General features: G+C 31.8%; 368 protein-coding genes and 5 tRNA genes (1 of these 373 only partly in view). 192 read left to right on the top strand and 181 right to left on the bottom strand.

The window, feature by feature from the left end:
* The 3 genes from VBY68_RS14705 to VBY68_RS14695 all read right to left on the bottom strand — a co-directional run.
* On the bottom strand, window positions 1–1,883 hold a 1,883-nt coding region (locus VBY68_RS14705), incomplete at its 3' end, for a hypothetical protein (protein WP_415270148.1).
* Between the two features lie 488 nt (window positions 1,884–2,371).
* Window positions 2,372–3,379, bottom strand: coding sequence for a glycosyltransferase family 4 protein (locus tag VBY68_RS14700; protein WP_415270147.1), 1,008 nt, complete (start codon window positions 3,377–3,379; stop codon window positions 2,372–2,374).
* A complete protein-coding gene (locus tag VBY68_RS14695) occupies window positions 3,380–4,312 on the bottom strand; it encodes a hypothetical protein (RefSeq protein WP_415270146.1) in 933 nt (310 codons plus the stop codon).
* Between the two features lie 101 nt (window positions 4,313–4,413).
* Here VBY68_RS14695 and VBY68_RS14690 point away from each other — a divergent pair, with 101 nt between their 5' ends.
* Genes VBY68_RS14690 through mscL form a run of 3 tightly spaced genes read left to right on the top strand, consistent with a single transcriptional unit; the run spans window position 4,414 to window position 6,578 of the window.
* Complete coding sequence (locus VBY68_RS14690; RefSeq protein ID WP_099214731.1) at window positions 4,414–5,031, top strand: thymidine kinase; 618 nt, start codon at window positions 4,414–4,416, stop codon at window positions 5,029–5,031.
* Window positions 5,021–6,124 carry an alanine racemase gene (alr, locus tag VBY68_RS14685; RefSeq protein WP_099214732.1) on the top strand — a complete coding sequence of 368 codons (1,104 nt, stop codon included), beginning with the start codon at window positions 5,021–5,023 and terminating at the stop codon, window positions 6,122–6,124. Before VBY68_RS14690 ends, alr begins: the two co-directional genes overlap by 11 nt.
* Window positions 6,125–6,176: 52 nt before the next feature.
* Window positions 6,177–6,578, top strand: a complete 402-nt coding sequence (gene mscL / locus VBY68_RS14680) for a large-conductance mechanosensitive channel protein MscL (RefSeq protein ID WP_197017701.1) — start codon at window positions 6,177–6,179, stop codon at window positions 6,576–6,578.
* A 62-nt stretch (window positions 6,579–6,640) separates the two neighbouring features.
* On the opposite strand, the gene VBY68_RS14675 is transcribed toward mscL, so the two are convergent.
* A complete protein-coding gene (locus tag VBY68_RS14675) occupies window positions 6,641–7,231 on the bottom strand; it encodes a carboxymuconolactone decarboxylase family protein (protein WP_028891788.1) in 591 nt (196 codons plus the stop codon).
* A gap of 120 nt (window positions 7,232–7,351) precedes the next feature.
* Between VBY68_RS14675 and VBY68_RS14670 the strand changes: the two genes are divergently transcribed.
* The 3 genes from VBY68_RS14670 (at window position 7,352) to VBY68_RS14660 (ending at window position 9,900) form a co-directional block, all read left to right on the top strand.
* Window positions 7,352–7,777, top strand: coding sequence for an OsmC family protein (locus VBY68_RS14670; protein ID WP_028891787.1), 426 nt, complete (start codon window positions 7,352–7,354; stop codon window positions 7,775–7,777).
* Window positions 7,778–7,795: 18 nt separating this feature from the next.
* Complete coding sequence (gene recJ / locus VBY68_RS14665) at window positions 7,796–9,481, top strand: single-stranded-DNA-specific exonuclease RecJ (protein ID WP_415270145.1); 1,686 nt, start codon at window positions 7,796–7,798, stop codon at window positions 9,479–9,481.
* A gap of 74 nt (window positions 9,482–9,555) precedes the next feature.
* Window positions 9,556–9,900 carry a hypothetical protein gene (locus VBY68_RS14660; RefSeq protein ID WP_099214735.1) on the top strand — a complete coding sequence of 115 codons (345 nt, stop codon included), beginning with the start codon at window positions 9,556–9,558 and terminating at the stop codon, window positions 9,898–9,900.
* Between the two features lie 31 nt (window positions 9,901–9,931).
* Here VBY68_RS14660 and VBY68_RS14655 read toward each other — a convergent pair whose 3' ends face one another.
* Window positions 9,932–10,984, bottom strand: a complete 1,053-nt coding sequence (locus tag VBY68_RS14655; RefSeq protein ID WP_124587617.1) for an endonuclease/exonuclease/phosphatase family protein — start codon at window positions 10,982–10,984, stop codon at window positions 9,932–9,934.
* Between the two features lie 186 nt (window positions 10,985–11,170).
* Here VBY68_RS14655 and VBY68_RS14650 point away from each other — a divergent pair, with 186 nt between their 5' ends.
* The gene (locus VBY68_RS14650) at window positions 11,171–13,927 is read left to right on the top strand and encodes a carboxypeptidase-like regulatory domain-containing protein (RefSeq protein WP_415270144.1); all 2,757 of its coding nucleotides are present in this window, start codon (window positions 11,171–11,173) and stop codon (window positions 13,925–13,927) included.
* 12 nt (window positions 13,928–13,939) lie between these two features.
* Window positions 13,940–15,904 carry a DUF5689 domain-containing protein gene (locus VBY68_RS14645; protein WP_415270143.1) on the top strand — a complete coding sequence of 655 codons (1,965 nt, stop codon included), beginning with the start codon at window positions 13,940–13,942 and terminating at the stop codon, window positions 15,902–15,904.
* 71 nt (window positions 15,905–15,975) lie between these two features.
* On the opposite strand, the gene VBY68_RS14640 is transcribed toward VBY68_RS14645, so the two are convergent.
* A complete protein-coding gene (locus VBY68_RS14640) occupies window positions 15,976–18,057 on the bottom strand; it encodes a M20/M25/M40 family metallo-hydrolase (RefSeq protein WP_273695055.1) in 2,082 nt (693 codons plus the stop codon).
* A 195-nt stretch (window positions 18,058–18,252) separates the two neighbouring features.
* Between VBY68_RS14640 and VBY68_RS14635 the strand changes: the two genes are divergently transcribed.
* The 3 genes from VBY68_RS14635 (at window position 18,253) to VBY68_RS14625 (ending at window position 22,939) form a co-directional block, all read left to right on the top strand.
* On the top strand, window positions 18,253–19,137 hold the full coding sequence (locus tag VBY68_RS14635; protein ID WP_099214740.1) for a metallophosphoesterase: 885 nt from the start codon (window positions 18,253–18,255) through the stop codon (window positions 19,135–19,137).
* Between the two features lie 265 nt (window positions 19,138–19,402).
* Window positions 19,403–20,605, top strand: a complete 1,203-nt coding sequence (locus VBY68_RS14630; RefSeq protein WP_121146315.1) for a porin — start codon at window positions 19,403–19,405, stop codon at window positions 20,603–20,605.
* A 72-nt stretch (window positions 20,606–20,677) separates the two neighbouring features.
* Window positions 20,678–22,939 carry an inorganic phosphate transporter gene (locus VBY68_RS14625; protein WP_415270142.1) on the top strand — a complete coding sequence of 754 codons (2,262 nt, stop codon included), beginning with the start codon at window positions 20,678–20,680 and terminating at the stop codon, window positions 22,937–22,939.
* Window positions 22,940–22,999: 60 nt separating this feature from the next.
* Here the strand turns inward: VBY68_RS14625 and VBY68_RS14620 are convergent, their stop codons facing one another.
* The 6 genes from VBY68_RS14620 to VBY68_RS14595 form a co-directional block, all read right to left on the bottom strand.
* Window positions 23,000–23,869: an acyl-CoA thioesterase gene (locus tag VBY68_RS14620; RefSeq protein WP_415270141.1), complete on the bottom strand. Its 870-nt coding sequence runs from the start codon at window positions 23,867–23,869 to the stop codon at window positions 23,000–23,002.
* Window positions 23,870–23,899: 30 nt separating this feature from the next.
* On the bottom strand, window positions 23,900–24,985 hold the full coding sequence (locus VBY68_RS14615) for a GNAT family N-acetyltransferase (RefSeq protein WP_415270140.1): 1,086 nt from the start codon (window positions 24,983–24,985) through the stop codon (window positions 23,900–23,902).
* 167 nt (window positions 24,986–25,152) lie between these two features.
* Window positions 25,153–26,109 carry a hypothetical protein gene (locus tag VBY68_RS14610; protein WP_415270139.1) on the bottom strand — a complete coding sequence of 319 codons (957 nt, stop codon included), beginning with the start codon at window positions 26,107–26,109 and terminating at the stop codon, window positions 25,153–25,155.
* A gap of 106 nt (window positions 26,110–26,215) precedes the next feature.
* The gene (locus VBY68_RS14605; protein WP_415270138.1) at window positions 26,216–26,668 is read right to left on the bottom strand and encodes a hypothetical protein; all 453 of its coding nucleotides are present in this window, start codon (window positions 26,666–26,668) and stop codon (window positions 26,216–26,218) included.
* Between the two features lie 105 nt (window positions 26,669–26,773).
* Window positions 26,774–29,593 (bottom strand): leucine--tRNA ligase, encoded by a 2,820-nt coding sequence (leuS, locus tag VBY68_RS14600; protein WP_415270137.1) that lies wholly within the window; start codon window positions 29,591–29,593, stop codon window positions 26,774–26,776.
* A 166-nt stretch (window positions 29,594–29,759) separates the two neighbouring features.
* The gene (locus tag VBY68_RS14595; protein ID WP_141554032.1) at window positions 29,760–30,410 is read right to left on the bottom strand and encodes a hypothetical protein; all 651 of its coding nucleotides are present in this window, start codon (window positions 30,408–30,410) and stop codon (window positions 29,760–29,762) included.
* A 226-nt stretch (window positions 30,411–30,636) separates the two neighbouring features.
* On the opposite strand from VBY68_RS14595, the gene VBY68_RS14590 reads away from it, so the two are divergent.
* Entirely contained in the window at window positions 30,637–31,635 is a 999-nt protein-coding gene (locus tag VBY68_RS14590) for an SAM-dependent methyltransferase (RefSeq protein WP_415270136.1), read from the top strand.
* A gap of 66 nt (window positions 31,636–31,701) precedes the next feature.
* Here the strand turns inward: VBY68_RS14590 and VBY68_RS14585 are convergent, their stop codons facing one another.
* The 6 genes from VBY68_RS14585 to tyrS all read right to left on the bottom strand — a co-directional run bounded on the left by VBY68_RS14585 (window position 31,702) and on the right by tyrS (window position 37,505).
* Complete coding sequence (locus VBY68_RS14585) at window positions 31,702–32,244, bottom strand: DUF2911 domain-containing protein (RefSeq protein WP_099215219.1); 543 nt, start codon at window positions 32,242–32,244, stop codon at window positions 31,702–31,704.
* 122 nt (window positions 32,245–32,366) lie between these two features.
* On the bottom strand, window positions 32,367–33,356 hold the full coding sequence (locus VBY68_RS14580) for a transporter (RefSeq protein ID WP_415270135.1): 990 nt from the start codon (window positions 33,354–33,356) through the stop codon (window positions 32,367–32,369).
* Window positions 33,319–34,350: a cytochrome-c peroxidase gene (locus VBY68_RS14575; protein ID WP_121146324.1), complete on the bottom strand. Its 1,032-nt coding sequence runs from the start codon at window positions 34,348–34,350 to the stop codon at window positions 33,319–33,321. The genes VBY68_RS14580 and VBY68_RS14575 overlap by 38 nt, the downstream gene beginning before the upstream one ends.
* A 101-nt stretch (window positions 34,351–34,451) precedes the next feature.
* Complete coding sequence (locus VBY68_RS14570; protein ID WP_121146325.1) at window positions 34,452–35,240, bottom strand: MbnP family protein; 789 nt, start codon at window positions 35,238–35,240, stop codon at window positions 34,452–34,454.
* A 164-nt stretch (window positions 35,241–35,404) separates the two neighbouring features.
* Entirely contained in the window at window positions 35,405–35,770 is a 366-nt protein-coding gene (locus VBY68_RS14565) for a hypothetical protein (protein ID WP_147431701.1), read from the bottom strand.
* A 430-nt stretch (window positions 35,771–36,200) separates the two neighbouring features.
* Window positions 36,201–37,505: a tyrosine--tRNA ligase gene (gene tyrS / locus VBY68_RS14560; RefSeq protein WP_121146326.1), complete on the bottom strand. Its 1,305-nt coding sequence runs from the start codon at window positions 37,503–37,505 to the stop codon at window positions 36,201–36,203.
* Window positions 37,506–37,567: 62 nt separating this feature from the next.
* Here tyrS and VBY68_RS14555 point away from each other — a divergent pair, with 62 nt between their 5' ends.
* Window positions 37,568–38,569 carry an SDR family oxidoreductase gene (locus tag VBY68_RS14555; RefSeq protein ID WP_415270134.1) on the top strand — a complete coding sequence of 334 codons (1,002 nt, stop codon included), beginning with the start codon at window positions 37,568–37,570 and terminating at the stop codon, window positions 38,567–38,569.
* A 1-nt stretch (window position 38,570) separates the two neighbouring features.
* On the opposite strand, the gene VBY68_RS14550 is transcribed toward VBY68_RS14555, so the two are convergent.
* Genes VBY68_RS14550 through VBY68_RS14540 form a run of 3 tightly spaced genes read right to left on the bottom strand, consistent with a single transcriptional unit; the run spans window position 38,571 to window position 41,127 of the window.
* Window positions 38,571–39,062, bottom strand: a complete 492-nt coding sequence (locus VBY68_RS14550; RefSeq protein WP_415270133.1) for a DUF4296 domain-containing protein — start codon at window positions 39,060–39,062, stop codon at window positions 38,571–38,573.
* Window positions 39,063–40,400 carry a dihydroorotase gene (locus tag VBY68_RS14545; protein ID WP_415270132.1) on the bottom strand — a complete coding sequence of 446 codons (1,338 nt, stop codon included), beginning with the start codon at window positions 40,398–40,400 and terminating at the stop codon, window positions 39,063–39,065.
* A 4-nt stretch (window positions 40,401–40,404) separates the two neighbouring features.
* Window positions 40,405–41,127, bottom strand: coding sequence for a polyprenol monophosphomannose synthase (locus tag VBY68_RS14540; RefSeq protein WP_273694942.1), 723 nt, complete (start codon window positions 41,125–41,127; stop codon window positions 40,405–40,407).
* A gap of 78 nt (window positions 41,128–41,205) precedes the next feature.
* On the opposite strand from VBY68_RS14540, the gene VBY68_RS14535 reads away from it, so the two are divergent.
* The 5 genes from VBY68_RS14535 (at window position 41,206) to VBY68_RS14515 (ending at window position 46,822) form a co-directional block, all read left to right on the top strand.
* Window positions 41,206–41,844, top strand: coding sequence for a DUF4271 domain-containing protein (locus VBY68_RS14535; RefSeq protein ID WP_124587659.1), 639 nt, complete (start codon window positions 41,206–41,208; stop codon window positions 41,842–41,844).
* A gap of 14 nt (window positions 41,845–41,858) precedes the next feature.
* Window positions 41,859–42,605 (top strand): uroporphyrinogen-III synthase, encoded by a 747-nt coding sequence (locus VBY68_RS14530; RefSeq protein ID WP_099214760.1) that lies wholly within the window; start codon window positions 41,859–41,861, stop codon window positions 42,603–42,605.
* A gap of 117 nt (window positions 42,606–42,722) precedes the next feature.
* The gene (locus VBY68_RS14525) at window positions 42,723–43,715 is read left to right on the top strand and encodes an inorganic phosphate transporter (RefSeq protein ID WP_415270131.1); all 993 of its coding nucleotides are present in this window, start codon (window positions 42,723–42,725) and stop codon (window positions 43,713–43,715) included.
* 38 nt (window positions 43,716–43,753) lie between these two features.
* Window positions 43,754–44,638, top strand: coding sequence for a sterol desaturase family protein (locus tag VBY68_RS14520; RefSeq protein ID WP_121146331.1), 885 nt, complete (start codon window positions 43,754–43,756; stop codon window positions 44,636–44,638).
* 90 nt (window positions 44,639–44,728) lie between these two features.
* The gene (locus VBY68_RS14515) at window positions 44,729–46,822 is read left to right on the top strand and encodes a S46 family peptidase (protein ID WP_415270130.1); all 2,094 of its coding nucleotides are present in this window, start codon (window positions 44,729–44,731) and stop codon (window positions 46,820–46,822) included.
* 111 nt (window positions 46,823–46,933) lie between these two features.
* Here VBY68_RS14515 and VBY68_RS14510 read toward each other — a convergent pair whose 3' ends face one another.
* The 3 genes from VBY68_RS14510 to VBY68_RS14500 are packed head-to-tail and all read right to left on the bottom strand — an operon-like array spanning window position 46,934 to window position 50,114.
* Window positions 46,934–48,232, bottom strand: a complete 1,299-nt coding sequence (locus VBY68_RS14510; RefSeq protein ID WP_415270129.1) for a POTRA domain-containing protein — start codon at window positions 48,230–48,232, stop codon at window positions 46,934–46,936.
* On the bottom strand, window positions 48,216–49,223 hold the full coding sequence (locus VBY68_RS14505; protein ID WP_415270128.1) for a glycoside hydrolase family 113: 1,008 nt from the start codon (window positions 49,221–49,223) through the stop codon (window positions 48,216–48,218). Before VBY68_RS14505 ends, VBY68_RS14510 begins: the two co-directional genes overlap by 17 nt.
* A gap of 21 nt (window positions 49,224–49,244) precedes the next feature.
* A complete protein-coding gene (locus VBY68_RS14500; RefSeq protein WP_415270127.1) occupies window positions 49,245–50,114 on the bottom strand; it encodes a transporter in 870 nt (289 codons plus the stop codon).
* A gap of 138 nt (window positions 50,115–50,252) precedes the next feature.
* On the opposite strand from VBY68_RS14500, the gene VBY68_RS14495 reads away from it, so the two are divergent.
* The 6 genes from VBY68_RS14495 to mptB are packed head-to-tail and all read left to right on the top strand — an operon-like array spanning window position 50,253 to window position 57,240.
* On the top strand, window positions 50,253–51,596 hold the full coding sequence (locus VBY68_RS14495) for an NAD(P)/FAD-dependent oxidoreductase (RefSeq protein ID WP_415270126.1): 1,344 nt from the start codon (window positions 50,253–50,255) through the stop codon (window positions 51,594–51,596).
* A 1-nt stretch (window position 51,597) separates the two neighbouring features.
* A complete protein-coding gene (locus VBY68_RS14490) occupies window positions 51,598–53,220 on the top strand; it encodes a 4Fe-4S binding protein (RefSeq protein ID WP_415270125.1) in 1,623 nt (540 codons plus the stop codon).
* The gene (locus VBY68_RS14485) at window positions 53,210–53,686 is read left to right on the top strand and encodes a toxin-antitoxin system YwqK family antitoxin (RefSeq protein ID WP_121146338.1); all 477 of its coding nucleotides are present in this window, start codon (window positions 53,210–53,212) and stop codon (window positions 53,684–53,686) included. Before VBY68_RS14490 ends, VBY68_RS14485 begins: the two co-directional genes overlap by 11 nt.
* 3 nt (window positions 53,687–53,689) lie before the next feature.
* Window positions 53,690–54,397 carry a glycosyltransferase family 2 protein gene (locus VBY68_RS14480; protein WP_121146339.1) on the top strand — a complete coding sequence of 236 codons (708 nt, stop codon included), beginning with the start codon at window positions 53,690–53,692 and terminating at the stop codon, window positions 54,395–54,397.
* Window positions 54,397–55,887 (top strand): cellulose synthase family protein, encoded by a 1,491-nt coding sequence (locus tag VBY68_RS14475; RefSeq protein ID WP_415270124.1) that lies wholly within the window; start codon window positions 54,397–54,399, stop codon window positions 55,885–55,887. The genes VBY68_RS14480 and VBY68_RS14475 overlap by 1 nt, the downstream gene beginning before the upstream one ends.
* Entirely contained in the window at window positions 55,888–57,240 is a 1,353-nt protein-coding gene (gene mptB / locus VBY68_RS14470; protein ID WP_415270123.1) for a polyprenol phosphomannose-dependent alpha 1,6 mannosyltransferase MptB, read from the top strand.
* A 113-nt stretch (window positions 57,241–57,353) separates the two neighbouring features.
* Here the strand turns inward: mptB and VBY68_RS14465 are convergent, their stop codons facing one another.
* The 8 genes from VBY68_RS14465 to VBY68_RS14430 form a co-directional block, all read right to left on the bottom strand.
* Window positions 57,354–57,935 carry an acyltransferase gene (locus VBY68_RS14465; RefSeq protein ID WP_099214773.1) on the bottom strand — a complete coding sequence of 194 codons (582 nt, stop codon included), beginning with the start codon at window positions 57,933–57,935 and terminating at the stop codon, window positions 57,354–57,356.
* A 48-nt stretch (window positions 57,936–57,983) separates the two neighbouring features.
* A complete protein-coding gene (locus VBY68_RS14460) occupies window positions 57,984–58,727 on the bottom strand; it encodes an energy transducer TonB (protein ID WP_124587681.1) in 744 nt (247 codons plus the stop codon).
* A gap of 102 nt (window positions 58,728–58,829) precedes the next feature.
* Complete coding sequence (locus VBY68_RS14455; protein WP_415270122.1) at window positions 58,830–59,552, bottom strand: energy transducer TonB; 723 nt, start codon at window positions 59,550–59,552, stop codon at window positions 58,830–58,832.
* 63 nt (window positions 59,553–59,615) lie between these two features.
* Window positions 59,616–59,996 carry a VanZ family protein gene (locus VBY68_RS14450; RefSeq protein WP_237270772.1) on the bottom strand — a complete coding sequence of 127 codons (381 nt, stop codon included), beginning with the start codon at window positions 59,994–59,996 and terminating at the stop codon, window positions 59,616–59,618.
* Window positions 59,962–60,342, bottom strand: coding sequence for a glycine cleavage system protein GcvH (gcvH, locus tag VBY68_RS14445; RefSeq protein WP_047787900.1), 381 nt, complete (start codon window positions 60,340–60,342; stop codon window positions 59,962–59,964). Before gcvH ends, VBY68_RS14450 begins: the two co-directional genes overlap by 35 nt.
* Before the next feature lie 26 nt (window positions 60,343–60,368).
* Window positions 60,369–67,469, bottom strand: a complete 7,101-nt coding sequence (gene sov, locus VBY68_RS14440) for a T9SS outer membrane translocon Sov/SprA (protein ID WP_415270121.1) — start codon at window positions 67,467–67,469, stop codon at window positions 60,369–60,371.
* A 21-nt stretch (window positions 67,470–67,490) separates the two neighbouring features.
* Entirely contained in the window at window positions 67,491–68,072 is a 582-nt protein-coding gene (gene ruvA / locus VBY68_RS14435; protein ID WP_099214777.1) for a Holliday junction branch migration protein RuvA, read from the bottom strand.
* Window positions 68,073–68,135: 63 nt separating this feature from the next.
* Entirely contained in the window at window positions 68,136–70,430 is a 2,295-nt protein-coding gene (locus VBY68_RS14430; protein ID WP_124587691.1) for an NADP-dependent malic enzyme, read from the bottom strand.
* A gap of 135 nt (window positions 70,431–70,565) precedes the next feature.
* On the opposite strand from VBY68_RS14430, the gene VBY68_RS14425 reads away from it, so the two are divergent.
* The gene (locus VBY68_RS14425) at window positions 70,566–71,183 is read left to right on the top strand and encodes a PAS domain-containing protein (protein WP_099214779.1); all 618 of its coding nucleotides are present in this window, start codon (window positions 70,566–70,568) and stop codon (window positions 71,181–71,183) included.
* Window positions 71,184–71,504: 321 nt separating this feature from the next.
* Window positions 71,505–72,143 (top strand): PAS domain-containing protein, encoded by a 639-nt coding sequence (locus tag VBY68_RS14420; RefSeq protein ID WP_415270120.1) that lies wholly within the window; start codon window positions 71,505–71,507, stop codon window positions 72,141–72,143.
* Window positions 72,144–72,183: 40 nt separating this feature from the next.
* Here the strand turns inward: VBY68_RS14420 and queG are convergent, their stop codons facing one another.
* Window positions 72,184–73,110: a tRNA epoxyqueuosine(34) reductase QueG gene (queG, locus tag VBY68_RS14415; protein WP_415270119.1), complete on the bottom strand. Its 927-nt coding sequence runs from the start codon at window positions 73,108–73,110 to the stop codon at window positions 72,184–72,186.
* 119 nt (window positions 73,111–73,229) lie between these two features.
* On the opposite strand from queG, the gene VBY68_RS14410 reads away from it, so the two are divergent.
* The 3 genes from VBY68_RS14410 (at window position 73,230) to moaD (ending at window position 78,677) form a co-directional block, all read left to right on the top strand.
* On the top strand, window positions 73,230–75,830 hold the full coding sequence (locus VBY68_RS14410; RefSeq protein ID WP_415270118.1) for an AsmA family protein: 2,601 nt from the start codon (window positions 73,230–73,232) through the stop codon (window positions 75,828–75,830).
* A 129-nt stretch (window positions 75,831–75,959) separates the two neighbouring features.
* A complete protein-coding gene (locus VBY68_RS14405; RefSeq protein WP_415270117.1) occupies window positions 75,960–78,425 on the top strand; it encodes a DUF5686 family protein in 2,466 nt (821 codons plus the stop codon).
* Window positions 78,426–78,434: 9 nt separating this feature from the next.
* Entirely contained in the window at window positions 78,435–78,677 is a 243-nt protein-coding gene (moaD, locus tag VBY68_RS14400; RefSeq protein WP_415270116.1) for a molybdopterin converting factor subunit 1, read from the top strand.
* A gap of 20 nt (window positions 78,678–78,697) precedes the next feature.
* Here moaD and VBY68_RS14395 read toward each other — a convergent pair whose 3' ends face one another.
* Genes VBY68_RS14395 through recO form a run of 3 tightly spaced genes read right to left on the bottom strand, consistent with a single transcriptional unit; the run spans window position 78,698 to window position 82,180 of the window.
* A complete protein-coding gene (locus VBY68_RS14395) occupies window positions 78,698–78,979 on the bottom strand; it encodes a DUF3817 domain-containing protein (protein ID WP_121146352.1) in 282 nt (93 codons plus the stop codon).
* 11 nt (window positions 78,980–78,990) lie between these two features.
* The gene (locus tag VBY68_RS14390; RefSeq protein WP_415270115.1) at window positions 78,991–81,456 is read right to left on the bottom strand and encodes a TonB-dependent receptor; all 2,466 of its coding nucleotides are present in this window, start codon (window positions 81,454–81,456) and stop codon (window positions 78,991–78,993) included.
* A 1-nt stretch (window position 81,457) separates the two neighbouring features.
* Window positions 81,458–82,180 (bottom strand): DNA repair protein RecO, encoded by a 723-nt coding sequence (recO, locus tag VBY68_RS14385; RefSeq protein WP_415270114.1) that lies wholly within the window; start codon window positions 82,178–82,180, stop codon window positions 81,458–81,460.
* Window positions 82,181–82,272: 92 nt separating this feature from the next.
* Between recO and VBY68_RS14380 the strand changes: the two genes are divergently transcribed.
* Window positions 82,273–82,743 (top strand): CYTH domain-containing protein, encoded by a 471-nt coding sequence (locus VBY68_RS14380; protein ID WP_415270113.1) that lies wholly within the window; start codon window positions 82,273–82,275, stop codon window positions 82,741–82,743.
* Window positions 82,744–82,799: 56 nt separating this feature from the next.
* Here VBY68_RS14380 and VBY68_RS14375 read toward each other — a convergent pair whose 3' ends face one another.
* The 3 genes from VBY68_RS14375 to VBY68_RS14365 form a co-directional block, all read right to left on the bottom strand.
* The gene (locus VBY68_RS14375) at window positions 82,800–85,934 is read right to left on the bottom strand and encodes a M43 family zinc metalloprotease (RefSeq protein WP_415270112.1); all 3,135 of its coding nucleotides are present in this window, start codon (window positions 85,932–85,934) and stop codon (window positions 82,800–82,802) included.
* 156 nt (window positions 85,935–86,090) lie between these two features.
* Window positions 86,091–86,732 (bottom strand): PAQR family membrane homeostasis protein TrhA, encoded by a 642-nt coding sequence (gene trhA, locus VBY68_RS14370; RefSeq protein WP_415270111.1) that lies wholly within the window; start codon window positions 86,730–86,732, stop codon window positions 86,091–86,093.
* Window positions 86,704–87,417, bottom strand: coding sequence for a lysophospholipid acyltransferase family protein (locus tag VBY68_RS14365; protein WP_415270156.1), 714 nt, complete (start codon window positions 87,415–87,417; stop codon window positions 86,704–86,706). Before VBY68_RS14365 ends, trhA begins: the two co-directional genes overlap by 29 nt.
* Before the next feature lie 249 nt (window positions 87,418–87,666).
* On the opposite strand from VBY68_RS14365, the gene trpS reads away from it, so the two are divergent.
* From trpS to VBY68_RS14345, 4 genes are all read left to right on the top strand, one after another.
* Window positions 87,667–88,635: a tryptophan--tRNA ligase gene (trpS, locus tag VBY68_RS14360; protein ID WP_099214792.1), complete on the top strand. Its 969-nt coding sequence runs from the start codon at window positions 87,667–87,669 to the stop codon at window positions 88,633–88,635.
* Between the two features lie 142 nt (window positions 88,636–88,777).
* A complete protein-coding gene (locus VBY68_RS14355; RefSeq protein WP_115899774.1) occupies window positions 88,778–89,032 on the top strand; it encodes a hypothetical protein in 255 nt (84 codons plus the stop codon).
* 80 nt (window positions 89,033–89,112) lie between these two features.
* Window positions 89,113–89,418 carry a DUF6370 family protein gene (locus tag VBY68_RS14350; protein ID WP_415270110.1) on the top strand — a complete coding sequence of 102 codons (306 nt, stop codon included), beginning with the start codon at window positions 89,113–89,115 and terminating at the stop codon, window positions 89,416–89,418.
* Between the two features lie 91 nt (window positions 89,419–89,509).
* Entirely contained in the window at window positions 89,510–90,709 is a 1,200-nt protein-coding gene (locus VBY68_RS14345) for a tRNA modification GTPase (protein WP_415270109.1), read from the top strand.
* A gap of 55 nt (window positions 90,710–90,764) precedes the next feature.
* On the opposite strand, the gene VBY68_RS14340 is transcribed toward VBY68_RS14345, so the two are convergent.
* From VBY68_RS14340 to VBY68_RS14325, 4 genes are all read right to left on the bottom strand, one after another.
* Entirely contained in the window at window positions 90,765–91,805 is a 1,041-nt protein-coding gene (locus VBY68_RS14340) for an NADP(H)-dependent aldo-keto reductase (protein WP_121146359.1), read from the bottom strand.
* Window positions 91,806–91,924: 119 nt separating this feature from the next.
* Window positions 91,925–92,515 (bottom strand): hypothetical protein, encoded by a 591-nt coding sequence (locus VBY68_RS14335; RefSeq protein WP_121146360.1) that lies wholly within the window; start codon window positions 92,513–92,515, stop codon window positions 91,925–91,927.
* A gap of 29 nt (window positions 92,516–92,544) precedes the next feature.
* Window positions 92,545–93,732, bottom strand: a complete 1,188-nt coding sequence (locus VBY68_RS14330; protein WP_415270108.1) for a phosphoglycerate kinase — start codon at window positions 93,730–93,732, stop codon at window positions 92,545–92,547.
* A 9-nt stretch (window positions 93,733–93,741) separates the two neighbouring features.
* Window positions 93,742–95,286 carry a hypothetical protein gene (locus VBY68_RS14325; protein ID WP_415270107.1) on the bottom strand — a complete coding sequence of 515 codons (1,545 nt, stop codon included), beginning with the start codon at window positions 95,284–95,286 and terminating at the stop codon, window positions 93,742–93,744.
* Window positions 95,287–95,362: 76 nt separating this feature from the next.
* Between VBY68_RS14325 and VBY68_RS14320 the strand changes: the two genes are divergently transcribed.
* The 3 genes from VBY68_RS14320 (at window position 95,363) to VBY68_RS14310 (ending at window position 96,471) form a co-directional block, all read left to right on the top strand.
* The gene (locus VBY68_RS14320; RefSeq protein ID WP_121146363.1) at window positions 95,363–95,785 is read left to right on the top strand and encodes a molybdenum cofactor biosynthesis protein MoaE; all 423 of its coding nucleotides are present in this window, start codon (window positions 95,363–95,365) and stop codon (window positions 95,783–95,785) included.
* A 64-nt stretch (window positions 95,786–95,849) separates the two neighbouring features.
* Window positions 95,850–95,923 (top strand) — tRNA-Ala (locus VBY68_RS14315).
* Between the two features lie 14 nt (window positions 95,924–95,937).
* Entirely contained in the window at window positions 95,938–96,471 is a 534-nt protein-coding gene (locus VBY68_RS14310; RefSeq protein WP_415270106.1) for a GNAT family N-acetyltransferase, read from the top strand.
* Here VBY68_RS14310 and VBY68_RS14305 read toward each other — a convergent pair.
* A complete protein-coding gene (locus VBY68_RS14305; RefSeq protein WP_415270105.1) occupies window positions 96,468–99,224 on the bottom strand; it encodes a PD-(D/E)XK nuclease family protein in 2,757 nt (918 codons plus the stop codon). The genes VBY68_RS14310 and VBY68_RS14305 overlap by 4 nt on opposite strands.
* A 77-nt stretch (window positions 99,225–99,301) precedes the next feature.
* Here VBY68_RS14305 and VBY68_RS14300 point away from each other — a divergent pair, with 77 nt between their 5' ends.
* Complete coding sequence (locus VBY68_RS14300) at window positions 99,302–100,087, top strand: amidohydrolase (protein ID WP_415270104.1); 786 nt, start codon at window positions 99,302–99,304, stop codon at window positions 100,085–100,087.
* 30 nt (window positions 100,088–100,117) lie between these two features.
* Here the strand turns inward: VBY68_RS14300 and VBY68_RS14295 are convergent, their stop codons facing one another.
* From VBY68_RS14295 to VBY68_RS14250, 10 genes are all read right to left on the bottom strand, one after another.
* Window positions 100,118–101,098, bottom strand: coding sequence for an acyl-ACP desaturase (locus tag VBY68_RS14295; RefSeq protein ID WP_099214803.1), 981 nt, complete (start codon window positions 101,096–101,098; stop codon window positions 100,118–100,120).
* Window positions 101,099–101,136: 38 nt separating this feature from the next.
* Window positions 101,137–101,865 (bottom strand): lysophospholipid acyltransferase family protein, encoded by a 729-nt coding sequence (locus tag VBY68_RS14290; RefSeq protein WP_415270103.1) that lies wholly within the window; start codon window positions 101,863–101,865, stop codon window positions 101,137–101,139.
* A 127-nt stretch (window positions 101,866–101,992) separates the two neighbouring features.
* On the bottom strand, window positions 101,993–102,415 hold the full coding sequence (locus VBY68_RS14285; protein ID WP_273693727.1) for a hypothetical protein: 423 nt from the start codon (window positions 102,413–102,415) through the stop codon (window positions 101,993–101,995).
* Between the two features lie 101 nt (window positions 102,416–102,516).
* Window positions 102,517–105,114, bottom strand: a complete 2,598-nt coding sequence (locus tag VBY68_RS14280; protein WP_415270102.1) for a TonB-dependent receptor — start codon at window positions 105,112–105,114, stop codon at window positions 102,517–102,519.
* A gap of 217 nt (window positions 105,115–105,331) precedes the next feature.
* On the bottom strand, window positions 105,332–106,903 hold the full coding sequence (gene pgi, locus VBY68_RS14275) for a glucose-6-phosphate isomerase (RefSeq protein ID WP_415270101.1): 1,572 nt from the start codon (window positions 106,901–106,903) through the stop codon (window positions 105,332–105,334).
* A 2-nt stretch (window positions 106,904–106,905) separates the two neighbouring features.
* Window positions 106,906–108,186: a peptidoglycan DD-metalloendopeptidase family protein gene (locus VBY68_RS14270; protein ID WP_415270100.1), complete on the bottom strand. Its 1,281-nt coding sequence runs from the start codon at window positions 108,184–108,186 to the stop codon at window positions 106,906–106,908.
* A gap of 98 nt (window positions 108,187–108,284) precedes the next feature.
* Window positions 108,285–109,061 (bottom strand): DUF3108 domain-containing protein, encoded by a 777-nt coding sequence (locus tag VBY68_RS14265; protein WP_099214809.1) that lies wholly within the window; start codon window positions 109,059–109,061, stop codon window positions 108,285–108,287.
* A gap of 103 nt (window positions 109,062–109,164) precedes the next feature.
* Entirely contained in the window at window positions 109,165–110,082 is a 918-nt protein-coding gene (locus VBY68_RS14260) for a tryptophan 2,3-dioxygenase family protein (RefSeq protein WP_099214810.1), read from the bottom strand.
* 188 nt (window positions 110,083–110,270) lie between these two features.
* Window positions 110,271–111,431, bottom strand: a complete 1,161-nt coding sequence (hppD, locus tag VBY68_RS14255) for a 4-hydroxyphenylpyruvate dioxygenase (protein WP_121146374.1) — start codon at window positions 111,429–111,431, stop codon at window positions 110,271–110,273.
* Between the two features lie 86 nt (window positions 111,432–111,517).
* The gene (locus VBY68_RS14250; RefSeq protein ID WP_099214812.1) at window positions 111,518–112,675 is read right to left on the bottom strand and encodes a homogentisate 1,2-dioxygenase; all 1,158 of its coding nucleotides are present in this window, start codon (window positions 112,673–112,675) and stop codon (window positions 111,518–111,520) included.
* A 366-nt stretch (window positions 112,676–113,041) separates the two neighbouring features.
* On the opposite strand from VBY68_RS14250, the gene VBY68_RS14245 reads away from it, so the two are divergent.
* The 5 genes from VBY68_RS14245 (at window position 113,042) to VBY68_RS14225 (ending at window position 119,256) form a co-directional block, all read left to right on the top strand.
* A complete protein-coding gene (locus VBY68_RS14245; RefSeq protein WP_415270099.1) occupies window positions 113,042–115,444 on the top strand; it encodes a TonB-dependent siderophore receptor in 2,403 nt (800 codons plus the stop codon).
* An 88-nt stretch (window positions 115,445–115,532) separates the two neighbouring features.
* A complete protein-coding gene (locus VBY68_RS14240; protein ID WP_415270098.1) occupies window positions 115,533–115,862 on the top strand; it encodes a hypothetical protein in 330 nt (109 codons plus the stop codon).
* Between the two features lies 1 nt (window position 115,863).
* Window positions 115,864–116,166 (top strand): hypothetical protein, encoded by a 303-nt coding sequence (locus VBY68_RS14235; RefSeq protein ID WP_121146379.1) that lies wholly within the window; start codon window positions 115,864–115,866, stop codon window positions 116,164–116,166.
* Window positions 116,166–118,238, top strand: a complete 2,073-nt coding sequence (locus VBY68_RS14230) for a PepSY-associated TM helix domain-containing protein (protein WP_415270097.1) — start codon at window positions 116,166–116,168, stop codon at window positions 118,236–118,238. Before VBY68_RS14235 ends, VBY68_RS14230 begins: the two co-directional genes overlap by 1 nt.
* A gap of 43 nt (window positions 118,239–118,281) precedes the next feature.
* The gene (locus VBY68_RS14225) at window positions 118,282–119,256 is read left to right on the top strand and encodes a helix-turn-helix domain-containing protein (protein ID WP_415270096.1); all 975 of its coding nucleotides are present in this window, start codon (window positions 118,282–118,284) and stop codon (window positions 119,254–119,256) included.
* Window positions 119,257–119,275: 19 nt separating this feature from the next.
* On the opposite strand, the gene VBY68_RS14220 is transcribed toward VBY68_RS14225, so the two are convergent.
* The 19 genes from VBY68_RS14220 to VBY68_RS14130 form a co-directional block, all read right to left on the bottom strand.
* The gene (locus tag VBY68_RS14220) at window positions 119,276–120,187 is read right to left on the bottom strand and encodes a sterol desaturase family protein (RefSeq protein WP_415270095.1); all 912 of its coding nucleotides are present in this window, start codon (window positions 120,185–120,187) and stop codon (window positions 119,276–119,278) included.
* Window positions 120,188–120,190: 3 nt separating this feature from the next.
* Window positions 120,191–121,219, bottom strand: a complete 1,029-nt coding sequence (locus VBY68_RS14215; RefSeq protein ID WP_415270094.1) for an alpha/beta hydrolase — start codon at window positions 121,217–121,219, stop codon at window positions 120,191–120,193.
* A gap of 2 nt (window positions 121,220–121,221) precedes the next feature.
* Window positions 121,222–122,322, bottom strand: coding sequence for a heparan-alpha-glucosaminide N-acetyltransferase domain-containing protein (locus tag VBY68_RS14210; protein ID WP_415270093.1), 1,101 nt, complete (start codon window positions 122,320–122,322; stop codon window positions 121,222–121,224).
* A gap of 17 nt (window positions 122,323–122,339) precedes the next feature.
* On the bottom strand, window positions 122,340–124,160 hold the full coding sequence (locus VBY68_RS14205; protein ID WP_415270092.1) for an IucA/IucC family protein: 1,821 nt from the start codon (window positions 124,158–124,160) through the stop codon (window positions 122,340–122,342).
* On the bottom strand, window positions 124,150–124,740 hold the full coding sequence (locus VBY68_RS14200; RefSeq protein WP_415270091.1) for a GNAT family N-acetyltransferase: 591 nt from the start codon (window positions 124,738–124,740) through the stop codon (window positions 124,150–124,152). Before VBY68_RS14200 ends, VBY68_RS14205 begins: the two co-directional genes overlap by 11 nt.
* 2 nt (window positions 124,741–124,742) lie before the next feature.
* Window positions 124,743–127,160, bottom strand: a complete 2,418-nt coding sequence (locus VBY68_RS14195; protein WP_415270090.1) for a GNAT family N-acetyltransferase — start codon at window positions 127,158–127,160, stop codon at window positions 124,743–124,745.
* A gap of 3 nt (window positions 127,161–127,163) precedes the next feature.
* Window positions 127,164–128,339, bottom strand: a complete 1,176-nt coding sequence (locus VBY68_RS14190; RefSeq protein ID WP_244174708.1) for an MFS transporter — start codon at window positions 128,337–128,339, stop codon at window positions 127,164–127,166.
* 4 nt (window positions 128,340–128,343) lie between these two features.
* On the bottom strand, window positions 128,344–129,666 hold the full coding sequence (locus VBY68_RS14185; RefSeq protein ID WP_099214823.1) for a lysine N(6)-hydroxylase/L-ornithine N(5)-oxygenase family protein: 1,323 nt from the start codon (window positions 129,664–129,666) through the stop codon (window positions 128,344–128,346).
* Between the two features lie 5 nt (window positions 129,667–129,671).
* A complete protein-coding gene (locus tag VBY68_RS14180; protein ID WP_415270089.1) occupies window positions 129,672–131,180 on the bottom strand; it encodes a pyridoxal phosphate-dependent decarboxylase family protein in 1,509 nt (502 codons plus the stop codon).
* A gap of 172 nt (window positions 131,181–131,352) precedes the next feature.
* The gene (locus VBY68_RS14175; RefSeq protein ID WP_120185967.1) at window positions 131,353–131,685 is read right to left on the bottom strand and encodes a 2Fe-2S iron-sulfur cluster-binding family protein; all 333 of its coding nucleotides are present in this window, start codon (window positions 131,683–131,685) and stop codon (window positions 131,353–131,355) included.
* Between the two features lies 1 nt (window position 131,686).
* On the bottom strand, window positions 131,687–132,583 hold the full coding sequence (locus VBY68_RS14170; RefSeq protein ID WP_415270088.1) for a sterol desaturase family protein: 897 nt from the start codon (window positions 132,581–132,583) through the stop codon (window positions 131,687–131,689).
* Between the two features lie 5 nt (window positions 132,584–132,588).
* Window positions 132,589–133,164 carry a GrpB family protein gene (locus tag VBY68_RS14165; RefSeq protein ID WP_415270087.1) on the bottom strand — a complete coding sequence of 192 codons (576 nt, stop codon included), beginning with the start codon at window positions 133,162–133,164 and terminating at the stop codon, window positions 132,589–132,591.
* Between the two features lie 7 nt (window positions 133,165–133,171).
* Window positions 133,172–134,227 (bottom strand): NAD(P)/FAD-dependent oxidoreductase, encoded by a 1,056-nt coding sequence (locus VBY68_RS14160; protein ID WP_415270086.1) that lies wholly within the window; start codon window positions 134,225–134,227, stop codon window positions 133,172–133,174.
* 190 nt (window positions 134,228–134,417) lie between these two features.
* Window positions 134,418–134,654 (bottom strand): NifU family protein, encoded by a 237-nt coding sequence (locus tag VBY68_RS14155; protein WP_099214828.1) that lies wholly within the window; start codon window positions 134,652–134,654, stop codon window positions 134,418–134,420.
* 6 nt (window positions 134,655–134,660) lie between these two features.
* Window positions 134,661–135,791, bottom strand: coding sequence for an Mrp/NBP35 family ATP-binding protein (locus tag VBY68_RS14150; protein WP_099214829.1), 1,131 nt, complete (start codon window positions 135,789–135,791; stop codon window positions 134,661–134,663).
* 210 nt (window positions 135,792–136,001) lie between these two features.
* Window positions 136,002–136,547, bottom strand: coding sequence for a DUF4269 domain-containing protein (locus VBY68_RS14145; RefSeq protein ID WP_415270085.1), 546 nt, complete (start codon window positions 136,545–136,547; stop codon window positions 136,002–136,004).
* A complete protein-coding gene (locus VBY68_RS14140; protein WP_415270084.1) occupies window positions 136,544–136,867 on the bottom strand; it encodes an MGMT family protein in 324 nt (107 codons plus the stop codon). Before VBY68_RS14140 ends, VBY68_RS14145 begins: the two co-directional genes overlap by 4 nt.
* A gap of 82 nt (window positions 136,868–136,949) precedes the next feature.
* Window positions 136,950–137,621: a tRNA (guanosine(46)-N7)-methyltransferase TrmB gene (gene trmB / locus VBY68_RS14135; RefSeq protein WP_099214832.1), complete on the bottom strand. Its 672-nt coding sequence runs from the start codon at window positions 137,619–137,621 to the stop codon at window positions 136,950–136,952.
* A 12-nt stretch (window positions 137,622–137,633) separates the two neighbouring features.
* Window positions 137,634–137,855, bottom strand: a complete 222-nt coding sequence (locus tag VBY68_RS14130; protein WP_099214833.1) for a DUF6341 family protein — start codon at window positions 137,853–137,855, stop codon at window positions 137,634–137,636.
* Window positions 137,856–137,897: 42 nt separating this feature from the next.
* On the opposite strand from VBY68_RS14130, the gene VBY68_RS14125 reads away from it, so the two are divergent.
* Entirely contained in the window at window positions 137,898–138,803 is a 906-nt protein-coding gene (locus VBY68_RS14125) for a DUF6427 family protein (RefSeq protein WP_124587750.1), read from the top strand.
* 1 nt (window position 138,804) lies between these two features.
* Here VBY68_RS14125 and upp read toward each other — a convergent pair whose 3' ends face one another.
* Together upp and VBY68_RS14115 are read right to left on the bottom strand one after the other, a co-directional pair.
* Complete coding sequence (upp, locus tag VBY68_RS14120; protein ID WP_121146396.1) at window positions 138,805–139,458, bottom strand: uracil phosphoribosyltransferase; 654 nt, start codon at window positions 139,456–139,458, stop codon at window positions 138,805–138,807.
* Window positions 139,459–139,501: 43 nt separating this feature from the next.
* A complete protein-coding gene (locus VBY68_RS14115) occupies window positions 139,502–140,281 on the bottom strand; it encodes an alpha/beta fold hydrolase (RefSeq protein WP_415270083.1) in 780 nt (259 codons plus the stop codon).
* A gap of 43 nt (window positions 140,282–140,324) precedes the next feature.
* On the opposite strand from VBY68_RS14115, the gene VBY68_RS14110 reads away from it, so the two are divergent.
* Both VBY68_RS14110 and brnQ read left to right on the top strand, forming a co-directional pair.
* A complete protein-coding gene (locus tag VBY68_RS14110; protein WP_415270082.1) occupies window positions 140,325–140,885 on the top strand; it encodes a hypothetical protein in 561 nt (186 codons plus the stop codon).
* Window positions 140,882–142,168 (top strand): branched-chain amino acid transport system II carrier protein, encoded by a 1,287-nt coding sequence (gene brnQ, locus VBY68_RS14105; protein WP_415270081.1) that lies wholly within the window; start codon window positions 140,882–140,884, stop codon window positions 142,166–142,168. Before VBY68_RS14110 ends, brnQ begins: the two co-directional genes overlap by 4 nt.
* Before the next feature lie 83 nt (window positions 142,169–142,251).
* Here the strand turns inward: brnQ and VBY68_RS14100 are convergent, their stop codons facing one another.
* From VBY68_RS14100 to VBY68_RS14090, 3 genes are all read right to left on the bottom strand, one after another.
* On the bottom strand, window positions 142,252–142,752 hold the full coding sequence (locus VBY68_RS14100) for a DUF3575 domain-containing protein (RefSeq protein WP_099214839.1): 501 nt from the start codon (window positions 142,750–142,752) through the stop codon (window positions 142,252–142,254).
* A gap of 217 nt (window positions 142,753–142,969) precedes the next feature.
* On the bottom strand, window positions 142,970–145,075 hold the full coding sequence (feoB, locus tag VBY68_RS14095) for a ferrous iron transport protein B (RefSeq protein ID WP_415270080.1): 2,106 nt from the start codon (window positions 145,073–145,075) through the stop codon (window positions 142,970–142,972).
* Window positions 145,076–145,078: 3 nt separating this feature from the next.
* On the bottom strand, window positions 145,079–145,303 hold the full coding sequence (locus VBY68_RS14090) for a FeoA family protein (protein WP_099214842.1): 225 nt from the start codon (window positions 145,301–145,303) through the stop codon (window positions 145,079–145,081).
* Between the two features lie 120 nt (window positions 145,304–145,423).
* Here VBY68_RS14090 and VBY68_RS14085 point away from each other — a divergent pair, with 120 nt between their 5' ends.
* From VBY68_RS14085 to VBY68_RS14070, 4 genes are read left to right on the top strand one after another with little or no spacing between them, the layout of a single operon-like run.
* Window positions 145,424–146,575 (top strand): DNA polymerase III subunit, encoded by a 1,152-nt coding sequence (locus tag VBY68_RS14085; RefSeq protein ID WP_124587760.1) that lies wholly within the window; start codon window positions 145,424–145,426, stop codon window positions 146,573–146,575.
* A gap of 2 nt (window positions 146,576–146,577) precedes the next feature.
* A complete protein-coding gene (locus tag VBY68_RS14080; protein ID WP_415270079.1) occupies window positions 146,578–147,048 on the top strand; it encodes a hypothetical protein in 471 nt (156 codons plus the stop codon).
* Between the two features lie 50 nt (window positions 147,049–147,098).
* The gene (locus VBY68_RS14075; protein ID WP_099214845.1) at window positions 147,099–148,511 is read left to right on the top strand and encodes a sensor histidine kinase; all 1,413 of its coding nucleotides are present in this window, start codon (window positions 147,099–147,101) and stop codon (window positions 148,509–148,511) included.
* A gap of 7 nt (window positions 148,512–148,518) precedes the next feature.
* A complete protein-coding gene (locus VBY68_RS14070; protein ID WP_415270078.1) occupies window positions 148,519–149,301 on the top strand; it encodes an enoyl-CoA hydratase/isomerase family protein in 783 nt (260 codons plus the stop codon).
* A gap of 200 nt (window positions 149,302–149,501) precedes the next feature.
* Here VBY68_RS14070 and VBY68_RS14065 read toward each other — a convergent pair whose 3' ends face one another.
* Together VBY68_RS14065 and VBY68_RS14060 are read right to left on the bottom strand one after the other, a co-directional pair.
* Complete coding sequence (locus VBY68_RS14065) at window positions 149,502–150,155, bottom strand: HD domain-containing protein (protein WP_099214847.1); 654 nt, start codon at window positions 150,153–150,155, stop codon at window positions 149,502–149,504.
* A 64-nt stretch (window positions 150,156–150,219) separates the two neighbouring features.
* Window positions 150,220–151,227 (bottom strand): aspartate-semialdehyde dehydrogenase, encoded by a 1,008-nt coding sequence (locus VBY68_RS14060; protein WP_415270077.1) that lies wholly within the window; start codon window positions 151,225–151,227, stop codon window positions 150,220–150,222.
* A 225-nt stretch (window positions 151,228–151,452) separates the two neighbouring features.
* Here VBY68_RS14060 and trhO point away from each other — a divergent pair, with 225 nt between their 5' ends.
* From trhO to dinB, 4 genes are all read left to right on the top strand, one after another.
* Entirely contained in the window at window positions 151,453–152,484 is a 1,032-nt protein-coding gene (trhO, locus tag VBY68_RS14055) for an oxygen-dependent tRNA uridine(34) hydroxylase TrhO (protein WP_099214849.1), read from the top strand.
* A complete protein-coding gene (locus VBY68_RS14050) occupies window positions 152,484–153,725 on the top strand; it encodes a peptidase U32 family protein (protein ID WP_415270076.1) in 1,242 nt (413 codons plus the stop codon). Before trhO ends, VBY68_RS14050 begins: the two co-directional genes overlap by 1 nt.
* Window positions 153,726–153,730: 5 nt before the next feature.
* Complete coding sequence (locus VBY68_RS14045; RefSeq protein WP_028891693.1) at window positions 153,731–153,961, top strand: ferredoxin; 231 nt, start codon at window positions 153,731–153,733, stop codon at window positions 153,959–153,961.
* Window positions 153,962–154,050: 89 nt separating this feature from the next.
* Window positions 154,051–155,133: a DNA polymerase IV gene (gene dinB / locus VBY68_RS14040; RefSeq protein ID WP_415270075.1), complete on the top strand. Its 1,083-nt coding sequence runs from the start codon at window positions 154,051–154,053 to the stop codon at window positions 155,131–155,133.
* Here the strand turns inward: dinB and VBY68_RS14035 are convergent.
* The 4 genes from VBY68_RS14035 to rplU form a co-directional block, all read right to left on the bottom strand.
* On the bottom strand, window positions 155,130–157,052 hold the full coding sequence (locus VBY68_RS14035) for a tetratricopeptide repeat protein (protein ID WP_099214852.1): 1,923 nt from the start codon (window positions 157,050–157,052) through the stop codon (window positions 155,130–155,132). The genes dinB and VBY68_RS14035 overlap by 4 nt on opposite strands.
* The gene (locus tag VBY68_RS14030; protein ID WP_099214853.1) at window positions 157,053–157,790 is read right to left on the bottom strand and encodes a LytR/AlgR family response regulator transcription factor; all 738 of its coding nucleotides are present in this window, start codon (window positions 157,788–157,790) and stop codon (window positions 157,053–157,055) included. It lies immediately after the preceding gene.
* Between the two features lie 370 nt (window positions 157,791–158,160).
* The gene (gene rpmA, locus VBY68_RS14025; protein WP_028891690.1) at window positions 158,161–158,421 is read right to left on the bottom strand and encodes a 50S ribosomal protein L27; all 261 of its coding nucleotides are present in this window, start codon (window positions 158,419–158,421) and stop codon (window positions 158,161–158,163) included.
* Window positions 158,422–158,443: 22 nt separating this feature from the next.
* On the bottom strand, window positions 158,444–158,929 hold the full coding sequence (gene rplU, locus VBY68_RS14020) for a 50S ribosomal protein L21 (RefSeq protein WP_099214854.1): 486 nt from the start codon (window positions 158,927–158,929) through the stop codon (window positions 158,444–158,446).
* Window positions 158,930–159,137: 208 nt separating this feature from the next.
* On the opposite strand from rplU, the gene VBY68_RS14015 reads away from it, so the two are divergent.
* Entirely contained in the window at window positions 159,138–160,454 is a 1,317-nt protein-coding gene (locus VBY68_RS14015) for a M16 family metallopeptidase (protein ID WP_415270074.1), read from the top strand.
* 19 nt (window positions 160,455–160,473) lie between these two features.
* Window positions 160,474–162,522, top strand: a complete 2,049-nt coding sequence (locus VBY68_RS14010; RefSeq protein ID WP_415270073.1) for an insulinase family protein — start codon at window positions 160,474–160,476, stop codon at window positions 162,520–162,522.
* Window positions 162,523–162,601: 79 nt separating this feature from the next.
* On the opposite strand, the gene VBY68_RS14005 is transcribed toward VBY68_RS14010, so the two are convergent.
* Entirely contained in the window at window positions 162,602–163,474 is an 873-nt protein-coding gene (locus tag VBY68_RS14005) for a DMT family transporter (protein ID WP_121146409.1), read from the bottom strand.
* An 89-nt stretch (window positions 163,475–163,563) separates the two neighbouring features.
* On the opposite strand from VBY68_RS14005, the gene VBY68_RS14000 reads away from it, so the two are divergent.
* Together VBY68_RS14000 and VBY68_RS13995 are read left to right on the top strand one after the other, a co-directional pair.
* Window positions 163,564–164,043, top strand: coding sequence for a cation transporter (locus tag VBY68_RS14000; RefSeq protein WP_273693676.1), 480 nt, complete (start codon window positions 163,564–163,566; stop codon window positions 164,041–164,043).
* Between the two features lie 85 nt (window positions 164,044–164,128).
* Window positions 164,129–165,160, top strand: a complete 1,032-nt coding sequence (locus VBY68_RS13995; protein WP_415270072.1) for a COX15/CtaA family protein — start codon at window positions 164,129–164,131, stop codon at window positions 165,158–165,160.
* Here VBY68_RS13995 and gldD read toward each other — a convergent pair.
* Genes gldD through mutY form a run of 4 tightly spaced genes read right to left on the bottom strand, consistent with a single transcriptional unit; the run spans window position 165,157 to window position 168,573 of the window.
* Window positions 165,157–165,711 carry a gliding motility lipoprotein GldD gene (gldD, locus tag VBY68_RS13990; RefSeq protein ID WP_099214859.1) on the bottom strand — a complete coding sequence of 185 codons (555 nt, stop codon included), beginning with the start codon at window positions 165,709–165,711 and terminating at the stop codon, window positions 165,157–165,159. The two genes, VBY68_RS13995 and gldD, sit on opposite strands and share 4 nt — an antisense overlap.
* Entirely contained in the window at window positions 165,704–167,032 is a 1,329-nt protein-coding gene (gene gldE, locus VBY68_RS13985) for a gliding motility-associated protein GldE (RefSeq protein WP_164723398.1), read from the bottom strand. The genes gldD and gldE overlap by 8 nt, the downstream gene beginning before the upstream one ends.
* A gap of 19 nt (window positions 167,033–167,051) precedes the next feature.
* Window positions 167,052–167,489, bottom strand: coding sequence for a single-stranded DNA-binding protein (locus tag VBY68_RS13980; RefSeq protein ID WP_273695009.1), 438 nt, complete (start codon window positions 167,487–167,489; stop codon window positions 167,052–167,054).
* A gap of 37 nt (window positions 167,490–167,526) precedes the next feature.
* Window positions 167,527–168,573, bottom strand: a complete 1,047-nt coding sequence (mutY, locus tag VBY68_RS13975; RefSeq protein ID WP_415270071.1) for an A/G-specific adenine glycosylase — start codon at window positions 168,571–168,573, stop codon at window positions 167,527–167,529.
* A 133-nt stretch (window positions 168,574–168,706) separates the two neighbouring features.
* On the opposite strand from mutY, the gene VBY68_RS13970 reads away from it, so the two are divergent.
* Both VBY68_RS13970 and VBY68_RS13965 read left to right on the top strand, forming a co-directional pair.
* The gene (locus VBY68_RS13970; protein ID WP_047787990.1) at window positions 168,707–168,997 is read left to right on the top strand and encodes an HU family DNA-binding protein; all 291 of its coding nucleotides are present in this window, start codon (window positions 168,707–168,709) and stop codon (window positions 168,995–168,997) included.
* Window positions 168,998–169,290: 293 nt separating this feature from the next.
* Complete coding sequence (locus tag VBY68_RS13965) at window positions 169,291–170,835, top strand: Rne/Rng family ribonuclease (RefSeq protein WP_099214862.1); 1,545 nt, start codon at window positions 169,291–169,293, stop codon at window positions 170,833–170,835.
* Window positions 170,836–170,892: 57 nt separating this feature from the next.
* Here VBY68_RS13965 and VBY68_RS13960 read toward each other — a convergent pair whose 3' ends face one another.
* Both VBY68_RS13960 and uvrC read right to left on the bottom strand, forming a co-directional pair.
* Window positions 170,893–173,082 carry a patatin-like phospholipase family protein gene (locus tag VBY68_RS13960; protein WP_415270070.1) on the bottom strand — a complete coding sequence of 730 codons (2,190 nt, stop codon included), beginning with the start codon at window positions 173,080–173,082 and terminating at the stop codon, window positions 170,893–170,895.
* A complete protein-coding gene (gene uvrC, locus VBY68_RS13955; RefSeq protein WP_415270069.1) occupies window positions 173,079–174,875 on the bottom strand; it encodes an excinuclease ABC subunit UvrC in 1,797 nt (598 codons plus the stop codon). Before uvrC ends, VBY68_RS13960 begins: the two co-directional genes overlap by 4 nt.
* Before the next feature lie 69 nt (window positions 174,876–174,944).
* On the opposite strand from uvrC, the gene VBY68_RS13950 reads away from it, so the two are divergent.
* The 5 genes from VBY68_RS13950 to VBY68_RS13930 all read left to right on the top strand — a co-directional run bounded on the left by VBY68_RS13950 (window position 174,945) and on the right by VBY68_RS13930 (window position 180,786).
* A complete protein-coding gene (locus VBY68_RS13950) occupies window positions 174,945–176,717 on the top strand; it encodes a MutS-related protein (RefSeq protein ID WP_415270068.1) in 1,773 nt (590 codons plus the stop codon).
* Between the two features lie 90 nt (window positions 176,718–176,807).
* Window positions 176,808–177,797 (top strand): GTP 3',8-cyclase MoaA, encoded by a 990-nt coding sequence (gene moaA, locus VBY68_RS13945; protein ID WP_415270067.1) that lies wholly within the window; start codon window positions 176,808–176,810, stop codon window positions 177,795–177,797.
* Between the two features lie 172 nt (window positions 177,798–177,969).
* The gene (locus tag VBY68_RS13940) at window positions 177,970–179,163 is read left to right on the top strand and encodes a molybdopterin molybdotransferase MoeA (protein ID WP_415270066.1); all 1,194 of its coding nucleotides are present in this window, start codon (window positions 177,970–177,972) and stop codon (window positions 179,161–179,163) included.
* A gap of 38 nt (window positions 179,164–179,201) precedes the next feature.
* Complete coding sequence (moaC, locus tag VBY68_RS13935) at window positions 179,202–179,678, top strand: cyclic pyranopterin monophosphate synthase MoaC (RefSeq protein WP_073182316.1); 477 nt, start codon at window positions 179,202–179,204, stop codon at window positions 179,676–179,678.
* Complete coding sequence (locus VBY68_RS13930) at window positions 179,671–180,786, top strand: NTP transferase domain-containing protein (RefSeq protein WP_415270065.1); 1,116 nt, start codon at window positions 179,671–179,673, stop codon at window positions 180,784–180,786. The genes moaC and VBY68_RS13930 overlap by 8 nt, the downstream gene beginning before the upstream one ends.
* A 66-nt stretch (window positions 180,787–180,852) precedes the next feature.
* On the opposite strand, the gene katG is transcribed toward VBY68_RS13930, so the two are convergent.
* Together katG and VBY68_RS13920 are read right to left on the bottom strand one after the other, a co-directional pair.
* The gene (katG, locus tag VBY68_RS13925) at window positions 180,853–183,135 is read right to left on the bottom strand and encodes a catalase/peroxidase HPI (protein WP_415270064.1); all 2,283 of its coding nucleotides are present in this window, start codon (window positions 183,133–183,135) and stop codon (window positions 180,853–180,855) included.
* A 229-nt stretch (window positions 183,136–183,364) separates the two neighbouring features.
* Window positions 183,365–183,448 (bottom strand) — tRNA-Leu (locus VBY68_RS13920).
* A gap of 111 nt (window positions 183,449–183,559) precedes the next feature.
* Between VBY68_RS13920 and VBY68_RS13915 the strand changes: the two genes are divergently transcribed.
* The 4 genes from VBY68_RS13915 (at window position 183,560) to VBY68_RS13900 (ending at window position 186,959) form a co-directional block, all read left to right on the top strand.
* Window positions 183,560–184,501, top strand: coding sequence for a ribose-phosphate pyrophosphokinase (locus VBY68_RS13915; RefSeq protein WP_415270063.1), 942 nt, complete (start codon window positions 183,560–183,562; stop codon window positions 184,499–184,501).
* Between the two features lie 21 nt (window positions 184,502–184,522).
* The gene (locus VBY68_RS13910; RefSeq protein WP_121146426.1) at window positions 184,523–185,098 is read left to right on the top strand and encodes a 50S ribosomal protein L25/general stress protein Ctc; all 576 of its coding nucleotides are present in this window, start codon (window positions 184,523–184,525) and stop codon (window positions 185,096–185,098) included.
* Between the two features lie 137 nt (window positions 185,099–185,235).
* Complete coding sequence (gene pth / locus VBY68_RS13905) at window positions 185,236–185,802, top strand: aminoacyl-tRNA hydrolase (RefSeq protein ID WP_121146673.1); 567 nt, start codon at window positions 185,236–185,238, stop codon at window positions 185,800–185,802.
* Between the two features lie 89 nt (window positions 185,803–185,891).
* Window positions 185,892–186,959 carry a hypothetical protein gene (locus tag VBY68_RS13900; RefSeq protein ID WP_099214872.1) on the top strand — a complete coding sequence of 356 codons (1,068 nt, stop codon included), beginning with the start codon at window positions 185,892–185,894 and terminating at the stop codon, window positions 186,957–186,959.
* A gap of 58 nt (window positions 186,960–187,017) precedes the next feature.
* Here VBY68_RS13900 and VBY68_RS13895 read toward each other — a convergent pair whose 3' ends face one another.
* A complete protein-coding gene (locus tag VBY68_RS13895) occupies window positions 187,018–187,467 on the bottom strand; it encodes a 6-pyruvoyl trahydropterin synthase family protein (RefSeq protein ID WP_099214873.1) in 450 nt (149 codons plus the stop codon).
* 336 nt (window positions 187,468–187,803) lie between these two features.
* On the opposite strand from VBY68_RS13895, the gene VBY68_RS13890 reads away from it, so the two are divergent.
* From VBY68_RS13890 to VBY68_RS13880, 3 genes are all read left to right on the top strand, one after another.
* The gene (locus VBY68_RS13890; RefSeq protein ID WP_415270062.1) at window positions 187,804–188,673 is read left to right on the top strand and encodes an AraC family transcriptional regulator; all 870 of its coding nucleotides are present in this window, start codon (window positions 187,804–187,806) and stop codon (window positions 188,671–188,673) included.
* Window positions 188,674–188,806: 133 nt separating this feature from the next.
* Entirely contained in the window at window positions 188,807–188,992 is a 186-nt protein-coding gene (locus tag VBY68_RS13885) for a hypothetical protein (RefSeq protein ID WP_121146429.1), read from the top strand.
* A gap of 2 nt (window positions 188,993–188,994) precedes the next feature.
* Window positions 188,995–189,870 carry a sterol desaturase family protein gene (locus VBY68_RS13880; protein ID WP_415270061.1) on the top strand — a complete coding sequence of 292 codons (876 nt, stop codon included), beginning with the start codon at window positions 188,995–188,997 and terminating at the stop codon, window positions 189,868–189,870.
* Window positions 189,871–189,874: 4 nt separating this feature from the next.
* Here VBY68_RS13880 and VBY68_RS13875 read toward each other — a convergent pair whose 3' ends face one another.
* Complete coding sequence (locus VBY68_RS13875; RefSeq protein WP_124588297.1) at window positions 189,875–190,642, bottom strand: enoyl-CoA hydratase/isomerase family protein; 768 nt, start codon at window positions 190,640–190,642, stop codon at window positions 189,875–189,877.
* A 22-nt stretch (window positions 190,643–190,664) separates the two neighbouring features.
* Complete coding sequence (locus VBY68_RS13870) at window positions 190,665–191,999, bottom strand: MATE family efflux transporter (RefSeq protein WP_415270155.1); 1,335 nt, start codon at window positions 191,997–191,999, stop codon at window positions 190,665–190,667.
* Window positions 192,000–192,199: 200 nt separating this feature from the next.
* Here VBY68_RS13870 and VBY68_RS13865 point away from each other — a divergent pair, with 200 nt between their 5' ends.
* Window positions 192,200–194,101, top strand: coding sequence for a tetratricopeptide repeat-containing sensor histidine kinase (locus VBY68_RS13865; protein ID WP_415270060.1), 1,902 nt, complete (start codon window positions 192,200–192,202; stop codon window positions 194,099–194,101).
* Between the two features lie 3 nt (window positions 194,102–194,104).
* On the opposite strand, the gene mutS is transcribed toward VBY68_RS13865, so the two are convergent.
* The gene (mutS, locus tag VBY68_RS13860) at window positions 194,105–196,714 is read right to left on the bottom strand and encodes a DNA mismatch repair protein MutS (RefSeq protein WP_415270059.1); all 2,610 of its coding nucleotides are present in this window, start codon (window positions 196,712–196,714) and stop codon (window positions 194,105–194,107) included.
* 104 nt (window positions 196,715–196,818) lie between these two features.
* On the opposite strand from mutS, the gene VBY68_RS13855 reads away from it, so the two are divergent.
* The 9 genes from VBY68_RS13855 to VBY68_RS13815 all read left to right on the top strand — a co-directional run bounded on the left by VBY68_RS13855 (window position 196,819) and on the right by VBY68_RS13815 (window position 205,136).
* Window positions 196,819–197,349, top strand: a complete 531-nt coding sequence (locus tag VBY68_RS13855) for an RNA methyltransferase (RefSeq protein ID WP_415270058.1) — start codon at window positions 196,819–196,821, stop codon at window positions 197,347–197,349.
* A 212-nt stretch (window positions 197,350–197,561) separates the two neighbouring features.
* The gene (locus VBY68_RS13850; protein ID WP_415270057.1) at window positions 197,562–197,738 is read left to right on the top strand and encodes a hypothetical protein; all 177 of its coding nucleotides are present in this window, start codon (window positions 197,562–197,564) and stop codon (window positions 197,736–197,738) included.
* A gap of 92 nt (window positions 197,739–197,830) precedes the next feature.
* A complete protein-coding gene (locus tag VBY68_RS13845; protein ID WP_415270056.1) occupies window positions 197,831–199,690 on the top strand; it encodes a tetratricopeptide repeat-containing sensor histidine kinase in 1,860 nt (619 codons plus the stop codon).
* Entirely contained in the window at window positions 199,659–200,336 is a 678-nt protein-coding gene (locus VBY68_RS13840) for a response regulator (RefSeq protein ID WP_099214882.1), read from the top strand. The genes VBY68_RS13845 and VBY68_RS13840 overlap by 32 nt, the downstream gene beginning before the upstream one ends.
* A 672-nt stretch (window positions 200,337–201,008) precedes the next feature.
* Window positions 201,009–202,493: a glycerol kinase GlpK gene (gene glpK / locus VBY68_RS13835; protein WP_273694988.1), complete on the top strand. Its 1,485-nt coding sequence runs from the start codon at window positions 201,009–201,011 to the stop codon at window positions 202,491–202,493.
* A gap of 67 nt (window positions 202,494–202,560) precedes the next feature.
* Window positions 202,561–203,250 carry a hypothetical protein gene (locus tag VBY68_RS13830; protein WP_415270055.1) on the top strand — a complete coding sequence of 230 codons (690 nt, stop codon included), beginning with the start codon at window positions 202,561–202,563 and terminating at the stop codon, window positions 203,248–203,250.
* 92 nt (window positions 203,251–203,342) lie between these two features.
* Window positions 203,343–203,885: a pyridoxamine 5'-phosphate oxidase family protein gene (locus VBY68_RS13825; protein ID WP_099214884.1), complete on the top strand. Its 543-nt coding sequence runs from the start codon at window positions 203,343–203,345 to the stop codon at window positions 203,883–203,885.
* 104 nt (window positions 203,886–203,989) lie between these two features.
* Entirely contained in the window at window positions 203,990–204,790 is an 801-nt protein-coding gene (locus VBY68_RS13820; RefSeq protein ID WP_124587824.1) for a heparin lyase I family protein, read from the top strand.
* A gap of 211 nt (window positions 204,791–205,001) precedes the next feature.
* Window positions 205,002–205,136 (top strand): hypothetical protein, encoded by a 135-nt coding sequence (locus tag VBY68_RS13815; RefSeq protein ID WP_255406688.1) that lies wholly within the window; start codon window positions 205,002–205,004, stop codon window positions 205,134–205,136.
* Between the two features lie 85 nt (window positions 205,137–205,221).
* Here the strand turns inward: VBY68_RS13815 and VBY68_RS13810 are convergent, their stop codons facing one another.
* Window positions 205,222–206,400, bottom strand: coding sequence for an acyl-CoA dehydrogenase family protein (locus VBY68_RS13810; RefSeq protein WP_099214886.1), 1,179 nt, complete (start codon window positions 206,398–206,400; stop codon window positions 205,222–205,224).
* A gap of 110 nt (window positions 206,401–206,510) precedes the next feature.
* On the opposite strand from VBY68_RS13810, the gene rnpA reads away from it, so the two are divergent.
* The 4 genes from rnpA to purD all read left to right on the top strand — a co-directional run bounded on the left by rnpA (window position 206,511) and on the right by purD (window position 211,688).
* The gene (gene rnpA / locus VBY68_RS13805; RefSeq protein ID WP_237270775.1) at window positions 206,511–206,930 is read left to right on the top strand and encodes a ribonuclease P protein component; all 420 of its coding nucleotides are present in this window, start codon (window positions 206,511–206,513) and stop codon (window positions 206,928–206,930) included.
* Entirely contained in the window at window positions 206,920–208,545 is a 1,626-nt protein-coding gene (locus tag VBY68_RS13800) for a S41 family peptidase (protein ID WP_415270054.1), read from the top strand. Before rnpA ends, VBY68_RS13800 begins: the two co-directional genes overlap by 11 nt.
* Window positions 208,546–208,585: 40 nt before the next feature.
* Entirely contained in the window at window positions 208,586–210,265 is a 1,680-nt protein-coding gene (locus VBY68_RS13795; protein WP_124587829.1) for a DUF6909 family protein, read from the top strand.
* A 148-nt stretch (window positions 210,266–210,413) separates the two neighbouring features.
* A complete protein-coding gene (purD, locus tag VBY68_RS13790) occupies window positions 210,414–211,688 on the top strand; it encodes a phosphoribosylamine--glycine ligase (RefSeq protein WP_415270053.1) in 1,275 nt (424 codons plus the stop codon).
* Between the two features lie 35 nt (window positions 211,689–211,723).
* On the opposite strand, the gene VBY68_RS13785 is transcribed toward purD, so the two are convergent.
* A complete protein-coding gene (locus VBY68_RS13785; RefSeq protein WP_415270052.1) occupies window positions 211,724–212,770 on the bottom strand; it encodes a sensor histidine kinase in 1,047 nt (348 codons plus the stop codon).
* A gap of 145 nt (window positions 212,771–212,915) precedes the next feature.
* Window positions 212,916–213,614, bottom strand: a complete 699-nt coding sequence (locus tag VBY68_RS13780; protein WP_099214891.1) for a response regulator transcription factor — start codon at window positions 213,612–213,614, stop codon at window positions 212,916–212,918.
* A 173-nt stretch (window positions 213,615–213,787) separates the two neighbouring features.
* Here VBY68_RS13780 and VBY68_RS13775 point away from each other — a divergent pair, with 173 nt between their 5' ends.
* From VBY68_RS13775 to VBY68_RS13755, 5 genes are all read left to right on the top strand, one after another.
* Window positions 213,788–215,548 (top strand): DUF4153 domain-containing protein, encoded by a 1,761-nt coding sequence (locus VBY68_RS13775; protein ID WP_415270051.1) that lies wholly within the window; start codon window positions 213,788–213,790, stop codon window positions 215,546–215,548.
* The gene (locus VBY68_RS13770; protein WP_415270050.1) at window positions 215,538–216,254 is read left to right on the top strand and encodes a 3'-5' exonuclease; all 717 of its coding nucleotides are present in this window, start codon (window positions 215,538–215,540) and stop codon (window positions 216,252–216,254) included. The genes VBY68_RS13775 and VBY68_RS13770 overlap by 11 nt, the downstream gene beginning before the upstream one ends.
* A gap of 105 nt (window positions 216,255–216,359) precedes the next feature.
* Window positions 216,360–216,590 (top strand): DUF2798 domain-containing protein, encoded by a 231-nt coding sequence (locus VBY68_RS13765; RefSeq protein ID WP_415270049.1) that lies wholly within the window; start codon window positions 216,360–216,362, stop codon window positions 216,588–216,590.
* Window positions 216,583–217,023: an EVE domain-containing protein gene (locus tag VBY68_RS13760; RefSeq protein ID WP_273694980.1), complete on the top strand. Its 441-nt coding sequence runs from the start codon at window positions 216,583–216,585 to the stop codon at window positions 217,021–217,023. Before VBY68_RS13765 ends, VBY68_RS13760 begins: the two co-directional genes overlap by 8 nt.
* Window positions 217,007–217,450 (top strand): MarR family winged helix-turn-helix transcriptional regulator, encoded by a 444-nt coding sequence (locus VBY68_RS13755; RefSeq protein WP_099214896.1) that lies wholly within the window; start codon window positions 217,007–217,009, stop codon window positions 217,448–217,450. Before VBY68_RS13760 ends, VBY68_RS13755 begins: the two co-directional genes overlap by 17 nt.
* Window positions 217,451–217,480: 30 nt before the next feature.
* Here the strand turns inward: VBY68_RS13755 and VBY68_RS13750 are convergent, their stop codons facing one another.
* The 4 genes from VBY68_RS13750 to VBY68_RS13735 all read right to left on the bottom strand — a co-directional run bounded on the left by VBY68_RS13750 (window position 217,481) and on the right by VBY68_RS13735 (window position 230,160).
* Window positions 217,481–219,340 carry an ABC-F family ATP-binding cassette domain-containing protein gene (locus tag VBY68_RS13750; RefSeq protein WP_121146445.1) on the bottom strand — a complete coding sequence of 620 codons (1,860 nt, stop codon included), beginning with the start codon at window positions 219,338–219,340 and terminating at the stop codon, window positions 217,481–217,483.
* Window positions 219,341–219,415: 75 nt separating this feature from the next.
* Window positions 219,416–223,663, bottom strand: coding sequence for a GEVED domain-containing protein (locus tag VBY68_RS13745; protein ID WP_415270048.1), 4,248 nt, complete (start codon window positions 223,661–223,663; stop codon window positions 219,416–219,418).
* Between the two features lie 246 nt (window positions 223,664–223,909).
* Window positions 223,910–227,395: a M4 family metallopeptidase gene (locus VBY68_RS13740; RefSeq protein WP_415270047.1), complete on the bottom strand. Its 3,486-nt coding sequence runs from the start codon at window positions 227,393–227,395 to the stop codon at window positions 223,910–223,912.
* A gap of 68 nt (window positions 227,396–227,463) precedes the next feature.
* Entirely contained in the window at window positions 227,464–230,160 is a 2,697-nt protein-coding gene (locus VBY68_RS13735) for a GEVED domain-containing protein (protein WP_415270046.1), read from the bottom strand.
* A 326-nt stretch (window positions 230,161–230,486) separates the two neighbouring features.
* Between VBY68_RS13735 and VBY68_RS13730 the strand changes: the two genes are divergently transcribed.
* Genes VBY68_RS13730 through VBY68_RS13705 form a run of 6 tightly spaced genes read left to right on the top strand, consistent with a single transcriptional unit; the run spans window position 230,487 to window position 237,297 of the window.
* On the top strand, window positions 230,487–232,148 hold the full coding sequence (locus tag VBY68_RS13730; RefSeq protein ID WP_415270045.1) for an ABC transporter ATP-binding protein: 1,662 nt from the start codon (window positions 230,487–230,489) through the stop codon (window positions 232,146–232,148).
* 57 nt (window positions 232,149–232,205) lie between these two features.
* Window positions 232,206–233,222 carry a sugar nucleotidyltransferase gene (locus VBY68_RS13725; protein WP_121146450.1) on the top strand — a complete coding sequence of 339 codons (1,017 nt, stop codon included), beginning with the start codon at window positions 232,206–232,208 and terminating at the stop codon, window positions 233,220–233,222.
* Window positions 233,223–233,274: 52 nt separating this feature from the next.
* Window positions 233,275–234,198: a tetratricopeptide repeat protein gene (locus VBY68_RS13720; protein WP_415270044.1), complete on the top strand. Its 924-nt coding sequence runs from the start codon at window positions 233,275–233,277 to the stop codon at window positions 234,196–234,198.
* A 20-nt stretch (window positions 234,199–234,218) separates the two neighbouring features.
* The gene (locus tag VBY68_RS13715) at window positions 234,219–234,986 is read left to right on the top strand and encodes a lipoprotein insertase outer membrane protein LolB1 (protein ID WP_099214903.1); all 768 of its coding nucleotides are present in this window, start codon (window positions 234,219–234,221) and stop codon (window positions 234,984–234,986) included.
* Window positions 234,987–234,988: 2 nt separating this feature from the next.
* Window positions 234,989–236,206: a murein hydrolase activator EnvC family protein gene (locus VBY68_RS13710; protein ID WP_176550551.1), complete on the top strand. Its 1,218-nt coding sequence runs from the start codon at window positions 234,989–234,991 to the stop codon at window positions 236,204–236,206.
* Between the two features lie 56 nt (window positions 236,207–236,262).
* Window positions 236,263–237,297, top strand: coding sequence for an AI-2E family transporter (locus VBY68_RS13705; RefSeq protein ID WP_164723401.1), 1,035 nt, complete (start codon window positions 236,263–236,265; stop codon window positions 237,295–237,297).
* A 6-nt stretch (window positions 237,298–237,303) separates the two neighbouring features.
* On the opposite strand, the gene VBY68_RS13700 is transcribed toward VBY68_RS13705, so the two are convergent.
* Window positions 237,304–237,816: an acyl-CoA thioesterase gene (locus tag VBY68_RS13700; RefSeq protein WP_099214905.1), complete on the bottom strand. Its 513-nt coding sequence runs from the start codon at window positions 237,814–237,816 to the stop codon at window positions 237,304–237,306.
* 59 nt (window positions 237,817–237,875) lie between these two features.
* On the bottom strand, window positions 237,876–238,775 hold the full coding sequence (locus tag VBY68_RS13695; RefSeq protein WP_415270043.1) for an HU domain-containing protein: 900 nt from the start codon (window positions 238,773–238,775) through the stop codon (window positions 237,876–237,878).
* Window positions 238,776–238,869: 94 nt separating this feature from the next.
* Between VBY68_RS13695 and dprA the strand changes: the two genes are divergently transcribed.
* On the top strand, window positions 238,870–239,967 hold the full coding sequence (gene dprA / locus VBY68_RS13690) for a DNA-processing protein DprA (RefSeq protein WP_415270042.1): 1,098 nt from the start codon (window positions 238,870–238,872) through the stop codon (window positions 239,965–239,967).
* On the opposite strand, the gene VBY68_RS13685 is transcribed toward dprA, so the two are convergent.
* Entirely contained in the window at window positions 239,964–240,881 is a 918-nt protein-coding gene (locus tag VBY68_RS13685) for a hypothetical protein (RefSeq protein WP_415270041.1), read from the bottom strand. The two genes, dprA and VBY68_RS13685, sit on opposite strands and share 4 nt — an antisense overlap.
* Window positions 240,882–240,962: 81 nt before the next feature.
* On the opposite strand from VBY68_RS13685, the gene VBY68_RS13680 reads away from it, so the two are divergent.
* Entirely contained in the window at window positions 240,963–242,048 is a 1,086-nt protein-coding gene (locus VBY68_RS13680; protein WP_099214909.1) for a hypothetical protein, read from the top strand.
* On the opposite strand, the gene VBY68_RS13675 is transcribed toward VBY68_RS13680, so the two are convergent.
* The 8 genes from VBY68_RS13675 to VBY68_RS13640 all read right to left on the bottom strand — a co-directional run bounded on the left by VBY68_RS13675 (window position 242,045) and on the right by VBY68_RS13640 (window position 252,139).
* The gene (locus VBY68_RS13675) at window positions 242,045–242,905 is read right to left on the bottom strand and encodes a DMT family transporter (protein ID WP_415270040.1); all 861 of its coding nucleotides are present in this window, start codon (window positions 242,903–242,905) and stop codon (window positions 242,045–242,047) included. The two genes, VBY68_RS13680 and VBY68_RS13675, sit on opposite strands and share 4 nt — an antisense overlap.
* Window positions 242,906–243,192: 287 nt before the next feature.
* Window positions 243,193–243,486, bottom strand: a complete 294-nt coding sequence (locus VBY68_RS13670) for a GIY-YIG nuclease family protein (RefSeq protein ID WP_415270039.1) — start codon at window positions 243,484–243,486, stop codon at window positions 243,193–243,195.
* 433 nt (window positions 243,487–243,919) lie between these two features.
* Entirely contained in the window at window positions 243,920–247,255 is a 3,336-nt protein-coding gene (gene mfd / locus VBY68_RS13665) for a transcription-repair coupling factor (protein ID WP_415270038.1), read from the bottom strand.
* 106 nt (window positions 247,256–247,361) lie between these two features.
* Entirely contained in the window at window positions 247,362–248,459 is a 1,098-nt protein-coding gene (locus tag VBY68_RS13660) for an ImmA/IrrE family metallo-endopeptidase (RefSeq protein ID WP_415270037.1), read from the bottom strand.
* Window positions 248,460–248,471: 12 nt separating this feature from the next.
* The gene (locus tag VBY68_RS13655) at window positions 248,472–248,804 is read right to left on the bottom strand and encodes a type II toxin-antitoxin system RelE/ParE family toxin (RefSeq protein ID WP_415270036.1); all 333 of its coding nucleotides are present in this window, start codon (window positions 248,802–248,804) and stop codon (window positions 248,472–248,474) included.
* Between the two features lie 677 nt (window positions 248,805–249,481).
* On the bottom strand, window positions 249,482–249,784 hold the full coding sequence (locus VBY68_RS13650; protein ID WP_415270035.1) for a GIY-YIG nuclease family protein: 303 nt from the start codon (window positions 249,782–249,784) through the stop codon (window positions 249,482–249,484).
* A gap of 467 nt (window positions 249,785–250,251) precedes the next feature.
* Window positions 250,252–251,472 carry an RNA methylase gene (locus VBY68_RS13645; RefSeq protein WP_415270034.1) on the bottom strand — a complete coding sequence of 407 codons (1,221 nt, stop codon included), beginning with the start codon at window positions 251,470–251,472 and terminating at the stop codon, window positions 250,252–250,254.
* Window positions 251,473–251,641: 169 nt separating this feature from the next.
* The gene (locus VBY68_RS13640; protein ID WP_415270033.1) at window positions 251,642–252,139 is read right to left on the bottom strand and encodes a nuclear transport factor 2 family protein; all 498 of its coding nucleotides are present in this window, start codon (window positions 252,137–252,139) and stop codon (window positions 251,642–251,644) included.
* A gap of 402 nt (window positions 252,140–252,541) precedes the next feature.
* On the opposite strand from VBY68_RS13640, the gene VBY68_RS13635 reads away from it, so the two are divergent.
* Together VBY68_RS13635 and VBY68_RS13630 are read left to right on the top strand one after the other, a co-directional pair.
* The gene (locus VBY68_RS13635; RefSeq protein WP_121146462.1) at window positions 252,542–252,976 is read left to right on the top strand and encodes a tellurite resistance TerB family protein; all 435 of its coding nucleotides are present in this window, start codon (window positions 252,542–252,544) and stop codon (window positions 252,974–252,976) included.
* A gap of 56 nt (window positions 252,977–253,032) precedes the next feature.
* Window positions 253,033–253,626: a transporter family protein gene (locus VBY68_RS13630; protein WP_099214918.1), complete on the top strand. Its 594-nt coding sequence runs from the start codon at window positions 253,033–253,035 to the stop codon at window positions 253,624–253,626.
* Window positions 253,627–253,677: 51 nt separating this feature from the next.
* Here the strand turns inward: VBY68_RS13630 and gltX are convergent, their stop codons facing one another.
* The 5 genes from gltX to VBY68_RS13605 form a co-directional block, all read right to left on the bottom strand.
* Window positions 253,678–255,195, bottom strand: a complete 1,518-nt coding sequence (gene gltX, locus VBY68_RS13625; protein WP_273694962.1) for a glutamate--tRNA ligase — start codon at window positions 255,193–255,195, stop codon at window positions 253,678–253,680.
* 105 nt (window positions 255,196–255,300) lie between these two features.
* On the bottom strand, window positions 255,301–255,453 hold the full coding sequence (locus tag VBY68_RS13620; RefSeq protein WP_167444722.1) for a hypothetical protein: 153 nt from the start codon (window positions 255,451–255,453) through the stop codon (window positions 255,301–255,303).
* A gap of 124 nt (window positions 255,454–255,577) precedes the next feature.
* Window positions 255,578–255,730, bottom strand: coding sequence for a hypothetical protein (locus VBY68_RS13615; RefSeq protein WP_167444723.1), 153 nt, complete (start codon window positions 255,728–255,730; stop codon window positions 255,578–255,580).
* A gap of 97 nt (window positions 255,731–255,827) precedes the next feature.
* Complete coding sequence (locus tag VBY68_RS13610) at window positions 255,828–256,673, bottom strand: hypothetical protein (RefSeq protein WP_415270032.1); 846 nt, start codon at window positions 256,671–256,673, stop codon at window positions 255,828–255,830.
* A gap of 139 nt (window positions 256,674–256,812) precedes the next feature.
* A complete protein-coding gene (locus VBY68_RS13605) occupies window positions 256,813–257,046 on the bottom strand; it encodes a hypothetical protein (protein ID WP_415270031.1) in 234 nt (77 codons plus the stop codon).
* Window positions 257,047–257,246: 200 nt separating this feature from the next.
* Here VBY68_RS13605 and VBY68_RS13600 point away from each other — a divergent pair, with 200 nt between their 5' ends.
* From VBY68_RS13600 to VBY68_RS13585, 4 genes are all read left to right on the top strand, one after another.
* The gene (locus tag VBY68_RS13600; RefSeq protein ID WP_415270030.1) at window positions 257,247–260,540 is read left to right on the top strand and encodes a DUF4175 family protein; all 3,294 of its coding nucleotides are present in this window, start codon (window positions 257,247–257,249) and stop codon (window positions 260,538–260,540) included.
* An 87-nt stretch (window positions 260,541–260,627) separates the two neighbouring features.
* Window positions 260,628–261,044 (top strand): rRNA maturation RNase YbeY, encoded by a 417-nt coding sequence (gene ybeY / locus VBY68_RS13595; protein ID WP_415270029.1) that lies wholly within the window; start codon window positions 260,628–260,630, stop codon window positions 261,042–261,044.
* 31 nt (window positions 261,045–261,075) lie between these two features.
* Window positions 261,076–262,953 carry a tRNA uridine-5-carboxymethylaminomethyl(34) synthesis enzyme MnmG gene (mnmG, locus tag VBY68_RS13590; protein ID WP_415270028.1) on the top strand — a complete coding sequence of 626 codons (1,878 nt, stop codon included), beginning with the start codon at window positions 261,076–261,078 and terminating at the stop codon, window positions 262,951–262,953.
* 83 nt (window positions 262,954–263,036) lie between these two features.
* Window positions 263,037–263,930, top strand: a complete 894-nt coding sequence (locus tag VBY68_RS13585; protein ID WP_415270027.1) for a class I SAM-dependent methyltransferase — start codon at window positions 263,037–263,039, stop codon at window positions 263,928–263,930.
* A 143-nt stretch (window positions 263,931–264,073) separates the two neighbouring features.
* Here VBY68_RS13585 and VBY68_RS13580 read toward each other — a convergent pair whose 3' ends face one another.
* The gene (locus VBY68_RS13580) at window positions 264,074–264,472 is read right to left on the bottom strand and encodes a DoxX family protein (RefSeq protein WP_099214928.1); all 399 of its coding nucleotides are present in this window, start codon (window positions 264,470–264,472) and stop codon (window positions 264,074–264,076) included.
* Window positions 264,473–264,608: 136 nt separating this feature from the next.
* Between VBY68_RS13580 and VBY68_RS13575 the strand changes: the two genes are divergently transcribed.
* Together VBY68_RS13575 and VBY68_RS13570 are read left to right on the top strand one after the other, a co-directional pair.
* Window positions 264,609–265,535, top strand: a complete 927-nt coding sequence (locus VBY68_RS13575) for an SPFH domain-containing protein (RefSeq protein ID WP_099214929.1) — start codon at window positions 264,609–264,611, stop codon at window positions 265,533–265,535.
* A 2-nt stretch (window positions 265,536–265,537) separates the two neighbouring features.
* Complete coding sequence (locus tag VBY68_RS13570; protein WP_121146470.1) at window positions 265,538–265,855, top strand: heavy metal-binding domain-containing protein; 318 nt, start codon at window positions 265,538–265,540, stop codon at window positions 265,853–265,855.
* Window positions 265,856–265,910: 55 nt separating this feature from the next.
* Here the strand turns inward: VBY68_RS13570 and VBY68_RS13565 are convergent, their stop codons facing one another.
* From VBY68_RS13565 to rnr, 3 genes are all read right to left on the bottom strand, one after another.
* Entirely contained in the window at window positions 265,911–266,108 is a 198-nt protein-coding gene (locus VBY68_RS13565) for a Sec-independent protein translocase subunit TatA/TatB (RefSeq protein ID WP_124587882.1), read from the bottom strand.
* 33 nt (window positions 266,109–266,141) lie between these two features.
* Window positions 266,142–266,819 carry a head GIN domain-containing protein gene (locus tag VBY68_RS13560; RefSeq protein ID WP_099214932.1) on the bottom strand — a complete coding sequence of 226 codons (678 nt, stop codon included), beginning with the start codon at window positions 266,817–266,819 and terminating at the stop codon, window positions 266,142–266,144.
* A 91-nt stretch (window positions 266,820–266,910) separates the two neighbouring features.
* The gene (gene rnr / locus VBY68_RS13555) at window positions 266,911–269,106 is read right to left on the bottom strand and encodes a ribonuclease R (RefSeq protein ID WP_415270026.1); all 2,196 of its coding nucleotides are present in this window, start codon (window positions 269,104–269,106) and stop codon (window positions 266,911–266,913) included.
* A 116-nt stretch (window positions 269,107–269,222) separates the two neighbouring features.
* Here rnr and VBY68_RS13550 point away from each other — a divergent pair, with 116 nt between their 5' ends.
* The 4 genes from VBY68_RS13550 to VBY68_RS13535 all read left to right on the top strand — a co-directional run bounded on the left by VBY68_RS13550 (window position 269,223) and on the right by VBY68_RS13535 (window position 271,943).
* A complete protein-coding gene (locus tag VBY68_RS13550) occupies window positions 269,223–270,134 on the top strand; it encodes a diacylglycerol/lipid kinase family protein (protein ID WP_415270025.1) in 912 nt (303 codons plus the stop codon).
* A gap of 75 nt (window positions 270,135–270,209) precedes the next feature.
* A complete protein-coding gene (locus VBY68_RS13545) occupies window positions 270,210–270,374 on the top strand; it encodes a hypothetical protein (protein WP_164723404.1) in 165 nt (54 codons plus the stop codon).
* A 697-nt stretch (window positions 270,375–271,071) separates the two neighbouring features.
* On the top strand, window positions 271,072–271,503 hold the full coding sequence (gene rpiB / locus VBY68_RS13540) for a ribose 5-phosphate isomerase B (protein ID WP_121146473.1): 432 nt from the start codon (window positions 271,072–271,074) through the stop codon (window positions 271,501–271,503).
* Window positions 271,503–271,943 (top strand): GNAT family N-acetyltransferase, encoded by a 441-nt coding sequence (locus tag VBY68_RS13535; RefSeq protein ID WP_273694952.1) that lies wholly within the window; start codon window positions 271,503–271,505, stop codon window positions 271,941–271,943. The genes rpiB and VBY68_RS13535 overlap by 1 nt, the downstream gene beginning before the upstream one ends.
* Window positions 271,944–272,105: 162 nt before the next feature.
* Here VBY68_RS13535 and VBY68_RS13530 read toward each other — a convergent pair whose 3' ends face one another.
* A complete protein-coding gene (locus VBY68_RS13530) occupies window positions 272,106–272,681 on the bottom strand; it encodes a pseudouridine synthase (RefSeq protein ID WP_415270024.1) in 576 nt (191 codons plus the stop codon).
* 116 nt (window positions 272,682–272,797) lie between these two features.
* Between VBY68_RS13530 and recA the strand changes: the two genes are divergently transcribed.
* Window positions 272,798–273,805: a recombinase RecA gene (gene recA / locus VBY68_RS13525; protein ID WP_099214939.1), complete on the top strand. Its 1,008-nt coding sequence runs from the start codon at window positions 272,798–272,800 to the stop codon at window positions 273,803–273,805.
* An 84-nt stretch (window positions 273,806–273,889) separates the two neighbouring features.
* Window positions 273,890–274,429 carry a GNAT family N-acetyltransferase gene (locus VBY68_RS13520; RefSeq protein WP_099214940.1) on the top strand — a complete coding sequence of 180 codons (540 nt, stop codon included), beginning with the start codon at window positions 273,890–273,892 and terminating at the stop codon, window positions 274,427–274,429.
* Here VBY68_RS13520 and dut read toward each other — a convergent pair.
* On the bottom strand, window positions 274,426–274,857 hold the full coding sequence (dut, locus tag VBY68_RS13515; RefSeq protein ID WP_415270023.1) for a dUTP diphosphatase: 432 nt from the start codon (window positions 274,855–274,857) through the stop codon (window positions 274,426–274,428). The genes VBY68_RS13520 and dut overlap by 4 nt on opposite strands.
* Before the next feature lie 95 nt (window positions 274,858–274,952).
* Between dut and VBY68_RS13510 the strand changes: the two genes are divergently transcribed.
* The 3 genes from VBY68_RS13510 to VBY68_RS13500 all read left to right on the top strand — a co-directional run bounded on the left by VBY68_RS13510 (window position 274,953) and on the right by VBY68_RS13500 (window position 278,109).
* The gene (locus VBY68_RS13510) at window positions 274,953–275,948 is read left to right on the top strand and encodes an NAD(P)H-dependent glycerol-3-phosphate dehydrogenase (protein ID WP_099214942.1); all 996 of its coding nucleotides are present in this window, start codon (window positions 274,953–274,955) and stop codon (window positions 275,946–275,948) included.
* A gap of 229 nt (window positions 275,949–276,177) precedes the next feature.
* A complete protein-coding gene (locus tag VBY68_RS13505) occupies window positions 276,178–276,837 on the top strand; it encodes a hypothetical protein (RefSeq protein WP_099214943.1) in 660 nt (219 codons plus the stop codon).
* Window positions 276,838–276,840: 3 nt separating this feature from the next.
* Complete coding sequence (locus VBY68_RS13500) at window positions 276,841–278,109, top strand: MFS transporter (protein ID WP_124587898.1); 1,269 nt, start codon at window positions 276,841–276,843, stop codon at window positions 278,107–278,109.
* An 80-nt stretch (window positions 278,110–278,189) separates the two neighbouring features.
* Here the strand turns inward: VBY68_RS13500 and VBY68_RS13495 are convergent, their stop codons facing one another.
* The 7 genes from VBY68_RS13495 to VBY68_RS13465 all read right to left on the bottom strand — a co-directional run bounded on the left by VBY68_RS13495 (window position 278,190) and on the right by VBY68_RS13465 (window position 284,981).
* Window positions 278,190–278,681, bottom strand: a complete 492-nt coding sequence (locus VBY68_RS13495; RefSeq protein WP_099214945.1) for a hypothetical protein — start codon at window positions 278,679–278,681, stop codon at window positions 278,190–278,192.
* A 93-nt stretch (window positions 278,682–278,774) separates the two neighbouring features.
* Entirely contained in the window at window positions 278,775–280,421 is a 1,647-nt protein-coding gene (locus VBY68_RS13490) for a glycerol-3-phosphate dehydrogenase/oxidase (protein ID WP_415270022.1), read from the bottom strand.
* Between the two features lie 111 nt (window positions 280,422–280,532).
* On the bottom strand, window positions 280,533–280,967 hold the full coding sequence (locus VBY68_RS13485; RefSeq protein WP_415270021.1) for a YHS domain-containing (seleno)protein: 435 nt from the start codon (window positions 280,965–280,967) through the stop codon (window positions 280,533–280,535).
* 1 nt (window position 280,968) lies between these two features.
* Entirely contained in the window at window positions 280,969–281,424 is a 456-nt protein-coding gene (locus tag VBY68_RS13480; RefSeq protein ID WP_121146480.1) for a YHS domain-containing (seleno)protein, read from the bottom strand.
* Between the two features lie 54 nt (window positions 281,425–281,478).
* Window positions 281,479–282,657 carry an alanine racemase gene (locus tag VBY68_RS13475; RefSeq protein ID WP_415270020.1) on the bottom strand — a complete coding sequence of 393 codons (1,179 nt, stop codon included), beginning with the start codon at window positions 282,655–282,657 and terminating at the stop codon, window positions 281,479–281,481.
* Between the two features lie 4 nt (window positions 282,658–282,661).
* Window positions 282,662–283,948, bottom strand: a complete 1,287-nt coding sequence (locus VBY68_RS13470) for a D-arabinono-1,4-lactone oxidase (protein WP_415270019.1) — start codon at window positions 283,946–283,948, stop codon at window positions 282,662–282,664.
* A gap of 58 nt (window positions 283,949–284,006) precedes the next feature.
* The gene (locus VBY68_RS13465; RefSeq protein WP_415270018.1) at window positions 284,007–284,981 is read right to left on the bottom strand and encodes a LuxE/PaaK family acyltransferase; all 975 of its coding nucleotides are present in this window, start codon (window positions 284,979–284,981) and stop codon (window positions 284,007–284,009) included.
* A 108-nt stretch (window positions 284,982–285,089) separates the two neighbouring features.
* Between VBY68_RS13465 and VBY68_RS13460 the strand changes: the two genes are divergently transcribed.
* From VBY68_RS13460 to VBY68_RS13450, 3 genes are read left to right on the top strand one after another with little or no spacing between them, the layout of a single operon-like run.
* On the top strand, window positions 285,090–285,494 hold the full coding sequence (locus VBY68_RS13460; RefSeq protein WP_241210150.1) for a hypothetical protein: 405 nt from the start codon (window positions 285,090–285,092) through the stop codon (window positions 285,492–285,494).
* Window positions 285,487–286,038 carry an RNA polymerase sigma factor gene (locus tag VBY68_RS13455; protein ID WP_415270154.1) on the top strand — a complete coding sequence of 184 codons (552 nt, stop codon included), beginning with the start codon at window positions 285,487–285,489 and terminating at the stop codon, window positions 286,036–286,038. Before VBY68_RS13460 ends, VBY68_RS13455 begins: the two co-directional genes overlap by 8 nt.
* A 3-nt stretch (window positions 286,039–286,041) precedes the next feature.
* Complete coding sequence (locus tag VBY68_RS13450) at window positions 286,042–287,424, top strand: outer membrane beta-barrel protein (RefSeq protein ID WP_415270017.1); 1,383 nt, start codon at window positions 286,042–286,044, stop codon at window positions 287,422–287,424.
* Here the strand turns inward: VBY68_RS13450 and VBY68_RS13445 are convergent.
* Window positions 287,421–288,473: an isoaspartyl peptidase/L-asparaginase family protein gene (locus VBY68_RS13445; protein WP_099214955.1), complete on the bottom strand. Its 1,053-nt coding sequence runs from the start codon at window positions 288,471–288,473 to the stop codon at window positions 287,421–287,423. The genes VBY68_RS13450 and VBY68_RS13445 overlap by 4 nt on opposite strands.
* Before the next feature lie 113 nt (window positions 288,474–288,586).
* On the opposite strand from VBY68_RS13445, the gene amaB reads away from it, so the two are divergent.
* Window positions 288,587–290,128 carry an L-piperidine-6-carboxylate dehydrogenase gene (amaB, locus tag VBY68_RS13440; RefSeq protein WP_028891598.1) on the top strand — a complete coding sequence of 514 codons (1,542 nt, stop codon included), beginning with the start codon at window positions 288,587–288,589 and terminating at the stop codon, window positions 290,126–290,128.
* 79 nt (window positions 290,129–290,207) lie between these two features.
* Here amaB and VBY68_RS13435 read toward each other — a convergent pair whose 3' ends face one another.
* Window positions 290,208–290,591 (bottom strand): ankyrin repeat domain-containing protein, encoded by a 384-nt coding sequence (locus VBY68_RS13435; protein ID WP_099214956.1) that lies wholly within the window; start codon window positions 290,589–290,591, stop codon window positions 290,208–290,210.
* Window positions 290,592–290,936: 345 nt separating this feature from the next.
* On the opposite strand from VBY68_RS13435, the gene VBY68_RS13430 reads away from it, so the two are divergent.
* From VBY68_RS13430 to VBY68_RS13410, 5 genes are all read left to right on the top strand, one after another.
* Window positions 290,937–291,470 carry a hypothetical protein gene (locus VBY68_RS13430; protein ID WP_415270016.1) on the top strand — a complete coding sequence of 178 codons (534 nt, stop codon included), beginning with the start codon at window positions 290,937–290,939 and terminating at the stop codon, window positions 291,468–291,470.
* 185 nt (window positions 291,471–291,655) lie between these two features.
* Window positions 291,656–293,977: a GH92 family glycosyl hydrolase gene (locus VBY68_RS13425; RefSeq protein ID WP_415270015.1), complete on the top strand. Its 2,322-nt coding sequence runs from the start codon at window positions 291,656–291,658 to the stop codon at window positions 293,975–293,977.
* Between the two features lie 69 nt (window positions 293,978–294,046).
* Window positions 294,047–294,808 carry a cyclase family protein gene (locus VBY68_RS13420; protein WP_415270014.1) on the top strand — a complete coding sequence of 254 codons (762 nt, stop codon included), beginning with the start codon at window positions 294,047–294,049 and terminating at the stop codon, window positions 294,806–294,808.
* A 6-nt stretch (window positions 294,809–294,814) separates the two neighbouring features.
* Window positions 294,815–295,546, top strand: a complete 732-nt coding sequence (locus tag VBY68_RS13415) for a sulfite exporter TauE/SafE family protein (protein WP_099214959.1) — start codon at window positions 294,815–294,817, stop codon at window positions 295,544–295,546.
* Between the two features lie 103 nt (window positions 295,547–295,649).
* Window positions 295,650–296,039 (top strand): hypothetical protein, encoded by a 390-nt coding sequence (locus VBY68_RS13410; RefSeq protein WP_124587922.1) that lies wholly within the window; start codon window positions 295,650–295,652, stop codon window positions 296,037–296,039.
* 4 nt (window positions 296,040–296,043) lie between these two features.
* Here the strand turns inward: VBY68_RS13410 and VBY68_RS13405 are convergent, their stop codons facing one another.
* The 4 genes from VBY68_RS13405 to VBY68_RS13390 all read right to left on the bottom strand — a co-directional run bounded on the left by VBY68_RS13405 (window position 296,044) and on the right by VBY68_RS13390 (window position 299,567).
* Window positions 296,044–297,183, bottom strand: coding sequence for an ATP-binding protein (locus VBY68_RS13405; protein WP_415270013.1), 1,140 nt, complete (start codon window positions 297,181–297,183; stop codon window positions 296,044–296,046).
* Window positions 297,184–297,186: 3 nt separating this feature from the next.
* Window positions 297,187–297,942, bottom strand: coding sequence for an SDR family NAD(P)-dependent oxidoreductase (locus tag VBY68_RS13400; protein WP_121146494.1), 756 nt, complete (start codon window positions 297,940–297,942; stop codon window positions 297,187–297,189).
* A gap of 134 nt (window positions 297,943–298,076) precedes the next feature.
* Window positions 298,077–298,994 carry a hypothetical protein gene (locus tag VBY68_RS13395; RefSeq protein ID WP_415270012.1) on the bottom strand — a complete coding sequence of 306 codons (918 nt, stop codon included), beginning with the start codon at window positions 298,992–298,994 and terminating at the stop codon, window positions 298,077–298,079.
* A 102-nt stretch (window positions 298,995–299,096) separates the two neighbouring features.
* Window positions 299,097–299,567 carry a hypothetical protein gene (locus VBY68_RS13390; protein WP_415270011.1) on the bottom strand — a complete coding sequence of 157 codons (471 nt, stop codon included), beginning with the start codon at window positions 299,565–299,567 and terminating at the stop codon, window positions 299,097–299,099.
* A gap of 77 nt (window positions 299,568–299,644) precedes the next feature.
* Between VBY68_RS13390 and VBY68_RS13385 the strand changes: the two genes are divergently transcribed.
* Together VBY68_RS13385 and VBY68_RS13380 are read left to right on the top strand one after the other, a co-directional pair.
* On the top strand, window positions 299,645–300,754 hold the full coding sequence (locus VBY68_RS13385; RefSeq protein WP_415270153.1) for an NAD(P)/FAD-dependent oxidoreductase: 1,110 nt from the start codon (window positions 299,645–299,647) through the stop codon (window positions 300,752–300,754).
* Between the two features lie 16 nt (window positions 300,755–300,770).
* Window positions 300,771–301,232 carry a 3-oxoacyl-ACP synthase gene (locus VBY68_RS13380; RefSeq protein ID WP_415270010.1) on the top strand — a complete coding sequence of 154 codons (462 nt, stop codon included), beginning with the start codon at window positions 300,771–300,773 and terminating at the stop codon, window positions 301,230–301,232.
* A gap of 187 nt (window positions 301,233–301,419) precedes the next feature.
* Here the strand turns inward: VBY68_RS13380 and VBY68_RS13375 are convergent, their stop codons facing one another.
* A complete protein-coding gene (locus VBY68_RS13375) occupies window positions 301,420–302,355 on the bottom strand; it encodes an ABC transporter ATP-binding protein (RefSeq protein ID WP_415270152.1) in 936 nt (311 codons plus the stop codon).
* 198 nt (window positions 302,356–302,553) lie between these two features.
* On the opposite strand from VBY68_RS13375, the gene VBY68_RS13370 reads away from it, so the two are divergent.
* The 3 genes from VBY68_RS13370 to VBY68_RS13360 are packed head-to-tail and all read left to right on the top strand — an operon-like array spanning window position 302,554 to window position 303,745.
* A complete protein-coding gene (locus VBY68_RS13370) occupies window positions 302,554–303,084 on the top strand; it encodes an RNA polymerase sigma factor (RefSeq protein ID WP_124587930.1) in 531 nt (176 codons plus the stop codon).
* A gap of 9 nt (window positions 303,085–303,093) precedes the next feature.
* Window positions 303,094–303,513 carry a hypothetical protein gene (locus VBY68_RS13365; protein WP_099214967.1) on the top strand — a complete coding sequence of 140 codons (420 nt, stop codon included), beginning with the start codon at window positions 303,094–303,096 and terminating at the stop codon, window positions 303,511–303,513.
* Between the two features lie 13 nt (window positions 303,514–303,526).
* Entirely contained in the window at window positions 303,527–303,745 is a 219-nt protein-coding gene (locus VBY68_RS13360) for a hypothetical protein (RefSeq protein WP_273694137.1), read from the top strand.
* Window positions 303,746–303,781: 36 nt separating this feature from the next.
* Here the strand turns inward: VBY68_RS13360 and rimK are convergent, their stop codons facing one another.
* From rimK to VBY68_RS13340, 4 genes are all read right to left on the bottom strand, one after another.
* A complete protein-coding gene (gene rimK / locus VBY68_RS13355) occupies window positions 303,782–304,654 on the bottom strand; it encodes a 30S ribosomal protein S6--L-glutamate ligase (protein ID WP_099214969.1) in 873 nt (290 codons plus the stop codon).
* Window positions 304,655–304,657: 3 nt separating this feature from the next.
* Window positions 304,658–305,071 (bottom strand): ATP-dependent zinc protease family protein, encoded by a 414-nt coding sequence (locus tag VBY68_RS13350; protein WP_099214970.1) that lies wholly within the window; start codon window positions 305,069–305,071, stop codon window positions 304,658–304,660.
* A 129-nt stretch (window positions 305,072–305,200) separates the two neighbouring features.
* Complete coding sequence (locus tag VBY68_RS13345) at window positions 305,201–307,303, bottom strand: M13 family metallopeptidase (protein ID WP_415270009.1); 2,103 nt, start codon at window positions 307,301–307,303, stop codon at window positions 305,201–305,203.
* A 111-nt stretch (window positions 307,304–307,414) separates the two neighbouring features.
* Window positions 307,415–309,574 (bottom strand): prolyl oligopeptidase family serine peptidase, encoded by a 2,160-nt coding sequence (locus VBY68_RS13340; protein ID WP_415270008.1) that lies wholly within the window; start codon window positions 309,572–309,574, stop codon window positions 307,415–307,417.
* A gap of 141 nt (window positions 309,575–309,715) precedes the next feature.
* On the opposite strand from VBY68_RS13340, the gene trxA reads away from it, so the two are divergent.
* From trxA to VBY68_RS13320, 4 genes are all read left to right on the top strand, one after another.
* Entirely contained in the window at window positions 309,716–310,075 is a 360-nt protein-coding gene (gene trxA, locus VBY68_RS13335; protein WP_099214973.1) for a thioredoxin, read from the top strand.
* 305 nt (window positions 310,076–310,380) lie between these two features.
* Window positions 310,381–311,352, top strand: coding sequence for a ribonucleotide-diphosphate reductase subunit beta (locus VBY68_RS13330; protein WP_099214974.1), 972 nt, complete (start codon window positions 310,381–310,383; stop codon window positions 311,350–311,352).
* Between the two features lie 172 nt (window positions 311,353–311,524).
* Complete coding sequence (locus VBY68_RS13325) at window positions 311,525–313,909, top strand: ribonucleoside-diphosphate reductase subunit alpha (protein WP_124587934.1); 2,385 nt, start codon at window positions 311,525–311,527, stop codon at window positions 313,907–313,909.
* Between the two features lie 85 nt (window positions 313,910–313,994).
* Window positions 313,995–315,332 carry a deoxyguanosinetriphosphate triphosphohydrolase gene (locus VBY68_RS13320; protein WP_415270151.1) on the top strand — a complete coding sequence of 446 codons (1,338 nt, stop codon included), beginning with the start codon at window positions 313,995–313,997 and terminating at the stop codon, window positions 315,330–315,332.
* Between the two features lie 61 nt (window positions 315,333–315,393).
* Here VBY68_RS13320 and VBY68_RS13315 read toward each other — a convergent pair whose 3' ends face one another.
* Complete coding sequence (locus tag VBY68_RS13315) at window positions 315,394–315,966, bottom strand: DUF3109 family protein (RefSeq protein ID WP_099214978.1); 573 nt, start codon at window positions 315,964–315,966, stop codon at window positions 315,394–315,396.
* A gap of 109 nt (window positions 315,967–316,075) precedes the next feature.
* Here VBY68_RS13315 and VBY68_RS13310 point away from each other — a divergent pair, with 109 nt between their 5' ends.
* From VBY68_RS13310 to VBY68_RS13300, 3 genes are read left to right on the top strand one after another with little or no spacing between them, the layout of a single operon-like run.
* Window positions 316,076–316,657 carry a MarC family protein gene (locus tag VBY68_RS13310; protein ID WP_099214979.1) on the top strand — a complete coding sequence of 194 codons (582 nt, stop codon included), beginning with the start codon at window positions 316,076–316,078 and terminating at the stop codon, window positions 316,655–316,657.
* A 1-nt stretch (window position 316,658) separates the two neighbouring features.
* On the top strand, window positions 316,659–317,273 hold the full coding sequence (locus VBY68_RS13305) for an FAD-dependent oxidoreductase (RefSeq protein ID WP_273694134.1): 615 nt from the start codon (window positions 316,659–316,661) through the stop codon (window positions 317,271–317,273).
* Window positions 317,274–317,289: 16 nt separating this feature from the next.
* Window positions 317,290–318,420 (top strand): endonuclease, encoded by a 1,131-nt coding sequence (locus VBY68_RS13300; RefSeq protein WP_415270007.1) that lies wholly within the window; start codon window positions 317,290–317,292, stop codon window positions 318,418–318,420.
* Between the two features lie 221 nt (window positions 318,421–318,641).
* Here VBY68_RS13300 and VBY68_RS13295 read toward each other — a convergent pair whose 3' ends face one another.
* From VBY68_RS13295 to VBY68_RS13270, 6 genes are all read right to left on the bottom strand, one after another.
* Window positions 318,642–319,388, bottom strand: coding sequence for a succinate dehydrogenase/fumarate reductase iron-sulfur subunit (locus VBY68_RS13295; protein ID WP_099214981.1), 747 nt, complete (start codon window positions 319,386–319,388; stop codon window positions 318,642–318,644).
* A gap of 9 nt (window positions 319,389–319,397) precedes the next feature.
* Window positions 319,398–321,413 carry a fumarate reductase/succinate dehydrogenase flavoprotein subunit gene (locus VBY68_RS13290; RefSeq protein ID WP_124587939.1) on the bottom strand — a complete coding sequence of 672 codons (2,016 nt, stop codon included), beginning with the start codon at window positions 321,411–321,413 and terminating at the stop codon, window positions 319,398–319,400.
* A 12-nt stretch (window positions 321,414–321,425) separates the two neighbouring features.
* The gene (locus VBY68_RS13285) at window positions 321,426–322,103 is read right to left on the bottom strand and encodes a succinate dehydrogenase cytochrome b subunit (RefSeq protein ID WP_099214983.1); all 678 of its coding nucleotides are present in this window, start codon (window positions 322,101–322,103) and stop codon (window positions 321,426–321,428) included.
* A gap of 183 nt (window positions 322,104–322,286) precedes the next feature.
* On the bottom strand, window positions 322,287–322,871 hold the full coding sequence (locus tag VBY68_RS13280; protein WP_415270006.1) for an alpha-ketoglutarate-dependent dioxygenase AlkB: 585 nt from the start codon (window positions 322,869–322,871) through the stop codon (window positions 322,287–322,289).
* A gap of 9 nt (window positions 322,872–322,880) precedes the next feature.
* Window positions 322,881–323,567 (bottom strand): alpha/beta fold hydrolase, encoded by a 687-nt coding sequence (locus VBY68_RS13275; protein ID WP_415270005.1) that lies wholly within the window; start codon window positions 323,565–323,567, stop codon window positions 322,881–322,883.
* Complete coding sequence (locus VBY68_RS13270; protein ID WP_415270004.1) at window positions 323,568–324,188, bottom strand: DUF6973 domain-containing protein; 621 nt, start codon at window positions 324,186–324,188, stop codon at window positions 323,568–323,570. It lies immediately after the preceding gene.
* 82 nt (window positions 324,189–324,270) lie between these two features.
* Here VBY68_RS13270 and VBY68_RS13265 point away from each other — a divergent pair, with 82 nt between their 5' ends.
* The 3 genes from VBY68_RS13265 (at window position 324,271) to VBY68_RS13255 (ending at window position 326,529) form a co-directional block, all read left to right on the top strand.
* Window positions 324,271–325,116 (top strand): helix-turn-helix domain-containing protein, encoded by an 846-nt coding sequence (locus tag VBY68_RS13265; protein WP_121146510.1) that lies wholly within the window; start codon window positions 324,271–324,273, stop codon window positions 325,114–325,116.
* Window positions 325,117–325,504: 388 nt separating this feature from the next.
* Complete coding sequence (locus VBY68_RS13260) at window positions 325,505–326,062, top strand: carboxymuconolactone decarboxylase family protein (protein ID WP_415270003.1); 558 nt, start codon at window positions 325,505–325,507, stop codon at window positions 326,060–326,062.
* A gap of 104 nt (window positions 326,063–326,166) precedes the next feature.
* Window positions 326,167–326,529 carry a cupredoxin domain-containing protein gene (locus VBY68_RS13255; RefSeq protein WP_121146511.1) on the top strand — a complete coding sequence of 121 codons (363 nt, stop codon included), beginning with the start codon at window positions 326,167–326,169 and terminating at the stop codon, window positions 326,527–326,529.
* 77 nt (window positions 326,530–326,606) lie between these two features.
* Here the strand turns inward: VBY68_RS13255 and VBY68_RS13250 are convergent, their stop codons facing one another.
* The 9 genes from VBY68_RS13250 to VBY68_RS13210 form a co-directional block, all read right to left on the bottom strand.
* Window positions 326,607–327,029, bottom strand: a complete 423-nt coding sequence (locus VBY68_RS13250; RefSeq protein ID WP_415270002.1) for a hypothetical protein — start codon at window positions 327,027–327,029, stop codon at window positions 326,607–326,609.
* Complete coding sequence (locus VBY68_RS13245) at window positions 327,026–327,256, bottom strand: PLD nuclease N-terminal domain-containing protein (RefSeq protein ID WP_415270001.1); 231 nt, start codon at window positions 327,254–327,256, stop codon at window positions 327,026–327,028. The genes VBY68_RS13250 and VBY68_RS13245 overlap by 4 nt, the downstream gene beginning before the upstream one ends.
* 112 nt (window positions 327,257–327,368) lie before the next feature.
* Entirely contained in the window at window positions 327,369–328,661 is a 1,293-nt protein-coding gene (locus VBY68_RS13240) for an aminopeptidase P family protein (RefSeq protein WP_415270000.1), read from the bottom strand.
* A 73-nt stretch (window positions 328,662–328,734) separates the two neighbouring features.
* Entirely contained in the window at window positions 328,735–329,319 is a 585-nt protein-coding gene (locus VBY68_RS13235; protein ID WP_124587983.1) for a Crp/Fnr family transcriptional regulator, read from the bottom strand.
* 82 nt (window positions 329,320–329,401) lie between these two features.
* Complete coding sequence (locus VBY68_RS13230) at window positions 329,402–330,184, bottom strand: DUF4382 domain-containing protein (protein WP_415269999.1); 783 nt, start codon at window positions 330,182–330,184, stop codon at window positions 329,402–329,404.
* A gap of 110 nt (window positions 330,185–330,294) precedes the next feature.
* Window positions 330,295–331,617, bottom strand: a complete 1,323-nt coding sequence (locus VBY68_RS13225) for a DEAD/DEAH box helicase (protein ID WP_415269998.1) — start codon at window positions 331,615–331,617, stop codon at window positions 330,295–330,297.
* Between the two features lie 132 nt (window positions 331,618–331,749).
* Window positions 331,750–332,004 (bottom strand): hypothetical protein, encoded by a 255-nt coding sequence (locus VBY68_RS13220; protein ID WP_099214995.1) that lies wholly within the window; start codon window positions 332,002–332,004, stop codon window positions 331,750–331,752.
* Between the two features lie 76 nt (window positions 332,005–332,080).
* Entirely contained in the window at window positions 332,081–333,046 is a 966-nt protein-coding gene (locus VBY68_RS13215) for a succinylglutamate desuccinylase/aspartoacylase family protein (protein WP_415269997.1), read from the bottom strand.
* Window positions 333,013–333,915: an ATP-grasp domain-containing protein gene (locus tag VBY68_RS13210; RefSeq protein ID WP_415269996.1), complete on the bottom strand. Its 903-nt coding sequence runs from the start codon at window positions 333,913–333,915 to the stop codon at window positions 333,013–333,015. Before VBY68_RS13210 ends, VBY68_RS13215 begins: the two co-directional genes overlap by 34 nt.
* Before the next feature lie 142 nt (window positions 333,916–334,057).
* Between VBY68_RS13210 and VBY68_RS13205 the strand changes: the two genes are divergently transcribed.
* The 33 genes from VBY68_RS13205 (at window position 334,058) to VBY68_RS13045 (ending at window position 368,114) form a co-directional block, all read left to right on the top strand.
* Window positions 334,058–336,883, top strand: coding sequence for a VPS10 domain-containing protein (locus VBY68_RS13205; protein ID WP_415269995.1), 2,826 nt, complete (start codon window positions 334,058–334,060; stop codon window positions 336,881–336,883).
* Window positions 336,884–336,936: 53 nt separating this feature from the next.
* Window positions 336,937–337,149, top strand: coding sequence for a zinc ribbon domain-containing protein (locus tag VBY68_RS13200; protein WP_121146520.1), 213 nt, complete (start codon window positions 336,937–336,939; stop codon window positions 337,147–337,149).
* Window positions 337,150–337,283: 134 nt separating this feature from the next.
* A complete protein-coding gene (gene folB / locus VBY68_RS13195) occupies window positions 337,284–337,646 on the top strand; it encodes a dihydroneopterin aldolase (RefSeq protein ID WP_415269994.1) in 363 nt (120 codons plus the stop codon).
* Window positions 337,647–337,701: 55 nt separating this feature from the next.
* A tRNA-Cys gene (locus VBY68_RS13190) sits at window positions 337,702–337,772 on the top strand.
* Between the two features lie 247 nt (window positions 337,773–338,019).
* Entirely contained in the window at window positions 338,020–339,702 is a 1,683-nt protein-coding gene (locus VBY68_RS13185) for a helix-turn-helix domain-containing protein (protein ID WP_415269993.1), read from the top strand.
* A gap of 131 nt (window positions 339,703–339,833) precedes the next feature.
* Complete coding sequence (locus VBY68_RS13180; protein WP_099215003.1) at window positions 339,834–340,679, top strand: MBL fold metallo-hydrolase; 846 nt, start codon at window positions 339,834–339,836, stop codon at window positions 340,677–340,679.
* Between the two features lie 10 nt (window positions 340,680–340,689).
* The gene (locus VBY68_RS13175) at window positions 340,690–342,309 is read left to right on the top strand and encodes a S8 family serine peptidase (RefSeq protein WP_415269992.1); all 1,620 of its coding nucleotides are present in this window, start codon (window positions 340,690–340,692) and stop codon (window positions 342,307–342,309) included.
* Window positions 342,310–342,377: 68 nt separating this feature from the next.
* On the top strand, window positions 342,378–342,782 hold the full coding sequence (locus VBY68_RS13170; RefSeq protein WP_273694103.1) for a hypothetical protein: 405 nt from the start codon (window positions 342,378–342,380) through the stop codon (window positions 342,780–342,782).
* A 1-nt stretch (window position 342,783) separates the two neighbouring features.
* A complete protein-coding gene (locus VBY68_RS13165; RefSeq protein WP_415269991.1) occupies window positions 342,784–344,637 on the top strand; it encodes a M1 family metallopeptidase in 1,854 nt (617 codons plus the stop codon).
* A 64-nt stretch (window positions 344,638–344,701) separates the two neighbouring features.
* Entirely contained in the window at window positions 344,702–345,241 is a 540-nt protein-coding gene (locus VBY68_RS13160) for a PepSY-associated TM helix domain-containing protein (protein ID WP_273694102.1), read from the top strand.
* A gap of 58 nt (window positions 345,242–345,299) precedes the next feature.
* Window positions 345,300–346,991 (top strand): glutamine--tRNA ligase/YqeY domain fusion protein, encoded by a 1,692-nt coding sequence (locus tag VBY68_RS13155; RefSeq protein WP_415269990.1) that lies wholly within the window; start codon window positions 345,300–345,302, stop codon window positions 346,989–346,991.
* 229 nt (window positions 346,992–347,220) lie between these two features.
* Window positions 347,221–348,657 (top strand): PSP1 domain-containing protein, encoded by a 1,437-nt coding sequence (locus VBY68_RS13150; RefSeq protein WP_415269989.1) that lies wholly within the window; start codon window positions 347,221–347,223, stop codon window positions 348,655–348,657.
* Window positions 348,647–349,132 carry a gliding motility lipoprotein GldH gene (locus tag VBY68_RS13145; protein ID WP_121146529.1) on the top strand — a complete coding sequence of 162 codons (486 nt, stop codon included), beginning with the start codon at window positions 348,647–348,649 and terminating at the stop codon, window positions 349,130–349,132. The genes VBY68_RS13150 and VBY68_RS13145 overlap by 11 nt, the downstream gene beginning before the upstream one ends.
* On the top strand, window positions 349,132–351,411 hold the full coding sequence (locus tag VBY68_RS13140; protein WP_415269988.1) for a penicillin-binding protein 1A: 2,280 nt from the start codon (window positions 349,132–349,134) through the stop codon (window positions 351,409–351,411). Before VBY68_RS13145 ends, VBY68_RS13140 begins: the two co-directional genes overlap by 1 nt.
* Before the next feature lie 55 nt (window positions 351,412–351,466).
* Window positions 351,467–352,168: a CoA transferase subunit A gene (locus VBY68_RS13135; RefSeq protein WP_415269987.1), complete on the top strand. Its 702-nt coding sequence runs from the start codon at window positions 351,467–351,469 to the stop codon at window positions 352,166–352,168.
* Window positions 352,169–352,170: 2 nt separating this feature from the next.
* Entirely contained in the window at window positions 352,171–352,824 is a 654-nt protein-coding gene (locus tag VBY68_RS13130; protein ID WP_099215013.1) for a 3-oxoacid CoA-transferase subunit B, read from the top strand.
* Between the two features lie 66 nt (window positions 352,825–352,890).
* A complete protein-coding gene (locus tag VBY68_RS13125) occupies window positions 352,891–353,652 on the top strand; it encodes an exodeoxyribonuclease III (protein ID WP_099215014.1) in 762 nt (253 codons plus the stop codon).
* Between the two features lie 7 nt (window positions 353,653–353,659).
* Window positions 353,660–355,168: a lytic transglycosylase domain-containing protein gene (locus VBY68_RS13120; RefSeq protein WP_415269986.1), complete on the top strand. Its 1,509-nt coding sequence runs from the start codon at window positions 353,660–353,662 to the stop codon at window positions 355,166–355,168.
* 26 nt (window positions 355,169–355,194) lie between these two features.
* Window positions 355,195–356,187, top strand: coding sequence for a DUF4837 family protein (locus VBY68_RS13115; RefSeq protein ID WP_415269985.1), 993 nt, complete (start codon window positions 355,195–355,197; stop codon window positions 356,185–356,187).
* A gap of 99 nt (window positions 356,188–356,286) precedes the next feature.
* A complete protein-coding gene (locus tag VBY68_RS13110) occupies window positions 356,287–356,787 on the top strand; it encodes a DUF1761 domain-containing protein (RefSeq protein WP_415269984.1) in 501 nt (166 codons plus the stop codon).
* Between the two features lie 117 nt (window positions 356,788–356,904).
* Window positions 356,905–358,377 carry a DUF5687 family protein gene (locus VBY68_RS13105; protein WP_415269983.1) on the top strand — a complete coding sequence of 491 codons (1,473 nt, stop codon included), beginning with the start codon at window positions 356,905–356,907 and terminating at the stop codon, window positions 358,375–358,377.
* A gap of 21 nt (window positions 358,378–358,398) precedes the next feature.
* Window positions 358,399–359,094, top strand: a complete 696-nt coding sequence (locus VBY68_RS13100; RefSeq protein ID WP_415269982.1) for an ABC transporter ATP-binding protein — start codon at window positions 358,399–358,401, stop codon at window positions 359,092–359,094.
* Between the two features lie 94 nt (window positions 359,095–359,188).
* Window positions 359,189–361,420: a type IX secretion system periplasmic lipoprotein PorW/SprE gene (porW, locus tag VBY68_RS13095; RefSeq protein WP_415269981.1), complete on the top strand. Its 2,232-nt coding sequence runs from the start codon at window positions 359,189–359,191 to the stop codon at window positions 361,418–361,420.
* 21 nt (window positions 361,421–361,441) lie between these two features.
* Complete coding sequence (locus VBY68_RS13090; protein ID WP_099215020.1) at window positions 361,442–361,849, top strand: bactofilin family protein; 408 nt, start codon at window positions 361,442–361,444, stop codon at window positions 361,847–361,849.
* Complete coding sequence (locus tag VBY68_RS13085; RefSeq protein ID WP_099215021.1) at window positions 361,818–362,048, top strand: AtpZ/AtpI family protein; 231 nt, start codon at window positions 361,818–361,820, stop codon at window positions 362,046–362,048. Before VBY68_RS13090 ends, VBY68_RS13085 begins: the two co-directional genes overlap by 32 nt.
* Window positions 362,041–362,421 (top strand): DUF6168 family protein, encoded by a 381-nt coding sequence (locus VBY68_RS13080; RefSeq protein WP_099215022.1) that lies wholly within the window; start codon window positions 362,041–362,043, stop codon window positions 362,419–362,421. The genes VBY68_RS13085 and VBY68_RS13080 overlap by 8 nt, the downstream gene beginning before the upstream one ends.
* A gap of 124 nt (window positions 362,422–362,545) precedes the next feature.
* On the top strand, window positions 362,546–363,664 hold the full coding sequence (gene atpB, locus VBY68_RS13075) for a F0F1 ATP synthase subunit A (RefSeq protein ID WP_415269980.1): 1,119 nt from the start codon (window positions 362,546–362,548) through the stop codon (window positions 363,662–363,664).
* Between the two features lie 42 nt (window positions 363,665–363,706).
* Window positions 363,707–363,895: a hypothetical protein gene (locus VBY68_RS13070; protein WP_099215024.1), complete on the top strand. Its 189-nt coding sequence runs from the start codon at window positions 363,707–363,709 to the stop codon at window positions 363,893–363,895.
* A 107-nt stretch (window positions 363,896–364,002) separates the two neighbouring features.
* Window positions 364,003–364,503: a F0F1 ATP synthase subunit B gene (locus VBY68_RS13065; protein WP_099215025.1), complete on the top strand. Its 501-nt coding sequence runs from the start codon at window positions 364,003–364,005 to the stop codon at window positions 364,501–364,503.
* Window positions 364,504–364,510: 7 nt separating this feature from the next.
* Window positions 364,511–365,068: an ATP synthase F1 subunit delta gene (gene atpH / locus VBY68_RS13060; protein ID WP_099215026.1), complete on the top strand. Its 558-nt coding sequence runs from the start codon at window positions 364,511–364,513 to the stop codon at window positions 365,066–365,068.
* Between the two features lie 21 nt (window positions 365,069–365,089).
* Window positions 365,090–366,670, top strand: coding sequence for a F0F1 ATP synthase subunit alpha (gene atpA / locus VBY68_RS13055; RefSeq protein WP_099215027.1), 1,581 nt, complete (start codon window positions 365,090–365,092; stop codon window positions 366,668–366,670).
* Between the two features lie 65 nt (window positions 366,671–366,735).
* Window positions 366,736–367,596, top strand: a complete 861-nt coding sequence (atpG, locus tag VBY68_RS13050) for an ATP synthase F1 subunit gamma (RefSeq protein WP_121146540.1) — start codon at window positions 366,736–366,738, stop codon at window positions 367,594–367,596.
* 41 nt (window positions 367,597–367,637) lie between these two features.
* Window positions 367,638–368,114 carry a hypothetical protein gene (locus VBY68_RS13045; RefSeq protein ID WP_415269979.1) on the top strand — a complete coding sequence of 159 codons (477 nt, stop codon included), beginning with the start codon at window positions 367,638–367,640 and terminating at the stop codon, window positions 368,112–368,114.
* 74 nt (window positions 368,115–368,188) lie between these two features.
* On the opposite strand, the gene VBY68_RS13040 is transcribed toward VBY68_RS13045, so the two are convergent.
* Together VBY68_RS13040 and VBY68_RS13035 are read right to left on the bottom strand one after the other, a co-directional pair.
* Complete coding sequence (locus VBY68_RS13040) at window positions 368,189–369,250, bottom strand: zinc metalloprotease (RefSeq protein WP_121146541.1); 1,062 nt, start codon at window positions 369,248–369,250, stop codon at window positions 368,189–368,191.
* Window positions 369,251–369,374: 124 nt separating this feature from the next.
* Complete coding sequence (locus VBY68_RS13035) at window positions 369,375–370,253, bottom strand: hypothetical protein (protein WP_273694092.1); 879 nt, start codon at window positions 370,251–370,253, stop codon at window positions 369,375–369,377.
* Between the two features lie 194 nt (window positions 370,254–370,447).
* Here VBY68_RS13035 and VBY68_RS13030 point away from each other — a divergent pair, with 194 nt between their 5' ends.
* Together VBY68_RS13030 and VBY68_RS13025 are read left to right on the top strand one after the other, a co-directional pair.
* Window positions 370,448–373,147 (top strand): Ig-like domain-containing protein, encoded by a 2,700-nt coding sequence (locus VBY68_RS13030; protein ID WP_415269978.1) that lies wholly within the window; start codon window positions 370,448–370,450, stop codon window positions 373,145–373,147.
* 82 nt (window positions 373,148–373,229) lie between these two features.
* A complete protein-coding gene (locus VBY68_RS13025) occupies window positions 373,230–374,033 on the top strand; it encodes a hypothetical protein (protein WP_415269977.1) in 804 nt (267 codons plus the stop codon).
* Between the two features lie 45 nt (window positions 374,034–374,078).
* On the opposite strand, the gene dxs is transcribed toward VBY68_RS13025, so the two are convergent.
* A complete protein-coding gene (gene dxs / locus VBY68_RS13020; RefSeq protein ID WP_415269976.1) occupies window positions 374,079–375,848 on the bottom strand; it encodes a 1-deoxy-D-xylulose-5-phosphate synthase in 1,770 nt (589 codons plus the stop codon).
* A gap of 66 nt (window positions 375,849–375,914) precedes the next feature.
* On the opposite strand from dxs, the gene rsmI reads away from it, so the two are divergent.
* From rsmI to VBY68_RS13005, 3 genes are all read left to right on the top strand, one after another.
* A complete protein-coding gene (gene rsmI / locus VBY68_RS13015) occupies window positions 375,915–376,586 on the top strand; it encodes a 16S rRNA (cytidine(1402)-2'-O)-methyltransferase (RefSeq protein WP_273694089.1) in 672 nt (223 codons plus the stop codon).
* A gap of 78 nt (window positions 376,587–376,664) precedes the next feature.
* Window positions 376,665–377,714: a 2Fe-2S iron-sulfur cluster-binding protein gene (locus VBY68_RS13010; RefSeq protein ID WP_415269975.1), complete on the top strand. Its 1,050-nt coding sequence runs from the start codon at window positions 376,665–376,667 to the stop codon at window positions 377,712–377,714.
* Between the two features lie 21 nt (window positions 377,715–377,735).
* Entirely contained in the window at window positions 377,736–378,413 is a 678-nt protein-coding gene (locus tag VBY68_RS13005) for a LysE family translocator (protein WP_121146547.1), read from the top strand.
* On the opposite strand, the gene mgtE is transcribed toward VBY68_RS13005, so the two are convergent.
* The 4 genes from mgtE to VBY68_RS12985 form a co-directional block, all read right to left on the bottom strand.
* Window positions 378,410–379,759, bottom strand: coding sequence for a magnesium transporter (gene mgtE, locus VBY68_RS13000; RefSeq protein ID WP_124588040.1), 1,350 nt, complete (start codon window positions 379,757–379,759; stop codon window positions 378,410–378,412). The two genes, VBY68_RS13005 and mgtE, sit on opposite strands and share 4 nt — an antisense overlap.
* A gap of 88 nt (window positions 379,760–379,847) precedes the next feature.
* On the bottom strand, window positions 379,848–380,651 hold the full coding sequence (gene rsmA / locus VBY68_RS12995; protein WP_415269974.1) for a 16S rRNA (adenine(1518)-N(6)/adenine(1519)-N(6))-dimethyltransferase RsmA: 804 nt from the start codon (window positions 380,649–380,651) through the stop codon (window positions 379,848–379,850).
* 62 nt (window positions 380,652–380,713) lie between these two features.
* Complete coding sequence (locus VBY68_RS12990; protein WP_099215038.1) at window positions 380,714–381,043, bottom strand: DUF4286 family protein; 330 nt, start codon at window positions 381,041–381,043, stop codon at window positions 380,714–380,716.
* Between the two features lie 45 nt (window positions 381,044–381,088).
* On the bottom strand, window positions 381,089–382,864 hold the full coding sequence (locus VBY68_RS12985; RefSeq protein WP_274638745.1) for a tetratricopeptide repeat protein: 1,776 nt from the start codon (window positions 382,862–382,864) through the stop codon (window positions 381,089–381,091).
* 176 nt (window positions 382,865–383,040) lie between these two features.
* Between VBY68_RS12985 and VBY68_RS12980 the strand changes: the two genes are divergently transcribed.
* The gene (locus tag VBY68_RS12980) at window positions 383,041–383,184 is read left to right on the top strand and encodes a hypothetical protein (RefSeq protein ID WP_176550555.1); all 144 of its coding nucleotides are present in this window, start codon (window positions 383,041–383,043) and stop codon (window positions 383,182–383,184) included.
* A gap of 91 nt (window positions 383,185–383,275) precedes the next feature.
* Here the strand turns inward: VBY68_RS12980 and serS are convergent, their stop codons facing one another.
* The 3 genes from serS to VBY68_RS12965 form a co-directional block, all read right to left on the bottom strand.
* The gene (gene serS, locus VBY68_RS12975) at window positions 383,276–384,550 is read right to left on the bottom strand and encodes a serine--tRNA ligase (RefSeq protein ID WP_124588046.1); all 1,275 of its coding nucleotides are present in this window, start codon (window positions 384,548–384,550) and stop codon (window positions 383,276–383,278) included.
* A gap of 66 nt (window positions 384,551–384,616) precedes the next feature.
* Window positions 384,617–384,901, bottom strand: a complete 285-nt coding sequence (locus VBY68_RS12970) for a helix-turn-helix domain-containing protein (RefSeq protein WP_099215041.1) — start codon at window positions 384,899–384,901, stop codon at window positions 384,617–384,619.
* Window positions 384,902–384,999: 98 nt separating this feature from the next.
* Window positions 385,000–385,938: a bifunctional riboflavin kinase/FAD synthetase gene (locus VBY68_RS12965; RefSeq protein WP_274638743.1), complete on the bottom strand. Its 939-nt coding sequence runs from the start codon at window positions 385,936–385,938 to the stop codon at window positions 385,000–385,002.
* Between the two features lie 193 nt (window positions 385,939–386,131).
* Here VBY68_RS12965 and VBY68_RS12960 point away from each other — a divergent pair, with 193 nt between their 5' ends.
* On the top strand, window positions 386,132–388,840 hold the full coding sequence (locus VBY68_RS12960; RefSeq protein WP_415269973.1) for a TonB-dependent receptor: 2,709 nt from the start codon (window positions 386,132–386,134) through the stop codon (window positions 388,838–388,840).
* A gap of 11 nt (window positions 388,841–388,851) precedes the next feature.
* Window positions 388,852–390,501, top strand: a complete 1,650-nt coding sequence (locus VBY68_RS12955; RefSeq protein WP_121146679.1) for an SGNH/GDSL hydrolase family protein — start codon at window positions 388,852–388,854, stop codon at window positions 390,499–390,501.
* Between the two features lie 32 nt (window positions 390,502–390,533).
* Here the strand turns inward: VBY68_RS12955 and VBY68_RS12950 are convergent, their stop codons facing one another.
* The 5 genes from VBY68_RS12950 to VBY68_RS12930 form a co-directional block, all read right to left on the bottom strand.
* On the bottom strand, window positions 390,534–390,761 hold the full coding sequence (locus VBY68_RS12950; RefSeq protein WP_099215044.1) for a hypothetical protein: 228 nt from the start codon (window positions 390,759–390,761) through the stop codon (window positions 390,534–390,536).
* A 136-nt stretch (window positions 390,762–390,897) separates the two neighbouring features.
* Window positions 390,898–392,445 carry a glycine--tRNA ligase gene (locus VBY68_RS12945; RefSeq protein ID WP_415269972.1) on the bottom strand — a complete coding sequence of 516 codons (1,548 nt, stop codon included), beginning with the start codon at window positions 392,443–392,445 and terminating at the stop codon, window positions 390,898–390,900.
* Between the two features lie 109 nt (window positions 392,446–392,554).
* Window positions 392,555–393,433 carry a hypothetical protein gene (locus VBY68_RS12940; protein ID WP_099215046.1) on the bottom strand — a complete coding sequence of 293 codons (879 nt, stop codon included), beginning with the start codon at window positions 393,431–393,433 and terminating at the stop codon, window positions 392,555–392,557.
* Window positions 393,434–393,480: 47 nt separating this feature from the next.
* Entirely contained in the window at window positions 393,481–394,383 is a 903-nt protein-coding gene (locus VBY68_RS12935; RefSeq protein WP_124588056.1) for a hypothetical protein, read from the bottom strand.
* 44 nt (window positions 394,384–394,427) lie between these two features.
* A complete protein-coding gene (locus VBY68_RS12930; RefSeq protein WP_099215048.1) occupies window positions 394,428–394,988 on the bottom strand; it encodes a class I SAM-dependent methyltransferase in 561 nt (186 codons plus the stop codon).
* 52 nt (window positions 394,989–395,040) lie between these two features.
* On the opposite strand from VBY68_RS12930, the gene VBY68_RS12925 reads away from it, so the two are divergent.
* A complete protein-coding gene (locus tag VBY68_RS12925; protein WP_415269971.1) occupies window positions 395,041–395,733 on the top strand; it encodes a ComF family protein in 693 nt (230 codons plus the stop codon).
* A gap of 54 nt (window positions 395,734–395,787) precedes the next feature.
* Complete coding sequence (locus VBY68_RS12920; RefSeq protein WP_415269970.1) at window positions 395,788–397,383, top strand: Ig-like domain-containing domain; 1,596 nt, start codon at window positions 395,788–395,790, stop codon at window positions 397,381–397,383.
* Between the two features lie 88 nt (window positions 397,384–397,471).
* On the opposite strand, the gene VBY68_RS12915 is transcribed toward VBY68_RS12920, so the two are convergent.
* Together VBY68_RS12915 and VBY68_RS12910 are read right to left on the bottom strand one after the other, a co-directional pair.
* Window positions 397,472–397,690 (bottom strand): hypothetical protein, encoded by a 219-nt coding sequence (locus VBY68_RS12915; protein WP_099215051.1) that lies wholly within the window; start codon window positions 397,688–397,690, stop codon window positions 397,472–397,474.
* Window positions 397,691–397,705: 15 nt separating this feature from the next.
* On the bottom strand, window positions 397,706–398,197 hold the full coding sequence (locus VBY68_RS12910) for a DinB family protein (RefSeq protein WP_415269969.1): 492 nt from the start codon (window positions 398,195–398,197) through the stop codon (window positions 397,706–397,708).
* Window positions 398,198–398,416: 219 nt separating this feature from the next.
* On the opposite strand from VBY68_RS12910, the gene VBY68_RS12905 reads away from it, so the two are divergent.
* Window positions 398,417–399,373, top strand: a complete 957-nt coding sequence (locus VBY68_RS12905; RefSeq protein WP_273694076.1) for a helix-turn-helix transcriptional regulator — start codon at window positions 398,417–398,419, stop codon at window positions 399,371–399,373.
* Here VBY68_RS12905 and polA read toward each other — a convergent pair.
* Entirely contained in the window at window positions 399,370–402,192 is a 2,823-nt protein-coding gene (gene polA, locus VBY68_RS12900) for a DNA polymerase I (protein WP_415269968.1), read from the bottom strand. The genes VBY68_RS12905 and polA overlap by 4 nt on opposite strands.
* Before the next feature lie 172 nt (window positions 402,193–402,364).
* On the opposite strand from polA, the gene VBY68_RS12895 reads away from it, so the two are divergent.
* Entirely contained in the window at window positions 402,365–403,591 is a 1,227-nt protein-coding gene (locus tag VBY68_RS12895) for a metallophosphoesterase (protein ID WP_415269967.1), read from the top strand.
* A gap of 87 nt (window positions 403,592–403,678) precedes the next feature.
* A complete protein-coding gene (locus VBY68_RS12890; protein ID WP_099215056.1) occupies window positions 403,679–403,972 on the top strand; it encodes a thioredoxin family protein in 294 nt (97 codons plus the stop codon).
* On the opposite strand, the gene VBY68_RS12885 is transcribed toward VBY68_RS12890, so the two are convergent.
* Together VBY68_RS12885 and VBY68_RS12880 are read right to left on the bottom strand one after the other, a co-directional pair.
* A complete protein-coding gene (locus VBY68_RS12885) occupies window positions 403,969–404,598 on the bottom strand; it encodes a polysaccharide deacetylase family protein (RefSeq protein ID WP_415269966.1) in 630 nt (209 codons plus the stop codon). The two genes, VBY68_RS12890 and VBY68_RS12885, sit on opposite strands and share 4 nt — an antisense overlap.
* A gap of 3 nt (window positions 404,599–404,601) precedes the next feature.
* Window positions 404,602–407,712 carry a protein O-mannosyl-transferase family gene (locus VBY68_RS12880; RefSeq protein WP_415269965.1) on the bottom strand — a complete coding sequence of 1,037 codons (3,111 nt, stop codon included), beginning with the start codon at window positions 407,710–407,712 and terminating at the stop codon, window positions 404,602–404,604.
* Between the two features lie 216 nt (window positions 407,713–407,928).
* On the opposite strand from VBY68_RS12880, the gene VBY68_RS12875 reads away from it, so the two are divergent.
* From VBY68_RS12875 to VBY68_RS12865, 3 genes are all read left to right on the top strand, one after another.
* Window positions 407,929–407,999 (top strand) — tRNA-Gln (locus VBY68_RS12875).
* 95 nt (window positions 408,000–408,094) lie between these two features.
* Window positions 408,095–408,165: transfer RNA gene (locus tag VBY68_RS12870), tRNA-Gln, on the top strand.
* A gap of 86 nt (window positions 408,166–408,251) precedes the next feature.
* Window positions 408,252–408,734, top strand: a complete 483-nt coding sequence (locus VBY68_RS12865) for a DUF4252 domain-containing protein (RefSeq protein WP_274638727.1) — start codon at window positions 408,252–408,254, stop codon at window positions 408,732–408,734.
* A 104-nt stretch (window positions 408,735–408,838) separates the two neighbouring features.
* Here VBY68_RS12865 and VBY68_RS12860 read toward each other — a convergent pair whose 3' ends face one another.
* On the bottom strand, window positions 408,839–409,186 hold the full coding sequence (locus tag VBY68_RS12860) for an arsenate reductase family protein (RefSeq protein ID WP_099215061.1): 348 nt from the start codon (window positions 409,184–409,186) through the stop codon (window positions 408,839–408,841).
* A 117-nt stretch (window positions 409,187–409,303) separates the two neighbouring features.
* Here VBY68_RS12860 and VBY68_RS12855 point away from each other — a divergent pair, with 117 nt between their 5' ends.
* The 3 genes from VBY68_RS12855 to VBY68_RS12845 form a co-directional block, all read left to right on the top strand.
* A complete protein-coding gene (locus VBY68_RS12855; protein WP_099215062.1) occupies window positions 409,304–409,759 on the top strand; it encodes a DinB family protein in 456 nt (151 codons plus the stop codon).
* Between the two features lie 53 nt (window positions 409,760–409,812).
* On the top strand, window positions 409,813–410,961 hold the full coding sequence (locus tag VBY68_RS12850) for a cystathionine gamma-synthase (RefSeq protein ID WP_415269964.1): 1,149 nt from the start codon (window positions 409,813–409,815) through the stop codon (window positions 410,959–410,961).
* A 124-nt stretch (window positions 410,962–411,085) separates the two neighbouring features.
* Window positions 411,086–411,429, top strand: partial view of a TetR/AcrR family transcriptional regulator gene (locus VBY68_RS12845; RefSeq protein ID WP_415269963.1) — the 5' portion only. Its footprint extends 250 nt past the window's final position; only the first 344 of its 594 coding nucleotides appear in the window; the start codon lies at window positions 411,086–411,088; its stop codon lies off the right edge, out of view.

The following is a 411,429-nucleotide window of genomic DNA, read 5'->3' as shown; positions in this document are numbered from 1 at the left end:
ATTACTTCTCCGGCTACTCCGTTTAGGCTTCCTGATTTCTCACCTCCGATTCCACAGTTATCTGTCCAAGTAGTGCTTACCACTTCTGGCCATGCTTGGTTACATTCTTCTAGCATGATATCGTCTTGGTCTGCAATGACTGGGGCTTCATCATCTGCTGTAACTGTAAATGTTCTTTCACAAGAAACTACTTGCTCACATTCATCAGAGACTTCATATCTTAAAACAATACTTCCTCCACAAGCATCTGGTGCTTCAAGAGTATTTACATCAACTTCATTTTCTCCTATATAATATTTCTCTACTACAGTTCCATTTCCTCCTGAATTTGAAAATCCAGATAACCAAGTAGTAAAAGCACTATTGATATCTTCTTGTGAAGTACATTCTGGTATTGTTTGGTTTTCTGGACAAACTTGATTTAAAGGAATTAAAGGTTCTCCATTCACCTCAAAATCATCTTCTGCCGTACAACCAAAAACTCCTGGAGCAAACTCTAAAGTTGCTGCTACACTATACGTCCCTGCTTCAGTTACTTCTAATGTGTTTCCTGTTTCTCCCTCTAACTCTTCTCCATTTTTATACCACACATACGTAAATGTATTTCCTTCTGGAGTTGCAGTTGCTGTTAATGTAATACTATCTTCTGTACATCCTAAATCTTCACCTTCAATTTCTACTGTTACTTCAGGTGTATCTGCTAAACTAAATGGTCCCGCTAAATCTTTTAACTCTGCGGTAAATGAATCAGAAGACCTTGTTTTTACAATTACACTTCCTAACGGACTTATACAATCTATTCCAGGAGTACTACTTGAATCAAAACCTAATGCTGATGCGTTAATTGCTATTTCTGCAAAAGTAGTTTGAGAGTAATCAGACACTATATTTCCTCCTTTATTAATTGTTCCCCAAGGTCCTGCTGGTACTGGACCAGCGTCATTTACTTGAGAGAACACTGCATCTGGTGCCCCTTGTCTTAATTGTATTTCTGCATATCCATAATTTCCTGCTCCATTACCACCATCATACTGTATATACCCATTATTATCTTGTTTAAATTCAAATGGTCTAAAGGGCAACGTGTTATGTGTATCAAAATAAGAGTCTGGAACCCCTACTAATTCAACCCAAACATATAGTTTAATTATAGCATTAGCTCCTCCATTAGCATAATTAACAGAAAGGATGATATCCCCATGTTGTAGTACTGAACCATCTGGGTTAAATACATATGGGGTTCTTCCTCCTGTAGCTGATAAGTCCACCTCTGATTGAATAGTTCCACCTACTAAGTTTACTTTTTCTCTAAAATATTCGAAGTCTAAATAACTATCTCCACTATCATTTCTTGTTGAAGCCCCTAAAAAAGCCCATTCATCTGTTCCCACAGTAGCCCCTTCTCTTCTTAAGTGTCCAAAAACATCTATAATATCATTTTTTTGAGGTACTGAGGCATCAGTAATTGTCCAAGTATTTGGATTATCATTGTTTTTATCTGACCCTCCTGTAAATACATTTGAATCTGTATTATTACCTTGAGCATTCTGATCTCTGATAAATACAGCATCAATCCATAATCTTCCATCTACAACTGTGTAAATAGGAACACTCATTCTTATTTCAGCAGAAGCATTATCATCTACTAGTAGATTTGCTGTTACTGCCGTTGGCGTTTCGTCTATCACCCCTTTCCCTGAGTCTCCTAAAAACCAATCATCTGTTCCAAATGGGAAGACTGCTCCATTTGGAAAGGATACTATTCCTGAATACACATCTGAATCAACACCAAAGTTTGCTTGAACTGTTGTTTCTGTATTTACTATTTGTGCACTCACTGCATTTGTTACAAAGAAAAAAAGCACGACAAGAAGACCTGTCATACTATATAGGCACCTTTTAAAACCTTTATCAATGCAGTTTTTTAACGTTTTTAACCCTCTCCTTTTACAGGCAGGTTCTGTATCATTAAGCAACATATTGTAATATTTTACATGGTATTATTCTTTAATTTTTTGTTATTAAAGGGGTTACACATCTAGCCAACATAAAAAACGAGTTGGTTGTAAAACATCTATTATAAAGAGGTTGTTAAATAACTAAAGTTTTATTTTTAGTTGTAAGAGAGGTTACAAAACAAAGAGGTTAAAGGGATATCTTGTTGAGAGGTTAGAAAAACTCATGTAAGAAATATGAGTTAGGAGAGCAAAGTTAATCAATTAACATTTACTTAACAAGTTTACTTATTAACACTAAAACTAAAAAGGGGTTTTTCCCCTATATTTTAATTAGATGTTCAAAGCTATTTAATAACTGCCAAGCTACCTTTATCAATTTAAAAAGTTTGAGATTTTTCAGGTAAAATACTTTATTATAAAGTTTTTTTACTCACCTTTTTATATACTTTTAACAGTTCTTTAGCTTCTTTTTTTGCGCTCCAATTTTCTTCAATTTCCTTTCGAGCGCTACCTCCTAAACTAGGAAGCTTATCATTTATTAGGTTTGTAATTATTTCTTGAAGTTCTGCTGTATTTCCTGAATTAAACAAATACCCTGACTTTAAATTTGTTATTAGTTCAGAATGTACTCCAACATTTTTTGTTGCTACTACTGTATTTGCACATGCCATTGCCTCTGCACAAACTAAAGAAAATCCTTCTGTAAAAGACGGTACTACCGAAATTTTAGCTGCTTGATAATAAGAAACAATATCTGGAGTTTCATCAATAAAATAAACCTGATTTTCTACTTTATTTTTTTTTGCTATAGTTTTTAATTCTTCTAAAAATGGTGGTTTATCTACTTTACCTACAATAACCAATGCCCAGTCTTTATTTTTTAGTAATTCGGGTGCTACGGCTTCTAATAATACTATTTGTCCTTTCGCTTTTCTTACTCTTCCTGCACAAAGGATAATATTCTTTTGCGAAATGTTTTTTAAACTTTTTTCTGGATTAGGAACAAAAAGATTTGTATTTACACCATGTGATACTTTTACATTAGAAATCCCTAATTTTTTATGCATTGAGCTTGTTAACGTAATAACCTCATCTGATTTCTTTAATAAAAACTTGGTAAAACTAGACGGATCTGTTTCTGCATGTCTTGTAGCTACTAATTTGAATTTCGCTCCTAAGACTCGATACCATAGCATTTTTAAAATTTCATTGTTACGGTGACAATGAACAACAATGTTTTCTTTAGAAAACAATAACTTTTTTAATTGAGAAACTGTAATTTTTTCTCCTTCTATACCATATCCATACAAATAAGTCGTACACAGCCTCTTTAATTCAGTAAGTATATTTTCAATACTTCTTGTAACACCTGTTCTTCGTTTATGAAAGTGAGTATGTATGACTATAAGATCAGAATTCATTTAAGCAAATCTTCTTTCAATGATTTCCAACAACCTATTTTCATATTCTTCCTTTTCCGACCAGTCATAATCTGGTTTTATCATTTTATTGATAAACTTTTTCGCTTCTTTTTCTGTTTTAATAGTATTTAGTTGAGATACTACTCTGTTAAAATCGTTTTGATCTCCATTAAACAAATGTTTAACAAAAGCAATTCTATCATTCAAATCAATTTGAATTGTAGTTTGAAAATGGTCATTTAATGATTTCTTAGGAGCTGCTTTAGTGAATAAGTCTGTCATAACATCAACCGAAATGGTATCTTGTAACTCATCTTCTAAAGTTGGAGTTTTTCTTTCCCCAACATCTTTTACATCATTTTTTACATCATCAGCATCTCCATGTAATAGTTCTTCTAACTCATCAAAAGGCTGCTCAATAATTTCATTAGTAATTATTTCTTCATTAATTCCTTCTATTACTTTTTCAGCTATTTCATCTGCTTCTTGCTCAAACTTTTCTTTTAAGTCTTCTTCTAAATAATGTACTTTCCTATCTTCTAAAGACTCTTCCTTTTGTTCCTTTTCTTCTACAGACTTTTCTACTTTTATCTCTTCTTGAATTGGTTGTTCCGTCTTTTCTACTTCAGCATCCAAATCACCTATAACATCATTCTCTGCCTCTACACTTACCTCTTCTACTTTAGGTAAAATTTCTTCCACGGCTTCAGCCTGCTTTTTTTCTTCAGCAAGTAAAACATCTTTTAACAGCTCTTCTTTAGTTTTTGTTGGATTTGGAGTGTTATTTATATATTCTTCTACATACGCTAAAACCGAAAGTTTTTCGTAAACCTCATATGCTTTTTGTTTTAACTCAAACACATCTTCTCTATTTTTCATCTGTAAGATACTGTGTGCTAAACTGGTTAAATCCGATGCTAGTTTTTTGTGCATAAGTTGTTGTTTGAATTTAATTTTTGCTGTTAAATTTTAATAAATTTGTTCCTCATTCGAAAGTAATACAAAAATCAATAATTAGAGCTTAAAATTACAAAATGTTTCTTGAAAATACAGTAAATCATACAGAACAATTTGGTTGGATTGAGGTAATTTGTGGCTCAATGTTTTCGGGGAAAACCGAAGAATTAATTCGTAGACTTAAACGTGCGCAGTTTGCTAAACAACGTGTTGAAATTTTTAAACCATCAGTTGACACAAGATACGATGATGAGGAAGTAGTATCTCATAATGAAAATAGAATTCGTTCTACACCAGTTCCTGCATCTTCAAACATTAGACTATTAGCTAATGATGTTGATGTTATTGGAATAGACGAAGCACAGTTTTTTGACGACGAAATCGTAGCTGTTTGTAACGATTTAGCCAATAGAGGAATTCGTGTTATAGTAGCTGGTTTAGATATGGATTTTAAAGGAAAGCCGTTTGGACCTATGCCTGCATTAATGGCTACCGCAGAATATGTTACTAAAGTTCATGCTGTATGTACACGTACAGGGAATTTAGCCCACTATAGTTATAGAAAAGCTCAAAGTGATGACTTAGTACTTTTAGGCGAAACTCAAGAATACGAACCACTTAGTAGAGCTGCTTATTATAAGGCTATGAAGGAACACGAAATACATAATAAAAAAGAAAGTAATAATGAACAGTAATCACGTAACCGTATTAGAAATTGACGCTAAAGCTGTACTACACAACTTAGCCTATTTTAAACAGAAGCTACAGCCTACAACAAAAATATTAGTTGTTGTTAAAGCTTTTGGTTACGGAAGTGAATCTACAGAGGTTGCTAAAATCGCACAAGACCACGTTGATTATTTTGCTGTTGCTTATTCAAGTGAAGGAATAGCTTTGCGCGAAGCTGGAATTACAACTCCTATTTTAGTTCTAAATCCTCAAATTCAAAACTTAAAAGATATTGTAAAATACCGACTTGAACCTAGTTTATATAGTTTCAAAATCTTTGATGCTTTTTTAAAACTTGCTGATGAAGAACCTTTAATGAACTACCCTATACACTTAAAATTTAATACTGGGTTAAATCGATTAGGGTTTTGGCATACTGATGTCCCTACAATTGTAGCAGAGCTAAAAAAATCAAATAACGTAAAAGTTGAGTCTATATTTTCTCATTTAGCTGCTAGTGAAGACCCTCGTGAGCAAGAATTTACTATTGGACAAATTAACAACTTTGCTTATATCGTAAAACAAGTTTATGAGCACTTAGGATATCAACCCATGATACATATCTTGAATACATCAGGAATTATCAATTACCCACAAGCTCAATTCGATATGGTACGCCTAGGAATAGGTTTATATGGTTTTGGAAATGACGAACAAGAAACCGCTCAACTTAAAAATACACATACGCTTAAGTCTATAATTTCTCAAATCAATATAGTTCAACCAGGTGAAACAGTTGGATACAATAGAGCTTTTGTAGCTAGTCAACCTACACGAAGTGCAACAATTCCTATAGGACATGCTGATGGCATTTCAAGAAAGCTAGGAAATAAAAATGGATTTGTTTTCATTAACAATCAACCAGCACCTATCATTGGAAATGTGTGTATGGATATGATTATGGTAGATGTTACTAAAATTGATTGTAAAGAAGGTGACGAAGTTATTATTTTCAATCATCAACAACATGTAGAATATATGGCTCATAAATGTGAAACTATTTCATACGAAATACTTACTGCCTTATCTCAACGTATAAAAAGATTGGTGAAAAGTTAATTTTTTTATACTTTTCAATTCAATTAACTATTTAAAATTCAAAAATATGGGAATGCTCAAAGAGTTTAAAGACTTTGCAATGAAAGGAAATTTAGTAGACATTGCAGTAGGTTTTGTAATGGGTGCCGCTTTTAAACAAGTAGTAACTTCTTTTACTGGTGGAATTGTTTCTCCTTTAATTGGACTTATTTTCAAGGCTGATTTTAAAGACGTAAAATACGTTCTTAAAGAAGGTGTAGCTGATGAGGCTGGTAAAATAACAGGAGAAGTTGCTATAATGTATGGTGAGTTTTTAACCAATGTTATCGACTTTATTATTGTAGCTTTTGTAATGTTTATGGTTGTAAAAGCTGTAAATGCTATGAAGAAAAAAGAAGAACCTGCACCAGAAGCTCCAAAGGGACCTAGCCAAGAAGAGTTATTAGCAGAAATTAGAGATTTATTAAAAAAATAATCTATTAAATACTTAATAAAAAAGCTCGCAATTGCGAGCTTTTTTATTTTTGATAATTTCATTTATACATGCTTTCCTTTATTCCAACCATGTTTTCCTAAATATTGTTCTCCACTTTCCACTGCACCATCTTCTATACTTGTTCCCATAGAATCATTCCAACGGTTTAAATACCCAAAGAGAGAAATTACACCTAACATTTCAACAATTTCACCTTCTTCCCAGTATTTATATAATTCTTCTTTAATTTTTTCATCCACCATATTCGGAACCATAGAAGCTGCTAATGAAAAATCTAATGCTGCACGTTCCGCATCAGAAAAGGCAGGATGTGTTTTATATTCCCAAATATTATCTAGTTGTTCTTGTTCTGCGCCATAACGTTCTGCTGCACGAATTGCATGAGCTTGACAATAACGACAACCCGTAGCATTACTACTTACCCAGGCAATCATTCTTTTTAACGCTGAAGTTACACGACCATGGTTTGCCATAACTGCTTTATTTAAATTGATAAAAGCTTTGGAAATTTCTGGTCTACGTTGCATAGTTAACACTGAATTAGGGCAAAAACCTAATGTTTCATTATAAAAATCGGATAGTTGTTTGGTTTCAACATCGTGGTTTGGATCTAAAGGAGTTACTAAAGGCATAGATTTATTTTTTAAGTTTTTAATACTAACTTTTTACTGTAAGTTTGTGTTACTATTTAAATATATTAAGTCGAAATGTACATTGACTTACTTACGCAATAAACAAAAAATTATCAAGATATGGCAACAAACACAGTTACAACCGTTTGGAAAGAAAACATGCAATTTGAAAGTGATAATCCTAGTGGACATCCAATAGTTATTGATACTTCTGAAGAGCATGGAGGAAATAATACTGGTTTACGACCTAAAGCTATGATGCTTTCTTCTCTAGCTGGTTGTTCAGGTTTAGATATTGTTCCTATGTTAGAAAAGATGCGTGTTAAAATTGATGATTTTAAAATTGTTGTTACTGGTGAATTAACCGAAGAACACCCAAAATATTATCATAAAGTATTAGTAGATTATCATTTTTACGGAAGTGATTTAGATGAGAAAAAAATTAATAAAGCAGTAGATTTATCTATAGAGAAATATTGTGGTGTTATGGAAATGTTTAGAAAATTTGCTGATGTAACTACAGCTATACATTTACACAACAACTAAATTTCCTATAAAATTGCTATGCGCTGGACATTAAAACCACAACCAGACACCATTAAAGTAAAACAATTAGCCAAAGAATTATCTATCGATACAACCTTGGCTAAAATTTTAGTACAACGTGGTATTGAAACATTTGATGAAGCTAAACATTTCTTTCGCCCTTCGTTGAGTGATTTACACAATCCTTTTTTAATGAAGGATATGGAAATCGCAGTACAACGCATTGAAACAGCTATTGCAAATAACGAAAACATTTTAGTTTTTGGCGATTACGATGTTGACGGAACTACAGCTGTTTCTTTAATGTCATCATACTTAAAAACAATTCATCCTAATATTGCTACCTATATTCCTGATCGTTATGAAGAAGGATATGGAGTTTCTTTTCAAGGAATAGATTTTGCTGAAGACAATGGGTTTTCTCTCATCATAGCTTTAGACTGTGGAATTAAAGCTATTGATAAAGTTGCCTACGCTACTGAAAAAAACATCGATTTTATTATTTGTGACCACCATAAACCTGGAAGTGAAATCCCTAAAGCAGTTGCTGTTTTAAATCCTAAGCAAATAGATTGTAACTATCCATATGATGAATTGTGTGGCTGTGGTGTTGGTTTTAAATTGATTCAAGCATTAGCTTCAAAAAGAAATCAAACTATTGAAGATTTAATTCCGTATTTAGATTTAGTAGCTACTGCAATTGCAGCTGATATTGTTCCCATGACTGGTGAAAATAGAGTGTTAGCTTATCACGGATTACAAGTTATCAATTCTCAACCTCGAAATGGTATCAAAGCCATTATTCATCAGTTACAAAAAAAAGAACTCACTATTACCGATGTTGTTTTCATAATCGCTCCGCGGATAAATGCTGCGGGACGTATGAAACATGGAAATTATGCTGTTGAATTGTTAACTGAAATGGATTTTGACTCGGCAATTGAATTTGCTTCAGCAATAGAAAAATTTAATTCAGATAGAAAAGAATTGGATAGAGCTATCACCCAAGAAGCTTTATTACAAATTGAAAACAACAACGAACAAGAGAAATACACTACAGTAGTTTTTGATGAAAACTGGCACAAAGGTGTTATTGGTATTGTAGCCTCTCGTTTAACAGAAACCTACTACAGACCTACTTTGGTCTTTACTAAAAGCGGTGATAAATTAGCTGCTTCTGCCCGTTCAGTAAAAGGATTTGATGTATATAATGCTTTAGAAGCATGTTCTGAGTTTATAGAACAGTTTGGAGGACATAAATATGCTGCAGGTTTAACGCTCTTACCCGAACAATATGAAAATTTTAAAAATAAGTTCGAAGAAGTTGTTTCCGCTACTATCGAAAAAAGCTTATTAACTCCTGAAATTACTATTGATGCTGAGATAGACCTTTCAGAAATTACCCCAAAATTCTTCCGAATAATTCAACAAATGGCTCCATTTGGCCCACTAAATATGAAGCCTGTTTTTACCACTACAGCTGTGAGAGACAATGGTTACGGAAAACAAGTTGGTGCTGATTCTAGTCATTTAAAGTTAAATCTTATCTATGGTTCAGATCAAAAAACATACAATGCTATTGGATTTGGTTTAGGTAATAAAATATCTACCATTCAAAATGATTTTGATATTGCTTACACATTAGATGAAAATACATGGAATGGTTATACTTCAATTCAACTAATGTTAAAAGATTTAAAGTAGTAAAAGCCCCTCTATTTTTTATTTAGAATAATTCCAAATAAACTCATATATTTGTTACCGAAATAAATATAGTTATGGACGGAATTACTAAAATATACGACAACAACATAGGTATTTCTTTTCATTGGAAAGAAAACGATTCAAACTTAGTTCAATTAATATTTAGAGACACAGGCTTTCATTTAACTGAGCAAGAAATAGAGTTATTTTTAGACAAAGTAACTGATTCTAAGCTTCAAAAAAATTGCGCTACTTGTAGTAAAGGCAGAGATTGTAGATCCATTCTACTTCAAACTCCCTCAAATAAAGTAAGTATGGCTGTATCATCAGTTGAACTGTGGCAAATAGACGATCTTTTAAAAGGTACTTTGTTTCAACTTAGAATGAATAATTATTTAAATGATATATGTAAAAATTAAAAAGGCTTGCAAGTTTTGCAAGCCTTTTTAATTATTTATCTTCTTTAATTAAGTACATATATACTGGGTAATGATCGCTATATCCTCCTGTATACCTCCCATAAGAAAAACTTCTAAAAGGATACCCTTTATAACGTCCACTCTTTTGGGTTAAAAAACGCTTATTAAAGATTCCTGACTTAAACATTTTGTATGTGGAAAAATCTTTTTTCCCTTTATCTAGTAACGGAGAGGTGAACATAATTTGATCAAATAGATTGATATTATCTCTGTATCCAAGTGTATTAAATCCACGACGAAACATATCTTCATACGGATTATAAATATCACCTTCTTTTACATTCTTCTTCTTACTTTTAGTTTGTAAAACAGTTTTAAAGCTAGAGTTGATAGGATCATCGTTAAAGTCACCCATAATTAACACTTTCGGGTTCGGATCGTTCAGCTTAATTTTTTCTATAATTTGCTTCACTTTATAAGCTGCTTTTTCACGCAATGGTCTACTTTTTGCTTCTCCACCTCTTCGAGATGGCCAGTGATTTACAATAACATGTATTAATTCATTATCTAAATAACCTGAAACTAATAAAATATCACGTGTATAAACTTTCCTGTTTTCATCATAAATATTAGGGTTGAACGCCTCAAAATGAATTGGCTTGAAATAACGTGGTTGATACAGCAACCCTACATCGATTCCTCTTTTGTCTGGAGAATCAAAATGAATAATACTATAACGCTTCTTTTTTAACCTTTCTGACGCTACTAAATCTTCTAAAACTTTTTTATTCTCAACTTCTGCTACACCTAAAATTGCAGGACTGGTCTTAGCCTTTTCTGCTCCTAATTGTAGGATAACCTCTCCCAGTTTATCAATTTTATCTATATAAACCTCTTCTTTATCTCCTTTCATCTCCATAATTGGACTTGCTTCATCATTCTTTTCAGGATCATTCTTAGTATCAAAAAGGTTTTCTAAATTATAAAAACCAACAGTTCTTATTTTATATTTTTTTGCTCCTTGTTGTGCATATGAAGAAAAAACAACAAGAGTTAAGACTAAAAGTAAAGCTATATTTCTCATTTAATAAATTTTACGCGACAAAAGTAAAAACAATTTTCAAGCCAAAACCTATAATTTACACAAAACTAGCTTTCATAACTTTAACTTAATATTAACATAACCATAATTTTCGTAATTTTGCCTCCCTTTTGCCGTAATTTCGGCTCTGGGAATTAATATATTCAAATATTTTATAAACAATCATTTATGAGAAATTTTACGATAACAATGTTATTGCTTTTTTCAGGTTTATTTGGCTTGAATGCGCAGAATATTGTAAAGGGGATCGTAATAAACGGCGATTCTGAAAATCCTATGCAAGGTGTTTCTGTAAGTGTAAAAAAAGCTAACGTCACTAATACTACAGACGCTAGTGGTGCTTTTACACTAAATGGTTTACCAAACGGAAGACAAATTGTAACGGTATCATTAAACGGGTATGAAACCCAAAACTTTCCAGTTGAACTATCTGGAAAAACATTAGATTTAGGTACAATCTTTATGTATGAAGATTTGTCTCAAGATCAAGATTTAAGCACCATCACTATTACAGATGATGAGTTAAATGATGATACAAGTGCTGCTGATAACATTTCTGGTTTACTACAAGCTTCCAGAGATGTGTATTTACGTACTGCTGCTTTTGAGTGGAGTGGTTCATTCTACAGAGTACGTGGTTTAGATTCTGAAAACGGTAAAGTTTTAATTAATGGAATTGAAATGAACAAACTATACAACGGTAGACCTCAATGGAGTAACTGGGGAGGTTTAAATGATGTATTACGTAATCAAGAATTTAGTAATGGACTAACTCCTTCAAACTATGCTTTTGGTGGTGTTTTAGGTTCTACAAATATTAACACAAGAGCTTCTGAATATAGTGAAGGAGGGCGTATTTCTTACGCTTCTTCTAACAGAAGTTACAACCACCGTCTAATGGCAACATATTCTTCAGGTTTATTAGCTAATGGATGGGCTATAACTGTTTCTGGTAGCAGAAGAGCTGGTAATGAAGGGTATGTTGATGGTACTTTTTACGATGCTAACTCTATCTTTTTGTCACTTGAAAAACAAATTAACGATGCTCACAGCTTAAACTTAACAGTGATTGCTGCAGAAAACGAAAGAGGAAAATCTTCACCAAATACTCAAGAAGTTTTTGATATTAAAGGAATTCGTTATAACTCATATTGGGGAAAACAAGGAGACAAAAACAGAAACTCTAGAGTTAAAAGATTATACGAGCCAATCGTTATGTTAAATCACTATTGGAATCTTTCTGATAACACAAGATTAAACACAAATGTTGGTTTTCAATTTGGAGAAATAGGTAATAGTCGTTTAGACTATAACGGAGCTAACAATCCAGACCCTACTTACTATAGAAAGTTACCAAGCTGGTATTTATCAGACCCAAATGGACCAGATTATGAAAGTGCATACAAATCATTAACTGGTTTCCAAAATGATGGACAAATTGATTGGGATGAATTATATATTGGAAACGAAGGAAGCCCAGAAAATGCTCGTGTAATTTTATATGAAGATAGAAATGATGATCAGCAATTAACAGCTAATATGATTTTATCATCAGAGTTAAATGAAAATATTACACTAACTGCTAGTGGTGAATATAGAAAGTTAAAATCTGAGAACTTTGCTTCTCCAATAGATATGCTTAGAGCTACAGGTTATTTGGATGTGAATACTTTTGGTGATAATTTTGATCAACAACAAAGTAACCTTTTAACTCCTAATAGAACAATTGAATTAGGAGACCGCTTTAAATACAACTATATCTTCAACTCTGAAGTATATGGCGGTTTTGCTCAGTTACAATTCAAATACAACAAAGTTGATTTTTATGTAGCAGGACAAGCGAACAATACTACACACCAAAGAGAAGGTTTATTTCAAAACGGATATTTCCCAACTAATTCTTATGGAAAATCAAAAAAATTAGATTTCTTTAACTACGGAGCCAAAGGAGGATTAACCTATAAAATCTCTGGTCGTCACTTAATTGATATAAACGGAGGTTATATTACAAAAGCACCATCTTTACGTAACTCTTTTGCCAACTCAAGAGCTAACAATATTACAGTTGCTGATGTTGCTGAATTAAATAGTGAGAAAATATTATCTGGAGATGTTAGCTATGTTTTCAGAAGCCCTTTAATCACATCAAGAGTTACAGGTTACTATACAGATATTAAAGATGCTACAGAAATTTCATTCTTCTTTGCTGATGGTATTGGAGGAGACACTTCAGCTTTTATCCAAGAAATATTAACCGGTATTGATAAGAGACACTTTGGTGTTGAGTTTGGAATTGAAGCACAAGTTACTCCTACAATTAAACTAAAGGGAGCCGCTAATGTTGGTCAATATACTTACAACAATAACCCTAATTTAGTTATTACAACTGAGAATGCTTCTACACCTGGTTTTATCAATGGTAAAAGAGATATGGGACCTGCTTCTCTTAAAGATTATAAACTTGCTGCTGGCCCTCATAAGGCTTACTCTTTTGGTTTTGAATATAGAGATCCAGATTATTGGTTTGTTAGTGTTACTGCAAACTATATGGATGAAGCTTATGTAGATGTTTCTCCTATTAGAAGAACTAGTAATTTTATCAATGAAGATGGTGATACTTTTTTAGATTACGATCCAGTATTAGCAAAACAACTATTAGTTCAAGAGCAATTTGATGATTATATGGTTGTAAACGCTATTGGAGGAAAATCATGGAAAGTAGGCGATGGTAAATACATTGGTTTATTTGCTAGTGTTAGTAATTTATTCAACGAAGAATACAAAACAGGAGGTTTTGAACAAGGAAGAAATGCAAATTACCGTGAACTAAACGACGATAATGCAAACGGAACACCAACCTTTGGAAATAAATATTGGTACGGTAGAGGTACTACTTATTTCTTAAACTTAAATTATAGATTCTAAAAAACACTCAAAATGAAAAAAATAAATTTATACAAGATTTTTGCAATACTTTTTATTGCAATTTCTGCTTCATGTGTTGACAATAACGATTTTGAATTACCAACTATTGGACCAGACAAACAGTACGAGAACTTAAAGTCTTTAGACGAAATTATTGCACAATACAATGGTGATCCTATAGAGTTTGCAGAGGATGTTACTGTATATGGTTATGTAGTTTCTGATGACAGAGAAGGAAACTTTTTTAAATCAATCATAATTCAAGATAAACCAGAAAACCCAACTGTTGGTTTAGAAGTAAGAATAGATGATACTAATTTAGGCGCTCGTTATAATGTAGGTAGAAAAATATACATTAAATTAAAAGGACTTGCTTTAAGTAAATACTTCGCATCTTTTCAAATAGGTGTTTTAAACGGAAATAGTACGGATAGAATTGACGCAAACGATTATATCGACTTTATTGATAGATCTTCTGAAATTGCTGAAATAGTACCAACCAACTTAACAATTGGTGAATTAACTGATAACCATATTAATACTTTAGTTAAAATAGAAGGACTACAGTCTGAAGAAAAAGGTTTAACCTATGCTGACCCAGATCCTGATAATACTTTTTCAGTAAACAGGTACTTTACAAGTTGTGAAACTTTTGAATCTATTATCATGAGAACAAGTGGTTTTTCAACTTTTAAATCGTATCCTATTCCTGACAAAAAAGGAAGTGTTACTGCTATTTTAGGAAAGTTTAGTAGCGACTATCAATTATACATTAGAGATACAAATGACGTTAACTTTACTGAAGAGTATGGTTGCAATAACAATCCTACTGATGCTTCTTTAGCTGAAGTAAAGGCATTATATACTGGTAGTGAAACTACTGTTACTCAAAACTTAAAGTTAAAGCTTGTAATTACTTCAGATCTTTCTACAGATAATATTTCAAATCAAAATGCATTTGCTCAAGATGCAACAGCTGGTATTGCTTTACGTTTTAGTGATGCTTACAATTTAAAATTAGGAGACGAAATAGAAATTGCAGTTGGCGGAGCTAAATTAAGTGAGTATAATGGCTTATTACAATTAAATGTTTCTCCATCTAATATTCTTAGTACAACAGCTGGAACATTACCTACTCCTGAAATAATTACCATAGCTCAAGCTTTAACAGGAGACTACCAAGGTAAGTTAGTGAAAATTGAAGGAGTACAGTTCAAAGACAACACTAAGAATTATGATGGTAGTAACCTACTAATTTCTGAATGTGATGGAGATGAATTAACTACTTTTGTTAGAGGTCAAGCTACATTTGCTAACAATCCTGTAAGTGACAAAAAAGGAACTATTACAGGAGTAATGAGCGATTTTAATGGTGCTCAAATCTATTTAAGAAATGAAGCTGATGTAAACTTTACTGAAGATTATACTACTTGTGGAGGTGGTGGTACTCCTTCTGGCGATGACCTATACATATCTGAATATGCCGAAGGAAGTAGTAATAATAAGTATATTGAAATTTATAATGGTACAGGTTCTGATGTAGATTTAACCAACTATACTGTTGGGTTATATGCTAATGGTTCAGCTACGGTAGGTAACACAATTGATTTAAGCACTATTAAAAGTACTTTAGCTGATGGTGAAGTAATTGTAATTTATAATGGAGGAGCATCAGATGCTGCCATCACTGGTTCAGGAGGAACTACATCAACTGTTACCTATTTTAATGGGGACGATGCAATTGCTTTATTAAAAAGCGGCACCGTAATAGATGTAGTAGGTAATATTGGAGAAGATCCAGGTAGTTACTGGGCTGTAGCGGGTGTAGCAGACGGGACTAAAGAACACACCTTAGTTCGTAAAGCGTCAATTACAAAAGGTAATACTGATTGGACTGCTAGCGCAGGAACTGATGCAGCAAGCTCTGAATGGGAAGTAAAAGCTCAAGATGATTTTACTTCTATAGGAGTAAGATAATTTGTAACTTCTTATAAAAAAACAAAAAGCCCAAGGTTTAAACCTTGGGCTTTTTTATTCTATGTTTAAAATTACTTTTTAACTAATTGTTTAGTATACGTTTTTCCTGTATCATCTAAAGACACAAAATAGATTCCTGCTGATAATTTTGAAACATCTACATTATTACTTCTAGAGCTCATTTTTACTTTTTGAAGCAATCTTCCATTCGCATTATAAATAGCAACTTCTTTATTTTTCCACAACTCATTATTCACTTGTAAAACTATAGCACTTCCTTCTATAGGGTTCGGAGAAAAAACAATTACATCTTTATCATTTACTAAAACTTGCCTTACACTTAAATTATCGGTTTTAGCACTACCACAGTTTCCAATATTATTCCATCCACTTGAAGTTCTCTCATACAAAACATTAAAATAAACAACTCTATCACCAACCTGATAGTTTTGAGAAGAATCATATTGAGGTACACCATCACAAATATCTGTGCTAGTACCTCCATCTCCTTCAATAATATTTAGAGTGTAATCTTCAACCTCTCCATAATCAAATGAACCACAAGAAGAAGGAGTATTATTGTATCGCATAGACACTCTCATTCTTGTTACTCCTAATTTTGCAGTATTAGGTACAGTAAAGCTACCACTAACTGAATTATCAGTAGACGCACTTTTAATCCACACTTGCTCTCCGTTATCTTCAAAATCAGAATCCTGATTATAATCTATCCAAACAGCATATCCTTCTTTATAAACCGTTCCTGTCCATTTAGGTGTAACAGTTATTGTATTGGAACTTCCTTGCTCTATATCAGTTGAAATATTAGTAAAATCTTCATATCCATTTGTCGCTCCTGAATTATTATTAATTGACCCAAGTGTTACATTCTGAATATATTCATCATTTACATTATTTCCTTTTGAATCGCAATAAGTTGGTACACTAACACTTCCTTTACTTTTAGCTACCTCAATTAAGTACTCTAAACCAAGTTTAGCAAATTTTGCCGCATGCGTAGCATTAGCAGTTGGAAATCGGTCAGATGTATCATTTACAGTATGAATATAAGGGCTTGAACCGTTAAACGATGCTTCAAAAGGGAAAGCTGCATCATATCCTTGTTGTGCCCAACTATAATGATCAGAACAACCGTAGTTACATCGTGTATAATCATAGGTAAACTGGTGACTTCCTGAAGCATTATAATGATCCATAAGACTTGCTAAAAAAGCATTAAGAGTACTACTGTTATAACTATCATCAGAAATGTAGACATCTTTAGGTGATCCTTTATAATTTGTCATATCAAATTGCACGTACGATAACACATTAACATTTCTATTTTTATAATCTTGTGCAATCTCTTTTGAACCTCTTAAACCAACTTCTTCAGCAGCAAATGCCATAAACTCAATAGTTCGTTTTGGTTGAAAATCCATTTGAAAGAGTACTCTAGCCATTTCTGTAATTGTAGCAATACCAGAAGCATTGTCATCAGCACCAGGTGCATTTGTTTCTCTTTCTGGACTAACAGAATCGATATGACCACCTATTATTACGTATTCATTTGGAAGATCACTTCCTTGAATTGTCATAACTACAGAAGGCATTGTAGTACTACTATGGTTAACTATTCTAACACTAACGTCAGACCTACCGCTAGCCATTGTTTCCCATTTTTGTTTTAAATCTTGAACAGCTTGTGTAGCTTTTTGGGTTGTGTGATATCTAGTTCCATAATTTTCAAGTTCTACTATATGATTAGCAATATTTGTATTATTCACCAAGCCTAAACTTTGGTTTACAAGTTGATCTTCACTAATGGTATACGATGCTCTCTGTTGATACGTTTTTTTACTTTGAAGCTTCTGAATAGTTTGTAAAGCTTCTTTTTCAGAAGATTCATAAATAAACCCTGGACCATGAGTTAAAATCATATGATGCAGTTTTTCAGCTGCATGATGACTTAATTTTACTGCACTAAAGCCATTTGTGGAGGAAAGAATTTTAATATCTGCAGGAGCAACTTTTTGTAGTTTTAAGGCGTCTTTGGTTTCAATAGTACCATAAAACATTTTTTCTTGGCTGTAAACATTAGAAAAACTAAGGCACAGCAATAGTAACGAAAGTAGTAAATACTTTTTTTTCATTTTTGAAGGGTATTAATGTTAATTATAAATTCCCTTGTAAGTTATTAAAAATTAACATTATAGAACTAAAATATTTTTCATCTTCTTATTTAATCATAAACTTAACTTTAAAGTTTATCTTTTTTAACACTCAATAAGTTTTGTTGTATACTTCATTTTTTCGCACCTTTATGTGCGCATAAACTTTTTCTACAAATGTCTTCAAAGCATAGAATAAACAGAGCTTTTAAAAGAGCAAAAGAGCTACCTTTAAATGAGAGCTCTAAATATATTTTATTTTCTGATTGCCATAGAGGTGATAACAGTTTTGCTGATGACTTTGCACGTAATAGAAAAATATATCACTATGCTTTATCTCAATATTTTCAAAAAGAATTCACCTATATAGAATTAGGGGATGGTGATGAGCTTTGGGAGAATAAATTTGTAAATATTTTTAATGCCAATAAATACATTTACCTATTACTTCAAAAATTCCACCAACAAAACAGGTTATATTTTATCTGGGGAAACCATGATATGAATTATCGAAAACCTAAAAATGTTGCTAAAAACTTTAATTCTTATTACGATACTATTGATGGAAAGAAAAAAGAATTAATGCCAAATGCTTCTTTTTCTGAAGCAATTAAACTGGTACAAGAAGATGGTAAATCTATCTTCTTACTCCACGGACATCAGGCAGATTGGTTTAATTATACTTTTTGGAAATTCAGCAGGTTTTTGGTTCGTGTTTTGTGGAGACCATTACAAATACATGGAATTAAAGACCCAACAAGTCCTGCTCAAAACTTTAAAGGATTAATAAAGGTAGAACGCCGTTTAGAAGAATGGATTAAGAGTAATAATAATCAAATGATTATTACAGGACATACACATCGCCCCAGATTTCCATCAAAAAATAAACTTCCACATTTTAATGATGGTAGCTGTGTACACCCTAGATGCATAACTGGTTTAGAAATTGAGAATAATGAAATAACTCTTATTAAGTGGCATGTAGTAACTAAAGAAGATGGTACTATGCAAATTACAAGATCTGTTCTTGAGGGGCCTAAAAAAATAACCGACTACATTTAACTTCGTAACTTTTTATTAACTCAAACCCTCACATCACATAACAGTTTATTAAATTGTACTTAATATTTATATTAAAAAAAGAGAATACTTTTGATTCACCTCTAAAAGAGGAGTAGTCATTATAAATTTATTAGTTTTTGTCGACTATTTATTTGACTCACTATATACTGCCTTGAAAACAAGGCAGTTTTTTAATATTAGATTAACACTAAGTTAACATAAGGGTTGGTTATTTGCCGCGACAAAAACTAATAAACAACATCTAATGAACTATAAAACAGTACTTACGTCTGTAAGTATGTTTGTGTTACTCTACACACATGCACAACAAACAAACGCACCAAAATTTGGAAAGGGTATATTTAATCTAGTTGGAAAAGACAGTACTTGGTCTATGAATATGGGTGCTAGAATGCAATTTTTAGCAACTGCAGAATGGGATTCTAACAAAGATGGTTTATATAACCCAACATCTTCAATGTTAGTAAGAAGAGCTCGTTTAAAATTTAAAGGATTTGCTTTTTCTCCCAAATTAAAATATAAAATGGAACTTGGATTGTCTAATAGAGATATTAGTGGCGCTTCAGAACATACAGGAAACGCCCCAAGATACATTTTAGATGCAGTTCTAAAGTGGAACTTCCATCAAAATTTTGAATTATGGTTTGGACAAACCAAACTACCTGGAAACCGTGAACGTGTTATTTCTTCTGCTAATATGCAATTAGTAGATCGTTCTTTATTAAACAAACGTTTTAATATTGATAGAGATATGGGAATACAGTTAAGACATCATTTTAATTTATCTGATAAGTTTATTGTTAGAGAAGCTTTAGCTTTTTCGCAAGGTGAAGGAAGAAATGTTACCGTAGGAAACCTAGGCGGACATCAATATACTGCTCATCTAGAATTTTTACCTTTTGGAAAGTTTGAAGGCAAAGGAGATTATATAGGTAGTGATTTAAAAAGAGAAAAAACTCCTAAGCTTGCCATTGGTATGAGTTATGACTTTAATAACAATGCCGTAAAAACCAGAAGTAACCAAGGTACTTATATGGTTAATGATGAAGGATACTATCAAACAAACATATCAACCTTTTTTATGGATGCTATGTTTAAATATAAAGGATTCTCTTTTATGGGAGAATATTCATACAGAGACGCCGAAGATCCTTTCGCAAAAAACTCAGACGGAACTCTTACTGGAGAAATTGTACAAGTAGGAAGTGGTTTAAACCTTCAATCAGGGTATTTATTTGCTAAAGACTGGGAAGTATCTGGTCGTTTTACTAACATTTCTTTGGACGAAAACATTACAGGGAAAGGAACTGAAAATCAATACACAATAGGATTATCAAAGTACATTGTTGGTCATAAATTAAAAGTACAAACCGATATTAGTTACTTAGATATAGCAACAGCTACAAATCAATTAATGTATAGATTACAGGTAGACGTACACTTTTAAATGATAACATAAACATAACATGAGAGCGTTCTCGTGTAACTAAATTTGCAAAACTTAATTAAAAACTAAAAAATGGGAGATCCATATATTTTGATGCTAGTCGCTTTAGCTGTTTTAGCTATTGTAGACTTAGTTGTGGGAGTTAGTAACGACGCTGTTAACTTTTTAAATTCAGCAATCGGTTCTAAAGCAATTAAAGTAAGAAATATTATGATAATTGCGAGTGTTGGGGTGTTTTTTGGAGCAATTACCTCAAGTGGTATGATGGAAGTAGCACGTAAGGGGATTTTTAACCCTAGCATGTTTATGTTCCAAGACATCATGTTTATTTTTATGGCAGTTATGATTACTGATATCTTACTATTAGATATCTTTAACTCATTAGGAATGCCTACATCAACAACGGTTTCTATTGTATTTGAATTATTAGGAGCAGCTGTTTGTGTATCATTAATTAAAATTGCAGCCAACGACGCTCAATCAATTTCAGACATTTGGAACTACATTAACCATAAAAAAGCTATTCAGATTATAAATGGTATTCTACTCTCTGTAGTAGTTGCTTTTTCTGTTGGAGCAATTGTACAGTTCTTTTCTCGTTTAATTTATTCATTTAATTTTGAAAAAAGAGCTAGTTACATCAATGCTTTATTTGGTGGTTTTGCAATCACGGCTATTACATATTTTATCTTTGTTAAAGGAATGAAAGGAACTCCTTTTTATAAAGATATAAAACATTTAATTGAAGGAAATACACTTGTTATAATTGCTGGTGGTTTTGTTTTTTGGAGTGCTATATCTCAAGTATTAATCCATTTTTTTAAAGTCAATATCTTAAAATTGATTATTGGTGTAGGTACCTTCTCTTTAGCAATGGCCTTTTCTGGTAACGATTTAGTAAACTTTATTGGTGTACCAATTGCTGCTTGGAACTCATACCAAGCTTGGGAAGTATCTGGTGTTGCACCTGATGCATTCTCTATGGGTATTTTAGCTAAGAAAGTACCTTCTAATGTATGGTTATTATTATTGGCAGGAGCAGTAATGGTTGTCACTTTATGGACTTCTAGCAAAGCTAGAAATGTAATTAAAACTGGTATTGATTTATCTCGCCAAGGAGACGGACATGAAAAATTTCAACCGAACCCATTATCTAGAGTTGTAGTTAGAGCAGCTATGGGAGTAAACCTAGGTATTAGTGCTATTATACCTAAAAAGACTTTAAACTTTATCGATTCAAAGTTTCAAAAACCTGTAATTGAATTACCTAAAGACAAAACTTACGAAATGCCTGCTTTCGATTTAGTAAGAGCGTCTGTAAACTTAATTGTTGCTGGTATTTTAATTTCTATTGCAACTTCAATGAAATTACCATTATCTACCACTTATGTAACATTTATGGTAGCAATGGGTACCTCTTTAGCTGATAGAGCTTGGGGACGTGAAAGTGCTGTTTATAGAGTTGCTGGTGTAATTAACGTTATTGGTGGATGGTTCTTAACAGCGATTACAGCTTTCTTAACTGCAGCTTTAGTAGCTTACTTAATTAGCTGGGATATGGTAATGATTCCTGTATTGTTATTAGTGGTTGCTCTTTTAATTGCAAGAAACACTTTACAACACAGAAAAAAATCTAAAGAAGAAAAGAAGCAAGTACATATGGAACGAGCAGAATTAATCACTATTAACGGTGTGATTGAAGAAAGCTCAGATCATATTGCTGGTGTTGCTCACCGTATTAATAAATTATACTCAAGCGTTGTAAAAGACCTTGCTACGCACGATTTAGTTAAATTACGTAAAACTGATAAACACGTTACAAAACTAAATGATGAAATTGATAACTTAAAAGACGGTGTATTCTACTTTATTAAGTCTTTAGACGATACTTCGGTACAAGCAAGTAGGTTCTATATTTTAATTTTAGGGTATTTACAAGACGTTGCTCAGTCTATTAGCTACATCTCTAGAGCTACTTACAAGCACGTTAATAACAACCATAAAAACCTTAAAAAAGGACAAATTAAAGATCTTAAAAGTATTGACAATACGCTTTCTAAGCTATTAGCTGATATTGGTGATACTTTTGAAAATAGAAGTTTTGATAATTTAGGACATATTATTAACGAAAAGAAAGAGTTATTAAAAGATGTATCTAAATCTATAGAAAAACAAGTAGAACGTATTAGAACAGATGAAACAAGTCCAAAGAATACTACATTATACTTTAGTATTTTAATTGAGACACAAGATTTAGTATCTGGATTAATGAGTTTACTAGAAACATATGAAGAGTTTCATATCAGTACAAAAACAGCTGAAATAGAAGCTTAATCAAACAAGAAAAGCCGAGTTAATTAACTCGGCTTTTTTATTTCTTATCTATATTAACTATTACTTCTTCTTCATAGGACGCATCAAACCTTCTTGCGCAACTGAAGCTATTAATTTACCATCTCTAGTATAAATATTTCCACAAGCAAAACCTCTTGCTCCATTAGTATTAGGACTTTCAACAGAGAATAACATCCAATCATTAAAATCAAAATCGCGGTAAAACCACATGGAGTGATCTAAACTTGCCATTTGTGTATTTCCAAAGTTGGCTACACTTGCATTTGGATTTAAACAAGCTGTTAAAATATTATAGTCCGATATATATGTTAATATTTGCTGTTTGATTCCTAGTGGTAAATCAGATGCTTCTCCTTTTAACTTAAACCAAACATCAACTACTGGTGGTAAATCCTTTCTGTCTAACGGATTTACAATTTGTACAGGTTTAAAATCGATAGGACGCTCAATACTTAAAAAGTCTTTCATTTTCTTTGGTAAAAAAGCCCCAAACTGATCCAACATATCTGTCCAACTTAATAACTCTTCAGGTTGTTTTAAGTCTTTTTTTATTGGCATTTGATGCTCGTAACCATCTTCTTTTTTATGAAATGAACAAGACAAAATAAAAATTGTTTTATCTTTTTGATGCGCTGTTACTCTACGCGTAGAAAAACTACCTCCATCACGGATGGTTTGTACGTTATATGTTATAGGTAACTCTAAATTCCCTGCTTCTAAAAAATACGAATGTAACGAGTGTAAAATACGTTCCTTTGGTGTTGTTCTATAAGCTGCATTTAAAGCTTGTGCTAATACTTGACCACCAAAAACATTTGGGCTTCCTATATCTCTACTTACTCCGTTAAAGTTCCCTTCACCTAAATCGTCAAGGGTAAGTATATTTAATAATTCTTGTGTGTTTTTCATTTGTTAATACAATAAAGAGGATTTAATTCTTTATACTTTTTTTATTTTAAAAGGTTTTATTAACCTAAATTCTGTTGGCTGAATTCTATTCAAAAATAAACTTAAAATACGGTTTGGAATACTTTTTCTATGTCGCAAATAAATTGTTAGGTCTTGAGGCACTGCCCCTACAGAACTTTTTATTTCACTAGCTGTTCTTCCAAAATTGATTGTTTTTATATTATTATCAATTGCTAATGAGATATAATCATATAACATTCTTTGATAAATTGCATAGGTTCTATTAACTGTATAATCAATCCCCACAAAATGTGCATCTAACGAGTTTTGATTTACCATTCCTGACAAAAATCCAACTAACTTATCTCCTAACCAATATACCTTAATAACATAATCATCTTTTAAGTTTTCTTTTAAACACATGTACGTTTCAATATTAAAGTACCCTAAATTAAAACTCGCCTTATTTGATACATTCTTATATAGTAACGCCATTTCAGGCAATAATTGTTTTAAAGATTCAATTGTTATCTCTTCCGTTTGTAAACCTGTACTCATTTTCAAAGCCTTTCTAGCTTTTACTCTATACTTTGTTTTTAATGCCGATAAATAATCATCAAAAGTATTCCAATTACTATCTAATGTTAATACCATATTAGGATCCACATTAAAAGAATTATAACCTACATTATGCAGTGCATCAGTAATAAAAAGAGATTCGTTAACAAAATCTTTCAGCATAAAAGCATCTATTGTTTCTTTTGAAATATCTTTTTCAAAGGCTACAATAGCTTTAGCAAGTTCTTTTACAATTTGTTTTTTATCTTGATTTGATTTTATGAATATTCCGTGTTCTCCACTTACAAATGTATTACCACATGTAAGTATTTTAAATGTTTTTTGAGAAGACAATAAATGTAGTTTTCTCCCCATACATCGCATCCATTCCACAACCGATTGCAAATCGTTTTGAACACTATCTAAGTAAAAATCTACTAACTTGATGGTAGCAAAAGCTATAGCTTCATTTTTTTCATCAAATAATAAAATATAAGAAAACTGTATTTGTTGATTGTTTTTTTCTAAAGCTTCTAAATATGCTGGTTGAAGGTACATATTGTCTGTACATTCAAGCTCTTTCCAAACCTTTTCTGGTATTTTATTTACTGAAGAAAAGTAACATATATTGGATGATTTTTTTTTACAGGATATAATAATAACTGCTTTTACGATTTGTATTTGTGTAAATTAGTAAAAGTTTATCAAATACACTATAAATTATTTTAAGCTACACCGTTATTCCAAACAGGCACTTTTAAAAACCTACTTATTTTTACCATATCACTTAACAAATATTCTTTATCACCGTGGTTAAGTAAATTATAGCGTTCTCCATTTTGAGTAACTAAATTCACCTCGTAACAGTAATAACCTCCTGATTTATTTCCTTGGATAAATTTTGATAATACTTGTAACGCATACACTTGCTGAAAAGGTATTATTTCACCATCAACTAATACTTTTCTCTTTTGTGAGTTTAAAAACGCTTTAGCTCCAAAAGAAAATAGCAAGAAAATACCTATCAATACAAAGGGACCACCTGAAATGAAAAACAACTTACCTCCATGCATAAATGTTAACGGTTCTTTTGAAAACTCAAAAAACTCTATATAAGACCAAACCACATAGTTTAACCCCATTAAAAGGAAACTCCAGGCTACAAATTTCAAATAAGAGCTAGAGGTTATTTTATAGCCAAAAGCTGTTTTTCGCAATCGTTCACTTAAAAAATTACTTCCTGAGCCTTTAACAGCACTCCAAGAAATATTTTGCCCAATAGCATCGGTTGTAAAGTCACCAAAAGAAAACTCTATTTGTTTATTCGTTGGTGAGTTTTTCTTTCTTTTAGCCCAATAACTAGAGCCAAACATACCTATAAACATAAAAGCTAATACCGCTAACATCCCACCAGTTTTATAGTAAGTATATCGCTGTTTACTTATACTTAACTTATGAAGTGGGGCAGTTATTTCAAGGCGTTTTATATCATTTAAATCTTTTCTTGTGGGATTTGTAAGCTGTTGTAATGAGTCTAGTTTTCGTACACTTTGTTGTACTTCAATTTCTCTTTTATGAAACGATTCGTACATATTTTGAAATTGTGGAAATGCTACGAAAATAAAAATCCCTATTGGGATTATTGCAAAGAACCAAGAATTGTTAAGAGATATTTTTTCCATATTTTATTTTTTTGAAGAGCAAATTTGAGAAAAGTTTTTGGTTTTTTGGTATAAAAAAAGCTTTTACATTAATGCAAAAGCTTTTTCTAAAAACAATATTTTATTATTACTCACAAAAAGGAACTGTAAAGAATCCTTCTATTGAATTATCAGCACTTGAATTTGCTTTTATTTTTATAGTAAGCTCATTATTTGTAAATCTTACAACCTCTGCAACTCCTTGAAAAAAGTTTAAAGGATTAGATCCTTTCTTACTAAAAACTACATTCACATTATCATAAGTTCCTAACTCAGCTTTCACATAAGTTGAAATTTCTAACTCATAATCAAAAATATTAGAACTACAGTCTGCTTGTATATTAGTAATATGTACTGAAAGTTCATTATTTCCAGACATAAATGCTTTACCTCCTTCTGCCGTAAAACTTGTTCCAAATACGTTTCCTGATAATTTTGTGTTTGCAATTCCAGCTGGATCATTATCACTATCAGAACAGCTACTCATTACTAAAGTTAGGCACATCAAAACCGCATAACTAATTTTAAAAATCTTTTTCATTCGTTGAAATTTTAATTTGTTTTTACAAGGCGCGAATTTAGTTTAAAAATAAAAACCCACAAACAAATTAATTGCTTGTGGGCTTTTTATATTTATAAGGTTAGCTTACCCTACAATATTTATGATTTTTCCTGGGACAATAATTACTTTTTTAGGCTCTCTTCCTTGTAATTGTTGTTGCGTTTTTACATGTGCCATGACCGTTTTTTCAATTTCGTCTTTGTTCATATCTAACGGTAACTCTAAGGTAAAACGCATTTTTCCATTGAAAGAAACTGGATAATTCTTCGAGCTCTCAACTAAATGCTTCTCTTCAAATTTTGGAAAAGCTACGGTTGAAATAGACTCATTGTGTCCTAACTGACTCCATAATTCTTCTGCAATATGTGGTGCATACGGAGAAATTAATACTAACAATGGTTCTAAAATAGCTCGTTTGTTACATTTTAACGCTGTTAACTCATTTACCGCAATCATGAAAGTAGAAACGGATGTGTTGAACGAGAAGTTCTCAATATCTTCTTCTACTTTTTTAATTGTTTTGTGTAAGGTTTTTAATTCGTCTTTGGTTGGTTCAGCATCAGAAACATTGATTCCGTTTTCATCTGTGAATAATTTCCATAATTTCTTTAGGAAAGAATACACTCCTGAAATCCCTGAAGTTTTCCATGGTTTTGTTTGCTCTAACGGCCCTAAGAACATTTCAAATAAACGTAAACTATCCGCACCATATTCTTCACAAATTAAATCTGGATTCACCACATTGTATTTTGATTTTGACATTTTTTCAACCTCTCGACCAACAATGTATTTGCCTTCTTCTAAAATGAATTCTACATCTTTAAAATCAACATTTAATGGATGCTTTTTAAACGCTTCAACATCTAACTCATCAGAAGAATTTACCAATGAAACATCAGCATGAATAGGTTGTACTTTTTTATCTCCTATTAACCCTTTAGAAACAAATGTATTTGTTCCTTCTACTCTATATACAAAAGCAGAAGTTCCTAAAATCATTCCTTGGTTGATTAGTTTTTTAGCAAACTCGTCTACTGGTAACAATCCTCTATCAAACAAGAATTTTTGCCAAAAACGTGCATACAATAAATGCCCTGTAGCATGTTCAGAACCTCCAATATATAAATCTATTTGCTTCCAATAGTCAACCGCTTCTTTACTTACAAACTCTCCTTCGTTATTCGAGTCCATATAACGGTTAAAATACCAAGAACTTCCTGCCCACCCTGGCATCGTATTCAGTTCTAACGGGAAAACAGTTTCGTTATCAATCTTGCTATTTTCAACAACAGTGTTTGTTGTTGTGTCCCATGCCCAAACCTCAGCATTTCCTAACGGTGGTTTTCCATCTTCAGTTGGTAAGTATTTCTCAACTTCTGGCAATACAATTGGTAAATGTTTTGCATCAATCATTTGTGGCATACCATCTTTGTAGTATACTGGGAAAGGTTCTCCCCAATAACGTTGACGACTAAATACTGCATCACGTAAACGATAGTTTATTTTTCCGTAACCAAATCCACGTTTTTCTAATTCGTAGATTACAGTTTTCATTCCTTTCTTATAATTTAAACCATCTAAGAAATCAGAGTTTGCTAATTTAATTCCATCTTTAGCATCGTTTGCTTTTTCAGAAATATCAACATTAGCAAAAATATTTGGAATCTCTAATCCGAAGTGTTTTGCAAAATCATAATCACGTTGGTCACCACATGGTACCGCCATAACCGCTCCTGTACCATAGCTTGCTAATACATAATCACCAATCCAAATAGGCACTTGTTTTCCTGTAAACGGATGCAACGCATACGCACCAGTAAACACTCCTGAAATGGTTTTTACATCAGCCATACGATCACGCTCAGAACGTTTTGCTGTAGCTTCAACATAAGCTTCTACCGCTTCTTTTTGCTCAGCAGTTGTAATTTTCGCCACTAAATCGTGCTCTGGAGCTAAGGTCATAAAAGACACTCCAAAAATAGTATCAGGACGTGTTGTGAATACGTCTATTTTAGCATCGTGTCCGTCAACATCAAAAGCAACCATGGCTCCTTGCGAGCGACCAATCCAGTTGGTTTGGCTATCTTTTAATGGCTGTGGCCAATCAATATTTTGTAATCCGTCTAATAAACGTTGTGCGTATGCAGAAATTCGCATAGACCATTGGGTCATTTTTTTACGAACTACTGGATGCCCCCCACGTTCTGAGACACCGTTTACAATTTCGTCATTTGCTAATACGGTTCCTAGTGCTGGACACCAGTTTACTTCAGTATCCGATAAAAAAGTTAAACGGTATTGTAATAGTATTTCTTGTTGTTCTTTGTCAGAGAAGCTCTTCCATTCTTCCGCAGAAAAAATAGTTATATCTTCATCAGCAACTGCATTTACATTCGCATTTCCTTCTACTTCAAATTTTGCTACTAAGGTTGAAATATCTTCTGCCTTATCAGTATCTTTATTATACCAAGAGTTGAACAATTGAATGAAAATCCACTGTGTCCATTTATAATATTCTGGATTTGAAGTACGAACTTCTCGAGACCAATCGAATGAAAACCCGATATTATCTAACTGACGACGGTAAGTTTTAATATTCGTTTCTGTCGTAATTGCTGGATGTTGTCCTGTTTGAATCGCATATTGTTCAGCAGGTAACCCAAAAGAATCATACCCTTGTGGATGCAATACATTAAACCCTTTATGGCGCTTGTAACGTGCATAAATATCAGATGCGATATATCCTAACGGATGCCCTACGTGTAATCCTGCTCCAGATGGGTAAGGAAACATATCTAACACATAATATTTTGGTTTATCAGAATCATTTTCAGCTTTAAACGTACCTTGATCCGCCCAGTACTTTTGCCACTTTTTTTCTATCTCTTGGTGATTGTATTGCATTTGTAATCGCTTGTTTTAAAGGATGCAAATTTACAGTTATTGTTGATAAGTAAAAAGTTTAGCTCTTTTAATACTCTATAAAAAACTAAATACTTTCAAAAAAACCTCACAAGTCTTAAAAAAGGTTTGCAAGGTTTAAAAATTGAAATAAGAGAGATTTTTTATATTATCCTAATGTTGGATCTGTTAAAATTACCTTTAAAGTTCCTCCTCTTCCTGATCTTTGAATATTACAAATTCTTTCTGTTTGAGCAGGTCCTGTTGGTAATACCGGACATGGTTTGCTACCTACTAATTGAATGCAATCAGTACAGTTTACAGGAAATACTCCTGGGTTACCTGAATTTTGCTGTAATTCTTTATTAAAAATTCTAGCAATAGGTGTTTTATTAGGGCCATAATTCCAACCACCATCCTTATCTACTTCCATAGCAATAAAACTATTTACGCCATTAACACAACTTATGTCAAATGCTTCAGCACAAGGTGTATTAGGGTTTAATGTAAATTCCGCGATACTAGTCCCTTCTTTTCCGTGGTTAAAGTCTGCTCCTTCAACTGGACATTGTGGTTCTATATAAAAACAAATATTTCCACTAAAACATTCTCCTTTCGGATCAAACTCTTGTGTTTCTCCTGCTCCTAACTCAAACTTTCCCATTAATTTATTTACGCTGGTTAAAAAACCAAAATCTGATACTCCAACAGGTGATGGACAACATTTATTGGCGCTATTGGAAGCGGCAAAAGTTACATAAACTTCTACTGGTTTTGGCGTTTGATTGGTAACAGATAACGTAGTGTAGTTTGTAGACATAATAAAATGTTTTTGGTTTTTTAAGGTTAATTTTTTAAAGCTCTTAATAGCTTTTTTGCAAAGTATCAACCTAATAACTTCCAATACAAAAAAAAGTCATTAGTGACCATTTTTAGGTGATAAGCGAATCATTTTGTATTAGGAAAAAGATTAACCTAACCAAATATTTACCTTTTTTAACTAGTTCTATTTTTCTAATTTAGGAAACTCAACAACTAACCTACTTATGAACGAAAATATAACTGCTTTAAATATTAAAGAAAAAGCATCTGCTTTACTTAAAGATTCTCTTAAACAGCCTGAGGTTGAAAGTATAATTAACGAAATACATTCTTATTTCCGAGAACTAATTCAACTTACTGGATTTGATCAGAATATGGAGCATCTTGCTGCTGTTAATACAGCTAAAGGAAAAGCTTTAGGGTTAAATCATGCTGCTCAATGTTTGTTAGATTATAAACGAACCGTGAAGTTTTTAAAAGCTATGGTAATGGCTATTAAAGAAAAACAACAAAAACACCCTGATAAAACTATTAATATTTTTTACGCGGGTTGTGGGCCATATGCTCCATTTGTTACTTTAATTGCTCCTCTTTTTTCTCCTAAAAAAATTCAATTTTCTTTACTAGAGATTAATGATAAATCTTTAGAATATGCTAAAAGTCTTATTAAAAAACTGGAGCTTACTAATTATGTAACAAATTACTATACTGCTGATGCTGTTACTTTTAAAATACCTGAACCTGAAAAGTATCATATACTGTTTAGTGAAACGTTGGATGCTTTGTTATATAGGGAGTGCTATGTTCCTATTTTATTCAACTTGCTTCCTCAACTACCAAAAGATACTATTGTAATTCCAGAAAATGTATTGATAAAAATGAGTTTAGCTACTGATCTTATTGCTGACACTAAGCATACATCTATTGAAGTTGATACCATTTTAAATGTTAGAGAGGCTATTTTATCAAACAAAAATGATATTATTCCTACTCAACTACCTGATAAAAAAGTAGCTGTAAATTCAATTAATATTGAGCAGTATAATTACTTAATATTGGATACACTGGTAAATCTTTACAACGATATTTGGTTAACAAGAAATGAGTCCTCGTTAACTTTACCTCTTGAAATGCATATAGAGCATCCTATTAACTTTGGTTCTATTGTGTTTACTTACCTCATGGATACCAATATTGAATTAAAATATAAGTTGGATGAATAATCTTTAGAATAAAAAAGCATAACCAATTTGGTTATGCTTTTATTTATTTCTGAAATTTTCTTTTGTTTATCCTTTTATAGGAACAGTAACGATAACGTTATCCCATCCGATATACATGTAGAATTCATCATCTTCTCCATCAAAAGCAATAGAAAAAGCTTGAATTGTTTCATCTGATTTAGAAGTAGGAGCAGTAACTCTAACTACATCTTCACTTTCACTATAAAAGTAAGATCCCCAAACATTCTTGGCTGTATTTAAAATAAGAGTCCATTCTTTTTCTCCAGGAATTGTAAATAGTGTATATGTTCCTGCTTTTACTTTTTTACCACCAAAGGTTACATCTTTATAAAATGTGATTTCAGCTGCTTCATTTGCTCCTGTTCTCCATACTTTTCCAATAGGAGCTAGTTTTGCTAAAGACCTTCCTTTTAATTGTGGGCGGCTATAAATAACTTTTACTTTCTTATCTGAAATTCTATAACTACTTGGGTAAGTAGCTGCATCCATTGGACTTTTATCTAAGCCTTCGAATTTTTGAGCTACTACTTCGTTTGAAAAAACTAACGTTACAGCAAATACGATAATTGATAAAATTGATTTTTTCATGTTCTTATTTTTAATTATTAACTGAGGATTTGTCACCAAATTTAAGAATCCTTACGTAAAATTTGCTCTTTTTTTAAAAACAATACTACTTTTAATCCTTAACAAAGCGGGAGCATATCTTCTTAAAAATTGTAATTCAAGTAAATAGCAGATCTGTATTTTACATCTATAGTTCCTTGTGCTAAATTTTGCTGTATGGGATACATCGCCAAGGCTCCTACTGTTATTTTTTTTGCATTATACTCAGCTCCTAAACTAGAAAACAACGCATATCCTTCTGTATTTTTCACTTTTAATCCGAGCGTTCTATTACTTGCAAAGAATTCTCCTGAAACCCCTACCGAAGGTACAAAGCTATTTTGCTTATTATCTTTAAACATATAAAAAAAGGTACTATTAAAGTTAAATTGATTTCCAAATCGATATTCTTCCTTATTTGTTGTTTTTATATAATAATTAAGATAGTTTGTAATTCCAAAGTTATTTCTCTTATATACATACTGAAGGTTGGTAATTACATCAGTACTCCCTGTTCCTAATTGAAAACTAGGGTTTATTGAATTATTAATTGCTTCATTATAAGTTCCTGTAGGCAACTTTAATCCTCCTCCTATTTTCAATATATGACTAGAAGAAATAACCTTGTCTTTTTCTTCTTTATAATTTCCTGTATTTTTATTTAAAACAGTATAGTTAATTAAAAAAGAAATATCTCCCAAACCTTCAATAGCTGTTGTTTTCTCCACATATTCTCTTGAATGAAAATGGAAAGGAACAAAAACTTGGGCTTCTAAATACTCTTTAATAATTGGAATTCTAGACCACACTTGTACTGTATTAAAATACTCATTTATAATTGGAGAGTTGTTAAAAATTCCGTCTTTAGACTGATATTTTTGATGTAAGTAACGTAATCCAATAAAATTATTATCTATAACTCCTCCCATTCCTAAACTACCTCCACTGTTACTACAACCACAAGCATCACAATCTAAAAACAGTTCGTAACGCTCAGGAAATGGGTTGCTTGCTTGTATTTGTACTGAAATTAATACTATTAATATTGGTATTACTCTACTCAGCAAATCTTTTATCTGTGATAAACTCTTCATCTGTTAATGTTTTTAAAAAGGCTATAATATCTTCCTTCTCTTGTTCGTTTAATGATATTCCTGTTGTTCCATCCTCTTTTTTAAGAATTGGATCTAAGTTTTGAGTTTCTTGAACTCCTGTTGCATAAAAATTTAATACTGATTTTAGTGACCCAAATCGACCATCATGCATATATGGAGCGGTAAGTTCAATATTTCTAAGGCTTGGTACTTTAAACTTGTATTTATCATCTTCTAATAAGGTTACAGTCATTCTACCCAAATCGTTTATTTCTGGATTAACTGGTAAACCATTGTTTCTAAAAGCATCATCTGTAAATAAATCTGAAGTATGGCAAGAAGCACATTTTGCCTTAAAAAGCTCTAAGCCTTTTTTCTCTTGTTCAGAAAACTCTCCTCCTTTTTCAACCCGAACATATTTATCATACTTTGAGTTTGCTGAGACCATCATTAACATAAATTGAGACATCGCCTTAAATGTATTATCAGCGTTAACCTGTCCATCCTCAAAAGCTTGACTAAATAATTTTCGATAAGCTGCGTCTTGTCGTAGTTTTTCCAAAATATTGGTTACGGTTTCATCCATTTCAACAGGATTTGTAATAGGTATTATTGGAAATACATCTAAATGAAAAGCTGCTCCATCCCATGAAAACTGTTTTTGGAATGCCATATTTTGGACTGGTGGTGCATTTCTAGTTCCTTCTCTATCTTCTACTCCATGACTTAATTGATGTCCATGGTGTGTAAACGCAAACTTTTGCTGATGACAAAAAGCACAAGAAACCACTCCGTCTGAAGAAAGTTTTCCTTCATAAAAAAGTTTCTTTCCTAATTCAAAACCTTTTTCAGTTATTGGGTTTGAACTTAAATTATAATGTGGCTCAGGAAAATTGCTTGGTTTTTCAAAAGCTAGTTCTACATTAGTATATACCTCTTCTTTTTTACAACTAAAGAAAGAGCATACTAACAATACAATCATTAATTTTTTCATTACGTAGGGTATTAGTAGCTAATTGAAAACAATTAGCCTATTACACTTAAAAAAAGTCTAAAGAATAGAGCTCTCACTCTATCCTTTAGATTTAATTATTATTAATGATGATTTGTATGGTGTACATGGTGAACCATAAACATCTCAGTATAATTCTCTGCTATTAAAGAAGCTTTATCTCCTCCCATAATAGTTGCTCCTTCTGAAAGTTTAATTTTAGATTTACCATCTAACATTGTATTAGCATCTACTTTAATATGTAATTGTGGTGATTGCTCATTGCTTACAATAGCAACATCCATAGGTAATGTTACCTCTTTGTATAAGTCAACTGTCGTTCCTCTACTTGCAATATGAAGCATAAAAGGATTATCCGTTGCATTTTCTTTATAATTTCCTTCTAAAACTACAAACTTATACCCTGCTTGCCAGCTCCAAGTTAAATTGTAGCTTTCTGCTAAAGTCCAAAAGTCTTGTTGTACTGCTTGTCCTTCTATAAATCGTTCTTGATCTACACCAATTCCGAATTTAATTTTTGTATACTTTCCAGCAGGCACATCTTTAAGTGATATTTGAATTTTCTTAGGTTTATCTCCTCCTCCTTCACTAATTATAAAGTAACTTTCTTCTTTAGGATATACAAATTCCTCACCTTCTTCTGTTACAAGTACAAAGTTACTTACGATATAATCGAAAGAATTTATTGTTAATGTTTCGTCGTTTCCATTGGTGTAAGTTGAAGTACCTAACAAAAGTTTGTCTTCAGCAAAACCATTATCAAACTCTATTACTACTTCATTTTTCCCTTCTAATTTATCATTAATTATTTCATTATCACTACAAGAAGTGAACGCTATAGCCAAAGCTATAAAAGCTAATATTTTTTTCATCTTTTAAATTTTATGTACTACAGTAATTCTTTAACAATGCTGAGCATCATTAAAGCTTTTACTTGTAATTTGTGTTTTTAATCTTGTTTTTATTTTACAATAGTCTACCATTTTGATTACGTTATTTGTAACCAATTAGTAGTAATTATAGCTAATTATGAAGATTAAATAATAGGAGGATGAAATACTTCTTGATTAAATAAGTAGTAATAATTTTTCTTATAAGAAAATGTTCCTTTCTCTTTTATAAACTGCTTTTCTTCTAAGTCTATGTTTAAGATAGAAACAAACCCAATAGGGTATTCTTCCATTGAAATTCGTAGTGATTTAAAATCGTCGTCTTGTTGTTTTTCAAGTTCCATCATTAACTGACACTTACCGTTACAGTTTAATTCTGGTTTATCTTTATTAATACATAAAACCTTTGATATATAATCATAATTTATTGCATACTCAACAAAAGGAGCTATTGGGCGCAACATGGCTATCATGTATAATGCAACAAAAAAATATATGCTTAGTTTCTTCAACAACAAAGAGGGCTTTTACTAGCGCAAAGATACTACTATCCCTACTGATAACCAACAATAAAATTTCACGTTTTTTGTTTTATTTTAATTTATTCTAAATAAAAAACTTATATTTGCACGGATTTTACGAAAAGATAATGATTGTTTTTTATACTGAAACCAAGAACGTTAGCTCTAAAACTTCTGTTAAGACATTACAGAAAACTACTACTTGTAGTTCTTCATGTGCAAGTAATTGTATTAAACCTAAAAGTAAATGCTGTAATAAGTATCAAAAGAAAGGAATTAATTGTAAAAGATGTCCTTTAACGTTTGATTTAAAAGCAGTCTCATAATTATAACGATTTCCCCCGTTTGTTTATATATCACAAACAAAAAGCCCTTAAAAGAAATTTCTTTTAAGGGCTTTTAATTTTATATACTATATTCTTTATGCTACTTTTAACAAAAAGTAATTTTTCTTACCTCTTTGTAATAACACATATTTATCTGCAATTAAATCTTTTGAAGTGATAACAAAGTCTTCACCCACTTTTTCCTTATTTACTGATATTGAGTTCTCTTTTAATGCTCTTCTTGCATCTCCATTTGATTTTAAGAAGCCTGTCTTAGCAGCTAAAGCAGCAATCATGTCTAATCCGTTATCAATGTCTTCTGAAGTAACCTCAGCTTGTGGTACCCCATCAAATACATCTAAAAAGGTTTGTTCATCTAAGTTTTTTAAATCCTCAGCTGTTGACTTTCCAAATAAAATATTTGAGGCAGCTATTGCTTTATCTAACTCTTCTTTAGAGTGTACGAAAATTGTTACTTCCTCAGCTAATTTCTTTTGTAAAACTCTTTGATGCGGAGCTTCTTTATGCTCAGCAATTAAAGCATCTATAGTATCTTTATCTAAAAATGTAAATATTTTAATATACTTTTCTGCGTCTTCATCCGAAGTATTTAACCAAAACTGGTAAAATTTGTAAACTGATGTTTTATCTGCATCTAACCAAACATTTCCTCCTTCTGATTTTCCAAATTTAGAACCATCAGCTTTTGTAATTAATGGGCACGTAGCTGCAAATGCTTTTGCATCTTCACCTGGTGTCATTCTACGAACTAGTTCTGTACCTGTGGTAATATTACCCCATTGGTCAGAACCTCCCATTTGTAATTTACAATTTAAGGTCTTATATAAGTGATAGAAGTCATACCCTTGAATTAATTGATACGTAAACTCTGTAAAGCTCATTCCGTTACCTGCTTCTCCTGTAATACGTTTTTTTACAGAATCTTTTGCCATCATGTAGTTTACAGTGATTCTCTTACCAACATCTCGTACAAATTCGATAAATGAAAAATCTTTCATCCAATCGTAATTGTTAACTAATAAAGGAGAGTTTTTAGCTCCGTTATCAAAATCTAAAAAGCGACCTAACGTTCTTTTTAAACCCGCAACATTTTTTGCTAAAGCTTCTTCATTTAATAAATTACGTTCATCTGATTTTCCTGTTGGATCACCGATCATACCAGTTGCCCCTCCTACTAAAGCGATTGGTTGATGCCCTGCTTTTTCAATATGAACTAGTAAAATAATTGGAACTAAACTACCAATGTGTAACGAATCTGCAGTTGGATCAAAACCAATATAAACCGATGTCATTTCTTTTTGAAGTTGTTCTTCGGTTCCTGGCATAATGTCGTGAATCATTCCACGCCATTGTAATTCTTCTACTAAATTCTTGGTCATTTTATTCTATTTTTAAAGAAGCAAAGATAAGTTTATCAACCAAAATAAACTAAATTCGCTTTATGATTTTAGTTACAGGAGGAACAGGTTTAGTAGGCTCACATTTATTATATCATTTAAGCCAAAAAAACGACAAGATTCGAGCTATTTTTAGAACTGGAAAAAAGCGTGAACATGTTAAAAAAATCTTTTCTTTTTATACCGATAATGTGCAACAGTCTTTTTCAAAAATTGAATGGGTACAAGCTGACATTACCGACACCCCTTCACTAGAGCCTTTATTTGATAACGTTACACAAGTTTACCATTGTGCTGCATTAGTTTCTTTTAATCCAAAGGATTATAGAAAAATGCGCCAAGTGAATATTGAAGGAACTGCTAACCTTATCAATTTTGCCATTGATGCAAATATTGATAAATTTTGTTTTGTAAGCTCTATCGCTTCTGTTGGTAATGCTATTAATGGTAAACCAATTAACGAAGAAAATGAATGGGTTGATAGTGATGAAAATCACGGATATGCAATTACCAAATATGGTGCTGAAATGGAAGTTTGGAGAGGTAGCCAAGAAGATTTAAATGTAGTAATTGTGAATCCTGGAGTAATTCTGGGTGGTGGCTTTTGGAATGAAGGTTCTGGGAAAATGTTTACCCAAATAAATAATGGCTTAACGTTTTACACAGAAGGCATTACTGGTTTTGTTGGAGTATATGATGTCGTAAAAGCAATGATAAACCTAATGGGTTCTGATATAAAAAATGAACGTTTTATTCTTGTTTCGGAAAACAAATCGTTAAAAGATGTTCTATTTAGTATTGCTGATAATCTGAATAAAAAAAGACCTTCAAAGAAAGTTGGAAAGCTGATTACTTCAATATTTTGGAGAGTGGATTGGCTTTTAACAAAACTTACAGGTAAAGAACCTTTGTTAACTAAAAACTCTGCTAAATCTGCACACAACAAATCGTTCTATACTTCTGAAAAAATTACAGAACAACTTGATTTTGAATTTGAGCCTATTAATGATGTAATTGCTAGAGTTTCTAAAGAGTTTAAAAAGTAAATTACTTAATCTTCTTTAAGTCTTTTTTTTCAAACTCTCTATCTTCTCTTTTTATTAACTCTTTAGGAACATCATCCAACAATAGTTCCTTATCTAAAACTGTATCTCTTTTTAGTTTGCCTCCCTTTTTAATTCCTTTTATAGAATCTTGAATTTCCTGCTTTTTTCTATATAAACTATCTAATAAATAAATATTTCTTTTTACTCTTTTTAAGATTTCTGCATACTCATCAACCTTAGAAGTGTAATATGTGTTACTAGCATCAAAACGAGTACTATCAATTCTATACTTTTCGTATACCAAAAACATATAGTTCTTTTCTCGTTTTAAAAATTTGTTTTTTTGATTTTTAGCAGAAGAGGCTATATACATATCAGTTAATAACGAAACCATAGAATCTTTCGGAATTAAGTTTTCAGGCTTTTTGTATATCGTATTACTAGTACACGACACCAAAAGCAAACCAATACATATGTAAAAAAAAGGCTTCATTTATCTGTTAAATAATAATCGTTTTCCTTTAATTTCTTCGTTAAAAACCCCCTCGTTATACATTAAGTTTCCGTTTACAAATGTATGTGTTATTTGATTTGAAAACTCAACTCCTTCAAACGGTGACCATCCACATTTATACAGTAAATTTTCTTTATCTACTGTCCATTTTTTATCAACGTCAACTAAAACTAAATCAGCATAAAAACCTTCTTTTATGAAACCTCTTTTTTCAATTTTGAAGATTTTTGCTGGGTTATGACTCATCTTCTCTACCGCTTTTTCAATTGGCAACACTCCTTCTTTCACCTTTTCTAAAACAGCTGTAACTGCATGTTGTACTAACGGTCCTCCACTAGGTGCTTTTGTATATACGTTATCCTTTTCTTCTAAAGTATGTGGTGCATGGTCAGTTGCAATGACATCAATTCTATCATCTAACAAGGCTTTCCATAAACCATCTTTATCTTTTTGTGTTTTCACAGCAGGATTCCACTTAATGTGTGTTCCTTTTTTATCATAATCAGCATCTGTAAACCATAAGTGATGTACACAAACTTCAGCAGTAATTTGCTTTTCTTCTAATGGAATATCATTTCTAAATAAATGCGTTTCTTTTTCTGTAGATAAGTGGAAAATATGTAAACGTGCACCTGTTTTCTTTGCTAATTCAATTGCTCTTGAAGAAGATAAATAACAAGCTTCTTCACTACGAATTAACGGGTGATATTTTACAGGAATATCATCTCCATATTTTGCTTTATACTCTTCTGTGTTTTTTCTAATAGTTGCTTCGTCTTCACAATGTACAGAGATTAACATTTTAGTTGAAGAAAATATTTTCTCTAGAACCTCTTCATTGTCTACCAACATGTTTCCTGTTGAAGAACCTAAAAACAACTTGATACCCGCAACATCTTTAGGGTTTGTTTTTAACAATTCTTCTAAATTATCATTCGTTCCACCAAACATAAACGAATAGTTTGCGTATGATGTTTTACTTGCAATATCAAACTTATCTGCTAATAATTCTTGAGTTGTGGCTTGAGGTACCGTATTCGGCATTTCTATAAACGACGTAATTCCTCCAGCAATTGCTGCCTTACTTTCTGTAGCAATATTAGCTTTATGTGTTAAACCTGGTTCACGAAAATGTACTTGGTCATCAATCATACCAGGAATTAAGAACTTTCCTTCCGCATCAACCATTAATACATCATCGGTAGGAATTATGTTTTCTCCTATCTCCTTAATAAATTCTCCTTCTATTAAAACATCGCCTTTAAAAACCTTGTTTTCGTTAACGATTTGTGCGTTTTTAATTAAATATGATTGCATGTTGTTATTTTGGTAATCCGTTAATTCTCATTTTTATCACACCGAAGACAGCTTCTTTAATGATTCCTTTGCTTAGCTTTGACTTCCCTAAGACTCTATCAGTAAAGATAACTGAAACCTCTTTAATGTTAAATTTATGCTTCCATGCCTTGTATTTCATTTCTATTTGAAATGCATAGCCTACAAACTTAACTTTATCTAACTTGATTGTTTCTAGCACTTTTCTTTTATAGCATACAAACCCTGCAGTAGTATCATGAATAGGCATTCTGGTAATTAGTCGTACATACTTTGATGCAAAATATGATAAAAGGACTCTGCTCATTGGCCAGTTAACTACATTAACCCCCACCGAATACCTTGACCCAATAGCTACATCTGCTCCTTCATTAGCACATTCATTATACAGTCGAATTAAATCGTTAGGGTTATGTGAAAAATCGGCATCCATTTCTATGATATAATCATATTTATTAAAAATTGCCCATTTAAATCCATGAATGTATGCAGTACCTAAACCGCTTTTTCCTTCTCTTTTTTCAATAAAAAGCTGACTTGGAAACTCTTCTTGTAAGTTTTCTACGATTGTTGCTGTTCCGTCAGGAGAATTATCATCAACGACCAATACATGAAATACCTTTTCTTGACTAAAAGTTGCTCGAATAATAGCTTCGATGTTTTCTTTCTCGTTATAAGTAGGAATTATGACTAAAGCGTCTGACTTCATGTAATTTTCATATAAATCTGGGCAAAGATACACTTATTTATTACTAATTTTGTGTTAATTAAAAAAGTATAAAAGCAATTGCAAGCAGTAGAACGAATTACAAACAATGATAGTTGGATTACTTTAGTTATCGTATTGGCTATTGTACTATTGGCTATGATGAAATCTTTAAAGCCTACCAAATTATACGGATATACTATTGCTTTTATAACTCCAGGTTTTTTTCATAAAAGAACAGAAGAAGGAGCTTCTTTTTTTACCCCTTTTAAATTACTCTTATTTTCTTTTTCATCAATTGTTATTTCTCTGTTTTTATTCTTGACTTTAGTATCGGAGATATACTCTCATAGCTTTTTAGCTTTTATAGGATTACTTCTATTTGTCATTCTGTATTTCTCACTACGTTTCTTAATAGATTACGCATTAGCAAACACTTTAGGTTTATCATCAATTGTAAATTACTTTTTACACACGAAATCAGGATATTTGTATGTTCTTAGTATATGGTTACTCCCTTTTATCATACTATACCAATACACATTTACCAACAAACTTTTTTTAATCTATTCTTTCGGTATCTTGCTTATTTTTAGGGCCTTTTTAATTTTAACAAATAATAAAAAGCTTGTAATTAGCAAGTTGTTTTATTTTATTTTGTACTTTTGCACCCTTGAAATAGCACCGCTATTAATTCTTTATAAAACAACAACTACGTAATAAAGAGAAAGTTTATGAAAGTTAAAACTATTTTAGTCTCTCAACCTAAACCGAAAACAGAAACATCGCCATATTTTGATTTGGCAGAAAAGCAAAAGGTGAAGGTTGACTTTCGATCGTTTATTCATGTCGAGGGAATTCCTGTTAAAGAGGTAAGAGCTCAAAAAGTTGATTTAAACAATTACACAGCAATAATACTTACTAGTAGAAATGCTGTTGATCATTTTTTTAGAATTGCTGAAGAAATGCGCTTTACAGTTCCTGATGATATGAAATACTTCTGTCAGTCTGAAGCTGTAGCATACTATTTACAAAAATACGTTGTATATCGTAAACGTAAAATTTATGTTGGTAGTAGAACATTTCCAGAGTTAACTAAATTAATTAAGAAACATAAAGATGAAAAGTTTTTACTTCCTTCTTCGGATAAGTTAAAACCTTTAATCCCTGCTGAACTAGATAAGTTGGGTGTAGATTGGAAGCGAGCAGATTTATATCGTACTGTTGTAAGTGATTTATCTGATTTAGAAGATGTTTTTTATGATATTTTAGTATTCTTTAGCCCATCAGGAATTGATAGTTTATTTAAAAACTTCCCTGATTTCAAACAAAACAATACTCGAATAGCCGTGTTTGGTAATACTACCATCAAAGCTGTTGAAGATAGAGGTTTACGTGTAGATATTGCTGCACCAACACCTGAAACACCTTCAATGACAATGGCTTTAGAAAAATATATTAAAGAAGCTAACAAGAAGTAGTTCGCTTGTTTTTAATAACTTAAACAGCCATCAAAGATACTTTGATGGCTGTTTAATTTTATACATGTAAGTTTAATTTAATTCTACCGTCAAAGGAGTCATACTTAAATTAAACTTATGACTTTTTTACTACTTTTTTTAGCTGCCTGCTTTCTTGCCTACAGTAATGGAGCTAATGATAATTTTAAAGGTGTTGCCACCCTATTTGGGTCTGGAACAACCAATTATAAAAAAGCTATCAATTGGGCTACCTTAACTACCTTTTCTGGTTCTGTAGCAGCAATTTTTTTGGCAGATGAATTAGTAAAAAACTTCTCAGGAAAGGGTTTAGTTCCTAATGATTTAATTCAAACACCAATATTTGCCATAGCCATCGCTATGGGGGCAGCTATCACAGTATTTTTAGCGACAAAAATAGGAATGCCTATTTCTACTACACATAGTTTAGTTGGAGCTTTATTTGGCACAGGAATTATAGCTGTAGGGAATACTTTTAATTTTAAATTACTGACTAGCACTTTTCTTTTTCCTTTAATTGTTAGTCCTTTAATAGCTACCATTTTAAGCTTAATCGTTTATCTTATTTTTAAGTTTATACGAAAACAAATTCCAAGCTTAAACAAAAATAACCCAACTTTATTTAGCTTTTCTTCTGTAAGAATCTTAAATAGTTTACATTATTTAAGTTCGGGTGTTGTTAGTTTTGCTAGAGGATTAAATGATACTCCGAAGATTGTAGGTTTGTTAATTATTGCCAATAGCATTGACATAAAGTGGAGTATGATATTAATTGCAGTAACTATGGCTTTGGGTGGATTGTTAAACGCAAAAAATGTAGGTGAAACTATGAGTAAAAAAATTACTAAAATGAATTCTGGCCAAGGGTTTACTGCTAATATTGTTACTGGACTACTTGTAACTACTGCCAGCGTACATGGCTTACCTGTTTCCACTACACATGTATCAGTTGGCTCTCTATTTGGTATTGGAACAGTTACCAAAAAAGCTAATTACAAAGTGATTACTAACATTTTACTATCATGGATACTTACTTTACCTATAGCCGCTATTATAAGCGCAGGAATTTTTAAAATCTTAGAAATAATTTAACTAATTTATATTTTGTAATTGCTACTTTTAGATTCTTTATGGATAAGTACATAGACATTATAAAAAACTCATATACTGGTTACTGGAATTACATTAAGCAGTCAGTACTTATGGAGTTAAACTGGGAGAATTACTTTTATGGTTTAATCATAATTTCTCTTGTTGTTTGGGCATTAGAAATTATATTTCCTTGGCGTAAAAACCAACCTTTATTTCGTAAAGATTTTTGGCTGGATACTTTTTACATGTTTTTCAATTTCTTTTTATTAAATCTTATAGTCCTTATTGCTTTATCAAACACAGCAGAGCAGTTATTTAATGATATCCTTGGTCTAGTTGGTTTATCAGTTGCTAGTTTTCAATTGTTTGATATTAATACATTTCCCTATTGGGCAAGAATCACCGTATTTTTTATCATTATTGATTTTGTACAGTGGTTCACACATACTTTACTCCACAGATATGAATTTTTATGGAACTTTCACAAAGTACATCATTCCGTAAAACAAATGGGGTTTGCAGCACACCTTCGTTATCACTGGATGGAACCTGTGGTATACAACTCTATGAAATACATTCCGCTAGCTATTATGGGCGGATTCACAGCACAAGACGTTGCTATTGTTCACTTTTTCAACATTACTATTGGACACTTAAATCATGCCAATATTAATTGGGATTATGGTTGGTTAAAGTATATTTTAAATAATCCTAGAATGCATATTTGGCATCATGCTAAAGAGCTTCCACCAGAAAGAAGAATGGGTGTTAACTTTGGTATTACACTAAGTATATGGGACTACATTTTTAAAACCAACTACATTCCTTACAATGGACGTGATATTGAGTTAGGTTTTGACGGAGATGAAAAATTCCCAAAAGACTTCATCCATCAAGAACTCTATCCTATAGGAAAGAAATAATGTTTTAAGTCTTTTTTAACCTATTACTTCATACTTTCAACAAGCTATTTTACTACCAATTTGTATCTTTAGCTTTTTAAAAACAAACAAATGAAGTACATAAAAATTCTATTCTTATTTATTGTCGTTCAAGTTACTGCACAACAAGGTGGCATGTGGATTCCTTCGCTTTTAGAAGGAATGAACGAACAAGAAATGACTTCTTTAGGAAGTAAACTTACCGCAAAAGACATTTATGATGTAAACAATTCTAGTTTAAAAGATGCTATTGGGCATTTTAATGGAGGTTGTACTAGTGAAGTAATTTCTCCTGAAGGATTAATTTTAACCAATCACCACTGTGGTTTCGGACAAATTCAATCACACTCATCTTTAGAGAACGATTATTTAAAAGATGGTTTTTGGGCTATGAGTAAAAAAGAAGAATTACCTAACAAAGGTTTATATGTTGAGTTTATTGTTCGTATTGATGATGTGACTACCAAAGCTTTAAATGGAGTTAACAACGCAATGACTGAACGTGAAAAACAATCAACCATTGATAAAAACATCAACGAAATTACTAAATCAGCAAAAAAAGAGACTTGGCAAAATATTAAGGTGAAGCCTTTTTATAAAGGAAACCAATATTTCTTATTTGTTACTGAAAAATTTGAAGATGTTCGTTTAGTTGGGGCACCACCAAGCAGTATAGGTAAGTTTGGTAGTGATACCGATAACTGGGTTTTTCCACGTCATACAGGAGATTTTTCATTATTTAGAATTTATGCTGATAAAAACAATCGTCCTGCTAAATACAGTAAAAACAACGTTCCTTACAAGCCAAAACACTTTTTACCTGTTTCTTTAGACGGAATTGAAGAAGGTGATTTTACTATGGTTTTTGGTTTCCCAGGTCGTACTAATGAGTATTTACCAGCCGTTGCTATTAAGCATATTACACAAGAGTTTAACCCAAGTAACATTGCTATTAGAGAAGCTGCATTAAAAGAAATTGATGCACAAATGAAAGTAAGTGACGCTGTTCGTATTAAATATGCTTCAAAACAAGCACGTATTGCAAATGCTTGGAAAAAATGGATTGGTGAAAATTTAGGAATTAAAAAGAGTAATGCTATTGCAGAGCGTCAAGCTTTTGAAGCTACATTCAAAAAAGCACTAAAAGAAAAAAAACTAGAAAATACCTACGGAAATATTCTTCCTGAGTTTGAAAAATTGTATGCCGATTTTGCTGATATCAATATTAAAAGAAGAAATTTTATTGAAGTTTTCTTGGTTACTAACGAGTTAATGCAAATGACTTTTAGAGCGTATCAATTAGAACAAGTAGCCTTAAATAAACCTGAAAAGTTTGAAGATGCAAAAACTTCATTAATCAATAGAATTAAAGGAATTCATAAAAACTTTGATGTAAATGTAGATAAAGGTGTGTTTAAAAATGTGATGCCTTTATACAACCCTACTAATGTAGATGCTTCTATTTACGACAAAACAAGTTTTATTGATTTAGACAAAGCTTTACAATTATTAGAAGGTGATGCTAAAAAGGTGGTTAAAAACTTAAACAAGGATGCTGCTTACCAATATGCAAAACCTATGATTGAAGAGTTTTATACTAAAATCAATTCTGAGTTTCAGCAAAAAAACCAACCAATTACAGCGTTACAAAAAACATACATGAAAGCATTAATGGAAGCGTTACCAAATGCGCGCTATTTTCCAGATGCTAACAGTACATTACGTGTTACTTATGGTCAAGTTCGTGGTTATTCACCAAGAGATGCCGTATACTATAATCCAGTAAGTTATTTAGACGGTGTTATTGAAAAGTATGTTCCTGGTGATTATGAATTCGATGTTCCTCAAAAGTTGCGTGATTTATACTACGCTAAAGACTTTGGACAATACACTGATAAAAACGGGAAAGTGCCTGTTTGCTTCTTAGGAACTAACCATACCACAGGTGGTAACTCAGGAAGTCCTGCAATTGATGCTCATGGAAACTTGATTGGTTTAAACTTTGACCGTGTTTGGGAAGGAACGATGAGTGACATGAATTACGATCCAGAAATTTGTAGAAATATTATGGTAGATGTTCGTTATGTATTATTTATTGTTGATAAATACGCAGGAGCAAAGCATTTAATTGAAGAAATGAAGTTAGTACACCCTAAGAAAAAATAAACTATTTTTCTACATAAGAATAATTTAAAAAGCGAGGTTTGTATTTTACAACCTCGTTTTTATACAAATAAACAAACCTTGGAGATTGGACTCTTGGCTATCGCCATGTGATTAAAAATATTGACCTATCCCAAATACAAATCCTTTTGATGCATTCTTTGTAAGTCCATGTCCATAATCAATTCTAAAAACTGCATTGAATATTTTTTTATTGATAAAACGCAAACCAATACCAGAATACATTCTAACATTATCACTATTTACAAAATCGCTTAACGCTCCTCCAGGCTTTCGCCAAGTTCCAACATCAATAAAGACATTCCCTTGCAAAACAAACCATTTTTTTTCATACAAAGTATAACGATACTCTGTATTTAAAACAATGCTTCCTGTACCTCTATCAACTAAAATACCAACGCCTCTTAAATTCAAATTATTATCTAAAGCGAATGGAGCAAATGGAGTATCATCATTAGATGACAAACCAACTCGTAATCTATTTGCCCAATTTCCTTTATTACCTAGTCTTTTAAAGTAAAATAAGTCATTCCAAAAAATTAAAAAGTCATTTTGATATTTATTCTCCGATGTTACATATTGTCCATGAAACTCATTTTTAACCCCGTTGATGTATTGATAATTATAATCTAAATTATCAAAAGTGTAAATTAGCTTTAATAACTTTTTATCAACATTAAGCTCAGTCGGAACCTCTGATGAAGTGCTTCCGTTTAAATAGTTATACTTTTCTTTAAAAAAGTTAACTCCAAATTGTAACTGATTTTTAAAATCGTGTTGATATAAAGCTAAAGCCTCGTAAGAGATATTCTGATACTTATAATTAGCTGATTCATTCTCAAAATACAATGGCTCTTCACTTGTCCAGTTTTGATGATTTAATGCTAGACCCCATTTTGCTGAAAACAACGTAGGAGCTCTAAAATTAACTCCGTAAGAATCAAATCCGTTATATTGATAAAATCCACCTAAAACAATATTCCTTCCTAAAAAATTATACTCACCAACTCCAATTCTGTAAGCCAGCTTTTGGTTAATTGTCTTGTGAAAGTTGATTTCAGGAATTATTGTAAAGTTCTCTTCTACTGTTACAACAACATTACATTTATTATCAGAACATGATGCTTTAAAATATGCGTTCGAAACTGCTGGTAAGCGCTTTAAGCGAGTCATATTATTCTTCAGTACAATTGAATCAAGTACATTATTTTCTTTTGAACTCAATATCCTCCTTAAAACATGTTTTTTAGTTTTTTTGGCTCCTAAAAAAGTGATTTTTTCTATTCTTCTTTCTTGTGAATAGCTGTTTACAGACAACCAAAACACTCCAAAAATTATTGTTTTTAGAAGAAATAAGTGTTGTTTATCATACTTCTTACCTACTACTTTCATACATCTTTTTTATAGTCAATTCTGCTGGTTTGTTTTGTGGTGTAAACCGATTGTTATCTTGACCTCCTACTTCTTTATGATTATGAAACCATTTCCAAACAAAACCACCCGCAAACCAATCTTCTTTCCAAAACTGATTATACAGAGCTTGTAATGCTTTTTGTTGATTTTCTAAATTTACATCTCCTTCAATTCTTCCCGAGTCCCATGGTTCTTTCCCTGTAAAATTTACACTTCTATACCCGTACTCAGTAAATAAAACAGGTTTATTAAACTTACTTTGAACCTGAATAACTTCATTTTTGTGCGGTTGCCATCCTCTTTCTAAATCATATATACTTGGAGATTTCTGATCACTTAATGGAAAGTAAGCATCAATCCCTACAAAATCTAAATCTTTCCAAAAACTTACTCGCTTAAACTCATCCCAGTTTGCTGCATAAGTCAATTTCCCTGAATATACTTTTCTGATTTTTTTTATGAGTTTTTGCCAATACTGAGGTCGGTTTTTCACAAACTGCTCCAATTCTGTACCAATACAAAAAATTTCTGCATTTATTTCTTCAGCCACTTCTGCAAAAACAAGAATAAAACTCTCATAAGACTCCTCTAACTCCTTCCATTTAGCTTCAGAATTCATTTTTATAGCTCCTGTATAAACACCATTCCAAACCCAAATTTGTGGTTTCAACATAATCTTTATCTTACTTCGTTGAAACTCTCTAGCATATTGTTTTACGCCTTCTTTTGTTTCCCCAAACCATTGATTTTTGGAATTGTAAATTACTTTAGGAGATGATAAATTTTTAACAAAACCAAAAGGCATTAGTGTAACATAATTTGCTGATACCTTTTTTACATCATCAATATGTTGGTTTGTTATTTCTTTTGAAGAAGCAACAAAACTAATTCCGTTTATCTTTTTTGACTGACTCGTACAAGAGCTACAAAAAATGATTAAACTTAATAAAAAGAGTTTTAGAGTTTTCATTACTTCTCTAATTTACTATTTTTAAAATAATGCTCGGATTCCTAAATTAAAACTTTGTCCTAAGCCATTGTTTGTTCCTCTAACAAAATTACTATACAATACTTCTAAGTTTAAAGTCTTAGTGATTTGATATTTTCCTCCTAAACCTAAAGCTGTATAATCTTGTGTAAAATCTCCAAACCTTTGTGAATGCTGTGTAAAAGCCAAAACTGTAGACTTTTCATTTGGAAAATAACTAAAGAAGATTCCTGGAGCTAATAAAAAAGTATTGTTGGCAAAACTATCCTCTTCCCCAAAATTATACTCTGTATTTAACTCTGTAAACAACTGCCATTTTCCATTAGAAAAAGTATAATCATAAAAGAATCGATTTTGAAAAGTCCAAGCTGTTTGATCCAAAAACACACCATTTTCTGTTTCATTGCTAACTAAAGGAATATGTACTGCTGATTGAACTGAAAAATTTCCTACATTTTTTAATGGTTGGAACTTAATAGCTGGTGCAAATGATGTAATTCCTTTTCTCTCTGTATTTGGATTATCTTTTAGACTAAATACTGATAATGCTTGGCGATCGCCAATTGTATTAGAACGAAACTCAATGATTGCTCCTATATTAATACGGTTGTTTTCCGAAATTCCTGTAAAAGCTTCTAATGTTGAAGTAAAGTAGTTTTCTCTTAGCTTTGATTTACTTTTACCATCGGCATCAGCAAATTTTGTTTCTGTATACAAGTTATTAAACCACTTAATATCCCATTGTCCATTGTTTAAAAGTTTAGATGGTGTATACGTTTGAATGTTTGATTTTTCTACTTTATCTTCTTGAGCATTTGAAATTTGTACTACCAAAAAGAATAAAATTGAAAAGCTTATTAATTGTCGTTTCATATGATAAATTTTATATAAATCATAGGTCGCCTTAAAAAAACTCCACTTACAAAACCTCTTTATTTAAAATCATTCTAAATTTAATTCCTTTATTAAGTTCTTAACTTTAGCAACGACCTAAACTGCAAATCAACATTTATGGAGCACGTTGTTATTATTGGTAATGGAATTTCTGGGGTTACAGCCGCAAGGCATATCAGAAAATTATCAGATAAAAAAATCACCATTATTTCTTCTGAAACTGATGAGTTCTTTTCAAGAACCGCTTTAATGTATGTGTACATGGGACACATGAAATTTGAACATACACAACCTTATGAATCTTGGTTTTGGAAAAAAAACAATATCGATCTCAAAAAAGGTTTTATTTCAAAAATACATTCATCAAAAAAAGAAGTAGAGTTTAGTACTGGGGAGAAATTGTCTTACGATAAATTAATTATTGCCACCGGTTCAAAACCTAACAAATTTGGCTGGCCTGGTCAAGATTTAAAAGGTGTTATGGGAATGTATCATAAACAAGATTTAGAGGCTCTTGAAAAATACGCTCCAAATAATGATGTCTGTAAAAGAGCTGTAATTGTTGGTGGAGGTTTAATTGGTATTGAACTTGCCGAAATGCTTCATAGCAGAAATATTCCTGTTACCTTTTTAGTTCGTGAAGATAGTTTCTGGGATAAAGTATTGCCTTTGGAAGAATCTGCCATGATAAATCGTGAAATTATAGAAAATCATATCGATTTACGATTAGGCGTAAACTTGAAGGAGATAAAATCAGATGAAAACGGACAAGTTGAATCTGTAATTATTGAAGAAACCGGTGAAGAAATACCTTGTAATGTTGTTGGTTTAACTGCTGGTGTTTCTCCTAATATTAACTTTTTAAAAGATTCTGAAATTGAACTTGGCAGAGGTGTTAAAGTCAATCGTTTTTTAGAAACCAACATCAAAGATGTGTATGCTATAGGTGATTGTGCAGAACAACACGAAGCAATTGGTTTACGTCGTCCTATTGAAGCTGTTTGGTATACTGGTAGAATGATGGGGGAAACTGTTGCGCAAACTATTTGTGGCAACCGAATTGAATACAAACCAGGTCATTGGTTTAACTCTGCAAAATTTATTGATATTGAATACCAAACCTATGGTTGGGTATGGCCGCAACCTAAAGAAAATGAAGCTCATTTTTACTGGGAACATAAAAGTGGTAAAAAATGTATCCGACTTAACTATGATAAAAACACGCAAAAATTTCTTGGTATAAATACATTAGGTATACGTATGCGTCATGAATTTTTTGACAAGGCTTTGAATGAAAAGCAATCTGTAAACTATGTTTTAGAGCATTTAGCAGATGCCAACTTCGACCCTGAATTTTACAAACTTCATGAGTCTGAAATTGTAGCAAAATTCAACAAAGAAAACAACACCAATATTCAATTAAAAAAGAAAAGCTGGAAAAGAATTTTCAGTAGAGTTTAAAATGAGAATAATAAAACAAACAGGTTTACTACTATTCTTAATAGGGTTAATCATTTTTTCAGGAGTAATTTTTACAGGCTCTTTTAATTTAAGTCAATCAAAATTAGACTCATTCATTACTGAAAAAGGGTATAAAAGTGAATTTATAAAAGATGAACTTAGTAAAGCCATCGTTACCGATGAAAGCTTAAATATTTTTGAGTTTTCTAGACGAGTTAGAAATGCTTACGAAGCATCTAACAATCATTACAATACTTTAATTGCTAAATACGATGCTGAAAAGAATTGGGATAAAAAAGGTGAACAATACCAATATTTAATTTATGGTAAACCTCATACGTTGAGTTATGAATTAGCTAAAAAATCAGGTAATGGTTTTGTTAAAAACAACTCTGGCTTGTTATGGTTACTCACTTTTGGTTTAGGTATTTTCGGGGCGCTATTATTTATACTTCCTAATTTCATTTTACTAGGGCCTAAAGGAATAAAAAACAACGGCATTTATTTAGAAGCAAGCACAAACCGTGGTTGGATAGCTTGGTTAGTTTTAATTTATTTGGTAGTATTTTACTTATTACTTTATTTTTTTTCTGACTATGTTGTTAACTGGACTTTTATATTAGATCCTATTAGCAAGTTTTTAAACGGTGGAGAAGCAAGTCAGTGGTTTGTATATGGTTTTTTATACTGTGTAATTATGCTTACCATGGGTGTAAGAATGTATATAAAATACAGACACAATAAATATCAAGTTATTAGAACAACTTCTGTATTATTCTTTCAAATTGTATTTGCCTTCCTTATTCCAGAAATAATGACAAGTTTAAATATGCCAGGGTATGATTTTAAAAATGCCTTTCCATTAGATTATGACTTCTTTTTTGAATGGAATTTAGATAGCTTAAGAAATAGTGGAGCTATTGGTTTATTTATTTTAGTTTGGGGTATTGTACTTACACTTATCATTGTTCCTGTAATGGTATATTTCTTCGGAAAAAGATGGTATTGTTCTTGGGTTTGCGGTTGTGGTGGTTTAGCAGAAACTTTAGGTGATCCATACCGTCAACATTCTAACAAAAGTATGAATGCATGGAAATTAGAACGTTGGTTAATACATAGTGTCTTAGTATTTTCGTTGGTAATGACCGTTGTAACGTTATACTGTTACTTTACTGGAGCGCAATCTTTCCTTGGAATTAATTCTCAATGGATTAAAGACACGTATAGCTTTTTAATAGGTGCTTGGTTTGCAGGAGTTATTGGTACTGGATTTTATCCAATTTTTGGAAATCGTGTTTGGTGTCGTTTTGGTTGTCCGTTAGCCGCTTATTTAGGAATTGTTCAACGTTTTAAATCTCGTTTCAGAATTACTACTAATGGTGGACAATGTATTTCTTGTGGAAATTGTTCTACGTATTGTGAGCAAGGTATTGATGTGCGTGCATACGCCCAAAAAGGAGAAAATATTGTTCGTGCAAGTTGTGTTGGATGCGGAATTTGTTCAGCAGTATGTCCTCGTGGTGTTTTAAAGCTAGAAAATGGTCCAGAAAAAGGGCGTATTAATCCAACAGAAATTTTATTAGGTAACGATGTAGATTTAATGAAATTAGTGAATGAAAAATAATGTTTTCATAGTATGCTTTTTTATTACTTTCTCTTTAGTAGGACAAAAAATATATCATAAATCATTCTATGAAAACGGAACATTAAAGAAAGAAGGTTGGCTTGAAAACAATCAGAAAACCGATTATTGGATCTTCTATTATAAAAATGGGAACATAAAAAAAGAAGGTAGATTTAAAAGTAATCTTCCTGTAAAATACTGGTTCTTTTATCGTGAAAACTCCTCTAAAGAAAAGGAAGGACACTTTGTTAATGGTATTCAAAGCAAATGGTGGATTTTTTATAGTAAAAAAGGTAACACTTATCAAAAGTGTCAAATCAAAAACAATAAAAAAAACGGATACTGTTTATTATACAAAAAACACAAATTAACAAAAGCTGTAAAGTTTAAAGAAGGAGTAAAGTTAAAAGAATGGAATAATTTGTCTTCTTTTGCAGAAGAAAACAATCTCAACGACTTAAAATAATAAATGAATCCACTTATAAAAGTTATCATCCCCGCGTATAACGAACAAGATTCAATTGTACATGTAATTAATGATATTCCCTCTTTGGTAAACGAGGTAATTGTTATTAGTAACAATTCAACAGATAACACTGAAATTAATGCTAAAAATGCAGGAGCTACTGTACTCACCGAAGATAGAAAAGGCTACGGTTACGCTTGCTTGAAAGGAATGGAATACATAGCTTCATCTTCTATAAAAAACCCAAACAACAAACCTGATATTATTGTTTTTTTAGATGGTGATTATTCTGATTACCCTGAACAACTTACCGAACTTATAGCTCCAATAATAAATGATGATATTGATTTTGTAATTGGTGCTCGTGTACAACGACTACGAGAAAAGGGTTCTATGACTCCTCAACAAGTTTTTGGTAATTGGCTAGCAACCTTTTTAATGAAATTATTTTTTGGTGCAACTTTTACAGATTTAGGTCCTTTTAGAGCTATTAAGTATAATAAATTACTTGCTTTAAACATGGAAGATAAAACGTATGGTTGGACAGTAGAGATGCAGTTAAAGGCTTTAAAACAAAAATTATCTTATGCAGAAATTCCAATGAAATATAGAAATAGAATTGGCGTTTCAAAGGTTTCAGGAACTGTAAAAGGTAGTATATTAGCCGGCATAAAAATTTTAGGTTGGATCTTTAAATATAGCTTTAAATAATGGTCTTAGAATACATAATAATTACAGTATACACTATATCATTAGTACTTATACTGCTATACGCTATAGCACAGTTAAATCTGCTTATCAATTATTTAAAAGCTCAGAAAAAAAGGGAAAACATACCTACATTAGATTTATCTGATATTAACAAAGTTCCGTATGTAACAATACAGTTACCTGTTTATAATGAACTTTATGTAATGGAGCGTTTATTAAGCAATATTGCCAAATTAGATTATCCACACGAAAGGTTAGAAATTCAAGTATTAGATGATTCTACTGATGAATCAGTTGAGAGTACAGCTATACAAATTAAAGAGCTTCAAAAAACAGGTTTAGACATTCAACATATTCGACGTGAAAATCGTCAAGGATTCAAAGCTGGTGCTCTAAAAGAAGGACTTAAAACGGCTAAAGGTGAGTTCATTGCTATTTTTGATGCTGACTTTTTACCTAAAGAAAATTGGTTACTGGAAACCGTTCCATATTTTAAAGATCCTGAAATAGGGGTAGTACAAACTCGTTGGGGACACATTAATAGAAACTATTCAACCTTAACAAAAATTCAAGCCTTTGCTTTAGATGCACATTTTACACTGGAGCAAGTAGGTAGAAATAGTCAAGGACATTTTATCAATTTTAATGGTACTGCGGGTATTTGGCGTAAAGAATGTATTTACGACGCTGGAAATTGGGAAGGTGATACATTAACTGAAGATTTAGATTTAAGCTACCGAGCTCAATTAAAAAACTGGAAGTTTAAATACTTAGAGAATGTAGTTACTCCTGCTGAATTACCTGTAGTTATTAGTGCTGCTCGCTCTCAACAGTTTAGATGGAATAAAGGTGGGGCAGAGAATTTTCAGAAAATGTTAAAAAGGATTATTACAAGTTCTAATATTCCTTTTAAAACAAAACTTCATGGAACGCTGCACTTACTAAATAGCTCTATGTTTACTTGCATATTTTTAGTTGCTGTTTTAAGTATACCTATGCTATATATTAAAAATGAATATGCTCATTTAAAAATTTACTTTTTAGTAATGAGTTTTTTCATTGTAAGTACCTTTATTTTCTTTATCTGTTACTGGTTTATGTATAAAAGAACTTATGGTGGCGGCTTTTGGAATTTTATCAAATATATTGGTGCCTTTTTTGCTTTTTTCTCTATTGCTATGGGCTTCTCTTTACACAATACGATTGCTGTATTGGAAGGTCATTTAGGTAAAAAAAGTGAATTTGTAAGAACACCTAAATTCAATATTAAGTCTTTAAAAGATAGTTGGAAAAACAATAAATACATTCGTAAAAGGCCTTCTTTACATGTGATTATAGAAGGTTTGTTAGCTTTATACTTTGCTTTTGGTATGTATAGTGCTTTTATAGTTGGTGATCAAGGTGGAGATTTTGGTTTATTCCCTTTTCACCTGATGTTATTTGTTGGCTTTGGATACGTCTTTTTTAAATCCATTTTCTCAAAAGCTTAGATGCCTTTTTTAAAAAAATATAGCTCAATTATGCTAACATTTGTTAGTGTAGTGCTGTATTTTTTATTTGCTTATACAATTGAACGTACTGAGTTTAATAAGTTACTTTTTCTATGGGTTATCTTATTTACTTGTTATTTTGGTCTTTTACAAAATAAGCAGTTATCCTTTGTACATTTAGCTAGTATTGCTGTTTTATTTCGATTGGTTTTCTTTTTTGCTATTCCTAATTTATCACAAGATTTCTATCGCTTTATCTGGGATGGTCGTATGATTTTAGAAGGATTAAATCCTTATTTATCCTTGCCTCAAACATTTATTGAGCAAAACAACTATCCTATAAACCAAGCTAACGAGTTATATAAAGGAATGGGGGCTTTGAATGGTAGTCATTATACCAACTATCCTCCAATTAATCAACTTTGTTTTTTAATAGCTGCTCTTTTGGCTAAAAATAGCATTATCGGGAGTGTTGTTGTAATGAGAGTGTTGATTATTTTAGCTGATATAGGTATTTTATACTTCGGGAAAAAACTTTTAGAAAGGCTACAGTTACCTGTTAAAAACATTTTTCTATACATTTTAAATCCTTTTGTGATAATTGAACTTACTGGAAACTTACATTTTGAACCTGTAATGTTATTTTTTTTGGTTTGGAGCATTTATAAGTTACAGCAACAAAAATGGTTTTCAGCAGCTATATTACTAGCTTGTTCAATTTCAGTTAAATTAATTCCTTTACTCTTTTTACCCTTATTTTTTCAATGGTTTGTAAAGAATAATTTTTCATTTCTTAGAGGTTTCAAAAAATTAGTATCCTTCTACGTAACTGTAATTTTTACAGTCATTTTACTTTTTCTTCCATTTTATTCCTCTGAATTAGTTTCAAACTACATGAACTCTGTTGGATTATGGTTCAGAAATTTTGAATTTAATGCTAGTTTTTACTACTTAGCCAGAGAAATTGGTTATTTATTTAGAGGCTATAATGAAATAGCTATTATTGGTAAGATTATACCTATTGTTACTATTTTCTTTTTATTGATTCTTACTTTTTTCAAAAAAAACAGGTCTATAAAACAGTTAATTGTAAGTATGTTATTTGCTTTATCATTCTATTATTTTTTAACAACAACAATGCACCCTTGGTATATAGCAACTCTTTTAATTTTATCGGTGTTTACGCAATATCGCTATACTGTTTTATGGAGTTTAGTAATTATATTGAGTTATCAAGCATATGCTAACTCTCCATGGAAAGAAAATCTTTGGTTAATTACTTTAGAATATGTGGCTTTGTACACTTATTTTATCTGGGAAGTTTTTATAAAAAGAAAACCCACTCAAAATTGAGTGGGAAAAATTGCTATGAAAAAGAAAAAGAAAGTGGTTTTAAAACCACTGTTCAAATATAAATAAGATTTTTCTTTTCACAAATATTTTTTTTACTTTTTTTAAACTTTAACTTAAAGTTTTCTTAACTCATTGTTTTTCAAGGTATATTTCTCTCCACTTTCTGGGCAAATAGCAAAACCATCTTTATCAAAAGTTAAACGATGTCCGTATTCGCTAATCCATCCTATTTGTTTTGATGGATTTCCTACAACCAAAGCGTAAGGTTGCACTTCTTTAGTTACCACTGCTCCTGCCCCTATAAAAGCATACTCTCCAATATTATTACCGCACACAATTGTTGCATTTGCTCCTATACTCGCGCCTTTTTTAACAATTGTTTCTAAATACTGATCTTGTCTTTTTATTGCACTACGTGGATTAATTACATTTGTAAAAACCATAGAGGGTCCTAAAAAAACATCGTCTTCGCATGTTACTCCTGTATATATAGAAACATTATTTTGAACCTTAACATTATTTCCTAAAACAACTTTTGGTGACACCACAACATTTTGTCCAATATTACAGTTGTTCCCAATAGTACAATTAGGCATAATATGGCTAAAGTGCCATATTTTTGTTCCCTTTCCAATTTTACAACCGTCATCTATAACTGCTGTTTCGTGTGCAAAAAACGTTTTGTTTGTATCCATATATAACAAAAGTAAAAAAACTCAACCAGTTGGTTGAGTTTTTACTTTTTATTCTACCCTAAAAGTAATAGGCAAAGTATATTTTACTTTTACTTCTTTATTATTCTGTTTACCTGGAATAAATTTTGGTATTTTATTTACAACCCTATCAGTTTCATTTTTTAATTTGTAATGTGGAGCCCTAATTTTAACATCAACTACATCTCCTTTTTTGTCAATAATAAATTGAGTTATTATTTTATACTTTCCTGAGTTTAATCCTACTTCTTGTGCTAATTCAGAATTGAAATTACGTTGTATATGCTGTTGTATTTTTCTTTCAAAGCACTTTATATTCTCTTCTTCTGATAGTCCTTCACATCCTTTAAAAACAGGTGTATTTTGAACATTATTAATTGAAACTGGATCATCGTCTTTATCAACTACCTCTTCTTCTTTTACCTGAGTTAGTGTTGCAACATCTATAGAACCATCATCTACAGGTAAATCTATTACAGTGGTGTTTTCCGTATTATTATCTACCACTTCTGGTTTAAGTACTTCTTTAATTACACGCTCTTGCTTTGGTTTTTCTATTTCTTTTACTTCTCTTTTTACAATAACGGGAGTGTCAAAAGTGTAAACTTTCTCATAAATTTTTGCATTAGTAGGTTCAACTATTGCAATGTCTTTGGCTGTTTCATGTTCTAAAACAAGAAAAACTACAAACAAAGTTAGTACCAAGCCTAACTGTGTAAAAATAGTTGAGAATTTTTCTAATTGCTTTTTAGCATGCTTCTTAGGTGTTTTCATAGTATTAAATTTTTATGTTAATACTATGTTAAAAACAAGAAACGTGCCAATAAAAAAGGCAATCCATATGGATTGCCTTTTTATATTTTATTAAAGCTATTACTACTCTACATTAAATGTAATTGGTAATGTATAACCTACTCTTACTGCTCTACCTCTTTGTCTACCTGGTTTCATTTTAGGTATCTTTCTAGCAACTCTTTCTGCTTCCTTCTTTAATCTTGGATGCGGAGCTCTAGCCACTACATTTGTAATAGAACCGTCTTTGTCAATTTTAAACTGAACATAGATTCTTTTCTTTCCTGGAGATAAACCTAACTCATTAGCAAGTTCTGCATTAAAGTTACGTTGAATATGCTTCTGTAACTTTTTATTTAAACATGCTTTCTTTTGAGCCTTTGTTCCACTACAACCTGGAAATACAGGAACTTCCTCAATAATAGCGAATGGTACATCTTCTACCACTTCTTCAACCTCTTCAACCTCTTGAATATCTTCAACCTCTACAGCTTCAGATTCATCAGTTTCAGTTGATTCAATAACAGTTTCTTCAATCTCTTCCTCGTCTTCTACTACTTCAATTTTTTCAGGAGCTGGCGGTGGAGGTGTATTTGGTTTTGGCTTTGGTGGCTCAATTTGAAGTTCGATAGTTTCCTCTTCAATATCAGAAGCCATGTTAGCCATACCTAACTCTCCATACTCTTTATCATATGTCTTATTCTCAATAGCAACATACGTTACAAATAAAGCTAAAACCAAACCTATTTGCATAAATAGTTTACTATAGTTTTCTAAGTTTGATTTTGGATTTTTCTTGATTTCCATCCTAAATGTTTTTAATAGTTCGCTAATTTAATTAATTTATTTCAACTTTTACAAGCTTAATCTTTAAATAGCTTTATTTTTCTTAAAAAAAGAGTTGTAAACTATGAAAGCTATTAAAATACCAGTCGTGTTTGCCATTATATCTAAAATCTCTCCTGATCTATATGACGTGGTTGTAGCTTGTAAAACCTCAATAATTATGCCGTAAAAAAAACAACAAAAAACGATAATATATTTATTAATTTTTGTTGTTCTTAAAGCTACCAACCATACTAAACTTAACACGAAGTAGGCAAAAGTATGCTCTAACTTATCTATGTGGTTAATATGTATAGGTGCTTTTCCTAGTTTGATTAAACTAATAATAGCAATACTTATAGTTATTAGTATTGCTATTATAATTATTAGTTTATCCTTTAATAAGCTCTTGATATGCTTCGGCACTTAATAGGTCTGCTACTTGTGAATCGTCTGATAATTTTACCTTTATCATCCATCCATTTCCATAAGGATCTGAATTTACCAATTCTGGTTCATCTTCTAACGCTTCGTTAAACTCTACTACTTCTCCTGATAAAGGCATAAAAAGGTCTGAAACTGTTTTTACTGCTTCTACAGAACCGAAAACTTCTTCAGCATCTAATTCCTCATCTAATGTATCAACATCAACGTATACGATATCTCCTAACTCTCCTTGTGCAAAATCAGTAATACCAATAGTTGCTACACCGTTTTCTACTTTAACCCACTCGTGGTCTTTGGTGTACTTTAATTCTGATGGAATGTTCATTGTAATGATTTTTTATTGTGTTTGTTTTAATTTCCTAAGTTATATACTAAATTAATTCCTGCATTAATAGATTGTCTTGGGAAAGTTGTAGAAACTGCGTATTCAAACGTTTGGTGATTATAATAAAAAGATGCTGTTAAATTGCTACTTAAATTATAGTCGGCAATAAATTTTAATCCAAATAATTTCTCGCCTCCAGTAATCTGACTATTCTCTTCATCTACACTTCTTATCAACGTTAAATTGTCTCTTAACGAAATATCAGCTCTTAAATTTATATCTCCTTTTAAGGTTTCTTTCTTTCCTGTAAATCTGGTGACAAATTTAACATCTCTAATCTTATATCCAAATCCTAAAACATATTCTGTTCCTTTAATATCTGTTAAAGTATTGTTGTTAAAATTTAACGTTAAAGATCTGTCTCTTCTTATCTCTCCTTTGAATGAAACTGAATTTTTCATTCTAAAATCTACTTTTACTAATGGTGAAAACTCATCAATTAAAGTTGCGGACGAAATTAAGAGTTCTGATTGATAATTACCAGAAGTATTTGTATTTGTTGGTGTATTTGAATCGTACTGTAAATTATTGGTATAATTACCTATTGTGTACGAAGATTTATAGCCATGTGATAAGGTGAACGAAGTAAAGTTTTTCTTAAACCACTTATACTTCATAAATCCGTTATAACGTAGTGTCCAGTTAGGAATTGGTATATTTTTAAAGATCCCTGTACTTACTGAGTTTGGGCTATTTCCTGAGTATGCTGCAATAAATGCTGGCAACATTGCTTGTTGTCCATTTTCCTTAAACCCTGGGTTATTGTTATTTCGGTCAAAATCGTTTGTAGCTATTCCTCTTTCAGTTGCTATTCTATCTGAAATTGTGCTTCTATAGTCTAGGAAATTTTGATATAACGTTTCATTATCTGTAAAAATAGTTCCTAACATAAAATGACTAATACTATAATTACCAGTTTCAAAAGGTTTAATATTCGGGTCTTGTTCAAAACCTCCGTTACCATTTGAAATTACGTCTAACTGTTGCGTTAAATTACTAGTTTGAATTCTGTTTCCACGTAAATCAATAGTTAAATCTCTAAATGGTTTTACAGACACGTTATAATCTAGCTTTTTATACCTTGTTTTAGAATAGTTCTTACTGTAATACTCATCTCCTGAATTTCTAGTAATTAACCATCCTTTCTCTATAGCCGTATTTAAAATATCTGTTTGACTACCAAACACAAATCCTAATGTTGGAGCTAACCCTCCATCAAAACCATTTCTTCCTAAGAACCCAACTGAAGGTTTGTACCCTTGTAATAATGTACCGTTGTTTTGAGAATAACTAATTTTTGCTCTTTTTACAGAAGTTAACACATCATATACTCCCTTTCCTAATTTCTGTCCAAAAGTAGCTTTCTTTTTAAGTTTTGCTTTTTGTGCTACTTGATTTCCCCCTAATGTAGCTGTTCCTTTTTGAGTAGGTTGTTTTTTAGTTCCCTTTAATAGTAGTTTATCTACACCAACAATTTTATAAAAACGACCGAAATCTATATTTGTATTTAAGTTATGTGTGTTGGCATTTTGAATCATGTTTCCAACTTGCTCAATATAACTTTGCGATCCTGCTTTCCAATCAAAATCAGCTGTATAACCATAATCTGCATTGATAAAATTCAAGAACGGGAATTTATCTAATGGTAGTTTATAAGTTGCATTTAACTTCTGGTGATAATTATCGGGTCTTCCTATACTGAAAAATTGATCGTAAACTTCTAATTGTTCATCTTCACCAAAACTATCATATATGTAGTTGTTCGCTGCATTGAAGTTTAATTGTAGCGACTTAGTTAAATCAAAACCAATTGTATAATCCCAATTAAATAAAAATCTTCGTTGAATTAACTCTGGCTGTGCAGGTAAAGGATTAACAGGGTCAATAATTAGATTTCTAGATTGTTGACTATTATAGTTTCTGTTAATTCTTGAGTTTAATGCTATTGTTTTTGGTACTGGATTAAAGTTTAGATCTCTTATAAATTGTAAGTATCTATTTTTAAATCCTTCTGATTTTTTAAATGGTTCTATATTAAAAGGAACGAATGTAAAATTATAACTAGCCCCAGCCATTACATTTTTATTCACATAGCTTTCAATATTGTAATCTTTATGAAACTCTTCACTATGTGCATAAGAAGCAGAGAAATTCTCTACATCATAAAATTTAGGTTTCTTCTTACTCTCTGGATTTCTATTCTTTTTTACATTGATAAAACTAATGCTTTTTCTTCGTGTATAATCTTGAGCATTTTTACTATTTGGGTTTTTATCAATTGCATCTTCTAATTCTACGTCTTGGAATTGTGGGTCGTATTTTGGATCTCTAAATTCTTCTCCATAGCTGTAATTCATCGGCACTTGCATGTTCCATTTTTTAGGCATCATTTTACCTAACTGAATATTTGTAGCTACGCTATATTGTTTTATTTCTTCAATGCTTCTTTGTTGTACACGGTCTTCTACATTACCAAAACCTATGGTTGACATTCTTCCTGCTAAAGACACATCCATCACATCGGCCATATTAGCATCTGCATTTACCACAGCTGCCCATCCTCCTTTATTATCAAAACCAACAGCACGTAATTCATTAAACCAAACTTCTACAGTTTTCTCATCGGCAACAGTATTTTTCACCCCTAACATTACAGTTCTTACTTGTGCTAATGTTGGATTACCTCTTACAGAAATTTTTAATCCGTTAGAACTTGTTGATGAATACACATCAGTAAGGTTACTACCTGTAGGTCTTTCAATTTTTAAGTTAGCTAATTCTTCTAACGGAATATCTAAATTATTTTCTTTAGGCCAAACATCTAGAGATGATGCATTCGATGTAGATATTTTTAATGGTTTTTCTACTTGGTAGTAGTTATCGTTTAAATCTGTACCTAAACGTATAATAGCAACCATTTCATCATCATTAGCTCCTGTTGCACTGTTTTGGTTTTCAGCATGTAAAAACATACGTAGTTTTTTATACCTACGCATATCAATACTAATATTTTTATAAATCGTCCTAACTTCGTCTGCTTCTAAGTCAGTTACCTTTAAAGTTACAGATTGCTCATTTTGACGTTGAATTCTATTTGTTCCTTGTAAACGTTCTCTTTGAATTCCTGGTGGTAACTTATAACGATCTTGATTTTGCTCAATACTTACTACACCTACCTCAAACTTGTTTAATTCATCTGCATCTAAATCCTCAGAAGGAATACTTGTGTCTGGTAATGTTTTTGTGTAACGTCTCCAGTCTCCTCTTACCAATTCTAATTCTCCAAAACGTAATACTACTGGCATTTTGAATTGTGTTAAAAACATTCGTATAAAACGGATACTATTAAAATCGGTAATTCCATTAATTTTCTGAGCATCAGTAACATTTCTAACTGGTATTCTAAATTGATACCATTTAGTGCTTCTTGTTGCTCCGTTTAGAAGTGTTACATTTTGTGTTTTAACATCAATAATATGATTTTGTCCTAATACTAAATCTGTTTTATTTAAAGAAACCTCATACTCAAAATAACTATTTACAGGATTCATTGTTTGATCCTTATTAATATCTTCTGTATCTGGGTAAGTGGTAGATGATGTCGGGTAAGATTCTCCTGATTGACTTGCTGTAGGTGAGTTACCTTCAGTTCCGTTAAAGTTTTTATATCTAGATAAAACTGATGGGTTAGTACTTTCAATAGCTCCACCTCTAAAGAACTGGAAGTTATCTCCAGCAGGATCATCTAATCCTGCAAATGCAGGATACTTTACTCTTTCCTCCTCATCGTTTAATCCATCTAAACCAATATCTTGGTTTGTTCTTGCATCATTACTAGAGTCAAAAGCATACAAAATAGAAGGGTTTATAGGTGTATCTCCCCAAATAGATGTTTGAATGTTACCTCCGTCTGCCTTTTGCCCATCAGCAGGAAGTCCATTTTCATACTGCTTTCTACCATCTTTTAAGATATCTTCAGAAACATTACCTAAGTTTATAAATAACTTTCCTACTTGGTTCGTTGGATCATTTGGATTAATTCCAGCTGGCAGACCTTCTTCAGTTGTAATTGAGTAATTTTCATACGGGTCCATTAACCAAAACTGGATATACTCAACATTTGCTTGTTCAAAATTGTTTGTAGTTAACGATCGCATAATACCTCCCCAACGCTCCTCAGCTGTAACGGTATTTGCATTCTCATTATAGTTATACGGACCTCTTTCTGCTGGGTAATAAGCTAAATCTAAAGTTCTAACTAAATTTTGCTGCGTAATATCTAGGTCTGTATTCGGGAATAATTCATTATAGCGAATTTGACGTACCTCGTCTCTAGATAGTTCATTTTCATCAATATTATCTGGCCTATTTCCACTACCATAAAATAGTTGATCAATATTATACCAAGCTAATTTTCCTCTTTTGTAATTGTATTCTAAACCAAATGTTCCTCCATCAAACCCTTGTGATTCTGGTGTACTTGCCAAAAACCATTGTTGTGGTGAGCTTAAATTAATAGGTATTTGTGAAGCTTCAAAATCATCTAAATACGAAGTTGCAGTACCATCTACATTAATTCCACTAGGAGATCCTGGTAATAAATAAGCCATATCCGCTCTAACCGAAACATTAGACGGAGCTTCAGTTTCAACAAAAGGTAGTTTATTTGCTAGCTTTGTTAAATATGGTACTTCCGAAGAGTAATCTAAGTTCAAACCTAACATGATATTATCTATAGGTTCTCCTCCTAAATTAACTTTTGGCGTAATTGGTTTTTCACTAACATTTAAAAAAGTTCCACCTAAAATAAAATCTTCAGAAAAACGGTGTTCAACATCTATTCCTATAAATGTTTTTCGCTGCTGGTTAAAAAATGTATTATTTTCTACAGATGCATTGATTGGAATTCCTGAAGCTTCTAAACCTGGATCTAAAATTTGTACACGACCTAACTGATAATCTACCACATAATCTATTCCTTCAACCAGTTGTCTTCCTCCTGCAGTAACTCTCACCGAACCTCTAGGTACATTAAAAGCTCCAAGAGAAATTCCTCTACTAGTTTCTGACTTAAAATATCCTTTTAAAAAGAATTTATCTAAATTCTGATACTCGTTTTTTGCTTGGATTTTTGTGGTTAAGTATAATTCTTCAAACACATACTTATCTTGATCTGTTGGATTGGTAAGTTCATCCTTTAAATCATTACCAAATGGTTCTGGTTCGGGAAATAGAACATATCCTCTTTCAGAATTTACTGTAATTCCTTCAACGTAATCAAAGAAACCATCTCCATTAGGAACAGCGTATTCACTTTGATCTAATTTATCTAAGTTTAAAATACGTAATAATGGTTTATCTGTTATCCCGGGTGTTTGTGCTTTTTGCAGAGTATTTTGTAACGTTCCCGTTTCATCATCACGATACAATAACTCAAAACGAAATCCATCGCGCTGTAACGGAAAAGCTCCTAAAGCATATACGTTTTTCATCATTAAACGCCATGTTGGAAATGGCTCCCCAAGACTGGTAGATGTAGATGTATTTGGGCGAACAGTGTTTAAAATTTCACTTCGTAATAACTTAACTGCAATGTTTGCTGGTGCTACAACTCCATCGTTTGAAAACTCTCCTACTTTAAATACTGTTTCTCCATTAGAAGCTCCAACCACAGTATACTCAAAAGCTACCGCTAAAACCTCTCCATCGTTTAATCTTCTATTTAATGAAATAAAACCTAATTGTGAGTGTAGTTTAAATTCGTTAGGTTGTAATCTACGAGCATTTTGCAAATATGTATAGTTAAACCCTTGTTGTGCTGGTACTCCAATACCATTAATAGCGGCATCAATTGTTGCAACATCTCTAATTCCTCCTGAGTTTGCTGCTAGTAATGAACTTAGGTTATTCACTCCATTATATGGTATAATTTCTGAGTTAACTGATATTGCTCCTGGTGTTGTTGTTATTTCAGCTGGATTTACCTCATTTGCATCTTCTGACTCTCCTAAATCGGCAAGAGCTACAATACTACGGTAATCACTTACGTTTTGGTTTCTATTAGTTACCCAAACTTCAACTCTTGTAATATTTATAGGGCTATTAATTAATGGATAGTTTTCTAAAGCTTTTTTATAATTTTTTCTAAAATACTGTGATAAGAAGAAGTGTCGGTCATTGTCATAATCTGAAGCTCGTAATTCAAAAGGCTCAATAGTTGCTCCGCCTTCTGCTACCACTGTTTTTGATTGTGAATTTTGTTGCGAAAAAGCAGCAGTTATGTATGTTTTACCAAATTGCAACTCTGTTTTTACCCCAAATAACGATTGTGCTCCATTAATAAGCGAGTTTTTAATTGGCATACTAATATTACCCGCCTCTATATTTCTAATAATATCATCTTCAGTAGGGGTATATTCTAGCTTTATGATATTTTGAAAATCGAAAGTTGATTGGGTATCATAATTTGCTGTTACTGTTAATCGTTTACCTACTTTAGCCTGTAAGCTTGCACTAATTTGTTGATCAAAATCAAATGTAAAACTGCTTTGATTCTCAACAGAAATTTGAGGGTTTTCATTATTTTGATATACTCCTCCAAGTTTAATATTAATCTGCCCTGTTGGGTTTACCTCAACAGTGTTACCTCCAAAAACGGATTCAAAAAACTTAGAATTTACGTAATATTTAGGTAGCAAGTTTTTACGTGCTGCTTCGTTTCCTTTCTTTTTAGGATTAGTAGCATCTACTTTTTCTTTAAAGTAATCTTTTAAATCATTTTTTAAGCGGTATTCATCATATTCTTTGGGAGTCATAAAAATAGGCGTTCCTACATAGTAGTCTCCTATTTTTTCTACGATCATAAACTTATTTAACGCCTTGTCATAAGTAACTACTTTTTGAGTAGGGTTATTTAAGTAAAGTGTTCCGTTTTGATTATATTTAAATTGGTATTTAAGGGGAATTACAGTGTCTTTTTTAACAGCATTAACGCTATCTTTTTGAGTATTTTGCGAAAACGAAACAACACTTACTAAAACAGTAAGTACCGTAAGTAATCTATTCATAACTGCTTTTTCCAACCTTTTTTATAAATTTTTTAACGCCTGTTTTATGAGCTTTTCAACACTTGCATCAGGTGTTTCTTTTAATATATTCCCTATTACCTTGTCAGCTTGCTTCCGTGCAAACCCAAGAACCTCTAAAGCAGATAACGCTTCTTCTTTATTTGTATTGTTCTGTACCACAGAAACTTCGTCAATATCAAAAGTTTTTAATACCTTATCTTTTAAATCAACAATAACTCTTTGTGCAGTTTTAGCTCCAATACCTTTAACTGTTTGAATCAGTTTTACATTTTCAGAAGCTATAGCTTGCGAAACCTCTTCTGAAGTCATAGAAGACAACATCGTTCGTGCAGTACTTGGTCCTACACCTGAAACGGAGGTTAGTAATCTAAAAACTTCTCGTTCAATTTTTGTTGAAAACCCATATAAAGTATGAGCATCTTCTCTAATAGATAAGTGTGTATACAACAACACATATTCATCGTTTGGTAATGATGAATATGTGTTTAAAGAAATATGCATTAAGTATCCTACTCCATTGCAATCTACAACAGCGTATGTAGGATTTTTTTCCACAAGTTTTCCCCTTATTTGTGTTATCATCCAGCTATTTTTTCTATTTGTCTAAAATAGACAAAATTCTCTTTTAAAAAAATTTCTCTTAATCTATTGAGAAACTTTGTTTTTAGCTTTCATCTCCTTGTTTTGAGCATCTACTACAGCAACTGCTGCCATATTTACCATTTCATCAACACTTGCCCCCAATTGCAAGATGTGTACTGGCTTACTCATTCCTAGTAAAATTGGCCCTATAGTTTCTACTTCATCAACAGCTTTCATTAACTTATAAGTTATGTTTGCTGATTCTAAATTAGGGAAAATTAACACATTTGCTCTTTTACCATTTAATTTAGAGAATGGAAATTCTTTTGCTAATAATTCAGGATTTAAAGCAAAATCTGCTTGTAGCTCACCATCTACAACAACATTTGGGTAATGACGATGAATGTAAGAAACTGCTTCTCTAATCTTTGTTGAACTTTCTGATTTTGATGACCCAAAGTTTGAAAATCCTAACATTGCAACATTTGGTTTCATTCCAAACATCTTTGCTAACACTGATGTTAACTGTGTGATTTTTGCTAAATCTTTTGCCGTTGGATTGATGTTAATTGTGGTATCTGCTAAGAACATAGGTCCTTGCTTTGTTAGCATCATATTTGTTGCAGCGACCCTTGTTACACCTTGATCTTTTTCAATCAACTCTAACATTGGTTTTACTACAGACGGATAAGGTCTTGAATATCCTGTAATCAACGCGTCTGCTTCTCCAGAATTAACCATCATTGCTGCAAAATAGTTACGTTCACGCATCCATTTTTGAGCTTCTAAAAAAGTTATTCCTTTACGTTGTCTCGTTTTCCAGAAAGCTTCTGCATAACGATTTCTTCTTTCTTCTTCCTCATCAGTTTTAGGATCAATAATCGGCACATCAGCATCAAACCCTAACTCCTTTTTCAACTCTAAAATAATTTCTCTTCTTCCTAATAAAATTGGCTTTCCAATTTTTTCTTCATACACTCTCTGTGCCGCCTTTAACACATCTAAATGATCTGCTTCAGCAAACACTAATCTCTTAGGGTTCTTTTTAGCTCTATTGTGTAGTAATCGTACTTCTTTGCTTCCTGTTCCTGAACGATCCATTAACTCTTCACGGTACTTATCCCAATCTTCAATAGGTTCTTGAGCTACACCTGAATCCATCGCAGCTTTTGCAATTGCTGGTGGAATTTCATAAATTAATCTTGGATCAAATGGCTTAGGGATAATATATTCTTTTCCAAAAGAAAGGCTTACTTCATCATATACAATATTTACCTGTTCTGGTACTGATTGCTTTGCTAAATCTGCTAATGCATGTACCGCTGCCATTTTCATGTCTTCGTTAATCTTCTTTGCACGAACATCTAACGCTCCACGGAAAATAAAAGGGAAACCTAATACATTGTTCACCTGATTAGGATGATCTGACCTTCCAGTTGCCATGATAATATCGTCTCTTGTAGCAATTGCTAAATCATATTCAATTTCTGGTTCAGGGTTTGCCATTGCAAAAACAATAGGGTTTTTCGCCATTGACAATAACATTTCAGGTGATACCACATTTCCTTTTGACAAACCAATAAACACATCAGCATTTAACATTGCTTCTTCTAATGTGTTTACATCTTTGTCTGTAGCAAATTCCGCTTTTTGTGATGTTAGATTACCTCTATCTTTTCTAATAACACCTTTACTATCACACATAATTACATTTTCGCGACTCGCACCCAAGGCTAAATATAAACGTGTACATGATATTGCTGCGGCTCCCGCTCCGTTAACAACAATTTTTACCTCCTTTATATCCTTTTCATTAATTTCTAATGCATTTTTTAAGGCTGCAGCAGAAATAATTGCTGTACCGTGCTGATCATCGTGCATTACAGGGATATCTAACTCCTCTTTTAATCGTCTTTCTATTTCAAAAGCTTCAGGAGCTTTAATATCTTCTAAGTTAATTCCTCCAAAAGTTGGAGCAATGGCCTTAACAGTTTCAACAAATTTATCTACATCTGTAGTATCTACTTCAATATCAAAAACATCAATATCTGCAAAAATTTTAAATAGCAGCCCTTTTCCTTCCATTACTGGTTTGGATGCTTCAGGACCAATATCTCCTAGTCCTAAAACCGCTGTTCCATTTGAAATAACAGCTACTAAGTTGCCTTTTGATGTGTATTTATAAACGTTATTTTTGTCTTTAGCTATTTCTAAACAAGGCTCTGCTACTCCTGGTGAATATGCTAACGATAAATCGTGTTGAGTTGCATATTTTTTGGTAGGTACTACTGCTATTTTTCCCGGCTTCGGCTTGGCATGATAAAGTAGTGCTTCATGCCTTTTTCTAGAATCTCTCATAGGTTCGTTCTTGTTTGTTTGAACTTACAAATATACATTTTGTTATGAAGTAAAAAGAATTTGTAACCTGATAAAAGTCATATTTCGTCTTTAAAAATTTCCTGAATTTTGCCATAACCTTAAACCAAATAAAAAATGGAAACTACACAAAGACACATTATTGACGAAGAAGTACAATGGGACAAAACAAAAACCATTGTGAGTAAAACCGATATTTACGGAACTATTTTATATGCTAACGATGTTTTTTCTAACACCTGTGAGTATAGTACTATTGAGTTAGTTGGTGAGCCTCATAACATTATTCGTCATCCAGACATGCCTAAGGTAGCTTTTAAAGTACTGTGGGATGCTCTTAAAAAAGGCGAAAACTTTCACGCTATTGTTAAAAACCTAACAAGAACGGGTAGATATTACTGGGTTATTACCGATTTTACTATTGATAAAGATGAAGATGGCAAAACTGTTGGATATACAGCCAGAAGAAAAGCTGTTCCAGATGGAGTTGTAAAAAAGATTGAGCCTATATACAAAACACTTTTAGATATTGAAAAACTAAAAGGTGAGAAAGCAAGTGAAATGTATTTTGATGCTTACTTAAAAGAAGAGGTTGGTAAAACTTACAATGAGTTTGTGGTTGATCTTTTTAACGAAGAACTTTCTAAAGAAGAAGCTGAAAAAGTTAAAAACGAAACAAACCCTTTAAAGAAAGGATTGAATTGGTTCTTTTTCGGAGAAACAAACCCAACATAAAATTTATTATTCCCCTAAACAATCCTCTTAAAAAACTTTTAGGTAGGGCTGAAACAAATGTTTCAGCCCTATTTTATTTTAAAATAAAATTCTTAAAAATCCTCTCATTTAAAAATAACACTATCCTATTATTTTTAAGCAAAAAACTAACACAATACAATCACCTAAAAACCAGTATTTTAGATTAAATAAAAATTACTTCTTTTTAACATTTTTTAACCCAACTAAAAACCAAATCAAAATACGCTCCTGCATCAAAAACCTTATATTTGCTGATTATTTTTAAGTAAACCACCCCGAATAACTATTAAAACAAAAAAAATGCACACAAACAACGCTCTTAGACCTTCCAAAATTATAGATGAGGAAGTAAAATGGGACAAGTCTAAAACAATTATTAGTAAAACTGACCCTGTTGGAACTATTTTATACATGAACGATACTTTTGAAGAAGCTTCGGAGTATAATAAAATAGAGCTTATTGGAGAACCTCACAATGTTATTAGACACCCAGACATGCCTAAGGTAGTCTTTAAAGTATTATGGGACAACCTAAAGCAAGGAAACAACTTTCATGCTATTGTTAAAAACTTAACAAGAACAGGTAGATACTACTGGGTTATCACTGATTTTGATGTAGAAAAAGATGATAATGGAAAAATCACTGGATATACTGGTAGAAGAAAGTCTTTACCTGAAAGTGTTATAAAAAAAATAGAGCCCTTATATAAAACTCTATTAGAAATTGAAAAAGTTAAAGGTGAGAAGGCAAGTGAATTATATTTCAATTCTTTCTTACAAGAAGAGGTTAATGCATCATATGACGATTTTGTTGTAAAGCTTTTTGAAGAAGATGCTGCTAACTTAAAAGAGGCAGATAAAAAGGCTCCGGCAAAAGAAAGTGGAATGATTAAAAAAGGACTTAATTGGTTCTTCTTCGGAGAAACAAACCCTAAATAATTTTCAAAAAACATAAATAAAACCGCTTTTAAAAGCGGTTTTATTGTTTTATAAAATCAATATTTCTTAATAATCCTGAAAACTTAGTACGTTTAACTGCCGATTTTTTAAACACTTTACTAAAGGTTTCTTGTGTTAACTCTTGCCAGTCTCGTTTATTCATTTGTAACAAGTTTTCTTGAGGTACAAATAAACTTTCTTCATGTGGTTGTGAGAAACGATTCCACGGACAAACATCTTGACACACATCACAACCAAACATCCAATCTTGCATTTCTCCTTTAAATTCTGACGGAATTGCATCCTTTAACTCAATTGTTAAGTACGAAATACATTTACTACCATCAACCGTATTGTTAGGTAAAATAGCTTGTGTTGGACACGCGTCAATACAACGAGTACAACTACCACAATGGTCAGTTTTAAAAGGTTCGTCGTATTCGAGTTCTAAATCGATAATTAATTCAGCCAAAAAGAAAAACGAGCCTTGTTGTTTTTGAATTAATAACGAATGCTTTCCGTTCCAACCCAAACCTGACTTTTGCGCCCATGCTCGTTCTAAAACAGGTGCTGAGTCTACAAAACAACGACCAGATACTTCTCCTATTTCATCATTTATTAACTGTAACAATTCACGCAATTTACCTTTAATAATATGATGATAATCTTGACCGTAAGCATATTTTGAAATCTTATAACTTCCTTCTTCCTGAACTTCCGAAGGAAAATAGTTATACGACAAAGAAATTACCGATTTTGCTCCATCAACCAATAAACGTGGATCTAAACGTTTATCAAAATGGTTTTCCATATAGTGCATTTCACCATGGTACCCATTTTGTAACCATTGTTCTAAACGAGGAGCTTCTTCTTCTAAAAAGTCAGCCTTAGCAATACCACAACCCAAAAAACCCAAGCGTTTTGCTTGTACTTTTATAAAATTTGAGTATTGCTGTTTCTTATTCAAAATATGTGTTTTTAACAGCGCAAAATTACCAAAAGAAAAATTATAATTTTATTCACTTTTTATTTACAAATAAATGTTGAAATTTGTTCGTTAGTATTACATGACAAACTTTATTCATAATGAAAAAGATATATAAAATATTATTAGGTATTGTAGTTTTTTTCTTCATCCTTTTGGTTAGTATTCCCCTACTATTTCAAGATAAAGTGATGAACTTGGTAAAAACTACCATTAACAACAACGTAAATGCGAAAGTTGATTTTAGTGATTCTAGCTTAAGCTTACTTAGAAATTTCCCAAATGCATCAGTTCAATTATCTAACCTAACGGTAATTAATAACGCTCCTTTTGAAGGTGATACTTTAGTATATGCTAAAGAGGTAAATTTAGCATTAAAAATTACTGAGCTTTTTAAAGCTTCTTCTGAACAGCTGAATATTAAATCATTTACTATTGATGATGCTTTGGTAAATGTATTAGTTGATAAAAAAGGAAATGCCAACTATGATATTGCTAAGCCTTCTGAAACAGAAGACACAAAAGATGAAGAGCCATCTACTTTCGGGCTATCTATTAATTCATACGCTATTAACAATGCTACGATAAAGTACAATGATAAGCAGGGTAAACTAAACCTTGAGCTAACTGAGTTAAATCATAGTGGAAGTGGTGATTTTTCTCAATCAAATACAGAATTAGATACTCAAACATCTACTTTAGTTTCTTTTGGAATGGACGGTAACTCTTATGCCAAAAATCAAAAAATAGAGTTAGATGCTATTTTAGGAATGGACTTAACTAATATGAAGTTTTCTTTCTTAAAAAATGAAGCTAAATTAAATAACCTTCCATTGGTATTTGATGGTTTTGTTCAAATAAACGAAAAAAATCAGGAGGTTGATATCAACTTTAAAACACCTTCGTCTGACTTTAAAAACTTCTTAGGATTAATTCCTGAAGCCTACACTAAAAGTATTGCTGGAGTAAGTACTACTGGTAATTTTAGTGTAGACGGAAAAGTAAACGGAATTATCGACGATAAACACATTCCGAAGTTAGATATTTCTATGAAGTCAAATAACGCTTCATTTAAATATCCTGATTTACCTAAAAGTGTTCAAAACATTAATATTGACGCACAAATAAAAAACACTACTGGTAAAACCGAAAATACTTTTGTTACTATTAATGGACTTTCTTTTAAGATTGATCAGGATACTTTTTCTGGAAAAGGAAACATATACAACTTAACTACCAACCCAAAGGTAAATGCTAGCTTAAAAGGTGTTTTAAACCTTGCCAATATTAACAAAGCGTATCCTATTGATTTAGAAAATGAGTTAAGTGGAGTTTTAAAGGCTGATTTACGTACAGAATTCGACATGAAAGCTATTGAAAACAATACTTTAAGTCGTATTAAAAATAACGGAAAAATGGAGGTGAGTGACTTTGTTTTTTCTTCGAAAGATGTTGTAAATCCACTTCATATTAAAAACACAATTGTCAACTTTACACCTGGTACCGTTAGCTTAACTAAGTTTGATGCTACTACTGGAAAAAGTGATTTAAATGCTACTGGAACACTTAAAAACTTACTAGGATTTTTACTTTCCGATAAAAAGTTACGAGGGAACTTCAAGCTAAATTCTAACACTTTTTATGTTAGTGATTTTATGCAAGAAAACCCTGAAGCTGTTGAAAATAAAGAAAGTGACTCTACAAAAGACACACCATCAGAATCTTTAAAAATTCCTGCATTTTTAGACTGTACCGTTTCTGCTAATGCTAAAACAGTACATTATGATAACTTAACCCTACAAAATGTAAGAGGTACTCTTCTTTTAAAAGACGAAAAAGCTATATTACAAAATATGACTGCTGGTATTTTTAATGGTCAAATTGCTTTAAACGGAGAGGTTAACACACAACAAAAGAAACCTACTTTCGATATGAAATTAGGTATTAAATCTTTCGATATAGCACAATCATTTACCAATTTAGATTTACTACAGTCAATAAGTCCAATTGCTGGTGCTATGAATGGTAAATTAAATTCTGACATTGACTTAGCAGGGAGTTTAAATGATGATTTTACTCCTAACTTAGCTTCAGTTTCTGGTAAAGCACTAGCTGAATTATTAACAACTAGTATTAACCCACAAAAAACGAAAGCTTTAAGTTTATTAAATGATAAGTTATCTTTTATGGATTTATCAAAACTAGATTTATCTGATATTAAAACACACCTGTCTTTTAAAGAAGGTAAAGTGGTGGTAAAACCATTTGATTTAAAATATAATGACATTGGTATTACTGTTGGTGGAAGCCATGGATTTGATAAAACAATGAACTATAATGTTACGTTGAATGTTCCTGCTAAATATTTAGGTAATGAAGCACAAGGACTACTTTCAAAATTAAGTGCTAAAGAACAACAAAACATTACTGTTCCTGTTACCGCAAGTATTGCTGGAAATATGACTAATCCTTCTGTAAAAACAGATTTGTCATCATCAGTTACTAAGTTGAGTCAGCAATTAGTTCAGCAACAAAAAGACAAGCTGGTTAACAATGCTATAGGTGGATTATTAGGAAATAAGAAGAAAGATAGTACTAGCACAACCAACAAAAAGGAAGAAACCGTTAAAAAAGTAACGGATGTTTTAGGTGGTTTATTTGGAAAAAAGAAGAAAAAACAACAAAAAGACACTGTTAAATAGTCTTTTGTAACATTTTTTATTTTTCGTAGTCTTACATTATATTAAGAGAACTTTGTAAGTTATTTAACACTTCTTAAATACACTTTACAAAGTTCTTCTTTTATGTTTGTTACCAACAACTAACTGACTATGAAAATTATAACTACATTTTTATTTTTAATATGCTCTTCACTTACCTTTTCTCAAATTACAGGAAAGGTTACCAATACTAAAAACCAACCTATTTCTTTTGTAAGTGTATATTTAGAAAACACTATTACAGGTACCACAACCAATACAAATGGCGACTATGAGTTAGCCTTTAACTCAATAGGACAGCACACTGTAATATTTCAAATGTTAGGTTATAAAACCATTAAAAAAACGGTTGAAATCAACTCTTTTCCTTTTATACTAAATGTTGTTTTGGCTGAAGAAGAGGTCACCTTAGATGAAGTGGTTGTTTCTTCTGAAGAAAACCCTGCTAACAAAATTATTAGAAACGCTATTGCTAATAAAGCTAAAAACACAGATAAGTTTGCTGAGTATACTGCCGATTTTTACTCTCGTGGTTTGTTTAAGGTAAAAGATTTACCGAAGAAGTTTTTAGGACAGGACATTGGTGATATGGGCGGTGGATTGGATTCTACCCGAAGTGGTGTGGTATACCTTTCTGAAACGGTTTCAAAAATCGCTTTCCAAAAAAGACCTAAAAACTTTAAAGAACATATTATAGCTTCAAAAGTTAGCGGACAAGACAACGGTATTAGTTTTAATCAAGCAGAAGAAGTAAATTTTAACTTTTATGAAAACTCTTTTGATTTGGCTGATGTTAAAGTTATTTCTCCTATTGCAAATGGTGCTTTTGGTTATTACAACTATAAACTAACGGGTGTTTTTTATGATAAAAACGGAACACTAATTAACAAAATTCAACTTTTACCAAAACGTAAAAACGATCGGGTTTTTAGTGGATTCATCTATATAGTTGAAGATGATTGGGCTATTTATGGTGCGGATGTTATTGTTACTGGCGCACAAATAAGCTTGCCTATTGTAGATTCTCTGCATATTAAACAAAACTATAATTTCTCTGCTAAAAACAAAGCTTGGGTGCCCGTTACACAAACCATAGATTTTAAAGCTGGGCTTTTTGGGTTTCATTTTAACGGACGTTTTTCTGCTGCTTATTCTAACTATAATTTTAATCCTAATTTTACTGAAGATACTTTTGGCAACGAAGTACTTTCGTTTGCTGAAAATGCTACAGAAAAGGATTCGCTATACTGGAATAAAATTCGTCCCGTGACTTTAACTTCTGAAGAAATATCGGATTACAAATTAAAAGACAGCATAAAAACCATTCGAAAATCGAAGAAATATTTAGATTCGATTGATACAAAAAACAATAAGTTTAAACCCTTAGATATTCTTTCTGGTTACACTTATCAAGACTCTTATAACAAGTGGTCGATAAGCACTTCTTCTCCTATTGAAAATCTTAACTTTAATACGGTGCAAGGATGGAATTCTTCTTTAGGTATTAACTACCGAAAATCACTTAACAAAAAAGGAAAACGTTTTAGTATTGGGGCTGATATTAATTATGGTTTTTCAGAGAAAAAAGTGCGTCCTACAGCCAACTTTAACTATCGTTGGAACAATACTACACGACCTGTTTTAACAATTTCTGGAGGAATTGCCACACCACAATTTAACCCAAAACAGCCTATTTCTAAGTTTTGGAACACAATAAGTTCTATTGGTTTTGAAAGAAACTATTTAAAAATTTATGAAAAGGCATTTGCCAAAGCATCCTTTTCTAAAGAAGTAACTAATGGAATACGTATGTTTTCTTCTTTAGAGTTTGCAGATAGAAAACCTTTATTTAATACAACTGATTATGTAATGTTTCCTCAAGATGATATAGATTATACTTCTAACAATCCGCAAAATCCTACCGATTTTTCAACAGGTTTTATACCTCATCAAATGTGGACTTTTTCTTTAGGAGCGAACATTAATTTTGGACAAAAATATTTATCATATCCTGATGGAAAATACAACATCCCTAGTCGTAAGTACCCATCACTATATATTGGCTATCAAAAAAACTTCGGATCAGAAAATTCTGAGTGGAATTCTGATGTGGTTTTTTCTCAATTGTATCAACAAATAAATTTAGGCAACTGGGGTGAATTTGCATACAAAGCGAAAGGAGGTATGTTTTTAGAGAAAAAAGACATTCCTTTTATAGATTATGCTCATTTTAACGGAAATCGCTTGTTAATAGCTCCAAAAGACAACTATTTGGACAACTTTTACATGCTACCGTATTATAAGTTAAGTTCTAATGATAAATACGCTGAGCTCCATGGAGAATATAACTTTAAAGGAGCATTATTAAGCAAGGTTCCTTTGTTAAACAAACTCAACTTTCATCTAGTTACTGGAGCAAAAGGATTATTTACTGCGGGTAATAAACCTTATTCTGAATTTGCTATTGGTTTAGATAATGTTGGTATTGGAAAATGGCGTTTTTTACGTGTAGATTTTGCTCGCTCTTACTTTAACGGAAAACATGAAAACAGAGTTGTTTTCGGTATAAAATTGTAGATTTGTTATATGAAAATAAGCATTCTATTTTTCGGTATGGCAACAGATTTAGTTGATAGTTCTTCATTAGAAATTGAACTTCCTAACAAAATCACTGTTGCTAACTTTAAAGAATTTCTTTTAGCAGAATTCCCTGAGCTACAAAAAATGAGTTCGTATGCTGTAGCTATTAACGAAAGTTACGCTACAGACGATATACTCATAAAAGAAAATGATGTAATCGCAATTATTCCTCCAGTTAGCGGAGGATAATTTATTGCCTTTTGAAAAAACTAAGCTTCAGCCTTTTTTAAGTATTTTCCAACGAAAAATGTTCCGAAAGGTAAGATAGAAAGTAAACAAACAATTCCGAAAGCTTTACCGTTCCAGTTTAGCTCATACTTTAACATGATTGCTAACACTATGTATCCTACAAATAACAATCCGTGAGGCATACCCAACATTTTTACATACTCTGGATTTCCTTGTAAATATTTAATTGGAACCGCTATAAAAAGTAATAAAATATAGGATATTCCTTCTAATAAACTTACTAACTTAAAAAAATTAATCATTGAATTTTTACTTAAAAATTGGTTAGCAAAGATACTGAAATATTACGTCCTGCAGCTGAAACTCCAGAAGCAAATTCCTTATAATGTTCATCAAATAAGTTAGACAATTGCGCTTGTAAAGCTATGCTTTTTGTGAACTGGAATTTACCATATAATCCAACAGTCATCCAACTAGGACTTCCATAGTATTTATCAATATCTTCGGTAGCATTCGCGTTAACAATTGGTGTTTGTTCATGATTATCAATACCTTCAGTTATATTATAATCTGAAATATCTTTTTTCGAATTAAAAACTAAATTAGCACCTCCTTCAAACTTGTTGTTTACATAACTTAAATCAAAACGACCAAATAACGGTGGAATAGACGACATTGGTTCGTTGGTATCATAAGTTTTACCATAAGTATAAGTTACAAACCCAGAAGTATTCCAGTTTCTATGTAGTTTACCTTGATAACTTACTGTAGCACCAGTAACATAGGCTGTTCCTTTATTTACATTAGCAACAATGGCTCCGTCTTCTCCATCATATTCGATAGTTGAGCTTCCATTCAGCTCAAAACTCTCTCTGTAAATGTAGTTATTCAATAAAGTATAATACACATTTGCCCCAACTCTAAATTTTCTATTATTAAAATATTTTTGAACACCTATTTCAGCATTATATGCATGTTCTGGTTTTAAACTAGTATTTGGTATAGTTACTTTTCCGTTCTTCTCTCTTATCTTTCCCACATCATCAATATTTGGTGATCTAAAGCCAGAAGATAATACTGTATTTAACTGCCATGTTTTATTAGGCTTGTATACATACCCTATAGTTGCTGTTAACGATTGATTATCTAACTGAATATCATTTTGAGGAATATCAATAAAAGTTTCGTCCAACCACTTTGCTTTCAATACTGTATTTGTTCCTCTAATTCCTGTGTTTAATGTTGATTTACTATTGATATCTTGACGGTAATCTACATAAAAAGCAGAGCTCAAATAACTACTTCCTCCATCAGGATAACGCGACTGTACTGTAAAATCTCCATCAAAACCAATTATGTTATTATCATTAACTCGTAACGTTTTTCCGTAAGAATTAGATCCCACATCATTGTAAGTAACTTCAATTCCATATCCTAAATTTCTATTTTCTGCTAATGGTATTGTAAAATCTCCATTCAAACTAAAAGCATCCACACTTTCTTTTCTGTAAGACCTATCTAGACTTCCAAACTTTCGTTGAATACGACTTTCTTTTATATTTTGATAAGCTAAAGTAATGGTTCCATTATCCATCCACTTTTTCTTTGGATTGATAATTAACTGCGGAGAAATCAACAAACGTTCTTGAGGTCCGTAATACCATTCAGCAAATTTTAAACTCCCATTTTTCAATTCATTTAACTTATCAAAACGAGGTATATCGGATGATGTTGAATATTGAATATTGAATTTAAAATCTGTATTTTTTGAAAAAGGCACATAAAATTTTTGCAATACATCTGTTTGACTGTAACCTGTGTTTCTTTGTAAGTTTTGGTCAGAGTTAGCAACTGGTCTATCACTATAAAAAGTATTCGTATTATTAGAATAAAAAAGAACTTTTCCCCAATCATCAAATCCATGAGAACGCTTTTCTCCCATCTTTAAGTCTCCAAAATTACTATGAGCTATACTTGTAAAAGATGCCCATTTTTTAAATCTTAATTCAGCAGAAACCACATTGGTTACTTCATTATTTGCTGAACTATATCGTAAAAATGTATTTCCTTTAATTTCACTTCCTTTTTCTGATAACTTAGGGGTTTTGGTATAATAGTGAATAACCCCACCTAATGCATCAGAACCATAAATTACTGACGACGGACCAAAAACAACTTCTGTTCTGTCTAATAAATTTGGAGCTACTGTTATTGAGTTTTGTAGGTGTCCTTTTCGATAAATTGCATTGTTCATACGAACACCGTCAACTACCAAAAGAACTCGGTTACTTTCCATTCCGCGTAAAACAGGACTTCCTCCTCCAAACTGTGATTTCTGAACTTTTATTCCTGGAACACTCGCTAATAAATCTGCTGATGTTTGTGGTGATAACTTCTCTATTTCCTTTGAAGATACCACAGCTATTTGTTCTGCTATACGGTTAGTTTTTTCTCTGTTTTTAAAAACCGAAACAACTACTTCATCTAACTGCTCTGAATTTTTAGATAAATAAACATGATAGTTATTTCTTTTTATTACTGATTTTTTTTCTTGATACTGTGCATATGACACATGTGTAAACGTAAGCAACTCATTTTTCTTAAAATCAGAAATATCAATTTTTCCTAATTCATCACTTACCGCCGACGTTGATTTACTTTTATTAAAAACAGCAACAGCCTCTACAGGTTTACCTGTTTCAGCATCAATAACAGTAATGGTTTGAGAAAAAATTGTGGTAACAAATAGTAAAAAAAATACAGTAATTCTGTGTTTCATATTAATTAAATACGGTTTCTAAAACATCTAATGATTTAGGCTTTCTAAATCCCTCCAAATGTAATTCATAATACTGAACTATAATTCGGAGAATAATTTGTCTTTCTTTTTTTGAATAAGAAATTGAATTAATCGCATCAAAATTTATGCCTAACAAGCTTTTAAATAGTATTATTTCTTTTCCTGAAATCGTTAATTTTTCATATTCGGTATCAGTAAAACTTCCTTCTAATAAATTAAATGCTGTTTTATCAATATTAGTATTATCTGGATAGAAGCCTAGGTACCTAGATAAATTTAATAAAAACAGTAAGTGAAAGTTTGCAACCTCATCGTGTGTATCTAACCAAATTAAAGATGTTTCAATATAACTGTATAAAGAACTATTTTCTTCCTCTTCTTGTAAAATGTATGATAACACTTCTGATAAAAACAGTACAATTGATTGTTTTACTATAGAAGTATAAATGGTTTCATACGGATGAATCACTTGCACTTCTTTAATAGAATGCAATGAGCTTTTATTGCTGTGATTTGCAGTAAGATTTAATTGTGTTAATGGTTGAAAGTGCGCAGGCTTTAACTTTCCTTTTTTTGATTTTAGCACTCCTTTTATCATGTACGATTTTACTCCTTCCTGTAAAGTAAAACATTTTACAACCAAACTAGTATCTCCATATTTAAGAGAGCTTAAAACAATGGCTTTTGTAGTAATTACCGCCATTTAATTAAGTTTAACTATTAAAATCATTAATCAAAGATATACCAATAATATCAACAAAAATAGTACATTCGTGTAAAATTGATTCCTTTAGCATGGCAACAGAGATAGAACGAAAATTCTTGGTGAAATCTACTGAATTTAAACAAGAAGCTTTTCAAAAAAACCATATAAGACAAGGTTTTTTAAATTCAGATAAAGAAAGAGTTGTACGAGTTCGTTTAAAAGATGATACTGGTTTTTTAACTATCAAAGGACCATCAAACGCTAATGGAACTACTCGATTTGAATGGGAAAAAGAAATTGATAAAAAAGAAGCTGAAAGTCTTTTTGATTTATGTGAAAAAGGTAGTATTGAAAAATATAGATATTTAGTAAAAATTGACAATCATACTTTTGAAATAGATGAGTTCTTAGGAGACAATAGTGGATTGCTTATTGCTGAAGTTGAATTAGAGAACGAAAATGAAAGTTTTACAAAACCTGAATGGTTAGGTAAAGAGGTTACTGGAATTACCAAATACTACAACTCCAACTTAAGTAAGTTACCCTATAATAAATGGTAAAAAGCTGTTTGAAAAATTTTCCAAACAGCTTTTACTTTCTTAATAAAACTCTTTTCTTATTTTTTTATAACACTAAGAGTTTTTACTTGTTTTCCTGATTGCACCTTTAATAAATACATTCCTTGATTCTTTAGTATACTATCATCAATTAGTATAAATGTGGAAGGGGATTGAATTTCTTTACTATGTATAAGTCTTCCCTGTAAATCATACACTTTTAATCGTATGGCTCCATCTTTTGAAACACTAGAAATATCAATTTTTGTTTGTGTCACAAAAGGATTAGGTATTGCAGAGATGACTCCACTATTATTTGACTTTTCATCATTAGGTCCTACAACTCCACTTCTTGTCACTGTTGTAATTGATGAATTCGCCGTTTTATTATAAGCATAATCTGTCAGTGTATAAGATTGTCCATCGTTTGCTACTGAAACATGGAACCATCCATAATGTGTATTTCCATCTATATTAAAAGTAAACCCTATAAAACCTGTTTTTCCATTCCAAGATGTATAATCGGATGAACTAACTGTATAAGGATAAGAATTTGCTACGAAATTACTTGGCGCTCCAACAGAAACACCTTCCACTAAATAAGACACATTACTAGTTGTTCCTTCACAAACAATATTTTTATTGTAGGTTTCTAATCGTACAGAATTATTAGTATACCAAGCTCCATAATCTGCATCGTCTCCTACTTCAATTCTAAAAAACTTCCAAGGGTCACTTGAGGCTACAGTTAGGTCATCTATATCAACATATACAATATCATCATTTGTACTACACGGCTCACAAGAACCTCCACAGTCAACCCCTGTTTCATCTCCATTCTGAATTCCATCATTACAGTTTCCATCACCAATAACAACCTTATAATCCTCTACTTCTCCATAACTAAACGATTCACAAGGCGTAGGTATACCGTTATATTTCATAGACACTCTCATTCTAGTATCTCCTGAAATTGCTGAACTAGGCACAGTAAATTGCCCTGTAACCGAAGTATCTTTTGACGCTGCTTTACTCCAAACTTGCTCACCTGCATCTATAAAATCTCCGTCTTGATTATAATCAATCCAAACACTATATCCTTCAGAATAAACAGTACTACTCCAGCTTGGTGTTATGGTTATTGTATAATCTCCTTCTTTTGACAAGTTAGTTGACACTGTAGGTGTATAATTTTCATATCCGCCACTTGATCCTGACGAACTATTACTAATGCTATTTAATTCAACTTTACTAATGAATTCATCGTTTACATTCTTTCCGTTAGAATCACAATATATTACTGCACAAGGCTCACAAGAACCACCACAATCTACACCAGTTTCATCTCCATTTTGAATTCCATCACTACAAGTAGCTCCTGTATTTCCATCCCACACTTTACTTCCAGCTTTGATTGCTCCAAAAGGTTCTGTACTATATGCATAATCTAGTAACGTGTATGATGTTCCATCATTGTTAACACTAACTCTGAACCAACCGTAATTAGTTTTTCCTGGGTATAATTCTAATTGAAAACCTATATATGCAGTTTTTCCATCCCAAGACGTGTAACTACCATTCCTAATTACATGTAAATTAGGATATTCACCTCCGTCAACCCATGAACTTTGCTCATCAATTACTGTATTTAACTCAACAGCTTTTACATTTCTAGTTCCTGATTGACATACCAGTGCTTTTTTATACGTTTCTAACATCAATGAATTATTCTCATAAAAAGTTCCAAACCAACTACTACTAGCGCCATCTATTGTAAAAAACGTCCATGTGTTTCCTGAATTAGCTATGTAATCTTGGTTATCAAAATATACCACTTTATAAGGATCATAAAAAGAAAAATCAAACGTTACTTTACTAGAGTTCAAAGAGGATGTTCCTCCAGAAATTGCAGCATCTTTAAACGTAATAGAACCAGTCGTATTATTTGATTTAGAATGATTTGTTACTTGTCCTATAAATTTTACACTTAATGTTTTATTATTAAGTACGGTTACTTGAGCTGACAACCCTTGAGGAAGATTAGCATCAAAATGAGTTCCAGAAGTTAAACTTCCTGAAGAAACTGAGAAAGTAGCTCCTTCAATAGATATGTTTTTGGTCTCATCAACTATTGAACCATCATTTGATAATGCTTCTTCTACCGTAGTAGAGTCTACTATTAGAGATGCTCCATTTAAATTTACTCCTGTAGCCGTTAGGTTTGCAGGTTGCCACAAAGGTTTACGGGCTGGATGCTGTAATGCTATAAGCATTCTATCAATTTGTCCTTGTGTAAACATTTTTCCACAACCAGCGGCAGCATCGTACCCCATGTAGTTTTCATAGTTAATTAAATTTCCACAATCACTTGCTCCAACCGTACACCCATCATCTCCTGAATTAGAATCTTCTTTTGGAGTATCATCCACATAATCTCCATTTGGGTCATTACACCCACCTTCAAACGTATGAATCAAGTTTAACCAATGACCAAACTCATGCGTTAATACCGAAGCAAATTCTTTATCTGTATTACCATGAATATATCGTCCGTTATAAACTACTCTTGCTGTGTTATTATCAGACATCGCTGTATTAGGGTACCAAGCAACACCAGAATTTGTTCCACTTCCATCTGCATATAAATCTCCCATAATGTATACATTCATATACTTATAGTTATCCCAAGCGTCTGCAGCTATTTGATCGTCATAACCACCTCCATTTCCATATCCTGATTTTTCTGGGTGAAATACCACACCGTTAGTACTCCCCCCGTTAGGATTTATTTTTGCCAAAGCAAATCTAATACTAAGAGTACCTCTTCTTCCTGAAAAAACAGGATCTACTGTATTAAAGTCATCGTTAAGTCCGTTAAAATCTTCATTTAATTTGTCTAACGCAACTTTTATTTTATCATACGTTACAGTTTTCCCATGTTGAACATCTCCATAAACATGTACAACTACAGGAATGGTATAAGTTTCTCCAACTTTATTAAAAAGTGAAGTTTGTTTTTTTCTAACTACATTTTTTGTGTAGCTGTTGAATTTGTCAAACTCTTTTTTTGATTCGGGGTATTTTAAAAATACCTTTTGATTTTCACTTGTAACCTTACAGTCTTGAGCTAACGCAGTCTCAACACAGAAAAACAACAAAAAGAAGAAGGGTAACAAAATGTTCTTTTGTTTCATAATTGATTGATTTTTTAAATTACTAAAAACAAACCTACAGTTATAAATCAAATCAATTTGATACAATACTAACCAATGCCAGTAAAAAATTATCTATTGGCTTTTTTTTAACTTTAATTTTATGGCTATTTTATTTTTTTACCATAATAAGAAGTGTTAGCTAATTGAGAAAATAGCTAAAAAATGGCTTAAACTACCCAACAATACAAAAACATGGAAGGTTGCATGACTATATTTTAATTTTTTAAGGGAATAGAAAATAGCTCCAACTGTATAAAAAACTCCTCCAAGAAAAAGATACAACAGTCCTTTGTCTGATAAATTTTCCATTAAAGGTTTTATTACAAAAACAACTTGCCATCCCATTAATAAATACAACACAGTTGATAGTTTATCAAATCGTCCTGTAAAAAATAACTTTAATACAACTCCGGTAATGGCAAATAACCAAACAAAAATAAACATATACCAACCTAATTTTGGTGGTAATACAACTAAACAAAATGGAGTATATGTTCCAGCAATTAATACATAAATAGCTGCGTGATCAAAAATATTAAGTCTTCTCCTAAGCTTAGGTCTTTTTGCAGCATGATAAAAAGTAGATGCTGCATATAAAATTACTAAACTCAGTCCGTAAATACAGAAACTAGCAGCTTTCCAAAAGTTATGATAACTTAGTGATTTATGTACAAGAAAGGGAAGAGCCACTATACTAAGTAGCAAACCAAACCCGTGAGTAAGGATGTTTAATCTTTCTTCTTTTTCGCTATAAAAGTGATTTAAATTCTCGCTCATTGTTAGGTCGATTGGTATCTTTCATATACAACTCATCATTTATCAATTCATTGTATATCACATTGTATGTTTTTTCTTTAAGTTTTTTCTTATCCTTAGCTTCTAAGTTATCTGTTTCAATAAATGCACACTGTTTTACTCTAAGTGTTCCTGGAGAGCCTTTTAAAAAATCCCAAGAAAACAGACGTTTTCCATCATAATACACTTGAGGAACAATCGGTATTTGGTGCTCGATAGCTAAGCTAAATGCTCCGTTTTTAAACGGTGCTAAAACAATGTTTTCAGCAGGTACTAATCCTTCAGGAAAAATAGCAACACTTGTTCCATTCTTTAACCTACTATGAGCTTCTTCATATACTCTTTTTCGGCTTTCTAAATCACTTCTATCAACTACAATAACTACTTTTTTGTAAAAGAAACCAAAAATTGGAAATTTTGCTAACTCTTTCTTCCCAACGAAAACTATTGGGTTTTTACTCATAGCTATTAGAATCCATGGATCTATAAATGACGCATGGTTTGCACAAAACATATAACTTTTATTTCGATCAATTTCTTGCTCTTTTTCAACTTTTAATCGGAATCCCATTCCATAGATTAAAAAATAAGCCCATGCTCTTACCACCTTCCAAAAAACTGGGTAATATTTTTCATCTGAAGTTAAAACCAGCATAAAAGGTGCCATTATTAGTATTGAAACTACAATTAGTGTGTAAAACCAAACACGCCAAATAAAACGAATAGGAAAAAATATATACTTCAATTCTTTTAAATTATAATCAACTAACTAACCTTATACTTCTTTTATCAAAAAAGTTTAGTATTAAGGTTCCCCTAATATGCGAATGTAGTAATTTCTTTTGTTTGATAAATTTTAAGCTTATTTTTGCTCACTTAAGCAAGCACTTATTTAAAAACATTTCAAAACAGACTTATGTCAAGAATTTTAACAGGAGTACAAAGTACAGGAACCCCACATTTAGGGAATTTATTAGGAGCAATTTTACCTGCAATTGAAATGGCAAATGATTCTAAAAACGAATCGTTTATTTTTATTGCCGACATGCATTCTTTAACACAGATTAAAGACGGAAACGAATTGCGAGAAAACACCTATAGTGTTGCGGCTACTTGGCTTGCCTGTGGTATTGACATTAACAAAACAGTATTTTACCGCCAAAGTGATATTCCTGAAGTTACTGAATTAACTTGGTATTTAAGCTGTTTCTTTCCATACCAACGTTTAACATTAGCACATGGTTTTAAGGACAAAGCTGATCGTTTAGCTGATGTAAATGCTGGATTATTTACCTATCCTATGTTAATGGCAGCTGACATTTTATTGTACGATGCTGAAGTTGTTCCCGTAGGAAAAGATCAGTTACAGCATTTAGAAATGACACGCGACGTTGCTAACAGGTTTAACAATATTGTTGGTGAAACCTTGGTTCCACCTCAAGCAAAGATAAATGAAGACACGAAATTAGTTCCTGGAACTGATGGTGAAAAAATGAGTAAATCACGAAATAATTTCATCAATATTTTCCTACCAGACAAGAAGTTACGTAAGCAAGTTATGGGAATTCAAACAGACAGTAAAGCTCTAGAAGATCCAAAAGATCCAGATACTGATAATGTTTTCGCTTTGTATAAATTATTAGCTTCTGAAGAGCAAATAGCTGAAATGCGTACTAATTATGAAAATGGAGGTTATGGCTACGGACATGCAAAACAAGCTTTATATGAATTGATTATTGATAAATTTTCTGATGTACGCGCTAAGTATAATCACTATATGGAAAACCGCCATGAAATTGATGAAGCTTTAGCTGTAGGTGCAGAAAAAGCTCGTTCAATTGCCAAAGATGTGCTACAAAGAGTTAGAGAAAAAATAGGATACTAATAATTTATACCACCTAATAAATAAGTCATTTTATCCTTAAAAAATCAGGAGTATATCCCTATGAAAAACAGGGAATAGGTAACCTTTGTTAGTTGTGTTTTTTGATAGTTTTACACTACTATTAACATCAAACTAACATATTATGCCACATTATGCACAAGGAACGACAGGATGGACAAAATTGAAAGGCTATCAAGCTTTATGGGATCCTAAAATTGATTTGGGTAAGTTTTACTTTACAACATTTCAGGGGAAAAGACAAGAAACTCCATATATGACAGCAGATAATTTTGCTAGAGTAATTGATATTCTAAGAAATGAAACTCCAGTATATGGAAACGCAACTACTGGCTCTGTAACCACGCAAGGAGAACTTGTTGGTGAGGAGGAGAGCTAGGAGGTTCAAATATCATAATTAACTAAACCCAGAATAAATATATTCTGGGTTTTTTATGCTTATTTTCATAAATTCACAACATGAAAAAATTATTAATTTTAGTATTCTTAGGAATCGTTGCCTGTAGTAATCCAAAAGAAAAAACACAAATAGTAGAAGCTTCATGCGGTCAATGTAAGTTTGGCTTAGATAGCCAACATGGGTGTGATTTAGCTGTAAAAGTAGATGGGCAAGCCTATTTTATTGATGGCGCACACATTGATGATTATGGTGATGCCCACGATAAAAACATCGGTTTTTGTAATGTTGTTAGAAAAGCAGAAGTTACTGGAAAAGTTGAAAACGGAAGATTTAAAGCTTCTTCTTTTAAAATAGTAAAAAAATAACATCTAGTTTTTTAAAAACTAGATTCTAAAAAACGAAATAAAATTTTACTTCGTTTTTTTTATTAGTTTTGCTAAACTTTTAAAAAAAAATATGAAAATTACTTTATTAAACTTAGTAATGTTTATTACTACAGTTACTTGTTATGCCCAAATTACCTTTGAAAAAGGATATTTTATCACCAACTCAGGAGAAAGGATTGAGTGTTTAATTAAAAATATAGACTGGAAAGATACCCCTACTGAGTTTATATACAAGCGTAATGCTACCGACTCTGAAAAAACAAACACAATTAATTCCATCAAAGAGTTTGGAATTTACAACTCCTCTAAGTACATTCGAGCCAATATAGATATTGATAAATCTAGTAGTATCGTAGGCAAACTATCTAATAATCGCAATCCAGTATTCATAAGAGAAACACTGTTTTTAAAAGTACTTATTGAGGGCAAAGCTAATTTATTTTCCTACAAAAATAGGAACTTAAAAAGATTCTTTTTTTCTACTAATGAAAAAGAAGTTACTCAATTGATTTATAAAAAGTATACAAACAATTATACAATTTACGAAAACAAGCAATTTCTTCAACAATTGTTTAATAATTTAAAATGCCACACTCTAACTACTAAAAGGATTGAGACTCTAAAATACAATGACAACAGCTTATCCAATTTTTTTATAGATTATAACGAATGTAAAAATAGTGAATCTATAAACTTTTATAAAAACTCTAAAAAAAGAAATGCTTTTAGTCTAGCTATAAAAGCAGGAGTTAACAACAACTCATTAAGTATTAAAAACAGTATAAATAATAGTAGAGGTACTGATTTTGATAATAAAATTAGTGGTAGGTTTGGCATAGAGGCTGAATACATATTACCTTTTAATAAAAATAAATGGAGCATAGTAATTTCACCTGCATACCAATCTTTTAAATCTACAGAGAACAATAATGCTTTAGTTTCTGTTATTAATTATAGTTCTATTGAAGTTCCTGTTGGAGTTAAACACTCTTTTTTCTTAAACCAAAATTCTAAAATTTACCTTTTAGCATCTTACGTAGTAACAGACATTAAAATTGATTCAAAAATAGATTTTAATAGAGTAGATGGATCCAATTTAAGTTCATTAAATATAAAACCAAACTCTTCTTTTGCTTTAACTCTTGGATACAAATATGACAAGTATAGTATTGATTTGAGATACAATAGTAAAGACCTATTAGCAAACTATTCTTTTTGGTCTTCAAATTACGAATCGCTCAGTTTAAATATAGGTTATACTATTTTTTAAATAAAAAGACCGAAACAATTATACTTCGGTCTTTTTATTTTAGATTCTATTCAAATTATGGCGCTGGATTTGGAATCACTTTGTGCACAGCTTCTATCTCTTCTAAAATAGCATCAGACAATTCAATATTAATTGAGTTAATATTCTCTTTTAACTGACTCATTTTCGTAGCTCCAATAATATTACTCGTTACAAATGGCAACTGATTGATGTACGCCAATGATAATTCTGTTAACGTCAATCCGTGTTTGTTTGCTATTTTTTGATACTCTAAAACCGCTTTTTCTGATCCTTCATTTTTATATCGCGCGATAAAACGTGGAAATAAAGTTCCTCTTGCTCCTTCTGGAGTTTTTCCATCAATATATTTTCCTGTTAATACTCCTTGTGCTAATGGAGAATAAGCTAACAAACCAATATTTTCTCTCATAGAAACCTCAGACATTCCTACTTCATACCCTCTATGAATTAATGAGTATGAGTTTTGAATTGTCACCATTCTTGGTAAACTATGTTGTTCTGCAGTTTGTAAATACTTCATCGTTCCCCAAGGTGTTTCGTTAGACAAACCAACGTGTTTAATCTTTCCTTGTTTCACAAAATCATTCAGCGTTTCTAAAATTTCTAAATGCTTTTCAGCTTCTTCTGCAGAGGTTTTATACGGATAATCACGTACTCCAAAACAGTTAACCCCACGATCTGGCCAATGTAGTTGGTATAAGTCGATATAATCGGTTTGTAAGCGTTTTAAGCTACCTTCAATTGCTTCACTTATATTCTTTCTGTTGAAACCACCTGTTCTAATATGAGCTGTGTAATCACCTCCTCCTGCGATTTTAGAAGCCAACACTACTTTTTCTCTGTTTCCTGTTTTTTTAAACCAAGAACCTATAATTTTTTCCGTGGCTCCATATGTTTCTGGAGTCGCAGGTACAGAATATAATTCTGCAGTATCAAAAAAGTTTACCCCTTGTTCTAAGGCATAATCCATTTGTTCATGACCTTCTGCTTCCGTATTCTGTCGACCCCATGTCATGGTTCCTAAACAAATTTTTGAAACTTTTATATCTGTAGTTGGTAAGGTTGTATATTTCATAAATTAATCATCATTTGTTACTCTTGTAAAAATACAAGGTTTTTAGAATTTCTACTTCTTAAAGTTTACATAAAAGAAATCCCGCAGTAAGCGGGATTAAATAATCATTTAACAGGTTTTTATCTTATTAAAAACTCAGTCAAGGTTCTTTTCTTTAATTTTCTTGTTAATGCTATTATTGCTATTGACAGAACTAAAAAGTAACCCAATAAAACCTTAATAGTTCCAAATTGAGCTAGCCCTAAAACCAAACCGCTTAAGCCTTGTCTACCTCCTACAATCTCGTACTGATAACCTTTCTCAATTTCTCTAGCTAAATAGAATATCCATAAAAATATTCCTGTGGAAAATAATATAGCAAAAATTTGAGGCTTTACATATTTAATTACTTTTGGTTTCTCTTTAGAATAACTAAACTTAGATAACTTTTCTCTTAAATAAAGAAAAACCTGACTCTTAACCTCTTTATTATTTATAATGATTTCCTCTTCAGAATTACCTCCATAAAAAACAGTTATTGTACTTGATTTTTCTGGATTTTCTATACTTTTAATATATGAGAAAGGAATACTAAAAACATCTTCTGGAATGTCTCCTTTTTCAAAACCTGAAATTAGTTCAGACTTTATATGTTTTTTGATTTTTCCTACATAAAGAGACTCTTCTGTAGCAACAATAAAATCATTATCGTTATAAAACCAATATTTCATTCTATCTTCTTTTTCTACTAGTAATTTTCTTATTTTAAAATTGCTTCAATTCCTGGTAAGGTTTGTCCTTCCAACATTTCTAACATCGCTCCTCCACCTGTTGACACATAACTCACTTTATCAGCAAATCCAAATTGTTTTACGGCGGCAACTGAGTCACCTCCTCCTACTAACGAGAATGCTCCATTTTTAGTAGCTTCTGCGATTGCATTTCCTAAACCAATGGTTCCTTCTGCAAACTTTTCCATTTCAAAAACACCTAAAGGACCATTCCATAAAATTGTTTTAGACTTTGCGACAACTTCTGCAAATTTTTCAACGGTTTTAGGCCCACAATCTAATCCCATCCATCCATCTGGAATTTCATTTGTATCTACTACTTGGGTATTGGCATCGCTTGAAAAAGCATCTGCAATAACTGCATCTACTGGTAAGTGAATTTCTGTATTGTTTTCTTTCGCTTTAGCTAATATTTCTAATGCTAACTCTAATTTATCTTCTTCAACTAGTGAATTTCCGATTTTTCCTCCTAGAGCTTTGATAAACGTAAACGTCATTCCTCCACCAACGATGATATGATCTACTTTTTCAATAATATTTTCAATCACTCCAATTTTAGACGACACTTTTGCTCCTCCTAAAATCGCAGTTACTGGTTTTTCTGAGTTATTTAATACTTTATCAATGCTTTCAATCTCTGTTGCTAATAAGTTTCCGAAGCATTTATTTTCTGGAAAAAATTGTGCAATAATAGCAGTAGAAGCATGGGCTCTGTGTGCTGTACCAAAAGCATCATTTACATAAACATCACCCCATTTAGATAATTGTTCTGCAAAAGCAACATTACCTGTTTTTTCTTCAGGATAAAAACGTAAATTTTCTAATAATAAAATTTCACCACTCTTTAAATTTGCTATTGCCTCTTCTACTGTTGAACCAATGCAATCGTCAACAAACTTTACTTGCACCCCTAAAACTTCGGTTACTTTACTAACAATGTGACGTAACGAAAACTGATCTTCTTTTCCTTTTGGACGACCTAAGTGAGACATTAAAACACAGCTACCACCATCTTCTAATATTTTTATAATAGTTGGTTTTGCTGCTTGAATTCTTGTATCGTCAGTTACTTCAAAAGTATCGTTTAAAGGCACATTAAAATCTACTCGGATTAATGCTTTTTTATTTTCAAAATTGAAATCGTTCAATGTTTTCATCACTTAAATCTAGTTGATTGTTATTTTTAAAAATTGTTTCTTGTTTTTTCTTTGACCGTATAAAATTAACTCATTATCTGAAACTTGTTCAATAAATCTACAATTAAATGGTGTTTCTTCATCTTTATTTGATAATAAGGATTTGTATATAAAATCTCCATTGGGATTCAACTTAACAATATATAAATTCGTGTTATTTTTAGTTGCGTTCCATAAAAAACTTTCTCTAAATTTAATTCTCCCTCCAGATAATTCTCCCATCTTTTTATGAGCATTTAAAATTAAATACTTATCATTATTATACTGTGCTGTTCCAAACGACATTAATGGATCTGAAAAATAGTTTGATGTTTGAGCTTTATTGATATTTCTAGCCCATACTAGTTTTCCTTCTCTATCTAATTTTATAACAATTATATCATCAAAGTTATATGATATTCTTGTATAACCTCCATATTGATTATGTACATATGTTGTTGTTATAAAAAATTCTTCTGCAGTGATAATCATTCCTCCATCTTTTGAATAAGAAACATCTTTAAATTTAACATTTCTTAATTCTTTATCTTTAGATTCACCATATTTATCCTTTAAAAACTGCTCTGTAAAAGGCGAAAAAGCTGAATTTTCAATGTTAATATTTTTTGTATCTAAAATAAATGAGCACACTCCCTTAAATCTATTCTCATTTACATTGGAATAAAAACCAATACAACTCAATTTATTTTCCTGTGTCAAGTCCAACTCTAAAGTTGCTACAAAATGATCTTCTACAGAGATTTTTGTAGATGATACATTACCTTCTACTATTTTAAACAATTCATAGTAATAGTTTCCTCCTTTTTCTTTTTTCTCCTTTGGATACACCTTTCCTAAAATAAATACTTCTCCATTATCTGAAACCTTCACTTCTTGAAGTTTAAATCTTTTGTCTTTATATGGTAACTCAAACTCTTTCTCCCACAACTTATTAAAGCTTTCATCAAAAACCTTAATGCTGTGATGTTCATTTTTTTTATCGGAAGAATCAATATTAAAAACGTTATAATTTCCTGATTTCGAGAATGACATATTTCCTCTAAAATTCCTATCTATTTTTGAAGCTGAAAAAACAGACTCCAAGAATGAGGGATATCTATCAAGAGTGACCTCAAAAATTTTCTTTTTGGAAAACTCAAGCTTATCTTTAAGTGAAGTATATAGAAAAGCCTCTATTTTATTTTCTCTATTATTTTTATAATACTCTACAAACCCTAATCTCTCCTGTTTAAAAAAACCTCCAGGTATTCTATGCTTTCTTTTAATTTTATGCTCAAAAGAGTTAATCTTATTAAACTTACTATCAAAAACATCTATCAACAAACTTCTTTCAGACTCTAAAGTTCTTATGGTATATAAGTTATTTAACTCATCTTTATAAATAGTGTTTAGAATACTTGTTTTTCTTTCTTTAAAAACTCCACTCTTATCAAGAGAAACACTCATTAAATCTTCTTGAGAGCTTAATCTTAAAGTAAAAATGGTAAAAAAACATAGCAATATACTTTTCTTCATATTATTTAATTTATTATTTTGAGCTGCCGAAAATACTATATTTTAGCTTTATTTTTAATCTCTTTACAGTTAAATAATGAACCTTGCTTCCATAAAAATAACCTCTGAAAAACTCAACTTACAAGAATGTTACGATTTTGTAGCTGATCCTTCTTGTGGTGGAATTGCTGTTTTTGTGGGTACTGTAAGAAATGCTACTCAAAACAAAGAGGTTACCCAACTTGATTTTTCTACTTACAAGCCTATGGCAATTAAAGAAATGCAAAAAATTGCAGATGCTGCCTTAGAAAAATTTGGAGTCACAAAGATTGCCATTCATCACGCTGAAGGTTTGTTAACTATTGGTGATATCCCTGTAATTATTACGGTTTCTTCTCCACACAGAAAAGCTGCTTTTGAAGCTTGCCAGTATGCTATTGACACCTTAAAAGAAACAGTTCCTATTTGGAAAAAAGAATTTTTTAAAGATGGTGAGGTTTGGGTAAATGCGCACCCTTAAAAATACTATATTTGAAATGAAGTCATTTCTAACAACGTAAAATGAATATGAGGAGTTTTACATTGGGGCATTAGCTCAGTTGGCTAGAGCGTTTGACTGGCAGTCAAAAGGTCATCGGTTCGACTCCGATATGCTCCACTATTTTTAAAATCATGATTGAATTTACTACGGCTACTAACCAAACAGATTTGCTTCAAATATTGGAATTGCAGCGACAAAACTTACCTGAAAAATTATCAGAAACAGATAAAAAAGAACAGGGTTTTGTTACTGTTCGTCATGATTTAGAAATACTACAAAAAATGAATGATGTGCATACGCATATCATTGCTAGAAATGATAGGGAAATTATTGGATATGCTTTATCAATGTCTAAAAACTTTAGAAATGATATTCCAATTTTAATTTCTATGTTTGACGAAATAGATACAACTTCAAAAGGTGCCAAACCGTATATTTTAATGGGGCAAGTATGTATAGACAAAAACTTTCGTGGAAAAGGTATTTTTAGAGGGTTATATACTAAAATGAAAGAGGAATTCACTGGAATATACCATTCTATTATTACTGAAGTAGATGAAGAAAACACTCGTTCAATGAATGCGCACAAAGCCATTGGTTTTAAAACTTTAAAAACCTACAGAAGTAATAATCATAACTGGGAAATTATTTATTTAAATATTTAATACGGTAAATCGGTAGGTTCAACAAAATTGACTGCTGGATCGTACAATTCTGTTAATAGATTCTTTACTTCTGTCATAAACTCCTCTAATTTTTCTTCTGTAATAGCATTATCAGGCTTTCGGTAATTAGATGAAAAGTTCATTTGTAAAAAACCACTTTTTAAATTTTTAAACGAGATTATTCCTGCTTCTAGTGGTTTTTCAAAATTAAATTTTGTGTGTTGCGTATATAAAAAAGCATACAACATTACCTGAATAGCTTTATGATACTTTAAATCGCGTATAGCTTCAAAATCGAGTACTTTTAAATTTGTACTATCTACCATTCCTGTTTTATAGTCGATAATTCTAGTAACACCATTAAGCTCATCAATTCGATCGACAATTCCTTTTATTTTTATCGGAAAATTAATTCCTTCAACCATAATTTCTGAAGATAATTCTTGCTCAGTAGCTACTACTTTCAGTTGGTTATTTTCGTCTTTTAAGAGTTGTTTTTCTTTAGCTAAAAAGTTCTCTACAAAACGATTCGCAACTTCAAAAATTAATCGATTTTTTCCTGTGGTTAAATCTCCATTTTTAAAATGTTTTGAGAAATAAAAGCTTACGAGTTCTTTTGTTTTTTTCTGCATATTCTCAACATCTCCTACTTGCAGAAATTTACCTTCAAAGGGTTTATATAATTCTTCCAAGGTATCATGCACAACAGTTCCCATAGTATTTGCAGCAACCGTTTCTTCAACGTCGTCTAGTTCATTAATTTTTAAAATTTTCTGCTTGTAAAAAGCAATCGGGTTGTACAAGTAATTGGTTAGTGCTGATGGAGAAATTCCTTTTTGAGCTAATTCTTGTAAGCGTTCTAGTACTTTTTCATCTTTTTGAATTTCTTTTAACTGCACAGGTGATGTTACTACTTTCGGACTTATAATTTTTTCTGTAATATCATCTCGCATCATTTCTAACTGCGTTACAAAACGGCTTTTCTCTCCACTTCCAAACACATCATGCTCTGTATTATACAAAATGTAAATATTTTTTGCACGTTGTAGTAATCTAAAAAAATGGTACGAGAAAAGTGCATCTTTTTCTCTATAGGTTGGCAATCCAAACTCTATTTTTACATCAAAAGGAATAAAAGTGTTTTGCTGTTGGTTGGCTGGTAAAATTCCTTCATTTACTGAAGTTATGATTACATTTTCAAAATCTAACACACGTGTTTCTAACACTCCCATTAACTGCAATCCCTGTAAAGGTTCTCCTTGAAATGATAAACTTTCTGACTGGATTAATTGTCTAAAAAATTGATGCAAAGTTTTTAAGTCTTGTACATAACCAAACTCGTTATGTAAATTTTGTAACTGAGTAAATGCAGTATAGAAACGGAATAAATATTCTTTTTCTAGTTCATTCGCATTTTCTTTTAGCAAATTAATCAGCTCAATTATTCTGTTTAAAAACTCACTAATCGATGAAAACGGATTGAAAATACTCTTTATAGTTTTATTTATTTCTTCACTTACAGGGGATAAAAATGAAACTATTTCTTCTTGGCTTACAAATGTGTTATTTTCTTTGGCTACAGCTTCTGAAATTACATCTGCAATATTCTTTTCTTTATTTATTTGTAGTAGCGTATAAATTGTTGCGTCTTTTACTAATCTAACTACATCTTTGTGATAAAAAAGGTTTTCTTCCTTCTTTTCTAACTTTTCTTGATTAGTAAACAGATGAAAGATTGCAAAAACTAAACTTGTTGTAGGAATATCTTTTAGCGGATATCCCATGGTAATATTTACCGCATTTACGGTCGCTGGTAATGAATTTAAGGTAATTGGTAACAGCGTTTCATCTGCCAACACTAATGCTGTATTGTTATAATTAGGAAGTTTGGCTAAAATTTCACCTGCATATTTTATCTGTGTAATGTTTTTAGAGGCTCCAATTACTTCAATATGTTTCTCTTCTGAAAAGTACTCTTTAATGGTTTGAATTGGATGTTGTTGATAGTATTTCCAGCCAGTTTTGTACTTTCTTAAAAAGCTTCCTGCTTGGTGTTGGCTCTCATAAAACGTTCTATCAATATCCCAATAGGCTTCTGCATTTCCGTTTAATAAGAATTGTTCAAACAAGAATTCTTCCGCAGCATTTAAAGCATTAAATCCTATAAAAAAGTACTTTTTTTTCTGGTTTTCACTAATAAAGTTTGCTGCTTTTTTGGTTGCTTCTCTATACAAAACTCCTTGATATCCGATATTATTTTCAAGTAAAAACTGGTAAAAAGCATCGTAATATTTGTTCAACTTTTCCATGAAAGCAAAATGATCTTTCATCAATTCAGTTTCTTTAAACTCTCCTTTTACCGACCATTTTCGTAAGCGGTGTATATCACGTAAATACACAAAGATTTCTCGTGTGTTAATTAAATGCTGATCAATTTCATTAAAGTCTTGCAATACGGTAAATGCCCAAGATGAAAACACATCAAATGAATCTGGCTTTTCTTCTTGTTTTTTATAGATTGTATAAAAATGAAAAAGTAGCTGAACGGAGTCTACCTTTTTCATTTCTGAAATTTCTTCAACGAAATCACCAATATTTATAATTTCTGGTAAGAAGCCTGCAGAAATTTTATTTTTAAACGTTTCTTTTACAAAAACTCCCGCCCTTTGTGAAGGCAGCACAAACACAACGTTCTCAAACGATTTGGTGTTTTGTAAAATAGTATCTAACGTTTCTGAAATAAAAGACTGCATTTTTTATAAAATGATTTTAGCTTGAATCGAAAGTACAATTTTTATCCTATTTTTGAGAGTACAAATAGCCTATATTCATGAACACAACGAATCACTTAAGAGTAGCTTTGATTCAATCGGATTTAATTTGGGAAAATCCAACAGCAAACAGAAAACAATTTGAGGAAAAAATAAACATTTTAGATGAGGATATTGACTTAATTATCTTACCTGAAATGTTTACTACTGGCTTCACTATGAATGCTTCAGATGTTGCTGAAACTATGAAAGGTGAAACAGTACAATGGTTGCAAAATTTAGCACAAGAAAAGAGTATTGCTATTACTGGAAGTATCGTTATCAGTGAAAATGATAATTTTTATAATCGTTTATTATTTGTGCACCCTTCAGGGAAAATTGATTTTTATGATAAAAAACATACGTTTACGTTAGCAGGTGAACATGAAGTGTTTTCTGCAGGAACTGAAAGAATTATAATTGAATATAAAGGCTGGGAAATTTGCCCACTAATTTGTTATGATTTACGTTTTCCTGTGTGGGCGAGAAATACAGAAAATTACAACTTATTGCTATATGTAGCAAGTTGGCCTAAACCTCGTATTGAAGCTTGGGATGGTTTGTTAAAAGCACGAGCTATTGAAAATATGAGTTATACTATTGGTGTGAATAGAGTAGGTATAGATGCTAACAACTATGAATATACTGGGAATACGGTTTGCTATGATACCTTAGGAAACTGTTTGGTTAAAAATAACAAAGGAACTGAGGAAACATTGATTATTGAATTAGATAAAGAAACACAAATAAAAGCTCGTAATCGATTTCGATTTTTGGATGACAGAGATGAGTTTATACTTCAATAAAAAAGCAACCTTTCGGTTGCTTTTTTACTTTTATGCAGGAATCATCCATTTAAAATTGAATTTTGTATCTGGTACTACGATACGTTCTGTGATTCGGTACATTCTGTCTGGTAATTTCATTAAGAAATCTCTTGCTTTTTCTGCTTCTGGAGTTAAATTGGTAATCTTATCAATTTCCCATGTCGTATTTAATTTTTTCAAAATATCTACATAATCAAAACCAGTATATACTCCTACTCTTTGTGCTACTGTTGAAAAATCATCAAACAGGCTTCCTTTTTCACCAAAAGATTCTCTTAAATGCATTGCAGGCATTACTATTTTGTGTTTCATCATGTGTTGAAAAGCCAACATCATTTCACTTGGGTCTATCTTAAAAATTTCTTTTACAAATTCAGTATACGCTAAGTGATGACGCATTTCGTCTCCTGCAATAATCTTAGACATTTTAGCCAATGCTTTGTGTCCTTGCTTTTTGGCAATCTTAGCGACGTTATTGTGTGAAACATACGTTGCTAATTCTTGAAAACTTGTGTATATAAAGTTTTTATAAGGATCGGTAGCTGTACCGATATCAAATCCGTCTGCAATTAAGTGTTGTGTAGATACTTCTACCTCACGCATGTTTACTCTTCCTGAAAGGTATAAATACTTATTTAACACATCTCCATGACGGTTTTCTTCTGCAGTCCAAGCACGAATCCATTTTGCCCAACCATTATCTGGTTGTTGTGTTACTCCATCTAAGTCTAATAACCATGACTCATAGGTTGGTAATGCTTCTTCAGTAATAGTATCTCCTACTAAAACTACCCAAAAATCATCATCAAGCTCTTTTGATAGTTCTTGAATCTCTTTTACTTCTTCTATAAAAGAATCTTGTTGTGAATTAGGTAAAAAATCGGTTGGTTGCCAAATTTTTTCAATTGGCATTAAGAATTTGTCTACAAAACTGTCAATGTTTTTTTCCAGCGTTTGCATTACTTCCTTTCTAATGTTTTGTATTGACATAATTTATTTTAAGGGTTTATATTTATTGTTGTTTTCATCTAGTATATCCCAGATTTTACAGCTGTTTCTGTTTTAGACATTAACTCATCAAACGGTACACTGTTTACCTTTATTGGTTCGTGAGTTTTTATTTTTATCGGGCTTCCAATTCCTAATGGAAATTTTCCGTATTTAAATACTTTCCACGAGTTATTAATCGATAGAGGAACAACATAAGCTTCTGGATTGTATTTTGCTATCATTTTAAGCCCATTAACGGAGAATGACTTAGGTTTTCCAGTTCTACTTCTTGTTCCTTCAGGAAAAATAGCCGCAGACCATTTATTTTCTTTTATTTGTTTCGCAAATTTTCCTAATTCTGACAATGCTTGTTTGGCATCTTTTCTATCAATTAAAGCTGCTCCTCCGTATTTTAAGTTGAAGGAAATGCTAGGAATTCCTTTTCCTAGCTCTTTTTTTGACACAAATTTTGGGTAGTGTTTCCTAAGATACCAAATAATTGGCGGAATATCAAATGTACTTTGATGATTTGCCACAAAAATTAAGGTTGTATTTTCTGGTAAATCCTGTTTATTTTCAAATTGTACTCTAATTCCTAATATCAATAATGATTTTATGAGGAACCAATTCATAATATTTACTACGTTCTGGTGTCCTTCTTGCCCAAAGAGTTTAAGACCTAACCATTGTAATGGGTGAAAAATTAATAATAAAGAAAAAAACACCAATGCAAAGATTGATGAGAGTATATAACTTAAAACCTTCATTCTATTAGTTGTTTTTGTTATTTGCTTAGTCTTTTATTTAATAAGTTAATCATACCGATTTCATTACTAAAACATTACTAGTGCGCAAAAATAGAAAATCCCGCGGAAGCGGGACTATAATTTTATCTTAAAACCAATTGCTCCAAGGAATTCTTGCGAGAATTAGTACCAAAGCTAAGCCATAAAAGATTGTAAAGGTTTTAAACTTAGCTTCGCTTTTTACTTGTTTTTTATGTTTTGACCAACCTATCGTGATTAATACGATGGCAATAATCATGGTTAATGGGTGCTCAATAGCCAATAGTCTTGCCATTGGTTCTTTCATTACTTCTCCTCCATTAGCTTTTAAAGCTTTATACCAAGGAGACATAAAATACCATCCTAAACCTATTAATAGTTGAATATGAGTTGTAATTAAAGTAAATAGTCCTAAACGAAACTCTTTATGGGTAAATTCTTTTTTTTGTACTAATCCTATAATAGCATTTACAACAGTAAAAATTAAAACTGCTAATACAATATATGCCCAATAAGAGTGCAAAGTTTTCATCATGATTTTATACATTTTTAGTTAGTGTAAAAATACTGAATTTTCTGCATAAAAAAACCACCTCATGTGAGGTGGTTTTAAGTTTATTTCTAATTATAATATTAGAAATTATATCTAACTGAGAAGTTCCAAGTTGTACCCATACCAAAGTAACCTTGGTTACTGGTATCAATACCTTTATATGTATTAGTTGTTCCTGCTCCAACTGGATTGTTAGTTCTTAATTCTGAAATATATTCAGTATCTAAAACATTGTTTACGTTAGCTCTGAAATCTAAAGATTTAGATCCTTCTCCTAATCTTAATTTATAAGATACACCTGCATCTAATAAACCATAAGAAGGAAGTTCTATATTTTCTTTAGTTGCTCCAACGTTTGCATATAATTTATCATAGAATCTATAATCTGAATCTATACTTAAATCATCTGTAATAGAGTAATCAAAACCAAGACCGAATGTAAATTGGGCAGCATCACCTACTTTACCTCCATCTACGTCTACAACTGTACTAGCTCCAGTTACATTTCTATCCTCATCTAAAGTTCTTGTAACAACCGATCCTGAGTATGTCCAATCACCTAATGAAAGGAAACCTCTAACATCTAATTGTTGTAATGGTTTTGCTACAAAATCAAACTCAATCCCTTTGTGGTATTGACTTTGCCCTGTTTTCTCTGTTGTACTAAGAACACCGTTATCAAAAATTGAAACAGCCTCAACTCTATTTTTCCATATAGTGTTGTAAACATTAACATTTGAACTAAAGAATTCTGACTTAAAGCTATATCCCATTTCTAAACCAATGATATCTTCGTTTTGAGAGCTTGGGTTAATAGAATTGTCATAACTATTAAAAATGTTATCATGATATGGTTGACGTGAGTAATAACCTCCATTAAAATAGAAAGATCCTTTTTCTGAAGTTTTAAAACCTAATCCAGCTTTTAAGTTATACCCTAAATTATCAACTTTCTTAGAATCTTCATATTCTGGTAAATAATCATACCTATCAAATCTTTGGTGTTGTTGATTAGAGATAGCTCCTTGGAAAAACGCAGACATGTTGTCATTTGAGTATTCAAGTTGAGTAAACACTCCTCCGTAAGTAATTCTTTCACTACTATCGTAATCAATTCTTTGGTCCTCTCCAGCTGCATTAAACATTGCAGACCAAGGATTAGTACCAAAACTTTCAGTAGCAGTAACAGCTACAGTAGGACCTACTCTTGTATGAGTATTATCTTTTAAATCTCTGTCCTCAGTCCATGAATTTAAACCATGGAAATCTGCTACTTGTCTAAAGTGAGTTCCATAGTAAGTTCTAAGATCTGCACCTATATTGAACTTTAAATTATCATTAATATCATGCTCAAAGTTTGATACTAAACCGTACCAAGCATGGTTATTTACAGAAGACCTAGTAATGTATGTATCATTTCCAAACATACCTACTCCACCAGCAGCAGCGTTATTTGCATAGATTGCATCATAATCTATAAGACCATCTGCAGTTCTTACTCTAGACCCTCTATTTCCTGTTCCTCCACCTCTACCAAACGAAGCATATAAAACAGTAGATAAGTTAGATACCTCAGAAATTTTGTAATCCCAGTTTAAGTTTAATACTGGTTTATGATAGAAGTTTCTTCTTTCAGTCATGTATTCACCTTTGTAAGTACCCCAGTTATTATTGTATTTTATTCCTTTATCTAAAAAAGTTTGAATACTTTTAGAAAAGTTTTGGTCATGCCATTGAGGTGCTCCTGTAAGTAAAAAGTTAAAATTATGTTTTTCATTTGGCTTATAACCAACTGAAATAAAATAAGTTTGACCTTGACCTTTAGTCCCATCAAAGTATCCATCACCTTGCCAATGAGAGAGCATTACACTTGTTCCCCATCCACTTTCACTCATACCTGTGTTGTATACTGCAGATACTTTATAATAATTATCATTTGCTGTACCAGCATAAAAATATCCTCCTTCTTTCTTATCTGTAGTTTTTGTTACGAAGTTCATTGTACCCCCTACAGAAGAAATAGCTAATTTAGAAGCTCCTAAACCTCTTTGAATCTGTATTGCAGAAGCAATATCATTAACACCTGACCAGTTTGACCAATACATCTTACCATCTTCCATACCGTTTATTGGCTGTCCGTTTAATAAGAACGCTGTGTTAGTTTGATCAAATCCACGTACAGAAATTCTTGAATCTCCAAAACCTCCTGATTGCCCAGCTACATAAATAGATGGAGTGTTTACTAAAGCCATTGTAACATCTTGTGTTCCAATTTTTTTCTGAATTTCTGCTGCTTTAATAGTAGAAACTGCTACTGGCGTTTTTCTTCCTCCAGCTAAATCAATAACTCCTTTACCTACAATCACAATTTCATCTAAAGTATTAGATGGTTGTAAAGCAATAGTTCCTAGATCTGAAGCTCCAGAAAAAGATACTTCTTTCTTAGTATACCCAACAAATGATACTACTACCGCCCCTGAATTTGAGCTAGCGTTTAGTATAAATTTCCCATCAAAGTCAGTTGCTGAACCGTTTGTAGTCCCTTTTACTACAACGTTAGCTCCTGGTAATGGTTCCCCCATTTCGTCAACTACTGTACCAGTAATTTTTGTTTGACCTAAAACCGTAGCCGTTACAAAGAACAAAGCTACAAGTAATACATTTTTAAATGTTTTCATTTTTTAATCTAATTGTTATTAAATGCAGGTGCAAATATCCTGCTTTTCATTAGTGCTAATATTAACTTAATGTTAAGTTTTAACAATAAATTAAGACCTTACAACATCTAAAAAAAAGTTTTTAACACTATGGTACAATGATTTACACTCTAATCTAATCGTTAACAAAATCTATATTTAAGTTAAAAAAAGTAAAAGAGATACGATTAGATAGAATTTAATCGTTTATAAGTTTTTTTTGAGCTAGTTCTTTTCCTAATTCAACACCAAATTGATCGTATGAAAATATATTCCATAAAACTCCTTGAGTAAAAATTTTATGTTCATATATAGCTAAGAGCATCCCTAAAGAATTAGGTGTTAATTTTTTAAAAGTTATTGAATTACTAGGGTGATTACCCTTAAACACTTTATAAGGTAAAAGTGTATTTATTTGGTTTAATTGATTATTAACCTTTAATTCTAAATGGGCTTCTTCTTTTGTTCTTCCAAAAGCTAAAGCTTCTTGTTGAGCAAAACAATTTGCAAGTAACTTTTCGTGATGTTCTTCTAAACTATATAAAGACTCTTTAAAACCAATAAAATCAACCGGTATTAATTTTGTTCCATGATGCAATAGCTGCATAAAAGCATGTTGTGAATTCACTCCCGTTCCTCCCCAAACAATAGTTCCTGTTTGGTAATCAACTCTATTTCCATTTCTATCAACATCTTTACCATTGCTCTCCATTACTGATTGCTGTAGATAGGCTGGAAGTTTTTCTAAATATTCACTGTAAGGTAACACCATTTCTGTTTCTGAACCAAAGAAATTATTATACCAAATGCTCAAAAGAGCTAATATAGCCGGTATATTTTTATCAAAGCTGGTGGTTTTAAAATGCTCATCAATTTTTTCAGCTCCTCTTAACAGCTTTTCAAAATTATCAAACCCTAATGATAAAGAAATCGATAAACCTACAGTTGACCAGAGAGAAAATCGACCACCAACCCAGTCCCACATGGGGAATATGTTTTTTTTGTCAATTCCAAAATTATCAACCGCTTTAGTATTACATGATACAGCTACAAAATGCTTAGAAACATCAAAAACAGTAGCTGATTTTAAAAACCAATCTCTTATTGTATTAGCATTATTAATTGTTTCTTGGGTTGTAAAACTCTTAGAAACTACAACAAAAAGTGTTGTTTCTGGATTTATCTTTTTTAAGACTTCAAAAACATGGTCTCCGTCAATATTTGACACAAAATGTGTGTTGAGTTTATTTTTATAGAACTGTAATGCTTCTACCACCATTTTGGGTCCTAAATCCGATCCACCTATACCAATGTTAACGACATCTGTGATTGGTTTTCCTGTATAGCCTTTCCACTTACCTGAAATAACTTTATTACTAAAAGCTTTCATCTTTCGTAAAGCCGTTTTAATTTTAGGCTTTACATCTTTTCCGTCTATAAAAATAGGAGTATCAGAACTACTTCTTAAAGCTGTATGTAATACTGCTCTATTTTCTGTAACATTAATTTTATCTCCTGAAAAATATTTTTCAATAGCATCTTTTAACTCAACTTCTTCAGCTAAAGAAACTAATAAATCAATTGTTTCTTGTGTTATTCTGTTTTTAGAATAATCTACAAACAACTCGTCTAAACAAATAGAAAACTCATCTTTTCTACTTTTATTCTTACGAAACAGTTCCTTTAACTCATAACCTTTCGTCTCATTAAAATGTTTTGTTAACCTCTCCCAAGCATTAGTTTCTGTAGGGTTTATATTCTGTAATGGCATAATTAATGTGTAGCTAAAATTTCTTTTTCTTTAAATGAAAGTGGTTCTGGTTGTGGTAACTTTATACTGTCTAATTGTCTTTTTAATGGTTTTATATATTCTAAATATGTGGGTTTTATTTTAGGGTCTAAAGGTTCTGCTGAGGGTAATTTTTCACGAAACGGATCTACCTGTCGTCCATTTTTCCAAAAACGGTAGCAAACATGTGGGCCACTAGTGTTTCCTGTCATTCCTACCCAACCAATAATATCTCCTTGTTTTACATATTCACCAACTCTTACTTTCCTTCTTTTCATATGTAAATACTGAGTTGTATAAGTACTATTGTGCTTTACTTTTACATAGTTTCCATTACCTCCTCTTCTCGCAGATTCTACAACAGTACCACTAGCTGTGGTCATAATAGGAGTTCCATACCTAGCAGCAAAATCAGTACCTTTATGAGCTCTCACCCTGTTACCGTAAAGTTTTATTCGCCTTCTTAAATTATAACGTGATGATATTCTGTATTGAAATTTAATTGGTGATTTTAAAAATGCTCTTCGTAGCATATTCCCTTCTTGATCATAATATTCAGGAATTTTTTTAATTGAATCGGCTACGTATCTGTATGCATACAGATCTTCTCCATTATGTTTAAAAATAGCTGCTTTTACTTTACCGTACCCGACAAAGGTTGTATCGTTTATAAACTTTTCTTCAAAAATCAATTTAAATGTGTCTCCTTTTTGTAAACGATAAAAATCTAACGTCCAAGCATAAATATCTGCTACCGTATTGGTAAGTGTTGGTTTTAACTGTAAACTATCCATTGTCATAGATAAATTAGAGTAAATCTTACCTGCTATTTCTTTTTCAACAGTCTTTATCTTTTTTCTATGTTTGTATGCAGATATTATTGAATCTTTAAAATCGATAATAGTAGCTTCTACTTTGTTGTGTTTATAAATAAAAACCTGTGCTTGATCTAAACTGTCTTTTGAAGCTAAAATTGTATATGCTTTTCCTGATCGTATCCTTCTTACATCAAAAGTATCTTTAATTCTAGTTGCTATTTCATTAATTTTAGGGTACATTACATGATGTCTATCCATAATGACCCCAAAACTTTCTCCATTCTTTATGGTATCGTTAATAACCTTATAATTATCTAAATTAAAACCGTAAGCTATAACAGGCTTTGGTTTTTCTATTTTGACAGGTTCTTGTACGACTATTTTCTTTTCTTTTTTACATGAAAAGAAAAGGCATAAAATAATGAATGTAAGAATGAATTTTTTCAAAAAAAAGCTGCTTTAAATTTGAGTTTATGCGCAAAAGTACAAATAAATACTATTTTTCCTCCCACTTTAACAATTCTTAAACAGCTTATGTAGCATTTTTAATCAACAACTATTTCAAAAGGATTTGCTAATCCTTTATAAGCATCTAATTCTGCACGTAATGATCCAACGGCTAAAGAAGCTTTCATTTTTATTGGTATTTTATTGTCATCTGCTGAAATCCAAATAGTAACACTTTCTTTTGCTTTAAAAACTCTACCGGCTTGAACCAATGGTCTAAATTTTTGTGTTTTAACCTTACCAAACTTTGTTTTTAATGTTTCGTGCCCCAAAAATCGTAATTTAAACGGGTAACTTTTATTATCGAAAAACATATCAAGCTTGATTTCATCTCCTTTTCTTAAATTTTTGGTATTCTGACTTCTTAAAAAATAGAAGGTAGAAATCATGTCTTGAGGTGACCTAACAGAAATTAATGTATCTTTTTGCTTACGGAAATCTTGAACGTACGCTGTATTTTTTTTATGGTTAAAGGTTATATGACGATTCTTTTTATGACCTCCTTCATCTATTTTTCTTTTGAATAAATAAGGCTGTACTTTATCAATTCCAAAGTAACTTTCGTACCTGTCTTCAACCTTAAAAAACCAACTAATAACACCCGTTGTTTTACCAGTTCCTATAGCATGTAGTACTTTTTGGTTATTTAAATTCTTTTCTTTTAACTGTAAAACTGCTGTTCCTGCTTTTAAAAACCCGCTATAGCTCATATCAAAACGAAGCCATTCTCCGCTCTTATAAGCTATTGGTTTACTTTGTGCAAAAAAACTTTGTGCAACTACTAAAAGTGTAAAAAACAATATTCTTTTTCTCATAATGTTCAAACTTATGAAAATTGATAGACAATTACCGTTCCAAAAATTAAAAAAAGCTGTTTAACAGAATATTAAACAGCTTTTATCTTATAGTTACTAGAATTTAAAACGTTCCCCAGTTTTCTAATTCTTCTTGGCTCCATAGGTATGGAAAGAAAATTCTTCTTTGATATTTTGGGTGCAAATATTTACGCCAATTACTACCTCCAGTGGCTTCTAAATCTCCATCGCTTCCTCCTAAATATTTCCCAGCTGCATTGTAATGTGCCATTACCCATTTAACATTTACAGTATAATCATAATGACGCATTGCCTTTATTAGTTCTTCATTTTCTTGAACTTCTTCAGGTAATTGCTTGAATTTTTTTGAAAGGTTACAGTCATTATAATCTTCCATAAAATCTATGAATTCACCCATATACTTTTTCTCAAACAAATTTAATAAAGTTGTTTTTTGACCTGTGGTATAATTTTTCCCTGCTGCTTGCCAGTATAAGTGATCATAGGCATTTTTAAATGATGAATTTCTATCAATTGTATCTCTATAACGTGCATCTATCAAATTAATAAGGTCTGTAGAGGCAAATTCAATTTTACGGTATTGTGCACTTTGAAATCCACTCGCTGGTGTTAATGTATTACGAAATTTTAAGTATTGTTCTACATCCATACCATCACCCATAACTGTAAAAGAACTACATAACATATCAAAATAACGACTGATACGCATTAAGTGTTTTGAGAACTTATCTGCTGTAATTTCTTCTGCTTTTGCCACTTGATCAATTTCCCACAAAATCATTTTAAACAACAATTCATTTACTTGATGATACATGATAAAAACCATTTCATCTGGCAATGTAGTTCTAGGGATTTGAAGTCCTAAAAGTGCATCCGTTTGTATATAATCCCAATAGGTTATAGGCTCACTCCAAAGCAATCCTTCTAACATTGCTTCAACAGGAACACCTAATTTATCGTATTTTTCTTCTATTGCTTTTAATATTTCTTCTTTACTCATTTGTTTGTTCTTTTATAATTGTTCTACATTCTTACTCTTTAGGTTAAGTAAGTTTTATGAGAAAGGAGATTTTATATTTAAATACCTATTTTGATTCATCATATAAATAATAAAAACCAAGAAACAAGGCAATTTTTACTGTCTTGAATCTTGGCTTTTGATTTGCTTTATCTTATAAAATATAATTTTTACAGAGTTCCTCTTAATTCTTGCTCTCTTTCAATTGACTCAAACAAGGCCTTAAAGTTTCCTGCTCCAAATCCACGAGCTCCCATACGTTGAATAATTTCAAAGAACAAGGTTGGACGATCTTCTACTGGTTTTGTAAAGATTTGTAATAAATACCCTTCTTCATCAGCATCGATCATGATTCCTAAAGATTTTAGCCTTTCAATATCTTCTCTTAACTCGTGACTAAACTCTTCTAATCTTCCTGGAACTGCTTGATAATATGCTTCTGGTGGAGTTGATAAAAACTCTACTCCTTGAGATTTTAATTGACTTACTGTTTTTATAATATCATCAGTAGCCACAGCTATATGTTGTACTCCTGCACCTTCATAAAAATCTAAATATTCTTCAATTTGAGAACGTTTTTTCCCCTCAGCTGGTTCATTAATTGGGAATTTAATCCTTCCGTTTCCATTAGACATTACCTTACTCATTAAAGCCGAGTATTCTGTATGAATTTGTTTATCATCAAATGATAAGAAGTTTTCAAATCCCATCACATCTTCATACCACTTCACCCAAACATCCATTTGGTTCCAACCAACATTACCTACCATATGATCGATATATTTTAAACCTGCTACTGGTGGGTTATAATCTGATTCCCATTTTTTGAAACCTGGTAAAAACGTTCCGTTATAATTTTTACGCTCTACAAACATATGAACAGTTTCCCCATAAGTATAAATCCCTGCTCTTACAACTTCTCCGTGTTCGTCTGTTTCAACTGTTGGCTCCATGTATGATTTTGCTCCACGTGAAGTTGTTTCTTCATATGCTTTTCTTGCATCTTCAACCCAAAGTGCTACTACTTTAACTCCATCTCCATGTTTTACAATATGATCATTAATTGGAGATTTACTGTTTAATGGAGTTGTTAAAACTAATTTGATTTTATCTTGTTTTAACACATAACTTACTTCTTCTTTAGATCCTGTTTCTAATCCTTTGTATGCATATGATTGGAAACCGAATGCAGTTTTATAAAAGTGTGCTGCTTGCTTTGCATTTCCTACATAAAACTCTACATAATCTGTTCCTAAAAGTGGTAAGAAGTCTTGTGCTCCTTCAAATATTTTTTCTAAACCGTAGTTTACTGATTTTATTTCTTTTGACATTTCTTTCTGTTTTGAAAAATTTGATAGTTAAACTAATTTGAAAATTGATTTAATACCTTTTCAAATTATCACATTCATATAATAAATTACTCTAACCAAGATTTGTAATAATCTTCATCTGCTATTTTCATAGCTTCTTCAGTTACTTTTAATGGTTTAAAAGTATCTACCATTACCGCCAATTCTTCGGTTACTGTTTCTCCAATACTTCTTTCTGCTGCTCCTGGGTGTGGTCCGTGAGGAATTCCCGCTGGATGTAAAGAAATATGTCCTGCATCTATATCATTTCTACTCATAAAGTCTCCATCTACATAATACAATACTTCGTCAGAATCAATATTACTATGATTGTATGGAGCTGGTATTGCTTCTGGGTGATAATCATACAAACGAGGCACAAAACTACAGATTACGAATGCATCTGTCTCAAATGTTTGGTGTACTGGAGGCGGTTGATGTATACGTCCTGTTATTGGTTCAAAATCGTGAATTGAAAAAGCATATGGATAGTTATATCCATCATACCCAACAACATCAAAAGGGTGTGTTGCGTATACCATTTCAATAATTTCATTTTGTTTTTTCACATTAATAACGAAATCTCCTTTTTCGTTATGTGTTTCTAACTCTTCTGGTCTACGAATATCACGCTCACAAAATGGAGAGTGTTCTAATAATTGACCAAACCAGTTACGATATCTTTTTGGAGTGTATACTGGACGATAAGATTCAACGATAAATAACCTGTTATCTTCTGTATCAAAATCCAATTTATAAATTACTCCACGAGGAATTACTAAGTAATCACCGTATTTAAAATCTAAGTTACCTAACATAGTGCGTAATTTACCAGTCCCTTTATGGATGAAAATTACCTCATCTGCATCGGTATTTTTGTAAAAGTATTCTTTGGTAGACTCTTTTGGAGCCGCTAAAATGATATTACAATCAGAATTGGTAAGTACTACTTTTCTACTTTGTAAATAATCATTTTCTGGTGCTACTTGAAACCCTCTAAAACGATACGATTGAATATTGTTTTCTTTTGCTACCTTAGGCGCTATCGAATATTGCTTACGGATTTCTTTGACCATTGTTGGTCTATATTCATGGTAACTATTGGTAGACATTCCGTCAAAACCAATCGTACCAAATAATTGTTCGTAATATAAACTTCCGTCTTCTTTACGAAACTGAATATGTCGCTTGTGTGGAATTTTTCCTAATTTATGATAAAAAGGCATCTTTTCTTAATTTGATAATTCAACAATGTGTTAATCTTTCAATTAACTCTCTTTCTTTATTAGTCAGTTTATTCTACTCATTGTTATTAGTAGTGACTAACTCCAAAAATCAATCAATAATAGCTACTCCGGATTCCGTTTTATCATGAACTTTAAATGCGCTAAAAGATCTTTCCAATGCATTTTAATAGGTTTTTAGTTGCGTTTTACAAATATACCAAATTTAAAAAGATGTTGATATCTCATTAAATTTCAAAATTTTAGATTTTTTTATTTAAAATTAATCTAAATAAATTTTGATACTTAACCTCTCTGGGATACATTTGCGATATTAAATAATTTTTATTAAATCTAAATAAGAAAGAAATGAAGGGCTTTTTAACAACAGTCTTACTGTTTGTAGGAATAGTAAATTCAGTAGCACAAGGGGAAAAGATTAGTGGTACTGTATTAGACAACAATAATGACCCTTTAATAGGTGTTAACATACTTATTGAAGGAACTCAAAAAGGGGTGCAAACCAACATTGATGGTAACTTTACAATCCCTATCTCCAAAAAAGGAGAAATAACATTGATAGTATCCTATGTTGGTTTTAAAACTAAAAATGTAAAAACTAATAGCAATACACAAAACTTACAAATTACTTTATATGAAGGTAATGAAATACTTAACGAGGTAACCGTTGACACTCATAGAAAAAACAAGTTTTCTAGAAAAAAGACTGCTTATGTAGCAAAACTACCTTTAAAAAACATTGAAAACTCACAAGTATATAGTACTGTAACTAATCAATTATTGATTTCACAGTCTGTTACTAGCTTTGAAGAAGCCTTAAAAAACACAACTGGAGTTGAAAAACTATGGTCTTCAACTGGTAGAAGTGGTGACGGTGCGGGTTACTATTCTATTCGTGGTTTTTCTGTTCAACCACAATTAGTTAATGGTATTCCTGGAATTACAAATGGCTTTATAAACCCTGATAATGTAGAAAGAATTGAGGTTGTAAAAGGACCTTCTGCTACTTTATACGGAAGTACTGTAACATCATACGGAGGTTTAATTAATATTGTTACTAAGAAACCATATAAAGGAACTGGCGGAAACATTACTGTTGGTGGAGGTTCTTTTGGTTTTAAAAAGCTAACTGTTGACCTTAACACTAACCTTGAAGAAAATGAAAACATCTCATTACGATTAAACGCAGGTTATCAAACACAAGATAGTTTTCAAGATGCCGGTTTTAGAAAGGCATTGTTTTTAGCTCCTGCTATATCTTATAAAGTAAATAATAGATTGACTTTGAATTTTAATTATGAACTGTCATCGACAGATCAAACAAATCAAACTTTTCTATTTTTAAACAGAGGAGCTTCTCTTACCATTAAAAACTTAACAGAGCTAAATTACGATAGAGATAAATCGTTAACAAACAACGACATTTCTATTAAAAACCCTAATCAAAATTATAGAGGTGAAGCTGCTTATAAAATTACCGATAACTGGTCTTCTCAAACAATCGTAGCTGGCAGCAACACAAAATCAAAAGGATATTACACCTACTTATACAATGTTCAAGATGATTTATTTGGATTATATGCTCAAAAAACAGATGCTTCTACTAATACTCTTAGTTTACAACAAAACTTTACAGGAGACTTTAAGCTAGGTTCTGTTAGAAATAGAGTGGTAGTTGGTGTTGATTATTTAGAGTCACAAATTATAGATAATGGTTCTGGTTATCGTGGAATTAATGTTGTGAACCCACAAGGGCAACTAATTCCTGTACCTCCTGCTTTTGGCTTTGCTAATTTACCAACAACAAGAGCAAGTCTTGATACTGTTTTAGCTAATGTTGACAGATCAAATTCTGATATAAATCAAAATGTTCTTAGTGGTTATGTTTCTGATGTAGTAAATATTTTACCTGAACTTTCTGTAATGGCAGGAGTTCGTTATGATCGATTCAATTATAAAGGTGATGCAAACGACCCAAGCGATGACGAAAAAGAATATACAAAATCTACCTTCTCACCTAAGTTCGGAATTGTTTACCAACCAATTTTAGATCAACTATCTGTTTTTGCCAATTATCAAAATGGATTTTCTTACGTAAATCCAAAAAGAATACCTGAAGATATTTCAAATCCTAAAGGACCTACTAAATTACAATCTTATGATTTGGAACAAGCCAATCAGTTAGAGTTTGGTGTAAAAACAAATCTATTTAATAACAAATTGGAAACTACTTTAAGCTACTACAATATTATAGTAAAAGATAAAGTAATGCTTGATACAAATTTACAAGATGGTACTGTTAAAAGTAAAGGTTTTGAACTAGAAGTAAACGCAAACCCTGTTAATGGATTAAACTTACGTGGTGGTATTAGCTATAATGACGCTAAAGTTACAGAGTCGAAATCAAGACCTGACTTAGTAGACAAACGTTTAGCTGAAGCAGGACCTGAAACTTCTTACAATTTTTGGGCTGATTATAAATTTCAAGACGGTATTGTTAAAAACCTAGGGTTAGGTTTTGGATTTAACGGTGCTAGTAAATACGATACTATGGTAGGGTACCCATCCGTAGGAGATTTTTACTTACCAGCCTATACTATTTTTAATGCTTCAATTTATTATGAAGTCGATAAATTTAGAATTAGTGTAAAAGGAAACAACTTAACAGACAAAGAATACTATACAGGATGGAGTACTATAACTCCTCAAGCTCCAAGAGCTTTCTTAGGTACTGTTAGTTATAAATTTTAAATATGAATAGCTATTTGAATTATTAAATGTTGTAAACACAAAACTCTGAATTTTTATGTTCAGGGTTTTGTTCTTTGATTAAACCACTATGAAAACAGTTACTTTTCTTATTATTTTCCTCGGATGTTATGCTTTGTATAACACTTCTGAAAAAGCTTATTTATCAAATACTTTTTCTTTGCAAAAATGGTTTCAGTCTCATAAACATTTTACTAATATAATTGGATTAATCTTCCTATTAGTAGGTTTATTATTATCAATCACTTTTTTTGGACTTTCAGCTGGAATTATTACTTGGATTGTAGCTGCCTCTCTCTTTTTAAGTCTTATCATTCTCATTACTCCTTTAAGAGTGATAAACTATGCTTTTTTAACTGTCTTATTTACGTTAACTTTTTTAATAGAACTCATTTTTTAATATGCCTGCTAATTCTAAATATTTAAACCAATCACCTTGGCAGCAGTTCGCAAAAATCTCTGCTGGTCTCATTGGTGGATACATCATAAGTGCTCTACTACATATGTGTTTAGTTTTATGGCTACCCAATCCAAAAGAAGTACTAATCACCTCTATTTATACCATTTTTATTGTTTGGGGCGCTTTGTTAATTGTTCCTTACTTGTTTAAAAATGGATGGAAAGTTTGGATTTTATATCTCATAATTTCAATAATCCTATATGTAATTTATTACTTCGGAAATCAACAAAATCCATTTGTATAATGAGTAACAGAAATTACAATGTATTTTTCAATACACATACAGTTAGTGGTATTGTTATAAGTGTAGCCTTATATGTTATCTTTTTTACAGGTGCTTTTGCTCTTTTTAAAGATGAAATTGAAGCTTGGGAAGATGGTAAACATTCACAAAATATCGCTAGAGAAAATATTGATTATGATTCTTTATTAAAAAAACTCTCAGAAAATCATTATTTAACGAGTAGAGATATTCGTTTTTACTTAGGGCATAAAAGCGACAACATCTATGTCTTAACCTCAGCTGCAAAAGACACAGTAAACATTCCTGATGAAGCAAAATATCAAAACTATCAGGCAATAAATATTCATACTGGTGAAACAGCTAGTTATGTAGAGAAATATGGCTTAGGAGAGTTTTTATACCGCTTACATTTCTTTACACAAATTCCTACTATTGGAATTTACCTTGCTGGTTTTGTTTCCTTGTTCTTTTTATTTGCTATTGTTACTGGAGTGATTGTGCATTGGAAAAAAATTATTTCAAACTTTTACCAGTTCAATCCCAAAATTGCTTTAAAAAGAGTCTGGACAGACGCACATACTGCATTAGGAATTATAGGACTTCCTTTTCAGTTTATGTACGCTGTTACTGCTGCTTATTTCTGTTTAAGTTTGTTTGTTTTACTTCCTGCAAACTTTTTATATGGTGGTGATCAAGATAAACTAATGGAAGATTTGCGCCCCGACCGTACATCGTATGAATGGATTGCTAAAACTGACAAAGAAATTTCTAGTGTCAATAAATTTGTAAAAGAAAATGCTAACCGCTGGTCTCATTTTAACTCAAATTATGTTTTAATTAAAAACTATGGCGGTACCAACATGAAATATTGCTTGATTGGTGAACTAGATTATAAAGAACGCTTTTTAAGTTCGGGAATGATATTTTATGATTTTGAGACCAATAAAACTTCGATTGTAAGAAATCCTAATGAAAGTAAGTATACAGATGATATTCAACTTTCTGTAAGCCGTTTACACTATGGTAATTTTGGAGGTATTACTGTAAAAGCTATTTACTTTATCCTTGCGATTATTACTTGCTTTGTAATTATTACAGGTGTATTAATTTGGATTGAAGCTCGCAATAAAAAAAGCATGAGCTTAAAGCAACGCCTTTACACTGCCAAGGTAGGGCATATTTATCTTGCTATTTGCTTGTCATTATTTCCTGTTATTGCCTTATTTTTCTTGGTCGTAAAATTATTACCAGAGGCTTATCAAACTCAAAAAATGAATATTTTATATACTTGGTTTTTTGTTATTTGGTTATTGGCAACTCTCTATTTTAGATTTAAACGAAATAATTACCTCACAAACAAAACTACTTTATTAGTAGGTGCAGTTCTTGGCTTTTTAGTTCCAGTTACTAGTGGCATTATTTCCAATAACTGGATTTGGAATACTTATAAAGCTAAGCAATTTGACATTCTTACAGTTGATTTACTATGGATAGGTATTTCAGTTACTGCGCTATTCATCTACCTTAAAATTAAACCTGATGCAAAAGTTAAAAGTGCTTTCACAAAGCACCCTATAGATTATAAAAATCGCAAACAGTTATTAGCTGAAGAAGCACAAAAAACAGCTAAAGATTTAACTAACGAAAAGAAACAATTATTAAACAATAAAAACCACATACCTATGAGAACAAAAATTATAATCCTTTGGATATTTTTAGCAATTGGCTGGATAGTTCACCACATTTACGGACTGTTTAATATATACTACAATGAAACCTTAATGATGGAGGGGGCAACTGGTGAAGCTCCTTTTATACATCACATATATCGTATTTTATTTGAAGGAATGTGTTTGCTTTTTGGGTTATTAACTATTGAAATTTCTAAAAAATGGTTTAAAGTAACTTCAATCGTATGGGCAAGTATTGCTGGTTTGTATAACGTATATCATTTCTTAGAAGCTATCTTACATGAGTCAAGTAATGTTTCTGAAATATTTATGCTTCTTCTGGTTGCTATTGCAAGTGTATTTTTAATTATTAATATTTATAAATGGATTAAAGATATTTAACATACAATAAGCTTAATCTACATTTCCTTAGTCCCCCAATTTTATGGAAATTGCTATAGCCAACGATGATACATTGCAATTAAAAAAAATACTACAGTTACAAAATAAAAGTATAAACTGTGGCATAACAACCTATACCTATACAGTTAATGCTGCCTATGGTAATGGAATTATAACTAGTTACTATTTTGATGGTTTATTAATTACTATAATAAATGCTAAGTTTAAAAAAGATTTTCTTTTTACCTCAGATCATAACTTAAGTTCTTTAGAACTATCTGTTTTAATAGAAGGGGAAAAGATTATTCGTTTTTCTGATTTCAAAAACGACCTTATTCTTGAAAAAAATGAAAGCTGTCTTCTATACAATAACAATGAAGATAGTAAAGCCTTTTTTTACAGAGACAAACCTATAAACGAAATTAAAATTAGCATGTATGATTCTTTCATACAAAAACATCAAATGCAAGCTCTTTTGTCCAATGATAAGGCGCTTGGTTTAAAAAAAACAGAAACCTTTACTCAACAATTAACTTCTAATATGGAGAAAATTGTTACCGAAATACTCCTTAACTCACAAAAAGGGTTACTTAAACGTCTTTTTTTAGAATCAAAAACTTTAGAATTGCTACATCTTCAATTAGCTATTCGTACAAAAAAAGCGAGTAATTCTAATGAGAATATTCTTAAGAAAATATATAAAGTAGAAGCTATACTTCAAACAAATCTACATGAACAAATATCCATACAGCAGCTTGCTCGCAAAGTATTATTGAATCAAAATGTTTTAAAAAATGAGTTTAAAAAATTGTTTGATGAAACTATTTTCAATTATGCTAAAAAATTAAGAATGGAGAAGGCTAAAAACTTATTAACTCATACTCAAAGACCTATTTATGAAGTAGCTGATATGGTAGGGTATAAAAACCCTACTCATTTTACAGCTGCTTTTAAAAAGTTTGAAAAAGTTACTCCTAAAGAGTTTAGAAAGAATTATTCTTATGAACCTTCAAACTAGAATCTGAGTTTTTACTCATTTATTTCTCAAATTTATTTAACCAAGCTTCATTTCTGTACTCTCTTGCCTTTTTTCCTCCATCAATATGGTTCCAACCTGGAGGCATAAAAACATATTTTACTTTGTCTATTAATCTTGGTGCTTTTTTAACGTCTAACCATAATTCTTTCCATAGTAAAAACTGTACATCCCATATGCTTTCACTATTCAATTTGTCATGCATAATTCCATATTCAATCTTTTCATTATCTAATTCTTTTTGAAAAGTTTTAAATAAGCGATCCCAAATACTAAAGGTTTCGCCATAATTTCTATCTAAATAAATATGATTTTTAGCATGATGCACCCTATGAACTGAAGGCGTAATTAATATCTTATCCAACTGTTTCTGCTTTCCAATAACTTTTTCGTTTATATGTGTTAACGTAGCATATAGTCTTGCTATCGGCTCAATTACAAAAATCATCAATGGGTGAAATCCTACTATTGGAAGCCATATAAAATTAAACGGAGTAAAAAACACATCAAATATTGATCCTCGTGCAACTACAGTTAAATTCATTTCTTCTGCTGTATGATGTACACCATGGATACACCATAAAACTCGAACTTTATGTCCTAATAAATGAATAAAAAACACTGTAAAATCGTACAATAAGTAAGCCGCAACCCATACATACCATTGAAATCCCAAGGTAAAAAACCTGTTTTCATACAACCAAAACATGCTAGCCACAATAAACATTTTTGACAGTAAAAAATATGGAATGCTTTGCACTAAATATGATATAATACTAACGACTCCTTCTTTGTTTTTTTCAACATAACTTGTTACTATAAGAATTCCCCATTCAACTAGCATTAAAACAAGCACTATTATACTCATATGTTCTAATTGACCTACAAGTACTTTTATCGATGATAAATCCATTTTTTAATTATTCTTATAAAAATTATTCTTTAAAAAAGCACACACTTGTACTACTGCTGCTTTTGAAGCTTCAGTTTCTCTAAGAGCATTTAGTACTATAAAATCGTGTATTGTTCCTCCATATCTTGTTGAAACAACTGGTACTTTAGCTGTTCTTAACTTTTTAGCATATGCTTCACCTTCATCTCTTAACACATCATACTCCGCTGTTATTAAAAGTGCTTTAGGTAAATTTTGAAGTTCTTCTAAACTTGCTTTTAAAGGAGCTACAGTTGCTAATGATTGCGTACTTTTATCAGGAGCATATACTTCCCAAAACCATTTCATCGTAGCTCTAGTTAAATAATGCCCTTTAGAAAATTGTTCGTATGATTTGGTGTTTAAATTAGCATCGGTTACAGGATACAACAACACTTGCCCAAGAATTTTAGGAGTTCCTTTTTCTTTTGCCTTCATTGCTACAACAGTTGCCATGTTTCCTCCTACACTGTCACCACCAACTATAATTCTGTTTGAATCTAATCCATAGTTTTTCCCATATTTTGACATAAATAAAACTGCTACATACCCTTCTTCATTTGCTACAGGATACTTTATTTCTGGTGCTCTTGAATATTCTACAAAAACAACTCCTACATTAGCTTTTAAAACAATATCTCGCATTAACCTTTTGTGTGTTTCAAAGCTATTAAACACCCATCCTCCTCCATGAAAATACACTAGTATTGGAAGCAATTTTTCAGCCTTTTTTGGCTTTATGATTACTGAATTAACTTTCCTATCTCCTTCTTTAAAGGTAACTTTTGTAAAAATTACGTTATCATAGGTTAAGGTTGAATCTTTTTGCATGTTTTCCATAGCTAACCTTCCCACATCCAAAGGCAAATCTTGTAATGGTGGGCCTTGATAAGAATGAATAGCTTCTAAAAACTCTTGAACAGTAGGGTCTAATCCATAACTCCCTGCTAATGTTGATTGCGCTGCAGATTTAAGTTGTAACACAACAACAATAATAACTAATAACTTCCTCATACCTATGCCATTTGTTGTGTTACCCTTGTTTTTTTACTTCTCTTAGCAACCTTGTATTTGTTAAACATATATAATAAACTGAAAGTTCCTATGTTTACAGCCAACATAATGGCTAAAACCATTGGCTCGTTATAAGCTGAAAACTCTGTAAACACTAGTAACCAATAAATTAACACCCATTGTATCATATAAAAAGGGGTAACATTCTTGCTACAGTAAAAAAACAATCTGCTTACATAATTGTTCTTAGGAAGGTTCCTTTCTATTAAATAATACACCCAGAAAAGAACTAAGATACACCCCATTAATCCCATACTTCCTCCTGGGCCTAAATGATAATAATCTCCAAAATGGTATTCATAATTATAATCACACAGTAACTTTCCTGTTACGAGAAAAACGATACCTATATACAACATTGGTCTGAATAAAGATTTATCAGCATTTTCAGGTGCTTCTTGGTATCTTAATCCTAAATACAGTCCCATCAGAATAAATGAAATCCACGGAAATAAAGGAAAGTATACATCAAAGTTATCACCCCAAATAAGGTTTAAAACATAATCTACCCCAGGAATTCCTAGTTGAATACCACTTACAATTTTTGAAAGCCAAATAATGACCAATGCTATAAGTATGAGTATGTTTTTATTTTTAATTAAGAACTTAAACGATATCCCTATTAAAAACAATGATATCCCTATTAGTTGAAACATATCTCCTTTTAAGAAGTAGTTTAACATACTATACGGATTACTTACTTGAAGCCCGCTTGCCTTTACAAAACTTTCTGGAAAACCTCCAAAAAACAAAAGAGGTACTATAAATCTTAAGAAGTTTAAAATGTATCCTAAAATAATAATGAATAAAGCTTTTTTAAGGATTCCTTTTTTATTGGAGTTTCTTGAGAATGCAAATGATATCCCCATTACAATAAGGAAAACGGGTGATCCTCTTTCTAATATCTGAGCTATATTTCCTGTTATCGAGTTTTCCCAAGTATCCATATTTGAAAAAATCATCATCACATGTACTGGAATCATAATAAGAACACTAAATCCTCTTACAAAGTCCACAGCTCTTACTCTATTTTGTTTTTCCATTTAATTCTTTTTAAATTCTATATTTTTTGAGCTATTATTTTTACTGCTGTCTCTTCTTTTTTAAATTTTGCTAGTGGATTCTCTAGAATTCCTTCCAATTTTAAGCTTTCTATTGGATCGGCTAAACTCAACATTTGTTTTGTGTTACTTAACTGTAACCTGTTTAAGCAACAACGATCAAACTCATCAACAAACAAATCGTATCGTTCGTATTTCTCTGAAAACTCTGGATGCTCTTCCTGATACTCATACACACATTCTGCTACCAATTCCCAAAAGTTTTCTTCTGAAAAGTTTGCATAACTGTCTAATTGTTGTGCCATAAAACGGAAAAAGCAATCAAAAACATCTGTAAAAATTGAAAGTACTTTCATTGCATCAGAGGTTTTAGTAAACAATCTTTTAGCGTGCTCCGGCAAGTGCATTGCTTCATTAAAAACAATCACTTCTTCAGTAATGTCTTTCATTAATGCATATACTGGTGTGTTTTCTTCTAATACTAGAATAAGGTTTTCTCCATGTGGCATAAACACAAATTCATACTTATAAAAGCAGTGTAATAGTGGTGTTAAATAAGCTTTTAAATAACGCTGAACCCAAGTACCGGTGTCATAAGGAGATGCTTCTATTAAAGCGGTTAAAAATGATTTTTCTTGATAGTCTACATGCAATAAAGCGGCCATCGTAAGTACTCGTTGGTTAGAGCTTATTTTTGTAAACGGACTCTCTCGCCATAAGGCTGATAGCATTTTGTTGTGTGGATTCGTTTTTCCTAACACTTCATAATAATGATTATGATATCCTATCGTTGCCACTTCTCCCAACATGGTAAATTCATTATTTTGCAAGTATGTGTCGTCTGTCAACAAATCTGTTATCCATTGGGTAATATGCGGTGTGCTTTTCATGTAATACGGAGAAAGTCCACGCATAAAGCCCATGTTTAAAATCGACAATGCTGTTTTCGTATATAACTTTTCTGGATATGAAGCATTAAAAAGTGTTCTAATGGATTGCTGTGCTGAAAAGTCATCATCACTTTCACCTAGCAAAATGATGTTTTTTTGAGCAATATTTGCTCCAAAAACAGCTACTATCTTATTTTTCCATTGCCATGGATGCACTGGCATAAAAATGTAATCTTCTGAAGCAACATTATATTTTTTCAAGACTTCTTTAAATGAACTCACTTTTTCTTCACCTAACTCATTTTCTAGAAGTTTTTCATATTCATAACCTTTAACAGCTGTGTAAGTAGCGTGTTTTTTATGAGCTGCAATCCATATGAGTTTAAACGATTGATTACTTTCTGGTGAATATCTATGGTAATCGTCTATATTAAATCCTATTCTTCCATTGTTTGCTACAAAACATGGATGTCCTTCTGTCATTGCATGCTCTATTTCTTGAAAGTTTTTTTCGGCTAATTCACTTGCTGAAAATTTTTCGTTCGTGTATTTATATGCTGCGCCAGAAAGCGTACTCGCTATTTCTTCTAAATAGGTTGCTAAAAATTCATTTGGGATACCTAATGTATTTTGGAATTCCGTAATAAAGTGCAGTGCATCTAAGCAAACTTCTTCTGATGAATTATTCTTTTTGACAATGCTCTTTGCATCCACCATCCAATGGTCGAGTAAATATTTCTTCGCCTTAAAATGATATGTAAACTCCTTATTATCAGAAATGATTTGATATACACATCCATGAACTTCTTCTGAAATAAATTCAGGAATTAAAATAAGCTCATGTGAAAACTCACTGATTGCTTTTTTTATTAGTTGACGATTTACAAAACTCCATACTTCGGGTTGTAAATGTGCTATATTATTTTTCATATTGTTCTAGTTTGGTTAAAGCTGATTGATACATCTCTCTTCTACAAAAAGCTAAGGCCGCTTTTTTATGAGGCAATTCAACTTCTTTTTGGTATTCAAAACCTGCTTTTTTATTTAGCATATGAATTTTTTCGTTATTCACATCGGGTTCTACAACAATTCTTTCCACTTGTGGTAAGCTGAAAAAATAATCGATAATGGTTGAAAACACATGCCATGTAAACTGTGGTATTCTTCTTTCTACTGGTGCTACCAAAACATGCATTCCGTAATCATTTTCTTGTGCATTGTAATAGTTTGCGATGATGTCTTCTGATGCTTTGTACAACTCCATTAAAAACACAGGAGTATCGTTTAACATTCCTATATAACTATGATGAAATGGATTGTTTTCTATTTCTTGATATTCTGCACCCACTTCTTCTAAAGACTTATTTAACATCCCCCAATATTTTGCATAAGGTTGTGTTACCCAACTATGCAACATTGGTGTATCTGTTTCCAGTTGAAATGGACGAATACTGATTACCCCCAATCCCTTAATTTCTTTACTAAATACTTTTTGATGTGTTTGAACCATAGTTATACTTCCTGAGTTTTAAATGCTGCTATCGGGTTTTTTAACTTTCCTGCAAATTGGAGTAGGGCAACAGGGTCATCTAAATCAATCATTTGTTTGTGATTATTTAATTGCAATCTGTTTAAACACGAAAGCTTAAAGTCTTCAGCAAACAAATCATACTGTTTAAACTTATTTGATAATTCTGGAAACTGTTCTTGATATTCCTGAATATTTTCTGCTACCAACTCCCAAAAATGGTGCTCGCTGTAATTAGCATGTTCCTCTAAAATTGGTGCTAGAAAGCGGAAGAAACCATCAAACATATCTGTAAAAATTGATAATAGTTTTACGTCTTCTGGAACTGGAGCATACATTCTCTTCAAGCCCTCAGGAAGTTCAACTTCAGAATTTAAAATACATGCTTCTTCAGTAATATCTTTTAATAATACATATACCGGAATGTTATTTTCTAATACCATGATAATGTTTTCCCCATGTGGCATAAACACCAAATCGTACTCATAAAAACAGTGTAACATTGGGCTTAAATACGCCTTTAAATAGCTACGCAACCAGTTGTCTATTGAAATACCAGAGTCTTTAATAATTTCTGGTAATAATGCTTTTCCGTGATGATCTATATGTAATAATGCAGCCATCGTTAGTGGTTTTTGGTTTTGTTTAACCACTGAATATGGGCTTTCTCTCCATAACGACGCTAACATTTTATTGTAATCGTTGTGTGGACCAAACTCTTCAAAATATGGATTCACAAAGCTTACTGAACCTATTTCACTTAACATCCTAAATCCGTTTGCCTTTATATAAGCATCGTTATATAATAGATTTTCTAACCAAACCGCCATTTTTGGAGCTGTTCCTAAATAGTACAATGGTAACCCTCTCATAAAGCCCATATTTAGAATAGACAATGCCGATTTCGTATAAAATTTCTTCGGATTGGTTATATTAAATAGGGTTCTTATGGATTGCTGTGCTAAGTATTGATCTGGTCCGTATCCTAGGCAGATTAAATCTCCTTTGGCTACTTCTGAAGCAAAAATTGTAGCTAATTTGTTAAACCATTGCCATGGATGAACAGGAATAAATAAGTAATTCTTTGGACTGAAGCCTTTTTCTTCAATTATTTTATTGAATTGTGCTATGGTATCAGCATCTAACTCTTGCTGTATCAAAGTTTCATAAGGCAATGTCTCTATTGCTGAGTAAACTGCTTTGGCCGTATGTCCCGCCAACCATAATAACGAAAAAGAGTTTCCTGCTTCTGGTGCATACGAACGATAATCGCTACTATCAAAACCTATTCTACCATTATTTGCTACAAAACCTGGGTGCCCTTCAGTCATTGATTGTTCTATCGTTTGAAAATCGGCTGTTGCTAATTCTTCGGCTGTAGGATTTCCTTTTGTAATCTTAAACGCACTTCCGTATAGCGTACTTATGATTTCCTCTAAATATACTGGCATTTTTTCATCAGCAATTCCCAGCGCTTTTCTAAACTCTTTTATAAAAGTGATTGCATCAACCTCTTCTTCAATATCTTTCACATACCTTCTTATAGAGCTTTCATCAATCATCAAATGATCCAAAGCCATTGGTTTTGCTTTAAACTCATATTGAATTTCTGCATTATCTGCATGAACTTTATACAACTTATATCCGCTATTTAGTTCTTGAATTACTTCAGGTTGTATTAGTAGTTCATGTGAAAACTCACACAATGCTTTTTTTACTAATAATAAATTGGCTTTTTGCCAAACTTTGGGTTGTATATGTTGTGTTGATTGTTGTGGAGAAACCACATTATCTAAAGTATTCATGGCACTTCTTTTTGATGGTGAAAAGGATTGGATTTTTTGTTGGTAATTAGTTTTGGTTAAAAATGCTAATTGTGCTGTTTTGTTAGGTAGTTCTATTACATTTCCTAGTTGAAAACCTATGCGTTGACACAGTGCAAACATTTTTTTGTTTCGAATATCTGGCTCCACTACTATTCTGTTAATAGTTGGGTTTGTGAAAACAAAATCCATAATTGCTCGAAACATAAACCATGTAAAGTTTGGTGTTTTAGTGATTTTTGGAGGTGCTACAATAATGTGTACTCCACAATCGGATGTTTTAGCTTTATAAAAATCATTAATAATATCTAGTTGCGGATTGTAGCGTTCTACTATAAATGCGGGTTCGTTATGAAACATTCCTACAAAAACATCGTAATGTTTTGGTGCAACAAGTTGGGTATATTCTTCTTCAACTTCTTCTACCGTTGCATTTTGCATTCCCCAAAAAACAGCATATTCTTGAGTTACCCATTGTTGTAAAAAAGCACTGTCTTTTTTTACTTGAAAAGGACGAATGGTAATCGTTCCGAAGTCTTTATAATCTTTTAAAAAAACTATGGTATCTGTAGTTATCATAATTTAGGCTTTAGCTAGTTGTTTATGTACTTTTTTTACTGATTTAAAAACCATAAAGTACAAGACAAGTGTTAATACAAAACCTCCTAAGGCAATGACAAACGGTATACGTAATCCGAAACCTTCTACTATAATTCCTACATTTAATGAAGCTAAGAGCACACCTAAATTTTGAAAGAAATGGATTTTGCTATAATCTACGGAGTAAGATTCTGGTGTGCTTAATTCGAATAATAAAATGTCGAATTTCACGACTCCTTGAAAAATTGCCCATCCATAAATAATTCTTCCTAAAACTACTGATGCTTCATTGGGTATTCCTTGTAATACAAGTCCAATTAACCCGATACACAAAGCATTGATAATTCCTTCGTGTCCTTCTGATTTTCGTTTGTTGTTAATCCACAAGGCTACCAATGCTACAAAACCAGGAATGGCATACATAGTACCAGAAACCAATTTGCTTTTATACATTGAAAAACTTTCCCAGTACGTTGAAAAGAAAGGTCTGATTAAAAAATCGCTGAAGTATAGTATTAATGTGATTAGACCTAGCTTTAAAATAAATCCTTTCGGAATAAGCTTTTTATCGGTAACAGCTGGTTCTTCTGAAATAATTAAATCGGTAGCGTATTTTTTACTTTTTAATAAATAACCGCTCATAGCCATTTGAATAAAGTCTCCTGCTGCCATAATTAAAAAAATACTACTCGGATTTATATAGTCCACCGTTATCCCTCCTAATACAGCTCCTAAAATTCCACCTAAATGCACCACTACAGAAAGTAACCCAATTGTACTTGGGTGTTCTTCTTTAGTAATAATCTTTAAAATGTAAGGGTAAACTAACAAGTAACTTCCTTTAAATAACACCATGACAAGTGATATTATCCAAAAATTAATGTATGATGTAGTGTAATAGCAATACAATGCTAATACACCTGCAATTGCTTGGGTGTATACTAAAATATTTAATTCTGATACTTTTTTAGAAACATATGCCCAAAATGGAAATGCAATCATTACCATAAAACAGATGGCTGCAAAGTAGTATCCTACATTTTTAGGATTCGTGATTCCGAAGCGAAGCTCAAAAAACTGCGGATAAAATGGATGCAGTAGGTAATCACTTACTACTGCAACCAACGTCATTACAATTAAAAATGTTTTTAGCTTCATATTCTTAAGCAAAAACATTGAGTTCTATTTCTTCCTCTTGCGTTACTTCAAATTGTTGAAACGCTATTTTTTGCTCAATAGGATAATGCTCTACTCCTGTTATCTCTTTGATAATATATGAGTTTTTATAAGCAGCCATACCTAAATCGGGTGTTACAAAACCGTGGGTGTGCAACTCTACATTCTGTACAAAGATTTCATTGTGATTTTTATCTATGCTGTAATTGCGTTGTACATCGAATCGATCTTGATAGTCCCATAAAATCCTGTTTGAAATTCCCTCTATAAAATCAGGTAATTGATATTCATAACCTGTAGCAAGAACTAATCCGTCAGTTTCATGTTCAAAATACTTGTCTTGTTCTACCTGATGTAGCTCAAGTTTAATACCTTCATCTGATACCTTGGTGGTTTTCAATTCAGAATTGGTACGTAACGAAACTTTTAATGGCTCTTTTGACACTACTCGTTTTGCGTACAACGTATCGTGGATAGATCCTATTAAATCTTGGTTGATTCCTTTGTATAAATGCTTTTGATTTTTAATGAGTGCATCTCTTTTTGATGCTGGTAAGTTGAAAAAGTAGTCTACATACTCCGGTGAAGTCATTTCTAGTGTTAGTTTAGCATACTCTAACGGGAAGAAACGAGGTGAACGGGTTATCCAATTCAACTCATATCCTTTAGTATCTATTTCTTGTAATAAATCAGAAAATATTTCCGCAGCACTTTGTCCGCTTCCTAATACTGTTATCCTTTTCTTACTTTGTAATTGTTCTTTGTTAGGCAAGTATTGTGATGAATGAACAGCAGTATCTTTTAACTTTTTACAACAAGCAGGAATATAAGGTTGTGTTCCTGTTCCTAAAACTAGTTTTTTTGTTTTATATATTTTAATTTCCTGTGTTTTAGCACAAACGCTCGTAACTACATATATGCCGTCTTTTTGATCATAGTCTACATTCGTAACTTCTGTATTAAAATATATGTTAGAAAGCTTGCTAATTACCCACTGACAATAATGGTTGTACTCATTTCTAAGTAACAAGAAGTTCTCTCGTATGTAAAAAGAATAAATTCTTCCTTGTTCTTTTATATAGTTAAGAAAACTGAAAGGACTCGTTGGGTCGGCAAGTGTTACCAAATCTGCCATAAAGGGTACTTGTAAAGTAGTATCTTCTAACAACATTCCTGGGTGCCAATCAAATTTTTCTTTTTTATCAAGAAAAACTCCATTTAAACCTTCAATAGGTTCTGATAAACATGCTAATCCTAGGTTAAAAGGACCTACTCCGATAGCTATAAAATCTACTATATTATTCTTCATCTTTTTTAGTTTGTAGTTTTGTATTGTTCTCCCGTAGTTTTTATCATTTCTATAATATTGAGGAGATTGTTAATTGTATTTTTAGGATTGAGTAAGGTAAATTTCAGATAGATATTACCATTTAACTTTGTACTTGCAATTGATGCTTTCCCAGCTTTATATAAAGTGTTTTTGATATATAAATTAATCGAGTTATGAATAATATCTTCAGCTACACCTTCTGCTTTATATCTAAATACTAGTGTACTTAGTTCTGGTACATGAGCAACTTCAAAACATTCTTGACCTCTTATGCTTTCATATACTTTCTTTGTTAAAGAGTGTACGTCTTCTAAGTAATTAGCAATAGTTTTTGTTCCTAAAATTTTTAAGGTTAACCAAACTTTTAAGGCATCGAATCGGCGTGTAGTTTGGATTGATTTTTCTATAAGGTTTGGTCGTTCTGGATCTTTATCTTCAATAGGGTTTAAGTAGTCTGCATAGTAAGATACATACTGAAAATGTTCCTTGTTATTAACTAGGAAAGCACTACAACTTACAGGTTGAAATAAGGTTTTATGAAAATCTATAGTAATCGAATCCGCTAAATCAATACCTTTAAAATACTTTTCGTGGGTATTCGTAAGCGCAAAAGCACCACCATAGGCACCATCTGCATGCAACCACATATTGTGTTCTCTAGCAATTTTACCTATCGTCTGTATTGGATCAAAACTACCATAATCAGTAGTACCTAATGTTGTTACAACTGCTATTGGAATATTACCTTCTTGTTTTGTTTTTTCTATAGCCAACACAAGTTCATTTGCATCCATCTGCATTTTCTTATCAACTTTTACAGGTATAACCGCATCATAGCCCATACCTAACAAAGCGGCGCTTTTTTGGATACTGAAATGTGCTTTTTCTGAACAAAAAATTCTGAACTTACTTATTTCATTACTCCATCCATGTTGCTTGATGTTAATTCCAAAATGTTTGAAAGCATAGTTATCTCGAGCCATTAATAACCCCATGAAATTAGATTGTGTTCCTCCACTTGTAAAAACACCATCTGATTTATTTGAAAGATTAAATACGTTGGTTATCCATTGAATAACTTCTTGTTCTATAAAAGTTGCTGAAGTACTCTGATCCCATGTTTCAACTGCAGTATTAATTGTGGTTGTAATCATCTCTGCAATGATTGATGGTAAAGTAATTGGGCAGTTTAAATGTGCTACGTATGTTGGATTATGAAATGCAATAGCATTTTTTATATATAAGTTATTCAACTCTTCCAAAACACTATCTATAGGTTGTGTTTCTTCTATATTTACCAGTTTCGCTTGTTCTTTATTTACTAAAATTTCTTCAAGGTTGTCTCCTTGATAAAAAGTTCTTTTGGATAAAAATTGTTGAATATAAGTGGTTGTTTTCCGAATATACTCTTCATACAACTGTGCTGATTCATCACTAAACAAATAACTATTTAATGACAATTCTTTTAGTGAAGGAGTGGTTTTAAGAATCATTTATTTTTATTTAGTCTTAATAATTTAAAGCAAAAATATATTTAGACCAAACAAACTAAATGACGTAAATGGAATTTAAAATGACGTAAATAGCATAATTTACAAAAAAGGAAAGCGCGAGTATTTAGTGTACACTAAATACTCGCGCTTTAAAAACTTTATTCTTTTGTTCTTAGCTCTCTGGAGCTAACTCTACTTCTAAACCATCTAAATCGGGGGTCATTTGTATTTGACAACCCAATCGGCTATTATCTTCTACATAAAAAGCCTCTGCTAACATTGCTTCTTCATCATCTCCCATTTCTGGTAATTCGTGATCTGATTTTACATAGCATTGACATGATGCACACATTGCCATTCCTCCACAAATACCAATGGTTCCTTCAGGAGCTAATTCGTACGAGCGAACTACTTCCATTAAGTTCATAGCCATATCTGTTGGTGCTTGTACCTCGTGCGTTACTCCATCACGGTCGGTAATTTTTATCGTAATATCTTGTTCCATTTTACAAGTTCATTTTTTTTCGAAGTGTTTTTGCTCTTTTATCTTCTCCATCATGGGTCCATCCTGGTGAATTGAATATATAATTGAGTTTATCACTCCATTTATCTGCTCTTTTTACATCATTCCAAATTGCGGCATATTCATGGGTTGCCACTTTTACTGGATTAAACGTTTCAATATTTACGGTTAATCCATATACAGGTTTATCAATCTCTTTTAATTCTTCAGAAAAAGTACCAAACATACGATCCCAAATAATTAAAATTCCTGCATGATTACAATCTAAGTATCGAATATTAGATGCGTGATGGACTCGGTGATGTGATGGTGTATTGAAAATTAATTCAATTGGTTTTGGTAGCTTATCAACCAATTCTGTATGTACAAAAAACTGATAAATTAAACTGATTCCCATCATGGTAAACATCATTAAAGGATCAAATCCTAATAACGGAATCCACATCCAAAAGAAAAATTTATGAATACGTTCACCCACACCTTGGCGCAGTGCTGTTCCTAAATTCATATGTACCGATGAATGATGTGGTACATGACCTGCCCAAAACAAACGTACTTCATGGTTTAAACGATGAAACCAATAATAAGCAAAATCATCGGCAAGTAATAATAAAATCCACGCCCACCATTGGCGTTGTACAACACCTTTTAACGGACTGATTTCATATAAATAGAAAAAAGCTACAAAAGCTAAAATTTTTGGAATAAATTCAACAATGGCAGAAAACACCATCATCAACATTGATACTCCTGTGTCTTTCCCATGATATTTTTCTTTTGCTATTCGGTATTCCACGAACATAGAGATGAAAAATACAGGTAAGGCGAAGTACAATAATTTGTCTTCTGATAATTGCTGTATGTATTCAGTTAATGTCAATATTTTTATTGGTTCTTATATAAACTTAATGTCTCTTTTACAAAGTTTGTTTTTCCTAAAACATAGGCTCCTCTATCGTTTCTATATTTTGAAGCTAGTTCAACTTTTAATTTTTCGTATTCTTTTGCTCTATCGGGATTTTCAATTAAGTAATCTCTAAATTTTAACTGATCACACATTACATTATCCTTTGGACACATATGAATATGAAAAATTTGCTCATTTTTTTCTTCAAAATTATATCCTTTAGCGAAAGACATATAAGCCTCTATATCTTCTCGGGCAGGAACTTCAAAGAAAGAATACCCTAACTTTTCAAATTGTTTTATTAATTCTTTATTGAAAAGAAACTTTTTTGGAATTTCTATAAACAAATCAATATAATTCTTTGCTTTTATATTGGGAATTGAAGTGCTTCCAAAATGTTCAATTCTATTAAAATACGAATTATCTATGTTTTCTAGAATTTGCTGTTTTTCTTCTTCAAAAACAAGTTTCCAATTGGTATTATGATTAGATAATTCAATGGGAAAGAGTGTATTCCAATCTTCCCTTGTTAAATCGTATAATGTCCTTTTCACTAATTACTTAGTTAATCGCTTTTACTACTGCTTTAGGCGCTTCTTTTCTAGTACCATCAAATCCATCAACCCCACCAACCGTTGTATATTTCATCACGTATTTTTTATCTGGATGAATACGTTTGTAAGCGCTCTGACACATTAACGTTGCTTCGTGGAATCCGCATAAAATTAACTTTAATTTTCCAGGGTATGTATTCACATCACCTATTGCATAAATTCCTTCTACATTTGTTTGGTAGTCTAAAGCGTTGTTTACTTTTATGGCATTTTTTTCTATTTCTAATCCCCAATTAGCTATTGGACCTAATTTTGGAGATAATCCAAACAATGGAATAAAATGCTCACAAGGTAATGTAAACGGTTCTTTATCTTTTTGCTCTACTAATACACCTTCTACCTTTTCTTCTCCTACAATACCTTTAACTTCTGCTGGTGTAATTAACATTAGTTTTCCTTCATTCTTTAATTCTTGTACTTTATCAACAGAGTCTAAAGCTCCACGGAACTCATTTCTTCTGTGAATTAAAGTTACAGATTTTGCTACATCGGTTAAGAAAATAGACCAATCTAAAGCAGAATCTCCACCTCCAGCAATTACCACGTCTTTACCACGATAAATTTCTGGTTCTTTAATCATGTATTCCACTCCTTTATCTTCAAAATTAGAAATATTTGGAATAGGTGGTTTACGTGGTTCAAAACTTCCTAAACCTCCCGCAATTGCTACTACTGGTGCTTGGTGTTTTGTTCCTTTATTGGTGGTTACGATAAACGTTCCGTCATCTTGCTTTTCAATAGTATCAGCACGTTCTCCTAAAGTAAAACCTGGTTCAAATTGTTTAATTTGCTCCATCAATTTATCGGTTAAGTCACCAGCTAAAATCTCTGGATATGCTGGGATATCGTAAATTGGTTTTTTAGGATAAATTTCTGAACATTGCCCTCCTGGTTGTGGTAAGGCATCAATTAAATGACAACGTAATTTTAATAATCCTGCTTCAAAAACCGTAAATAATCCTGTAGGTCCTGCTCCAATAATTAATATATCTGTTTGTATCATTTTATAACAAAATTCTCTTATTTATACTGAGATTCCTGCCTTTTGAAATAAGACAGGAATATGTATGCGTTAGTGATTGAGTGGCTTGTTTGAGCTCTTCCAATTTTTTAATTGGAAAGCGAGTAACGAAAGCACGCTCGAACGCCCAAAATTAAAGTATTTGTTTAGCTTAAAACCTGACTTTTATCAGTTAAGCTACGTTAATTACTTCTGTAATTTCTGGTGCGTATTTTTTTATAGTTGCTTCTACTCCGTTTTTCAAGGTCATTTGATTGACTGAACAACCGCTGCAAGCTCCTTCTAATTGTACTTTTACTGTACTGTCTTCGATAGATAATAGTTTAATATTACCCCCATCACTTACTAAAAAAGGTCGGATTTCTTCCAACGCTTTTTCTACGTTATTTCTTATGTCTGCTGTTGCCATAACTGCTTATTTTGAGCTACAACCACTCATGGTAGTAATTCGTACTACTTCTGTTGGTGGTAAGTTTGCATTTCTTTTTAATAGTTGCGAAACCATTTCTTTGGTTACCTCTGTAAAAGCATTTGCTAGTGGTGTGTTTTCTTGTAAAGCTACTGGGTGTCCAACATCTCCTGCTTCACGTATGCTTTGTACTAATGGTATTTCTCCTAAGAAACTTGTTTCAATATCTTCGGCTAAATTTTTAGCGCCTCCTTCTCCAAAAATATAATATTTATTGTTAGGAAGTTCTGCTGGTGTAAAATACGCCATATTTTCAACGATACCTAATACCGGTACGTTAATACTTTCTTGTTTAAACATTGCTACTCCTTTTTTAGCGTCTGCTAAGGCAATGTTTTGCGGTGTACTTACTACAACTGCCCCGTTAATTGGCACTGCTTGTACTATTGATAAATGTACATCTCCTGTTCCTGGAGGTAAGTCGATTAATAAGAAATCTAACTCTCCCCAATCTGCATCAAAGATTAATTGATTTAATGCTTTTGAAGCCATTGGCCCACGCCAAATTACTGCCTGACTTGGATCGGTAAAGAAACCTAGTGATAATAATTTTACTCCGTAACTTTCAATCGGCTTCATTTTTGAGCGCCCATTTACGTTTACCGCTAACGGCTTTTCTCTTTCTACATCAAACATTAAGTGCTGTGATGGCCCATAAACATCGGCATCTAACACTCCTACTTTGAATCCCATTTTTGCTAATGAAACAGCCATGTTTGAGGTAATGGTAGATTTTCCTACTCCACCTTTACCTGAGGCAATAGCTATGATGTTTTGAATATTAGGAATTTCTTTTCCTCTAATTTGATTTGGGTTTTCTTTTTGTTGAACTTCCACCTTCACATTCACTTTTACATCGATTTTTTGATCAACGTGTTGGTGAATAGCCTTCATTATCTCTACTTCTACTTTCTTTTTGGCTTGTAATGATGGATTTGCTATAGTAACATCAACAATAACTTCATCTCCAAATGTAACTACATTGGTTATATTTTCGTTTTCTACTAAACTTTTACCTTCTCCTGGTGCTGTTATCGTTTCTAACGCTTTGTATATATCTTGTTTTTTAAAACTCATGTTTTATGCTATATGCTTTAAACAGCAAGCGGTAAGCTTGTTGCTTATTTTTATTTAATCTTAACTGCAAAGATACGTTTTAGCCCTCAGAAAATAAAGTCTTTAGATTGGTAATATTTATAGGTTGATAAGTTGGTTTTATAGACAAGTTCTACGCTGAATTATCTTTCAGAAATCAACCAAAGTAAAGTTTAGTTTTTTCTTAAAAAACTAGGATATGTAGCCTTTTTGAAATCCATAAGTTAATAATGCTTCATACGAGTTCCCTTTTAAGTTTAAAAGTTTTACAAATGCTGGTTCAGTTTTGAGTCCTTGTTGTTTTAGAGTTATAATTTTAGATCTAAATACTTCTCCTTCTTTTAACAACACCTGATATTCAACAAGCATGTGTAGATATGAGTCTTGCTCTTCTGGTAGTTTATTTTGTACAAAAATTTCTATTGGAAAGGTTTTATACTCAAGTGTAATGATTGTTGTTTTTAAGTTTTTGTATGATGGAATTGTTTTTACTTCAAACCCAGGAAGTTTTCCATATTTCTCACGCACAACTTTTACAATGTCTTCATGATTTTCACTTTGACAAATAATGTCTAAATCGCTTGACTCTACATCAATATTGATAGGTATTGTACCTACCAAAATAGGGTTAAAGTTTTTTAATAGCTCAAAAAGATTTAACTCTAATAATACTTTATAAGCTTCTTTTTGTCGGACAGTTCCTTCTTTTAAGTATGTTATATCTTTAAAATTTATCACAACTCTTCGCTTGGATTCCAAAACACCTTTTCAAAATTTTGAATTTGGTTGTCAATAACCTCAATTCCTTCGTTTTCTAACAATTGTTGCATTAGGTTTGTCCCATCAAAATGGTGTTTTCCTGTTAACAGTCCTTTTCTGTTTACTACTCGATGTGCTGGTACTTCTTTTTCTGAAGAGTTATTCATTGCCCAACCTACCATTCTTGCCGAACGAGCTGCTCCTAAATAGGTTGCTATGGCTCCATAACTTGTTACTCTTCCATGTGGTATTAAACGAGCTACTTCATACACTTTTTCGAAGAAATTTTTATCTATCATTTGGTAAAGATAGCTTTCTTTTAGAATTAAATTGGAATATATAAAGAACACCTAAAACAAAAAATCCTGCTAATTAGCAGGATTAATAGTTTAGTTTGAATTTTATATATGTAATCGGTTTTCCGATTTCTAAATATTGTTTTTCGTAAAATGTTTGTGTTCCTGTTACTTCTTCAGGACTGTACACATTTTTATAAACATCGTGATTAGCGTGTAAAATTTCGTGACCCTCTCCATGCAATAAACCTAAAGTGTAACCGTGCATGAATTCACTATCGGTTTTTAGGTTGACTGTTCCTTCTGAATTTAAAATACCATGGTATTTCTTTAAAAACTCAGAATTCGTCATACGGTGTTTAGTACGCTTATACTTAATTTGTGGATCTGGGAAGGTTATCCAAATTTCAGAAACTTCATTTTCAGCAAAAATATAATCTACTAGCTCTATTTGAGTTCTAATAAAAGCCACATTTTCCATGTTATTTTCTAGTGCTGTTTTAGCTCCTCGCCAAAATCGTGCACCTTTAATATCAATTCCAATAAAGTTTTTATCAGGATTTTTTTCTGCTAAAGCAATCGTATATTCACCTTTACCACAACCTAGCTCTAAAACTATTGGGTTGTCGTTTTTAAAAAAAGTATTCCACTTTCCTTTATAAGAAAAGTTATTGGTTACTTCTTCTCGTGTTGGTTGAATAACGTTAGCAAACGTTTCATTTTCTCTGAAACGTTTTAGTTTGTTTTTACTTCCCAAAGTGTATAGAAATTAGGCTCTATCTTCTGTTCCTTCTCTTTGAAAACGAGCAGCTTCTTTCATCCAATAAGCAAATAACACTAATAGGATTAATAAAAAGAACCAGTTTACGGCGTTTGAAGTCCACCAACCTGCATCTGATTTAGCTACTGTTAAACGTAACCAATTGAATGGTGCAAATAAAAAGTCGGTAAATAAACTACCAATCCATCTAAAAATATTGCCTGCTATCATATCTTAAGTATCTTTACAGCTGCAAAAATATAAAAAGAAACAATGTTAGCCAATTTTTTCGGTAAATCTAAACCTATAAATTTTATTGTACTGTTTGTACTATTCTTAGGGTATTTTGTTTTAAGTATTTTTTCTAAAGAATTATCTTTCAACCTTGTTAAGGAACTTGGTTGGTTTTTAGTCGTTTTTTCGGTGTATAATTTTATTATTGCTAAGAACTTATTGACTTATGATAACTCTTTTGCTTTTTTATTTTTTGTGATATTAATTGGTTTTTTTCCTGATACCATACAGATAAATAAAACTTTTTACGCCAACTTAACTATACTTCTTTTTTTACGAAAAGTGTATAGCTTACAGTCTTCTAAAAATATTCTTCATAAGTTATTCGATGGTGGTTTGTGGCTTGGAATTTCATTTTTAATAGAGCCTTATGCTCCTTTATTACTGATATTACTTTACTTGTCTATATTTTTACACCAACGATTTACCTATCAAACATTATTAACACCTGTAATTGGTTTTTTTGCTCCGGTTTTTCTGTATTTCACTTACTATTTTTGGTATGATAACCTTGAAAAATTTTGGTTGCTTTTTGATTGGAATTTTTATCCTGATTTAAGCTTTTATTCTCATGAAAAGTATTTGTTCCCTATTCTTTTTATAGTTTTCTTTTTAGTAGCTTCAATCATTTTAAAAAGTCCCAAGGCACTTGCTGTTAAAAATAAATTTAGAAAAAACTGGATATTAATTCTTGCCCACCTTACCATTACTACAGCCATTTTACTTTTAGTTCAAGATGGCTCTGGAAGTGAGTTCTTGTATGTATTCTTCCCTGTTTCTGTTATTCTAGCTAATGGAATAGAATTTTTTCAAAAGAAATGGTATGCCGACGCTATTATTATTTTATTTTTAATAGCTTCTTTTACTATAAGTACTGTTGCGTAAATTATAATTTTACTCCGTAAGCCAAATCACCCGCATCTCCTAAGCCAGGAACTATATAACCTTTGTCGTTTAACTTTTCGTCAATATCAGCAATCCATAAAGTAGTACTTTCTGGTAAGTGTTTAGCAACATACTCTACACCTTCAATTGAACCAATAACCGAAGCTATAATTATTTCTTTTGGTGTTCCGTATTTTTTTATTCCCTCATAAACCTCAACCATAGAACGCCCTGTTGCTAACATTGGGTCTACCAATAATAATGTTTTTCCGTCAATAGAAGGTGATGCGAAGTACTCTACTACTATTTCGAATTCTTCATCGTTATTCGGGTGATGACGGTATGCTGAGATAAAAGCATTCTCTACATCATCAAAATAATTCAACATTCCATTGTGTAATGGTAACCCTGCTCTAAGGATAGAGCATAAAACTATATTATTTGCTAGTAATTCTACCTTTTTTGTTCCTAATGGTGTTGTTATTTCTTTTGCTTCATAATTTAACTCTTTACTTAATTCGTAGGCTAAAACTTCCCCTATTCTTTCAATGTTTCTACGGAAACGCATAGAGTCTTTTTGAATTGAGATATCTCTGAGTTCAGCTAGGAATTTATTAAGAATAGAATTTTGTTTGGCTAAGTGATGAGTTTTCATGAAGTGTATTCTTTTTTGTACTCTACAAAAGTAACGGATTTTATCAAGCTTTTATAAAGTTGGTTAGTGCTTTTAATAGTTCTTCTTTTGCTTCAACATGACTCATGTGTCCGTTCGGTAATGCTATTAATGAGGTATTGGTTCTCTTTGCTTCTTCTTCAACAGTAGTATAATTTAATATTGGATCATTTTTCCCTGCAATTATTAACCTCTTTTCTATTGTTTGTAAAACAGCTTCTTTGTTTTTACGCAAACGCATTCCTTCTGTAGCTGCAATGTACCCTCTAACAGGTGTTTTTAAGGCTTCTTCTCTTATTTTCTCTATTTCTCCAGATAACTGTAAACGCATACTCTCTGCAAACAAGTTACTAATTGACATTTTTACTAATGTTTCATAGTTTTCCTTAGCCATTTCAACAGCTCTGAGTCGCAACTTTTTTCTTTCTTCACTATCTGCTTGAGATGTAGAGTTCATCAAACAAACTCCTTTTACGTTTTTTGGATATTTTTCTGCAAAGGCTAAAGCAACATACCCTCCCATGGAATGCCCTACAAAAATGGCTCGACGGATTTTTAACTCTTTTAACACTGCTTTTACAGCATCTGCCATTTCTTCCATCGAATGTACATACCCAATACACCCTGTTTTTCCACTTCCTAATAAATCAACACAAACTATTCTGTATTTTTTAGATAATTCTTTACTTATACTACTCCACATCGTAGAATTCTCTAAAAATCCATGGAGCAATACTATAACACTTCCTTTTCCTTCATCAGTAAAGTAAATATTTGTTTTTTTAAATTCTATACTGTTTTGCATTCAACAAAAATATGTATCTTTCATTAGTTAACTTATCAAATAATTGCTAAAAATATTGATTTCTCCTTTTCAAAATCTTTCTAAAAAACAAGAGCGAAATCTCACGATTTTTCTTATAACTTCTACATTGATTCTTATACTTTGTATGCTTTATTTGGATAGTTATCTAAAAAATGAAGTATGTAAAAATGGTATTATAAGCTTTGAATTAGCAAAAGACATCGCAGTATCTGAGAAATATATTAATTCTTGGAACGAAACTTCTAAAATAGCTTGCGGCATTAGCTTAGGGCTTGATTATCTTTTTTTAATTTCTTATTCTTTATTAATAGCTATTTTTATTCATAAGTTTAATAAGAAACTTTGGAAAGACTCTTCTTTATACAGCTTTGGAGTAATCCTTATATTTTCTTTATTTTTTGCTGGTTTTTGTGATGCTATCGAAAACATTGGGTTAATTAAATTACTAATGGGAAGCACGAAACAGCAATGGAGCTCTGTTGCTTATTTTTTTGCTATACCTAAGTTTGTTTTTATTGCTATTGGAATACTTTATATCCTTTTCAATTTTGTTTATTTGTTATTCAAAAAACAAAACAAATGAAATTCTCAAAAGAAACTTTAATTACAGGCTTTGCTTTATTTTCTATGTTTTTCGGAGCTGGTAATTTAATTTTGCCTCCTTTTTTAGGAAAGAGTGCTGGCAACTTATGGTTTTGGGTAACTATTGGCTTTTTTATTACTGCTGTTTTTATTCCTATGATAGGTATTTTAGCTCATGCTAAACTACAAGGTACTATGTACGATTTTGGTAAAAAAGTATCTCCAACTTTTAGTCTTATATATTGCTTTGTTGTATACACCATTTGTATTGCTTTGCCTGCCCCTAGAACTGCATCGGTTACTCATGAAATGGCCATTGCTCCTTACTTTAATAATAGTAGTTCTTTAGTTACAAGTACAATTTATTTCGGACTTGTTTTTCTTTTTACCTTGAACCGATCAAAAGTACTAAGCCTACTAGGCAAATTTTTAACACCACTTATTATTTTCATTTTATTAGCTATAATTTTTGTTGGAATTTTTACAGCTCCAGATATAATAACTCCAACTACGCTTAAAGCTCCTTTTGTTGATGGTTTACTAGAAGGGTATCAAACTTTTGATGCCATTGCTTCCATAGTTGTTGGTGGTGTTTTAGTTGTTTCAATGAATTTTAATACAAATACAACTTTTGAAGAGAAAAAAGAGCTAATTACCAAAGCTGGTTTTATCGCTGGTTTAGGATTGTTAATTATCTATGCAGGTCTTATTTACAATGGTGTATTATTTAGTTCTACTTTTTCTGAAAATGCTAACAGGACAGAAATTTTAACCTCTTTGAGTAACCAAACTTTAGGAAATATTGGAAGTGTTTTTCTAAGTGTTTTAGTTGCTTTAGCTTGCTTTACAACTGCTGTTGGAGTTATTACTGGTACTGCCGATTATTTTAAAGGTATTAACAATAACTCTCAAAACGTTTTTACAGTTACTGCTATTATCGGGTGCATATTAGGGATTGCTGTTGGTCAATTTGATGTAAAATACATCATCTACATTGCGCTACCAGCTTTAATGTTTATTTACCCTATTACTATTATATTAATTGTACTGAATGTACTTCCAGAAAAATACACCTCAACTTTAGTTTTTAAAATTGTAGTAGGGGTGACTTTCTTATTTAGTATTCCTGATTTTCTAGGTTATGTTATTAATCCAAGTTATTTAACTGAAATAAAAAACACTATTCCTTTTGCTAATCATAATTTAGGATGGGTATTACCTGCCATATTGAGTTTTATATTTGCTAATTTGTTTAAAAGGAAAAAGCAAATTCTAACTGAATAAGTTACTTAATAAACGATATTTTATATATAAACTAAAAAAGCTCGCAATCGCGAGCTTTATATTTTTATTCGGGTTGAGTATTGTTAAAAACGATATCCTAAATTTATTCCTACTCTAGGTACAATTGAACGAGCCTCAGAAGTAAATAGGTTTCTTCCTAAACCTCCGTAAACATCAAGTACAAAACCTCCTGAAGATACATATTTTGAGCCAAAAGCTAACCCTAAAGCCCCATCAGTATATTCCTTAAAAGTATTAGGCGAACCGTCAAGCTCAATTTCTCTTTCTCCTGTATTAATCCCCATAAAAACTTCACCAAAATAGTTCCAATTGCTATTGTTCGTAAAATAATGGCGGAAAAAAGGTGTGAACATTCGTTCTTCGTTGTATCTAAAATCTGCTGATCTTTTTTCAAAGTTAAATAACGCTGAAATACCAATTGAGGAACGATCGGTAGTATAATATTCATACGATACTTCTAACGTTTTAAAAGCTAATGCATCTAGTAAATCTACTTTTACTTCTTGCTGTGCATAGGTAAAAGAGCTAACAAAAGCCACAGCTGCTAATAATATTTTTTTCATTTGAATTTTTACTATTTATAATTTATGTATTGCCCACAAGTATAATACCACAAACATACATTTTTTTATAAAAAACAGTTTAGTGAAATATATTTTCTCTCTTACGAGCAGTTACAGTTTGTATCGCAACCACTATTTTTTTTAGGTTTAAAAAAGAACTTTTTAACTAAAAAAACAACTGCTCCACAAACAACCACATATGTTAAAACTTCTTGCATTAACTTAAAATTTGATAGGCTATAAATGCTGATAAATATGCCAAAGCCCCCATACTTACTAATTGAACCGTTGGCCACTTCCAACTTTTAGTTTCTCTTTTTACAATTGCTAACGTTGCCATACATTGCATTGCAAACGCATAAAACAACAATAAAGAAATTCCTGTAGCAAAATTAAACCTCTTCTCTCCTGTGTCAGGGTTTATCTCTGATGCCATTTTTTGTTTGATAGTAGTCGTATCTTCTCCATCGTCTTCTACACTATAAATAGTTGCTAACGTACCAATAAACACCTCTCTAGCAGCAAAAGAACTAATTAACCCAATACCAATTTTCCAGTCATAACCTAATGGTTTAACAACTGGTTCTATTGTTTTTCCTGCTATTCCTATATATGAGTTTGCTAGTTTAGCAGAAGCGACTTTTTTAGCTAGTTCTTCTTCTGATAATTGTTGATTTGCTACATTTTCAACTACACTTTTCTCTGCTTTTTCAAACGATGATGGTCCATGGGATGCTAAAAACCATAATACTATTGAAATTGCTAAAATGATTTTTCCTGCTCCAAAAACAAATGCTTTTGTTTTATCTAACACATCATAAAACACATTTTTAACCGATGGTATCTTGTAGTTAGGCATCTCAACTACAAAAAGCGAGTTGTTTTTTATCTTCAATGTCTTGTGTAACACATATGCTGCGATGATTGCAGCCGCGAATCCTAAAATATATAAAGCCAACAGGGTAAAACCTTGTAAACTTAAAAAACCAAACAACTTAGTATCAGGAATAATTAAAGCTATTAAAATAGCATACACAGGTAATCTTGCAGAACAGGTTGTAAATGGTGTTACCAAAATGGTAATTAATCGTTCTTTCCAACTACCAATAGTTCTAGTTGCCATAATTGCTGGAATAGCGCATGCTGTACCTGAGATTAAAGGAATAACACTTTTACCACTCATTCCAAAGCGACGCATAATTTTATCCATCAAAAACACCACGCGGCTCATATATCCTGTTTCTTCAAGAATGGATATAAAAAGAAACAAAATAGCTATTTGAGGAATAAAAATTACAACTCCACCAACACCAGGAATAATTCCATCTGTTAATAAATCAGTAAACATTCCTGCTGGTAATTGTGCTTTTGTAAACTCTGCCATATTAGCAAATAACCCATCTATAAGATCCATAGGTGTAGACGCCCAATCAAAAATAGATTGAAATATTAACAATAACAATCCGAAGAAAATAACATACCCAAATATTTTATGAGTAAAAACTCTATCTAATCTACTGCGAACATCTGTTGCTTTAGAAGCGTCTATCTTATAAGTTTTATTTAAAACAGCATTTATTTGCTGATATCTATATATCGTTTCTTTATGCTGATATTTTTTCTGCTTTGTAATTTCACCTTCAAACTCTTTTATTGCGTCTTTTTCTGAAGAAGAAAGTAATGGAGTGTGGTTTTTAGTTAACATCATCCACAACTCATACGATGTAAACTCTTTACTTACTGTAGCCAATCGGTCAAAGTAAGTCACATCAATTTTTTTAGATAGTTCGTTAAAATTTGAATGTACTTTTAACGATTCATAATTCGCTACTACCTCTTTTAAGTCGTCAACACCTTCATTTGTTCTTGCTGACATTAACACTACTTTAGTATGTAACTCTTTTTCTAAAGCTGGTATATCTATAGAAATTCCTTTTCGTTTTAGTTGGTCTGCCATGTTTAAAGCTAAAACCGTAGGAACTTCTAAATCCTGAATTTGTGAAAACAGTAATAAGTTTCTTTTTAGGTTTTCAATATCTGCAACTACAACAATTACATCTGGCTTTTCTTCCTGATGTGTAGTCATCAAAGCTTTTAAAACAATGCTTTCGTCTAAAGAAGTTGGATTGATACTGTATGTACCTGGTAAATCAGTAATTATTGCACTTTTACCTCCAGGCAACTTACAAATTCCTTGTTTTTTATCAACCGTAACCCCAGGATAATTTCCTACTTTTTGGTTTAAACCTGTTAACTGATTAAATAACGATGTTTTACCTGTATTAGGATTTCCAATTAAAGCTACATTAATACGATTACTCATCAGCTATAGTTTTACAATTGAAATTTGACTAGCTGTTTCTTTTCGAATCGCTAAATGACTTCCATTTACGCATATATACATAGGATCTTTTAGTGGAGCAATTTGGAGTAACTCTACTTCACTTCCTGGTAAACACCCCATTTCTAATAACTTCAGCGGAATCTTATCTAAGCACTCTTCAGATATAATTCCTTTTTCCCCTAAATGTAACGATGCGATAGTACTCAAAAGATATATTTTTAGCTTGCAAATATACTAAAATAGAATCATTCTAAACAGTATATCAACACAATATATCATTTATTTACAATAGGTTGTTCTCTTTGTATGATGTCTTATATTTGTGGTATGACTTTCGACAATATTATTGGGCAAGAACACATCAAAAAACACCTACAGCAATCAGCTGAAAACAATAGAATTCCGCATGCACAACTCTTTGTTGGCAAAGAAGGAAGTGGTACTTTACCTATGGCTATTGCCTATGCTCAATTCCTATTATGTAATTTTTCTGATAATCCAGAAGCTTGTAATATAAAATGTAGCAAACTACAACACCCTGATTTACATTTTGCTTTTCCAGTAACCACAAATGACTCGGTAAAAAAGCACCCAGTTAGTAATTTGTTTTTAGAGGATTGGCGTTCTTTTATTGAAGAGCAACCTTATGGAAGTTTGTTTAATTGGCTACAACATATTGGTGTTGAAAATAAACAAGGTCAAATTGGTGTTGATGAAGCAGAAGACATTGTAAAAAAGCTACAATTAAAATCGTATGAAGGTGGTTTTAAAGTAATGATTATTTGGATGGCTGAAAAAATGAATGTTGCTGCCTCTAACAAATTATTAAAACTAATTGAAGAACCGCCAAGCAAAACTATTTTCATTCTTATTACTGAAGATGAAGAACAGATTATAAACACTATAAAATCTAGATGTCAGGCTTTACATTTTCCTGCATTAAGTGAAAGTGATATAGCTAATAATCTAGTTCAACAAGAAGGTGTATCAGAAAATGAAGCAGTAAAAATTGCTCATCAATCTGAAGGAAACTACAACAAAGCACTACATGTTTTAAACAATAATTCAAACGACTTAGTTTTTGAGCAATGGTTTATTACATGGATTCGAGCTGCCTTTAGAGCTAAAGGAAATGCTGCCGTTATTCAAGATTTAATAGGATGGTCAGAAGAAATTGCTAAATCTGGTAGAGAAACTCAAAAACAGTTTTTACAATATTGTTTACAATTTTTCAGACAGGCTTTACTTCTCAACTATGGAACTCCAGATTTAGTGTTTTTAGAAACAAAATCTGCAAACTTTGACCTTGCTAAATTTGCTCCGTTTATTCATAGTGCTAATATTCTAATTATCGAAAAAGAAGTAAGCGATGCTCAATATCATATTGAAAGAAACGGAAATGCTAAAATTATTTTGTTAGATTTATCTATTAAACTAACGCGTCTTCTTCATACTAAAGAAGAAAAAATTCAATCTTAACTATGAAAACAAAGCATATAATTACCGCACTTATTTTCGGAATACTTTTTGTTGCTTGTAAACAAGAAAAAAAAGAACCGTTATTACAAGAGTATTTGGTTGGAAGCTGGGAAACTACATATTTAAAAATTGAATATTTAACTGCTAACGAAACCGATAGTACTTCTGTTTTTGAAGATGATTTTAGTAAACCTAATTCAGGAAAAGCACAATCTACCTATAACAACGATGGCACTTTTTCTGCATGGTTTGTACAAGCTGACGGAAAAAAAGTTGGTGAAACAGATGGAAAGTGGGAAACAAGTGGCGATAGTCTGTTTGTTGATTACCCTTATTTAGGGAAACAAGTACAAGCTTGGTATAAAATTACACAAACAAACGACGGGTTTAGTGCTAGGTCTACTTATGATTGGGATAATGATGGGGAAAATGATGACACTTTGCTTATGAAAACTAAAAAAATAGAATTATAAAATTGCGTATTTTCAACAACATATCACTACGAATTAGAATTTTCTTGTCAATGATACTTTTGGTGCTATTAGCATCAATTTTAATTGTAATGGTTACTATATATCAATACGACGAGCAAACAAAAGATTATAATACTGCACGTTTTGAGCGTAAAGAGTTCTCTACAAAGCAAGATATTGAAATAGAACTTAAACGTAGAACCACTTACCCAGTAACTACTGAGAATTTGTCTAAAATTTTTCAAGATAGAATTTATGACATCGCTTATGTTCATAAACTTACTATCTCTATGTATGACATGGATGGAAAACTGTTAAAATCTTCCATTCCATATAACTTTGACAAAAAAGAAGGTCAAGACTTAGCTAACGAAACTGTTAGAGACTTAGCTAACAATTCAAATCATAAAATTTTTAAAAGTAGATCCGAAAAAGGTATCACTTACCAATCTTCATACACCTACTTAAACGACCCTCGTTTTAAAAGGATTGGAATTTTAGAGCTACAAATAGCACAAGATAATGAAGAGCAAAAGCAAGAACTACGAGAGTTTATTTCTCGCTTATCATTAGTTTATCTACTAATGCTTATAATTGCCATTATTTTAGCTTACTTCTTATCAACCTATATTACCCGATCAATTCAAACCATCTCGCAAAAAATAAATGAAACTCGTTTAAATAAGCGTAACGAAAAGATTACCTTAAACTCTGCTAGTTCAGAAATCAACTCTCTTGTTGCCGCTTATAATAACATGATTGATCAATTAGAAGAAAGTGCTGTAAAACTAGCTCAAAGTGAACGTGAACAGGCTTGGAGAGAAATGGCTAAACAGGTAGCTCACGAGATTAAAAATCCGTTAACACCAATGCGCTTATCAGTACAAAGTTTTGAAAGGAAATTCAACCCAGAAGACCCAAACATTAAAGAAAAAATGTCTGAATACAGCGAAACGCTTATTCAGCAAATCGATGTAATGAGTTCTATAGCTTCAGCTTTTTCTGATTTTGCTAAAATGCCTACACAACGTAGAGAAAAATTAAATGTAGTTGATATTGTTAAACATTCTTTAGATATTTTTACTGAAGACTATATACACTATTTTCCTCAGGAGAAAGAGTTATACGCTAGTTTAGACAAAACTCAATTAATACGAATTGTCACCAACCTAGTTAAAAACTCAATTCAGGCAATAAAAGACACCGATAAAAACCCTAAAATTGAAGTTAAAGTTGCTTCTGAAGGGAATAGTGTTAAAATCACAGTTTCTGATAACGGAAAAGGTATTAGTGAAGAAAATAAAGAACTAATTTTCGAGCCTAAGTTTACTACTAAAACAAGCGGAATGGGCTTAGGGCTTTCTATAATAAAAAATATAATTGAAGCATATGACGGTACTATCTCCTTTACTTCAACTAAAGGAGTTGGAACTGTTTTTACTGTAATATTACCTAAAACATAAACATAGTATGAATTTTGAAAATATTTTAGTTGAACAAGCTAACGGATTGGCAACTATTACAATTAACCGACCAAAAAAGCTAAACGCTTTAAACAAAGCTACTATTGAAGAACTTCATAATGCTTTCAAAACTTTGGAAGAAGATAGTGCTGTTAAAGTAATTATTATCACAGGAAGTGGAGAAAAAGCATTTGTTGCAGGGGCAGACATTTCTGAGTTTGCACATTTCTCTGTTGAAGAAGGAGGAATGTTAGCTAAAAAAGGACAGGAAATTTTATTTGATTTTGTTGAGAACCTATCTACTCCAGTTATAGCTGCTGTTAATGGCTTTGCTTTAGGAGGTGGATTAGAGTTAGCAATGGCTTGTCATTTTAGGGTAGCTTCAGACAATGCCAAAATGGGCTTACCTGAAGTTTCTTTAGGAGTTATCCCTGGTTATGGTGGCACACAACGCTTACCTCAATTAGTTGGTAAGGGAAAGGCAATGGAATTAATAATGACAGCAGGTATGATTTCTGCTGAGGAAGCTAAAGAAGCTGGATTGGTAAATCATGTAACTTCACAAGAAGAGCTTTTACCTTTAGCTGAAAAAATAGCTTCAAAAATTATGCGTAACTCCTCAGTAGCTATCAGCGCAGCAATTAAAGCCGTAAACGATAATTTTAAAGATGGTGTAAATGGTTTTGAAAGCGAAATTACAGGATTTGGAAACTGCTTTGGTACCGAAGATTTTAAAGAAGGAACTACTGCTTTTTTAGAGAAACGTAAACCTGATTTTCCAGGAAAGTAATATCTTTTCAACAGAATATTCTATATAAAAAAATAGCATCTAAATAATATTTAGATGCTATTTTTACAATAAGGGGATTACATTAATAAAATGGGGGTTATTAACTGAAGCAAATATATACTAAATTCAATAATATCCAAATTTTAGCAAGGGATTTTTATCAAACAAACATTAATTTTGCATTATTAACACAATAACAACTATACCTTTCCATTCCATTCATTATAGAATTGATTTAAAAAACCTTCCATATAAGAATGCCTATGCTCTGCTATTGATTTTCCTGTAGTAGTATTCATCTTATCTTTTAAAAGCAAAAGTTTTTCATAAAAATGGTTAATCGTAGGTGCTGTAGACTTTTTATATTCTTCTTTAGTCATGTTTAAATTTGGAACGATCTCTGGATTATAAAGTTCTCTATTTTTGAATCCACCGTAATTAAAACAACGAGCAATACCTATAGCTCCAATGGCATCTAATCGGTCAGCATCTTGAACAACATTTAGTTCAGGGGAAGAAAACCTTTGTTCGAAATTCCCTCCTTTAAAAGAAATATTCGTTATTATCTTTTCTATGTGAATAATTACTTCTTCGGGTACCTGTTGATTAAGAAGGAACGCTCTAGCTTTTTTCGGGCCAACTGTTTCATCTCCATTATGAAATTTACTATCAGCTATATCATGTAACAATGCTCCTAAAGAAACCACAAACTCATCAACATTTTCATCTTTAGCAATCAACAAAGCATTTTTATAAACTCGTTCAATATGAAAAAAATCATGTCCTCCTTCTGCTCCTTGTAAAGTTTCTTTTACAAACTCAATGGTGTTTTGTATTATTTGTTCTTTGTTCATTATCCAAAAATAAAAATCCTGCATTTATAAGTACAGGATTTTAAAAGTATTATTATAAATTATTTTATGCAGTAACCGATGGTTTAACCAAATTGTTAGCTACTAAATATTCTGCTATTTGAACTGTATTCGTTGCAGCTCCTTTACGAAGGTTATCTGCAACAATCCACATATTTAAAGTATTTGGTTGAGATTCATCTCTTCTAATTCTACCCACGAAAACCTCATCTTTATTATTTGCTAAAATAGGCATAGGGTATACATTGTTTTGTACATCATCTTGTACAACCACCCCATCAGTTTGTGTAAGTAACTCACGTACTTTGTCTAATTCAAAATCATTTTCAAACTGAACATTTACAGCCTCAGAATGCCCTCCAGCGGTTGGTATTCTAACTGCTGTAGCTGTAACTGCAAAAGAATCGTCTCGTAAAATCTTTTTAGGTTCTTTTACAAGCTTCATTTCTTCTTTCGTATATCCATTTTCTAAGAATACATCGCAATGAGGTAATGCATTTCTTCCAATTGGATGTGGGTACGCCATTTCTCCTTCAACTCCAGCTTCTTCATTATCTAATTGCTGAACAGCTTTTACACCTGTTCCTGAAACTGACTGATAAGTTGAAATCACAACACGTTTCATGTTATATTCTTTATGTAACGGAGCTAATGCCATTACCAACTGAATAGTAGAACAGTTTGGATTTGCTATTATTTTATCTTCACTAGTTAATACATCTCCATTGATTTCAGGAACTACTAGTTTCTTGGTTGGATCCATTCTCCACGCTGAAGAATTATCAATTACCGTTGTACCAACTGCAGCAAACTTAGGAGCCCACTCTATTGAAGTAGAACCTCCAGCAGAAAACAACGCGATATCAGGTTGCATCGCCACTGCGGTTTCTAAACCAACCACTGTATAATTTGTGCCCTTGAATTCTATTTGTTTTCCTACCGAACGCTCTGAAGCAACAGGAATTAACTCTGTTACTGGAAAATTACGTTCTGCTAAAACTTGTAACATTACATTACCTACCATTCCGGTAGCGCCTACTACTGCTACTCTCATCTTTTTACTATTTGAGTATAAAATTAATTGTTTGTATGCTACAAAGGTTTAAAAAAAACAAATTGGTTGTATCTTAATTATGCGAAAAAATACGTTAAAGTTTAAAATTATATCACTTTTGATTAAAAAGTGTTGTTTTAAACAGTAAAACTCAAAAAATCAGTACATTTGCACCGATTTTTTATTAAAATCATAACATATTTGTTTAACTTAAAAAAGTATAGCATGCAACTGTACAACAAGTTAAGCGCTGAAGAACGCGCTAAATTAATAGACGATGCGGGTAAAGACCGTATTACCATCTCATTCTATCAATACCACAAGATAGAAAACCCAACTTTATTTAGAAATAAATTATTCCTTGAGTGGAATGAACTAGATGTTTTAGGAAGAACATATGTTTCTTACGAAGGAATTAATGCTCAAATATCTGTACCATCTGAAAACTTTTTAGCTTTAAAAGATCAATTAGACAGTATTTCCTTTTTAAAAGGAATTCGTTTAAACGTGGCCATTGAACACGACAACAAATCCTTTTTAAAACTAAAAGTAAAAGTTCGCAACAAGATTGTTGCTGACGGATTAAATGACGATACTTTTGATGTTACTGATAAAGGAGTGCACCTAAATGCAAAAGAGTTCAATGAAATGCTAGCAAACCCTAATACTGTTTGTGTAGATATGCGTAATCATTACGAAAGTGAAATTGGACATTTTGATGGCGCTGTAACTCCAGATGTTGATACATTTAGAGATTCTTTAGATATTATTGAAGAAGATTTAAAAGACCATAAAGAAGACAAAAACTTATTAATGTATTGTACTGGCGGTATTCGATGTGAAAAAGCATCTGCTTATTACAAACACAAAGGTTTTAAAAATGTTTTTCAGCTTGAAGGAGGAATTATTGAATATACACGTCAAGTAAAATCAGAAGGTTTAGAGAACAAATTTTTAGGAAAAAATTTTGTTTTTGACCATAGAAGAGCTGAAAAGATTTCTGATGATGTAATTGCTAATTGCCACCAATGCGGAAAACCTTGCGATACACATACTAACTGTGCTAACGAAGGTTGTCACTTACTATTTATTCAGTGTGATGAATGTGCTGAAAAAATGGAAAACACATGTTCTCCTGAATGTCAAGAAATCATTCATTTACCTTACGAAGAACAAAAAGAATTGCGTAAAGGAAAACACGCAAGTAATAAAATATTTAAAAAAGGACGTTCAGAAGCTTTAAAATTTAAAAAGTAATGCAAAAGATTGAGTTAATGGCTCCTGCTGGTAATTTTGAATCGTTACAAGCAGCTTTAGATAATGGATGTGATTCTATATACTTTGGTGTAGAGCAATTAAATATGCGTGCTCGAGCATCTATCAATTTTACCTTAGATGATTTAGAAGAAATTTCTCGTAGATGTACTGAGAAAAATGTTCGTACGTATTTAACATTAAATACTATTGTATACGACCATGATTTATCTATCGTAAAAACCTTAATCAAAAGAGCTAAAGAAGCTAATATTACTGCCGTAATCGCAATGGATCAAGCTGTAATTGCAATGGCTAGAGCTGAAGGTATGGAGGTTCATATTTCTACTCAAATTAATATTACCAACATCGAAACAGTTAAGTTTTATGCAATGTTTGCTGATACTGTGGTGTTGAGTAGAGAATTGAGTTTACGTCAGGTAAAAAAGATTACAGAGCAAATTGAAAAAGAAGAAATCAAAGGACCTTCTGGTCGTTTGTTAGAAATTGAAATTTTTGGTCACGGAGCACTTTGTATGGCAGTTTCTGGGAAATGTTATATGAGTTTACATTCACACAACTCATCGGCAAACAGGGGAGCCTGCAAACAAAATTGCCGTAAAAAATATACGGTAATCGATCAGGAATCTGGTTTTGAAATGGAATTAGACAATGAGTATATCATGTCTCCAAAAGACTTATGTACTATTGATTTCTTAGACCAAGTGGCTGATGCTGGTATTAAAGTATTGAAGATTGAAGGTCGTGGTCGTGCACCAGAATATGTAGCTAAAGTTATTAAGTGCTATCGTGATGCTATTGATAGTTTATATGACGGAACCTACGATAAAGATAAGGTGATTAGCTGGATGCAAGAACTGGAGAAAGTATACAATCGTGGTTTTTGGAATGGCTATTATTTAGGACAAAAGTTAGGTGAGTGGAGTAAAGAACCTGGTTCACATGCTACTCAAAAGAAAGTGTATTTAGGAAAAGGAATGCACTATTTCCCGAAAGCAGAAGTTGGAGAGTTTAAGATTGAGGCATACGACTTAGCAATTGGTGATACCATTTTAATCACAGGGCCAACAACAGGTGCTCAAGAAATGGAATTAAAGAGCATGTTTGTAAATGACAAAGAAGCACAAACCGCTACCAAAGGTGATGAAGTTACGATGAAGTTAGATTTCAGAATTCGTCCTTCAGACAAATTATATAAAATTGTAAAAACCGAATTTGCTTAAAACTAATGGTTGTAATTACCTTACAAAGAAACAAATGTATTGGCTGTAATTATTGTGTTGAGTTAGCTCCGGCACAATTTCAAATGTCGAAAAAAGACGGTAAATCTGTTTTATTACATTCCGCAGAAAAGAAAGGTTTCTTTACCATAAAGTCTCACGACGACAGTATTTTTGAAGCCTCTCATGAAGCTAAAAAGGCATGCCCTGTTAAAATAATTGAAGTAAAACAAGTATAGTTTTAGAGAAAAGACTCTCTTCGCTGTTAGAAAAAAGAATCAAGACTAACAAAAAGCTCTCTTACGAGGGCTTTTGTTATTTTTACAGAATGGAATTACAACCTCCTTTTCGTAAAATTATTCACGTAGATATGGATGCTTTCTATGCATCGGTAGAACAATTGGATAATCCTGAATTAAGAGGTAAGCCTGTTGCAGTTGGGGGGAGTGAAATACGTGGTGTCGTTTCGGCGGCAAGCTATGAAGCTAGAAAGTTTGGGGTTCGTTCTGCTATGAGTGGTGTTTTAGCTAAACAAAAATGTCCGCATATTATTTTTGTTCCTCCAAGGTTTGATCGCTACAAAGAAATTTCTTCAAAAATTAGAAAAATATTTTATGATTACACTGATTTGGTTGAGCCTTTATCATTAGATGAGGCTTATTTAGATGTTACTGAAAACAAAAAAGGAAATCCTTCTGCAAGTATGATTGCTCAGGAAATTCGTCAGCGAATATGGGAGGAATTAGAGTTACGAGCTTCTGCAGGAATATCAATCAACAAATTTATAGCAAAAGTAGCTTCTGACATTAACAAGCCTAACGGACAAAAAACTATCAATCCAGAAGAAGTTATAGAATTTTTAGAACAACTTCCTGTAAATAAATTTTATGGAGTAGGTAAAGTCACTGCTGCTAAAATGCACAACTTAGGCATATTTACTGGGTTAGATTTAAAACAAAAATCATTAGACGAACTCAGTAAATTGTTTGGGAAATCGGGATTGCATTATTACAACATTGTTCGAGGCATTCATAATTCGGAAGTGAAGCCAAATCGCGTTAGAAAATCTATTGCTGCTGAAACAACTTTTAGAGAAAATTTATCTTCTGAAGTTTTTATGTTGGAACGACTTGATAAAATTGCGGATGAATTGGAACGTCGAATGAAAAAGTCGAACACAAAAGGTAAAACGGTAACTCTCAAAATCAAATACAGCGATTTTACGCAACAAACTCGTAGTAAAACCACCAACCATTACTTACAACTAAAAAAAGACTTCTATCCTATTGTAAAAGAGTTGCTGTATCAAGATACACTTAACAACTCTGTCCGTTTACTAGGTATTTCTTTCAGTAACTTAAATACAGAGAAAAAAGATCCTGTTTGGGTACAGTTACGATTTGATTTTTAAAGTATTGGTATTTTCAACGATACTTTGGTTCCTTTAGGCTTTCCTTCTTCATCAATTATATCTGTATAAATTAATGAATAGTTATTTACATACTCATTTGCAAAATTTCGTAATCGTTCTTTTGTTAAGTCTATACCTATTGATTTACGGTTTAGTGACTTGTTTTTTCTAATTTTCATAGCAGCATCTCTACCAATTCCATTATCTGTAATATCTATTTGTATAAATTCATCTGATATTTTTGTAACCGATAATGAAACTTCTTTTTTTCCTTTCTTAGATGAAAGCCCATGCCAAATAGAGTTTTCTAAAAAGGGTTGCAGTATTAATGGTGGAACCTTTATCCTTTCTATATTTACATTTGGGTCTATGTTTTCTATATAATTAACTTCATTTGATAATCGAATATTCTCGATACTCATATATAAGTTCATTGTTTTTAACTCTTCACTTAACGTTACTTCTTTTACTGTAGAAGACTCTAAAATATTTCGAATTAACTTTGAAAACTTGTTTAAGTAGTATACGGCATTCTTCTGCTCATTATTTATAACATAGAGTTTAATAGAGTTTAATGCATTAAACACAAAGTGCGGATTCATTTGAATTCTCAAAGCTTCCTGTTCTAACATTAATATTTTCTTGTCATTATTTAACAAACGTTGTCTGTACATAGAATACAACAACACACCTAATAACGCTATAGAAACTAATGCTATAATTAAAACATTCCTATTTCTTAATAGTTTTAGTTTTGCTATTTCATTCTCTTTTGCTAAGTTTTTTATCTTATTTCTACTTACCTCATTATCATATTTATTAATAAGGTTGTTTACGTATAATATATTTTTATCGTTAAAGGTTTTACGTTCTCCTTCAATAGCCTTCTTATAAAAACTATACGCCTTTTCATAATCCTTTTGTTTCTCGTACAGCTCAGATAAATACAAGTTAGATTGATTAATTCCTGAAGGAATTTTATGCTTATTAGCTACCTCTAAACCTTTTTCTAAATATATTTTTGCTTTATCTAAACTATCTAACTTTAGTTGTACGTTTCCAAACGTAACATATACATCGGATGTATAATATTGATTACCAATTTCCTCTGAAAGAGCTAATACTTCACTTATATACTTATAAGCTTCCTCATACTTTCCCTGTAACAATAAAACATTACTAATACTATTATGACAAATAACTTTTCCTATACTTGAATTATTCTCTATGTTGTATTGTAAAGATTTGTTATAATGCTCTAATGCGGCATCTATGTCTCCTATATTTTGAAACGCAAGCCCCATATTTTGGTGGTTAATAGCCAACCCTCTTTTATCTCCTGTTTTTTCTTGAATTAAGATGGCTTTTTTAAACTTTTCTAAAGCTAGTTGGTATTGCTTAAGAGCCAGGTAGATATTACCAATACTATTGTTTGATATACTTATGCTTATTTTAGTATCAACATCTGGAATTTCGATTTTATCAGCTAATTCAAGCGCCATTTGATGATAGTTCAAAGCATTTCTAATCTTATCTTGCCTTCTATATACAACTCCTATTTGATTGAGCGTAACAATCTCTGCATTGACGTCTTCAATTTCTCTTGATAACTCAAGAGCTTTCATATAACTCTCTATTGAACTATCAAAAAAAGAGTTATTTCTGTAATGTCTCCCTAGCAAGTTATATGCATAAACCTCTCCTAACCTGTATTCTTTTTGCTGACTCTCACTTAAAAGAAAATCTATATCTTCTTTATTAAATCGCTTACCTTGAAGGAAACGATATAAGTCATAATAATCATCAATCTTTTTTTCAATTGCTAACTGTATTAAACTATCTAGGTTACTCTCCTCTTCTTGTGAAAAACAAGAAAACGACACATAAAATAAAAAGATGATTATGATTAATTTTTTCATTTAAAATTTTTCTAGGAAATCCGACTTTCTTTGTCTAGAAACAGGAATTTTATGGTTATTTTCTAGTACAACATAACCGTCTGACTTTAAAAACTCTTTAATTTTATTCAAGTTAATTATATATGAATTATGTATTCTAAAAAAATGATCTTCTGGAAGAAGTAAGTTTATTTCTTTCAGTTTTTTTGTTACTACAATCTTTTTATTAGCTCCTGTAGTATATATTGTTGAATAATTACCATCTGACTCTACAAATAAAATCTCATCTTGAGATAGAAAAACTAATTTACCATCTGTATTAATAGTTATTTTTCTTCTGTTGAATTTTTTATTAAAGCTTGATAATATTTTCTCTACCTTTTCGGTATTGTTATTCTTCTTATAATGCTGCTTAACTCTTCCTATCGTTTCCTCTAAATCATCAGAATCTATAGGTTTAAGTAGATAATCTATTGCCTGGTTTTTTAAAGCTTTTATTGCATATTCATTATATGCCGTTGTAATAATTATAGCAAAATCCTTATCCTCAATTTTCTCTAGTAATTGAAAACCATCCATCGTAGGCATTTCAATATCTAGAAAAAGACAATCAATACTATTCTCATTTATAAACTTAATTGCTTTCTCTGCAACCGTAAATGTTTCTATAATTTCTATATCACTTTCAAAGGATGATAATTCCCAAGAAAGCCCTTGTATTGCTTTTGGCTCATCATCAACTATAACTGCTCTTAACATTTCATGTACATTTATATCAAATGTAACAGATAATCTTTTAAAAATAAAATGTAACTAATACGATTTTAACTAAAAAACAACCCAAAACCATGTGATAAACATAAAATTTTTACCATTTACACAAAAAAGAACACCATTTATACATCCTTTATTTTAACACAGGTTCTTTTATAAGATATTTGCAATGTAATACACAAGGGGAATCATATTGATAAATTGGGGGATTAATCAATAATGATATTAAGTTATGAAACACCACTATATAGTGGTGTTTTTTTTATATAAATTTTATTGTTCGTTTATTTATATACACAAAAAAGCTCAACTAAATTTAGTTGAGCTTTTTATCTTATTCTAATCAGTTAGTTTCTTAAGCCTCGAATGGAGTTACAGAAACATATGATTTATTATCTCTTTTCTTTTGGAATTTTACAACACCATCAACTTTAGCATGTAAAGTATGATCTTTACCCATGTAAACATTTTCACCTGGATTGTGTTGAGTTCCTCTTTGACGAACAATAATGTTACCTGCGATAGCAGCTTGTCCTCCAAAAATCTTTACTCCTAATCGTTTCGATTCTGATTCACGACCGTTCTTCGAACTACCGACACCTTTCTTATGAGCCATCTTTGTAAGTTTTTAAAGTTAATTATTTACTTAATGCTTCAATTAATTCCGCTTTCTTTAAAGAAGTGTATCCTGTAATACCTTTTTCTTTAGCTAAAGCTTTTAATTCTGCTACAGTCATTGAACTTAAATCCTTCGATTCTTCTTTTGCTTCAGCCTTAGGAGCTTCCTTCTTAGCAGCCGCCTTTTTTACTCCTGACGCAGAAATTCCTTCGATTTGAATTTCAGTTAAATACTGTCTGTGTCCATTTTTCTTTTTGTAACCTTTTCTTCTTTTCTTCTTGAAAACGATTACTTTATCACCTTTTAAGTGACCTAAAACCTTTGCAGTTACTCCTGCACCTTCTATAGCTGGGGCGCCAATAGTTACGTTTCCTTTATCTTCAATAAGCATTACATTATCAAAAGTTACTTTTGATCCTTCAGCCTCTTGTAAACGGTGTACGTATACTTTTTGGTCTTTTGCTACTTTAAATTGCTGCCCTGCTATCTCTACGATTGCGTACATACTATTTGTTTTGCGTTTATACTTTATTCACACTTTCTTAAATAAAAATGCGGGTGCAAATATACGTTTTTTACTTCAAAAAAAAATGTATTACTCAGAAAATTACTCTTTTAGCATAAAAAAGGTTCGTTTTTATTATTTCAACTGTAACAAATGCCATAATTTCACGTCAAATACACGAAAATCATTAAAAATTAAATTTCAATCAATGAGAAAAAGAGTTATCACTCTAGCTTCAGCTTTGTTGTTAGGCTTATCAGCTAATGCACAAAAAGTTGAGTTTGAAGAGTACGATTTAAGCAACGGAATGCATGTTATTTTGCATCAAGACAATTCTGCTCCTGTTGTTACTGTTGGCGTAATGTACCATGTAGGATCCAAAGATGAAGAGGATGGAAAAACAGGAATGGCGCATTTTTATGAGCACTTGTTATTTACTGGAACTAAAAACATTGGCCGTGGTGAATGGAATAAAATTGAAGCTGCGAATGGTGGAACTGGTAATGCTAACACTAACTGGGATAGAACTTACTACTACGAAACATTCCCTTCTAATAACTTACAGTTAGGTTTATGGATGGAATCTGAGCGATTATTACATCCAATTATCGACCAAAAAGCTGTAGATACTCAAAACGAAGTGGTTAAAGAAGAAAAACGTCAACGTATGGATAATGCTCCTTATGGAAAAATTATATATGGAGACGTGTATAGTCATATTTTTGACAAGCACAATTATGGTAGACCTATGATTGGTTACATTAAAGATTTAGATGCCGCTAAACTGAGTGAATTTCAGGATTTTTATAACAAATGGTACATGCCAAATAATGCTGTATTAGTAGTTGCTGGTGATTTTGAAAAAGCTTCTACTAAAAAGTTAATTAAAGATTATTTTGAGCCAATTCCTGCAAGAAATCTTCCAAAAAGAGATAAAGTAGTAGAGCCAGAAAGGACTCAAGAAAAACGCGTAAAAGAATACGATTCTAATATCCAGTTACCTGCTATTTTATTAGCACACAAAACTCCTTCAATGAAAGAAAGAGACTCTAAAGTATTGGATGTAATTTCGACTATTTTAAGTAACGGAAAAAGCTCTAGATTGTATAAAAAACTAGTTGACGATAAGAAAAAAGCATTACAAGTATTTTCTTTTGCTCGTAACCTAGAAGATTACAGTGTTTACAACATTGGAGCTATTCCTTTAGGAAAAACTTCTTTAGATGATTTAATTAAAGAAATGGATGAAGAAATTGAAAAACTTCAAACAGAGTTAATTTCTGATAGAGATTTACAAAAGGTTCGTAATAAATTTGAAAATCAGTTTGTTGCTTCAAATTCTAGTGTACAAGGTATCGCTAACTCTTTAGCAAGAAATTATATGTTAGTTGGAAACACTAATCAAATTAACAAAGAGTTAGAAGTTATCAACTCTATTACTAAAGAAGAAATTAGAGACGTTGCTAAAAAATATTTAGCTAAAAACCGTCGTGTTGTTATCGAATATTTACCAAAAAAGAAATAATCATCTAAACTGAATTTTAATGAAAACGAAAATATTTTCAATTATCACAATATTATTTCTATCATTAACTGTTTCAGCGCAGATTGATAGAACCCAACAGCCAAAACCAGGTCCAGCTCCTAAAATTAACTTAGGAACTCCTAAAAAGTTTGCTTTACCTAACGGATTGCAAGTTTTAGTGGTTGAAAATCATAAGTTACCAAGAGTATCTGCTACATTAACTATTGACAACCCACCAATGTCTTATGGAGATAAAAAAGGTGTTGAGGGCTTATTAAGCGGAATGCTTGGAACTGGATCTACAAACACTCCAAAAGCAAAGTTTGATGAAGAAGTTGACTTTTTAGGAGCTAACATCTCTTTTTGGGATGAAGGAGCTAGAGCAAGCTCATTATCTAAATACTTTCCAAAAGTATTAGGATTAATGGCTGATGCTGCTTTTAACCCTGTGTTTACTCAAGAAGAATTTGATAAACAAATGAAACAATCTCTTGACGGAATAAAAAACAATGCCAAGAGTGTTAAAGCTATTGCTAGTAGAGTTGAAAACGCATTAACGTATGGTAAAAATCACCCTTTTGGAGAATTTACCTCTGAAGAAACGTTAAAAAATGTTACATTACAAGATGTTAAAGATTTATACAACAAAACGTATAAGCCTAACAATGCATACTTAATTATAATAGGTGATGTAAACTTTAACGATATTAAGTCACAAGTTAAAGACTTATTTGGAACTTGGAAAAAAGGTGATTTAGTTACTCAAAAATTACCAAAAGTTGAAAATCCAGCAACTACTGAGATCAACTTTATTGATATGCCAAATGCTGTTCAGTCTGAATTATCTATCATTAACGCAGTAGATTTAAAGATGAACGATAAAGATTACTATGCTGCTTTATTAGCTAACCAAATTCTAGGTGGAGGCGGTACTGGTAGATTATACAAAAATCTTCGTGAAGATAAAGGGTACACTTATGGAGCTTATTCAGGAATCGGGTCAAGTAGATATGCTTCTCGTTTTAAAACAACTGCATCTGTAAGAAACATGGTTACTGATAGCGCTATGGTTGAAGCGATGAAAGAAATCAACAAAATCCGTTACCAAAAAGCAACTCAAGAAGAGTTAGATATAGCTAAAGCTAAATACATTGGAAACTTTGTTCGTAACGTTGAGAAGCCTCAAACAGTAGCTTCATATGCTTTAAACATTTTAACAAACGACTTACCTGCTGATTATTACAAGAACTACTTAAAAAATATTAATGCTGTGACATTAAACGATGTTCAAAATGCAGCAATTAAGTACTTCAAAGGAGATAAAGCTCGTATTATTATTACAGGTAAAGGAATTGATGTTTTAAAGAACTTAGAAAAAACAGCTGATTATAAAATCAACTATTTTGATAAAAACGGAAATCCTACTGAAAAACCAGCAATGAGTTTACCTATTCCTAACGGTGTTACAGCATCTAGTGTAGTGGATGATTATTTTAAAGCAATTGGAGGAAAAGACAAAGTAGCAAACGTAAAATCTGTAATGATTACTTCTAATGCTGCAGTTCAAGGAATGCAATTAAGTTTAGTTCAAAAAAATGCAACTCCTAACAAGTCTTCTGTTATTGTTTCTATGATGGGTAATGTAATGCAAAAAGTAATTTTTGACGGAACTAAAGGGTACCAAGAAGCTAACGGTCAGAAAAAAGAAATGACAGGAGAAGAGTTAGAAAAAGCAAAAAAGGAATCTGCTCCTTTTGCTGATAAAGCTTATAAAACTGGAACTTTAGATAGAATTGAGCCTATAGATGGAAACAATGCTTATGTTATTAAACATGGTAAAAAAGAAATCTTTTATGATGTAAAATCTGGATTAAAGGTTAAAGAGGTAAAAACTGCTAAAGGACCACAAGGAGAAATAAAAGTACCTGTTGTTTTTTCAGATTACAAAGAGGTAAACGGAATTAAATTCCCTCATAAAATGATTCAAAAGAATGGACCAATGACTTTTGAGTTCATTACAAAAGAAATTAAAATTAACGAAGGGGTTTCTGATGCTGATTTTAAATAAGTATTAGACCTAAGTCTATAAAAAATGAAAGAGCCAAAATGCAATATTTTGGCTCTTTTTATTTTAAGTAATTTTAAAACTATCTAGCTTTATTTACCAACCAAACTCCAAACAAAATAATCCCTCCTGCCAGTAACTGTATTAAGCTTAGCTTTTCTCCATCAACAATTCCCCAAATTACGGCAACCGCTGGAATTAAATACGTAACTGAAGCTGCAAAAACAGGAGATGATAGATGTACCATTTTATTAAATAGTACTTTTGCTATTCCTGTTCCCACTACTGCTAAAACAGTAATATAACCTAATGCTGAAGTTGTTTCTTCTGTTACTTCAAAAGTTGAAAAGAATCCAGAAAAAGCTAAAACTATAAACGCTGGTATTATCAATAATAAAAAGTTTCCAGTTGTAATTGCCAGTGCATCTAAATCATCTAAATACTTTTTAATCATATTTACATTAAACGCATATCCTATTGAAGCTATTAGTATTAAAACAGCATACCAATAATTTTGATTCGGATTTAATTCAGCTCCTTTCAAAATAAGAATTAAAGTCCCTGCTAACCCAATTAAAACTCCGTAAAACTGTTTTCTTTTAAAAGTAAACCCAAACACCAACGCTCCAAAAATAAACGTATTAAAAGGTGTTAACGAGTTTAAAATAGCTGGTATAGAACTATCTATTTTACTTACAGCAAAAGCAAACAAAAACGCAGGAAAAAAAGTACCCAAAACTGCTGTATATGCAACATATTTCCAGTGCCTCTTTTCTATTCTTTTTAAGCTTTTAAATCCAACTAACAGTAAAAAAACTGCTGTGATTAGCATTCGTAAAGCACCTACTTGAATTGGAGTTAACCCAATTAATGCCTTTTTCATTAAAATAAAAGAGCTTCCCCAAACTAGCGAAAGCACTATTAAAAACAACCATTTTTGTTGTTGACTATTCATTCTCAGTTAATTTAAGCACAAAAGTCGTTTATTTCTGTTTTTAATTTTGAATTTATTGATAAATTTGCTGAATAACTCAATAAATAAAAATGATGAAAATTCATAAAATATTATTTGCATTAGCTTTTGTTAGTTTTTTAGCTGTTGGATGTAAAAATGAAGCTAAAAAAGAAGAGGCTACCAAAGAGCAAAAAACAGAGGTAGCTGCTGACGCTAAAGAACTTTCTTTAAGTATTTCAGGGATGACTTGTGAAATAGGTTGTGCTAGAAAAATAGCTTCTGACTTAAGCAAGAAAGAAGGTGTTTTAGAAGCAAACGTTGTTTTTAACGACAGTATTGCAACTATAAAATACGATGCTAACAAAACAAACAAAGCGGATTTAATTGCTTTTGTAGAAGGAATTGGTAGCGGAGACATGTATAAAGCTTCTGAAGCTACTAAAAAAGCTGATAAGAAATCTTGTGACGCTGATTGTAAAAAAGAATGCTCTACAAAAACTGAGGCTGAAAAAAAGGCATGTAAAGAAGATTGTACTATGGCATGTTGTGCTGAAGCAAAAAAAGCATAATTGTTAATTTAAACAATACCGAAAGCTCCTAAATTAGGAGCTTTTTTTATGCCTTTTAAGTATCTTTGCTAAAACTTTTCATCAAATGAAGAAACATTTTCCTCTCATTGTAAAAATCTCGTTGATTGCTGTATATGTTATTTTTTTAGCTGGTTCTGTTGTTCGTATGACAGGTTCTGGAATGGGGTGTCCTGATTGGCCAAAGTGTTTTGGTTATTACATTCCTCCAACTTCTGAAGAGCAAATTACTTGGCAACCAGATTCTGAGTATAAAAAAGGAATGATTATCGTAAAAGACGAAGCACTATTTGTAGCAGGTCACGATGTTAAAACTTCTGAAACGTTTAATGCCAATAACTGGGAAAAGTATACCAAACATAACTACGCTAAATTTAATAAGTTTCATACCTGGACTGAGTACATTAACCGATTAAGTTCTGCTTTAGCAGGAATTCCTTTTTTGTTTTTAATTTTTGTTTCTCTTAAGTTTTGGAAAGAAAACAAACAAATTACGCTTCTATCATTTGGTGCTTTCTTTTTAATGTTATTTGAAGCGTGGCTTGGTAAAACCGTAGTAGATTCAAACCTAAAGCCAACAATAATCACCATTCACATGGTTGGTGGTTTAGTTATTGTTGCTTTGTTGTTATGGCTACTGTATATGGTTTCCGACCAAAAGAAAACATCTTATAAATACAATTCATTGTTTAGTAAATTAGTAATTCTTTCAGCTATATTTTCACTTATTCAAATTGCTTTAGGAACTCAAGTTCGTCAATTTATTGATGAACAAGTAAAACTACATGGATTCGAAAACAAACATTATAGTTTGATGGATCCAAACATTAAATTTTACATCCACCGTTCATTTACTATAGCTATTGTATTAGTAAACCTTGGGTTATTTTACTTAAATCAGATGAAAAATTTAGGTTACAAACTAGTAAATTGGATTGTTGCTTTAATCTTTTTAGAGACGATTACAGGTATTTTAATGTACTATGCTGAATTCCCTCTAGGAACACAAGCTGTACACTTGTTATCTGGCGCTATTTTATTTGGGTTACAGTTTTATTTGTGGTTGCAATCCAGAAAAAGCAACTATTCAATAACTTAATCTTTCCATTCTAGTGTTTCCATCATATAAATCATATCTTTTTTGATGTATTCAACTGCTGGTAAAATAGAATCGTAATTTGGTTTGGTATAAAAGAATAAAGACCCTTTTAAAAAGTGTTTAGAGCTATCTGTTGCATGAAACTGCACTTGAGAAGCAGCATTCCCAAGAATTTGATATAAACTCCCATATACTTTCGTATTTGGATTTGCATATTCAACAGGAGCAGTGATTTGATCAGCTTTTATGGCATGTTCAAATACTAGTTTCTCAGACTCTATTAGTAATTCCCTTAAATTACCTTCAATAGGACGATACGTAATATCTACCGATGCTTTTAAACTTGGATACTCAACTTTCATCCAATTTTTTGGTAAGTTTTTAGCTTTAGCTATTTGAGCTATTTCAAACGTATATGGTTTGTTTAAGTTTTCTTTTTTATAAGTTTTCTCAGGATATTCTAAACTTAGATAGCCTTTGGGTTTGGGTAAGGTTTCCTCACCACAACTCATTAAGAATATTGCTGATACCAGCAAAAAGAGTTTACGCATTTCGGGTAACTTTTACTTGTTTTATACGTTTTTTGGCCAACGCTTCAATAGTAAACGTATAATTACTAAAGTTTATTTTTTCACCTTTTTTGGGAAACTTTCCTGAGACCTCTAAAATAAAACCTGCTATCGTTTCACTTTCTCCTTTAGCCTCTTCAAACTTTTCCTCATCTTCATCTTCTAAGACACGGCAAAAATCTTTAATAGTTATTTTTCCTTCAAAAATATAATTATTTTCATCAAGTTTCGAATAAGTTAGGTCTTCATCATCAAATTCATCATTAATATCCCCTACAATTTCTTCTATTACGTCTTCTAATGTTACAATTCCACTAGTTCCACCATATTCATCAACCACAATAGCTAAGTGCTTTTTCATTTCTTGAAACTCCACCAATAAATCGTCTAACTTTTTATTTTCTGGAACAAAAAATGGTTCTCGTAACAACTTCTGCCATTTAAATGTTTTCTTATTTAAATGCTCTAACAAATCTTTAGCATATAAAACACCAATAATATTGTCTACATTTTCATGATATACTGGGTTTCGAGAATACCCATTCTTTAAAATAGTTTTTAACACATCTTCATAACTGGTATCATCAGCAATAGCACATACATCTGTTCGAGGTTTCATAATTTGTACAGTTTCAGTATTTCCAAAACTTACAATTCCTTCTAAAATTTTTTGTTCTTCTTTTGTTGTTGCATCATCAGATGTTAACTCTAATGCTTGAGACAAACGTTCTACAGAAAGATTATTATTCTTATTTCCTAGCTTGTTTTCAACAACACTTGTTAACCTTATAAGAGGAAGGCTTAATGGGGTTAACAAAGTATTTAGCACTTGAATAGGCTTAGCCATAAACTCTGCAAACTGTAATGATTTTCTGCTAGCATATACTTTTGGCAATACTTCACCAAACAATAAAATTAAAAAAGTAATGAGTACTATTTCTATTAGAAAAAGCACTGATACGTTAAAAAAGTAAAAGTTTAATTCATAATTTAACCCAGCAAACAACACTTTACCAATACTTGCAAAAAGCAACACGATAAGAATATTAATAAAGTTATTAGTTATTAGAATAGTTCCTAATAGTTTTTTGGGGTCATCAAGTAATTTTACTACGGTGTTTTCTTCTTTAGAGTTTGCTGATAACTCATCTAATTCAGTTTGTGAAATTGAAAAGAAAGCTACTTCAGTTCCTGAAACTAACGCAGAGCAAACCAATAATAAAACCAATAATAAACAGTTAATGGCAGTCAACCAATCAAAACTTGATAGTAATAAAAGTAAAGGTTCGGGTTCTGGATCCAATTTTTAAAATTTAATTAAACTAAAACGGTAAATCATCATCTTCTTCACTAGCTACACTTGGTGGTGTAGGATTAGGGCTCCCTTGAGTTGGTGCTGTATTTGATTGTGTGTCATTTGGATCTTTTTTTGTTGATAAGAACGTCATATCTTGTACATGAATTTCTGTTGTGTACCTTTTTTGTCCATCAACCTCATACTGACGTGTTTTTATACGTCCTTCGCAATACACACGGTCTCCTTTGGTTAAATACTTTTCACAAATTTCAGCCAACTTATTACGCACTACTATATTATGCCATTCAACATTTGTTATTTTCTCTCCTGTTTGACGATTTGTATAAGTTTCATTAGTTGCTAAAGGAAAACGACCTATTGAGTTTCCTCCTTCGAAATAATGCATTTTAACCTCATCTCCTAAATGTCCTATTAAAATAACCTTGTTTATTGTTCCTGCCATAGCATTATAGTTTTGTGTAAAATCAAATATACAAATTTTAAGATTCTTTGTTTAAATATTCCTCTAAAAACTTATCAATTAACACGGGTACTGGACGTTCTTTAACTGTTGTCCAATCCATAGTTTTTGTATTTACACCTATAGTTTTTACTACCCAAAACTTAGTAATTAAATGCTGATGTGATAGTTTGTGAATAATCTCTTCTTTATTAAAAAGTGAGATAGTAGTTTCTTTTGGAAAAAGTTTCACAAACTGCTCACTTTCTATCAACTCTTCTTCACTTATTATCTTTTGTGTTTCTACCAAAGGAAACTGATAAAGTCCTTGCCATATACCTTTACCTTTTCGTTCTTCTAAAACAGTTTCATTCTCTTCTGTTATTGGAACTAGATAGTTAAAATATCGCTTTTTTACCTTTATCTTCTTTTCTTTAACAGGAAGCTCCTTTACACGATTCTTTTCCAAAGCCGCACAACTGTTAGCTAGTGGACACACATTACACAAAGGTATCTGAGGTTTACAATGTAACGCCCCAAAATCCATTATAGCTTGATTATATACTCCTGGTTGGGATGCATCTATTAGCGTTTGTGCTAATTCTTTAAACTCTTTAATTCCTTTAGTAGAATTAATTGGGGTATCTATGCCAAAATAACGAGAGAGAACTCTATAAACATTCCCATCAACAACAGCAACTGGCTCATTATAACAAATTGAAGCAATTGCAGAAGCCGTATAATCTCCCACCCCTTTTAATTTGAGCAATTCTTTATATGTTTTAGGGAATTTTCCTTTTAATTCGTTTGCCACAAACTTAGCTGTAAAATGTAAGTTTCTTGCTCTTGAATAATAACCAAGTCCCTGCCATAACTTCAACACTTCACTTTCATCTGCTTTGGCTAAATCAAACACTGTTGGAAATGCTTCTGTAAACTTTAAAAAGTAGGGTAAACCCTGTGCTACACGTGTTTGTTGCAACATAATTTCACTCAACCAAACACTATATGGATCCTTAGTTTTTCTCCAAGGAAGCTCTCTTTTATTTTGTAAATACCAGTATACTAGTTGCTTAGCTAAAATCATTTATGTAAATTGTGAGCGCAAAATTAGTATATTTAATTTAGATATTTTTATTCTTATTTTTTTCGGAATAGATTAATTATCATATATTTGCACCCTCAATTTTTTAAAAGAAAACAAACAAAATATATTTATAATGACAAAAGCAGATATCGTATCTAAGATTTCAGATAAGAGCGGGATTGAAAAAGCAGATGTTTTAGCCACTGTTGAAGCATTTATGGAAGAAGTAAAAGATGCATTAGAGAATGGTGATAATGTATATTTAAGAGGTTTTGGTAGCTTCATTATTAAAACTAGAGCGGAAAAAACAGGTAGAAACATTTCTAAGAATACAACTATCAAGATTCCTGCGCACAACATACCTGCTTTTAAGCCTTCTAAAGTATTTACTGAAGGGGTAAAAACAAAAGTAGCTGTAAAGTAATTAAAAAAGTATTAACCCAAAACCTTTACCTTTAAGGTTTTACAAAACATTTTAACTATGCCAAGTGGTAAAAAAAGAAAGAGAGCTAAGATCTCTACACACAAAAGAAAGAAAAGAGCAAGAGCAAATCGTCATAAGAAAAAGTAAGCAATAGCTTACTTTTTCGTTGCTTTTATAAGTTACGTTCATTGACATTAAGGTTTTAACACCTTAAAAATGGTATAAACATATACCTGTTTACAAATTTTAATCCGTCTTCGTAAATTTTACGTCGGCACAAAACCATATTCAGAATGAAAACAGAATTAATAATTCGTTCCAATTCTTCTGATATTGATTTCGCCTTACTAAGAGATGGTAAACTTATTGAGTTAAACAAAGAAACAAGCGACAATAATTTTTCAGTTGGGGATATTTTTCTTGCCAAAATTGGGAAAGTAATGACTGGTTTAAATGCCGCTTTTGTAAATGTTGGATATCCTAAAGATGGTTTTTTACACTACCACGATTTAGGTCCGCAAGTACAATCTTTAAACAAATTCATTAAGAAAGTAAGCACAGGTAATTACAAAGAATTCACTTTAAAAAACTTTCGCTTTGAAGAAGATATCAACAAAGACGGAAGTATTAATGATGTACTAAAATCAGGTCAAAATTTATTAGTACAAATTGTAAAAGAACCCATTTCTACCAAAGGTCCGCGTATTAGTTCGGAACTTTCTATTGCAGGTAGATTTTTAGTTTTAGTTCCTTTTTCTAACCGTATATCGGTATCGCAAAAAATAGCAGATCCGAAAGAAAAGGAGCGTTTAAAAAAATTAGCAAAAAGTATCAGACCCAAAGGGTTTGGACTTATTTTACGTACTGTTGCCGAAGGTAAAAAGGTAGCAGAACTTGACAAAGACTTACAAAATTCACTTGACCGTTGGAAAACTATGTGTAAACGCATAGCTAATAACAATACTCCAACAAAAATATTAAGTGAGTTAAACAGAGCATCTTCTATCTTAAGAGATGTTATGAACGATTCTTTTACAAGTATAGTAACCAACGATGAAACCCTTAAGGTTGAAATTAAAGAATACTTACAAGAAATATATCCTGAAAAGGAAAATATTGTAAGACATCATCGTTCTGATGTGCCTATTTTTGAAAAATACGGTATTGAACGACAAATAAAAACATCGTTTGGTAAAACAGTTTCAATGAGCAAAGGGGCTTATTTAGTTATTGAACACACCGAAGCTTTACATGTTATAGATGTAAATAGTGGTAACCGTTCTAACAAGTCCTTAAACCAAGAAGAAACTGCTTTAGAAGTCAATTTAATTGCAGCCAGTGAAATAGCTCGTCAGTTACAGTTACGAGATATGGGCGGAATTATTGTTGTTGACTTTATAGATATGAAATCTGCTGAAAATAGACAGAAATTATATCAACATTTAAAAGATGCAATGTCTTTAGATCGTACTAAACATAAAATTTTACCTCCAAGTAAGTTTGGTTTAGTGCAAATTACAAGACAACGTGTACGACCTGAATTAGAGATAAAAACACGTGAACCAAACCCAAATAAAAATGGAGAGGTTGAAGCTCCTATTGTTCTTTTAGACAAAATAGAAGCCGAATTAGAACGTATATTAAATAGCGGTAAAAAGTATAAAGAAATCACATTAAATGTGCATCCGTTTATAGCTGCTTATTTAACAAAAGGCGTTAACTCAATCCGTTTTAAATGGTTTGTTCAACACAAAAAGTGGATTAAAATATTACCTAGAGATGCTTACCAGTACTTACAATATAAGTTCTATTTAAAAAAGAATAAAAAAAGTAAGTAAGGCAATCTTATTATGAAATAAAAATCCCGTATCGTTTGATACGGGATTTTTTTATCTCTAAAACCAAAAACCTAAGTTAAATAACCAATAATGATCTGAATGATCTGGAGACCATGTGTATTTTAATTCTATAGGTCCTAAAAACGTTTCTACACTATATCCAACAGCATAGCCCGACTTAGTATTTTTAAACAAATCTCCGTTATCAAATACATCTTCTTCTACACGTGCGTAGTTAGCTATAAACATTGCATAATGCTTTTTATACACTTCATAACGTACATTAAATTCTGATCTTAAATAAGACTGATTATTTAACCCACCTGTATCATAACCATACATTGGAATAAAGTTATTAATATAGTTTTGGTTATATCCTCCTAAATGGTAATCAAATATTTCAAATGATTTTTTTCCTAGCGTATATCCTGCTTGTGAAGTATATTGAAATGTTAGTTTATCATAAAAAGTTGTTGCAAACCCTAACGTTCCGCCTAATTGAGAAAATTGATGAAAAGGCTCACTATCTTCTATTAATTCATCTAGCCTATCATTTCTATCAGACCATAAGAACCATTTAAACCCTATGTCTGCATAGAAGCCCTTCTTAGGAAACATTTCTTTATCGTAGGTGTCTAACTTTAAAAATGCAAAGGTGTTTATGTAGTTACTATTGTCAAAAAAGTCCTCTTTACCTTCTGCTGAAATATTTTGCGTGCTTGCATTAATGTTTTTATGCTCTGCTCCTATACCTATTGCAAATTTTTTGTCAAATGTTGTTTGCAGATATAATGAAGTAGAAAAATCTCTATACTTTCCATTTATGAGTCCTGAACCATATATAAAATCACTATTAAATACATTATACCTTGTCCTAAAACCATAACTTGGTAATAGACCATTATCTATAAAATACTCAACGTTATATCTAATTTTATCTCCTACACCAACATCAAAAGAAAACTCGTCATTTTGAAAAAGCATTTTTTTATGGTTGTAATTTAATAATACAGCAGATTTATAAAGTAAATCATAATGCAACCCTAATCGTAAATATGATTGTACATTTTCTTCTTTAACAGCTAATTCTAATTTTTTCCCTTGAAAGGATTTTTCGAAATGATAATCAATTCTTTTAAAGTTTTTTGACGCTGTTAGTGTGTTAATTTTTTTAGAAACTTCTTTATATGAAACACTATCTCCTTCTCGTAACTGTAATTTTCCTAAAATGTAGTTATTTGTGTAATTTTTATTTCCTTTTATAATAATTCTATCAACCAAAAATCTTTTTTCTTCAGGTGCTATTTTAGAAATCTCCCTTTTTTTAGGTTGCATTTTTGCGATACTATCGAAAACTACTCTATATTTTTTTGCTGTCTTTTCTCCTTCCGCTAAAATTTCATTCTTTACATCAAATGAAATCACACTATAGTCAATTACATTTGGTCTTATATAAACATCTAATAATTCTACCTGTTCATCAGATTTTTTATACATCTGAAAATTAATAATCTGTAATAATAGTGATGCTACGGACACTAACTCTTCTCTTTTTAACAGCTCTCCTTGTACACTAACACCAATAACAATGTCTACACCTTTCTTTTTCATAACATCAACAGGAAAGTTGTTTACAACTCCTCCATCCACTAACAACTTCCCATCAATATCCACTGGATTTAATAACGAAGGAAACGCAGCACTTGCTCTTAAAGCAAGGGGTAACGATCCACTTTCTAAAACCTCTTCTTCTCCTGTTTCTATATTTGTTCCTATACAATAAAAAGGAATTGGAAGTTTTGAAAAATCAGTAACCTCATCAACAGGAGCTAACAATTCTGTTAAAAAATTAAGTACATTTTGTCCTTTTGATAAACCTAGAGGCAACCCTAAATTCCCTTTTTTAATAGGTAAAGAGATAGCATATTTCTCTCCATGTGCTTTACTGAAAAAAGGTTTTTCTCTTCTTGAAACTTTGTCTTGTAATAAATTCATGAAATCTGTTTTAAGAACAGCTTCTTCAATTTGATCCGCAGTATACCCTGAAGCATACAATCCACCAACAATGGCTCCCATACTTGTACCCCCAATATAATCTACCTGAACTCCCGCATTTTCAAGCTCTTTTAATATACCAATATGCGCAATTCCTTTTGCACCACCTCCACTAAGCACCAGCCCTACCTTGGGTTGATCTTGTGCCAACATACATGCTGGTAGTAATAATAAAATTAGCAACTTTTTCATTCTTCTTTTTTTTGATAGTGTTTGAATATTTTTTGAGCCCTAGCATTTCCAACCACTTCTTTCAATTCTTCAAAAGTAGCTGCTTTAACTCTTTTAGCTGATTTAAACTTACGTAATAAATTAGTAATGGTTTGCTTCCCTATATCCGGGATTTGTTCTAATTCTGATTGTATTGCGCTTTTACTTCGTTTATTTCTGTGGAAAGTAATTCCAAAGCGGTGTGCTTCATTACGTAAATACTGAATTATTTTAAGTGTTTCGGACTTTTTATCAAGGTACAACGGAACAGGGTCTCCAGGGTAAAAAATCTCTTCCAGTCTTTTTGCTATACCGATAATAGCTATTTTTCCTCTTAATCCTAGAGCGTCTAAACTTTTTAAAGCAGAGGATAATTGCCCTTTACCTCCATCAATAACTATTAACTGTGGTAAAGGTTGTTCTTCATCTAATAATCGCTTATATCTTCTGTATACGACTTCTTCCATCGATGCGAAATCGTCAGGACCTTCTACTGTTTTTATATTAAAATGACGATAGTCTTTTTTACTTGGTTTTCCATCTTTAAAAACTACACATGCAGCAACTGGATTTGTTCCTTGAATATTTGAGTTATCGAAACATTCAATATGGCGTGGTTCTTTTCCTAATCGTAAATCTTTTTGCATTTGCGCCATAATTCTTTTTACATGACGGTCTGGATCTACAATTTTTATTTGTTTAAACTGTTCTTGACGGTAAAACTTTGCGTTACGTTCAGACAATTCAACAATACGTTTTTTGTCTCCTAATTTTGGTATAGTAACTTTAATATCTTTACCTACATTTACTTTAAACGGAACAAAAATTTCTCTTGATAATGAATTAAAGCGTTGGCGAGTTTCCACAATAAATAACTCTAGAAGCTCCTTATCTGTTTCTTCTAGTTTTTTCTTAATCTCTGTGGTATACGATTGCACAATTGAGCCATTCATTATTTTGAAAAAGTTTGCATACCCATGAGATTCATCAGAAATGATAGAAAACACGTCTACATTATTTATAGACGGGTTTACAATCGTTGATTTTGCTTGATAATTCTGTAAAGACGCTAATTTTTCTTTGATTTTTTGTGCTTCTTCAAACCGCATATCAGCTGCAAAGTCAAGCATTATTTTTTCAAACTGCTGTAAACTCTCTTTAAAGTTTCCTTTAATAATATTTCTAATAGCTCTTATATCATCTAAATAATCTTCCTCAGTTTGATACCCTTCACATGGCCCTTTACAATTTCCTAAGTGATATTCTAAACAAACTTTGTATTTATCAGCATCAATCTTTTCTTGACTTAAATCATAATTACACGTTCTTAATGGATACAACTCTTTAATTAAGTCTAACAACGCATGCACTGTTCGTACATTTGTGTAAGGCCCAAAGTACTCTGACCCATCTTTAACAACTCTTCTTGTAGAAAATATACGTGGAAATCGTTCCTTTTTAATACAAATCCATGGATATGTCTTATCATCTTTTAATAAAACATTATATCGAGGCTTATATTTTTTTATTAGGTTATTTTCAAGTAATAATGCATCTGTTTCTGTATCAACCACCACATGCTCTATTCGTACAATTTTTTTTACTAAAACTCGCGTTTTACCATTATCGTGATTCTTAGTAAAATAAGACGAAACTCGTTTCTTTAAATTCTTCGCTTTCCCTACATAAATAATCGTATCATCTTTATCAAAATATTGATAAACTCCTGGCGAATTTGGTAGTGTTTTTATTTGAAGTTCGAGTGATGTTGGCATACAACGAAAATACGATTTTATTAAAAGATATTTGTTGTAATACTGTACATTTATCCTTTTCAATTAAAAATGCAACAACCACAAGATTTTTATAATAAAGAACTGAAAGATTTAGCTGTTCAACTTTCTAAAATAAATAGTAAAATAACCTTTATAAGAATACTCAGGCTATTTGTTTTTTTAGGCTTTTCTTTTGGAGTTTATTTAACCTTCTATCAACCTTACATACCTTTTATAATTGGTTTTATTGGTGTTTTACTATTTGTTTTTTTAGTTATACAACATCAACATATAAAAGAAAAACGCACTATTCTTCAGCTTAAAAAAGACAACAACCAACTAGAAATTGATGTTCTTAATGGTCATTTTGAATTACTTCCTGAAGGAACAGAATTTACAAATTCCACGCACTATTATAGTTATGATATTGATTTGTTCGGAAAGGGTTCTTTTTTTCAATACATCAACAGAACTGCTACAATCAATGGTAAAAAGTTACTGGCTTCCTTATTAACAAGTAATTCAATTACTTTTATCGAAGAAAAACAAAAAGCACTTAAAGAATTATCTGAAAAGTTTCATTGGCGACAACATTTTACTTCTTTAGCACATTTAGTTTCGTCAACTACTCACGAATCCTCAGCGATTACGAAATGGTTAATCAACTATGAATCAAAACTAGCAACTTCTTTAAAATGGGTTTCTATGTTTTTTTCAAGCATTTCAATAATTTTAATACTCTTATTTGTTTTTAGTGTTATTCCTTTTTCGGTTGTTTTAATTTGGTTTTTTATCGGTTTAACAATTACAATCTTTCATATTAAAAAAACACAACATATTTACACCTCATCGAGTAAAGCTAAAGATACTTTTAAACAGTATTATTTGCTTCTAGAACAAATAGAAAAAGAAACTTTCAATTCTGTTCTTCTAAAAGAAAAGCAACAAAAAATTGCTGCCGAGACAAAAAAAGCATCTGTTATTTTTAAAGAGTTTTCTAAAATCTTAAATACTTTCGATCAACGTAATAATATTGTTATTGCTATTATTGGAAATGGTTTGTTTTTATGGGATATCACCCTTGCAATAAGAGTAGAAAAATGGATTCTTTCCTATAAAGAAACTACCGATGCGTGGTTTAACGTTGTAAATTTTTTCGATGCTTATAACTCTTTTGCTAACTTCGTTTTTAATCATCCTACTTTTACTTTTCCCACTCTTCAGAAAGAAAATAACGTTGTTATTACTCAAAATCTTGGGCACCCTCTTTTAAAACCCTCAAAAAGAGTTGATAATGATTTTACGATTTCTAAAGGACAGTTTTTTATTATAACTGGTGCTAATATGGCAGGAAAAAGTACATTTTTGCGTACCGTTTCCTTATCCTTAGTTATGGCAAATTGTGGGCTACCAGTATGTGCTACTAATTATCAATACACACCTATAAAATTAATTACAAGTATGCGAACATCTGACTCATTAACCGAGGATGAGTCTTATTTTTATTCGGAACTAAAACGGTTAAAATTTATTGTTGACACTATTGAAACCGATCGCTATTTTATTATTCTTGATGAAATTTTAAAAGGGACTAACAGTAAAGATAAAGCATCGGGTTCTAGAAAATTTGTTGAAAAACTTACACGTTCAAAATCTACCGGAATTATAGCTACTCACGATGTAAGTTTATGTGAACTAGCTAAAGAATATCCTCAAATACTTAATTATTATTTTGATGCTGAAATTGTAAATAATGAATTGTTTTTTGATTACACGATTAAATCTGGAACTTGCAAAAACATGAATGCTTCCTTTCTCCTTAAAAAAATGGAAATTGTGTAACTTTTGGTTTTGAGAACGTCTGTATTATCTTTCAACAAAACCATGACATATGACAGGAAAAATTGATTGATTAATCCGTACCTTTACGCTATGAGCAAACTCATAGATAATTTTGGAAGACAAATCAACTACGTCCGTTTAGCAGTAACCGACCGTTGTAACCTACGTTGCCAATATTGTATGCCTGCTCAAGGAATTGATATTGTACCTCGTAAAGAGTTGCTTACCTACAAAGAAATGTACCGAATAATTCGAGTGCTTACTGAGTTAGGTGTAAACAAAGTTCGCTTAACAGGAGGAGAACCTTTTGTAAGAAAAGATTTTGTTTCTTTTTTAGAAATGTTGTCTTATAATGACTTGTTAGATGATATAAATATCACAACCAACGGAGCACTTATTTCTAAACACATCAAAACAATAGAAAACCTTAAAAAGGTTAAGAACATTAATTTAAGTATTGATAGTTTACATCCTGAAAAGTTTGCTAAAATTACTCGTAGAGATGTTTTTCCTGAAGTATATAAAACGTTTGAGTTATTAGAAAAAAGTTCGTTGAATTTGAAATTGAATGTAGTCGTACAATCTGGGTTTAATACTGATGAGATTAACGATTTTGTACAGCTTACTAAAGACAAGAATATTGCAGTTCGTTTTATTGAAGAAATGCCTTTTAATGGAAAAGGACAACGAAATGCAGAAGAGGTATGGAACTATAACAAAATCTTAGATAAAATACAATCTCAGTTCACTGTAACTAAGCTACCTTCAAAAAAATCATCTACTTCTAGAAATTTTTCTATAGAAAATCATACAGGGACTATAGGAATTATTCCTGCGTTCACTCGTACTATTTGTAATGATTGTAACCGAATTAGGATTACCTCAACAGGAACTTTTAAGAACTGTTTGTTTGATGATGGCGTTTTTAATCTACGTGACTTTATTAGAAGCGGTGCAAGTAATGAGGATTTAAAAGCCTTGTTTTTATCATTGATAAAAGAAAAACCTGAAAATGGTTTTGTGGCTGAAGCAAATAGAAAAGGAAACGTAACCGAAAGTATGAGTACGATAGGCGGATAATTATGATATATAGTTTACTTTCAATATTAATTGGAGTTATAACTTTACTTTTTGTTTTTAAACTCCATAAAAAAGACGATAATCTATGGGATGTTTCAACTTCATTAAAAGGCATTGTGGGTGGGTTAGGTCTTATCATAGTAGGTTTAATAACTTTATTTAAAGCATGGAAATGATTACAGTAGCAAAAGCCAAACATATAATTTTAGAAAACACACAAGACTTTGGAATTGAAGAAATTCCATTTTTACAAGCTATTGGAAGAATTTTAAAAGAAGATATTGTTGCTGATAGAGATTTTCCTCCATTCAACCGAGTGGCAATGGATGGTATTGCTATCAATCATCGTTTTTTTGAGCACGGTATTCGCGATTTTAAAATAGAAGGAATCCAAGCTGCTGGAAGTCCACAAAAAACACTGGATAATGCAGCCAACTGTTATGAGGTTATGACAGGAGCTGTATTACCTAACAATACTGATACGGTAATTCGCTATGAAGATGTTGATATTAATACACTAATAGCTACTATTACTGTTGATAAGATCAAAGAAGGACAGAATATTCACAGAAAAGGTTCTGATAAAAGTAAAGGTACAGTTCTAATAAAAAAGAATACTATAATTTCCGCTGCTGAAATTGGAGTGCTGGCTACTGTAGGTAAAGCTACTGTAAAAGTTGCCAAACAACCTAAAGTAATGATTGTTTCTACTGGTGATGAATTGGTTGATGTAAATGAAAATCCGTTAGACCACCAAATTCGTAGAAGTAATGTATATACGTTAGTTTCCTTATTGAACAATTTAAAAATTCCAGCAGAAACAGCCCATATTACTGATGAAAAATCAATTTTAAAAGAAAAAATTGAATCGTATTTAAAACAATACGATGTACTTCTATTTAGCGGTGCTGTAAGCAAAGGAAAGTTTGATTTTCTACCTGAAGTTTTAGATGAATTGGGCGTTCAAAAATTATTCCACAGAGTTTCGCAACGACCTGGTAAACCTTTTTGGTTTGGCACCACAGACAACTGCAATGTGTTCGCTTTTCCAGGAAACCCAATTTCAACTTTTGTGAATTGTTTGGTCTATTTTTACCCGGGGTATTTAAAATCGACAGGATTACATTCTGAAGAAAAAACAGCTGTTTTAGCTAAAAACATTACTTTTAAACCTAACTTAAGCTGTTTTATGCAAGTAAAATTAACTTCTGAAAATGGACAAGTATACGCAACACCAATACAAGGAAATGGTTCAGGCGATTTAGCTAGTTTAGTAGAAGCAGATGGTTTTATCGAACTACCAAAGACAGAAGAAGTAACATTTAAAAAAGGAAGTGTTTTTCCGATACTAACGTATCGAGTTTAACTAAAAATTAAAAACTCAACATTTAAAATTTATACAGAGTGAGTAATTTTTCCCACATAAACGAACAAAACCAACCTAAAATGGTAAATGTTTCTGATAAAAAAATCACGAAACGTACCGCTATTGCTAAAGCAACTATGTTTTTAGGTTCTGAAATTGTGAGTCATTTTACCAATAATGAACTCATCACTAAAAAAGGACCTGTTTTTCAAACCGCTATCATTGCTGGAATTCAAGCTGTGAAAAAAACTTCAGATATCATCCCAATGTGCCATCCTTTGTTAATCAATGGTGTGGACATTGATATCAATATTGTAGACGATGAGTATGTAGAAGTTTTTTGTAAAGTGACCATTGAAGGAAAAACGGGAGTAGAAATGGAAGCGCTTACAGGTGCTTCAGCAACTTGTTTAACCATTTACGATATGTGTAAAGCTATCAGTCAAAAAATGGTGATTCAAGAAGTGAAATTGGTAGAGAAAACTGGTGGTAAATCGGATATTAAAAATGGATAAAAAACATACTAAACATACAAATCTAGTTAAGAAGTATAATGATATTTTTGCGCCTAATGAAGTAGCTATTTTAGGAACTAAGTGTGGGGTTATCGCTGATTTAGTTCATAACGTTTCAAAAAGATTATCAAACTATAACTTAGGATATTTTGACGCATCACATGCTAAAGATGTTGAGCAAAACACCCTAACTGAATACACCTTTCATCATGAAGGAAATTTACAACTAAACACAACTTCTTCTGTAAATAAATATGAACAACGTTTACAGTTTTACAATCATGACTTTGTGTTCATTAACGGAAATCATTACCAAGGAGCTAAACAAATTTTAATTTTAGATGGTGAAAAAGAAGCCTCGGTAAAAAAACGACTGGATCAATTAACAAATATTCAATTTGTAATTCTATTGAATGAAAACTCAACCTATTTTGATTGTTTACTAGAACGTTTTCCACATATAAAAAACATTACTAGCTACACAATTGACCAAGTGGATGAAATTACAAAGCATATTCAAAATTTGATTGAAGAATATATCACTCCTGTGAAAGGTTTAGTATTAGTTGGTGGAAAAAGTACTCGAATGGGTAGTGACAAATCAGAATTAAGTTATTTTGGAAAACCTCAAAAACAATACGCTAAAGAGTTGTTAGAAAACTGCTCTTTAGACACTTTCTTTTCTGTTCAAAAATCTTCTGAAAAAGAAAATGAAATTCACGATACCTTTTTAAACTTAGGACCTTTTGGGGGTATTTGTTCTGCTTTTCAAAAGAACCCAAATACAGCTTGGTTAGTACTAGCAACCGATGTTCCTTTTGTAAATAAAGAACTTATTTCTCTCCTTTTACAGAAAAGAAACCCAAGTAAAGTTGCTACAGCAATCAAAGGAAAAAACAAAGAATTTCCTGAACCATTAATTACCATTTATGAGCCAAAGGCTTACGGAAAACTACTTCAGTACTTATCCCAAGGGTATTCTTGCCCTCGTAAAATGTTAATTAACTCTGATGTAGAAATTGTTGAAGTTGATGATAACCTTATTAGAAACATTAACACTCCTGAAGAGTTTAAAGAAGCTAAAAAAGATATTGAAAATTTGATATAATTAAAGAAACCTATGCCAAGGTTTTCTTGACATAGGTTTTCAATATTCTTACTTACTCTATATTATTTAAGACTTTAAATCAAACCTATCTAGGTTCATTACCTTAACCCAAGCAATAATAAAGTCTTTTACAAACTTTTCTTTAGCATCATCACTCGCATATACCTCAGCTAAAGCTCTTAATTCAGAATTAGAACCAAAAATTAAATCAGTTCTAGACGCTGTCCATTTTACTTTATTAGTAACTCTATCTTTTCCTTCAAAAATTAATTGTTCTTCAGAAATAGGTTCCCAATACGTATTCATATCTAACAGATTTACAAAGAAATCATTCGTTAACTCTCCTGGATTATAAGTTAACACTCCATTTTTTGAGTTATTATAATTTGCATTTAAAGCTCTCATACCACCAACCAATACCGTCATTTCAGGAGCTGTTAAGGTTAATAACTGTGCTTTATCAACCAACAATTCTTCTGGCTTAAGCGTGTATCTCTTTTTTTGATAGTTTCTAAAACCATCCGCCATTGGTTCTAAAACAGCAAAAGATTTTACATCTGTTTGCTCTTGTATAGCATCCATTCTACCTGGATTAAAAGGAACTTTTATTGAAAATCCTGCTTTTTTTGCCGCTTCTTCTACAGCTGCTGAACCTCCTAAAACAATTAAGTCCGCCATAGAAACCTTTCTGTCGTTAGAACCATTGTTAAACTTTGATTGAAGCTCCTCATAAACTGCCAATACTTTTTTTAATTGTGTAGGATTATTGCTCTCCCAATTAACCTGTGGTTCTAAGCGAATACGTGCTCCATTTGCTCCTCCCCTTCTATCAGAACCTCTAAAAGAAGAAGCTGATGCCCAAGCTGTTTCTATTAATTGGTTATGTGGAATACCTGAGTTTAAAATCTCTTTTTTTAATGAGTTAATATCTACTTCTGTAATTAACTTATGAGTACGTGTAGGTATAGGGTCTTGCCATATAAACTCCTCTTCAGGAATTTCTGGACCTACGTATGTAGTTTTAGGCCCCATGTCTCTGTGAGTTAATTTAAACCAAGCTTTCGCAAAAGCTTTATCAAAAGACAAAGGGTCCTCTAAGAATTTTTCACAAACTTTCTTGTATTCAGGATCAAACTTTAAAGCTAAATCTGAAGTTAACATCGTAGGTCTGTGTCTCTTATTTTTATCAAAAGCATCAGGAAAAACCTCTCCAACGTCTTTAGCTGCCCATTGATGTGCTCCTGCCGGACTTTTAGTTAACTCCCATTCATTATTAAACAATGTATTTAAAAAAGCATGACTCCAACGAGTAGGTGTAGGTGTCCAAATAACTTCTAAACCAGAAGTGATGGCATCTTTACCTTTACCCGACTTGTAGCTACTCTTCCACCCTAATCCTTGTTCTTCAATACCAGCAGCTTCTGGTGAAGGCCCTACATTATCTGCAGATCCTGCTCCGTGTGTTTTTCCAAAAGTGTGTCCACCTGCTATTAAAGCAACTGTTTCTTCATCATTCATTCCCATTCTACCAAATGAAATACGTATGTTTTTTGCTGATGCTACTGGATCTGGGTTTCCGTCTGGGCCCTCAGGGTTTACATAAATCAATCCCATTTGTACTGCTGCCAAAGGGTTTTCTACTTCTAAATCTAGCTCTCCATTCTCATTCAACCTTCTACTTTCTAACCAACCTGATTCTGATCCCCAATACACATCTTCTTGTGGTACCCAAACATCTTCTCTACCTCCAGCAAAACCAATAGTTTTCAGTCCCATAGACTCTATAGCCACATTTCCTGTTAAAATCATTAAATCTGCCCAAGAAATCTTCTTACCGTACTTTTGTTTTATAGGCCATAATAGTCTTCTAGCTTTATCTAAGTTAGCATTATCTGGCCAACTATTTTGTGGAGCAAAACGTTGAATTCCCATACGAGTTCCTCCTCTACCATCTCCGGTACGGTATGTTCCAGCACTATGCCACGCCATACGAATGAATAAAGGTCCGTAATGTCCATAATCAGCAGGCCACCAATCTTGAGAATCTGTCATTAGCTTAGTTAGGTCTGCTTTTAACGCTGCATAATCTAGCTTATTAAATTCATCAGCATAATTAAAACTTTCTCCCATCGGATTAGATAATTCCGAGTTTTGTGCAAGTACATCTAAATCTAACTTATTGGGCCACCAATCTTTGTTTGACTTAGTTTCTGTTAACTGTTCTTTTTTGTGTCCTTTATCAAAACCAAAAGGACATCCTCCCTTTTCTTTTTCTTCTCCATGGTTTTGTTTACCACTACAAGAAAAAAGCAAAGAAGCTGTTACTACGCTTAAGATTATTTTTTTCATTATAAATTATTAATTGATTTTCAGCAAATCTATATTTGAAATAGTTATGTTTTTTCTATTTTAAATAGAAATAATTTATATTGATGTAACTTAGATTTATCTTTATTTCTAAAATAAAAAACTTAGGATGTATTTTATGTTTTTGAGGAAGTAGTAATTCTCTCCTTTTAAATTAAGTGTATAAAAAAAAGCACCTAATCTTAATTTTAAAAAGATAAAGTGCTTTTTGTACCAAAGGTGGGACTCGAACCCACACGCCCTTGCGAGCATCGGATTTTGAATCCGACGTGTCTACCAATTCCACCACTTTGGCATTTGGAGAGTGCAAATCTATAAAATATTTCATTTAAAATATCTTTTAAACTCTTAAAATAGTTTTATTTTTGCCGCAACAACAACACTAACTAAAAATATCTTTTTGTAAATGGCTACAAATCAATTAAGCCCAAAAATCTTTGCGTGTTCACAAAGTGTCGAACTAGCAGAAGAAATTGCCAATGCTTACGGAACCAAACTAGGAAATGTAATTACTACACATTTTAGTGATGGTGAATTTCAACCTGCTTTTGAAGAATCAATTAGAGGACGAAGAGTTTTCATTGTAGGATCAACTTTTCCTTCAACTGATAACTTAATGGAAATGTTATTAATGTGTGATGCTGCTAAACGTGCTTCTGCAAGACATATTACTGCTGTAATGCCTTATTTTGGTTGGGCTCGTCAGGACAGAAAAGACAAACCTCGTGTGGCAATTGGAGCTAAATTAGTAGCTAAATTATTAGAAACAGCTGGAGCCACTAGAATTATGACCATGGATTTACATGCTGATCAAATTCAAGGCTTCTTTGAAAAACCGGTAGATCATTTATTTGCTTCTACTATCTTTTTACCTTACGTAAAAAGCTTAAAGTTAGATAATTTAACCATCGCTTCTCCTGATATGGGAGGATCTAAAAGAGCCTATGCCTATTCTAAATACTTAGAATGTGATGTTGTTATTTGCTATAAACAACGTCAAAAAGCCAATGTAATTTCTCACATGGAGCTAATTGGTGAAGTAGAAGGTAAGAATGTTATTCTTGTAGATGATATGATTGATACTGGCGGAACACTTACCAAAGCAGCTGATTTAATGATGGAACGTGGTGCCAAAAGTGTACGCGCCATTTGTACACACCCAATTCTTTCTGGTAATGCTTATGAAAGAATTCAAAACTCGCAATTAACAGAGCTAATCGTTTCAGATACAATTCCTTTAAAAAAGAACATTTCTAAAATAAAAGTTGTATCTTGCGCCGCTTTGTTCGCTGATGTGATGCATAAAGTTCAAGACAATACATCTATTAGCGATCAATTTTTAATGTAAATAAACTTAATAAACAAAGTAATGAAATCAATTACAATCAAAGGATCTCAAAGAGAAAGCGTAGGTAAAAAAGCAACCAAAGCCTTACGTAATGCTGGAAAGGTTCCTTGCGTATTATACGGAGGAGACAAGCCTGTTCACTTTTCAGCTGACGAAAAATCGTTCAAGCCATTAGTATATACTCCAGATGTATTTACTGCTACGATTGAATTAGATGGTGTAACATACAATGCTGTATTACAAGATATACAGTTCCACCCAGTACATGATAGCATTTTACACGTAGACTTCTATCAATTATTTGAAGACAAAGCTGTAACTATGGATATTCCTGTACGTTTAGTAGGATCTTCTAAAGGTGTTATGGTAGGGGGTGCTTTACGTCACAACTTACGTAAATTAAAAGTAAAAGCATTACCTGCTAACTTACCAGATTTTATCGAAGCTGATATTACTGAGTTAGAAATTGGTAATAAATTATATGTTACTGAGTTAAAGAATGATAAATATACTTTCTTACACCCAGACAACACAGTAGTTGCTCAAGTTCGTATGTCTCGTAATGCTGCTAAAGCAGCTTCTGAAGCAGAAGCATAGACCGCAATACTATAATTATACAAAAGCGTTACCATGTGTAGCGCTTTTTTTATTTTTGATGTATGGTTTTTAGAACTTTTTTTAAAAGATTATTTGGTTTTTCTACAAAACAATTAACAGAGAAAGAAGACAATTTTATGAAGAAATTTTTAATTGTAGGCTTAGGTAATATTGGTGAAAAATATGACAATACACGTCATAATATTGGCTTTAAAATAGTAGATGCTTTCGTAAAAGAACATGAAGGTTCTTTTGAAACTGAAAAGTTAGGTGATATAGCTAAACTTAAAATAAAAGGTAAGACTGTTATCGTTTTAAAACCGAATACTTATATGAACTTAAGCGGAAAAGCGGTTAAATACTGGATGCAAAAAGAAAACATTCAAGTTGAAAACTTATTAATTATTACTGATGACTTAAATATTGATTTCGGAAAGATTCGTATCAAAGGAAAAGGAAGTTCTGGTGGACACAACGGACTAAAAGATATTCAAGATAAGTTTAATACAGGTGCTTACCCTCGTTTTCGCTTTGGTGTAGGAGCTGAATATAGTAAAGGTCGACAAGTAGATTATGTTTTAGGTGAATGGAATGCTGAAGAAGAAAGCGCAATGATTGAACGCATTCCTTTTTCTGTAAAAGCGGTTACTTCTTTTATTACAGCAGGTTTAGCCAACACCATGAACGAGTTTAACGGGAAGTAACTATAATTCTTCTCACAAAAAATCAATCTTTAAAAATTGTACAATCAGTTGATTTATTATTTCTTTGCCACTCATAAAATTTTTTGAAAATGAAAAAGACACTACTTACTTTACTATTAACATTTACCTGTTTTGTTTCAAACGGTCAAAATTGCTTTAAAGGAAAAATTGAGGAAGTAAAGCAACTTACAGAAAGACCTCTAGCTGTTATTATTTATGAAGAAGACGAGAACTATGTTAAACGTCTTGAAAAAAAGATTGCAAAAAGCAATAAAAAGAAAGAAAAGTACCAAAAAGAATTAAACGATTATAAAAATCATATTTCTTATTTTAACAAAAACATTAAAGATGTTGTTACTGAATATTGGAAGCTAAACAAAACCCATAATATTCAATATTTTACTAACAAGCAGGTAGAAGATTTAATTAAAAATAAATCTAACTCCTTTGCTATATTAAATTTAACTATAGATGTAGTTATGGCGGACTTAAATACTCTGTCTACAATGGATATTTATGCTATTACCTATGGTGCATCTGAAAAAAACAGAAAAAAAGCTGTATATAAAAATCATATCACAAATGTAAATTACAATTTGCCTGGTTATGCCGATAAAGAACTTAAAAAAGCTATTGAAAAGTTAAAAAAAGAAAGAGAAAATGGGCCAACATATTTATCAAAAGAAAATATGATTACATCTCTTGTTTTATCTCAAAAATATATAGAAAAAGCTATTAACCTTAATAAAAAAGTTTCTTTTGAAGACTTTGCTGAAGAAGAAATGAAAAGAAATTGTTCTAAACTCAAAGGAAATACTATTCTATTTCAAGAAGCCATTGTTCATGGTAAAATAAAAAACGAATTACAGAGCTTACTCCCGAAAGCTAAAACAGAACTTGTTTCTCCTAATAGAATTGCCGAAGCTGTCGCAAACAAAGAAGATGTTTTAATTGGGTTCCCAATTATAAAAAAATTAATGAAACAGAGAGGGGGATTTGGGCCAGTGACTACATCTACAGTTATTCCAGTAACTCATAAAGTAATCATGAATGCTAAAACTAAAGAGATTATTGGTTTTATTCCACATTCTGGTATTACCAGCTACTCATATTTTAAAAAGAAAGACTTTAAAAAGTTAAACGAACAGTGTAATTAAATACATCAATAAAAAAGGAGGTTTTATATAAAACCTCCTTTTTTATTTCTCTTTTATCTTAATTATCTGAAGCATACCACTCAGCAAAACTAGTATCTGTTTCCTGTAATTTAATGGCGTGTAGTTTGATATTTTCAGGAAGTCTGCTTTGAATTTTCTTAGCAAAATCAATCACCATCATTTCACTTGTTGGCTGATAATCAACTAAAATCACATGGTGTCCTCTATTTTTTAGCTCCTGTGCCAACTCAACATGAGGCGTATTTTCGTTAAAAACTGTAGCATGGTCAAATACATCAACAATATCTTCTTTCACAATCTTCTTTAGATCACCAAAATCAATTACCATTCCGTATTTAACATTACTAGTATCTGTAATCGGAGAACCAATCACAGTAACTGAAAGTTTATAACTATGCCCGTGAACATTTTTACACTTTCCGTCATAACCATATAACGCATGCCCAGTTTCAAAAGTAAACTGTTTGGTAATTCGAATCTTACTCATAAATTTTCTATTTGTAAAGAAGCGATAAAATAACCTTTAAAAAAGATTACTTCTCTACGTTTGTTGTGGTGACTCTTATTTTCTTTTAAATCTTTTGTTTGCTCTATATTTATTAAAGAAATAAATAACTGCAACACCTGCTGCTAAAATAGCGAAGAAAGAATTTCCCATTTTAATGCTTGTTTTATTCGCCAAAAGTACGAATTTGATTTCAATTTATTGCTTTTTCATTAAACTCGTAATCACAATTATTATAAAAAGTACATTCTATAATTTGACATAATTTTTGTCTTAAACTAACAAACATTAATATGAGATTATATTTAACTTTAATATATGAAAAACTCAACACAAGTAGAGCGGTTTAATAAGTTGTTAGATTTTTTAGAAAAGCGTTTTAAAACATCAATTGATATACATGAAATAGAAGATATTTCCTTTTATTCCTATCGAAATATTAATAGAATATTTTTAGCCTTACAACATGAAACTATTGGTCAGTTTCTTAAAAGAAGAAAACTAGAAAAAGCTGCAGAGTATTTAAAATTTTCAGATAATGAAATTTCAGATATTGCCCTAGAAATTGGATATAGTGATATAGCAGCTTTTAGTAAAGCTTTTAAAAAGTATTTTCGCTGCACACCATCTAGATTTAGGAACTCTTATACACTGCAACAAAAAATCACAAATCAACTTTTAGAAGAATCTAATGAAAAAAATGAATCTTTATTAAAGTTTGAAATTGAAACCCTTCCTACATTTCAAATGCTTTATTTACAATATAAAGGAACTTATGAAAATGTAAAAGGTATTGAGAAAACCTGGAAACAGCTTTTAAAATATGCTCATAAGTGTAAATTATTAACTGATAAAACTATTGTTCTTGGTGAAGTTTTGGATGACGATGAAATAACGGAATCTATTAATTGTAGGTATAATGCAGGAATTATACTTACAGAAGCACAAAAAATTGAAGTTGAAGGAATGTTTAAAGTTAAAGAAGTTGCTTCTCAAAAATATGCCAAATTTATTCATAAAGGAAGTCATGAAAGCTGTTTTGAAACATACAATACAATTTACGCACATTGGATATATGAGGTTCAATTAGAGTTTGCTGACGCACCAACCTTAGAATTTTATTTAAACGATGAGGAAAATACTTCTCAAGAAGAATTAATTACAGAAATCTACATTCCAGTAATTTAATCGAACACCTATAAACAGAAATTAATATTCTTTCTTTGACCCTTATACTAAGGTCATTTTTGTCCTAAATAGACAAACACTCCTACATTACCCAGACTATTTTTGTGTTGTGAATTAAACAAATTATGAACACATGAAAGATTACAAATTTCACAAGTATTGGTATTTAGGTTTTTTAGGTTTTGTCGGTATATATTACATTACTTATATAATTGACTTTTTTCAAGGAAACAATTCTCCTTGGGTATTAACAAACCTATTGTGGTTTTTATGGTTCTCTTATTTTATTCCTGAATATATAACTGAAAAAGAAAGATAAAAATGAGCTTTGCCAAATTAATATCATTATTTGAAGAGTCTAATATTATGTTGTATGTAGGTTATTTTTTCCTATTTAATACAAGCTTAATTATCATTGAATTGTTAGTCGATTTTATTGTTAGAAAAAAAAGGCGTTGGAAAGACACCTTTGCAAATATTAGTATCTTTTTCTTAAATCAACTTATTGAAAAAACAATTATAGGATCTATTGGTGTAATCTTTTTAATGCCATTTCATTGGATAACGCCTTTATCAATACCTATAAATACTTTTACTTGGATATTCGCTTTTTTCGTTGCTGATTTTACCTATTATTGGATGCATCGTTTAGAGCATGAGCATCGAATATTATGGGCTAGTCATAGTGTTCATCATTCATCTGAAGATTATAATCTTACCATTTCAATGCGTTTAAGTATTGTAGAGGGTTTATTTGAATGGGCTTTCCTAATTCCAATGGTTTTAGTTGGTTTTTCTCCATTTCAAGCTATTGTCGGGTTGATTCTAGTAGCTCAATTTCAAACATGGATTCATACAGAATATATTGGCAAATTAGGCTGGTTAGATGAAGTGTTTAACACTCCTTCAGTGCATAGAGTACACCATGGTTCTAATAACAAGTATTTAGATAAAAATTATGGTGGTTTTTTAATTATTTGGGATAAGGTATTCGGTACATTTCAAAGGGAGGAAGAAAAAGTAATTTATGGACTAACTAAAAACATTAAAACCAACAGTCCTATTAAAATAAATTTTATTGAATATAAAAACATATGGAAAGATGTTAAAAGGTGTAAAACCTTAAAACATAAACTGAAAATTATTTTTGGTAATCTAATATGGAAGCCAGATTATTTTTACGAAAAAAAGAGCTAATTCCTTAGCTCTTGAATTTTTCTAATGCTTTTTTTGTAAAATCTGATAATACAAGCTTACCAGAAGTTTCAGCTCGTTCAATTAATAACTCTTCCCAATGCTCAGTACCTTTCCACAAAGCTTTTTTCATTTCAGCTAACGCTTCAGGATTATATGAAGCTAGTTTTTCTGATAAAATCTCAACTTCTTTATCCAATTCATTTTGCGTTTCAAAAACCCGGGCGTACAAGCCTTTTTCTTTTGCCCAGTATGCATTTTTCCAACTGGTAGCATCTAAAGTTAATTCTGCTAATCCACTAACGCTTATTTTACGCTCTACGGCTGGCGCAATCACAAACGGACCAATACCTATTGTAAACTCAGAAAGTTTGATAGAAGCGTGCTCTGTAGCTAATACATAATCACAAGCGGCTGCTAAACCAACTCCGCCTCCAACTGTTTTCCCTTGAACTCTACCAATAATTAGTTTCGAACATCTGCGCATAGCGTTGATTACATTCGCAAACCCTGAGAAAAAAGCTTTTCCATCTTCTAAGTTATCAATCGATACCAATTCGTCAAAAGATGCACCAGCACAAAAAGCTCGTTCCCCTTCTGATTTTAATACAATTACCGAAACCTCATCATTAATTGAAAGTTTATCAAATTCGTTTGCTAAACGTTCTAACAATACACTTGGAAAAGAGTTACTTGCTGGGTGTCCAAATTCTACCGTTGCAATCTTGTTTTCTATATGGGTGTATAAACTTCCGTTTTCTCTAGTTGTAGTCATTTGTTTTCTTGTTTCTTCAAAATTACATTTTTTGAGCTAGGGGTAAAAACTTTCTTCTAAACTTAACAATTAATGGAGTGCCTCTCGCAATCATCCACAAGAAAAAAGCTATCCAAATAGCATAGAGTTTATACCCAAGAGAGTCAAAATATAACAATGTAGGAACAAACACTAATCCTGTTGCTAATAACAAAACATTTCGTAGAAATTTCATTTCTCCCATTCCTTTGAACATTCCGTCATAAATAAAAGCGATAGAACATATAGGTTGCATGATTAAAATAATCCAAAAGGTATTATAAAACTGCTCTAAAACCTCTGGTTCTTTAGTGAATACTTTTCCTATAAATTGATATAAAACAAACCCCACAACGGCTAATAATAATCCAAAGAGGAATCCGTAAGTAATTAATCTATTTCCTAAAGTTACCAATGTTTTATAAGCTTTAGCACCCAATAATTTACCTGATAAAATATTTCCTGCAGAAGAATATCCATCAATCATAAAAGCCCCCATAAGCCATATATTGAATCCGATGGTATAAGCTGCAATGTAAGCATCTCCATAGTCAGTAGCATAAGAAGTTCCAAAGTACAATGCAACATTTAGTGCTATCGTTCTTACGAAAAGATTCAACACCATTACTATGAATTTTGGAATTTCAGTATTAAATGGCAAGCTGAATTTTAACGAAATATCCGTCTTTTTTAATAATAATACTGCAGAAATTATTGCCATTGTAATTTGTGCAACAACACTTGCATAGGCAGCCCCTTGAATATGCATAGCTGGAACAAAACCTTCTACTCCGTAAACCAAAACGACATCTAGTACAATATTAATAAACGTTCCAATGAGTGCAATTACCATCGGATAATAGGTGTTTTGTAAACCTCTAAATGTACCAAAAACAGCAATCGTAAAAAGCGTAAACGGGAACCCAAAAACACGGATTTTATAATACTCAACAGAATAGTCTAAAATGGTTCCTGAAGCATTGTATAATTCAAAAATTTCTTTGGCAAAAGGATAACTGACTCCTAAAATAAGAGCACTTACGCCTAGTACAATAACAATAGCTTGTGCGGGTAAGTTTTTAATTTCATCAAGTTTATTGGCACCTAAATATTGTGAAACGATTGATGAAATTCCACTGCGTGTTTGCCCAAAAACCCAAATTAGCATAGATAAAAAAGCCCCTACAATACCAATAGCGGCAATACTTTCAGTAGCGTTGTACTCTATATTACCTACAATAGCTAAATCTGTAGTAGAAAGTAAAGGTTCTGCAACTCCTGCAATTAGTGCAGGCATTGCTAGTTTGTTTATATGTTTAAAACTAATATCGTGATTCATCATACAAAGATCAAAAGTAGTAATATTCAATATTGATTCTATAGCTTTAATAGTACTTATTTTTGGTTAGCAAATAGCATTTTACAAAACACTCTAAAATGCATTAATTTTTTTCGCCATTAATTAAGGAATAAATCTTTGAGTTGAATACTACAATAAAACTAAAAACACTACTTTTAAATCTTATTTCTTATAAGAGAATGCGATTACTATTTCTAACCTTTTTTTTTATTTCTATCACTCTTTTTTCTCAAAAAAAAGATTCAACAATTATTGTATTCAAAAAAGAGCTTATAGAAAACGGAAGACAAGCTTATTTTAGCAAAAAACTTCCCTTATTAAAAACCATTACGAAAAAGGTTGATTCTTTATACAAAAAGACCAACGACTCTATTTTACTTGCCAAGTATTTTCATTTTAAAGCCTTGCAAAGTAAACTTACCTATACCAATGATAGTGCTTTTTATTATTACCACCGCTCTAAAGATATTTCAAAAAGACTACATGATTCCTTAGCCGTTGGGAGGCGTTTACTCAGCCTTTCTATTTTACAAAAAGAAGCTAATGATTTTTTAGGTGGTGAAATTAGCCTGATAGAAGCATTAAAGTATTTAGAACCTATTGAACCTTCTATATATTTGGAAAGAGTCTATAATAATTTGGGGATAATTGCTGAAGAATTGGGTCAAAAAAACAATGCTATTGAATACTATAACAAAACCTTACAAATAAACAACATAACAAAAGACCTACGTAGCTACTTGTTTACAAATAATAATTTAGGGTTATTGTATCAAAGAAGACAAGACCACAATAAAGCAATTGTTTTTTTTAATAATGGACTACATATCAAAGGATTGAATAAAAAGTTCCCTAAAATTTATGCTCTTTTATTAGAAAACTTAGCAGCAAGTAACTTCTTATTAGGTAAAAAAGAAAATGTTTTACAACAATATCAAGAAGTTTTATCAATTAGAAAAAAACACAAAGAAAATCGTGAATTGCCTACAACTCATATCAATATTTCTAATTATTATAAAGATTTAAATCAGACTCAAGAAGCTTTATTTCATTCCAAAGAAGCTTTAAAATATGCAAAACTGACTCATAATAACAAAAAATGGCTTGAGTCTTTAATAAATCTCTCCTACTTAACAAATGGGAAAAAATCAAAACAATACTTATTGGAATATATCTCTTTAAATGATAGTCTCTTCCAAAATGAACGACAATTAAAAAATCAATTTGCTAAAATTCGATACGAAACTGACAAAAAAGAAAAAGAAAACACAATTTTAAAAGAAGAAGTAGTTCAACAAAAACAACAAAAAACCATAGGTTGGTTATTGGCTATTATTAGTCTATTAGGTCTAGGGGTTGGTTCTTTGTTTTTTGTATTAAGAAGAAAACAGTTATTATACCAAACCCAACTACAAAAAACAAAAGCTAAATATTTAGAACGAGATAGAATAGCTCAAGAGTTACACGACGGTGTTTTAAGCAAGTTATTTGGAACACGACTTGGTTTAGGCTTTTTAAATTTAAAAGGAGATCCTGATGAGCTTCATAAACATCAACACTTATTAAACGAACTTCAACAGGTAGAAAAAGAAATAAGGAACGTTTCACATAAATTGAGTTATAAAATTAACGAGTCTGACAACTTCAAATTAGTACTTATAGATTTATTGGAAGAGAAAAGTAATTTAGGAAATTTTGAGTATCTTTTAGATATTCCTAATCCTTTTAATTGGACAGATGTTGGTGAAAAAATTAAACATAATATCTATCGAATTCTTCAAGAAACTCTTCAAAACTGTATTAAACATGCCAAAGCTACTCATGTACAACTTAATATTTATAAAGAAAATACAAATTTAATAATTGAAGTAAAAGACAATGGAATTGGTTTTGATTCTACAAAAAAAAATAACGGAATAGGGTTAAAAAACATCCATTCGAGAACAGAAAAACTAAAAGGTACAATTGAAATAATCTCAAAACTAGGAGACGGAACTTCCTTAAAAATATCAATCCCCACAAATTTCAATGAGCAATTAACAAACTACTCCTCTTCATATTTTGTTCGTAGTCATGCGTAAATTTTACTTTTTCGTCAACATTCGTTTAATTTCATTCAGCTTCATAAGTGCTTCAATCGGTGTTAAGGTATCAATATTGGTGGTTAAAATTTCTTCTCGAATATCTTCTAACAACGGGTCGTCTAACTGAAAAAAGCTCATTTGCATATCTTCATGCTGTGCTTCTTTCAAGGTTTCTTTAACCTCTTTGTGTGAATGTGAGTCTTCTAACTCTTTTAGAATTTTGTTTGCTCTATGAATTACCATACTTGGCATTCCCGCTAATTTTGCTACATGAATACCAAAACTATGATCGCTTCCTCCTTTTACCAATTTACGCAAGAAAATAATGCTATTATCTAACTCTTTTACCGATACATTAAAGTTCTTAATACGCTCAAACGTCGAAGTCATTTCGTTCAGCTCGTGATAGTGTGTTGCAAATAACGTTTTTGCTTTCGAAGGATGTTCATGTAAATATTCCGAAATCGCCCAAGCAATAGAAATTCCGTCATAGGTAGACGTTCCTCTTCCAATTTCATCTAACAACACCAAACTACGATCGGAAATGTTATTTAAAATAGAAGCTGTTTCGTTCATTTCTACCATAAATGTAGATTCTCCCATCGAAATATTGTCACTAGCTCCTACTCTGGTAAAAATCTTATCCACCATACCAATGCGAGCATTTTGTGCGGGAACATAACTTCCCATTTGTGCTAATAACACAATCAAAGCTGTTTGACGTAAAATTGCCGATTTACCAGACATGTTAGGACCTGTAATCATAATAATTTGTTGCTGGTTACGGTTCAAGACAACATCATTAGCTATGTATTCTTCACCAATTGGTAATTGTTTTTCAATAACTGGGTGACGACCATTTTTGATTTCAATATCAGTGCTGTCATCCATTAACGGACGCACATAATTATTCTCGGTAGCTAAGGTTGCGAACGATTGTAAAGCATCAATCTTAGCCACATTTTGTGCGTTTTGTTGTACAGGTTGTACAAAACCAATAATATACTGTACTAACTTGGCAAAAATCTCTGTTTCTAACTGCTGAATGTTCTCTTCTGCCCCTAAAATTTTAGCTTCGTATTCTTTTAACTCTTCAGTGATGTAGCGTTCAGCATTCACTAAGGTTTGCTTACGAATCCACTCTTCTGGAACTTTATCTTTATGCGTATTTCTAACTTCAATATAATATCCGAAAACATTATTAAAAGCAATTTTTAAACTCGGAATTCCAGTTCGCTCAGTTTCGCGAGCTAGCATCGTATCTAAATACTCTTTTCCAGAGTTTGAAATGTCACGTAATTCATCCAGTTCTTCTGAAACTCCACTAGCAATCGCATTTCCTTTATTAATATTTACAGGAGCTTCTTCTAAAACTGTCTCAGTAATTTTATCAATCAGCGTTTTGCAATCGTGCAATTGTTTTCCTATTTCTTGAACTGCTTTGTTCTTACTTTTTTCTGCGGAATCTTTTATTGGAATAATAGCTTTTAACGAGTTTTTCAACAAAATTACTTCTCGTGGAGAAACCTTACCCGTAGCAACTTTTGATATCAATCGTTCGATATCAGAAATTTGTTTTAATTGGTAGGTTACAGTTTCAGAAAAAGTATCGTCATCAATTAAAAACTTTACTAATTCATGTCGCTGTTGAATTTGAGCTAAATCTTTTAATGGAAGCGCTAACCAACGTTTTAATAAACGTCCTCCCATAGGAGAAATAGTTTTATCAATTACATCCAATAACGAAACCGAGTTTACCGAATTCCCACCGTATAATTCTAAATTTTTTACGGTAAAGCGATCCATCCACACATAATTATCTTCCGCAATTCTACTGATAGATTGTATATGTTCTATTTTGTTATGTTGTGTTTCAGACAAGTAATACATTGCTGCACCACCTGCCACAATTCCATATTCTAACTCTTCAACTCCAAATCCTTTTAATGTTTTTACCTTAAAATGATTTCGAAGCAATTCATCTCCATAATCTTTTTGAAACACCCAATCATCCAAATAAAATGCATGAAAACGATTTGTAAAAGCTTCTAAAAATCGTTGCTTATGTTTCTTTTCAACCAAAACTTCACTAGGTGTAAAATTTTGTAAAAGCTTATCTATATATTCTTCATTTCCTTGAGCTATGAGAAATTCTCCTGTAGAAACATCTAAAAACGAAACTCCTAATAGCTTTTTCCCAAAATGAACTGCTGCTAAAAAGTTATTCGACTTCGATTGTAACACCTCATCATTTAGAGCAACCCCAGGGGTTACCAACTCCGTAACTCCACGTTTTACAATCTTTTTAGTCATTTTTGGATCTTCCAACTGATCGCAAATAGCAACACGCAATCCAGATTTTACTAACTTGGGCAAGTAGGTATTTAAGGAATGGTGCGGAAAACCAGCTAACGCTGTTTCACTCTCACTACCACTTCCTCTTTTGGTTAAAATAATACCTAAAACTTTAGATGCTTTTATAGCATCTTCTCCAAAGGTTTCATAAAAATCGCCTACTCTAAATAACAACATAGCATCCGGATATTTTGCTTTAATTCCGTTATACTGTTGCATTAATGGAGTTACCTTTTTTGCCTTTGTTTTTGCCAAATTTCTAGATTTTTTGGGTTAGTTTTGCGAAGATAGAAAAGTTTAGAGTTTCTTTTGTTTCAAGTTATCCACAACTTTAAACTTTTGAACCTGAAAACCACTTTATGAGAAAATTAAAAAACAGCGAACTAGGCAGGAAAACAGTTGAGGAGTTTAAACAAACAAACAAAACTCCTATTATAGTAGTATTAGATAATATTCGTAGTTTGAATAATGTAGGCTCAGTTTTTAGAACTTCGGATGCTTTTTTAATTGAAAAAATTTATTTGTGTGGTATTACAGCAACTCCGCCTAACAAAGAAATTCATAAAACTGCTTTAGGTGCTACCGAATCTGTAGATTGGGAATATGTTGAAAACACTATGGATTTAGTTGAAAAACTACAAGCGAAAAATGTAAAAGTTCTATCCATAGAACAAGCAGAAAATAGTACGATGTTAGATACTTTTATTCCTAAAACTGATCAAAAATATGCAGTTGTATTTGGTAACGAAGTAAAAGGTGTACAGCAGGAGGTAGTTTCTGCTTCTGATGTTTGTATTGAAATTCCGCAATTAGGAACTAAACACTCGCTGAATATTTCGGTAAGTTGTGGAGTCGTGTTATGGGATTTGTTTACTAAAATGAAAAAGTAATGTCATTACGAGGAACAATAGTGACGAAGTAATCTGCTTATTTAGAGTTCATAATTCAAAGATTGCTTCACTGGCGTTCGCAATGACGATTTCATTCTTTTAAAAACAGAATGTTAAATTTTTGTCTTTCTCCTAAAAACACATTACTTTAGACAATAATTTATTCTCCCTATCTATCCCCAAAATTATTTAGTAATTATAAACCCTATAATATGGAAAACAAATACTTTGAAGAAACAGTAATGAGTCTAGGTTTAGATGAACAAGATGCAAACATTGAAGAGCAAAACTTAGACAATCAAGGAGAAGATAATATCGGTGATGCTGATGGCCCTAAAACTGGTGGAACCACTGGAGGCGGCGGCGGCGGTGGTCAAGGAGGAGATTAGAAGTAAAACTACTTAGTAAACATATTTTCTTTGTATATAATTTAAAAATAAAACCATTACTTTTGAAAAGTAATGGTTTTATTTTTATAACTATGAAAACTTTCTTTTGTATTCTCCTATTCTACTCCTCTTTTCTTTTGGCTCAAGAAAACAAAGATTATTTCTCCACAAGAGATACATTAATAGAAAAAGGAAGAAAAGCCTATTTTAGTAATAAACTTCCATTATTAAAAACAATCACGGTACAAGTCGATTCATTATATCAAAAAACAAAAGATTCCATTTTATTAGCTAAGTACTTTCATTTTAAAGCTCTCCAAAATAAGCTTACATTTAATAATGATAGTGCTTTTTATTATTACCATCGTTCAAAAGATATTTCTAAAAAAGTTAATGACTCTTTAGCAGTAGGTAGACGTCTATTAAGTATTGCTTACCTACAACGAGATGCTAAAGATTACTTAGGGAGTGAAATTAGTTTTGTTAGTGCTCTACAGTACTTAGAGCCAATAAATTCAAATATTTATACAGAGAGAGTATACAATGGATTAGGTCTAATATCTGAAGAATTAAATCAGCCTGAAGAAGCCTTAAGGTATTATAACATTGCTCTATCTTACAATAAATTAAACAAAAATGATACTGGACACATCTACATAATAAATAATATAGGATTACTATACCAAAAGCAAAAACAACATCAGAAAGCAATTAATTATTTTAAAAAAGGGTTATCTCAAGATAGTATCAAAGAAAAGTTTCCTATTCAATACGCCTTATTATTGGAAAATTTAGCGTTCAGTAATTACTCTTCAGGTAAGAAGGAAAACGTACTTAGACAATACGAAGAAGTCTTGTCGATAAGAGAAAAATTAAATGATTTAAGTAATTTGAGTATGTTACATATTAACATTTCTAACTATTACAAAGATTTAAATCAATTAAAAAAAGCTCACCACTATTCTAGCAAAGCTTTAAAATATGCTAAACAAACTCATAATAATAAAAAATGGTTAGAGGCATTACAAAACCTTTCGGTTTTAACTAATGGTGAACAGTCAAAACAATATCTACGAGAATATATTACGTTAAATGATAGTTTATTTCAAAACGAGCGTAGGTTAAAAAATCAATTTGCTAAAATTAGATACGAAACTGATAAAAAAGAAAAAGAAAACACTGTTTTAAAAACAGAAAACCAACAAAAACAAGCAGAAATACTTTATCATAAACAACAAAAAACAATAGGCTGGTTAGCTGCTGCAATTGGTCTTTTATTATTTGGTTTTAGTATTATGTTCTATTTTCAACGTAGAAGAAAATTATTATACCAAGCACAACTACAACAGGTACAAGTAAGGGAACATGAACGCAAACAAATTGCTAAATCTTTGCATGATGAGGTAGCAGGTGACCTACGCTTACTACATCGTAAGTTAGAAAAGTCTAATTTATTAGAGGAAGCTCAAAAATTAGATGCTGTAAAAGAAAATGTACGTAATTTATCACATCAATTAAGTAGTATTAGTTTTAATAAAGTTTCCTTTAAAAATCAAATTATTAATTTAGTGAGTGATTATTTTGAACCTGATTTTAAAATAAAGCTAAATGGATTGCAAAACTATAATTGGACTACTGTTGATAATTCTATAAAGCGTCTACTCTACCTAAGTACTCGAGAAAGCATACAAAATTGTAAAAAATACGCAAAGGCAAGTAAGATAATTATCAATTTTTCTGTACATAAAAAATACGTACATTTGAATATTGTTGATGATGGTATTGGTTTCGATACCAACATTAGTAAAAAAGGAATTGGTTTACAAAACCTACAAGAACGCATTGAAGAGTTAAACGGAACGTTAACCATTAATAGTGAAGTAGGTAAAGGAACCCAAACCGATATTCAAATACCCCTAAATGGCTGGACAAACAAAAATACTTTTAGTTGATGACCATCAGTTAATTCTTGAAGGAATTCTTTCGTATTTGAAAGATATAGATGGTTTAGAAATTGAAACGGCAAATTCATGTGACGAAGCTTTTTCTAAAATAAAATCAAGTTTAAGCGAAAATCCATTTCATATTGTTTTTACCGATTTAAGTTTTGACAATCAAAACAAAAATGTTGTTTTAGATGGTGGCGAGTCTTTTATAAAATCTATCCTCAAAGAAGAAATTCCAATTAAAGTAGGAGTAATTACAGGGCACTCTGAAACTAACAGAATTTTTAATGTAATACATAATTTAAATCCTTCTGCATATATCTTAAAAGGTAAGTGTAGCACTGACGAATTAACCTTTGCTATTCAAAAAATGTTGAAAGGTGAAGTATATTACACCCATGAAATTCATCAAAAACTCTTAAAGAGAGCCTTGGTAGAAATACAAATGGATGATATTGCTGTTCAAATTTTAAAAGAACTTCCTAAACATGCTAAGATTTCTAATCTAGAAGGTTTAATTAAAAAAAGTGATGGTTCATTAATAAAAGTCCGTTCTATAGAAAGTAAGCTATCTAAGCTAAGAACTGACCTACAAGCCAATAACAATACAGACCTAGTGTTAAAAGCAAAAGAATTAGGAATTATAGATTAGATTCTTTTGCGGAAATACGCATTTATTTTTACGGTTATCCCTTTTTATAGATTACAAGTAAAGAATACTTTCGCAAAAGAATTCAAAACCATTGTTGGGAAGAATCTTGAAAGAGAGAGAATATAGAAAAAGCCTTTAGATATCTAAAGGCTTTTTTCTTGGGAAACGGTTTCTTTTTGTGTTTTGCGGAAAACCACACTTTTTTTTGCGGAAATACCCTTTTTTAACCTTTAATCTCTCCTTACATTTGTGACATCTTCTTTTCAAGATTAATTGAAAAAAGACATTTAAGGGGAATAATGAACCTTCTAGAAATTCTAGAAGGTTTTTTTTATGCTCTTTCGGAAAATTGCACTTTTAACTTCGGAAATCCCGTTTTATACCTCTGATTATCAACATATCTTTGACATGTTCATTCTTTAATGACAATTAATTTAAGGGGAATTAAATTATTTTAAAAATGGGAAAATTATTACTACGCAAGACAAGCAAAGGCTTAAACACATTACTTTCAGTATTAGCTGAATTTGGTAAAGGAGCTGGATATGCTTTGAGACACTAAAAGTTAACTAACCAAACTTAAACGTGTAAACCTTCTAGAAATTCTAGAAGGTTTTTTTTATTACACATGACTAAAATTGTAAATTAGGCGTTCAATCATTTTATGCCTAAATGACTCAAAAATATATTATTGCTTTAGACCAAGGAACAACTAGCTGTCGTACAGTTATTCTTAATAAAGAAGAAGAAATTATTGCAAAAACTCAAGAAGAGTTTCAACAAATATTTCCTCAACCTGGTTGGGTAGAGCATGATGCCAACGAAATTTTACAAACTCAGTTAAAAACCTTACAACAAGCTCTTGAACAGGCTAAAATATTGCCTTCAGAAATAGCTGGAATAGGTATTACCAATCAACGTGAAACTACCGTTGTTTGGAATAAAAACACTGGCAAACCAATATATAATGCTATTGTTTGGCAAGACAAGCGAACTGCTAATACTTGTGAATTACTCAAAGAAACTGGACTTGAAAACTATGTTCGTAAAACTACTGGATTAGTAATTGATAGTTATTTTTCAGCTACTAAAATTCATTGGATTTTAAATAATGTAGATGGAGCTCAAGAAGATGCTGAAAAAGGGAATTTGTTATTTGGAACTATTGATTCTTGGCTTTTATGGAACCTAACCAATGGAAAAGTCCACGCTACTGATTATAGCAACGCTTCGCGTACCATGTTATATGATATAAAAAACTTGTGTTGGGATGAAACTTTAATAAAAGAGTTAAACATTCCAACTTCAATGTTACCAGAAGTAAAACCTTCTTCTTATCATTTTGGAAATTATAAATTAAATGGAGTTCAAATTCCAATTGCAGGTATTGCAGGAGATCAACAATCTGCCTTATTCGGACAAGCATGTTTTAAAAAAGGGGAGGCTAAAAACACCTACGGGACTGGATGCTTTATGTTGATGAACACAGGTGAAAACTTAGAATATTCTGAAAATGGTTTGATTTCCACTATTGCTTGGGGAATTAACAACAAAGTGTATTATGCTCTCGAAGGAAGTGTTTTTGTTGCTGGTTCTGCAATTCAATGGTTACGTGATGGACTACAAATTATCAATAGCGCAGAAGAAAGTGAGCTTTTTGCTGAAAAAGTTACTGAAGAAAACCCTGTTTATGTGGTTCCTGCTTTTGCTGGATTAGGTGCCCCGTATTGGGATATGTATGCACGAGGAGCTATTTTCGGTTTAACTCGTGATACTGGAAAAAACCATTTAATTAAAGCTACTTTGCAATCATTAGCCTATCAAACCAAAGACATTTTAGATGTTATGCAAAAAGACAGTATGCTACAGCTTTCTTCTTTAAAAGTTGATGGTGGGGCTTGTGTTAATAATTTATTGATGCAATTTCAAGCAGACATCTTAAATGTGGATGTGGAACGTCCTGAAGAAATTGAAACCACCGTTATGGGCGCAGCATATTTAGCTGGTTTCTGTGTTGGTTTTTGGCAACAAAACGATATTATTAATAAACGAAAAATAGATAAAACCTTCACTCCTTCTTTTCCTAAAGAAAAAAGAGAAAAACTATACCGTACTTGGCAAAAAGCTGTTGAACGCACTAAAGATTGGATTGACTAAAAAGAAAACAAATCATAAAAGTATTAGTTTTTTTATTCAAAAAAAATGAGCATTTTTGTAAAAAAACATGAAAAACTACCTTAATTATTTATTTATCAGCTTTTTATTAATACTCTTTAGTTGTAGTGACACTGACACCCTTCAAAAGGATCTACCAATAGCTATTAACACTACTACAAAAGAAAACTTAGAAATCACTTATACTACAATCAAAATTAGTGGAGAAGTAAAATCACTTGATGAAAACGAAATTATCAGTCAAGGAATTTGCTGGAGTACAAACCCAAATCCAACTATTTATGATAATATAATAACTGAAAATACTAATGTTTTTTCAAAAATAATTTCTAATTTAACTGCAAATACAACTTATTACTTCAAAATTTATGCAACTAATATTAATGGAACTGCATATAGTGAAGAAGTACCTTATACGACATCTTCTTTGGCTGGTACTACTTGGGACTTCCTATTAGTACATGATCCTACCAATCCTAATGAGTATTATGGTTATTGGCATGCAGATGTAACTTTCAATGAAGATGGAACTACTGTATATGATGAACCTGATTTCCCTGGCACATATACAACTTATGGGACATGGTCATTAGATGAAAATACTCTAAACTATGATTTAGATTCTTCAGAAGATTCAAATACAAGATACCAATTTAAAGGTATTATTACCAAAAACTCTATGGAAGGAACCTATAATTTTGGCTCTGAAAACAAAACATGGAGTGCTACAAAATATTAGACGTTTATAACCTTAATGCTTTTTAAACAATACTTATAAAGTTAAGGTATATTGAACGTACTAAAGATTGGATTGACTAAAAATAAAGAATCATGGCTAAGTTTTACGACAAAATAACAAATCGAGTTCAAAAATTTATTGAAGCTCAAAAGATGTTTTTTGTTGCTACAGCAGCAAAAGAAGGAAGAATTAATCTTTCACCAAAAGGAATGGACACCTTTAGAGTACTTAACGAGAATAAGGTTGCTTGGTTAAGCGTAACAGGTAGCGGAAACGAAACTTCAGCGCATTTGCTAAACGACAATCGAATAACTATCATGTTTTGTGCTTTTGAAAGTGCTCCAAATATACTCAGGCTATATGGAAAAGCTGAAGAAGTTCTTCCTACTCATGATAAGTGGAATAATTATGCTAATTTGTTTCCTAAACTTCCAGGTACTCGTCAAATATTTATTGTTTCTGTAGAAAGTGTGCAAACCTCTTGTGGAATGTCAATTCCTTTTTATGAATACCAAGGAGAACGAAATCAATTAAATGATTGGGCTACTGAAAAAGGTGAAGAAGGAATTAAACAATATTGGAACGACAGAAACCAAACTAGTATTGATGGTTTAAAAAGTGGCTTAGATTCTTAACTTTCTTTGCTTATAAGGTTTTTAATTTGAACACTAAACCTAATTTATAATCGTTTTAACAATCAACACATTAACAATATACGCTGCTAAACAATTATTATACTATGAAAAAAAGCTTCCTGTCTTTATCTGTTTTCCTTACTCTATTTTTAATATCCTGTACAAAAGAGGAGTCTAAGGTAATTGAAGAACCTTCAGAAAATATTTTGTTTTTTGATGACTTTGAAAAAGGTGATTTATCTAAAACAGAAAATAATGTTAGCTATGGTAGCAGTACCTACTCATCTGTTTCTAATAAAGTAAAGAAAGGTGGAGAGTACTCCCTTCAGTTTTACTATAAAGGCGGATTATCAGGAGAAGACGCTTTTGCTGAGCAAAGAATATCCTATCCAAATACTGGAGAGTTGTGGATAAAGTATGATCTTTACATCCCTAATAATTATACTCATCGTAAAGAAGAAAACTCAGCTAGCAACAATAAATTTTTAGCAGTTTATAAAAGTGATTATCGATATCCAGGTTTTCATGTAAATTGGTCATTATCTCCAAATAATACAGGAGGTTCTAATTTAACCCTACATAGATACAGAAATGGAACCGAGCAACCAAGCATATCACCTTCAGGGGGCTTAGGTACTAATTTTATTACCGAAGACGATCATGGAAAGTGGATTCACATTATGGCTAGAGTTAAAGCTCCAAGTAGTGAAGAAGCTACTGATGGAGTAATGCAACTATGGAAAAATGACGTTCTGGTTTGTGATGAAAAAGCACTTAATATGTATGGTGGTATTGATGAAAACTTTATGAACGAAATGTATTTAATGGGCTGGTCGAACTCTGGGTACTTAGAAGATACTATTTTTTATATAGATAATCTATCTTTAAGTTACTCTTCATTTTAATACAGGGCACTTAAATATTCATAAACTAAATAATACTAGACAGATAAGACTTAAACCAAACTAGTTTTTACGGTTTCGATACATTATTAAAAGAAGAAACATCTTTCTAATTTATTTAATAAAATCTCTTCATTTTTTCAAAACCCTGATAAAAATCATGTTTTAACTTAAACTATGCTTGTATTTTTGAGACAGTAAAGTATAAGAAGAAATGGTAGAATTAATGAACATCCCAATGGTATCTTGGACAAACGGAACCATTATGATGGTTATTTTCGGTTTGGTTTGTATAGGTTTAGTAACTGCTCTTTTAATTCTTGTTAATGGTGGCAAGAAGAAAGAGTAGGTAAATTTTAGTTTTAATAGTTGATTGAAGAAGCACTCTTTAATAATGTGTTAGTGGTTTAACGTTTGAGTGCTTCTTCTTCTTTTTATTTAAATGCATTTAATCCTGTAATATCTAATCCTGTGATTAATAGATGAACATCATGCGTTCCTTCATAGGTTATTACACTTTCTAAATTCATTGCGTGTCTCATAATTGAGTACTCTCCAGAAATTCCCATTGCTCCTAACACTTGTCTTGCTTCTCGAGCTATTTTTAATGCCATATCAACATTATTTCGCTTCGCCATAGATATTTGAGCAGATGTAGCACGACCTTCATTTTTTAATACTCCCAATCGCCATGTTAATAGCTGTGCTTTTGTAATTTCTGTAATCATTTCAGCTAGTTTTTTTTGTTGCAACTGAAATTGACCTATTGGTTTTCCAAATTGTGTGCGTTCTTTCGCATAACGTAACGCCGTATCATAACAATCCATCGCAGCACCAATAGCTCCCCAAGCAATACCATAACGCGCAGAGTCAAGACACAACAAAGGTGCTCCTAATCCTGATTTATTTGGCAATAAGTTTTCTTTTGGAACTTTAACATTGTCAAAAATTAACTCACCTGTAATTGATGCTCTTAACGACCATTTGTTATGAGTTTCTGGTGTAGAAAAACCTTCCATACCACGTTCTACTATCAAACCATGAATACGTCCTTCTTCGTTTTTTGCCCATACAACTGCTACGTTACAAATTGGCGCATTTGAAATCCACATTTTTGCTCCATTCAATAAATAATGATCTCCCATGTCTTTAAACTTGGTTTCCATTCCTCCAGGGTTACTACCGTGATTTGGTTCAGTTAACCCAAAACTTCCCATCCATTCACCAGAAGCTAGTTTTGGTAAGTATTTTTGTCTTTGTGCTTCGGTTCCGTAGTTATAAATAGGTCCCATAACAAGAGAAGACTGTACTGAAGCAGTAGATCGAATTCCACTATCACCCCTTTCTAGCTCTTGCATAATTAACCCGTAAGAAATTTGATCTAACCCTGCACCTCCATACTTTTCAGGAATATAAGATCCGAAAGCTCCCACTTCTGCCAATCCGTTAATTAATTCCTTCGGAAATTCTGCACGTTGTGCATACTCTTCAATAATTGGAGATAGGTTTTTCTTAACCCATTCGCGAGCTGTGTTCCGAACAAGTTTATGTTCATCGGTTAATAAATCGTCTACTTGATAATAATCTGGGGCTTGAAATAAATCAGACTTCATAAATATGTTTTAAAATTAATTTTACCAATTGTATAAGAGAAGTATAAAATTAATCGCGGTTTGATTTTATTTGGTTTCTTAAAAGAATTATTTCAAAAATACTTAAAAAAATGGTTATTAGTGCAGGTTTGCGTATGTTTGTACTAATGAGATTTACTTTAGGAAAAGAGGAGCGTTTAAAAAGCAAAAAGCTCATAGGAAGATTATATGAGGAGGGAAAGGTGATAAAAGTTTTTCCACTAAGAATGGTATATATACAAACCGAACACACCTCTAAGTTCCCTGCACAAGTTGGAGTTTCTGTACCTAAACGTAACTTTAAAAAAGCCGTGGATAGAAACCGTATAAAACGGTTACTTCGCGAAACATACCGTAAAGAAAAGCATACTATTTATGAGACTGTAGATAAACCGTATGTGTTTATGATTTCTTATCTTGCAAGAGATGAATGGAAATATGCCGATTTAGAGCATAAAATGAAGAAATTATTAACACAGTTTATTACAGAAGTTACTCAAGATGAAAAATAGAAAATTCCTTTTTTTTGGCTCACTCATTGTAATCTCTCTTTTCTTTTCTTTTCAATCTCGTTTTTTTGAGATTGCTAAACAAATTGAAATTTACAACAACCTTTTTAAAGAGTTAAACATTAATTATATTGATGAAATTAACCCAGGAGATTTAACTGACAAAGCGATAAAAAACACGCTTAAAAATTTAGATCCTTATACCAATTTTTATAACGAACAAGATGTTGAAGATGCGCGTATTCGTCGTGAAGGTGAATATGGAGGTATTGGTATTTCTACATTTTATACTAAAAAAGGAATTGTAGTTTCTGAAGTTTACAAAGGTTTTTCGGCCGATAAAGCTGGCTTAAAAGCAGGTGATATTATTACCAATGTAAACGGACAAGAATTAGATACCTTAGAAAGAAGTCAGTTTTCTCAAATGCTAAAAGGAGTACCAGGAAAAGAACTTTCTTTAAAGATAGAAAGGAATAATCTTACAAAAAATGTTTCTGTAAAACTTGATAAAGTTATTTTAGACCCTGTTCCTTTTTATGATATGATTGATAACGAAACAGGATATATTGTTTTAACACGATTTATCAGTCAAAAAGCTACCGAAAGTGTTGTAAACGCATTTGGTGACCTAAAAAAAAGAGGAATGAAAAAATTAGTGTTTGACTTAAGATATAACCCTGGAGGCTCTTTATTTGATGCAATAAACATTACTAATTTATTTATTCCCAAAGGTTTGAAAGTTGTAGATACTCGTGGAAAAACTCAAAAAAACAGTAGAACTTATAAAACAAATAGAGAACCTTTAGATGCTGAAATTCCTATTGTAGTATTAATAAATGGTCGATCGGCTTCTGCTTCAGAAATTGTTTCTGGTGCTTTACAAGACTATGACAGAGCTGTAATTATGGGTGAGCGTTCTTTTGGAAAAGGACTGGTGCAACGTTACTTTGATTTGAGTTACGGAACACAAATGAAAATCACAATTTCTAAATATTACACTCCTAGCGGGCGCTGTATTCAGGAATTAGATTATGCTAATAGAGATTCAAAAACAGGAAAAGTACCTAAGTTTTCGGATACTACTCTTAATGAGTTTACAACTCAAAATGGACGAAAAGTATACGATGGAGGTGGTGTAACTCCTGATGTAGAAAGTGAATTTTCTAAAAAAACAAAAGAAACAGATGAACTACTAAAATCAAGAGCTATTTTTAATTTTGTAACTGATTTCACACATCAAAACCCTAATTTATCTGCTGAAAACTATACTTTCTCATCTACAAACTTTAATCAATTTAAAGAATATTTGCTTCGTAAAGACACCGCTTTTGTATCTAAAGAAGAAAAACTTTTCCAAGAAGCATATGAATCAGTAGAAAACAATAATAAAATTACTTCAGAATATAACACGATTATCCAACAATTAAAAGCCACTAAAGTTGCTAAAGTTTTAGTAAATGAAGATATTTTATCAAGAGAAATTGAAAATGAAATTGTTGAACGTTATGCATATAAAGAAGGAATGTATAAGCATTTATTTAAAAATGATATTACTATAAAAAATGCCGTTAACTTGCTAAATAGCCCTAAAAAATATAGCAGTATTTTAAAAAAATAGCTTCTTTAACATAATTTGTATATTTGTACTTTAAAAACATATGTCAAAACCTATCCTAAAAGAACGTACAAGAGCCCAAGAATCTACAAATGCTATTGAGCGTTTATACATTTCAATGCGACACTTATTTAGTCGCGGTTTTTACAAGCCAATGGGTGTTTCTGGTGAAACGTTACGTAAATCACTTTTATCTTTACGTCCAGAAATTTATGGTTCAATTGCAGAAAATAAAACTGAATTAAACGGACTGGTATACGTTATTGAACGTTTGCCTGAAGGAATTGAAGAATGTCAGTTTATTTATTTAACTGCTGATGAAGGGTATCGTAACTCTAAGTTCAAGGCAATTATTCCTCCTAAAAGAAGAAGAAACTGCTATCGTATTGACAAGAACCAAATGAATATTGAAATTACCAGAGGACGATCTGAAATTTACGATATTCTTACACACTTGACATTTTTATTTATTGAATCTCATAAAATTAAAGACCGTGTAGTTTTTAATAATGGAGAAAGTTTTATTCGTGAATGGTTACAACTGGAAGATATTGTAATACATAATAAAACACTTACCGATGAGGAAAAAGATGTAATTGTTGTACATCTTGGTAATATTTTAGGAAGAACTTACGATGAAGTATATGATGCATACAACACGTTTGCAACAGAAGAGAATCCAAATAGATTTTTCCATCTAATTTATTGGTTAGGTAAGCTTGCTATTAATGAAGCCTTATACGACCAAAAACGCTCTATTAAATTCAGTTCTGTTTTAATTGAAGAAATTGGACACCATTATTATGGAGAAATATGGGCTAACAACATTAAAAAAGTGTTGTTAGACAACGGATTAATAGAACGTCCTATTCATATCATCAGTGCAAATATGCACAGTGTAATGAATAGTATCTATGCCCAAAATGCTTTACCAAAAGAAGCTAAAAAACATAAAGATTTTCAACTTTTTGAAGTATTGAGTAATACCAACAGTAGTGCTTTACAGTCTGCCGTTAAAAATTATGCTTCAGAAAACGGGTTAATTTATATTAAAGACACTTCAGGAACCAACATCAATGTTCAGGTAATTGATACAGGAAAAATTGATTTTGAAACGAATTCTTTTAACAAAGTTAATTCTGTTGGAGAAGATCCTGTAATTATTGTAATGGATTATGCATTTGGTGAACAGGCTTTTGAAACTATGGACGAACTTTTAAAGCCATACAAAACAAAAGGAGATAAAATTCATCTAGATGTTCAGTCTGTTTCAATTATGGGTAAAGCTGGTATTTTAGAAGGTGGTAAAGGAGATATTATGATTCCTTCTTCACATATTTTTGAAGGTACTGCTGATAACTATCCATTTAAAAACGAATTATCAAAAGAAGATTTAGAAGGTTTTGGTGTTCAAGTTTTTGATGGAGCTATGATTACTGTATTAGGAACATCATTACAAAATAAAGATTTATTACGATTCTTTCATGATTCTACTTGGGATGTAATCGGACTAGAAATGGAAGGAGCGCATTATCAAAAAGCGATTCAATCTGCCTCAAAAATTAGAGGTAATATTTCAGAAAATGTGAAAGTACGCTACGCTTACTATGCTTCTGATAATCCTCTAGAAACTGGTGCTACACTTGCTTCTGGCGGACTTGGAATGAGCGGAGTAACACCAACTTACGCTATTACACAAAAAATACTAGAGCAAATATTTTAGTTGCAAAGCGACAATGAAATAATAAAAAAAGGCTCCTTTTGTTCAAAAAGAGGCCTTTTTTGTTTTTTCTACAATTTTAAAGACAGGTTTTGCTCATAGCCTTTTTTCTTATTTTATATTTGCACTCACAATACAACAACACACAACAATGAATATTCTAATTTTAGGATCGGGCGGTAGAGAACACGCCTTTGCTAAAAAACTTTCAGAAAGTACTAAAATCAGCAACCTTTATGTTGCTCCAGGTAACGCAGGAACTGATGCTATTGCTACGAATTTAGCTATCAATCCAACTGATTTTGCACAGGTAAAAGAAACTGTTTTACAACACGATATTAATATGGTAGTTGTAGGCCCTGAAGCTCCTTTAGTAGAAGGGGTTCACGACTTTTTCTTAGCAGATGAAGAGTTAAAAAACATCCCTGTAATTGGACCTAAAAAAGACGGTGCTTTATTAGAAGGAAGTAAAGATTTTTCGAAGCAGTTTATGGAAAAACATAATATTCCAACAGCTCGCTACCAATCTTTTACTACTGATACTTTAGCTGAAGGAAAAAAATTCTTAGAAACATTAGATGCTCCGTATGTATTGAAAGCTGACGGATTAGCTGCTGGAAAGGGAGTTTTAATTTTAAATGACTTAGAGGAGGCAAAAGCTGAGTTAGAAGAAATGCTTTCTAATCAAAAGTTTGGAAGTGCTTCATCAACTGTAGTTATTGAAGAATTTTTAAAAGGAATAGAATTATCTGTTTTCGTATTAACAGATGGAAAGAATTATAAAATTTTACCTTCTGCTAAAGATTACAAACGTATTGGAGAAGGTGATACAGGACTAAATACAGGCGGTATGGGAGCAATTTCTCCTGTTCCTTTTGCAACGGATGATTTTTTAACGAAAGTGGAAGAATTGGTCGTTAAACCAACAATAGACGGTTTACAAAAAGATGGAATAGATTATAGAGGGTTTATTTTTATCGGATTGATGAACGATAACGGAAATCCATCTGTAGTTGAGTATAATGTTCGTATGGGAGATCCTGAAACTGAAGTGGTGTTACCACGTATTCAATCAGACTTACTAGATTTATTTGAAGGTGTTGCTACGCAAACCTTAGGAGATAAATCATACGAAGTTACCCCACAAACAGCAACGACTGTGATGTTAGTTTCGGGTGGATACCCTGAAGCTTATGAAAAAGGAAAAGAAATTACAGGTTTTAATACTGTAGATGATTCTATCGTTTTTCATGCAGGAACCACTTTAAAAGATGGTAAAGTTGTTACGAGCGGTGGACGTGTTATGGCAATTACTTCTTTTGGAAACTCTATGGAGGAAGCCTTAGAAAAATCGTATAAAAGCATCGACAAAATATCTTTTGATAAAATGAATTATCGAAAAGATATCGGATTCGATTTAAAATAATAATAAAAAAAGGAGTTGGTAACCAACTCCTTTTTTTATTTCATTGCCTTTTCTAGTGTAAAAGAGAACTCAGAACCTTCTCCGTGTACACTCTTTAAAAGAATAGTTTCGTTATGCGCTTCAATAATGTGTTTTACAATAGAAAGCCCTAAACCTGAACCTCCTTGTTCACGTGAACGACTTTGATCTACACGATAAAAACGTTCAAATAAACGAGATATGTGTTCTTGTTTTATTCCTTCACCGTTATCATTTATTTTAATAATAAGTTTATGCTGATTATACGGTTCAACACTCACTGTGGTGATACCTCCTACTTTACCGTACTTAATAGAGTTTACAATAAGATTTATAAGTACTTGTTCAATCCTTTCTACATCTCCTTTTACCAAATGAGGAAAATCATATACACGATCAAAGCGTAGCGTAATATTTCTTTTTTTAGCTTTCATTTCAAACAAATCGAACACATTTTGAATCAGTTCAATAATATTGAACGTTTGCATGTTCATTTTCATTCCCTCAGTTTCTAACTTAGCAATCATATCTAAGTCTTTTACAATTGAGGTTAGCCTCTCTACTCCTTTGTTTGCTCTTTCTAAATATTTTTCAAGGATTTCTTTGTCATCAGCAGCTCCTTCAATTAATGTTAAAATATATCCTTGTACTGTAAAAAGTGGTGTTTTAAGCTCATGAGCCACATTTCCTAAGAAGTCTCGACGAAATGAATCGCGTTGTGTTAAATTCGCTATCTCTTCACTCTTTCCTTCAACATATTCTTGTACACTTTTTGTTAAAGCCTCTACATCTGTTGTTACTTTTTTTCGCTTTAAATCGTTAACATCTAAAATAGAAATATCTTCATACATCTTTTTTACTCGTTGATAAATAAAGTGTTCAGCTCTGTATTGAATTACAAAAAAAGAGACAATAAACATTGCTACTCCAAAAATAACAATGGTTACAACACCTAGGCTATTTAATAAAAGTAAATACGATAATACTGCTATAACTATAGATAATAGTGTTGAGTATAATGCCGACCACAGTGCGTAATTATAGGTTTTTTTTATTTTTTTCATCTGTTTTTTCTATTATTCTTTTAAATGTCAGATGTAATTCGCCATTAATTATCTTGTGAAGTATCAAGAATTATTATAGCTCATTTCATGATAAAAAAATAGATTGCTAGCTAGCAATCTACTTATTAATTTTTGAGTTTAAAAATTATTTGTCTGTTTCGTCTAGCACAAACTTGTATCCAACTCCTTTTACCGTTTTAAAATAGTGATCTCCTATTTTCTCACGGAGTTTACGTATGTGTACATCTATTGTTCTTCCTCCTACAACTACTTCATTTCCCCAAACGCTATCTAAAATAACTTCTCTTTTAAATACTTTTCCTGGCTTTGAAGTTAAAAGAGAGAATAGTTCAAATTCCTTTCTTGGTAAAGATATTTTTTCTTCTCCTTTGAAAACTACATATTCGTCTCTATTGATTACAATATCTCCAATTTTTGTAGTGGTATCTGCTTTTTCCTCAGTCTTTAAACGACGTAGTAAAGATTTTACCTTACTTATTAGTACTTTTGGTTTTACTGGTTTGGTTATATAATCATCTGCTCCAGCGTCAAAACCTGCTACTTGTGAGTAGTCTTCTCCTCTAGCGGTTAAAAAAGAGATTATAACATCTTCCAAAGATTTTATATTTCTAATTTTTTCACATGCTTCGATACCATCCATTTCAGGCATCATAATATCTAATAAGATTAAATGTGGAGTTACTTTTTTTGCTGTTTTTACAGCTTCTGCACCATTACTTGCAGTAAAAACCTGATATCCTTCTGATTTTAAATTGTATCCTACAATTTCTAAAATATCTGGTTCATCATCAACTAGTAAAATTTTAATGTCGCTAGTGTTCATTATTCATTTTTATTGTGTTACCCAAAAGTAATCATAAAAAAGTAAACCCTTTGTGTACATGCTTAACTTAACGTTCATTTAATATTTACTAAACTTTTGCTTAAAAGAAATAAGGAAAAATCTTTTGCTTTTCTTTTTTTGCAGTTTTTGTATCTTTATACAAATTGTTTCCTATGAAAATTATTTCTTCCCTTGGAGAAATTACTTCCAAGGCTAAAGATGCCTTTAAACGATTTCCTATAACCCTTTCATGGGCAATAGTAGGTACGTTATTTACTTTATTTACGATTGAAGCAAATACTTTTGACAATGCTTTTAACGGTAAGGTTATTTTAATTTTTATTCTAGGAATAAGCTGGTTAATTGCTACTCGTTTTTTTGAAGAACAGTTTAAAAAAGACAATACCTGGGTATTCTTACTAACTCTCGGTTTTCTACTCTTATTTTATTTTAGTGTTGATATTGATGGTTCAGAGATTTATCAAAACTCTATCACCCGTTTTGTACTTTACTTTATAACTGGGCATTTGCTTGTAATGGTTGCTCCTTTTGTATTTAGTTGGAATAAATCCGCTTATTTTAATTATTTAAAATCTGTTTTTATAGCACTCTTTAGAAGTTTATTTTTCTCCCTAATATTATATTTAGGTATTGTGTTAGCATTACTCGCTATAAAACACTTGTTTAATGTTGATTTTAAAGGAGATCGTTTTTTTCAGGTTTTTGTGCTTTGTATAGGAATTGTAAATACATGGATTTACCTTTCTGATTTTCCTAAGGATGTTCATAACCAACTTGCTATTAACTACACCAAAGCTTTAGAGGTACTGGTTAAGTATATCTTAATTCCATTAGTAATTTTATACCTCATCATTTTATATGCCTATAGCTTAAAAATAGTAATCAATTGGAACTTACCTAAAGGATGGGTTTCTTATTTAGTTATTGCTCTTTCTTTTTTAGGATTTATCGTTCAAATACTTATCAACCCTATTCAAAAAACCATAGATTCTCGCACAATTAAAAAATTTCATCCTTGGTTTTATTATTTGTTATTACCTTTAATAGCCTTGCTTTTTGTCGCTATTTTCAGGCGTATTAACGAATATGGCATTACCGAAAACCGTTATTTCGTATTTATTTTAGCTTGTTGGATCTTAGCCATGACCTTATACATACTTTTTAGTAAACGTAAAAAAATTAAGGTATTTCCTTTTAGTTTAGCTGTTATTTCTTTTCTTATTTCTTTTGGTTTTTGGGGTGCTTTTTCGATATCAACAAAGAGTCAACTTCTTCAATTTGAAAAAGTATATACTGACATTAAAAATAATGATTTCACTACCTCTTTTGAAAAGAAAAATCAATTACGTTCTATTATTAGGTATTTAAATAATAAACATGAGTTAGATAAAGTAGAAAGTGTTTTAGGCTATAATCCAAAAACAGTATTTAAAACCGAAAGTAATTGGCAACTACAAAATAAATTAATGGATAGTTTAAATATTAAAGTAACTAACAATCCTTATAAAGGATACCAAAACAATTACTATAATGTTGATGAACAAAACTTAACCATTAACACCAAGAACTACGATATTTTAAAAAAAATATTTCTTAATAGTTATAATAAAGAAACTACAATTCAGGAATATCGTTTTTATTTAAGTGAAAAACTTAATACTATTAAAGTTTTAAAAGGTGATACTTCTATTGGTGAGATTGATTGCTCTAGTATGATTAAAAAACTTAAATCTCAAGAAAAGAATTACAATATATCACCTAATTTAATGACAGTTGAACATCATTTTAAAACACTAAGTGTAAAGTTTATTTTCAAAAGTATTACCTTATCAAAAATAGATGATGATGCCACCGAAAATTATTTATCTAACGCTGATATTTATGCTTTAATTAAAGAAAAAAATGCTGAATAAAATCAACTTACAAAACATCTTGTTTTTAGATATTGAAACCGTTCCTGAAGTAGAATTATTTGCTGATTTATCTCCTGAAATGCAAGAGTTATATGCTTTGAAAACACAATACCAACGTAAAGATGAATTTACTCCTGAAGAGTTTTATCATCGAGCTGGTATTTGGGCTGAGTTTGGAAAAATAATCTGTATTTCTGTAGGGTATTTTGTAGAACGTAAGGGGGTAAACCAATTTCGGATTACTTCTTTTTATGGTGATAATGAGCATAAACTTTTGGTTGATTTTAAAAATTTATTAGATACACATTTTAACCATCCAAACCATCTATTATGTGCGCACAACGGTAAAGAATTTGATTTTCCATATATAGCACGACGTATGATTATCAATCGAATTGACTTACCTAGTAAACTCAATTTATTTGGAAAAAAGCCTTGGGAGGTTCCGCATTTAGATACTTTAGACCTATGGAAATTTGGCGATTATAAACACTATACTTCTTTAAAATTACTTACCGCTATTTTAGGAATTCCATCACCCAAACAAGATATTGATGGTAGCGAAGTTGCTAATGTTTATTACCAAGAAAAAAACCTATCGCGTATTGTCGAATATTGCGAACGAGATACCGTAGCGGTAGCTCAACTTTTATTACGGTTTTTAAATAAGCCTTTATTGGAAGATGCACAAATAGTCCGTGTATAAGCAAATTCTTTTCGAGTTATGTTCAAAATTTTTAAAAAAATGTAAGAAAATATTATTAATTGTTGTCGTATATATTATATTTGTGTCATCATTAAATTTTTAGTTATGACACTAACACAAAAACAAGCTACCATAGCATTTGGTATTTTAATGGCCTTCTTTATGGCTTTGGCAATGTCTTTTATCATGGTTCTCATAAACGTAGGTATGGTACCTTCCTTTTTTATACTATGGATGAAAAGCTTTCTAATTGGATTTCTCGTTGCTGTTCCTACTTCTATGATTGCGGCACCTGTTTCGAAAAAATTATTGAAAAGACTCACATATAATGGATAACAAAAAACCTAAATACTGGATTATCACAGCTTCAAAAGAACATGTTAAAAATGGTATAAAGGGTGGCTTTGCTCAAGCTTGTCATGGTAAAGCAGCGCCTTTACAAAAAATGAAAACAAACGATTTTGTAATCTATTACTCTAGTAAACAGTTTTTCAATAAAAAAGACAAATGTCAGGAGTTTACCGCTATTGGAAAGGTACAAAATGGTACAGTTTATCCATTTGAAATATCTCCAAATTTTTGTCCTTTTCGTTTAGATATTAATTTTTTTAATGCAAAAGATATACCTATTTTGCCACTTATTAACGATTTAGAGTTTATAGTAAACAAACAAAAGTGGGGGTATCCTTTTCGTTGGGGGACATTAGAAATAAGTGAACCTGATTTTAAACTCATTTCAAGCCACATGCTTTATGAAGAACACCATTAATTTTAACTTTGAAAATCCAAATGAAAACCTAGGCTATTTACTTTGGCAAACTACTATGCTTTGGCAACGACAAATGAATAGAGCCTTAGATGAAATTGGATTAACACATACACAGTTTGTAATTTTAATGGCTTTAGCATGGCTTTTAAAAACTTCGGAAGAGGTCACTCAAAAAGAGATTGCTGATCACAGTAATACCGACAGAATGATGGTGTCTAAAATCTTACGAACATTACAAAAAAATAAACTTATAGAAAGAAAGGAACACAAAACCGACACAAGGGCAAAATGTGTTTTTTTAACGCAGACAGGAATCGAAGTATTGCAAAAAGCTATCGACATTAAGACGGCTGCTAACAACCTTTTCTTTTCGAAACTAACAGATAAAAAACAATTTGCTCAACAACTGAAATTAATCATTGAATAAGTGTTATTCAACAAAGCAAGATTACATCGGCTAATCTTCCAACTTCATTGAAAGTTCAAACCAACGCTCTTCTTTTTCTTCTAAGCTTTCTATAATTTCTTGTAGTTCTAAAGATTTTTCATTGATATCATCCATCGCTATTTCTCCGTTGGTGAATTGCGCTTCTAATTTTACTTTCTTTTTTTGTAACCTTTCAATATCAACCTCTAGTTGACCAAACTCTCGTTTTTCGTTATAACTTAACTTTCCTTTTTTAGATGTTTTTTCTTGCTTTTCAGCTACTTTCTTCTCTTCTTTAGGTTCTGGTGGCAAAGAGCTTTCATATGCTCTGTAATCAGAGTAATTTCCTGGAAAATTTTCTACTTCTCCATTTCCTTTAAAAACAAATAAGCCATCAACTATTTTATCCATAAAATAACGGTCGTGTGACACTACCATTAAGTTTCCAGGGTAATCCAATAAGAAACTTTCTAATACATTTAGGGTTACCACATCCAAATCGTTGGTAGGCTCATCAAGAATTAAAAAGTTAGGGTTTTGAATTAAAACAGCACAGAGGTACAAACGCTTCTGCTCTCCTCCACTTAATTTTTCGACAAAATCATATTGCTTTTTTCTATCAAATAAAAAGCGTTCTAATAACTGAGCTGCAGAAATTCTTCTTCCTTTGGTTAACGGAATTTCTTCTCCAAACTCTTTAATAACTTCTATTACTTTTTGTCCTTCTTTTATTTGGATTCCTTTTTGAGTGTAGTAACCAAATTTTACCGTTTCTCCAACAATTACTTTACCTCCATCTACAGGAATTTTGCCTGTTAGTATGTTTAAGAAAGAGGATTTCCCTGTTCCGTTTTTTCCGATAACTCCTATACGCTCTCCTCGTTTAAAAACATAGTCAAATCCATCTAAAATAACTTTATCTCCAAAGTTCTTTTTTAGTTTATGAAGCTCTACTATTTTACTTCCTAAACGCTCCATGTTAATTTCTAGCTGAACTTCATGCTCTTTTCTTCGTTGATGTGCTTTTTCTTTAATTTGGAAAAAGTCATCAATACGTGATTTAGATTTGGTAGTACGTGCTTTAGGCTGACGACGCATCCAGTCCAATTCTTTTTTAAACAAGCTTTTTGCTTTGCTTAAGTTTGTTGCTTCTAAAGCTAATCGTTCTTCTTTGTTTTGAAGGTAATATGAGTAGTTTCCTTTGTATTTGTATAGTTTTCCGTTATCTAATTCTATAATCTCATTACACACACGTTCTAAAAAATAACGATCGTGTGTTACCATGAATAAGGTTATTTTTTCCTTAGCGAAAAATGCTTCTAACCACTCAATCATTTCCAAATCTAAATGGTTGGTTGGCTCATCAAGTATTAATAAATCAGGTTTATTAATTAGAATGATTGCTAACGATAGTCGTTTTTTTTGTCCTCCAGAAAGCTTTCCTACTTTTTGTGACAAATCATCAAGCTTTAACTTAGAAAGAATTTGCTTGTATTGTGTTTCAAAATCCCACGCATTATGCTGCTCCATCAACTCAAATGCTTTTTGATAGCTTTCAGTATCATCAGGATTTTGTAATGCTTTTTCGTACTGCTGAATAATTGGAAGAATAGTATTTTCTGTAGAGAAAATAGTTTCTTCTATAGTTAAGTCGGGATCCAAATCATCATCTTGTGCTAGATAAGCAATATTAATTCCTTTTCTACTGATAACTTGGCCTTCATCTGGTGTATCTTTTCCTGCAATTATGTTTAAAATAGAGGTTTTTCCACTACCATTTTTAGCAACAAAGGCTATTTTTTGGTCTTTATTAATTCCAAAAGAAATATCTTCAAATAAGACCTTTTCGCCATACGATTTTGCTATGTTTTCTACTGATAGGTAATTCATTCTCTAAAATTTTATGCAAAGAAACAAAAAACCCGAGCAATTGCTCGGGTTTTGTTATAATTAAAAGAAAAGCTATTATTTCTTCATTAATTTAATGGTTTCTGATTTTTTACCATCGTTCGCCTCTAATAAATAAATTCCTGTTTTTAAATTAGAAACATTTACAGTACCATTAACTGTTTTTCCTGTTAATACAACTCTACCAATTGTATTTGTTATTTTATAACTTACATTTTCGTTGCTTCCAAATTTTACAGTAACATTACTTATTGCTGGATTTGGGTATGCTGTTAAGCTCGATTTTGCTTCTCTATCTAATGGTTCAGCAAACTCATCACTTGTACCTGATACTGCTACTGAAGATGATGAGTTAACAATATTAACTGTATAATCTTCTACTTCTCCATCTGCAAAAGTTTCACAAGCTGTTGATGCTCCATTGTACTTCATAGATACACGCATTCTTGTTTGTCCTAATAGCGCACTTGATGGAATAGATATGCTTGCTGATCTATTTGCTGCTGTACTAGAAGAACCTAAAGATGTTTGTTCACTACTTTCAAAAGTTCCGTTACGGTTATAATCAATCCAAACCGTAAAATACTCAGTATATGAAGAACCACTAAATCCTGCACTTACAATGATTTGGTTTGTTGTTCCTTGAGTAACTGTTGCAACTTTATTCGTGAAATCACCATACCCTCCATTTGCAGAAGTTGTATTTGTCATTCCTCCAAAAGAAACATAATCTATCCACTCATAAGTAACTCTATTTCCTTTTGAAGAACAATAGCTAACAACATTATCTAATGTAGTTACATTTACCGTATTACTTGCTGAAGAAATATTTCCTGCTGCATCTTTTGCTTTTACTGAGAAAGTATAAGCTGTATTAGCTGTTAACCCTGTTACATTGTAAGATGTTGTTGTAACAGTTGTTAATTTAGTTGCTCCTTGATATACGTCATATCCTGTAACACCTACATTGTCTGTTGATGCTGTCCATGATAAGGTTAACGTAGTTTGTGCTACACTTGATGAAGCTAAACTACTAGGTGCAGTTGGTGCTTGAGTATCTGCTATTGCAGCTCCAATATTTACTGTATAGTCTTCTACTTCACCGTAAGAGAATGATGCCTCACAAGCTGTTGGTGTTGCATTATACTTCATAACGATTCTCATTCTTGTTGCTCCATCTAAAGCTGAACTTGGTACTGTAAACGATGTGCTTACAGGAGTGTCTTTAGATTTAGCTTTTGTCCACACTGTTTCTCCTGCATCAGAAAAATCTCCATCTTGGTTGTAATCAATCCAAACACCATATCCTTCATCATAACTACTTCCTGTCCAAGTTGGTGTAATTGTAATTGTATTTGATTTTCCTTTTTCTAAATCTGTAGAAATTGCAGTATGATCAGAGTATCCATTTCCTCCTCCTGAAGAATTATCGATACTTCCTAATTGAACTCTTCCAATATATTCATCAGAAACACTATCTCCTTTAGAAGTACAATACGTAATTGTTGCTGCTGTAGTAGTTGCGTTTACGGTATTACTATCTCCTGAAATATTTCCTGCTGCATCTTTTGCCTTTACAGTAAAAGTATACGCTGTACTTGCTGTTAATCCGGTTACATTATATGAAGTAGTTGTTGAACTTCCTATTTTAGTTGCTCCTTGATATACATCATACCCTGTTACTTCAATATTGTCTGTTGAAGCTGTCCAATTTAACGTTAAACTTGTTGCTGTTATAGAGCTTGCTGCTAAACTAGTTGGAGCAGACGGTGCTTCAGTATCAGCAGCAGCATTACTAGTAAATGAACCTGTAAACACTCCTCTACCGTATGTAGAAGCAATTACTTTATTTGTTGTATGATCTCCACTTACATTCCAATAATCAAATGAAGTAACACTAACATCGCTCATTCCATTATATGCTTGATTCCAGTTAGGGTTTGCATCATTAAAATTAGATGTTGACCAAACTCCTAATTGAGTTGCTAAAATAGCTTCAGTTCTGTCTAATGGATTTTGTAAAATATCTCTTACAGGAATATTTGGTAGGTTTCCTTCTTTGCTTACCCAATTCGCTCCTCCATCTGAAGTAGCCCAAACACTTGTTACCCCGTAGTTATGTATCGTTACGAAAATATCATCTTCAGTAGCTCCAAATCTTACTGAAGATACCGAACCAACAAAAGGTGTATTTATGTTTGACCATGTAGCATTAGAATTAGTAACGTTTGTTAACTTTAATAGTTTACCATTCGCTAATCCTACAAACCATGCATTATTTGTAAAAGGAGATGCTTGAAAAGCTGTTGGACTTGCGTCTAATAATGCATTTGTAATATTTCCTTTTGAATTTGATGCTACATTAATACTCAATATTGAGTTAGCAGAACTTGTTGATGCATTTGATAATAGACGATTTGCATCATTATCATACCCCATAGGGTTTACAAAATCTCCTGTGTTTTGATCACTTGATAACGTTGTTGCTCCTCCTTGCTGTCTACCTAAACCATTCCAAGGTAAGCTAAACCTATATATTACATTATTTACATACGTAGCAATCATATAGTCTCCATCTTTATCAACGAAAGTGTAGAATCCGTCACCATCACTTAATTGAGTAGAGCTATTAATTCCTGCGACTGCATTTCTAAATGCTTGTGTACCGTTATCTTGTGCTCCTGCACTAAAAATTCCGTCAACATCTCCTGCTCCATCAGGACCAATACCTGCTTTTACAAACTGAGTTACATTATAACCTTTGTTTCTTACACTAATTGTACTTCCAGCATTTCCTGAATAATAGATTCCTCCATCATTACCGAATAATATTTTAGAAGAGTCATTATTTCCAAAAGCCATTGAGTGTTGATCTGCATGAACATTTTGATGACCAAAACCTCCGTACCAGTGTGATAATTGAGACCAAGAAGAACCTCCGTTTGTGGTTTTAAATAAGTCGATACCTCCAACATATACAATATTATCATTTGTTGGATCTGCTTCAATTACTAAGTCATAAAACGCTTGTCCTCGACAAAAATCGTTTGCCGAAATGTTTGTATCTGCATCATTTGGTAATGATGTTGCGCTTGCTGTTGAAAAAGCATTTGTTGTTTTATAAATATGAACAGGCGCTGTACTTGTTGTTCCTTGTGTTAATGCATAAATCTTATTTGCATCAGTAGCAGAAGGTTCAATTTCTACTCTATTAGATTCAGTTAATGGAGATGCAGCCGCTTCTGTCCAAGTACCTCCATTTGTAGAGCTAAATACTCTACCTCCACCTTCTCCTAAGGCAGAAGCAATTGTACCCATCCATAAAGTATTGTTAGCACTTACCTCTAAATCATTAGCTATATAATAATAGTCTTTTCCTCCAAAAGTATACTTCATATTAGCAGATTCTATTCTACTCCAATTTGCCCCGTTATCTGTAGAACGATATAATCCAGCAGATTGTAATCCTAACCAATTTCTAGGACTAGAAGAATCTCCGTACACGTGTGCTCCTACTGCAACGAATAATTCTGTTGAAGTTCCATTATCCCATGCTAACACATCGTTTACGAAATGAACTCCTGATAAGAAAACATTACTTGCATTGTAATTAATAATTGCATCTCCTGCTGCTGGTATATTAACCGCATTCCATGTTGTACCTCCATCGGTAGTTACATAAACACCGTTTCCTACCACATCACCTGCTGTGTATTGTTCTCCTGTACCTACATACCATCTATTAGAGTTTCTTGGATCTACTGTGATAGAAGTTACAGATAAATTTCCTGGTACATTTTGTACTCTTGTCCATTGTGAGTTAGCATTACTGATATCAGTATTTTTCCATAAACCTCCACTTACTCCACCTGCATATACAGTGTTATTTGTAGCGTCATTTGGATCAAATAAAACAACTCTTGTACGTCCTCCTACATTATTAGGCCCTCTTTCTGCCCAAGAATTTCCATTATCTCCTGGACTTTTTTGTTGTGCTCTCTTTTTCAACAGATCTTCTCTTAATCCTGCTAAACTTCCATCTTCCATTTTTCCTGTAGCTGGATTCATGGTGAGTAACTGCATTTGATCAAAATACCTGTTAGGTGGTAACCCTCTAAGTTTTCTTTCTTTTTTCCCCCATTTTAACGATTCATTTAAAGGACTTTCCTTTAAAAAAGTACTATGTACTTTACGTTGTTCGGCCAGTTTATCAGCAACATCTTGCTTTTTAAGATAATCTGAACCAATAATTGAAACTGCTGCAACAGACAGACCTCCAATTAGAAATTTAAACTTTTTGTTCATTTGAATCAATTTAAGTTGAATAATTAAGTTTTTTATTTCCTAATTCTTTTACAATTCTACCTTTTTCTTTATCCTTTATACCTTTTGAATAGACTCATTTTAACCCTTTACAAACTAACTTTTAATAGTTTAGCCACCCCTAGCTAAGTCAAAGATTTTATTCTCAATGGTATTTTACAATTTAAAACAAGCAAAAGCCTGAGTAAAAAACTCAGACTTTTGTTTTTCTTTAATGTTTTTAAAAACTTACTTTTTAAATAATTTAGTTGTAAGTAGTTTTTGTCCATCATTTACCTCTAAAATGTACATTCCAGTATTTAACTTTGAAACGTCTAGATTAGAAGATTTTAAACGACCTTCTTTAACTACTTTCCCAACAGTATTTATAAGTTTATAATTTATTTTTTCTGCTTTTGAAGCTAGTTTTATTTGTATAAAATCTACCGCAGGATTAGGATATGTTAATAAATCTAAGTTTTCTTCATTTCCTATTGCTTCTCCGCTAATATTTGCTGCAAAACCAGTTATTGTAGCTACTGAAGAACCAGAAGAAATATTAACAGTATAATCTTCTACCTCACCATAAGTAAATGTTTCACATGCTGTTTGAGCACTGTTATACTTCATAGAAACTCTAAGTCTTGTAGTTCCTGAAACATTTGATGGAATTGTAAAATCTTCATAAAGCTCACCAGCACTTGAAGAAGAACCATTTAGTACTACTTCAGTGTCTTCAAAAACACCATCTTTATCATAATCAATCCATGCTTTCCAGTACTCAGTATAAGAAGAACTACTAAATCCAGCACTTACATATAATCTATTAGATCCTGGAGCCACATTCATTGTAAGGTTTGTATAATCTTTATAACCACCATCGTTTCCTGTGTTATTGTCAACTCCTCCCATAGAAACTCTATCAATCCATTCGTAAGAAGAATTATTTCCTTGAGAAGCACAATACTCTACTGCTGATACTTCTTTTGTTGTAAATGTTGCTGTATTACTCGATGCTGAAACATTTCCTGCAGCGTCTTTAGCTTTTACTGTAAAATTATACGTTGTATTTGCAGTTAATCCAGTTAAGTTCATTGATGTACCACTAACAGTTCCTGCACTTGTAGCTCCATTAAATACCTCGTAACTAGTTACTCCAACATTATCTGTAGACGCTGTCCAACTTAATGTTGCTGTTGTTTCTTCAATATTAGATGCAGTTACTGAAGAAGGCGCTGTTGGTGCTTCTGTATCTGGTGTAGCATTTGTAATATTAACTGTATAATCTTCTACTTCACCATAAGAGAATGTTGCTTCACAAGCTGTTGGTGTAGCATTATATTTTAATACAATTCTCATTCTAGTAGTTCCTTGAGTTGCTGAAGCTGGTACTGTAAATGATGTACTTACAGGAGTATCTTTCGATGCTGCTTTCGTCCAAACTGTTTCTCCAGAATCAGAAAAATCTCCATCTTGATTATAATCAATCCATACTCCATAACCTTCACTGTAAACAGTACCTGTCCATTTAGGAGTAATAGTTATTGTATTAGAATCACCAATAGATAAATCAGTTGAAATTGTAGTGAAATCAGAATATCCTCCACCTCCATCAGAAGTATTATCTATACTTCCTAATTGGACTCTTTCAATATATTCATCAGCAACACTATTTCCTTGTGAAGAACAATAATTAAGTGGTGGCGTTCCTGTTGTTGTTACATTTAATGTTCCTGGTGTTCCTGTTCCGCCTGTTGTACATTTTGCAGCTACTGATACTGTATATTCTGTTCCACTTAATAATCCTGTAGCGTTAAATGATGTTCCAGCTACATTTGTTGTATTTCCTCCAATAGTTACATCGTAAGAAGCTGCTCCTGAAACTGCCGTCCAAGTTACTGTAAACCCATTATCACCAATATTTGATGAATTTAAGTTTGTTGGTGCTGCTAAAGCACAAGTTTGTACAAACTCTTCTCCTACATTAACTGCATAAAAAGCATTTGTTGTAGAAATTACTTCTTGAGAGTTTGCTCCATATAAATCTGTAGCAGCTTGAATAGCACCAGTTCTTGCATCAGCAAAAGTTGAACTAGCTGATAAATAGTTAGCTTCGGTACGATAAGCAATTTTAGCTGCTTTTGTTATACCTATTCCCGTTACATTATAGTTATCACTTGCATCATTTGTTCCAGATCCACCAACTGATAGTAAATAAAACCATTTATTTAAAACTCCTGAGTTTGTGTGAACTCCACAATAATCATTAAATCTTGTTGGTGTACCACAGTTTGGGTTCTTCCAATAAGTTCCTCCATAAGTATCTGGTTGCCCTTGTGATTTTGGATCATTCATAGAACGTAAAGCAGCAGAACCACTACGTCTGTCTATTTCATCTCCTATTAACCAAACTGAAAGGTCTGGGTTTAAATCGTTTCCATTTCCTTTTGCAAAATGTTCAACAGCTGCTCCCCAAATATCTGAGAAACCTTCATTTAAAGCTCCTGATTCTCTTTGGTATGCTAAGTTTGCTGTATGAGTACATACTGCATGTCCTATTTCATGAGCAGCAACATCGATAGAAGTTAAGGCATCGAAGTTACCATTTCCTTCTGTTCCATTCGAAGAACCATCTCCATAAGACATTACAGAACCATTCCAAAAGGCATTATCATAGTTAGTATCAACATGTACATAGCTTCTAATTTGAGCTCCACTATTATCATAACTATTTCTGTTATGCTTTTGTAAAAAATACTCATAGGTCATCATTGCTCCCCAATGAGCATCTAACGCTGCATCATCTTTATTAGCACTATGTTCTGCTGTAGTCCAATTATTATCATTATCAGTAAACTGATCGTAATTTGTAACATATGGATATGTAGAACCTGGTGCTTGATTTTTTGCATCTCTGGTGTAAATTTTTCTTCCAGAATCACTTAAAATGTAGTTTCCTCCACTTAATGATGTTTCAATAGTTCTTGTTCCACTATAACGAGTTTGTGCAGTACCTGATGCAAACGCTGCTGTTATAGCTTCTGTAGCTTTTTTACTTTTTTTAGCATGCTCGGTAAGTTCACCTACATGACCAAATTTATCTAAATGCTTAATAATAGCATTGTAAAATAATGCTTCTCCTGTGTGAGCATCTATATATAAATAACCTCTGCTAAGTGGTTTTGTAGCAAAGATGTCAAATTTATAAGCTAATCTTGGTTCTTTTTTTCCAATTACCTCTCTAGGAAGAATTAATAATTCCCCTTCAGGTTTTTTATAGTTATCCATTTCTTTAGCAGCATCAGGAAATTCCCATAAATACTTTTCTGCTCCTGTGTGTGATAAAGCTTTTTGAAATGCTTGAGCTTTTGATAGCTTAGGAATTACTTTTACCTTTCCAACATCATAAAACTCACCATTCATACTCATTAAAGAACCATTCTTTGCATGTGCTGTATAAGTGGCAAACTCTACTTTTACTCCTTTAAATTTTTGTTGAAATTTTTCATGTGTAAAGCCTAAATCATCTCTATTTGATTTAATTTTTTGTAAGCCATCATTTTTAAATAGCTTTAATTTTTGTCTAATTAAATCTGGTGCCTTTTGTAAAGATACCTTTGAAGATTTGTTGAACTTAACGTGTTTTAACTCTCTATTTTCTTGGGCGTTTATCGTATAAACTCCTGCGAATAAAAAAGCAGATAAAAACACAGTTCTTGCATAATTGTGTTTCATTTTTGAAGGGTTTAGTTAATTGATTTTAATTAAAAAGCCTGAGAAATAACTCAGGCTTTCTGTAAGAGTTATTTTTTAAACACCTTAGTAGTTAGTAATTTTTGACCATCATTAACTTCTAAAATATACATTCCTGTATTTAGTTTAGAAACATCGATGCTTGAAGAATTTAAGCGTCCCGCTTTCATTACTCTACCAATTGTATTTACAATTTTATAAGTCATATTATCAGCTCTAGAGGCTAATTTTACTTGTATGAAATCTACTGCTGGATTTGGGTATGACATTAAGTCTAAACTGTTTTCATTACCCAATCTCTCACCATTTACACTAGCTGAAGATTCTTGTCTTGTACTAGAAACAATATTTACTGTATAGTCTTCTACTTCTCCATAAGTAAATGTTTCACAAGCTGTTTGAGCAGCATTATATTTCATAGAAACACGCATTCTTGTTGCTCCTAAAGTTGCTCCTGCAGGAACATCAACTGTAGATGTTAAGTTATTTGCACTTGATGAAGATCCTGTTACAACTTTTTCACTACTCTCAAATGTTCCGTTTTGATTAAAATCAATCCAAACAGCCCAATGCTCTGTATATGAAGAACTACTAAACCCTGCACTAATAGTCATTTGGTTTGAGCTTCCTACAGCCAACGTTGCTGTTTTAGAAGTAAAATCAGCATATCCTCCATTATCTCCAGTTGCATTAGTCATTCCTCCTAACTCAACATTATCAATCCACTCATAAGAAGAATTGTTTCCTTTTGATTCACAGTATGAAACTGAGTTTGATAAAGTTGTTACGTTTATTGCACTACTAGAAGCAGAAACATTTCCTGCTGCATCTTTTGCTCTTACTGAAAAAGCATAAGTAGTTGCTGCTGTTAATCCTGTTACATTTGTTGTAGTTCCTGTTACAGAACCAATATTAGTAGTTCCTTGATAAACATCATAACCAGTTACTCCAACGTTATCCGTAGATGCTGACCAGTTTAATGTTAAAGAAGTTTGCGTTACACTAGAAGCTGCTAAGTTTGTTGGTACAGTTGGCGCTGTTGTATCTGCTGTTCCTGCTCCAATTACTACTGTATAGTCTTCTACTTCTCCATAAGAAAATGAAGCTTCACATGCCGTTGGTGTTGCATTGTATTTTAAAACTACACGCATTCTTGTTGCTCCATCTGTAGCAGAAGCTGGCACTGTAAAAGATGTACTAACTGGTGTATCTTTAGATGCAGCCTTTGTCCAAACAGTTTCTCCTGAATCAGAAAAATCTCCATCTTGATTATAATCTATCCAAACACCATATCCTTCGTTATATACAGTTCCTGTCCAAGTTGGTGTAATAGTGATTGTATGAGAAGTTCCTTTTGCTAAATTTGTTGAAATTCCTGTATGGTCAGAATAACCATTTCCTCCTCCAGTACTATTATCAATAGTTCCTAATTGTACTCTTCCAATATATTCATCAGAAACACTATTTCCTTTTGATGAACAATAAGAAATTGTTACTTCAGGAGTAGTAAAAGTTGAAGAAGCACTATATGCTGAATTTGAACCATCAGAACATTTACTACGTACTTGTACTTCATATTGAGTAGATGCTGATAATCCGCTTAAAGATGTTGAAGTTCCTGAAACCGCATTAGTTGTCCATGATGAAGTTCCTGTTTGACGATATCTTACATCGTATGTAGCTCCTGAAACTGCTGTCCAAGATACTGATGCTCCTGAAGAAGTAATACTAGATACAGTTACACCTGTTGGTACCGTTGCTGTACATGAAGTAGAACCTCCAGTTTTATCTGATAAAGCTAAACTTCTACGTACTCCTCCTGACTCTAAAACAGCACGCATTCTATTTTTTTGACCTAAAGTAAATAGGTTCATACAAGTATCATCAGAGTAATCCATGTAGTTTTCAACCATATCTGCTGATCCACAAGAAGAGTGACTTGAAGCACATCCATAGTTTGCAGCATCAGATTCTGGAGTATCAGAAACAAAATCATCAACACCACAACCACCATCACCCCAGATGTGTCTAAGGTTTAAAAAGTGACCTACTTCGTGAGTAGTTGTTCTTCCTTTGTCAAATGGAGATGATAAATAGAAACCTGATCCTTTATCTGAACTACCAAAATATTGTGGACTCATTACAACTCCATCAGTAGCAGCGCTACCTCCTGGAAATTGTGCATATCCTAAGATTCCACCACCAATATTACATACCCACATGTTAAGGTATTCTGAAGCATCCCATGGGTCTACTCCTCCTTGTGATGATTTTTTCATCGCATCATTAGTTCCCCATGAAGTTTTAGATGATGACTTTCTTGTAATACCAGTTGTTGGATTACCATTTGGGTCTACTTGAGCTAAATAAAACTCTATTTCAGTATCTGCTGCTTGAGACCACTTATTTGTTTTATCTGAGTTCGTTCTTCTGTAATCTTCATTTAAAACATCAATTTGTGATTGAATTTGTGCCACACTGATGTTTTCTTGTGAATTACTATAAATAACGTGTACAACTACTGGGATTTGAATAATATTTCCTACTATTTTTCCTTGGTAGTTCTTCTTTTCTGCAATTCTTTTTTGAGTAAAAGACTCAATTTCTTGCATTTTACTTTTTAAAGAAGGATTAAGGGATTGTCTGTACTCAAGATTTTCCATTGAGTGACAGTTTCTTTTTTCTTGGGCATACGAAGCACCAACAAAAAATAAGCACAGAAGTGCTAGGGTAATTTTGTTTTTCATTTTTGAAGGGTTTTTAGTTGAATTAATAAAACTTTAAGAGCCTTTTTTAAGCTTAAACCTTAAATAAAAACTCTTAATTATTTGTTAAAACATTGACAAATATATAAAAAAAGATAAAAAAAGATGTTTTTTAAACAGTTAATTAACTGTTTATGTTTCTTTTATAAAACCAAAACAACCCTTTATCCCAGTTAAACACTAGGTTTTTTAGGAAAGAAAAAAAGATAATCTATTACTACTTACCTATCAAACAGTTAAGATAAATCCTCTTTCTGAAAACGCGTAATGGAAATATAAATTGTATTTTTATTAAAATTTTATGATTAATGCTTGAAGTTAAAAACTTAGAAATATCCTTTAAAAACTCTCAGCCTTTAGTTCAACAAGTATCTTTTAATGTTGAAAAAAATAAAACATTAGGAATCGTAGGCGAGAGTGGTAGTGGTAAATCAATAAGTTCTTTAGCTATTTTAGGGTTACTTCCTAAAACTGCTACAGTGAAAGGTGATCTATTTTTTAACCAACAACCTTTATTAGGTTATAATGAGCAAGATTATCAAAAAATACGAGGTAATGAAATTGCCATGATTTTTCAAGAACCCATGAGTTCTTTAAACCCAACATTAACTTGTGGTTTTCAAGTTGCTGAAATGTTACAGCAACACACACAATTATCTAATCAAGAAATTAAAGAAGAAGTTATTTCTTTGTTTTTAAAAGTAAAACTTCCCAGACCTGAGGCTATATATAACTCATATCCGCATCAAATAAGCGGCGGACAAAAGCAGCGTGTAATGATTGCTATGGCAATTGCTTGTAAACCTCAACTTTTAATTGCTGATGAACCTACTACAGCATTGGATGTTACTGTACAAAAAGAAATAATTTCTTTATTAAAAGAATTACAACAAGAATTTGAAATGGGAATTATTTTTATTTCTCACGATTTAGCATTAGTTTCTGAAATTGCAGATTCTGTCGTTGTTATGCATAAAGGAAAAATAGTAGAGAAGGGAAGTGCTAATCATGTTTTTTTACATCCAAAAGAAAATTATACAAAAGCTTTAATCAATTCAAAACCAAACACAAAAAAACGACTTAAAACTTTACCTACAGTTAGTGACTTTATCAACGAAAATATAGATTCTACAATTTACACAGATGAAGAGCGCAATGCTTTTCATCAAAAAATATACAAGCGCCCTCCTTTGCTAGAAATTGTAAATTTGCATAAAGATTTTATTAGTAATGCTTCATGGTTTTCAAAACCAGCTATTGTGAAAGCAGTCAATGATGTGTCTTTTAAAATTTATGAAGGAGAAACATTAGGACTAGTAGGAGAGAGTGGCTGTGGAAAAACCACTTTAAGCAGAACTGTTTTACAACTAGAAAAAGCCACCTCTGGAAGTATTTTATATAAAGGGACTGACATTACTAAGTTTTCAAAATCGGCTTTTAAAAAGCTTCGAAAAGAAATCCAAATTATATTTCAAGATCCGTTTTCATCCTTGAACCCAAGAGTTACTGTGGGTAACGCTATTTTAGAACCAATGAAGGTTCATCACATACTTAACTCGAACAATGAGCGAAAAGAATATGTGTGTAATTTGTTAGAAAAAGTAGGTTTAGAAGCGGATCATTTTAACCGATACCCACATGAATTTTCAGGTGGTCAGCGTCAACGTATAGGAATTGCTCGTGCTATTGCTTTACAACCCAAACTAATTATTTGTGATGAATCTGTTTCGGCTCTGGACGTGTCTGTACAAGCTCAAGTGTTAAATTTATTAAACCAACTAAAATCAGAATTTAATTTTACTTACATATTCATTTCTCATGATTTATCGGTCGTAAAATATATGGCCGATCAATTGGTTGTAATGAACAAAGGTAGGGTAGAAGAGATTGCTGATGCAGACGAAATTTACCAACATCCAAAGACAAAATACACCCAAACATTAATCGAAGCTATTCCAAAAGGGCTATGACTTTTTTCACTGCGTTATTAATGGTATATTGCACCGTTAAAAACGAAAAGAGAGAATATGAAGATTATAGTACCAATGGCTGGAATTGGGTCTCGTTTAAGACCTCATACATTAACAACTCCTAAGCCATTAACAGTTATTGCTGGTAAATCAATTGTACAGCGATTAGTAGAGGATATTACTTCTGTTGTAGACCAACCTATAGAGGAAATTGCTTTTATAATTGGGCCTGCTGCTAAAGGGTTTCCTGCTGATACAAAAGATAAATTAATAAAAATAGCAGAAAATTTAGGTGCAAAAGGTTCTGTATACGTACAAGAAGAAGCGTTAGGAACTGCACACGCTATTTACTGTGCTAAAGAATCATTAGGTGGTTCTTGCGTAGTCGCTTTTGCTGATACATTATTTAAGGCTGACTTTACCTTAGACGCTAATGCTGATGGGGCTATTTGGGTGAAGCAAGTAGAAGATCCAAGCGCTTTTGGTGTGGTAAAATTAAAAGACGGTTTTATTACTGATTTTGTTGAAAAACCTAAAGAATTTGTCTCTGATTTAGCTATTATTGGTATTTATTACTTTAAAGATGCTGACAAGTTACTTGAAGAAATAAAATATTTAATTGATAACGATATCAGACCTTCTGGTGAATATCAATTAACTGAAGCTCTAGAAGCTTTAAAAGTAAAAGGAGCTAAATTTATTCCTGGAAAAGTAAATACTTGGATGGATTGTGGTAAAAAAGACCCAACTGTAGATACTAACAAGCAAGTTTTAGGTTTTGAACAAGCTGATGGCAACAATTTAGTGTCTGAAGACGTTGTATTAGAGAACGCTGAAATTATTCAGCCATGTTATGTTGGAAAAAATGTAGTGTTGAAAAATACTAAAATAGGACCTTTTGTTTCAATTGGAGAAAATAGTGTTGTTGAAAACTCAACAATAACAAACTCTTTAATTCAAACAAACGTGCATATTTCAAATGCCAATTTAGATAATGCAATGATTGGTAACCACGCAAAATACAATGCTAATTATACATCGGTAAGTATAGGTGATTATACAGAGCTTACATAAAATCTCAATAGAAAAGAGAAGAGAGAAGAGAGAGAAAATTATTTTTTCTAAAGTGATACTGTCTTTTTTCTTTCTTCTTTTTTCTTTCTTTCTAAACGCTCAAGATAGCATTCCTGCATCAGTTAATACAGCTGAGAAAAACAATATAGAGTTTCAACAGCATTTTTTTAAAGCACTTTCAGACAAAGCTATTTTTAACTATCAAAAAGCTATACAAAGTCTAGAAAAGTGTAACAGAATACTTCCAAATAACAAAGCTGTTTTATTTGAACTTTCTAAAAACTATGAAAAGTTAGGCAGAAACCCTGAAGCTTTGACCTATATTGATTTAGCTTTAGAATTGGATCCCAATAATGTTTGGATGCTTGAACACAAAGTTTTTACTTTAAGAAAGTTAGCTAATTTTTCTGATGCTATCATTGCTCAACAAAAAATAGCTGCTACACACCCTAAGAAAAAACAATTACTTGTTTTTTTACATTTACAAAACAAAGATCTTACGTCTGCCAAAAAAGTATTGGCTGAATTAAAAGAAGCTAAATTATTAAACAGTAGACTTCGTTCTATTGAAAGAAAAATAAATGCTCGAAAAACAACTGAAGAGCAACCAACAAAAATTACTGAGGACCTTAGCCCTAAATCGCTTTTCGAAAAAGAAAAGTCCTATAAAAATTTAAAAGCTTTATTAGATAAGTTAGCTACTGATAATGATGCTGACTTGTTAAAATACAGTGAACAAGGTTTATCACTTTTTCCTGCGCAACCTTTCGTATATTTAATGAATGGAAAAGCGTTTAATAACAATAAAGAATATAAAAAAGCATTAGAAACCTTACAAAACGGCATTGATTTTGTTATTGATAATAATGAAATAGAAGCCAAGTTTTACTTAGAAATGTCTAAAGCTTACCAAGGGTTGAATAATATTAAAAAAGCCAATTCTTATAAAAACAAAGCTGAAAAGATTTTAAAATAAGTTTCGTTAGTACAAATTTTATGAAATATACCACCTTATTAGTTATATTATTTTTAGGATTAACCTCTTGTAAATCTACCAAAAACGTTACTGGTGATGTCGCTATTAAAGAACTGTCGGCACGCAAAGTAGCTAAGAAACATATTGCTACAAGTTTTGACAAAAAAACGGTAGATGCTCGTTTAAAAGTTAATTACAAAAACAATAAAGAAAGTTTAGGTTTTTCAGTGCGAATGAAAATAAAAAAAGATGAAGTTATTTGGTTAAAAGGAACCAAAATCATCTCTATTTTTAAAGCTAAAATCACTCCAACAAAAGTGCAGTTTTACTCTCCATATGAAAAGAGTTATTTTGATGGGGATTTTATGATGCTAAAAAAACTATTAGGAACTGATATTAACTTTCAACAATTACAAAGCATGTTATTGGGTGAAGCTTTAATGGATGTAAAATCTGAGCGTCAAGAAGTTCAAATTCAAGAAAAATCATATCAGTTATCTCCTAAAAAACAACCTGTTTTATTCGATTTGTTTTTCTATGTAAACCCTAAACACTTTAAACTAAATAAACAGTTAATCGTAAACTCATTAAAAGATCAACGTTTAGATATTAGTTACCCAAAATATTATAAGAAAAATACTACTTTTTTCCCTGAGAAAATTAACATAAAAGCTAAAGAAAAAAATAAATTTACTATTATTGATATTACTACACGCTCAGTAGAATACGATACTAAACTAAATGTAAGTTTTAATATTCCTAACGGATACAAAGAAATTCAATTATAATTATGAAGTACCCTGTTTTTTACATCTCTTTTTTATGCCTGTTTTTTGTAGGAATTTCTTCTTTTGCTCAAAGTAGGAAAGAGCTAGAAAATAGGCGAAAGAAACTAAAAAATGAAATAGAGCAGGTTAATAATCTTTTGTTTAAAACAAAGAAAAAAAAGAGCAGTGCTTTAGATGATTTAAAAGACCTAAACCAAAAAATTGGTGTTAGAGAACGCTTAATTGAAACTATTGAGTTAGAAACCAAATTACTTTCAAAAGAAATCAAATCTAACGAGCAACAATTAAAAAAATACAACGACGAACTAGCTGAATTAAAAAATGACTACCGAGACATGGTAGTTAAATCTTATAAAAGTAAATCACAACAAAGTAAAACCATGTTTTTATTGTCTTCTGAAAGCTTTTACCAAGCCTATAAGCGCTTAAAGTACATGCAACAGTACAAAGACTACAGAAAAAAGCAAGGAGAAGAAATTATCGTAAAAGCAAAAGAAGTAGAGCAATTAAATGATTCACTAACTGCTCAAAAAAAATCAAAAGAAGCTTTACTTTCTGACGAGAAAAGTCAGAAAAAAGAAATTGAAGACGATAAGAAAAACCAAGAAAAACTCATCTCTAAAATTAAAAAAGAAGAGAAAAAATACAAAAGCGATTTACAGAAAAAGCAACGAGAAGAAAAAAGAATTGCTGCAAGAATAGATAAGTTAATTAGAGATGCTATTGCTAAAGCTAACAAAGGCAAAAAAACTACAAAAGGTAAAACCAAAAGCTCTGGTTTTATTTTAAATGCCGAAGAAAAAGCTTTACTTGCTAACTTTGAACAAAACAGAGGTAATTTACCTTGGCCTGTTAAAGGTGTAATTACACGAAAATTTGGAGTACAACCACACCCAACATTTCCTGGAATTAGTATCAATAGTCACGGGTTATACATTGCTACCAAAGCAAATACTGATGTAAAGAGTATTTTTAACGGAAAAGTACTGGTTATTCAATTGCATTCTGATGGAAGAAAATCAGTTTTAGTACAACATGGTAACTATATTTCTGCATACAATAAGTTAAAAGAAGTATATGTTAAAAAGGGAGACGTAGTAAAAACTGGTGAAAAATTAGGAAAAGTGTTTACCAATAAAGTTACTGGTAAAACACAGCTTAGTTTTATGTTATACAAAAACAGAAACCGATTGAACCCTGCACAATGGATTCGCTCATAACACCAAAAAAACATTTATAAATTTTATTTTTTTAAATTGTAATCAAATTTAAACGTGTGAAAAACGCATCAAACTTTATTATTGTAACCGTAGCGATTATTGCAACATTGGTTATTGGAAAAGGAATTTTAATTCCTTTTGTTTTTGCACTTATTTTTTGGTTTTTAACACGTGAAATTCGGAAAACCATCTATAAAATTCCTTTTGCTAAACGCTTTATTCCTTTTTGGCTAAGTAATGTGTTTGTTTTTACACTTATAATTTTAGGTTTTGGTTTTGTTTCTGAAATAATTACCAACAGTATTTCAAATTTAACAACTTCGTACTCAAAATACGAACCGAATGTTGATGCTATTATAAAACGTTTAGACGCTTATTTTCATATCGATATTATTAAGTCATTACAATCGGTTGTTGGGGATTTCGATTACGGTTCTGTTTTAGGCGATATAGCGAACGGAATTAGTAGTTTGCTAGGAAATACCTTTATGATTATTATTTATGCCTTATTCATCTTCTTAGAGGAAAGTAATTTTAAAAAGAAGTTGCAAAAAGTGTTTATGAGTTCTCAAAACAACCCTAAAAGCTTTCAATCTATCTTAAAAAAGATTGAAGACTCTATTTCAAACTATTTACGACTAAAAACCTATGTTAGTTTATTAACTGGTATACTTAGTTATTTTGTTTTGTTGTTAGTAGGAGTAGACGGAGCCCCATTTTGGGCATTTCTTATCTTTTTACTGAATTATATTCCTACTATAGGGTCATTAATAGCAACTGCTTTTCCTGCGATATTTTGTTTAATTCAATTTGGAGAATTTCCTCCTTTTTTAGTCGTATTATTTGCAGTTGGAAGTATCCAAGTAGTAGTTGGTAATGTTGTAGAACCTAGAGTTTTTGGAAAGTCGCTAAATTTAAGTCCGTTAGTTACTATACTTTCTTTAGCTGTTTGGGGAGAAATATGGGGAATAACAGGAATGATACTTTCAGTGCCTATTACTGTAATTATGATTATTATCTTTTCACAGTTTGATAAAACAAAAAACATTGCCATTTTCTTATCTGAAAGCGGCAATGTTGATGAAATATAAACTGTTTTAATCCATAAAAATAGATTTCAACTCTATTGCTTCCTTAGGATCCATTTTTCCTGCTAAAACCAAGCTTAATTGCTTTCTACGTAAAGCTGCTTCATAACGTTGCTTTTCTAATTCTGTTTCTGGTTCTATTTGAGGAATTGGCACTGGTTTTCCTGTTTCGTCAACAGCTACAAACGTATAAATACCTTCATTTACCTTCGTTTTTTCACCAGATTGACGGTCTTCAATCCAAACATCTACATAAATCTCCATTGATGATTTAAAAGCACGTGAAACCTTTGCTTCTAAAGTTACCACACTTCCTACAGGTACCGACTTGGTAAATGCTACGTGGTTTACAGAGGCTGTTACTACAATTCTTCTCGAATGACGGCGCGCAGCAATACTACAAGCTCTATCCATACGAGCTAATAATTCTCCTCCAAAAAGGTTATCTAAATAATTTGTTTCTCCTGGTAAAACTAAATCGGTAAGTACAGTTAACGATTCTTTTGGTGATTTTGCTCTCATCAATTAAATTTTGCTGCAAAGATACAGCAACAAAAAAATCTACCTAAAATAAATGCAGATTATTTAGCCAATAACCAAGCGTCTTCGCTTACTGATTCTTTAATAATTTCTAAGGCTTTTCTAGCTTCAACCTTAGTTGCATAACTTGCAAAAGCTACTTGAGTTAAGCCTAATCCATTCTTTCCAACGATAGAAGCATCATAACCTTTATCTTGTAGTTCAGCTAATTTATTTTCAGCATTGTGCTCTTCTTGAAAAGCTCCTGCTATGATATGAAAATTTCTAGCTTCTTTACTTACGTTTAAGTTAATGGTTGGTAACGGATTTTCAATTACAAAAGTTGCTGATTGAATCTTCTTCTCAACAGACTCTTCTTGGTTTGCTAATACTTCTTGTTGTTGATTTTGAACACCATTCCACCCTACATAAGCAATTCCTACAAAAACAGCCGCTGCTGCAGCTCTTCTTACATATAACGGAATTGTTCTTTTGTTTTCTTCAGTAGTTGTAGTAGGTAATGATTTAATTGTTACTTCTTTTACTCTTTCTACAGATGGTGTTGAAACCTCAGCCAAACCAAAAGACTCCGCTAAAAAGTTACTAGATGGATTAGGTTCGAAAACAACTTGTTTCGCTTCATTTAAAGACAAGCTTCCTACAGAAGCAACAGTTACACTTGTTGTTTCCAACTTCTCATTCCATTGTGCAACTTCCTCAGCAATAAAAGTAACAGCTTCTTCAAAAGAAATATTTTTACTCGAAGCTATATAATTAGGCAATAAACCATCATTATGCTGTAAATACGCGTTAAACGTTAGTTGTTTTTTTGGCGGATAAAAAGTGTGGCTAGTAGTATTTACTCTAGCACCAATTTTATTCGTTACAAATCCTCCAAAATTAGGAACAATTACGCAATCGTATCTATATAATAAATCGTTAATGTAGTCGGCTAATCTCATAAGAACAAATATAACCTATTAGTGCATTACTTTCAAGTAATCTCGTAATTTTTATTAACAGTTTTTTGTATATTGATACTCAAATTATTGCTATATGAACTCAGAAAAATTGCTAGCCATTCTACGGTTACAAGCAACAAAAAATGTAGGTGATATTTTGGCAAAAAAGCTAATTACCACCACAGGAAGTGTTGAACAAGTGTTTTTAGAAAAGAAAAACTCCCTACATAAAATTAACGGAATTGGAGCTCATGTAACCCAACATCTCTTTGATGAAAACAACCTAAAAAGAGCAGAAGAGGAACTAACATATATTCAACAAAACAACATTTCTTTTTCGTATTTTTTTGATGAAGATTACCCTCAACAACTAAAGCATTGCATTGACGCTCCTATCTTACTTTTTAAAGATGGAAACATCAACCTAAACAATAATAAAATCATTTCAATTGTAGGAACTCGGAAAATGAGTTCGTACGGACGCGATTTCTGCAATGAACTTATTAAAGATTTGAAAGATTATAACCCTATAATTGTAAGTGGATTTGCTTATGGAGTAGACATTTGTGCACATAAGGCCGCAATAAAAAACAACTTACAAACTATTGCTGTCTTGGCACATGGATTGGATGAAATTTATCCGAAAACTCATAAAAAATATATTCACCAAGTAAATGAAAATGGTGGACTTATTACTGAGTTTTGGCACGATGAGCAACCTATGAGAGAAAACTTTTTAAAACGAAATCGCATTGTAGCAGGATTGTCAAAAGCGACAATTATCATTGAATCTGCTGAAAAAGGTGGCTCATTAGTTACTTCAGATATTGCCAATTCGTACAACCGAGATGTATTTGCACTATCTGGTAGAGCTACTGATGTATATAGCAAAGGATGTAATAATCTCATTAAAAATAATCAAGCACATTTACTCACTTCGCCCCAAGATATTATAACAATGCTCAACTGGAATCTACGGCAAACTGCCGTACCTAAACAAAAAGAATTATTTGTTGATTTGAATGAAACCGAACAAAAAATACACGATTATTTACAACAAAATGGTAAACAGTTATTAGATGTTATTGCGTTGGATTGTAATCTTCCTACTTATCAATTATCATCTATTTTAGTTCAAATGGAATTAAAAGGGGTTATAAAACCTTTACCGGGAAAAATGTTTGAAGTTTAATCTACTTCAAAAGTAATTGGTAATGTATATCGCACATTTACATTTTTTCCATCAATCTTAGCTGGTATTATTTGGGGTAAACCTTCAACAAAGTTTATTATCCAATCTTCTACTTTTTGGCGTGGAGCTCTTGTTTTTATGTTAGAAATATTGCCCATCGTATCTATTATAAATTGTGCATACGCTCTTTCATTTTTTTTATATATTTCAAGTTTATTGATTAGGTCATTATCAAGTTTTTTTTCGATAAGACGATTGATGTCTTCTCCAAAACTAACTTTAGAGTTTTTGAATTTAGGCTTGATATCAACTTGAAAAAAAGCGTACGGTTCATTAGGTTCTATTTCAATTTCTCCCTCAATAATATCTCCCATAATTACAACTTCTGGAACACTATCATTTGGCTGTAATATAATATCTTCTTTTAATTTAGTTTCATTAGTAGTCATTCCTTTAGTTGCTACTAGAGGAGTTTTATATTCCCTTTTTTGAACAACAGGCTCCTTATCAACATTTAAAGAATCATTTAATATGTTTGTTTCTGAAACAGTATCTATAAACTCAACCTTTTCTATTTTTTGTGTTTTTCCTATATCAGTTTTACAACTAAACAACGTAGTTCCCATTACAAATAACAACGATAAAATAAACAGTTTTTGAAACGTCAACGGTTGATAAAAAGTTGTTTCTGGTAACTGAATTACAATACTGTCTAATTGCTTTCTGTAAAAGTGACCACAAACTCTTTGTTCTTTATTCGCTAGTAAATATTCTTGAATTTCTTTTGATGATTTTTGGGTAAAATCAACAACTGTTTTTGCACAAGAGCTGCAAAATTTCCCTTTTTCATTAGGTGCCATAGTATTCCAATCTTCATGGCATGGTTTTGGAATCGTTAGTTTGTAGCTTTTCATAGTAAGTAGTTTTTGTTAAGAATCAACAAATATTATTCCAAAAAAATAAATTGAATTATCTTTGAAAAAAAAGGCTTTTTAATGTCAGAATATAAACTCATATCACAAAAAAAACCTGCTTTTCCAGTTAATAAAAAACTAGGAAACTACTTGAAAAGGCATAACAGAACTATAAAGATTCCTATTTTTTATGATGACTTGTTACGTTTTCAAGGGGCAGTTGCTGTGTATGATAAGCACGATAATGATACGTTGTGGATACGTGTTTTTTACAATGAGTTTGAGCGAGCAGAAATTGATTTATACCTAAAAAAAGTATACAACATCTTACACTCTAATGGTTCTGATGCCAGTATTAAACACTTAAATGTTGATGCTATCGACTTTTGTACGTTTGGTAACTCAAAACCTTTTCGTATAAAAATTCGAAATATTTTAAATGATAACTACACTTATTTTTACGTAAAAAGAACCGATGCTTCTCGTATTTACGGTCTAGAGTTAGAGGATATTTTATCACCTTATAACTTAAACTTTTTGGTATATGAAGATACACTCATAGAAGAGCACATATCAGGAATTCCAGGTGATGTTTTTATCAATGATTATTTAGAGGATTGTTTAGATATTGAAAAAGCACAACTAGCTAAAGAATTTGTAAAGTTTAACGAACGTTGTATGATTCGTTTGTTGGGTGATATGCGTTCGTACAACTATGTTGTAGTGCCTACACACGATTTTGAAAATGTGGTATATAAAATTCGTCCGATTGATTTTGACCAGCAGTGTTATGAGGGGAAGTTTAAAGTATATTATCCACAGTTTTTTAAAGAAAATTTAAAGCTAGTTCAATTGGTAGGAGACAAGCTTACTTCAGAATCTATTGAGCAATATCAAATAGAAGAACGATCAATTGTTGCTAAAAGAATTTTAGGATCTCGTTCTCGATTAAACCGCTTGCTTGCTGCTATGAAATCAGATAATATTTCTACTCCTAAAAATATCGAACAATTAAAATCGGAAATTTTTGAGTTTACAGGTGATATTAATTTTAGAGATAGTGACGGTATGGGAGAGGTTTTAGATAGCGCACTAACTTTTGTTCGTAGAAATTATGAAGATGTAAGTATGAAAACCATTATTCAGCAGCAGCAAAGAATACATTAGCCTTTTCTACTTCGAATACTTTCAATAATTACCGTTGTTAAAATCAGGCTTCCACCAATAAACGTGCTCCACGTGGGGACTTCGTTTAAGAAAATAAATGCCAACAAAATTCCGAAAACAGGCTGAATACTACTTATTATGCTTGCAGTTGATGCGGTGAAAAACTGTAAGGAGTGTACCATTAAACTATGTCCAATAGCAGTAGTTAACAACGCTAATAATAACAAATAGGGGAGTTGCTCTTGAAGTCCTGAAACATCCATGAAAAATAAGACTGGGACTAATAAGACTGTAATGATTACGGTTTGGTAAAACATCAACATTACTCCGTTGTATTGTATTACGTATTGCTTTAATATTAAAATTCTTATAGAATACGATAGGGCAGAGAGTAAGCCAAACAATACTCCTTGAACTTGGGTGTTTTTAATATCAAACTCAGGAGCTAGAATATACAGTCCTAGTAAAACCATTAGACCTAATACAATGTGAATTGGGTTGAATTTTATCTTTAAAAATAGCGGTTCTAAAAAAGCAATCATTACTGGAAAAGTGTACAGCGACAACATTCCAATGGCTACATTAGATAGTTTTAACGCGTAGAAATACGTAATCCAATGTGCTCCCATAAAAATTCCACCCATTAAAAACGGAAACAAATGTCTTCTTGATTGTATGGTTAAATCAATCTTTTTAAATCGGCAAAACACGTATAAAATTACCATAGCAAACACCGAGCGAAACCACACAATAACTTCTGAAGGCATTGCAATATATTTACCTAGTACTCCTGAAGTACTGATAAATAACGTAGCTAAAATAATTCCTGATAGATTTTTTGCGTGATTGGTTTGCATGGATGTAAAAGTATGTCATTTCGACCAGAGGGAGAAATCTCTTTTAAAGGAGTAATTTTTAATCTTAAGATTTATCGCTACCGCTCGAAATAACGTTTTGTTTGTTCTCTTCATTGCGAATGTAACGCAGTGAAATGAAGCAATCTTTTGGTTGTGAGTTTAATTGTCACATCGAGTGAATTTCTTTTTCGATAGAGGAAAGAAATTTGTATCGAGATGCATATAAACTAGTTCTCGATACAATTTTCACTCATTCTAATCGTGAAAACCACTCGAACTGACAAATCTTAATTATTAAACTTCTTCTTTGCTAAGTTCGGTAGTTTTTCAAACTCATTATTTATAAGAGCTTCTTTTTTTGCTCTAGACCATTTTTTTATTTGTTTTTCTTTTTCAATAGCCATTTCTACGTTGGTAAACTCACAATAAAAAACTAATGAAACAGGTCTTCTTTTTGAAGTATAACTATCTTTAAAAGTTCCGTTTTGGTGTTGAAATATTCGTTGAGATAGATTTGAAGTTACTCCTGTATAATAGTTTTTATCTGAACATTGTAATATGTAAACAAAATATACTTTCATTTTAAAGTTTATCACCGAATTAGTTACTTTTTACAAAAATGACAATTCTTTATTCCGTCATTGTTAAGTGAGCATACCCATATTTTGGTTGTGAGCTTAATTGTCACATCGAGTGAATTTCTTTTTCGATAGAGGAAAGAAATTTGTATCGAGATGATAGACTAGTTCTCGATACAATTTTCACTCATTCCAATCGTGAAAACCACTCGAACTGACAACTTCTTTGTATCGTCATTACGACCCCGAAATATCGGGAGTAGCAATCTTTTAGTCATGAAGTTCCCAACAGACAGATTACACAGACAGATTACTTCATCGTATCCTCCTCGAAATGACACTTTTTTTCGTCATTGCGAACGAAGTGAAGCAATCTCTAAATCGTAAATTTTCAATAAACAGATTGTTTCGCTCGTTCCTCGCTCGCAATGATGTTTTAAACTCTCTGTAACGTCTCTAACGCCTTATGTACACTATCAATTTTTATAAAGGTGATGAGTAAACGTAAACCGTTTTTGGTTTTCTTTTCTTTCATTACACAACTTTTCGGGTTGTGCTGTACGTATTTCAACATCTTCGTAAATGCTTCCGTTTGATAAAAAGCACTTTGCTGATCGGACACAAAATATCCAATTAATCGTTTTTGCTTTAAAATCACTTTTTCTAAGCCTAATTCTTTCGCTAACCATTTAATACGAACACTGTCTAATAAATCGGCTACTTGGGTTGGATATTCACCAAAACGGTCGATAATTTCACTCTCAAATGTTTGTAATTCTTCTTCCGTGGTTAACGTTCCTAATTTGTTGTATAGACTCAAACGTTCGGTTACTGAATTCACATAATCATCTGGGAATAGAATTTCAAAATCAGTATCAATTTGCACCTCTTTTACATACTCTTTCGGTGCATTTTCATCCGTAGGGTATAAGTCTTTAAACTCATTTTCCTTCAATTCTTCAATGGCTTCTTGTAAGATTTTCTGATAGGTATCAAACCCAATATCGTTTATGAATCCACTTTGTTCTCCTCCTAACAAATCTCCAGCACCACGAATTTCCAAGTCTTTCATGGCAATATTCAATCCGCTTCCTAAATCAGAAAACAGTTCTAATGCCTGAATTCGTTTACGTGCATCATCGGTCATGTGATGATACGGTGGCGTGATAAAATAACAGAAGGCTTTTTTGTTCGAACGTCCTACACGACCACGCATTTGGTGCAAGTCAGACAATCCGAAGTTATTTGCATTGTTAATAAAAATCGTGTTGGCATTTGGTACGTCCAATCCACTTTCAATAATCGTAGTTGACACTAGTACATCAAACTCATTGTTCATAAAACCAAGCATGAGTTCTTCTAACTTTTTTCCTTCCATTTGTCCATGCCCAATCCCAATTTTTGCATTCGGTAGTAAACGTTGTAACAATCCTGCTACTTCTTTGATGTTTTCAATACGATTGTGGATAAAAAACACCTGTCCACCACGAGAAATCTCATACGAAATCGCATCGCGAATGGTTTCTTCACTAAAGCGAATTACATTGGTTTCTATGGGGTGACGGTTAGGTGGTGGCGTTTTAATCACCGATAAATCTCGCGCCGCCATCAAACTGAACTGTAAGGTACGTGGAATTGGGGTTGCCGTTAAGGTTAGCGTATCTACATTTTCTTTAATTGTTTTTAACTTGTCTTTTGCTGCTACCCCAAATTTTTGTTCCTCATCAATAATCAACAATCCTAAATCTTTAAACTGAACTGCTTTATTGGTTAATTGATGTGTTCCTATCACAATATCTACACTTCCATCAGTAACCCCTTCTAACACGCCTTTTCGCTGTTTTGTGGTTCTAAAACGGTTTAGGTAGTCAATCGTAACCGGAAAGTCTTTTAATCGCTTAGAAAAGGTTTTAAAGTGCTGAAATGCTAAAACTGTGGTTGGTACTAAGACTGCAACTTGTTTTCCGTTATCTACGGCTTTAAAAGCAGCTCTAATGGCAATTTCTGTTTTTCCAAAACCAACATCACCACACACCAAACGATCCATCGGTTGTTCTTTTTCCATATCGGCTTTTACTTCTTGGGTAGAAGAGAACTGATCGGGTGTGTCTTCGTATAAGAAACTTGCTTCCAACTCATGCTGCATGTGTGTATCTGGTCCGAAAGCAAATCCTTTTTGCAGTTTTCGTTTTGCGTATAACTGAATTAGGTTGAACGCAATATGTTTTACGCGGGCTTTGGTTTTTTGCTTGACTTTTTTCCAAGCATTCGACCCTAGTTTATATACTTTAGGCGGTTTTCCGTCTTTTCCGTTGAATTTTGATATTTTGTGTAACGAGTGAATACTCACGTATAAAATATCGCGGTCGCCATAAATTAGCTTAATGGCTTCTTGTTTTTTACCTTCTACATCAATTTTTTGCAATCCGCCAAACTTTCCAATTCCGTGGTCGATGTGGGTTACATAATCGCCTACGTCTAATTTGGTCAATTCTTGTAGGGTGATGGATTGCTTTTTCGCGTATCCGTTTTTGAGTCGGAATTTGTAATAACGTTCAAAGATTTGATGATCGGTATAACAAACAATTTTATTGTCTAAATCTACAAACCCTTGATATAACGGAAACACAATGGTTTCATAGGAAACTTCTTGTTCACCATCGTCAAAAATATCGTGGAAACGCTGTGCTTGCTTGTCGTTAGAACAGAAAATATAATTGGTAAATCCTTTGGCTGAAAATTCATTAAAATTCTGAATTAACAGGTCGAATTTTTTGTTGAAAGAGGGCTGTGGATGCGTATCGAAACGTATTTCGGTAAGATCTTTCGTCTCTGCTAGAGATGACAAGTGTGCTAATGTAAATTCTTGTAATTGATTTTTAATTAACTCACCGTTGCAAAACAGTTCTTCTGGTTTTGCGTGTTTGATTTCTGTAGATAGTTCGTTGAACGACAATTCTGCTTTTCGGTAGAATTTGTCTAACGAATCGCTTAACAAGTCTACATTTTTAACAAAAACAGCCGTTTTAGACCAAATGTATTTTAAAAAGCTTTCTCTGCTTTCTTCCAACGCTTTGTTTTCTACATTGGGCATTATGCTTACTTTCTTAAGTTTTTCTTTAGAAAGTTGGGTTTCTACATCAAACGTTCGGATGCTGTCTACCTCATCACCAAAAAATTCTATACGATAGGGTTCGTCGTGAGAAAACGAAAACACATCGATAATTCCACCACGTACCGAAAATTCTCCTGGTTCGGTTACAAAATCAACGCGTTTAAAATGATATTCGAACAGTACTTCGTTGACAAAATCGAGCGATACTTGCTCACCCACGGCTACTTTTAGCGTGTTTTTTGCCAATTCTTTTTTGGTCACCACTTTTTCAAACAGGGCTGTAGGGTAGGTAACAATAATCGCAGGTTTTTTACGCGAATTGATACGGTTTAACACTTCTGAACGCAGCAACACATTGGCGTTATCGGTTTCTTCTATCTGATAGGGTCTGCGATATGAACCCGGATAAAACAACACGTTTTTATCGCCTAATAACTGCTCTAAATCGTTTAGATAATAAGCGGCTTCTTCCTTGTCGTTACAAATTAACAAGTAAGGTTTATCGGCCTGTTTAAAAGTTTCGGAAATGACAAAAGACAACGAAGAACCGACCAAATTCGTGATTTGAAAATGGTGTTGTTCTTGTTGAAGCTGATTTACAATCTGTTTTACATTATCAGATTGTTGGTATTGGTTTACAATCGATTGTTTGCTCAACGTACAAAAATTTTACGCAAATGTACGAGGATTATTTTTTGTGTGGGAGTTTTGTTTTTAATTCAAAGTATTGAGGTATACTAGTACCCAAAATACGTAAGTTATCTTAATTTTTTTCCAAATTAATAGATTCAATAAACTCTCTACCAACACTATAATGTATAAGTTCTTTTTTATGAAACCTACCTATTATCAATGCAGGATGTGTATTAAATTTTTTTGCAAAATTTAATATATCCCTTGATGATAATGGAGCTGAATCAATAACTTCTTTTTCCTCTTCTTCACTGAAAGTCCATTTTATAGCAAAATCATCAGCCTCTTGTTCCTTATCCAAATCTTGATCCTTATAATTGATATTTTCAATTGAAATATATTTTTTTCCATGTAAAAGAATATGTCCTATTTCATGAAAAAAAGTGAACCAAAATTTATCATTTGTTTTATATCTAGCAGATAATTGTACAAGAGGTGTGTTGCCTAACCATCTTGTTGAGCCATGAATTGGAGCTTTAGGTAAACAAGGGGTATAAAGAACAATTACACCTGATCTAAAACAAATTTCTTGAAGTTTTTCAAAGAAATCATCGGGGTGAGTTGCCATTATACTCTTGATTTCTGTCAATGATTCCTTTAGTAATTTTGAGTTGAATGGATTTGGAACAATTTCTTTAGCTTTTCTTTCTCCTTCTCTTAACCAAGCTGATACAGCCATTGCCTCATTGGTATGAGCAAGAGATATTCTAAAACTCACTTTTAATTCTTGATTACAATAATAAGATGTCCATGCTTTATGTTCTGAAATTCCAAAAAAGTCAAAAAGGGCTAGTACCTTTTCTTCAATTTTTCTTGTTTTTTGAACCCAGCCAAAATTTGCCATTTTAGCATAAGGAAATCCTTTTGCCCATTCAATTGCATTTTGAACATCTTCATTTCTCCTAACTCTTGCTTTATATTCATCAAACCTTCTTTGTCTAGATAACCAAAATGATGCTGGTATTTTCAAAACATCTTCAAACTTCACAGCCATTTCTGCTGTAATAGAACTATCTCCTTTTGTTATTGCTGTGATTGTTTTCTCTGGTTTATTAACTCTTACAGAAAATTCTTTATTTCCCATTCCCATTTCTTTTAACTTTTCAGTTAAAGTTAATCCTGGGTGAGATACTGATTCTGGTAAATATTCATTTTTTTTTGTCGCCATAACTCCTCTTTTTTAATGATAATCAACTATTTCAATAATTTCCACTCCTTTTATTTCAATCCAAATATATTGTCCAGACTCATTTATAGGTATTGGATTTTCATGAGGTTCAAAGATTAACCTGTAAGGATGATCTAAATTGCAAGCCCATTGCCCCTTTCTATCCCCGTTTAATTCATGATAATTACCAGGTAGATATCGTATATCCTCTAAAGTTTCTGCATCATATAAATCGTCCAAACGTTGTTTATATAATTCAGCTCTTCTTTGACCTAACTTTTTTATAGCTTGTTTGTCATTATTGGCATATTTCTTCAGTTTATTATCGTCAAAAGATATATCCATATGTTGGATAAGTTTATTTTCTGCAATTTTTATTTTGCAAATATACAAAATAATTAACAGAAAGTGTTAGTTATTTTTTTTACATAATAAGTTTTATATCAAAAAACTTATTTTAATTTCATTTGCATATGTAAACAAACATGACCACTGTTCCTTACGGTAATCCATAAAGAAGTGTTTGTTTACTTGTTGTTTATAAAAAATAGTTGAGATAAGGGGTAGTACTACTTTTTACTTTTTTAGCGTGTTAAACATAGTAAAAAAAGAGGAGGGAGGCAAGGGTTATTTATTTGTGTGTGAGTTTGTAAGGGTGTTTGTTGCTTTTAAGAGTGTTTGTAACTCTAATGAGTGAGATTTCTCGCTATCGCTCGAAATGACATTACACCATCCAACCTCAACGTCATTTCGAAGGAGGTACGACTGAGAAATCTTACAGTCGTGTGTTAGGTACTTTAAAGGGTGTTTCTAACTCAAATTAAGCAGATTTCTCCCTACGGTAGAAATGACAGGACACCATGCAACCTCAACGTCATTTCGAAGGAGGTACGACTGAGAAACCGCAAGGTTCAGCGGAGCTAAATCTTACAGTCGTGTGTTAGGTACTTTCAAGAGTATTTGTAACTCCCATGAGTGAGATTTCTCCCTGCGGTCGAAATGACAGTAGCAATAAAAAAATATTACTTAAAAACCTCATTATTCAAAAAATACCACTCAGGATTAAAACTATTAATTAAGGCTTCTTTCTTTTCTCTGCGCCATTTTTTTAATTCTTTTTCTCTGTGAATTGCCTCTTTTATATTTTCAATTGTTTCATAGTAAATCAAATAATAGCAGTTGTACTTTCCTGCAAAGGATTTTTTAGCATGTTCACTATCAAAATAATGTTGCGATAATCGTTTTTGAAGGTTGTTGGTAACACCAATATATAACGTGGTCTTATTCTTATTTGTAATGATGTATACAACGTAATTTTCTAGCATTTTTCTTTTAAAGATATAAAAAATTATAAACGTCATTTCAAAGGAGCTACGACTGAGAAGTCTCAAGATTCAGCAGAACTAAATCTTATAATGGTCTATTAGGTATTTTCAATAATGCTTCTAACTAGAATTAAACAGATTTCTCGCTATCGCTCGAAATGACAACTCATTACGTCATTTCGAAGGAGGCACGACTGAGAAATCTTACAGTCGCGTGTTAGGTATTTAAAAGAGTGTTTCCTACTCAAATTAAGCAGATTTCTCCCTACGGTCGAAATGACGGGAAACCATACAACCTTAACGTCTTTCTTATGTTGTACAAGGATTTTTTTTGTAGAAAAAAGTTTGTACAACCTGTGTACAAGAAAATATTTTTCAAAATTTTATTTGTACATCAAACGGAGCTCACTTGATGTACAAGAAAAAAAATAACTTTAAAAAGTTTGTACAAAAAAAGGCTTTATTCCTTACATAGTAATCGCTCCAACTCGTGCTAACTGACTTACAAAATCAAATACATCCATCAATTCCCAAGTAGGAGTGAGGTGGTTTTGTAGTTCATCAAAGCTTATGGTTTTTCCTGTGTTTAGCTTTTCTATAATTGTGCTTAGTTGTGAGTTATTGCTAACAACAACTTCATTTCCTCTTGCCATGATGCAGGTTTTCTCTGTGTTTTCTGTATGTATCAACAACGGAAAAATTGTCTTTCCTGTAATTTGAAATGGCGGGTTGGGTACTCCTTCGTTGTTTTGAAGTATTGATGGGTTTAATACTCCTGCGTTACTTTTTAATTTAGTTATGTATTTTGTAAGCGTGCTTTTGTATTTATTTTCCCACGTTTTTGAGTTTAATAAGCTATTCCAATCCAATTCTTCGGTTGTGATATCTACGGGTGGTAAGTACCCTACTTTTGGATTTTTTATTAACTCACTAGACGCTATTTGTGTAGCAATTGTTTTTTCTAAATAGTCTCTAGACGGATTGATATAATCCATTACCACACTTAACGAAAATTCATCAGTTTTTGCAATATGATATACATGATGCGGAATAAACATGGCCGATTTTGCTTTTAACGGATATTTTGTGGAGCTTGGTAGCATTGTATCTACCTCGTGGAACACTTTCGTATTGTGTTCTATTTGGTTGTATTCTTCAATATCCCAAGTATAAAAATCTTTATGATTGGGGCCTAAATGAAACAAAAATCCTTCTTCTCCTTTGGCTTCTTTATGAATTCCGAAAGGGGTAAACCCATAGTTTCCCATAAAAAACAAAAAAGAAAGTCCGCCCAACGGCATGCCTGCTTTTTGAAGTAACGGAGCTACTATCTGACACATTCTCTCGGTAAACTCATTACTAAACGTTTCTAAACTATTGAAAACAACTCCGAATTTTTGATCTCCGAATAGCTTCATACACCACTGTTCAATAGTTTCATTTTCTTCGGGTCTATTAGCAGCCATTACTTCTGCTATTCCATTTTGAAGCTCGTGGTTTATGTATACTTTGATCCCTTTGTGTAATTCTCCTTTGTCTAAAAACCTATTTATGATGTTTTTTAATTCTTGTTTTAAAAAGGTTACATCGTCATCAGAAAGTATGTTGTCTATTGATGTTGGTTTGGTGAGTTCTTGTGAGTTTTGGTAGAGTTTTTTCCAAGTTTCAGAATTCTTCTCGTTGTTCATAGGCTGGTTTTAAAGCTTCTGCTCATAAAAATAAGGTATTTTAAAAATCCTTTTTATGCTTTTATTCCCTTATTTTAATCGGTTATACCACCTCAACGTTATTTCGAAGGAGTAAGTGATTAAAACAATCTGTTTGTTGAGATCATATAAAAGAAAATTGCTATCTAATTTACAAACATTTACCTGATTCAAAATCTTCTTTAGTAATTGGTTCTCCGTTAATTGTATCAGTATCCCAGTCTTGTGAAATTAACCATACACCATTCTTTTTATTAAGTACCACGTGGAACCTACCGTATACAATACGTGGTTCTTTGTCTTTTTCAGTATATATAACTCGATAATAACCTACTTCGTAACCAGTACTTTCTTTATAAGTTCTTTGATTGAAACAAAAATCTATTTGTCTTTTCTTAGTCGTTGGTTTTTGATAAGATGTTTGCACTGATGTTTTGTATTCTTCACCTATACGAATTCCATACTTATTAACTCTTAAAACATCATTAGTATGCAAACTATTAAATGTATTCCAATCTCTAGCTTCAAAAGATTTTTTAAATGGTTGCCATATTTGTTCGTTGACTTCTTTTTCTATTACTTCTTTATTTTGTGAAAAACTAAACGTAATTGAAATTAGAAAAATTAAAATAGTGTATGCCGTTTTCATTTTGATAAGATTAAAAATTCATTTGTTAACAAGTTAGTAATTTTAAAAACGAAAAACTAAATTAAGATTTATTGATTCTTTTTGTATGTTCTATAAGTATTCTCTATTAAGTTTTCTTTTTTCTGTATTTTTTTATTAAAACCTGTTTAATAGCTATTTTAAAGAATAAAAAAACACTAGTATAAACATTCGTATTAACTAAAAATAAAAACTCTTTAAAACACCTAAAAAATAGCTATTATTTATTAATAGTTTTTATATGTTTTTAAATTACAATAAAAAAAAATAATACTTTGTTTTTGGTTAGAATTGTTAACTTTCGGCGGTATTTATGTGACTTTATTTAAACTTTGCTTCTAAATAAATACCACTTACTTTCAATCATAAAAAAACAAAAAAATTATGTCAATATCAGATTTATATTCAACCGGAAAACATAAACAAGAAATAGGGCACTTTGCTAGTGTAGTAAAAATTGCTGAGACTGATGGAATTATTTCAGAAGGAGAACAGTTATTATTAGACAGAGCCGCAAAGAAGTTGAATATTAGTGAAGAAGAATATAAACTAATTTTAAAAAGTCCTGAAAAATACCCAATAAACGCCCCTGTAAGTTATGATGAGCGTATTGAACGCTTATATCGTTTAACAAGAATGATTTTTGCTGATGAAAATGTAGCTAAAGAGGAAGTTGGTATACTTCGTAAAATTGCAGTAGCTTTGCATTTCTCTGCTGAGAATGCTGAGAAAGTTTGTGATGAAGCCGTTCATTTAGTTTTAAATGATAACAACTTAGATGATTTTACCGCAGCTATTAAAAAGGTGAATGCCAATTAATTTAATTATACTAAAAACTTATTAAACCAGTTATTACTCTAAACACTTATCTCCCGATGAAACATAAAATTTTATTCATAGCAATCTTTACCTGTTTAACAACATCCGTTTTTTCTCAAAACTTAAACGACTCTTGGCAAATAGGTGTAGGTTTCGGAATAACGAAATTTAGTGAAAGTGATGCCGCTTTTATTGGTGATCAATACTTATTTCAAGTACCTACTTTAAGTTTAACCATGCCTATTGGTGATCGTTTTTCTTTAGACGGTGCTATGTCTTTTAATACTATTGATGATGTTGGTTTTATTAAAAACTCGGCAAAGTATTTTTCTATGGATGCTTCATTTCGTTATAACTTGAATGCTATGTTTAACAAGTTTGCTCCGTATGTTTTTATAGGAGGAAGTGTAGTTGACTCTGAACGTAAAATGACACCTACTCTTAATGTTGGTGCTGGTGGAATTTACTGGGTTAGCGATAATATTGGTATTAATCCACAATTATATTATAAACACTCTTTTGAAGGTTACGAAAGTATGCGTTCACATATTCAAGGAACTTTAGGTGTTGTATTTAAATTAAACTGGAATAATGGCGGTGGTAATAATGGTCGTAATGCTGCAAAACATTTAGGAGGTTGTATGTTTTAAACCTTCTTAAAATATAATAAAAAAGCCGCTTAAAAAGCGGCTTTTTTATTTTTATGATAGTTCGTTTATCGCGTTTTCTATTCTTGTAATGGTAGTTTCTTTACCTATCATTGTCATAATGTCAAACAAATCTGGTCCTGCCAATTTACCAACTAAACTTAAACGAAGTGGCTGCATTACTTTACCAAATCCTATTTCTTTTGAGGTAATCCATCCCTTAATTTCAGTTTGAGCATTTTCAATTGAAAAATCTTCTATTTTTGAAATTACTTCTACTAATTCTTGCATTAACTCACTTGTAGTGTCTTTCCATTGCTTTTTAACCGCTTTTGCATCATATTCTGAAGGGTTTTGATAGAAAAAGCTAGATAACTCCCAAAAATCAGCTACAAACGTTGCTCGCTCTTTTATTAACGAAACTACTTTCTCTGTACGATCTTTATCTGTAGTTATACCTTTTTCTTCAAGAATGGGCAAGAATAACGCTGTAAGTTCTTCGTTAGATTTTTGCTGTAAATACTGCTGATTAAACCATTTGGTTTTATCTGGACTAAACTTAGCTCCTGATTTACTTACGCGCGCTAAATCGAACGCTTCTGTTAATTCTTTTAAACTAAAAATTTCTTGTTCTGTTCCAGGATTCCACCCTAAGAATGCTAACATATTTATAAATGCATCAGCAAAATAACCATCTTCTTTGTATCCACGTGAAACATCTCCTGTTTGCTCATTGGTATATTCTAATGGAAATACTGGGAAACCTAATTTATCACCATCACGCTTACTTAATTTTCCTTTTCCTACTGGTTTTAAAATTAATGGTAAGTGTGCAAATTTTGGTGCTTTCCAATCAAACGCACGATATAATAACTCATGTAGTGGGAGAGAAGGTAACCATTCTTCACCACGAATTACATGCGAAATTTCCATTAAATGGTCATCTACAATATTTGCTAAGTGATAAGTTGGCATACCATCAGATTTAAACAATACTTTATCATCTAAAGTGTTTGTTTCAACTTTAATCGTACCACGAATTTCATCTTGTAAAATCAACGTTTCATCTTGTGGTGTTTTAAAACGAATCACAAATTTTTCTCCTGCACTAATCTTAGCCGTAACTTCATCAGCAGAAAGAGCTAACGAATTATTTAACTTTTGACGATTATGCCAATTATAGATAAACGTTTTTCCTTGCTCTTCGTGATTTTTTCGATGTGCATCTAACTCTTCAGCTGTATCAAAGGCATAATATGCCCAACCGCTTTCAATTAACTGATCGGCATATTTTTTATACAAATCTTTACGTTCTGACTGACGGTAAGGTCCGAATTTTTCATTTTTACCTGGGCCTTCATCGAATGGAATATTACACCACTCTAACGAATCGATGATATATTGTTCTGCATTGGCTACATAACGTGTTTGATCCGTATCTTCTATACGTAAAACAAAGGTTCCGTTATGTTTTTTAGCAAATAAATAATTGAATAAAGCAGTTCTTACACCACCTATGTGTAAAGGTCCTGTTGGACTCGGAGCAAAGCGTACTCTTACGTTCTCAGTCATTTTTTTATTGATTTGAAAGCGCAAAGATAGTTTTATGTTAATAGAAAAGAAAAAGGAGGAAAGAGAAAAAAGAAAAAAAGCGAGTTAAACTCGCTTTTTAGAATATTATTTATACTGGCAATAGCCATTATAACAAAAAGAATCCCAAGGTGGACAGTCCTTGTCAGAGAAACATCTAATGTTTCTAAATCCTCCATTAATGTTTTTTTGTTCTTTTTTGTTTAGGGTAGTACCTAAACTTGAAATGTTTTTTAACATCTTTAAAGTTTTTAAAATTAGTACTAGCAATTTAATTGAACTTTAAACACTTTTTATTGATTTTACCTTATAAAAAGTAAGGTAAAACCTTACTTTTTAGATTCTTCTTTTAGAATAGTTAATATTATTTATATTGACAGTATCCATGGAAGCAATACATGTCACTTCTTGGACAGTCTTGGTCGTATCTACATCTAGTAAGTCCAAAACCTCCGTTAATATTTTTTTGTTCCGTCTTTTTTAGGGTAGTACCTAAATTTGAAATGTTTTTTAACATCTTTTAAAGTTTTTAAATTAGTGCTAGCAATTTAATTGAACTTTAAAAACTCTTTATTTATTTTGCCTTAAAAAAAGTATGGGTTATCCATACTTTTTTAAAACTTATGATACAATCCAAAACTCAATGCCGGAGCTTTGGCTACATTTCTTCCCGCAAAAGCACCTCCAAATCCAACATTTACACCAAAAGATTTATTAAACTCTCCAATAAACTTGAGTCCAAATGCAGCATAGCTTTGATTATTTACATATAACCCTGTAGCTACGTTTTCTTGAGGTAACACAACATCACCATTTTTTAAAGAAGCAACGCCATCTAAAAAGCCTGCTACCCATAACCAATTTAAAGCTTTATAACCTATTTCTCCTCCCAGTTTATAGTTAGAACTATAATCATTTGTTCTAATATCAAAGCCTGTAAAAGCTTGTATATACCATGAGTCAAAACCTCTACCTGTTAAAAATAACGGTGTAAATGTCCATGCATCGTAACCACTTCGTAATCCTGAATTTTCTTTATAGGTACTTGTATTTGCTTCTATAGAAAGTTGTCCTGAAAGCAACCATTTATTATTATAAAAGTTGTGTTTTATTCCTAATTGGATATTTCCTAACAAAGTTTCTGAAGCTTCATCAATAGTAAGAGAAGGAAAAATTACTGATATGTCTTCTGTAAAATCACCTGTTTTCACCATTTTTAAAGGAATGTTAGCAAATAATGTTGTTTTATCTGTTACACCATATTCTCCATATAATTGTAATGTATTATCGGTAATTTCTCGTTGAGGCTTATAATCTGGATTCCCATAAATTTTATCATAGCTTCCAATAGTAGTGAATGATGCTTGAATATATCCTTCATTCTTGTTTTTTGTCCACGGACTTTGAGAAAAAACATTAAGTGTAATAAAAAATAATGCTGGTATGACTAGTTGTTTCATGCTGAAAATATTTTTTTAGTTAGTTTACAAAAGCTTTTATTCCTTACAAAAAGACTTATTATTAAGATGATATTTTTTATTACACTTCACAAAAAAAGCAGCATTTAAATAAATACTGCTTTCATACATTTTCTGGATCTTAACTTATACAACACAAACCATCTTGTATAATTCCTGAACAACTCATACCATAAGGTGTATCAAAAGCGCATGGATTTCCTTCACCACGACCTACATAACCACTTCCTCCTGGGTAACTTTCATAACAGCCTGTTATATCACATTCGTTATTTCCTGAGAAGAAACCTCCATTAATTTTTTTTTGATCTACCTTATTAAGCAGAGCACCTAAGTTTGAAATGTTTTTTAACATCTTTAAAGTTTTTAAAATTAGTACTAGCAATTTAATTGAACTTTAAATATTCTTCGTTTTTTTTACCTTATAAAAGGTATGGTAAATCCTTATTTTTTCTTCAGATAACGTATTTAAAGTAGTTTATTAATGAAATATGAGTGTTTAAATAAATCTTTAACTAAGATTTCCTCATAAAACATGTATTTTTATACTTAGATATGGGAGATTTTAATAAAATACAACAGAAACTAGAGCAGTTTAGTAAGAAATTTTACACTAATGAATTGATAAAAGGAAGCATTTTATTTGTTTCGTTAGGATTGATTTATTTGCTATTTACACTCTTTATTGAATATTTTTTATGGTTAAAACCAACTGCTAGAACTATTTTATTTTGGTTATTTATTGCAGTAGAAGCATTCTTATTTTTCCGTTTTATTTGTTTTCCTATTTTCAAAATAGTCGGGCTACAAAAAGGAATTTCTTTTGAAGAGGCTTCTAAAATTATCGGAAATCATTTTCCTGAAGTAAAAGACAAACTATTAAACGTTTTACAATTACAGCAAAACAATCAGCAATCTGATTTATTAGCTGCAAGCATTGAGCAAAAATCAAAAGAATTACAGCCTGTTTCTTTTAATAAGGCCATTGACTTTAGTAGAAACAAAAAGTATGTAAAATATGCTTTAATTCCTTTCTTAATTTGGGGAATTTCTATGCTTACAGGAACTTCTAGTAAACTTTCACAAAGTTTTAATCGTGTAGTAAATCATTCAGTAGCATATAACCCTCCAGCTCCTTTTTATTTTAATTTAACAGCAAAAGATTTACGTGTTATTAAAGGAAAAGATATAACCGTTTACTTACAAACAGGGGGGGAGGTAATACCTCAGGAAACCAAAATTCATTTTAATAATCAACAATACTTTATGGAAAGTGAAGGAAATGGTTTGTTTTCATATACGTTTTCTGAAGTTCAAAACCCTATTACTTTTTATGCTAGTGCTAACGGGATTGAATCTAATGAGTATAGTATAACAATTATTAAAACTCCATCTATTCAAAATATAGCATTAAACTTAACTTACCCTTCATACATAGGTAAAGCTTCTGAAACGATTAACAACACCGGAAACTTAAATGTTCCACAAGGAACAATTATAAAATGGGACATAAAAACTTCTGAAACCGATACAGTTACCTTCATAGAAAAAGAGAAAAGAACAAATTTTAATCAAAAAGAAAACAACGAATTTGAGTTTACAAAACGTGTTTTAAATAATACAAACTATCAAATAACTACATCTAACAAAAATCTAACAGATTACGAACAGCTACAGTTTTCTATTAATGTAACTAAAGATGAATATCCAACTATCAATGTAAATTCAAATATTGATAGTATTTCAAGAGGAAATGCTCAGTTTGTAGGTCAAATTGCTGATGATTATGGTTTTAAGAGGTTAGAATTGGTTTATTACGATAAAAATAACAATCAAAATACTAATAATCAATTAATTAACATAAATAAAGAGAATATTCAAACCTTTTATTTTGAGTTTCCAGAAAATTTAGATTTAAAAGAAGGAATAGACTATGAAATGTACTTTCAAGTATACGATAATGATATTGTAAATGGTAGTAAAAAAGCCATGAGTAGAAAGTTTAGCTATCGACAAAAAACAGAAGAAGAAATAGAGGAAGAACTACTACAAGAGCAAAAAAATTACATTGAAAACATTACTAATTCATTAGATCAACAACAAAAAAGTAAGAAAGATTTAGAAAAGATTCAGTTTGATTTACAGAACAAAAAGAATATTAACTGGAATGATCAAAAGAAAATTCAAAATTTAATAAAGCGTCAGGAGCAATACAAACAAATGATGCAGCGTCAAACACAAAAATTACAAGAGAATTTTTCTGAAAAGAAAGAAGAAAATGAAACCTTAGAACAGAAAAAAGAAGACCTTAAAAAGCGTATTGAAGAGCTAAAAAAATTAGAGAAACAACAAAAATTACTAGACGAATTAAATAAGCTTGCAGATAAACTTAAGAAAGAAGATTTAATTAAAAAAACAAAAGAACTAGCGGAACAAAATAAACAACAGGAGCGTAGTTTAGAACGTATTTTAGAAATGACTAAGCGTTTTTATGTTGAACAAAAAATGAATCAGTTAGCAAACAAGCTTGATGATTTATCTAAAAAACAAGAAGAATTAAGTAACAAAGAAACTAATAAGGAAGAACAACAACAGATTAATGAGGAGTTTCAAAAAGCGAAAAAAGAATTAGACGACTTAGAAAAAGATAATAAGAAGTTGAAACAGCCTATGGAAATGCCTTCTATGGAAGATTTAGAAAAACAGGCTCAAGAAGAATTAAATAAAACTGAAGAAAACTTAGAAAAAAATAAGGCTTCTGAAACTAAAAAAAGTCAGAAAAAGGCTGCTGAAAAAATGCAGCAAATGAGTCAGAAAATGCAACAATCAATGCAATCTATGAGTGCAGAAATGGAAGAGGAAAACATGGAAGGTTTACGTCAAATTTTAGAAAACCTTATTACATTCTCTTTCGACCAAGAAGCATTAATGAATGAGTTTTCTTCCTCAAATTCATCACATCCTAACTTTGGTAAAAACCTTCAGAAACAACATCAACTTAAAACTTATTTTGAGCACATTGATGATAGTTTATTTGTACTTTCTATGCGTGTTCCTAGCATCTCATCAAAAATTCAAGATCACTTAGCACAAGCTCATTATAACTTAGATCAGTCTTTAGAAAACTTTGCAGATAATTATTTCCAGACTGGTATATCAAATCAACAATATGTTATGACCTCTGCTAATACATTGGCAGATATGTTAAGTAATACTTTAGATGCTATGCAGAACCCTAAACCTGGTAATGGAAAAGGGAAGGGAAAAGGAAAATCATTTAGCTTACCAGACATCATTCAAAAGCAAAACGAATTGATGGAAAAGATGAAACAAGGTATGCAAAAGAAAAATCAAGGGAATCCTAAAGATGGAAAAGACGGTAAAAATAAAGGTGAAAAAGAAGGACAAAACGGTGAACAAAGTGATGATTTAGATGGTGAGTTATATCAAATTTATAAAGAACAATCTCAACTAAGAGAACAATTAGAAAATGCTATTAAAGAAGGTAATGGAGGTAATGGTAATGCTAAAAAAGCATTAAAGGAAATGGAACAATTAGAAAATGAAATTTTAGAAAAAGGGTTTACTCAAGAAAGCATTAATAGAATGCAGCAATTAAACTATGAATTACTTAAATTAGATAAAGCAACTTTTGAACAAAATAAAGATAAACAGCGTAAATCAAATACCAATTTACAGGAGTTTAATAACAATACTACTAAAGAATTGAAGTTTAAAAAGTTGTTTTATAACCAAACGGAGATATTAAACAGACAATCACTACCTTTGCGCCAAAATTACAAAAAGAAGGTTCAAGACTACTTTAGCCTTCCAAAGGATAAAAAATAACGTATTAAAAAGCCTCTAGATTATATAAATACTATTGCTTTTTAATTAAGTTTTTAAGACATTAATAATAGTATTTGATATAAAGAAATGATTGTATTTAATTACGAAACCGAGTTTCAATTAAACAATGAAGAAAACACTTCTAAATGGATACAGGAATGTATTGAAAAGGAAGATTTTGAATTAGGAGAAATCAACTATATTTTTTGTGACGACGCTTATTTACATAAAATAAATATTGAGTTTTTACAACACGATACCTTTACTGATATTATCAGTTTTGATTATACGTTAGGTAAGTTAGTTGGTGGTGATATTTTTATTTCTGTAGAAAGGGTAAAGGAAAACGCTAAAGAGTTTAATACTTCTTTTGAAAACGAATTACACCGAGTGATAATTCATGGTGTTTTACATTATATGAAATACAAAGATAAGACTGATGAAGAGAAGCAAATTATGCGCTCTAAAGAAAATGAATGTTTAGAAATTTTAGATAAAATATAAAAAGAGTTCCACGTGGAACTGACTATAAAAAATGAGTTTATTTAATACAACATACGATGTAATTGTAGTAGGAGGTGGACATGCTGGTAGCGAAGCAGCTGCAGCAAGTGCAAACATGGGAGCACACACTTTGTTAATTACAATGAACTTACAAAACATTGCTCAAATGAGTTGTAATCCTGCTATGGGTGGAATTGCAAAAGGACAAATAGTACGAGAAATTGATGCATTAGGAGGTTATAGCGCTATCGTAACTGATAAGACAGCCATACAATTTAAAATGCTAAATAAATCAAAAGGACCTGCTATGTGGAGTCCAAGAGCACAATCAGATAGAATGCAATTTGCAGAGTGCTGGAGAACGATGTTAGAACAAACAGAAAACTTAGATTTTTATCAAGATTCTGTTAATGGATTATTATTTGATGGTGATAAAATTACTGGAGTTAAAACTGCTTTAGGTTTAGAAATAAAAGCTAAAACTGTAATTGTTACTGCTGGTACTTTTTTAAATGGATTAATTCATATTGGTGAAAAAACATTTGGTGGTGGTAGAGCAGGTGAAGGAGCTTCAACTGGTATAACAGAAGATTTAGTTGATAAAGGTTTTGAAGCTGGTAGAATGAAAACAGGAACTCCACCTCGTGTAGATGGACGCTCTTTAGATTACTCTAAAATGACTGAGCAACCCGGTGATGATTCTCCAGAAAAATTCTCTTATTTACCAATAACAAAAACATTAACAAAACAACGTTCTTGTTATCTTACTTACACTAATCCAGAAGTACACAATTTACTTCGTGAAGGTTTTGAACGTTCACCAATGTTTAACGGTAGAATTAAATCTACAGGACCTCGTTATTGTCCGTCTGTAGAAGATAAGATTAATCGTTTTGCAGAAAAGGAACGTCATCAAATATTTGTAGAACCAGAAGGATGGAACACAGTTGAGATTTATGTAAACGGTTTCTCAACATCACTTCCAGAAGATATTCAAGATAAAGCAATACGTGCTATACCTGGATTTGAAAACGTAAAGTTTTTCAGATATGGTTACGCTATAGAATATGATTATTTTCCGCCAACACAGTTAAAACATAACTTAGAAACTAAGTTAATTAATAACTTATTTTTTGCTGGTCAAATTAACGGTACAACAGGTTATGAAGAAGCAGCTGCTCAAGGTTTAATGGCTGGTGTAAATGCAGCTTTAAAAACCCAAAATAAAGAACCATTTATCTTAAAAAGAAGTGAGGCTTATATTGGAGTTTTAATTGATGATTTAATTACTAAAGGGACAGAAGAACCATATAGAATGTTTACTTCACGTGCTGAGTATAGAACATTATTAAGACAAGATAATGCCGATTTACGCTTAACAGAAAAAGCTTATAAATTAGGGTTGGCTTCTCAAGAAAGAATGGATAGGGTAGAAGAGAAGAAAAATAAAACTCAAAACTTAATCGACTTCATTACTAAATTAAGTATTACGAAGGAAGATGTTAATCCGATTTTAGAAAGTAAAAATTTAGCAACAATTAATCAATCTATGAAATTGTATAAAATTGCTGCTAGACCTCAATTAACTTTTTCTGATTTTAGATCAATTCATAAGCTTGAAAACTATATTCAAGAAAATGGAATTGATAATGAAATTATAGAACAAGTTGAAATCCATTTAAAATACTCTGGTTATATCGAAAAGGAAAAGAATAATGCAGACAAATTAAATAGATTAGAAAACGTACCTATTCCTTCTACATTTGATTATAGTAAAGTAAAATCTCTATCATATGAAGCAAGAGAAAAATTATCTAAAATACAACCTACTTCAATTTCACAAGCGAGTAGAATAAGTGGCGTTTCACCAAGTGATATTTCCGTCTTGCTTGTTTACATGGGTAGATAAATTCTAATTTAGATTTACAAAAAATAAAATGTTCCATGTGGAACGTTTTATTTTTTTATGTATAATTGTTTAACCAAAAACCAATGTTCCACAAGGAACACTCAACACAATTTATTAATTTGATTACAGAGAAAGAGTTCTACAAGAACTTAAAACCTTTTTTAAACTGTATTGATTATACAGTATCAAAAGAGAGTTATGAGGTTATGATAAATGAAGATTACAATATGTTAGTAACTTCTCCTGTACCTAATAACTTAGAGAAGTACTATGTTAGTGAAAATTACATTTCGCATACAGATAGTAAAACTTCTCTTTTTGATAAAACATATCAATTTGTAAAAAATTATACTTTAAAGAAAAAACTAAAATTAATTAATTCTTTTAATACAGAAGACAAATTAATTTTAGATATTGGTGCTGGTACAGGTGATTTTTTAAAAGTGTGTCAAAATGGTGGTTGGAAAATTACTGGTGTTGAACCATCTGAAAAAGCAAGAGTTTTTGCTAAGGATAAAAACATACATCTTTTAGAAAATCTTTCAAAAATAGAAAACAAACAATTTGATGTTATTACACTTTGGCATGTCCTAGAACATATTCCTAATTTAACGGAATATATCAAGCAATTAAAATTACTTTTAAAACCAAACGGTGTTTTAATTATTGCTGTTCCAAATTATAAAAGTTTTGATGCAAAACACTACAAAGAGTTTTGGGCAGCTTATGATGTTCCAAGACATTTATGGCACTTTTCAAAAACATCAATTTCAAAAATATTTTCTTTGTTTGAAATGAAAGTTGAAAAAACACTTCCAATGAAATTTGATTCATTCTATGTTTCTTTATTATCAGAAAAATATAAGGCAAAAAAATCAAGACCAATTCAAGCTTTTTTAACAGGATTAAAGTCAAATATAAAAGCAAGTCGTTCTGGTGAATATTCTTCTTTAATTTACATCATAAAAAAGGTGTAAAACTCAATTTAAAGCTATTTTAACTAGTTTTTTATATTACAATATACAAATACCTTACTAAAATTAAAAAACCTCTTAAAAATCACATTTTAAGAGGTTTTTTAATAAAGTAAACTTATTTAATAATAATACTTAAATAACTTTTATCTATTAAGTAAATAAACAGCTAAAATTGAAATTATAAAGTAAACTGCCAATGTCATAGCCCCAGCATAATCTTTTGCTAATCGTTGTCCAATTAATAAAAAGATTAATGTTACTGCTGATAATTCTGCTCCAATTAAAGCTATATTATGATTACCTGTTGTTGATAAATGAAAAATTCCAACAAACATTAATGCACCAGCTAATAATTCCATAGCTAAAATTACAGCCAATAAAAGAGGTACTGAGTTTTTTAAAGGAGAATCTTTAAAATGTCCTTTAATAAAAGATAAATTTCCTTTCCAATCGGTTACTTTATCAATTCCAGATTGTAAAAAAGTAACGATTAAAAAAAGTAGAATTAAAATTTCTGTTATGCTTTGTTGTATAAGTTCCATATAATTGATTTTTTACAAATATAATTTTAAAAAAAGAATTGTAACAATTCAAATAAAATTCGTCTTATAAATATCTACTGTTAATAAGTAGTATCTTTATCAAAAAAAATTACTAACATTTTAAAAATTAAAAACTATGTCAATTTACATGTATCCGGTAATTGTTATCGGTATTCTAGTATTCTTATCATTATTCTTTATTGTTAAGCAACAAACTGCTGCAATTGTAGAACGTTTTGGTCGCTTTCAAAGCATTCGTCATTCTGGTTTACAATTAAAAATTCCTATTGTTGATAGAATAGCAGGTAAACTAAGCTTAAAAATTCAACAGTTAGATGTAATTGTGGAAACAAAAACCTTGGATGATGTATTTGTGAAATTAAAAGTTTCTGTGCAATACAAAGTAATTCGTGAAAAAGTATATGACGCATTTTATAAGTTAGATTATCCTCATGATCAAATTACATCTTACGTATTTGATGTAGTACGTGCTGAAGTACCTAAAATGAAGTTAGATGATGTGTTTGTTAAAAAGGATGATATTGCAATCGCTGTAAAAGCTGAATTGAATGATGCAATGGCAGACTATGGTTATGATATTATAAAAACTTTAGTAACTGATATTGATCCAGACGCACAAGTAAAAGCAGCAATGAATCGTATTAATGCTTCTGAGCGTGAAAAGATAGCAGCACAATTTGAAGGAGATGCTCAACGTATTTTAATTGTTGAAAAGGCTAAAGCTGAAGCTGAAAGTAAGCGTTTACAAGGGCAAGGTATTGCTGATCAACGTAGAGAAATTGCTCGTGGTTTAGAAGAATCTGTAGAAGTATTGAATAAAGTAGGAATTAACAGTCAAGAAGCTTCTGCTTTAATTGTTGTTACACAACACTACGATACATTACAGTCTATTGGTGAAGAAACTAATAGTAACTTAATTTTATTACCTAATTCACCTCAAGCTGGTAGTAATATGTTGAATGATATGGTAGCGAGCTTTACAGCTAGTAATCAAATTGGTGAAGCTATGAAGAAAGCACAGGAAAATAAAGACAAAGAATAATTATGATATTATCTACTACACCATCGTTAGAAAATAAACCTGCAAAAGAATATTTAGGTATTGTTAGTGGTGAAACAATTATTGGTGCAAATATTTTTAAAGACTTTTTTGCCGGTATTAGAGACATTGTAGGGGGTAGGTCTGGTTCTTATGAAAAAGTACTAAGAGAAGCTAAAGAAATAGCTATGAAAGAGATGTCAGATAGAGCAAAAATGTTAGGAGCTGATGCAGTTGTTGGAATTGACTTAGATTATGAAACCGTAGGAGCAAAAGGAGGTATGCTAATGGTTACTGCTTCTGGTACAGCTATAAAACTTTAATTAAATAAAAAACCGAAACATTAAATGTTTCGGTTTTCTTTTTATAATAAATATCTTATTTCTTATCTTCTACTTTATCTGTTTTCTCTTCATCTTCATCTTTAGTAGCATCCTTAAATTCTTTGATACCTGTTCCCAAACCTCTCATTAATTCAGGGATTTTTCTACCTCCAAATAATAATAATACTAATGCAACGACAATAGCTATTTGCCATGGTCCGATCATTCCTAAAAATATAGTAAGTAAATTCATTTTTATTAAATTTTGCGCAACAAAGATACGAAATTAACTTCGGTGTTCAATTACTCCACCAATTACTTTTTTGTCTCTAAATACTTCTGGTTTTCCTTTGTAAAAAATTGAACCTCCAAATGATACTTTAGCATCTAATGTTTCTCCTGATTGTACTTCTACTTTAGATCCAGATCCAGCTTTTACAGTGGTCATTTCTTCTACTGATAACTTGTATCCATGATACATTCCACCTAAATCAGCATTTACATTTTGATTCTTAGTTGCACCAGAAAGCCTAATAACTGCTCCTGAAGAGCTTTTTACGTTCAAGTGTTTAACATTAACTACAAGGTTAATAAAAGCTCCTTCTTGAGCTCTAATTTCAATTTTTTGTTGTTTAATGTCTTTACCTGTAATTGTTGCTCCTTCATTGGCATCAATAATTGATAAAGTTTTATTGTAATATAATGTTGCTTTAACTTTACCATCTGCCGTAGTTTCTGGGAATCGCAATAATATTTTTAGAGTGGTTCCATCCAACTTAATTTTAACTTTATCTGTTTTTTCTCCAGTAACTACAATTTTAGAAACATCAGATTTTACGAGTTTTAAATCTATACCGTTATACACTTTTACAATTGAAAAGTCTCCTAAATTTTTAGTTATGGTTGTTTGAGCTGATGCTAAAACGGTCATCAAAAACAAACTTAATATTGCTAACTTCTTCATAATAAATTCCATTAGTTAATTGAGTATAACCAATAATTATACCAATACTATAAAGGCAAATGTCAATTTTTATTGTTTAAACTACAAAACATTAATGTGAAATAAGGTTGAAATCAAGATGCTTACGTTCCAAATCGGTGTGTTTAACTTTTACTACTACTTCATCACCTAATTGAATCATATTTTTTGTTGATTGTCCAATCACAGCGTATTGTTTTTCATCAAAGATATAATAATCATCTTTAATATCCTTGATACGAACCATACCTTCACATTTATTAGATTTTATTTCAACATAAATTCCCCATTCAGTAACACCAGAAACTACACCTTCAAATTCTTGATCTTTATGATCTTGCATGTATTTAACCTGCATATATTTGATAGAATCTCTTTCTGCTTTTGATGCTAATTCTTCCATTTTTGAAGAGTGTTTACATTTCTCTTCATAAATTTCAGCTTTTGGTGAATTTCCACCATCTAAATAGTGTTGTAATAAACGATGTGTCATCACATCAGGATAACGACGAATTGGTGAAGTAAAGTGGCTGTAATAATCAAAAGCTAAACCGTAGTGACCTATATTTTGTGTAGTATATTCAGCTTTACTCATTGAACGTATCGCTAAGGTTTCTACCATATTGGCTTCTCCTTTACCATGAACGTCTGATAATAATTTATTTAAACTATCAGATGTTTTTTGACGTGTTTCTGTGTTGATTTTATATCCAAATTTGCTAACAATGTTCTGTAATGAAGCTAATTTTTCTACATCTGGTTCATCATGTACACGATATACAAATGTTTTCTTACTTGGTCTTCCACTTGATAACCCTACAAATTCTGCTACTTTTTTGTTTGCTAATAGCATGAATTCTTCAATTAGTTTATTAGCGTCTTTAGCTTCTTTAAAGAAGACACCTGTTGGATTAGCATTTTCATCTAAATTAAATTTTACTTCAACTCTATCAAAAGAAATAGCTCCTGATTTCATACGTTTCTTACGCATCTTTTTTGCTAATTCATCTAGTTTTAATGTAGCTTCAACAATATTTTCATCTACTTCATAAGCTTCTCCTGATAAAGAAACATCTGCTGGAATAATATTACTCTTATTTTCTATAATTGCTTGTGCTTCTTCGTAAGCAAAACGTTTATCAGAATATGTAACTGTTCTTCCAAACCATTGGTTGATAACTTGTGCTTTCTCATTCATTTCAAACACTGCTGAAAAAGTTAATTTTTCTTCATTTGGTCGTAATGAACAAACTCCGTTACTTAACATTTCAGGAAGCATTGGTACCACTCTGTCAACTAGATATACAGAAGTAGCTCGGTCGTAAGCTTCGTCATCTAAAATAGTTTTAGGTTGTAAATAATGAGATACATCGGCTATATGAATTCCTATTTCATAATTACCATTTTCAAGTTTTGTAAATGATAAAGCGTCATCAAAATCTTTAGCATCTTTTGGATCTATTGTAAAGGTTAAATCACCACGCATATCTCTACGCTTAGCAATTTCTTCATTCGTTATTTCAATAGGTAATTCAGATGCTTCTTTTTCTACTTCAGCAGGAAATTCATAAGGTAAACCATACTCTAATAAAATAGAATGGATTTCTGTGTCATGGTCTCCTGGTCTTCCTAGAACTTGAGTAATTTTTCCAAACGGATTTTTAGAATTCTCTGGCCAATCAGTCATTGTAGCAACAACTTTATCACCATCATTAGCTCCATTCAATTTACTTTGAGAGATGAAGATATCAGCATACATTTTATTACTGTCAGGTATAACAAATCCGAAGTTTTTATTCATTTGTAAAACACCAACAAATTCTGTTTTAGATCTTTCTATAATTTCTACAACATCAGCTTCTAACTTATTACTTCTACGTTTTTTATATACGTAAGCTTTTACAGTATCATTATGTAGACCCTTTCCTAAGTTTACTGAAGGCACAAAAATATCGTGTTCAAAATCATCACAAATAAAATAGGCATTCCCATTAGAAGTTGCGTCAAGTGTACCTACATGATATTTACGATCTTCGTTAATTTGATATTTACCTCTATCAACTTCTTTAATTTTTTTATTTGCAGTTAACTCAGCTAATTTTTTAATAATCTGGTTCTTACCATCTGTGTCAGAAACCTTCAACTTAGCTGCAATTTGCTTATAATTATAGTTTTTATTACTGTCTTCGTTAAGTATTTTGAAAATGTTTCGGGTAAGATCTTTAATTACTTTACCCTTTTTTTTGTAGATTTTTTTCTTTCTAGTCATTAATCTTTCGTCTTATTTAAATTTTTACCAAAGTACAAATAAAATTAATGCTAGTTATTTAAATAACTGTTATAAATTCATTTTGTACTTTACCGCTCATTATTTAATGTATTTGTATGAATAATTCTTGGTTTGTTATTGTGAATCCCGTTGCTGGTAATGGTAAATTCAATAAATATTGGTCTGATATTCAACAGGAATTAAAGTTTAATAACATAACTTATGAGTATTCAAAAACAGAATATTCAAATCATGAAAAATTAATTGTTCAACAAGCTATTAACAAAGGTTATAAAAAAATAATTTCTGTTGGTGGTGATGGCACTTTACATCACGTTGTTAACGGGATTATGTCTCAGGACTCAATAAATTCAAAAGAAATAACAGTTGCAGTTATTCCTTTAGGTACTGGTAATGATTGGATTAAAACTTATAATATACCAAAAAATATAAAAGCTTCAGTTAATTTAATAAAACAGGAAAATGCTGTTTTTCAAGATATTGGTTATTTAGAATTGGCTAATACTACTTCTTATTTTAATAATGTTGCAGGTATTGGCTATGACGGATATGTTGTTAATAAGTTGAATAAATTGAAGAGATTTGGACCTATTGCATACTTATTGAGCGGTATAGCAGGTTTATTACTCTATAAAAAAACTACTTTTAAAATAGCTATTAACAACAAAATCATTGAAACAAAGTGTTTAATGACTTTATTTGGTATATGTAAGTATTCTGCAGGAGGTATGCAATTAACTGATTTTAAAGACTCTAATAATGGTTTATTTGATATAACAATAGCTAAAAATCTATCATTTTGGGATTTATTGTTTTCAATAAAGAAATTGTACAATGGAAAGATTCTTCAGCATAAAAAGGTAGAAACACTTGTAGCTAACTCTTTGTTAATAACTCCACAAAACAAAAACGATCTTCCTTATATTCAAGCAGATGGAGAGTTAATAGGAACAGGACAAGTAAAAGTAAATATCATAAAAAGTGCTATTCGAATAGTAATTCCTTAAAAAGTTAAAAAAAACTTAATAAAACTGTAACATTTCTTAAACTCATCCGTCTTTATAATAAGAAAGTCGTTATAAATGAAAAACTTACGCAAAATAATAGCGCTGTTTATTTTTATATTTATTACAGGAATTATCGTTACTGTAATAAGTATAAACACGACTTTAAACAAAAAAACTCCATCAGAAATAGTAACTAAAGATACTATCTACCTAATGAAAGCATCTAAAAAAGCTGTATAAGCCTTTTTCTTTCACTTATTAGCACTTATCAACAAACATAGTATTTAAACCTTATTTTTCGCAATTTGCCTAAGCGTAACTAAAAGAGAAACCATCTTCGTTAGTTCTAGTTCTTACAACTCAATTCATATTTAATAGGAAAGTCTTTTGAAATTTAAACTTCAAAAAAACTGTTATTAACATATTATATTATTAATAAAAAAGATTTTTAAAATTTAAAAAAAGAAATGATTGTTATTATAGTCTGTTAATATGTAGAATAAAAAGTGGATTTAATTTTTGGTTAAGTGACTTATTAAAATAAATAAACAAGTTATTAGTTAAATAAAATCTTAAAAATCAACTATAAAATAGAGTTATTAACAAAAGTTATAAACAGCAATTCACTGAAAATTATGAATAGTTAATTTTATTTTCAATGTAAAAAAAGGGTTAATTTAATGTTGATAAATGTTCATTAAAATCTCAAAAAAAAAGTTGCATAATTAATTCTTGTTCTTGTATTGTAAAAAATATCTAGAAAATCAAATTTTCTTTTCAGAATCTACTACTAGTTCTTAACAATTAGGTAATATAGTTTAACACCTTAATTTTAAAGAGGTTATTAAGAATGCTAAAAAAAGCATTGTTAATTACTGTTGATAACCGTGAATAACTGTATTTTTGTAACTCACAACTGAATTAAAATCAACAAATTATGACAATCGCTGTAGGAAATGACCATGCAGGTACAGAATATAAGTTTGAAATTGTTAAACTTTTAGAAGAATTAGGACATAAAGTAATCAACTTTGGTACAAATGAAACCGATAGTATGGATTACCCAGATACAATTCATCCAGCTGCTGAAGCTGTGGAGACAGGACAAGCTGAAATGGGAATTATTTTATGTGGAAGTGGTAATGGAGCACAAATGACTGCTAATAAGCACCAGGGAGTTCGTGCTGCTTTATGTTGGAATAATGAATTGGTTGAATTAACACGTCAGCACAATGATGCTAATATTTTAACAATTCCTGCGCGTTTTGTATCGTTACAACAAGCCTTAGGTTTTGTAAAGATTTTCTTATCTACTGAATTTGAAGGTGGTCGTCATGCTAACAGAGTAAATAAAATAGCTAACTGTTAATGAATTTTACAGTAAAAAATTTTCAAGAATTAACAACTTCAGAATTATATGAATTACTTCAATTACGTTCTGAAGTTTTTGTTGTTGAACAAGATTGTGTATATCAAGATATTGATGGTAAAGATCAAAAGGCATTACATGTTATAGGTGTAAAAGAAGGAAAAATAATAGCCTATACACGATTGTTTAATAGTGGTGAATATTTTGATACTCCTAGTATTGGTAGGGTAGTAGTTAAAGAAACGGAACGTAAATATGGTTACGGACACGATTTGATTAAAGCATCTATAAAAGCTATTGTTGATAACTATAATGAAACAACTATTACCATTTCAGCACAAACCTATTTACAAAAATTCTATGAATCTCATGGATTTAAACAAGTAGGTGAAGGCTACTTAGAAGATGGAATACCACATATAAGAATGGTAAGGAAATAATTATTTTTTATTTTCTTTTTTACCCATTTTATAAAGTAAATATCCAAAGCCTATTAAAAAGTGTAGAATAATTATACCCGCTACAATGTAAATAAAAGTGTTTGAATTATCTCTCATACTTGTAAAAGTACTTAAAAGATACTTTTTAAAAAGTAACTTAGGTTACAGTAATTCCTCAACCTCTCTTACTTCACCAGATTCCATTTTACCTAATAAAATATCACCAACACGAACTCGTACCAAGCGTAGTGTAGGAAAACCAACAGCAGAAGTCATTTTACGTACTTGTCTAAATTTTCCTTCAGTTAAAGTAATTGATATCCAAGGGGTAGGTCCATGACGAGCATCACGAATTTTTTTTGAACGTTCAGGGAAATCAGGAGTGTCAATTAATTTAACCTTACAAGGTTTAGTTTGGTATTTTTTTCCGTCAAAACCAATTTCAACACCATTTTTTAACTGTTCAACAGCTTCAGAAGTAATTGCTCCATCTACTTGCGCATAGTATTCTTTTTCAACTCCACCTCTTGTAGTAATAAAATCACTTACTTTTCCATCGGTAGTTAATAATAATAAACCTTCTGATTTTACATCTAATCTACCCACAGCCATAGTTCCTTCAGGAAAATTAAATAATTCTCCCAACAATTTATGTTTACCTCCTTTTTTTTGATTAGTAATAAATTGTGATAAAAACCCATAGGGTTTGTAAATCATGAAGTGACGATGGCTTGACATCTTTTCTTTTTTTTAAGAAGCACAATATTACAAAATGTAACATAAAAAGATAGGATATTAATGCTAGTTTTTCATAACTTAGCCGTTCTTATTACTTAAAATAATTAGCACTATTTATGGCAGCAGATAAAGAAAAAGAAGCGAAATTAAAAGCGCTTCAACTTACACTAGATAAGTTAGATAAAACGTACGGTAAAGGAACCGTAATGAAGTTAGGAGATAGCCAAGTAGAAGATGTAGATGCAATATCGTCAGGTTCTTTAGGATTAGATTTAGCCTTAGGAGTAGGAGGATATCCTCGTGGAAGAATTATAGAAATTTACGGACCAGAATCATCAGGTAAAACAACATTAACTATACATGCCATTGCAGAAGCTCAAAAAGCAGGTGGAATTGCTGCTTTTATTGATGCTGAGCATGCTTTTGATCGTTTTTATGCAGAAAGTTTAGGTGTGGATGTTGATAATTTAATTATTTCTCAACCAGATCACGGTGAACAAGCTTTAGAAATTGCTGATAATTTAATTCGTTCAGGTGCTATTGATATTGTTGTTATTGACTCGGTTGCAGCTTTAACACCAAAATCTGAGATTGAAGGTGAAATGGGAGATTCTAAAATGGGACTTCATGCACGTTTAATGTCACAAGCCTTACGTAAATTAACAGGAACAATTAGTAAAACTAACTGTACGGTATTTTTCATTAACCAGTTACGTGAAAAGATTGGAGTTATGTTTGGTAATCCAGAAACAACTACAGGTGGTAACGCTTTAAAATTCTATGCATCGGTTCGTTTAGATATTCGTCGTAGAACACAAATTAAAGATGGTGATAAAGTTATAGGTAACAGTACTAAAGTTAAGATTGTAAAAAATAAAGTAGCTCCTCCATTCCAAATGGCTGAATTTGATATTATGTATGGTGCAGGAATATCAAAAGTAGGTGAAGTTTTAGATATTGGTGTAGATTACGGAATTATAAAGAAAAGTGGTTCATGGTTTAGCTATGGAGACACTAAATTAGGTCAGGGTAGAGATGCTGTTAAAGGTGTTATTAAAGACAATCCTGAATTAATGGAAGAGCTTGAAAACAAAATAAAAGAAGCTATTGAAAATCAAGAATAAGTAATTTAAATTTAAAGTTCAAACTATTACTATTTTTTAAAAAGCTGTTCTGATTATCAGAACAGCTTTTTTTATTAAGAAGATATGATTAGAATCTCAAGTAACATACAATTACAAAAAATACAGGTTGAAGATTTTAAAATTTTAGAAACCTTAATGGATGATGTATACAAAGCAGCATATAAACATTTTTGGAAAGATGAAGGAGATTGGTATATACAAAGTCAATTTTCTAAAAGTAATTTAGAAAAAGAATTGTTAGAAGATAAAACAAGCTATTATTTTATTCTTTATAAAGAAGAAATAGTAGGAGTTTTCAGAATTTTATGGGATAGGAAATTACCAGGACTTGAGAATAGAAAGTCATTGAAACTCCATCGAATTTATTTACATAAAAATACCCAAGGTAAAGGTGTTGGTAAGCAATTATTAGCTTGGTTAGAAGAGGAAGCTAGAAAAAAACAATATGAATTAATATGGTTAGATACTATGGATGAGCAACCACAAGCTTTTGAATTCTATAAAAAACTAGGGTACCAATATCATTCACATTGTTTTTTAGATTTTGAATTATTGTTTGATGAAGTTCGAAAAATGAGTCAGGTATGTAAAATACTTATTTAAACTCCTGTACTCCCAAAACCACCAGCACCACGTTCTGTTTCATTTAAAACAGCTACTTCTTGCCAGTTTACACGTTCGTGTTTTGCAATAACTAATTGAGCAATACGCTCACCATCATTTACAATAAACTTTTCATTAGATAAGTTTACTAAAATAACTCCTATTTCGCCACGGTAATCCGCATCAACAGTACCTGGTGAATTTAAAACTGTGATTCCTTTTTTAGCAGCTAATCCACTACGAGGACGTACTTGTGCTTCGTATCCAACAGGAAGAGCAATAAATAATCCAGTTTTTATAATAGCTCTTTCCAAAGGCTTTAAAGTAATAGCTGCATCTATATTAGCACGCAAATCCATACCTGCAGAACCCTCGGTTTCATATGCTGGAGTTTGGTGTTTAGATTTGTTTATAATTTGTACATTCATGTTCTTTTGATTTTCAATTTTCAAATATAATAACCTTTAAGTTTAGAGAGTCGTTTATAGATTTCTTAATTTTGTAATACAAACAAATACTACTTATGAGCAATCAAACTAGAATAGCCGTTTTAGGAGGTGGAAGTTGGGCAACAGCTATTGTTAAAATGTTATCTGAAAACTTAGAAACTATTGGTTGGTATATGCGCAGCATATATGCTATTGAACATATTAAACGTAATAGGCATAATCCTAGTTATTTAAGTTCTGCAGAATTACATCCAGAGCAATTAGATTTATCTGAAGATATAAACCATATTATTGAAAATTATGATGTGTTAATTTTTGCTATTCCATCTGCTTTTTTAAACACTGAGTTAGAAAAACTAACAGCTTCTTTAGAGGGAAAAATTATTTTTTCAGCTATCAAAGGAATAGTTCCTGAATCAGGATTAATTGTTGGTGAACATTTTCATACACTATATAATATTCCATATGAAAACATTGGAGTAATATCAGGGCCATGTCATGCAGAAGAAGTAGCAATGGAACGCTTATCGTATTTAACATTGGCATGTCAAGATGAAGAAAAAGCAAAAGAACTTAGTAAAGCTATAGCAGGACGTTACATTAAAACCAAAATATCTGATGATATTATAGGTACAGAATACGCAGCGATGTTAAAAAATATTTATGCCATAGCAGCTGGAATTGCTCATGGTTTAGGATATGGAGATAACTTTCAAGCGGTATTAATGAGTAATGGTATTCGTGAAATGAAACGCTTTATTAAAAAGATTCATAAAATGAAGCGAAACATTAATAACTCAGCATATTTAGGTGATTTACTAGTAACAGGATATTCAACATTTAGTAGAAACAGGATGTTTGGAAATATGATAGGAAAAGGCTACACTGTAAAATCTGCTATGTTGGAAATGAGTATGGTTGCTGAAGGATACTACGCAACAAAAAGTGCATATAAAATTAATCAAAAAAATAAAGCTAAAACTCCAATAATCGACGCTGTCTATAACGTTTTATACGACAAGAAAGAAGCGAAAGATGAGTTTTTAAAGTTAACAAATAGATTAGATTAGTTGTTTGCATTTGTACAAATAATCCTTCTTAATAAAAAATTAAGAAGCCCCATCAATCGCTTCTAAAATTGAGTTGTGTATAGGTCTTGTAACAAGATACAATAAAGACAAATTTAGTTTAAAAATCTGATTAACAAAGATTTTAATTAAATATATTACAAATTAAAAATATAGTATAAATTCACTTTTAATTGTATTTTTGTTACTTTTAGTTTAAAACTAAACAAACATGAAAACAATTCAAGAAGCTGTTGAAATCACCATCAGAAAAACTCCTTTTATAGAAGAGGCTCTAAATGAGAAGTTAATTAATGTATCATCGCTAGCAAGAGAAATTTTACCAGAAGTTTCTAAATTACTAAAAAAAGAAGTAAAAGTTGGTGCAGTTATGATGGCTATTAATAGGCTATCTCCAGCAAATGAATTAAGAGTTCGAAAAAATATAAAACGACTTGCATTGAATTTGGGAGATGTAATTGTACGCTCAGATTTGTGCGATTTCACTTTCAAAAACACTACGTCGTTATTAAAAGAAATTGCTAAAATTTTAAGTAAATCTGCAGATAGTAAAGATTATTTTTTAACAGTTTCTCAAGGTATTTTTGAAACAAATATTGTTACAAGTAAAAACTTAAAACCTTTTGTTGAAGAAATTTTTAAGAAAGAAGCGTTAATTAATAATGTAAATGATTTAGCTTCCATAACGATAAAACTTCCAAAAGGAAATCTAGATCAATCAGGTATTTATTACTTTATTTTAAAGCAATTTGCTTGGGCAAATATTGCAGTACAAGAAGTAATTTCTACTACACACGAAATGACCATAGTGGTAAAAGAAAGAGATGTTAATGAAACATTTGCCATTTTAATGGACTTGAAACTAAATTAATTCATGGAAAAAAAAGACCCCTACGCATCCCTAAGAATCAAAGAGTTTAATATTTTTCTTTTAGTACGCTTTGCCTTAGTATTTGCATGGTCTATGCAATTTATTATTATAGAATGGCAAGTATACAGTATTACTAAAAATCCACTATCGTTAGGAATCATAGGTTTAATGGAAGTAATTCCAGCAGTATCTATGGCATTATTTGCAGGTCATATTGTAGATCAAAAAGAAAAAAGAAATTTACTAGCCTTGTGTATTGGTTTATTTTCATTGATTAGTTTGGGACTATTCTTTTTAACATTGCCTAGTTTTATTGAAGGTTGGAATAAAAACACTGTACTTTACGCTATTTATGCTTTGGTATTTTTTGGTGGATTATTACGTTCGTTTTTCGGACCTACTATTTTTTCATTAATTGCTTTAATTGTACCTAAAAAACTATATCCAAATGCAGCTACTTGGAGTAGCTCAACTTGGCAAATAGCTTCAGTATTAGGGCCAGCTTTTGCAGGATTAACCATTTCATGGATTGGAGTACATTGGTCGTTATGTATTGTCTTCGGATTAGTATCTGTATCATTTCTAACAGTATTTTTTATTAAAAAGAAACCAATTTTAAATCCTAAGATTGGTGAGCCAGTAATGAAAAGTTTAAAAGAAGGAGTACGTTTTGTATATAAGACAAAAGCTATTTTAGGAGCACTAACCTTAGACATGATTTCGGTACTGTTTGGTGGAGCAGTAGCATTATTACCAGTATATGCTCAAGATATTTTAAAAGTAGGACCAGAGGGTTTTGGTGCATTACGTGCAGCACCAGCTATAGGAGCTTTTTTAACAATGTTAGTGACTGCTTATATACCTATTAGCAGAAATGCAGGAATGAAGCTTTTAGCGGCTATATTTGGCTTTGGAGTTTGTATTATAGTCTTTGGGTTATCTTCTGTTTTTTGGATTTCTATTGTAGCCCTATTCTTTAGCGGTGTAACCGATGGAGTTTCTATGGTAATTCGTCAAACTATTTTACAATTAAAAACACCTGATCATATGCGAGGTAGAGTAGCTTCAGTAAATTCTATGTTTGTAGGTTCTTCTAACGAATTAGGAGCTTTTGAAAGTGGGGTAACGGCAAAATTAATGGGAACAGTAACGGCAGTAATTTTTGGTGGAACAATGACCTTAATTACTGTTATTACTACTGGAATTGTAAATCCAACACTCCGAAAATTAGATCTAACGAAAGATTTAGAAGAACACGAGAGAGAAGAATGATAGGTTGGTTGTACATACAAGATATAAAAAAGCCCAGAAACTCAGTTTCTGGGCTTTTTTAGTATGATTTTTTAAATCAATTATGACATATCGAAATAATTGATTTTTGTAATTTTTTTAGTTGCTTGATCAAAAGCGATATTAATAAAAACATCACAACTATCACATTCAGCATATAAAATACTTTTAGAGCCATTTCTACCAGTACTTAAGGCAACTTCACCTAATTTAGTAATAGGATCTCCTATAGTTACTGTAATCCCTTTAATTGTAAAAGTAGCTTCATTACTTAAAACATCTAAAGATTCGATATAAGGTTTTCTTCCTGAAGTAGAAAAATCAAGTTTTAACCCATTAAATCTAAAATAATAGTAAAAGCCATTATCTTCATAAGAAGTAGTTGCACCTAATAAGGATTCTACTTTTTCTTGTTTACCAAAGGTCTTTTTTATTTCAGTTAAAGCAATATTATTTATTTTAATATTGTCAAAATCTGAATTAGAAATAATATTAGTTTGACTTTTTGCTATAAGAGTGGTTAATAGAAAAAATACTAGTACTAGTTGTTTCATATTACTTAAAAAATTAATTGTACAAACCTTTTACGTAGCCAATTTTAGCAGTCGCCAAAGATATAATACTCGTTTAATTTTCCGTATAAGAAACTAGTTAAAATTTACTGCTAAATCTATTTTTCTGTATAATTCTTGTTGGTGCTTTAAAGTTGTATTTTTATCCCACTTAAAACGGTTTGTAAATTCCTGAATAACAAGGTTTTTATAAAGGTCAACGCTAGGTTTATCAAAAAACAAACGACCAGTTCTTCGCATAAAAAAGTCGGTAGGAGTACAGGTCATTTCATGTTTTATAGTAAACCACACCTCAGCTTTTAACAAGCGCTCTTGTATATTTTCTTCATTTAGCTCATCAAATTTATCTAAAATAAGTTCTGTTTGTTTACCATAGTTATGAACTAGATAGCTGGCATCTTTTTCAGAAAAACCAAATGATTTTATACGTTTATAAATCTGATTTATATATAATTTTACCGATTTATAATTTTGAAAAGGTCCTCCTGATAAAACGATTTCTTCAGTTTGAATTGGATCAAATTCAACTTCAAAACGTCTTTTCATTTTTTTAGCAACAATATCCACGATACGCTCTGCCATTTTTCTATAACCTGTTAATTTTCCTCCAGCAATTGATATTAATTTGGTGTCAGATACAAAAATTTCATCTTTTCTAGATAATTCTGAAGCTGATTTTCCTTCTTCGTGAATTAACGGACGTAATCCAGCCCATGAAGACTGAATATCATCAATAGTTAATTGAATATCTGGAAACATGTTATTTACTGCTTCAATTAAATATAAAGCATCAACCATTGAGGTTTCAACAGTGTCTTTATCTTGTTGATAATTGGTATCGGTAGTTCCGAAATAGGTTACTTTTCCACGAGGAATAGCAAACATCATACGACCATCAGGAATATCGAAATACACAGATTGTTTTACAGGTAATTTTTCATGCGGAACAACTAAGTGAACTCCTTTGGTTAAATGCAAACGCTTTCCAATTTTTGAATTGTTTATTTGACGTAATTCATCTACCCATGGCCCCGCTGCATTTACTACATATTTAGCTTTTATTTCATAATTTTCATTAGTAAAAGCATCTGTTACTTTAGCACCTACCACACGTTTGTTTTCATAGATAAACTCGTCTGCACGTGTGTAGTTAAGTATTTGAGCATCGTATTGACTAGCTGTTTTTAAAACCTCTATAGTTAAACGCGCATCATCAGTACGATATTCAGCATAAAAACCAGCACCATTTAAAATATTCTCTGGTAACAAAGGCTCTTTTTCTAACGCTTCCTTTTTATCAAGCATTTTACGTTTATCGTCTCCTTCAACAGAAGCTAAAACATCGTAAACTTTAAGTCCAATAGATGTTAACCATGAACCGTAAGTTCCACCTTCAATTAATGGTAAAATCATTTTTTCAGGAATTACCAAATGTGGAGCTAGTTTATGAACAATAGCACGTTCAGTACCCACTTCTTTTACCAACCAAAAATCAAACTGTTTTAAGTAGCGTAAACCTCCATGAATTAATTTGGTAGATTTACTTGAAGTACCCGAAGCAAAGTCGTTTTTTTCAATTAAAGCAACTTTCATTCCGCGTGATGCTGCATCTAAAGCAATACCTGCACCAGTAATACCGCCACCAATTACTAGAATGTCAAATTCGGTAGTTTGTAATTCTTGTTGAATGTTTTTTCTATTGAAAGAAGAGAAATTATTCATAGAGCTGTTTTTATCAACCAAAAATAAGAATAAAAAGAAACGATAAGTATAAAAAAAGAGCTGAAATTATCAGCCCTTTTAGAAGTCGCCCCCGCAACTATTAAATCTAAACTAACGATTCAATTTTTTCCAATTAACATCTGCTTGTTTTTTGAGCTCTTCAGGGTTTTCTTTTAACCACATTTTTAAAGTATTGGTTCCCCAAGAGTTATAAAATAAATACAATTTACCATCTCGTATTTCAAAAGTTTTCGGATCAATATCCACTTTTTCACCTGTTTTACCAATGGCATAAGCACAATATCCACCATATTGAGGATTGTATTTTTCAGGATTTTTCAGGAAAGTAGCTAAATTTTCTTTTGACGAAAAACGAAAGGAAACGTTATTATATTTAGTTGTAAATTTTTTATTTCCTTTTTCGGCTTTATTATTAAAATAACTTACTACATCATAGCCTTTAGCAACTACTCCGTTTTTAGTATTGTATTCTTGTGAGAAGACAATACTTGAAAAAAACAGAAAGAAGATAAAAAAATGTTTCATTTTAATCCTTTTTATGTTTTAGTTCTTCCCAGTTTATATCGCCCTGAGCTTGTAATTTTTTAGTATCACCATTTTTCCAATCATCAAGTTTACTAGAAATCCAAGAACTATAAAAAAGGTATAGTTTACCATCTCTAATTTCATAAGCTTCAGCATCAATGTACATTTTTGTTTTTTTAGCAGCTACAGCATAAGCACAATATCCACCATATTGAGGAATGTATTTTGTTGGATTTTCTTTAAATAGGGATAAGTTTTTTTCTGAGGAAAACTTGAATTTTGCTCCGTCATATGTTGTTTGAAACTTCTTTTTTCCTTCTACAGGTTCATCATTTGTAAAGTAAGAAACAACATCATAACCTTCGGCTACGTAGCCTTTTTTGGTATTATAATCTGTTTTTTGAGCATATAACGCAGTAGAAACTACTACTAAAAGTAGTGTAAAAAAGTTTTTCATTGTTTGTAGATTTTGAAGGTAGTCGACAAAAAACAATGAACATTACAAATACAATCATAAATTATTTAATAATTGCCAAGATTGTTGAATTTTACCGTTTCTGATAGGTAAAATTTCTCCGAATTGTAAAAAAACAAATTCACTTTGGTGCGGTCTTAAGAACACAAAATCATCTACTTGTAAAGACTCACTTTTCGGGATATTAATCATGGTTTGATTGGTAGATGCACCAAACAAATTATTTTGTTTTATACCTTTTGGATAGTAATAATCAGCTTTCCAAAAGCCACCATAAATAAAAGCTGACTTTTTAGTAAAAAATTGTTTTAGTTTTTCTAAACCTGGCAGCGTTGTATTTGAAAAAGTCTTTAAAACAGGAGTAGCTATAAATGTTGCTGGCTTATAGTTTTTTAAGGAAGGAATATCAAACGCTGTAGGTTTTACAAAACATGAACCAATAGCAATATCGTTTATTGGAGAATTTTGTTCTTTATGTAATTTTAAGGTAGGACTTCCAGCTCCGTTAAAGGTTAAGTTATTATTCCATAGTTCTGGAAAATCATTTTTAATTAATTTTTTGCATTGCTCGTAAAATTGATTTGCTAAATGTGATGCTTTTTTTTGAGAACGAATAATCTTTGGAAGTTTTACCACATGAGGATCGTATCCCATAAACCCTGAAAACTTCACAAAGTCTTGATTGTTTTCAATGAGTGATAATCCTTTTTTTAAGGTTTCTACGGAAGAAAAACCTCCACGATGTAACCCAACATCAATTTCAATACTCAATCGCAATTTTTGATTGAGTTTTTTAGCTAAATTAACGTATTCTTCAATTCTTTTAGTAGTATCTACTAACCATTGAATTTGTGTGTACGGATTTAATCCGTTGTGTTGTTGAGGTAAGTTGTTATAAAAATATTCTACGGTTTTTATAGGCATAGGTTTACCTAACAAAACATCCATTTTATTATCTAACCAAGAAGCCAAATCGGTTAAAAAAGGCTGATGAAAAACCATCAACTTGTTTGAGTTAGTTTTTTGTAAAATGTATTCAATCAATTGAACTGAGGGCAATGATTTTACTACAACTCTTATTGAAGCATTATTTCTAAAATTAGAAAGAGTTTCAGTTATATTTTTATCTAAAATATCTAAATCGATCAACAAACAAGGAATGGCTCGTTGGTAGTTTTTTAGTTCTTTATTTAGGTTTTTAAAATAAGCATCCATAGTATTAAATACCTAACAGTTTTTGAATATACGGGTTCACAAATATGTTTTCTGGATCATGTTCTTTTCTGAAAGTCATAAAATCTGTGAATTTAGGATATATTCTTGCGATATCATCAGTGGTAAATGTGTTCATTTTACCCCAATGAGGTCTTCCGTCATAGGCTTTAAATACTTCTTCTAAAGCAGCAAAATAAACACTGCTATCTTTTTTATTATATACATGGCATGCGATATAAGCAGAGTCTCTATTGTAAGCAGGACTCATGTATACATCATCACCTTTAACCCAGCGATTTTCAATAGGAAAATGAATATTAAATTTCTTTGAATTGACAATTTTTTGTACATCTTTAAATACCTCTTGATAAGTTTCTGCAGGAATATTGTATTCCATTTCATGAAATTTTACCATTCGTTGTGTTGCATATACTTTATGACTGTGATATACTTTTTTTACATTACCAATACTTGCTGCAGTGATGTTAGCTACTGTTTTGTTTTGTGAAGGAAAAACTTTAGCATACTCACACATGAGTTTAAAAACATAGTTTTCGAGTACATATTCGGTCCAATAATTGAAAAAGTTTACTTTATCAGGCTCAGAATCTTCTACAATGTTTGAAGTTTTGGTCCAGGCAGTATTTGTATAAGGAATCCAATAAAACTCAAAATTTCTATTTTGAGAATTTCGTTCATTTAAAGTTGCTAAAACATCACTTAATTTCTCTTTTTTGTTTTGAAGTTTTAGTTTGTAAGTTGGTACACACTGTAAAGTAACTTCTGTAATGACTCCTAAGCATCCTAAAGATACTTGAGCAGCTTTAAATAGTTCTATATTTTTTGTGGTGGAGCACTCAATAATTTCTCCTTTCCCATTCACAAATTTCAACCCAATAACTTGGTTACTAATAGATTTAAGTCCAATACCCGTTCCATGTGTTCCAGTACTTATGGCACCTGCAATTGATTGAACGTTGATATCGCCCATATTTTCCATGGCTAATCCTTCTTTAAAAAGAAGTTCTCCTAATAAAGAAAGTTTCGTTCCTGCTTTTATAGTAGCTTGATTTTTTTCTTTATTAATTGAAATGAGTCCTTGAAAATTATCGAGAGTCACCAATATTTCATCAGTACTACATAAAGAAGTAAAAGAATGTCCAGAACCAATAACTCGAATTTTTTGGTTAAACCGGATTGCTTTTAAAACAAGTTGTTGTATTTCATTTTCCGAATGAGGAAATGCAACTGCAGATGGATTCCACTGTACATTTTCTGCCCAGTTTTTCATAATACCTTGAACTAATAGAGGTTAATAGCAAGGTAAGATAGCAAAAAATAAAAAAGGATTACAAAACCATTAAATTACAACCACGAATATCAGAGTTATCAAAACGACCGATAATTTCAAAACTGTTGTCTTGGTATACTTTACCTAAATCTTGTGTAGCGATAAAAGAACAAGAGTTATAGTTAGCTAAATCAATCACATTAATTCCACCAGATCTTCCTTTAGGTAAAATAGTTAAGGCATCTTCTGTATCACGAGTTAATATTTGCATCCAAGGAGGACAGTTAAAAATACCATTACCTTTTGAATATCCTTGACTCAAAAGCTCAGTCATTCCATATTCAGAATGAATTGTATCTACACCAAAACCATCACTTAAAATAGTATGCAATTCGTTACGAATAAGTTCTTTTCTTCTTCCTTTCATTCCACCAGTTTCCATAATAATGGTATTGGATAGATTGAATTCATACTGCTCAATTAAATCTAATAAAGCAAAAGAAACACCAATTAATAATACTTTCTTGTTTTGTTTATCTAATTGTATGAGTTTTTTAGCAAGTTCGTCAAGGTTATTAAGATAAAAACCGCTTTCAGAATGGTTAGAACGCTTAATTAAATCATCTACCATATAAATTAAAGAAGACCCTTTACGTTCTAAATAATTAGGTAACAAGGCTAGTACCACATAATCTTCTATATTTCCGTAAAAGTGCTTAAAACCTTTTAAGTAACTGGTTTCATACCAAGATAAATCAGTTACTAAATGCTTACTGGTTGTACTTCCCGTAGTTCCAGAGCTTGTAAAAGTTTCTTGAATTTCATTGGTTGATGAAAGCACTTCTCTAGTTTTAAAAAACTGAATAGGTAAGAACGGAATTTGTTCAATAGTATGTATATCGGATGGATGAACGTATATCAAATCACAAAAAGAACGATATACTCTATTATTTTTAAACTGATGTTTAAAAACTTGCAATGCAGTTTTATTGAAATCTTCTGTAGACTGTATGTTAAAAATGGTGTTTTTCATAAACTTTTACAAAAGTAAGAGTATTCGACGCAACCTTTTAAACTTTTTTTCATCTAGTATATAAACCATGGAAAATTAAAATAATAATAACCCCCAATTATATATGTCATGAAAAAAATTTTAATCCTTTTTTTAAGTGTATTTACGTTTTATTCTTGTTTAGATGATGACAGCCCTAATTTTAGGTATGAGTTTTTAAAGGTTGATAGTGCCACAACCCCTGAAAGTTTTACATTCGGAGAAGTTGATACAATTAAGATAAAGTATACATTGCCCAATAGCTGTTATTCTTTTAATGGGTTGTATTACCAAAAAGTAGATACAACGAGAATTGTAGCTGGTACGGCAATAGTAGCTCTTGATGTTGCTTGTACTGAAGAAGAAAGACAAGAAGAATATGCTTTTCCTGTTGAGGCAACTCAAGAAGAAGACTATGTTTTTAAGTTTTGGAAAGGTAAAAATACTGAAGGAGAAGATGTATACGAAGAAGTGGTAATTCCAGTAAATTTGTAACATCAATTTAGAAAAACTCATACAAGGATGCTGTCATCAAAATATCACAGCGCAAGCTCAAGTTTACCAGTTGTTTTCTGGTAAACTTTTTGCGCTTTGTTTGAAGTACTCTCGTAATTATCAAGATGCAGAAGATACTTTACAAGATAGTTTCTTAACTATTTTTAAAAAGATGCCTCAATATCAACATAAAGGTTCTTTTGAAGGTTGGATGAAGAGAATAACCATAAATACAGCATTACAAAAGTATAGAGAAAAGTCACCTTTGCAGTTAGTTTCAGAAGCACCTGATGAGGAAATAGTAGAAGAAGTGGAGCTTGAAACCGAAAATGTGAATATTGATGTTTTATTAGAGTTGATTCAAAGTTTACCAGATAGATATCGTTTGGTTTTCAATTTGTATGTATTAGATAATTATTCACATAAAGAAATAGCAGAGTTATTAAATATTTCTGTAGGAACATCAAAATCAAACTTATCACGAGCAAGACAGATATTGAAAAAAGAAATGGAACTATATCAAGCAAAAGAGGAAAAAGCATAACTGATGGAAGAAAAAAACATCGACAGACTGTTTCAAGAAAAGTTTAAAGATTTGGAGGTAACTCCAAATGAAAGAGTATGGAATGCTATTGAAGAAAAACTACAAAAAAAGAAAAAACATAGAGTTTTTCCTATTTGGTGGTTTTCAAGAGGAGTTGCTGCTGTGCTTGTTTTAGGTCTTTTGTTTTATCCTTATGTTAAGGATGAAGAAAATATAGAAGATATAGATGCTATTATTGTTGAAAAACCTAAGTTTGCACCCGAAAAAAATAAAAGTAAAAAAGAAGAGTTAAAAGAGAACTTATTAATAGGACCAACAAAAGAAAATATAAAAGAAATACCTATTGTAAAAGAAGAAACGAAAAAGAAAAAAATATTAAAAGAAAAGCTTCATGAAAATGAAGTTTTAACCGCTAATCATGTTGTGAAGGTTAGCAAAAAAGAGTTGCATGGAAAGGATAGCAACAACACGTCAAGTAGAGTAGTTGAAGGGGCTTTGCTGGATAATAATGATGTTGTGAAAGAAGTGCAACTTACTGGCAAGCTTGAAAATAGCTTGCCAGTTCTTAAAAAGAAAGAAAACATCTTTTTGAAAAAAGAAAAGGATACAGTTTATAAGGTTATAAAACCTAAAAAAGACTTTTTAGCAGTAGTAAATGGTGAAGAAGAGGAAAAAGAGGAAGAAGAAAAAAAGAAACCATGGACTGTATCTCCAACTGTAGCTGTATTAAATTCTAATTCATTCTCTGAATCTTCTCCTATAGATGCTAGTTTGTCAAAATCAACAAAAGGAAATACAAGTTATTCGTATGGAATCCAAGTAGCGTATCAATTAAGTAAAAAATGGACGCTTCAGTCGGGTATACATTTACAAGAAATGGGATATTCAAATAACAATGTAGCTGTAAACCCTGTAAAATCAAGTAGCGCAAATGTAGCATTCAGTTCAGGAGAAAGTTATGCGTTAAATGATACCTCTCAAACAAATTTTAGTACAAATTCAGTATCCATTAGTTCAGGAAGTCTTGATGGCGAGTTGAATCAAAGTTATGGTTATATTGAGGTTCCAGTTGAAGTTAAATATAGCGTATTGGAAGGAAAAAAGTTAAAAACACAATTAGTTGTTGGTTTTAGTTCCTTGTTTTTAAACAAGAATGATGTAGATTTAAAAACTAAAGTCTTTTCAACTTCAGGAGAAGCTAATAATTTAAATAATATTAATTTTAGTGGAAATTTAGGGATAGATCTTAGTTATAAGTTTAGTAAAAAATGGTCTTTAAATATTAACCCAATGCTAAAAACCCAGTTAAATACATTTAAAAATGATTCAAATGGGTTTCAGCCATATTTCATAGGTGTTTATACAGGTTTAAATTATCAGTTTTAATCGTTGTAAATCTTAATGATTAAATCACCTTTATCATTCATTGAAGCTCTGTACATTCCAGCAGTATTAAATTCAAAAGACATATTACCATTTTTATCAAGTGCAACAACACCACCTGTTCCACCAAGTTTGGTTAATTTGTTTTGAATAACATCTTTAGTAGCTTCTTTTAATGATTTTTGTTGATATTCCATTTGAGCAGAAATATCATAAGCTACTTGAGAGCGTATAAAGTATTCACCCCAACCAGTTGAAGAAACACCACAAGTTTTATTATTTGCATAGGTACCCGAACCAATAATAGGAGAATCTCCAATACGTCCCCAACGTTTGTTAGTCATTCCTCCTGTAGAAGTTCCCGCAGTAATATTTCCATTTTTATCTAAGGCCACACAACCTACAGTACCAAACTTACTATTTTTAATATCAGCATCATAAAAAGAAGCTTCTTTATCATCATGATCTAATGCTGTTTTTTCTTTGTCTTTAATTCGTTGTAAAGATTTAAAGCGATTTTCGGTATAAAAATAACTCGGATCTACAATTTCTAACCCTTGTTCTTTAGCAAATTGAGAAGCACCAGAACCAGACAACATAACATGATCTGAGTTCGTCATTACTATTCTAGCAGCTTCAATAGGGCTTTTTATATCTTTTACTCCAGCTACCGCACCAGCGTTCAGTGTTTTTCCATCCATAAAAGAAGCATCTAATTCATTAGTTTCATCATGCGTAAACACAGCACCTTTTCCTGCATTAAACAAAGGAGATTCTTCCATTACCTGAATGGTTTTTACAACAGCATCACCACTAGAACCACCATTTTTTAAAATCTCATATCCAGTTTTAACTGCTTCTTCCAACTTAGTTTTATAAGCAGCTTCTTTTTCTGGAGTCATGTTCTTTTTTAGTATAGTTCCAGCACCTCCATGAATAATAATTGCAAATTCATTTATAGGAGTGTCTTTTTGTTCATTAGAAGTTTTTTTTGGTGCATCACATGCTGATAAAAACAACAGTAAAGAAAGTAGTAGGTAAATGTTTTTCATGATTATTTGTTAATTTTTAAACAAAAACAACACTGTTTGTTTAATTTATTAATTGTAAAATTATTCGTAGTTTTGAGCTTTAAATTTAAACAACTAAAATTACAATATAAAATATGGCAGATTTTGGTATCAAAGAAGCATTAGCTACTTTAGGATTAAAAGAGATAAATGAAGGAACTTCAACAGGTTCAGTAAACTTTTCAAACGGTGAAATTATAGAATCATATTCACCAGTAGATGGAAAGTTAATAGGAAAAGTAAAAGCTTCTACCAAAGAAGATTACGAAAAAGTGATGGATGCTGCTACTTCAGCATTTAAAAGCTGGAGAACAATGCCTGCACCTCAACGTGGAGAAATTGTACGTCAATTTGGAAACAAATTAAGAGAGTTAAAAGAGCCGTTAGGTAAATTAGTTTCTTATGAAATGGGAAAATCTTACCAAGAAGGTTTAGGTGAGGTTCAAGAAATGATTGATATCTGTGATTTTGCTGTAGGTTTATCTCGTCAATTAAACGGACAAGTAATTCCTTCAGAAAGACCAGGACACGTAATGAGAGAGCAATGGCACCCATTAGGAGTTGTTGGTATTATATCAGCATTTAACTTTCCTGTAGCAGTTTGGTCTTGGAACACAGCTTTAGCTTGGATTTGTGGTAACGTATGTGTATGGAAAGGTTCAGAAAAAGCTCCTTTATGTTCAGTTGCTTGCCAAAATATTATAGCTGAGGTTTTAAAAGCTAACAATTTACCAGAAGGAATTTCTTGTATTGTTAATGGAGATTATAAAGTAGGTGAATACATTACTGAAGATACACGTATTCCTTTAGTATCAGCTACTGGTTCTACAAGAATGGGACGTATTGTTGGTGCTAAAGTTGCTGAGCGTTTCGGTAAATCTTTATTAGAATTAGGAGGAAACAATGCAATTATCATTACTCCAACTGCTGACTTAAAAGTAGTAGTTCCTGGAGCTGTATTTGGAGCTGTAGGTACTTGTGGTCAACGTTGTACTTCAACACGTCGTTTAATCATTCACGAATCTGTATACGATAAAGTAAGAGATGCGATTGTTGGAGCTTACGGTCAAATTAAGATTGGAAATCCATTAGATGAAAATAATCACGTTGGACCATTAATTGATAAAGATTCAGTAAATACTTATTTAGCTGCTATTGAAAAAGCAAAAGCTGAAGGAGGAAACGTATTAGTTGAAGGAGGAGTTTTAGAAGGAGAAGGTTATGAAAGTGGATGTTATGTAAAGCCAGCAATTATTGAAGCAGAAAACCATTTTGAAATTGTTCAACATGAAACATTTGCTCCAATTTTATACTTAATGAAGTATTCAGGTGGTGTTGAAAATGCTATTGAATTACAAAACGGAGTTGCGCAAGGATTATCTTCTTCAATCATGACAAATGAAATGAAAGAAGCTGAAAAATTCTTATCATTTGCAGGGTCTGATTGTGGTATTGCTAACGTAAATATTGGTACTTCTGGTGCTGAAATTGGTGGAGCTTTTGGTGGTGAAAAAGAAACAGGTGGTGGACGTGAGTCTGGATCTGATGCTTGGAAAGTATACATGCGTCGTCAAACAAATACCGTAAACTATTCTGATGAATTACCTTTAGCACAAGGAATTAAGTTCGATTTATAAGAAAACAAAGTTTTCAAAATATAAAAAAGTCTCATCATTATGATGAGACTTTTTGTTTTTATCTAAGTTGTTGGTTATACTATTTTTCTAAAGCCGCCGCAATAACTGTATAAGCTTCATGCGCTTTCGACATTTTAGCATATTCTAAAGCAGTATATCCTCTTTCTGATTTTACTTTTAATTTTGCTCCACTATCAATTAATAATTGAACAATATCTGCTTTGTTATATCTAGCAGCAAACATTAAAGGAGTTAATCCAGTAGATTTTCTGTTAATATCTGTTCCGTTTTCAACCATAGCCTTCACAGCTTCAAAGTTTCCAGCTCTAATTAATTTACAAAAAGTGCTTACGTTAGGGTATTCTAGGTTAGTTTTAACAGGAGCCTCATATGAAGTTGAAGCAGCAGTAATAGTTCCGAAAGATAAAGCGATTGCTAAAGCAGTTAATACAAATTTTTTCATGATGTTAAGTTTTTATTTTAAGATTAGGTTACAGCTAAAAGACGCCTATAAAAAAAAAACGTTTCAAAAAATATACACACTTAACAATTATTTAAGATATGCTCTTAAAAATCTCTTAATAGATTGAATAATTTTTAATAAATTAACAATCAGTTAATTAACTATTTTTAAAATGAGTAAGAGATCAACTTATTTATTCGGTGTTTTTCTAACTATAGCGGCTGGAACTGTACTTTGTTGGTATTTATGTTGTAAAAAACAATGCCTTACAATTGGAAAAGAACAGCAAGAAATACTTGAGAATAAAAAACCATAATCAACTAATATAAACTTAAAACAGAAACTATGAATTGGTGTATATTAATTCCACTATTAGTAGGACTTATTACTACTTTTTTAGGCTATTTAATAGGTAAATTATCTAGTAAAAACATTAAGAAAGATGAAATAGTACTCTTAAAAAATAAAATAGCAAAGTTAGAATCGAGTTTAAGGAATTGTAAAGAAAGTAAATCGGTACTTGAAAATGACTTAAAAATAGCAAAATCTAATGCAACATCTTCTATATCTGAAGAACAAACATCATTTAATATAGATGAAGTTAAAAAGGTTTTTGGTAAAAAAATAAAAGAGAATGATTTAAAAATAGTAGAAGGAATTGGACCAAAAATAGAAGAACTTTTTCATAATTTTAATATCAATACCTGGAAGTTGTTATCAGAAACATCTGTAGAAAAATGCCAAGAAGTATTAAAAAGTGGAGGAGATCGTTATAGAGCTCATAAACCTAATACATGGCCTAAACAAGCAAAACTAGCTTACGAAGGTAAATGGCAAGAGCTAAAAAATTGGCAAGACGATTTAGACGGAGGAAAGTAAAAGATTATAAACGAATGATAAAAATCCCTTGTATTTTATAAGGGATTTTTTTCTTGTATGTTTATTATAAAACAAAAAAAAACAATAAGTTTAGAATTCTCTTTTTTTATGAATTTAGAAATTCAAATCAATATTTATGATTTTTTTTTATTTTTTTAGTGTTATCAATTGTATTTATTAACGATATGAAAAAAATAACAAGCTTATTATTTCTTCTTTTTATACTTTTATTAGGTATAGGATGTAGCAAAAACTCTAAAAAAACAATAAAAGAGAGTACGGATTTAAAAGATTACGCAAAATATGTAAACCCTTTAATTGGAACTAGTAAAATGGGACATGTTTTTCCAGGTGCAACAGTTCCTTTTGGTATGGTACAATTAAGTCCTCAAACAAATTTTGAGGTAATGTTTGATGAAGATGGGAGGTATAATAAAGAAACATATGAATATTGTGCAGGATATCAATATAAAGACTCAACCATTATTGGTTTTGCACACACAAACTTTAGTGGAACAGGACATGCTGACCTTGGAGATTTTTTAGTAATGCCAACTACTGGTGATTTAGTTTTAGATCCACTAAAAACAAAAGAAAGAACCAAAGGTTTTTACTCTACTTTTTCACATGATACAGAAAAAGCTTCACCTGGGTTTTATGAAGTAAAATTAGATAGTTATAATATTAAAGCTGAGCTTACTGCAAGTGAGCGTGTAGGTTTTCATCAATATACGTTTCCAAAATCAGACAACGTACACATTATTCTAGATTTAGTATACAATGTATATCATCATGATAACAAAAATGTATGGACATTTATCCGCGTTGAAAACGATTCATTGGTAACGGGTTATAGGCAAACTAAAGGTTGGGCTAGAACAAAAAAAGTGTTCTTTGCTATGGAATTTTCTAAACCATTTAAAAGTTACGGACATAAAAAATACAATAAGGAAACCTATGATGGTTTTTATAGAAAATTTAAACAAAATGAAAACTTTCCTGAAATGGCAGGAAAAGATATTAGAGCCTATTTTAATTTTGATACTGAAGAAGGAGAGAAAATTAAGGTGAAATTTGCTTTATCACCTGTAAGTACTAATGGAGCACTTAATAATTTAAATACTGAAATTCCTCATTGGGATTTCAATAAAACAAAAGAAGAAACTAAAAATAAATGGAATAAAGAGCTTAATAAAATCGATGTAGAAACTATTTCAGAAAAAGAAAAAACAACATTCTACACGGCATTATATCACACAAATTTATCTCCCATTTTATATGAAGATGTTGATGGAAAATACCGTGGGTTAGATCAAAATATTTATACTTCAGAAGGATTTACAAACTATACTATTTTTTCACTCTGGGACACCTATAGAGCTTTACATCCACTATATAATGTCACACAACCACAACGAAATAACGACATGATAAAATCTATGTTAGCACATCATGATCAAAGCGTTCATAAAATGCTACCTATTTGGAGTCATTATGCGAATGAAAATTGGTGTATGATAGGTTATCATGCAACATCTGTAATTGCAGATGCGTTAGCAAAAAACGTAGGAAATTTTGATGTAAATCATGCACTTAAAGCTTCAACTAATACAGCTACTGTTAGGTATTTTGATGGAATAGGAGACTATATGGATTACAAATATGTTCCAGAAGATAAAAGTGGTTCATCTGTTTCAAAAACACTAGAATATGCCTACAATGATTGGTGTATTGCTCAAATAGCTAATAAAGTAGGAGATAAGGATGTAGAAAATGAGTATTTAGCGAGAGCTGAATATTATAAAAACGTGTATGATCCAACGATAGGTTTTATGCGTCCTAAGTTATCTAATGGAAAGTTTAGAGAGAATTTTGATCCTATGGATACCCACGGTCAAGGTTTTATAGAAGGAAATGCATGGAATTATGGGTTATACGTACCTCAAAACATTGATAATATGATTGAAATGATGGGAGGTAAAGAAAAATTTAGTAAACAATTAGATGAACTTTTTACTACTGATATAGAAGATAAATATATCGCACATCATGAAGATATTACGAGAGATGGAATTATAGGTAATTATGTACATGGTAATGAACCAGGTCATCATATTCCGTATTTATATAACTGGACAGGGCACCCAGAAAAAACACAACAACGTGTTCGTATGATTATGGATACAATGTATGCAGATACTGTAGAAGGACTATGTGGAAACGACGATGCGGGGCAAATGAGTGCATGGTATATTTTTAGTAGTTTAGGTTTTTACCCAGTAACTCCAGGATCGCCTTACTATGCTTTGGGAAGCCCAAACGTAAAAGAAGCGACTATCCATTTAGAAAGTGGAAAAACGCTTAAAATTATGGCAAAAAACCAAAGTAAAGAAAATGTGTATGTAAAAAGCGTGACCGTTAATGGTAAGAAGTTAGACAACTTTTTGTTAAGCCATCAAGATATTGCAAATGGAGGTAAAATAGTCTTCGAAATGAGTAACAAATAAACAATATAAGTCCCTCGCAAAAAAGCGAGGGATTTTCTTTTATCTTTGTTTGTAACAACTAACGTTACTATGAAAATTATCGATCTATCCAAACCTATTCAGTATAACAAACAAGATCCTTGGTTTATGAAAGTTAAAATAAAACATAAACCACACCATAAAGCAAAATGGCTAATTAGAATACTAGGATTACCATTCAAGCTTTTTCCTAAAAACTTTACAGGATGGGCAGATGATACAATTCAAAAAATGGGAGTACACTCTACAACGCATATTGATGCACCTTGGCATTATTCTCCTACTGTAAATGGTGAAAAAGCAAAAACGATAGATGAAGTGCCGTTAGATTGGTGTTTTGGAGAAGGTATTGTGATTGATATGAAACATAAGGTAGATTTTGACCCGATTACTGTAGAAGATATTCAACAATTCTTAGAAGAAAATCAGCTAGAAATACAACCAAATATGATTGTATTAATTAAAACTGGACGCGATAAATTTAACGGAACAAAAGACTTTCATAAAAAAGGTACTGGAGTAAGTGCAAAAGCAACTGAGTGGTTGATTGATAAAGGAATTAAAGTGATAGGAATTGATGCTTGGGGATGGGATTTACCACTTCCGTACATGATTCAAAAAGCAAAAGAAACTAATAATTCTGAATTGTTTTGGGAAGGGCATTTAGTAGGACAAAACAAGGAGTATTGTCATATGGAACAATTGGTAAACTTAGATGTATTACCGTTAACTGGATTTAAAGTAGCGGTATTTCCGTTAAAAATTGTAGGAGCTTCTGCTGCACCAGCAAGAGTGGTTGCTATGTTAGAATAAAAAACGATGAAAGATATTAACTTCATATTTTTACTATTAGCTTTAGTAGCTGAAGTTATTGGAACAATAGGAGGCTTTGGATCATCAGTTTTCTTTGTTCCTTTAGGAAATTTTTATTTCGATTTTTATTCTGTTTTAGGGCTTACAGCTATTTTTCACTTGTCGAGTAATGTGAGTAAAATATTTTTGTTTAAAAAAGGATTAGATAAGAAGTTGTTGATAAACATCGGAATTCCTTCTGTCGTTTTTGTGATTTTAGGAGGAGTATTATCAAAGCATCTAAACAGTACATATTTAGAAATATTTTTAGGACTGTTTTTAGTTGCATTTAGTGCATTCTTCCTAATTAAAAGTAAGTTTACTATTTCTCCAAACAGAAAAAATGCTATTGTAGGAGGTTCTTTTTCAGGATTTTCTGCTGGATTGTTAGGCACAGGTGGAGCCATTAGAGGTTTAACTATGGCAGCTTTTAATTTAGAAAAAAGTGTGTTTATAGCAACTTCGGCTTTTATAGATTTTATGATCGATTTTTCAAGAACATTTGTCTACTACAACAACGGTTATATTCATGACCATGATTTAAAATATGTGCCTTTTTTATTCGTAATAGGGCTAGTAGGGTCATTTTTAGGAAAGAAAATATTAGCATATATACCACAGTCAAAATTTAGAAAACTATCGTTGTCTTTTATTCTATTAATTGGAATAGTTACAATTGTACAATTAGTGTTGAGGTAATTAAGTACTTAGTTAGTTTTATATTTTAATCATGTTATTTATAAAAATAACGCAACCTTTTATATAAATAAACATCTAAGTATTAAAAGGTAAACCAAAAAAAATGAAAAATAAAATTTTACTTTTATTAGTAGTTAGTCTTATGTTCTCATGTAGTAATAATACAGAGGGTTTAAAAACAGAATTGATAGGAAAATGGAAATTAATTGAGGTTTTAGCAGATCCAGGAGATGGTAGTGGAACTTTTGAACCTGTTAGAAGTAATAAAACGATTGAATTTAAAAGTAATGGAACATTAACAACTAATAATTCTTTATGTGATCCATACTCAGATGAAATGATAAGTTCAGGAACCTATGAAAATAATATTATAACTACTGGTTGTCAGGACCCTAATATAGCTACGATTTTTTTTGAATTAAATAATGAGTTTTTGATTTTAAACTTTATTTCTAATGAAGGATATTCTCAAAAATTCGAAAAGATGAATTAGATTTCTAATTATATTTCACCTTACGTATAATTCGCATAGCCTCTTTATATTTTATGTAGGTGGTTTTATCTTCTAGATTTTTGATATAATTTTTTGCTTTTTTTAGTTGTTGAGGAGCATTTTCAAATCCGTTTAAATAGCAGATTAAGTAGGAGGTAGGTAATCGATACACATCTTCATGTTCAATAACCGAAAGCGGCTTTTTTCTCACAATCTTAGAAACAATACTATTGTTATTGTTGTAAATGAGTTGTAAAATATCGTTATTATATTGAGGAGCTTCAAAAAGAAATTCTGTAACAATGTCATGCTTTCCGTTATCTTTAAAATTGATAATCGTTTTTTCTAACGGATAACTTTTTTCACTCTTATCAATTCCTAAAACAATGTATTCAGTAATAATAAACGATTGTTCGTTGTAACTAATTTGCACATCATCTAATGCAGAAAAAAATAAACGAACTTGCTCGTTTACTAATTCAATATCAACTCGCGTAAAAAATTCTTCATTATTTATAATCTTCTTTTTACCTGCCCAACAGAGCACAAATTGTTCTTTAAATACCTTGTATTGCGGATTGTATTCTGGCTTATGTTTGTCTATAAAATCAAAAACACCATCGAGAGTTAATTTGATATTGTTACTAGCATTTTTTTCAATAGCTTCAACAATAGCTTTATTGTTGTTTTTAATAATAAAGTTTTTCTCAGTAGGCATAGAGTTGCTACCTCTACGATAAAAAATTGTACCTCTACGATACTTCCACGCATTTTTAGATAAAGAGGTAATTAATTTAGTAGGATAAATAGTTACTAAGCCAATTACTTTATGACGTTGCAAACGAGGAAAAGGAACATTCTCGTATTCTATTTTTGGTGGGTTATTCAGATAAGCATTTACCAAATTTTGGATTTTACTATCATCGTAAAAATCTACACCAATAATTTTATTTTCTTCATCTTCAATACCAATAACAATATAAGAATTGTTGTTAGGGTTAGAATTAGAAAGAGCACAAACATGTTTTATAAACTTAGCTTTTCCTTCTTTAGAGCCTAAGGATAACTTTTGTTTTTTATCATAGAAACTATTCTCATCGTTATGAGACAATAAATTTTTAATCAAAAGCCGTTTGTTAATCACAACTTAAGCATTTTTGTTTACTATAGTTGCACTAGCTTGTGCTGTAGGATATACGATTAAATCTTCAATATTAACATGGTAAGGACGTGTAACTACAAAGTGAATAATATCTGCAATATCTTCAGGTTGCAATGCTTTGTAGCCTTGATATACAGTTTTGGCTCTTTCAGAATCTCCTTTAAAACGAACGTCAGAAAATTCAGTTTCTACCAACCCAGGATGAATAGCGCTTACGCGAATATTATGTTGGTTTAAATCAATACGCATTCCCTTATTTAAAGCGTTTACAGCAAACTTTGATGCACAATATACATTTCCATTAGGGTACACATCTTTTCCTGCAATAGAACCAATATTTACAATAAAGCCGTTGTTACGCTCTACCATTTGAGGAATAATTGCTTTTGAAACATATAAAAGACCTTTTACGTTTCCGTCAATCATAGCGTCCCAATCTTCAATATTTCCATTTTGAATGCTGTCTAATCCATGAGCATTACCAGCATTGTTAATAAGAATATCAATATGTTTAAATTCATCAGGTAAACTATTGATAGCATTTTGTACTTCTTCATTATAACGAACATCAAACTGAAGTATATGTACTTTGGTAAATTGTGATAGTTCTTGTTGAAGCTTTTGTAGCTTTTCTATACGTCTACCACAAATAATTAAGTTAATGTTATTCTTAGCAAAAAGTTGAGCGGTTGCCTTACCAATACCTGAGGTTGCTCCTGTAATTAAAGCAGTTTGTTGCATGGTGTTTTGTTTTGTATAAAGGTAAAGTTTTTTATGTTAAGCTACTATTATAAAATGAAAAACCGCCCCTTGCGGAGCGGTTCCTTTTAGTTGGCTACTACACCAACCAAAAATCAACTAACCAAACTTTATTTTTATTTCCTTTTCGGAACTGTTTCTCTTTCTATTTTAGTACGCTTTCTACCACTATTTCTTACAGCTGGTTTAGCAGTACTTGTTTTTTCTCCTTTTAGATACTGTATAAATCCTCTTCCAGAAAAAACATATGTTGTTTGTGAACTAACATGGTATAACCTTATTGTTTCGTCATTTATAACGGTTAAATCAAACTCTTCAGTATCTCCGTTATCATAATTAAGTGTTAAATATTTTAAATTTTCTTCACCCTGAACATCACGAACTATATAGCTCCCTTCAAAGTCCCAATTAATGTAATCAACATTTGTGCCAAAAGGGTCGTGAGACGAGTAGAATGTTACATCATTTTCAGGAGTAAACTGTAAATAATTTTCATAATCAAATGGGTTTTCAACACCATTAAATCTTTCAGTTCTTTCCCAAGCTTCAAACTCTTGTAAAAAATACTCAATATTATCGTAGAACAACATGTCATAATCAAAAGTGTTTACTTGGTAACCTACTAAATAATAACTGACATTCTGAGATAAATCATCAATTCTAATTTCATTACTAGAAAGTTGTACTACATCAAATTCAAAATAACCATCTACATCATGACGAGTTTCTAAAACGGTTCCGTATGTACCATAGTTACCTACAGCTATTCCAAAACCATTTCCTGTTTTACCAATGTCTACAATATTGTTATTTGCATACATAGTTCCGTTTAAAAAAGAAATAGTAAAAGCTCTTGATAAAAAAGGAACTTCGCCACTACCTGTTGTTCTGTGATAATCCACATACCATAAATCATAACTTGAAATATATTCGTTTAATGAAAAACCATCATCCACAATTTCATTTCTTACAACACACGACGTAAGTGTTACACTACTAATAAGTAGTACTAAAAGTAATTTTATACGTTTCATAAGCATTCGTTTTATGGTTATGCTTATAAGTTTTCAAATTACGTGCCAAAAATAAAAACACCTCAAAAAAGAGGTGTTCCAAACTATTTTATGCTAAGATTTTTATTGCATAAAAACCTTATCTTTTTTTACAATGTTTTCTACTTTAACGTAGCATGTTTCCTCTCCTTTTATATAAGAAATCATTGCTTCATTCTCTTTTAACTCAAAAGGAAATTCTTCTGTAGGAGTATTAGGGGTATTTCCAAACTCTTTTTTAGGATCCGCATGTAAAATGATATCTTTTCTATCATTAGATGAGGTTTTATAACGTGCAGCGATATATTGTTTATCGTTATGTTGCTCAACAACAGCTTCAGTTATCTTGTTTTGAAAGTATACTTTTTGAAAATTAACAGGTTTTTCAGCAGTAAAATTAATAATCAAGTTAGTAGAGTTATAACTACCTTTTACACCTCCTGTTACATGAGAATAACTTGCTGATTCTATTTTGAAAGGGTGATTATTTTCCATTTTTACACTTGCGCATTTCGTAAAGCTTAAAGCTAAAATTAAGATTCCAATTAATTTCATAGAGTTGTTTTTTAATGTTTAAATTTAGACATTCAAGGAGTGTGCCAAGTCACAAATATAATCAGATTTATATGATATTGAATTTCAGTTACTGGGAACTAAAAGAATGGTTTACAAATATTGATTTTACTGTAGTAGGAAGTGGAATTGTGGGATTAAATTGTGCGCTACAGTTACGAGAAAAATACCCCAAGGCAAAAATTCTAGTTTTAGAAAAAGGAATGTTACCACAAGGAGCTAGTACTAAAAATGCAGGTTTTGCTTGCTTTGGGAGTTTATCAGAATTAATCGATGACTTACAAACACATACAGAAGAAGAGGTTTTTAACTTGGTAAAAAAACGATGGGAAGGATTACAGCTTTTAAGAACTACGTTAGGTGATAAAAACATCGATTTTCAACAAAATAAAGGTTATGAATTGTTTTTAACAAACGAGTTATATGAATCTTGTTTGTATAAAAAAGAAACAATTAACAAGCTTTTACAACCATTATTTAATTCAGATGTTTTTACGGTAGATTATAATAAGTTTAGCTTTCAAAACATCCATAAAAACTACATAACCAATCAATTTGAAGGCCAGATTGATACTGGTAAAATGGCTGCAAAGTTGTTAGAAAAGGTATTGTCTTCAGGAATAAAAATTATTAACAACATTCAAGTTGAAAAATTTATTGAAAGCAATGAGCAAGTAGTGGTTGAAACAAACCAAATTACATTTAAGACAAAAAAGCTATTTATTGCTACTAATGGTTTCGCAAATCAACTTTTGAATGAAAATGTGAAACCAGCAAGAGCGCAAGTATTAATTACGAAGCCAATTAAAAGCCTGCATATTAAAGGAACTTTTCACTTAGATAAAGGATATTATTATTTTAGAAATATTGATAATAGAATTTTGTTTGGAGGAGGAAGAAACCTTGATTTTAAAGGGGAAGAAACGACTGAATTTAGACAAACTGCACTTATTCAAAACAAGCTAGAAGAAGTCTTAAAGACAACAATTTTACCAAATACTAAATTTGAAATAGAGCATCGTTGGAGTGGAATTATGGGTGTTGGAAATCAGAAAAAAACTATTGTAAAACAGCTTTCAAATAATGTGTTTTGTGGAGTTCGTTTAGGTGGAATGGGTGTTGCCATTGGAAGCTTAGTAGGGAAGGAGTTAGCTGAACTTGTGGATTAATGATAATGATGTTTATATGGGTAAAATAAAAATTAAAGAGGAATTATATAAACAATGTGAGTTGTTTGTAAACAAACGTTTACAAACAGTAGAAGAAACAATTACCTCTCATCAAAAAGCTTTGCAATCTGAAACAAAAAGTTCAGCAGGAGATAAGCATGAAACTGGTAGAGCAATGCTACAGTTAGAAATGGAAAAAGCAAGTCAACAACTTAGTGGAATTGCTCAAATGAAAGAAACACTAGCTAAAATTAATACAGATATAACTTCAAAAGTAGCCCATTTAGGTAGTGTGGTTACAACTACCTCAACTGTTAATTATTTTATTAGTGTGAGTGTAGGGTTGTTAATAGTAAAAGAGAAAAAATACTTTGCTGTTTCTCCGTCGTCACCTATAGGAAAGTTAATTTTAGGGAAAAAGGAAGGAGAATCTTTTGAGTTCAATGGAGCAAAAAACACCATAAAAGAAATTTTTTAGAAAAAAGGTAGGGTAAAATAAAAGTTACTTGTTTTAGTTCTGGAAAGGTTGTTATAACCAGAACAGAAAAAGAAGCTATAATACACTTTTATCTTTTGGTGTTTAGACGGTAAGGGTGTATTTTTTTTAGAAAAATAATTTATTTTAAGATAGTTGAGTAATAATTATTGAGATAGTTATTATTGGTTTAAACAGTCTCTTTTAACTTAAAAGAGACTGTTTTTTTATGCTCAATATTTTCAAAGTGATTTATAAAAATTGATTGGTTATTGTATGTAACTTCTATTAACCAGTACCCACCTTTAAAGTAAGATTTCAACACAGTTCCTTCTAGTTTTGATTTTTCTTTAGTAATCTCAAGTAAACTAGGGTAAAGTAGTAATGTTTGTTTGTTAATAGTAAGCTCATTTACGTCATCAAACAAAGAAGCAATGTATTTTTCCTTCGGATTTTTATATAGGTTTGAAGGGCTATCATGGGCAATAATTTGATGATTACGAATAACCATCATAGTATCAGCAAAAGAAAGTGCATCATTCCCGTCATGTGTTGCTACAATACAAGCAATATTTTTCTTTTTTAAATATGCAAATAGTCGTCTTCTTAACGAGTTCTTTTTAAAGTTATCTATTTGACTAAAAGGTTCATCTAACAATAATAATTCTGGTTCTTTAGCTAAGGCTCTAGCAATAGCTACTCTTTGTTGCTGTCCACCACTTAAGTTTTTAACTTTTTCGTTTGCCAATTCGGTCATTTCAATAACTTCAAGAAGTTCTTTTGTTCTTTCTTCAGCTTCTTTTGGGTAAAACCTAGATAAAAACTTCTTAATATTTTCACTTACTGATGTAAAAGGCATCAAATCAAAATCTTGTGCGACATATTTAAAAAAATCCATTCCTGGAACTAAATGATGCTCAGGACCTAAAATTTGAATATCATTCCAAAATAAATCTCCTTTATCAATATCAATTAGACCATATACAATTTTTAAAAGAGTAGATTTTCCACATCCGCTTTCTCCCATTATACATAAATGTTCTCCTTTATGTAAAGTAAAATGGATGTTTTCTAAAGTTTTTTCTTTTGATGGATAGGTAAATGAAATATTGTTTACTTGTAGCATAGGTGCAAAAATACATAAAGGACTAAGATAAATTATAAACATGATTTTTCATTTCAAGTTTCTCTCTAAACATTCTTTTTTTAAGAATTAGACCTAGGTATATTTGTTATAAATGGAATGAAAAGTTTTTTTTAAAAAAATGCAATAGAAAAGAAAAAGTACGTCTTTATAATTGAGGAGCTCAAAGAAAGCCTGTAAATGAACCAAGAAACGGAAAATAAAAAGAAATTAAAAGCCTTTTTTGATAAAGAATATGGTGCTCTTAAGTCTTACGTTGGAACTAAAATTAAACAAAGTATTCATCAAGATGCAGAAGATATTATTCAAGAAGTTGCTTTAAAGTTGTTTTCTGGAGTAAGTGGAAATTCACCTATAAACAATGTAGCTAGCTTTGTTTATAGATCCTTAAAAAATAAAATCATTGATAATTTAAGAAAAAAGAAATACGAATCTTCTGCTTCAGATATTGATGAAATGAAACTGATTGAATTTACAGAGGTTTTATATGGATCACCTGATAATGCATATTCTGAAGTAATGAAAAAGGAGCTAGAACTAAAAATAATGAATCTTAAACCAGTATATAAGGAAATAATTATAGCTATTGATTTTGAAGGATATACATACAAAGAACTATCGGAAGAACTAGAAGTACCTGTTGGAACATTAATGTCAAGAAGACATAGAGCGTTAGGAATTCTACTGAGAAAAATTGAAAACAAAAAATAAAAATAAAAAATGGAAAATTTGTTTAAAGAACGAAGAGATGGAGAGTCTCCAGGAATATTTATAGGAAGAATAATATTCGGAATAATTGCAGTTTTAGTGTTAGCAATACTTTTTGGGTATGCAATTATGTGGCTTTGGAATAACCTTATGCCAGATATTTTTGGGTTACCAGTTATTAACTACTGGCAAGCAGTAGGGCTATTTATTTTAGCTAAAATTTTATTTTCATCTAGTGAATGTGGAGGAAAACATAAATCGAAGAAATATTCAAACAAAAGAAGAAAACACAAATTTAAATCACATTTTGAAAAGAACTGTAAAGGAAATTTTTCAGATTGGGAGCATTATGATAGGTTTTGGGAAGAAGAAGGTAGTGAAGCTTATCGAAAATATGTAGACAAATTAAATAAAGAAACGGAACAAGAATAAAAACCAGTGAGTTATGAAACTATTTATCTATGGAACCGATATTGACACAAAGAAGAAAGAAGAATCTATACGTCAGTTATTTAATCAAGATAATAATATAATTAATTTATCAATTGATCTTGAAGATGTTGATAATGTTTTAAGAATAGAGGCAACAGATATTACAACAGAAGCTGATATTATAAATAAGGTAAAAGAAAAAGGGTTTAACTGTATGGAATTAGCAGATTAAACATAAAAAAACCGACATTATTAATGTCGGTTTTTTTTAAGCGCTTCTTTCTACGTAGCGTATAATACTTTTTGCTACATCTTTCCCAGTAGCTTTTTCTATACCTTCTAAACCAGGAGAAGAATTAACTTCTAAAATTAATGGACCTCTATCTGATTGTAACATATCTACACCAGCGATACCTAATTTCATGGCTTTTACAGCTTTTAAAGCAGCGTTTTCTTCTTCATCAGTTAATTCTATAATTTCTGAAGTTCCTCCTCTATGTAGGTTTGATCTAAATTCTCCTTCCTTTCCTTGACGCTTCATGGCTCCAACAACAACACCATCTACTACAAAAACACGAATATCTGCTCCTTTAGCTTCTTTGATATACTCTTGAACAATTACACGAGCTTGTAAACCATTAAAGGCCTCTATAACGGATTCAGCTGCTTTTTTGGTTTCAGCTAACACAACACCTAAACCTTGTGTTCCTTCTAAAAGCTTAACAATCAAAGGAGCACCACCAACTTTTTTAATAATTTCAGAGGTGTCTTTTGAGTAATTAGTAAAAACGGTTTTTGGTAGCCCTAAATTCGCTCTAGAGAGTACTTGTAAACTACTCAGCTTATCCCTAGATCTAACTAAGGCTTGAGATTCTACTGCAGAAAATACTTTCATCATTTCGAATTGACGTACAACAGCAGTACCATAAAAAGTAACTGAAGCACCAATACGTGGGATAATAGCATCAACATCGGTTATTAGCTCATGATTGTATACTATAGCAGGCTTCTTTTTTTCAATTATAAGATCACATTTGGTATGATCTAATACGACCATTTCATGACCTCTTTTTTCGCCTGCTTCTACTAAGCGTTTGGTTGAATATAATTTTGAGTTTCTAGAAAGAACAACAATTTTCATTTTTTATATTTCTTTTGAAGTGATGTTTTTTTGTGAAACATCCACAATAAATTTTTTGTTTAAAAATTTTCTACCAATTAATACAGGGTAATTCATTTTACCTCTATCTGATAACGATAACTTTATTTTATATTTTTTACCATAAAAAACAGCAGATGTGGAAACAACATATCTTTTTTGTTTTTTTCCATTTGAGCTTCTTATGCTTTTAACTTTATACTTTGTTGTATGGAGCAATTTATTGTTATATTTTTCTGTTTTTGGGCACAATAATATAAACTCTAATACACCATCCTTTTCTTCAATATGTTTGCAATGTATTGCAGAAGTATAGGCTCCTGTATCAATTTTTACTGGTAAATCTTCTATTTCCCAGTTTAAAAAGGATATTTTTTCAATCCTTCCAATTAGTCTCATTCTTTTAAAAATTAAGGAGGGCGAATTACTTACTATTTTTTCAAATACACAATACTTGTTGTTAATTTTTGAAAATAAAAAAACCAGCGTGAAAACGCTGGTTTAAAGGTACTTATTTTTTAGCTGAATTTACCAAATTCTTACACGATCTTCTGGTTTTAAGTACATTTTATCACCTTCTTTAACATCAAATGCTTCATAGAAAGCATCTACGTTTTTAAGAGGCATATAAGCTCTATACTGCCCTGGAGCATGAGGGTTTGTCATGATTAAGTTTTTCAATGCTTCATCACGCATTTTAGTTCTCCAAATAGTTCCCCAAGAAAGGAAGAAACGTTGTTCAGGTGTAAATCCATCAATGTTTTCAGGACGACCATTCTTTTCTAAGAAAATTTGTAATCCTTCATAAGCAGCTTGTACACCACCTAAGTCACCGATATTTTCACCTAACGTAAATTCACCATTTAAGTTCATGCTATCAATAGCAACGATATCGCTATATTGCTTGATTAATTTACTTCCAGCTTCTTTGAATTTTTCAGAATCTTGTTCTGTCCACCAGTTTTTTAAGTTTCCGTCACCATCAAAACGAGCACCAGAATCATCAAAACTATGAGAAATTTCGTGACCAATAACAGCTCCAATTCCTCCATAATTTACAGCTTCATCAGCTTTGTAGTTATAGAAAGGAGGTTGTAAAATTGCTGCTGGGAATACGATTTCATTGTTTACAGGGTTAAAGTAAGCGTTTACTGTTTGAGGAGACATTCCCCACTCAGTTCTATCCACTTCTTTACCTAACTTAGCCATATCTTTTTCAAAGTTCCATTTACGAACGTTTACGGCATTGTCAAAATATGTACCACCTTCATCTAATCCTTTAACAAGTAAAGCTGAGTAGTCTTTCCATTTATCAGGGTATGCAATTTTAACAGTTAATTTGTGTAATTTTTCTAAAGCTTTTTCTTTAGTTTCAGCACTCATCCAAGGTAATTGCGCAATACGTTTTTCAAAACCTAACATTACGTTATCAATCATTTCCTTAGCTTTTTGCTTCGCTTCAGGTGGAAACTTTTCATCTACATATAATTTACCTAAAGCCTCACCAATAGCTCCATTTAAGTTTGCTAAAGCACGCTCGTTTCTTGGGCGTTGTTGTTTAGCACCACGCATTTCTTTGCTATAAAACTCCCAATTAGCTTTTTCTAAATCAGTAGATAATAAACCTAATGAGTTGTTAATAGCATTCCAACGTAATGATAATTTAACCGTTTCAATAGGACTATTCTTAAGAACATCATTCATTGCTTTGAAGTAACCTGGATCTGTAACAATAATCTTTTCAAGACCTTTAGAACCATCTAAACCTTCAAGATCAACACCAATTCCTTTTAAATGAGCTTTCCAATCAATTACAGGAGCTAATTCAGTTAATTCAGCAAGAGTCATTGGGTTGTAAATTTTACGAGTATCTCTACGTTCTTCTTTTGTCATTCTAGGTTCAGCTAAACTCTTTTCAAAAGCAACAATAGTTGCTGCATTCTTTTTAGCTGTAGCCTCGTCATCACCAAACTCTTGTAACATTTTAGCTACAAATACCTCATATTTTTCAAGTTTGTCTTTTACCTTTTCATCCACGTAGTAATCTCTTGATAAACCAAGTCCACCAGCTCCCATGTAACCAGCATTCATACTACTGTTCTTAAGGTCGTTAAACACGCCAAAACCATAAAAACCAGCACCTCCATAAGGAGCCATGTTAGTAATGAATGTTTGTACGTCGTTTAAATCTTTAATTTCTTCAATTTTTTCAAGAAAAGGTTGTACTGGAGCTTTACCAGCTTTGTTTCTAGCTACGGTATCCATAATGGTTTCGTAGTAGTTTACTGCTTTTTCTTGGTCAGAATCTATTTCTTTTCCTTCAGCATCTTTTACTTTTGGGAAGTTACCTTCTTCAATAGCTTTATTTAAAATAGCTAATACATCTTTGGTAGTAGTTTTTCTTAACTGATTAAAACCTCCCCAAGAAGTTTCGTCAGCTGGAATTTCAGTATTGTCAATCCAAGAACCGTTAACATATCTAAAGAAATCATCGGTTGGTTTAACCGAAGTATCCATGTTTTCTAAAACAATTGCCTGTACTTTTTCTTCAGGCTTTTTGTCTGTTTTACACGCAACAACCCCTAAAGAAGCAACAGCAGTAGTAAACAGTACTTTGTGAATGGTTTTCATTTTTAATGTTTTTTGAATGAGTTTTAATTTTAACAAACTACCTCGAGATTTTGTCCCGAGGTAGTAAATTTACTCTAATAAGAGTCTGTTTTTATAAAAATGTTACAGTTTTTAACTTTTTATTTTAGATTTTGGAGCATTTGGTAATGTTTCAAATCCCATGTTAAATAAAGTAAAACCAAAAATATCAGCATACTGTTCAATAGTTTTTGCTACAGGAGTTCCTGCCCCGTGACCAGCATTTGTTTCAATTCTAATCAAAACAGGATTGTTCCCTTGTTGTTTTTCCTGTAATTCAGCAGCAAACTTAAAACTGTGAGCTGGTACAACACGATCGTCATGATCTCCTGTTGTTACCATAGTTGCAGGATACTGAGTACCTTCTTTTACATTATGTACAGGTGAATATCCTTTTAAGTATTCGAACATTTCTTTACTCTGCTCAGAAGTCCCATAGTCATATGCCCAACCTGCTCCTGCTGTAAAGGTGTGGTAACGTAACATATCTAATACTCCAACTGCAGGTAAAGCTACTTTCATTAAATCAGGACGTTGAGTCATAGTAGCACCTACCAACAAACCTCCGTTAGATCCTCCTCTAATAGCTAAGTAATCAGATGAAGTATAGTTTTCTTTGATTAAGTATTCAGCAGCAGCAATAAAATCATCAAATACATTTTGCTTTTTTAATTGCGTACCTGCATCGTGCCATTTTTTACCATACTCTCCACCACCACGTAAGTTAGGTACAGCGTATACACCACCTTGTTCCATCCAAACAGCGTTAGCAATACTAAAACTAGGAGTTAAGCTTACATTGAATCCACCATAACCATATAAAATAGTAGGGTTTTTACCATTTAACTCTAATCCTTTTTTATAGGTAATAATCATAGGAACTTTTGTTCCGTCTTTTGAAGTATAAAATACTTGCTTACTTTCATAGTCATCTGCATTGAATGAAATAGCAGGTTTCCAGTATAATTCATAAGTTCCATCTTCTGGATTGAACTTGTATGAAGAACTTGGAGTATTGTAGTTGGTAAAAGAGAAATATAATTCTTTTGCATCTGCTTTTCCTCCAAAACCACCTGCAGAACCTACACCTGGTAATTTTACTTCACGGATTAATTTTCCATCAAAATCATATTGTAATACTTTAGAAACTGCATCTACCATATACTTTGCAAAGAAATATCCAGATCCTGTTGATGGAGATAATACATTTTCAGTTTCAGGAATAAAATCTACCCAGTTTTCTGGTGTTGGGTTTGCAGCATCAACAGTAACAATTTTCTTGTTAGGTGCATTTAAGTTGGTTACTAAGTATAACCTACTTCCTTTACTATCAATAACACCAGTGTCGCTATCAAAATTGTTAATGATTGGTGTTAATTTGCTATTAGGATCTGTTAAATCCTTAATAAATAACTTGTTTCCTGAAGTTGAGGTTGAAGCAGATACAAATAAGTATTTGTTATCCTCTGTTAAATATCCACCAACATAACGGTGTTTTTCTTCTGGAGTAGCTCCAAAAATAACTTCATCAGAATTTTGAGGAGTTCCTAATTTGTGGAAATATAATTTATGTTGATCTGTTTTTGCAGATAACTCACTTCCTTTAGGTTTGTCGTAACTAGAGTAGTAAAAACCTTCGTTTCCTCTCCAAGCAATTCCAGAGAATTTTACATCTACTAAAGTATCTTCTTTAATTTCTTTGGTTTCTGCATCCATTATAATTACCTTTCTCCAATCACTTCCTCCTTCAGAAATTGAATAGGCTACAATTTTTCCGTCTTTGGTAAAACTTACCGAGCCTAATGATGTAGTTCCATCTTCAGCAAACGTATTAGGATCTAAGAAAACCTCTTCTTTACCATCTTTATCCTTTCTATATAAAACATATTGATTTTGTAACCCGTTGTTTTTATAAAAATAAGTATAATCACCTTCTTTAAATGGAGTTCCTACTTTTTCGTAGTTCCATAACTCAGATAAACGATTTTTTAATTGTTCACGATATGGAATTTTGTCTAGGTAATCGAAAGTAACTTCGTTTTCAGCTTTTACCCAAGCTTCAGTTTCAGTACTTCTATCATTTTCTAACCAACGATAGTTATCGGTTACTTTAGTTCCAAAATATTCATCTACAACAGGTTTTTTAGTTGTTTCAGGGTAGTTCACACTAATATTGTTTTTAGGTTGCTTTTCTTCTTTACAAGAAACTAAAATTGTTCCTGCACAAATAATGGGAAGAAGGATTTTTCTCATGATTAAAAAATTGGTTAATTGGATCAAATTTATAAGAAAAAGGCTCATAGTCATTTATTTTAAGATGATTTTAACAAAAACACCCTTGTAAATCTATTGAAATAAAAACGACTACCTTTACATAATTATAATATAATAAGCATGACTGAAAATTTAAACAAAGAAGCTTTTTTAAAAAAGGTTTTTAACTATGAAGAAAATAAAGAATGGAAGTTTGAAGGAGAATTACCTGTAATAATTGATTTTTATGCCGATTGGTGTGGACCATGTAAAGCACTTGCTCCTGTTTTGGAAGAATTAAGTACAGAGTATGATGGAAAAATTAATATTTATAAAATAGATACAGAAGCAGAACAAGAATTAGCAGCTGCTTTTGGAATAAGAAGTATTCCTTCTATGTTATTTTGTCCTGCTAACGATGATCCTCAAATGGCTCATGGAGCATTACCAAAAAAACAAATTGAACAGATAATTGAAGATGTTTTAAAGGTTACGAAGTAACTCAAAAAAACAAAAAAATAAAGGTTTAAAAAGTGACGCATTTTGTGTCACTTTTTTTATGCTGAAACACAAAATAAGAAACTCAGTGAGTATCACTTATCAAGCGTTTTTTTTAATTTTAAAGTATTGATTTATAAGTTTTTGTAAATACTCAAAAATGTTGTAAATTGAAGAAGAAAAAGTAATTTGTTAAAAACTTCAAGGGATTTGTGAATAAGTATAGCTTTCAGAATTTAGCAAATTTTCCAATCTTTGTTTCTATACTCAGGGAATAAAAATAACACACTAAAAAGAGCTTAAAAAGCATGGCATCGATTGAACCAATTTTACAAGAAAATAAAGACAGATTTGTAATTTTTCCAATTCAACATAATGACTTATGGGAATGGTATAAAAAGCAACAAGCTTGTTTTTGGACTGCTGAAGAAATTGATTTACATTCAGACTTAACAGATTGGAATTCTAAACTAACAGACGATGAGCGTTACTTTATTAAGCATGTTTTAGCATTTTTTGCTGCATCTGATGGGATTGTAAACGAAAACTTAGCAGAAAACTTTGTAAATGAAGTTCAATATTCAGAAGCAAAATTCTTTTATGGTTTCCAAATCATGATGGAAAATATTCATTCTGAAACGTATTCATTATTAATTGATACATACATTAAGGATGAAGAAGAGAAAGATAGATTATTTAAGGCAATTGAAGTTTTTCCAGCAATTAAAAAGAAAGCAGATTGGGCATTAAAATGGATCGAATCTGATTCGTTTGCTGAGCGTTTAATTGCTTTTGCCGCAGTTGAAGGAATTTTCTTCTCAGGTTCTTTTTGCTCAATTTTCTGGTTAAAGAAACGTGGATTATTACCTGGATTAACATTCTCAAATGAGTTAATTTCTCGTGATGAGGGTATGCACTGTGATTTTGCTGTACACTTACATAATAATCACTTAGTAAATAAAGTGCCAAAAGAAAGAATAAGAGATATTATTATCTCAGCTTTAGATATTGAAAGAGAGTTTATTACCGAATCTTTACCTGTTAGTTTAATAGGTATGAATGCAACGTTAATGACGCAATATTTAGAGTATGTTACTGATAGACTACTTTTAGAATTCGAATGTGAAAAAGAGTATGGGTCTACCAATCCATTTGATTTTATGGAAATGATTTCATTGGAAGGAAAAACTAACTTCTTTGAAAAAAGAGTATCAGAGTACCAAAAAGCTGGAGTAAAATCTGGTGGTACAGGAAGCATCAGCTTTGATGCAGATTTTTAGGAACCAATAAGCTGCTATTTCCCCTACATGCAGTATTACTCAGCTAGAGCACTTTTTTCAGTGTTTTAGCGTTATAATCGTTTCAAAAGAAACAAACTAGTATTAACATTTTACATGTTGTCATAAACAACTATGTTTTGGCGACGCTATTAACCAAAAAAACAATATCAATATGTATGTAGTAAAAAGAGACGGCAGAAAAGAGCCTGTGATGTTCGATAAAATCACAGCAAGGGTTAGAAAAATGTGTTATGGATTAAACAATATTGTTGATCCAGTAAAAGTAGCAATGCGTGTTATTGAAGGACTGTATGATGGGGTAACTACTTCTGAATTAGATAATTTAGCAGCTGAAATTGCTGCGACAATGACAACTGCGCATCCTGACTATGCGAAATTAGCAGCTAGAATTGCCGTATCTAATTTACATAAAAATACCAAGAAATCGTTTTCGGATACAATGACCGATTTATACGAGTACATTAATCCACGTACTGGAAATAAAGCTCCCTTACTAGCAGATGATGTGTATAAAATTATCATGGATAATGCTGATAAATTAGATTCAACAATTATCTATAGCCGTGACTTTAACTACGATTATTTTGGTTTTAAAACATTAGAGCGTTCTTACTTATTAAAATTAAACGGAAACATTGTTGAACGTCCGCAACAAATGTTAATGCGTGTTGCTATAGGTATCCATAAAGAAGATATTGATGAGGCAATTGCTACATACGAATTAATGAGTAAAAAATATTTTACCCATGCAACACCAACGTTATTTAACTCAGGTACGCCAAAACCACAAATGTCATCTTGTTTCTTACTACAAATGCAAGATGATAGTATTGATGGAATTTATGATACTTTAAAACAAACAGCTAAAATTTCACAATCAGCTGGAGGTATTGGGTTATCTATTCACAATATTCGTGCTACTGGAAGTTATATTGCAGGTACTAACGGAACTTCGAATGGAATTGTACCTATGTTACGTGTATTTAACGATACAGCTCGTTATGTAGATCAAGGAGGAGGAAAGCGTAAAGGTTCATTCGCTATGTATTTAGAGCCTTGGCATGCTGATATTTTTGATTTTTTAGATTTGAAGAAAAATCATGGTAAAGAAGAAATGCGTGCACGTGATTTATTCTATGCTATGTGGATTTCAGATTTATTCATGAAACGTGTACAAGAAGATGCTGATTGGACATTAATGTGTCCACACGAATGCCCTCATTTATACGATACCTATGGTGAAGAGTTTGAGCGTTTATATACAAGTTACGAAGCTGCTGGAAAAGGAAGAAAAACTATTAAAGCACGTGATTTATGGGAGAAAATCTTAGAATCACAAATTGAAACAGGTACTCCGTACATGTTATATAAAGATGCAGCAAACCGTAAGTCAAATCAAAAGAATTTAGGAACAATCCGTTCTTCAAACTTGTGTACAGAGATTATGGAGTATACTGCAGATGATGAAGTAGCAGTATGTAACTTAGCCTCTATAGCAATACCAATGTTTGTTGCTGAAGATGAAAATGGTAATAAGTTCTTTGATCACAAAAAGTTATTTAAAGTAACTAAAAAGGTTATCAGAAATTTAGATACGGTAATTGATCGTAATTATTATCCAGTAAAAGAAGCAGAAAACTCAAACTTCCGTCATCGTCCGGTAGGATTAGGAATTCAGGGGTTAGCGGACGCTTTTATCATGTTACGTTTACCATTTACTTCAGAAGAAGCAAAGAAATTAAATCAAGAAATTTTTGAAACTTTATATTTTGCTGCTGTAACCTCATCAATGGAAGTAGCTAAAACTAAAGGAGCTTATTCAACTTACAAAGGATCTCCAATGTCACAAGGAGAGTTCCAACACAATATGTGGGGAATTAAAGATGAAGAATTAAGTGGTCGTTGGGATTGGGCTAAGTTACGTAAAGATGTAAAAAAACATGGAGTTCGTAACTCGTTATTAGTAGCGCCAATGCCTACAGCATCTACTTCTCAAATCTTAGGAAACAACGAAGCGTTTGAACCATACACTTCTAATATTTACACACGTAGAGTATTATCAGGAGAGTTTATTGTAGTAAATAAGCACTTATTAGAAGATTTAGTAGAATTAGGTTTATGGGATAACAATATGAAAGAGGATATTATGCGTGCAAATGGATCTATCCAACATATTGACATAATTCCTCAAGAACTAAAAGATTTATACAAAACAGTTTGGGAAATGAGTATGAAAGATATTATCGATATGGCACGCCATAGAGGATACTTTATTGATCAATCTCAATCGTTAAACTTGTTTATGAAAGACCCTGACTATGCGAAGTTAACTTCTATGCATTTTTATGCTTGGAAATCTGGATTAAAGACAGGAATGTATTATTTACGTACAAAATCTGCTGTAAATGCGAAGCAGTTTACGTTAAATGTAGAAAAGAAAGAAGAAGATAAGCCAATGAGCCCAGAAGAATTTAAGGCGATGGTTGAAGCTTCTAAAGAAGCAGGTCCAGATGATTGTTTAATGTGTGGGTCTTAATTAGAATTAAATTAAAAGTGATAAAGAGAAGTCGAAAGGCTTCTCTTTTTTAGTATTTTCGAAAAAAATTTTTTTACTCATAATGATGAACTGGGAACAACTCCTTTCTTTAAAGCGTTTTGGTGATACTCAAAAACGTGAGCGAGCAAAACAAGACGAAACTCGTTTGGGTTTTGAGGTAGATTTTGATAGAATTATATTTTCATCGGCTTTTCGTAGTCTACAAGACAAAACACAGGTAATTCCATTATCAAAAACCGATTTTGTCCATACACGTTTAACGCATAGTTTAGAAGTATCAGTTGTAGGGCGTACGTTGGGACGAAGAGTAGGTAAAGAGCTGTTAGAACGTCATCCACACTTAAAAGAATTAGGGTATACTTTTAATGATTTTGGTGCAATTGTAGCTGCAGCATCGGTAATGCATGATATAGGAAATCCGCCGTTCGGACATTCAGGAGAAAAAGCCATTGGAGAATACTTTAAAACAGGAAAAGGGCTTCAGTATAAAGATCAATTAACTGATTCGGAATATCAAGATTTAATAGATTTTGAAGGAAATGCCAACGGGTTTAAAATTCTTACAGAAAACAGAGAAGGAGTTCAAGGTGGCTTGCGCTTATCGTATGCAACTCTAGGAGCTTTTTTAAAGTACCCTAAAGAGAGTTTACCAAAGAAACCAACTAATCATATAGTAGATAAGAAATACGGCTTTTTTCAGTCAGAAAAAGATGCTTTTTTAGATGTAGCTCAAGATTTAGGGTTATTAAAAAAAGAATCTGAAGGAATTTCTTATTACCGACATCCATTAGCGTATTTAGTAGAAGCGGCAGATGATATTTGTTATACAATTATCGATTTTGAAGATGGAATCAATCTAGGTTTAATCGAAGAAGATTATGCTTTAGAGTATATGATTATGTTGGTAAAAGATGCTATTGATAGCAAAAAATACCATTCATTACAACACACTAAAGATCGGGTAAGTTATTTACGAGCTTTAGCCATAGGAGTATTAATTAATGAAGCAGTGACTATCTTTTTAGATAATGAAGAAGCCATTTTAAAAGGAACATTTGATAAAGGATTGTTAGATAAGTGTAAATATGAAGCTCAGATTAATGATATTATTAAAATAAGCGTTGATAAAATTTACAGAAGTAAAGAAGTTGTTGAAAAAGAAGTAGCAGGATATAAAATTATTGCAGATTTATTAGATGTTTTTGTAACAGCTTTAAATAATAAATTTGATAGTAGACAATCTAATTATGATAAGTTAGTATTGAATTTAATTCCACAAGAGTATCAACAAGAAAAAGAAAGCCTATACGATAGAATTATGCAAATCTCTAGCTACGTCGCAGGTTTATCAGATGGATATGCTATTCGTTTGCACAGAAAAATAATGGGAAATATTAGTTAGTTATGAACTTCATAAAATAAAAAAGAGATGCTATTTAGCATCTCTTTTTTATTTTATATAATTATTTTTTTAGTTGTTTCTCAGCAATTTTTTCAAGCTCATCATACCAATTTTGTCCAAATTTTCTAATTAAAGCTTGTTTTACAAATTTGTATACAGGAACACTCAACTCTTTTCCTAAAGAGCAAGCATCGTCACAAATTTCCCATTTGTGGTAGTTTACAGCTGCAAACTCACTATAATCTTTTACACGAACAGGGTACAAATGACAAGAAACAGGCTTTTTCCAATCCACAATACCTTGGTTATATGCTTCTTCAATGGCACATAGGGCAGTGCCCTTATCATCAAAAATAACATAGGCACAATCAGCATCATTAATTAAGGGAGTTTCTAGTTCACCAAAATCACTAGTAACCCAAGTACCTTGCTTTTCAATTGCTTCAATTCCTTCTTTTCGTAAAAACGGTTTTATCTTAGGGTAAATTTCCTCTAAAATTGTTGTTTCCTCTTTTTCAAGGGGTGCACCTGCATCACCATCTATACAACAAGCTCCTTTGCATGCAGATAAGTTACAGACAAACTCTTTTTCTATAAGGTCTTCTGAAACTATTGTTTTTCCTAATTGAAACATAATTTGTGTTTAAAATTGGAAGTTTGCATTAACTTCCCGTAAATTTAAATGCAAAAATACTAGATTGTAACATTACTTATATAATTTTGCACGCGAAAATATATCAACTATGGACTTTAACTTCAAAGAAATTTTTACTGCCTTTATGGTATTGTTTGCGGTAATTGATATTGTTGGAAACATTCCTATCATTATTGATTTACGTAAAAAAGTAGGACACATTCAATCAGAAAAAGCTTCTGTAATAGCAGGATTTATTATGATTCTGTTTTTATTCTTAGGACAGCGACTATTAAATTTAATAGGTATAGATGTACACTCATTTGCAGTAGCAGGTGCATTTATTTTATTTTTTCTAGCATTAGAAATGATATTAGGAATTACTCTTTATAAAGAAGATGATGAAGAAGCATTAAGTGCAACGGTTTTTCCGTTAGCATTTCCATTAATTGCAGGCCCTGGTAGTTTAACAACATTACTTTCATTACGAGCAGAATTTAATCTTGAAAATATTATTGTAGCTGTTTTATTAAACGTAATTGTAATTTATATTGTGTTAAAAACATCTAGTAAGATTGAAAAAGTAATTGGGCCAAATGGAATTAAAATTATTAGAAAAATATTTGGTGTAATTTTATTAGCTATAGCAGTTAAATTATTTGCAGCTAATTTTAAAATGTTGATAGCGTAATATGATTTTTGATGTACTTATTGTAGGAGGTGGAGTATCAGGAATGCAATGTGCCTTAGTTTTAGGTTCTGCACTTACTAAAGAATATGCTAAGGGTAAAAAAGTAGGTATTATAATTCATCAGCGTTCTTCTCATTTGCAAGATGCGCTTTTTAACAATGTTCTTGGGTTAGTTCCTGGAACTTTAGGAAAAGATATTTTAGAGGAGGGTAGAGGTCAGTTAGAAGAATTATACCCTGAAGTATCTCAAATTGAGAATGAAAAAGTAATAGCTGTTTTTGAAGAGGAAAATAAGTACAAAGTTATTACAAACAAAAAAGAATATTACAGTAAAAATGTAGTTATTGCGCTCAATTACTCTAAACCTTTTGATATAGCAGGATTAGAACAATATGTAGAACGTCATATTCGTGCAAATGCAATGAAGGATAGAATACAACTACGTAATTTTAATCACTTAATTAAAGAAGGACTATATGTCTGCGGAACTTTAGCTGGTTGGAGAAGTCAGTTTGCAATAGCAGCCGGTAGTGGAGCAAGTGTAGCGACAGATATTTTAACTATATGGAATGATAATGTACCTACCAAAGTACATGATAAACATAAAAAAGACTAATTATTTAATATAAATCATGAAGAAAGTAATAGTAGTAATAGCAATGTTAGCATTGTTTATTAACTGTGGGGGAAGTGACAGTGAAGTTGTACCAGCTGAAGATAAAGTTGTAGCTGTTGATGATTCTTTTGAAGCAGAAGAAAATACAGCGACTGTATTGCCTAGTTTTTTAGTAAATGATACATATACATCTGGAAAGGTAAAAATTACTTTTGAAGCTTCCTCAGCAAGAAACGGGGTTATAGTAGAAGAGAATAATACTTTTAAATATACACCAGCAAAAGATTTTGTGGGTAGAGACTCTTTCAAATATACTATTTGTAGTACAACTTCAACAAGTAACTGCTCTTCCGCGACAGTAATTATTGATGTGATTGCTTCTGCTAATGGAAATTCAGGAAGTTTCAATATCCCTTCTGAATTATCAGAATATTATAAGGATGTAGATTTCACTTTAACAGGAAGTTCTTTAAAAGATGTTTTAGCCACTGAAATTATAGATAGTCATACTACCTTCTTAGACTATACACCAGGTATTTGGAATGTATTAAAACAATCAGATTTAGATCCTACAGACAATACTAAGGTGGTTTTAATTTATGGTTATGACGATACAGATGGTAATTATGTAACAGATAGAACTCGTAGTAAAGACGCAAATGGCGGAAATACAGGAGACTGGAATAGAGAGCATGTGTTTCCAAAATCACTAGGAACGCCTGATTTAGGTACATCTGGTCCAGGAGCAGATGCACATCATTTAAGACCATCAGATGTGAGTTTTAACTCTCAAAGAGGAAATAAACTATTTGCTACTGGTTCTGGAAATGCAGGAGATGTTTCTGGAAACTGGTATCCAGGTGATGAATGGAAAGGTGATGTAGCACGTATGATGATGTATATGTACTTACGTTATGGTAGTCAATGTTTACCAAAAAATGTAGCTGTAGGATCTGTTGTAGCGTCAGATAGTAATATGGTTGATTTGTTATTAGAGTGGAATGCTCAAGATCCTGTTTCAGATTTAGAAATACAACGAAACAATATTGTTGCTAATGAACAAGGAAATAGAAACCCATTTATTGATAACCCTTACCTAGCTACAGTAATTTGGAGTGGTAATGAAGCTGAAAATACTTGGAAATAAAGTATAAGTAAAATTAAAGAAGCAAAAGCCTGAGTATATACTCAGGCTTTTTTGATTTAATAATAGATAGTCCCCCACAGATTATCATATTGTAATCATTAGCGACAAATGTATCTTCTTTTTATTCTTTTAAATTATAAAAAGGCATGAGTGTGTAAATATCAAGCATAAAAAAACCGAAGCGTTAGCTTCGGTTTTTTCTATATAAGTAAGGTTGTATTTTATCCTTTAAAACTAGCTTTTAAGAACTCAGAGTTCATACGAGCAATGTTTTCTAAAGAAATTCCTTTAGGACATTCAATTTCACAAGCTCCAGTGTTTGTACAGTTTCCAAAACCTTCTAAATCCATTTGAGCAACCATGTTTTTAACACGCTCAGTAGCCTCTACTTGACCTTGAGGTAGTAAAGCATACTGAGATACTTTAGCTCCCACAAATAACATTGCAGAAGAGTTTTTACATGTAGCTACACAAGCACCACAACCAATACAAGTTGCAGCATCCATAGCTTTATCAGCATTTTCTTTAGGAACTAAGATAGCATTTGCATCTGTGGTGTTTCCTGACGTGTTTACTGAAATATAACCACCTGCTTGTTGAATTCTTTCAAAAGAACCTCTATCAACTACTAAATCTTTAATTACTGGGAAAGCAGCAGCTCTAAATGGCTCAATTGTAATAGTGTCGCCATCTTTAAACATACGCATGTGTAACTGACAAGTAGTTACTCCACGGTCAGGGCCATGTGCTTCACCGTTAATGTACATAGAACACATACCGCAAATTCCTTCACGACAGTCGTGATCGAATGCTACAGGTTCTTCACCAGTGTTTACTAATTGTTCATTTAATACGTCCATCATTTCTAAGAAAGACATATGCTCAGAAATATCGGTCACCTTATATTCGACCATTTTTCCTTTATCACTTGCGTTTTTTTGACGCCAAATTTTAAGTGTTAAATTCATAATTCTCTCTTATTTGTATGAACGTTGTTTTAATTCAATATCGTTAAACTCTAATTCTTCTTTGTGTAAAACAGCATCAGCTGGTTCACCTTTATATTCCCAAGCAGCAACGTAAGCAAAATTAGCATCATCACGTTTTGCTTCTCCTTTTTGAGGCCCGTCTAATTCAACAGACTCTTCTCTAAAGTGACCTCCACAAGATTCTGTTCTGTTTAAGGCATCTTTAGCGAATAATTCTCCAAGCTCTAAGAAATCAGCAACTCTTCCTGCTTTTTCTAATTCTGGGTTCATTTCATTCGCATCTCCTGGAACAGTTACGTTTTTCCAGAAGTCTTCGCGTAACGCTTTAATTTCAGCCATAGCTTCTTTTAAACCTTGTTCGTTACGTGCCATTCCACATTTTTCCCACATGATTTTTCCTAATTTCTTGTGGTAATAATCTACAGAATGTTCTCCTTTATTGTTAATGAAGAAATTGATACGATCTTTAACTGCTTTCTCAGCTTCTTCAAATTCTTTAGTTTCAGTTGAAATTTTACCTGTACGGATATCATTAGATAAGTAATTACCGATTGTATAAGGTAATACGAAATATCCGTCAGCTAAACCTTGCATTAATGCAGAAGCTCCTAAACGGTTAGCACCGTGATCAGAGAAGTTTGCTTCACCAATAGCATAACAACCATCAATGGTAGTCATTAAGTTATAATCTACCCAAATTCCACCCATTGTATAGTGAGTTGCAGGATAAATCATCATTGGTGTTTTATATGGATTGTCATCAACAATCTTTTCATACATTTGGAATAAGTTCCCGTATTTAGCCTCTACTACTTTTTCACCTTCCTCAATAATTTTTTCTTGAGTAGGGTTTTTAATTCCGTGTAATTTACACTGCTCTTTACCGTAACGTTCAATCGCCGATTTAAAGTCTAAGTAAACAGCTTCTCCTGTAGCGTTTACACCATAACCAGCATCACAACGCTCTTTTGCAGCACGAGAAGCTACATCACGAGGTACTAAGTTACCAAATGCAGGATATCTTCTTTCTAAGTAGTAATCTCTATCTTCTTCAGCAATTTGAGTTGGTTTTAATTTTCCTTCTCTAATTGCTAATACATCTTCCATTTTCTTAGGAACCCAAATACGACCATCGTTACGTAACGATTCTGACATTAAGGTTAATTTAGACTGGTAGTCACCTGAACGAGGAATACAAGTTGGGTGAATTTGCGTGTAACAAGGGTTTGCAAAGAATGCTCCTTTTTTGTGAACTTTCCAAGCCGCTGTTGCGTTAGACCCCATTGCGTTGGTTGATAAAAAATACACATTTCCGTATCCACCAGAAGCAATTACTACTGCGTGTGCAGAGTGACGCTCAATTTCACCAGTAACTAAGTTACGAGCAATAATACCACGAGCCTTTCCATCAACAATTACCAAATCTAACATTTCATGACGATTGAACATTTCAATCTTACCACGAGCAATTTGACGGTTCATTGCTGAATAAGCTCCTAATAATAATTGCTGACCAGTTTGGCCTTTCGCATAGAAAGTACGAGATACTAATACCCCACCAAACGAACGGTTATCTAATTGTCCACCATAATCACGAGCAAAAGGAACTCCTTGCGCCACACATTGATCGATGATGTTTGCAGAAACCTCAGCTAAACGGTAAACGTTTGCTTCACGAGAACGGTAATCTCCACCTTTTACTGTATCGTAAAATAAACGGTAAAAAGAGTCACCATCTCCTTGATAGTTTTTTGCAGCGTTAATACCACCTTGTGCTGCAATAGAGTGTGCACGACGAGGTGAATCTTGGTAAGCAAAAGCTTTAACGTTATATCCTAATTCTGCTAAAGTTGCAGAAGCAGAACCACCCGCTAAACCAGTACCTACTACAATAACGTCAATTAAACGCTTGTTAGCAGGGTTTACCAAGTCAATTTTATCTTTATAAGTTGTCCATTTATCTTTTAATGGACCTTTTGGAATTTTTGAATCTAAAGTTGCCATACTTGTTGCGTATTAGTGATTGAAATGATGAAATAATGCAATAATTACGAATCCTAACGGAATTAAGATTGCGTAAAGCTTACCAAAAGTTTTCAATCCTTTAGTATATTTATTATTTGCTCCCACAGATTGGAAAGCAGAATTAAATCCGTGTAATAAGTGTAAAGCTAAGAATACAAAAGCAATTACATAAGCACCAACTCTAATAGGGCTTAAGAATTTGTGTTGTAATTCATGGAAGTACCTAAACTCACCATCGTGTAAACCACTCCAATCACCTTGAATAAATTTGGTGTTGATTTCAGGAAACCAAAAATCGATAAAGTGTAATACAATAAATGCTAAAATAGCAGCTCCACTGTAAATCATGTTTCTACTCATCCAAGTAGAATTTGCAGCTCCGTTATTTTTAGCATAGCTAACTTTACGTGCACTTTTGTTTTTAATTTCTAAGATGAATCCCATTACAAAGTGAAACACTACACCAATAATTAAAATTGGTTGCATTACATATTGAATTAACGGATTCGTCCCCATAAAGTGCGACAATTTGTTAAATGTTGCTCCGTTATCTGGAAAAATCGAAGTAATGTTAATTGCAAAATGTTGTAATAAGAAAAACATCAGGAAGAATGCCGAAAGTGCCATGGCAAACTTTCTTCCGATAGAAGATTTTAGTAATCCGCTCATTATTTTGTTTGTTGATTAAATAATAGCACAAATTTAAGAGGATGACAGTACTTGAACAAACTTTACGAATTGTTTTCTTAAATATTTAGAATGGGTTTAAATAATAGTTTTAAAAAACTGTTTTTCTTAATGTTTATGAGGGTATGAATGGAGGTGAGTCAATGTTTTTTGGTATGGATGCTTTTAAAAACCGTATTTTCTAAACGTTAAATTAACTCTTGGGTTTAAATATTTAGGGTTTTCAGGTAGGCTATGTTCGTAGTATTCTTGACAGCGTTCTTCCATAACCAACAAACTTCCGTGCTTTAAAAGTATTTTGTTTTCAACCATCGTTTTGTTTTCTCGGATATAAAATAAACGTTCTTCACCTAAACTAATTGAAGGAATAATATCAGTGTTTCCAAAAGCCATTTTATCTGAGTGATAATCAATACCAGAGTTTCCATCAGGATAATAAATACAAACACAAGTTTTAAATTCTTGTCCAGTAAGTTCTTCAATCTGTTTTTTTATTGGAAACATATATTTTGGCCATTCCATAATGTTTCCCCAATCTGATTTTGGAAAAACATTTTTCCTTATCAAATCAGAGTCAACAAACATTAATTTACCAAAGTTGTATTTAATTACATCATCAGAAGAAAGTTTAATTTCCATCATATTTGTGAGTTCAGAGAGGCTTGTTAATTGCTTAAATAACTCTGTAGCTTCTTTTTCAGGTAAAAAATTAGGGTTGTAACTGATAACATTGTTAAGGTTAGTTGACATTTTATATTGTTAGTTGATGGTTAAGTTCAGTATTGATGCCAATTCTTCAGGTTTTTCAAGAGGAACCATATGACCACAATTCTTAATCATTATATATGTTCCTTTTTCAGTTTTATTGGCAAGCTCTTTTAGTTTTTTTGGTTTGATAAGCGCATCATTTTCGGCAGCAATAAAAAGGATAGGTATGTTTAAATTTAAAACTTTTTGTGAAATATTTAATCTAGTTGAAGTTGCTTTTAATTGACGGAGTAGTACATCTTTTCCTAAATCAGCATCCATTTTTTTAATAACAGAAATAATTTCGGAATTACTGTGATTATCTGGATATAGAAATTGTTGAATTCTTGCTTGAGAGATTCCTTTGTAGGTGTGTTTTTCTAAAAAGTCAATAGTGTTTTTTCGCAATTGGATTTCGTTATCGTTTAATCCATCAGTGTTGGCAGCAACTACAACCAACTTTTTTACTTTTTCAGGATAGTGAACACTAAAGTTCATGGCGGAAAACCCACCTAAAGAAAACCCAATAATTGCAGCAGGTTCTTCAATGTAATTCAGTATAGTTTGATTAATTTCCTTAAAAGAGTTAGCAGGAGTAATATCAATATGAATAGGTTGTATATTTTCTAACTTAGGAAAAACAAATTGCCATAAATCTACTGTACACATTGTACCTGAAATAAAATATACCTTTTGCATTTATTGGTTGTAATTAGAATTGACTAAACATTTGTTGTTTTTCCACTTTCTTTTGAGAGACTCTTTAGAAATGATTTTATCATCACAAGTTAAAAAATTTCCTTTTTTATCTTTTTTAATAATTTTTAATTTTCCTTGGAGTATAGCATTGATTACTCTGTAAATCAATCCCCTTTTAGGAAGGTTGTTACCTTTTTTAGATAAAGTTAAGCCAACCTCATTGTTAAATAAATCCATTTCAGAAGAAATTTTATCAGGAATAACACCATCTTCTAACTTTCTGTCTTTGTATGTTTTGTAGTTGTCTTTTTCGTGAGCCTTACCAAGTGAACGGGCTGCGTTTTCTCCAATTTCTTGTTGTAATAAAGCCATCCAAAAAGCATGACGAAATGCATCTACTTGTCCACCTGCGTAATCCCCGTCTAGTAGGGGAGAAACTCTTAGAGAGTCACTTACTCTTAATGCTTCACGTGAAACAATAAAAGCTTTTTTAGCTTTAAAAGGGTGGAGTAGTACCCATGTTTTTTGAGCTCCTTGTAGTTTTTTAAATTGTTGCCAGTTGGATTGGGCGTTGGTTACAAGATTAAAAATCATGAAAACTATGATAAATACTTTTTGCATTAAAATATTTTTTTAAATCAAAGATATATTGGTTTTGTCAGCTCTTCCTGTTTTTTTCGACAAACGATAAAACTATGTATAAATGGCGGTACAAGATATTCAAAACTATTCCTATCAAAATATTTTTTCGTTACAAACAGTTCAGTTTGAAGAACTATGTGTGGTAAACTCACCACAGCAAATAGATCAATACAAAGTATTTTGGATAAAAGAAGGAACAGGTAGATATAACATCGATTTTAAAAGTTATTCTTTTGAAGATGGAGTATTGTTTTTTTTATCACCAGGACAAGTGTTTTCAGTAGAATCAGAAAAAATTAAAGAAGCTTATCAACTTAGTTTTACTAGAGATTTTTACTGTATTCAAACGCACGATGCTGAGGTATCGTGTAATGGGGTATTGTTTAATAATATATATGAAACACCTTTTGTAGTACCTTCAGGAAAAGAAGTCTCAAAATTAGATTTTATTCTTCAAAATTTAATAGAGGAGTTTGAGTTAGAAGAAACAGCGCAATACGATATGTTACAATCGCTTTTAAAACAATTTATTGTATATTCTGTACGGATAAAAAAAGAAAAAGATGTTGTAAAGGAGAGTGTAGAAACCAAGCTTTTTAAAGATTTTAGTTTATTGGTAGAACAAAATTTTAAAAAGATACACCGAGTTACAGAATATGCCTATCGATTAGGTTTATCACCAAAATCCTTAACCAAACACCTTCAAAAAATAGGAACAGAAACACCAAGCGACTTTATAAAAAATAGAATTATAACCGAAGCAAAAAGGTTGTTGTTATATACAGATGATTCTATTAAAGAAGTTGCTTTTGATTTAGGATTCAATGACCCTGCGTACTTTTCTCGATTTTTTACAAAATCTACTGGGCAATCGCCAAAACAATTTAAAAGAAGCTATAGCTTATAAAAGAAAAAACCACGCAACGCGTGGTAAACTACACAACTAATAAAGTTTTTTGTTACACTAATACAAACAACCTTTTTTCGACGAGATAAAAGTACTACAGTAAACATGTTAATACGTTACCTGTACTTTATGAAACCGTGAATAAAAAGCTAGCTTTTTGTAAGAAAACTGTTAGCAAAACAGTATGTCCAAGTTTTAAGAACCTTTGTCCATTTTTTAAGGTCTATTCCTGTCGCACCTTTGTACCAGAATTCAAAAACAACGAATTATGAGAACAGAAATTAACCAATGCCCAAATTGTTGGGGATATCAAGAATACGACGAGCAGTTTCCAGAAAGAGAATTATGTAACTGCGAAAAAATAAACTAAAAAGACAACATTAAAATTATGAGTACAAGAATTGAAACTTTAGATCCAGAAACCACAACAGGAAAATCAAAAGAATTGTTTGATGCAGTTCAAAATAAGTTAGGATTTATTCCAAACCTAATTAAAGTAATGGGGAATTCACCAGCACTTTTACAAAGTTATTTAAGCTTAGGAGAATTAAACGGAAGTGGAAACTTTTCAAACAAGTTTAGAGAGCAATTAGCTTTAGTTATTGCAGAAGAAAATGAATGTAACTATTGTTTATCTGCACACACAGCCATAGGAAAAAATAATGGTTTATCAGAAGAAGAAATTGAACAAAACAGACAAGCTGAGGCTTCTGGTGCTAAAACCAAAGCAGGTTTAAAATTTGCGCAAAGTGTTACAAAAAACAAAGGAAATGTGAGTTCAGCAGAAATAACTGAGGTAAAAGCAGCAGGATATAACGACGGAGATATTTTAGAAATCGTTTTAAATGTTGTTGCAAATACCTTAACAAATTATGTAAACCATATTGCAGAAACCGAAGTTGATTTTCCAAAAGTAGAAGCAGGTAAGTTTAAACAAAACGCATAAAAAACGAATAGCTCTTGTAGCCTTATTAACAGAGTGTAGTTATGGGGTTTTGGTTGCAAAGCTATTCGTCTTAAAAAAAAGTAAAACCATAAAAATCAATAAAAATGAAAAAAGTAGTAGCTATTTTAGTATTATTAGTAGGATTTGCATTTACAGCAAATGCACAAAAAGCAAAAACCATTTCTTTAGAACAAACAAAAGGAAAGTTTACCCAACAGTCTTTAACACTTTCTGAAGGAACGTATGTTTTTGAAATTTCTAATAAAAATGTTGGACATGATGTAGGTTTTGTATTAGCGCCAAAGGGAAAAACAGATGAAAAGCATCATATAAAAAATGCATACGTAACATCTTTGGTAAAAAACAATAGTAAGTCAAGCTCTAAAAAAGTAACCTTAACAAAAGGAGAGTACGTTTACTTTTGCCCGTTGAATCCAACACCTCAATACACTTTAACGGTGAAGTAATAATTAAAATTTGATTAATAATTTTAAAGAGCCCTTATTTAGGGCTCTTTTGTGTTTTTAATAAAAAGAGATTTTATTTATTCAACACGTGAAAACATGCTTCCTAGTCCGTCGTAATTATTATCGGAAATCTCTAAGACGTTAGGTTTTGTAACTCTAATGATTCCTGACAGTATAATTCCAGAAATTTGTTGGTCACCAGATAGTTGTATGAATCTTTCTTCTTTATTTGAATAAATAGCTTTTTTCATTGTTAGAGTATAGGTACCTTTTAAAGTTTCTTTACCATCTTCAAAAATTGAAAACTGATAGTTTTTTTCTAAGGTAAGTTGTACTTTTTTACTAAGTGACTCAGGGGTTTTATGAATGTGGTTTCCAAAACCACCATCGGTATTGGTCCAATTCCAAGTTCCGACCAAATCGGAATTATCAAATTTGTTTATTTGGCTAGAAGCACATGAAATAAGTGCGAAAGCGAATATGTAAAGTAGGTTTTTCATCGTGAAGGGTTTTTGTTTATTTTTTGTTCTCTTCCAATTAGGAAATATAAAACAGTACCAAAAAAGTTAGCTAATAAAACAACGAGAATCCAAACAATTTTATTGTTTCCTTTAAACTCACTTTTTAAAATATCAACAAGAGCAATAATTGTTGGAATAATTCCAATTAAAATAATTAAGATTAAAATTAGTTGCCATACTCCAATCATTTCTAAATAAGTCATCATCATAACAATTTTTAAACACTAAAAATAGTAAAAAACAAGAAAAACAAAAACGTCATTAAAATTTCCAAAAAAAGGAGTTTTAATGACGTTTTTAAAAGTATGGGAAATGATACTATTTATTCATAATATCTTCTATTTCGTCAGCTTCAATAGGTATGTTGCGCATTAAGTTGAATGGCTCACCTGTTTCTTGAACAACAACATCATCCTCTAAACGAATACCAAAACCTTCATTAGGAATATAAATACCAGGTTCAACTGTAAATACTTGGTTTGCTTGCATTGGCTCATGTAACAATCCGTAGTCATGCGTATCTAGCCCCATGTGGTGAGAAGTACCGTGCATAAAATACTTTTTGTATGCTGGCCAGTTAGGATCTTCGTTTTGAACATCTGCTTTGTCTAATAACCCTAAACCTAATAATTCCGAAGTCATTAATTTACCAACTTCAACATGATACTCAGCCCAAAGAGTTCCTGGAACTAACATTTTTGTCGCGTCATTTTTTACACGATTTACAGCATTATATACCTCTTTTTGTCTGTCTGTAAAACGTCCAGAAACAGGAATTGTACGAGACATATCTGATGAATAGTTAGCGTATTCAGCACCAACATCCATTAAAATTAAATCACCAGCCTTACATTGTTGGTTATTTTCAATGTAGTGTAACACGTTTGCATTGTTACCTGAAGCAATAATAGGTGTATAAGCGAATTTCTTAGATCGATTTCTGATAAATTCGTGAATGTATTCTGCTTCAATTTCGTATTCCCAAACTCCTGGTTTTACGAAATCTAATACACGTCTAAATCCTTTTTCAGTAATATCACAAGCAGTTTGAATTAAATCAATTTCAATTTGATCTTTTACTGAACGTAAACGTTGTAAAATAGGGTTACTTTTTGCTACTGAATGTGCAGGATATTTGTTTAATAGCCACTTAGTAAAACGTGCTTCACGAGTTTCAGTTTCAACATTTGCACGATAGTGCTCGTTGGTATTAATATAAACGGTATCAGCTAAAGCCATCATTTCAGCTAATACTTTTTCTAAATCTTGTAACCAGTGTACGTTTTTAATTCCGCTAGTTTCTAAAGCCTTTTCTTTGGTTAGTTTTTCACCTTCCCAAACAGCAATATGCTCATTAGTTTCACGTAAAAATAGTACTTCACGTAAATTTTCTTTCGGACAATCAGGAAATAAAATTAAGATACTCTCTTCTTGATCAACACCACTTAAAAAGAAAATATCACGATGTTGTTCAAAAGGTAAAGTGCTATCGGCACTTACAGGGTAAATATCGTTTGAGTTAAAAACGGCTAAACTATTATGCTTCATTTGAGCCATAAAGTTTTTGCGATTTTTTATAAATAATTGACTGTTTATTGCGTCGTACTTCATAATGATTCAATTAAATTGATAAGATTCCCTCAAAAATACGGAAAGAAACTGTGCAAATATTAGCCATTTGGCGCTAATTTATATTTTTTCGAATTCTACTCATATGTCGAGTAGAAATTCCTAAAAATGAAGCTAAATAATGTAGTGGGACTTCTTGAAGTAATTTGGGTTCATTTACGAGTAGCTTTTTATAACGTTCTTCAGGAGTTAAGGTCAACAAATCAATACGGTAATCGTCAATTAAAAAAATTTGATTTTCTATAAAGTTGTAATAAAATTGATGAAAAGCCTTGTTGTTTTTCATTAGGTGTTTAAAATCATTAATTTTTAACCCCCAAAGTTTACAGGCGCTTAATGCTTTTATATTTTTAGGGGAAGGAGTTTGTTGCAAAAAACTCTTTAAGGATGAGGCGAATCCGTTTCTTAAAGCTAAATAGGTGGTTTTTTCTTGTCCAGAAACGGTAACAGCGTATTGTAAAATACCACTCTCTACAAAACAGAAATACCGACAAGCTTCTCCTTTTTTTACTAGAAATTCATTTTTTGATAAGGAAAACTCTTTAAAACAGTCAATAATTTCTGGAATTAACGTGTTTAAGTTTTCATCATTTATGATGTTTTGTATGCGCTGTGTAATAGCTTTTTTAGAAGCGTCCATTTATGGAAATAAATTTTAGCTTAAAAGTATAAAAAAAGGATGCTTTTTACAGCATCCTTTGAAATAATTTATGTTAAGTGAGTTATTCTAACTCAACTGTTCCCATATCTGTATTTTCTCCTAATACTACAGTAACTTCTTCAACTGTTTTAGCAGTTAATCCAGAAGCTTCATCAGGATTAAAAGTTACGCTATAAGTACCAGCAGGTACTCCGTGTAACATAAATTTACCTTCTTCATTTGTTAAAGCAGTGATAGGTTCTTCGGTACCAGAAACAGCACTAACCTCTACTTGGTATTCAAAAGGATTTACCATTCCAGAAATAGCTCCAGAAGCAGCTTCAGTAGTTACTCTAATAGTTGGCTTTAAGCTGTAGTCACCAGTACCTTCAACTACGATTGACTTATCAACCATAAAATCTAAGATAAACGTGTACTTTACACCACCTACTAAATCTTGGTGTACGTTTAATTTTAATCCTGATTGTTGAGCGCTAGGGGTTGCTAAAGGAAAAGTTTCTCCATTTACAACAATAGAATTGTTATCACCTAAAACTAAGCGAATTTGACCAATTTTACCAGCAGGTATTTCAGTATCCACTAATAAAGCGTCAATACCACCTGTTAACTCAAGTAAGTTGTATACTTGTGGAGTAACGTTTCCAAGGCTTTGCCAACCATTTTCTTCGTCTCCAGAGTTAATCATAACATCCTGTACGTCGATGTTTACTTCATCGTAATCTCCAGGAGCATCTACCAAGCGTACTGCTACTTTAGACATTTGTGGGGTGTCGTCACTAGAACAGCTAATAAAAGCGGTAAAGAAAGTTGCTAATGCAACTAGTAATAAAACATGTTTTTTCATAATTATTGGTTTTTGTAATACACAGTAATTATAACAAGATTTATACCAAAATATTGCTTTGTTTAATTAGTAAGATTCTCAAATAACTGATAAAGAGCAAGATAAATTTGTTATTGAGGTGTTTTATTATTATTCCTTCTATTACGGTTGTTTCGCTTTCTAGGAGTATGTTTTTTTGAGTTTTCTGCTGAGGTTTTTTTTGTTTTTTTCTTTGGATCAGAAGAGGCTTTAAACGGCTTTTTAGCTGGTTTATTTCTAGGTTGCTGCTTTGGTCGTTCAGTTTTAATTTCATCTTTTATGGTAGATAAATCAAACCCTTCTAACTGAGAAACGATAATTTTTTGTCCTAATAACTTCTCAATACTTTTTAAGTATGCTTCCTCTTCTTGCGATACTAATGAAATAGCTTCTCCGCTAGCACCGGCTCTTCCTGTTCTACCAATTCGGTGTACATAATCTTCAGGAACGTTTGGAAGTTCAAAATTAATAACATGTGGTAGCAATGGAATGTCTAATCCACGAGCAGCAATATCAGTAGCTACCAAAACACGAATAGAGTTGTCTTTAAAGCCTTTTAAGGCTTTAGTTCTTGCTCCTTGACTTTTGTTTCCGTGAATAGCTGCGGCAGAAATTCCTCTTTTAACTAGTTTTTCAGTCAATCTATTAGCACCATGTTTAGTTCGAGTAAAAATTAAAACTTGATTCCAATTCCCTTTTGAAATTAATTGACCAACTAATTCGGTTTTCTTGCTTTTCGGAACTTTGTATAGTTTCTGATTTACTTTTTCAGCAGTCGTATTTTCAGGAGCTGCTTCAACCATCACAGGATTGTGTAAAATACTTTGCGCTAATTTTTTTATTTCTTTGGAAAAAGTAGCTGAAAACAATAAGTTTTGACGTTTTTGAGGTAAAAAAGAGATTATTTTTTTAATATCTCGTAAAAAACCCATGTCTAGCATTCTATCTGCTTCATCTAAAACTAAAACATCTACACGTTTTAAAGAAAGTTGATTTTGTTCGTGTAAATCTATTAATCTACCAGGAGTAGCTACCAAAACATCAATTCCGTTTTTAAGTGTTGCTATTTGTGAACTAGGTTTTACTCCGCCAAAAATAGCGGTAGATTTAATATTTAAATGTGTACTGTATTCGCGCACATTATCATATACCTGAGCTGCTAACTCTCTTGTAGGTGTTAGTACCAATGCTTTGATTGGACGATATTTTGGATTCTTTTTTTCTGATATGTTTTGTAAAATAGGCAAGGTAAACCCTGCTGTTTTACCTGTTCCGGTTTGTGCAGAAGCTAATACGTCTTTGCCTTCTAAAATAACTGGAATTGCTTTTTCTTGAATAGGAGAGGGAGTTTCATACCCTTTTTCGGTTACAGCTTTCACTAAAGCTTTTGATAAACCTAACGATGTAAATGTCATATATAATTCTTCAGTAGTACCTAAAGAAGACACTACTATGAGCCAACAAAGGTACTGCTATTTTATTGGGCTTCGGCTATAAATAAAAAAGACGCCTTATTAAGACGTCTTTTTTTAAGTTTTAGTATGTGTTTAACTTTTAGCCATGGCGCTTTTAATAACACCAACAATAACTAGTAAAACAGCTCCACCGACACCACTGGCTGCAATGTTACCGATAATACCAGAAATATCAACATTTAACATTCCTAGTAATTGAGCTCCTAGGCCTCCTCCTAAAATCCCAACGACAGAGTTCCAAATGGTACCTAAAGAAAACTTTTTTAACAATGCACCAGCAAGATTACCACCTACTGCCCCGCTTAATAAGCTAATAAGAAATTCCATAATTTATAATTTTTGATTAGTTAATTGGAATTAAAGTAAGTGAAAATTAACGTATAAAACAAATAAAATCAGATTGTTATATTTTACCCAAATGAAATAAAGCGTCGCCCATATTAATAATAGGGAAGTTGTTTTTAGCAATAATATAACCGTCATAAGGAGACTTTACTGAGAAATTAGTTTCTCCATAGGTATCCATAATATGTCCTAAAACCTGTCCTTTTTTTACTTTTTCTCCATTGTGAAGAATAGGGGTAAATAAGCCCGCAACTTTAGCTCTAACCCATTTGTGTTTATTAATGTGTATTGAAGTTGGGTTTTTAGGTATTTCTATACTTTCTTTTACCATTTTAAAGTGTTTTAAAATACGAAGAGTTCCATTAATACCTTGTTGAATAGCTTTTTCTTCTAGTCTTAATGATTCTCCTCCTTCATATACAATTACAGGAATATTGTTTTTATAACATTGATTTCTAAAAGATTTTGGAATAAGTCTAGAGCCAAACATAAAAGGAGCATTAAAAATATTGGCTAGCTGAAGAGCTCTATCATCTTCAGGAGTATATCGTATTTGCGGAAAGTTATTTCGTTGTTCTCCTCCTGTATGGAAATCAATAGCAAAATCTACATTATTTGTAATCTCTTTCATTAAGTAATATGCCATTCTGCTTGCCAAAGAACCAGTTTTTGAACCTGGAAAACTTCTATTTACATCTTTGCCATGCATATCGCGAGACATGTTTAAAAAACCAAAAATGTTCAATAATGGAACTACAATAACACAACCACGATGAATTTTGTACGATTTATCAATTAACATTCTACGTACTAATTCAACACTATTTACTTCGTCACCATGTAAACCACCTTGTAGTAGAATAGTTGGCCCTAATTGGTCACCATTAAAAATATACACAGGAATTTCTATTAGAGTTCCTGTAGGCAATCTATCAATAGGAATTTTAATTAGTTTAGATTCACCTAAACCAATTTTTTGTCCACGAATTTCTATGATTCCGTTTTTAAAATTTTGTTCGAACATTTTTCTTCTAAAAATTTAATGATAGCCTTAGCAATATTATCCTTGGTGTAAGCTTCAATTCCTTGTAATCCAGGAGTCGAGTTAACTTCAATTAATAAGGGACCTCTTTTTGATCGTATCATATCAACGCCAGCAATAGGAAGTTCTAAGTATTGAGCTGCTTTAATAGCTATTTCTTCTTCCTCAGTAGTTAAAGTAACTTTGTGTCCACTACCACCTTTATGAATATTAGAACGAAAATCTTCCTCCAGTCCTTTACGTTTCATAGAAGAGATTACTTTACCATTTACAACAAAAGCACGAATATCTTCACTGTTACTTTCTTTTATAAACTCTTGAAGTAAAATACTGGTATTAGTTCCGTGCATGGTATCTATGATAGACATGGCAGATTTTTTACTTTCAGCCAAAATTACACCTGAGCCGTGTGTTCCTTCTTGTAATTTAATAATTACAGGAGAGCCACCTAATAAATCTATTTGTTCACCAATATTTTCAGCGTCAACAGAAAAAACAGTCTGCGGAATAGGAAGTCCATTTCTGCTCATTATTTGTAAAGTACGAGCTTTGTTCTGTGCATCAACAATACCTAAATAACTAGCGGTACTATATACCCCGTTCATTTCAAATTCTTTTACAACGGTAGCCCCATGTTTCATAGCAGAAACACCTATTCTAGGAATAATTATATCAGGAATATCAATAATATTTTTGCCTTTATATATAATAGCAGGCTTACCATTGCCAAGTTTTATAGAACATTTTAAATGGTTTATAATTTCAACTTTATGTCCACGACGACGAGCTTCTTTGTATATTCTTTGTGTTGAATAAATTTGGTCACTAACAGAAAGAATAAAAATAGTCATAGCCTAAAAATTTTGAGGTTAAACAAAGCTAATAATTTTTTTGTTTGACAAGAGCTTCAAAAAGAAGTCTCTCAATATTCTGTTAATTTTTTTGAAATACTATTAGCTTACAGTATTTTCACTTCTTCTAAACCAAATTATAATGAGAATCTTAGCCAAAGTTTTTATCGCTTTATTTCCGTTTACAGTAGTCGCGCAACAGCCTACATCAGCAGAAAAAATGCAGCAAGCTTTACAACAAAAGCAAGCTTTAATTACAAACTCCATCGTAAAAAATATACCGTTTAAAAACATTGGACCTACAGTGATGAGTGGACGTGTGGTAGATATTGATGTAAATCCAGAAAATACTACAGAGTTTTATGTAGGATATGCTTCAGGAGGAGTATGGCATACCAATAATAACGGAACGACTTTTACTCCAGTTTTAGATAATTCTCCAACACAAAATGTGGGTGATATTGCTGTAGATTGGAAAAATGGGACAATTTGGGTAGGTACAGGAGAAAATAATTCTTCTCGTTCGTCATATGCTGGGATTGGAATTTTAAAATCTACCGATAAAGGTAAAAATTGGACAAATGTAGGGCTACTAGATTCACATCACATAGGTCGTATTTTAATCAATCCAAACAATCCTGATGAGGTAATCGTTGGATCTATTGGTCATTTATACTCATCAAACAAAGAAAGAGGAGTTTTTAAAACTACTGATGGAGGAAAAACTTGGGCAAAAACCTTATTTATTAATGAAAACACAGGGATTATAGATATTCAACCAGTACCAAACAACTTCAATATTTTATATGCTGCTGCTTGGGAACGCGAGCGTAAAGCATGGAATTTTGATGGAGACGGGAAAAATTCAGCAATTTATAAATCGACTGATGCAGGAAATACTTGGACTAAAATTTCTGATAATAATGGTTTTCCAAATGGTAAAGGAGTTGGTAGAATAGGGTTAGCCGTATATGACGAAAACACAGTATACGCTTTTCATGATAATCAATTCCGAAGAAAAAAAGACTCTACTAAAAATGCAAAAGGATCTGGTGCTCTGACAAAAGAAGAACTTGCATCAATTTCTGTTGATGAGTTTTTAAATATGAAAGACAAAAAGTTGAATTCATATATCAAAATGAATGGTCTTCAAGAGAAATATCGTGCAGAGAATGTAAAACAAATTATACGTTCAAGCCCAGGGGAAATGAGACCAAGTGATTTGATTGGTTACTTAAAAGATGCTAATGCTGCATTATTTGATACTCCAGTAATAGGAGCTGAGGTTTTTAAAACTACCGATGGAGGAAAAACTTGGAAAAAAACACATGAGGGTCATTTAGATGATTTATACTATTCGTATGGATATTATTTTGGAGAAATTCGTGTTGATTCGCAAGACCAAAATGGAATCTATGTATTGGGAGTTCCAATTTTAAAATCGAAAGATGGTGGAAAAACATTTACATCTATTAGCAAAGAAAATGTTCATGCTGATCATCAAGCATTGTGGGTAAATCCAAAAAAACAAGGGCACTTAATTGATGGGAATGATGGTGGTTTGAATATCTCTTATGATGACGGTGAAAGCTGGATTAAATTAAATGAACCAGCTGTTGGGCAGTTTTACACTGTATATGCCGATAATCAAGAAAACTATAAGGTGTATGGAGGAATGCAAGATAATGGCGTTTGGGTTGGAAATCACAATGCAAAAATTGACAAAAGTTGGCATCAAACAGGAAAGAATCCTTATGAAAGTTTAATGGGAGGTGACGGTATGCAAGTTGCTGTTGATGATAGAAACCCAAACATTGTGTATACAGGATATCAATTTGGAAACTATTATCGAATAGATAGAGCTACAGGAAAACAAACTTATATTCAACCAAAACCAGAAAAAGATAAACCAGCATATCGATTCAATTGGCAAACTCCTATTCAGTTATCAAAACATAATCAAGACATCTTGTATTTAGGAGGAAATAAGTTACACCGCTCACTAAATAAAGGTGATAATTGGGAAGAAATCTCAGGAGATTTAACCAAAGGAGAAAAGGAAGGAAACGTAGCTTACGGAACTTTAACTACCATTTCTGAAAGCCCATTTCAATTTGGACTAATCTATGTAGGTTCTGATGATGGATTGGTACAGGTGACTAAAAACGGAGGAGGAAGTTGGGAGAGGGTTTCAAATTCTTTTCCACAAAATTTATGGGTAAGTCGTGTAATAGCTTCAAAATATAAAAAAGAACGAGTGTATGTTACCTTAAACGGATACCGTTTTGACGATTTTACGCCATATGTATACGTGTCTGATGATTATGGAAAAACATGGAAAAACATCAGTAATAATATTCCAACTTCTGCGGTAAATGTGATTAAGGAAGACCCTGAAAAAGAAAATATCCTATACCTAGGAACCGATAACGGATTGTATGTTTCTTTTAATCAAGGTTCAACATGGGAGGCTTTTAGTAACGGATTACCAAATGTAGCGGTACACGATTTAGTAATTCAACCCAAAGCAAAGCATTTATTAGTAGGAACACACGGGCGTAGTTTGTACAAAGCAAATATTACTTCTTTACAAGAATTTGATAATAAAGAGGCTGTTTTCAGCATTAAGGATATTAAGAAAAGAAAATCTTGGGGTAGTTCTTGGAGTAAATGGTTAGAACCAAATACACCAAAAATTACAATTCCGTTTTATGTAAATGCAGATAAAGAAGTTGTATTAGAAGTATACTCAGATAAAGTTTTGGTAAACACTATAAAAACGAATGCAACAAAAGGATTTAATGAAGTGGTGTATGATGTTTCTTTTTCTGAAAAAGGAAGAAAAAAGTACTTAAAGAAACACAAAGAAGCTGAGGTAAAAAAAGCAAAGAATGACAAGTACTATTTACCAAAAGGAAAATATAAAGTAACGATGGGTGAGTTGAATCAAACATTTGAAATAAAGTAGTTTGTAACATTTTTTAATTTTTCGACTCTTATAAATAAAAACTAAAAGTATTTATGAGTAAGCCATTAAATTATACCTGTCCGAAATGTGATAACAAAACCTATGAAGTAGCTGAAATGAGGGCTACAGGAGGGACATTGTCTAAAATTTTTGATGTACAAAACAAAAAGTTTACGAGTGTAACATGTAAAAGATGTAGTTATACTGAGTTTTACAAAGCGAGAACGAGTGCTTTAAGCAACATATTCGATTTCTTTACGAATTAATAAACACGTCATTTCGAACGAAGTGAGAAATCTTATTATTTTAAGAAATGAATAATATTGTTAAGGTCTTTTTACGATTATTGAAAAAACACGAAGAATGCTTTTAAATAAGTAAACATTGCTATTTTTGCGTCATGGGAATTATACGTGTAAACGACATTCGTGTTTTTACAAATCACGGATGCTTAGATGAAGAAGCTAGAATAGGTTCGGAATATAGAGTAGATATCGAAGTAAAAGCCGATTTACAAAAATCATCACAAACCGATGATTTGGTTGATACGGTAGATTATGTGCATTTGAATCAAATTGCAAAAGAAGAGATGGCAATTCGTTCTAAATTACTAGAGCATGTTGCTCAACGAATTTTAGATAGAATCTTTAAAGAAATACAACTGGTTGATGAAGCGGAAGTTAGCGTAGCAAAAATTAACCCACCAATTGGCGGAAATGTTGCTGAGGTAGCAATTGTTTTATCAGATGTGCGTAAAAAGTAAAAAAAGCTTGCAAAAAAAGATAAAAGCTGTAAATTTGCAGTCCTTATCAATATAAGGTGTCGTGGCCGAGTGGCTAGGCAGTGGTCTGCAACACCATCTACAGCGGTTCGAATCCGCTCGACACCTCAAGAAAAAGCTCATCAAATTTGATGAGCTTTTTTGTTTAATTCTATTTGAGGCATTTGTTGTTGCCATAAATTGTAGTATTCTTATTTAAAACGAGATGAAAAAGGCAGTTATTTATAAATATCGATTAATACCTCTAAGTATATATGTGTGTTTGTCTTGTCTGCTATTACATTTGCCTTTGTAAAATTTAAAAAACATTGAATGGTTTTTTTTAGTGAAAAAAGTAAAAGGAATTAGTAGAGAAATGAAAAATAAATTAAAGACATATAAAAAACAGGTTACACTATTCTTTTTCTTGTTTTTGTTCATAAGTTCTTTTGGACAAAGTAAAGTTGATACCCTTTCGAGTAAAACAATGGAAGAGTTGTTTTCTTACTATGAAAAAAGTGAAAAAAAAGAAGAAAAAATTAGATATATAAAAGCTTTCTTAAAGGTAGCTAAGAGAGAAAAACACAGACAAAGAATTTCCGCAGGCTATTGGGTTTTATCAGATTTATATGAGGATAATAGAGTATTGAAATATAGTGATAGTGTTATTAGTTTAATGTCTGAGGAGAGTATTAAATACTACCCATCAGTTGCCTATATGAAAAAAGGGCATTACTATCAAAAAAAATATCAGTACGATGATGCGATTGATAACTATTTATTAGCACTGGAATATACAGAAAAGCATAATAATAAGTCTTTAGCGTTTAGTATTAAGCATAGCATTGGTTCATTGAAAAGAAGGCTTCAAATCTATGATGAAGCGGCTGTAATTTTTAAAGAAAATTTAGAATATGCAGAGAAGAATAGTTTAAAAAATAGAAGGTTAAGTTCAATAATGGAACTAGCAAACCTTTATACAGATTCACAAAGTATAGATTCAGCAGAATACTATGTGGAGCTGGGTAAAAAAATATCTCTAAAATCAAGAGATACGCTTAGGTACCGTCATCTAAACATGAATAAAGGTATTATTGAGTGCCATAAAAAAAATTATAGAGAGGCTATTGATATTCTTAAAAAGGAAACTTCTTTTTTTAAAGATAAAAACTTAGATAATTACTTAATTTATATTTATTTCTATCTGGGTAAATCATATAAGGGAATTAATGAAGAGAAACAAAAAATTAAAGCATACAAGAAAGTAGATTCTTTATTCCAGTTAGAGAAACCAGTTTTTTTATTTATCAGAGAAGCATATGAAGTTTTAATTGATAAATATAAGAAAGAGAATAATTTAAAAAATCATCTTTTATACATTAACAGGCTTATTAAATATGATAGTATTATAAACTATAATGAGAGATATTTAAATAGAAAAATTTACAGAGAGTATGATATTCCAAAATTAAAGTCAGAAAAAGAAACTGTGATAAAACAAATGAAAAAGAATAAAGTTTTTTTTCATTCTATTATTATAGTCATTTCTCTAGCGGTAGTTTTATTATTGGTTCTTTTTATTTATCAATATTACAAGAAGAGAGTTTATAAACAAAGATTCGAAGAAGTAATTAATTCTAAGGAAGTTATTAAAGTTGTAAAAAAGCCAAAAGAACATATTAAAATACCGAAACAAATTAGTGAAGCTATTTTAAAAGGATTGAATAAGTTTGAAAAAGAACAGAAATTTATAGCTAATAATATTACATTAAGTTCTCTGTCAAAAGAGTTAAATACTAATACTCAGTACCTATCTAAAGTAGTTAACTATTATAAAGGTAAATCTTTTTCTGCTTATCTGAGTGATTTAAGAATCTCACATATTATAGAGAGGTTAAAAAAAGATGCTATTTTAAGAAAATATACAGTAAAAGCCATTGCTAATGAGGCAGGTTTTAACAACGCAGAATCGTTTTCTAAGGCATTTTTTAAAGCTAAAGGAATCAAGCCTTCTTATTTTTTGAAAGAATTAGAAAAAAGAGATGATAACCTTTTATGATTTTTTAAAAATCACTCGGAAAGTCTAAATGCGTACAATGCTTTAATTATGGCAGATAGCATTTCTAGAAACTAGGCACTTTTTGTTTTCCTTAACAAATTAATTCGCTAAAATTCTGCATCTTTGTAGCTATGCGAATTTATCCGATAGAAACAGGAAACTTTAAATTAGACGGAGGCGCTATGTTTGGCGTAGTTCCGAAAACGATTTGGCAAAAGACAAATCCAGCCGATGAAAACAACATGATCTCAATGGGCATGCGCTGTATGCTAATTGAAGATGGTGATCGTTTAACACTGATTGATACAGGTATTGGTAATAAGCAATCCGATAAATTTTTTGGATACTACTATCTATATGGAGACTTTTCATTAGACACTTCTTTAGCAAAATATGGTTTCCATAGAGATGATATTACCGATGTGTTTTTAACACACTTACACTTCGACCATTGTGGAGGAGCAATTCAATGGAACAAAGATAGAACAGGGTACGAACCAGCTTTTAAAAATGCACGCTTTTGGAGTAATCAACGTCATTGGGACTGGGCAGTACATCCAAATGCGAGAGAAAAAGCATCTTTTTTAAAAGAAAACATCTTACCAATTGAAGAAAGCGGACAACTAAACTTTTTACATCTAAATGCAAAAGATTATGTTGGGTTTGATGTGCTGTTTAAAGATGGACATACCGAAAAACAAATGCTACCGAAAATAGAATATCAAGGAAAAACATTGGTGTTTATGGCAGATTTATTGCCAACAGCAGGTCATGTTCCTTTGCCTTATGTTATGGGGTATGATACAAGGCCACTACTTACCTTAAAAGAAAAAGAAGCTTTTTTAAACGAAGCAGCCGATAAAGAATTTTATCTGTTTTTAGAACACGATGCATACAACGAAGTAATAACAGTAAAGCATACAGAAAAAGGAGTTCGTTTAAAAGAAACATTTAAGTTTACAGATATTTTTAATTAAGATAAAGATTATGAGAGTTTTAAAGCCCGTATTTTACTCGGCAATTGCAGTGGCTACCTTAGCTAGCTGTAAAACAGTAAGCAAAATCCCTGTGCCAGCAGGAAGTAATACCGTAGTGAATATTCCAGCAAAAAAAGCTGAATTAACAGACTATGAGCAAGAAAACTGGCAACATTTAGACTTGGCCACAGATACAATTCCAGGAATGAGTGTAAATAAAGCCTATGAGTTCTTAAAAGGTAAGAAGCATGTAGGAGTTGTAGTTGGTGTAGTTGATTCAGGAACTGATTTAAAACATGAAGACTTAGTTGATGTAGCTTGGGTAAATGCTAAAGAAATAGCTGGAGACGGAATTGACAATGATAAAAATGGTTATGTTGATGATGTTAACGGATGGAATTTCTTAGGAGATGCTTATAAAGAGCATTTAGAGTATGAGCGTATTTTAATGAAGCCAGAAGTTGCAGATGCTGAAACCTTAGCAGAAGTAAAAGCGTATCAAGCTGAGAAAATAGCAGAGGCAAAGAAAACAGTTGCTCGTTATGGAGGTTTAAAAGGAATGGTTTCAGATGCTGATAAAGCATTTACCAAATACTTTGGAAAATCAACCTATACTAAAGACGAAGTAGAAGCTATCAATACAAATGACGAGATGTTAAGCAATGCAAAAAACTTTGCAACTAGAATGTTTGGTTATTTTGATACGCTAGAAGAAGCTAAAGAATACTTTGAAAAGGGTATTAAAAATGCTGAAAAGACAATAAAAGGAGATAATTTAAAAACTGATTACCGTACTGTTGTTGGTGATAATGCATATGATATCAATGATAAGCCAGGGTACGGAAATGGTAATACAGGTCATTCTGAAAAAGGGGAAGCACACGGTTCTCACGTATCAGGTATAATTGGAGCAGCAAGAGAAAATGGTAAAGGAATGAACGGTGTTGCTAATGTTAAAATCATGGCTGTACGTTCAGTATCTGATGGAGATGAGTATGATAAAGATGTTGCTTTAGGTATTCGTTATGCAGTTGATAATGGAGCAAAAGTAATCAATACAAGTTTTGGTAAAGGATTTTCACCAAACAAAGAGTGGGTTTACGATGCAATTAAATACGCAGCATCAAAAGATGTATTAATTGTAAACGCAGCAGGAAATGATGGTAAAAATATTGATGTAGAGAAGACTTTCCCTAACGATGCGCCAGATTTAGTAAATGAAGTAGCAGACAACTTTTTAACTATTGGAGCTATGAGTGCTAAGTACAATGAAGAATTACCTGCAAATTTCTCTAATTATGGTAAAAAGAATGTAGATGTATTTGCTCCTGGAGTGCAAGTATATTCAACAACTCCTGATAATGAATACAAGAAGTTTAACGGAACTTCTATGGCGTCTCCAGCAGCAGCAGGGGTTGCAGCATTAGTACGTTCTTACTATCCTGAATTAACAGCAAGTCAAGTAAAGCACATTTTAATGAATTCTGGAACTAAAATAGATTTAGAGGTTATTAAACCAGGAACAAGAGATGAGAAGGTTCCTTTCTCAGAGTTATCAGTATCAGGGCGTGTTGTAAATGCATATAATGCAGTTAGAATGGCAGATAGAATGGTAAACGGAAGAAAGTAATATATATTTAGATAGATTAAAAAAGAGCATTGTTATTTGATGCTCTTTTTTTGTTATAAGAAAGCATCATGCAATTAGAGTTTAACAAGAAAACGCAAGAATTAACAATTAAAGATGAAGTACCAATGCATTCATGGTTAATAATCTGTTTGATGTTAATTAACGGAATTAATATGGGAGTTCAGTTGTATTTAATGAGTTATCAAAACAATGAAACTCTTTTTATTTTTATGCTTTTACTTGCGGCGGTTTCTGTAATAGTAATATTCTATTATATAACAAAAAGATCATGGAAGTCTAAATACTTGCTTAATGAAATTGAAGGAATAGAAACAAGAATAGTCTATGGAAAAGAACGAATTTTTCTAAAATTATGTAACGGAAAAAGACGTAGTTTTCCAGTATTAAAAAACGAAAAAGAACTAAGTGATTTTAAGAAAACACTAATCTCAATGGGAATTAAACTAGTTTAATATGAAGAAAATAATCTTAAGCCTTTTATTGTTACCGGTTATTTCTTGTGCTACAGTAAATAGTACAACTAACAAAATCGTAACAAAAACAAAAGTACACAAACAATCTAACAAAGGGTATTGGCAACAACACGTTGATTATACTATGGATATTGATATGAATGTTAAAACATATCAATACAAAGGAACACAAAAATTGGTGTATACAAACAACTCACCTGATGTATTAAATAAAGTATTCTATCACTTATACTTTAATGCATTTCAACCAAACTCTCAAATGGATGTTCGTTCAAGAAACATTAAAGATCCAGACAGAAGAGTAGGAGATCGTATTAGTAAACTATCACCATCAGAAATAGGATACATTAAAGTTAATTCATTAAAACAAGATGGATCGATAGTAAAACACGAGACTGTTGGAACGATTTTAGAAGTAACATTAAATAAATCAATTCAACCAGGAGAAAGTGTAACGTTTGATATGAGTTTTGATGCACAAGTACCAAAACAAATTCGTCGTTCGGGGCGTAATAGTGCAGAAGGAGTTGCTTTGTCAATGACACAGTGGTACCCTAAAATGGCAGAATACGATTTTGAAGGTTGGCATACACCACCATACTTAGGAAGAGAATTCCACGGAGTTTGGGGTAATTTTGATGTAACACTTCATATTGATAAAAACTATGTAGTTGGAGGAACTGGATATGTGCAGAACCCGCAAGAAGTAGGTCATGGTTATGAAGACAAAACGAAACCATTAAATGTACCTTCAGGAGATAAATTAACTTGGAAGTTTACAGCACCAAATGTGCATGATTTTACTTGGGGAGCTGATCCAGAGTTTATTCACGATACGTATAAAATGGATAACGGAATCGACTTACATTTCCTATACAAGAAAACATTAGAAGCTGAATATTTAGAAAACTGGAAAAAATTACAGCCTAAAACAGCTGAATTAATGAAGTATTTTAGTGAAAATATTGGGCAATATCCATACAAGCAATATTCAGTTATTCAAGGAGGAGATGGTGGAATGGAGTATGCAATGTGTACATTAATTACAGGGCAACGTAAATGGGGAAGCTTGTTTGGTGTAACTGCTCATGAAATGGCACACACTTGGTTTCAGTTCTTATTAGCAACTAATGAGAGTAAACATCCTTGGATGGACGAAGGGTTTACGACCTATATTTCAAACAAAGCAGAAAATGAAATTTTAGGAGAAGGAAAAGAAAATCCACATGCAGGATCTTACAGAGGCTACAATTATGTAGTAGGTAACAATTTAGAAGAGCCTTTAACAACACACGCCGACAGATATAACACAAATACAGCATACGGAATTGCTAGTTATTCTAAAGGAAACATTTTCTTATCTCAATTAGAGTATGTTATAGGAAAAGAAAATGTAGCAAAAACGTTGAAAAAGTATTTTGAAGATTTTTCTTTTAAACACCCAACCCCAAATGATATTAAGCGCACTGCTGAAAAAGTTTCAGGACTTCAGTTAGATTGGTATTTAAATGAATGGACGCAAACAACACATACTATTGATTATGGAATTAAAGCAGTAAATGGAAAAGAAATCACATTAGAGCGTATTGGTCAAATGCCAATGCCAATTGATGTTGAGGTAACTTATACCGATGGTTCAAAAGAATCATTCAATATTCCGTTACGTATGATGCGTGGAGAAAAACCAACCAATGCGACAGTTATTACTGATTGGACTTTTGCACATCCAACATATACTTTTACAACCCAAAAGGATGTAAAATCAGTTGAAATTGATCCGTCTAAATTAATGGCAGATATTAACTTAGGAAACAATACATATCCAGTAAAGTAACCTAGATTATATAAAATAATAAACAAAAGGTTGAAAGCTTGTTTCAACCTTTTACTTTTTTAAAATGAAAATAACCAACAGAAATTTACATAGAGATTTAGCGTATTTCTATGTAGGACTAATTATAGCTTTTTCTTTTTCAGGAATAATCCTTAATCACCGACAAGATTGGTATCCAATGGATTATACTTATGAAAATAAACCTTTCGAGTTAAAAATTCCTTTAGAGGAAAAAGAACTAACAAAAGAATATATTTCAAATCTAACAAAGGATATTGGAAAATACGACGGGCATAGAGTTAGAAATGGAAAAATTCGTGTGTATTTTAAAGATAATATTATTTTAGATGCTGATGCTAAAACAGGTAACGGAACTATTGAGTATAAGAGGAAGGTTCCAATTGTAGGACATTCGATGTATTTACATAAATCAACAAACAGTTTTTGGGTTTGGTATTCGGATATTTTTGGGGTTGCAATGTTGGTAATTGCTATTACAGGGGTTTTAATTCCATTAGGGAAAAAAGGGTTCAAAGGAAGAGGTTGGAAGCTAGCTGTTGTAGGTATGTTATTTCCATTACTGTTTTTAATATTGTTCTCTTAATATCTTTGGTTAAAACATCAACTAAATTATGTAATTTTGCACTTCAATTTACGATAAGATGTCAGAAGAAAAGAAATCATTGAATTTTTTAGAGCAAATTGTTGAAGAAGATTTGGCAAATGGAATGCCAAAAGAAAATTTGCGCTTTCGTTTTCCACCAGAACCAAATGGATATTTACATATAGGGCATACAAAAGCTATAGGTATTAGTTTTGGTTTAGGAGAAAAATACAATGCTCCAGTAAACCTTCGTTTTGATGATACAAACCCAGCAAAAGAAGAGCAAGAATATGTAGATGCTATTAAGCGTGATGTAGCTTGGTTAGGATATCAATGGGAAAAAGAGTGTTATTCTTCTGATTATTTCCAGCAACTGTATGATTGGGCAATTCAATTAATAAAAGATGGAAAAGCATATGTAGATAATCAATCTTCTGAAGCTATGGCTGAGCAAAAAGGAACGCCAACGCAACCAGGAGTAGCAGGTCCAAATAGAGACAAAAGTGTTGAAGAAAACTTAGATTTATTCACGCGTATGAAAAACGGTGAGTTTGAAGAAGGTTCTCATGTATTACGTGCTAAAATTGATATGGCTTCACCAAATATGTTAATGCGTGACCCTATCATGTACCGTATTTTAAAGAAAGAACACCACCGTACAGGAAGCGATTGGGTAATTTATCCAATGTACGACTGGACTCATGGAGAAAGTGATTATATAGAACAAATATCGCACTCATTATGTTCATTAGAGTTTAAGCCTCATCGTGAACTGTATAATTGGTTTAGAGATAATGTGTATGAGTACAGTCAGTCAGAATACCCATTACCACCAAAACAACGAGAGTTCTCACGTTTAAACTTAAGCTATACAGTAATGAGTAAGCGTAAGTTGATGAAATTGGTTGAAGAAGGAATTGTTTCAGGATGGGATGATCCACGTATGCCAACCATTTCAGGGTTACGTCGTCGTGGTTACACACCAGCAGCCATTCGTAGTTTTGTAGAAACAGTAGGAGTTTCTAAACGTGAAAATGTGATTGATGTAGCATTACTAGAGTTTAAAATCCGTGAAGATTTAAATAAAACAGCAAATCGTGTGATGGCGGTTTTAGATCCAGTAAAAGTGGTAATTGATAATTACCCTGAAGATCAAGAAGAGATTTTAATTGCTGAAAACAATCCTGAAGATGAAAATGCAGGGACAAGAGAGGTGCCTTTTTCAAGAGAAATTTATATAGAACGTGAAGATTTTAGAGAAGAAGCAAATAAAAAATTCTTCCGTTTAAAATTAGGAAAAGAAGTTCGTTTAAAGAATGCTTATTTTATCACAGCTAATAGTGTAGAAAAAGACGAAAACGGAAACATTACCGTAATTCACAGTACGTACGATCCATTAACAAAATCAGGAAGTGGAACGGAAGAAAGTAAACGTAAGGTAAAAGGAACGTTGCATTGGGTATCGGTAAAACATGCTGTAAAAGCTGAGGTAAGAGCGTATGACAGACTGTTTTCAGATGAGGCACCAGACAGCCATAAAGACAAAGACTTCATGGAATTCTTAAACCCTAATTCTTTAGAAAAAATTACAGCTTATGTTGAACCAAGCTTACAAACAGCACAAATTGGAGACCGTTTTCAGTTTCAACGTTTAGGATACTTTAATGTAGATGACGATTCAACATCTGAAAGTTTAGTGTTTAATAAAACTGTTGGGTTACGAGATAACTGGGCAAAAAAGAACAAATAGTCTCTAAAGACATAAAAACAAATAAAAAATGCTGCTTTTTAACTCAAAAGCAGCATTTTTTTTAACAAAAAAATCAATTTTCACTTTTCATTAGAATATGTATCTTTACAGATTAAGGATAGTTGTTGTAAAGTAAATTTTATGCAACTGAAAATCAAATAATAAAAATGTTTTTTGATACTGTAAATACCACAGGTTTAAAAAATATTTCAAAAAAATATACTATCGTATGAGTTGTAGCAGTTGCTCAACTAACAAAAGCGGAGTGCCAAATGGCTGTAAGAGTAACGGAAATTGTGCAACAGGCACATGTGGAAGTGGAAATAAACTCGCTGTTTTTGATTGGTTATCAAACATGACTTTACCTTCAGGTGAAGCTCCATTTAATATTTTTGAAGTCCGTTTTAAAAATGGACGAAAACACTTTTATAAAAATCCTGAAAACTTAACTCTTTCCATGGGAGATGTGGTTGCAGTTGAAGGATCTTCAGGACACGATGTTGGTATTGTTTCTTTAGCAGGAGAGCTTGTAAGAGTTCAAATGAAAAAAAGAAAAATTACAGCAGATAGTGATGAAGTAAAGAAAATTTACAGAAAAGCCTCTCAAAAAGACATTGATGTTTGGCAAGAAGCAAGAGGAAGAGAGCTAGAAACACAACGAAAAGGAAGAGAAATTATTAGCCGTTTAGGGTTAAAAATGAAGCTTTCTGATGTTGAATATCAAGGGGACGGAACCAAAGCTACTTTTTACTATACAGCAGATGAGCGTGTAGACTTTCGTCAGTTAATTCGCGATTTAGCGAGTGCTTTCTCTATTCGTGTAGAGATGCGTCAAGTAGGAATGCGCCAAGAAGCTGCTCGTTTAGGAGGAATAGGTTCTTGTGGTAGAGAACTATGTTGCTCTACTTGGCTTACCGATTTTAGAAAGGTAAATACAGCAGCAGCTCGTTATCAACAGCTATCACTAAACCCATTAAAATTAGCAGGGCAATGTGGTAAGCTAAAGTGTTGTTTAAACTACGAATTGGATACATATTTAGACGCACTACAAAGCTTTCCTAAACAAGATAAAGTACTAAAAACAGAAAAAGGAGATGCTGTTTTCGTTAAAATGGACATCTTCAAAAAGTTACTTTGGTATACCTACAAAGAAGAAAGCTTTAAATGGTATAAACTATCGTTAGATCAAGTTCAAGAAATTATAGAATTAAATAAAAATAATGAACTTGCTTTACCGTTAGAAGAATATGAATTAGAGATAACCGAAGAAGTTTCAGTTGACTTTGAGAATGTTGTTGGTCAAGATAGTTTAACACGTTTCGATACGCCTAAAAAAGGACGTAAAAATACCAGACGCAGAAAAAGAAAACCAACAGGTAAAAAGGAAGAAAATAAACAACCTCTTACAAACAAAAGACAAAAGAAAAAGCCACAAGTAAAACCAACCAAAACTGAAGGAGGGCAAAAAACTGAAAAAAAGAGAGTTGATAATAGGAAGCCAAGACCTAAAAACAACCCAAAAACTAGAAAACCTAAACCAGAAAGTAAAACAACTGATAAACCACAAGGGCAACAAAAGAAACCGAGACCCCCTAGAAAAAAAAATAACAATCAACGTAAAAAAAACAATAGCGATAATAAAAATAACACCAATAATGAAAAGTAAAATTGGCATCTTTTTTTTAGTAGCTATGCTATTAGCTTCATGTGACTCAAATAGTGAGTTTGATAACTATATTACACTTCCAAAAAGTGCATGGAATAAAAAGAACACAATACAATTTACATTTCCAATTAACGATTCAATTGGTAAGAAAAACCTTTTTATAAACCTTAGAAATAATAAGGATTATGCATACAGTAATCTTTTTTTAATTACACAAATGGATTTTCCTGACGGACAAATAATCATAGATACTCTGGAATATGATATGGCAGATGTTACAGGAAAGTTTTTAGGAGAAGGTTTTACAGATATTAAAGAAAATAAACTTTTTTATAAAGAAAACATAACGTTTCCCCGCAAAGGAGAGTATACTTTTAAGGTTCGACAAGCCATGCGAAAAAATGGAGAAGTTGAAGGAATTGAAGAACTAGAAGGAATAACTCATGTAGGGTTTAGAATTGAAAAAATAAAGTAATGACAGAGAAAAAAGCAACAAATTTTAGTAAGTACATTAAATGGTTTTGGGGAATCATTTTAGGAGGTTTTTTATTTATTAGTCTACTATTTTTACTAGCTTCTTGGGGAGTGTTTGGGGCATTGCCAACTTTTGAGGAGTTAGAAAATCCGGAAAATAATTTAGCTACAGAAATTATTTCATCAGACGGTAAAACTTTAGGAAAATACGCTGTTGAAAATAGAACACCAATAAAATATAAAGATATTCCAGAAAGTATGGTAAAAGCGTTAGTTGCAACAGAAGATGAGCGCTTTTATGAACATTCAGGAATTGACTTTAGAGGAACTGCAAGAGCTATTTTAAAACCAGGAAGTGGAGGGGCGAGTACGATAACTCAACAGCTAGCAAAAATGCTGTTTACGAAAAAAGCTTCTCGAAACATTTTTAAAAGAGTACTTCAAAAGGTAAAAGAATGGGTGGTAGCTGTAAAGCTAGAGCGCCAATATACCAAGGAAGAAATCATAACAATGTATTTAAATAAATACGATTTCTTAAATCAAGCAGTAGGAGTACGTTCGGCAGCTAGAATTTATTTTGGAAAAGAACCAAAAGAGCTAGATGTAGAAGAGTCTGCAATGCTAGTAGGAATGCTTAAAAATTCCTCTCTTTTTAACCCATTAAGAAGAAAAGAGATGGTGAAGCAAAGAAGAAATGTTGTATTAAAGCAAATGAATAGAAGTGAGTTTATTACTCAACAACAAAAAGACTCATTGCAAAAATTAGGATTAGGACTTAATATAAACAGAGAAGGGCATAGTGATGGTTTAGCTACATACTTTAGAGAACATTTAAGAAGTATTTTGAAAGAATGGGTAAAAGAACATCCTAAGCCAAATGGAGAAGAGTATAATATTTACAGAGACGGATTAAAAATTTATACAACTATAGATTCTCGTATGCAAAAATATGCTGAAGAAGCAGTATATGAGCATATGGCAAACCTTCAAACATATTTTGATAAGGAACAAAAAAGAAATAAAAATGCTCCTTTTTATGGAGTTAGTAAAAGAGATATAGAAGGAATTTTACGAAGAGCTAAGCAAAACTCTGATCGTTATAAGCGAATGAAAGCAGCAGGGAAATCTGAAAAAGAGATAGATAAGGTCTTTAATACAGCTACCGATATGCGTATTTTCACATGGAAAGGTGAACGTGATACGGTAATGACTCCTTATGACTCAATACGTCATTATAAATATTTCTTACGTTCAGGTTTGGTATCTATTGAGCCTCAAACAGGTCATATTAAAGCTTGGGTTGGAGGAATAAACCATAGGTATTTTAAATATGATGCGGTAGAACAACAAAAGCGTCAAGTAGGTTCTACATTTAAACCTTTCGTATACGCTACGGCAATTAACCAGTTAAAAATGTCTCCTTGTGATAAATTGCCAAATACTCCTTATACTATTCCTAAGGAAAAATACGGAATGCCAGAAGATTGGACACCTAAAAATGCAGGAGGTAAATATGGAGGTGAGTTAACGCTAAAAGACGCGTTAGCAAGTTCTGTAAATGTAATTACTGCACAGCTAATAGACAAAGTCTCACCTATAAATGTGGTACGATTGGCAGAATCTGCAGGAATAAAATCTAAATTAGAGGCAAATCCATCTATTGCATTAGGAGCAGTTGATTTATCTTTATTAGAAATGGTAAGTGCATATTCAACCTTTGCCAATAAAGGGTTACGTGTAAGTCCTTTAATGATTACCCGAATAGAAGACAAAAATGGAACTGTTTTAGAAGAATTTGTACCAGAAACTAAAGAGGTATTGAGTGAAGAGTCCGCCTATGTAATTTTAGATTTAATGCAAGGAGTAACGCATAGAGGTTCAGGAGTATGGTTACGTTCATCATGGGCTTCAGCAGGAGACGCAGTAACAGGTTTTCCGTATAAGTTTACCAATCAAATTGCTGGTAAAACAGGTACAACACAAAACCAATCAGATGGTTGGTTTATGGGAATTGTTCCTAACTTAGTAACAGGTGTTTGGACAGGGGGAGAAGATAGGGCTACACACTTTGCAGGACTAAGATACGGACAAGGTGCGACCATGTCATTGCCAACATGGGCCATGTTTATGAGGAAGTGTTATGAAGATAAAACATTAGAAGTTAGTAAAGGGGACTTTGAAAAACCTAAAGATATAAGTATAAACCTAGACTGTTCAAAAGTTGAGGAACCAAAAGAAGGAGAGAAAGAAGAAACAGGACCAGACGATACAGATTTTTAGTATATTATAAGGTGTTTAATCACTTAGTAAGCAAAGCTTAAAAACAACAACTATAATGATAAATAAAAAAGTAAATAACGTACAAGAAGCATTAGAAGGGGTACAAGATGGAATGACCTTTATGTTAGGTGGTTTCGGTTTATGTGGAATACCTGAAAATGCTATTGCTGAGTTAGTAAAAATAGGAGTAAAAGAAGTTACTTGTATTTCTAACAACGCAGGAGTTGATGATTTTGGCTTAGGGTTGTTATTACAAAATCGTCAAATAAAGAAAATGATTTCTTCTTACGTAGGAGAAAATGATGAATTTGAACGTCAAATGTTATCTGGTGAGCTAGAGGTAGAGTTAACACCACAAGGAACTTTAGCAGAAAAATGTAGAGCAGCACAAGCAGGTTTTCCAGCATTTTATACCCCAGCGGGTTATGGAACAGAGGTAGCAGAAGGAAAAGAAACTCGCGAGTTTGACGGAAAAATGTATGTGTTAGAACCAGCATTTAAAGCAGACTTTGCGTTTGTGAAAGCATGGAAAGGAGATGCCGCTGGAAACTTAATTTTTAAAGGAACTTCAAGAAACTTTAACCCAAATATGTGTGGAGGAGCTACAATAACAGTTGCAGAAGTTGAGGAGTTAGTCCCAGTAGGAGAACTAGATCCAAATCAAATTCATATTCCAGGAATTTTTGTACAACGCATTTTCCAAGGAGAAAAGTATGAGAAGAGAATTGAACAACGAACTGTAAGACAAAGAAGCTAGTTATGTTAGATAAAAACGGAATAGCGAAGAGAATCGCAAAAGAAGTAAAAAACGGATATTATGTAAATCTTGGTATCGGAATACCAACATTAGTAGCCAACTTTGTTCGTGATGATATTGAAGTAGAATTTCAATCAGAAAATGGAGTGCTAGGTATGGGACCTTTTCCTTTTGAAGGAGAAGAAGATGCTGATGTTATTAATGCGGGAAAACAAACTATAACTACGTTACCAGGAGCAAGTTTTTTTGATTCTGCTACTAGTTTTTCAATGATTCGAGGTAAACATGTTCACCTAACTATTTTAGGAGCTATGGAAGTAGCTGAGAATGGAGACATAGCTAACTGGAAAATACCAGGAAAAATGGTAAAAGGTATGGGAGGAGCAATGGATTTAGTAGCTTCTGCCGACAATATTATTGTAGCGATGATGCATACCAATAAAAGAGGAGAATCGAAACTGCTTAAAAAATGTTCATTACCATTAACAGGTGTAGGTTGTGTAACAAAAATTGTAACAAACCTAGCGGTATTAGAAATTAAAGACAATAAATTTCACTTATTAGAAAGAGCTCCAGGAGTATCTGTAGAAGAAATTCAAGCAGCTACAGAAGGAACTTTAGTAGTCGAAGGTGACATTCCAGAAATGGATATTTAACAAAATTATAGGATTAAAAAAAGACGTAAAGCACTATGCTTTACGTTTTTGTATTTTTAAAAGTAGATGAAAATAATCTCATACAACGTAAACGGAATTAGAGCAGCATTAAAAAAAGGATTTATCGATTGGTTACAAGCAGCAAATCCTGATGTAATATGTATTCAAGAAACCAAAGCACACAAAGAACAATTAGATGTAACAGAGTTTGAAAACGCAGGCTATCCACATCATTTTTGGTTTTCAGCAGAAAAAAAAGGGTATTCATCAGTTGCAATTTTCTGTAAAGAAGAACCAAAACATGTAGAGTACGGAACAGGAATTGAATCAATGGACTTTGAAGGAAGAAATCTTCGTGTAGATTTCGATGAGGTATCTGTAATGAGTATGTATTTGCCTTCTGGAACTAATAGTGCTCGACTAGACTATAAATTCAACTACATGGATGAAATCTTAGCGTATGCTACTGAGTTAAGAAAAGAAATTCCTAACTTAGTTATTTGTGGAGATTATAACATTTGTCATGAAGAAATAGATATCCACAACCCAAAAATGAAAGGTGTATCTGGTTTTTTACCAGAAGAACGAGAGTGGTTAGGAAAATTTATTAATAGTGGATTTATTGATAGTTTCCGTCACTTACATCCAGAAAAGCAAGAATATTCTTGGTGGAGCTACCGAGCAAATGCAAGAGCAAATAACAAAGGTTGGCGTATTGATTACAACATGGTAACCGAACCATTAAAAGACAAAATTTCAAGAGCATATATTTTACCAGAAGCAAAACATTCAGATCATTGCCCAATTGCTGTTGAATTAGATTTATAAAACCAAAATGAAGAAATTACTAACACTACTCCTTTTTACAACTTCAATTTTTGCGCAACAACCTGTTGATAGCTTATTCGTAGCTAAAGACAGTGTTAATGTTGTAGTAAGCGATTCTATAAATCCAACACAAAACCAAGAGCTATTTTCTACGGAAGATTTAAAGATGATTGATAGTTTACTAATTGAAGAAAAGTTTAACTCATCGTTGTTTGACAGTATTCAGTATGTAATTAATGATAAAGACATTTTAGGTAATACAACCACAATTCTTACGACCGACTTATTAAAGAAAAGGCTACAAGATTTAAATGTAAAAACACCATTTCATTTAGAATACAATCCTGCGTTGGAAAAAGTAATTAACAGTTATTTAAAGTATCGTAAAAAATACTATCCAGCCTTAATGGCTCGTGCTCAATATTATTTTCCAATGTTTGAGCAATACCTAGATCAATATGATATTCCGTTAGAAATGAAATATTTAGCTATTGTTGAGTCAGCGTTAAGGCCAGACGCACGATCTTGGGTAGGAGCTACAGGCTTATGGCAGTTTATGTATGGGACAGGAGTTCAGTTTGATTTGAAAGTGAATTCATATGTAGATGAACGTCAAGATCCTGTGAAATCAACAAAAGCAGCCTGTCAATACTTAAGTCAACTATATAAAATTTTTGGTGATTGGGATTTAGCCTTAGCTGCATACAACTCAGGACCAGGAAATGTATCAAAAGCGATAAAGCGTTCGGGAGGATATAAGAACTACTGGAATATTCGTCCATTTTTACCTCGTGAAACAGCAGGTTATGTACCAGCATTTTATGCTACAATGTATATTTTTGAATACGCAGAAAAACATCACATTTACCCAGAAGCACCAAAAATTTTCAACTTTGAAACAGATACGGTTCGTGTAAAAAGAACCATTAGTTTTGATCAGATTTCAGAAAAAACAGGAATCGATTCTGATTTATTAGCGTTCTTGAATCCATCGTATAAACTAGATATTATTCCGTATGTAAAAGAAAAAAATTATGCAGTTCGACTACCTCGAAGAAACTTAATGGACTTCTTAGAAAAGGAAAAAGAAATATATGCTTTAGCAAACGAAGATGATGCTAAAAGAGAAAAGCCATTACCAAAATACTTCGAAATGGATAAACGTATTCGTTACAGGGTTCGAAGTGGAGACTATTTAGGTAAAATAGCTAATAAATTCGGGGTGCGAGTAAGTGATATTAAACGTTGGAATGGTTTACGCACACATCACTTAAAAATAGGTCAAAGATTAAGTGTTTATCCTAAAAGAATGGCTGTTCCAAAAAAAGTTTCGAAGAAAAAATATAAAACACCAACAGGCAAGCATGAGGTGTATGTTGTTAAAGAAGGAGATTCATTATGGACCATTTCAAAAAAGTATCCATCAGTTTCTGTTGAAGAAATTAAAAAATGGAACAATATTTGGAGTGTTAAAAGTTTGAAACCAGGAATGAAACTTAAAATTTTTAAAAGTTAAAAAACAACTACTAAACACCATAAACTATGAATAAACTAATAGCATTATTTGCCCTAATTTTTATAACAGTTTCGTGTAAAAATAATGGAGGAAAAAGCGACTATGTTTTACCAACATCAAACGGAAATACCAATAAAATATTGGTAGTGATTAAAGGAAATGATTGGGAAGGTAAAATTGGTGACGAAATCCGTTCTGTTTTTGGAGAACACCAAGTAGGTTTACCGCAACCAGAAACACTACTTTCAGTAGGTCAAATAGACCCTGTCGGGTTTAATGGATTTATGAGGCATGCAAAAGCCGTTTTAATTCTTAGAGAAGGAGAGAAAGAAAAAATTGAAGTAGAAAAAAATAAATATGCTGAACCTCAAATATTAGTTTACGCGACAGCCAAAAGCAAAGGAGATTTGGTAGATTTAATTCGTAACAGAGGAAAAGAAATAATTAAGTTATTTAAAGATGAAGATGTAAAGTTTACTCAAAGAATCTTTAAAAAAGAAAAACTAGATGAAACTCAATTCAAAACAATTAAAAATTTAGGAATTACATTAACCATTCCTGAAAGATTTAAACTAGTTGAAGATACAGGAGGCTTTTTATGGTTACGCCAACATTTAAAAAGCGGAATTGCTAGAGGAGATGGAACTAACAATATTTTAATATATAGTTATCCATTAGAAGATGAAAGTAAAGTAGCCGATAATATTACAAGAATGAGAGATGCAATCGGTAAAAAATATATTCCTGGAAGTAAAGAAGGTATGCATATGATTACTGAACAAGCGTATACACCATTTACTTTTGATGCAGAGATTGATGGAAAAAAGGCCTTTGAAACAAGAGGTAAATGGGAAGTGAAAAATGATTTCATGGCAGGACCATTTATTAACTATACAGTAATTGATAAAGAAAATAAGCGTGTTATTGTATTTGAAGGATTTACTTACGCTCCATCAGTAAATAAAAGAGATTTTATCTTTGAGCTAGAAGCGATAGCAAAATCGTTAAAAATTAAGTAAGAAGAACATTACTTCATAAGAAACAAGTAAAAGCATTAAACGTAAGTTTGGTGCTTTTTTTTCGTTATATTTAATTGATAACCAAAACTTTATAGTCTTATGAGATTTAATTTTTTAATTACAGCAATTGCTGCATTAGTACCTATGGTAATGGGTTTTATTTGGTACGGACCTATGTTATTTAAGAATGCATGGATGAAAGAGGTCGGTTTTACCGATGAATCTATGAAAGGTTCAAATATGGGGCTCATTTTTGGTTTAGCTTATGTGTTTAGTTTTTTGTTAGCTTTTATCTTACAAACATTAGTAATCCATCAATGGGGGGTACAATCAACCCTAATGGGAGAGCCAGGTTTCGTTGAACAAACAGGGGGAGCATATGCCTACTTTCAGGAGTTTATAGCCAACTTTGGAGACCGATTTAGAACATTTAAACATGGGGCGTTACATGGAACTATGATAGGTTTACTAATTGGTTTACCTATTTTAGCTACACAAGCATTATTTGAAAGAAAAAGTGTTAAGTATGTAGCTATTAATGCTGGTTATTGGATTATTACATTAGCCTTAATGGGAGGAGTAATTTGTCAATGGGCATAACTGATTTATTTAAAAAAGATAAATTTAAAAGCATCAATTTTTAAAATTGATGCTTTTTTATGTAACAAAAAACTGTTAGAAAAGACAAATAAGATAGTCAACCAAATACATAACCAAATGATTGCACATTTTTTTAAGTTAGAGTGGAAGCAGTTTTTTCGCTCTTCTTATTTCGGAAAAAGTATTGCACTAAAAATTGTTATGGGCTTTTTTGCCCTGTATATGCTAGTTTCATTTTTAATGATAGGAATAGGAGGATATTTTTTTATTAAGAAAGAATATCCAAATACAGATCCACTATTATTTGTTAATGGATTTCTTATTTTTTTACTACTAGGAGATTTAGTTTTTCGTTATTTAATGCAAAAACTACCAGTACTAAACATCAAGCCATTTTTAAATTTACCTGTTAAAAAAGAAAAGTTAGTTCATTTTGTATTAGGTAAATCAGCTTTATCATTTTTCAATATAATGCCGCTGTTTTTTTACGTGCCTTTTTCAATAGTACTAATAGGTGAAGGTTATGATATTATGGGGGTTTTAGGATGGTTGTTTTTAATGCTAATGTTAGTGTTAAGTGCTAACTATGTAAATTTTCTAATCAACAAAAATAATTATGCGTTAGGTGTTATGATAGCTGTGCTTGGAGTGTTGTTTTTTGCAAATAAATACCAGCTATTTAACGTAAACGACATATTTGCACCTGTTTTTCAATCAGTATATAATTTTCCTGCTTTGGCATTAATAGGAGTGGTTCTATTGATAGGTTTATATTATGTAAACTTTAAACTATTAAGAGAAAAAGTATATTTAGATGATGCCATAAAAAGTAAAGAAGAAGTAGCTAAAGAGTCAAATTTATCTTTTGTTGATAGACTAGGAGATGTAGCACCATTTATAAAAAATGATATCCGTCAAATATGGAGAAATAAACGAACTAAAACAGTGTTTTTTATGTCGTTTTTATTTCTTTTCTATGGAACGATTTTCTTTGGGGAAGAAACTTATCGAGAAAAAATGCCAGCTTTCTTAGTATTTGCAGCAATTTTTGTAACAGGAGGTTTTACACTAAACTATGGTCAGTTCATCCCAGCATGGGATAGTGAGTATTATAAAATGCTTATGAGTCAAAACATTCGTTATAGAAAGTTTTTAGAAAGTAAGTGGTATTTAATGGTTGTAGTATCAGGAGTGTTATACCTTTTAAGTATTCCTTATGTTTATTTCTACGGATTAGATATTTTTTTAATGATAACCGCTGGGGCAATATTTAATATCGGGTTTAATTCACTCTTTTTGTTATTTGCAGGTTCTTTTAACCGAAAACGTATAGACCTAAATAAAAGTGGATTTTCAAATTATCAAGGAACTAGCGCAACACAATTTTTAATAATAATTCCAATAATGGGAATTCCTATGTTCCTATTCTGGATTTTCAACAAGTTTGTTAGCTTTAATGCTGGAGTTTTAGCAATTGCTATTGCAGGAGTACTAGCATTAGCGTTCAAAAATTACTTTATGAATTTTATAGAAAAAAGATACATTAAAAGCAAGTACGCAGTAATACATGCATTCAGCCAAAAATCATAACCAACCAAAAAACTAAACAAAATGATATCTATAAATAACATTTCAAAAACATACGGAACTACACAAGTCTTAAATTTAGAAGAATTAAAAATTCCTAGCGGACAATCTTTTGGGCTAGTAGGAAATAATGGAGCAGGAAAAACGACGCTATTTAACCTGTTGTTAGATTTAATTAGACCAACTACAGGAGAAATTATAAATAATGAAGTTACTGTAAATAAAAGTGAAAATTGGAAGACGTTTACAGGGTCGTTTATAGATGAAACTTTTTTAATTGGGTATTTAACACCTGAAGAATATTTTGATTTTGTTGGGGACTTACGTGGAATGAATAAAGCTGATGTAAAAGGGTTTTTAGCTCAATTTGATGAGTTTTTTAATGATGAAATTTTAGGAAAGAAAAAGTATTTACGAAGCTTAAGTAAAGGAAATCAGAAAAAGGTAGGTATTGTTGCTGCAATGATGGGGAATCCGCAGGTGATAATTTTAGACGAACCTTTCGCTAATTTAGACCCTACAACACAAATTCGATTAAAAAAAATAATTAAAAAACTAACAGAAAATAATGATGTAACCGTACTAGTTTCTAGTCACGATTTAAGTCATGTAACTGAGGTTTGCGAACGTATTGTAGTTTTAGATAAAGGAAATGTTGTGAAGGACATAAATACGTCGCAAGAAACCCTACAAGAATTAGAAAGCTATTTTTCTGCATAAAACAAGGTGAAAATCATCTTATAATTATTATTTTTACCTCTTTACGTACAAAAAACACAATTATTACGTTGTTGTACTGTAAAAGTAATAGTATATGAAAAAAGGGGTAAAGATAATAGTATTCAGTGTTTTAGCAGCTATCGTGTATTCGTGTAGTGTTAAAAAGGATGCTTTTTTAAATAGAAATTACCATGCTGTTACCACCAAATACAATGTGCTTTTTAACGGTGAGCAAGCGTATTTAAAAGGACTTGAAGAAATTCAAGAAAAGCACGAAGACAATTTCTGGAAACGCTTGCAAATAGAGCCTATAACTTTTGATGAAAGTAAATTAACTACAAAAGTACTAAATCCAGGTACAGGTTTTAGAGCAGACGAAGAAGAAGAAAATAAGAATTTAACACACTTTGAAAAAGCAGAGGAAAAAGCAATAAAAGCAGTTCAAACTCATTCAATGAACATTAATGGTTATGAAAGAAATAGCCAGATAGATGATGCTTATTTATTACTAGGGAAATCAAGATACTATACTCAACGCTTTATTCCGGCATTAGAAGCTTTTAATTATGTAATAGTTAACTATCCAAAGGCTGATTTAAACTACGAAACAAAAATTTGGAGAGCGAAAGCAAACATTCGTTTAGGGAATGAAAAAAGAGCCATAGAAACATTAATGCTGTTGTTAGATGTTTTAGATGAGAAAGAAAAAATAAACAAATCGGTAAAAGAGCAAGCTTACACAGCTATGGCTATGGCTTATGAGCAAACAGATACCATCCAAAAAATGGTAGATTATCTAAAGTTAGCTACTAGAACATATTATAATAGAGAACAATCAGCTCGAAACATGTTTGTTTTAGGACAAGTTTACAGCGAATTAGATAGAAAAGATTCAGCAAGAATGGTGTTTCGAAAATTATCAGAATTTAAAAGAGCACCAGACAAGTTCCGTATTCGAGCAAATATAGAACTTGCTAAAAATACACCAAATGATTCAACATCAATATTAATGTTGGCGAGGTTAAGAAAACTGATTAAAAATTCAGATAACCGAAAGTTTTTAAATGAATTATACTACCAAGCAGGGGTAATTCAAGAAGGAAGAAATAACCCTGAAGCAGCAGCAGAATATTATAAAAAGTCTTTACAAGCAAAGCATAATAACAATTATCAAAAAACATATGCGTATGAACGCTTGGCAAACATGGCTTTTGAAAAAGAGAATTACTTGTTAGCAGGCTCGTATTATGATAGTGTAATGCAAGTGGTTTCTAAAGAGTTTGATCAAGAAAAAAGAATCCGTAGAATTCGAAGAAAAAATAAAGGGCTTACAACTCTAAGAAAATACGAGGAAACTGTTAAAAATAACGACAGTATTCTTAGTTTGGTAGCAATGACACCAGATGAAAGAACTTCTTTTTTTGAAGCATATGTTGAAAAAATAAAAAAAGAAGACGAAGAAAAGAGACAACAAATACTTAATGCTCAAAATTTCGGAAGTGGTTTTGGAGGAGGAGCATCCATAAATAATAATACCAATAAAGGAAAGTGGTATTTTTACAATACGCAAGCACTTGGTTTTGGAAGAGCAGAATTTCAAAAAATATGGGGAACACGTCCTTTAGAAGATAACTGGAGATTGTCAGATAAATCTATAAGCGTTGCAGATGATGTAACTGACGATACTGATGGAAACAAAGTAAATAAGAGGTATGAACTTTCAACATATCTGGATGCAATTCCTACAGATGAAAAAGTTATTAGTAACTTAGTTGAAGAACGTAATGACGCATTATACCAATTAGGGTTAATTTATAAAGAGCAGTTTACAAATGCTACACTAGCTATTAAGAACCTAGAGCGTTTAAGTGAGGTTAGAACAGATAATAAGCTAGAATTACCAATAAGCTATCACTTGTACCAGATATATAAAAAGCAAGGAGATGTAGCTAAGGCAAATGAGTATAAGAATATTATTTTACAGAAGTATCCAGAAACAAGTTTTGCTCAGATAATTTTAAACCCTGATAAAAAACTTACAGAAGAAAAAAAAGAAGATGAGGTTTTAAATAAGTATAAAGAAATATACTATTTATACAAAGAAAATAAGTTTGAAGAGGTTGTTAATGAGATAGATAATTTTTCAACTACACTCAAGAATTCAAATTTAATCCCTAAATTTGCGCTCCTAAAAGCCTTGGCTATAGGTAAATATCAAGATAAAGATACCTATAAAAAAGCATTAGAGTTTGTTGCGGTTAGTTATGCAACTACTCAAGAAGGTAAGAAAGCAAAAGAAATCATAGAACAATTAAATAAAACATAAACACCCTTAAATTCCCCGAATATGTTTGGTAAAGAGAGTAAAAAAACAGGAGAAAACAAAGTTGCAGAGAGAAACATTATAGGAAAAAACACTAAAATTACTGGAGAAATAATTTCTGAAGGAGATTTTAGAATCGACGGAACCCTAGAAGGAACTATAGAAACTAATGGTAGAGTAATTATTGGTAGTACTGGTTTAATTAAAGGAAAAGTAGAGTGTACTAACGCTGATGTAGAAGGAGAGTTTTCAGGAGAGTTATTTGTATCAAATACATTAACAGTAAAATCTTCAGCAAACATTACAGGAGATGTAGTTATAGGAAAGCTATCTGTAGAGCCAGGAGCAGAATTCAATGCTACTTGTGCCATGAAAGGAGCGGTAAAAGAATTAAACAAGAATGAGCAAGGACTCAAAGAAAAATCCGCTTAATAAATACATACGATTCACAGGAATCGCACTTCAAATGGGACTAACTATTTACCTAGGAAGTTTACTAGGTGAATGGTTAGACCAAAAATACCCAAACGATAATCAACTTTACGTAAAAATTTGTACACTTGTAGCGGTTTTCGGAGCTATGCTTTCGGTAATTATACAAGTAACCAATTTAACAAAAAACGATGATTAAACGAATTATAATTTTTACTATAGTTGTAGCTGCATTAGCTGCTTTAGGATTCTTTGTTAATAATTATTTCATAGAAAAAAACACGGTTAGTTTATCTTTTTCGTTACTATCAGTATATGTATTCAATTTAATTGCTTCTTTAGTAACTTATATTGCAGTAGAAATAGTAATAAATTACCTACCGAATGAAACAGGTTACTTGTATCTTGGTTTAATGTTAGTAAAATTCGGAGTTTTTATTTTGTTATATCAAGATTCTATTTTTTCTGAAACAGGTTTAACTAAACCTGAAAAAGTTTCAATACTACTTCCTATTCTTACTTTTTTATTAGTGGAAGCTATTGGTGTTTCAAAGTTGTTGAATAATAGATAGTTTACTGTTTTTTGAAGTCTTTAGAAGACTCAGGAAAACTAAATAAAAAAACCGTTTGTAGTTTTAATTTATTGTGTACCTTTGCACGGAAATTTAGAGACCATAATTCTATATTTAGTAAGGTATGATGATAGCAAAAAAACCTATCTATTTTTTAACGGTACTAGCAATAGTATTTAGTTCATTTACAGCATTCGCTGGAGGAGGTGATACTTCAAACGGAGGTCAGATTAATACACGAGAGCAAATTGATGGATACATTAAACATCACTTAGCAGATTCACATGATTTTACATTGTTTTCGTATACAAACGATGCAGGAGAGCGTAAACATGTTGGTTTTCCATTGCCTGTAATTGTCTGGACAAGTCAAGGGTTAAAAACCTTTATGTCTTCTGAATTTCACCACAATGATGACGGTCATGTTGTTGTTGAAAAAGGTGGAGTAAAACTTACTAAAATTCACAGTAAAATATACGAGTTAAACGAAGGAGAAACAGCAGTTGCTTTTGACGAGACTCACCATGCTACCAATGCGCACAAGGTGTTAGATTTTTCTATAACTAAGAGTGTATTTGGTATGTTGTTCGTAGGATTGTTAATGTTGTTAGGTTTTGGTTCGTTAGCTAAAAGTTATAAAAAAGGAGCAATTCCAACAGGGGTTGGTCGTGTATTAGAACCTTTAGTGCTTTATGTAAGAGATGAAATAGCAAAGCCTAATATCGGTGAAAAAAAATACATGAAGTTTATGCCTTATTTGTTAACAGTATTCTTCTTTATTTGGATATTGAACTTGTTAGGATTAACTCCTTTTGGATTTAACGTAACAGGACAAATAGCAGTAACGGTATGTTTAGCATTGTTTACGTTGGTAATCTATTTGACAAATGGTAGCAAAGATTTCTGGGCACACACATTATGGATGCCTGGTGTACCGGTAATTTTAAGACCAATTTTAGCAGTAATCGAATTGATTGGATTTATATTAATTAAACCTTTCTCTTTATTAGTGCGTTTATTCGCAAACATTACAGCAGGTCACTTCGTAGTAATGAGCTTAATAGCATTAATGATTACATTAAAAAATCAGTTCGGTGCTGTAGGTTCAACAAGTATTTCATTGTTGTTGGCATTATTTATCACAGTAATTGAAATTTTAGTAGCGTTTTTACAAGCATTTATTTTTACAATGCTATCGTCATTATTTATTGGTATGGCGGTTGAAGAACACGAGCATCATTAATTTAGAATAAGAATTTGTTTAATTATATATAAATCAATCAGTATGTACAATTTAATTGGAGCAGGATTAATCGTTATCGGAGGAGGATTAGGATTAGGTAAAATTGGTGGTAGTGCAATGGAAGCTATCGCACGTCAACCAGAAGCAGCTAATAAAATCCAAACAGCGATGATCATTATCGGAGCATTATTAGAAGGATTAGCATTTGGTGCTTTAATCTTAGGAAAATAATTCCGAAACAAAACAGAAGTAAAACATTTTCCTGTAACGGTTGGTTACAGGAAATGTTTTCAAATTAAACAAAAAACAAACAGTAAAAAGATTAAATTTCATATACAATGGATCAGTTAATAAATGATTTTTCTCCAGGGCTATTTGCTATGCAAGCATTAATATTAGTAATATTACTAGTTTTATTGTTCAAATTCGCATGGAAACCAATTATGGCTGCTTTAACAGAACGTGAAGAAGGTATTCAAAATGCATTAGATCAAGCAGAAAATGCTCGTAAAGAAATGCAAAACTTACAAGCTGATAACGAGCGTTTATTAAAAGAAGCAAGAGCTGAGAGAGATGCGATGATGAAGGAAGCACGTGAAATTAAAGATAAAATCATTGCTGATGCAAAACAAGAAGCTGAAGAGCAAACATCTACTATGGTAGAGAATGCAAAAGCTACTATTAAGCAAGAGCAACAAGCAGCAATCGCTGAGTTAAAGAAGAAAGTTGGAGATTTATCTATCGAAATAGCTCAAAAGGTTGTAAGAAAAGAATTAGCTTCACAAGACGATCAATTAAAGCTTGTAGAAGGAATGTTAGAAGAGGTTACTTTAAACTAATCAGTAGATGAAAGAATCAAGAGCAGCACTACGTTACGCAAAGGCAGTTTTAAACTTAGCTAAAGATTCAGGAAGCGAAACTTTAGTAAACGATAACATGAAGTTAATCGTTGATACAATTGCTGAGAGCGATGATTTAGATGTTATGCTTAAAAGTCCTGTAATCAAAGCTGCAGATAAACGTAAGGTTTTAAATGCGCTTTTTGGTGATAAAGTAGATAACATAGTAAAAGGGTTATTTAACTTATTAGAGGAAAATAAGCGTATGGTAATGTTAGAGTCTATTGCTAAGCAATATGCTGTTATATACGATTACCACAAGAACATCAACGTAGCTAAAGTTACTACAGCAGTAGCTTTAACAAAAGAGTTAGAAGATAAAATACAAGCTAAAATTGTTGCCCTTACAGGAAACAATGCAAGTATTGAGAATATAGTAAATCCTGATATTTTAGGAGGATTTATCTTACGAGTTGGAGATGTGCAGTACGATGCAAGTATCTCTAGCCAATTTAATGAGTTAAGGAGAGAGTTTGACAACGGTCATTACATTCCAAAAATTTAATTATACATCAAAAGAAATAAGATGGCAGCAATTAAACCAGCTGAAGTATCAGCAATTTTAAAGGAACAATTAACAAATTTTGAGTCTAAGGCTTCATTAAACGAAGTAGGGACAGTATTACAAGTAGGTGATGGTATTGCACGTGTTTATGGATTATCTAACGTACAATACGGAGAATTAGTAGAATTCGATAACGGATTAGAAGGTATCGTATTAAACTTAGAAGAAGATAATGCAGGTGTTGTATTATTAGGAGCTTCTACTTCAGTAAGAGAAGGATCTACTGTGAAACGTACAGAAAGAATTGCTTCTTTAAAAGCTGGAGAAGGAATCGTAGGGCGTGTTGTTAACACATTAGGACAACCAATAGATGGTAAAGGACCAATTCAAGGTGAAACTTTCGAAATGCCTTTAGAGCGTAAAGCACCAGGGGTTATCTTCCGTGAGCCTGTAACTGAGCCAATGCAAACAGGTATCAAATCTATCGATGCAATGATTCCAGTTGGTCGTGGTCAACGTGAGTTAATCATTGGAGACCGTCAAACAGGTAAATCAACTGTTGCTATTGATACTATCTTAAACCAAAGAGAATTTTATGATGCAGGACAGCCAGTGTACTGTATCTATGTAGCTATCGGTCAAAAAGCTTCAACAGTAGCAGCTATTGCTAATATGTTAGAAGATAAAGGAGCGTTAGCATATACAACTATTGTTGCTGCAAATGCATCTGATCCAGCTGCAATGCAAGTATACGCACCATTTGCAGGAGCTGCAATTGGAGAATATTTCCGTGATACTGGTAGACCAGCTTTAATTGTTTATGATGATTTATCTAAACAAGCTGTTGCTTACCGTGAAATTTCATTATTATTAAGAAGACCACCAGGACGTGAGGCATATCCTGGAGATGTATTCTACTTACACTCAAGATTATTAGAGCGTGCTGCAAAAGTTATCAATGACGATAAAATTGCAAGTGAAATGAATGATTTACCAGATTCTTTAAAAGGAATTGTAAAAGGTGGAGGTTCTTTAACTGCATTACCAATTATTGAAACACAAGCAGGAGACGTTTCAGCATATATTCCAACAAACGTAATCTCAATTACTGATGGTCAGATATTCTTAGAGTCTGATTTATTCAACTCAGGGGTTCGTCCAGCGATTAACGTAGGTATCTCTGTATCACGTGTAGGAGGATCTGCTCAGATTAAATCAATGAAAAAAGTATCTGGTACTTTAAAGTTAGATCAAGCTCAGTACCGTGAATTAGAAGCATTCGCTAAGTTTGGTTCTGATTTAGATGCAGCTACTTTAAATGTAATTGAAAAAGGTAAGCGTAACGTTGAGATCTTAAAGCAAGCTCAAAACGACCCTTATACCGTAGAAGATCAGGTAGCTATTATCTATGCAGGTTCTAAGAACTTGTTAAAAGATGTACCTGTAAACAAGGTAAAAGAATTCGAAAAAGATTATTTAGAGTATTTAAATGCGAAGCACAGAGATACTTTAGATACTTTAAAAGCAGGAAAATTAACTGATGAAGTAATTGATACTTTAAGAGACGCTGCAAAAGAAGTTTCAGCTAAATTTTCAGCTTAATAAAAACAAAAAAAGGCATCCCCGCATTACAATGCGGGGGTTTTATAAATTTTAAGTTCAATTAAATGGCAAACTTAAAAGAAATACGTAACAGAATTACTTCGATTAAATCAACAATGCAGATCACCTCTGCCATGAAAATGGTATCGGCTGCAAAGTTGAAAAAAGCTCAAGATGCAATTACAGCAATGCGCCCGTATTCATCTAAGCTTACTGAATTATTACAAAGCTTAAGTGCTACATTAGATAGCGATGCAGGTGGAGTATATTCAACAGAAAGAGAAGTAAACAAAGTATTGTTAGTTACTGTAACTTCTAATAGAGGTTTATGTGGAGGTTTTAACTCATCTATTATCAAAGAAACAGTTAAAACTATTAATGAAAAATATAACGATGCTACTGTTGATTTATTAACGATTGGTAAAAAAGGAAACGATATTTTATCAAAAGAATATACAGTTATTGAAAATAGAAGTAATATTTTTGATGACTTAACTTTTGAAAACGTTGCTCAAGTTGCTGAACAGTTAATGAATTTATTTGTAGATGGTTCTTATGATAAAATAGAGATCATTTACAACAGATTTAAAAACGCAGCGACTCAAATACCACAGGTAGAGCAATTCTTACCAATTCAACCTGTAGAAGGAGAATCAAATGCTAATTTAGATTACATCTTTGAGCCTTCTAAAGAAGAAATCATTTTAGAGTTAATTCCTAAGTCATTAAAGACACAATTATACAAGGCAATTCGTGATTCATTTGCTGCCGAACACGGTGCTCGTATGACTGCAATGCATAAAGCAACTGATAATGCTACGGAATTACGTGATGAGTTATTATTAACTTATAACAAAGCACGTCAAGCTGCTATTACAAACGAAATCTTAGAGATCGTTGGTGGAGCAGAAGCTTTAAATAATTAAGAATGACTAATTTCGAACCTCAATTTTTAAACTTAATAACTATGAAAAAATTATTTAAAACAACATTACTATTATTTATTGGATTGACTATTTCTTCTTGTTCTAGTAATGAAGACAATTTAAAAACTGCAAGTGAAATTAGAATGACAATTAACGGAAATGAAGTAGTATTTGATAATGTTATTGTAAACAAATTATCAGGAGAAGAAGGAACTTCAATATCGGTATCAGGAAGCGTTGGAGTAAAAACAGATAAGATTTTGAATTTCTATTTTTATACTTCTGAAGTTGGAGCAGATGCATTAAGTCATGTAACTTATACAGTAGATGGTTATACTTATGGAAATACAGCTGGTACATGTGGTGATTCTGTGTATAGTAGTAGTATTTCAAATATTACTAATGTAAATGATGGTTCAATAATTTCAGGAAACTTTTCTGGAACTTTTGAGGAATGTAATAATGATTCTGTTGAAAAATTAGTGATTACAAATGGATCTTATAATGTAATATATTAAAACGTATTCAAAGAGTATTGAAACAAAAAAGGTTGTCTATTAAGACAACCTTTTTATTTTGTATTATTTTTCCTCTACTCAAAATCAGATGATAAATAATAGTTTTCTAAGGTTACTGGAAATAAATCATTTTCAAAAAACTGATTCATAATTCTTGTGGTAACAGGGCTAATACCAGTACTTATTCCATCTACCTCATGAGGGTATGTCATATTTGAAGAATGGTTGTAACCAATAGTATGACCTATTTCATGTGCTGTTATAAAACCAGTTTCTTTACGAATATAATCTCTTAGTACATGTTCAGCTAAACCAAAGGTTGCACCACCACCTAAACCAGAAACATTAACAACCTTACCACAGTTATAACGTGTTTTGTTTAAAATAATGTTATAAGCTCCTTTCTTTTCGTTTTCTGTTAAAGCAGTTGTGCCATCATTTCCTATAATATTTTCACTAATAAATTCATTTTTAAAATTATCAGAAGCAAAAACAACACCAAGGTTAATCATTAATCCTGTGAATCGACGGATGTCTTTTGCAGTAATATCTTCAGCCCAATTGTTATCTGGATTGTTGTCTGTATCAAAATCGTGATATTTTATCGTCCATTTTAGTTTATTTAAACCTTTAAGCCTTTGGATAATTTCGTTATCACCAGTAAAATCAAAAACAATATTACTAGGGTCTATACCTGTATCTTTAAAAATTGAAAGATCAACTTCTTGATTACTTGTATTTAAAAATAAGGAAGAGTTGTTTATAAAAGGGTAGTTAATTTCTTGCTTACCATGGGCTCTTATTTTATCAATTTTAAATAATTTAATAGGTTTATGAAAACCTTCAGCTTCAATCGTAGCTGTAATAGTTATATCTTCTATATCTATTGGGGCGAAATTAGCAACCTCAATAGTTTTATTATCAATTGGCTTAACTCTTATTACTTTACTTATTTCGTACACACGAGATTCTGAAGTCATTACTTCTTGAGGTTCTCCGTCTTGAAACATCAAGCTAGAATTGGTTTCAGAATCAAAAGAGTAAGTTTTAAGCTCAACGTTAGGGATACTTTCTTTATCACTACATGAAAGGAATAAAAAAATAGAACAAACTAAAGTTTTAAATAATAGTTTCATTTTTGAAAAATTTGGGGGTTATTTTTCGCGAATATAAACCTTACAAATCATTAGTTTCTGAAAGTTTAACAAAACAACTTCAAATTTATTTTACCAAGTGTCATTTACATATTAATTAAGTAAATCAAGCAGAAACCAAACTGTTGTTAGTTCTAGGCTTTTTAGAATTGTTTTTGACTAAGTATAGATAAACCATTAGCGGTATTAATCCGTGAGGAAGTCTATATATTGTTAAGTATAAATACTGATGCATAATACTTAAAGAAAAATCATAATGAAAGCCACTAAGAATTCTTGCTAAAGCAGTTACAATACCCCAAAAGCATGCATATAACAAGGCTGCTTTTGAAAGTTTAGGAATAAATATAGCAATAGCAATAATGAAATCTATAACACCAGCTACAAATAATAGGTTCTTAGCCATTTCTTCTTGTACAGGAAGTATATTCAAGGTCATGGTAACGAAATTACCTGGTAATGGATAAAAAACACCAATAGCGTACATTCCATGACAAGTGAAAGCTAATGCAATAAAAACTTTTAGGTAAAAAAGTAAGATAGGTGTGTTTTTGTGTTTTAAGAAATATAATAAAGCGATTGGAACTCCAAACTGAATGGTGTGTTCAAAAAACATTATAAGGTGATAAAACTTGTTTTTTGTAATCATTAAAGCTAAAAAAACTAAACTTACCGCGCCTAATTTTAAAATGTTACTCATCCATTTTTTTGAGTTTTCATTTATTAAAATTGAAATAACAGCACAAACTAGATATAAAACACCAATGCTTCTGGTTAAAACTTGGATAGCAAAATCAGTATTTAGGTTAGTGACATATGATTGCCAACTAGTGTCAAAAAGAAAATTAACAACAGGCTCCAATAAATGCTGATCCCAAAAAAAGCTTCGGTACGGCGCATCCCAAAATAAATGCTGGTAAGCTCTGCCAAAAAAAATAAAAAAAGAACAGAATTTTAAAAAAGTAAGAAGGGTTTTAGTGTTCATAAATTAAGGTTTAAACAAAAGTAAAAATAGGGGGTATGTAGTTTGTTAAAATAAGATTAGTAAACTATAAAACAATAGTTAGGTTAAAGTTAATCAGGTTATTATATAATTAATTATAATAAAAATAACCTATTAAATTGAAAGGGAAAAAATATATTTGTGTAACTAACTATTAAACTTTAAAGTCCCTCACAATGAAAAAAATTATTTTAACACTGTTATTATTAGCAGTTCTTAGTACTTATGCCTCTAATGATAAGTACCGATTAATCATCACAGACAATCCGGCAACAACCATTATGATCGGCTGGAATCAAATTTCAGGATCTAACCCAGTTGTATACTATGGAACGACAGATAATGGAACTAACTGGTCAAATTATCCAAATTCAAAATCTGTAGATCGCTCAGTTTCTTATAAAGGAATGAGTAATACTTTTGCCAAATTAACTGGATTAAGTCCTAATACCAACTATTATTTTGTAATTAAAGATAGCCAAGGGGTAAGCAGTCGTTTTTGGTTTAAAACAGCTCCAAATACCAATGATAAAATGTCGTTTATTGCTGGAGGAGATTCAAGAAACAATAGAACACCGAGAAGAGATGCTAATTTGTTAGTTTCTAAATTAAAGCCAACAGCAGTGTTTTTTGGTGGAGATATGACTAACGGAGACTCTAGTTCTGAATGGCAAGACTGGTTTAATGATTGGCAATATACCACAGCAAATGACGGAAGAATGTTTCCTATTGTACCAACGAGAGGAAATCACGAAGGTTCAAATAATAGTATTTATAACCTGTTTAATGTTCCTTCAACAAGTGTTTATTACGACATAACTTTTGGAAATAATTTATATACAATTTATACGTTGAATTCAGAGATTTCAGCAGGAGGAACTCAGTATTCATGGTTAAGTCAAAAATTAAATACAAATAGTTCTATTTGGAAATCTGCTCAATATCACAAACCTATGCGCCCACATGTATCGTCAAAATCAGAAGGAAATGATGAATATTCTAGTTGGTCTCAATTATTTTATGATAAAGGAGTGAATTTAGTATTTGAATCGGACTCTCATACCGTAAAAACAACATGGCCAGTAAAACCTTGTTCTAGTGGAAGTAATTGTGATGAGGGATTTGTTAGAGATGATGTTAGCGGAACCGTTTATGTAGGAGAAGGTTGTTGGGGAGCACCTTTACGATCATCGAATGATTCAAAAAACTGGACAAGAGACGCGAGTACCTTTAATCAGTTTAAATGGATTTTTGTTGAAGAGTCTAAAATAGAAGTTCGAACAATTAAGGTAGATAATGCGAGTAGTGTAGGTTCGGTTTCAAACCAAAACCCATTCACAATACCATCTAATTTAGATATATGGAACCCATCTAATGGAAGTGTAGTAACAATTATAAGTAGTAACGTTAGCTATCCAGAAGTTACAATTACAAACCCAGTATCAGGTTCATCACATACAGTAAATACTCCATTAACAATCTCAGCTACTGCGACAGATAGTGATGGAACAATTTCTAGTGTTAAGTTTTATGTAAATAACACTTTAGTAGGTACAAATACAAATACTCCATACTCTTTTAACTGGATACCTACAATTGATAACCAATCATATATAATTAAAGTAAAGGCTACAGATAATGACGGATACGAAACTAGTTCTGAAGAAGTTTCTGTTTTTGTAGGAGATGTTTCTAAGACGGTTACATCAACAATTAATAGTACCAATGATGATGCTGAACAATATGAGTCGTCAGGAACAATGTATATGAACAGTTCTGATTTAGAATTAGTGTATGATGGAAGTTCCAAAGGAAATCAACATGTAGGGTTACTATTTAGAAATTTAAACGTACCAGCTAATGCTACGGTAACGAATGCGTATATACAATTTACTACCGATGAAACGAATTCTGGAAGTACATCACTGTCAATAAAAATTCAAGATTCATCAAATGCACCAGATATGACTTCCCAAAGTTATAATATTACTTCAAGAAGTTATTATAATCAATCAGTTGCTTGGAGTCCTAGTTCATGGAGTTCAGTTGGAGCTTCGGGGACAGCACAAAGAACTCCAGATTTAAAATCTCTGGTACAATATGTTGTGAACAGATCTAATTGGGCAACTGGTAATTCAATGATGTTTTATATTTCAGGAACAGGAGAACGAACAGCAGAGTCATACGATGGAAGTAGCGCGAGTGCACCCAAATTAGTGGTTACTTATAGCATAGGGAACCCTGATGATGGAGATGGAGGAGGAGAAATCCCAAAATGTGAGGATGTAAGCGTGACAATTATTTTCGATAAGTATTCTTCAGAAACTTCTTGGAGTTTAAAGGATAGTACAGGGCAAACTGTAATGAGTGGAGATAATTATACTCAAGGAAATGGAGAATCTATTACTGTATCAAAATGCTTGCCGGTAGGGTGTTATGATTTTACAATTAATGATACATATGGTGATGGTATTTGCTGTAGTTATGGAAGCGGTTCGTATGAAATAACAAATAATAATGGAGATGTATTAGCTTCAGGAGGAAGCTTTGGGTCTTCGGAGACTAAACAGGTTTGTTTAAATACTAACACTTCTGCAAAAACACAATTAAGAAGCCAAGAAAAAGAAGAAACAAATACTTCAGGAATGAGTATTTATCCAAATCCAGCTGTTGATAGGATTTATATTAAAGGAGGAAAAAATACAGTTTTGTGGACCGCGAAAATAATAGACGTATCAGGAAGAAAAGTAATAGAAGCACCTGTAATTAATAATTCAATAGATGTTTCTACAGTTTCAAGTAACTCAATTTACATTGTTGAAATATATGATGAACTAGGACAAAAGAAACTTTCTGAAAAGATAATGAAGAGATAAATAAAAAGTTTAAATGAAAAAGAACTTGTTAATTAGTTCTTTTTCATTATATTAGTTCCAGTTTAAATTAAAAAAAATTATTATGAAAACGAATTTTAAAAATTTCGCATTTATTCTCTTGTTCTCTATTTTTCTTTTTTCATGTCAAACAGAAGAATCCATTGGCGATGAATTACCATTGAATGCTGTTGAAAAGTTAAAAGATGAAAAAATAATCTCACCTAACGAAGTTTCTTCTCGTACTACTAATATTTGTGATTTTAAAATAACCACAGCCAATAATAGTAATTTAGTAAGTATAGGAGAAACAAAGACTTTTACAGTATCTGATAACGTTCCTTTATCAACAACATTAAGTTGGTCCGTATTAAGTGGTGAGAATATCGATATAATTGGTTCGACTAACTCCAGAAGTTTTACTGTACATTTTAATTCAGGTTTTACAATAGGAGCTATAAGATTAGAAACAAATTATTCAGGTGGTTGTAATTTAGAGTTTAGTGTTTATTTAGAATCACCATATGTTCCAAACTGCAATAATGTAATTACCCCTCCGTTTCCATATCCTATTTATTCAACTTTTGGTTCTCCAGTACCTAGTAACTATGAGAAAGATAATTTAGGGAGTAATTATATTTGTACAACGACAATAAATAATGAATTATCGGTTCCTTATGAAAGATGTGCTAGTTATAATTGGCAAATAAGTCCAGGGGGAAACCAAGGAAAAGTGTTTCCATCAGGTAATTCTGCAATAGTGACAGTTAGTCAACCTGGAACATATACGGTAACATTAACTACAACTAATGTTGCAGGTTCAAGAGTAGAAAAATTTATATTGTATGCAGAAGACTGCGATGGAGGTATAGGTTCTGGAGGTTTCTAAATTTACATAACAATAAAAAGCGAACCAAATAGGTTCGCTTTTATTTTATAGTAGACTTTGAATTATTTTTTGAATGGAGATTGTATCAATTCCACATACTTCTTGCAACTGTTGAATCGTACCATGATGGATAAACTCATCAGGAACTCCTAATAGTTTAATTTTTCCTTGATAGTTTACTTCGGAAGCATATTCTAATATTTCACTTCCAAATCCACCTTTGATTGTGCCATCTTCAACAGTGATAATAGTATCAAATTTTTTGAAAATAGCGTCTAAAAGTTGTTCGTCTAAAGGTTTTACAAAACGTAGGTCGTAATGCGCAACTGATTCGTTGTTTTTAAGCTGGTTTATTGATTCTGAGACATTATCAGCTATTGTTCCAATAGATAATACTGCAATTTGAGTTCCTTCTTTTAAACAGGTTCCTTTTCCAACTTCTATGGTTTCGAATGGAAGTTGCCATTGTTCTAACTTGCCTTTTCCTCTGGGATATCTAATAGCTATCGGATGTTCAAGACCCTGTTGAGCGGTAAACATCATATTACGTAGCTCAATTTCATTGCGAGGAGCAAATACAATTAGGTTTGGGATACAACGTAAATAAGCCAAATCAAAAACTCCATGGTGAGTTGCTCCATCTTCACCTACTAACCCAGCCCTGTCTAAGCAAAAAATTACAGGTAAATTTTGTAAGGCTACATCGTGAATTACTTGGTCGTAAGCACGTTGTAAAAAGGTAGAATAGATATTACAAAACGGAATCAATCCTTGGGTAGCCATACCTGCAGCTAAGGTTACTGCATGTTGTTCGGCAATACCTACATCAAATGTTCTATCAGGAAACTCTTGCATCATAAACTTTAACGAGCTTCCGGTTAACATAGCAGGCGTAATTCCTACAATTTTTTCGTTTTTCTGTGCTAGTTCAACAATAGTTTCCCCAAAAACATCTTGAAATTTAGTGTATTTACTTGCCTCTTTAGGTAGGACGTCTCCAGAAATTTTGTCAAATTTACCAGGAGCGTGATACCTTACTTGGTCTTGTTCAGCTTGTCGTAACCCTTTCCCTTTTGTAGTTATTACGTGTAAAAACTTAGGACCTTGAATACTTTTTAAGCGTTCTAGTTCACGTAACAACTCTTCAAAATTATGTCCATCAATAGGTCCAGAATAATCAAAGTTTAAGACTTCAAAAATATTGTGTTGTTCTATCTCTAATCGAGGAGCTTTAATTTTTGTTAAATAATCTTTCAAAGCGCCTACCGATGGATCAATACCAATGGCATTATCGTTTAAAATAACTAAGAGATTTGCATTGGTGTCTCCTGCATGATTCAAAGCTTCAAAAGCCATTCCACTAGCAATAGAAGCATCACCAATCACCGCAATATGATGTTTTTCTAAGCCTTGTAATTTAGAAGCAATTGCCATTCCTAAAGCTGCTGAAATAGCAGTAGAGGAGTGCCCAACACCAAAAGTGTCGTACTCACTTTCTGAGCGTTTTGGAAAGCCTGAAATGCCATCAAATTGGCGGTTGGTATGAAAAACGTCTTTTCTCCCTGTTAAAATTTTATGCCCATAGGCTTGATGTCCTACATCCCAAACTAATAAATCGTTTGGAGTATCAAACAAATAGTGAAGTGCAATGGTCAATTCTACCACACCTAAGCTTGCGCCTAAATGTCCTTCTTTTGTAGCAACCACATCAATAATAAACTCACGCAATTCTTGAGCGAGCTGTGGCAATTCTTCTGATGTTAATTTACGTAAATCAGCAGGAATTTGAATGTTTTTCAATAGGTCGTTCGACATATAGCAAAAGTACAAAAAGGTAGAGATTCCTAACTTTTTAGACTAAAAACTTTGTAGTTTTGTTGTATGAGCAAATTGTACTTGGTGCCTACACCGATTGGGAATTTAGAAGACATTACGCTGAGAGCGCTTAAAGTCTTACAAGAAGTAGATTATATTTTAGCGGAAGATACACGTACGAGCGGAAAACTACTGAAGCATTTTGATATTTCTACACCGATGCAGTCGCATCATATGCATAACGAGCATAAAACGGTAGAAACAATTGTGAAACGTTTGCAAAGTGGTGAAACGTTTGCGTTAATTTCAGATGCAGGAACCCCTGCAATTTCAGATCCTGGTTTTTTATTAACTAGAGCGTGTGTACAGAATGGGATAGATGTAGAATGTTTACCAGGAGCTACTGCTTTTGTTCCAGCTTTGGTAAATTCTGGCTTACCTAATGACAAATTTGTTTTTGAAGGTTTTTTACCTGTAAAAAAAGGACGTCAAACACGGTTAAAATTCTTGGCAGAAGAGACACGAACTATGATTTTTTATGAGAGTCCACACAAGTTATTGAAAACACTCGCAAATTTTGCAGAGTATTTTGGAGAGGATAGACAAATATCTGTTTCTAGAGAACTGACAAAATTGTTTGAAGAAACCAAACGAGGAAGTGTAAAAGAAGTACTAGCATATTATACTGAAAAACCAGCTAAAGGAGAAATCGTGGTTGTAGTTGATGGGAAAAAGTAAAGAAATTAAAGTTTTATAAAAACCCTAACTTTTCTTCTTCTTGAGTTTCTTATTTTTGTAACTCTTTAAAAAGATTACATGTCTACATTTCATAAACTACGTATAGAAAAAATAATAAAAGAAACAGCAGATGCTGTGTCTATTTTATTTGATATCCCTGCAGAACTAAAAGATAACTACACTTTTGTTGCAGGTCAATATATTACAATAAAAGCTATCTTAGACGATAAGGAAATAAGAAGAGCTTACTCTATTTGTGCTTCTCCTAACAGTAAGCAAATTAAAGTTGCTGTAAAAGCAGTTGACCACGGAAAATTTTCAACCTATGCAACAACTAAGCTAAAAGAAGACACTTTTTTAGAGGTTTCTGAACCAGAGGGGAAGTTTATTTTAGAACCTCAAGCACAAAAAAACTATCTTGCTTTTGCTGCAGGAAGTGGAATTACCCCAGTTTTATCAATGGTAAAAACAGTGTTAGAGAATGAACCAACTTCTACAATTACACTAGTTTTTGGAAATAAAAGAGCTGAAAGCACAATTTTTTATGATGAGTTAAATGAGTTAGCTGAAAAGTATTCTTCTCAATTAAACTTACATTATGTGTTTAGTCAAGAGGTGAGAACTAATAGTAAATTTGGTAGAATTGATAAAGGACATGTAAACTATTTCGTGAAAAATATACATAAAGATATTTCTTTCGATTCAGTATATTTATGTGGGCCAGAAGAAATGATCCAAACTGTTTCTGAAACACTTCAAGAAGATGGATTCGATGAAAGAAACATCTATTTTGAATTATTTACCGCTACTATTTCAGATGAAGAAGCGGCATTGCATATTCCAGACGGAAAATCAGAAATTAAAGTGGTGTTAGATGATGAAGAACACACTTTTATGATGGAGAAAACCGATACGATTTTAGCAGCTTCTTTACGCAACAAGCTAGATGCCCCATATTCCTGTCAAGGAGGGGTTTGTAGTAGTTGTATTGCAAAAGTTATGGAAGGAAAAGCTGTAATGGCAAAAAATTCTATTTTAACTGATGACGAATTAGAAGAAGGTTTGATACTTACATGTCAAGCACATCCAACTACACAGAAAATAGTGGTAGACTTTGACGATGTTTAGGTAAAATCGTAACTTTATAGAATGGATTTTTACGACTTTAAAAACGCATTTTTTGTAGGTGTTTTCATGGCTTTTATGATAGGGCCTGTATTTTTTATGCTGATTAAAACCAGTATTTTAAAAGGAGCTAGAGCAGCCATTGCCTTTGATGTAGGAGTGATTTTAGGAGATATTTCTTTTATGTTAATAGCCTACTTTGGAAGTAGAAGTCTGTTAGAAAAAATAAAAGATGACCCGCGGTTGTTTCTTATCGGAGGGTTAGTGCTTATTGTTTATGGATTAATTACTTATTTAGATAAAAACAATAAGAAAGAAGCAAAAGCTCCCGATGTTGTTTTACCAGAGAGTAATAATTACTTAAAACTCCTTCTTAAGGGCTTTTTCTTGAATTTTATAAATATAGGAGTATTAGCTTTTTGGCTGGGGTTAATTGTGGTTATAGGACCAACGTATGATATGAATCCGAAGTATTTGGTTTGGTATTTTGGTACTGTAATAGCAGGTTACGCAATTACAGATTTAGGGAAAATATTATTAGCTAAACAACTTAAGAGTAGGTTAACTCCATTGGTTATTTATCGAATAAAACGTGGAATGGGAGTATTATTAATCGTTTTTGGTGCTGTGTTAATGCTAAAAGGATTTATTCCTGAAAGTAAGATTGATAATCTGATTGAGAAAGTAGAATCGCTAGATTAAAAGCCGATAATCATTTTTGCTATCCAAAAATAGATCAAAATCCCAAAAATATCGTTACTCGTTGTAATAAAAGGCCCTGTAGCAATTGCAGGGTCAATACCTCTCTTATCTAAAAATAAAGGAATAAAAGTACCTACCAAACCAGCTACAATAATTACCGTAAATAATGAAGATGAAATAGCAGAGGCAATTGTTATATCTCCTTTCCAAATCCAAATAAAGAAAAACAAGATAACAGCCAAAACAAGTCCATTTACAGCAGCTAAAGACATTTCTTTTAATAATCTATTAGTAACACTTCCTTTTACATCATCGTTAGCTAAACCTTGTACAATAATTGCTGAAGATTGTACCCCAACATTACCAGCCATGGCTGCAATAAGAGGTGTAAACATAAAAAGAATAGCATTTTCTTCTAATGCACCTTCAAAAAAGCCCATAATTCTTGCAGCTCCAATACCTCCAATTAAACCTAGGAACAACCATGGTAATCGAGCTCGGGTTAACTGTAAAATGCTATCTTCAGAGTCAACATCTTGGGTAATACCTGCTGCTAATTGATAATCTTTTTCAGCTTCTTCTTTAATTACATCAACAATATCATCAATAGTAATTCTACCCACCAAAACACCTAATTCATCCACAACAGGAATAGCTTCTAAGTCATATTTACGCATAATGTTAGCTACATCTTCCGCGTCATCGTGTACATGAACAAAATCTACTTTAGGAATATAAACATCCGAGATTTTAGAACGAGTAGAAGCCATTAACAAGTCTTTTAACGACAAACGCCCTTTTAACTTACCTTCATCATCAACCACATAAATAGAATGAACTCTAGTAACCTCTTCTGCTTGCTGACGCATTTTTTTAACACAGGTAAGTACATTCCAATTCTCATTTACTTTTACAAGCTCTTTTGCCATTAATCCACCAGCAGAATCTTCATCATATCGTAGTAATTCTACAATTTCTTTAGCATGTTCACGGTCTTCAATTTTCCGAATTACATCTTGTTTTCGTTCTTCAGGAAGTTCAGCAATAACATCGGCAGCATCATCGGTATCAAGTTCATTAACCTCTTCGGCAATTTCTTTGGCAGATAGTTGTTCAAAAACTTTTTCACGAACTTCTTCATCAACTTCCATTAATACATCCGAAGTTGTTTCACTATCTAATAAACGTATAATGTAAACTGCTTCTTCAAAAGTAAGTTCATCTAAAACTTCAGCAATATCAGCGTAGTGAATATCTGAAAAAACCTCAGAAAGAGCTGTGTCTTTTTGTTGCTGAATCAGTTCTTTTACGTTTTCTAATAAGTCTTTTGTGATTTCTAATGCCATTGCTTGCAATTTTGCTCGATAATCGAGGTTTTGAATATGTTGAAATCTAATTCAAAAAGAAGACTTGTTCTTATATAAAAAAGGACTCTTAACTATTGTTTTGAGCTATTTTTTGTGTCAACTCAATGAATTTTTGCACCGACAACTGTTCGGGACGCATCGCAAATATAGGGTCTTCTTTTAAGGTATCCGAAAGATTAAAAGATTTTAAACTGGAACGTAACATTTTTCTTCGTTGATTAAAAGCTGTTTTTACCACTCTAAAAAATAATTTTTCATCAACAGGAAGTGTGTAGTTTTCTTTTCTGATAAGTCTAATAACTCCAGAATCTACCTTTGGCGGTGGATTGAATACAGAAGGAGGTACGGTAAATAAGTATTCAGCATCATAAAAAGCTTGTGTTAATACCGAGAGTATTCCGTAAGTTTTACTTCCTTCTTTTTCAGCAATTCGTTGAGCAACTTCCTTTTGAAACATTCCTGAAAACTCTGGAACAAATTCGCGGTTTTCAATAGCTTTAAAAACAATTTGTGATGAAATGTTGTATGGAAAGTTTCCGATAATTGCTACTTGCTGATTATTGAAAGTTTCAGTGAAATCCTTTTTTAAAAAGTCACCTTCAATAATGGTAAACTTTTCTTTTGAAGTATTTAGTTTTATGTGTTCAACAGGGAATGTTTCTTGTAAATAGGTTACTGATTCTGAATCTAATTCCATTACCGTAACTTTTGGTTTCTTTTCTAATAAATATTTAGTTAGAACTCCCATACCAGGACCAATTTCTAATACGTTATCGTATCCTTTTTCGGTTAACGAATCAGCAATTTTCTTAGCGATGTTTTCATCGTTTAAAAAATGTTGTCCTAAATGTTTTTTTGCTCTTACGGTCATGGATTCAGGTTAATAGATTTTTATAGACGTAATACGTTTAGAATCTTGGTTTTGGGTCTTGACTAATTACTATTTACTGTAGGGAAAAACTCATTAACAACTTTTAATTCAGTACGAAAAGCAAGCATTTTATCAGCAAACTTTTTTAATCCGTCGTTGCGTAGTTTGTCTGCACTATGTTTGTAATAGTTGTCTAAATCTTCACGTGTTTTAGCAGTATATTGAATAGAGTAGGTAATACCTCCCATTTCTTCTTCAACCAACACTTGCGTCATTTTAGCACTTAAAAAGTGTCCTGTTGCTAATACTTCAGGTATATGGCTTTCAATCCAAGTTAACCATTCAGCATGTATACTTTCGTCTATATTTATTGTTACGTTGTATATGTACATAGTTTTTAATTTTAAAAATAAAGTAATAAGAACGTCTTCAGTTTTTTAAATGTCGTCTCCTCTTAATTTTCTAAACTTTTTTCGGGCCTCTACTAGGTAGATACTCGATGGGTGGTCAAAAATAATCTTTTGATAGTATTCTTTAGCCTTTTCTAGATTATTTAATTCATTGTTATATAAATCAGCCATGTGATAATATACATCGTCAACATAAATCCCTTTTTTATCTAAAGCTATTATTTTGGCATAATTTAAAATGGCTTCGTCATATTGTTTCTTTTTAACAAATAATTGAGCTTGTTTAAATAATGCTTCATCTTCAATAGATTGCCCACCGTAATTAGCAATTATATTGCTTAAAATAGCAATTGCTTCATCATTTTTATTTTGATAAGCTAACAGATCAGCTTTGGCATATTCTTTTAAGCCAGTACCAATACTATCTTTAGGTTCATTATCTGAAATTGTCAAGAACAAATCAGCAGCATCGTTAGCAATAAGTTGTGTTGCTGATCCTTTTAAAACTTTTAGCTGAGCCTTTGCCCAAGTAAAATCATTTTTAAAATAAGAAGCTTGTGCTACTTTAAAGCGGGCTTCTTGACCTATATAATTGTTTTTGAATAGCGTTTGAACTTGAGAAAAATAAATTAATCCTTTGTTAAATTTACCCATATATACAAAAACATCACCAAGCTTAAGTTTTATAGTTGCTTTTATAAACTTTGAATTGGTAAAATTTAAGGCATTCTTTAAAATAACAGATGCTTCTTGTGGGTTGTTCTTTGTAAATGTTAAATAGTTAGCGTACTCTATTTGTGTGAAAAGTGTTTTAGAGTTAATTCCATATTCTTTAAAAATAGAATTAAAACGTTTATCTACATCAGGTTGTTTTGTCTCAATTGCTATTTTAAGGTTATTATTTATAGCTTTAAACTTGTCTCTAGGGTAATTCGTTTTTTCAATAATAAGATCAAAACACTCTTTTGCAGTTTCATAGTCTTTGTTCTCTAGAGCTATTTTACCCAAATCATTAATTTTACCCAAATTATCTGGGTCTCTTGCAAGTAATGCCTTGTTTTGAATAAGAGCTTTGCTGTATTGTTTTTGCCTAATAAATAACCAAGAAAGTAAATCATTCCAAATGTCTTTAGGGTTGCTTATAGATTTTCGTAATAGTGCTTTTTTGAATAAAACATTGTTCTCATCTTCGCTATCATCAGTTAAATATTTACCAGCATAACGTTTTACATTGTTGAGGTAACCACTATTTTTGTCAACCAAATCAATGTATGATTTGAACATTTGTTCAAAATCTCCCTTTTCACCATAAATTTGCGCTAATTGAAACCCATAATTAGCTTTTGGGTTAATTTCCATTACTTTATTAAAAGCTTCAATAGCTAAATCTAATTTACTATAGTTTTTAAACAACCCTGCGATTAAAGAACCGTAATTTGCTTTTTTATTAATGGATTCAATTGCTTTTTGATAGTATTTATTAGCGTCTTCTATTTTTTCTTGCCGTTCACTATTATAACCTAGAATTACATATAAGTAAGATAAGTTAGGTTTTTCTTTTAGTTTTTGAGTGAGTAAATTTTCAGCAGCAGTAAATTGTTCAGTCTCCTGATAACAAGTGATTAACTTTTTTAAATAAGTTGTGTTATATGGGCTTTGATCGTATAATCTTTTATATAACTGAATTGCCTTTTCATATTCATTATTTCTAAAATAATTTTCAGCAATGATAAATTCGTTTTGCTGTGCTTGGCAAAACAAACTTAAGATCAGTAAATTAAATAAAATAATGGCTTTTTTCATTTTGAAAATTTTAAGCGTTGTGTTTTTGTGCTTAATTCAGTTAAGAGGATTTTGTCTATCAAAAATACAGAAGATAATTGTTAAAATACTATTAAAAGAGGTGCTTTTTTGAAAAGCAGTGTAACATTTTGGCACGAACTTTGTCTTATTAATAAAACAACTAAACAATGTAAACTATGAGAAACTTTACGACACAATATGAAATAGCAAAGCAGAATGCAAATGAGTTTATGAGAAAAGGTCAAATAACTCAATATTTTGAGGCATTGTTAGAAATGAATAAATACAAGAGATTAATGGTAGCGGTAGTTGCCAACTAAACATATTTTTTTCAATGGGGATTGATTAATTAAAAATCCCAAGCATCGTAATTGAGGCTTGGGATTTTTTTATTTTTATATTGAAAATTGATTAATCAATCATGTCAAAACCACAATAAGGAACTAATACTTCAGGAATTTTAATTCCATTCTCAGTTTGGTAGTTTTCTAAAATACCAGCCAACACACGAGGTAAGGCTAAAGAACTTCCGTTTAAAGTGTGTACTAATTGACTTTTACCTTCTTTATTTTTAAAACGTAACTTCAAACGATTTGCTTGAAAAGTTTCAAAGTTTGAAGCAGAACTAATTTCTAACCAACGTTCTTGAGCTGTAGAATATAATTCAAAGTCAAATGTAAGGGCAGAAGTAAAGCCTGTATCTCCACCACAAAGACGTAAAATACGGTATGGTAATTTTAACTCACGTAAAATTTCTTTGATATGTTCAACCATTCCATTTAAAGCATTGTATGAATTGTCAGGGTGTTCAACACGAACAATCTCAACTTTATCAAATTGGTGTAAACGATTTAATCCACGAACATGAGCTCCGTAACTTCCAGCTTCACGACGGAAACAAGGAGTATAGCCTGTAACTGCAATAGGTAAATCAGCTTCTTTTACTAAATCACCTCTAAACATATTAGTTACTGGAACTTCAGCGGTAGGGATTAAGTATAAGTTATCTCCAGTTACATGATACATTTGTCCTTCTTTGTCAGGTAATTGACCTGTACCAAAACCTGAAGCTTCATTTACTAAATGAGGAACTTGTACTTCGTTATATCCAGCTGCTGTGTTTTTATCTAAGAAGTAATTAATTAAAGCACGTTGTAAACGAGCTCCTTTTCCTTTATACACAGGAAAACCAGCACCTGTAATTTTGGCACCTAAATCAAAATCAATAATATCATACTTCTTCGCTAATTCCCAGTGAGGTAATGCTTTTTCTCCTAAATCTGGAATAATTCCTTCTTTAAAAATCTCTTCGTTATCTTCTTCATTTTTTCCTGCTTTTACAGAAGGATGAGGAATATTAGGAATTTGGTACAACAATTCGTTTAACTTATCAGCAGCAGAGTTTAATTCTTCTGTTAATTGTTTAGATTGCTCTTTTAACTCACCTGTTTTTGCTTTAAGTTTATTTGCTTCTTCAACTTTTCCAGATTTAAAAAGCCCTCCAATTTCTTTGGATATTTTGTTCGATTCAGCTAAAACATTATCTAAAGAAACTTGTGTAGCTCTACGCGTTTCATCAGCAGTTAATACTTCTTCAATAATTGTTTCGGCATCAGCAAAATTACGTTTTGCTAATCCGTCTAAAACAGTTTGTTTGTTTTCTCTAATAAACTGAACCTGTAACATCTTTTTAATTTTTTAAGAAAAGCAAAGATAAAAGAAGCTATAGACTTAAGCAATGTGTTTTGTGTACTAAATTTCTTCAAGCATCATAAAGAAGTCTGATAAAGTAATATTGAAATAATCACATATTTTCTGAAGAGTAGTAATAGTGACATTTGTTTTTCCTTGTTCTATTCTTGCCAAATGTATTCCAGTATCAATATAAAACTCATTTGAAGTAATATGATACTCTTCTCTTAAAGTTTTTACGCAAAGGGCTACCTTTTTTAAGGTTACCTCATTTTTTGACAGCATTATTCTTTTTCGATACAAAATCTTAAAAACATATGAAATACATAATGACATACTTGTCATTATGTAGGTTTTAAAAAAATTAACTTTGTATGCAGTTACGTCAATAATACTAATTCTAAAGCTATTTGAAACCGGGGGGCTTTGAGTATGATATAAGGTTAGAGCTTGGCGTAACTTTTTAAAAAGAGTATTGAATTTTGCTTGTCTTTTTTTAATTGAGAAATTAAGCCAGAAACAGAATCGAACTTTTGTTCGTCTCTTAAATAGTAAAGTAGCTCAATAGTTAGCTCTTTACCATATAAATTTTGGTTAAAATTGAAATAATGTACTTCAATTGTTTGATGTTCTCCATCAACCGTTGGTCGATTGCCAATATTCATCATTCCATAAATAGTAGTGTTATTAATAGTAGACTTTACTATATAAACACCTGTTTTTGGAATCAACTTGTAGTCTTCAGGCACATCAATATTTGCTGTAGGAAAACCTATTTTTCCACCTAGTTGTTTTCCGTTTACAACTTTTCCTGTAAGTGAAAAGTTATATCCTAAGTAATTGTTAGCAGTTTTTAAATGTCCGTTAGCAAGAGCTTTTCTAATTTTGGTAGAACTAACTGATACTTCATCAATATCTTGAGCAGGAATTTCTTCAACAGTAAAATCATATAAGTGAGAATACTCAGTTAATTGTTCAATATTACCTTCTCTATTTTTTCCAAAATGATGATCGTAACCAATAATCAATTTAGAAATGTTTAATTGATTAACTAAAATATCACGAACAAAATCTAAAGCGGTTAGTCTTGAAAACTCTCTACTAAAAGGATGAATGATTAAATAATCTAATCCTAATTTTTCTAAGTGTTGAGCTCTTTCATCAATAGTGTTTATTAGCTTAATGGAAACATCTTTTTGCAATACCATTCTTGGGTGAGGGAAAAATGTTAGCAATACCGATTTTTTATTACTAGCATTTGCTTCACTAACTAGTTTCTCAATAATTTTTTGATGACCAATATGAACTCCATCAAAAGTACCAATTGTTACCATTGTTTTTTGAGAGGGGGTAAGATCAAAAATAGAATGTATAATTTCCAAGACTACTAATAAGTTTAGGCAAAAATACAATTTGTATAAGATGATAAATAATAAATTAATAAATAAAATCTAAAATTAGTTTTTGGTAAGTTTTTATCTTCATAATTACTATAATTACAAAAAAAGAGGGTAAATATTTCGCAAATGAAAAAAAATTGTATTTTGCACTACAGTTAACAAATTATTTTACATTATGATGAAAAAACTATTACTTGTTGCATTTGTGCTATTTGGTACAGCAATGATGGTTGCTCAAACTACCATTACAGGTACGGTTAATGATGCTTCGCTTGGTGGACCATTGCCAGGAGCAAACATTAAAGTTTCGAGAAAAGCAGTAGGAACGTCTACTGATTTTGATGGTAAGTTTACAATGACGGTAACAGATATCCCTCCGTTTACCATTGAAATTTCTTCTTTAGGGTATCAAACAAAAACAGTTGAAATAACAAAAAACAACCAAGTTGTTGAGGTTAGCTTAACAGAAAATGCAACATCTTTAGATGAGGTAGTTGTATCGGCTTCGAGAACTCCAGAACGTGTTATGGAATCACCTGTAACAATTGAACGTTTTGATTCTAGAGCGATTAAGAATACAGCTTCTGCTTCATATTACGATGGATTAGAAAATTTAAAAGGAGTTGATATCAACTCAGGAGGTTTAACATTTAAAACAGTAAACACACGTGGTTTTGCTACGTTTGGTAATGAGCGTTTTGTACAGTTAGTTGACGGTATGGATAATGCTTCTCCAGCATTAAACTTTGCTATTGGAAACTTATTAGGAATTTCTGAAGTAGATGTAAAAAGTGTTGAAATTTTACCAGGAGCAGCTTCGGCTTTATATGGAGCCAATGCATTTAATGGTATTATGTTAATGCGTAGTGAGAACCCATTTAATGAACAAGGTATTAGTGTTGGTTTAAAAACTGGTTTAACAAGTCAAGAAGCAGCAGGAGATAATGGTTATTATGACGCTACAATTAAAATGGCACATGCTTTTGATGATTACTTTGCAGTTAAAGCTAGCTTTTCTTATTTAAAAGGAGAAGAATGGCATGCAACTGATTATAGAAATACAACAGGTATTGGAGGTACATATATTCCTGGAATGAATCATAATGATGATCCTAACTACGATGGGGCAAATGTGTATGGAGATGAGGTATCTGTTGATTTAGGAGGAGCTATTGGAAAGGTTAGTAGAACAGGATATAGAGAAGTAGACTTAATGTCTAATGAAGCTAAAAGTGTAAAATTCAATGGAGCTATTCATTACCGTCCTTTAGGTAATGACCGTGTTGAAATTATTTGGAATTCTAAATACGGTAGAGGTAATACTATTTATCAAGGACAAAACCGTTACAACTTAGCTAACTTCTTTATGGAGCAACATAAATTAGAAGTAAGAGGTAAGAACTTTTTTATTAGAGGGTATTATGCAGGGGAAGATGCAGGAGATTCTTATGATACTCGTTTTGCTGCAATTAATATTAATAGCAAATGGAAATCTAACACAGATTGGTTTGGACAATATGCAGCAGCATACTTAGGTGCTATCCCAGGTGTTCCTGCTTCTAATCATGCAGCGGCAAGAGCAGTAGCTGATAGCGGAAGACCAGAACCAGGGTCTGCTGAGTTTACAAGATTATTTAATGAAGTAACTGCTGATCCAGATTTACTAACAGGGTCAAAGTTTAGAGATAATACAAGCTATTATCATGCAGATGGTAACTTAAACTTACGTGATTATATCGATTGGGCAGAGGTTCAAGTAGGAGGTTCATATAGACAATATAGATTAAACTCTTATGGAACTATTTATACTGATAGTGATGGTCCAATTAAATATGGAGAATATGGGTTATATACTCAAATTCAGAAAAAAATGATGGATGATCGTTTAAAATTTACAGGATCTATTCGTTATGATAAGTCAGATAATTTTGATGGAAACGTTACACCAAGAGTTTCATTAGCGTATGCGGCTGGAGAAAACAAAAATCATAACTTTAGAGCATCTTTCCAAACAGGTTTCCGTAACCCAACAACGCAAGACCAATATATTGGTTTAGCAACAGGAGCAGGATTTATTTTAGGAACAGCTCCAGATAATATTGGGCGTTTTTCTGCACCAGCAATTACAACAACAGGAAGTTTTGTTTTAACAGGACAAGATGTGTTTGATAGAGGTTACTCTGCTAACTCTATAGCAAACGGAAATCCTACTTTGGCAACTACAGATTTAGTAGAGCCAGAAAAAGTAAAATCTTTTGAAGTTGGTTACCGTGCAGCAGTTCCTTTAGGAGAAAATAAGTTGTCTATTGATTTTAGTACATACTATAATATGTATTCTGACTTTATTTCTAATAAAGATGTAGTTGTATTAGTAGATCCAAACACACCAGTTACTGTGAATAACTTAACTAACAGAGATTTAGTAAGAACATTTAGTGTAAAAACTAACTCAACAGTTGATGTAGATTCTTATGGAGTAGGTTTAGGGTTAAACACGAAGGTATTTAATGGGTTTGATGTTGGATTAAACTATACATGGTCTAAATTTGATTTTGATCAAGCTGCTGACCCTGATTTTGAAGCCGGATTTAATACACCAGAACACAAAGTAAAAATGCAATTTGGACACACAAATTTATTTGAAAACTTTGGATTTAACATAAGTGCTCGTTGGCAAAATGAGTTCTACTGGCAGTCTACCTTCTTAGAAGGAACTGTAGAAGAAAGAACAGTTCTTGATGCTCAAATTAACTATTCTGTTCCTTCAATTAAGTCAGTGTTTAAAGTAGGAGGGTCTAATTTAACAGGTGAAGAATACTTAAGTGCACCTGGAGTAGGAGCGGTAGGTTCTCAATACTACATTTCTTGGACTATCAACAACTAAAAAAAGAAACAATGAAAAATACAATTAAATATACTTTTTTGTCTGCATTATTTTTAGGTTTAGCCGCCTGTGATGTAGATAATACATTACCTGAAATTAAAGGAGAGGCGGAGAGCACTGTAGCATTGCAGGCTGGTAGCGTAGATTTTTCCAGATATGTGTCAGTAGGAGCTTCCTTTACAGCAGGCTTTTCAGATGGTGCTTTATTTAAAGCTTCTCAAGAAAATTCTTTTCCAAATATATTAGCTAGTAAGTTTGCTATGGTAGGCGGAGGAGATTTTACACAGCCTCTAATGAGTGATAACATAGGTGGTTTTTTAATAGCTGGGGTAGAAAAAGCTGAGCCAAGGTTTTATTTTAACGGAACTGGACCTACAAGGTTATCAGCAACTCCAACTACTGAAATAGGTAATATACAGGCAGGACCTTATAGTAATATGGGTGTGCCAGGAATAAAAAGTTTTCATTTAGGAGTAGAAGGTTATGGAGCATTAGCAGCTTTGCCAAATGCTAACCCTTATTATGTAAGAATGGCATCTAACCCTATGGCAAGTGTTATACAAGATGTGTTAATGCAACAACCAACATTTTTTACATTATCTGAAATAGGAGGAAATGATGTTTTAGGTTACTCTATTGCTGGTGGTGTAGGTGAAGATCATAATGAAACAGGAAATGTAGACCCAACAACTTATGGAATAAATGATATTACAAACTCTAATGTTTTTGCTTCAGTTTTTTCAAGTACTGTTGACGCTTTAGCAGCAGGAGATAGAAAAGGAGTTGTGGCTAATTTACCATATATAACATCGTTACCTTACTTTACTACAGTACCTTATGCACCATTAGATCCTAGTAATCCTGATTTTGGAGCACAAATTCCGACATTAAATAATGTTTTTGGAGCTATTAATGGAGTTTTTGAAGCAATTGGTGTTCCAGAAAGATCAATAGTTTTTGCTACAGATGCTGCAAGTGCAGTTGTAATTAAAGATGAGTCTTTAGAAGATAAAACTGCTCAAATTGTTGGTGCTTTATTAGCAAGTCCTACGTTTCCTCCTTTTGTGGCAAGCTTTGGGTTACCTACTGATGCAACTACATTACAAAAAGTAGCAGGCTTATTAGGTACTTATTACGGTCAAGCAAGACAAGCAACAGAAGAAGATTTATTAGTATTGCCAAGTAGTACTATAATAGGAGAAGTGAATACTGATTCTGTTGAATTTTTAATGTTGCAAGGTCTACCAGAACAGTTAGCAGGAATGTTTTCTGTAGAAGGAGTTTCATTACCTCTTGAAGATAAATGGGTGTTAACCCAAGATGAAGTAAGTAGAGTTAAGAATGCTACAGATTCATATAATGCAACTATTAAAGCAGTTGCTGAAGCAAAAGGTTTAGCTTTTGTAGATTTTAAAGCTATTTTACAAGAAGCCTCTACTTCTGGGTTAGAGTTTGGAAATTATAATATGAATACTAGTTTAGTAACTGGTGGTTTAGTTGGTTTAGACGGAGTTCATTTAACTGGTAGAGGGTATGCATTAATGGCTAATAAAATGTTAGCAGCTATTGATGCTACATACGGATCTAATTTTACTGTAGGTAAAGACGGTTTAGCTAAACCGGATGATTACCCAACAAATTACTCACCTACTTTACAATAGTGAGCAAAATATAAAATAAAAAAAGCTGAAGATTAATCTTCAGCTTTTTTTTTGTCTTTATCAGAGTTCATAACATACTTTTTATACTTACCATCTTTATATCTATAGTAAATAAATAAAGGCATTAATATAAATGACATGTATAAAACACCTAGGCCCATTACTACTTGTGATTTAGGGTGCTCTGTGTTTAAAAGATAAGCTCCTGCTATCATCCAAAGTAAAAAGATGATGAATAATATTTTAAGTACAGTTTTCATCTGTTTTCTATTTTATCGGTTAGTTAAAACTCTTACTTGATGTTAAGATTTGTATGTAAAGTTATTTACTATTGCAAAAATAAAAATCCTAAACAGTTACGTTTAGGATTCTTGCTTTATTTTGTCGTTTTAAGATTTATGCATCCATTTTTTGTAACCAAGAACGTACATCTACCTCTTGTTTAATAATGTTGCTTAATTCTTCTATTTTAACACGTTTTTGTTCCATAGTGTCTCTATGACGAATGGTAACAGTATTGTCTTCTAAAGTTTCATGGTCTACTGTAATACAGAAAGGTGTACCAACAGCATCTTGACGACGATATCTTCTTCCAACAGCATCTTTTTCATCATAAACAACATTGAAATCCCATTTTAAATCGTCAACAATTTTACGAGCAATTTCTGGTAAACCGTCTTTTTTAACCAACGGTAAAATAGCTGCTTTGGTAGGTGCTAAAACTGCAGGTAATTTTAAAACTGTTCTTGTTGAACCATTTTCTAGCTCTTCTTCTTGTAAAGAGTTAGAGAAAACCGCTAAGAACATTCTGTCTAAACCAATTGAAGTTTCAATTACGTAAGGAACATAACTAGTATTGTCTTCGTGATCGAAGTACTGTAGTTTTTTTCCAGAGAATTTTTCATGCTGACTTAAGTCAAAATCAGTACGAGAATGAATCCCTTCTAATTCTTTGAATCCAAAAGGAAAATTAAATTCAATATCAGCAGCAGCATCAGCGTAATGAGCTAATTTATCATGATCGTGGAAACGGTAGTTTTCTTCTCCCATTCCTAACGACATATGCCACTTTAAGCGAGTTTCTTTCCACTTCTCATACCATTCTTTTTGAGTGCCTGGTTTTACAAAAAATTGCATTTCCATTTGCTCAAACTCTCGTTGTCTAAATATAAATTGACGCGCAACTATTTCATTACGAAAAGCTTTACCAGTTTGTGCAATTCCAAAAGGAATTTTCATACGTCCAGTTTTTTGTACGTTTAAGAAGTTTACAAAAATACCTTGTGCTGTTTCAGGTCGTAAATATACTTGCGTAGAGCTGTCTGCTGACGCTCCTAATTGCGTTCCAAACATTAAGTTAAATTGCTTAACTTCTGTCCAGTTTTTAGAACCAGAAACAGGACATGTTATACCTAAGTCTATAATTAAATTTCTAAACCCTTCTAAATCGTTTTCTTCTTGAACTCTTGTTAGTTCAATAGTTATCTCGTCAATTTGTTTTTGACGTCTTAAAACGTTAGGATTTGTACTTCTAAATTCATCTTCATTAAAAGCATCACCAAAACGCTTTTTTGCTTTGGTTATATCTTTTTGAATTTTTTCGTTGATTTTTTCTCTGTAATCTTCAACTAAAACATCAGCTCTATAACGCTTTTTAGAGTCTTTGTTGTCAATTAAAGGGTCGTTGAAAGCATCAACGTGGCCTGAGGCTTTCCAAGTAGTTGGGTGCATTAGTATTGCTGCATCAATACCTACAATGTTTTCGTGCATTTGCACCATTGCTTTCCACCAATAATCACGAATATTTTTCTTTAATTCTACTCCGTTTTGAGCATAATCATACACCGCGCTTAAACCATCATAAATTTCAGATGATTGGAACACATAACCGTATTCTTTTGCGTGCGATAATACTTTTTTAAATTGATCTTCTTGTTTTGCCATGTTGCAAAAATAAAATAAGGATTTAAACTAAGGGTATGGAAAAAGAAAAAAGTGAAGAATTAATTAAACTCTTCACTTTTTAGTTGCATTTTGTACCTGTTATCGTTGTTTATCTTAGTTTTATTATTGTGTTTCCAGAGTAAACACCATCAACAAAAGCGCTAATTACATATTTTCCTTTTTTAATATCGTCTCTGTTTACTAATACTAAAGACACAAGGCTTAAACGATTGTTACTGTAGTTAACCTCAAGAGAGTCTGTATATTGAACTTTTTGTCCATTTTTTAGGTCAGTTTTCCCTTTTGGAGCAACTACATTTTTATTTTCATCAGCAATTTGAATATATACGCGTTTTTCACCTGCCGTAGTTATTGGGTTTTCTAACAAATCAAAATTTATTCTAAAAGCATCAGTTCTGCTAGATCTACTTGTAGATGTTAACTTTCCGCTGCTACGTTCTTTCATGGCAACTGCTTTTACAGGGCTTGTTTTAATAATTCCACCAATAGCAACTTTAGCTTCTAATTCTTTGTTCTTTTCTGTTAATGTTTCATTTACACTATCTTTTTGCTGTAAAATTTCATTAGCTATAACATTTTCTTGAGTTAAAGCATCATTAGCACTATTTAAAGAGTCTATTTGAATAAAAAGCTTTTTGTTTTCACGCTCTAAACTAGCAATTCTACTTCTGTATTTTCTTATAAGTCCAAAATTGTCAGATTTTAAGAGTTTGATAGAGTCTCTTAAGTTTTTCATTTTTATTAGCTCTACTTCTAATCTGTCAGCTAAACGTTTTTTTCCAACAACAACATCGGTGTAGTCTTTAATCATTTCGTCTAGATCTTGCTGTAATTCAGCTTTTTCTTCTAAGAAGATGTTTTGAAGGTTTTTGTTTTCATTTGACTTTTGAAAAGAGTAATAAAAAAGGAAAAGAGATAAGATAATTAATACTAAAATTAAAACATTCTTGGTTTTTGGTTGATTCATGGTTTAGGGGGGATTGATTTATATTAAGTTTTATTAATTTAAGGGGTTTATTTTAGTGCTAGGGATTTATTACCGGCCTGAATACCGTTTACAAATGTATTAATATGATAGATTCCAGCACCAATTTCGCCATCTACATTAACAAAAGAAATCATAGATAACTGTTTGTTATTATATTCGGCAGTTAAAATATCACTACACCATATTTTTTTATTGTTCTGCAAACTTACTTCTTTAAATGGGGTAATAACTTTTTTATTCGTATCCATTACTTGAATATAAACTTTTTTAGGACCAGGGGAGGCCACTTTGTTTTCTAGTAAATCGAATTCTATTTTAAATGCATTTACCTTATTAGATCTTGTTGTTGAGGTAAATTTCCCATTTCTTTTCTTTTTCATAGCCTCTGCCTTTATGGTAGATATTTCAATAACTTCAGCAGTGGCTATTTTTTTCTTTAAGTCTTGCTTTTCTTTACTTAAAAAACGGTTTATGTTAGTAAGTTTAGCATTTTGTTTTTCTTTTACTAATAAAGCTTCTTGAACACTATCGTTTTTTGTAATTAATTCGTTGTTAATTGTATTAAGATGATTTAATTGAGTGAAAAGTTTTTCGTTTTCTTCAATAAGTATTCCTGTTCTTTTTCTGTAGTATCTAATAAACTTATAATCTACTTCCTTTAAGTTTTTAACAGAATCTCTAAGTTGGATTACTTTATGAATCTCATCTTTTAGTTTTAATGAATATTCACTTTTCTTATAATTTGTTTCTTCATAATCTTCAATAATATTTGTTAACTCGTTTTCTAACTCCTTTTTTTCAAGCTCAAAAACAGCTTTAAGCTCAGAGTAATCTCTAGCATTTTCGTAGGATAAAAATCCAATAACAAGTATTAGTAAAATTAAAAAGGCAATGAAGCCGTTGTTTTTTATTTTTGAGGCAGGCATCATTTAAGGGGTTATAATGAGGGTTATGCTCCGTGCTAATATACTATTTATTTTTTAACACATTTGTAAATAAAAGCAGGAGGAAAATTTAGAGGCTCAAAGCTTAAATCGATAGCATTACCAAATACTTCTTTTAGTTTTTTGTAGTAAGTTAAACTATATTGATATTGAATAAAAAGCCCAGTGGTAGTCAAAAAACTATGGCTTTTTGTTAAGATAGAGTGTGATATTTCTTTAGGAATTATAGTTAAGGGCAAGCTAGAAACTATATAGTCTGCCTTTGAATATCCTAACTTTTCTATTTCAAACTTTATGTTTTCAGCAGAGGCTTTTAAAACAACCAATTGTGGATGTTTTATTTTTTTTAGCTCTTTGTAAAAAGCATCATTTATTTCAAAACATATTAATATAGTGTTGGGGTGAAGCTTCTTTAAAATATACTGTGTAATGGCTCCATTTCCAGGTCCTAGTTCTACAATGACTTCAGCAGTTTTAAAATCAATTTCTTTTAGCATCTTATTTGCTAAGTATCTAGAGCTAGGTACTACAGTACCAGATGTTTTGTAGTTTTTTACGGCTTCTTTGAAAAAATTAAACTTTTTACTCAAAATATAACTTTTGTTGTTTTTTGTATCTTTCTGTTAAAAAAGGCTTGTAAAGATGCAATTTTTAAAAGAGATATTCTATTTATTCTATCCCAATTTATGTGCTAACTGTGAAAAGACGTTGTTACAAAATGAAACATTCGTATGTACTATTTGTATAAACGACTTACCAATTATAGACGATAATAAGCATACAAATGTTACATTAATGTCAAGTTTTTATGGAAAAGTGCCAGTACAAGCTGTACGTTCTTTTCTTTTTTATAGAAAGAAAGGAGTAACCCAAAAACTTATTCATCAGTTAAAATATAAAAATCAACCAGAAATAGGGCTATTTATAGCAGACTGGTTTGGGGAAAAATTAAAGAAATCAAATATTTTTGTGGATGTAGATTACATTATTCCTGTGCCACTACATTCAAAAAAGTTTAAAAAGAGAGGGTATAATCAAGTAACTATGTTTGGTGAACGATTGAGCAATATTTTGAATATTGGGTATAAATCAGATATTCTAATTAGAACTTCTAAAAACAAAACACAAACTCTAAAACAACGATTCGAACGATTTTCTAATAATAAAACAAAGTTTAAACTTGTTGATACTACTTTTTTTGAAAACAAGCACGTCTTGCTTATTGATGACGTTATTACTACAGGAGCAACATTAGAAGCTTGTGTAAATGAACTTTTAAAAACGCAAAACATAACTATAAGTGTAGCGACAATGGCTTATACACAAAAAGACTAATACCATTCCATCTTAATTTACTACTTTTGAAAATGGATTTTAAACCATTAATTTGTGAAAAATAAACACTTTATTTTAGTAACTCTTTTCGCTTTTTTAATAAGTAGTTGTGCACGTAAGGGACGACCAGAAGGAGGTCCAAAAGATGAAACTGCACCAATAATGGTTACTGCAAATCCTCCTTATGAAACTATTCATTTTGATGATGATAACATTCGTATTTATTTTGATGAATATATTGTTTTAAAAGACTTACAAAAACAGTTGGTAGTTTCTCCTCCAATGAAAAATCCACCATTAATTACACCTCAAGGAACACCAAGCAAGTATATAAATATTAAAATATTAGACACATTACAACCGAACACTACTTATACCTTTAATTTTGGAAACGCAGTTCAAGACAATAATGAAAACAATAAGTTAGAGAGTTTTAAATATGTGTTTTCAACGGGAGATTATATTGATTCTTTAAAAATTAAAGGGAAAGTAGCTGATGCTTTTGATAAAAAAGAGGTGAAAGAAGTAAGTGTTTTGTTGTATAAGCTTGATAGTACATACAACGATTCTATTATTTTCAAACAAAAGCCAAATTATGTAACAAGTACATTAGATTCTACAAATTTTGAGTTTAACAATTTACGTGAAGGAAAATATTTAATGTTAGCATTAAAAGAACCATCAAACAATTATATTTTTAATAGTAGAACAGATAAAATTGGGTTTGTAGTAGATACAATTACGTTACCTCAAGATACTTTAATAAGTAAGCCTATCCGTTTCTTTAAAGAAATTCAGCCATATGAGTTTAAAAGAGGAAAAGAGGTAACGAAAGGGAAAATTCAGTTTGGTTTTGAAGGTAGGCAGAAAAATATGAATATTGAATTGTTGTCAGAGGTTCCACAAGATTTTAAGTCGTTTACTCAGTTTGAAAAAGATAAAGACACTCTAAATTATTGGTACACGCCTATAGAAAGAGATTCATTGAATTTTATAGTGAATAATGAGAATTTTAAAGATACTGTTACAGTGTTTTTAAGAAAAAAGAAAATCGATTCTTTATCTGTGTCATCTAGTGTAAGTGGAAACCTGAATTTAAAAGATACAATGTTTATCAAAACAAACAACCCAATTGTTTCTTTTGATAAATCTAAATTCTCATTAATTGATAAAGATACTGTTGATGTACCTTTTGAATTGAAAAAAAAATCAATTAATAAGATAGCAGTATTGTTTGAAAAGAAACCCAAATACGGTTATATTTTTAAAGGGTTACCAGAAGGGATAACTGATATTTATGAAACTACAAACGATACGTTAGATTATAAGTTTTCGACACGAACAGTAGAAGATTATGGAAGTATTGTATTAGATGTTAAAAAAGAAACAGAATCTCCGGTTATTATTGAACTATTAAGTCAAGATAAGGTTGTAGAAAAAAAATACATTACTTCTTCTAAAAAAATAGAGTTTACCCTATTAGAACCAAAAGAATATAGCGTTAGAGCTACAGTCGATGAAAATAATAATCGTATGTGGGATACTGGTAATTTCTTATTAAGAAAACAGCCAGAGCAAATCATCTATTTAGAAACAATATTTAAGCTAAGGGCTAACTGGGTACAAAATGAAACATTTATAATAAAGTAGATATGTCATCTTGAAAGAATAAAGAAACCGAATACAGAAACTAATTGCTTCTCTATTCGGTTTCTTGTTACATTATACTTTATTGTTTTTATAACAATTCTTCACAATAAAACCCATGATGTTGTATTGCTTTTAAAACGTCATCAGCTTTAACCATTTGAGTCTCTACTCGAAGGATATTATCACAATCTTCTAAGTCAAAATTCCAGCGGTCATTTTTGGTAATCAAACGATTTAAAGTAGGTTGAACAATTTTAATTTCTTTGTTTTTTGTAACTGATGTTTTAAATACCAAAACTGTTTTCATTTTAGGTGCTTTTTATTAACGTTCATAAAAATAAGGAGGCTCAATACCTAAAGCACGTAGATAAACATATCCCTGTCCGCGATGATGGATTTCATTATCAATAAAATAAAAAATCGATGACCAAACCGTACCTTCATATTGACCAAAAATTTTAATGCTTTGCTGAAATTGTTCTGGTTTAATTTGTGCCCAATAGGTATTTATTTCATCAGTAGCTTTATCCCAAAGTTCCAGAATTTTTGCCTTTTTATTACCGTGATCCATCTCTTCAATTAACTCTTGTATTTCTCCTGTAGCAATTTCTTTAATACCTGGACCTGCTATACCTAAAAGTTCCATAACCATATCAGCAAAAGTACGCATGCCTCCTATAGAATAATTAAAAAAGGCTTCCTCAGGAAAAGCTTCAATAGTTCTTCGGGTTAAACCTCGATGCCCTTGCCAATGTTTTAATAACTCAGAAGGTGTAATTACTTGTTTTAATAATGTGCTTGTTGTTGATTCCATAATTGTAATTTTTATTATTTGAAGTCAAAATTAGTATGGGGTAGTGACAGCTTTATGTCAGTAGGAAAAAATAAATTTTAAAAATGTCTATTGACAAAGGGTTGTCACTTACTGTATGTTTATTTGTATATCATAAGAAGTAGAGTCATTATGTTGAAGCTAAAATTTAAAAAATACTTCAGCCTGAAATCCTATCTTTGGGAAATATGTTATAGCATTATGAGTTTAGACACGGTAAAACGGTTTGATAGAATTGTAGCCATCCTTATTCAGTTACAATCCAAACGTATTGTAAAAGCACAAGAATTAGCTGATAGATTTCAAGTAAGTTTACGTACTATTTATCGTGATATACGAACACTTGAAGCTTCGGGAGTACCCATTATAAGTGAGGCAGGAGTTGGTTATTCTATTATGGAAGGATACCGTTTACCACCTGTTATGTTTACTAGAGAAGAAGTGGGAAGTTTTGTAGCTGCCGAAAAATTAATGCAAAAATTTGTAGATAAATCGTTGGGGAATTATTACGAATCTGCCATGATGAAATTAAAATCAGTTTTACGTGGTCGTGAAAAAGATTGGATTTCTGCTTTAGAATCACAAATACTGGTTGATCCTACAAATAAATTATTCAACGATAGTTTACCAAATGCGCTTGAAACATTATTTGAAAGCATTGCTGAAAAAAGACAGGTATTTTTAAAATATCAAGCATTAAATAGAGAAACACCTTCTGAGCGTTTTGTGGAACCTGTAGGTATTTATCACGAATCAGGATTTTGGTATGTATTAGCTTTTTGCCATTTAAGGAGTGATTACAGGCAGTTTAGAACCGATAGAATGCTAGCTATTAAATCAACCCAAAATAGTTTTACTAGAGAACATATTACGTTAGATGAATATCGCAGTCAATATGAAAACACACCAAAAACAAAAGTTGTTATTTCTGTTGATAAAAGTGTGGTACGATATATAAACAACAGCAAAATGCACCATGGTTTTGTGTCTGAAAAAGTGAAAGGGAACCAAGTAGAAATGACATTTATGACCTCCTATGTTGAACATGGCTTTTCCAGATGGTATATTGTGTTTTCTGACTATGCTAAAATTATTGAACCTGAAAGTTTAAAACTTCAGGTAAAAGAGATTTTAGAGAAAGCAATTACTAAACTTTAATGCGCTTCTAACCAATTGACTCCTGTATCAATTTCAACATCTAATGGAACAGTCATTTTAAAGGCGTTTTCCATTTCTTGTTTAATGATAGGCTTAATGATGTTTACTTCATCTTTATGTGCGTCAAATACCAATTCATCGTGTACTTGTAATAACATTTTCGATTTAAAATTTTCTTGCTCAAATCGCTTGTAAATGTTAATCATGGCAAGTTTTATAATGTCCGCAGCAGAACCCTGAATAGGCGCGTTTACGGCATTTCTTTCCGCAGCACCACGAACAATAGCATTACGAGAATTAATATCTTTTAAATAACGACGACGATGTAATACAGTTTCTACATATCCGTGTTCACGAGCAAAATCTACTTGTTTAGAAATATAATTTCTTAGTTTCGGATAGGTTGCATAATAGGTGTCAATTAATTCTTTTGATTCTTTACGAGATAAATCGGTTTGATTACTTAATCCGAAGGCAGAAACCCCATAAATAATTCCAAAGTTTACTGTTTTAGCATTACTACGTTGCTCACGAGTTACCTCTTCAATAGGAACGTTGAATACTTTTGCAGCAGTAGAAGCGTGAATATCTTCACCATCTTTAAATGCCTTAATCATGGTTTCTTCTTCACTTAAAGCAGCAATAATTCGTAATTCTATCTGACTGTAATCTGCTGCTAACAACACATAATTTTCATCTCTTGGAATAAATGCTTTACGCACTTCCTGTCCGCGCTTAGTACGAATAGGAATGTTCTGCAAGTTTGGGTTGTTAGAGCTTAAACGTCCAGTGGCAGCAACAGCTTGTGCATATACAGTGTGTACTCTTCCTGTTTTTGGGTTAATTTCATTAGGAAGTGCATCAACATAGGTGCTTTGTAATTTTTTATACTGACGATATTTTAAAATATCAGCTACTATTTGATGATCTTTAGCTAAATACGAAAGTACATCTTCTGCTGTAGAATATTGCCCTGTTTTGGTTTTCTTAGGTTTGTCAACCAGTTTTAACTTGTCAAATAGAATAGGTCCTAATTGCTTTGGTGATGCAATATTAAACTCTTCACCAGCTTGTTCGTATATGTTTTGTTCAAGTTGAGAAATATCTTTAGATAATGCTTCAGAAAGAGTTTTTAAGAAGTCGACATCTAAATTAATACCTTCAATTTCCATAGCTGTTAATACAGAAACTAACGGAGTTTCTACTTCGTTAAATAACTTGGTAACATTACCACTTTCTAGCTCTTTAGAAAAGTGTTCTTTTAATTGATAAGTAATATCAGCATCTTCAACCGCATACTCGGTTTGTTTAGGCAGTTCAACTTGTCGCATTGAAAGTTGATTTTTACCTTTTTTACCAATCAACTCTGTAATAGGTTGTGGTTGATAGTTTAAATATGTTTCTGCAAGTACATCCATATTATGACGCATATCTGGATTGATAAGGTAATGCGCAATCATGGTGTCAAACAATTTACCTTGTACAGGCATGTTGTAGTTTGACAGTACTTTAATGTCGTATTTTAAATTATGACCAATTTTTTCAATGGTTTCGGCTTCAAAAAATGATCGGAACTCTTCTAGAATAGTCTTTGTTTCTTCTTGGTTTTCAGGAAAAGGAACGTAATAGCCCTTACCAGCTTCCCAAGAAAATGCAATTCCAACTAACTCAACTTCTAAGGCTTTTAATCCTGTTGTTTCAGTATCAAAACAAACAGAGTTTTGTTGCATTAATTTCTCTAACAATAATTTTCTTGAAAGAGGTGTATCTACTAATTGATAGAAGTGATTAGTATTTTCAATGGTTTTAAAGCCGTTGATATTTGTGTCTTTAGAGGCACTTCCACTACCGGGAGCAGCAAATAAATCAAATTGACCAGCTGCACTAGCCTTTGTTGCTTTTGGTTTTTCAGTCGTGGTAGTGCTTTCTTCAGTAGGAGCAAATGTTTTTAAGAAGTTTTCTGTTAAACGACGAAACTCTAGCTCCGTAAAAATTTCTTTGGTAGCTTCTACATTAGGTTGTTCAAAAACTAATTTATCCAATTCCAATTCAACAGGAACATCTAGTATAATAGTAGCTAGTTTTTTAGAAAGCAGACCTAATTCTTGATTAGCTTCTACCTTTTCTTTCATTTTTCCTTTTAGCTCATGTATATTTTCAAACAAGCCTTCCATACTTCCATAAGCAGCAATGAATTTTTTGGCTGTTTTTTCTCCAACACCAGGTAAACCAGGAATGTTATCAACAGCATCACCCATCATTCCTAAAAAGTCAATTACTTGCAATGGGTCTTCAACACCAAACTTTGTTTTAACTTCTTCAACACCCCATTTTTCGTAACCATTTCCCATACGAGGCGGACGGTACATAAAAATATGTTCAGAAACTAGTTGAGCAAAATCTTTATCAGGTGTTACCATATAGGTGTGAAGCCCTTCTTTCTCGGCTTTTTTAGCAAGTGTTCCTATAATATCATCAGCTTCATACCCTTCTTTTACAATGGCAGGAATGTTCATGGCTTCTAATATTTTTTCAATATAAGGCACTGCTAAGCGAATGGCTTCAGGAGTTTCTTGTCGGTTTGCTTTGTAATCTTCAAAAGCTTCAACACGATCTACACTTCCGCCTCTGTCAAAACATACCGCTAGGTAATCAGGCTTTTCACGCTTTATTACATCTAGTAAAGAGTTAGTAAACCCCATAATTGCAGAAGTGTCTAATCCTTTAGAGTTGATACGTGGATTTTTAATAAAGGCATAATATCCTCTAAAAATTAAAGCGTATGCGTCGAGTAAAAAAAGTCGTTTATGATCTGCCATGTTTTGTCTTAAGCCTATTGAAATAAAATGTTGATACCGATTTGTTTACAGAAAAAAGTAGAAAACTATAGTTTCTATGAACTTTGGAGGTAAAGCTACAAAACTTTAACAAGATGTTAAAAATCAATTTTAAGAATCGCTGTATCTTTGTTTCTCCTTAAAAATGAAATAGATGTCTCGTTGGTTAGTAACAATTATTATAATATCAGCAATAATTATTGTGTTTGAAGCATATGCTTTTCAGGCAATAAAAACACTTACTAAAAGTAAAATTATTCGTTATGGATGGTTGTTAGTTGGATTGCTAGCTTATGCAAACTTTTTTTATGTGATATTTACTTCTGATAGAAGTTCAGGTCAAACAAGAGAGTTTCAATGGGCAATGGGGATGCTTTTACTTGTTTTAGTTCCTAAAGTGGTAGTTTTTATATTAATGTTTGGGGAAGATGTGGTGAGATGGATTCAAAAAGGAATTTCATTTTTATCTAAAGAAGAAACTAAAGATTTAAATGGAAGAAGGGCTTTTATATCGAAGATAGCTTTAGGGTTGGCAGCTTTACCATTTACAAGTTTGTTGTATGGTATGGTTAGAGGAAAGTATAATTACAAGGTGTTAAAATATCAATTAAGTTTTAAAGATTTACCAGAAGCTTTTGATGGTTTCACCATATCTCATATAACTGATATTCACTCAGGAAGTTTTGATAACAAAGAAAAAATCCAGTATGGAGTAGATTTAATTAACGAGCAGGAATCAGACATGATTTTGTTTACAGGTGATATCGTTAATAATTTTGCTCATGAAATGGAAGATTGGGTGCCAATGTTTTCGGAACTAAAAGCACCTATGGGAAAATACTCTATCCTTGGAAATCACGATTATGGAGATTATTCTGATTGGAAAACTCCAGAAGATAAAAAGGCAAATTTTCAAGCGGTAAAAGATATTCATCCAAAAATAGGGTTTGAGCTATTGTTGAATGAAAATAGGTACATAGAAAAAGATGGAGAGAGAATTGCTTTAGTTGGTGTAGAAAATTGGGGAAAAGGACGTTTTAGCAAAGCAGGAGACCTTAAAAAAGCATCAGAAGGGATAAGTAAAGATGATTTTAAAATTTTACTATCTCATGACCCTAGTCATTGGGAACATAAAGTAAAGCAAGATGATTTTAATTATCATTTAACTTTAAGTGGGCATACACATGGTTTACAGTTTGGTATTGAAATTCCAGGTTGGATTAAGTGGAGTCCTTCTAAATATGTATATAAACAGTGGGCAGGATTGTATAAAGAGTTTGATAGATATATTAACGTAAATAGAGGTTTTGGGTATCATGCTTTCCCTGGTAGAGTAGGAATTTGGCCAGAAATTACTGTAATTGAGTTAAAAAAAGCTTGATTTTCAGTATTTTTAAGATTTTCATAATAATTACCTAACAAAAAATTAGTAATTTTAGGCTCTTTAGTGATTAAACGTATGCAAAAGATGACAAAGTTTGGTGAAATTATAAGCATTAACAAACCTGTGTTAATCGATTTTTATGCAGATTGGAGTGAACTAGAACCTAGTTTAGATACACTTCGTGATGTAGCTGCTGCATTAGGTGACAAAGCCAAAGTAATTAAAATAGACATTAAAAAGAATGAAATTCTTGCCGATGCCTTAAGAGTTAAGGGGAATCCAACTTTTATGATTTATAAAAATGGTGAGATGAAATGGCGTCAAACAGGAGAGCAAGATGCTAATACGTTAATAGGATTGGTTCAGCAGTTTGTTTAAGTGATTGCTTTAAAGTCATAACCTCTTTGCGAAAATTCTTTTAAAACTTTTGGAAGCGCATAATACAATTTGTCGCTAGCTTTTATACTATCGTGAAAAACGATGATACTTCCGTTTTGTGCATTTTCAAGTACGTTTTGCAAACATTTTTCCTTCGTGATGCTCGAATCAAAATCTGCGGATAATACGTCCCACATAATAATTTTATAGTCGCTAGCAAGAAGTTGTTTAGCTTGTTTTCTTTTTATTTTTCCATACGGAGGACGAAATAATTTTGTTTTTTGATCAGGTAATAAGCTTTCACATTTACTTATGTTTTCAATATAAGTTGTATTGCTACTTTTCCAGCCGTTTAAGTGATTAAAAGTATGGTTTCCTACCGAATGTCCTTCGTTAACAATTCTTGAGAAAACAGCAGGGTGTTTTCGAATATTATCACCAATACAAAAAAAGGTAGCTTTTGCATTAAAATTATGTAGTTGGTCTAGTACAAATTCAGTAACCTGAGGAATAGGTCCATCATCAAAAGTGAGGTATATTTCTTTCTTATTGGTAAAAAAAGACCACGTATACTTAGCAAAAAGTTGTTTAAGTATACGTGGTGTTTTTATAAAGTATAACCTCATGTATTAAGGTTTAATAGTATCGAGTTCTTGAGGTAACTCAGGTTCGTCTTCAGGCATTAAGTGACTAAATAAACGAGCATGTGTTATATAATCTTCAAAAAACTTTTTACTGTACTCTTCATCTTTGTCGTATCGAGTAATTTGTTGAACTAAGTTTTGATACATGTATAAACTAGTCTCTAAATTATCGATGATTAAATCAATATCCTGAGTATTAAATGTACTGTAATATTTTAATTTTTGTTGAAAAATATCGGTTAAAATTTCAGCCGTTTCCCTAGCTTTATTAATGTCACCAATACGATAATATAACTCTGGATAACCTAAAGAGAAATTGTAATGATCAAAATCTTTAATAGGCATTTTGTGTAACGATAAATCTAATACATCTTTTGCTTTTACAGAATCTCCTTTCTGTAAAAATTCTTCTGATAAACGAATTAAGTTATTACGTAAAGAAATTGCGTTACGCTTACTTTGCTCATCTAGGTAAATCTCTCCGTTATTGATTGTTTTCCAATCCCATTTTTTAACGTTATCATACATTTTTTCAGGATCTATACGCCCCATATCAAAAATTGTACGCCCTTTATTAGATGTTTTAATAGGTACTAACTTATATGCCATTCCATCTAATTGTAAGTAATCTTTTAACCAAATGTATTCTTCATCTGCATTTGCACCGCCAGTGAAGTAAATAGGTCGCTTCCAATCAAAATTGTTCAAGATATCTAGCATTAAAAGTCTTGCTTTTGATAAACCTCTATCATCAACAGTAATGTCGATATAATCTACCATTTTATCAGCATCTTTTTGTGCTACTAATCCAGTTTTTAACGCGTTTTCTTTGTTAACAGGAATACGAATTCTGTTAGTAGGATAGAATTTTTCCTTAGCACCATCTCCTGCATCTAAATAAGTAGCATCATTATTACTAGCTATCCAACGCATAAAATCATTTATGTTAAGCAAAGAGTCTTTTAACTGTGGGAGAGGATAGTAATATGCCATATCTAGTGTTCCGTACTTGTATTGATCATGTGTCAACTGCGACGGAATAGGGTCTGCATCATAAGTTTTCTTTTTCATTTGGTCGATGTACCAATCTGTTTGAAAAAGACTTGTGTTTACTATTTTAATATCTCTGCGAACACCTTCTACTTGTTGCATATACCAAAGAGGGAAAGTATCGTTGTCTCCAATAGTAAATATAATAGCATTCGGATCGCAACTTTCTAAATAGGTTTGTGCGTTTAGTTGTGCTAAATAACGGTCAGATCTATCATGATCGTCCCAGTTTTGGAAGCCCATTAAAGTAGGAACAGCTAGCAATGAAACTACTGAAACAGCAATAGCAACTACCTTTTTACTAGCGTACTTTTTAAAGTAATCATAAAGGGCTAGTACTCCGAAACCAATCCAAATGGCAAATACATAAAAAGAACCTACTACCGCATAATCACGCTCACGAGGTTCAAAAGGTTTTGGATTAGTGTAAAATATGATAGCTAGACCTGTGAATAAAAAAAACAGTGTTAACACATAAAAACTCTTCTTATCTCTATTGAGTTGATATAATAAACCAATAAGACCTAAAATAAAAGGTAAAAAGAAGTAAGTATTACGTCCTTTATTATTTTTAATATCGTCTGGTAAGTTTTGTTGTGAGCCTAGAAAGAATTCATCAACTAAAGTGATACCGCTTAACCAGTTTCCATTTTCATCTAAATGTCCTTGAATATCGTTTTGACGACCTACAAAATTCCACATAAAATAACGTCCATACATATACCCAAATTGAAAATCAACCATGAACTTTATGTTTTCTAAAAACGTTGGGCGTCTTTTACTACGAGCAGGAATGCCAGCAATACTTTTGTATTGCTGTTCAGAAGCAGGATTTACCATACGAGGAATGAATCCTTTATGTTTGCTTGAGTAATTAGGAAGTACTTTTTTGTATTTATTAACAATAACATACTTGCCATCTATTTTTTCGTACTTAGGTTTATCATCTTTATATGGGGTGTCAGCATCTAACTCTCCATCTTTAGCTACAGAATAGTAGTTGTCATAAAAAACATTAGAATCACCGTATTGTTCACGATTGTAGTAAGCTAATAATTCACGAGCACTTGATGGATTATTTTCGTTGATAATAGTATCAGCATTTGCACGAATTGGTAACATTAACCAAGACGAGAATCCAATCATAATAAATAATACTGAAAGTACTAAAGTATTTGCCGTAACTAAGTTCTTTTTACGAGTGTACTTTAAACCGTAAAAGAACAAACCTATTAAAACAATTCCAGCAATGATGGTTCCTGAGTTATAAGGCAATCCTACTTGGTTGATAAAGAATAATTCAGCAACACTAAAGAATTTTAAAGTAAAAGGAAATAAAAACTTAAATACAAAAGCTAATACTAGTATTGCCACTAGGGTAGCAATTGCAGTTGTTTTTATGTTGATGTCTTTATATGTTTTGAAGAAATATACTAAAACGATTGATGGAATTACTAATAAAGAAAGTATATGAACTCCAAAAGATAGTCCAACTACAAAACTGATTAATACTAACCATTTATTTCCTCTAGGAGTATTTAACTCACTTTCCCAACGTAATCCTAACCAAAATAGTAGCGCCATTAAGAAAGAAGACATGGCATATACTTCACCTTCAACAGCACTAAACCAAAAACTATCAGAAAAAGTATAAGCTAAAGCACCTACTAATCCACTTCCTAAAACAGCAATAGCTTCATTATTACCTAACTTACCATTTTTAAAGGCCATTTTTCTGGCTAAATTGGTAATTGTCCAAAACATGAAAAGAATGGTAAAAGCACTTGCTAACCCAGACATAAAGTTGACCATTTTTGCCAACTGACTAGGGTCACTAGTAAACATAGCAAAAAAAGCACCTAACATTTGAAATAAAGGAGCACCAGGAGGGTGTCCAACTTCTAAATTTACAGCAGTTGCAATGTATTCTCCACAATCCCATGAACTCACTGTAGGCTCAAGAGTTAAGGTATAGGTAATTAACGCTACTGCAAACGAAACCCATCCTAAAATGATGTTCCACTTTTTATAGTTAAACTCAGTCATAGTTTTTTATCTAGATATAAAGTACGAATGTATTAATTACTAATGATTTTTTAGTTGAAAACAAAAATATAATTTTAACAGTTTCTCTAAAATAACCTCCGGTATAAAGTTCTGTTAAATGAATTTTAAGAGGTGAAAAAAGAAGTAAACGAAAAAAAGCGTAAAAAATTTGCTGAAATAAAAGTTTGTTTTATATTTGCACCCGCAATAAGCAATTGGCCTATGGTGTAATGGTAACACACCGGTTTTTGGTACCGATATTCAAGGTTCGAGTCCTTGTAGGCCAACAAAATCCTTACGAACTTCGTGAGGATTTTTTTATAAAAAGTGTTTAATGATTTCTAAATATAAAAGTTTGTTTTTATATTTGCACTGTAAACATTGGCCCATGGTGTAATGGTAACACACCGGTTTTTGGTACCGATATTCAAGGTTCGAGTCCTTGTGGGCCAACTAAAAAGTCTTAACTGAATAAGTTAAGGCTTTTTTGTTTGTAACAAATTCTTATTAGCGTCGTCTTCATTTAAAACACTATTATTATGAAACGAATTGCAACCATCTTTTTCTGCTTTTTTGTGTTAAGCTCTTTTGCACAAAAAGAAAATTTTAAAACATTTTACCAATCTAATAAAGATAGAGCTGAAGTATCTTTAAATATTCCTAGTTTTTTTGCTAACATGTTCATCTCTGATGAAGACACCGATGAGTTTGGCGTTTTCTTGAAGAAATCTAAAAATTATAAAATCATGGTGTTCAATAACAACATGGCTTCAGTGCAAAAAGATTTTAAAAAGTTTGCTCGAAGAAATAATTTAAAAACTTTAGTAAGAGTAAAGGATGGTAAGGAAAGAGTTACAGTATATTTTAGAAAGACAAAAGACCGTATCAAAGAAATTATTGTAAATGTTCATGATAAAAGTGACGAAATGGTATTGTTAGGGATTAAAACAAACCTTACGATGGATGAACTATCGGCTATGGTTGAGGCTTCCACCAAGAATAGTAGTGTTGCTGTTAACTAATATCGTTATGTGTAATTAAATATACTTCCTGAGCACAGTAGAAGGAATATAAATAATAAAGAATCCTATTATAAACTCCGACTTTTAAAGTCGGAGTTTTTTAATTAATTTAGTAATGCTTTTAAACTTTCCACCACCTTTTTACTGTTCCCAATAAAAATTTGGTTATCAACAATAAAAACAGGACGTTTTAAAAACGTGTATTCATCTAAAATATATTGTTTATAATCAGCTTCCGTTAAATTCTGATTTTTCAAATCCATTTCACGATATAGTTTTGCGCGTTTGTTAAATAAGCTTTCGTAGCTATCTGTCAATTTGCGCATTTCTTCTAATTGAGCAACAGTAACCGGATTTGCCTTTATTTCTTGTTTTTCAAATCCGTCAAGATTTACTTCTTTTAAAATTCGTCGGCAAGTATCACAGGTTTGTAAAAAATAAACTTTCTTCATTATATAAGTTTTTATCGTATTAGCTATAGATTAGTTTTAACCATTAAATAACAAATACTCATTATAGGTTTTCATGGCTAAATAGGTATCTTTGATGTAGCTAAAATAAGTAGAAAAATGAACAAACAGTTTGAAGTTTTAAAAAGATCAAGAGACTTAGTTTTAAAAAGAATAGAAGGGTTATCATTAGAACAATTGCACATAATCCCTGAAGGGTTTAACAATAACATTGCATGGAATGTAGCACATTTAGTAGTTACACAACAATTATTACATTACAAGTTATCAGGATTAAATTGTTTAGCGCCAGATGAGTTAATTGAAGGTTATAGAAAAGGAACTTTTCCAACGAAAGATTTTACCGAAGAAGAATTTGAAGAGGTAAAAGAACTATTAATTGGTTTACCAGAAACCTTAGAAGAAGACTTTGAAGCAGGTATTTTTAAAGAATATGAAGAATATGAAACAAGCACAGGTTTTGTGATAGATTCTTTTGAAAGTGCTGTAGCTTTTAATAATTTACATGAAGGAATGCACCTAGGAATTATCATGAACTTGAGCAAACTGGTTTAGTACTCTAATAATTTGATATTGCTTTAAAGTATGGCAACAATAAATGTTAACAGATGAAATTCAACACAAAAACCATACATGGAGGTCAGCAACATGAAGAAGCTACAGGAGCAGTAATGCCTCCGATTTTTCAAACGTCAACCTATGCACAGTCAAGCCTAGGAGTGAATAAAGGATATGCTTATTCACGTTCAGCGAATCCTACACGTACCGCTTTAGAAAATGCATTTGCATCTCTTGAAAATGGAACACACGGATTTGCTTTTTCTTCTGGTTTATCGGCTATTGATTGTGTGCTTCGCACATTAAATCCAGGTGATGAGGTTATTGCAGGGGATGATATTTATGGTGGGACATACAGAATGTTTACCAACATGTTTGAAAAATATGGATTGAAGTTTCAGTATGTTGACATGAATCAAGTTGCCAATGTAGTTAATGCAATTTCAGAAAAAACAAAACTAATTTGGATAGAAACACCTACAAATCCGTTAATGAAAATTGCGGATATAGAGGAAATAACCAAAGCAGTGAAAAATAAAAAACCGGCTATTGTAGTAGCGGTAGATAACACTTTTGCAACACCGTATTTACAGCGTCCGTTAGATTTGGGTGTAGATATCGTAATGCATTCAGCAACTAAGTATTTAGGAGGGCATTCTGATTTGGTGATGGGAGCTTTAATGACTAAAAATGCTGAGTTAGCAGAACAATTACACTTTATTCAGTTTGCTGCAGGTGCTATTGCAGGACCTATGGATTCGTTTTTAGCACTTCGTGGAGTAAAAACCTTGCATTTACGTATGCAGCGTCATTGTGAAAATGGAAAAGCAGTAGCTAAATATTTATCAGAACATCCAAAAGTAAGAGAGGTATTTTATCCGGGATTGGAGAGTCATCCAAATCATGAAATAGCCAAAAAACAAATGGATGATTTTGGAGGTATGGTTTCTTTTAGATTGAAAGATGAAAGTAAACAAGCTGCTTTAACTTTCTTAGAAAATACTCAACTATTTACGTTGGCTGAATCGCTAGGAGGAGTAGAAAGCTTGGTAAGCCATCCGGTAACAATGACACATGCTTCTATTCCTGAAGCTGATCGTTTAAAAATAGGAATTACCGATTCTTTAATTCGCTTGAGTGTTGGAGTAGAAGATATAGACGATTTATTGGCTGATTTAGAACAAGCGCTTTCAAAGTAGAAAGGCTATTAAAAATAAAAACAAAAAATCCGAAGTATGTAAGCTTCGGATTTTTATTCTATAACACACAAAATATACCGTTCAGTATATTTTGTATATATTTGTATCTCTAATATTTTGAAAAGTGTCTAAATCAGAAAGAACAAAGGCTTTTATAATTGAAACAGTAGCTCCTATTTTTAATAGAAGCGGTTTTTCTGCGATGAGTTTATCAAAAATAACAGAAGCAACTGGTTTGACCAAAGGGGCTATTTATGGTCATTTTGAAAATAAAGAAAAGCTAGCTATAGAATCGTTTAAGTTTTCAGTAAGAAAGGTACTAAAGGACTTAAATAAGACTGTAAACAAAGGCGAAACACCTTTAGAGATGCTGAAAAACATAGCAGTTTTTTATGAAGATTATTATGAGTACAATAAACAATTTGGTGGATGTCCTATTTTAAATATCGGTGTAGATGCTAACAATCA

The sequence above is a fragment of the Tenacibaculum ascidiaceicola genome, assembly GCF_047470925.1.
Classification (GTDB): domain Bacteria; phylum Bacteroidota; class Bacteroidia; order Flavobacteriales; family Flavobacteriaceae; genus Polaribacter; species Polaribacter discolor.
This window is presented reverse-complemented; position numbering and strand designations above follow the sequence as displayed.

Coding starts and splice junctions, on each gene's coding strand:
- VBY68_RS14700 (WP_415270147.1), bottom strand. CDS start 3,379: ATGAATTCTGATCTTATAGTCATACATACTCACTTTCATAAACGAAGA.
- VBY68_RS14695 (WP_415270146.1), bottom strand. CDS start 4,312: ATGCACAAAAAACTAGCATCGGATTTAACCAGTTTAGCACACAGTATC.
- VBY68_RS14690 (WP_099214731.1), top strand. CDS start 4,414: ATGTTTCTTGAAAATACAGTAAATCATACAGAACAATTTGGTTGGATT.
- alr (WP_099214732.1), top strand. CDS start 5,021: ATGAACAGTAATCACGTAACCGTATTAGAAATTGACGCTAAAGCTGTA.
- mscL (WP_197017701.1), top strand. CDS start 6,177: ATGCTCAAAGAGTTTAAAGACTTTGCAATGAAAGGAAATTTAGTAGAC.
- VBY68_RS14675 (WP_028891788.1), bottom strand. CDS start 7,231: ATGCCTTTAGTAACTCCTTTAGATCCAAACCACGATGTTGAAACCAAA.
- VBY68_RS14670 (WP_028891787.1), top strand. CDS start 7,352: ATGGCAACAAACACAGTTACAACCGTTTGGAAAGAAAACATGCAATTT.
- recJ (WP_415270145.1), top strand. CDS start 7,796: ATGCGCTGGACATTAAAACCACAACCAGACACCATTAAAGTAAAACAA.
- VBY68_RS14660 (WP_099214735.1), top strand. CDS start 9,556: ATGGACGGAATTACTAAAATATACGACAACAACATAGGTATTTCTTTT.
- VBY68_RS14655 (WP_124587617.1), bottom strand. CDS start 10,984: ATGAGAAATATAGCTTTACTTTTAGTCTTAACTCTTGTTGTTTTTTCT.
- VBY68_RS14650 (WP_415270144.1), top strand. CDS start 11,171: ATGAGAAATTTTACGATAACAATGTTATTGCTTTTTTCAGGTTTATTT.
- VBY68_RS14645 (WP_415270143.1), top strand. CDS start 13,940: ATGAAAAAAATAAATTTATACAAGATTTTTGCAATACTTTTTATTGCA.
- VBY68_RS14640 (WP_273695055.1), bottom strand. CDS start 18,057: ATGAAAAAAAAGTATTTACTACTTTCGTTACTATTGCTGTGCCTTAGT.
- VBY68_RS14635 (WP_099214740.1), top strand. CDS start 18,253: ATGTCTTCAAAGCATAGAATAAACAGAGCTTTTAAAAGAGCAAAAGAG.
- VBY68_RS14630 (WP_121146315.1), top strand. CDS start 19,403: ATGAACTATAAAACAGTACTTACGTCTGTAAGTATGTTTGTGTTACTC.
- VBY68_RS14625 (WP_415270142.1), top strand. CDS start 20,678: ATGGGAGATCCATATATTTTGATGCTAGTCGCTTTAGCTGTTTTAGCT.
- VBY68_RS14620 (WP_415270141.1), bottom strand. CDS start 23,869: ATGAAAAACACACAAGAATTATTAAATATACTTACCCTTGACGATTTA.
- VBY68_RS14615 (WP_415270140.1), bottom strand. CDS start 24,985: ATGTACCTTCAACCAGCATATTTAGAAGCTTTAGAAAAAAACAATCAA.
- VBY68_RS14610 (WP_415270139.1), bottom strand. CDS start 26,109: ATGGAAAAAATATCTCTTAACAATTCTTGGTTCTTTGCAATAATCCCA.
- VBY68_RS14605 (WP_415270138.1), bottom strand. CDS start 26,668: ATGAAAAAGATTTTTAAAATTAGTTATGCGGTTTTGATGTGCCTAACT.
- leuS (WP_415270137.1), bottom strand. CDS start 29,593: ATGCAATACAATCACCAAGAGATAGAAAAAAAGTGGCAAAAGTACTGG.
- VBY68_RS14595 (WP_141554032.1), bottom strand. CDS start 30,410: ATGTCTACAAACTACACTACGTTATCTGTTACCAATCAAACGCCAAAA.
- VBY68_RS14590 (WP_415270136.1), top strand. CDS start 30,637: ATGAACGAAAATATAACTGCTTTAAATATTAAAGAAAAAGCATCTGCT.
- VBY68_RS14585 (WP_099215219.1), bottom strand. CDS start 32,244: ATGAAAAAATCAATTTTATCAATTATCGTATTTGCTGTAACGTTAGTT.
- VBY68_RS14580 (WP_415270135.1), bottom strand. CDS start 33,356: ATGAAGAGTTTATCACAGATAAAAGATTTGCTGAGTAGAGTAATACCA.
- VBY68_RS14575 (WP_121146324.1), bottom strand. CDS start 34,350: ATGAAAAAATTAATGATTGTATTGTTAGTATGCTCTTTCTTTAGTTGT.
- VBY68_RS14570 (WP_121146325.1), bottom strand. CDS start 35,240: ATGAAAAAAATATTAGCTTTTATAGCTTTGGCTATAGCGTTCACTTCT.
- tyrS (WP_121146326.1), bottom strand. CDS start 37,505: ATGACCAAGAATTTAGTAGAAGAATTACAATGGCGTGGAATGATTCAC.
- VBY68_RS14555 (WP_415270134.1), top strand. CDS start 37,568: ATGATTTTAGTTACAGGAGGAACAGGTTTAGTAGGCTCACATTTATTA.
- VBY68_RS14550 (WP_415270133.1), bottom strand. CDS start 39,062: ATGAAGCCTTTTTTTTACATATGTATTGGTTTGCTTTTGGTGTCGTGT.
- VBY68_RS14545 (WP_415270132.1), bottom strand. CDS start 40,400: ATGCAATCATATTTAATTAAAAACGCACAAATCGTTAACGAAAACAAG.
- VBY68_RS14540 (WP_273694942.1), bottom strand. CDS start 41,127: ATGAAGTCAGACGCTTTAGTCATAATTCCTACTTATAACGAGAAAGAA.
- VBY68_RS14530 (WP_099214760.1), top strand. CDS start 41,859: ATGAAAGTTAAAACTATTTTAGTCTCTCAACCTAAACCGAAAACAGAA.
- VBY68_RS14525 (WP_415270131.1), top strand. CDS start 42,723: ATGACTTTTTTACTACTTTTTTTAGCTGCCTGCTTTCTTGCCTACAGT.
- VBY68_RS14520 (WP_121146331.1), top strand. CDS start 43,754: ATGGATAAGTACATAGACATTATAAAAAACTCATATACTGGTTACTGG.
- VBY68_RS14515 (WP_415270130.1), top strand. CDS start 44,729: ATGAAGTACATAAAAATTCTATTCTTATTTATTGTCGTTCAAGTTACT.
- VBY68_RS14510 (WP_415270129.1), bottom strand. CDS start 48,232: ATGAAAGTAGTAGGTAAGAAGTATGATAAACAACACTTATTTCTTCTA.
- VBY68_RS14505 (WP_415270128.1), bottom strand. CDS start 49,223: ATGAAAACTCTAAAACTCTTTTTATTAAGTTTAATCATTTTTTGTAGC.
- VBY68_RS14500 (WP_415270127.1), bottom strand. CDS start 50,114: ATGAAACGACAATTAATAAGCTTTTCAATTTTATTCTTTTTGGTAGTA.
- VBY68_RS14495 (WP_415270126.1), top strand. CDS start 50,253: ATGGAGCACGTTGTTATTATTGGTAATGGAATTTCTGGGGTTACAGCC.
- VBY68_RS14490 (WP_415270125.1), top strand. CDS start 51,598: ATGAGAATAATAAAACAAACAGGTTTACTACTATTCTTAATAGGGTTA.
- VBY68_RS14485 (WP_121146338.1), top strand. CDS start 53,210: ATGAAAAATAATGTTTTCATAGTATGCTTTTTTATTACTTTCTCTTTA.
- VBY68_RS14480 (WP_121146339.1), top strand. CDS start 53,690: ATGAATCCACTTATAAAAGTTATCATCCCCGCGTATAACGAACAAGAT.
- VBY68_RS14475 (WP_415270124.1), top strand. CDS start 54,397: ATGGTCTTAGAATACATAATAATTACAGTATACACTATATCATTAGTA.
- mptB (WP_415270123.1), top strand. CDS start 55,888: ATGCCTTTTTTAAAAAAATATAGCTCAATTATGCTAACATTTGTTAGT.
- VBY68_RS14465 (WP_099214773.1), bottom strand. CDS start 57,935: ATGGATACAAACAAAACGTTTTTTGCACACGAAACAGCAGTTATAGAT.
- VBY68_RS14460 (WP_124587681.1), bottom strand. CDS start 58,727: ATGAAAACACCTAAGAAGCATGCTAAAAAGCAATTAGAAAAATTCTCA.
- VBY68_RS14455 (WP_415270122.1), bottom strand. CDS start 59,552: ATGGAAATCAAGAAAAATCCAAAATCAAACTTAGAAAACTATAGTAAA.
- gcvH (WP_047787900.1), bottom strand. CDS start 60,342: ATGAACATTCCATCAGAATTAAAGTACACCAAAGACCACGAGTGGGTT.
- sov (WP_415270121.1), bottom strand. CDS start 67,469: ATGAATAGATTACTTACGGTACTTACTGTTTTAGTAAGTGTTGTTTCG.
- ruvA (WP_099214777.1), bottom strand. CDS start 68,072: ATGATAACACAAATAAGGGGAAAACTTGTGGAAAAAAATCCTACATAC.
- VBY68_RS14430 (WP_124587691.1), bottom strand. CDS start 70,430: ATGAGAGATTCTAGAAAAAGGCATGAAGCACTACTTTATCATGCCAAG.
- VBY68_RS14425 (WP_099214779.1), top strand. CDS start 70,566: ATGGAAACTACACAAAGACACATTATTGACGAAGAAGTACAATGGGAC.
- VBY68_RS14420 (WP_415270120.1), top strand. CDS start 71,505: ATGCACACAAACAACGCTCTTAGACCTTCCAAAATTATAGATGAGGAA.
- VBY68_RS14410 (WP_415270118.1), top strand. CDS start 73,230: ATGAAAAAGATATATAAAATATTATTAGGTATTGTAGTTTTTTTCTTC.
- VBY68_RS14405 (WP_415270117.1), top strand. CDS start 75,960: ATGAAAATTATAACTACATTTTTATTTTTAATATGCTCTTCACTTACC.
- moaD (WP_415270116.1), top strand. CDS start 78,435: ATGAAAATAAGCATTCTATTTTTCGGTATGGCAACAGATTTAGTTGAT.
- VBY68_RS14395 (WP_121146352.1), bottom strand. CDS start 78,979: ATGATTAATTTTTTTAAGTTAGTAAGTTTATTAGAAGGAATATCCTAT.
- VBY68_RS14390 (WP_415270115.1), bottom strand. CDS start 81,456: ATGAAACACAGAATTACTGTATTTTTTTTACTATTTGTTACCACAATT.
- recO (WP_415270114.1), bottom strand. CDS start 82,180: ATGGCGGTAATTACTACAAAAGCCATTGTTTTAAGCTCTCTTAAATAT.
- VBY68_RS14380 (WP_415270113.1), top strand. CDS start 82,273: ATGGCAACAGAGATAGAACGAAAATTCTTGGTGAAATCTACTGAATTT.
- VBY68_RS14375 (WP_415270112.1), bottom strand. CDS start 85,934: ATGAAACAAAAGAACATTTTGTTACCCTTCTTCTTTTTGTTGTTTTTC.
- trhA (WP_415270111.1), bottom strand. CDS start 86,732: ATGAGCGAGAATTTAAATCACTTTTATAGCGAAAAAGAAGAAAGATTA.
- VBY68_RS14365 (WP_415270156.1), bottom strand. CDS start 87,417: ATGGCACCTTTTATGCTGGTTTTAACTTCAGATGAAAAATATTACCCA.
- trpS (WP_099214792.1), top strand. CDS start 87,667: ATGTCAAGAATTTTAACAGGAGTACAAAGTACAGGAACCCCACATTTA.
- VBY68_RS14355 (WP_115899774.1), top strand. CDS start 88,778: ATGCCACATTATGCACAAGGAACGACAGGATGGACAAAATTGAAAGGC.
- VBY68_RS14350 (WP_415270110.1), top strand. CDS start 89,113: ATGAAAAAATTATTAATTTTAGTATTCTTAGGAATCGTTGCCTGTAGT.
- VBY68_RS14345 (WP_415270109.1), top strand. CDS start 89,510: ATGAAAATTACTTTATTAAACTTAGTAATGTTTATTACTACAGTTACT.
- VBY68_RS14340 (WP_121146359.1), bottom strand. CDS start 91,805: ATGAAATATACAACCTTACCAACTACAGATATAAAAGTTTCAAAAATT.
- VBY68_RS14335 (WP_121146360.1), bottom strand. CDS start 92,515: ATGAAATATTGGTTTTATAACGATAATGATTTTATTGTTGCTACAGAA.
- VBY68_RS14330 (WP_415270108.1), bottom strand. CDS start 93,732: ATGAAAACATTGAACGATTTCAATTTTGAAAATAAAAAAGCATTAATC.
- VBY68_RS14325 (WP_415270107.1), bottom strand. CDS start 95,286: ATGAAGAAAAGTATATTGCTATGTTTTTTTACCATTTTTACTTTAAGA.
- VBY68_RS14320 (WP_121146363.1), top strand. CDS start 95,363: ATGAACCTTGCTTCCATAAAAATAACCTCTGAAAAACTCAACTTACAA.
- VBY68_RS14310 (WP_415270106.1), top strand. CDS start 95,938: ATGATTGAATTTACTACGGCTACTAACCAAACAGATTTGCTTCAAATA.
- VBY68_RS14305 (WP_415270105.1), bottom strand. CDS start 99,224: ATGCAGTCTTTTATTTCAGAAACGTTAGATACTATTTTACAAAACACC.
- VBY68_RS14300 (WP_415270104.1), top strand. CDS start 99,302: ATGAACACAACGAATCACTTAAGAGTAGCTTTGATTCAATCGGATTTA.
- VBY68_RS14295 (WP_099214803.1), bottom strand. CDS start 101,098: ATGTCAATACAAAACATTAGAAAGGAAGTAATGCAAACGCTGGAAAAA.
- VBY68_RS14290 (WP_415270103.1), bottom strand. CDS start 101,865: ATGAAGGTTTTAAGTTATATACTCTCATCAATCTTTGCATTGGTGTTT.
- VBY68_RS14285 (WP_273693727.1), bottom strand. CDS start 102,415: ATGAAAACTTTGCACTCTTATTGGGCATATATTGTATTAGCAGTTTTA.
- VBY68_RS14280 (WP_415270102.1), bottom strand. CDS start 105,114: ATGAAAACATTTAAAAATGTATTACTTGTAGCTTTGTTCTTTGTAACG.
- pgi (WP_415270101.1), bottom strand. CDS start 106,903: ATGCCATTACAGAATATAAACCCTACAGAAACTAATGCTTGGGAGAGG.
- VBY68_RS14265 (WP_099214809.1), bottom strand. CDS start 109,061: ATGAGAAAAAGAATATTGTTTTTTACACTTTTAGTAGTTGCACAAAGT.
- VBY68_RS14260 (WP_099214810.1), bottom strand. CDS start 110,082: ATGAGTAAAGAAGAAATATTAAAAGCAATAGAAGAAAAATACGATAAA.
- hppD (WP_121146374.1), bottom strand. CDS start 111,431: ATGTCAAAAGAAATAAAATCAGTAAACTACGGTTTAGAAAAAATATTT.
- VBY68_RS14250 (WP_099214812.1), bottom strand. CDS start 112,675: ATGCCTTTTTATCATAAATTAGGAAAAATTCCACACAAGCGACATATT.
- VBY68_RS14245 (WP_415270099.1), top strand. CDS start 113,042: ATGAAGGGCTTTTTAACAACAGTCTTACTGTTTGTAGGAATAGTAAAT.
- VBY68_RS14240 (WP_415270098.1), top strand. CDS start 115,533: ATGAAAACAGTTACTTTTCTTATTATTTTCCTCGGATGTTATGCTTTG.
- VBY68_RS14235 (WP_121146379.1), top strand. CDS start 115,864: ATGCCTGCTAATTCTAAATATTTAAACCAATCACCTTGGCAGCAGTTC.
- VBY68_RS14230 (WP_415270097.1), top strand. CDS start 116,166: ATGAGTAACAGAAATTACAATGTATTTTTCAATACACATACAGTTAGT.
- VBY68_RS14225 (WP_415270096.1), top strand. CDS start 118,282: ATGGAAATTGCTATAGCCAACGATGATACATTGCAATTAAAAAAAATA.
- VBY68_RS14220 (WP_415270095.1), bottom strand. CDS start 120,187: ATGGATTTATCATCGATAAAAGTACTTGTAGGTCAATTAGAACATATG.
- VBY68_RS14215 (WP_415270094.1), bottom strand. CDS start 121,219: ATGAGGAAGTTATTAGTTATTATTGTTGTTGTGTTACAACTTAAATCT.
- VBY68_RS14210 (WP_415270093.1), bottom strand. CDS start 122,322: ATGGAAAAACAAAATAGAGTAAGAGCTGTGGACTTTGTAAGAGGATTT.
- VBY68_RS14205 (WP_415270092.1), bottom strand. CDS start 124,160: ATGAAAAATAATATAGCACATTTACAACCCGAAGTATGGAGTTTTGTA.
- VBY68_RS14200 (WP_415270091.1), bottom strand. CDS start 124,740: ATGGTTCAAACACATCAAAAAGTATTTAGTAAAGAAATTAAGGGATTG.
- VBY68_RS14195 (WP_415270090.1), bottom strand. CDS start 127,160: ATGATAACTACAGATACCATAGTTTTTTTAAAAGATTATAAAGACTTC.
- VBY68_RS14190 (WP_244174708.1), bottom strand. CDS start 128,339: ATGAAGCTAAAAACATTTTTAATTGTAATGACGTTGGTTGCAGTAGTA.
- VBY68_RS14185 (WP_099214823.1), bottom strand. CDS start 129,666: ATGAAGAATAATATAGTAGATTTTATAGCTATCGGAGTAGGTCCTTTT.
- VBY68_RS14180 (WP_415270089.1), bottom strand. CDS start 131,180: ATGATTCTTAAAACCACTCCTTCACTAAAAGAATTGTCATTAAATAGT.
- VBY68_RS14175 (WP_120185967.1), bottom strand. CDS start 131,685: ATGGAACAAGATATTACGATAAAAATTACCGACCGTGATGGAGTAACG.
- VBY68_RS14160 (WP_415270086.1), bottom strand. CDS start 134,227: ATGATACAAACAGATATATTAATTATTGGAGCAGGACCTACAGGATTA.
- VBY68_RS14155 (WP_099214828.1), bottom strand. CDS start 134,654: ATGGCAACAGCAGACATAAGAAATAACGTAGAAAAAGCGTTGGAAGAA.
- VBY68_RS14150 (WP_099214829.1), bottom strand. CDS start 135,791: ATGAGTTTTAAAAAACAAGATATATACAAAGCGTTAGAAACGATAACA.
- VBY68_RS14140 (WP_415270084.1), bottom strand. CDS start 136,867: ATGATAGATAAAAATTTCTTCGAAAAAGTGTATGAAGTAGCTCGTTTA.
- VBY68_RS14130 (WP_099214833.1), bottom strand. CDS start 137,855: ATGATAGCAGGCAATATTTTTAGATGGATTGGTAGTTTATTTACCGAC.
- VBY68_RS14125 (WP_124587750.1), top strand. CDS start 137,898: ATGTTAGCCAATTTTTTCGGTAAATCTAAACCTATAAATTTTATTGTA.
- upp (WP_121146396.1), bottom strand. CDS start 139,458: ATGAAAACTCATCACTTAGCCAAACAAAATTCTATTCTTAATAAATTC.
- VBY68_RS14115 (WP_415270083.1), bottom strand. CDS start 140,281: ATGCAAAACAGTATAGAATTTAAAAAAACAAATATTTACTTTACTGAT.
- brnQ (WP_415270081.1), top strand. CDS start 140,882: ATGAAATTCTCAAAAGAAACTTTAATTACAGGCTTTGCTTTATTTTCT.
- VBY68_RS14100 (WP_099214839.1), bottom strand. CDS start 142,752: ATGAAAAAAATATTATTAGCAGCTGTGGCTTTTGTTAGCTCTTTTACC.
- feoB (WP_415270080.1), bottom strand. CDS start 145,075: ATGAGTAATCGTATTAATGTAGCTTTAATTGGAAATCCTAATACAGGT.
- VBY68_RS14085 (WP_124587760.1), top strand. CDS start 145,424: ATGACTTTCGACAATATTATTGGGCAAGAACACATCAAAAAACACCTA.
- VBY68_RS14080 (WP_415270079.1), top strand. CDS start 146,578: ATGAAAACAAAGCATATAATTACCGCACTTATTTTCGGAATACTTTTT.
- VBY68_RS14075 (WP_099214845.1), top strand. CDS start 147,099: ATGATACTTTTGGTGCTATTAGCATCAATTTTAATTGTAATGGTTACT.
- VBY68_RS14070 (WP_415270078.1), top strand. CDS start 148,519: ATGAATTTTGAAAATATTTTAGTTGAACAAGCTAACGGATTGGCAACT.
- VBY68_RS14065 (WP_099214847.1), bottom strand. CDS start 150,155: ATGAACAAAGAACAAATAATACAAAACACCATTGAGTTTGTAAAAGAA.
- VBY68_RS14060 (WP_415270077.1), bottom strand. CDS start 151,227: ATGAGAGTAGCAGTAGTAGGCGCTACCGGAATGGTAGGTAATGTAATG.
- trhO (WP_099214849.1), top strand. CDS start 151,453: ATGCAACTGTACAACAAGTTAAGCGCTGAAGAACGCGCTAAATTAATA.
- VBY68_RS14050 (WP_415270076.1), top strand. CDS start 152,484: ATGCAAAAGATTGAGTTAATGGCTCCTGCTGGTAATTTTGAATCGTTA.
- VBY68_RS14045 (WP_028891693.1), top strand. CDS start 153,731: ATGGTTGTAATTACCTTACAAAGAAACAAATGTATTGGCTGTAATTAT.
- dinB (WP_415270075.1), top strand. CDS start 154,051: ATGGAATTACAACCTCCTTTTCGTAAAATTATTCACGTAGATATGGAT.
- VBY68_RS14035 (WP_099214852.1), bottom strand. CDS start 157,052: ATGAAAAAATTAATCATAATCATCTTTTTATTTTATGTGTCGTTTTCT.
- VBY68_RS14030 (WP_099214853.1), bottom strand. CDS start 157,790: ATGTTAAGAGCAGTTATAGTTGATGATGAGCCAAAAGCAATACAAGGG.
- rpmA (WP_028891690.1), bottom strand. CDS start 158,421: ATGGCTCATAAGAAAGGTGTCGGTAGTTCGAAGAACGGTCGTGAATCA.
- rplU (WP_099214854.1), bottom strand. CDS start 158,929: ATGTACGCAATCGTAGAGATAGCAGGGCAGCAATTTAAAGTAGCAAAA.
- VBY68_RS14015 (WP_415270074.1), top strand. CDS start 159,138: ATGAGAAAAAGAGTTATCACTCTAGCTTCAGCTTTGTTGTTAGGCTTA.
- VBY68_RS14010 (WP_415270073.1), top strand. CDS start 160,474: ATGAAAACGAAAATATTTTCAATTATCACAATATTATTTCTATCATTA.
- VBY68_RS14005 (WP_121146409.1), bottom strand. CDS start 163,474: ATGAATAGTCAACAACAAAAATGGTTGTTTTTAATAGTGCTTTCGCTA.
- VBY68_RS14000 (WP_273693676.1), top strand. CDS start 163,564: ATGATGAAAATTCATAAAATATTATTTGCATTAGCTTTTGTTAGTTTT.
- VBY68_RS13995 (WP_415270072.1), top strand. CDS start 164,129: ATGAAGAAACATTTTCCTCTCATTGTAAAAATCTCGTTGATTGCTGTA.
- gldD (WP_099214859.1), bottom strand. CDS start 165,711: ATGCGTAAACTCTTTTTGCTGGTATCAGCAATATTCTTAATGAGTTGT.
- VBY68_RS13980 (WP_273695009.1), bottom strand. CDS start 167,489: ATGGCAGGAACAATAAACAAGGTTATTTTAATAGGACATTTAGGAGAT.
- mutY (WP_415270071.1), bottom strand. CDS start 168,573: ATGATTTTAGCTAAGCAACTAGTATACTGGTATTTACAAAATAAAAGA.
- VBY68_RS13970 (WP_047787990.1), top strand. CDS start 168,707: ATGACAAAAGCAGATATCGTATCTAAGATTTCAGATAAGAGCGGGATT.
- VBY68_RS13965 (WP_099214862.1), top strand. CDS start 169,291: ATGAAAACAGAATTAATAATTCGTTCCAATTCTTCTGATATTGATTTC.
- VBY68_RS13960 (WP_415270070.1), bottom strand. CDS start 173,082: ATGAAAAAGTTGCTAATTTTATTATTACTACCAGCATGTATGTTGGCA.
- uvrC (WP_415270069.1), bottom strand. CDS start 174,875: ATGCCAACATCACTCGAACTTCAAATAAAAACACTACCAAATTCGCCA.
- VBY68_RS13950 (WP_415270068.1), top strand. CDS start 174,945: ATGCAACAACCACAAGATTTTTATAATAAAGAACTGAAAGATTTAGCT.
- moaA (WP_415270067.1), top strand. CDS start 176,808: ATGAGCAAACTCATAGATAATTTTGGAAGACAAATCAACTACGTCCGT.
- VBY68_RS13940 (WP_415270066.1), top strand. CDS start 177,970: ATGATTACAGTAGCAAAAGCCAAACATATAATTTTAGAAAACACACAA.
- VBY68_RS13930 (WP_415270065.1), top strand. CDS start 179,671: ATGGATAAAAAACATACTAAACATACAAATCTAGTTAAGAAGTATAAT.
- katG (WP_415270064.1), bottom strand. CDS start 183,135: ATGAAAAAAATAATCTTAAGCGTAGTAACAGCTTCTTTGCTTTTTTCT.
- VBY68_RS13915 (WP_415270063.1), top strand. CDS start 183,560: ATGGCTACAAATCAATTAAGCCCAAAAATCTTTGCGTGTTCACAAAGT.
- VBY68_RS13910 (WP_121146426.1), top strand. CDS start 184,523: ATGAAATCAATTACAATCAAAGGATCTCAAAGAGAAAGCGTAGGTAAA.
- pth (WP_121146673.1), top strand. CDS start 185,236: ATGAAGAAATTTTTAATTGTAGGCTTAGGTAATATTGGTGAAAAATAT.
- VBY68_RS13900 (WP_099214872.1), top strand. CDS start 185,892: ATGAAAAAGACACTACTTACTTTACTATTAACATTTACCTGTTTTGTT.
- VBY68_RS13895 (WP_099214873.1), bottom strand. CDS start 187,467: ATGAGTAAGATTCGAATTACCAAACAGTTTACTTTTGAAACTGGGCAT.
- VBY68_RS13890 (WP_415270062.1), top strand. CDS start 187,804: ATGAAAAACTCAACACAAGTAGAGCGGTTTAATAAGTTGTTAGATTTT.
- VBY68_RS13885 (WP_121146429.1), top strand. CDS start 188,807: ATGAAAGATTACAAATTTCACAAGTATTGGTATTTAGGTTTTTTAGGT.
- VBY68_RS13880 (WP_415270061.1), top strand. CDS start 188,995: ATGAGCTTTGCCAAATTAATATCATTATTTGAAGAGTCTAATATTATG.
- VBY68_RS13875 (WP_124588297.1), bottom strand. CDS start 190,642: ATGACTACAACTAGAGAAAACGGAAGTTTATACACCCATATAGAAAAC.
- VBY68_RS13870 (WP_415270155.1), bottom strand. CDS start 191,999: ATGAATCACGATATTAGTTTTAAACATATAAACAAACTAGCAATGCCT.
- VBY68_RS13865 (WP_415270060.1), top strand. CDS start 192,200: ATGCGATTACTATTTCTAACCTTTTTTTTTATTTCTATCACTCTTTTT.
- VBY68_RS13855 (WP_415270058.1), top strand. CDS start 196,819: ATGAGAAAATTAAAAAACAGCGAACTAGGCAGGAAAACAGTTGAGGAG.
- VBY68_RS13850 (WP_415270057.1), top strand. CDS start 197,562: ATGGAAAACAAATACTTTGAAGAAACAGTAATGAGTCTAGGTTTAGAT.
- VBY68_RS13845 (WP_415270056.1), top strand. CDS start 197,831: ATGAAAACTTTCTTTTGTATTCTCCTATTCTACTCCTCTTTTCTTTTG.
- VBY68_RS13840 (WP_099214882.1), top strand. CDS start 199,659: ATGGCTGGACAAACAAAAATACTTTTAGTTGATGACCATCAGTTAATT.
- glpK (WP_273694988.1), top strand. CDS start 201,009: ATGACTCAAAAATATATTATTGCTTTAGACCAAGGAACAACTAGCTGT.
- VBY68_RS13830 (WP_415270055.1), top strand. CDS start 202,561: ATGAAAAACTACCTTAATTATTTATTTATCAGCTTTTTATTAATACTC.
- VBY68_RS13825 (WP_099214884.1), top strand. CDS start 203,343: ATGGCTAAGTTTTACGACAAAATAACAAATCGAGTTCAAAAATTTATT.
- VBY68_RS13820 (WP_124587824.1), top strand. CDS start 203,990: ATGAAAAAAAGCTTCCTGTCTTTATCTGTTTTCCTTACTCTATTTTTA.
- VBY68_RS13815 (WP_255406688.1), top strand. CDS start 205,002: ATGGTAGAATTAATGAACATCCCAATGGTATCTTGGACAAACGGAACC.
- VBY68_RS13810 (WP_099214886.1), bottom strand. CDS start 206,400: ATGAAGTCTGATTTATTTCAAGCCCCAGATTATTATCAAGTAGACGAT.
- rnpA (WP_237270775.1), top strand. CDS start 206,511: ATGGTTATTAGTGCAGGTTTGCGTATGTTTGTACTAATGAGATTTACT.
- VBY68_RS13800 (WP_415270054.1), top strand. CDS start 206,920: ATGAAAAATAGAAAATTCCTTTTTTTTGGCTCACTCATTGTAATCTCT.
- VBY68_RS13795 (WP_124587829.1), top strand. CDS start 208,586: ATGTCAAAACCTATCCTAAAAGAACGTACAAGAGCCCAAGAATCTACA.
- purD (WP_415270053.1), top strand. CDS start 210,414: ATGAATATTCTAATTTTAGGATCGGGCGGTAGAGAACACGCCTTTGCT.
- VBY68_RS13785 (WP_415270052.1), bottom strand. CDS start 212,770: ATGAAAAAAATAAAAAAAACCTATAATTACGCACTGTGGTCGGCATTA.
- VBY68_RS13780 (WP_099214891.1), bottom strand. CDS start 213,614: ATGAACACTAGCGACATTAAAATTTTACTAGTTGATGATGAACCAGAT.
- VBY68_RS13775 (WP_415270051.1), top strand. CDS start 213,788: ATGAAAATTATTTCTTCCCTTGGAGAAATTACTTCCAAGGCTAAAGAT.
- VBY68_RS13770 (WP_415270050.1), top strand. CDS start 215,538: ATGCTGAATAAAATCAACTTACAAAACATCTTGTTTTTAGATATTGAA.
- VBY68_RS13765 (WP_415270049.1), top strand. CDS start 216,360: ATGACACTAACACAAAAACAAGCTACCATAGCATTTGGTATTTTAATG.
- VBY68_RS13760 (WP_273694980.1), top strand. CDS start 216,583: ATGGATAACAAAAAACCTAAATACTGGATTATCACAGCTTCAAAAGAA.
- VBY68_RS13755 (WP_099214896.1), top strand. CDS start 217,007: ATGAAGAACACCATTAATTTTAACTTTGAAAATCCAAATGAAAACCTA.
- VBY68_RS13750 (WP_121146445.1), bottom strand. CDS start 219,340: ATGAATTACCTATCAGTAGAAAACATAGCAAAATCGTATGGCGAAAAG.
- VBY68_RS13745 (WP_415270048.1), bottom strand. CDS start 223,663: ATGAACAAAAAGTTTAAATTTCTAATTGGAGGTCTGTCTGTTGCAGCA.
- VBY68_RS13740 (WP_415270047.1), bottom strand. CDS start 227,395: ATGAAACACAATTATGCAAGAACTGTGTTTTTATCTGCTTTTTTATTC.
- VBY68_RS13735 (WP_415270046.1), bottom strand. CDS start 230,160: ATGAAAAACAAAATTACCCTAGCACTTCTGTGCTTATTTTTTGTTGGT.
- VBY68_RS13730 (WP_415270045.1), top strand. CDS start 230,487: ATGCTTGAAGTTAAAAACTTAGAAATATCCTTTAAAAACTCTCAGCCT.
- VBY68_RS13725 (WP_121146450.1), top strand. CDS start 232,206: ATGAAGATTATAGTACCAATGGCTGGAATTGGGTCTCGTTTAAGACCT.
- VBY68_RS13715 (WP_099214903.1), top strand. CDS start 234,219: ATGAAATATACCACCTTATTAGTTATATTATTTTTAGGATTAACCTCT.
- VBY68_RS13710 (WP_176550551.1), top strand. CDS start 234,989: ATGAAGTACCCTGTTTTTTACATCTCTTTTTTATGCCTGTTTTTTGTA.
- VBY68_RS13700 (WP_099214905.1), bottom strand. CDS start 237,816: ATGAGAGCAAAATCACCAAAAGAATCGTTAACTGTACTTACCGATTTA.
- VBY68_RS13695 (WP_415270043.1), bottom strand. CDS start 238,775: ATGAGATTAGCCGACTACATTAACGATTTATTATATAGATACGATTGC.
- dprA (WP_415270042.1), top strand. CDS start 238,870: ATGAACTCAGAAAAATTGCTAGCCATTCTACGGTTACAAGCAACAAAA.
- VBY68_RS13685 (WP_415270041.1), bottom strand. CDS start 240,881: ATGAAAAGCTACAAACTAACGATTCCAAAACCATGCCATGAAGATTGG.
- VBY68_RS13680 (WP_099214909.1), top strand. CDS start 240,963: ATGTCAGAATATAAACTCATATCACAAAAAAAACCTGCTTTTCCAGTT.
- VBY68_RS13675 (WP_415270040.1), bottom strand. CDS start 242,905: ATGCAAACCAATCACGCAAAAAATCTATCAGGAATTATTTTAGCTACG.
- VBY68_RS13670 (WP_415270039.1), bottom strand. CDS start 243,486: ATGAAAGTATATTTTGTTTACATATTACAATGTTCAGATAAAAACTAT.
- VBY68_RS13660 (WP_415270037.1), bottom strand. CDS start 248,459: ATGGCGACAAAAAAAAATGAATATTTACCAGAATCAGTATCTCACCCA.
- VBY68_RS13655 (WP_415270036.1), bottom strand. CDS start 248,804: ATGGATATATCTTTTGACGATAATAAACTGAAGAAATATGCCAATAAT.
- VBY68_RS13650 (WP_415270035.1), bottom strand. CDS start 249,784: ATGCTAGAAAATTACGTTGTATACATCATTACAAATAAGAATAAGACC.
- VBY68_RS13645 (WP_415270034.1), bottom strand. CDS start 251,472: ATGAACAACGAGAAGAATTCTGAAACTTGGAAAAAACTCTACCAAAAC.
- VBY68_RS13640 (WP_415270033.1), bottom strand. CDS start 252,139: ATGAAAACGGCATACACTATTTTAATTTTTCTAATTTCAATTACGTTT.
- VBY68_RS13635 (WP_121146462.1), top strand. CDS start 252,542: ATGTCAATATCAGATTTATATTCAACCGGAAAACATAAACAAGAAATA.
- VBY68_RS13630 (WP_099214918.1), top strand. CDS start 253,033: ATGAAACATAAAATTTTATTCATAGCAATCTTTACCTGTTTAACAACA.
- gltX (WP_273694962.1), bottom strand. CDS start 255,195: ATGACTGAGAACGTAAGAGTACGCTTTGCTCCGAGTCCAACAGGACCT.
- VBY68_RS13620 (WP_167444722.1), bottom strand. CDS start 255,453: ATGTTAAAAAACATTTCAAGTTTAGGTACTACCCTAAACAAAAAAGAA.
- VBY68_RS13615 (WP_167444723.1), bottom strand. CDS start 255,730: ATGTTAAAAAACATTTCAAATTTAGGTACTACCCTAAAAAAGACGGAA.
- VBY68_RS13610 (WP_415270032.1), bottom strand. CDS start 256,673: ATGAAACAACTAGTCATACCAGCATTATTTTTTATTACACTTAATGTT.
- VBY68_RS13605 (WP_415270031.1), bottom strand. CDS start 257,046: ATGTTAAAAAACATTTCAAACTTAGGTGCTCTGCTTAATAAGGTAGAT.
- VBY68_RS13600 (WP_415270030.1), top strand. CDS start 257,247: ATGGGAGATTTTAATAAAATACAACAGAAACTAGAGCAGTTTAGTAAG.
- ybeY (WP_415270029.1), top strand. CDS start 260,628: ATGATTGTATTTAATTACGAAACCGAGTTTCAATTAAACAATGAAGAA.
- mnmG (WP_415270028.1), top strand. CDS start 261,076: ATGAGTTTATTTAATACAACATACGATGTAATTGTAGTAGGAGGTGGA.
- VBY68_RS13585 (WP_415270027.1), top strand. CDS start 263,037: ATGTTCCACAAGGAACACTCAACACAATTTATTAATTTGATTACAGAG.
- VBY68_RS13580 (WP_099214928.1), bottom strand. CDS start 264,472: ATGGAACTTATACAACAAAGCATAACAGAAATTTTAATTCTACTTTTT.
- VBY68_RS13575 (WP_099214929.1), top strand. CDS start 264,609: ATGTCAATTTACATGTATCCGGTAATTGTTATCGGTATTCTAGTATTC.
- VBY68_RS13570 (WP_121146470.1), top strand. CDS start 265,538: ATGATATTATCTACTACACCATCGTTAGAAAATAAACCTGCAAAAGAA.
- VBY68_RS13565 (WP_124587882.1), bottom strand. CDS start 266,108: ATGAATTTACTTACTATATTTTTAGGAATGATCGGACCATGGCAAATA.
- VBY68_RS13560 (WP_099214932.1), bottom strand. CDS start 266,819: ATGAAGAAGTTAGCAATATTAAGTTTGTTTTTGATGACCGTTTTAGCA.
- rnr (WP_415270026.1), bottom strand. CDS start 269,106: ATGACTAGAAAGAAAAAAATCTACAAAAAAAAGGGTAAAGTAATTAAA.
- VBY68_RS13550 (WP_415270025.1), top strand. CDS start 269,223: ATGAATAATTCTTGGTTTGTTATTGTGAATCCCGTTGCTGGTAATGGT.
- VBY68_RS13545 (WP_164723404.1), top strand. CDS start 270,210: ATGAAAAACTTACGCAAAATAATAGCGCTGTTTATTTTTATATTTATT.
- rpiB (WP_121146473.1), top strand. CDS start 271,072: ATGACAATCGCTGTAGGAAATGACCATGCAGGTACAGAATATAAGTTT.
- VBY68_RS13535 (WP_273694952.1), top strand. CDS start 271,503: ATGAATTTTACAGTAAAAAATTTTCAAGAATTAACAACTTCAGAATTA.
- VBY68_RS13530 (WP_415270024.1), bottom strand. CDS start 272,681: ATGTCAAGCCATCGTCACTTCATGATTTACAAACCCTATGGGTTTTTA.
- recA (WP_099214939.1), top strand. CDS start 272,798: ATGGCAGCAGATAAAGAAAAAGAAGCGAAATTAAAAGCGCTTCAACTT.
- VBY68_RS13520 (WP_099214940.1), top strand. CDS start 273,890: ATGATTAGAATCTCAAGTAACATACAATTACAAAAAATACAGGTTGAA.
- dut (WP_415270023.1), bottom strand. CDS start 274,857: ATGAATGTACAAATTATAAACAAATCTAAACACCAAACTCCAGCATAT.
- VBY68_RS13510 (WP_099214942.1), top strand. CDS start 274,953: ATGAGCAATCAAACTAGAATAGCCGTTTTAGGAGGTGGAAGTTGGGCA.
- VBY68_RS13505 (WP_099214943.1), top strand. CDS start 276,178: ATGAAAACAATTCAAGAAGCTGTTGAAATCACCATCAGAAAAACTCCT.
- VBY68_RS13500 (WP_124587898.1), top strand. CDS start 276,841: ATGGAAAAAAAAGACCCCTACGCATCCCTAAGAATCAAAGAGTTTAAT.
- VBY68_RS13495 (WP_099214945.1), bottom strand. CDS start 278,681: ATGAAACAACTAGTACTAGTATTTTTTCTATTAACCACTCTTATAGCA.
- VBY68_RS13490 (WP_415270022.1), bottom strand. CDS start 280,421: ATGAATAATTTCTCTTCTTTCAATAGAAAAAACATTCAACAAGAATTA.
- VBY68_RS13485 (WP_415270021.1), bottom strand. CDS start 280,967: ATGAAACATTTTTTTATCTTCTTTCTGTTTTTTTCAAGTATTGTCTTC.
- VBY68_RS13480 (WP_121146480.1), bottom strand. CDS start 281,424: ATGAAAAACTTTTTTACACTACTTTTAGTAGTAGTTTCTACTGCGTTA.
- VBY68_RS13475 (WP_415270020.1), bottom strand. CDS start 282,657: ATGGATGCTTATTTTAAAAACCTAAATAAAGAACTAAAAAACTACCAA.
- VBY68_RS13470 (WP_415270019.1), bottom strand. CDS start 283,948: ATGAAAAACTGGGCAGAAAATGTACAGTGGAATCCATCTGCAGTTGCA.
- VBY68_RS13465 (WP_415270018.1), bottom strand. CDS start 284,981: ATGAAAAACACCATTTTTAACATACAGTCTACAGAAGATTTCAATAAA.
- VBY68_RS13460 (WP_241210150.1), top strand. CDS start 285,090: ATGAAAAAAATTTTAATCCTTTTTTTAAGTGTATTTACGTTTTATTCT.
- VBY68_RS13450 (WP_415270017.1), top strand. CDS start 286,042: ATGGAAGAAAAAAACATCGACAGACTGTTTCAAGAAAAGTTTAAAGAT.
- VBY68_RS13445 (WP_099214955.1), bottom strand. CDS start 288,473: ATGAAAAACATTTACCTACTACTTTCTTTACTGTTGTTTTTATCAGCA.
- amaB (WP_028891598.1), top strand. CDS start 288,587: ATGGCAGATTTTGGTATCAAAGAAGCATTAGCTACTTTAGGATTAAAA.
- VBY68_RS13435 (WP_099214956.1), bottom strand. CDS start 290,591: ATGAAAAAATTTGTATTAACTGCTTTAGCAATCGCTTTATCTTTCGGA.
- VBY68_RS13430 (WP_415270016.1), top strand. CDS start 290,937: ATGAATTGGTGTATATTAATTCCACTATTAGTAGGACTTATTACTACT.
- VBY68_RS13425 (WP_415270015.1), top strand. CDS start 291,656: ATGAAAAAAATAACAAGCTTATTATTTCTTCTTTTTATACTTTTATTA.
- VBY68_RS13420 (WP_415270014.1), top strand. CDS start 294,047: ATGAAAATTATCGATCTATCCAAACCTATTCAGTATAACAAACAAGAT.
- VBY68_RS13415 (WP_099214959.1), top strand. CDS start 294,815: ATGAAAGATATTAACTTCATATTTTTACTATTAGCTTTAGTAGCTGAA.
- VBY68_RS13410 (WP_124587922.1), top strand. CDS start 295,650: ATGAAAAATAAAATTTTACTTTTATTAGTAGTTAGTCTTATGTTCTCA.
- VBY68_RS13400 (WP_121146494.1), bottom strand. CDS start 297,942: ATGCAACAAACTGCTTTAATTACAGGAGCAACCTCAGGTATTGGTAAG.
- VBY68_RS13395 (WP_415270012.1), bottom strand. CDS start 298,994: ATGAAACGTATAAAATTACTTTTAGTACTACTTATTAGTAGTGTAACA.
- VBY68_RS13390 (WP_415270011.1), bottom strand. CDS start 299,567: ATGAAATTAATTGGAATCTTAATTTTAGCTTTAAGCTTTACGAAATGC.
- VBY68_RS13380 (WP_415270010.1), top strand. CDS start 300,771: ATGGGTAAAATAAAAATTAAAGAGGAATTATATAAACAATGTGAGTTG.
- VBY68_RS13375 (WP_415270152.1), bottom strand. CDS start 302,355: ATGCTACAAGTAAACAATATTTCATTTACCTATCCATCAAAAGAAAAA.
- VBY68_RS13370 (WP_124587930.1), top strand. CDS start 302,554: ATGAACCAAGAAACGGAAAATAAAAAGAAATTAAAAGCCTTTTTTGAT.
- VBY68_RS13365 (WP_099214967.1), top strand. CDS start 303,094: ATGGAAAATTTGTTTAAAGAACGAAGAGATGGAGAGTCTCCAGGAATA.
- VBY68_RS13360 (WP_273694137.1), top strand. CDS start 303,527: ATGAAACTATTTATCTATGGAACCGATATTGACACAAAGAAGAAAGAA.
- rimK (WP_099214969.1), bottom strand. CDS start 304,654: ATGAAAATTGTTGTTCTTTCTAGAAACTCAAAATTATATTCAACCAAA.
- VBY68_RS13350 (WP_099214970.1), bottom strand. CDS start 305,071: ATGAGACTAATTGGAAGGATTGAAAAAATATCCTTTTTAAACTGGGAA.
- VBY68_RS13345 (WP_415270009.1), bottom strand. CDS start 307,303: ATGAAAACCATTCACAAAGTACTGTTTACTACTGCTGTTGCTTCTTTA.
- VBY68_RS13340 (WP_415270008.1), bottom strand. CDS start 309,574: ATGAGAAAAATCCTTCTTCCCATTATTTGTGCAGGAACAATTTTAGTT.
- trxA (WP_099214973.1), top strand. CDS start 309,716: ATGACTGAAAATTTAAACAAAGAAGCTTTTTTAAAAAAGGTTTTTAAC.
- VBY68_RS13330 (WP_099214974.1), top strand. CDS start 310,381: ATGGCATCGATTGAACCAATTTTACAAGAAAATAAAGACAGATTTGTA.
- VBY68_RS13325 (WP_124587934.1), top strand. CDS start 311,525: ATGTATGTAGTAAAAAGAGACGGCAGAAAAGAGCCTGTGATGTTCGAT.
- VBY68_RS13320 (WP_415270151.1), top strand. CDS start 313,995: ATGAACTGGGAACAACTCCTTTCTTTAAAGCGTTTTGGTGATACTCAA.
- VBY68_RS13315 (WP_099214978.1), bottom strand. CDS start 315,966: ATGTTTCAATTAGGAAAAACAATAGTTTCAGAAGACCTTATAGAAAAA.
- VBY68_RS13310 (WP_099214979.1), top strand. CDS start 316,076: ATGGACTTTAACTTCAAAGAAATTTTTACTGCCTTTATGGTATTGTTT.
- VBY68_RS13305 (WP_273694134.1), top strand. CDS start 316,659: ATGATTTTTGATGTACTTATTGTAGGAGGTGGAGTATCAGGAATGCAA.
- VBY68_RS13300 (WP_415270007.1), top strand. CDS start 317,290: ATGAAGAAAGTAATAGTAGTAATAGCAATGTTAGCATTGTTTATTAAC.
- VBY68_RS13295 (WP_099214981.1), bottom strand. CDS start 319,388: ATGAATTTAACACTTAAAATTTGGCGTCAAAAAAACGCAAGTGATAAA.
- VBY68_RS13290 (WP_124587939.1), bottom strand. CDS start 321,413: ATGGCAACTTTAGATTCAAAAATTCCAAAAGGTCCATTAAAAGATAAA.
- VBY68_RS13285 (WP_099214983.1), bottom strand. CDS start 322,103: ATGAGCGGATTACTAAAATCTTCTATCGGAAGAAAGTTTGCCATGGCA.
- VBY68_RS13280 (WP_415270006.1), bottom strand. CDS start 322,871: ATGTCAACTAACCTTAACAATGTTATCAGTTACAACCCTAATTTTTTA.
- VBY68_RS13275 (WP_415270005.1), bottom strand. CDS start 323,567: ATGCAAAAGGTATATTTTATTTCAGGTACAATGTGTACAGTAGATTTA.
- VBY68_RS13270 (WP_415270004.1), bottom strand. CDS start 324,188: ATGCAAAAAGTATTTATCATAGTTTTCATGATTTTTAATCTTGTAACC.
- VBY68_RS13265 (WP_121146510.1), top strand. CDS start 324,271: ATGGCGGTACAAGATATTCAAAACTATTCCTATCAAAATATTTTTTCG.
- VBY68_RS13260 (WP_415270003.1), top strand. CDS start 325,505: ATGAGTACAAGAATTGAAACTTTAGATCCAGAAACCACAACAGGAAAA.
- VBY68_RS13255 (WP_121146511.1), top strand. CDS start 326,167: ATGAAAAAAGTAGTAGCTATTTTAGTATTATTAGTAGGATTTGCATTT.
- VBY68_RS13250 (WP_415270002.1), bottom strand. CDS start 327,029: ATGAAAAACCTACTTTACATATTCGCTTTCGCACTTATTTCATGTGCT.
- VBY68_RS13245 (WP_415270001.1), bottom strand. CDS start 327,256: ATGATGACTTATTTAGAAATGATTGGAGTATGGCAACTAATTTTAATC.
- VBY68_RS13240 (WP_415270000.1), bottom strand. CDS start 328,661: ATGAAGTACGACGCAATAAACAGTCAATTATTTATAAAAAATCGCAAA.
- VBY68_RS13235 (WP_124587983.1), bottom strand. CDS start 329,319: ATGGACGCTTCTAAAAAAGCTATTACACAGCGCATACAAAACATCATA.
- VBY68_RS13230 (WP_415269999.1), bottom strand. CDS start 330,184: ATGAAAAAACATGTTTTATTACTAGTTGCATTAGCAACTTTCTTTACC.
- VBY68_RS13225 (WP_415269998.1), bottom strand. CDS start 331,617: ATGACATTTACATCGTTAGGTTTATCAAAAGCTTTAGTGAAAGCTGTA.
- VBY68_RS13220 (WP_099214995.1), bottom strand. CDS start 332,004: ATGGAATTTCTTATTAGCTTATTAAGCGGGGCAGTAGGTGGTAATCTT.
- VBY68_RS13215 (WP_415269997.1), bottom strand. CDS start 333,046: ATGTTCGAACAAAATTTTAAAAACGGAATCATAGAAATTCGTGGACAA.
- VBY68_RS13210 (WP_415269996.1), bottom strand. CDS start 333,915: ATGACTATTTTTATTCTTTCTGTTAGTGACCAAATTTATTCAACACAA.
- VBY68_RS13205 (WP_415269995.1), top strand. CDS start 334,058: ATGAGAATCTTAGCCAAAGTTTTTATCGCTTTATTTCCGTTTACAGTA.
- VBY68_RS13200 (WP_121146520.1), top strand. CDS start 336,937: ATGAGTAAGCCATTAAATTATACCTGTCCGAAATGTGATAACAAAACC.
- folB (WP_415269994.1), top strand. CDS start 337,284: ATGGGAATTATACGTGTAAACGACATTCGTGTTTTTACAAATCACGGA.
- VBY68_RS13185 (WP_415269993.1), top strand. CDS start 338,020: ATGAAAAATAAATTAAAGACATATAAAAAACAGGTTACACTATTCTTT.
- VBY68_RS13180 (WP_099215003.1), top strand. CDS start 339,834: ATGCGAATTTATCCGATAGAAACAGGAAACTTTAAATTAGACGGAGGC.
- VBY68_RS13175 (WP_415269992.1), top strand. CDS start 340,690: ATGAGAGTTTTAAAGCCCGTATTTTACTCGGCAATTGCAGTGGCTACC.
- VBY68_RS13170 (WP_273694103.1), top strand. CDS start 342,378: ATGCAATTAGAGTTTAACAAGAAAACGCAAGAATTAACAATTAAAGAT.
- VBY68_RS13165 (WP_415269991.1), top strand. CDS start 342,784: ATGAAGAAAATAATCTTAAGCCTTTTATTGTTACCGGTTATTTCTTGT.
- VBY68_RS13160 (WP_273694102.1), top strand. CDS start 344,702: ATGAAAATAACCAACAGAAATTTACATAGAGATTTAGCGTATTTCTAT.
- VBY68_RS13155 (WP_415269990.1), top strand. CDS start 345,300: ATGTCAGAAGAAAAGAAATCATTGAATTTTTTAGAGCAAATTGTTGAA.
- VBY68_RS13150 (WP_415269989.1), top strand. CDS start 347,221: ATGAGTTGTAGCAGTTGCTCAACTAACAAAAGCGGAGTGCCAAATGGC.
- VBY68_RS13145 (WP_121146529.1), top strand. CDS start 348,647: ATGAAAAGTAAAATTGGCATCTTTTTTTTAGTAGCTATGCTATTAGCT.
- VBY68_RS13140 (WP_415269988.1), top strand. CDS start 349,132: ATGACAGAGAAAAAAGCAACAAATTTTAGTAAGTACATTAAATGGTTT.
- VBY68_RS13135 (WP_415269987.1), top strand. CDS start 351,467: ATGATAAATAAAAAAGTAAATAACGTACAAGAAGCATTAGAAGGGGTA.
- VBY68_RS13130 (WP_099215013.1), top strand. CDS start 352,171: ATGTTAGATAAAAACGGAATAGCGAAGAGAATCGCAAAAGAAGTAAAA.
- VBY68_RS13125 (WP_099215014.1), top strand. CDS start 352,891: ATGAAAATAATCTCATACAACGTAAACGGAATTAGAGCAGCATTAAAA.
- VBY68_RS13120 (WP_415269986.1), top strand. CDS start 353,660: ATGAAGAAATTACTAACACTACTCCTTTTTACAACTTCAATTTTTGCG.
- VBY68_RS13115 (WP_415269985.1), top strand. CDS start 355,195: ATGAATAAACTAATAGCATTATTTGCCCTAATTTTTATAACAGTTTCG.
- VBY68_RS13110 (WP_415269984.1), top strand. CDS start 356,287: ATGAGATTTAATTTTTTAATTACAGCAATTGCTGCATTAGTACCTATG.
- VBY68_RS13105 (WP_415269983.1), top strand. CDS start 356,905: ATGATTGCACATTTTTTTAAGTTAGAGTGGAAGCAGTTTTTTCGCTCT.
- VBY68_RS13100 (WP_415269982.1), top strand. CDS start 358,399: ATGATATCTATAAATAACATTTCAAAAACATACGGAACTACACAAGTC.
- porW (WP_415269981.1), top strand. CDS start 359,189: ATGAAAAAAGGGGTAAAGATAATAGTATTCAGTGTTTTAGCAGCTATC.
- VBY68_RS13090 (WP_099215020.1), top strand. CDS start 361,442: ATGTTTGGTAAAGAGAGTAAAAAAACAGGAGAAAACAAAGTTGCAGAG.
- VBY68_RS13085 (WP_099215021.1), top strand. CDS start 361,818: ATGAGCAAGGACTCAAAGAAAAATCCGCTTAATAAATACATACGATTC.
- VBY68_RS13080 (WP_099215022.1), top strand. CDS start 362,041: ATGATTAAACGAATTATAATTTTTACTATAGTTGTAGCTGCATTAGCT.
- atpB (WP_415269980.1), top strand. CDS start 362,546: ATGATGATAGCAAAAAAACCTATCTATTTTTTAACGGTACTAGCAATA.
- VBY68_RS13070 (WP_099215024.1), top strand. CDS start 363,707: ATGTACAATTTAATTGGAGCAGGATTAATCGTTATCGGAGGAGGATTA.
- VBY68_RS13065 (WP_099215025.1), top strand. CDS start 364,003: ATGGATCAGTTAATAAATGATTTTTCTCCAGGGCTATTTGCTATGCAA.
- atpH (WP_099215026.1), top strand. CDS start 364,511: ATGAAAGAATCAAGAGCAGCACTACGTTACGCAAAGGCAGTTTTAAAC.
- atpA (WP_099215027.1), top strand. CDS start 365,090: ATGGCAGCAATTAAACCAGCTGAAGTATCAGCAATTTTAAAGGAACAA.
- atpG (WP_121146540.1), top strand. CDS start 366,736: ATGGCAAACTTAAAAGAAATACGTAACAGAATTACTTCGATTAAATCA.
- VBY68_RS13045 (WP_415269979.1), top strand. CDS start 367,638: ATGAAAAAATTATTTAAAACAACATTACTATTATTTATTGGATTGACT.
- VBY68_RS13040 (WP_121146541.1), bottom strand. CDS start 369,250: ATGAAACTATTATTTAAAACTTTAGTTTGTTCTATTTTTTTATTCCTT.
- VBY68_RS13035 (WP_273694092.1), bottom strand. CDS start 370,253: ATGAACACTAAAACCCTTCTTACTTTTTTAAAATTCTGTTCTTTTTTT.
- VBY68_RS13030 (WP_415269978.1), top strand. CDS start 370,448: ATGAAAAAAATTATTTTAACACTGTTATTATTAGCAGTTCTTAGTACT.
- VBY68_RS13025 (WP_415269977.1), top strand. CDS start 373,230: ATGAAAACGAATTTTAAAAATTTCGCATTTATTCTCTTGTTCTCTATT.
- dxs (WP_415269976.1), bottom strand. CDS start 375,848: ATGTCGAACGACCTATTGAAAAACATTCAAATTCCTGCTGATTTACGT.
- rsmI (WP_273694089.1), top strand. CDS start 375,915: ATGAGCAAATTGTACTTGGTGCCTACACCGATTGGGAATTTAGAAGAC.
- VBY68_RS13010 (WP_415269975.1), top strand. CDS start 376,665: ATGTCTACATTTCATAAACTACGTATAGAAAAAATAATAAAAGAAACA.
- VBY68_RS13005 (WP_121146547.1), top strand. CDS start 377,736: ATGGATTTTTACGACTTTAAAAACGCATTTTTTGTAGGTGTTTTCATG.
- mgtE (WP_124588040.1), bottom strand. CDS start 379,759: ATGGCATTAGAAATCACAAAAGACTTATTAGAAAACGTAAAAGAACTG.
- rsmA (WP_415269974.1), bottom strand. CDS start 380,651: ATGACCGTAAGAGCAAAAAAACATTTAGGACAACATTTTTTAAACGAT.
- VBY68_RS12990 (WP_099215038.1), bottom strand. CDS start 381,043: ATGTACATATACAACGTAACAATAAATATAGACGAAAGTATACATGCT.
- VBY68_RS12985 (WP_274638745.1), bottom strand. CDS start 382,864: ATGAAAAAAGCCATTATTTTATTTAATTTACTGATCTTAAGTTTGTTT.
- VBY68_RS12980 (WP_176550555.1), top strand. CDS start 383,041: ATGAGAAACTTTACGACACAATATGAAATAGCAAAGCAGAATGCAAAT.
- serS (WP_124588046.1), bottom strand. CDS start 384,550: ATGTTACAGGTTCAGTTTATTAGAGAAAACAAACAAACTGTTTTAGAC.
- VBY68_RS12970 (WP_099215041.1), bottom strand. CDS start 384,901: ATGACAAGTATGTCATTATGTATTTCATATGTTTTTAAGATTTTGTAT.
- VBY68_RS12960 (WP_415269973.1), top strand. CDS start 386,132: ATGATGAAAAAACTATTACTTGTTGCATTTGTGCTATTTGGTACAGCA.
- VBY68_RS12955 (WP_121146679.1), top strand. CDS start 388,852: ATGAAAAATACAATTAAATATACTTTTTTGTCTGCATTATTTTTAGGT.
- VBY68_RS12950 (WP_099215044.1), bottom strand. CDS start 390,761: ATGAAAACTGTACTTAAAATATTATTCATCATCTTTTTACTTTGGATG.
- VBY68_RS12945 (WP_415269972.1), bottom strand. CDS start 392,445: ATGGCAAAACAAGAAGATCAATTTAAAAAAGTATTATCGCACGCAAAA.
- VBY68_RS12940 (WP_099215046.1), bottom strand. CDS start 393,433: ATGAATCAACCAAAAACCAAGAATGTTTTAATTTTAGTATTAATTATC.
- VBY68_RS12935 (WP_124588056.1), bottom strand. CDS start 394,383: ATGATGCCTGCCTCAAAAATAAAAAACAACGGCTTCATTGCCTTTTTA.
- VBY68_RS12925 (WP_415269971.1), top strand. CDS start 395,041: ATGCAATTTTTAAAAGAGATATTCTATTTATTCTATCCCAATTTATGT.
- VBY68_RS12915 (WP_099215051.1), bottom strand. CDS start 397,690: ATGAAAACAGTTTTGGTATTTAAAACATCAGTTACAAAAAACAAAGAA.
- VBY68_RS12910 (WP_415269969.1), bottom strand. CDS start 398,197: ATGGAATCAACAACAAGCACATTATTAAAACAAGTAATTACACCTTCT.
- VBY68_RS12905 (WP_273694076.1), top strand. CDS start 398,417: ATGAGTTTAGACACGGTAAAACGGTTTGATAGAATTGTAGCCATCCTT.
- polA (WP_415269968.1), bottom strand. CDS start 402,192: ATGGCAGATCATAAACGACTTTTTTTACTCGACGCATACGCTTTAATT.
- VBY68_RS12895 (WP_415269967.1), top strand. CDS start 402,365: ATGTCTCGTTGGTTAGTAACAATTATTATAATATCAGCAATAATTATT.
- VBY68_RS12890 (WP_099215056.1), top strand. CDS start 403,679: ATGACAAAGTTTGGTGAAATTATAAGCATTAACAAACCTGTGTTAATC.
- VBY68_RS12885 (WP_415269966.1), bottom strand. CDS start 404,598: ATGAGGTTATACTTTATAAAAACACCACGTATACTTAAACAACTTTTT.
- VBY68_RS12880 (WP_415269965.1), bottom strand. CDS start 407,712: ATGACTGAGTTTAACTATAAAAAGTGGAACATCATTTTAGGATGGGTT.
- VBY68_RS12865 (WP_274638727.1), top strand. CDS start 408,252: ATGAAACGAATTGCAACCATCTTTTTCTGCTTTTTTGTGTTAAGCTCT.
- VBY68_RS12860 (WP_099215061.1), bottom strand. CDS start 409,186: ATGAAGAAAGTTTATTTTTTACAAACCTGTGATACTTGCCGACGAATT.
- VBY68_RS12855 (WP_099215062.1), top strand. CDS start 409,304: ATGAACAAACAGTTTGAAGTTTTAAAAAGATCAAGAGACTTAGTTTTA.
- VBY68_RS12850 (WP_415269964.1), top strand. CDS start 409,813: ATGAAATTCAACACAAAAACCATACATGGAGGTCAGCAACATGAAGAA.